This is a genomic window from Mycobacterium lentiflavum, from assembly GCF_022374895.2.
Classification (GTDB): Bacteria; Actinomycetota; Actinomycetes; order Mycobacteriales; family Mycobacteriaceae; genus Mycobacterium; species Mycobacterium lentiflavum.
In genome coordinates, this window is sequence record NZ_CP092423.2 from 56,554 (window position 1) to 514,423 (window position 457,870).

Sequence of the window (457,870 nt, forward strand, 5' to 3'; positions counted from 1 at the left end):
CCGCAAGGGCCGCGGACCGTGGACACCGCCGGTCGGTATGAGCCCGACATCCATGCCCTCGCCGATCGAGTCCAGCCCCGGCCTGGCGCTGGGCCCGCACTGGGTGATCGTCGATGACAACGTCGGCACCCCCGAGCAATGGGAGGGTGTAACCGGGCAAAAGGGCATGGCCGGCATCACGGTGTTGCGGCTGGCCACCCGGGCGGGTCTGGGCGTCGGATTCAGCGACGACAGTGAGCGTTTCGTGCTGCGCGAAGGCAGACTCAGCCACCGCGGCATGTTCTACGCTGTGGCGGACATGCTCGCCGAAAGCACCGCCAACCGGTACGCGCGAGCACTCGCCCGCTGGTCCCCGATGAGCGCCGGAGACCTGTCGGAAACCGACAGCCAAGGCGGCGAATTGCTGCGCGCGCTGGGCATCAGCGACCCCCGTGAACTGGACGTCGACCGACTCTGGGGCGAGAGTCGCGGTCGCGGCGACCACAAATGGGCGATGATGCCGGTGGGCGTCAAGCAAGGCGGTGAACTGCAGCAAATTATTCTGCGCGCCAAAGACTTTGGTGGTTTCGGGTTCCACTCGGTGGTGATCGGCACGTCCGGTTCCGGCAAGTCGGAATACTTCCTGTCACTATGCACCGGGATCGCGTTGACGCACTCCCCCGAGACGTTCATCGTGATCTTCGTCGACATGAAGTTCGAATCCGCGGCCCAGGATCTACAGGGATTTCCCCACGTCGCGGGTTCGCTGTCGAACCTGGGCAAGGACGACCGTCATCTGGCCGAGCGAATGCGCAAGGCCGTCAACGGTGAGATCGCGCGGCGCTACCGTCTTTTCAACCAAGCCGGGGCCCGCGACGCCAACGAGTACGAAGAGATGCGTCTCGCCGGTCGCGACCTGGAGCCGGTACCGATCCTGCTGGTGATCATCGACGAATACCTCGAACTGTTCATTCATCATCCGGAATGGATCGATCTGGTCATCCACATCGGGCAAGAGGGCCGCGGCTGTAACGTCTTCTTCACGCTCGGCGGCCAGCGGCTGGACCTGTCGTCGCTCAGTAAGGTCAAGAGCAACATCGCTTTTCGGGTGGCCCTGCGTGCGGAGACCGCCGAGGACTCCCGCGATGTGATCGGCAGCGACGCGGCGCTGCATCTGCCGTCGAAGGAGAACGGCTACGCTCTGCTCAAGGTGGGTCCCCGCGACCTCGAGCAGTTCCGGTGCTTTTATGTGTCCGCTCCGTTCGTGGTACCCAAGCGGGCGGTCAACGTGAATAAGACTGTGGCGATGAGTTTTTCGCAGCCGCGGGCATTGACCTGGGCCTATCAGCCGCTCAGCGAAGCCGACAGCGAAGCGTTGGCCGTCGCCGACGAGCCCGAGGAGCCTGACGAGTTCTTGTTCCACGCCGACGGGTTCCGGAAGAAGAAGCTGGTCGACGTGATCCGCGAGTCGCTGATGTCGCACAGCGCGCGTCCACCCCACCAGATATGGCTGCCGCCTTTGGAAGTCAGTGAGACGATGGACGTGTTGGTGGCGAGCTGGCGGCGCAAGCCGTGGTACGTCGACTATGGTGACAATCCCGGCCTGGTGTTCCCGGTGGGCGTCGTCGACATCCCCGAGGACCACGCGCAGCGGGTGCACGCCATCGACGCCGAGATGGACAACATCATGGTGGTGGCGACCGCCCAGCGCGGCAAATCGACCACGCTGATGTCGCTGATCACCTCGGCGGCGTTGATGTACCGGCCTGAGCGGGTGACGTTCTTCTGTATCGGGGCTTCGTTGTACCCCGTCGAAGAGCTACCGCACGTGGCATCGGTCGTCAGCCAGACAGACAAAGAGGGCGTCTCGCGGACTGTCGCGTCAATCGAGGGCCTGATCCTCGCGCGCGAAGCAGCGTTCAAGCAGTACCAAATCGACATCTCCGAGTTCCGGGAACGGCGATTCGGGACCGAGCGGGAAGGCGGCACCGATCCCGCCGACAAGTTCGGTGACGTCTTCCTGGTCGTCGACAACTTCAGCGACCTGTACGACAAGGATTCCCCGATGGGAGACCGCGTGGTGTCGATAGCACGCCAGGGCCTGTCGTACGGGGTCCATGTCGCAACCACCGCCACGGCGTGGCTGGTAGGGCAAAAGCAGGCGCTGGTCAACGTGTCGAATGCGCGCATCCAGCTGCGGCTGAGCAATCCGGACGAAACCCAGATGGGTGAGGGCCTCGAGCGTCGAAAAGCCGCCCGCAACACATTGGACCGGCCCGGGTTCGGTGTTACTCGCGAGGGCCACGAGTTGCTGGTCGGCGTCCCGGAGATCACCTCGGCCACCGGCGAACGGGTGCCGACCCGACAACTCGGTGCGGTCATTGCCGAGGTGACCGGCGTCGGCAGGCTGGAGAAGCTGGCGCGGCTGCCCGAACAGATCCAGCTCGCCCAGATCATCGCGGCGTTCGCGGAGACCGATGAGGCGGCCGACCCGTTCAATGTTCCCTTCGCCATCGGCGAAAGCGCTTTGCAGCCAACGTATTTACCGACTCGAACGGTGCCCAGCATGCTGGTGCTGGGTCGGCAACTGTGCGGTAAGACGACGACCCTGGCGGCTTTCGGGCAGGCGGTCATGAGCCGGTTTAGTCCCGAGCAGGCACAGATCACCATCATCGATCCCAAGACGTCGCTGATCGGCAAGATTCGGGGTCCGCACGTACGCGCGTACGCCTACACCGCCGACGACATCGACACCGTGATCGAGGAGCTGGCGGCGCTGATGCGCGACCGGCTTCCTCCCTCCGGTCTAAGTCAGGAGGAGTTGCTGAGCCGCAGCACGTGGGAAGGCCCGCACCATTTCCTTCTGATCGACGACGAGCAGGAACTGCGCCCACATGGCGCGATCGGCAAGGCGGGCGCCAGCGCTCCGTTGTGGGGGCTGATCGAGCGCAGTCGAGAGATAGGCTTGCACGTCATTGCGTCGCGCTTGCCTGGAAACTGGGCCGGGGTCTCGGTGACGAATCCATTCCTGCAGAAGATGACGAGTTCGCGCGCCCCGACCCTATTCATGGACAACGACCCGGCGACGGTAAAGGTGTTCGCCAGGGTCAGCGCCCAGCAACTGCCGCCGGGGCGCGGCTTGCTCGTCACGACCGATGGTGCGATCGAAGGCGTGCTGGTAGGAACTCCGGAATAGGCCGAATTGCCGTGATCGGCCGGGGTCCGAGCAGGTGAATCGACAGCTGTCGGAGACCCCCATAGAATCGGTGCATTCCGTGATGTTTCGACGGATACAACTTGCCTGGTGGGGAGCCAGCCAAAAGGGGGTATACCCCCACGGATGAAACCGGGCATTCGCAATACGGAGGGGCAAAAATGAGCGGTCTGTTTGACATGGTGCCGGGCGCCGTCGACTTGTCGGCGGCGACAGAGGGAGCGATCAGCCAGGAGATGGCGGCTACCACCGCGGCCGGCTCGGCAGCTCTGGTCGGCGTGTTGCCGATGGCACCGGACGCCGATTCCATCGAATTTGCCGCCGCGCTGAACGCAGCCGGTTCGGCCTACTTGGCGACCGCGGCCGAGCACGCCGGGCAACGCGCCGCCTTCTCGGGTGCGCAGGGTCTGGCGTCTGCCACAAACGTCGGCGTCGACGCAGCCAGCGCGGCCGCGAGCGCGTTCTAAGCAGCCGGCATGGCCGACCCCAGGTGGACAGGTCCGCCCGAGATCGTTGCTCAGATCTTCGAGGAGGGCAATCCGGCGTCGGTTGTTGCCAATAACGCGGTATGGGTCACCGAGACCACGAATAACGGAGTCGCCGCAGGTCTTTCCAGCGCCAATGCGGTGGCCACGGCGGCGCACTGGCAGGGCGTCGGCGCGATCGCCTCGATGATTACCAGTACCGGCCTCAACGCTGGACTGCAGACGCTGATGGGCTGGACCGCGGAGAAAATCGGCGTGACGACGGCGGCCGTCGAGGCCTTCATGCTCGCGAGGTCGACCGTCGTCCCGTCCGTGATGTCGCTGACCAACCGGTTCGAGTGGATCGTTTTGGCCCATACCAACTGGTTCGGGCAGAACACCATGCCAATGGGCGAGCGAGACGCCGAGTACTACGGCCATCACTGGCCGACGAACTCGACCATCGGTTGGGCCTACTCCAGCACGCTGGCCACGCTCGTCGCGGCCTTGGCCGTTCCCCCGCCTATGGCACCGATGGGCGCTTCGCCGGCCGGGCCGGCGGCGGCCGCCTCGGCCGTGGCCCAGGCGGCCGGTCAGAGCGGGATGAATGGCGCGATGCAAGCAGGGAGTCAGGCGACGCAGGGTGCGGGCCAGGCAGCGGCGGCACCCGCCGAGGGCGGCAGCCAGCTCAGTTCGATGATGCAGCAGCCGCTGCAGATGATCTCCGGCCTGACCGGCCAGCTGCAACAGGTCGCCAAGGCCCCGATGGATGCCTTCCAGGGGATGGCCAGCATGCCGCAGGGCCTGATGCAGTCCCTGACGGGTGCATTCTCTTCGGCCGGTGCGGGCAATGCAGGCGCGGCTGGCGCCGCCGCCGAGCCCGCCATGCTGGCCGGGGCGACCGGGCCCCTGGGTGGTGCGGCCGGCGGCGGCGTGGGTGGGGGCGGCGGTTTCCCGGGCGCCGGCCTGACCAGCTACACGCGTCCCACCAGCAGTTTCGAGCCGGAGGCCGGCGGTCGGCCCACCGGCTTGCGCGCCGGAGTGCTGAACGCGTCCGAGCTGCGCCCGCCCACCTCCCCGACCAGCACCGGCACGGGAGGGTCGCCGATGCCGATGTCTCCGGCCGGCATGCTGGGGCACGGCAAGGAAGGCCAAGCCGACAAGGACGTCAACCGCGCTCGGGTCGTCGTCGGCGGCGGCGAACCCCCCGACGAAACCTGACGCTCCAACCAGGAAGCGGAAACTGCTGTAAATCTTGCATTAGCTTTGCCGGGAAATGGGTAACTTCCGCCTGTGGGGATTAACAACCGCGATGCAGGTACTTGTTGACCGGCGGTGGCTATGACGGTGACCCAAGCCTGAACGATGCGGTGCGTGGAAAAGGCCTAAGCCTGGAGTTTCAGCCCATCGTCACGTTGGACAGCGGCGCGATAGTCGGATTTGAGGCGTTGGCCCGATGGCCCGACCTGGGCGGCGCGGGCCCCAACCAGGTATTCGCCCATGCCCGAGCCCTCGGGCATGATGGGCGGCTCGACCAGCAATGCGTGACCGAAGCCATCGGCGCCGCTCTGGATGCCCGACTGCCCAGGCAAACGTTGATCACGATCAACTACGAGCCGGGGACGCCGTACCCCGGCTCGCTTGCCCCTGCCTTGCTCGCGCGCGCCCGCGCACTGTCGCTGGCCTTCGAGTTAACCGAACGCAGCATGCTCGCTCACCCGAGAACGTTGTTATCGACGGTGAGCGCCATGCGACGCGACGGGTTTTTGATCGCCCTAGATGATGTAGGTGCGCAGCCAGATTCGCTCGCACTGCTCGACGTGCTGAGGCCCGACATCATCAAACTGGACATGGGATTGGTGCAACAAAAGCCGCGGCAAGCCCAGGCTCGAACCATTTCAGCAGTCCTGGCTTATCACGAACGAACCGGTACTCCGATCCTGGCCGAAGGCATCGAAACCGAAGCCCATCTCGAGCATGCTCGAGCGTTGGGAGCAACCCTGGGGCAGGGTTTCAAATTTGGTCGCTCCGGCCCAATCTCTGCAGTTCCCTCAGTATCCGCCGATTGGGCAGTCTCCCACCCGCCGATCCGAGCTACCGCGCGAACTCCTTACGACCTTGCTGAAACCGGACCCGTCGCGTGTCGCATCGGTCGAAAGCAGGTGCTGATTGCGTTGTCGGCCCATATCGAAGCTCAAGCTGGCTGCACTGCAGATCCCCCCATCGTTCTTGCAACGTTGCAACACCATCGCTACTTCTCCGCGGGCACCCGCCGACGTTATGTCGAGCTCGCCGAATTCTGTCCGCTGGTAACGGTCTTCGGCCAAGACCTTCCCGAGCATCTCGGATCCGCCATCCGCGGTGTAGCACTGCGCCCGGACGACCCGCTGTGCGAAGAATGGACAGTCGTGGCGCTGGGACCTCAACTGGCGGTGGCGCTCATCGCCCGAGAGCGACCTGGCGGCGCCACTTCATCCGAATACGATCGGCAATTCGAATTTGTCCTAACCTACGAACGCCGCGTGGTCACTGAGGCAGCCCACAGCCTCCTGGCGCGCATGCTGTGATCACGGGAATGGAGCACGCCCCGGCGCCCCGGGGGCCGGCGATCAGGGGCTGACTGTTTCCCGCAGTCTCGATGCACCCGGTATCGGGCGGCGGTAAGCGCGGTGGACGAACCGGGGCGGGCAGTCGATGTAGCGACGTCGACGTGGAACGCATTGGTGTACAGCGCTTTGCGGGTTTGACAACCGCTGAGGCGATGACCGCCGATCTGGGTGCAGAAATGAAGCCCCAAGGACGTTCGGGAGCCCACAGCAATGCCCGTAGCAATAGGGTGTCGCTCGCTACGTGAGCGGGCCACTGTTTGGCCATGAGTATGGAACCGTGCATGTCGGGGTATCTGGGGGAGGTCGAGAAATGACGAAGGGGGCACGCCCGTGCAACACGAATCGAGTCCCCTGGAAGGGATACCGACTCTTCTGGGCTTGGTGCTGCGGCGCCTCGGGCTCGACACGGCATGGTTGTCCTTGTTTCGTGATGGCGTGCAAGTCTTCGAGGTGCTCGACGGCGACGTCGAGGCGGTGGGCCTCTCACCCGGTGACCAGTTCAGCCTGTCCGGCTCATACGACGTCCGGGTCATAGACGGGCGGCTGCCTGCAGTCATCCCCGACACGTCGGCCAACAAGACGGCAGCCGTCCTTCCCATGACACGGCAGTTGGGTGTTGGTGCCTACGTCGGGGTTCCAGTAGTCGGCCCGGGGGGCAGCGCGCTAGGCATGGTGTGCGCGGTCAGTCAGGCGCCGAAGCCGCACCTCGCCGACGTCGATCTGCGAATCATCACCAAAGTGGCCGATCTCATCGGTGCCTTGATGGAGTCGCCGGTCGACCGATCCCCGGTCCGCGCAGATCAGGGCGAGATCCCCCGGGTGGTGGCCGAACAGAACTTCGAGGTTGTCTTCCAACCCATCTACAACGTGTCGACCGGCCAGGTCATGGCTGTCGAAGTCCTGTCGCGTTTCCCGTGCGAACCGTTTCTCCCCGATCTGGTGTTCGGCCGGGCAGCCCTGCTGGGCTTGGACATCGACCTGCAGGCCGCGGTCGTCACCCGGGCTGTGTCGTTAGTGCCGCAGCTGCCCGACGAAGTGCTCGTTGCTGTGAACATCTCCGCGTCAGCGGTGCCGGTGATGCGGTGGGATGAGCTGCTGACCGACGTTGACCCGTCCAGACTGGTGCTGGAGATCACCGAGCATAGTGCTGTCGAGAACTACGCTGCCCTCGACGACGCACTGGAAGCTTGTCGGGCTCACGGTATACGGGTGGCGGTCGACGACGTGGGTGCCGGCCTTTCCTCTTTTTCGCACGTGCTGGAGTTGTCACCAGAATTCGTCAAAGTCGACCGGTCCATCACGCGCAACATCGACATCGATGACGCGAGACAGCGGTTGGCACAATCCATTGTCGAACTCGCCGCGCAGATCGGTGCGACCGTCATCGCCGAAGGGGTGGAGAGTCAAGGCGAACTCGATAGCGTGTGCGCCGTGGGCATCCAGTGGGCCCAGGGTTTCTACCTTGGCCGGCCCAGGTCGTATACGGAGGGTTTTGCGGACAGCCGTGTCGTCGCCACGCCAGTCGATCAATCCTCCGCTGTCGTCGATCTGCGCGGAGAGCGTCCGTTCGAGCTGGCCCTCACCCACTCGCCCATCGGCATGGCCGTCGTCGGCCTGGACGGGGTGTTCCAGCGCACGAACCGGGCATTCAGGAACATGCTTGGCTACGGAAGGCGGGAGCTGGCAAACCTCACTGTCCAGGAGATCACTCATCCCGACGACCTGGACACCGACCGGACCCTGCTAGCGGAGTGCCTGTCTGGCCGTCGTCGGACTTACCGCGTGGACAAGCGCTTCATCGCCGCTGACGGGCGTGTCGTTTGGTGTGACCACACTGCCGTGCTCATCCAGGGCCCCGAGAGCCGGCCTCGTTGCTTCGTATCGCAAATCATGGACGTGACTGTCGAACGAATTCGGGAAGCGGACCTGGCCCGCCAAGTCAACACCGACCGGCTCACCGCGATTGCCAATCGCTCCGCGGCAGGCAGGCTGTTAGACCAACTGGACGCGGCCGACGCCGGGTACGGTGTGCTGTTCTGTGACATCGAGCGATTCAAGTCCTTCAACGACCAGTTGGGTCATCGAGTTGGCGACGAACTGCTGGTGAGGGTCGCAGACCGGATGCGTGCTGCCGTCGAAGGCAGTGACTTCGTCGCTCGGTGGGGGGGCGACGAGTTTCTCGTCATCACCGGCACCGTTGACGAGCGAAAGCTTGCACTCCACGCCGAGCGGATCGCACAGCAGGTGCGCAGTCCGCCGATTACCCTCGCTGACGGCTCGGAAGTCGCCGTTGCCATAACGATAGGCTCCGCTGTACGCCAACCCGGGACCGGCCAAACCAACGACGCAGTGCTCGACCGCGCCGATCAGGACATGTACCAACGGCGACGCAGCCGAACCGATGCCACACGCTAGGCCTCGCCCACTTCGTATCTCGAGCGGCGGAATTCCACGCCAACCCGAAGGACGACGGTTTTGCACGAAAGGCCAAGTCGCGCAAGACAACCCGGTCTGATCTGCTCCGAAGTTGTTACTCGGCGGCCTTCTGCCGTGCTTCCGCGGCCTTCTCCGCCGCGCGCGCGGCCTCCGCCTCGGCTTCTTTCTTGGCGGCGTTGCGTTGCGCTTCGGCCTTGTCCTGCTGGGCTTGGCCCTCCTCGCGCAGGGCGTCGTTGTCGGTCACGATGCCGGCGACTTCCTTGGCCTTGCCTTTCACGTCTTCCACGACGCCCTTCACGGCTTCTTCTGGTCCGCTGTCACCCATGGTTCATTCCCTTCGTCACAAAAGCGTTACTAGGTACTACCCTCCGGGCCGGTGGTCAACCTATGCCTCGCGTCACAACCCGAAATCGCCGTACCGACGGTCGTCAACGGAGCGCCGCTTCTAGCGGGCCCGTCAGTAGACCAGCCACGCCGATGAGGGGAACTATCGCTATCGACCCGGCCCGGGTGGGCCCGCGAATGCCTGCGCGATCTCCAGCCACCGTTGGGCTTGGGGGCCGTTTGCGGTGATGTCCAGGTCGCTCAGCGGGCGGCGCTGCGTGACCAAGTAGCAGAAGTCCTCGGCGGCCCCGGTGACGCGTTCGGCCGCATCGGACGGACCCCAAGACCAGACGTCGCCACCGGGCGCACGCAGCTCGACCAGAAACGGCTCGGTCGGCGGTGCCAGCTCGTTGACCGTGAAGGCGTAATCGCGAGTGCGCACTCCCAGATGGGCGATCGAGCGCAGGCGCGCGGTGGGCGCCCGTTTGACCCCGAGCGCGTCGGCGACGTCCAGCCCGTGCGCCCAGGTCTCCATCAACCGTGCGGTGGCCATCGACGCCGGGCTCATCGGCGGCCCGAACCACGGCAGCTTCCGGCTCTCGTCGACGGTGAGCAGCGCGTCGTGCAGCAGGCCCCGGGTGGCCCGCCATTCGCGCAGCAGGTCTGCCGGTGGCGTGACCGCCAGCTCCTCGGCGCCCGCGTCGACGAAGCCGAGGGGGTCCTGCATCGCGTCGGCCAACACCTCGGCGAACCCCGCCTCGTCGGTGACCGAGAGCAGCGCGACCCGATCGGTCCACCACAGGTGCGCGATCTGATGTGCGACGCTCCAACCCGGCGAGGGCGTCGGGTCGGCCCAGCGCCCCTCGGCCAGCGGCGCCACCAGCGCGTCGAGATCGTCGCTTTCGGCACGCAGGTCGGCCACCATCGGCCCGGCATCAGCCATCTTGACCTCCTAGCGACTGGTCGCCGGCTGACCGCGCCGGCCGACGACACTGTGTACGACGAGTCCGGCCAGGTAGATCCCCGAACCGAACAGCACGAACGTCGGCGCGTGCCCGTCGGCGGGGATCAACGCCGCGGCCACCGTGATCGAGACGATGAACGACACCCAGAACAGCGCATCCTGCACCGCGAACACGTGGCCGCGCAGCGCGTCGTCCACATCCATCTGCATCGCCGAGTCGGCGCACAGCTTGATCATTTGGCCGGTGATGCCGAGAAAGAAGCTGCACCCGACCATGACCGGCAGCGTCAGCCCCACTCCAGCCAGCTGGACCAGCGCGGCCGCGGCCAATGCGCCGTTCGCGGCGGCGTAACGCCCCCAGCGACGCACCGTTGGTGGGGTCAGCAGTGTGGCGATGAACGACCCAAGGCCCGACGCGGCGAAGAACACCAGCGCGATCCCCAGCCCGCCGACCGCGGGGTTTTTCGTGTGATGCGCCAGCAGCAGGATCACTAGCGAGTTGATCCCGACCACCATGCGGTGCGATGCCAATCCGGACAACGCGGCCGCGACCGTCGGCGTGGACACCACCGTGCGCGCACCGTGCAACCACCCGGTGATCACCGCGTAGAGCACCGATCCGTGGATCGCTCGCTTGGTGTCGTCCGGTCCGAGCACCCGTGGGCCGAACCGCAGGGACAGCAGCAGCGCGACGCACACTGGAATCAACGCCATGAAGATGATGACGGACGCGCCCCGATCGCTCCCGCCGACGAACCATCGCGGGATCAGCATGAAGTTGGCGCCGAAGAAGGCCGCGATGGCGCCCGACGCAGTGGCGAGCGAGTTCATCGTCACCACCTCCTCGCGCGGCACCACGTGCGGTAGCGACGCCGACAATCCCGACGCCACGAACCGGGAGAAGCCGTTAAACAACAACGCACCGAGCAGCAGCGGCATCTCGCCGGCACGCACCGCGAGAATCGTGCCGATCAGCAGGATCAGCACCATGCGGCACGCATTGGCGCCGACCAGCACCCAGCGTCGGTCCCACCGGTCCATCAGAGCCCCGGCGAACGGTCCCAGCAGTGAATAGGGCAAGAACAGCACCGCGAATGCGAACGCGATCGACAGCGGATCGGCCGCCCGGTCCGGATTGAACAGCAGCGCGCCGGCGACCGTCGCCTGAAAAAGCCCATCACCGAACTGGCTCGCCATGCGCACCTGAATCACCCGCCGGAAATCCGGCAGGGCGCGCACCGACTGCCAGAGTTCGACGGGTGCACGCGAGGGCATCCGGGTTTGGAACACAGAACCGACTTCCACGATTGGGCTGGACAAAGACAACGCACGCGACGCCGCAGTAATAACAGTACAAATATTTACGCCCGGCGTTTGTTTGTGCCGAGCGATGCTACGGGAGTGCGATGATGGACTGATGCCCCAGCCAGAAGATCCCGAAGACTACATCGCACCCGCTGCCCAGCGGGTGCGTGCGGGTACTTTGCTGCTGGCCAATACCGATCTCCTCGAACCGACGTTTCGGCGCAGCGTCATTTACATCGTCGAGCACAACGACGGCGGCACGCTGGGCGTGGTTCTCAACCGCTCCAGCGAGACCGCGGTCTACAACGTGTTGCCGCAGTGGGCCAAACTCGCAGCCAAGCCGAAGACGATGTTCATCGGTGGGCCGGTGAAGCGCGATGCCGCGCTGTGCCTGGCGGCGCTGCGGATCGGCGCCGACCCGCAGGGTGTGCCGGGTTTGCGACATGTTGCGGGACGCATCGTGATGGTCGACCTCGACGCCGAGCCCGATCTGATCGCCCCGCTGATCGAGGGTGTCCGGATCTATGCGGGATATTCGGGCTGGACCATTGGTCAGCTCGAGGGCGAGATCGAGCGAGACGACTGGATTGTGTTGTCCGCGTTGCCATCTGACGTTCTCGTCGCGGCGAAGGAAGACTTGTGGGGCCAGGTTCTGCGCCGGCAGCCGTTGCCCCTGTCGTTGCTGGCCACCCACCCGATCGACGTCAGCCGAAACTAGGGCTCCTCCCCCACCCGCGACGGCGCCGGCGTTTCGTCGGCCGCACGCGCGAGCCTGGCGGCGATCACCGCGCACACCACCAGCTGAATCTGGTGGAAGATCATCAGCGGCAACATTGTCAGGCCCACGATGTTGCCCGGGAAAAACACCAGCGCCATCGGCAGGCCGGACGCCAGACTCTTCTTCGAGCCACAGAACAGCAGCACGATCGCATCGGCGCGGTCCAGTCGCGCGATCCGGCCGGTCACCGTGGTGGCGACCAGGACGATGGCGAGCAGCCCCGTCGCGACCAAGGCAACCAGGATCAACCGCCAGACGTCGACACTGAACCAGATGCCCTCGACCACGCCCATCGAGAAGGCCGTGTACACGACCAGCAGGATGGATCCCCGGTCGACGACCTTGAGCACCGCCGCATAGCGGCGGATCAATCCCGCGATCCAGGGCCGCGCCAGCTGGCCGGCGCCAAACGGCAGTAACAGCTGCATGACGATGTCGCGGATCGAACTACCGTCCACGTGGACCGCGCCGCTGGTGTTCATCAGCAACACCACCAGCAGCGGGGTCAGCACGATGCCGAGAATGTTCGACAGCGACGCGCTGACGATGGCGGCCGAAACATGGCCTCGCGCAATCGAAGTGAACGCGATCGACGACTGTACGGTCGACGGGACCAGGCACAGAAACAGCACGCCGTTGTAGAGGTCCATCGTCAGGACCGAGGGCACCAACGCCCGGGCGGCCAGGCCCAGCAGCGGAAACAGCACGAACGTCGTGGCCAGCACGAGCAGGTGCAACCGCCATTGCCGCACGCCGTGCCAGGCCTGCTGCGGCGACAGTCGGGCGCCGTAGAGGAAGAACAGCAGCGCGATCGCGGACTGCGCGGCGACCGATGCGGCCTCGGCGGCATCGCCGTGGGCAGGGAAAAGGGAGGCGATCGCGACGGTCGCGGCCAGGGCCAGCAGAAACAGATCGAAGATCGTCGACAAGCGCCTCAGCATGCTGGTCTATTGCACGAGGTCGCGTCGGTGGGGATTCGTCAGTGGCAGGACTGCGTGCAGACGCTGCACTCGCCGGCGCAACTGGGTGCGGCGGCTTCCTGGCGAAGCGCGAATCGTGCGCTCTGCCACGAGCCGGCGGCCAGCGTGCCGAGGGCGCCGGCCACGCAGACGATCAGCACCACGAACGCGGTGTGCGCGGATGCGGCCAGTGCCACCACGCCGCCGGCGGTAAGCATCACCGCGGCCGCCAACTGCGTCGGCGCCATTGCGCGCAATGCCAGTTGCGTGCCGTCGACGGCGTGGTGGTGAGACAGCGACCAAGCTCCGAACCCGGCGGAAGCCACCGCCGCACACACGCACACCACCCCAGCGATCAGCATTGCCTCACAATACGAGGCCGGTCACTGATTCGCGCGCCGGGCTCCACACCCCTTGTGTTGGCGCCGAATTAGCGCGAGCCGAGGTTACTGAAGTTCGGCAGCGGCGGAAGCCCCGGTACGAGGGACAACAGATTCGGCGCGGGCTGCGGGGAGGGCAGCAGATTGGGCGCGGCCAGCTGCGCGGGAAGCCGGGCCGGCGCGCCAACGGGAGCCTGCGCGGGAACCGGGGCGGGTGCGACGCCGGGAACCTGGGCGGGAACTTGCGCAGGAACGGCGGCCGGGGCTTGCGCGGGAACCGCGGCGGGAGCCTGCGCCGGAAGCGCGACGGGCGCGGCAGCCGGCGCGGGCGCGGGCGCGGGGGATTGGGCGGGCGCCGCGGCCCCGGGCGCCGCGGCCCCGGGCGCGGTCACCCGGAATCCGTTGACGATCGCGTCGGTGGCGGGCGCGTCACCGACCGCGACGGCCCGGTCGGTGGTCACCGACAGCGACACCAGGTACGTGTCGTGGCCCGAGGTGGCGAGGACGTGACGGCGCGAGGTGTTCAGCGTCATATCGCCCTCGCGGTAGGTGCCTTCGATCACCGACGACGGGAAACCGTCGAAGTCGGCCATCGAGGCGTTCGTCGACTGCCAGGCCAGCAGCTTCTGGCTGTCGACGTAGCCGTGCGAGATGGCTTCCCTGGGATCGAAGCTACCGACCAGCTTATAGACCACGACCTGCGCGTTTGATGTGTAGACGCTGCTGCCCTGCCGGTCGGCGATCACCGCGAACGCGTCGGGCACGTTGGGGTCGGGCACCTGGGTCCAGCGCGGCGGAACCGGCAGCGTGATGTCGAGCGCTTTGAACCCCTGCGGCTTCTGCGGCTCGAGCTTGACGCCCTTCGACTGGAAGTAGTCGCGCAGCGTTCCGGAGGCCGCGGGAGTGATGGCCGGCTGCGCCGGCGCGACAGCGGCGGCGTTAGGCGTCGCGGCCGGAGCCGCAATGCCGCTGGGCGCCGCGGCGAGGCTTGGCGGAGCGAACGGATTCGCCGACGGTGGGGTGGGGACGAATCGGTTGCTGTTGGCCGTGCCCGGAGCCGAGGGGGGGTAGTACTGCTGCGCCGGCACCGGAACGATGGGACCCGGCGGGACGGGCGCCACCGGATCGGCCGAAGCCGTAGCACCCGAGAATAGGGCGAACCCGATCACACCGGCGGCGAAGCCACCGGCGATTACGCGCCCGGGGGCGGCGATCTGAGTCATCACTGTCGGTCCTTCCGAATGGCTGGCCAACCAGCATCCGTGCGTATAGACCGTGACTGTAACCAGGGGTCAAACGTGCTGGACAGGGCCGAAATAGAGCTGGGATGAACCCCTGATCGATGCGCAACGCAACCTTTATCAACCTGTGGCCGGCGGGCCCGGCAAGTCGGCCCTTATACGCTGTTCACGTGACCCAACCGCCGATCACCTCGTCGCCGAGCATCCCTTCGGGTGCCCAGACGGAGTCCGACGCGCCGCCATTCCGTTACACGGCGGAGCTGGCCGGCACTATTGAGGGCACCTGGCAGGACAACTGGGCCCGGTTAGGGACGTTCAATGTGCCCAACCCGGTGGGGTCGTTGGCGCCGACCGACGGTACCCCGGTGCCCGACGACAAGTTGTTCGTGCAGGACATGTTCCCGTATCCGTCCGGGGACGGGCTGCACGTCGGACACCCCTTGGGTTACATCGCCACCGACGTCTACGCCCGCTATTTCCGGATGATCGGCCGTAATGTCCTGCACGCCTTAGGATTTGACGCCTTTGGGCTGCCCGCTGAGCAATACGCGGTGCAAACCGGCACGCATCCGCGCACCAGGACCGAGGCCAACATCGTCAACTTCCGGCGGCAGTTGGGCCGGTTGGGCCTCGGGCACGACAGTCGGCGATCCTTCTCGACCACCGACGTCGAATTCTACAAGTGGACGCAATGGATCTTCCTGCAGATCTACAACGCGTGGTTCGACCCGGCGGCCGCCAAGGCCCGGCCGATCGCCGAGCTGATCGCCGAATTCGATTCCGGTGCCCGTCGTCTCGACGACGGTCGGGACTGGGCGACATTGTCGGCGGGGGAGCGTGCCGACGTGATCGACGGCTACCGGCTGGTGTACCGGGCGGACTCGATGGTGAACTGGTGCCCCGGGCTGGGCACGGTGCTGGCCAACGAAGAGGTCACCTCCGACGGCCGCAGCGACCGCGGCAACTTCCCGGTGTTCCGGAAACGGTTGCGGCAGTGGATGATGCGTATCACGGCGTACTCCGACCGGCTGCTCGACGACCTGGACGTGCTGGACTGGCCCGATCAGATCAAGTCCATGCAACGCAACTGGATCGGCCGTTCTACCGGCGCGGAGGCGCTGTTCTCGGCCACCGTTCTCAACGGCGACCGCAAGGGCTCCGAGGTCGACATCGATGTGTTCACGACGCGACCCGACACCTTGTTCGGCGCAACCTATCTGGTGCTGGCTCCCGAGCACGACCTGGTGGACGAGCTGGTCGCCGCCGGCTGGCCGGAAGAAGTGGACCCCAGCTGGACGTACGGAGCCGCGACGCCCGCGGAAGCCGTTGCGGCCTACCGGCGAGCGATCGCCGCGAAGTCGGATCTCGAGCGCCAGGAGAGCAAGGAGAAGACCGGCGTTTTCCTGGGCAGCTATGCGATCAATCCGGCCAACGGCAAGCCGGTTCCGGTGTTCATCGCCGACTATGTTCTGGTGGGCTACGGCACCGGGGCCATCATGGCGGTGCCGGGCCACGATCAGCGGGACTGGGATTTTGCCAGCGCATTCCACCTGCCGATCGTGGAAGTCATTGCGGGGGGCGATATTTCGGAATCCGCGTACGCGGGCGACGGCGAGCTGGTGAACTCCGGCTACCTCGACGGTATGGATGTCGCGGCGGCCAAGGAAGCCATCACCGCCCGGCTGGAGTCCGAGGGCCGCGGCCGGGCGCGGATCGAATTCAAATTGCGGGACTGGCTTTTCGCGCGACAAAGGTATTGGGGCGAACCGTTCCCCATCGTGTACGACAGCGACGGGCGCCCGCATGCGCTGAACGAGGCCGCGCTTCCGGTGGAGCTGCCCGACATCCCGGATTATTCGCCGGTGCTGTTCGACCCCGACGATGCCGACAGCGAGCCATCGCCGCCGCTGGGCAAGGCAACCGACTGGGTGCACGTCGAGCTGGACTTGGGCGACGGCCTCAAGCCTTACAGCCGCGACAGCAATGTGATGCCGCAGTGGGCCGGCAGCTCTTGGTACGAGCTGCGCTACACCGATCCGCATAACTCGGAACGGTTCTGCGCCAAGGAAAATGAGGCGTACTGGATGGGTCCGCGGCCGGCCGAGCACGGTGCGCAGGACCCCGGCGGCGTCGACCTGTACGTCGGGGGAGCAGAGCACGCGGTGCTACACCTGCTCTATGCCAGGTTCTGGCACAAGGTCCTCTACGACCTGGGTCACGTCAGTTCGCGAGAGCCATACCGCCGGCTGGTCAATCAGGGGTACATCCAGGCGTTTGCCTACACCGATTCGCGCGGGTCGTACGTCGCGGCCGACGAGGTGGTCGAACGGGACGACAAGTTCTTCTACCCGGGGCCCGACGGCGAGATCGAGGTCTTTCAGGAATTCGGCAAAATCGGTAAGAGCCTGAAGAATTCGATCTCACCGGACGCCATCTGTGACGAATACGGTGCGGACACCCTGCGGGTGTACGAGATGTCGATGGGCCCGCTCGAGGCGTCGCGGCCGTGGGCGACCAAGGACGTGATCGGGGCGCACCGTTTCTTGCAGCGGGTCTGGCGGCTGGTGGTCGACGAGAACACCGGCGAATCCAGGGTGGTCGATGAACCGGAGCAGCTGGACACCGAAACCCTGCGCGCACTGCATCGCACCGTCGCCGGTGTCGCGGAAGACTATGCGGCGCTGCGGAATAACACCGCCGCAGCCAAGTTGATCGAGTACACCAATCACCTCACCAAAGAGCATCGCGAGGCGGTGCCCCGCGCTGCTGTCGAACCGCTGGTGCTGATGCTGGCACCGCTGGCCCCACACCTGGCCGAGGAGTTGTGGTCGCGGCTGGGGCACACCACGTCATTGGCGCATGGCCCGTTCCCGGAAGCCGACCCCGCTTACCTCGTCGACGACACCGTCGAGTACCCGGTGCAGGTCAACGGCAAGGTGCGCGGACGTGTGGTGGTGGCCGCCAACGCCGATGACGCCGCTCTGAAAGCCGCCGCGCTGGGGGATGAAAAGGTCCAGGCGTTCTTGGCTGGGGCCACGCCCCGCAAGGTGATCGTAGTCGCCGGCCGGTTGGTCAATCTGGTCGTCTGAACCCGATTGCCCCCGGCCGCAGCACCACCTCGTGGACGTGGCCGTCGCGTGGCGTGGCCACCGCTTGGGCGACCGCCGCGGCGACGGTTTCGGGCTGCAAGAAATTCGCGGGGTCGTACTCACCGCCCTCGAACGCGACCAGTTCGCGTTGCATCTCGGTGTCGGTGCGGCCGGGAAATATCGTGGTGACCCGCAGGTCGGGCTCGTCGATGCGCAGCGAGTCGGCGAACGCGCGCAATGCGAACTTGCTGGCCGAATAGGATGCCATACCCGGCGAAACCGCGCGTCCCGCCCCGGAGTTGATGAACACCACCTGACCACGAGCGCTGCGCAGGGCCGGTAACAGTTCCAGCGTAAGGGCCACCGCCCCAAAGACATTCACGCTGAAGGTGGCACGCCATTCGTCTACATGCGACTCTGCGACCCGGCCCGGGACGGACACGCCCGCGTTGTGCACCAGCACGTCGAGTGCGTCCACGATTTCGCACGCGGCCGCGATCTCGTCGATGTCGGTCAAGTCCAGTGGGAAGGTGGTGGCGCCGAGTCGCTCCGCGACGGCGTCGAGCCGGGTCGAGGGCCGCCCGGCCAGCAGCAGCGTGTGCGTCGGGGCCAGCGCGGTGGCGATGGCGGAGCCGATACCGCCGCCGGCACCAGTGATGAGTGCAGTTGGCATGAAGATCAGTCTACGGACAGCACCAATGCCGTTGGAAACCAGGTACTTTCACGCACGCTTGCGTGCGGGTGACTCTCCGCCGGCGGGACCCGACGTCGGCTCGCCCGAGGCCAGGTGCTCCAGCGGTGCCAGCGCTTTGGTCAGCATGTCCAGGTCCGACTCGTTGAGCTGGCTGAGCATCGCGGCCAGCGCCGCGTGCCGATTAGCCAGTGACTCGGCGTGAACGGCCCGGCCGCGCGGCGTGATGTCGACGAGCACGGCCCGTAGGTCGGACGGGTCGCGCGAGCGCTTCACCAGTCCGATCTTCTCCAGCCGGCGGATCGCCACGGTCGTGGTGGGGGTCCGCACCCGTTCGTGTGCGGCCAGATCCGTCATCCGGATCGGGCCTTGATCGAGCAAGGTGACCAGGATCGACAACTGCGCCAAGGTCAATTCGCCCGCCACCACCCCACTGGGATCGCCGCGGCGCAGTATCGAAAACAGTTTGGACAGCGCGCGGTGCAAGCCTTCCGCAAGCTCGGTCACCTCGGCCGCGGTGGAGTCGCTGTCCGCCATAAGTCGGCAGTCTAACCCGATATGGGTGGCGTACAAGGTAGCTACGACGACTATTTTTAGCCCGTCAAAGCACTTGGGACAGGAATCGCTGCAGTCTTTCGGTCTTAGCCGCTTCGAATATCTGCTCGGGTGGCCCGGATTCCACCACCTTGCCGTGATCCATGAACACGACGATGTCCGACGCCGACCGAGCGAAATCCATTTCGTGCGTAACCACAATCATCGTCATCCCGCCGGCGCCGAGGTCGGCGATGAGTTGCAATGCTCCCTTGACCATCTCCGGATCCAGTGCGGATGTCGCCTCGTCGAAAAACATCACCTGCGGCCCCATGGCCAGCGCCCGGGCGATCGCAACCCGTTGCTGTTGGCCCCCCGACAGCATGCCGGGGCGGGCACCGGCCTTGTGCTTCAGGCCAACTCGCTCCAGCTGAGCCAGCGCGAGTTCCTCGGCCTCGTCCGCGGACAGCCCGCGCAACTTGCGCGGGGCCAGCGCCACGTTCTTGAGGATGCTCAGATGCGGGAACAGGTTGTAATGCTGGAACACCATGCCGATGCGTTGACGGAGTTCGGCGGGATCGTCGTGCAGCACCGAGTGCCCGTCGAGCAGGATGTCGCCCTGGTCGGGTTCGTAGAGTCGGTTCAGTGCCCGCAGCAGCGTCGACTTACCCGACCCCGACGGTCCGACGACGGCCACCGTGGTGCCTGCGGGGGCTTCGAAGGTGACGCCCCGCAGTACCTTGTTCCCGCCGAGGGTTTTGTGAATGTCCCTGGCTTCCAACGAGACTGAGGCGCGACTTGCGGTGGTGTCGGTCATGTCATCCCCGGGCCGAGGGTGGAGCTGACCATGGCGGCAGATTCTTCTGACTCGTCGCTGGAGCCGCCGCGGCGCAGCCGCGCGTCGATGTAGTTCACCAAATGCGTTAACGGAACGGTCAATAACAGATAGAAGAGGCCGGCGGCCACCAACGGCGACAAGTTGCCGGTCTGTGCGTTGAGGTCGCGGCCCACTTGAAACAGCTCTCGCTGCTGGGCCACCAGACCCAGGAAGTACACCAACGCCGAGCCCTTCAGGAGCGCGATGGCCTGATTGACCAGCGCGGGCAACACCCGCCGGACTCCCTGCGGCACCACGACCAGTCGCATCGCGGCCGGATAACTGAATCCGAGTGCGCGCGCGGCCTCCAGCTGGCCGGAATCGACGCTCTGGATTCCCGAGCGCAGAATCTCGCCGATGTAGGCCGCCGCCATCAAGCCCAGCGCGGCGATGCCCAACGGGTACGGGTCGTTGTTCGTCAGCCCACCCACCAGCGGCCCGATCCCCATCCCGATGATCAAGATGATCACCACTTCGGGAAGACCGCGGAAGATGTCGGTATAGATCCGCGCCGGCCAGCGCAGCCACCATGAGTTCGACATGCCCGCCATGGCCAGCACCATGCCGAGAACCAGCCCGATCGCCAGCGCGCTGTTTGTCAGGATCAACGTGTTGGGCAGCCCCGTCATGAGCAAAGCGGGGATCGCCTGCTTGTAGAGATCCCAGTCCAAGAACTGGTCGCGCAGTTGCGCGAGTACGGATTTCGGGGCCGGCGGGTGCGCCGACCTGTGGTGGTTACTGGCCGCTATCGCGGCGAAGTCCGGCAGGTGCGGAGCCGGGGCGGCCCGGGATCCGGGTTTCCAGCCCGGTGGCAACGGGCGCGGGACCCATTCCGAGTAGAGCTTCGACCAAGTGCCGTCGGCGATGACGGCGTCCAGGGCGGAGTTCAGCGCCGAGATCAGCGCCGGGTTGTCGTTGGCAACCGGGTACGCGACGAAGTCGCCGGGGCTGAATTCGTTGGCCACGACCACCGCCGGATCGCCGGGGTGCATCACAGTGGTGGCCAGTGCTGCCGGCGCGACCCAGGCGTCGATTTGGTGGGTCTTGAGGCTGGCGTACACGGTGGAGAAGCCGGGGTACTTCACCGGTTGCAGGTGCAGGGTGTCGACGACGTAGGACTCCTCGACGGTGCCCTGGACGACGCCGATTCGTTGCCCCTCGGCGAGATTACTGAAGCTTTTGATCGGCGACCCGGGTGGCACGATCAGCGCGTAGTAGCCGAAGTCGTAGCCGTTGGTAAACCCGACGGTGCGCCGCCGGGCAGCAGTGGCCTTCACCGATGACGAGCCCACGTCGAAGCGTCGCGACGCCACCTCGGCGAGCAGGGCGGAGAAATCGGTACTGGCGAAACGGACCTGCAGCCCCAGCTTTTTCGCCATCGCGGTCAGCAGCTGATTGTCGAATCCGCTGAAGGTGCCGTTCGCGTCAACACAGACCGAGGGCGGGGCATCCGACAGGGTGCCGACGTTCAGGACGCCCGGTGAGTTCAGGCCCAGCGCGTTGACGTTGATCTCGCTGAGCGGCTCCACGGAGGCGGTCGTGTGGTCGTCGTCGCGTCCGAGGCCGCCGATGGTGGTCAGGTCTTTCGGTAAGGCGGACGCGCTCTCGGGTCCGGCCGGCGCGCATTGGTTTCGGTCGGCGAACGCGGGTCCGGCCAACACCAGGCTGACCACGATCACAATTGTCGTGGTTAGCCCGAACAGCTTGGCGCCGCACTTCGCGCGCGGGCCTTCGCACGAGTTCATCACCGCCACCGTATCGACCGGGCGGCAACTCGTCGCGGCGAGAGTCGATTTAGAGTGCCATCGACGGCTCGGCGCAGACCGTCTCCGTCTTCGCCAGCCCGGGAAGCGGTCCGGCAACAACCTGCCGAACGTCGTCGGGTGCGGTGAAAACCCTGCGCCGGAACAGTTCGGCCAGCATGGCCTGCGCCATCAGGTAGGCGCGGCCGACGCATGCCGCCCGCGCGGCGTCCGGGTCACGGCGGCGGATTGCCGACGTTTCGTCCTCGTAGTAGGGCAGCACGTCGTCGCGATTGTTCTGGTAGCTCATCCAGAAGGCGTGGGGGATGAGGTCTTGCGAGGCACGAATGGTGGCGTGCAGTCGCGGCCCGGCGTATTCGTCATTGACGGTGCGCCGGTACTCCGCGGCGAGTTCGGAAAAGACCCGGGAGTCCTTCGCGGTGCGCATCGAGCGCATCAGCGAATCGAGCTGGCCCAGGATCCGCGGCGTCGGGTTGCTGGCGGCGCGCGCCGAGGCGATGCCGTTGAGCATGCCGTCGAGCTCGTGATGCTCGAGGACGGTGACTTCATCGAATCGTTCGACGAACGCGCCCCGGTGATAGCGGGTCGACACGATGCCGTCGTGCTCGAGCTCGATCAGGGCCTCTTGAATCGGCACCCGACTGACTCCCAAGCCGAGTGCGATCTCGTTGCGGTCGACGCGGTCGCCGCTGCGCAGCTTGCCCGTCAGCACCAGGTTGAGGATGTGGTTGACAACCTGGTCCTTTTCTTTGACCCCGTATTTCTTCGGCATGAGTCTCTTTCAATTCTGTTGCAGCTCCGCACCAGCGATCGGCGGTGGAAAGTTTCTCATGTATTTGCGGATTCGTTAAGGTGTTTGGCGGATGAATTGGAGGCGAACCCCAATTAACGCGCGTCGCGCCAGCGGCACAATGCCTCGGCCGCGCCGAGGTCGTAATCGGGACCATTGACGCCGACCGTCAGCAGTGTCACCCCCAACGCGGTAAGCCCCTCGGCGTTGGCGATCAATCCGTCGACCCCTTCGCCGCGGCGCACACCGCTGTTGTCCTCCACACCGGCCGACCGCTCGATCGTCGACGGGTCGCGCCCGACCGCGGCGCAATGCTCTTCCAGCACGGCCGCGGCGGCCGGGTAGGTACCGACAGTGGTGAAACCGTGCCAGATGTCGCCGTACTCGGCGACCAGTCGCAGGGTCTTCCGCGGACCCTTGCCGCCGATCAGTATCGGGATGTCGCGGGTGGGTGCGGGATTGAGCTTGGTCAGCCGCGACGTGATCCGGGGGAAGGCCGCGGCCAGGTCGTCGAGACGGCTACCCGCGGTACCGAATTCGTAGCCGTACTCGTCGTAGTCCTTTTCTTTCCAACCGGATCCGATACCCAGGATCAACCGGCCGTCGGAAATGTGGTCGACGGTGCGCGCCATGTCGGCCAGCAGCTCCGGATTGCGATACGAGTTGCACGTCACCAGCGCGCCGAACTCGATGCGCGACGTCTGCTCGGCCCAGGCCGCCAGCACCGTCCAGCACTCGAAATGCGGGCCATCGGGATCACCGTAGAGCGGGAAGAAGTGATCCCAGGTGAAGGCGACGTCGACACCCATGTCCTCGCAGCGCCGCACGGCGTCGCGGATGTGGCGGTATTCGGGCGCGTGCTGCGGCTGTAGTTGTACTCCGATGCGAACGGGGTGGGTCATACGACCACCGTAGGAGCCGGGGCCTCTCAGCGTGCGTTGAGGACCCCGGTCAATAGTTCGATCAGGGCGCGGGGCTGATCGCTTTGCACGGAATGTCCGGAGTTCTCGACAACGTGAGCCTGCCGGAAATGCGTTGCGCGCTGGGCGAGTTCGTCTGCGTCCTGGTCCGTGACGAAGGGCGACGAGCCACCGCGCACCAAGGTGACGGGTGCGGTCAACGCGTCGACGTCTTTCCATAAATCATCGAAGTCTGGGACTTTGCGGATGGTGTCGTAGCGCCACGCCCAGTTCCCGTTCTCGAGCCGTCGGGAGTTGTGGAACACGCCGCGGCGCAGTGCCTTGACTTCGCGGTGTGGGGCCGCGGCGACCGTCAGGTCGAGCATGGCCTGAAAGCTGGGGAACTCGCGCTCACCCTGCACCAGCGCGACCGTGCCCTGCTGCTCGGTGGTCAGCTCGGCGTAGCGGTGCAATGCCGATGGGGTGACGTCGACGAGAACGAGTTCGCGCACCAGTTCCGGTGCGATCGCGCCGAGCCGGATCCCGGTCAGCCCGCCCAGCGACATGCCCACGATCAGGTCGGCGTCGGGCGCGAGGTCGCGCAGCACCGGCGCCACGGCATCGGCGTTGTGCTGCGGCGAGTAGTCGCCGTCTGCACGCCAGCCGGAATGGCCATGGCCGGGCAGGTCGACCGCCAGTGCCGGCACCCCGAGCCCGACGATGACGGTGTCCCAGGTGTGGGCGTTCTGTCCGCCACCGTGCAGAAAGACGATCCGTGGCGCAGTGCCGCCCCAGCGCAGCGCGCTGATGGACCCGTTCGGCGTTTCAGCCCCGATCCGTTCGACGTCCGGCAGCCGACCGGTGACACCGGCCTGCTCGGCGTTCTCGGACAGCAGCGAGAATTCGGACATCCCGGCCAGTTCGTCTTGGGAGATATCGGTCACGATCTTTGACATTAGAGGAAGTAACGGCTCCGAATGCCGTGGAATCGCTCCCACATTGCCGCGCAGCGTTGCGCGGGGTTCACGGTCACAGTGTCCGGCGGAAGCGCGCGTGCGATGTCGTCGTGTTTGACGACCTTGGTGTCCAGCACGGCGGGTTCGCCCTCGAGCATGTGGCGATAGGTCAGGTTCCCGCGCTCGAAGCCTTGGGTGTCCAGCCAGTTGTGGACATTCGGATCACGATGCGCCATGACCAGGCGGATGCGCCCGTCGCCGTCGATTTTGGTGCGGCTGGGGGTGTAGCTCACCGGGCGGTAGAGGTAATCCATGCTGTTGAAGAACACGCCCATGTTGGTGAACATCCACAACCCGTCGTGGGCGTCGAATTCGACGATCAGCGCCTCGTCAGGTGCGAGCTCCCAGTACATGTTGGCGGCGGCGCGGCCCCGCTTGCTGTCCGGGTGGCTGGCGTCAACTCCTGGAATGAGGGGAAACGCGTTGGGATGCTCGGCGTCGACGCCGCCATAGGTGAACGGAAATTCGGGCCAGTCCGACATCAGGCCGGTGACGAAATCGCCGGCCCATTCCATCGCCTCGATCATGACCTGCGGACCGGGCAGCGGTTTGGGGTCGGCCATGTCGACCCGCTCGATCCGCAGCTGGGCCGGTAGATCATCCCAGGCGTCGAATCCTTGGCGGATGAACAGCTTTCGCGAATGCACGGTAGTGGGTAACCAGTTGGGACCGCGCTCGGCCCCACCGATGTAGATCTCGAAATCACCGTCGTCGCCGACGCTGAGTTGATGCCCGAACAAGTTGGCCTCGGGCGTGTCACCGAACGGCTCGTGTAGCACGCCGGGCCCGGGGACCCTGGCGCCCTGCACGGTGACGTTGAAAAACGGTGCGGTTCCGCGGTTTCCGTGTAATCGGTAGGTCGACTGCCCGTTGATCCAGACCTGCTGGTAGGTGAAATCGGCACAGTCGCCGCCGAGCTTGCGGGTCGGACCGCAGAACGTGTGCAGCACCGGGTACCCGGTGTCGCGGGTCTCGAGCGACAGATCGAAGGCCTGGCCCAGGTTCTGGGTGAGGAAGCGGAACGCGTCGACGCGCTGCGTCCCCGACGCGGCGTTGGCGTCCTTGAAGACCTGCTCGCCCGCCCGCTGCAGCTGCGCGCAGAACTCGACCCACGCCGAGCGCAGCGCCGCATCGTCCGCACCGTCACCGAAAGCCATTGTCACGCACCTAATCTGTCCAGCATCGCCCCGAGGACAGCGCAGGCGCGGCGAGCGGATTCGAGACGGCCCTCCTGCTCGATTCGCGGCCCGATCAGTTCCAGGTCGAACCCGTGCGAGTAGCCGTTCGCCAGCGCGTGGGCAATGAATCCTTCGATCGGAATTGCCCCGTCACCGGGGACCGCCCGGCCCGGCAGCGCGCGATCGCCCAGCACGTAGTCGCTGAGCTGGATGAGCTCGGTTCGTGGCAGGGCGCGCTGCACCATGGCGTCGAAATCGCCCTCTGCCCAACAGTGAAATACGTCGATGCAGACACCCAGCCCACTCATCTCGGCCAGCGTAACGGTGTCGCGCAAGGTATGAGCCAGATGCAGGTCGGCATACAGGCTGGAGGCGTTCTCGACGGCCAATGCCACACCGGACCGCTGGGCGTGCGCGACGCAGGGGGCGATCATCGTGCGAAACCGGTCGGCGGCCCGGTTCCACGTGAGGGTGTCCCGGCCCCCAGTGAGCAGGTAGATCAGTCGCGCCCCGACGCCGGCCGCCGCGTCGATCACCGGCATCAGCGCATCCTGCGCGGCCTGCGGGTCGGAGGTCAGTCGGCCGCCGGCGAACAGATGATAGGCCGCCTCGACAGTATAGTCGTTGCGCTGCAATAGATTTGAGAATCCCGGGTCGAGCAGCTGGCTGTCCAGAACGCTCAGCCGGGATACGCCGAGTGCCGTCCAGTGGGTTTCCAGCTCGGCCAATTCGGCACCGTAGAACGTGACGTTGTGCACCGACAGACGCGGGTGGGCCGGCATCGCGTCAGCCACGATTCTCGATCTCGATGCCGAATCGATCACGGAATGGCCGGAATTCGGCATGTAGGGCATCGAGGTCTTCGCCGATGTCGGTCAGCAGCGCGGTGGAGTAGCGGAACTTGCCGTAGCGGTCGCCGCGATTGGCGGCCAGGTAGTCGCGCATCGCCGTCTCGGCTTCGGGTGTGACCTGACGGCCGGCGAATGCGTAGTAGCGCTGCACCGTCGCCACCTGATCGGCGATGAAATCGGTGTAGCGGATATGCAGGATGCGCGGATCATCCACCATCGGATTGCTCATCGTGTTGGCGACGCCGGCGCGGGTCAACTCCAGGTGCATCTTCGCCAGCGCGTGCAGGTCGACGGGACCGGACATGCCCTCGGCGATGTCAGCCATCATCATGGTGCGCGACGCCGCGACTTGCACCGGGTCGCGGTGCAGCCAGACCAGGGTGGCGTCGGGATACGCCTCGAACATCTCTTTGAGCCGGAAGCCGTGAAAACCCTTGAGCACCCAGTACTTTCGCGGCCGATTGTACTGCAGCTGTTGCAGCATCGCCTTGTGCAGCCGGTATTGCGCGCCCGCATCGGTGGCCAGGCCGCCGACCAGCGACTGCATCGGCACCCGCCACCACGCCGTCGGCGTCATGACCCGGAAGTCGAAGGCCCAGGTGCGTTCGTCCTCGGGCAGGCCGTCGCCCAGCATGTCGTTGTACGGATGGCTGTGCAGCCACTTGGGCATCTTCGCGTTGATCTCGCGCCAGTCGGCGTCGGCCCGGGCGCGACGCGGATCGTCGTCGGCCGCCAGCCCCGGTGGCGGCGACGGGTACATCACCTCCCAGAAGCGCAGCGCCCGCCCGCGCGGATCGACGGACATCAGCGCGTGCATCAGCGTTGTCCCCGAACGTGGTTCGCCGGTCACGAACATCGGCGCCTCGATCACCTCGTCGCCGATCGGGTAGCGGTTGCGGTCCTCGATGAATTCCAGCCGCGAAGTCAACAACCAGTGGCACACCTGCGCGGCCGCCGCGGTGCCCGCGGCGTCCATGCCGAGACTGTTGAGATGGTCGGCGGCGACGGCGAAGCGCTCCGGCAACGTCGGGTCGCCGTAATCGTGCAGTCCGGTCTCGGCCTGCGCGGCACGCAGCAACTCGGCGGCGTCCAGGTGTGCGCTCACGACAGATCTCCGCACAGCCGCATCAGTTCATCCTCTGCGGCAAGAACATTCGCAGCCGATGCGGCGGCGTATGTCAGGCCGGCCATAGCGCCGTAATCGAGGATCTTGGGCACCCGCAGTCCCGCGTCCACATAGGTCTTGATGATCTTCGCGACCTCTCGCGCAGTGCCGTGCGGCACGACGGCTAGCAGCATCTCGGGCTGCGCGTTGTCCAGGAACGTCAGGATCCGCTCGCGGGTGAGCACCGCGGGATCGATGTCCTGAAAGCCGCGCCAGCTGGGGCCCATCGGGTGTTCGAACCCGAAGCCGCGCAATGTCTCGGCCGACACCTGTAGCAGGAATGCCTTGACCAGCGGCGCCCGCAGGATCTCGGCAAGAGCGTCTTCGCTCGCGCCGATGAGACACACCTGCATGAAGCCCGGCGTGATCGCCATCGGATCGCGGCCGGCGCGTTCGGCGGATTTCCTTACCGCCGAGAGCATTTCGGCGTAGTGCTCCGCGGTCCACGCCCCGGCGGGCCACCAACCGTCGGCGTGGCGGCCGGCGATGTCGAGCATGCGCGGGCCGCTCGCGCCGATCCAGATCCGTGGGAACCGTCCTTGATATGGCTCGGTGTCCAACCGCGCGTGGTGCAGCGTGTAGAACTGCCCCTCGAAGTCGACCGGGCCATCGCTCTCCCAGAGCAGCCGGATGACCGTCAGCGCTTCCTCGAAGCGGCTGACCGGGTGGGAGAAGTCGAAGCCGTACGGCAGCGTGTTCTCACTTTCGCCGCTGCCCAACCCGAGGATGAAGCGTCCCTTCGCGAGGTGGTCGATGGTCAGCGCGGTCTGGGCGAGCAGCGACGGGTGGCGCCGCACGGTGTCGACCACCGCGCTCACCAGCGGGACGTGCTCGGTCAGCACGGCGGCCGCGGCCGCTACCGACAGGCCGTCGAGATGTCGATGCGGTGACGGCGACGCGGTGGCGAGGTCGGTGAACTCGGGCGTCCAGATCGAGTCCGGCCAAAAGCTGACCATGTGATCGGGCAGCCAGATCGAGTGGTAGCGCCCGCTGTCGAGTTCGGCGAGCCGGGACATGTCGAGGGGCAGGGTCGTGCGCAGGAACGCGGCGGGCTGAACTTTCATCCGTAGCTAGGCCTGACTGTGCGAGGGGTGCTCTCCGCGTAATGCTAAGCGGCTGCACAGCATGCCGTTCACGGTATGGCCGGCATGAGTGTGCGCCCCGGCTCGTCAGCGCATACCCATACACAAAAGAGTGTGCGGCGAGGTCGCGATTTCGTCGTGAAACGCGACCTCACCGCACACTCGATGAGTGAACCGAATTGCCCGGTGCATCCGGTTCGTCAGCGCGCCGTCACGCGGCGCGCATCGTCGTTCGAACTAGCCCTCGATGATGAACTCCTCGAGCTGCGTCCGCGCGACATCGTCGGGCAGCTGCTTCGGGGGGCTTTTCATCAGGTAGGCCGAGGCCGGCACGACCGGTCCGCCGATGCCGCGGTCCTTAGCGATCTTCGCCGCGCGCACCGCGTCGATGATGACGCCGGCCGAGTTGGGCGAGTCCCACACCTCGAGCTTGTACTCCAGGTTCAGCGGCACGTCACCGAACGCACGACCTTCCAGCCGCACGTAGGCCCACTTGCGGTCGTCGAGCCAGCCGACGTGGTCGGACGGGCCGATGTGCACGTCCTTGGTCTTGAACTCGCGCTGCAGGTTGGAGGTGACGGCCTGCGTCTTGGAGATCTTCTTGGACTCGAGCCGCTCACGCTCGAGCATGTTGAGGAAGTCCATGTTGCCGCCGACGTTGAGCTGCATCGTGCGATCCAACTGCACACCGCGGTCCTCGAACAGCTTGGCCATCACGCGGTGCGTGATCGTCGCACCGACCTGGCTCTTGATGTCGTCGCCGATGATCGGCACGCCGGCGTCGGTGAACTTCTTGGCCCACACCGGGTCGGAGGCGATGAACACCGGCAACGCGTTGACGAACGCCACGCCGGCGTCGATCGCGCACTGTGCGTAGAACTTGTCGGCCTCCTCGGAGCCCACCGGCAGGTAGGACACCATGACGTCGACCTTGGCCTCCTTGAGCACCTGGACCACGTCGACGGCCTCGGCGTCGGACACCTCGATGGTGTCGGCGTAGTACTTGCCGATGCCGTCGAGCGTCGGGCCGCGCTGCACCGTCACATTGGTCGGCGGCACGTCGGCGATCTTGATCGTGTTGTTCTCCGACGCGAAGATCGCCTCCGACAGATCGAAGCCGACCTTCTTGGCGTCCACGTCGAACGCGGCCACGAACTTCACGTCGCGGACGTGGTAGCGGCCGAACGTCACGTGCATCAGGCCGGGCACGGTGCTGTTCGGGTCGGCGTCGTAGTAGTACTGGACGCCCTGGACCAGCGACGAGGCGCAGTTACCGACGCCGACAATGGCGACGCGAACCTCCGTCTGCGCTCCCGGCGCCCTGACGGGCTGGTGCTCACTCATAGGGCGTTCTCCTTACCTTCAATTACCTATGTCTCGAATGCCGTGGGTGGTTATGCCTGCTCGGTGAGCCCGGGTGCCGCGCGCTCGGCGGCGATGAGCTCGTTGAGCCACTTGACCTCGCGCTCGCTGGACTCGAGCCCGAGTTGGTGGAGCTGACGGGTGTAGCGGTCGAGCGAGTTGCTGGCCCGCGCAATGGCTTCACGCAGACCCTCGCGGCGTTCCTCGACCTGACGACGGCGACCTTCGAGGATCCGCATCCGGGCCTCCGCCGGAGTGCGGTTGAAGAAGGCCAGGTGTACCCCGAAGCCGTCGTCGGTGTAGTTGTGCGGACCGGTGTCGGCCACCAACTCACCGAAACGCTGACGACCCTTCTCGGTCAGCTCGTAGACCCGACGGGCCCGTCGGACCGGAGTACCGGCCGGCGCCGCGTTCTCGGCGATCAGCCCATCCGCCTGCATGCGCCGCAGCGCCGGATAGAGCGAACCGTACGAAAACGCACGGAACGCGCCGAGTAGGCCGGTCAGCCGCTTGCGCAGCTCATAGCCATGCATCGGCGATTCGATCAGGAGTCCAAGGATCGCAAGCTCCAGCATCGAGTCACCTCCTTTGCATAACTGGTTACGTCCCGCCGACGCGTCGCGTAATAGTATCGCCTCGATATATTAGCCACAACACTACCTGGTGTTGGCAGGCAGTTTGCCGCCCGGATTCGCGGGATCGGCCCGGCATCGAGTTGGCCGGGGTCCTCGGCAGCCGACGTGTTTAGGCGGGCTGAACAGCTACAGGCGCCTCAGCCGATCAGCTGGAGGGGTAGCTCACCCGCTTCACGGTGCCGTCGCCGGCGAAATCGATCGAACCGCTGCCGTAGTCGCTGGAGACGTACACCGACAACGTGAGTGTGCCGGGCGCGGTCGGATCCTTGGCTGGTTCGACGATCAAGTACGTCGACTTGACCTCGGAGGCGTTGATCCCCAGCGTCTCGGGGGCACCACGCATGATGCCGACTGCCGTCTTGACGTCGAACTTGGCCAGGTCGGCCGCGACGGCCTTGGCGTCGGTCCTGGGGGAGACGGTCGGGTCGTCCCAGCCGCCGCGGTAGTCGTAGTCCAGCACCCGGCGGTCGTCGGCCGGATCCGGGCGATAGAAGCTGGCATAAGTCGGGTAGACGAGGAGCCGGTAACCGACGGTGTCGCCGAATTTCTTGCGGGCCTGCTCGAGCAGACCGGTGAGCCCGCCGAGCGATTGGAGTTGCTTGGGCGGGGTCAGCACGACGGCCGCGACACCGTCGGGTTTGGCGCCCGGGTCGGAGGTGAAGTCCAGCGGCGAGCTGGTGTTCCCGTACAAACCCCAGCCGAGGCCCATGCCGAACAACACCGACACGACCAACGCGGCGATCGCGATGCCGCGTGAGCGAACGACCGGTGCTGCGTTCGACTTTGCCGCGCGCAGCCGCGGTGGGGTGCTGCCCTGCAGATCCTGCACCAGAAGCTTCAGGTCGCCGAGTGTCACGGCGTTGGTGGCCCTGCTGACGCGCTCGCGATGTTCCTCGCCGGACAGCTCGCCGTCGGCCAGGGCGGTGTCGAGCACCGTACAGGTGTCTTGCCGGTCGGTGTCTTTGGCGCGGGTCGCGGTGGTCACTCCGCCGCCGAGTGGTGCGCCCAGCCATTTCGCCATGGGGATGATCGTAGAAGTCACCTGTTGTTACCGCGGCGCAGCGGCACCGACAGCCTCGGTTGCGTATCGGCGGTGCCGAGGGCGACGTACTCTGGTGAACGTGCGACTGCAGCGACAAGTGGTGGATTACGCGCTTCGGCGCCGCTCGCTGCTGGCCGAGGTGTACTCCGGCCGCACGGGCGTGACCGAGGTCTGCGATGCGAACCCCTATTTGCTGCGCGCCGCGAAGTTTCACGGCAAAACCAGCCAGGTGATGTGCCCGATCTGCCGAAAGGAACAGCTCACGCTGGTGTCCTGGGTGTTCGGCGACCACTTGGGCGCGGTGTCGGGTTCGGCCCGCACCGCAGAAGAGTTGGTCTTGCTGGCGATGAAGTTCACGGAGTTCTCGGTTCACGTGGTCGAGGTGTGCCGAACCTGCAGCTGGAATCACCTAGTCAAGTCGTATGTGCTCGGCGCGGAACGACCTCCCAAGGGAACCCGCGGTCCGCGAACGGCACGCAACGGCGCCAGCGCGGCCATTGAATAACGAAGGGCGCCACGATCAGTCGCCCGACGACCCGAGCAGGTCCGCGACTGAGCGTATGAGCAAGGAACCCCACGACGATCGTCCGGACGAGTCCGATCGTCCGGTGTCCCGCGGCGATGGCGGGACCCGTCGTCGCATTCCCCCCGACGATCGGCAGACGACGATCCTGCCGGCGATCGCCGACGACCGGTCTCCTCGACGGTCCGACCCGATCGACGAGGTCAAGGCTGCGCTGGGTGGTCCTGGGTCCAGGCCCGCGCCCCGCGATGCGATCGAGGAAGTGAAGGCCGCGCTCGACAGCCGGTCGTCGAGCCGGCCGCGGCACGACCGCCCGATGTACGGTCGCCCACCGGAAGGCCCGCCGCCGCCGCCTCCACCGCGACGGCCCGGCGACGCCGGGGGCCCGGATGTGCCGAGCCATCGGGCTGCGGCACCGAATTGGGTGGAGCAGATCAACTGGCGCTGGGTACGGCGCGCGGCCTACCTCAGCGCGGCGGTGCTGATCCTGTTGCCGATCGTGACCTTCACGATGGCGTACTTCATCGTCGACATTCCCAAGCCAGGCGACATCCGCACCAACCAGGTCTCGACGATCCTGGCCAGCGACGGCTCGGAGATCGCGAAAATCGTTCCGCCCGAAGGTAATCGGGTCGACGTCAGCATCAACCAGGTGCCGGTGCACGTGCGCCAGGCCGTAATCGCCGCCGAGGACCGTAACTTCTATTCGAACCCGGGGTTCGACTTCACCGGCTTCGCGCGCGCGGTGGAGAACAACCTGTTCGGCAACGGCGACCTGCAGGGCGGGTCGACGATCACCCAGCAATACGTGAAGAACGCGCTCGTGGGCTCCGCGCAGCACGGGTTCGCGGGCCTGCTGCGTAAGGCCAAGGAACTCGTCATCGCGACCAAGATGTCGGGGGAGTGGTCCAAAGACGAAGTGCTGCAGGCCTATCTGAACATCATCTACTTCGGGCGCGGTGCCTACGGGATCTCGGCGGCGTCCAAGGCCTACTTCGACAAACCCGTCGACCAGCTGACGGTTTCCGAGGGAGCGCTGTTGGCGGCGCTGATTCGACGGCCGTCCTCGCTGGACCCGGCCGTGGATCCCAAGGGCGCCGAGGCCCGCTGGAACTGGGTGCTCGACGGCATGGTGGAAACCAAGGCGTTATCGCCGAGCGATCGTGCGGCACAGCAATTCCCCCAGACCGTGCCGCCCGATCAGGCCCGCGCACAGAACCAAACCACCGGCCCCAACGGCCTGATCGAACGCCAGGTCACCAAAGAGCTGATGGAGCTGTTCAACATCGACGAGCAGACCCTGAACACTCAGGGATTGCAGGTCACCACCACGATCGATCCGAAGGCCCAGCAGGCCGCGGAGAAGGCCGTCTCGAAATACCTTGACGGACAAGACCCCGACATGCGCTCGGCGGTGGTGTCCATCGACCCGCACACCGGCGCGATCCGCGCCTACTATGGTGGCTCGGACGCGAACGGCTTCGACTTCGCGCAGGCCGGGCTGCAGACCGGGTCGTCGTTCAAGGTGTTCGCGTTGGTGGCAGCCCTGCAGCAGGGCATCGGGCTGGGCTACCAGGTCGACAGCTCGCCGCTGACGGTCGACGGCATCAAGATCACCAACGTCGACGGCGAGAACTGCGGCACCTGCAATATCGCCGAGGCGCTGAAGATGTCGCTGAATACGGCCTACTACCGGCTGATGCTCAAGCTCAAGAACGGACCGGCGGCCGTCGCCGACGCCGCACACCAGGCCGGCGTCGCCAAAAGCTTCCCCGGCGTTCCGCATACCTTGTCCGAGGACGGCAAGGGTGGTCCGCCGAACAACGGAATTGTGCTGGGCCAGTACCAAACTCGGCCGGTCGATATGGCCTCGGCATACGCCACGCTGGCCGCGTCCGGCGTCTACCACCCGCCGCACCTGGTGCAAAAGGTCGTCAATGCCGAAGGCCAAGTGCTTTTCGACGCCGGAACCTCCGACAAGGGCGCCGACCAACGGATCGACAAGGCGGTCGCGGACAACACCACCGCGGCGATGCAACCGATCGCCTCCTATTCACGCGGCCATGCCCTGTCGGGCGGCCGGGCGTCGGCGGCGAAGACCGGCACGGTGCAGCTGGGCGACAGCCAAGCCAACAAGGACGCGTGGATGGTCGGGTACACCCCGTCCCTGTCCACGGCGGTGTGGGTCGGGACCGTCCAGGACAATGTGCCGCTGGTAACCGCTTCGGGCGCAGAGGTTTACGGCTCGGGGCTGCCGTCGGATATCTGGAAGTCCACGATGGACGGCGCGCTGAAGGGCACCCCCAACGAGACCTTCCCCAAGCCGACCGAGATCGGCGGCTACGCGGGCGTACCCGCCCCGCCGCCGCCTCCGCCGCCCGCGGTGACCGTCATCCAGCCCACCATCGAGGTGGCCCCGGGTATCACCATCCCGGTGGGCCCCCCGACGACGATCACGGGGGCGCCCCCGCCACCACCGGGACAGGCACCACCGCCCGAACCGCCCGCCCCACCAATCGGGCAACCGCCACCGTGACCGGCGCTCAACAGCAGAGCGCCACCATTTCCCCGCGTACGCTGGCCGATGATCTGCGTAGCGCGGACAATCGCGATTGCCCCAGCCGCACAGACTCTTTGGGCGCTGCCCTGGCCGATGCCATCGGTGGACCGGTGGGCCGGCACGCGCTGATCGGCCGGGCCCGGCTGATGACGCCGGTGCGGGTGATGTTCGTGTTCGCTTTGGTGTTCCTGGCATTGGGCTGGTCGACGAAGGCGGCGTGCCTACAGAGTAGCGGCAGCGGAACCGGGGATCAGCGCGTGGCCAACTGGGACAACCAGCGCGCGTACTACGAGTTGTGCTACTCGGACACCGTGCCGCTGTACGGGGCGGAGTTGTTGAACCAGGGGAAGTTTCCGTACAAGTCGAGCTGGATCGAAACCGATTCCAGTGGTGCGCCGCAGACGCGGTATGACGGCAAGCCCGCGGTGCGCTACATGGAGTATCCGGTACTGACCGGGGTCTATCAGTACGTGTCGATGGCACTGGCCAAGACCTACACCGCGTTGAGCAAGCTCGCCCCGCTTCCCGTGATCGCCGAGGTGGTGGTGTTCTTCGACATCGCCGCACTAGGGCTGGCGCTGGCGTGGCTGGCGACCGTGTGGGCCACCGCGGGCCTGTCCGGTCGCCGCATCTGGGATGCGGCGCTGGTGGCCGCCTCGCCGCTGCTGATCTTTCAGATCTTCACCAATTTCGATGCGCTGGCAACGGGATTCGCGATGAGCGGGCTGCTGGCCTGGGCGCGACGAAAACCCTTGCTGGCCGGTGTGCTGATCGGGTTAGGCGCCGCGGCCAAGCTGTATCCGCTGCTGTTCCTGGGCCCGATGCTGGTGCTGGCCGTGCGCACGGGCCGCGTTCGTGCGTTGGTTCGAACGGCGACGGCCACCATGGCGACCTGGGCATTGGTGAATCTGCCCGTGTTGGTGCTCTTTCCGCGCGGTTGGTCCGAGTTCTTCCGCCTCAACGCCCGCCGCGGTGACGACATGGACTCGGTGTACAACGTCGTCAAGTCCTTCACGGGCTGGCCCGGCTTCGATCCGAAGCTGGGCTTCTGGGAGCCGCCCACGATGCTCAACACCGTGGTCGCGGTGTCGTTCGTGGTATGTTGTGCCGCAATCACATTCGTCGCGCTCACCGCGCCGCAGCGACCACGCTTGGCGCAGCTGTTGTTCCTCGTCGTGGCCGCCTTCCTGTTGACCAACAAGGTGTGGAGCCCGCAATTCTCGCTGTGGCTGGTGCCGCTTGCGGTGCTGGCGTTGCCCCATCGGCGAGTGCTGCTCGCGTGGATGACGATCGACGCGGTGGTGTGGGTGCCGCGGATGTACTACCTGTACGGCAACCCGAATCGTTCGCTGCCGGAGCAGTTCTTCACCACGACGGTACTGCTGCGCGACATCGCCGTTATTACGTTGTGCGCGTTGGTGATCCGTCAGATCTACCGGCCCCACGAGGATTTGGTGCGCTGGGACGGCCGCGTCGACGATCCGTCCGGCGGGCCGTTCGACCGTGCTCCCGATGCACCGCCCGGATGGTTGCCGGACTGGCTGCGTCCGGCCCGGTCGAGGCGGCCGTCCGCACCGGTGCCCACGTTCGACACCGATACCGAACTCGAGACGACAACCGGCCAAAGGCAGGCGTGATGCTGGTCGCGATCCCATTGTTCCCGCGCTTCACCGCGCTCGACGCTGTCGGGCCGTATGAAGTGTTGCAACGCATTCCGTCGATCGACGTGACGTTCGTCGGACACCGACGGGGTGAGGTGCGCACCGAGAACGGGATGCTCGGCGTCGCCTGCGACGCCAGCTTCGACGAAATCCGCGCGCCCGACGTGGTGGTGGTCCCCGGCGGCATCGCGACCCGCAAGCTGATTTACGACGAACCCATCCGCGACTGGCTGCAGACGGTACACCCGACCACGATGTTCACCACCTCGGTGTGTACGGGCGCACTGTTGCTGGCTGCCGCCGGATTGCTGGACGGGCTCAGCGCCACCACCCATTGGCGCGCAGCCGATCTGCTCAACGAGCTGGGTGCACGCTACGTGCCCGACCGGGTCGTCGAGCATCTACCGCAACGCATCATCACGGCCGCGGGGGTGTCCAGCGGCATCGATATGGCGTTGCGGTTGGCCGAGCTGCTCGTTGACCGAGAGGCGGCGCAGGCCGCGCAGCTGATGATCGAATACGACCCACAGCCGCCGTTCGACTCCGGCTCGCTGGCCAAGGCCGACGAGGCCACCAAGGCCCGGGCCGAGGAATATGGGCGAGCCCGGCAATAGCGGGGTAACGGGAAAGACATAAGGCGTAGCGGCGGCCGGGCCGGTGCGACGGCGCCGCTGTTTCCTGCGGTCGCTGCCCGGATTTTTGGGGGCCGGCCGGTCGTCCGGTACCCTGGGGCGGTTGCCGACGCAGGCGACTCTCCTGCCACGGATCGACCGTGGCCGCTAAGACCAGAGGAGGTGGTGAGGTTTCCATGCGTCCATACGAAATCATGGTCATTCTTGACCCCACACTTGACGAGCGCACTGTTGCTCCGTCCCTGGAGACGTTCCTGAACGTCGTCCGTAAAGACGGTGGATCCGTCGACAAGGTGGACATCTGGGGTAAGCGCCGGCTTGCCTACGAGATCGCCAAGCACGCCGAGGGCATCTACGTCGTCGTCGACCTGAAGGCGGAGCCGGCGACGGTGTCCGAGCTCGACCGTCAGCTCAGCCTCAACGAGTCGGTGTTGCGCACCAAGGTGATGCGCACCGACAAGCACTGAGACCGTTAGCGCGCATGCTGCCCGTCGTCGGCGGGTGTGCGTAGGCTCAGCGAGAACACGCTCATGACCGTCAACCGTCCCCAGGCGAGAGCCGGGACGGATCCAGGAGGACCCAGTGGCTGGTGACACGATCATCACCGTTGTCGGAAACCTGACTGCCGACCCTGAACTGCGGTTCACGCCGTCAGGGGCTGCCGTCGCGAACTTCACCGTGGCGTCGACACCGCGGACGTTCGACCGCCAGAGCGGGGAGTGGAAGGACGGCGAGGCGCTGTTCCTGCGATGCAACATCTGGCGCGAAGCTGCCGAGAACGTCGCGGAAAGCCTCACCCGTGGCTCACGGGTGATCGTCACCGGTCGGCTCAAGCAGCGTTCGTTCGAGACCCGCGAAGGTGAGAAGCGCACCGTCGTCGAGGTCGAGGTCGACGAAATCGGGCCCTCGCTGCGGTATGCCACCGCCAAGGTCAACAAGGCCAGCCGCAGTGGCGGCGGAGGCGGCGGTTTCGGTAGCGGCGGTGGATCCCGCCAATCGGCCCCCGCCCAGGCGGGCGGCGGTGCACCGGCGGACGACCCGTGGGGCAGTGCCCCGGCATCGGGTTCCTTCGCCGGCGGCGACGAAGAACCCCCGTTCTGACGTCAAACACCGGCAAACCACACAAGACCAGTAGCAAACGGAAAGTAAAAACACATGCCCAAGTCCACGAAACGGCGCCCGGCTCCCGAAAAGCCGATCAAGACGCGTAAGTGCGTCTTTTGCTCGAAGAAGGGGCAATCGATCGACTACAAGGACACGACACTGCTGCGCACCTACATCAGTGAGCGCGGCAAAATCCGGGCCCGCCGGGTCACCGGTAACTGCGTGCAGCACCAGCGCGACATTGCCATCGCGGTGAAGAACGCCCGCGAGGTGGCTCTGCTGCCCTTCACTTCGTCGGCGCGATAGCCGCCGACGTCCAACCGAAAGTACGAAAACGATGAAGCTGATTCTGACGGCCGACGTCGACCATCTCGGCACCGTTGGCGAGACTGTCGAGGTCAAGGACGGATACGGTCGTAACTTCCTGCTCCCGCGTGGCCTGGCGATCGTCGCCTCGCGCGGGGCGCAGAAGCAGGCCGACGACATCCGCCGGGCCCGTGAGACCAAGGCCGTGCGCGATCTCGGCCACGCCAACGAGATCAAGACGGCGATCGAGGCGCTCGGCCCGGTCTCGCTGCCGGTGAAGACGGCCGCCGATTCGGGCAAGCTGTTCGGCTCGGTGACGGCCGCGGATGTCGCCGCAGCAATCAAGAAGGCCGGCGGCCCGAATCTCGACAAGCGCATTATTCGGTTGCCCAAGTCGCATATCAAGGCGGTCGGCACCCATTCGGTGGCGGTGCATCTGCACCCCGAGATCAATGTCGACGTTGCGCTCAACGTCGTCGCGGATAGCTAACTCGCCACCGCTCGTTCATATCCGGCGGCTGTCGTTAATCGGCGGCCGCCGGATTTTGTCGTGTCAGCGGAACGCCTCCAGGCGCCCCTGTGGATGGTCGTGCTGGCGAACTATTTGGGTGACGTCGCCTAGTGGACCCCTTAACCCCCTCGTAACGCGGCGAAAATACGGCCGAAAGCCAACACGCCCGGCGCAGTAACCTGCGGCGACACGCCGAAGAGATTCTTCTCCACACGAATTAACCGCCTCTGTACGACCCTTATCTGCAGGGATGTCGCTGCGCCGCGATTTGTTCCACAGGTTCTCCACACCCCACTCAACACAGGTGTCGATGGATATGCACACACGATGCACAGCCTTATGAACAACGGCCCTTTCACCGGCGGGCCAGCAACGTTTACGGTCTTCCCGGCGCAAGGCTTTGCGGGCGCATGGAACCGGACTGGGAGTGCCCTGATCGACGTTGTTGAGTGTCGCCTATCGAATGTATGTTCGTATCATGGTTACCTGAGGGAGGTGTGAGTCCGTGGCTGTCGTAGATGACCTGGCGCCCGGGATGGGCTCGCCGCCGCCCAGCGAGGAGTTCAGCCGGCAACCGCCGCAGGATCTGGCCGCCGAGCAGTCGGTGTTGGGCGGGATGCTGCTGAGCAAGGACGCCATCGCCGATGTGCTCGAGCGGGTGCGGCCCGGCGACTTCTATCGTCCCGCACACCAGAACGTCTACGACGCGATCCTGGACTTGTACGGGCGCGGCGAGCCCGCCGACGCCGTGACCGTGGCCGCCGAACTGGACCGCCGCGGAATGCTGCGCAGGATCGGCGGAGCGCCCTATCTGCACACCCTGATATCGACGGTGCCGACCGCCGCCAACGCCGGGTACTACGCCGACATCGTGGCCGAGAAGGCGCTGCTGCGCCGGCTTGTGGAGGCCGGAACGCGGGTCGTGCAGTACGGCTACGCCGGTGCCGAGGGCGCCGATGTCGCCGAGGTGGTGGACCGGGCCCAGGCGGAGATCTATGACGTTGCCGAGCGGCGAACCTCGGAGGATTTCGTTCCGCTCGAGGATCTGCTGCAGCCGACGATGGACGAGATCGACGCCATCGCCTCGAACGGTGGGGTAGCGCGCGGCGTGCCGACCGGTTTCACCGAACTCGACGAGGTGACCAACGGTCTGCACGCCGGGCAGATGATCATCGTGGCGGCTCGTCCTGGGGTGGGTAAAAGCACGCTGGGTCTGGATTTTTTGCGGTCGTGTTCGATCAAGCATCGAATGGCCAGCGTCATCTTCTCGCTGGAAATGAGTAAGTCCGAGATCGTGATGCGGCTGTTGTCGGCGGAAGCGAAAATCAAGCTCGCCGACATGCGTTCGGGGCGGATGAACGACGACGACTGGACGCGGCTGGCGCGGCGGATGAGCGAAATCAGTGAGGCGCCACTGTATATCGACGACTCCCCGAACCTGACCATGATGGAGATCCGGGCCAAGGCGCGCCGGCTCAAGCAGAAGGCCGACCTGCGTCTGGTCGTCGTCGACTATCTGCAGCTGATGTCGTCGGGCAAGAAGGTCGAGTCGCGGCAGCTCGAGGTTTCCGAATTCTCAAGGCATCTCAAGCTGCTGGCTAAGGAGCTCGAGGTTCCCGTCGTCGCGATCAGTCAGCTGAACCGCGGTCCCGAGCAGCGCACCGACAAGAAGCCGATGCTGTCGGACCTTCGTGAGTCGGGATCGCTGGAGCAGGATGCCGACATGGTCATCCTGCTGAACCGGCCGGATGCCTTCGAGCGTGACGATCCGCGCGGGGGAGAGGCCGATTTCATTCTGGCCAAGCACCGCAACGGGCCGACGAAGACGGTCACCGTCGCCCACCAGCTGCACCTGTCGCGCTTCGCCAACATGGCCCGGTAGGAGTCGCTCCGCTGCAGCCGCCCAGCGCCCGCGCGGCCCTGCATCTCCGGTGGATTCAGGCCGTGTGGGGTTGATCCCGTGTGGCGCAGACTTGGGTTGTCATCGGGCGGCGACGAGGCGCCGAGGTGTTTCGGTCCTATTTTGAAGGGGGCCGTGTCCCAGGGGTGGGGGGAGTTTTAGGTGCTCGACGTCCGGGGGCGGCCGCTGCCGGCAATTCCAGCGAACGCCTTAAGTATTGGGTGAGTTCGAGTGCCACATCGTCAGCGGGCCTGTCGAATTCGCTATTGACCCAGTCGGTTAACCAAACTTGCAGTGCTGACACCACGAGGCCCGCTAACAGCGATGGCCGCATGGGGGGAACTCCTTCGGATTCGACTGCGTCGTGCGCCAGCGCGACCATTGTGTCGATGCCGGTACGCCAGGCGTCGCGCTGGTTGCCGCGGCCCCAATTGTGGCCGCCTGTGGCCCAGCTCAATCCTTCGCTGACGTGAATGCGCAAGTAGTTGGGATGTTCGGCGAAGTAGGTGACGAGCGCATGAAGCGATGCGAACAGTCGTTGGACCGGCGAAGTGCAATCAGCTATGGCTTGTTGTCCTGCGGAAATGAATTCTTCGACGCGCTGCTGATTGAGGACGTCCCATATTTCGTCCTTGCCGGCGAAGTGTTTGTACAGCGTCGCCAGGGATACATCGGCGGTGCGCGCGATGTTTGCGACCTTGGTCTTTTCGAACCCGGCCCTGGCGAACTCGTACTCAGCGGCTGAAATGATCTGCATCCGATACATTTGCCGGCGGGTTTCGTGAATGCTGGGGACGTTCACCGGTATCGAGTCACTGTGCCATACCGTCCTTCGGGCCTGGGTACTGACTGCTCGAGCATAATTGACCCGTCAGAGAGTTCCTGTGACCACCGGCGATGGGCCTGACGTGCGTTGCTGAGACTTGCCGTCACGTTCTATTTGTCCCACTTCTGGCCCGCGTGTGTCATCTTGGCACGCCCTTACCAGCCGAACACGATGAGAACGGTGGGCATCAGCGCGGCACCGAATATCGAGATCACGACCGTGCACACGATTGCCAGGACAACGAGACCCCTTGTATGGCGCGGTATCTCGATGAGATACGAGGGTTGAGCGTCGACTTGCGCTTGTGTGAGAGAAGTGTCGGCGGGTCACCTAACCGAGTGGCCAGCCAGTAGGCTGCGGCGATCAGGGCGCTTAGGGTGAGTGGGATCACGACCGCAATAACGAGGGCGTCTCCCCGAAACCCGTTTCCCCCATGACTGGTATCCACTGCTTCTGGGCGGGGACGGCCCGAGTGCCGTCCGTATCCGTGCTGCAACGCCTGAGTGACGTTGATGGTGATGAAGAATGTGAAAAGTGCTGGCCCGGAACGCATAAAGGCGACGATCGCTTCGCGCCTTTTGGGTAGACGCGACTGATCCGGTGTCCGCGCCGTGCCGCGGCTTCGGTGCTGGGCACAGGTATCGGGGTTGGTGTCTGTGGGCGCTGATGCAATACGTCCGGTTGTCACGCGCCCGAACCGGCCGGCGTCACTGATCACGGTCAAACGCTTCTTCGGATGTTCGTTAGGCATGGCGACCACGCGCGTTGTGTTGCGAATTCGCGGGGTGCTTGCTTGGATCGAGTCGGCCTGGTGCTTCTTGGGAGGATTAGCACGCTTGAGCCCCGTCTTGTTGGTGGTTCATCGTTGGTGGGTTCGCAAGGCGATCATGAGGGCGGTTGCTTTGGCCAGTGTTGTTGCGTCGTTGGAGCGGGTCAGCTCGGCGCTGAGGAAGGTCTTGCGTCCTTCGATGACGTCGATTCGGGCGGTGACCTGCAGTGGGGTGTCGGTCAAGACGTAATCGGTGTAGTCGACGTGGAGGTAGGCGGTGCGGCTGATCGGGCGGCCGGCGGCGTCGATGGTGAGGGCGAAGTGCCAGTCGAAAAGTAGCGGTAGCGCGCCACCGAGGACGACGTCATGGGCGCCATGGTAGAAACGGCCGAACTTACCCTGCAGGACAACACCTTTGGCGCTAGTGGTGTGGATGGTGAACGCTGGTATCAGTGGGTTCCCAAAGCCGGGTAGTGCGGCATCGCGACCGGCTGGGGCCTGTGTTTCAGGTGCCCGATTCTGGGTCAGGATTGTCGTGAGTCGGCGCAGTTGAGTTGCCGCCGCTCTCCACACGGCCGCGTCGGGGTTCGCCGACTGCGTGGCGTCTTGTAGTTCCCGCAGGTTCTGGATGTACTCCACGAATTCAGGGCTGGCAGCCTCGGGTCGATACTGTGAGAAGTCAAAGGCGGGTGATGTCATCGTGTCCGTTCGCGGCTATGCGGCGCCAGGGTCCTTTTGATTGGCGGATGTCGCTGACCGTCGGCGCAGCGACACTGAAAGTCCATGTGTCTTGGGCGCTTTCGGCATCGTTGCAACGGCTGTGTGTGGGCCGCCGGGTGTGCCCAGCGCTTGGGTGCATTGGCTGATCTGATCTTCGCCAACGCACCCAAGCCCGGCGTGGCGGTTGCCTAGCCGCGGGTCGAGACGGGAGTGCCAGTGCCGCGGACAGCGCCCGTTCGGGTCGACGCCCGGTCCGCCTCCAGAGCTTTGCGCCCGTAGAGGTAGCCCAGTTGCTTGGCGACGAAGGGAAGGCTGACGATGGGTGCGATCATCCACGGCAGGTTCTCATAGATCAGCACGATCGAGACGTCCCAGAATCCATGGCGTGGGAAGTTGGGAAAGCCGTGGCGCGCCTCGGCGATGAAGTAGATGAAAAACACCGTCAACATGACCGCCATGGTGAAGAAGGTCCACCACAGCGGACGGATGCGTTTGTCGGGGTCGTTGCCGGCTTTCCTCAACTTCGACCACGAGTACAGCAGGATGGCGGCGCCGGTTACGACAGCCAATTCCATCGCCCACAACGCTCCGTCGCTGTTGAGATAGCGCACATCGTTGATGCCGTAGTACCAGATCACCCATCCCCAGCGCTGACCCTGGGTGATGTGCATCTTGCCCATCAGGTCACCGACGAGCCAGATGACCTCCCACCAGAGCTCACTTGCGGCGCCGGCAATGCAAAACCAGAGCATCTGAAACTCATTGGCTTTTTCCAACTTCGTGCGTGCTTCGCCCGGAGTATCGATCCATGACGTGATGAACATGATGAAAACCGGGGTCATAAACAGAAAACAGGCGATCGTGCCGGTCGCGGGCACCATCGGGATCAGCCCCACGCCGACTCCGATGATGCTGCCCACCGCGATAGTTGTCGTAAACGCCGCGCACCATGCGTAAGTCCGGACGCGCCGTTTGGCCCATGGTCGGGCGAAATCGTGTTCAAGGGCGGTTGTCATCACAGCCTCCTGCTGCTGGAGTGAAAAACTTCGTGCGACCCGATAACAGAATCGCCATTCTGGACGCTAGCATCATGATACTGTGGGGCGCAATGGTTGTTCTATTGTGGGGCGGGCGCCGCGCTGAGCAAGGCTGAGTCATGGCGACGAAACCATGAAGGGAGTCCGGCGTTGATGACTTATGGACCGCCGGCGTCAGTCGTGGAGCGGACGCGCAAGTTGTTAGATCCGCAGCGATGTAACGACTTTCGCTTGACCGAGCCGGGCTATATGGATGTTCTTGGTGAGCAGGTACCGCCGGCGCCACGTATCGTGCACCGATTAATGAACAGCGAGTTCTATACCGGCGGCTACGAGCGCGGCCGCGCCGCGCTGCGACGCCTCGTGGGGCTCGTCGCTCCGCAGCGCGCCGACGACCGCACACGAATACTGGCCGGGCTTCAGCTAAGACCGGGCGCCGCGGTGATCGACCTGGGTTGCGGGCCGGGTAATTTCACTGGCCTGTTCGGCAGTGCCGTGGGCGAGAACGGTTTGGCGGTGGGAGTCGACGCGTCACACCACATGTTGCGGCGTGCCACCATCGACAATGCGGGCCCCAACGTGGCGTATCTACGTGCCGACGCCCAGAGACTACCCTTTGCCGACCAAAGCGCCGATGCCATCGCATGCCTTATGGCTCTTTATCTCATCGCGCAACCCTTCAAGGCGCTCGATGAGATTACCCGCGTGCTGCGTCCCAACGGTCGGGTGGTCATCCTCACCAGTCTGGCGCCAGGGGGTACGCGCGGTGATGTGCGCAGCCGGGTGGTGGAAGGTGTTAGCGGCTGTCGGATGTTCGGCCGTGATGAAATCGTTAAAGCTTTGCGTCTGAGAGGTTTCGGCGAAGTTGAGCAACGAACCGGCGGTCTGTCTCAGTTGGTGACCGCTACGCGGCACCTCCTCGGCGGGGGGAAAGACACAAGATGAAGTGACCCCACAGCGCCGCGTTCAGGCCGCGACTCGGTACTGATGCCAGTGACTGCAGTCGCGTTCATTTCTCCCAGCGGTGTGTGCCGCGCGTGGCATGGCGTGGCCGACACCGATGTCCTTGCTGTGCCGCAGGGTCGGCCGGTCGTCGTGATGACGCACGGCGTCGGCGGGACGAGGACACCCCGCTTGGTCCACAGCCAGCACGGCGCCCGATCAGAACTGAGCGCCAAGATCGCGATCTCCTCCACCGCGCCAGTCACGCTGGATGAGAGGTCAGACCCTACGGACCTGAGCTGTGAGTGGCATTCGTCAACACCAATGCTGCTTCGTTGTAAGGGAACAGACGATACAGCCGGGATGGCGGTGTCACGAGGTCAGCGGCCTCGGCCTTACTTACGACCCGCGGGTTGGCCAACGCGATGGCCTTGCCGCGCTTGCGCAGCACTGTCGGCCCGCCGGCCAATACGTTCTTGAGCCAGTCCGTTTCAGGCCCGTAGCCGATGAGAATAGCGAAGCCGTCCCGGGTCTTGAAAACCAAAAGGGGCGTTCTGTAGTGCTTACCGGACTTTCTTCCGACATGCTCGAGGGTCCCTAGGCACGGGAGCCACGGTGTGATTGAGCGAGCCGCCGGATTAGTGACACGACGGTTGAAGTTGGCGACAGCACGAGGGACTCGCATGGAGGTCTTTCCTAACAGCGTGACTCGTGATGGCCCAACTCATGCCGTCGCGGGCACCAAGGCGCTGATGTCCTCGCCTTGAAGGAGTTTCGGCGGACGACATCAGCTGGTGAAGACATGAGTGAATTCCTTTCGGCGAGTGGGTGAATGAACTTGGGGTGTTTCGCCACAGACTCAGTGGTCGTGGATGATCACCCCGCGGATGTTCCGCCCGGCGAGCATGTCGTCGTAGGCCTCATTGATGTCGTCGAGCTTGTATTCGGTGGTGACGGTCTCGTCCAGCAACAGCTTGCCGCTGCGATACAGGCTGATCAGCCGCGGGATGTCGGCCCGCGGGTTGGCCTCGCCGTACAAGCTGCCCAGGAGGCGCTTCTGGAACAGCGTGAACAACGTCAGCGGCAGCGTCGGCGTCACGTCGGACATCGATGCCAAGGCCGTGGCCACCACGGCACCGCCCTTCCGTACCGCATTGAGCGCGTCGTTGATCATCGCGCCTTCGAGCACTCCCGGCGTGAGGATGGCCGAGTCGGCCATGACGCCACGCGTGATCTCGCCGACGAGCTGGGTGGCTTCCTCTAGCGAAGTGGAAAAATGCGTGGCACCGAACTCAAAGGCTTTGTCGCGCTTGCTCGGCTCGATATCGACGACGACGATTTGCTCCGCGCCGGCCAGCCGCGCACCCTGGATGGCGCCGCTGCCGATGCCTCCGCAGCCAACCACAACGACGACATCGCCAGGGCTGACGTTGGCGGTATTGACGGCCGAGCCCCAACCGGTGGTCACGCCGCAGCCGAGAAGGCACGCGCGCGAAAGCGGCACGTCGTCGTCGATCTTGACCACCGAGGCTTCCGACAACACACCCCACTGCGCGAAACTGCCGACGCCGGAAAGGGCTCCGATGCCCCGTCCTCTGGCTCGGCGCCGGAAGGTGCCGTCGGCCTGGACTCCCGCGAGGATCGTCGCGCCGAAATCGCAGAGGTTCTGCCGGCCCGTGGCGCACCAGCGGCAGCGACCGCATGCCGGCAGGAAGGAGGTAACCACGTGGTCTCCCACCGCCATATCGCGGACCCCCGGGCCGACCTCCCGAACGACGCCCGCGCCTTCGTGTCCGCCGATCAACGGAAAACTCACGCCGAACATGTCGCCCGTGCGGATGTGGTGGTCAGAATGGCATAAACCGGTGGCTTCGAACTCGACGAGTAGCTCGCCCTCTTGCGGCGGATCGAGCTCGATCTCTTCGACCGACCACTTCTCGTTCAACCCCCACAGCACGGCTCCCTTGGTCTTCATGGCGACTCCTTCACGACGTGAATGGCCCGTTCGGGGCAATTGGCGATTGCGTTGTGCACCCGGTCTTCCCATTCGGGCGGAATCTTTTCCACGACGACGAACGCGGTCCCTTCGTCGTCGATGTCGAACAGTTCGGGATACGTTGCAAGACAACGGCTGTGGCCCTGACACATGTCCCTGTCGACATGAACTCTCACTGTCCTAGTCCAATCCGGCTGGTTTGGTCCCGATGACTCCGCCTTCTGTCAGCGCCGCTATGGACGCGGCGTCCAGGCCGAGCACGTCGCCGAGGATGACGGCGTTGTGCTGCCCCAGCGTCGGTGCCGTCGACCGGTACCACTTGTCGACGCTGCGGTACTTGAAGGGAATCGCCGGCACGTGATGCGTCCCGGCGATCGGATGGTCGAGGCTTTCGAAGAACCCGCGCGCGGCCAGCTGAGGGTGCATCGATCCGATCCTGGCGTCGGCCAAATCCGCGGCCGGTACCCCGCATCCAACGAGTAGCTCGGCCGCGGTCGAGGAGTCGCGGCTGCCGGCCCATTGCTCGAGGTGTTTGTCGAGCACATCATGTGCCCGGACCCGCCCTTCGTGGGTGTCCAACGATGGGTCGTCAGCCCAATCCGGCTCGCCCAGGGCAGATTTCAGTAGGCGCCACTGTTCATCCGTTGCGACCGAAATCGCCAGCCACCGCTCGGTTCCGGCGCATCGGTAGAGCCCTTGCGGGGCGGCGTCACGGCTGCGATTTCCCAGTCGCGATATCAGGTTGCCGTAGGCGGTGAATTCGACGACCTGCTCGGCGGCCGCGTTGAGCGCCGACTCGACCATGGATACCTCGATGAAGCACCCTCGGCCCGTCTCGTCGCGTTGCCGAAGCCCTGTGAGCATGGCGAACGCGGCGTGCATGCCCGCCAGCGGGTCACACGGACCGCGGGGGATCCGCGGTTGGTCGTACTCGTGGCCGGTCACCCACGCCATTCCCGTCATCTGCTCCATCGTTTGCGCGAAACCCACGTTGTTGCGCCACGGCCCGTCGAGCCCGAACGCTGGCATGCGGACCATGACTATTCGAGGATTCCGCTCGCTGACGGCCTCCCACGTGATCGCGAAGTTATCGAAGACGCGCGGCGAGAAATTCTCGACCAGGATGTCCGACCGCTCGACGAGTTCGAACAGCAGCTCCCGCCCCGCCGATGAGGACAGGTCAAGGGTGAGGCCTTGCTTGTTGGTGTTCGTTGCCAGGTACATGCCCGACCGCTCCCACCACTGCGGTTGATGGGCGAACGCGGCGGCCACCATTCGCGCTCCGTCAGGGCGCTGCGTCGACTCGAGGTGAATGACCTCGGCGCCCAGTGCGGCGAGAACGTGGGTCGAGGAGGGACCCGCCCACCACGCCGTCGCGTCGAGAATTCGTAGGCCCTCCAGCGGCAGGCGCGGTGCCAGGTCGGTGCCGGTGGCAATCCTGTTGTGCGCGAGCACTTTTGTCATTTCGCCGAGCGAGGGAGCAACGTCGGTCGGGGCGGGTCGTCGGCCATCGATCCGGTAGGGCGCCAACGGGTGGGTGAAGCTGCCGTCGGCATACGTGCCCCATACGCCGCGCGCCGCGAACTGAGGGTGGTTCAGCACCGTCTGGCCGTTGTTGACCGGCGAGACGGGGATCCGCAGATCGGAGGCCAACGCTACGATCTCGTCCGTGGAACGTCCCGTCGTCCATTCCCGCACGATCTGATTCCACTCCTCTCGGCGTTCCCAGCGCGTCGTGGCGAGTGCCCACGCTGGGTCGTCGTCGAGCAGGTCCAGCCGGCCGATCATCGCGAGGAACGACTCGAATTGCTGGCGGGTATTCGTGTTGAAGCCGACCCAGCCGTCCGCGGTCGGTTCGATGGAAGGGATTTCGACCTGGCGGGCAGGTACGTTCAACGGGGGGCGCCCGGCCAGCTCGTGGTAGAGGTCGGCGAATCCGCCGGCGCTGAGGTGGCAGGCCTCCAACAACGAGCAGTCAATAATCTCCCCTGGCCCGCCGAGTTGAGCCCGACGCAAAGCGCTAAGCGCCCCGACGGCGGCATAACTGGCCAACACCCATTCGAAGACTCGACCGCCCGCTTGAATGGGCGGTTGGTCCGGGCGACCTCGCAACGCCAGCGTCCCACTCTCCGCCTGGATGGTGAACTCCGTTGCGGGCCGGTCGCGGTACGGTCCCGTCATTCCGTACGCAGACAGCGCCACGATCACCAGGTGTGGCGCACGCCGCAGGAGGGCCTCTCGGTCGAGCGCCCCGGGGCCAAGAGAATCGACGAACACATCGGCGGAAACGATTAGGTCCTCCAGGTCGGGCCGCAAAGTGCCGACGACCGAACGCTTACCGGCGTTCAAAAATCTGAACAATGCCTCGGTGCCGCTTCGACCGCCAAAACCTCTGTGGCGGAACGGATCACCGGCTGCAGCCTCTATTTTGATGACCTCTGCTCCGAGGTCGGTGAACATCTTGGTGCAGTACGGGCCGGCGATTTCGGTCGCCCACTCGACAACACGCACCCCCCGAAGCGGGTTCATTGACTCGCAATTTCTAGCGTCGAGTTTGGTGCAAGTGCGTTAATCGCACCGATGAGCACACACGCCAATGTGAAGTCCTCACGCTCGTGCCGATCGAGCAGGGCGCTCTGCGTCCGCATGGCTGCGGCCTGGCTGGCAACGACGCTAGTGACGAAAAAGCAGACTTGTCAAGTACGACTCGATAACTGTGGCGTCGGGTTGCGCCCGGCGGACACCGCTAGTCAGCCGCGCGCACCCTGGTGGCCCGCTGGGCCCGCCCGGCACGCTTTCCGCGCGACGGCGCGGTCGATGTGCTGACGCCTTTGGCGAAGATCTTCGAACCCAGTTCGATCTGCGCCCGGATATCCGACTCCTCCGTGCCAAACCAGCGCGGTCCCAGGCTCGTTGTGAAGATGATGAAGTTGGCCAGCAGCTCGGCCAACAGGTCGGCGTCGACGTCGGTCTTGATCTGCCCGGCGGCTTGATAGTGGCGAACACCCTCGGCAATAACAGCCGTACGGCGCGCGTGATTGGGTTGCAGTACCCGTACCGAGAAGTCCGGATCCGACAACGCCCGACTGGAAATGTCCCAGCCGGGAACGCCGCTGTTGCGGTCGTCGATCCTCAGCCGCGCAAAGAACAGCTGCTCCACATACTGCTCGAAACGCGCCGGCAGGGCCGCCACGACTTGCTCCTCGGCCTCACCGACGAGGTCCGCTATCTGTCGGGCAACAACCTGCTCGAAGATGCCGCGCTTGTCTGCGAAGTAGTGGAACAGCATCGCCTCGGAGCAGTCGGCGCGACGAGCGATCTCCTTCGTCGCCGCGGCCGCGTATCCCGCCTCGGCAAAGACTTCCGCAGCAGCCTCAAGGAGAGCTCGTTGCTTGCCGTCCTTGTCGCGAACTCGTCGCCGCGCGCCTGTAGTCATCACCCATAGCTTAGGAGCACGCGCCTTCCGAGCGGAAGCGTGCAGGCGTGCCGGTTATCGAGTGCGACTTGACTCCGTGCGGGCGACGACTTACTGTGCTGCCAAAGCAAATTTCGGCGTGTGCGAGATGACCGCCGGCGTTGTCCCGATCTCGGCCGGTTCGGGCGCGGGCGCGGGAAGGACTATCCATGGTGAGCAAATCGCCGGAGGAGCACGCAAGGAACCTCGACCTTCGCCACGAAGATTTCAACGACCAAGAATTCCTCTACGAGGTCTACGCGGTGATGCGGGAGAACGGACCGTTCAGCCACCAGGACGTGCCTTTCCTGGGCCCTACGCCCGGGGGCGCGTGGGTGGCCACCCGCTACGACGACTGTTACGAGATCTTGCGCGACTGGCGCAGCTTCTCCAGTAAACCCGTTGGCCTGGAAGGCAATCCGATGTCGTTTGGCGACATCGTCATCACCCTGGACCCGCCGCGGCAGCAGCAACTGCGCAAAGTTCTCAACCCGTATTTTTCTCCGGGACGGATGAAAGATCTAGAGCCCCAGGTACGCGCGGTCACCGACGGGTTGATCGACAACTTCATCGAGTTGGGACGCGGCGACCTCGCCGATGTCGCTTGGCAACAACCCGGGATTGTGTTCTTCCGGTACCTACTCGGCATGCCCGTGGAGGACGTGCCGCTTTACATCGAGACGGCCGACCTCGCGATCAACGGTGACAGCGAAGAGGTCAGAAACGGCTCGATGACAAATCTCTACCTGCGCGTGCGCGACGAGATCGACAAGCGTCGTGCCGAACCGCCGCGCGACGACCTGATCGACGTCCTGCTCGCCGCCGAGATCGACGGCGAAAAATTGAGTTTCGACGACGTTGTCGCGAACGTGATGCTACTGGTGCAGGCGGGCCTCGAAACAACCTCTAGTGCAATGTCATTCGCATTCTTCTACCTGGGTACCCATGCATCCGAGCGGGACCGACTGGTCCGCAATGCCGAGCTGATGCCGACGGCGATCGAGGAATTCATCCGGTTCGCCGGGTCGGTGCACGGACTGCATCGTTCCGTCGCCGAAGACGTCGAGCTGAGCGGACAGAAGTTCTGTCCTGGTGAGACGGTCGTCGTGAATTATGCGGCCGCCAATCGTGACGCGCGCGAGTTCGACGAGCCGAACAAGTGCATCCTCGAGCGGCAGACCAACAGGCACCTCGGATTCGGCGCCGGCGTCCACCGCTGTCTGGGCTCCAATCTCGCCCGACTCGAGTTCCGGGTAGGCGTCGAGCAGACGCTCCATCGAATACCCGACTACGCCATTCCGCTCGGGGCAAAGGTCGATTTTCACGGGAACTCGGTCACTCGGGGCTACCGCGCGCTGCCCGTCGTGTTCACCCCCGGCACCCGCGTCGGCCAATAACGGTGGCGAAGGACCGCCCATATCGGCTGCGGGACAGCACAATACCGCGATCCGACCAGGCCGCGGCAAGTTATCAAGTGACACTTGACAGCGCACCGGAGGCGCTCTTAGCATCAGGTCATCCGGTAATCGGTGTCCGTCGTGGGTGAAGCCGGCCACTGCTCGCGTCCCGCGCCCGACACGAACCGGTCCTCGAAAGCAAGGAGCAACCCGTGGACAAGCAAGATCTTCAATGGATGATCTCCGTCGACGACCACATCATCGAGCCCCCGAACCTGTGGGTGGACCGCGCATCGGCCGCCGACCGCGACCGAGTGCCACACGTCGAACGTATCGACGGCGTCGATACCTGGATCTACGACCAGGCGCGCGCTTCGGTGTTAGGCATCCTGGTAGCGGCCCACCAAAAGCCGGCCGAGTACTCCCCGCTACCAGTGAATTACGACGAGATGCCCCGCGCCTACTTCGACCCGGTGGCCCGCATCCCCGACATGGACCAGGACCATGTGATCGCGGGATTGAACTTCCCGTTCTTCCCCCGTTTCTGCGGTCAGATGTTCGCCCACCTCGGTGACCGCGACCTCGGTCTCAAGTGCGTGCGGGCGTACAACGACTTCGTCATCGACGAGTGGTGCGCGGCAGCGCCCGGCCGCTACATCCCGACGATCATCATCCCGTTGTGGGATACCCACCTCGCCGTGGAGGAGACGCTGCGGTGTGCCGGCAAGGGCGCCAAAGCCATTGCCTTCTCGGAGAATCTGCATCCGTTGGGGTTTCCGTCCATCCATTCGGGCGCGTGGGACGACTTCTTCGCGGTGGTCAATGAGACGAAGATGCCGCTGTGCACGCATATCGGATCGTCGTCGGTGAGTCCCACCACGGCGCCCGACGCGCCGTTCGGGGTTCAGGCAGTCAACATCAACCTCAATCTGGCGAACTCGACCACGGATTGGCTGTTCTCGGGCAAGCTGCAGAAGTTTCCCGACCTGAAGATTGTGTTGGCCGAGGGCGGGATCGGCTGGATCCCCTACCTCATCGAGCGTGCCGAACACGTCGCCGCCGACTACCAATACCTACGCGCCAACAACTGGGCGGTCGATCCGGCAACGATGCGCTTGAACCCGGTGCCCACCAACCCCGAGATTTTCCCGGAGTCCCCGCGCCAACTCTTCCGCGACCACATGTACGGCTGCTTCATCGAGGACGACTTCGGGGCGGCGAATCTCGACGCCATCGGCATCGACAATGTGATGATCGAGACGGATTATCCGCACACCGACAGCCTCTGGCCCAACTCCCTACAGGCCGCTCATAAGGCGCTCGACGGGCGATCCGACCTCGACAAGTACAAAGTGCTGCAGGGTAATGCGCGCCGTGTCTTCGACTTCGAGCCCGCCCCATACCCGGCGCTGACGTAGCCAACGGCACACCGATTCACGTGATGCGGGAGTACCAGAGCTTCATTGGCGGCCAATGGTTGAGTGACAACGCCCTTGGCACCATCGATGTCATCGATCCGGCCACCGAGGAGCTGATCGGAAGAGTTGTCGATGGTGGACCAAAGCAGGCCGCTATGGCGATCGAGGCCGCCAGGCGAGCTTTCGACGACGGGCCATGGCCCTGGATGTCCGTTCGGGAACGAGCACGAATCATTAAACGGTTCGCTGAAATACTCGACGAGCGCAAAGCGGAACTTCGAGAACTCATCGTCGCCGAGATCGGCTCGACCGGCTTCATCACCGACCTGATTCAGGTCGGCGGTGCTATCGAGGCGGCCCATTACTACGGCGAATTCGTCGAACACGATGTGACGTGGGTGGAGACACCCGGCGGGCCCGTAGTCTCGCCGACCGGTCTGGGCGGCGTCACGGTGGTCCGCGAACCGGTCGGCGTGGTCGGAGTCATCACGCCGTTCAACTTCCCTTTCTCGATCAACATTCAAAAGTGCCTGGCCGCCTTGGCCGTTGGCTGCACCGTAGTACTCAAGCCCCACCCGTGGACGCCCATGAACGCCTTGGAGCTGGCCAAGGTTGGCGAGGAAGCGGGCCTGCCGCCCGGGGTGTTCAACGTGGTCGTGGGAGGTGCGGGCGTCGGCGAGGAGCTGTGTACCCACCCCGGCGTCGACATGATCGGGTTCACCGGTTCGACGGCGACAGGTCGACGCATCCGCGAAGTATCGGCGGCAACAATGAAGCGCGCCCAACTCGAACTAGGAGGCAAGAGCGCGCACATCGTCCTCGACGACGTCACCGAAAGCGACGTTGCGGGAATAGGATTCGGACAGGTGCTGATGCACGCTGGGCAAGCATGCACCGTAACGTCGCGACTTCTATTGCCTGAGCATCTGCTCGACGCGTATGTCGAGGGAGTCAAAAACATGGCTCCGATGATCCCCGTCGGGGACCCGCGCGATCCCGCCACTGTCGTCGGCCCGCTGATCAGGGAGCAACAACGTCAACGAGTCGAGTCCTTCGTCGAGGCCGGGCTGCAGGAAGGCGCGCGGCTGGTGGTCGGCGGCAAACGTCCCGAGCATCTCGCACGCGGCTTCTACTACGAACCGACGGCATTCGTCGACTGCCGCAACGACATGCGGCTGTGCCAGGACGAGGTGTTCGGGCCCGTACTGGCGGTGATCACCTATCGCTCCGAAGACGAAGCCATCCGCATCGCGAACGACTCCGTGTACGGTCTGGCGGGTCTGGTGATGACCCGCAACGCCGCAAAGGGTTTCAACGTCGCGAGGCGGGTCAGAACGGGCACCATCATGGTGCAGACCGTGGCACCCGGTGTCGACCTGGGAACCAACCCCGGTGGCGGGCAGGGACCCGGCTGGTCGCTGCCGGCACGCGGCATGTTCAACGGCGGCGGCCCATTCGGCGGCTTCAAACAAAGCGGACTCGGCCGCGAGCAGGGGCGCTGGGGCTTCGAGGAATACACCGAGCTGAAATCAATCACGATGATGTAGCGCACCCGGTTGCGTGCGGTGTTCCGGCTGGAAAGGTCGCCTAGTGGAACTTCTCAGGGATGTCCGAGTCCTCGAGGTGTCACTGTTCTCCACCGATGCGCTGGGCGGCCATCTGGCCGACCTGGGCGCAGAGGTGATCAAGGTCGAGCCGCCCGGCGGCGGTGGTTTCCGCGGCTCGGCGGTGTCCGGCGGCGAACTGCAGGATTCGCACTGGAATCGCGGCAAGAAGAGCGTGGCAATAAACCTCAAAACGTCGGAGGGCCAAGAGGCTTTTCGCCGCCTGGCAGCATCGTCGTCGGTCGTAATCGACGGTCTCCGTTATGGAACCGCGCATCGCCTCGGTTTCAGCTACGACGACGTCGTCGCAGTCAACTCGAGGGTGGTCTACTGCGTGCTCAATGGTATGGGCAGCTACGGGCCCTACACCCGCCTCGCCACTCACGGGCTGTCCTTTGACTGTTTTGCCGGCTTGAGCCCGCCGATCATCGACGCGGATGGCACGCCACGGCTTTCGGGGTCGGCCACCGGGACGACGGGTGTTCTGGCGGGGCCGCTGTACGCAGCCATGGGCGTCCTCGCCGCGCTGCACGCCGCCGGGCGCGACGGCAAGCCGCAGTACATCGAGGTGGCGCAAGTTGACGCGGCGATCAATTGGAATTTTCAGCACCTTGGGGCTTTGGCGAACGGCCAACCCACCTACGGTGAAGGAATCCGCGCATCACTCCGCTACCAGTACTACCGAACTCGCGATCGTAACTACGTGGTGTTCAACGCCCTGGAGGACAAGTTCTGGCTGAGATTCTGCGAGTCACTCGACAGGATGGATCTCTACGAACCGGGACGCCAGCAGCCCCCAAAAGACCACGAGGCAGAAGCATTGCTGCGCAACGAGTTAACGTTGATTTTCCAGAGTCGCACACGCAAGGAGTGGACGGACTTCTTCATTGCGACCGATATCGCAGGCGCCCCGGCGTTTTTAGGGGCAGACCTGTTCGACGACGACCACGCGAAGGATCGCCGACTCCTCTACGAGCAGGTGCAGGCGGACGGAACGCGACAACGATTGATGGCAACGTGCATCAAGACCAAACCCGACGAACGGTTTACCCCACCGGCAGCGCCGCACGTGGGGCAGCACACGGAGGAATTACTCACCGCCCTAGCGGGCTACGACGCGGCCGGAATCAAGCGACTTCGTTCGACGGGCGCAATCTGACTATGGGCGCACACGGTCCACGTGAACGAGGCCTTTTACCCGCCGGCGGACAAGGGTTACCATCGACAACCGTACACATCAATCGTATTGTTGGAACGATCGGTTAGGAATGTAACACAGTTGGACTGATCGTTCAATCTGCGGGTACAGTGGCGGAATGCCACGCGGAAAGACTTTCGATCCAGAAGAAAAGGTCGACGAGGCCCTCGACCTGTTCTGGCGTCGAGGCTGTGACGCGGTCAGCATTCAAGACCTCGTCGAGGCCCTCGAACTCAACCGCGGCAGCCTCTACGCGACCTACGGCGACAAGGAACAGCTGTGGCGACGTGCGCTGACGCGCTACTGCGATCAGCGCCGCGCCTACCTGTCCGAGCTGCTCGACGACCCGACGACGCCAGTGCTGCCGCGCATTCGGCGCCTCATGCTCGACACGGCCAACCCCACCGCCGAAGGTCCCCACGGCTGCCTCATCGTCAACGCCATCACCGAACGCACCGACGACCCCGCCACGATGGACATCGTGACCGGCCAGATCAGCCGTGTGGAAGACGTGCTGCGCAAGGCGTTCACCCGGGCCCGATCTGGCGGAGAGATCCCCGCCGAATCCTCTCCTCGTCGACTTGCCCGGTTCGCCGTGGTCACGCTGCAGGGGCTGCATGTGTACGACCGTGCGTTGGCCGATCCGCGAAAGGCGCGTGATGCCGTCGACGTCGCCATGTCGGCGATCCGCTCCGGCGCCGTCGTGGACGGGCCGACCTGATCCAGGGACGCTGCGGGAGTCGACGCCGGCCGGGGCCGGCACGCCGGCCCAGTGCACCATCCAGCAGTGACACGTGGAGCGAGAAGCGATGGAATACACCAGATTCGGCAATAGCGGACTCACCGTCTCCCGGCTCTGCCTGGGCACCGCGCCGTTCGGCAAGCAGACCGATGAACACACAGCCCATGACATCCTCGACGAGGCCGCCGCGGCCGGGGTGAACTTCTTGGACACCGCCGATGGCTACCCGATGGGGGCCGATCTGGCATTGGTGGGCCGCACCGAAGAGATTGTCGGGCAATGGCTTCGCGGTAAGCGCGACCAGTTCATCGTCGCGACCAAGGCCGGTATGCCGATGGGCCAGGCCGCGTGGGACCGGGGTGGCTCGCGTAAACATCTCCTGGACGCCATCGACGGCTCACTCGCGCGACTGGGCACCGACTACGTCGACCTGTACCAACTGCACTTCGACGACCCGAACACTCCGCTGGACGAAACCCTCGACGCCTTGGACACGATCGTGCGGGCGGGTAAGGCCCGTTACGTCGGGGTGTCGAACTTCTTGGCCTACCGGCTGGCCCGCACCATCGGTCGGTCGGAAACGCTCGGACTCACCCGCGTGGCGTCCGTACAACCCCGCTACAACCTGCTGTTCCGCCAAATCGAACGTGAACTCTTGCCGCTGGCCGAGGAGGAGGGCATCGCGGTCATTCCGTTCAACCCGCTCGCCGGTGGGCTGCTCACCGGGAAGTACCGCGCCGCCGATCAGCCGGAGAAGGGCAGATTCTCCGCAGAGGTCGGGCAGAGCTTTGCCGACGTGTACCGCGAACGGTACTGGCATGACAGGGCTTTCGATACGGTTGGACGCCTGAACGAGGTCGCCTCCGGCATCGGGGAATCGCTTGCCGCGGTGTCGATCGCCTGGGTGTTGGCCAACCCCGCCATCACCTCGGTCATCCTGGGGGCCAGCCATCCAGACCAGCTGACCGATACCCTCGCCGCGGTCGACCTCGCGTTGCCCGATGACCTCAAGGTCGCACTCGACGACATCAGCCACGGGTACCGATTCGGCGACGCCGCCCGGTGAGGCCATCCCGCCAAGCCGGTGTTGGTGGCCCCGCCTGTCAGAGCACCCGAAGGAATCGAGAGGCGGTAGGCACTGAGCAGCCCTGGACGCGTAACGCTACGACCGCGGATCATCACTACACCGACAGCGCGCACCGGTGACAGCTGCTGCCCTGACGACAAGGAGTCTCAATGACCATCACGTTGACCAATCCAGAACGCCTGCCCAAGGTCGACTTGCACCGCCAAGTATCGATTGCGACCGGTTCGAGGCTGGTGTTCATGGCCGGGCAAGTTGCCTGGGACGCCGACGGAGCGCTGGTCGGGGAGGGCGACCTCGCCGCCCAGGTCGAGCAGTGCTACCTCAACATCGGCGCCGCACTCGCTGAGCTTGGCGGCTCCTTCGACGACATCGCCAAGGTGACCATCTACGTGGTCGACTGGACTATCGACAAGATGCCCCTGGTGCAGGACGGCCGCGCCCGAGCCTGCGCCAAACTCGGTGTCGACACGCTCGCGCCGGGCACCCTGATAGGCGTCGCCGCGTTGTTCGTCCCCGAGCACCTCGTCGAGGTGGAGGCGATCGCAGTTCTCGACTAGCGCAGGGTTCTTCGGCAAATACCGATATTTGTTTGAGCACCCCGGCGTCCCTAATGCCACCTAATTACGCTGTGAGACAGCATCTCTCGGCGGCCTTGATGATACGCCGTTCCGGGGAAGGGGTACGTTCCACGAGCCCGGCAGGACGACCGTCCCGTGACCTAATCTGTTGGACTGATCGTTCAAACTGTGGGTAAAGTGGTGGGATCAAATCCGAACCCTCGAAGGGCGGTCGCATGACCCACACAGGCACCATCGCCGAGCTGGTGCCGGCGCTCGACGAGCGTGGCGTCGCGGTGAGCCCGCGGCGGCCCGACGGGTCGATGAGTTCGGTCGAGGTGATGCCCATGTCGACGGTCGTGGTTCTTGACAACGCGGGGGTGATCCGGTGGATCGACGTGCACCCGAATTACGCGACACGCAGCGAGGTGCCCGACATCCTGGCCGCCGTCGACGCGATGCAGCGAACCGATGTCTGAGGGCGCGTTTCTCATCACCGGCGCCAACGCCGGTCTCGGTAAGGACGCCGCGCGCCAGCTGGCGCTGCGCGACGATGTCAGCACCATTTACTTGGCCTGCCGTGACGAGGCCAAGGCGCGGGCAGCTCAGGCCGACCTGCAGCGGATTACGGGGACGTCGGTCTTCGAGATCGTGATCATGGACACCAGCGACCTGGCGTCGGTGCGGGAGGCGGTCACGGCGATCGACCGGCCGTTGCGGGCGGTTCTGCTCAACGCCGGCGGCATGGGCGGACCCACCCCGTTCGCGCACACTGCTGACGGGGTGACGACGATGTTCGCGGTCAACGTACTCGGGCACGTCGTGCTGCTCGAGTGTCTGTTGGCGGCCGGGTTGCTGACCTCCACGGCAGTGCTAACGGGCAGCGAGGCCGCACGGGGGGTGCCGAAACTGCGGATCAAGCGCCCCACCTTCGACACGCATTCGGTCGACGAGTTCACCTCGGTCATCGACGGGTCGTTCTTCAATGGCCGCAAGCGCGATCCGATGCTCGCCTACGGGCAGGCCAAGTACTTGGGTGCGCTGTGGATGTCAGCGTTGGCGCGCCAGCACCCCGAGCTTCGCTTGCTTACCGTCAGCCCGGGCAACAGCACCGGCACCGAGGCCACGAGGGACCTACCCGCCGTGCTCAGGGTGTTGATGCAACGCGTCATGCCCAGGGTGGGCCCGCTTTTCGGTATCTCTCACCCCGTGGACGTCGGGGCCAAGCGCCTCGTCGACGGCCTGGTCGGCGGTTCGTTGGACAGCGGCCGGTTCTATGCCAGTGCGCAGAACACCATTAGTGGTCCCCTGGTCGACCAGGCCACCATCGTCGCCGACTTCGCCGACGACACGATCCAGGATCACGCCTACGCCGCCATCCATGCGTTCCTGGATCCGCGGCCGTGAACACCGGGGCCCACCGATCGCCGCGGCGCCTACCCCGGACCATCCGCGTGCGTCCCTGTCGGGCCGATGCATACTCATCCGTGCGGTCCGCGCAGGTCGGACCGCCAGTCGATCACTTGGAGAGGACCACGACATGAAGGCATCCATCGACGGCGTCGTCGTCGCCGACGCCCCGGAGTCGGATCTGGTCAACATCGAGGGCAACTACTACTTCCCGCCCTCGTCGCTGGACGCTGCGGCGTTCAGCGACAGCCCGACGTCCTACACCTGCCCATGGAAGGGGTCCGCTCAGTATCACGACGTATCGGCAGGTGGTTCCACCCATCACGATGCAGCATGGAGTTATCCGGACCCGTATCCGTCGTCGTTTGACCGAGTCGGTCGTGACTACTCCCACTACGTCGCCTTCGACCGAGAACAGGTGACGATCGGCTGACGTCACGCGTCTCTGAGCAATGCCGCCGAGCACAGGTGCATCCAGTCTCGGTCCTGGGGTGGAGACCTGAGCCTAGGGGCATCGGCCAATCATGCTGCCCCGCAGAAGGACCGGGACGCCGTGTCGTGCCCTGTCATTGGTTGCCGTAGACCCGGTCGGGGCGGATGAGCACCGCGGCCCGGCGCTGTTCGGCCATCACCCGGTCATACTCGCGTACAGGTGGCTGACTCTCGGCATCACCGGGATGACGGTTTGGGGGGCTGCCATTGATAGAACCGTCATTGTTTGTCAGCCAGATTGGCTCGACCGTCAACGTCGTTGGTTGCCAGAGCGTTCATGCCGAAGGTGGCAGCCGTCGTGCTGGTCGCTACTCGCTGGTGCGCGTGGCGGCGATTGGAATCAGCATCAGCGTGCAGTTCGATCCCGATCGATTGTGCCAACGGTGGAACGTCCCGTTGTGGGTGAGGAAATCCCCGGCCTTGATCGTGATCTCGTACACGTTGCCGTCCTCGCCGGGGTAGGCGACGTTGGTCTCGCCTTCGAGGACCACGACGAAGTCGACGGTGTCGGTGCGGTGCATGCCGCCCCCGTCCTTACCCGGCGTCATCCCCCCACCGGTGCCGAGGTCGAGCCTTCCCACCGTCTCCGAGAGGTCCGGCGGTTCGTCTCCGATGACCGGGGGAATGATCTGAATGTCAACGCGGATTCCGCCACGCGGCCCGAAGAGGCCCAGTTGCTTGTACTCACCGAGCACGTGCTCGGGCCGTAGCGGCAGTTCGGGAACCTCGTCGAATCCCCAGACATCGAAAGCGTAGGTGGCGTCCTTAACGGTCGAGGAGTCAAAGACCTCGTCGGTCTGCGTCACCACGCCCGTGGGGCCCTCGGCCGTGGTCAATCGCCTGATCTTCATTCTGTTTCATCTCCTCATAGGTGGTGGGCCGCCCCACGCAGGGCTGCCCGACAGTCGAAGCCGGTCACCAGCCTCATCAATCGTGTATCTCGGGATACATTTTGATGAGCGAACATTATGTATCTACAAATACATAATGTCGCCTAAGTGCGTTGTTGTCAACCGTGAGGTGGTTCAGGCGCCGACCACTGATGTTCATCCTAATACCGTTACCCAAAAGCAGTTTCGATACGATCGTCGATCGCGTACACGCTCCTCGACGAGGAACTTCCTCGAAACAAACCCTCCAAGCAGTTCCACCGTTTGTGTATCGAAAGGTTCAAAATATGGCAATAGTAGCGCTATGCTGGTTGAAGCGGCGATGACCACCCGGACATCAGGCGAACAGCCGCTGGCGACCCTGCCCACAGGCAGGTGAAGGAGTACAAACGGCGATGAACATCCCGACTACCTACGCGGCGACGGTGACAGTGCCGCTGCCCGATGATGACGTCATCAAGGAGGTCATCGAGGCCTACTTCGGTGGCACCTATCAGCCCGACGCGACGCTGAACGTCGTCAAGATGTTCGCCGGAACGGGAGCGCACTTCCCGGGCGTGATCGATACGGTCCAGGCGATCTTCGGCCCCGAGGGCATCAACCCCAAGCACCGGCAGATGTGCATGATGCGCGTCGCCAAGGCTTTCGACGCACCCTACGAGTGGCAGATCCACTCGGCGATCGGCCGCAACGTGGGACTCAGCGACGACGACATCGCCGCCATCGCCTCCGACGGGCCCGTCACCGGAATCGACGCAGACTACGTTCTACTGGGCCGGGCGATCGACGAGTTCGCCGGCGCGAAGACGCTGACCGACGAGACGCTCAGCGAACTCCTGACCGCCTTTGGTGAGGACTCGACACGCAAGTACATTTTCTCGATCTCCTACTTCGTCTTCATGGGCCTGTGGCTCAACGGCTGCCGCGTCCCGTTGGAGACCACCGACAAGATCGGCGGGAGGGACACCAACCCGGCCGGGACATCTGCGGAGACCGTCTCCACTAGCTCCTAACCAAGCCGCCGGCGGCGGGCTTTCCGGCTAGTACACCCGAACAGGATCAGACGAAATCGGAAGGGGGATCAGGACAGCGGGCCCGCAACTTCGGACTCGCCCAACCTGGCCAAAAGTGATGGCAACGAAAGAATCGGTCACCGGCACCCACCGGCTCACCCCCAAGGGACGGGCTACCCGGGAGCGGATCGTGGCCACGGCAGCGCAACTGATGTACGACCAGGGTGTCGCCGCCACCAGCCCCGCTGACGTTCAGAAGGCCGCTGGCGTTGGCGCTTCGCAGATGTACCACTATTTCGAGGACAAGGAAGCCTTGATCAGGGCCGTCATCGCCCACCGCGTCCAGGCTCTGCTGGCAACGCTGGGCGGGCTGGACAGCATGGAGGGTCTGCGCGCCTGGCGAGACTTCGTCGTCGACACCCAACGCCAGCGGAACTGCGCAGGCGGCTGCCCGCTCGGGTCGCTGGTCGGTGAGCTGGCCGAACCATTCCCGGACTGTCGAGGCGACCTGGTCGGGGGATTCGACCAGTGGGAAGCGGCGATCCGCGGGGGCCTGCAAGCCATGTGGGATCGGGGCGAGTTGCGCCGCACGGCCAACCCCGACCGCCTGGCGACCGTGCTGCTGGCCGCGGTCGAAGGCGGGATGCTGCTCGCGCAGGTTCGCCGCGACTCCGCCCCTCTGGAAACCGCGCTCGATGACGTCCTCGACCGCATCGAGGAGCTCAGGCCCCGACGCGCGCCGGCCCGTCGATAAGCCGGCCGCACCCCCCTGCCCGCTGGCCAGCTGCGCGTGAACCTCTACGTCGACGGAGGGGTGGCCGTGTCCTGAATACCGCCTCCACTGCAGCTCTCCAGCAGGTCGAAATTCGTTTCAGCGCAACAACAGCCCGTTCCTAGGAGGTCGGAAGTGCCTGCAGAGAACGTTCCCATCATGGTCTTCGATGGAGTGGCAAAGCTTCCCCCAGAAGCAAACGGCGCCGTCGTCGTCGGAGGTTCCAATGCCGCCATCCCGGCGGCGTACGTCTCGGCCAAGGCCGGCGTTCGTGCCGCCATTCACCATGACTGCGGCATCGGTCGAGACGAAGCAGGGGTCAGCGGTCTGCTCTGGGCCGAACAACACGGCATGGCCATGGCGGCCGTGGCCACCGACAGTGCCCGCGTCGGCGATGGTGCAGACATGCTCCAACGCGGCATCATCAGCCGCGTCAACGGGCTTGCCGCCCAGTGCGGTGTCGAGCGCGGTCACACCGTCGTACAAGCCGTGGTGCTCTTGAAATCCGCGCCGTGGCCACACGCCGCCGCGGAGGCGCCGATCGAGAGACGCACCGTCATTGACGGCGTCCTCTGCATCGACTCCGTCTCATTCGGTAACGCAGAAGATGCAGGCCTGGTCGTGGCGACCGGTAGCCATGGCGGAGTAACCGCCGCCCCTATGGCGCGTTCATTTAGGCCACGCCTCGTGTTCTTCAACGATGCCGGCTTCGGCGCCGATCACGCGGGTGTGGCCAGCCTTCCCATTCTCGATTCCGACGGTATCGCCGCCGCGACAGTCGCCGCGGACACAGCGTGCATCGGCGACGGCCAATCGACGCTGACACAGGGCATCATCTCGGCCGTCAACGACACGGCACGCCGACTCGGCGTCAGGGTCGGAGACACGGCCAACGAAGTGGCGCGCAACGTGGCGGAGAGCGCTTGACACGGGCCCCTGAGCGGGAAGGCGGTCACGGGGTTTCGTGCCTAATATGTTGGGGCACAACGGGTTTGGGTGCCACCGGCAACCGGCAAAGGTCCGCCCATGACTTCGGGCCCCGCGGGTGTGTCCCCAGCACTGAGGATGATGGTTCGGGGCGACCCCCGGCGCGAGCGATGCGATTTCGAGTTCGCAGAACAGGTCGCTTCTCATCTCGGTCATCTCAATCCAGCGCGTGGCCAAAGCGCAGGGTCGGGACCGCATCGCGGGTCGTGCTCAGGAGACCAGCAGCAGGGCGGTCGTGATGAGCATGGCTGCCGCGGTGCCGCCGTGCACTCCGTAGGCGACGGACTTGGCTGCGCTGTTGCGCAGCACGATGGTGGCGTCAACGATCGGGATTGCGGTGGCGGCCAGCATGATCCAGCCGATGAGGTGGGTAGCGTGCGCGAGCATCAGGATGATCACGAATAGCCCGGTGGCGATGTCGCGGATGCCCTTGACGCCGAGGTAGGCGCGTATTGCCGGTTGGTCAGGATCGGCGGGCACGCCGTAGCCGGCGGCCGCGACGCGTGGCGCGATCAGGAATCGGGCGCCGATGAAGATGATGGCCGCGGCGAGAATGCCGGCCAGGACGTAGCCGATCGTGGCGGTGATGGTCATGTCAAATGCTCCCGACGTGTCAGTGGATGGGGAAAAAGCGGTCGAATCGAGCAGTGTCGTCTGCACGTCGAGGATGTCGGCGATGTCGAAACCGGCCATGTCGCCGGCGAAATCCGGGCTGGCCATCACCCGGCGGGTGAGCTGGTCGGGGTCGGCACCGGGCGGGTAGCTGATCAGTGCGACCAGCCGATTCGTCGTCCGGTTGTGATCGGTCCACACCCCGTGGGTGGTGACTCCGAACGCGGTGAAGGTCGCCAGGTGCCGGGCCCAATGCACCGTCGCGTACTGGTGCAGCGCCTCGGGTGACCGCAGGGTGTAAACCCTGAGCTCAAACATGTGCGGTGTCCTCCTTGTGTCAGGCGGGATTGGATGAGCGGAGATCAGCGGGGTCAGATCATCAGCACGACACACAACGCGGCGACGGCCAGGCCCTGCAGCGCTGCGCGGGCGTTGATGACCGCATCCCATCCCGCTTGCAGGGCACGCCCGTCCGGCAGCGTTTCGCCGCTGTCGGCGGCGGCGGTCAGCTGGCGATTGATGGGCGCGCTGATGCGCAGGTAGACCAGCAGCCAGATCAGCAGCGCCCCCAGCGCGACGGTCGCGGTGATCGCTTGCAGCCAGTGCGCGCAGACTGCTGCGGTCGCCGCGCTGATCGCTGCCGCGACGATGCCGAGCACGCCCGGCACGGGCATGCGCCGGTCGCCGTAGCGGTGCACGTGGCCCATCACGGTGACCAGGGTGTTGTCGTCGAGGTGGTGCAGCGCGGGGCGCATGACCATCGCGCAGAACACGTCGGTGCCGTACACCACGCCGGTACCCAGCACCGCGACCAGTGCGGCAATGCGGCTGAGCAGTTCCATTACCATTTTCGCTCCCTTTCTCCGGAAGGTGCTAGCAACGCTAACCCCTCGGTCGATCGAACGTCAATAGCATCGCTAGTATTTCTAGCTGTGATAGGCTTCACTCATGGCTATCGAGGATCGCCGTGAGCGCGAGCGGTCCGCTCGGCGACGACTGATCGTGTCAACGGCCCGTCAGTTGGCCGAGTCGGAAGGCTGGGACGCGGTGACCACGCGGCGGTTGTCCACCGAGATCGAGTACAGCCAACCCGTGTTGTACAAGCACTTCACCGGCATGGAACAGATCGCCGACGCAGTCGCCCTCGAGGGATTCGGCGAACTCGCCGAGGTGATCCGCGGCGCCTGTGCGGACGACGACGTCCCGGCCAACGTGGTGCTTAACCGAATCGCACAGGCGTATCTGGATTTTGCTCATACCAACCCGGCCGTATATGAGGCGATGTTCACCCGTGCGACGGCGCTGCACTTCAGCGCCGACGACACACCGGCTGAGTTGTTGTCGGCTTTCGCCGCGCTGCATCAGGCACTCGCTCGAGTCGGCCCTGGGCGCGACGTCGACACGCTCACCGAGGTGTTCTGGGCTGCATTGCATGGGCTGGTCACCCTGGGCGCCACCAGACGATTACGGCCCGACCATGTCTCACAACGTGTTCGGCTGTTGGTCGAGCACTTCACCGGCATGCGGGAACCAACCGCCGAAGGCGGATCGGCGTGAGCGGATCGCTCACCCAAGCATCGCCACGAAGTAAGGTGCTCGCCTTCGCCCGGTGAATCCTCGGCCGGGACGTGCTTGCGGCACAACAACCGCCGGAATCGGGCCCAAGACCTCACATGTGAGAGCCGTCACACGCGAGCCCGGAATTGCTTCGACACCGAAGCAAGTTATACCGCCCGTAACTGTACTGCTTCGACATCGAAGCAAACGATTTCAGGAGGACATCATGAAGGCTGTTCGGTACCACGAATACGGCGACAGCAGCGTTCTGCGGTACGAGGAGGCCCCGCGCCCGGTACCCGGACCACAACAGGTGCTGGTCAAAGTGGCGGCGACCACGTTCAACCCGGTGGACGCCGGCATCCGCGGCGGCTATCTGGCCGAGGTGTACGAGGTCAGCTTCCCTCACATTCCGGGCGTCGACGTCGCGGGGATCATCGCCGAAATCGGTGAGGGAGTGCAGGATTGGAAGGTCGGCGACTCGGTCGTTGCGTTCCTGCCGCTTGATGCCGACGGCGCCGCCGCCGAATACACCCTGGTCCCCGCCGAATCGCTGGCCGCTGCGCCGAGATCGGTGCCGCTGGCCGACGCCGCAGCACTGCCCGAACCCGCGCTGACGGCCTGGCAGGCCCTGTTCGAGGTCGCCGGGCTTACGGGCGGGCAGTCGGTGCTGATCAACGGCGCCTCGGGCGCGGTCGGCGGCTACGCCGTTCAGCTGGCCAAGCAGGCCGGCGCCGTGGTCACCGCCACTGCCAAGGACCGCGACGCCGAGCGGCTGCGTGGCCTGGGAGCCGACCGAATCGTCGACTACATCGACTACGGGCGGTCACCGATCGACATCGATGGTGCCCCGTTCGATGTGGTTCTCAACCTGGTCAGCACCACCGATGAGCAGACCGGCGCCCTTATCAGTGTCGTGACCGACGGCGGCTTCCACGTCGGCACCATGGTCTTCGGCCCGCAGGACCCGCCCCGAGGAGTCCGCACCCAGCGGGTCTTCGTCCGCAGCGACGCTGCCCAACTGGCCGAACTGGTCAAGCGCGTCGACGACGGCCGGCTCCGCATCGAGATCGCCGAACGCCGCCCGCTGGCGGATGCCGCGGCCGTGCACGACGACTCCGATGCCGGCCGGCTGCACGGCAAAACCCTGCTCATCCCCACCGAGCGCTAAAACCTAGTGCCTCGAGCTGGGCGGAGATTCAGCTGGCCAACCGCATTGCGATGGCATCGATGACCGCGGCCGGGCCTACGGGCCCGGGGCCAGCCCGACCGACGTGATGGCTACTTCTACTCCCAACGGGACAGTGCGGAGCTGATCAACACCGAGGGCACCCACCCTCGGTGCTCGGCCAGGGGTACCCGGACACCCCGGTGCTGCACTCGACAGAGCGGCGTGGCGGATGTCAGCTAAACGGATGCGATGTGGCGCCGCTATTTAACGGCCCCGGCACGTCCGCGCGGGGCGGCCGATCGGGGCGGGCGGGCACGCATGTGGTCGCGGGCCTTGCTCATCATGTCGCCGAGCCTGCGCACCTCTTGATCGGACAGCGAGTCGAACAACAGCTCGCGCACGACCTCGATGTGCCCGGGCAACACCTGGGCGACGCGGGCGCGGCCCTCGTCGGTGATCTCGACGACCGTGGCGCGCTGGTCCTCAGACGAGACCGCGCGAGTGATCAAACCCTGCTTCTCGAGCAGGCCGGCCTGATGGGTCAGACCCGAGCGGCTGTACACGACGCCGTCGGCGAGATCGGTCATGGTGAGCGGTTGCCCGGCGTCAGCCAGCTTGGCCAGGATCTCGAACTGGACGTAGCTGAGGTCTCCGTCGTCCTGCAACTGTCGGCGCACGGCATATTCAAGCAAGCTCACCGACTCCATCAGGGCGAAGTACGCCCGCAGTTGGACGGGATTCAATGAGGCGTCCATACTCCCGAGTGTAATGCTTCGACATCGAAGTGTGTGCGCTCTCGGCGGCGAGGCGCCCGGCCAGACTGACGCACCGAATCAGCAACGCGCGCGGCACTATTCGGAGCCAGAGACTGGCTAGTCGGCGAGCTCGCGGCGGAGCCCTGACGCTGAATAGGCGTGTCAGGTGTCAGGGCATCAGCAGGGTGTCCGGGGTATCCCAGCGCACGCCATCGAAGCGTCCGAAGTCGTTGTCGTAGCTGACGATTCCGGCTCGGTGTTCGAGCGCCAACGCGGCCAAGTGCGCGTCGTTGACGAGGTTTCCGCCGGTGCCGATGTGCGACAGCAGGCCGCCGAGCTGCTGAGGATGGCGCTCGGTGGGGCCGATCACCACCGCCCCCGGGGCGCCACACCACTGTTCGACCTGACGCATTGCGTCGGCTGGGTGCAGGGGCGCGGGGAAGAGCCCGATCTTGGTGGTCAGCCGAACGAAGGCAAGCAGCGGTACCCACGCCAGGCCGACTGTGTCGGCGCCCGAGAGTGCGTTGTCGAGCCAGCGCCTACTGGCATTGTGGTGCTCGGCGGCCGAATTCACCGCATAGAGCAGCACATTGGCGTCGACGATCTTCATGCGCCGCGCCGCTGCCGGCGCAGCAACTCCTCGTCTTCGAGTTCAGCGGCCAGCTGCAACGCGCGGTCGAGGTTGACCGCGGGCACCCCGAGGTCGGCCACCGTGGTCTCGAACGGCGTCGGGGCCGGTCGGCCGTGGGCGCCGTCGCGAATAGCGTCGTTGAGCGCCTGTTTGAACGAGACGCCGCGCTCGCGCATGCGTCGCCGAACCAGCGCGAGTGTGTCGTCGTCGAGGGTCACGGTCGTGCGCACCGTGACAGCATAGCATCATTACATTTGATGCCTTGCTATCAACTCGGACTGGAACGTTGCGGCGTCTGCCGAGACATCCGAAAAGGCCTGTCCCGCTGCCGCTTCTGTTTTGTCCGGGCATTCCGGCCGGGGCGCGCCTGACTGTCGCAGGTGCGGGCGGACCGTGTGCCCCAGGCTGAATCTGAACCGGATGACAAGATGCCCGGATGAGCTACCGCTGGCCGACGCTGGCCGATGTCATCGACACCCTCCACGTTGTCCGCGTTGACGACCACCACTTCGTCGCTACGCAATTGGACAACCCGGGCCATCACATTGTGGGCGGCCACATCGCCGGCCAGGCGCTGATGGCGGCGAGCCTCACTGCGCCGGGCCGCGCAGCGCACAGTGTGCATGTCTATTACGTGCGAGCCGGCGATGCGCGCAACCCGGTCGACCTGCACGTCGACGTGGCACGCGACGGCGGCACCCTGTCCACCCGCAAGATCACAGCGCGCCAGGACGGACAGATCCTGCTCGAAGCGCTCGCGTCCTTCAACGTGCCGTTCGAGTCGCTCGACTACCAGCAGCCGATGCCCGACGTTGCCGACCCCGAATCGCTGGCCCCGATCCAGCAGCAGTTGGCGGCACATGCGGACGAGCTGGACGGTCACTGGGTCGCACCTCGGCCTTTCGAGCTGCGCTACGTCGACCCCCCGCCGCGCCTCGCTATCGACCTGGCCGAGTCGACACCGAGGCTGCGAATGTGGTGGCGCGCCAACGGATCTGTGCCGGACGATGAGGTGCTGCACAGCTGCCTGCTGACCTACCTTTCCGGCACCACAATGGTCGAGCCCGCGCTCGTCATGCGGCGGGCCACGCCGGTCAGCACTTTCAACGCCCTCATCGACCACGCACTGTGGTTTCATCGGCCGGTCGACCTGGCGGACTGGGTCCTCTCGGATCAGGTGTCGGCCAGCGGTGTCGCGGGCCGGGGGCTGACGACGTCGACGATGTACAACCGCGAGGGGCAAATGGTCTGCGTCGCAACCCAAGAGCTCTACTTTGGCCGAGGCTCCTGAACACCCCGGCCGTTACGGCGTGCCCAGCAGATCGATACGGTGTCTGGGCACGTCACCCTGCAGCGGCACGACCCTGGCCGCCATGTCGGGATACTTTTCGAAGAATGCCACGAGACCCTGCTCGGCAGGCGACCAATCTGGCAGAGGATTGCGGGTTCGGCTCGACCGTTGCCGCTTGATCTCCCAGTCCGCCTGACGGAGCCCATCGATGTCGGCGATCTCGTAGGTCAGGTAGATCTTGTAGTCCTCCTCCGGCCGGACGGCGTTGCGGGCCTGGCGCAGCATGTCCAGAGTTGCCCGCTCGGGGTTTCCGTGCTGTCCGTTCCCGGAGAACACGTAGCGGTCAGCCGTTATGCGCTCGAAATAGTCTGGTGTGTAATTGTTTTCACTACCGTGGTGCTGTCCCTTCAGCACATCGACGTGCAAACTATCGCCCAGTCCGACGAGCTGCATTCCCTCGAGGATCTTGTCGCCGCGGGCATCGCCAGTGAACAGGATCGTCTTCCCGCCGAATTCGGCGAGCACCACAATGCTGGACAGATTGGCCACCGACTTGTCGACATAGGCCGCCAGTGCGGCAGTCGGCGGCTTCGGATGCTTTTTCTGTTCCTCCAACCACTTTCGGTGTGCCTCTTGTAACGCCTCGACTTCTGGCAGCATGGGGCCGATGACGTTCAACGTCAGACCGTCTCCGATGTTGATCGCCTTGCCGCCATCTTTGGCGACGATCAACCCGCCCTCTCCATCGTTTACCTGGATCTGCAGCACCTCGGCGTTGCCGGCCAGGTCGATGCCCTGCTCGATGCCTGCGAGCACCATCAGCGCGTCGTTGAAGGTGTCGGGGTCGACCTTCGCGTCGTCGGGCACCAGGTCGACCGGGATGTCCCCGGTCAGCGATGCCGTTCCGTACCCGTTCGAGGTGGCCTTCTTCAGCTCTGCCGCGTCGTTGCCGATGATCTTGTCAAATGTGTTGTGGAACAACCTTCGTGGCTTGACGAACCTGTTGACCGGCAGCGCCCTGAGCTCCTCCGTCAGCCGCACCAGGCCGTTGGCGTGGTCATCGTCCACGTGGCTGAGCATCACCCAGTCGAGCACCATCGGCTCGCCGGCGGGTACGCCCTTATCGTCCCGCAGCTGCTTGAGCCGCGGTTCGAGGTGGTTGGTGTAGACGCCGCTGGGACCCCCGTCGATCAACGCCAGCTTCTGCTTCTTGTTGGCCTTCGACCCGTATCGAAGCAGTAGGCAGTCGCCTTTCTTGGCGGGCAGGATTTCGAGACTGAAAACGGTGCTGGGCATCTGAATTCACCTCATTGACTCTGTAATGCACGAAGGACATCGAGTAAGCCGTGACCCTGAAAGTTGCGCTCGCGTCCGAGATCGGTCGCTGTCTCGCAGAGAATCCTCTTGATCTTGTCGGGACGTCCGACGAGTTCTGGATAGCGCGCCATCAGTAGCGCCGCGGCGCCGCTGACGTGGGGAGCGGCCATGCTGGTGCCGTCCAGATAGCCCCAATCATTTTCCAGCACTGGGGAATAGATGCGCTCGCCGGGAGCGACGAGGTCGGGCTTCGGTCGTCCGTCACCGGTGGGGCCACGGCTGGAGAAGTAGCTCACGCCGTAGGTGAAAGGTTTGTAGTGGTGGGTGGATCCGACCGTGATGACGCGCTCCGCATTGCCAGGGTCGGTGATGCTGAAGGCGAGGTAGTTATTGAAGGGCTGGTCGTTGACCATGATGTTCTGGTAGCCGAAGTTCCCTGCCGCCGCGACGACGACCACCCCGCTGTCGATGAGTCGTTCGGCCTCCATGCAGACCGGGGTCGCTCCGCATGCGTAATTGCGCACGTCGTGCTCGATCGACAGGCTCATGTTCACACCCTGGATCTGCATGCCGCCCGCCAACTCATTGGTGTGCCGGACAAACTGCAACGCCGCGATGACCGCCAACTCGGTGTCCTCTTTATCCGATCCGATGATGCGCAAGTCGTACAGACCGATACCCGGGCACATGCCGGTGACGAGGTTTCCGCCCGCTTCGTCGACTCCGGCCGCGATGATGCCGGCGACATGAGTGCCGTGTTCGCTGGCCGGTGGTGGCGGGGGCGCGCCGTCGACGCCGAGTTCGAGGAACTCCGCGATGAGGTCATACCGCATCGGCTGACCGTGGTATGCGGCGGTCGCGATCTGTTTCAGCTTGCGGTCTGCGTTCGACGGGAGTGGGTTGTCTTTGCGAGCGGTCTCGATCGCCTTGAGATTGGATTTGCGAACGACGTCGTCGACATTGCTGAGGTTGACGACCTCGCGGTAATAGGTGAAGTCGTACGTCTTGTGGACCGGATGCTTCCCAAACGCGATGTGATGCGTATCGATACCGGAATCGACCACCGCCCAGGTGATCGGGGTGCAGTCGAGTTCGAACAGCCGCCGGGCCGCGTCGGCCTTCACGGTCGGCACCGACTTCATGATCGCGGTGGACGCCGGACGGTTTCGCGAGATCTGCCACACCTTCGCAGCTTTTGCCGGGGACATATCGGTGGAGATCAGATCGACCACGAGCTCGCGCAAGTCGTCGTTGCTGGTGTCGACCAACAGGCCCTGCGTTTTCTTCTGAACTTTGGCCAGCACTGGTGGCGTCAGCGGCTCGCGGTCCGTCTCCTCCGGAGGCAGCTGCACCATCAAGACCAGGGCGCACAACGCGACGAAGCGCTCGAATGCCGTGCGCCGACTGCGGATCCCGACCGTGGGATCCTTGAAAAATTCGTCGAGGTGCTGGGGACCCTTGTTCCAGGCGTCGACCAGGAGCCGCACATCGTCGACCGTCTGAGCGATCTTGTCGGGTCCGTGTTCGCCGGCTGACTTATCCGAACTCATCCACGCGTCGATTTCGTTGCGGGTCTTCGGATCCAGCCACCACTTCGTCATCGGGATCAGCACCCGGATCACTTCGTCGAAGTACAGTCGGGCGGCTACATAATTCTGGACCGGCGCGACCCTCGGATCGTCGTGGTGAGCGACGCCGCGGCGAATTCCTTGCAGCTGTTTGAAGATCTCGGCGGCCAGGGCATTGGCCGAACTGCCCTTGTACGATGTGATGAGCAAGTCGACCGGCTTGCTCAGATCTTGCACGTAGGCGGTCCACACATCCCCCAAGATCGGTGAGCCCTGCAGGTGTCGTCTACTCGAGCCTGCGCCAATCAGGATGTAATCGACCAACTTTCGGGAGATTGAAGTTTCCCCGTTCATGTCAACGCCTCACTCGGATAGGGCAATTCGGTCTTCTCGAGATCGGTGAGTTCACCGGACATGTGGGTCCGCAGGCCGGCATCGCAGATGACGTAGCCCCAGTTGATCAGTCGCTCCTGGTCGGCGTCCGACATCGGAGCGAGCCGGGTCTTCACCTCGGCGAGTTCGCGGGTGCGATCGGGGTTGGCCGGCAGCACTGCGCCGCCGTATTTCGCGACCTGACTGCGGATGCCGATGTACATGCCCTGTCGCAGGCCGGATTTGAACGAGCCGATCACCTGGCGCTTGCGCATCGCCAGGGCTTGATTGTGGATGAGGTCGAGTACCCGAGAAGTCTGCCGCAGCGGATCGGTCGGGGGATCGTCGTCGGCGGCGACTTCGCCGCCGGCGTCACTGACGATGATTGACGTGTATCTCTTCCACGCGGTTTCCAGCCCGAGGTTGTCGTATACGCCGCCGTCGGTCACCTTGATCTCGTCGCGGAAGCCGGGCCCGGTAAGCGTGTTGCCTTGTTCGTCGATCCAGGTCTGGCCCTTGAGGTGCAGCGTGCAGGGCGACAGCACGGGCGGAAAGGCCGACGACGCGGCGACCGCGACCGCCAGCGCTATGTCGGGATTCACGATCCGCCCGACGCGATAGTCGGCGAGATAGGGCTTGCTGAACCGCAGCAGCACCCCGGACTCCAGGTTGGTCGAATTGAAGATGAACCGTGGCGTGTCGGGTAGTTGTTGCAGGCTGGTGTCACCGAAGAGGTGCTTGCGATAGGCTGCCGCGACGCGGCCGGCGGCGGAATCGCCGAAAGGCAACATTCCTTCGAGAACCGCTTTGACGTCGACCGCGGTTTCGCTCATCTTTCGCACGGGTTTGACGATCTGTTCGTCGAAGTTGCTGGCGACTCGCCGGGTGTCCCATGTCAGCTGCGTCCAGTTCTTCGCCAGAACGCCGGCGGTGATCGAACCGCCCGAGACGCTCGAGATGCGGTCGAGCTTCGCCAGTAGGCTAACCTCGTTGAGCCGCCAGAGCACGCCGACGTGGAAGACCATCGCCCGGTAGCCGCCGCCCGATAGGCAAAGCGCCAGACCCTTCTCCGGTTGCCGACCTCCGTCGTCCTGGGCTTGCCGGACCGGAGTGATCAACTCGTCCAACCTGGCACTGGTCATTTTGGCTCCTGCCCGCGTACGACCTGCGACCTAAGGCGGAACACGCATTCCGCAGTGGCCCGAATGCCCGAGGTCAGTGACGCATTTGGTGCTGTTTGTCGGGGCAGTGATGACGCTATTGCCGATGATCGGGCGTGCGCATGCGTAGTCGACTACTCGTCGTAGGCGCGTTGTAGGGACGCGCCGAACCAAGCGACGGATCGAGACGAGCGCATGAGCCTGCTGTTGGTTACCAGACAAGCGTGCTCACGCCACCGACTGGCCCCCGGGACTCGCCCGCAATGTCTTGCACGCTAATTTTCCAGGGTGATCTCTTCAGCTGCTCGTGCGCTCGCACGGTGGATCCCACCCTTCCTGGCCGTCGCTGCCGTCGCCTGGCTAGGTGTTGCGCCGCAGGCCGGTCCAGCGCCGTCGGTGCGCCTGACCAGCGATGGCAACCCGTTGGCCGGGGCGCCGTTCTACGTGAACCCCACGTCGGCGGCGATGCGCGCCGCGCAAAGCGCCGACCCCCCGAGTCCCCAGTTGACTGCCATCGCCAACACGCCGCAGGCCTATTGGATCGTGCCGGGGGGTTCGGCGGGCACGGTCGGCAAGTACGTCGGCGACGCGAATGCCGCCGGCGCCATCCCGGTGCTGTCGCTGTATGGAATCCCGCACCGCGACTGTGGCAGTTTCGCCGCCGGTGGCCTCGGGTCGGGCGCCGACTACCGAGGCTGGATCGACGGCATCGCTTCCGGCATCGGCGCCTCGCGAGTGGCCGTCATCGTCGAACCCGATGCGCTCGCCATGGCCGACTGCCTGTCGGGCGATGCGCGCCAGGAACGCTTCGACTTGATTCGCTACGCCGTCGACACGCTGACCCGGGATCCGAACGCCGCGGTCTACGTCGATGCGGGTCATCTGCGTTGGCACAGCCCGGAGGACATGGCGGGCCGGCTCAACCAGGCCGGCGTCGGCCACGCGAGGGGTTTCAGCGTCAACACCGCCAACTTCTTCACCACCGAGGACGAAATCGGTTATGGGGAAGCGATTTCGGGGCTCACCAATGGTTCGCACTACGTGATCGACACCTCGCGCAACGGTGCCGGGCCGGCGCCGGACGCCGAGCTCAACTGGTGCAACCCCAGCGGCCGGGCACTGGGCACGCCGCCCACCGCGTCGACCGCCGGCGCGCATGCCGACGCCTACTTGTGGATCAAACGACCGGGTGAATCCGACGGGTCATGCGGCAAAGGCGATCCGCCCGCGGGCACCTTCGTGAGCCAGTACGCCATCGATATGGCCAGCAAGGCGGGCCTGTAGCCGGCCCCTGGTTCATAGGGTCACGACGAGTTTGGTGGCCGACACACCGGCCATGAGTCGTTGGAACGCGTCGGGAATGCGCGCGAGCCCCTCGCCCACGATGGCCGCCCGCGGCGCAGCCCGGTAGCTGCCATTGGCCAGTGCTGCGGGAAGGAAGTCGACGTAGATCCCGGGCCCAACTTCGTTGTCCTTCAACGAACCTCCCCAGATGCCGCTGACCGACACGTCACCGTGCTGGGTGGTCGGGCTCGGCATGACGCTGGCGACGCGCTTGCTACCGCTGGTCCGGTTCGCGATCGCGATCCCGGCCTCGACCGATTGGTCCCCGATGGCCAGCGTGCCGGCCAACGGGCGGTCACCGATCCATTCGACGATCTCGTCGACGGCGCCCGGACTGTTGTAGTCGAACGCGGCCGATGCCCCGAGTGCTCGCACGTAGTCGAAGTTGCGCGGCGAGGCGGTGGCGATGACCTCGTAGCCCCCGGCGCGGGCGAGTTGAATTGCGTTGCTGCCCACGCTCGTTGACCCTCCCCACACCAGCACGGTCTCGCGCTTGTCGACAGGAACGACACTCGGCATCGCCAACCCGAGGTGGTCCTGTTGAAAAAGACCGGTCGCCGCGGTCGAGATCCCCATCGGCAGGACGGCGGCCTGCTCGAACGGCAAGGTGTCTGGAATGGGTGAGACCACGTGCGGCCTCAGCACGACGTAGTGCTGAAACGCGCCTTCCGCAGCCCGGTTTTGCGATTGGTCGATACCCATCGCGCCTCCGACGACCCGGTCTCCGGGGGCGAACGAGGAAACCCCTTCCCCGACCTCGACGACTTCGCCCGCGACGTCCGATCCGACGACGGCCGGGTAGGTCAACCAGGGCAGGATCTGTTGCAACCGCGGGCCGGTGATGACGTCGATAGGGTTCACCGCGACGGCGCGCACGCGGACTACGATTTCGCCCGGCGCCGGCGACGTGTAGTCGGCAGGGCCGACCTCGAAGGGACCGTCGGGTGTGCGCAGCCATAATGCCGTGTTCTGTTGATTCACAGTCGAATTCCTTTCCTCGAGGGGCGCAACGACACCGCGCGACCAACCAAAGCCGAAAGTAGTCGTTGACAACTAAGTAGTCAATGACTACTTTTAGCGATGTGGCCGAGCCGAAGCCGTTCCACCACGGCAACCTGCGTGCCGTCTTGCTCGACCAGGCGCAGGCGGTGCTGCGGAAGGGCGGCCTCGACGCCCTATCCCTGCGGGAGTTGGCGCGCGAGGCCGGCGTCAGCCATGCCGCCCCGCGCAAGCACTTCGCCGATCGTGATGCGCTGCTGGACGCACTCGCCGAGCGCGGCTTCGACCAGCTTGCCGAACGAATCGCTGACGCGGCCGCACGAGAGCCCGACGACTTCCGGCGCGCCCTGCACGCCGTGGCGTCGGCGTATCTCGAATTCGCTGTGGCCGAGCCCGCGCTATTGGACCTGATGTTCGCAGCCAAGGTGCACAACCCGTCCGATGCCGTCCGCAACGCGGTCGCGAATCACATGGCGGCACTGTTGCGCATCATTGCGCGCGGTGTCGACGCCGGCGCCTATGTACCCAGCGACGTCGAACGGCTGACGCTGGTGCTGTCGGCGAGTGTCCAGGGTATCGGCGGCCTGGTCACCTCGGGCCGAATCACGGAACCGCAGAGCGAGGCCCTTATCGGCGATGCGATTGCGCTGATTCTCGCGGGCGCGTCGACAGACGGCTGGCGGGCGTTCGCCGACGAGCATCCCTGGCATTTCTGGACGCATCAGGAAACACGATGACAGACAATCTGATTCGAGACGTGCCGACGCGCGGACGCTCTGCGCGAATGCGACTCGTCGATCGCGCGATGAACCGCATGCTCGGTTTGCCCCCGGCCACGACCGACTACTCGGTGCGCAAAGATGTACCCGTGCCGATGCGCGACGGAGTCGTCCTTCGTGCCGACCACTACCTGCCGCGGACCACGACACCAGCCGGCACGCTACTGCTGCGCTGCCCGTATGGCCGCGGCGCTCCGGTGTCGTGGATATATGCCCAGCTGTATGCCCAACGCGGCTATCACGTCGTATTACAAAGTGTGCGAGGCACATTCGGCTCCGGTGGCGAATTCGAACCGGCGACGCACGAAGTCGAAGACGGGGCCGACACTGTGGCCTGGCTGCGGAACCAGCCCTGGTTCACCGGCACCTTCGCCACGCTCGGTCAGTCGTACCTGGGCTTCACCCAGTGGGCGCTGCTCGTCGACCCGCCCCCCGAACTCGTCACCGCGGTCATCATCGTCGGACCCCACGAGTCCAAGTCGCTCATTGCCCGCAACGGCGGACTCGCCTTGAACAACGTGTTGTGGTGGTGTGCTCAGGTCGCGAATCAAGAGATCGGCGGCCCCCCGCGAAGGACGTTGCGGCAGTTCACTTCCGAGCGTGGTGTGCGGGCGGCGGCAAACCGGCTGCCGTTGGGCCGCAGCGGACGGGACCTACTGGGGGCGGGCGCATCGTGGTACGAAGACGCGCTGGAACACAGCGGTGTCAGCGACGAGTACTGGCGGCGCGCCGACGTCGAGGCGGCCCCGGACCGCACGAGAATTCCGGTGCTGCTGATCGGTGGGTGGCAGGACCTCTTCCTTGGCCAGACGCTCGAGCAGTACCGGCGGCTGAAGGCCAACGGGTCAAATCCGGCGCTGCACATCGGTGCGTGGACACACCTCGAGATGTTGGGTAGGTCGGCCGGACTGATCACACGCGAGACATTGCCTTGGCTGGCGCGGCATCTCGCCGGCACGAGTTCGGTGACGCGCAGTCCGGTGCGCATCTTCGTCACCGGCGGCCCGGGCTGGCGCGATCTACCCGACTGGCCACCCGCCAGCCGAACCCGCACGCTCTACCTCAATCCGGGTGCCGCGCTGTCGGAAGCTGCGGCCACCGACGAGTCGGCGTCACGATTCACCTACGATCCCGCCGATCCCACTCCGACGATCGGCGGTCCGCTGCTGTCGGCTTCCAACGTCGGGTATCGGGACGACACAGCATTGAGCCTCCGAGATGACGTGATCACCTTCACCACACCGCAGTTGACCCAAGACTGGGAGGTCATCGGAACGCCGTCGGTGGAACTGCAACATCGCACCGACAACCCTCATGCCGATGTCTTCGTCCGGCTCAGCGAGGTCGACTCGCGCGGTCGCTCGCGCAACGTTTCCGAGGGCTTCATACGCCGCGTCGACCAAGACCCAACCGTCCGGATCACTTTGGACGCCATCGCCCACCGCTTCCGAGCCGGGACACGGATCAGGCTGATGATCGCCGGCGGCTCGCACCCGCACTACGCCCGCAACCTCGGCACCGGGGAACCGCCACTGACCGGCTTCGCGATGAAGCCGTCACGCCACACCGTCGCGCACGCGGCGTCGCGGCTGAACCTGCCTGTCGTGCAGGCTCGGTCGCACGAGTGACGCGCCCCGACGCGAACCGGGCTGGCTGCCGACGAGCGGCCGGAGGCGTTGTGCGGTAGAAAGTGCTAAACGAAAGCCCTGCCAAGCAGCGTGCGGGATTCGGCTCGCTTTGACGAGAGGCTTGATCGTATGCCTGCATGGAAACGTCGCACCGCGACGAACGAAGGCAGCACGTCCGGCGCCAGCCGCAGAGTGGGCGTGGAAATCGAAGTCGAGGTGACCGAACCCGCGGTGCTGGATTTCCAGATCGCAGTCAGTCGTCAACCCGGCATCGACGTGAGTGAGTCACTGACCATCAAGCACAACGGCAAGGCCGTCGAACCGCGCGAGATCATCGGTGCGCACCAGACCCGAATTCATGTCGTGCCGGCCGACAAGGGAACGGTGACCCTGTCATACGACGCGACGGTCCTCGGCCACGCGGATCCCGACCCCGTCACCGATATTGACGCCATCACCTACTTGCGCCCGAGCAGATACGCCGAAGCCGACAAGTTCTTCGGGTTCGCCGCAACCGAATTCCAGCAGTACGGCACCTCGGTGACCCTGCTCGAGAAGGTCTCGTCGTGGGTCGGCACCCGGCTGAATTATGTTCCCGGGTCCAGTGATCCGATTGACGGGGCGGCCGACACCTTGCTCGCGGGCGCCGGCGTGTGCCGCGACTACGCCCATCTGGTGATCGCGCTGCTGCGCGCGGTCCATGTCCCGGCAAGATTGGTCGCGGTGTACGCGCCGGGCTGCCAACCGATGGATTTTCACGCCGTAGCCGAGGCACTGATCGACGGCGTCTGGCAGGTCGTCGACGCCACCTGCCTGGCCCCTCGCCAGTCCATGGTCCGCATCGCCACCGGCCGCGACGCCGCCGACACAGCCTTCTTGGACAACCACGGCGGCGCGATCAACTTGCAGAATATGAGCGTCACCGCGGTTGTCGACGGTGAGCTACCCAAGGACTCGGTCGAGCAACTCGTCAGCCTGGGGTAGGGGCGAGGAGCGGTCGCGGTCTCGCGCCGCCGGGCATTAAGGTTGGTCCATGCCGGACGCCGCCACGCCCGTATTCGTCCGGTCCGACCGAATCCTGTTGCTCCTCTCGGCGGTGTTCGTGCTGGCTGCGGGGTTCGCCCATTTCGGCGACTGGAACTCGGTGCTGACCTTCCTGGTCGCCGCCGCCGCGGTGGGTGTGCTCGCGGCGCTGGTCGGCCACAGCGTGGATCAGCTCGGCGACCGCTTTGGAGCCGGCGCCACCGGGGTGCTCCAGTCGGCGCTCGGCAATCTTCCAGAGCTCTTCATCTGCCTGTTCAGCCTCCAGCACGGCCTGGTCGACGTGGTCCGCGCGGCTTTGGTCGGGTCCGTCTTAGCCAATCTGCTGCTCGTGTTGGGTCTCGCATTCGTGGCCGGCGGACTACGTCACGGCACTCAGCAACTCGGATCGCACCGTGCACGCACCGTGACGGTGTTGATGTTGCTGTCGGTCACGGCGCTGTCGATCCCATCGGTGGCGTACTGGATCCACACCCCGGCCTCCCACCACGAGGACGCACTGTCGATCGTCGTTTCGGCGCTGTTGCTTGGACTGTTCGCCCTATCCCTACCGGCCTCGCTACGCCGGCACGACGACGAGGCCCAGCCCGCCGGAATCCACGAGCACCCGCGCTGGCCGGTCTGGCTGGCGATCGGCATGCTCGCCGGCGCCGGGGTGCTGGCGGCCTTCGTGTCGGAGTGGTTCGTCGACGCGCTGCAACCGGCCATGCACGCACTCAACATCTCCGAGGTGTTCGCAGGGCTGGTCGTCGTCGCGATCGCCGGCAACGCGGTAGAGAACTTCGTCGGCATCCAGCTTGCCGCCAAAGGACAATCCGCGTACGCCTTCTCGGTCGTTCTCAATTCGCCGCTGCAGATCTCCCTGGTGCTGGGGCCGGCGCTGGTGCTCATCTCGCAGGCCAGCGGCATGGCCGGGCTGACCCTGGTCTTCAGCCCGATGTTGGTGGTGGCGTTGCTGCTCGCCGTCATCCTCACCGCGTTCATCTCGTTCGACGGCGAATCGACGTGGCTCGAAGGCGCCACGCTCGTCGTCCTCTACGGGATCATCGCCGCAGCGTTCTGGTGGGGTTGACCCGCGTCGGCTTGGCCGGTCCTCGATAGCGGCGAATCGCTGGCGCACGTAACGTCTTTGACATGAGCGTCTATGCCTTGAACCTCTTCGACATCGCCGACGCCGACGAGTACCGCGCCTACTCGCGACGGTCACCTGCCGAGGTGGCCAAACACGGCGGTCGCGTCGTTGCGCTCGGCCAGTTTCAGGAGGCGGTTCTCGGCGACATCGAACCGCGTCAGGTGCTGATCCTCGTGGAGTGGGAATCCCGGGAAGCCTTCGACAACTACTGCGCCGACCCGGAACTCGCCGATCTGCATCCGCATCGCGAGGACGGATCGGCGAAATACATCTGGCACCTGTTCGACCGTCTCGACGACCTCAGGCCGCTCCTAAGTCGATGATCCGTTTCTGCACAGTCACATCCAGCGCATAGCGCCTCGCGACAGTGTGCGCATTGTCTTCCTGCACGAGTGCCACATGGACGGTGCCTGCACCCACGGCCTTATATCTGCTGGTATGGATGCCGGGCGCGGCGGGCGCTTTGGTATCCCATTGATACCGGGACCCGAGATATTGGAGGATCGCGGCATCGGGCGAGCCCTCTTCGTGCCATTGGCAATGTGACGTCGGGTAGTCGTCGGTTAAGACGATGTCGAAGATATCTCCCTTGTGGATCGTGACATGTCCGCCGTTGTCGGAATCATGTGCCGCTACGTCCGGGCTCGAGCATCCCGTAACCAGCAGCAGGCAGGCCAACGGCATTGCCAGCTTCCGGAGCATGTTGACCACGCTAACGCGACCGGAGACTCAGATCTTGAGATAGCCCTTGTCGGCTGGAATTTGGGCCGCGGTGACGAGCGAGGACGCATCGCTGGCAAGCCAGACCACGATGTCGGAAATCAGGTCGGGGGCAGCCAGCGAATCGGTCGGCAGTGCGCCCGGCGAGAAGCTGTGGATGTAGTGGGGGTGGTCCTGAAAGACCTGGTACATCGACAGGTCGTTGCCCATCGGGGTGTCGGTGCCGTAGGGGTGCACCGAGTTGACGCGGATGCCGAATTCGCCGAGTTCGACCGCCAGCGAGTTGGTGAGGCCGACAACGCCGAATTTGGTTGCGCAGTAATGCCCGCAGCCCGGGACGGCCTTGATTCCCGCGGCGGAGCTGATGTTGATGATCGATCCGCCATTGCCGGCGTCGATCATTGCCGGCACCACGGACTTCATGGTGTTCCACAGCCCGGTGAGATTGGTATCGAGCGTCTCCTGCCACTGCTGGGCCGAAATCTCCCACACCCGGCCCCAATTCAGCACCCCGGCATTGGCCACGACGATGTCGAGCCGTCCGAACTGTTCGAGCGCTTTCGACACGACGCGCTGCTGGCCGGCCAGGTCGCGGACGTCGACCTCCTCGGCAAGGATCTTGCGGCCCGCACCCTCGACCAGATTGACCGTCTCGACGAGGTCTTCGGGCGTCGCCGGGGGATAGCCGTTGTGCTCGGCGACCGGCGCGCACGCGTCGATCGCGACGATGTCGGCTCCGGCCCGGGCCAACCGGAGGCAGTGTGAGCGGCCCTGTCCGCGGGCCGCTCCCGTCACGAAGGCGACCTTCCCGGCCAACGGGGTGGCGGTTTCGCTCATGCCGATAGCTCCTCTACTGGCGGCGCCGGCTGCGGCTGCGCGGCGGGTTGGGCGCAGAACTTGTAGTCCCTCAACCGCGATCGCCGACCGCCCGCTGAGTCCCATTTGTGTTGGCCGACTTCGGCATTGGCGCGCAGGTGCTGGTATCGCGTGCAGCGGGCCGCGGTGTCGCGCAACAACTTCGCCGTGGCGATCCCGCCCGGCCCGGCCCCGATGATCGCCACTTCGTAGTCGGGTTCAGCCACAATCGGCTCCGGTCAGACCGGCGACGATGTGATCGCAGACGTACCGGCGCACGGTACGGGGATTGTCGAGATTGACCGCGATCGGGGGGATTAGCTCGAAACTGAACAGCATTCGCACGATCCATTCGCTAGCGCGTGCCGCGTCGACCGTCGGACCGACTTCTCCGTTACGCTGGGCGGCTTTGACCAAGGGCTTCCACAATTCGATCGCGCGGCGCATCAACTCGTCGCCGCCGTGGTCCAGCAGCAGAACCAGAATGCCGCGATCCAGGCCGCGCGGCATCGATTGCGAGCGTTGACGATGCGCACAGATCAGCACCGCGACCGCCGCAGCCTGCTCGGCCAGGGTGGTCTCCTTGGCGATCTCGACGGCCATGGTGTCGATGAAACCGGCGGCCAGCTGGTTGAGCGCGGTGGCAATCGCGTTGTCACGGGTGCCCAACAAATTGTGGACGGTGCCACGCGAAACGCCTGCCGCTTCGGCCACCGCCGTGAGGCTGAAGCGCCTGGGCCCGAGCTGGCGCAACGTGTCGGAGGCGGCGGTCAACAACGCGTTCGGCACCGGCCTGGTGTCTCGCGCGGCATCGACGGGCACTTGAACACGCTAACGATATGTGTTCAATGCGGTCAACAGGGCGCCGGGACCGAAGCGCTCGAAAATCGATGGTTTGTCCAGGCATCCAGCGGGTATTTTCACGGAGCCACACTTGAGAAGGGGGCCGGAGATGACGACGGTTGAGCACGGTCGTACGCGGTGTCCGCGATGCGCGGCGTTCGCTGAGTACCGGTTCCTCGAAATCGGCCACAACAAACTCAAGTACGAGGTGCGCTGCGGTAGCTGCGGCCATGTGCACTGCGAGGTAACCCCTGTGTCGACTCCTCCCGCCACTGCCGCGTAGGGGCTTCTGGTCGGCTTGCAGGCCGATGTCAATCAGTTGACCGGCACGCCGGCGGCCGGCTGGGTCAACGTCAAGAACTTGGGCGCGGCCATCACGAGAACGTTGCAGGACCCCAACTTTCAGCAGGAGGCGTTCATCAACTACACCGCGGAAGTGTCAGGTCCGCAGGGGCCGATTCCCGTAATCGGCACGTTCAACGAGCTGCTGAACACCTCGACTCGCCAGTCGGCCTTCATCGATTTCCGGCAAAACGACAATGCCACTACACAGGTCGACCACGAGGGCGGATAGACGATCAATTCGATGCTTTGACAACCTATTTCGCGCGCCGTCGAGCGATGATGCGGGCACCGTGGGAAGGGATGTAGACGACGTGACGCGCGCGGGCTGACTCGGGCCGGCTACGACCGGGCGTGAGACGGTAATTGAGCAGAACCTCACGAAGGATCGCGGTGGATTCCATCATCGCGAATCCGCCACCGAGACAACGGCGGACTCCGGCGCCGAACGGCAACCAGTTCCAAGCGGTGGCAGAGCCGTCGAAGAACCGTTCGGGACGGAAGACGTGCGGATCGGCGTGCTGTCCGGGATCGGATTGGACCGGGCCGATACCCGCGAACACGGTATAGCCGGCGGGGACGCGGTAACCGCCCAGTTCGATATCGTGGGTCAGTCGTCGTGCGACGGCGTAGAAGACGGGATGCAACCGCATCGACTCTTTGATCACCGCTTCGAAGTATTTGTCGTCGCCGGTGTCGACGGCCGCAATGGCCTTGTCCTGCAGCGCTTGATCATGCGCGAGGTCGTGCAGGGTCCACGACAGCGTGATGGCGGTGGTTTCGTGGCCGGCCAGCAGCAGGGTCACCATCTGGTCGCGCAGTTCGGCATCGGAGAGCCGGTCTCCGTCTACCTGGGTGGCGATCAATTGGGATAACACGTCGCCGCGGTCGGCGGTGTTGCCAGCGCTGCGGCGCTCGCGGATCTCCGCGTAGAGAGCGTCGTCGATGCGCTCCCGCAGTTGACGGAATCGCTTCCAGGGGCCGAACCGCTGCAACTGCGGGACCACCTCGCCGGCGTACACCGCCATGGATGCGGAGACGAGTCGCGAGAACGGGACACGAAGCGCGTCGAGCTGGGGTCCCTCCTTGAGACCCAAGACCACGTGCAGCATCATCTCCAGCGTCACGGCGTTCATCCGCGGCTGCGCGGCGAACGGGGTGCCGACCGGCCACCGGCCCATTTCCCGGGCTGCCAGCTCGTTCATCATGTCCCGGTAGCCGCGCAGCGCGGCGCCGTTGAACGGTGGCACGAGCAGTTTGCGAAGCCGTTGGTGTGCAGCCTCGTCGGTGGTGACCACGGAGCCCTCACCCATCACGTTCCGAATTCCCTGAATTCGTCCTTCGCCCGCGTGGAAGGTCGTCGGCTCGCCGCTCAGCACCGACCGATTGAGCTCAGGACTGCACACCAGGACAGAAGGACGGCCCAATACGGAGACCGCGATGACGTCGCCGTAGTGCTTGCGCAGCCACGGCGTGATGCGGTCCCGATGGGAGAACAGTGCGGTCTGCACCAGGCCAGGCAATCGCGGGCCGGGGGGTAGCGGCAGCCGCGCGAGCCGATCGGTCGCGGCTGGCGTCGTCTGGCTCATGTCAGCTCGCCCAAACGGTGCGGAACATCGGCGCCTCCTCGGGGCTTTCGACGCCCACTCAGCCTACCGAGCATCCGCCGGTGCGGAATCTCGAGACGACGCCGGGGTCTCAGTGCGGTTCGGCCAGCCTGGCCATCTCGGCGAACATGGATTCGCGCAACTCCTCGCGAGACAGATCGTGGAGTCCGGTCGCCGCTCGCACGAACGGTTCGAACAATTGCCAGCCCAGCAGTAGGGCGATCGCGTGCGAGGCGCCGAGCCGGGCGCTCTCTTCGCTCTCGTGCTCGGGTCGAATGCCTTCGAGCAGCCGGGTGGCGGCGGGAAAGGTGGACTGCAGTTTGCCCGCCGGAAACCCGTCGAGCAGGGCACGTGCGATGACCCGTAAGTGGATGGAGGTGGCCGCCTCCGTCTCCTCCTGGGATGCCTCGCCGCCGGTCAACGTGGCCAGCTTCGCAGCCAGGTGATCGAGCACGGCAGCGACCAGTTTCTCTTTGGTCCCGAAATGACGAAACACCAAGCCGTGGTTGACGTGGGCCCTGGCTGCGATGTCGCGAATCGACGCGGCCCCGGGCCCGCGCTCGGCGAACATCTCCGCCGCGCTGTCCAGGATCGCGGCCCTCACCTCCGCACGGCCGGTCGGAACGGGAGCCGCATCGGGGCTTGCGCCGCGTGTAGTCATATGTCTACACTATCACCGTAGTCACTTGACTACAGCCGAGCGAAACCCCGAGGGGACGATCCGCCATGACACAGCCGCAGACGCTGAGCGTGGAGTACGAGGAGCTGATGGCCCGAGCCGATGAGCTGGAGGCCCCGATCCCAGGCTTGCCGACCGAAAACCCCCAGGCCCCGTGCGTCCTACCGATGGTGATCACGGCCGCCGATCAACTCGCGCTGTCTGCCGACAACATGCGGATTTATCTGGAAGCCGGCGAACGGGAGTGGGAAGCACTGGCCGAGTCCCTGCGCAATGCCGCCAAGGCCTATGAAGAGGTCGACACGGGCGCCGCGGCCGCCCTGGACAGCGGCGACGAGTCCGTGTCGGGCGCGGCGACCGGGACCCAGATGAAAAGCATCGCCCCGCCACCGCTCACCGACACACAGATCGCGGCAGCAGGCGAAGCAGCGCCCTTCCGTGACGTCAAAGAGGCGGCGCAGGACATCAGCGAACCCGATCAGGGCGTGGCGTTCACCGCCTTCGCCGATGCGTGGACCGGGTATCAGCGGGCGTTGTTGGAGGCCGCGTATCGGTTCCGGCCCTTCGAATCCTGGGAGGGCGATGCGCGCTATGCGGTAGAGGCGAACTTCGACCAGCAACGAGCGTGGCTGTATCAAATGGCGGATCTGTGCGGATTGATGGCGACGCAGGCCCGCGGCATCGTGTCGACGCAGGACTGGGCCCTCCCGGAGCATCCCACGGTGCAACAGGTCGAGGACCTCGACTACCTCTGGTACCAGTGGCAGACCACCTATCCCTGGAAGATGCAGTGGTCTGACCTCAAGCCCGTGCTGGAAGAGGAGTACGTGGCACTGCAGGAGAAGTCGGAACAGGTGCTGGCCGAATACGAGCAGCGGGCCGCTTTGCCGCTGCCGCCGATCAGTCCGCCGCTGGCTCCCGCCGCCGGTGCCGTCGTACCGCCGATCGACCCCGGCGCCTACGACTTCGGCCCCGGCGCCGAAACGCCCTATCCCGAATCCCCCTACGGGGATCTCCCGCAGGCAGAGCAGCTTCCGGAGTTGGGTGGCATGCCGTCCGCCGCGACGGCCGCGCCGCCGACCGACGCGACCCTGGGCAGTGCTGCGACCGCGGTGCCGGACTCGACGAAACCGGCCGGCATGAAACCCGCGTCGTCCGGTGGCACCGGAATACCGCCGCTGCGATCGGTCCCCTCGATGCCACTGCAGGCGCCGGCCGAAGGAGGAGGGGGCCTCCGGCCGGCGCCGGCAGCACTCCCGCCCACCGCGATGGGCCGCGGGGTCCCCGGTGCGGCAGGCGCGATGGGCGCAGGCGGCATGGGCGTGCCGCCGGTGGGTGCGCAGGGCGGTCACGGACAACAGCCCGGCAAGGGCAAACGCCGCCAGGCCGACGCATCGATCTACTCCGAGAACCGCGCCTGGACCGAGGCCATCATCGGCCGGCGCCGACCGAAGGATGCTGCAGACCACTGAGGGAAAGAGAGAGCGGGCCTTCCTCAGAGGTTGTTGGTCGCGGGGTGCCAGCAACCTCCGGTGGAGGCCCGCTCTCGTATGCTCACCGCGCTCCCAGCAAGACGACGTAACCTCGCGCAAGAAAACATGGACCCGACGGAAGGTGGGCCAGTTGTCTACCGGAGTTAACCATCGATACGTGATCGTCGGCGCCGGCGCGATCGGCGACACCGTGGGCGGGGTGCTGGCCCGCGCCGGAATCTCCATGGCGGTGGTCGCGCGCGGTCGGCATGCTGGCTCATCGCCTAGCTGAGACCCGTCTTCGTGCACTCCCTGGTGCATCCGGCACCATGATCTGATGCATCCCTTCCGCAAGGCGGTCGAGGACCGCGACGAGGCAGCCATCCAGGCTTTGCTGGCCGACAACGTGGTCTTCACCAGTCCCGTGGCGTTCAAGCCCTATGTCGGCAAGCCGATCACCGCGGCGATTCTGCGCGGCGTGCTGCGGATCTTCGAGGACTTCCGCTACGTCCGTGAGATCGCCGGCGGCGACGGCCGCGACCATGCTCTGATCTTCGAGACCGGCATTTCCGGCGTGCCAGGCGTAAAGATCACCGGATGCGACTTCCTGCATTTCGACGAGGACGGCCTGATCGACGACTTCATGGTGATGGTGCGTCCGCTGTCCGGGGCGACCGCACTTTCCGAGGCGATGGCCGCCCAGTTCGGCCGGATCCAGGAGGAGGCCGTCCAACTGGCCGAGAAGTTTGCCACCGCTTGACAGCGGCGCTATTTCAGGAGCGCACCGAGGATTCCGACGCGCCCGGCGTCGGCTTCGCGGCGCAGCACCGTGGTGGCCAGGTCGAACCGCGAACCGGGAATCGTTTCGTTGACGAACGGATTTCCTGTCCACCAGGTGATGCGGCAGACCCGGTGAGTGATCCGCCAGCCGACCGGAGTGCGTACAAGCGCATCGTCGTACCAGCCACTGCCGTCCCAGAGGGGGTTGCCGTCGACCGCCTTGCGCACCAGCCGCCAGGCGCCGTTGCAGAAGCTGTGCGCGCGGTCTTGATCGACCTGGATGACATGGCTGGACATGGTGTGCTGGGTGGAATCGAAAGGGTCATGGAACGTGGCGAACTCGGACTTGAACCGCTCACGTCCCGTCCAGCGTGACGTCGGACCGTAGTCGACATCGACGTCGTCGGCGAAGATCCGGTCGAACAGTTCCCAGCGCTGGGAATCGACGGCCAGGCCGTAGAGGTTCACCAATTGAGTAATCGCAATAACGTCGCTGGTGGTCATGGTGCTGGATCGTAGGCGCGGAGGGACAAGAATGAAGATTCGCTTCGGGGTCGGACTGGGTGCGGACAGCACGCCTGATCAACTCGCCGGCATTGTCGATCATTTGGAGAGCAGCGGCGTCGACTCGCTGTGGTTCTCCGAACTCGTCTATGCCCCGACGGTGGATCCGATGGTCGGGATGGCCTATGCGCTCGCCCGCACCACTGAGCTGAAGGTGGGCACTTCGGTGGCAGTGCTGCCAGGACGGCATCCGGTGCTGGTGGCCAAACAACTGGCGTCGTTGGCGGCCATCGCACCCAAGCGCGTTCTTCCCGTCTTCGGTTTGCGGTCGGCGATTCCGGCCGAGCGTGAGCTGTTCGCGGTCCCGGATGGACAGCGCGCGGCGGTGTTCGATGAATCGCTGCGGGTGCTGCGCTCCGCGCTGTCCGATGATCCGGCCAGCTATCACGGCCAGTACTTCACCGTCACCGGGGCGGTGATAACGCCGAAACCTGCTCCACCACTGGACATTTGGCTGGGCGGGTCGGCGCCGGCGGCATATCGGCGGATCGGCACCTTGGCGGATGGCTGGTTGGGCAGCTTCCTTACCCCAGCCGAGGCGCGCGCGGGCCGCGAGGCGATCGAGCGGGCCGCCGAGCAGGCCGGCCGCCAGATTGAACCGGATCACTTCGGTATTTCATTGGGTGTCGCCGATGGCGAGTTGTCGCCGGAGTTGGTCGCGGCGGCCCGGCGGCGTCGTCCCGACGTCGATCCTGCCGACCTGATCGCCGCGGGCTGGGATCAGTTGCATCGCCAACTCGACGGCTATCTGGATGCGGGGTTGACGAAATTCGTTATTCGCCCGTCGGGTCAAGTATCGGTGGACGGCTTCGTCGATCGATTCGTCGCCGAGCTGGCGGGTCGGCAGAACTAAGCGCCATCCGACGGGCTGATGGCCGCGATGCCTAGGCTCGAGAAGTGACCATCCCCTACGACGTGGCACTGCGTGACCGGATTCGCGAGCATCTCGCCAACCATGACCGGCGGGCGATGACCGATCCCACCAAGCGGCACGCCGCGGTTGCGGTGGTGCTGGTCGATTCGGAGGTCGGGGAGGACCGGGTCGATCCGGTGTCGGTGCAGGACTGGAATGCCGGTCGCCCGATGCCGGCAGACGACCTGGACGGCCGCATGGTCGACGTGTCGGGCGGAGCGGCATTTCTGCTGTGCCGCAGGGCTTCTCGCCTCACCTCGCACGCGGCGCAGTGGGCCCTTCCCGGTGGCCGGCTGGATGCGGGCGAGACGGCCGTGGACGCGGCATTGCGGGAACTGTGGGAAGAAGTGCGGATCGCCCTGCCCGGCTCGACGGTGTTGGGTCTGCTCGACGACTACCCGACCCGATCGGGTTACGTCATCACGCCGGTGGTGATCTGGGGCGGCGGACGGCTCGATCCCGATCCGGCTCCCGACGAGGTCGTCGCCGTGTATCGGGTGGGGCTGCACCAACTGCAACGCGATGACTCGCCGCGATTCATCACCATCAAAGAGAGCCCGCGACCGGTCGTGCAGATCCCGCTCGGAAACGACCTCATCCACGCACCGACCGGGGCGGTGTTGTTGCAGCTGCGGTGGTTGTGCCTGGAAGGACGCCACGATCCGGTGGACCACCTCGAGCAACCGGTATTCGCGTGGAAATAGTTATCCGACAACTTCATTGGTAGCCGACTGGGCCATCAGCGGTCGGCTGGGAATGCGCTCGCGGAGAACCGGCGCGACGTCGGACTGAAACAGCTCCAGGCTACGACGCTGCTGGCTGGCCGTCACACCGTCGGTGTCGGCGGACAAGTGCATCACTTCGTGGCCGAGCTGCTCGTGGTAGCGACCCACCTTGTCGATAATCTGCGCGGGACTGCCCACCAATGCGGAGCTTCGTTCGACGAAATCCTCGATCGAGTCGAACACCACCGGGGCCCCAGCGCGGCGCGCGAAGGCCAGGCGCGCCTCGAACATCGGCCGGTACGCTGCCACTGCTTCCTGCGACGTTCGGGTGACGTAGAACCCCGCGGTTCCTGCGCCCACCAAGGCATCCTCGGGGTTGTGTCCGTAGAACTGCCACCGCTGCCGGTAGTGGCGCACCAGCTCGGCATAGGGCTCGACGGGATTGACGACATTGGCGGAGAAAATCGGATCACCGTGACGGGCCGCGAGGTCCACGGAGTCCTTGCTGGTGGCGCTGCCGTGCCAGATTCGTATCCGGTGCTGTAGCGGCCGGGGAAGTGCCTTGGCGTTGACGAGGGGCGGCCGGAAGGTGCCCGCCCACGTCACGTTCTCGCTCTCCCAGAGTTGGCGAAACAGCTCGTAGCCTTCGCGGTTGCGGTCCCACTGGTCCTCGGCCGTTACGCTGAACAACTGGGCTTGTGCGGCGCCGTTGCCCTTGCCGATGATCAGCTCAAGACGCCCGCCGGACAAGTTGTCGAGCGTGGAGTAATCCTCGAACGCGCGCACCGGATCGAGCAGGCTCAACGTCGTAACCCCGGTGAACAGACCGATTTTCGAGGTCCGCGCCGCGATGTTACTCAGCACCACCGGCGGTGACGAGGAGATGAACGGATCTTCGTGGCGCTCACCGACCGCAAAGCCGTCGAAACCCAGCTCCTCGGCGAGCACCGCCTTGTCCAGGACATCGCGAAACCGATCGGCGGGGCTGCGCTGTTTGCCCGAGACCGGATCCGCGACGTGCGTGATCAGCGTTATCAGCAGAAACTTCATTGATATATACGAACCGATGGGTTCTCGACTTCATTCCATTCGGGCGGCGGTGTAAGAGCACGCCGATATGTACAGCTCGCGCACGAACGCGCAATCGATCTAGCCAGATGCCGGTCGCCGGGGGCAGACTAACGAACGACATTGCCGCTGATCGATTCAGGAGTGCCCGTGACGACCTATGCGTTCGACCCGGAAATTGCCGCGGTGCTTCCATACCTGCCCGACCTGCCGGGCGAAGATCCGTTGGCGATTCGGTCGGCGTTGTCGGAGATGGTTGCTCAGCTTCCGGTGCCGGACACCACCGGAGTGCGGATCGAAGATCGCGAAATCCCGGGCCGCGACGGCGATCCCGCGATTCCGATCCGCATCTACCTGCCCGAGCAGCGCAGCGCCCCGGCCGGCGTGTACAGCGTGCACGGGGGCGGGTTCGTCGCCGGAGACCTCGAAACCGAACACGGCACGAATGTCATCCTTGCCCGCGAACTCGGCGTCGCCGTGGTGTCCGTCGACTACCGGCTCGCACCCGAAACGCCGTTCCCCGGAGGCCTGGAGGACGTGTACGCCGGGCTGGTCTGGGCGGCCGAGAACGCGCACGAATTGGGCATCGACCCGCAACGCATCGCCATCCACGGGACGAGCGCCGGAGGCGGACTCTGTGCGGCGCTGGCGCTGCTGGCTCGCGACCGCGGCGGGCCGCACATCGCATTTCAGTTCCTTTCGGTGCCCGAACTCGATGACCGACTCGCCACGGCGAGCATGACCGACTTCACCGATACGCCGTTGTGGAACCGCCCCCGAGCGATCCTCAGCTGGGACTGTTATTTGGGCGCCGGTCGCGCCGGAACCGACGACGTGCCGATCTATGCCGCGCCGGCTCGTGCCACCGATTTGACCGGTCTGCCGCCGGCGTACGTCTCGGTTATGCACTTCGACCCACTTCGTGACGAAGGCGTCGCCTACGCGTTGGCCATGCTGGCCGCCGGCATCAGCGTCGAATTACATCTATTCCCAGGAACTTTCCACGGTTCGATGTTGATCCAGGACGCGGCGATCTCGAAGCGCGAAGAGGCGGAGAAGATCGCGGTGTTGCGCCAAGCGCTAGCACTGTAGCGGTCAAACAGGACGAAATTCGCTCTGCCGGTGGTTGTTTCGGCGCAGCCGCAGCGCCCGGGCGGCGGCGGTCGCCGACGCCAGCACCGCCATCACCGTGAGGATGGTCGCAGCGGCTTTTGCGGACCCGATGGTGCTCAGCAGCATCGGCAGGCCGAAGCCGATATAACTGACCGTGTAGAACGTTCCGGTGAGGGCACCGCGCAAGTGCTGCGGCGCAGCGGCTTCCAAGTCGATCAGGCCCTCGCGGAGCAGCAGGCCCGACGCGCAGCCGAGAACCACCAGTAGCGACAACGCCACGGCCAGCGGCATGGTCGACGGCGCTGCCGCGGTCACCGCGTAGCCGAGTGCGGCCAGCGCGGCGCCGACGGTGCCGGCCTGCGGACCCCACTGACGTGCGCGGGCGATCAATTGAGTGGTGCCGCTGACGCCGTTGGCAATCAGCGCTGCGGTGCCCGCGGCCAGCGGGGCGGCGAGCCCGGTGTGCACGTGGGTGGGGATCGTGACGAAGGCAAGAGTCGCCGAGGAGTACACCCATGGCGACAGCGGCAGTGCCCAGCTCAACGCGCGCCCGATTTCGGGACGTGCCGACGCGGCCTGCTGCTGGTCGGACGCGGGTACCGACGCGGTCACGTCCGCGCGCTGGGCTGCCACCACCGCGACGACCGTGGCGAGCACGACCAGTGCCGCGGCGATTGCGAACGACTGCCACAGCCCGGATTGCCCCACCGAGGCGATCACGCCGGATGCGAACGGGCCCACCGCGAAACCGGCTGTCAGAACGGCTCCGGCAACCGCGGCGCCGGCCGGCCCCCTCATGTCCGAAGCCCATGCCGTGCACGAGCTGACCACCAGCCCGACACCGGCCCCGACCACCAGACGGCCCCCGAGCAAGACCGGGGAATGCAGCGACAGCAGCATCGCGACGGTGCCGGCCAGCGCGGTGATCGACCCCGCCCACGCCACCGACTGGCGCCCCAGCACGTCCGATAACCGGCCGCCGATGAGCAGGCCGGGCAGCAGTCCCACCGCGTAGATTCCGAAGATCGCGTCGAGGGTGGTCCTATCGAGGTGCTGGCGATCGCTTAGCGCGGGGATCAACCCGGCGAAGTGGTTGGCCGCCCAGCCTGTTGCCAGCAGGACGACCAGCACCGAGGCGAATAACGGTGCGGATCCTCTAGATTCACCATGCTCGTCGTGTCCATGCGGTTCCACCGGCGCCGGTTGCGCCCGGCGCGGCACTGCGACATTCGACCTGCACACGAATTCCTCCCCAGTCTCTGCACGCGGTTGATCGACGAACTGTGTATCGCGGTGATATCGGCCACAGCGTTCTGCTTTTGAAGCGCGTCGCGAAAATTAGCGCTGCGCCTTGTCCACAGACGGCGCCGCTCGAGCGGTTATTCCGACTCGCGATACAACGACAGTTGTCAACCCGGAGACTGCCCAGCGGGGCGGGGTTTGAATCATGCCAGAAGCAAACCTGGTGGTCTGTCAAGGCGGTTCCTAGGCTGCGCGGGTGATGTCGACCAATCCGGCGCCGGCCCGGGTGTCTGTTCGTGGTGTCGACCGGACGTTCGGAACGCATACCGTGCTGCACGAGGTCGACATCGAAATCGAACCGGGCGAGGTCGTCGTGCTGCTCGGCTCGTCAGGTAGCGGCAAGTCGACACTGTTGCGGCTCATCGCCGGACTCGACAGTCCGACCGGGGGACGGATCGAAATCGACGGCGAAGCGGTCCGCGGAATCGACCCACGTTGCGCGGTGGTGTTTCAGGAGCCCCGGCTGCTGCCCTGGCGATCCCTGGCCGCGAACGTAGAGTATGGTCTGCCGCCCGGCACGCCACGTGCGAAAGGCTCCGGCGCAGTTACCCACTGGCTTGAGGTCGTCGGGTTGCGCGAGTTCGGCAAACATTATCCACGGCAAGTCTCGGGCGGTATGGCGCAGCGCGCCGGCCTCGCGCGGGCCCTGGTGCGACGCCCGCGCGTCCTCTTGCTCGACGAGCCGCTGGCCGCGCTTGACGCGCTGACCCGACTGCGGATGCAGGACCTGCTCGACGCCGTGCAGCAAGAGGCGGGCACGACAACGGTGTTGGTGACCCATGATGTGGACGAGGCCGCGATCCTGGCCGACCGAGTGCTGATTCTGCGCGCGGCTCCATCGGGCGGCGCCCGTATCGCCGCGACACACGAAGTCGCAATCCCCAAGCCACGCGATCGCGGGGATCCGCGAATCACGGCGTTGCGAGAGCAATTGTTGGACGAGCTCGGCGTACCCCGACGGAGCAGTGAGGCAAAAGCATGGTGAAAAGTCGTTACCTGAGCGCGATTTCGGTGATCGCCGGCGTTATCGCGGTATCGGGCTGCGGTTCGAACGGGAGTCCTACGGCGTCGAAAGACATCCATCTGGACTACGCCTACTACAACCCGTTGAGTCTGGTGGTGCGTGACCAGCACCTGCTGGAAAACCGCGGCTACAACGTCACGTGGGTGCTGTCCGCGGGCAGCAACAAGGCCAACGAGGGGCTGCGGTCTAAAGCACTGGACATCGGCTCCACCGCCGGTTCCGCCGCATTGGTCGCTCGGGCCAACGGAACGCCGATCAAGGTCGTCGACCTCTACGTAGGCGGTGAGTGGACGGGCCTGGTCGTCACCAAGGACTCGCCGATCAATTCGGTGGCCGACCTGAAGGGCAAAAAAGTAGCCGTGACCAAGGGCACCGACCCGTACTTCTTCCTGTTGCAATCGCTTGCCACAGGCGGACTTTCACCGAGCGACATCGAGATCGTCAACCTACAGCATGCCGACGGCAAGACCGCGTTGGAACGCGGCAACGTTGATGCGTGGTCCGGGTTGGACCCGTTCATCGCGCAGACCATCCAGCAGCAGGGCTCGCGCTTCATATACCGCAACCCGAGTTTCAACACCTACGGCGTCTTGGACGCCCGCGAGGATTTCATCGCCGATCACCCCGACGCTGTGCAAGCGGTGGTCAACAGCTATGAGGAGGCCCGGAAGTGGGCGAAAGCACATCCCGATCAATTGGCGGCATTGCTGGCCTCGCAGGCGAACATAGCGCTGAGCGTGGCGCAGGAGGAGCTGACCCGGACGCTGGTCGATATCGACTCGGTGCCGGGGGATCCGGTGCGCACCGTACTGGCGCGGGTGGAGCCGCTCGCGGTAGCCGATTCCGATATCAAGTCCGACGACGCGGGTCGCAACGCGCTGAGCACGCTGATCGAGCCGAAATACGCCCAGCAAGCGCACTGACGTCGCGGCCCGGCCGACTGGCGAAGCTGCCGCTGGCGTTAGTGGGGTTGATTGTCCCGGTGCTGCTGCTGGTGACCTGGCAGCTCGCCACCGCGGTCACGGGGTTCTTCTCGCCCAGCCAGCTCCCCGCGCCCGGTGACGTGGTGTCGGCGCTGGGCGCACTCGTCCGGCGCGGCGATCTCTGGACTCACCTGCAGGCCAGCGGTTCTCGGGTGCTGGTCGGCTATCTCGCGGGCGCCGTCACGGGGCTCACACTGGGTTCATCGGTCGGGCTGTCGGTATTCGTGCGCCGATTGCTCGCGCCGACTGTCGCGGCGTTTCGCACAGTGCCTTCGCTGGCATGGGTTCCGTTGCTGCTCTTATGGTTTGGCATCGACGAGACGCCGAAGATCCTGATGGTCGCCATCGGCGCATTCTTTCCCGTCTACACGACGACGGCATCGGCGCTCTCACACGTCGACTCGCAGCTGGTGGAGGTGGGACGGGCCTACGGTCGGCGCGGCGTGTCACTGCTCGCCACGGTGATGTTGCCCGCCGCGGCACCGGAATTGGTGAATGGGCTGCGATTGGGGCTGGCCAACGCGTGGCTGTTCGTGGTCGCTGCCGAACTGATCGCGTCTTCGAAGGGCCTCGGGTTCCTGTTGCTGGACAGTCAAAACACCGGCCGCACCGACGTGATGTTGGTGGCCATCGTCCTGCTGGCCGGGCTGGGCAAATTGACCGACAGTGCGTTGGCCGCGGTGGAGAAGCGGCTGGTGCGGCGGCGCTAGTGGGTTATCCGCGGCGGCGCAACACCGGTGTCACCAGCTCGCCGGTGTTCAGGTAGGTCTCGAGGTTGCGGATCGTCAGCAGCGCCATTGCCCGTCGGGTGCGGGCGGTCGCACTACCGATATGCGGGAACAACACCACGTTGTCCAGATCGTAAAGCACCGCAGGCACATTGGGCTCATCGGCGAACACGTCCAGGCCCGCTCCGCCCAGTGCGCCGGCGGCGACCAACTCCACTAGCGCGTCCTGGTCGACGACGCTTCCACGGGCAATGTTGATCAGATAGCCCTCGGGGCCCAGCGCCTCGAGGACGGAGCGGTCGACGAGATGACGAGTCCGCTCGTCGCCCGTGGTTGCGACGACCAGCACGTCGACCGATTCGGCCAACTCGAGCGGCGACTCAGCGTAACGATATGGCGATCCGTCGATTTTGTGCCGGTTGTGATAGGCGATGGCACAGTCGAATCCGAGCAACCGGGTAGCGATGGCCGATCCGATGCGGCCCAATCCCAAGATGCCGACCTGAAGGCCACTGACGTCTCTGGCGTACGGGAATTGTCCCTCGCTTGCCCATCGCCCCGCTCGCACGTAGCGGTCGGCGGCGCCGAAGCGGCGCAGCGTCATCAGGATCAGCCCGAGTGCGGTATCGGCAACGGTGTCCGACAGCACATCCGGAGTATTGCTTACCCCGATGCCCCGTTTCCCGGCCGCGGCCAGGTCGATCAAATCCACTCCTGCGCCATTGTTGACTATCACTTCCAGATTGGGCAGGGCGGCGATGGTTTCGGCGTCGACACCGTAGCGGCCGGAGGTCACCACCACGCGAATCTGCGCACCATGCTGCGCCAGGAACTCGGCCCGCTGCGGACCGCTTGGGAGTAAGGGAATTTCGTAGCGAGCCCCCAGCTCTCGTTCGAAGGTGGGCTCGAAGCTGTTGCCGATCCGCAGCACGTCGCTCGTCTTCTCGACCGTCACCTTTGCATCATCTCCCAACTCATCCGGGTTGGCATCGCCGAATGGTCAGCACACGAGGTACGAAACGCCGTGCATGATCTTGCCCGGAATTCCGCAGTGCACGGCTGACTTAGCTGCACAATGACGCGATGCGGATCGCAGATAGCGCCCATCGATTCCTGTTGGCCATCGCAGTGCTGGTCGCGTTGGTGGGATGCGGCGCCAACCACGGTGCTGCATCAGGGTCGGGCGGCGGCGGCGACTTTGCCGGTCCGATCGAGATCGGCAATGGCCGCCATCTCTACCTCGAATGCCACGGAAGGGGCAGTCCGACAATCATTTTGGAATCCGGATACCACAACTCGTCGGATCCGTGGAATCAGTCCGAGGCGGTCGCCCCAGCGGTCGGTCCGGGTGTGCTGCCGGCACTCGCCGACGACCACCGCGTTTGCGCCTACGACCGGCCCGGCACCTTGCGCTATCCCGACCCGCCCAGCATCAGCGACCGCAGTTCACCGGTTGCGATGCCACGCACCGCTCAAGACGTTGTCCAGGATTTGCATGCCCTGCTGGCCGCCGCACATCTGCCGGGCCCCTACGTTCTGGTCGGGCATTCGCTCGGTGGGCTGTTCATCCGCCTGTACGCGCAGACCTATCCCGAACAGGTGCGGGCATGCGCGTTCGTCGACGCCTTCACCGTCGAGATTCCGAGCCTGATGGGATCGGACTGGGCCCTTTACCGCCAGCAGTTGGATCATCCGTTGCCACAGTTCGCGAACGTGGATTCGTTCGAGGTGATCGACATCGACAAGAGCGTCGCGCAGGTCGCGGCGGCCCCGGCCTTCCCTCCGGTGCCGACCGTCGTGCTGACGAGAACCGAGCCGTTCGCGGTTCCCGGCAGCGTTTCGGATGAGCAGAGCGCCACGCTGGAGCGGGCCTGGCGAGACGGCGCGTCAGATCTGATCGCGCTGCGTCCGCAAACCCCCCACCTGATCGCGACCGACAGCGACCACTTCATCCAAATCCACCAGCCCGACCTGGTGGTGGCCGGTGTACGTCTGCTGGTGCAGAGGTCTGTCGAAAATCGCTGACGAAACACTCCGGCATACTCGGCCCAATGATGGTAGTGCTGGCTGTGGTCGCGGCGGCCGAACTCGGCGGCCTGATCGCGCTCGGCGTGCTGCTCATCGTGTCCAGACGGCAGCTCAGCGGCGCACGCGCTGCGCTCGAGCGCAGCCGTCGCGGCGGTGGCCAGCGCCGACGCCGCCGCGGAGTCGCGCCCTTGGCGATCAGAACCGCGTTCAAGACGGCCGATTCACTACTGACCAAAGGCGTCGGCGCGACGGTGCGCAACTCGGTCGAAGACCTCGCCGGCTGGGCGCGGGTGGAACGGCCCGACCTTGCCCGGCTCACCGCCGACGGCGATGTGGTGATCGCGTTCTCCGACATCGAGAATTCGACCGCCCACAACGAGGCCCTGGGCGACCGGGAATGGGTCCGGGTGCTGCAACAACACAACAGGCTCATCCAGAAATTCGTCGACGACCACGGCGGTCACGTCGTGAAAAACCAGGGGGACGGCTTCATGATCGCCTTCGCCGATCCCCGCCAGGCCGTGCTGTGCGGCATCGGTGTCCAACGCGCCCTCCTCGAAGACACCGACGGCATTCGCGTCCGGATCGGCATGCACCTCGGACCGTCGGTGCGGCGCGGCGACGACCTTTTCGGGCGCAACGTCGCGATGGCGGCCCGGGTCGCCGGACAGGCCGACGGCGGCGAGATCCTCGTCAGCGAGCCGGTGCGCGACGCGGTCGACGGCGCCCCCGATATCGAGCTCTGCGCACCGTGCGAGGCCGAATTGAAAGGCTTCCAGGGCAGCCACCACCTCTACCCGGTCTCGGTTTCCGAGACTGGTTAGAAGAACGTCCCGGCATGGGGTGCCTCGGAAACGGCGAACAACCGATCGGCCACGGCCAGGGTCGCCGGATCCTCGGCCCGCGCCAGCCCCGCCATGGCCAGACTGCGCCAGGTCGTGCCGCCCAGCAGCGCCGCGCCCAGGCCCTCAATCCCGACGTGCAGATCGGCGGGACGGCTCGTGGCTTCGGCCCCATCGCCACTAATCGTGTAGCTTGCCGAATTCTTCGGCAGCAGTGGGTCGTTGACCGCGACGGTGACCGCGCCGTCGCTGGCGTAGGACCGCGCCGCCAGCGCACGTTCGGCGTCGATGACACGCAGCCATGTTTCGTCATGCACCGCGGTCACCTTGACCGCCCGGCGATCGACCAAGAGCAACGGCAGCGGATCATCGAGCGGCAGCATCCAAAACGTCACTCGGTCAATCAGATCCAGCCCGAACAGGAAGCGCAGCAGCCCAAGGTAGGCGTCGGTGGTGGGGGCGAAGAAATCCTCGACCACAATGGTGCGCTGCTCGCTGACAAACCACCTGTCGGTGTCGATCGGGCGGTAGCGGACGAAACCCGACTCGCTCCCGGCCTCCCCGTGCACGGCGACATACCAAGCCCCAGAAGACAATTCGGTGCGCAGCCGCACACCCTCCCACCACACTGCGGGCCGGTCGATGGTCCCTGCCCGGGATGGGCGATTCGCGTCGTAGATGCCAGGCAGGACTTCCCAGGCCTCGGCGGCGCCGACAAGTCGCACCGGGCCACCCGCCCCGACGCCGGGACGAAACGCCGCCCGCGCGGTCGTAATCTCCACGTTCTGAGCCAAACTCGCCACGCCGTAGCCGTAGCGCCCGTAGATCGTCGCCTCCGAGGCCCGCAATGAGGCGACCACCTCACCCCGCGCGGTGAAGTCGTCCAACTGGTGACGCATCAGGGCGCTGGCGATCCCCCGCCGGGTGAACGACGGCAGCACTCCGACGTCTGTCACGGCGGCGTGGTCGACGACGGCCCCACCGGGCAGGGTCAGCGAGCTCGTGGCGGCGTATGCGGTGCCGACCAATTGTCCAGCGTCGAACGCGCCGACCATACGCCCGGGGTCGAGCATCTTGGTGATCTGGCCGGGCGGCAGGTCCGGAATCGGCGGAAACCCCACCATTGCTACGCGAAACAGGTTTAGCGCAGCGACGAGGTCGCTCTCGCTGTCGAGAACCCGGATCTCGGTAGTCACTCCGACATCATGGCGGGTGCGGTCAGCGCCGGATCAGTCAGCCGCCCCGTCTGCCGTGGGACGGCACCAAGAGACGCAACCTCACCCGATCGATGTGATCCCCGCATTGGAGATCGTGAACCCCTTGCCCGACGACACGGTGCAGGTGACTCCGTCGGGCTTCGATGAACAGCTGAAGGGACCGACGCCGGCGGTCTGGTCGTAGGCGAGGATGGGCGTGCCCTCGCCAGCGTTGCCGAGGCAGGAAACACCCTTGCAGGTGGTGACGACTCCGCCGGTGGACAGGGTCACGGACTGTTGCGGTTCGTTGGTCTGGCAATAGGACTCGTCGGGGATGCCCGGGTCGCGCTTGTAGTTGACCTCGCAGCTGATGTTGCGCGACGGAGACAAGAACGCGCACATCGACGCCGTGCAGGCCGGGTTATCCGCGGCGGCCACCGGCATTCGGACCCAGCAGCTAACGACGAGAAATCCGATAATCGCAACCGCACGCTTCATATCGTCAAACCTAACGGATGGGCAGCCCGGTCAGCGCCCGCGAAATCACCAGGCGCTGGATCTCGCTGGTCCCCTCGAAGATGGTGAAGATCTTCGCGTCGCGGTGCATCCGCTCCACCGGGTAGTCGCGGGTGTACCCGTTGCCGCCGAGGATTTGGATGGCCTCGTCGGTGACGTAGACCGCGGCCTCGCTCGCGACCAGCTTGGCCATCGAGCCCTCGGCGGAGTCGAAGTTCTGGTTGTTCCGGGCCATCCAGCCCGCCCGCCAGACCAACAGGCGGGCGGCGTCGACCCGGCTCTTCATGTCGGCGAGCTTGAACGCCACCGCCTGGAACTCGCCGATCTTACGGCCGAATTGCTCACGCTGGCAGGCGTATTCGAGCGCATATTCGTAGGCGGCCCGGGCCACGCCGACAGCCATCGCGCCGACAGTCGGCCGAGTGCGCTCGAAGGTCTTCATCGCCGCCTGGCCACCCGCCGAGGCGCCGGATTTGACCCGCGCGATCCGGGCCTCGAATTTCTCGCGGCCGCCGAGAATGCAGTCCTCGGGCAACCGGACGTTGTCGAGGACCACCTCGGCGGTGTGCGAGGCACGGATGCCGTGCTTCTTGAATTTCTGCCCTTGCGAGAGCCCCTTGGTATCCGGCGGGATGACGAACGACACCTGGCCGCGGGTGCCCAGCTCCGGATAGACCGACGCCACCACGATGTGCACGTTGGCAATACCGCCGTTGGTTGCCCACGTCTTGGTGCCGTTGAGCACCCACTCGTTCGTCGCCTCGTCGAACCGGGCCCGGGTGCGGATGGCGCCGACGTCAGAACCCGCGTCGGGCTCCGACGAACAGAACGCACCGAGCTTGGGGTCGCCGGGGGTACCGAACATCTCGGGCAGATACTGACCGAGCTGCTCAGGAGTTCCGTTGCCCGCCAACGCCGCCGCGGCCAGGCCGGTCCCCATGATGGACAGCGCGATGCCGGCGTCGCCCCAGAACATCTCCTCGAACGCGGTGAGGAAGCCCAGGCCGGTCGGTTCGGCGGCCTGCTGCGCGAAGAAGTCGGGGGAGTAGAGGCCCACCTTCGCGGCCTCCTGGATCACCGGCCACGGGGTTTCCTCCCGTTCATCCCATTCGGCCGCGGCGGGGCGGATGGTTTCGGCCGCGAACTGGTGCACCCAATCGCGCACCTCGATGACGTCGTCACTCAGTTGCATCGAGAAAGTCATGGTTTTACTCCTGGAAGAGGTTGATATGCCTGGATTTTCAGGGTTTTCTGGGGTTGGTGTGTTGTGCGAGGACGCTGACGGTCTGGGTGACCCAGGCTTCGAAATAGCGATCCTCGTCGACGTTGCCCGGCAAGCGTCCGGACAGCGCCTGCAGCGTCGCCGCGTGCGACAGGGAAGCGATCGCCACGGCCGCCGCGGCCTCGGGATCGGGAATGCTGGTACGGCCGGAGCGATTGGACGCGGCCAGCTCGTGGGCGAACCGTTGGTAGGCGTTGTCGGTGATGACCTGCCAGGTCTTCTCGTCGAGGTCGCCGAGCTCTTCGGGCTCGCGCAGCATGACCTTGAGCAAATCCTCGCTTTGTCGCAGGTTGCTCCAGATCAGTTGACCGGCGGTACGCACTGCCTGCTCGACGCCGTCCGGCTGCCCGGCGTCGAACTGCTCACGCGCGGCGACGATGCTGTCGATGCGTTGGGTCACCGCCGCCTCCAGCAGTTCACGCTTGGAGGCGAAGTGCTTGTACAACGCGCCCGAGCCGGGGGCGAGGCCGGACGCGCGCTGGATGTCGGCGACCGACGTCGCAGCGTAGCCCTTGGCGGCGAACAGCTTCAGCGCCTCCGTCAGCAGTCGGTCGCGTCCCGAATCGGCCACGGTGAGAGAGTACTCACTCACCGTGGCAATGGCAAACCGCTTTCGGTCGCATGCACCACGACGGCTACCCGGTCGAGGTGTTGATCCGGCGGCCCAAAATGTTCAGGCCGGTATCAGCTTGAGCGGAAGGTGTCGATGTCGGCGGATGATGTTGTTCACTGCCCAGACGGGTTGCCCGACGACCTCGATACGATCCACCCGTTCCAGCAGGGCGCGCAGAATGGCAGCGGTCTCCATCCGGGAGAGTCCCTGACCGGCGCAGGCGTGGGTTCCGTGGCCGAAACCGATGTGGCGGCCGGCATCGCGGCGGATGTCGAAGATTTCGGGTCTGTCCCATTCGTTCTCGTCACGGTTGGCTGAGGCGTACATGACCAGAACCCGTGATCCGGCAGGTATTGGCGTGCCGGCGATCTCGGTGTCGTGGCGTACCTGGCGGGCGAACGCGCGCAGCGGCGATTCATAGCGAATCACTTCGTTGACGGCATTGGGGATGAGCCCGGGGTTCTCTTTTGCCAGCCGCCACTGATCGGAGTGTGTACCGAACAGATACAGGGCGTTGGAGATAGCGCTGATTGTCGTGTCCAGTGATGGGGCGATGTAATCGATCATCAGTGCCGAGCAAGCGGCGTAGCTGAGCTGGCCGGCGTCGGCGGCGCAGAGCAGTTCGTGCGCCATGCTTCCGTCCAGGACGTTGCGGTGCCGCACCACACGACGGGCGAACAGCAGCATCTGCAGGCTGCGTCGAGTCGCTTTCACGGTTTGCCAATTGAGTGGGCCCAGGACGTCGAACGTGGCGCCGGCCCATTCGATCAGATGCTGACGTTGATCCCGGGGCCAGCCGACGAGATCGGGGACGATAGCGAGCGGCAGGGCTGTCGCCAGATCGGCGACAGCGTCGACGGTGCCGCGTCGTATCGCCGCGTCGACCACGGTATCCGCCATCTTTTCGATGGTTTCGCTGACGGACCGCAGTGCCCTGGGCAGCAGCCGGTGCGCAAGAAGCTTCCGCCGTTGATCGTGTTCGGTGCCGTCACTGTTGAGTGTGGTGCCGCGCGATAGTCGGTTGCTGAACGGGTTGAGCGCGACGCCGCGTCCGGAGATGAACGCCGAGTCGTTGCGCAGTGTGGCTTTGCACTCGGCGTAGCGCGGCAATGCGTAAACCCGGTGCCGGTGCAGCCGGACCACCGGGCCGGCGTCGCGCAGTCGCCGATAGTGCGGGTAGGGATCGAGAACGGCGGCGCGGCTGTAGATGTCATACCAGTAGGCGGTAGCGACATCCTTGCGCCCCTTGCTCATGGGGAATCTCCTCGCTGCCCGGTAGGGCCGCTCCTCCGCGTGACTCGCTGAATCTGACGAAAGCGTCACATATGCCGATCGCCTCAGTCAATAGATCCTGATCAAATCGCCGCTGTGCGGTGTACCGCCAGGAGTCGAAGTGCCTGTATGCACCGGGGGTGGCGGTGCGCAATGCTGGACCCGTGGTCGCGGGTTCGGCGCACGGGGCCCGGCCCGATCGACCAACGACGGAGGGATCGCAGTGAACGACGAGCAACGCAACGCGATGGCGTCGGGGCGTGGCTTTATCGCCGCGCTGGACCAAAGCGGCGGCAGTACGCCAAAAGCCTTGAAGCTGTATGGGATTGAGCAGGACGCGTACGACAACGACGAGCAGATGTTCAACCTCATCCACGAGATGCGCGAGCGCCTGATGGCCAGCCCCAGCTTTTCCGGCGACAAGATACTGGCAACGATCCTGTTCGAACAGACCATGGACCGGGCCATCAACGGCGAAGACACCGCGGCCTATCTGTGGAAGCAGAAGCACATCGTGCCGTTCGTGAAAGTCGACCAGGGCCTCAGCGATGCCGAAAACGGTGTCCAGCTGATGAAGCCGATGACCAAACTCGATTCACTGCTGGATCGGGCCGTCGACAAGGGCATCTTCGGCACCAAGATGCGCTCGTTCATCCAAGAGCCGAACGAGGCGGGCATCAGCGCCATCGTCGACCAGCAATTCGAATACGCCGCCACGATCGCCGAGCGCGGAATGATGCCGATCGTCGAGCCCGAGGTCAGCATCAACAGCCCGGACAAGCCCAAGGCGGACGGCCTGCTGGTGGCGGCGCTGTACGCAAAACTCGACGAGCTGCCGGGTGACCGGCAGGTGATGCTCAAACTGACGTTGCCCGACGAAGACAACCTCTACGCGCCGCTGATCGACCACCCCCGGGTGCTGCGGGTGGTCGCGCTGTCCGGCGGTTACAGCCTCACCGAGAGCTGCGAGATCCTGGCCCGCAATCACGGCCTGATCGCCAGCTTCTCGCGGGCGTTGACCGAGGGACTGACCGCCCAGCAGAGCGACGCGGAATTCGACGAGAAGCTCGGTTCGAACATCGCGGAGATCTACGCGGCGTCGACCACCTAGCGGGGGCCCGGGTCAGCGGGCCGGCGGCGAGACCTGGATGACGCTGCCGTCGGTGCCGACCGCGATGGACCCGCTGAGCGGCCCGTCGGACGCGTGGATGCGCAGGCTCAGCGAGCCGTCCTTGCGGGACTCGATGGTCAAGGTGGTCCGGTTGGCGTCATAGATGTGCAGCGTCTGCGGTGCCTGCTGCACGACACCGAGGACAGCCTGCACGTCGAACTTGGCGAGGTCACCCACCGCCGAGTTCGGCAAAGCGGCAGGAGTGGGACCAAGGTTCATCCAATTGCCGTCGCGGTACACCCACGTCACGACCTTGCGCGCATTGGCGGTGTCCGGACGCAGCACCACCGCTTGGTCTTGGTAGACGTTCAGCTGATAGCCGAGCGTGTCGCCGAACTGGGTGCGCATCTGCGCCAGCAGTCCGGTCATCCCGGCGAAGCTCAGCAATTGCTGCGGCTGCGGTGTCGCACTCGGGGTGTTGCCCGCGGAGCCGATGGCCGCCGGCGAGGTGGTCAGACTCGGTGCAGACGTACCTGATGGCCGGTTCCACTGCATCACGGCGAAACCGGCGCCCAGCAGTAGGAGCACTAGGGCCGCCGCGCCCGCGATCCGGATGACCGGGCTACCGACTTTCGATGCCGGGGCCGCCGGTGCGACCGGGGTGTGCTGGATTTGCAGATCCGACATCAGCGAGTGCAATTCGCTCAGGGTGGTGGCCTTGGTTGCGGCGCTTACCCGCTGGCGGTGCTCTTCTGTCGACAGTTGGCCATCGCCGAGGGCCGCGTCGAGCGCCTGACAGGTGTTGTTGCGATCGCCGTCGGTAGCCCGGATGTTGTCGCTGACCACAGCAAACATCGTAGGAGGCGCGCTGAAAAATCGCGCCGGTTCCCGCCGGGTAATCGATCGCGCGGCCCACTAGGCTTCGGGATATGGCTCCGAAGCTGCCCTCGCCGAAGATCTTTCTGGAATGGCCCGTCATTCGTCAGCTGCGTTCGGCCGACGCGTTCGGCCGCGGGCCGGCGGTGACCTCCAGGCACACCCGGGCCCTCGCCCCGCGCACCACGACCGCCGACCGGGTGGTGCAAAGCGTATGCCCGTACTGCGCAGTCGGCTGCGGTCAAAAAGTGTTCGTCAAGGACGAGAAGGTCGTCCAGATCGAGGGCGATCCGGACTCGCCGATCTCGCGGGGACGCTTGTGCCCCAAGGGTTCGGCCAGTGAGCAGCTGGTCAATTCGCCGGGCCGCCAGATCAAAATGCTCTATCGCGCCCCGCGAGCGACGGAGTGGCAGTCGCTGGATCTCGACACCGCCATCGACATGGTGGCCGATCGCTTCGTCGAGGCCCGCCGGCATGCCTGGCAGGATATCGACAAGAAGGGGCACCCGCTGCGGCGCACGATGAAGATCGCCGCGCTCGGCGGAGCCACACTGGACAACGAAGAGAACTACGTCATCAAGAAGCTCTTCACCGCCGCGGGCGCGATCCAGATCGAGAACCAAGCTCGTATTTGACACAGCTCCACAGTTCCCGGTCTGGGGACTTCCTTCGGGCGCGGTGGCGCCACCCAATCACTGCAAGACATGGCCAACGCCGACTGCATCATCATCCAGGGCTCCAACATGGCCGAGTGCCATCCCGTCGGCTTCCAATGGGTTGAGGAGGCAAAAGCCCGGGGCGCGAAGTTGATTCACGTCGATCCACGCTTCACCCGCACCTCGGCCGTGGCGGACAAACACATCCCGATCCGGGCGGGCTCGGATGTGGTGCTGCTCGGCGCGCTGATCAATTACGTCATCAGCAACGACAAGTGGTTCAAGGAATACGTGGTGGCCTATACCAACGCGGCCACGCTGATCAACGAAAACTACCGCGACGCAGAGGATTTGGGCGGCCTGTTCTCCGGCTATGATCCCGAGACCGGGCAGTACGACCCGTCGACGTGGGCCTATGCAGGACAGGAACAGGACGAAAGCCGCCGCGAGCACGGCGCCAGCGCCTCGGCCCGGGCCGCCGGCGATGCGCACGGCAGCGGCGGTCCGCCCTTACCGCACGCCCGCGTGCTGCGCGACGAGACCCTGCGGCATCCGCGGACGGTGTTTCAGATCGTCAAGCGGCACTATGCGCGATACACGCCGGAGATGGTGCGCGACGTCTGCGGCATCGGCGTCGGGGACTTCGACTACCTCGCACGCACGCTCGTCGCTAACTCGGGTCGGGAGCGCACCACTTGCTTCGCCTATGCCGTCGGCTGGACGCAGCACACGCTGGGGGCCCAATTCATCCGCACCGCAACGATTCTGCAGCTGCTGCTGGGCAACGTCGGACGCCCGGGCAGCGGCATCATGGCGCTGCGCGGCCACGCCACCATCCAAGGGTCCACCGACATACCGACGTTGTTCAACTTGCTGCCCGGCTACCTGTCGATGCCGAAGGCCGGTGTGCACGACACCTTCGCTGAGTACATCGAAGCGGTCGGACCGAAGAACCAGAAAGGTTTCTGGGCCAACGCCGACACCTACATCGTCAGCCTGCTCAAGGCATGGTGGGGCGACGCCGCCCGCGAGGACAACGACTGGGCCTACGACTACCTGCCGCGGCTGTCCGGTCCGCACGGCACGTATCAAACGGTCATGTCGATGCTTGAAGACGAGGTCGACGGGTACTTCCTGCTGGGACAGAACCCGGCCGTCGGATCGGCGCATGGCCGGATGCAGCGCATGGGTATGTCGCACCTGAAGTGGCTGGTGGTGCGCGACCTCAACCTGATCGAGTCGGCCACCTTCTGGAAGGACGGCCCCGAGATCGCTTCCGGCGAGCTGAAAACCGAGGACATCGAGACCGAGGTGTTCTTCTTCCCGGCGGCGACGCACGTGGAAAAGGCCGGTTCCTTCACCCAGACCCAACGTCTTGTGCAGTGGCGGCATAAGGCCGTCGACCCGCCCGGCGACTGCCAGAGCGAGTTGCAGTTCTTCTTCGAGCTGGGCAAGGGAATTCGGCAGCGGCTGGCCGGATCCACCGACGAACGCGACCGGCCGCTGCTGGATCTGACCTGGGACTATCCCACCGATGAGCATGGCGAGCCCGATTCCACAGCGGTCTTGGCCGAGATCAGCGGCCGTTACCTGAGCGGACCCAAAGCCGGCCGGCCGCTATCGGGATACACCGAACTCGGTGCCGACGGATCGACGGCATGTGGCTGCTGGATCTATTCGGGTGTGTACGCCGACGGCGTCAACCAAGCCGCCCGCCGAGCGCCGCGGGGCGGTCCGAGCCCGAGCCAGTCGGAATGGGGCTGGGCCTGGCCGGCCGATCGCCGCATCCTGTACAACCGGGCGTCGGCCGACCCGGACGGCAAACCGTGGAGCGAGCGCAAGCGCTACATCTGGTGGGACCCCGAGCAGCAGCGCTGGGTCGGTCACGACGTACCCGATTTCGTGGCCGACCGGGCGCCGGGCAGCCGCCCGGACCCAGACGTCGGCGGCCCCGACGCCCTCGCCGGCGACGACCCATTCATCATGCAGGCCGACGGCAAGGGTTGGCTGTTCGCGCCCAAGGGTGTGGTGGACGGACCGCTGCCGACACACTACGAGCCGCAAGAGTCGCCGGTGGCAAACGCGCTCTACCCGCAGCAGCAGAACCCCTCGCGAATCACCTTCCCGCGCAAGGACAATCTGAGCGCTCCGAGCGCCGGCGATCCCGGCGCCGACGTGTACCCGTACGTGTTCACCACCTACCGGCTCACCGAGCACCACACCGCCGGCGGCATGAGCCGCTGGCTGCCCTACCTCTCCGAGTTGCAACCGGAGATGTTCTGCGAGGTCTCGCCCGAGCTGGCCGCCGAACGCGGGCTCGAGCCCTACGGCTGGGCCACAATCATCTCGCCGCGTGCGGCGATCGAGGCGCGGGTGCTCGTCACCGAGCGGATGACCCCGCTGCGGATCGGCGGGCATACGGTGCACCAGATCGGGTTGCCCTATCACTGGGGTGTGGGCAGCGACGCGGTCGTGAGCGGGGACGCGGCCAACGATCTGCTGGGCGTGACACTGGATCCCAACGTGCAGATCCAGGAGTCCAAGGCCGCGTCCTGCGACATCCAGCCGGGCCGGCGGCCGCACGGCGCGAAGCTGCTGCGGTTGATCGAGGAGTATCAGTCCCGCGCGGGCGCCACCGTGGAGACGGGCAATATCCGAGTCAGCGAAGCTGTCTGGGAGAGTATCGAGCGTGAGCAGGACGGGAAGGGAGGCCAGTGAAGTTCAAGGGTCAGCTGACCGGACCGAGTGACCCTGCCGCCGATGCCGGTTGGGGAGATGCCAAGCCCCGCAAGGGCTTTTTCACCGACACCTCGATCTGCATCGGTTGCAAGGCGTGCGAAGTGGCGTGCAAGGAATGGAACCGCAACCCGCGCGACGGCAACCTCGAACTGCTGGGCTCGTCCTACGACAACACCGGCTCACTGGGCGCCAGCACCTGGCGGCACGTGGCGTTCATCGAGCAGGGCCGCGACCGCATCGAGGAGGCCCGCGAATCCGGCCGCGCGTTGGTGAGCTTGGGCATGCCCGCGGTCCCCGGTGCCGCGGAGGCCCCCGCCGATTCGAAACCGCCCGACACCCCGGAGTTTCGCTGGCTGATGTCCTCCGATGTCTGCAAGCACTGCACGCATGCGGGTTGCCTCGACGTCTGCCCCACGGGCGCGTTGTTCCGCACCGAGTTCGGGACCGTGGTGGTGCAACACGACGTGTGCAACGGTTGCGGAACGTGCGTCGCGGGTTGCCCGTTCGGCGTGGTCGAGCGCCGCAGTGACGGCACGTACGCGACGCCGGTGGAACGGCCGGGCCGCCCGCAGGAGGAGTTCGTCACCGGTGTCGCCCAGAAGTGCACGCTGTGCTACGACCGCCTGATCGAGGACCAGGTACCCGCCTGCGCCCAGACCTGTCCGACCACGTCGATCAAGTTCGGCGATCACGACGACCTGGTGGACCGAGCGCGGCAGCGGGTGACTCAGCTGCATGCCGAAGGGCGCACTGAGGCAAGGCTTTACGGCGCCAACGAGCGCGACGGCGTCGGCGGTACCGGGTCGATCTTCTTATTGCTCGATGAACCGGAGGTCTACGGCCTGCCGCCAGATCCGCGGGTGTGCACTGCCGACCTGCCGACGATGTTCAAGCGGGCTACGCTGGCCGCGGCCGGCATGGTCGGCGCGGCCGTGCTGGCGTTCTGGAGTAGTCGGTGAGCACCTCGGAATTCGACAGCTTTCGTCCGCCAGAACCCGAGGGGGGCAAGCGCCGCAGGAAAGGCGTGCGTGGCGCCCATCGGGGCGGCGGCAGTGGTTCCGATGGCTCGCGCGAAATGCCGATGGTCCCCGACGCCGAGTTCACCTCGTATTACGGGCGTCCGGTGGTCAAGCCCGCGCCCTGGGGACACGAAGTGGCGGCCTACCTGTTCCTGGGCGGCGTCGCCGGTGGGTCCGGCCTGCTGGCGGCCGGTGCTCAGCTCACGGGCCGAAAGAAGTTGCGCCGCAACACAAGACTGTCCGCTCTGATCGCGGTGTCACTGGGCGCGGTCGCACTGGTGAAGGACCTCGGCCGGCCCGAGCGTTTCGTCAACATGCTGCGGACGGTCAAGCTGACCTCGCCGATGAGCATCGGTTCGTGGATCCTCAGCCTGTTCAGCGGCGGTATCGGGATAGCCGCGGTTGCCGAGATCGATCGGATGACCGGCGAGCGAATTCCGTTGGGCCCGTTGCGGTCCGTGCTGCGCGCCGTGGAGGCACCGGCCGGCCTGGGAGCAGCGGTGCTGTCGCCCCCGCTGGCCGTCTACACCGCGGTGCTGCTCACCGACACCGCCACCCCGACGTGGAATGCCGCGTACCGAGACCTGCCGTTCGTGTTCGTCAGCTCAGCCAGCCTGGCCGCCTCGGGATTGGCGATGATCACCACACCGGTGTCCGAGGCCGGGCCCGCGCGCAAGCTGGCCGTCATTGGTGCGGTCGGCGATCTGATCTCCGCGAGGTTCACGGAGTTCCGGATGGACCCGGTGACCAGAGAACCGCTGCACCACGGCAGGCCCGGCTGGCTGCTACAGACCAGCGAAATACTCGCCGCTGCAGGCGGTTTGGGCGCGTTGCTCGGCGGGCACCGCCGCGATATCGCCGCGCTGTCCGGCCTGACGCTGCTGACGGCGTCGGCGATGCTGAGGTTCGGCTTCTTCGAGGCGGGCAAGGAATCGGCCCGCGACCCTCGCTACACAATGGAGCCGCAGAAGCGTCGGCTGGCGGCTCGCCGCGCGGCGGGCATCACCTCCGACTCGATCACCACCGTTGATTGAGGCCGACTAGCGGACCTCGATGCCCTCGCCGGCGACGGTGTGACCGATCACCGGGTGGCCGGGTATTTCGCCCACCACGAGCAGGCCGCCCGAGGTTTGCGCGTCGGCGAGCAGCAGGAGATCATCCTCGGTCACGCCGGGGCCAAGACGCAGCTGCGGCCGCACCCAATCGAGGTTGCGCCGAGACCCGCCGGAGACGAACCCGGCACGCAGCGCCGCCCGGCCGGCATCGAGGACCGGCACCGCGGAGCGGTCGAGGACGGCACCCACCTGCGAGGCCCGGCACATCTTGTAGAGATGGCCGAGCAGCCCGAAGCCGGTCACGTCCGTGGCCGCGCGCACCCCGTTGGCCACCGCGGCCTCGGCGGCGTCGCGGTTGAGCCGGGCCATCGTCGCGATCGCTTCCGGGAACACCTCACCGGTCTGCTTGTGCCGATTGTTGAGCAGGCCGACCCCGAGCGGTTTGGTGAGAGTCAGCGGCAGGCCGGGTTCGGCGGCATCGTTGCGCAGCAACCGGTTCGGGTCAGCGACACCCGTCACCGCCATGCCGTACTTCGGTTCCGGATCGTCGATGGAGTGACCACCGATTACCGGGCATCCGGCCTCCGAGGCCACCGCCAGCCCGCCGCGCAGCACCTCGGTCATCAGCTCCAGCGGCAGCACCTCGCGCGGCCAGCCAACCAGGTTGATCGCGATCACCGGGCGCCCGCCCATCGCGTAGATGTCGGAAAGCGCGTTGGCTGCGGCGATCCGACCCCAGTCGTAGGCGTCGTCGACGACCGGGGTGAAGAAGTCCGCGGTGGACAGCACCGCGATGTCGCCGACTAACACTGCGGCGGCGTCGTCGCCGTCGTCCAGGCCGACCAGAACGTTGCCGTTGGTCTGTCCGGCCAGGCCGCGGACCGCCTCTTCCAACTCGCCGGGCGGGATCTTGCAGGCACAGCCACCGCCGTGCGCATAGCCGGTCAGTCGGGTCTGCGTCTGGGTCATGCCACGAGCCTACGAGGAGCGGGCGGGCTCACCGTCTGCCCGCCTTGTAGCGACAACTGTCAACGTCGCCACACTCGTTCGCTCGCGTAGGCGTCTCGGGCGTCGAGTGTGCGCCCACGGCGGCGACACGCCGGGTGAGGCCGCCGCACCCGCACACTGAGCGCCATGACCGCACACCCGGTGCGACATCAGTCGCGCAACAGTCTGTCGCTCAGAGGCGGGCACTTCGACCCCCGCGGCCACCGTGGCAGAGGTGACCTTCGCCGACGGAGTTCTCGGCATCGGCGCTGACCACGCTAGTTTGGGCATGGAGGCGTTTGGGTTCCTGGTGGTCCCCCCGGTCTTCAAAACCGGTGAGATCGAGTATCTCGGTCTGGCGGGTTCGATTCCCGTCCGCCTCCGCCAGCCCTGGACGCGAGCAGACCGAGGAGGCACGTGACACAGGTCGACCCGCGCCGCCTGATTCCGCGCACGGATCAACTGCTTTCGCTTCCGCCGGTACAGGAGGCGCGAAACCGGCTGGGTGAGAACGCGGTCCGGGACCTGGTGCGCGACATCCAGGACCGGGCCCGCCGCGGCGACCTGCCGCCCGAGCAGGTGCAGGACGTGGTGCTGGCGTCGCTGGCCGCGCACCGCAACACGAAGCTGCGCCCGGTGCTCAACGCCACCGGCGTCGTCGTGCACACCAACCTGGGCCGGGCGCCGTTGGCCGCGAGCGCGATCGAGGCACTGGTATCCGCGAGCGGCTACGTCGACGTGGAACTCGACCTCGTGACGGGCACCCGCTCGAAGCGCGCGGTCGCCCTTCGCCAGGCGCTGCTGAATGTCTGCCCCGCCGCCGAGGACGCGCTGGTGGTCAACAACGGCGCCGCCGCGCTGGTGCTGGCGACCACGGCGCTGGCGGCCGGCGGCGAGGTCGTGGTGAGCCGCGGCGAGCTGATCGAGATCGGTGCCGGATTCCGGCTGCCCGACCTGATCGCCTCGACCGGCGCCCGGCTGCGCGAGGTTGGGACCACCAACCGCACCCACCTGAAGGACTACGCGGACGCGATCGGGCCGCAGACCGGATGTGTGCTCAAGGTGCACCAGAGCAATTTCCGGGTGCAGGGATTCACCTCGGCCGTCGCGGTGTCCCAGCTGCGAGAGTTGGCAGACGAGAAGTGCGTGCCCTTGGTCGTCGACCTCGGCAGCGGGCTGCTCGCGCCCGATCCATTGCTGCCCGACGAGCCCGACGCCGCCACCACGCTGGCCGAGGGCGCCGACGTGATCACCGCCAGCGGTGACAAGCTGCTGGGCGGCCCGCAGGCGGGCATCGTGCTCGGCCGCGGCGACGTGGTCGCCCGGATGGCGCGCCATCCGCTGGCGCGCGCCGTGCGAGCCGACAAGCTCACCCTCGCCGCGCTGGAAGCGACGGTCCGGGCCGGCACCTCACCGGTGACCCAGGCCCTGCACGCCAATCCCGAACGGCTGCGGGCGCGCGCCCAGCGTCTGGCCGATGCGGTCGGCGGGTCCGTCGTCGCGCACGACGGCCGAGTCGGTGGCGGTGGAGCCCCGGGCGTGCCGTTGCCCGGGTGGGCCGTCCGCCTGCCCGAGCCCGCGGCGGCCGCCCTGCGTGCGGGCGACCCGGCGGTGCTGCCGCGGGTACACGACGGCGCTTGCCTGCTGGATCCGCGCTGCATTCCCGAGTCCGACGACGATCGTCTGCTGCACGCGGTGCGCGCCGCGCTGGCGCGAATGTCCGAGGTGGACCGCTGAGCACCCACGTCTCGAATGTCGTGGCCACCGCCGGCCACGTCGACCACGGCAAAAGCACCCTGATCCGCGCCCTGACCGGTATGGAGCCCGACCGGTGGGAGGAGGAGCGACGCCGCGGCCTGACCATCGACCTCGGCTTCGCCTGGACCACCCTGTCGTCGGGCCGCGAGGTGGCCTTTGTCGACGTGCCCGGACACCAGCGTTTCCTGGCCAACACGCTGGCCGGTCTCGGGCCCGCGCCGGTGGTCTGCTTCGCCGTGGCGGCGGACGAGGGTTGGCAGGCGCAGTCCGGCGACCACCGCGACGCGCTCGCGGCGCTGGGCATCCGGCACGGCCTGATCGTGGTGACCCGCGCCGACCGCGCGCCGGACCGGGCGACCGAGGTGCTGGCGCAGGCGCGCGGCGAGCTGGCCGGCACCGGGTTGCGGGATGCACCCGGCGTGGTCGTATCCGCGGTCGACGGGACCGGGCTGACCGAATTGCGTGCCACCCTCGACCGCGTGTTGGAGCAGCTGCCCGCGCCCGAAACCACTGCCCGGGTGCGGTTGTGGGTCGATCGCTCCTTCACGATCACCGGCGCGGGCACCGTCGTGACTGGCACGCTCACGGCCGGCACCATGGCGCGCGGCGACCGGTTGGATGTGCTCGGGGCGGACCGGCCGCAGTCGGTGGTGATCCGCGGTTTGCAGAGCCGCGGCGAGGCCTACCCGACGCTAGGGGCGATCGCCCGGGTCGCGCTGAACCTGCGCGGCGTCTCGCGCGACGTCATCCACCGGGGCAGCGCGCTGGTCACTCCCGGAGCGTGGGCGAGCACCGGCACGCTCGACGTCCGCCGCACCACCGGCGGCCCGTTGACCGAGGCAGCCGCCCGGCCCGTCGTGCACGTCGGCACCGCGGCCGTGCCCGCGCGGATGCGGCCGTTCGACGACGACCACGCCCGGCTCACGCTGGACCGGCCACTGCCGCTGGTGCTCGGCGACCGATTGGTGCTGCGCGACCCCGGCGGCCAGCGGGTCCTGGGCGGCGCCCTGGTGATCGACGCCGATCCTCCGGTGTTGCGGCGGCGCGGTGACGGAGCCCGACGGGCCGCGGCGCTGAGCGAGATGGACGCGGCCGGCGACGTCGGCGCCGAGGTAGCCCGCCGCGGCGCGGTGCGGGAGAGTCATCTCCGCCGTCTGGGGTTCCTATCGTCCACGACACCCCAGAGCGTGCGGGTGCTCGACGGCTGGTGGGTGCACGCCGCGACGTACCAGGCCTGGCAGCAGCGTCTGCGGGCCGCGGTCGAGGAACTGCATGCGCGAGACCCGTTGGCAGAAGGGCTGTCTCGCGGTGCGGCGCGTGACCTGCTGGCCTTGCCGGACGAGTCGCTGCTCGACGCGGTCACCCGTGATGCGGGACTTGAGCAGCGGGGCGGCCACCTTCGGGTGCCCGGCGCTCGTGGCGACCTCGGACTCGCCGAAGCCGCCGTGGGCGAACTGGAAGCGCGACTGCGGGCCGAGCCCTTCCACGCGCCGGAGGCCGACGACCTGTCGGCGTTGCAACTATCCGCCCGCGAACTGGCCGCGGCCGAGCGGGCCGGGCGGGTGCTGCGGCTGCGCGACGGCGTCGTATTGTTGCCCACCGCACCGGCTTTGGCGATGCGGGAGTTGGCCCGGCTGGAGCAGCCGTTCACCACCAGCCAAGCGCGCCAAGCCCTCAACACCACCCGGCGGGTGGCGATTCCGTTGTTGGAACACCTCGACGCGCGAGGCTGGACCCGCCGACTCGACGCCGGCCATCGCGAGGTGCTGCGTTGAATCCCATTGTGGGGGAGCTACTTACGTGATCATTGTCGTTGGTGCGGGAATATGCGGTCTCGCCGCCGCCTACGAGTTGTCCAGACGCGGAGAGTCGACGGTCGTATTCGAACGCGGCGAGCCGTTCTCCGAACTGTCCGCGGGTCTGGCACGCATCTTCCGCATCGCTCATCAGCGCCCAGCGCTATGCCGGCTCGCCATGGCTGCCCGCGCCGGCTGGCAGCGATGGGAGAGCGAGCTCGAGGTGGGGCGGCTGCTCGGTTCCGAAGGCTTCGTCGCGGCGGCCCCACCCGAGGCGATCGCAACGGCGATGACCGAGGCCGGCGCCGAATACTCCTGGCTCGACCGCGACCAGATCCAGGCCCGGATACCGTTCGTCACGCCGCCCTGGCCGGCCGGGATCTTCGATCCGCTCGGCGGCAGCCTGCGCATTCGCCGCGCTCTGAGCGCCTTGGCGGCCCGGGTGGAGATCAGGCGCGGCCACGTCGTTTCGCTCGGCGACGACGGCTCGGTCCGTCTCGCGGATGGCACCGTGACGCGGGGCGACCAAGTGCTGGTGTGCGTGGGAGCCCAGACGCCGGACCTGCTGGGACCGCTCGATGTCGAGCTCACTCCGCACACTCGCTACACCTACCAGGGCGCCGACGCCACCGGTGCCGCCTGCCTGGCGGCACCCGAGGGCTACGGGCTGCCACTGGGCAGCACCGGCCAATGGGCGTTCGGTCAGCCGATACCGGAGCCGACCGAGGTGCGCGCGCTCTTCCCGTCGCTGGTGCCGGTGGGTCAGGTGGATTGCTTCACGGTGCACGCTCCGTGGCTCGACGCGGGCGGGGATGGCTGGAAGGCGGTGCGCCGCGGCCGGGTGGTCGGCTTCGTCGGCAACAACCTGATGAAGTTCGGGCCGTTGTTCGGGGAGCTGCTCGCCGAGGCGGCTTGCGGCGAGGGGTTACCCGGCGAATTGAATCCGGTTTGATCGGGAGGCGTTGCGCAACAACATTTTTCAGATACTCGTTGGAACGCGTCTGGTGGTGTCACGCGGTCGAGCGGTCCGGTGAACGATCAATGGGCCATGATGGTCGCCAAGCAGTTGTAGTCCAGTAAGGGAGCCCACAGCGCGTTGAGAAAAATTCGACTGCCGATGCGTGTCTTGTCTTTGCGGACCATCGTCATCGTTGCGCAATTGGGCGTGATCGCTCTCGTCGTCACGCTGGGCGTATGGGTCTGGGTGGGCGTCACCAACGATCAATACAGCCAGCTCGACCGCCGCCTGGACTCGGTGAGCAGCCTCGGCGATATCAACACCTTGCTCAACAGCGGCCACCAGAGCACTCCCGATCGGCCCATGCCGGACGGCAATCTGGTGCGCACTGCCCGCATCGGGGCCCTGACCGTGTCGGTGCCCAGCGACATCGTGTTGCCCAAACTCGCCAACGGCTACGCGAACACCACGATCAACGGCGTGCAGTACCGCGTCCGTACCTTCAACGCGGGTCCAGTATCGATTGCGCTCGCCGCGCCGCTGGCCGAGGCTCAGCATCGGATCAACGAATTGCACCTGCGGGTGTTGTTGATCTGTGCCGGTGTGATCACCGGCACCTTCCTGGTCGGCTGGGTGATCTCGTTGATCATGGTCAATCCCTTCGTGCTGCTGGCCCGGCAGGCCCGCGCCATCAATGCGCAGTCCAGCCCCGACGAGGTTCAGGTGCGCGGCGTGCGGGAGGCCGTCGAGATCGCCGAGGCGGTCGAGCAGATGCTGGACCGCATCGGCAACGAGCAGCAACGCACCAAGGCGGCGCTCGAGTCGGCTCGCGACTTCGCCGCCGTCGCCTCGCACGAGCTGCGCACCCCGCTGACCGCGATGCGCACCAATCTCGAGGTGCTGTCCACCCTGGAACTCGCCGTCGAACAGCGCAATGAAGTCATCGGCGACGTCATCCGTACCCAGAGCCGCATCGAAGCGACGCTGACCGCGCTGGAAAGGCTGGCGCAGGGCGAGCTGACCACCGTCGACGACTTCGTCCCGTTCGACATCACCGAACTTCTCGATCGCGCCGCGCACGACGCGCTGCGCATCTACCCCGACGTGGAGGTGTCGCTGGTACCGTCGCCCACCGTATTGATGGTGGGATTGCCTACGGGCCTGCGGCTGGTGATCGACAATGCCATCGCCAACGCCGTCAAACACGGTGGTGCTTCGAAGATTCAACTCGCGGTGAGCAGTTCCGGTGAAGGCGTCGAAATCGCGGTCGACGACAACGGCACCGGCGTCCCCGAATCCGAACGCACCGCGGTATTCGCGCGCTTCTCCCGCGGGTCGACGGCATCGCGGTCGGGGTCCGGCCTGGGCCTGGCGCTGGTTGCGCAACAGGCAGAATTGCACGGCGGGAACGCATCCCTGCACGCTAGCCCGCTGGGCGGAACCCGGCTTCTGCTCAAGTTGGCAGGCGACGGCCGCGGCCCTGCGTGAATCAACTAACCGAAATATTGAGCACGCCAACAGGTTTAGCGCATCAGCGACCGGCAGCAGCAAGCGCGGGCGAGGCTGCGGGCTAGCGCCGAGCCTTTACTTAGGGTACCCTAACTTGAACGACGAGTTAGGAGGCGTGATGTCGACCTGGATGAATGCTCTGCTCCACAAGCGCCGCAACCAAGGCGCCGCTCCCTATCCCCATCAGGCGGCGTTCTTTCTCAACAATCCGGTCCGCCGGGCGCTGTCCAACCCCGCACGCAAGGTCGACAGCATAGGCCTCACCGGTTCCGAGCATGTGCTGGAAGTCGGGCCCGGCCCAGGTTTCTACAGCGTGCAGATCGCTCGTCGGCTCACCTATGGCCGGCTCGACCTGTTCGATCTTCAGCCCGAGATGCTGGACAAGGCGCGGCGGCAGCTTGAGAGTGCCGGGTTCCACGACGTCGGATTTACGACGGGTGAGGCGAGCGACGGATTTCCTTATCCCGACCACACTTTCGACGTCGCCTTCTTGGCGGCGGTGATCGGCGAGGTGCCCGACAAGCGGGCCTGCATCCGTTCCCTGGGCCGGGTGCTGAAGCCGGGAGGACAACTCGTGTTCGCCGAAGCGTTTCCCGACCCGGACCGGATGAGCGTCCGGGAGCTGCGCGATCTCGTCGAGCCCGAGAACTTCGAATTCGGGCAAGCGACCGGCAATCGATGGCACGACATCGTGCGCTTTCGCAGGGTGGCCTGACATACCGCTGCTACTGTGCGACAACCGCATTGAGTGTGCGATTAGGACGGCTTACGTCGGCGTGTCGTCGCCCTGAATGCACACTCGACGAACGGGACCGAAGCGCTACAGCGGGGCCTGGTCGGTCAGGTTGAGCATCAGGTAGGCGAGGCAGAACAAGAAGTTCAGCACCAGCAGAATCATCCCCGCGAACATCAGCGAGCGGGCGCCCTGCCGCTGGAGTTGCTTGCGTTTCGCATTGCGCTCGTCGCGCTTGATCCGGGTCGCGATGAGAGCGAAATTGACGTCCGTCATTTCTTCTTCGGAGACCGGCATGCCCGCGAGCATCTGCTGCAGACGCACCGGACCGGTATCGACACCCACGTCCGCGAAAGACCGGCACATCCGCCGCGCCCGGCGCTGGCCGACGATCTGATATCGCATATGCAACCGACGTGGTAGCTGCCCCTGTTCGTCACCACACGGATTCGACGCGGTCGTCACAAGCCGGAAGTCTAGACCCGTGGCGGCGCTTTCGGGGGGCGCTCGCCGATTAAAGTGTCGACGCGAATTCGCCGGGTTCTCCTATGCCCCCGGTCATCCGATCGGATTCCGGTAGGTCGAGGTAGCGCTCGAGATTGCGGTGCATGTTGATCACCCGACGCTCCTCGCCGGAGAGCACCAGGTGGGTGAATCCGGGTTGGTGCAAGCCCCGCTGCAACCCGGGTAGCACGCGGATGTCCTGGGTGAGTACCAGGCCAGGTTCGGCTTCCCCGGCGTTCACCCGAACGTCTGTCGGCTTGTTGCGTGCGGCGCCCGGCGGCATCCGCGTCATCAAGAACATAACCAACTCACCTTGATCGGGGGTTGAGCCGGGATCGGGGCCGGGCCGCGAGCACATGATCGTCAGGTGGTCGGCGTTGGCCAGCAACGTCATGTTCGGGAACACGTTGTACTGGTGTAGCCGGGTGATCCGGTCGGTGTCGGCCCAGTCCAGGTTCACTCCCCGGCTGGCCGCGAAACCCCGGGTGCGATCCGCGATCAGCTCCTGCACCGTCTGTCCGGGCCGGCGTTCGTCGGCGGGGAAGGGGGTGCCTTCGGCCGCGCCCATCAGCGCACCTTGGGTGTATACGTATGCGTCCCAAACTTCTTCGTCGCTCAAACTGCCGTCGAAGCGTGGGCTCGGCACGCCATAGGGTTGATCGGATTTACCCGTGTGCCCCCAGATCTGTTGGGGCGCATGGATGTCGTCGATGCAGCGCAGCAGTTCCGGGTGCAGGGTCTGGATGTGGTAGGTCTCGCTGTACCCGTCGGCGATCGTCTTCCAGTTTGCCTCGACGTCGACCGTGAGGGTGGCGTAGCAGCGGAAGTCTTCCAGATGACACCAGGCGATGTCGTCGGGTACCGCCTCTAGATACTCGATCAGCGGCACCGCGTTGACGTCGAGATTGACGAAGACGAGGCCCGCCCAGCTGTCGACCTTGGCCGGAACCAGTGGGAAGTCGGACAGCTGCAGGGCGCCGAACCCCTTGCGGTTCGGCACCCGCTTGAGCGTGCCAGCCAGATCCCATGTCCAACCGTGATAGCCGCATTTGAGCTCGCGAAGCCCCGAACCCGAGCCGGTGCACAGCGAGTTGCCACGATGACGGCAGGCGTTCTGGAATGCCCGCAGCACGCCGTCGTCACCGCGGACGATCAGCACCCCGTAAGGGCCGCAGCGATATTCGAAGTAGTCGCCCGGTTCGGCGACGTGGTCGACCATGCAGGCGACCTGCCATACCTTCGGCCACATGCGCTCGATCTCGAGCTGTGCGAATGCCGGCGAGTAGTAGCGCTGCGCCGGCACCAACGTCGGGCTGTCGGGCGGGCTGCCGATCGCATCCTCGTCCCGGGTGCGTGCCGGATTGCCGGCAGCCGCGGTCACTGACCGTGTCCCTAGCGTGCTCCGCGGACCAGGCGACCGGGCCGGGCGCCGGTGTCGACGTCCTTGCGACGGGTCACGGTTCCGCTGACGATCGTCGCCGCGTATCCGCTGGCTCCCTGCAGGATCCGGTTGCCGCCGGCGGGCAGGTCGAAGGCCATCGCCGCGGGATGCAGCCGCAACGCGTCCATGTCGATGACGTTGATGTCGGCCTTCTTGCCGCGCTCGATGGTGCCGCGGTCGGTCAGCCCGAAGAGGTGAGCGGTATCGCGAGACTGCTTGCGGATCACGTATTCCAGCGCCAGCTTGTCGCCCCGGTGCCGGTCTCGCGCCCAGTGCGTCAGCAGGAAGGTGGGGTAGGAGGCGTCGCAGATCATCCCACAGTGGGCGCCGCCATCGGAAAGCCCGAGCACGCCGGCGGGGTGCAGCAACATCTCGCGGATCGCGTCGTGGTTGCCCTCGGCGTAGTTGAACAGCGGCAGCATCAGCATCGCCGTCGCGTCCCGCTCGAGCATCAAGTCGTACAGCGTCGACAGCGGGTCCTCGCCGCGTGCCTTGGCGACGGCCGCGACCGTGCGGTCGGGGGTGGGCTCGTAGTCGGGCGGATCGCCCAGCGCGTACAGCCGTTTCAGGGAGTGCTGCACGAGCGCGAACATGCCGTCGAACAGCAGGGTCGGGTCGGCGGGCAGGTCGTCTTCGGAAAGGATGGCGGCCTTCACCGCGGGGTCGGCCAGGCGCTGTGCGAGCTCCTCGCGACTGCATTCGGCCTTCAGCCGGCGGTAGGTGGGCCGGTGGCTGAAGCCATGGTGGCCCTGGAATCCGATCATCATGCCGAACGGGCGCGCCGCGACCTGTGGGTAAAGCCGGGCGCCCGCTGCGTGGGCATCGGCGGACAGGTCCAGCATCTCGCGCCACAGGTTAGGATCGGCGTCCACCTGGATCAGCGCGAACGACACCGGGCGGTCGATCTCGGCGCTCAACCGCCGCATCCAGTCGAGCTCCTTCTTGGGCGCGACGATGTCTTCACCCGCGGACCCCTGCGGCGCCAGCTCGAACACCGCCTGTCCGCCCGCCGCCATGGCCCGGCCGAGACCGAACAGCTCGTCCTCGGCCGCGTAGGTGCCGGGGACCGGTTCGCCATCCATCGCGCGGTGCCCCATCGTTCGCGACGTCGAGAAGCCGAGTGCGCCGGCCTCGATCGCCTCCCGCACCAGTCGGCCCATCGCCTCGATGTCCTCCGGTGTCGCCGGCTCGTTGCGTGCCCCGCGCTCGCCCATCGCGTAGGCACGAATGGCGCCGTGCGCGACCTGGCTGCCGACGTCGATCGAGAACTTGTGCTTGCCGATCGCGTCGAGGTACTCGGGGTAGGTCTCCCAGCCCCATTCGATGCCCTCGGTCAAGGCGGTGCCGGGGATGTCCTCGACGCCCTCCATCAACTCGATCAGCCACTGCTCGCTGCCGGGCCGCACCGGCGCGAAGCCGACGCCGCAGTTGCCGGTCACGATCGTGGTGACGCCGTGGCCGCTGGACGGCTCGAGCAAGCCGTCCCAGCTCACCTGGCCGTCGTAGTGGGTGTGGATGTCGACGAATCCGGGAGCGACAACATGCCCTGTCGCGTCGATGGTTTCGGCAGCTGGTGCTGTTTCCAAGCCGCCCATCTCGGGGTCCTCGGCACCGCGCCGCACGACGTCGACGATCTGACCGTCCTTGATACCGATATCGGCGGTGTAGCGCTCGGCGCCAGTACCGTCGACGACCGTTCCACCAGTGATCTTGAGGTCGAACACGAGTGTCCTCCGAGTCTGTTCGGGGTCGCCATGGGGCTGGCTGGCCGGAGATGGTGGACACGAGACCGGGGGACGCCCGGCCTCGGCCGCCCATTACGCTACGCCTCGGAGCGTAAATAGTGAAGGTCTTCGCAACGGTTGAACGAAATCTTCCGCCGAGTCGTCGTCGGATTGTGCGCGTCGGGAGCCCCCCAGAGTTGCGCACCCCAACAGCCCCTGGATTGAATTGCCTTCAGCGACTTAGTTCCACGCTGCGCGGCAGACCGGAAAGGACGGTGGGCCATGGAGCCCGCTGATCGCGATCAGGAGCCGGAGAATCGGCCCGCCGAACCACAACCCAGCCAACGGCGCTCCGCCGCACTCACCCGCCGCGGCGCGTTGTTGGGGATGGGAGCGGTGGCCGGCGTCGCCGCCGTGGACGTCGGCGGATTCGCCTATGCGGGCGGGTGGCTCGGTTTTTCAGCGCCCGACGCGCTGACCCCGCCGCGCTTCGCCGATCGGTTCGAACAAGTCTTCGGCCGCCATGACGGGTTCCGGCGAAACCACGCCAAAGGGCTGAGCGCGACGGGGTCGTTTGCGAGCAACGGGGCGGGCGCGGCCGTCTGCCGGGGGACGGTCTTCCGGGCCGGAAACGTGCCGCTGATCGGTCGATTCTCGCTGGGCGGCGGGCTGCCCGACCAGAGCGACAAGCCAGACACGGTCCGTGGTCTCGGGCTGATGTTCCAGGTGCCCAACGGCCAGCAGTGGCGCACCGCGATGGTGAATTTCCCCGTGTTCACCGACCGCACGCCGGAAGGTTTTTACGAGCGGTTGCTCGCGTCCAAACCCGTTCCCGCGACGGGCAAGCCCGATCCCCAAAAGATGGCCGCGTTCCTCGATCGGCATCCCGAGACCGTTGCGGCGCTGAAGATCATCAAGCAGACGCCCCCCAGCGTGGGGTTCGCGGACAGCGCGTTTCACGGTCTGAACGCGTTTTACTTCACCAACAGTGCCGGAGTGACCGTCCCGGTGCGCTGGTCGGCGGTTGCGCAGCAGGCCGCCCCGCCGGCTTCGTCCGGCAAGGATTACTTGTTCGACGACCTCATCCGCGCGGTCGCGCAGCGGCCGCTGACATGGAATCTCGTTCTCACGATCGGTGAACCGGGCGACCCGACTAGCGACGCCACCAAACCCTGGCCGCAGTCGCGGCGGTCGATCGACACCGGCACCATCACCATCGACGCGGTGCAGACGGAGGAGGCCGGCAACGCCCGCGACATCAATTTCGATCCGACGGTGCTGCCCGACGGCATCGCGGTGTCCGACGATCCGTTGCTGGCTGCCCGGTCGGCCGTTTACGCGCGCTCGTTCACTCGACGTGCCGAGGAACCAAAGTCGCCCAGCGAGGTCAATGTCGGCCAGGTGCGGTCATGACCGAAGAAACGGTCGAAACAGCCAGCACGGCGGCACGTTTCACGATCCCGTCCCGGATCCTGCATTGGGTGATGGCGCCAATGGTCATCGTGCAGTTGCTCATTGGCGTGACGATGATCGCTTCGCTGAGCTACTACCCGCTGCTGCTGGCCATTCACCGGCCATTGGGTGTGGCCATCCTGATCTTCGCGGTGGTGCGGCTGGCGAACCGGCTCACGCACCGCCCGCCAGCGTTTTTGGCGACGATGAGCCGCGCCGAGCGCAGGATCGCGACGTGGTCGGAGTACGCGCTCTACGCGTTGCTTCTAGTACAACCGCTGATCGGATGGGCCACACTCTCGGCGGCGAGACTCCCGGTCACGATGGTAGGGCCGATCCGCCTGCCCGGCATCGCACCGCAGAACCTCGATCTGTACGCGGTGCTACGCGAATGCCATGGGGTATTCGCCTTCCTGCTGTTCGCCGCGTTTACCGCCCACATGTGCGCGGTGCTGTTTCACACCCTGGTGTTGCGGGACGGTCTGCTCGATCGAATGGCACTGTGGCCCAGCAGGTTCCGTGCTGCGGGGGTAGACAGTCGAACCGGTTCCTGAGTCGAGGCGTGTCATGGCCGCACGATTCCTGGTAGCCGGCGGGATAGCTAATGGCCGGCCCGGCTGTTGACCGCGCTGTCGAAGGTGACCCGAACGGTGTCGGCGCGCAACCACCGCTGCGTGATCGAGACCGGCCGTAACGTGCCCTCGTCAACGTTGAGGCTTTCGATGTACCACCCCAGGCTGGACTGTGGCGCGTCGAGTTGGTCGGCGACTTCGCCTTCGAATATCTCAGTGCTGGCGTGTACCCACGCCCGTCGCGGCGACAGGCCCGCGTTGGTAAGGACTTCGTGTAGTGAGTCGTTGGCACGCATCGCCAGTGCGAGGTCGGGAACCAATGTGGCGGGCACCCATTCGATCCCCCACGCCGCGGGCAAGTCGTTGACGTAGGACAACCGCACCAGGCGATGACATGGATCCGAGGGCAGCTGTTGCAGTTTGGCGGCGATCTCCGCGGGGGGCAGCTGCTGGATGCAGCTGCGTACGACGCTTCGCGGAGACGCGCCGGCCGCGCGCACCGTGGCGCTCCACGAAGGCGCGCGTTCCGCATCGATCGGATAGTCGATGCGGTGAGTCGCGAAGCTTCCGGCTCCACGCACCCGGCGGATCACATTGCGGGCGGTCAGATACTGCAGCGCGGCACGCGCGGTCGAGCGGGCGACGGTGAAACGCTGGGCCACCTCGTTTTCGCTCGGGACCCGCTGCCCGTCGTTGAATTCACGGATCTCTGCTTCCAAGATTCGGGCGATCGAGCGGTACTTCGGGTCGGCGACCACAGCGCACCCTAACGCCGCGCCGATTCCCCCGCTTTGCCAGAGACCTGCCATCGTCGAGTTGTTCGGACAACTGCGACGAAATCGGCTGTCAACGTTCACCTTTCGTACACCTTCGCGAAGCCGTCGCGCCAGGGCTCAGCCAGACGGTTTCAGCAACGCTCGGTGCGGCGCTCACATGCCCGGCGCCGACCTACGTGCCCAACGCTGGCGCTCAGAGGAGACGGACATGATCAGATTGGCCTGCCTGGACATGGCGGGCACCACAGTGCTCGACGACGGCGCGGTCGCCGATGCGTTTGACGCGTCTCTGTCGTCGTCAGGATTGTCTACCGGCAGCCCCGACTATCAGGCGGCCGTCCGCTACGTCCACGAGACGATGGGACAGTCGAAGATCGAGGTGTTTCGGGCCATCTTCGATGGCGACATGCAGCGCGCGGAAGCGGCCAACGCCGCGTTCGAAACGGCCTACGTCGAAGCCATCCGGAGCAACCGGGTGGCGCCCGTTGCGCAGGCCGCCGAGACCATCGAAAAGCTCCGCGGATCGGGCTGCGCCGTGGTGCTTACCACGGGCTTTGCCCCGACCACTCGCGACCACATCATCGCGACCCTAGGGTGGGGCGACTTGATCACACATGCGTTGTCACCCGCGGATGCCGGCCGCGGACGACCCTATCCCGACATGATCCTTACGGCTTTGCTGCGCACCGGAACCGAGGCCGTCGACCAGATCGCCGTCGCCGGCGATACCACTAACGACCTGTGGGCCGGTTCGCGAGCCGGAGCGGCGATCGTGGCCGGCGTGCGGACCGGGGCACACGATGACGCCGACTTCGCGTCCGTGCCACACACCCACGTGCTCGACTCGGTCGCCGACCTGGTCGCCTGCATCGACACGCATAACCAGGCGGTGTCGCGATGACGACGCTGGACCACACGGGGGTGCGTGCGCGGCTCGACGATGCGCCGGTCAGCCGGTTTCACCTGAAGGCCGCCGTTACCGCGGGCATGGGATTCTTCACCGATTCTTACGACCTCAACGTCATCGGCACGGTGACCTTATTGGTCAAGCCCGAATTTCATCTGTCGGCCGGCCAGGTCGGGGCGCTGACCAGTTCGACCCTGCTGGCGGTCGCGGTGGGCGCTGTCCTGTTCGGGCGCCTTGGTGATCTGTTGGGCCGCCGGCGGGTGTACGGGCTGGAGGCGGTGCTGATGATCGTCGGTGCACTCGCCTCGGCCTTCGCCCCGAACTTCGTCAGCCTGCTGATCGCCCGCGTCGTCCTCGGGATCGGTATCGGCGGTGACTATCCGGCTTCCGGGGTGATCATGACCGAGTACGCCAACCGGCGAAATCGCGGTCGGCTGGTCGGATTGACCTTTCTGTTCTACGTTTTCGGACAGGTCGCGGCCTACGTGGTCGCACTGGTCGTCGTTGCTCTGGGTACGTCGCCGGGGTTGTCCTGGCGGCTGATCGTGGGCCTCGGGGCGATCCCCTCGTTGCTGGTGCTGTGGAATCGCCGGCACATGCCGGAATCCCCGCGGTGGACCCTGGTCGTGGCCGGCGATGCCGACCGGGCGGCGCGGGACCTGAGCGTGTTCTCCGGAAGCGCGGTAGAGACAGCTGCTGTGGACCGCGCGCCGGGGTCGGTGACATTGTGGAAAGCGCTGCGTTCCCGCTCTTTTCAGCTGACCTTACTCGGCACTGCGGGTAGCTGGTTTTTCTTCAACGTCGCAGTGTACGGAAATTCGGTGAGCCAGCCGCTGCTCATCAAGAGCATTGCGCCGGACACCAGCATCGTCACCAACATGGCGATCAACGCCGCGCTGGTCGTGTGTTTCAGCTTGGTGGCCGCCCTCGTCGGCCTCGCGTTGTTGGACCGAATCGGCCGTAAACCATTGCAGATGATCGGATTCAGCCTCTCGGCGCTGTCGATGTTGTTGATCGCCGCGATACCGGGGCTCACGTCGACGGTGACACCGTTCGCCGTGGTCTTCGGGCTGTCGCTGTTCGGCATCGCGGTGGGACCCAACTACACGACCATGCTGTTGGCCGCCGAATCGTATCCGACCGCGATCCGCAGTACCGCGCATGGGATTTCGGCCGGGACCGCGAAGGTGGGTGCCTTCCTGGGCGCCCTGATCACTCCCGTCGCCCTGGCCCACCTGGGGCTGCGGTCGACGGTGCTGATCGCCGGTGTGTGCTTTGCGCTCGGCATCGCCGCCACGATGCTACTCGCCGAGCCCAAGGACGTCGCGCTGGATACCGTCGAAGCAACGCCACGGAAACGGCTCGCTCGCAAGCTCATTGCGCCGACGACCTCGCAACCGGTGTCGGCATGACGGCGGTCAACAGCGTCGTGGCGGCACGGTATGCGCGCTGGGACGGGGTGGGGCAGCCGATCACCGTGGTGACGACCAGTGCGGCGACCGACCCCGGCCCGGGCCGGGTCCTGGTCGCGGTCGATCTGGCCACCATCTGCGGGAGTGACCTGCACACCGTGACTGGACGAAGGGATGCGCCGCATCCGGGCATCCTCGGCCACGAACAAGTCGGCCATGTGGTGGCCATCGGTTCCGGCGGGCGTCCCCGCTATCCCAACGACGCCGAGGTGGCGATCGGAGACCGGGTCGTGTGGTCCCTCACGGCGTCCTGCGGACGATGCCGCAATTGCGTGTGGGGCCTCGAACAGAAGTGTCTGCATCTCAAGAAGTATGGTCACGAGGCACTCGACAGCGCCTGGCCGCTCAACGGCGGCTTCGCCAGTCACTGTGTTCTGTTGCCGGGCACCACGATTGTCGAGGTACCCGATAGCGTGCCGGACGCGGTGGCCGCACCCGCATCGTGCGCTACCGCGACCGTCGCTGCAGTGTTCGACGCAGCCGAACTCGATCGGCACCGCGACCCCACCCGGATCCTGATCACCGGAGCGGGCATGCTGGGAGTCACCGCCGCAGCGATGGCCGATGCGCTCGGTGCCTGGGTTGCGGTATGCGATCCGGACCCGGTGCGGCAGGAGACGGCGTATAGCTTCGGCGCCGACCTGGTTGTGGGTGAACCCGAGGATGTGCCGCCCGTCGACGTGGCGCTGGAACTGTCGGGAAGCCCATTGGCCGTCGAAGCGTGCATCGCCAGCTTGGATGTCGGCGGCCGGGCCGTTCTTGCGGGATCGGTGGCCGCCAGTCAGCCCATATCGATCGACCCGGAGTATCTGGTGCGAAATCTCATGACAATCACCGGGGTGCACAACTATCGTCCCCTGCATCTTCGAGCTGCCGTCGATTTCCTGGCCGCTCACCACGACCGCTATCCCTTCGCCGAGCTGGTGTCGCCGGCGGCGGATCTGGATCACCTCGACGACGCGTTGCGCAGCGCCGCGGCATCGCCGTCACTACGTCAATCCGTTTGCCCCACATGGTGATCAGTCTGCAAGCCGCCCGGGTGATCACCGGGACCACGGAACAAGTCGACCACGACGAAGCCGTGGCGCCCCGTTGGGTGACGATCGAAGACGGCTGTATCAGTTCCGTCGACACCCAGCCGCCACCGCACGCGTCCCGAGTCGATCTGCGACCGTTGCAGCTTTGGCCCGCGTTCACCGATCTGCACGCGGATTCGTTGCCGCGCTTCGAATCTCCTCGACCGGGGACCGCGATACCGCTCGACGCTGCGTTGGAGGATTTCGCGACAGATGCGGTCGCCCACGGCGTCGTGCGTCCCTACTTGTGCATCTCGGTGGGCGAAGGACCCGACACGGCGGACGGATATCGCCGTGCTCATTGCGTGCTGCAGACCCTGCACCGTGTCGCGGGCGAGCTCCCGGTGCCGGTGCCGGTCCATCTTCGTGTCGACGTCAGTGACCCCGAATCAGTGGACGGCACAGCCGAACTGTTGCGTCGGCACGGCCGCCGGATCGGACTGCTGTCGGTGATGGACCACACCCCCGGTCAGGGGCAATACCAAACCGAACGGGCCTGGCGTCCGGCGATGGGGACCAGGCTGTGCCTGGACGACAACGAACTCAATCGCTGGCTGGCGACGCTGCACCGGCATGCTACCGGAACACCGTTGCGCCGCAGACAGATTGCCCGGTTCGCCGCGGCGCACAACACGGTCTTCGCCATGCACGACCCGGACAGCGAAAGCGCCGTCATCGACGCGGTCGCGATGCGGGCCGGCATTTGTGAGTTCCCCTTGACCTTGGATGCTGCCGCGGCAGCCCGCAACAACGGACTCGCCGTCGTCATGGGCGCACCCAACGCGTGGCGCGGTTCCTCGCACTTGAGCAACCTGTCCGCGCGGGATGCCATCGAGGCCGGCGTGGTGGATGTGCTGACCTCGGACTACCACAGCGGGTCACTGGCCCGGGCCGCCGTGGCCATCAGCGACGCGGGGGTGGCTTCCATCGACTCCGCGGTGGCGATGCTCACCACACATCCGCGCCGCGTCATCGCATCCTCGAGCCGCGACGTCGGGGGGCTGACACCGGGTCAACCCGCCGACTTGGTCGCGGTCCGCACCGAGCCCCTGGCTGCGGTGGTGGCGACCTGGTCGTCGGGCCGGCAGGTGGGCGGTCCCGCCCTTTGGTGAGGTGTCCCAACGGAACACCGCGAGCGGTCAGTACGGCGAGGACTGTTGGGCCAGGTTCAGCAGCGCGTAGGCCGCGCACAGCAGGAAATTCAGTGCGAGCAGCGTCATGCCGGCGATCAGCAATGATCGTGCGCCCTCGCGTCTCATCTGCCGGTACTTCGCGGTGCGGGCCGCACGGTCGAGTTCGGCCGCGATCAACGCGAATCGGACATCGGCCTCTTCACTCGCCGCACACGGTGCGCCGGCCAGCATCGCTCGCAGGCGGGCGGGCGACGTGTCGACGCCAACGCGCGCGAAGCGGTGGCAAAGCCGCCGCGCGTGCCTGCGGCCGAGAACCTCGCCGCGCATGTCGAACTGCTGCGAGAGTTTCGCTCGCTCATGCCCCCACGGACTCGGCCGGTTCGTCATAATCCGAAGCCTAATTCGCTCGCGCCGGATTTAGGATGGCCGCGCGACTACCCCCTTGGGCATCGTGACAATCCAGGATGCAGTTGCTCGGGGTAACAGTGTGCGAGTTCCATACTCGCTGAATAGACCGATCCATTGCTGGGCTCCTGGATTGTCGTCCGTTCGAGGTACTGAATGGATCTTTACATCCGACCGGATCGAGGTCCAATCCGAATTTGTGATACTCGCAATCCATGTAGATGATGCTCTGTGTCAACCACTTTCGCGGCGGGCACGGCGCGACCGCGCAACATTTGAGCGCAACCGAAAATTTCGGCGGCAGGCCGTGATATAGCTCGCAAATCTAACTATTTTCGAGGCCGTAGACCGCGTTTCGGTTTCGATCTCGATCACGCGTGCTCAGCGTTTGTGTTTCAAGGACTCGACGATGATTTGTGTGGTTAATTCGGCCCGGCGCCGTGAGTACTGCCGCGCGTCCGAGAGGATCGGATAAACCACGCCGCCGACAATGGCATCGGCCGCCGACTCCGCGGTGGCCGCCTCGATGCCGTCGGCCAGCAGCCGGGTGCGAACGCTGTCGTGTAGCGGCAAACTGAATCCGGCACGCAACTTGACCGCGGTCTCTTCGTGCTCCATGCAGGCAACGGTCAACGTCCGCAGCATCGCCGAACCGCGTTCCGTCGTCAGTGTCGAGGCCAGCTTGCGCACCCACCCCAACAGGTCGGCAGCCAGATCGTCGGTGTGATCGACCGACGCGAGGATCTTGTCGGCGTCTTCGAGCATGACGTCGGCCACGAGCGCCGGGCGACTGGGCCACCAGCGATAGATGGTCTGCTTGCCTACGCCCGCACGCGCGGCGACCGCCTCGATCGTCAACCCGTCGAATCCCCGTTCGAGAAGGAGCTCACGCGTGGCGGTGACGATGGCCGTCCGCGACTTCTCGCTGCGTCGTCTTGGGGAGCCGGCCGGTGGACTCGCCTGGGTGAGATCGGTTGGCATCTGGTGATCCTCGTCTGTCAGGTCCCTCGCCGTCCTCGCCGCGGGCCGCGGGGCCCGGGGGTCGCTTTACAGATCTCGACCCGCCCCGGTAACCTTCACAAGACGAGACGGTTCGTCTTGTAAGACGGAAGGATATCAGCCGGTGCGGCCGAAGCCCATGTTCGCCACTGCGCGGGCGCGGTCATGACCCTGGGACTGACCCCCGAGCAGCAGGATCTCAGCGAAGCCGTCGGCCAGTTCGCCGGCCGGCACGCACCGATCGCCTCGACCCGAGAGAACTTCGACGCCCTAGCGGCCGGTCAGCTTCCCGAATGGTGGGACGCCTTGGTGGCCAACGGTTTTCACGCCGTGCATCTTCCGGAGGACCTCGGCGGCCAGGGCGGAGGGCTCATCGATGCCGCATGCGTGCTGGAGTCGGCGGCCAAGGCGCTACTGCCCGGACCGTTGCTGCCCACGGTCATCACGGGAGCCGTTGCGCTACTGGCCGATCCGAAGGCGGCGGCCGAATCGTTGCTGCGAGAGCTGGCGTCCGGGGCACCCGCCGCAGTCGTCCTTCCCGACAGCGGAGATTTTCGGGCGCGCCGCGACGGCCAGGGTTGGCTGATCTCCGGGACCTCCGAGGTGACCGCGGGTGCCTGCTCGGCGCGGGTGCTGCTGGTCGGCGCCCGCAGCGACGGTGGCGATGTCGTATGGGCTGTGGTTCGCAAGGAAAATCCCACCGCGACAATTGAATCCGTGTCCGGTACGGACCTGGTCACCGATATCGGAATCATGCGGTTGGCCGACCATCCGGTCGCCGAGTCGGATGTCCTCACCGGTATCGACTCCGATCGCGCCGGGTGCCTCGCGGTAGGACTGGTGGCCAGTACCACCGCCGGCATTGTGCAGTGGTGCGTCGACGTGGTCACCGCGCACCTGCGCACCCGGGAACAGTTCGGCAAGGTGATCGGGACCTTCCAGGCGCTGCAGCACAGTGCGGCAATGTTACTGGTCAATAGCGAGCTGGCCACCGCCTCGGCCTGGGATGCGGTGCGCGCGGCCGACGAGTCACTCGACCAGCATCGCCTAGCGGCGGCCGGCGCCGCGACGATCGCGATCTCGCCGATCCCGGACCTGGTGCTCGACGCCCTGACGATGCTCGGCGCCATCGGCTTTACCTGGGAACACGACGTGCACCTGTACTGGCGCCGGGCCATCAGCCTGGCGGGATCGATCGGGCCGGCGAATCGCTGGGCGAGACGGCTGGGCGAGCTCACGTGCACCCAGACGCGCGACATGTCGGTGAATCTCGGCGACGCGGAAGCCGAATTCCGGTCGTGGGTCGCCGAGACGCTTGATGCCGCGATGCAACTGCGTAACGACAAGCCCGCCCCGCACGGCGACTACGAGGACCAGGCTTCCGGACCGCAGCGTACGTTGCTCGCCGACGCGGGCCTGCTGGCGCCGCACTGGCCGGCACCATGGGGCGTCGATGCGGGTCCCCTCAAACAGCTCATCATCGACGAGGAGTTCGCCAAGCGACCCGGTCTGGTTCGGACATCGCTGAACATTGCCGAATGGATCCTGCCCTCGGTGCTGGCTGCCGGTCCAAAAGACTTGCAAGAGCGTCTGATACCGGCGACCCAACGTGGTGATATCCATTGGTGCCAGCTGTTCAGCGAGCCGGGGGCCGGCTCCGACCTCGCATCGCTGGCCACCAGGGCGACCAAGGTCGACGGCGGCTGGCGGATCAACGGCCATAAGATCTGGACGTCGTTGGCGCAGTACGCCGACCTCGGTGCGCTGCTCGCGCGGACCGACCCCGAAGCCAGTAAGCACCGTGGCATCGGCTATTTCCTCCTCGACATGCGCTCGCCCGGCATCGAAATCCAGCCCATCAAGACGGCCACCGGGCAGGCACACTTCAACGAAGTGTTCCTCAACGACGTCTTCGTCCCAGACGACATGCTGCTGGGCGGTCCGACCGACGGTTGGACCCTCGCGATTGCCACCATGGCCGAAGAGCGTTCGGCCATCAGTGGATACGTCAAATTCGACCGGGCCATAGCGCTGCGCCGCCTCGCATCGCTACCCGGACCCGACCGCGATGACGCGCTGCGGGAGCTCGGCGAGCTCGACGCGTACACCAACGCGATCCGGGCGCTCGGGGTGCGCGAGACCATCCGGCTGCTCGACGGGCAGGCGTCCGGTCCGGCATCCAGCATCGCCAAGGTTGCGATGAACGTGCTGCTGCGGCGGACTTTCCAGGCCACCCTGCAATTGACGGGACAGGTCGCGATGGTGGACGACGCCGACGCCGCGGTCGTGGAACCCTATCTGCATCTCCCGGCCGAGTTGATCGGTGGCGGGACGAGGGAGATCCAGCTGAACATCATCGCGCAGATGATTCTCGGCCTGCCCCGCAAGTGAACTCCGAAAATAAGGACACGCCATGGGATTACGCGGAGAGGCCGCGATCGTCGGCTACGTCGAGCTGCCCCCGGAGCGGCTGAACAAGGCGTCACCCGCCCCCTTCGTCCTTGAGCAATGGGCCGAGCTTTCCGCCGCGGCGCTCGACGACGCGGGACTGCCGGGTGAGGTCGTCAACGGGATCGTCGCCTCCCACCTCGCCGAATCGGAGATCTTCGTCCCGTCCACGATCGCCGAATACCTCGGCGTGGGTGCACGATTCGCCGAGCACGTGGATCTCGGGGGAGCCAGCGCCGCGGCCATGGTGTGGCGGGCGGCCGCGGCCGTCGAGCTCGGCATCTGTGACGCCGTACTGTGCGCACTGCCCGCCCGCTACATCACACCGATGTCGAAGCAGAAACCCCGGCCGATGGTCGACGCCATGTTCTTCGGCTCCTCGAGCAACCAATATGGTTCGCCGCAAGCCGAATTCGAGATTCCTTACGGAAACCTCGGGCAGAACGGGCCTTACGGCCAGGTGGCCCAGCGCTATGCGGCGATCTACGGCTACGACGAGCGGGCGATGGCCAAGATCGTCGTCGATACCCGCACCAACGCCAACCACACCGACGGTGCGATCTGGAAGGACAAGCCGCTCACGATTGAGGACGTATTGGCCAGCCCGGTGATCGCCGACCCGCTGCACATGCTGGAGATCGTCATGCCGTGTGTCGGGGGCGCCGCGGTGGTCGTGGCCAACGCCGACGTCGCCAGGCGTTCGCGCAATCGCCCGGTGTGGATCAAAGGATTTGGCGAGCACGTGCCGTTCAAGACACCGACGTACGCCGAAGATCTGCTGTCGACCCCGATCGCCGCGGCCGCAGACACCGCATTCGCGATGACCGACCTGACCCGTGCGCAGATGGACATGGTGTCGATCTATGACTGCTACACAATTACCGTGCTGCTGTCGCTGGAGGATGCGGGCTTCTGCGAGAAGGGCACGGGGATGGAGTTCGTCGCCAATCACGACTTGACCTTCCGGGGCGACTTTCCGCTCAACACCGCGGGCGGTCAGCTCGGCTTTGGCCAAGCGGGTTTGGCCGGCGGCATGCACCACGTCTGCGACGCCGCCCGCCAGATCATGGGCCGCGCGGGCGCGGCACAGGTCGCCGACTGCAACCGGGCCTTCGTGTCCGGCAACGGCGGAATCCTGTCCGAGCAGACGACGCTCATCCTGCAGGGGGACTGACTGGTGAACTTCGACCGCCCGATGCCCGTCAAAACGCCGACCACCACCCCATTTTGGGACGCGCTCGCCCAGCATCGCATCGTGATCCAATACTCGCCGTCGTCGGACGCGTATGTTTTCTATCCGCGGGTGCGCGCGCCGGGCACGCTGGCCAATGACCTGGAATGGCGCGAGATTTCCGGTATGGGGACGTTGTATTCCTTCACCGTGGCGCACCGGCCCGTCAGCCCGCATTTCGCCGACGCCGTTCCACAGCTGCTCGCCATCGTCGAGTGGGACGAGGGCCCACGGTTTTCCACCGAGATGGTCAATGTCGATCCGGTGGATCTCAACGTCGGCATGCGGGTGCGCCCGGTGTTCTTCGACTATCCCGAGCACGACGTCACGATGCTGCGCTACGAGCCCGCCCCGGAGTAGCCAACTCCTTGTTGCGGTGAAGTTAGTTTCTCCCCCGCAAGCGGGAGGTGCCCCAGCTCGACCGCGGTTACTACTTCAGCACCTCGGTCGGCACGTCGTAGCGCCGCTGGTAATCACGCACCCGCTCGCGTACTTCGGCGGCGTCCAGGCCGGTGTCAGACCAGGTGTATCGCCCGCGTCCGCCGTCACCGGGATGGGCGGCCAGGAAATCACGCATCTTCTGCTCGGCCTCGGGCTTGAGCTCGCGGCCCAGCTTCTGATAGATGTCGCCGATGGTGCGCCACGGGTCCTTCACGAAATCCGTGAACTGAACATCGATCATCCGGCCCTCGGGCACAACGCCCTTGTCGCGCATCGCCATCCCGCGCTCGAGGCCGACGACGATCTCTTCATACGACTGCGCCGCGCACTCGGCGATGTTCGTCTCGTCGCTGCCCATCCGCCGCAGGTGATTGGTCAGCGCGGCGATCGACGAGATCACGTTGAGCGGATCGCGGTGCGTCTGCACTACCAGTGCGTCGGGGTATTCGGCCATCAACTTATCCAGCTGCCACAGGTGTGCCGGCGACTTCAGCAGCCACTGACCGGGGACGCCAGACTGCAGGTGCTGCAAGAAGATTCGATGGAAGCGGTAGGCGCCGGTGTGGTCCGCGTCGTACATCAGCCACTGTGCATAGCTCGGCAGACGGTACTGCACGGGGAAGATCATGCTGGTGAATTCGCTGGCCGTGATGCGCACACACTCCTGGCCGACGAGCGCACCCATCGGGTGGAATGCCAGGAATCCCGGGATGATCTGCTCAGACATTTCGATCGTGGCCTGCGCCTGCGCAATCCGCGGATCGGTGTGATAAGTCTCGGGCTGCGGAACCGGACAGGGCGCGTCGACCTCCCACGTCAACGGTGCCCGCAGCTCGGGATCCTGGGCCAGCAGGTCATAGAGGATGGTGGTCCCACTGCGGGGCTGGCCGACGATGAAGATCGGCGAAGTAATTGGCTCGCTGGCGATTTCGGGGTGCTCTTTGCGCCACGCGGTCACGCCGAGCCGGCTGGTCAAAGCGCGGATGATGTCCAGGTAGGCGACCTCAACTCCGATCGCCGACAGTCGCGCTTCATTGACCAGGCCATCGGCGACACGCTCCAACCCGGCCTGCCAACCGTCGGCGCCGAAGTCGTCGCACCCGGCCTGTTCGCAGGCAGCGGCGATCAGGCTGTCCGGGTCGAATCGCTGCTGCAACGTCATACCTGCTCCCCGGCCTTGTGCACCGACACCTTCACGTCGGGCGGGGTCGGGTTGTCCAGCCAGCGCAGGACCACGAAGCCGCGATGCCGGCCACCGGTGTCGAGCCAATGCCCAAATCCCAAGTCCTGCGCGGAGATCGCGATACGCACCCGCCCGTCGGCATCCGGCTGCACCCCGCGGTTCGTCACCGAACTGTGCCGCCGACGCGGCTCGAAGCACTCATGCCAAACGCTTTCCAGCGTGACGTTCCAATACCGGGTGTCGGGCGGCTCAATGTCGAGCACCAGCGCCTGGCCGGGGTCGAGCCGGTAGGTGCCCATCATGTACAGATTGTCCGGCGTCGTGTCGGCCGCACCCAGGTCGGCGGCCTCGGCGGTCACCAGTGTGTTCGGCTGCTGCAGCAGCTCCGGCTTGATCGTGCGGTGCAGCGTGGTCAACTTCATCAGCGACCACGCCATCGCGGTGAACTGTTCGGCCAGTTCGTCATCGGATAGCACGGTCACCGGATCGGGGTCGAGCGCCTCGATGCGCATCGTGGCGAGCTCTTCGGCGTCGCGATCGGCGATGTACTCGCGGACCACGACCGATGACGCGTCGTCGGGGATCTGTAGCCACTGCGCACCAGCTAGATCCGCCGGCTCGTCGGCGGACAGCACCAGCGCGAACTCACCGGAGTTGAGCTCCAGGTTGGTGTCGCCGAGGTAATTGGACATTCGCCGTGGAGTCAGGCCGGTGCCGGCCAGGATCTGGAAGCCGAGGTAGGTAGTCGTGCCGCGGGTGCCGGTGATCCGATAGCGCCGATCGCCGCGGATCATCGCCAGGAAATAGTTGCCGTCGGGATTGGGCCCGCCGATCATCCGGGTGTCCGAACACATATCGAAGAATCCCGGGCGTGCGGTGTCGGCCTCGACGGCCATCTGCGAACACAGCGACGACACCCGGGCGATCACCCGCAGGCCCTCGAGAAGCTCGCGCTCGGTCTCGGCGTCCTCGGTCACGATCTTGGTGACGTCGGCGATCATCTGCTGGAAGAACTGCCATGCGGCACGCGCTCGCGGCGCGCTATCGGTCGGCGACATTGCCGGGCGTTGAGACATAGTCTCATGTTAGGGCTATGGCCAGTCTGCTGAACAGCCTTTCACGCGAATTGCGCCGCACGGCTCACCGGAAGTGCGACTTGTCGATTTGCGCGTGCACCCGACAGTGCGGTTGACCCCGAGTGTGAGACGGCGTCGACGATGAGCGTTTCTCCCGACTTCGTCTGCAGCACCGGTTTGGCATGCGCGTTGGGGACATAACCCCAGAGCAGCTGGTCGGGCGTGGACTGCAGGTAGTGGTTGCCCCGATAGGAATATCGCGTTGGTCGTTCAACGGATCTTCGCAGCCAGGAACATTTACGGTCCAAGACGAATTCGTGATGAGAGCTATTCGCTCTGATGATGCTGTTGCACAACAGCTTTGGGCGCAATTATAAATGCCATCACAAATTACTACTCGGGTGCGACGATTTGGATCGAGCGGGATGCGGTGTGTGATCGAGGCCCGGCCGGCGGGCCCCGAGCGGCGTCGGCGAAACGCCCGCCGTCGCCGACTCGAGCAACGAAACGATGCACACGGATATGGTGGGCGAATGTCTGCGACGTCTTCGTCGATGTCCCTCGCGGAGCAAAAGCGCACGGCGACACGACAGCGTATTGCCCAGGCCGCCGCGCAACTGGTGATCAGCCGCGGCCTGGCCGGGGCGACGGTAGACGACATCGCCGACACGGCTGAGATCGGGCGGGCAACGTTCTTCCGCTATTTCAACTCCAAGGAAGACGCCGTCGCGGAGGGCATGAACACCCATTGGCTGGATCGGATCACCACCGCGCTGGCGGCGCAACCCGTGGAATTGGGCGCCTTGGAAGCCGTGGCCGGCGCCTTCGGTGACCTCGGGCGGGGATTCGCCGAGATCGAGGACCAGGTACGCGAGCTTGCCACCCTGACCCGCTCGTCGGAAACGCTCGATGCGTGGACGCTACGCATCTATGTGCGCTATGAAGCGGCGATCGCCGACCTGATCGCGTCCCGGCTACCCGAGCCCGGACCCCAAGACCCCAGGCCCCGACTGATCGGTGCGCTGGCGATGGCGGCGGTCCGTATCGCCCTGGACGACTGGCTCAGCGACGGGGGATCACTGCCCGACCGGGTGCGGCACGGCTTGGCCGCCATCGCGATCGCCTGACGGTCACTACGACTTAGCTTGTGGCGCTGGCCATTTGAGAATTCGGCGGGCGGTTCCGCCGAGGACCCAGGCCTTCTCGGCCTGCGACAGTGACGAGGAGTCGCGGATGCTGAACAGATTCTCGGCCCAGCTGGCGCGGTGCCGGGTCATCGTGTAGTCGCTGGCCCACATCACCCGCTGTGGTCCGAAGGCATCGATCGCGCGGCGCAGCTTCGGTTCGAGGTCGCTGAACGGGTAGGGCTCGGTCGACAAGAAGGACGGCGCGTGGGCCCATTTGTACGCCACGTTGGCGTAGCGAGCCATCGCCACCGCATCGTCAATGCCGGCTTGGCCGGGCGGGGCATCGAAAGCGGCGCCGCAATGATCGATGACGAACTGAACATCGGGAAAGCGCTCCACATATTGCGTCAGGTGCGCCACCATGCCGGGACACGTGACGAACACCGGCAGGCTGTGCGCGCCGGCGGCTTTGAGTAACCGATCGTGGCCGCCCCGCTCGAACACCGCCGCTTCCGCCGGGGTGAAGATCGTGGTGCGCAGGGCCTTGAACCCGGGTGCGGCGGTCAAGGTTTCAATCCACGATTCGATGCCCGGGTCGGTCGGATCCACTCGCATCAGGAACGCGAAGCGCTCGGGATACCGTATCGCCGCGGCTTCGGCGTTCGGCCCCACACAGCGAAAGGCGCCGTTCGCCAGACGATAGCCCGGCTGCAATCCCTCGTCGGTAAACGTGTCGAACTCGTCGAACAGCACGCCCGCAATGCCCAGGGCATCCATGATCGCCAGCGTGACCTCGGTGCCCAGCATGTTGGCGTGGACCTGGGCGTCGACGATGTCCATCGGATTGCTCCTCTCCGGCGGTGCGCTCAGACGGGAGTATGCCAGTGCGGTGCTAGGTCGAGGACCGCACGATCAGGCGCGCGATATCGGTGCGCTCGCCCGCTGGCGGGGGCGGGTACCCCAATCGTTCAAGCAGAGCAGCAAGAGCGATATCGGCGACCGCGCGCGAAGCGAATTGCACGGTGGTCAGGGGTGGGCTGCTCACCACGCCCATCGGGGTGGCGTCGACGCCCATGACCGCGAGGTCGCGCGGGCAGCGCAGCCCTGCTTCATGAATCCCGTGCAAGACAAGGCAGGCGATTTCGTCACTTTGCGCACACACGGCCGTCACGCCGTCCCGCACCCATTCCCGCACCACCTCGGCGGCGTTGTCCACCGTCACCTCGGCGACGGCCAAGCGCGGCAAGTCCCGCGACTTCGCCGCGCGCGCGACACCCTCGAACCAGTAGTCGCCCAGCGCGCGCCACCTGGGAATCCCGGTATAGGCGAACCCGATCTGCCGGTGACCACGCGAAACGAGATGGTCAACCCGCATCTCGCCAATGTCGAGGTGCGGATCGCCGAGCGCGGGCAGCGTCCCGATCTCGATGTTGGGTATGCCAGCGGCCCGTAGCGCTTGCGATGCGGCAGCGTTGAGCGGGAACAGGCTGGTGACCGCAATCGGGTCGAGGTTCTCGATCGCGTCGACGATGTACTGATCGTCCTCGGTCTCGAAGATCTGCACCTGGAGTAAGCCCAGGCGCGCCAGCTCGGTGGTCATTCGGCTGCCGGCGATCATGGGCATCTCGCCGACCGCCACATGCGGCACCACGTACAAAACCACTCCGCTCTTGCCCCGTGCGAGGTTGCGCGCGGCCAGGTTGGGCCGATAGCCCAGCAGCTCGGCAGCGCGCTGGACGGCCTCACGTGTTTGCGCCGAGATCCTGCGGCCAGCTGCGTTGTTCAAGACGTAGCTGACCGTCGCGGTCGACACGCTGGCCAAACGCGCCACGTCCGCATTGGTCGGCCGCACCACCTTATTCGCGTTCACCTCGGGCCCAGCCATGACTCATGGTGGCATGCAGTGACGAGCGACGACCATGATCCGGCAATCCCAGAGCAGGTCAGACGCCCGATATAGACGGACTATTAGTCACTCTCCGGTGCGGGCCTGACCAGGCAGGTGCTTATGCACCGATCGGCGGTATATTACTGCTGTTATGGCGCTCTGACTTCCCAGCAGCAGCAATGTCCGGGCGTTGACTCTGTGACTGAGATCATTGTCTACTAGTCGCTGTATTCAAGGAGAGCGGCATGAATAAAGACGACCTGATCCTGATCAGCGTGGATGACCATATCGCCGAACCGGCAGACATGTTCGACGCGCATGTTCCGGCGAAGTACAAAGACCTCGCTCCGCGGGTGGTCCTGGAGCCCGACGGTGTCCAGCAGTGGTACTACGGCGAGGTGCGCGGGCGAAACATGGGCCTGAACGCCGTCGCGGGCAAGCCCCGCGAGATGTACAACATCGACGCCTCGCGCTATGACGAGATGCGGCCGGGCTGCTTCAACGTCGACGAGCGGATCCGTGACATGAACGCCGGCGGGCAGCTGGCGGGGCTGAACTTCCCGAACTTCACCGGGTTCTCCGGCCAGGTCCTCAACCAGGGTCCCGACCGCGACGTCAACCTGGTGATGATCAAGGCCTACAACGACTGGCACGTCGACGAATGGTGTGCGGCATACCCCGGGCGGTTCATCCCGTGCGGAATTCTGCCCTTGTACGACGTCGCCGAGTCGGCCAAGGAAGTCAAGCGCCTGGCGGACAAGGGATGTCATGCGGTGACGTTCTCGGAGAATCCAGAAGCGTTACAAATGCCCAGCATTCACACCAAATACTGGTATCCGTTGTTCGAGGCGGTCTGCGAGAACCAAACGGTGCTGTGCACGCATGTCGGCTCCGCGTCGCGCTCTCCTCAGGTTTCGACGGACGCTCCGCCGAGTGTGCAGATGACGGCATCGTCGATGATGAGCATGTTCACCTTCACCGAGCTGATCTGGGCCGAATTCTGGGCCGACTTCCCGCAACTGAAATTCTCGCTCACCGAGGGTGATGTCGGCTGGATCCCGTACTTCCTGTGGCGCGCCGAGCATGTCTACAACCGTCATTCGGGCTGGACGCTCGCGAAGTTCCCGCCCGGATACGGCGGACCCGTAGACGTGTTCAAGCGGCACTTCTACACCTGCTTCATCAGCGACAAAGTCGGCGTGCACAACATGGACTGGTTCAACGAGGACATGCTGTGCTGGGAATCCGACTTCCCGCACTCCGACAGCAACTGGCCGTTCGCGCCCGAGGACATCATCGAGACAATGGGTCACCTCGACGACGCGCTCATCAACAAGATCACACACGAAAACGCCATGGCTGCTTATTCTTTCGACCCGTTCCAGCACATCCCAAAGGAGCACGCCCGCGCAGGCCAGTTGCGCGCACAGGCCACCGACGTCGACGTGGTCACCCACGTCGGGCGCCAGGCCAGCCAGCGGGACCGGGACGCGTGGACCCGGATGACGCAGTTCGCGCTGCAGGCCCAGGCCTCCGCGCAGGTCCCGGTGACGGCCGAGGTGGCCGGCATCGCCGGCCGCGCGACCACGCTGGGCAACTGAGCGTGGCGGCCCGAGCACCGTTCAGCGATTGGCGGGTGCTGGAGCTGTCCAACGGGATCGCGGTGTCGTACTGCGCCAAAATGTTCGCCGACGCCGGCGCCGAGGTAGTGAAGATCGAATCCCCGCAAGGCGATTCGATGCGCGGCTGGTCTGCCGGGGGGCCGCCGGGGGCATTGTTCGGCTACCTGGCCGCGGGCAAGAAATCGGTGGTGCGCCGTGACGACGCGGAGATCACCGCACTCTTGGCCGGCGCCGACGTCGTGCTCGCCGACCTGACCGACGGCTGGACGCTCGACGACATCACCGCACAGGTCGGCCCGTCGGCGGTGGTCGTCGCGGTGACGCCGTTCGGTACGACGGGGCCCTACGTCGACGACCAAATAGCCGCCAATGAGTTCATCCTGCAAGCGTTGTGCGGCTCAACCTCGGGTAGAGGCTGGCCGGGCGACGAACCAGTGCAGGCGGGCGGACGGCTCGGGGAGTGGTTGGCAGCCTCGTTCGCGGCTCCGGTCGCGGCCGCCGCAGCCCGGCACGCCGCCCGGGGCGGTGGCGGCGAAGTCATCGACGTCTCGACGTACGAGGCGATGGCGATCGCGATGGGCGGGCTGTCCGCGATGTCGGCCAGTGTCTTGGGCGCGGATTCCCTGCTGCACCAACGCAGTCTTGAACTCCCGTCGATCGTCCCCACCGCCGACGGCAACGTCGGGTTCTGCACGATCACCGCGCAGCAGTTTCAGGATTTCTTGATCATGATCGACCGCGCTGATCTGGTTGACGACGCCGAGCTGGCGTCGTTCGTCGGCCGGGTCGAGCGCCGCGATGAGTTCCTCGACATGGTGACCCAGTGGACCCAGACCCGGACCACGCAGGAGATCGTCGACCTCGCGGTGGCGTTCCGTATCCCGGTGGCGCCCATCGGTGCTCCCGCCACGCTGTCGACGGTCGACCACTTCGTCGCGCGCGGCGTGTTCGTGCAATCCGAGCGCGGGGTGCTGCAGCCGCGGGTGCCGTACCGCAGCGACGCGATCGCCACCCGGCCGCCAGGCCGTCCGCCGATGCTGGGGGCCGACAACGGCCGGGTGCACTGGCCGCCGCGACCCGCACGGTCGAAAGCCGGTCATCTCGATACACTTCCGCTGTCCGACATCCGGATTACCGACTTCACCGCATTTTGGGCCGGGCCGGTGGCCACCCAATTCCTCGGATCGCTGGGCGCCGACGTGATCAAGCTCGAGGGCGTTCGCCGCCCCGACGGTATGCGGTTCTCCGCGGGCCGCCCACCCGATTGGGAGCAGTGGTGGGAGTGGGGGCCAGTTTTTTTGTGCAGCAACAACAATAAGCGCGGTATCAGTGTCGAGCTCAGCACCGACGCCGGTCGCGAGCTGGCGCTACAGCTGATCGCCGCGAGCGATCTGGTCATCGAAAATTTCTCCCCGAGGGTGATGGAAAACTTCGGCCTGCAATGGGATACGGTCCGTGCGGCCAATCCGCGCGCCGTGATGGTCCGGATGCCGGCGTTCGGTCTCGATGGTCCGTGGCGCGACCGCGTCGGGTTCGCGCAGACAATGGAACAGGCCACCGGGATGGCGTGGATGACGGGACATGCCGATGGCCCGCCCGTGATTCCGCGCGGGGTGTGCGATCCGATAGCCGGATTGCATGCCGCGTTCGCGGCCGTTGCGGCCCTGGTGATCCGCGACCGGGACGGGATCGGCATGCATGTCGAGTCCACGATGGTGGAGTCGGCGCTCAACGTTGCGGCCGAGATGCTGCTCGAGTACTCGCGCAACGGAATTCAGATGTGCCGGCAGGGAAATCGGGGACCCGGCGCGAGTCCGCAGGGCTTGTACCGCTGTCAGGGCGACGACGAATGGGTAGCGCTCGCCGCGATGACCGACGCCGCGCGTGCCGCGCTGGCCGCGGTGCTCGACCGGCCCGACCTCGAAAGCGATGAGGCGGGTTGGCGGGAGCGGGTCGACGAGATCGACAAGCTGCTATCGGATTGGACGGCGCGCCGCCAGGTGGACGACGCGGTCGCCACGCTGCGGGCCGCCGGGGTGGCCGCGGCACGGGTGACAGAGGCGGCCGCGTTGCTGACCGACCCGCAACTGCTTGCGCGGGGGTTCTGGGAGACGGTCGATCACCCCGTGGCCGGCTCGTTCCGTTGTGTCGGCATGCCTTTCGCGCTCATCGGGAAACCCAGGCGCTGGATCCGTCGCTGTTCACCGTTGTACGGGCAGCACACCACCGAGGTGCTGACCGGCGTGCTGGGGAACAGCGAAGAAGATTTGGCGCGACTGCGCGCGGCGGGCGCGACCAGCGCCCGGCCGGCGGGCTTGTGACATGGCCGTCACGCTGTGCGTGCCGCCGCGGGCCGGGGAGCTCTGCGCGCCGGTGCGCTTCCTGGTGCGTCAGGACTCCGTTGTGATGGAACTGACTGCGCGGCACCGGATCACCAGCGTGGAGTGGGATGCGCGGGAGGGCGCGGTGGCAATGGTCGTCGAGATCACCGACCCGCAAACCGCGCGGCCGGTCGACGTGCGAATCGACGTCGTGGAAATAGCCAGGGGTGCCGGCGCGCCGGGTGTCGATGCGCGCACCCGGACGATCGGCACGGTACTGCGCGACGGACGGCAATACGAGGTCCTGGGAACCTATCTCGGGGTAGTAGCAGATGAGAACTGAAGGGCAGCAACGGATGGAACAAGGGTGAGTGCCCCGAAACGCACCGCCGCGATCGTCGGGGTGCACAACACCCGACAGGGACGACGCCTGGACGGCGAAACGTCACGCGGGCTGGCGATCAAGGCGATTCTGGGTGCACTCGACGACGCCGGCCTGAGCCTCGACGACGTGGACGGCATCAGCGCGAGCCCGCACTCGACGTCGTTGATCTACGACCTGCGCATCGGCCCGGCGTGGCAGGGTCTGGCCTTCGGGGTCGGCATGATCACCGAGGCGGTCACCGCGATCGAGCACGGCATGGCCGACGTCGTGGTGCTGGTCGCCGCCCAGGCCGGCGAATACCGCGACCACGAGGCAACGGCGCCATGGACCCGGCCCGAGAACGAATTCGTCGCGCCGTGGGGCATGTTCACCGCCGCCGAGTTCGCGTTGATCGCCCGGCGGCACATGCACGTCTACGGCACCACCCGCGAGCAGCTGTCGATCGTGGCGTCGACGATCCGTAACAACGGATCGCAAAACCCAGAAGCTGTTTACTACCAACGCGGTCCGTTCACCCCGGACGACATCACCGACTCCCGGCCCATCGCCGACCCGTTTCACCTGCTCGACTGCGCCACCACCTCCGAGGGCGGCTGTGCGCTGGTGGTGGCGAACATCGACAAGGTCTTGGACAAAGGCGAGCCGGCGAGCCGGCCGATCTACGTGCTGGGCAGCGGCGCGGACTTTCACGGGCCGTCGTATCAGCATCCACCGGCCTGGGACCTGGCCGGGCGGCGCGGCGATCACGCCCGGTACGTCAATGGCGTCGTCGGACGACGCGCGGCCGAAGGCGCGTTCCGCCATGCCGGAATTCGGCCCGACGATGTCGACGTGCTGGAACTCTACGATCCGTTCTCGTTCGAAATCATCCGTCAGCTAGAGGCTTTCGGCTTCTGCGGCGAGGGCGAAGGCGGACCGTTCGTCGCCGACGGCCACATCGCCATCGACGGCAGCCATCCGATCACCACCGATGGAGGAACCATGTCCTTCAGCCACGCCGGGGCCAATCCGCAAATGATGCAACGCGCCATCCGCGCCGTGCAGCAGTTGCGCGGTGAGGCCGGCGCGCTCCAGGTGCCCGACGCGCATGTTGCGTTCTGCAGCAACGGGGGAGCGGGCGCCTTGTTCACCACGGTGCTGATCGTCGGAGACGAGCCACGATGACCGAGTTGCGACCGCAGACCGGCCCGCTGCCACACGCGAGCAGCCACCTCAGCGTGCCGTTCTGGCAGGGGTGTCAATCGCGGGAACTGCGCTATCAGCGTTGCGATGCGTGCGGCCTGGCCAACTTCCCCCCGACCGAGCACTGCCGCCAATGCCTCTCGGCCGAATTGCGATGGGCGAACAGCGCCGGGTCCGGCGAAATCTACAGCTGGACAGTGGTTTCCCGCCCCGTGACGCCCGAGTTCGAACCGCCCTACGCGCCGGCGATCGTCACGCTCGACGAGGGCTATCAGCTGCTCACCAACGTCGTCGGGGTGGCACCCGACGAGCTGGCGATCGGGATGCGCGTGCAAGTGGACTTCCATGTCGTTGACCCCGACTTGACGCTGCCCTACTTCACCAGCCGGAAGTAGCCAGTCGTGAGTCCCCGGCGCAGCACCAATGGCCTACCGGTAACGGCCTACCTGGTGCTGGGGGTGCTGGCGGCAAACGACGAACAACTGACCGCCGGTGAGATCAAGATGCGCGCCGAGCTGACCGTGGGCCACTTCTATTGGTCGCCCTCGGTCAGTCACGTGCGACGCGAACTGAGTCGGCTGCTGCAGTGGGGGATGGTCAGCGAAATCGCCGCTCACTCCGGCAAGCGTGCGATCACGTTGTACGAGACCACCGATTCCGGACTCGACGCTCTTCGCCGTTGGGTCCAACACTTTCCGGGCGACGATCAGGTGGTCATCAAGCACCCGGTTATCTTGCGTACCTGGCTCGCGCGAGGCGAGGACCCCGAGCGAGTCGTTGACACGCTGGATCGGCATCTTGAAGCCACCCGGGCCCGCCTCGACGAGGCCCTGTGGTCGCGGCAACGTTCCCGCGAACTCGGCATCACCGACGATCCGGACCAGCGCTTCTCGTTTGCCGTGCTGGACTACGCGATTCGGGGGTTGTACGCGGAGATCTCCAACATCGCGCAGCTGCGTGACGAGATCGCTAGCGGCACAAGCAGAGATCCCGTTAAGCGGGTGCCACGGGCGAAGGGGCAGATCCGCCGTCGGGCACCAAGGAACTAGCCGCGTCCCGGTAGGCCGTGCCGCGTGGTTCGCGTACCCACAGGGTTTCGTCCGCGCCGATCGCCGTTCCCTGCGCGATCAACTGGCGTTTGAGAACTTTGTGCGTGGCGGTGCTGGGCAGGTCGGTGGCGATCCGCACATAGCGCGGTCGCGCCTTGGGGGACAGGTCGGGTTGGCGGCCCAGGAAGGCCTCGAATTCCTCGGGCTCGAGCGTCCGGCCGTCATTGAGCACCACAGCGGCCATCACCTGGTCGCCGACGTGCCCATCCGGCACGGCGTACACCGCGACCCGGTTGATCGCATTGTGGCGCAGCAGGATTCGCTCGATCGGGGCGGCGGCCATGTTCTCGCCGTCGACCCGCATCCAGTCCGCGGTGCGGCCGGCGAGGTAGATCCATCCGTCGGCGTCGCGGTAGGCGAGGTCCCCCGACCAGTACATGCCGTGGCGCATCCGTTCGGCGTTCGCGGCGGGGTCGTTGTAGTAGCCGGTGAAGAAACCCGCTCCCGTGGTGTTGACCAGCTCGCCCACCGCCTCGTCGGCATTGGCGAGCGCGCCGCTGGCGTCGAAGCGCGCGACCGCGCATTCGGTGACGGTGTCGCTGTTGTAGATCGCGACCCCGTCGATGCCCCGGCCGATCGAGCCCTTCGGCGTGCCCTCTTCGCGAATCACGATGACCGCGTTCTCGGTCGAGCCGAAGCCGTCCTCGACCCGAACCCCGAAGCGGCGGCCGAACTCTTCGATGTCCTTGTCGTTGGCCTCGTTGCCGAACGCGACCCGCAGCGGGTTGTCGGCGTCGTCGTCGCGCTCGGGCGTGGCCAGGATATAGGCCAACGGCTTGCCGACGTAGTTCATGTAGGTCGCACCATGGTGGCGGATGTCGTCGAGGAAGTTGGTCGCCGAGAACTTCGCCGGCACGATCGCGGCGCCGGAACAGACCGCGGGCGCCCAGCCGGCCACGACCGCGTTGGAATGAAACAACGGCATGGACACGTAGCAGGTGTCCTGTTCGGTGAGGGCGAACCGTTGGACCAGATTGGTGCCGGCGAACATCGCCATCAGGTGGGATACCTGCACCGCCTTGGGATTTCCGCTCGTGCCCGAGGTGAAGATCATCATCAACGCATCCGTTGCTGCGACTTCCCGATATGGAACCAGTTCGCCGGCGGCACTGATGAATTCGGTCCATTGCGATGTCGAGATGTCGAAGATCCGCGTGCCCGCGAGGTCCAAGCCGTCCAGCAGGGGCCGGTGTTCGGCGTCGGTGACGACGAACTGGCAGTCGGCCCGCCGGACGTCGGCGGCCAGTGCCTCACCGCGCCGGGTGTTGTTCAGTCCGCACAGCACGTAGCCGCCCAGCCCGGCGGCCGCCATCTGGTTGACCATCTCGGGAGTGTTGCCCAGCAGCGCACCGACGTGCAGCGGTCGCTGCGGGTCGGCGGCGCCGATCAGGGCCGCGGCCCGCGAGCTGGCCTGCTCCAGGTGCTCGATCCAACTCCATTGCAGATCACGGTGTTTCACGGCGACGTTCGGATCCGATAGGCGCCGCCGCAGGAACGCCTGCATGGTGTCGTCAGCCATCGAGATTCACCTTCACCCTTACGAGACGAGACGGTCCGTCTTATCTTAGCGGGTCGGTTGGTGCCCCCGGTCGTCGAGATCGACACCAGTGCGAACAAGTGCGCGAGAACGGCACAGTAACGCCGATCTCGGCGATACCGGGTTACCCACCGACCATCATCAGGCCGCCGTCCACGGCCAGCAGCTGCCCGGTGATAAAGCCCGACCCGGGGCCGGCCAGGAACACCAGCATCGGGCCGAGGTCGCGCGCCGGATCTCCCAAGGTCCCACCGAGCGGAATCATCATCTGCATCTGCTGGTCGATCAGCGCGGCGGCGTCCGGCCCGAGGAATGCGCGCAGCCGGTCGGCTCCCGCCGTCTGTACCGCGGGTGCCAGCGAGTTGACGGTGATGTTGTCAGAGGCCCAGGCCTTGGCGGCCGATCGCGTCCAGGCCTGCACGGCCCCCTTGGTCGCGGCGTAGACGGCCGAAATCGGGCTGCCCATAACGGCTTCGGAGGATCCGAAGTTGATGATTTTGCCGCCCTTGGGATTCTGATCCTTCATCACGGCATACGCCGCCTGGTTGGTGAGGATGGTTGCCTTGACGTTCGTGTCCAACAGGAACGAAATGTCGTCGGCGCCGACATACCCGGGTACCCCGGCCTGCCAGAGACCGGCGGCGTTGACGAGGACGTCGAGGCCGCCCAGCCGTTCGGTGGATTGTTGAACCATCGCCGAGACGGCGTCGGCGTCGCGCACATCGCACTGCATCCAGTTGGCCGCGAGGCCCGCGGGCGGTGGCGTCTGATGGTAGGTCGCGGCGACGTCAGCCCCCGCCGCGGCGAGAACTTCGACGGCGGCCGCACCGATTCCGGTCGCCCCGCCGGTCACCAGAATTCGTCGGCCGTTGAGTACCTGTGTCGACTCTGACATGGCCGAAACGCTATACGGCCGGCGCAGTGTCCACTACACCGCATTGCCTCGTCTCAGGGCGTCAACTCTTCTTCAGCTCCTCGGCGAGCATCACGATGATGCCGCTGGGGCCACGGAGGTACGTGAGCTTGTAGGTGTCCGAATAGGTCGCGACGCCACGAAGCGGGCGGCAGCCGTGTCGTGCGGCTATCTCAAGGGCTTGGTCGATGTCGTCGACTGAGAAGGCAACGCGGTGCATACCAATCTCGTTGGGACGCGTGGGCTTCGAGTCGATCGCTGTTGGGTGGATGTACTCGAACAGCTCCAGACGACCGTGACCGTCTGGCGTCTGGAGCATCGCGATGTTGGCGTGGTTGCCATCGAGGCCGACGGCAGTGTCTGCCCACTCACCGCTGACCGTGTCACGGCCGACGACCGTGAGACCGAGATCGGTGAAAAAGGAGATCGTTGCTTCCAGGTCGCGAACGGCGATGCCGACGTTCTCAAGTTTGATGGCCATGCGGTGCAGGCTACGACAATTGGCGAGCCCTGCAGCCGGCACGCTCTAGGCGCGGACCGCGATCGTCGACAACAGATCGGCCAGCCGGTCCGGTTGGTCCACCATCGAGAACGTCCGGGCGCCGTCGATGACCTCAAGCCGGGCGTTCGGGATGGTGGCGGCCAGCTTCTCGCCGTCGGCGAGTTCGAAGAACGTGTCGTCGCCCGACCACGCGATGAGTGTGGGCTTGTCGAATTCGGGTAACCGGGCCGCGACACCCGTGGTCACCTCGGTTCGCAGCGAGAGCGAAAGCTGGCGCAGGTCCTCGACGACGCCGGGATCGGATAGCCCTGGGCGCACCCAGATCTCGGTGAGATCGTCGATGTTGCGATGCGCCAGGCCGTCGAACGCGCGCTTGCGCGCGGCCGGCACCCGCATCGCCTGGGCCACCGCTTTAAACGTCGTCTTCGACTTGGCCGCCAGGATCACCGGCTTGAGGACCGGCGGCGGAAAATGTTCGAACGCATCACAACTCGTCAGCACCAGCGCACCGAGCCGCTCCGGATAGTGCACCGCGACGAGTTGCGTCACAACTCCGCCGGTGTCGTTGCCGACCAGCACCACGTCTTCGAGGTCAAGGGCGTCCAGCACGTCGGCGACGATGCGGGCCACGCCGTAAATGGTCCGGTCGGCCCCGGGGCGCAGTGGTTCCGGATGAGCGCCGAGCGGCCAGGTGGGGGCGATGCAGCGCAGCCCGCGCGCGGCGAGCTTCTCGCTGACCCGGCGCCAGAGTTCTCGGCCCATTAGGTAACCGTGCACAAAGACGACTGGCCTGCCGTTTTCGGGTCCGGTTGCTTCGTAATGGATCGTCCCGGCACTAATGTCGATCGTCGACATGGATGACTCCTAGTCAGAGGTGTGCATTTACAAACAGGCTGTCTGTTCGTAAGTTACCAACAGGTTGTATGGAAAGCAAGAGACGGACTCAGGAGGAGCGCTCCGCGGCGACCCGCGACGCGCTGATCTCGGCTGCCCGACGGCTGTGGGGCGAACGGGGCTACGCCGAAGTGGGCACGCCCGAGATCACGGCGGCCGCCGGCGTCACCCGCGGCGCGATGTATCACCAATTTGCCGACAAGGCAACGCTTTTCGCAGAAGTCGTCGAGGTGGTGGAGCAGGACGTGATGGCCCGGATGGGCACCATCGTGGCCGATTCGGGAGCGACGACGCCGGCGGACGCGATCCGGGCCGCCGTCGATGCCTGGCTGGAGGTCTCCGGCGATCCCGAGGTTCGGCAGCTGATCCTGCTGGACGCGCCCAGCGTGCTGGGCTGGCCGGCCTTCCGCGACGTCGCCCAGCGGTACAGCCTGGGCATGACCGAACAGCTACTCACCGAGGCCGTCCGGGCGGGCCAGCTGGCCAACCAGCCGATGCGACCGCTGGCCCACATCCTGATCGGCGCGCTCGACGAGGCGGCCATGGTCATCGCGACCGCCGACGACCCGAAACGCGCCCGCCTGGAGACCGGGGAGGTCTTGCACCGGCTGATCGACGCGATGCTGGGCGACCCGACGCGGTGATGAGTGCTCAGCGGTGGCTCTGGGCGAAGAATTGCCAGATGGTGCCGGTGGCATCCAGTGCGGTGGACGGGGCCGGGATGCCGCCGACCCGCTCGGCGAGGGGGCTCGGCTCGCCGCCGGGCCACTGATGTCCCGCGCCGGCCACCGAGATCAACTCGACGGTGCGCCCGTCCGCACAGCCGGCCGTTTGAGTCGTCACGTCCCCGGCCGTTGTCGACGTCGGCGAGCCGCAGCCGTCGATGGCACGCCAGGTGGCATTGACCGCCTCCGCCGACGGCCCGTCGACTCGTGGAATGCCGCTGGCGCCGAATGCTTTGCCCGGACCACCGTTGTACGGCACCCGCTCGTCGGCCGTGCCGTGGATCTGCAGAACCGACGTCGGCCGGGCCGCGCCGCAGTCCGTCAGCAGGGTCCCCGCGACCGGAGCGATCGCGGCGAAGGTATCGGTCTGGCAGCCCAGCCGCAGCGCCATCATCGCCCCGTTCGACATGCCGGTGACGTAGACGCGGGCGCGATCGATCGGGATCTCTTGCGCGATGGCACCGACCATCGCGGTGAGGAATCCGACGTCGTCGACGTTATCGCGCTGCGGCTCACCACAGCAGGTGCCGGCATTCCAGGCCCGGTTGAGACCGTCGGGGTAGGCGACCAGGAAATGACCACCGTTGGCCGCGTCGTCCCAGTGGTAGGAGCGCTCGGCCTGCGCACCGTTGCCGAAGCCGCCGTGCAGCATCACCACCAGCGGAACCGCATCGGCCAGGCCTGGCGGCCGATAGAGATGGAAGGTCCTGGTGACCCCGCCGAAGTCGATACTCTGGGTGGATTGCCCGACCGGGATCGGCTGAGAACCCGGTATTCCCAACGCATGTCCGCCGCCCACACAGCCGCCGAGCACCACGATCAATGTCCCGAGAACACACACGCTGAGCGTGCGGATGTAGCCGGATCGCATAACGCCATCGTGGCACCCGCGCCAATATTTGACAAGAAGCTTGTCAATCTAGCCGGAAATGGCACACTCCTTGTCATGCGACGTGCGTTGGAGGGCGAATGGCAACCCACCGTGCCGGCGCTGGTCAACCTGGTTGCCGCATCGGGTGCCCCGCAGTTACGAGCGGCGTTCGCCGCGGCCGGGCTGGACGGGATCCGGCCCGCGCAAGCGGTCGCCTTGGTACCGCTGGCGTTAGGCGGACTGCATGCGTCGGCGTTGGCCGATCGGCTCAGGGTGAGCCGGCAGGCCGTGGCCCAGGCGGCGGCGGCCCTGGAGCGGCACGGATACGTCACCCGAGTACCGAACCCGGCCGACGCGCGCGCCCGAATCATCGAGCTGACACCTCGCGGTCGTCAGGCTTTGCAGGTAATGCGTTCCAACGCAATCGAATTGGAGAAGCGTTGGCACCAGGTGCTGGGTGAGCAGCGACTGGGCGAATTTCGCGAGACGTTGGTGATGCTGCTCTCGGCGGAATCGACCGAATCCGACGCAGACTGACGGCCGCCCTGTCGCCGGCAGGTCACACCACCGGCGTACCTTCGAACCGAGGCGCGTCTACCGAGAGGCGGCGGTTGTGATCACTCGTGATGTCGAGGTAGGTGCCGTAGCCGATCTGGCGCTTGCTCCACCACGCGCGGCGTTGGCCGCCGTCATAGACAACGACATCCGATTGCTTCCGGTGGCGGTGGCTCTAGAAGAACCGGCCGATCCCGCCACGTCGGCGCGCATCGTGCGGGTGACTGCCGACAGCCCAGACCTCGGCGGCTGCCCCGTCGTGGTGGTAGCCGACGACGGCCCGCAGTGGTTTCGGTTGCGCGCGCTGACTGTCCGGGGCACCGCCGATGCCGCGGGCGATCACACTTATCGGGTCGTGCCCGAGCGGGTCACCGCGTGGGACTACGGCGCGCTTCGCGCTGTACCGGAACCGCAGTCAGGCCCGCTGCCCACATCTACTTCGACCGCGCACGACGCGGATGACGGCTCTTATCTGGAGTCGCCGAAACTCCAAGCGGCGGTGAAGAATTCGCGAGTCATGGTGCTGGCGACCCGGTCACGCAAGGGTATGGCATTCGCCGTACCGCTGTGGTTCGTACCGCAGCGCGGCCGGTTGTACGCGACGACGTCGGCGTCGTCGTGGACGGTGCGCAACCTGGCTGCTACGCCTCAGGTGGCCCTGTTACTCGGCGGCGAATGCGGCGATCGTGGGAGTCGGCTCCTGGTGCACGGTAGCGCTCGAGCGGTCGCAGCGATGCCGCCGCCAGAGGTGCTCGCCCGGATCGCTTGGCGTTACTATCTGCAACCCCGATTCGCGGCGGTCGAGCTGCGTCACATCGGCTTGTGGCCGCTGCGCCTGCGGTACTACGGCCAGTCGCAGCCGGCGTACGTCGTGATCGCGCCGCACACAGCGACCGAATGTGGCGTGCCGTAAATGAGATGGAGCCTCGCTGCTTCGGCTCTGGGGCTGGTCGGCTATGACGTGTTGATCCGGCCTGCGCAATTAGATTGGGGCGCAACAGCTACCGAACGGCTAATGCGGCTGCCCGGCGATGACATCGTCGGGGACGTAATGAGTCATCACACCAGGGCGGTGACCATCAACGCAGCGCCGGCAGCGGTCTGGCCCTGGCTTATACAGATGGGGGACCACCGCGCCGGTTTCTACAGCTATGACTGGGTTGAGCGTTATTTGTTCCCCGGCACCGTGCATTACGTCGAAGGGCGCCATTCCGCGACACGCATTCACCCAGAACTGCAGGATCTCCGGGTCGGCGACCGGATCAACACCGGGTCGATAGGTCGGGTGCGGATCGGAAACGCGGTGACGGTTCTCGAGCCGCACCGGGCACTGGTCATCGGAACCTGGGCATTCGTCCTCGTGCCGGTCAATGAAAGTCGCACCCGTCTGCTGGTTCGCGAGCGCGACGCCGGATGGTTGCGGCTGCTGGCCCCGCGACGCAGCGGACTGCTGCGCGCATTGGGTGCGGTCATCGACTACACGGTGGGGGAGCCGCTGCACTTCGCAATGGTCCGCGCGATGATGCTGGGCATCAAGCAACGCGCCGAGTCCGCCGGTGCTGCGGTGCCCAGTGTCCCTAGGGAAGAGGACCAGTGACCCTAGGCCCGGGCCCCGGTTGGATCGAAAATCGCAACCATGTCAACTATCGGCACAGAACGCATGCTTATCGAATCGGCGGTTCCGACATTCGATGCGATGCTCGCCGAGCACGTTGTCGTAGCCGCTGCCCCGCCGACCACCTACCAAGCCGCGAGAACTCTGGACCTGCTCACCGTGCGCACGCCACTGCTGGTGGCGTCCATGTGGATCCGCGGATTGCCGGCACGTTTGCGAGGACAGGCCGCGCCAAACCCACCACGCTTGGTGATCGCCGAGGACGGGCTGCCGGGCTGGGTGGTGTTGGGCGAACGACCCGACTGCGAGTTCGCATTCGGCGCGGTGGGGAAGTTCTGGCAGCCGGTGATCGAGTGGCGCGACGTTGCGGATTTCACCGGCTTCGCCGAACCCGGATGGGGAAAGATCGCGGCTAACTTTTCGGTGGCGCCCTACGGGGAAAGTCACACGCTCCTTAGTTACCAATGCCGTACTGTGACAACCGATCCCGTCGCACGTCAGCACTTCGTGCGTTATTGGTGGCTGATCCGGCCGTTTGTCGCACATATCATGCGCGCGACGCTGAACACGATCAGGGCGAATGCCGAGGCGGCTGCGGGACTAGGGAGCAGATGATGCGCGTCCTGGTGAGTTTCGGATCTAAGCGAGGCGGGACAGCGGGGTTAGCCGCGATGATTGGTGAAGCGTTGACCGCGGCTGGCTGCGAGGTGTTGGTAAGCCCCGCCAAAAACGTTTATGACCTCATCGGTGTCGACGCAGTAATCGTGGCCGGCGCGTTGTACGCCAACCGGTGGCATCGCGACGCGCGACGCTTTGTCCGCCGAAATGCCGCGGCGTTGCGCGAGCTGCCGGTGTGGCTGGTGAGTAGCGGACCACTGGACGCCTCGGCGGAGGACAACGACATCCCACCCACGGCACAGGTCGCGAAGTTGGCCCGGCGTGTCGGCGCACGCGGACACGTCACGTTCGGTGGTCGGCTGGAACCCGATGCAAAAGGGTTTCCCGCCAGTGCGATGGCGAAGAAGAAAGCCGGTGATTGGCGCAGTCCCGCGCATGTTCGGCGCTGGGTCGCCAGCGTGGTCGGCGAGCTGAACCGGCCGAAGGTCAGCCGCCCGACATAGCGGGGCCGCGCCCCGGTGCCCGGCGGAAGGCGGCGTTCATCCGTCGTTTGAATGCGTGGTCGAACCGGCGGTAAGTGGTGCGCAACGCGCGCCCCGGCCACGGCTTTGGCAGCAGAGCCAGGGGTAGCAGCGGGTCGCGCTGAAGATGGCGGACCACGGCGATCGATAAGGCGAAGTCGTAGGTGAGGCTTTCGGTCAAATCCTGGCCCGGACGTGACTTGAGTGCGACGTCCATCGCCTCGATGAGCACCGTGGCATCGTCCGTCCAGCCATCGAGGGCAAACACGGCTCGGACCTTGTCGGGGGGGAAATCGGTCTTCGCATTGTGAAAGTGTGTGCACTGCTGATCCAGTATCGCCCGCGACGCTGGAAGTCGCTGCGGATCAAGGTTTTCCGGACGTATCCAGACACCTTCTCGAAGCTCCGCGAGGTGCAGCTCCGTCGCTGCCTTCCGCAGCTCCAGGCGATCAGCCGCGGAACGACGATCGAGCGAGACGATCGCGAGCTCCCATGTTCCGTCCCAGCCGGAGAGCGTCGTGTCGTCGATCCGGGATGCCTCGTCGACACGTCGGCGGCGCTCCAGCAATCGCCCGGCGAGCGCATAACTGCCGCCGTCGGCGGAGAGTTCGCCGTCCGTGACCATTCGCCACAGGCAGGTGCGGGCGGCGCCCGCGCTGATGCCGAACAGGGAGGCCACCGCAACCAATTCGGCGACCGCCAACCGGGGTTGAACGGCGCCCAGCAAGGCCGTGGCGAGCACCGAACGTGTGCTGAGCGCCCGGTTGCCGATCGGATCGCTCACTCGGGACTGGAAGGGGGTGGCCACTGGCGGCAACGGTATCACCAAATCGTTGACGCGTGACGATCAAAGTGTGATACTTGCGCGCATGAGTTCGCCGACGAAGTCGGTGCTCGCCGACGATGTCGAAATCGTTCGGCGCGTCCTCGCCCATATCGACGCCGGTACCACCGACGAGGGCGAGAGCTGGCGTGAGCCTGTCGAAAATTATCTGAGCCCAGTCCGATTCGCCGAGGAACGCCGGATGCTGCTCGCGATGCCGAGCGCTTTCGTTCCGTCGGCGGTGATCCCGAACCCGGGCGACCATGTCGAAAGAACGGCCTTCGGGGTGCCGTTGTTCGCGGTGCGTGGTCGTGACCAACGGGTGCGAGTGTTCCGAAACGCGTGCCGGCATCGCGGTTTTGCCCTCGTTGAGGGGGCCGGGTGTTCGCACGCGCTGGTGTGCCGCTACCACGGCTGGACGTATCGCTTGGACGGCTCCCTCTCCCTTGTGCCGCATGCCGAGGCATTCCCCGATCTCGACGTGTCGACCCGCGGCCTGGTCGAGGTCGTCAGCCGCGAGGTGGACGGCCTGATCGTCATCGGTCCGCTGGACTCCGGTGATGCGGGCTCGCCAGAGTCCGCCGAGGCGATGGCATGGCTCACTGATGGAAGTCCGTGGCGGGACAAGTTGGTCCCGGCTGAGAAACTCATCGTGGTGGACTCGACGCCGCGAGCGATCAATTGGAAGGTGCTTGCCGAGCAGTTCCTGGAGGGCTACCACATCCGCTCCACGCATAGGGAAACCTTTTTCCCGGTGCAGTACGACGACCTCAACGTGGTTGAGAAATTCGGACCGAACAGTCGAATCACGTTTCCGTATCAGAACATTGAACGGCTTCGCGGTCGTCCGGAAAGCACCTGGACGACAGATGCTCGGGTGACGTATCTGTATCAGTTGTTCCCTAATGTCATGTTGGCTACATTTCCGGACGTGATATCCATGGTCGTGATCGACCCGGTGGATGTCGACCACAGCATAGTTACAACCTATTCGATGGTCAGGCCAGACGTTGCCGCCCGTGCCTCGCTCAGTCCGACCGACAGACTGGTGGGCGCGGGTAGTTTCATTGAGCGCGGTCTGGTGGAAGACAACGAGATGTCCGCGGGTGTGCAACGCGGCTTACGTTCCGGCGCCAACGAATTCGTGGAGTTCGGGCGACACGAGAGCGCGATTGGGCACTTCCACGCAACACTGGACGAGCGTCTGGCTCGATCGGCGACCGCAACGGCGCGCACGCATCACTGACCTCACGAGTCGAATGGTGCCATTCGCACCGCTAAGGGCAGTCCACAGCGGACCAGGAGTCCGAATCGCCCACGCGGCACCGCTGCCGCCTCCGCGCGCATCATGCTCACGAGTTCGCGTTTGAAATCGCCTCGCGGGTAACGCCGTAGCACCTCGGCAACGTTTTCCGGAGCGATGTCCCAATTGCGCAGTCCGGCGCCGTCGACCATCGCTCCCCACTGCAGGTAGCAGCCCATCGCGCCGTCGACGTCGACCGTGATGCCCGGTGTCGTATGCACACAGATGCCGTCGGCCAGCAGGTCCGCGCGCTGGGCATCCACGTCCGCCGCCTGTGCGCAGGCGAACAGCCGTTCGGCGCTGCCGAGTGTGAAATCGCGCTCCGGCGTTGGATTTACGATTCCGTAGTCGTGCAGCAGCGCCCCGCAATAGAACAGCTCGTCGTCGAGCTCACAGCCATCCACCGCCGCGAGAGCATGCCCGAACAGCCAGGTGCGGTAGGAGTGGCCCAACAGCGTCGGCGGCAATTCCGCGCACGCCTGTTCGGCCTCTCGCGCGAACCGGGAATCCGGTACTCGCAATGTGTTCAGATCCACGCGCGCGGCCGCCTCCGGAATCTTGCCCAGCGCCAGCTTGACCCGACCCACCGCGTTCGTCCACTGCCCCACCGCAGTCGCGAGCAGTAGGCGGCGCCGCTCTGTACCAGAGAGCCGGCCACTGGTGCGCCGTGCCCAGCCGAGCCCGCCAAGCCGCTGCGGATCAGGCATAGGCGCGGCCAATCGTGTTGTCGCTAAGGCGTTCTCAAGAACACGTCGTTGAGCGTGACGGTACGCAGGTTCCGCTCGCGGATCGTGTCGATGAGTTGCGGATACACGTGTGTGACGGGCAGGTGATTGAGATGACCGATCACGATGTTCTGGGGTGTGAAGTACTCGTCGATCATCTTGAGGATGTATTCCTCGGTGATCAAAGTCGAGTCAGACAACGACCCCGACCACAGGGTCGGGACGGTGTAGCCGAGCTCGTTCGCCACCGCGTCGACGGCGCCGTTGTGCTTGCCATAGGGCGGTCGGTAGTACGGTTTCGCGCCGACGCCGTAGGTCTTCTTGAGAAACTCGTCATTGCGCTTGAGTTCCTCCTCGACCCTACTTTGCGGCACCGTCGTCAAATCCGGGTGTGACCAGGTGTGGTTGCCCAGCTGGATCTGCCCGGACTCCACCAGCGGTCGCAGCAGGTCCAGATTGTCGGTCCAGGAGTTATAGATCCCGTTGACGAAAAACGTCATTCGCACGCCGGTGTCCTTGGCGAGCTGCGTGTAGGCGCGCACGACGTCGCTGTTCACCCCGTCATCGAGGGTCAGCGCGAGCAGGTCGCCGTCGCCGGGGAGCTTCATCAGTGCGCCACCGCCGGGCAGCGGAATGCGCTCGCTGAGCGGCGGGGGCGGCAACAAGCCTGCCTGTGATGGTGCCGCGGGCCCGGGGGTCGGCATCGAATCCAGGGGCACCTGGGCAAAAGTTCGTGGTTGGGGATCGACGATTAGGCGTGCCGCACCGACCGCGGCGACCGTAGCTGCGGCGAGCGAGCCGAGGAAACGGCGGCGCTTCATCTCCGCATCGTTTGCGGTGCTGTGGCGACGAGGCGAGCGCGCGTACCGGTCGCCTCTCCTGTCAAACTCCGCATCCACAGGAGCGAACCGTACCACTGCAAGCTGGGATATGTCGGTTTCGTTACGGGAGGGTCAGCTGTGAATTCCCGACGGAAAACGGCGTGGAGCTGCGAAGGTCACGACGCGATCACGACGCGCTATCGGATCAGTTCGGCTGTCCGCTGCCCCGCTGCGGTAACGGCACCGGCTCGACATTCGGGGTTCCCAGAGTCGAGGCCAGCCAGGGCAACGATGCATCGAACGCCTCGGCGGCGAACGGCCAGTCGTGTTTGCCTGGTTGGGTCACCACCGCGCAGGTGATGCCGTTGGCTTCGGCGATGGTGCACAGCGCGTGCGCGGCCGCGTCCTGGCCCTCCGGATTGGCCGCGGCGGTGCTCACCAGGGCGGGGTTGGCCGCCTGCGGGACGCTGTGCGCACCGGGCGGGGCGGGGATGTCGAACCATCCCGACAACCCGGTGTAGCGGCCGTGCCGGGTCATCACGGTGAGCGGGTCGTAGTCGGCCCAGGCGGCGGTGTCGCCGCCGAACAACTCGGCGATGGTCTGTTCCTTGCTACCGATGTTGGGCCGGAAGTCGCCGGCGATGTCCACGAAGGCGCTGAATAATTCCGGATGCATGACGGCCAGGGTGACGGCGCAGGTGCCGCCCATCGACCACCCGGCTACCCCCCAATTCGCCCGGTCTGCGCTGACGCCGAAGTTCGAGACCATGAACGGCACCACATCTTTGGTCAGGTGATCGGCGGCGTTGCCGCGGCTTCCGTTGACGCACTCGGTGTCGTTGTCGAACGCGCCGGTGGGGTCGGGAAACACGAAGACCGGGGCGAAACCGTGATGGCGGGCGGCGAAACCGTCGATCGCGGTGAAGGCACCGCCGGGCCCCAGCCAGTCGCGAGGCAGATTGAACGCCGAGCCGAGCATCATGACCGTCGGCAGCCGCGGTGGGGGGTTGGTGTTGAACCACGCCGGGGGCAGATAGACGAGTTCCTGGCGGTGCGGGAAGTGGGATGCGTTGGAGTCGATGTTGACCGGCACGACGACACCCTTGTCCGGCTTGGTCCCGGCGACCTGCATCGCGGTGACCTGCAGCCGGTCGATCTGGTCGGGGAGCGGTTCGGACGTCAGCTGATTCCACGCGGCGAGCACGGTGGGGAAATAGCCAACCCACAGGTTCAAGGACATGCCCGCGCACAACACACACAGCGGGACCGACACGAACGCGAGTCCGCGCCGCCACCAGCGGGCGCCTTTCCAGCCCAGTACCAACACCGCGGCGGTCAATCCGCTCAGGGCGATCCACAGCCACAGGGACTTGGGTGCGGGGTCGCCGGCCACCCCGAGCGACACGATGTACCAGTAGGCCAGCGCGGCCACCGCGGCCGCGACGACCAGGGCCACCGGCAGCGCGCGTCGCAGCCAGCTCGGCCTGTGCCAGTCGATCACGATCAGCGCCACCAGCAGCGCGAGTGCTTGCGTCGCGAGGGGCAGCCAGCCGTGCAGCAACGACAGATTTCCGAGGAATTGGGGCAAAACGTGCAGACCTTAAAGCTATGGAACCCGGTAGGCCAGACCAACTATCCCATATCGCCCGAACGGATCGTGCTCGCGAAAGAGCGCAGTCGCAGGCTGTTACCGACGACAAAGACGCTGGAAAAGGCCATCGCGGCACCCGCGAGCATCGGGTTGAGCAGGCCCAGCGCGGCCAGCGGGATCGCGGCGGCGTTGTAGCCGAAGGCCCAGAACAGGTTCATCTTGATCGTGGCCAGCGTCTTGCGCGAGAGCCGGATCGCGTCGACGGTGGCACGCAGGTCGCCGCGGACCAGCGTCAGGTCGGCGGCCTCGATCGCCACGTCCGTGCCGGTGCCCATCGCGATGCCCAGGTCGGCGGTGGCCAGTGCGGCGGCGTCGTTGACCCCGTCGCCGACCATTGCGACGACCTTGCCATCGGACTGCAGACGCTGCACCACGGCGACCTTGTCGGCGGGCAGAACCTCGGCGATGACGTGCGCGATCCTGAGCTCTCCGGCGATGCGGTCGGCCACGAGCTCGTTGTCCCCGGTCAGCAGGACCGGTGTCAACCCAAGCTGCTTGAACTGCCGGATGGCTTCGGCGCTGGTGGGCTTGACGGTGTCGGCGATCACCAGGATCCCGCGGGCGCTGCCGTCCCAGCCCACGGCGACGGCGGTCTTACCTTCGCTCTCGGCGCGAACCTTGGCCTGTGAAAGATCGGGGGGTAGGTACTGGGCCCAATCGGCCAGCAGGCTTTCGCGACCGACGACGACGGCATGACCGTCGACGGTGCCGTGTACGCCTTTGCCTTCGACGTTCATGAAGCCCTCGGCGGCGGGCAGCGAACCCAGTTCCGTGGTGGCCGCCTTGGCGATCGCTTGGGCCACCGGGTGTTCGGAGGCGTCCTCGAGCGCTCCCGCGTAGCGCAGCAGCGTGGCACGGTCGGTGTCGGGTGCCGCGATGACGTCGACGAGCGTCATCTTGCCGGTGGTCACGGTGCCGGTCTTGTCGAGCACGATGGTGTCGACCTTGCGGGTGGATTCCAGCACCTCGGGTCCCTTGATCAGCACGCCGAGTTGGGCCGCGCGACCCGTGCCGACCAACAACGCGGTCGGAGTGGCCAGGCCCAGGGCGCACGGGCAGGCGATGATCAACACCGCGACCGCGGCCGTGAACGCCGCGGCGACCGGGAATCCGGCGACGAGCCACGCCAGCAACGTGACGACGGCGATCGCGATGACGATCGGCACGAAGACCGCGGACACCCGGTCCGCGAGCCGCTGGACTTTCGCCTTGCCCGATTGCGCGGTTTCCACCAGCCTGGCTATCTGCGCGAGCTGGGTGTCTTCGCCGACTCGGGTGGCGCGCACGACGAGCCGCCCGCCGGCGTTGACGGTGGCGCCGGTGACGACGTCGCCCTCCCCCACCTCGATCGGCACCGACTCGCCGGTCAGCATCGAGGCGTCGACGGCCGACGATCCGGAGAGGACGACCCCGTCCGTCGCGATCTTCTCGCCGGGACGCACGACGAACTCGTCGCCGACCTTGAGCTGCGCGACGGGGATGCGGATCTCGATGCCCGGACCGTCGGGGCGCAGAAAATCGGGGCGCAGCACCGCGACGTCCTTGGCGCCGAGCTCCACCAGGGCGCGCAGCGCCGCGCCGGCCCGCCGCTTGGAGCGGGTCTCGAAGTAGCGGCCGGCCAGTACGAACAGCGTCACCCCCGCGGCCACGTCGAGATAGATGTTGCCGGCGCCGCTGCTGGGCGCGGTGGTTCGTGCCAAGGTCAGCGAGAAGCCGTGATGCAGGTGCGGGTGGCCGGCCGTCCCGAAGAACAGGGCATACAACGACCACAGGAATGCCGACAGGGTCCCGATCGACACCAGCGTGTCCATCGTCGCACCGCCGTGTCTGAGGTTCCGCCACGCGGCGGCATGAAACGGCCATCCCGCCCACAGCACCACCGGCGCGGCCAGCGCCAGCGATACCCATTGCCAGTTGCGGAACTCCCATGCGGGGACCATCGCCATCGCGATCACCGGCGTGGCGAGCACGATCGCGGCGATCAGGCGGCTACGCAGCGAAGCCAGCTCGCGGTCGTTGTCGGCGGGCACCGCCTGCGATTGCGGCAATGCGGCCGTGTAACCGGCCTTTTCCACCTCGGCAACCAGCGACTGCGGGTCGTAGCCCGCCGGGACCGCGACCGCGGCTCGCTCCAGGGCGAAATTCACGGTCGCCGTCACGCCGTCGAGTTTGTTCGGCGCCTTTTCCAGCCGGGCCGCGCAGGAGGCACACGTCATCCCGGCGATGTCCAACTCCAGGTTGCTGACCGCACTCGTGGTCATAACGCTCCTTCCGGATACCCCCCTGGGGTAACCAAGCTCTACCAAACTTATACACCCCTGGGGGGTATATCCGTCAAGGCCGTGTGACCCGCGCCATTCTGCCTCGTCGGCGATTTGGGCCGGGGAGGGTACGTCAGACGGCTACGGCTGCGACAACAACAGCATCACCCGGCCCTCCGACGGCGGCTCGGGAAAGGAGCTCGGATCGAAGCCGTAGTACTTGCGCTGATCGGCGGTGATGGCGTCGATCACTTTGCCGCTGGCCGTGAGCTGGCCGTGGCCGACGCCCCCGCGGACGCCGGCCATCATGCCCTTGAAATCGGGCACCGAAAGCGATTCGGCGAGCAGCAGCGCCTCACCACCGGAGGCCAGGGTGACCAGCACCCCGGCGCCCGCGTAGTTGTTGCCGCCGCGGCCGGTGCCTCGCGGCGCCCAGTAGACAGGCTCGGACGCCACGGTGCCTTGCACCCGCCGGTATTCGCCCGGGTGGTCGGTGTCGGCGACGGTCACGACGGGCAGCGCGGCGATCGTGCGCTGTTCCTTGAACCACATTGCGCCCAAAGGGATGCAGACGATCGCGTACATCAACACCAGCAGGACGAGCACCGGCTTCCATGCGATCTCCCAGCCGAGCCGGCGTTGCGAGATCGGCAGGCCGTCCAGCCGCGCATCAAGCTTGTTGCGCCCGAGGCGAAAGACGTACCAGGCCAAGACGCGCGCCAGCGCCATGCAGCCGAGAATGATCAGGCCGACGATGCCGCAGATGCGCCAATAGAACGTGCTGTCGCCCTGATTGGTCGTAGCCGCCAGCATCACGGCCGGGATCGGCGCCGTAATCAGTAGCAGCAGCGCATAGCTCGGGTGGCTGGTCAGAAAGGGATAGGTCACGGTCCACGCGCGGTTGCCGCCGTAGACGGTCAGCCCGCCGATGTCGGCGTGGACCGTCGGAGTCCACGACCCCTCCACCACCCGGGGTTTCACCAGGGAGCGCACGAAGAAGAAGCCGAAGACCAACGACACCACCAGCGCGCCCCAGAACACCCCGTCGAGCCGCTCGCCGGTCCCCGGCACACCAAATGCCCCGCGAATGTCGATGACTTTGCCGATGAAGAACGTCAGCGGCATCACGAAGAAGAACTCAGTGAGCCAGATCTGGATCAGCTGCGGGATACGCGACCCGATCCGGTCGAACGCCAGCATACGTTGCCAGATGAAGCGCAGGACGCCCATGGTGAGCGACTCTAACTGGGATTTATGCCGGCGTGGGCCAGTTGAGCGTCATTGCCGTAGCGGCGATCAGCCGCCGATGTACCCGCAGTCCGCTGCAGCGGGAGGTCCCTCTGCCGCCCCTGGGTCTCGCCCGTCACCGGACCGGGCATGACCCCACTGCTCCGGATGCTGTGTTTGCCCAGTTGACCGCGACACGACGCGTCAGGTGCTTCAGGTCGGCCTTCGGGGTGATCCGGCGGTCAACCATCAGCTCGGCGTGGACGCGACCGCGGCGCTGGACGTGCCGCGCAAGTTCGGGAAGCCCGATTGACCAAATCGAACTTTTGGCCCGCCGCTTCGTGCCCTCTCCCGGACCAGCATCCCGGAACCGCAAGATTAGGCGGGTCTAGGCTTCCGGCTAGGCGGAAGGAGGCATCATGACTGTCACCGTTGTCGACGCAGGTCCCCGACAAGTGAGCCGATCGGTCGAAGTGGCCGCCCCGGCCTCGGAGCTGTATGCCTTTGCGGCCGATCCCAGGCGCCATTGCGAGCTCGACGGTTCGGGCACGGTTTGCGACAACATCTCCATGCCGGCCGAAATGGTTGTCGGGTCCAAGTTTTCGACCAAGATGAAGATGTTCGGGGTGCCCTACCGCATCACCAGCACGATGACCACGCTGAAGCCGAACGAAGTCGTCGAATGGCGCCACCCGGTGGGCCACAGCTGGCGTTGGGAATTCGAGGCGCTCTCGCCGACCCTGACCCGGGTCACCGAGACCTTCGACTACCGCGACGCCGGTCCGATCAAGAACAGCCTGAAGTACTACGAGCGGATGGGGTTCGCGAAGGGCAACGCGTCGGGTATCGAAGCGACGTTGGCCAAGCTGCGCGATCGCTACGCCGCGAGATCGTGAACGCGATCGCGGCCTGAATCGTGGCTCCTTCGGAAGACCAGCCGGCCACCGAAGGACCTAAACGATGACCCGCAGCGCCGTCCCCAGCGCAGCAACGCGCCCCCTCTCGGAATCACTGATCCGCTTGGGCCACCTGATCAGTCGCTACGGGCTGGCCGTCGTCTTGGCGTGGATCGGGTTCGGCAAGTACGTGAAGATGGAATCCCGGGTGATGATCGAACACAACCCGCTGATGAGCTGGGTCTACGACGTATTCAGCGTCACGACCGTCGCCCGTGGGCTGGGCACGATGGAAATCGTTGCGGCCCTTCTCATTGCGGTGCGTCCATGGTGGCCACGCCTGTCAGCGGTGGGAAGCGCGCTGGCGGTGGTGCTGTTCCTTGGGACGCTGAGCTTTTTGTTCAGCACGCCCGGTGTGGTCTCGACCCATTCCGCCGGCCTGCCAGTCCTGTCGGCACTGCCGGGCCAATTCTTGCTCAAGGACCTGGTGCTGATCGGGGTGGCGCTATGGACGCTCGGCGACGCGTTGCGTGAACAGCGTTCCCCGGATGAGGCGTTTGGCTGAAACGAGCGCGGCTTGGTAGGTCTGCGGCGCCAAGCTGTCCGCTTGCTCCGACAGCCCCCGGGTCAGCGCGCAGATTGCTTCGACCGTCGACCGGGTGTCGGTCTCGCCGGACAGTGTCCCGTGTCGGCAGGCGTCGTCGACGATCTGGAACACGACGTCGTGCAACGCCTTGGATCCGGGCGATCCCGTTGTGCCCGCAGCGCGCAGGGCTCGCAAGAACCCGGTCAGGTAGGGATGGTCGCGGACCAGGCGCGTCGACTCGTCGAGCACCGCGTCGAGCCGTTCGAAGGCGCTTTCGTGGCGCGCGGCGGCCGCGCGCAACCGGGGCGCGACGATCGCCTCGATCTCCTCGCCGGTCGCGGTGAGCAGTTCGGACTTGTTCGGAAAGTAGTGGTACAGGCTGCCGCTGGTCATCTCGGCGGTCCGGGCGATCTCGCGGATGGTCGCCTGCGAATAGCCGACCTCGGCCACGCACCGCATTGCGGCGGTGATGATCCGGCGGCGGGTCTCTTCGCTGTCCGCCCCCACCGGGCGCCCGAGCTGAGTCATTGGTCGTCGGGTCGGCGCGCTCGTCTGCCGATCCGGATGCGCCACGTCCGCTTCCGCCGCACCAGGTAGTAGTCGGTGGGAAAACTCTCTCCGAGTCGCCAGCCCCGCCATCGGGCCAGCAGGCACAAGCCCGAGCCGACGACGATCCCCGCCAATTCGCCCAGCGGTGCCTGACCGTAACGGGACAGCAGCACCACGGTGCCGCTGGCCGCCACAGCGGGTGTCGCGTAGAGCGTATTGCCGCCGAAGATCGCCGGAGTGCGGTTCACCGCCAGGTCTCGCAGTGCACCGCCGCCGACAGCACTGATCGTGCCGAGCAAAATCGCTGGGAGCCAAGACAATCCGGCTGCCAATGTCTTCTCCGCACCCGCCACCGCCCAGGTGCCCAACGCCAGCGCGTCGACGACCGGATAGGTCAGCGACCATAGCCGCGCTCGCAGCGGTATCAAGAATGCGACCGCCGCGCCCGCCAGGGCAACCACCACGTAGAGCGTGTCCGTCAATGCCACCGGTGGCCCGTGCTGCAACAGCGTGTCTCGGATCAAGCCGCCGCCGAGTCCCGACAGGATTGCGAGCGCGACGAATCCCACTGGATCCATGCGGAATTCGCGGGCCACGACGCCGCCCAGCACGGCGTTGACGAACACACCGGCCAGGTCGATTGCGCGCGAGAATTCCCCCAACGCGAGGTTAACGGCCGCTCACCTCCGGAATTGCATGGTCGGTCAAATATATTCGACGTTGTACTGCGCCCGCGGTCGAAGGGTGGGCAACCATGCGAGCGAAGACACAGCTGGGTCGCCCCGTCGGCGCCAGCGGCGAAGAGACCCGCCGCCGCATCATCGCCGCGACGATGAAATGTGTGGCGCGGGTGGGTTACGCCAAGGCGACGATCCGCGAGATCGCCCGCATGGCCGACATGACCAGCGCCAGCCTGTACAACTACTTTCCGAACAAATCCGAACTGATCAAGGCGGCCATCGCGGCCAGAACCGACACGGCCATGCCCCGGCTGCGCCGGGCCGCGGAAGGACCGGGCAATATCGTCGACCGGATCGAAGCGGTGCTCGACGAATCCGGCCAATTGATGCGTGAGTACCCGGACTTGGCCGCGTTCGAGTTCGCGATCCGGGCAGAAACCGTTGCGGCGCCGCCGCGGCCTAAGGCCCGCGGGAAACCGAGAAACCCGGGGTTCGAAGCGTTCCGCGAGATCATCGAGGGCGTCGTCGAGGACGCCCGACAGCGCGGCGAGCTGGGTGATCATCCGGATTCACGAGCGGTGGTCGCGGCGATCTACGCGCTGATCTACGGTCTGACGGAGCTGGCGGCCACGCTCGCGCCGGAGGACTACCACGCGGCTTTGAGCTCGGCGAAGGTGCTGGTCAGGGGTGCTTTGTTTGAGGAGCAACCGAGGAGTCCTTGATACGATCAAGCGATTGATTATAGAGTCGACACACGAAGAGCGGAGTCGGGAGTTGACCGAAACTGTTGGGTGCGCGTTCGACGTCGATGCGCTGCGGCGCAAGTATGCCGAGGAACGCGCGCGCCGGTTACGGCCCGACGGGATCGACCAGTACGTGGAGATCGCCGGTGACTTCGCCTGTTTCGGCGAAGATCCCTGGGTCGACGGGCAATTCACCCGCGAGCCGCGTACCGACGAGGTCGACGTCGCGATCGTGGGAGCCGGCTTCGGTGGGCTACTGACCGGCGTGCGGTTGCGCCAGCTCGGCGTGAAAAGTGTCCGGCTGATCGATCGGGCGGCCGACGTGGGCGGCACCTGGTATTGGAACCGCTATCCGGGAATCGCCTGCGACGTCGAGTCCTATGTGTACATCCCGCTGCTGGAGGAACTCGGCTACATCCCGGTGGAGAAATACGCCAAGGGTGCCGAGATCTTTGCGCACTGCCAGCGCATCGCAGCACAATACGATCTGTACCGCGACGCTTGCCTGCGCACCGACGTGCAGGAGATACGTTGGGAGCCAAGTGAATCCCGCTGGATCATTCGCACCAACCGGGGTGACGAGATGCGGGCCAGGTTCGTCTCGATGGCCAACGGGTATCAAGCCAAACCCAAACTGCCCGGCATTCCCGGTCTCGGATCGTTTCGCGGCCATACCTTCCACACCAGCCGCTGGGATTACCGCTACACCGGCGAGAAGCTGGAGCACCTGGCTGGGCGGCGCGTCGGGATCATCGGCACCGGCGCGACCGCGGTTCAATGCGTGCCGCATCTGGGTGCCGCCGCGGGGCAGCTCTACGTCTTTCAGCGCACCCCTTCGTCGGTCGATGTACGCGCGAACGCACCCACGGATCCACAGTGGGCCAGCACATTACAGCCGGGCTGGCAACGTCGGCGCATCCAGAACTTTCAGATCCTGACCGCGGGTGGGCAGGCGGCCGAGGACCTCGTCGCCGATGCCTGGACGAGCATCACTCGCAAGCTGCCGGTGATGCGCCACGACGGAGACGGCTCGGTGGACCCAGGCCAGCGCGGCCGCGAGATCGAGCTCGCGGACTTCGCCAAGATGGAGGAGATCCGGGCCCGGGTCGACGGGATCGTCGCCGACCGCGCCACCGCCGAGGCCCTCAAACCCTGGTACGGCTACTTCTGCAAGCGCCCCTGCTTCCACGACGACTACCTGCAAACCTTCAACCGGGACAACGTCACACTGGTCGACACGCGCGGTCGCGGGGTGGAACGCATCACCGAGTCCGGCGTTGTCGTCGACGGCGTGTCCTACGAGCTCGACTGCCTGATTTTCGCCACGGGCTTCGAAGTCGGCACCGACTATAGCCGCCGCACCGGCTTCGAGCTGATCGGCCGGGACGGCATGAGCCTGACCGAGCGCTGGAGTGACGGCGTGCGCACCTTCCAGGGCTTGTGCGCCAACGGTTTCCCGAATTGCTTCATCGAAAGCATCTCGCAGGCGGGATTGACGGTGAATTTCCCGTACCTGCTTGACGTGCAGGCCACCCACGCTGCCTGGATCATCGCGTGGGCCCTCGAGCACGGCGCCACCGAGGTCGAGGCGTCGCCCGCCGCCGAGGCCGCGTGGGTCGACACGGTGGTCGCGCGCTCGACCGCTACCGCCGAGCGTGCCAAGACCTGCACGCCCGGTTACTACAACCGCGAGGGCAAGGCGGACGCCAAGACCCGGCAGGGCAGCTTCTTCTTCGGTGCACCAACGGAATACGCCGACATCCTGGAGGCCTGGCGGGCGCAGGGAGATCTGGCCGGGCTTGACATTCGCCGAGCCGGGCCGTGAAGTACCTGCTCGGCCGGGCCCGCGCCGCGACCCGGCGGCGACGTTCACCCCGGGTTGTGATCATCGGCGCGGGATTCGGCGGGCTGGGTGCGGCGGTGGCGCTGCGCCGGGCCGGCATCGACGACCTGGTGATCATCGAGGCCGGCGACGGCGTCGGCGGCACCTGGCGACGCAACACCTATCCCGGTGCCGCGTGCGATATCCAAAGCCACCTGTACTCTTTTTCATTCGCGCCCAACAAATCCTGGAGCCGAACCTACGCTCGGCAGCCGGAGATTCTCGCCTATCTGGAGTCGGTGGCCGACGACTTCGACTTACGCCGGCACCTGCGGCTTCAGACACGGGTGCGCTCGGCGGAATGGAATGCGGATACCTGGAGCTGGGAGTGCCGGCTGGAACACGATGGCCATAGCAGCACGCTGACCGCCGACGCGGTGGTCTGCGCGGTCGGATTGTTCGGTTCGTTGAAGCTTCCGGATATCGCGGGCCTCAACGATTTTCGCGGCTGCGTCATGCACACCGCACAGTGGGATCACGACTTCGCGCTGACGGGCCAGAAGGTGGCGGTGATCGGCACCGGCGCCAGCGGGGTACAGCTTGTTCCCGAACTGGCGAAGGCCGCAGCGCAAGTGGCGGTCTTCCAGCGCACCCCGCCATGGATGGTTCCTAAAGACGACCGTCCTTACAGCGCATCCGAATTGGCGGATTTCCGGCACAACCCATTCGCGGTGCCGCGTACCCGCTGGAAGATTTGGAAGTTCCAGCACGACAACACCGCGACCTTCGCCGACGACCCGGTGGTCGCCGCGCGCACCCAGATAGCCACCTCGTTCCTGGAGCGCACCGTGGCCGACGAACAGCTGCGGCGCGCCCTGACGCCGGACTATCCGTTCCGCTGTAAGCGGGTGCTGCTCGGCGACGACTACTACCGGGCGCTGCAGCAAGACAACGTCACACTCGTCACCGACCCGATCGACCGGATCACCGAGACGTCCGTCCTCACGACGGCGGGCGGAGTCGTCGACGTCGACGCGATCGTGCTGGCCACCGGATTCGAGACGTCTCGGTACCTGTCGGGTATCGACGTGATCGGACACGGCGGGCAGCGCCTGCACGAACGCTGGGGCGAGGACCCCAGCGCGTACCTGGGCGTCGCCGTCGCCGGATTCCCGAACTTCTTCATGTTGTACGGCCCCAACACCAACCAGGGCGGAAACTCGATCGTCTACATCCTCGAGGCCGGCGCCCGGCTGGTGGCCAGCGCGATAACCCGGCTGGCGCGGCGCGGCGGCTATCTCGATGTGCGTCCCGAGGCCGAAAAGCGGTACAACGACCTGCTTTCGGCCGATTTGGAGCGCACCATCTGGACCCAGTGCGACAGCTACTTCCGGTCACCCAGCGGCCGCATCGTCACCCAATGGCCCTACACCGAATGGGAATACGCGCGCCGGACCTGGAGGCTGCGAACCCGCGATTGGCTACACCGCACCGGCGATGCTCCGCGGCGACCATCGCATGTCGAAATCGATTATTCCGCAGATCAATTCACCGGCGGCTAGATCAGACCTCGGCAACCTCGATCTCGCCGGCCGTGGCCGCCGCGCGCAGTTGATGAAAGTCGTCGAGGGACTTATCGGCGTAGGCGTACGACCATTCGGCGACCGCTTCGTGCACCGTATTGCTGGTGCCGACGTAGCCACGCAGGATCGAGGCATTCGCGCTCTGCGCGTGCGCCCGCGCCAACAGCACCGCGCACGCGGTGACGTAGTCCGTGAAGGTGGACGGCGACATGCCTTCGGTCTCGATGGTGCCCTTCATGTCGTGGAACTGACGAACGTAATAGTCACGGCCGTCCTTGCGCGTCGATCCGAGGAACACATCTGACATGGCCTGCAGAATTAGCTGACCATCGGTAACGCGCACCCCGTGGCCATGGGCCTCGATCGCCGCGGTCAGGCTCTGCGGCTGGGGCCAGCCGCCGTACTCGTCGAGCACCGAACGCGTGGCCTCCTTGATCTGAAGTATCAGTGGCGTGTCGTTCGGGCCCACCAGAATGACCAAGTAGCAACGGGTCCCGACGCTGCCCACACCAACCACGCGGAGCGCGACATCGGTGACCCGGAAGTGCGACAACAGCAGCGCGACGTCGGCCGGCACCACGGTTAGATACTCCTGAATCGACTCCACCAGCGGGGCCTCGACATCCTCGTCGACGTGCTGCAACACGGGCGGCGCTTCCCGCAAGCGTGGCGTCCCGTCGGGCCCAATTTCGGTGATTTGCTTGAAGACTCGCGCCGACGTGCGGGTGCGCGCCCGCGATATCGTCTTCTGGATCACCGCCTGCAGGCCCTCGGACATCTTCCCGGAGTAGTGCTCGGGCTCCACCCGTAGGTAGTAGCGCTCCAGGACGTCCATCTCCTCGAGCATCGCCTCCAGACTGCGTTGGTAGCCCACCAGCGCCTGCTCGACGCAACGCCGAATGGCCTTGGTGGTGTAGTCGGCGTGACGGCCCCCGATGACCGCGCTGGTGATCAGGCGCTTGACGTCCCACTCGGCCGGGGCGACCGCGGCTTCGTCGAAGTCGTTCAGGTCGAAGACGATCGAGCGATGTGGGGCGGCATATAGGCCGAAGTTGGAGATGTGCGCGTCGCCGCAGCACATGATTTCGATCCCGGTCGACGGGCTCGCGGCGAGATCGGCTGCCATGACCGCCGCCGAACCGCGGTAAAAGGCGAATGGGTCGGCGAGCATTCGGGCGAACCGCAGTGGAACGAGTTCGCTTATCCGTTCGGCATTTTGGGCGACGAGGATTTCCGTTGCGGATCGCGACGAGGGAGTCAGCTGCGCGAGGGAGCGACGCGGGACGGTCTTGCGCAGCGCCCGGCCGCGGGCCACATCTTCGCCCGGAACTTCAAGTTCGATCAAGCGGTCACGCAACACCCGTTGCGGCATTCGCTCAGCATACGTAGGGGGTCGTGGCCGCGATAGATGTCGGATCGTCAAACCACAGCAAACTTAACCTCAGGCTGATTCTCAACGATGCCGCCAAGTGGCCTGATCGTTAACATCGTAAAAATGTTGGATGCCAGACCAAATCGTCTGGTGATCAGGGTGAGAGGACGCCTGGATGTTGAAAGCGCGTCCGACGCTGAGGCGCTTCCTCCCGCACATTAGCTGGCTCAACATCATTGGCGTGGTGGCAATCGTTTTCGCGGCGACCGCCCTCGTGGTCAAGAACGTCCCACATGCGGGATCCAATCAAATCCTTAACGTCTCCTACGACCCGACGCGTGAGCTGTATGCGGCGATCGACAAGGCGTTCATCCCGCAGTATCGGACGCAGACCGGTGTCACCCTGGACATCAAGGAGTCGCATGGCGGTTCGGGCCGCCAACTCAGGAGTGTCCTCGACGGCACGCAGAAGGCGAGCGTGGTGTCACTGGCGTTGATCAGCGACATCCAGACATTGAGCAAGCACGGACTCATCGCGCCCGACTGGCGGCAGCGCCTGCCGAACGATTCGGTGCCGTACACGTCGACCGTCGTCTTCGTCGTCCGCAAGGGCAATCCCAAGGGCATTCATGATTGGCCCGACTTGGTCAATGCCGGTGTGTCCGTGGTGTCACCGAACCCGCGTAGCTCCGGCAACGGTCAGTTGAGCGTGCTGGCTGCCTGGGGTTCGGTGACCACTCGCGGCGGCACGCCGGCTCAGGCGAAGACTTACGTGAAGTCGCTGCTGCAACACGTGGCGGTATCCGACGCCGGTGCGCGCAGTGCGGGCGACAGCTTCACCCTGGCCAAGATCGGTGACGTGCAGCTGACGTGGGAGAACGAGGCGCTGCGCGAGGTCGCCGCCAATTCCGACGATCTCGAGCTCGTCTATCCACCGGTCAGCATCCTGGCCGAGCCGGCGGTGGCCTGGGTCGACGCGAACATCACCGAGCCCAAGACCGCGACCTACGCCAAGGCCTATCTGGAGTATCTGTTCACCGATGCCGGGCAGGAGCAGGCCGCGCAATTCGGCTATCGGCCGTTCAAGCCGGAGATCCTCGCCAAACACGCCGACCGGCTGCGCCCGCTCGCGCTCTTCGGAATCGGCGAGATCGCCAAGGACTGGAGCGACGCGCGCGAGCAGTTCTTCGGCACTAACGGGGTCCTCGACGCCATTTCGGCGCCGCCCGCCGCGGCGTCGGGAACCTAGCGGGAAGACGTGGGCACGGTGGGCTTCGCGCTGAACTACGACGCGGTCAAAGGCAGGCATGACGTCATTGCCGGCCTCACGGTCGCCGCCATCTCCTTTCCCCAGGCGATGGCCTATGCGCTGATTGCCGGCGTCGATCCCCGCTTCGGTGTGTACTCGGCAATCGTCGTTACGATCGTCGCCTCGATTTTCGGGTCGTCCTCGCATCTGATCAACGGGCCGACCAGCGCCATCTCGCTGCTGGTTTTCACCGCGCTCGCCTTCATCGATTCGGAAAACAGCACCCAACTGTTCGAGGGCCTGTTCCTGCTGGCTGTCCTGGTGGGCGTGTTTCAGATCGTGATCAGCTTGTTCAAGCTCGGCAACCTGACCCGATACATTTCCGAGTCGGTCATCATTGGTTTCATGGCGGCCGCCGCCTTTCTGCTGGCCGTCGGACAGCTCGGCAATGCCCTGGGCGTGCGCGACAAGGGCAACGGGCACATGCAGGTCTTACACCGCGTCTGGCTCACCCTGTCGCACGGCGACCACGTCAACTACCGTGCCGTGGTATTGAGCACGGCGGCAGTGGTTTTGGCGGTTGTGCTGCGCAAACTGGTGCAGCGGTACGGTTGGCCGCAGATCGACATGCTTGCGGTGCTGATCATCACCTCGGTGATCGCCTACTTGGCGGGTTGGTCGATTCCGGGGGCCGGCGGCCATACCGCGGTCTCCGTGGCCGCCAAAATCCCCCGCAGCCTGCCCAGCCCGCATGTCCCGGAAGTCCACACCGAATTCCTGCCGCACCTGTCGACCGGCGCGCTGGCGATTGCGTTCGTCGGCATCATCGAGGCGTTGTCGATCGCCAAAGCCATTGCCTACCAAACCCAGCAGAAGATCGACTACAACCGGCAGATCATGGCAGAAGGCCTCGCCAACCTGGCCGGCGGCTTCTTCCAAAGCCTGCCAGGCTCGGGCTCGCTGTCGCGGTCGGCGATCAACTTTCAGTCCGGAGCCAAAACGCGATTCTCCGGAATCGTCTCGGCCGCAACGGTGGCCGCCGCGCTACTGTTGTTCGCCCCGCTCCTGCGTTACGTGCCACAGCCCGCATTGGCGGGCCTGCTGCTGGTGACCGCGGTGCGGCTGGTCGACTTCAAGCGGCTGATCTACACCGTCAAGGCGTCGCGCTACGACGCGGGACTGGTGATCGTCACCGCTTTCACCGGCGTGGCCATCGATCTGGACAAATCGGTCCTGCTCGGTGTGGTGCTGTCGATCCTGATGTTCGTGCCGCGTGCGGCCAAGCTTAAAGCGCGGGAACTCATCGTCACGCCCGAACGCGTTGTCCGCGAGCGTATTTCGGGCGATCCCGCGGATGAGTTCGTGGTGATCTACGATCTGGAAGGCGAACTGTTTTTCGGTGCCGCACCGGAATTGGATCGCTATCTGTCCGAGATCGGCAAACGGATCGCGGACGACGGCATCAAGTTCGCGGTGTTGCGCCTCAAACGGGTGCGCCACCCGGACGTCGTGTGCATCGAGCGCATCGAGCACTTCCTCCGGGAAGAAACCGCACGCGGTGTCACCGTGCTGCTCGCCGGTGTGCGTGCCGATACGCTCGCGGTGCTGAACAACGTCGGATTCCAAAGTTGGTTCAGCGCAGAGCATGTCTTCCCCGAAGAGGACGAGGATTTCTCCGCGACGCTCAAGGCGGTGCGCTACGCCCACGGCAGGCTGGCTGACTTGAAGCTGAAGGAACCTTCTCCGATCGCGCCGGAGCGCACGAACTTCTACTACCTGGTCTAGCCGGAGGCGGCCACTCGGGCCCGCTCGGTCATCGAGGCGATCACGCCCCCGTCGTTGAGGATGTCGGTGCCGGTGAGGTAGCCCGCTTTGTCACTTGCGCAAAAGGCGAGCAGCTCGGCCATCTCCTCGGGCTTGCCCCACCGCGGGACGGCGGCATTGGTCACCATCGCCCCGGCCCCGGCCTGTTCCTCGAGTCGGCCCATCTCGGTGTCGGTGGATCCCGGAGAGACCGAGACGATGCGCAATCCGCGCGCGTTGAAGCGCTCCGCCTGAGACTGGCTGTACCACTTCACGAAACTCTTGCTCAACGCGTAGGCGATTCCGGACCGCGCGTCTTCTCCGGCGATGTCGCACGCCGTCATCATGGCGTTCCAGAAGGCATCGCCGTCATCGATCGCCGACGGAAACTGGGCCGTCGGAACCAATTCCGCGGGCAGCATGTGGGCCGCCATCGATGCCACGTTGACGATCACCGAGCCTTCGGCTGCTGTGGCGTAGAAAGCCTCATTGACGTTGACGGTGCCGATTGCATTGGTGCGCATGACGTATTCCGCGGAGCCCATGCTCGGGCTCACTCCCGCGGTGTGGATGACGGAGGAGAGGGTGCCGAGGCCCGTTGCGGTGTCGAACAGCTCGGTGACAGCACCCCGATCCGTCACGTCGCAGTTGATGGCGGTAACGGTGACCCCGAGGTCTTTCAGGGTTGCTGCCGCCGTATCGAGCCGGTCCTGCCTGACGTCGCAGAGGACCAGCGTGTGGTCGCCGCCCACAATTTTCGCCGTGGCCAGACCCATGCCGCCCGCGCCACCCGTGATCACCGAGACTCGATTCATACCGCGACGTTATACGCAGCCCTTCGGGCAGCTGGCGCGTACTACGTCGGGAGGGCCGCTTCCTCGGCCGGGTGGTGCGGATAACCGGCATGCCGGACGGCTGTTCCGAGGAAAGGAGCCTTCAGCGTGGCGATCAGGTAGCGGCGGTTGACGATCAGTGCGCCGACGGCGATCACGGCGTAGACACCGCAGAGCGTCAGACGCTCCGGAGTCGAGGTGAGTGGGAACTGGACGATAAACAATCCCAATAGTGTCCAGGCGGCCGCCCGGCCGAAGCGCAGCGCCAGGATCACCGCGACACCCATCAACGTCTGGCTGGCGGTGAGCAGGACTTCCTCGACTTGGCGGGAGTCGAGTTCCAGGGAGAAGCCACCGCCGCCCAGCAGGTGGGCCACCGGCAGCGATCCGATCAGCAGCGTCCACTGGTTGACCTTGGACGAGATCAGCGTGGCGATGGCCGCGGTGCCCTTGCCGCGGGCGGCGAAGATCGTCGCGATGATGAACTCGGGCGCCTCGGAGGCCAACGGCGCGAGCCACTGCACCAGCAAGAATCGGTCGATGCCCAGCTCGGTGCCGGCGGCGACCAGATTGTCGGCAAAGGGCTTTGCGCACAGCAGGATCACGGTGCCGGACAACGTGAACAGGCTGACGACGATGATGCGGCGGGTTCGATCCGAGAGCTCACCAAGAGCGGCGGCGGTACCGACCAGGTCGGGCTCTTCGACATCGCCGTGGCTGACCTTATACAGGTAGAAGCCGAACCAGGCCAGCAGTGCCAGCCCCATCGCGAGATGGATCTCGCCGCCGAACGGGATCGCGAACGCGGCCAGGCCGGCGATCAGCAGGAACCCGAGTTCGACGCGATTGGCGGGCTCCAGCGTCAGGCCCGCCGTCTTCCCGGCACCGACCCGGCGCGCCGCGACGACGCTGGCCAGCACCACGACCGGCCACCCCAGGCCCATCAACAGCCGGTTGGATCCGGTCATATTGGCCGCCGCGTACTGCGTGTATTCCGGGTTATGGCCGGACACAAACGCGTAGTAGAGGTCCACCGCGTATTCGGGTAGCACCGCGACGAGGGCGAGCACCGCGATCGCCAGTCCGCCGGAGACATCGATCTGCGCGGCCTCGGCGGCCCACGCCAGCAGGAAACTCGCGGAGACCACCGCGGCGCCGAAGACCAGCAGGGCGACAACCGGGTCCGGATGTAAGCCGATGCTTCGGACCACGACCGCGGGGGCGATGAACATCGCGGTGATGAACGCCGAGCGGAAGAGCGTTCGCCGTGGCGAGCGTGGCGCCGCCGACGGAATCGAGCCGGCGGGCCTGTCAGTGGCGAGCATCGTCGTCCTTCACTTTATGGCTTTATGGCTCGCGGCCGTGGCTTGACCTGCCCGCCAAAGCTACCTTGGCTACCCTTATCCAGCAACATTGTGAGAATGCCAATCGACGCGGACCGTTCGCCTATATTTGCTGGCCGGAGCCATCAATCTAAATTGTTAGGTTCGACTAACTTCAGATTGTGGCAAAACGATCTAGCGGTCTTGCGGGGACTCCGGGAGCTGGAGGGTAGGTTCGGGGGAGGCTGCGGTGACTCGGCGGAGCAGCCATGGGACATCAACATCCACGACGACGCATTGCTGGAGTCCGGAGTTAGCGATCCGGCCCCATCGCCGCGGCCGCGGCCGCGGTGAACATTTCGACAGCCTGCTTGCGGGGCAATGACGCCACGAATTGCGCGGCGGCCTTCATGACCTCACCCGCCATCAAGGTCGGGCCGTTCGTCAGGTTGTCGAACGCCTCCGCGATGATGTCGTCGACCGAGGCGGCACCCTCGGGCACCTCGTCTGGCGAACCGATGTTGCCGCGGCTGTATTCGAGTTCGCGCAAGGCTGGAGTGTTGGTCTTGCCCAGAATGAGGCCCAGGACGTCGACGCCCTTGTCGTGCAACTCCGCCCAGAGCGCTTCGGCGAACACCATGTCGAACGCCTTCGTCGCACCGTAGGCGACCATGTTGGGTCCGCCGGCCAATCCCGCGCCGGACCCGAAGATGACGATGCCGCCGCTACCCCGCTTGACCATCGCCGGGGCGAAGTGATGGCACAGCTGCATCGGCACCATGCAGTTGCGCTGCACCATCGCTTCGGCAGCACTGATCGGATTATCAAGGAAGGGTTTGTAATTGGGATCCGCACCGGCGCAGTACACCAAAAAGCCGATCTCCAGGTCGGTGGTGGCTTCGGCTACTTTGGCGGCCGCGTCCAGGTCGGCGAGATCGACCGCGAGGGTTCGGGTTTGGGCACCGGTCCGGGATTCGATCTCGGTGGCGACCTGATCGAGCAGCGCTTGGCGGCGAGCCAGCAGTACGACGTTGACGCCGCGTTCGGCCAGTCCCGCGGCGAATGCCGCACCCACGCCGTCGGAGGCACCGGCGACCAGCGCCCACGGGCCGTATTTCGTGGCGAATGACATGAGCGCTCCCTACGGGCCGAATGTCGCGATGCGAACCTGAGTGAACCGGCGTCGTGCAATGCGCCAGCCATCGGCGGTCCGGACGATCTCGTCGTCGTAAAAGCCCCACGCATTGACACCGGATTGGTTGTCGCCGAACATGATTACCGCATCGACATAGGTGCGGGCCGATGCCTTGTCGCCGTCGAGTGTGACGGCCTGATTGGACAAGCGATGCAGGGTGTGGCCCGCCATCGCGTGCGTGGTGTCCATGAACTCGGTGACTTCGTTTACGCCATGCCAGGTGCCGATTTCGCCATAGTCGAGCTCGCAGTCCACGGTGAACACCGTGCGAAACAGCGGCCAGTCGCGGCGATCGATCCCGGTGGCGTAGCGCACCAACAGATCGGAGATGTCCTGACGGTCTTCTCGTTCGGTCACGCCTGCCTCAATTCGGGTCTCCGTTCGGGTGGACGACGATGCGCGGCGGCCCGTCGGATCGGCGGGCGAGATCGAGCGCGTCGGGCACCTCGTCGAGGCCGATGACCTTCCCGACGCTGGGGAGCGGATCCAGCCTGCCCGCCGCGATGGCCTCGAGGGTCCCGTACCAGTCCTGGGGATGCGGTCCGCCGCCGAATTGGATTGTCACGCCTTGGCGGGTCGCGGTGGTGATGTCCAGGGTGTCTCCGGTGTACCAGCCGCCCGCGCAGTAGATGCGAGTCATCATCTCGGCGGATTCAACGATGTTCTGGATCAGGCCGGCGGCACCCACGCATTCGAATACCACGGCCGGCCCGGGCAATCCGCGCGCGGCGCGAACCGCCCGGAAGGCGTCCGCCCACGGCTGACGCGCAGGGTCGACGACCACGTGCGCGCCGAAGCGGTCCCGGGCCAGTTCGCGCCGGTCGGACTTGAAGTCGGCCACGATAATCGGTTCGACGCCGCGGGACGCCAGGGCGGCGACGGCGGACAGCCCGATCGCCCCTGCACCGATGACCACGGCGATCTCGCCCGGTTGGATGTTTGCCGATCGCACATAGAACTCGCCGACCGCGAAGGCATCGACCAACGCGACGGCATCGCTGGCAACGTCGCCGGCGACGGCCTTGGCCGCCGCCTCCGAAATCACCAGCAGCTCAGCGAAACTCCCTTGTGCTTCCGGGTGCTGCCCGATGATCCGCACTCCGCCGGCGCCGCCTTCGACCAGGCGTATCGGTATCGAGGTCACCCGGGTGCCCACGGCCAACTGATCCGAGCAGCCGGGTCCGTGTCCGATGACCGCACCGACGAATTCGTGACCGAGCACGATGTCGCGGTCGGTGTCGTACAACGAACGTCCGGTCGGATCGTCGACGGCGAGTTCGGGGTGGTCCATGAAGTGCACATCCGAGGCGCATATCGCGGTGCTCAGCGTGCGTAGCAGCAGTTCACCGGGCCCGGGCTCGGGGTCGGCCGTCTCGCGGACCGTCAGCCGACCGTCTCTCAAAACCACAGCGCGCAAAGCGTCTGCCTCATTTTCTCGAATAATCGAGTTATTCTGTCGAATGTTCGCTATAACTGTAGGAACCCGGTCTCAAAGGAGTCAAGCCATTCGCGGATCCACCTCGGCGCCGACCGCACGGGTGCTCGACGTTGTCGAGTTGCTGGCGCGGTCCGGAAACACGCGGATGCGCTTCTCCGACATCGTGCGTGAGCTCGGCCTGACGCAGGGGACGGTGCACGCGATCCTCAAGACGCTGTGCGATCGCGGCTGGGCGAGCCGCGACCCTGTCGCAAAAACCTTCTCGCTGGGCCCGGCGCTTGCCGTCGTGGGTGCGCGAATGGACACCGCTCGGCCGCTTGCACACGCCGCGCGTTCGGCGGCGCTGCGACTTTCCCGTGAGGTCGGCTACGCCGGCTCGGTGGTCGAGCGGTTCGGTGACTCGTTGGTAGTCACGGCTTTTGAGGGCGATCCCGCCACCCAGCCCGCGGGGATACCGGGCGACCGGATTCCGTACGCGCCGCCGTTCGGCGTCGCGTTAGCCGCCTGGGACACCGACGAGGAACAGCGTGCGTGGATTCGCCGCGGCGCGGGCAGCAACGCCGATCGCGTCCAGCGCCTGGAACACGTCTTGGCGCACACCCGCGAGCGTGGGTTCGACGTCGACTGGACAACGCCCGCGCTGGCCCAGGCCGTCCACGTGGTCGGCACGCTGGACAGCAACGAGATGCCGACCCCGGTGCGCCACATCCTCGACCAGTTGCTTGTCGAGTTCACCACGATCGGCTTCCTGTCCGACGACAACCCCGGTCGCCGCAAACAGCCCGTCGTGACCATCGCCGCACCGGTTTTCGACCACCGCGGCCACGTCGCCATGATGCTCGCCGTGCACCCGCTGTCTCCGCTGAGCGCGCGACAGATCCAGGTCATCGGCCATAAGCTCACCGCGGAAACCGAGGCGATCAGCGAAGCCCAGCAAAATCCACCGGTGGTGGACCTCGAGGAGCGCAGCGGCGCGCGTCGCCGCCGGGCCTAAGCTCTTAGCCGGAGGGCGGAAACCGATGGCACATCAGTACGTTGTGGACGAACTGGCCGGGTTCGTCGTCGGTGCCACGGCGTCGGACCTGAGCACGCATCCCCGGGAATTGCTCAAACGCAATGTGCTTGACAGCATCGCCTGCGCGATCGGTTCGCTCGACGGCGAACTGATCCCGACGATCCGGGAGCACGCCGGCCAGTTCAGCGGCAGCGCCTCGGCGACGCTCGTCGGTGGCGGCCGCGCATCGGTGGATCAGGCCGCTTTCTTCAACGCCGTGTTGGTGCGCTATCCCGACCTGCTCGACACGTATCTGACCATCGGCGGCCTCTGCCACCCGGCCGACAACTTCGGCGCCGTGCTGGCGATGGCCGAACATGTCAGCGCCACCGGGGCCGACTTCCTGCTCGCCCTCGCCGTCGCCTATGAGGTCCAATGTCGTTTCAGCGCACAGGTTCCCGTGATGGCGCGAGGACTCAACCATGCGCTGCAGCTGGCGATGTCGGTCGCGGCCGGATCGGCGAAGTTGCTGGGGCTGGACGCCGAGCGCACCGCGCACGCGATTGCGGCGGCCACCGCCGACAATGTCTCGCTGGCCGCGGTGCACGCCGAGCCGGTCTCGAACTGGAAAGGTATCTCCCCGGCCATCACCGCCATGCGCGCGGTCTACACGACGATATTGGCCGGCCGTGGGATCACCGGGCCCAAATCGTTGTTTGAAGGCCCGAACGGACTCGTCCAACTCTTCGATCAGCCAATCGATTTCAACACCGCCGATCGCGAACTGACGGCGGTCGAACAAACCTATCTCAAGCAGTACTGCGCACTGATCCACGGACAGGCCATCATCGACGCGCTGTTGGCGATCCGGACGGACCACACGCTGCACGGCGACGACGTCGCGCGGGTGACGATCGAGGTGTTTCAGACCGCGTACGACATCGCCGGCGGGGGAGCCTACGGCGACAAGGATCATCCGCAGACCAAGGAACAGGCCGACTACAACCTCAAGTACCTCAGCGCCGTCGCACTGATCGACGGGGGAGTCGGCCCCGAACAGCTGGAGAACGAACGTGTTCTGCGCCCCGACGTGCAGGAGCTGTTGGCGCGAGTGGACGTCGTCGCGGCGGCGGACCTGACCGCGGACTACCCGCAACGCACCGCGACGCGGGTGCATGTCCGCACTCGCGACGGACGGGAATTCAGCCGCGAGGAAAGCGATTACGAGGGATCACCGACTCGGCCGATGACGTGGTCGCGGGTGGTGGACAAGTTCGGATGGCTCGCCGAACCGTTCTGCGACGACGCGCTGCAGACCGACATCGTCGCCGCCGTCGACCATCTCGACGATATCGCCGTCGCCGAGCTCACCGCACTGCTCGGCGCGGTAAGCCCGGTACCGCAACGTCCGCGCGGCCGGCCGCGGTTCTGACATCTGCGCGCGCCCTCTTGCGACGTTTGCTGCCCGCGTTGAATGATCGGCCATGCGCAAAGATCGCGGCATCAACCGCTGGGAGTTGGTCACCTGCGCGCTCGCAGGCCATGTGACCTACGCACCCGAGGAGCAGGGACTTGCCGACCGGCTCAGTGGCACGACCGGACTCGGCGAAGTGTGGCGGTGCCTGCGCTGCGGGGAGTTCGTCGTCGGCGCACCTCATGGCCGGGGCCACGCCGAGGACGCCCCGATGATTATGCGTGGCAAGGCTTTACGGCAGGCCATCATCATTCGTGCCCTCGCGGTCGAGCGCGTGTTGCGGGCGGTGGTGATCGCGCTCGCGGCCTACGCGGTGTGGAAGTTCCGCGGTGCTCGGGGGTCGATCCAGGCCACCCTCGATCGCGACCTGCCCATCTTTCGGGCCGCCGGATTCAAGGTCGATCAAATGACGCTCGTGCACGAGCTGGAAAAGGCGTTGGCCGCCAAACCTTCCACCTTGGCGCTGCTGACCCTGATGCTGACCGCCTACGCTCTGGTCGAGCTGCTCGAGGCCGTCGGCCTGTGGTTGCTCAAACGTTGGGGCGAATACTTCGCGGTGATCGCCACCTCGGTGTTCTTGCCGTTGGAGATCCATGACCTGGCCAAGGGCATCACGATGACGCGGGTGGTCACCTTCAGCATCAACGTCCTGGCCGTGATCTACCTGGTGGTCTCCAAACGGCTGTTCGGCGTGCGCGGTGGTCGCGAAGCCTACGACGAGGAACGACGCGGTGAGCAGCTCCTCGACGTCGAGCGGGCCGCTATGACGACGTGATACTCACGTCTTCGGGGTGATGAACACGCCCTCGGCTTCCACGGTGACACCGTCCGCGTCGGCGATGTGACCGATGGAGTACGTCTTCACCCCGTCGATGCGGTCGATGTGTGCTTCGGCCCGCAGCGGACGGCCGAGCGCTGTGCGGCGCCGGTAACGCAAGGTCAGGGTGCCGGTATAGGCAGGTCGGCCCAGCTTGTGTGCCGTCGCCCCCAGCACATGGTCGAGGATCAGGGCAGATACCCCGCCGTGCACGTGCGCCGGCGGGCCTTCGTATGCCGCACCGAGATTGAACTCCGACCACACCAGTCCGTCCGCTTCGTGATGAAGTACCAGCGGCGGCGCGACCGCATTGCGCAGACCGACGACGGCATTGCCCCAGGCGACGGTGCCGCCGTCCGGCGTCGTGCGCACCCCAAACGTCCCCGGCCGCGCAGATGCACTCAATTCGTCTGCGGCACTGTCGATTTTGGCTTTTGCGGCCGCGACCGTCGCGGGGTCCGCTTCGGTCCGGATGCTGAGATCGACGAGCCGGCGGACTGATTCGGCCAACGGGCCATAGACCGATTCGAGCCGGCGGTAGTCGATGCAGAGCATTTCGTCAGACATATAGGTAACCTAACAGTCCGCTGGCGGCGTACCGCCGCCGGATGTGGCACACTGGAGCTGCCCAGCGTTGGGTTTAGGGGATTTCCCTTGTGGCAGCGGCATTTTCGCCAGCGTGAAGCTAACCGTTATCGCCGGGGCACCACGCCGCCGTGGGTCCCGCGTTTCTGCGTCGTAGACCGGATTAGTACTGGTCACAGGCGTGGTGACGGGAATAAATGCCGTGGAATGTGCGCTACGACACAAGCTGGATTAGCACTGCGTTTACCCGCTTGCTGCACACTTGTAAAACAGCTGCGGTGAAATTGACGAGTCGGCTGACTAGGCCGGCAAAGGAGGGGTCGAGACTGTGCCTACACTGCAGACCTTGATCAACCAGAGTTCTACCAACCTCGATGTAGTTGCCCCGATCAAAGCCCGCGCCTGCGATGCGCTGAATCTTGTGCTCAGGAACAGGTCACGCGGGCAGGGCGATGACTCACGCGTGATGCGCCGGGGTGCGGAGCGCTGCTGACCCCCTGACGGGTCGACAGAATCGCCGGCGGTGCCAGAGCCCCAATGGCCGGCGATTGGAGTTCGAGTTGCCCCCCAACGGAGCGCGGTGACGATCGGCGTCATCTGTGCAATCCCGCAAGAGTGGGCTTATCTACGCAGTGTGCTGTCCGGGGCGCGGCGCGAACAGATCGCACAGCTCACCTTCGATACCGGCGAACTCGATGCGCGGCGGGTGGTGCTGGCCGCGGCCGGCATGGGCAAGGTCAACACCGGTCTGGTGGCGACGCTTCTGGCCGACCGATTCCGTTGCCACACAATCGTTTTCACCGGTGTCGCGGGCGGACTGGATCCGCGGCTGCACATCGGCGACATCGTTATCGCCGACCGGGTGGTGCAGCACGACTTCGGGGTCATCGCAGACGAACGGCTGGCGCCCTACCAGCCTGGGCACGTCCCGTTCATCAACCCGACCGAGCGTTTCGGCTATCCGGTCGAACCCGAACTCTTCGACCGCGTCAGACGCCGTCTCGAGGGATTCACCCTTCCGGTGTTGCCACCGGCGGCGGGCGGCACCGCCACGCCGCCGCGGATCAGCTACGGCACCGTCTTGACCGGCGACCAGTACCTGCACTGCGAGTCCACCCGCGAGAGGTTGCACAACGATTTCGGGGGCCTGGCGATCGACATGGAGGGCGGTGCGCTGGCCCAGGTCTGCGAGGCGTTCGGCATCCCCTGGCTGGTGATCCGCGCGCTGTCCGACCTGGCCGGCACCGACTCCGGTGCCGATTTCAACCAGTTCGTCGAGGAGGTCGCGATCAGCTCAGCTCGCGTCCTGCTGCACCTGTTGCCGGCGCTGGGCTGAGTCGGTTGTCCTGCGCGGCGCGGTCGCGTTCACGCCGCCGTGCCCGTGAGGCCCGTAGGTTGGCGACGTTGCCGCACGTCTTCGCGTTGCACCAGACGCCGCTGTTGTTCTTCGATCGGTCGTAGAAGGTCGACATGCACGGCTGGTGATGGCAATTCTTGAGGCGCCGCCAGGTGCCGTCGCGCTGGCCCAGCAAGATCTCACCCCACAATGCCGAGGCCAGCCAGCGCCAGCCGTTGCCGGCGGGTTCCAGTCGGACTTCGCCGGTTTCGGACACCGCGAACGACGCCGAAATCGCCGCGGTGCCCGTCCCGGCCGCCGACTCGCCGCGCACCAGCTGCGCGATCGCCGCGCGCAACGCGCGCAGCTTCGGCAGGTCCGCGTCCGTGATGTCGGGCGGGTCGGTGGGCACGCCGCGCAGCTCTGCCCAGGTCCGCACCGCGCTGCTCACCCACTCCCGCGCGAGGGTGGCGTCGTCCAGTAGATCCGAGCCGTCGCGCTTCACGTCGATCGTGTTGAGGAAATCCTGGACCAAGCCCAGGCCACCGGGTGCGGTCGCGAGTTGGTAGCGCTGTGACGCAGACCATGAAGACATAACCAAATGCTACTTGACTATGTCGAACACGACAACTAATTTGACAGATGCAAAGCCATTTAACCTAAGTCAAGGAGTACGGATCATGGTCAACATCAAGGGGTCGACGGTCGTGGTCACCGGCGGACAGCGCGGACTCGGCAAGGCCATCGTGGACGAGTTCCTGCGCCGCGGCGCGGCCAAGGTCTATGCCACGGCGCGCACACCCAAGCCCAGCACTGACCCTCGCCTCGTAAGCGTTGCGCTTGACGTCACCCAGGCGGATTCGGTTGCGGCGCTGGCTATTACCGCCTCCGACGCAGACATCGTCGTCAACAACGCGGGCGTGCTCGGCGCGGCCAAGCTCCTGGACAGCGACATCGAGGAGGTCCAGGCGGTCTTCGAGACCAACTACTTCGGCGCGCTGCGGGTCGCGAAGGCGTTCGCGCCGATCCTCGCCGAAAACGGCGGGGGCGCGCTGGTGAACATCAGCTCGGTGCTGTCCTGGGTGGGCGGCTTCGGCGGCTACGGCGACTCCAAGGCCGCCATCTGGTCGCTGAGCAACTCCTTGCGGGTCGAGCTGGAGAAGCAGGGCACACTGGTCACCTCGGTACACCTGGGCTACACCGACACCGACATGACCACCGGGTTCGACGTCCCGAAGAACGACCCGCGGGACGTGGCCCATCAGATCGTGGCCGGCGTCGAGAACGGTGACGCCGAGGTGTTGGCCGACGACATGACCCGCCACTTTAAGGCGGCGCTGTCCGGACCGGCCGAGGCACTGCGCGCGGGCTAACGCGGCAGTCGCACGCCCTGGGGGTCGGCACGATGCCGGCCCCCAGTGGTGTTTGGATGACTTGTATGGATGAACCCGAAGGCATTGTGAGCGCCACCCGCGTCATCTCGGCCAGCGCCGAGCGCATCTTCGAATTGATCGCCGAGCCGTCTAGCCAGCCGAGCTGGGACGGCAACAACAACCTCGCCTCGGCGGCTCCCGGGCAGCGCGTCCGCGCGGTCGGTGACGTGTTCAAGATGACGTTGACCAACGGTGCAGTGCGGGAGAACCACGTCGTGGAATTCATCGAAGGCACCAAGATCGCTTGGCGCCCGGCCGAACCCGGAAAGCCGCCGCCCGGTCACCTGTGGCGCTGGGAGCTCAGTGGGATCAACTCCACACTGACCAACGTCACGCACACCTACGACTTCACCGCGCTGACCGACCCGAAGCGGCTCGAGAAGGCGCATTCGACGACGTCGGAGATGTTGCGCGATTCGATGGACAAGCTCGCGATGCTCGCCCAGCGCCTCGGGTAGGGCCAGGTATGCCCCTTCCATCGCCGGGAAGCGATCGCGGCGCAATCGTCACCGGCGCATCTTCGGGCATCGGTGAGCAATTCGCCGAGATGCTATCGGGGCGCGGCTATCAGGTCGTGCTGGTGGCCCGCAACGCCGACCGACTCAGCGCGCTCGCCGGGCGCTTGGGCCCCAATGCGCACCCGCTGCCCTCCGACCTGTCCGATCGATCCGCGCGGGCGGCTCTGCCGGACCGCGTCGCCGCCCTCGGCCTGACTCCGGACATCCTGATCAACAACGCCGGGCTGTCCACCCTCGGCCTCGTTGCGAAATCTGTTCCCGAGCAAGAAGTTAACCTCGTCGAAGTCGACGTGGCCGCCGTGGTCGATCTGTGCAGCAGGTTTTTGCCCGGCATGGTCGAGCGCGGACGGGGCGCCGTGCTGAATGTGGCGTCGGTGGCCGGGTTCGGGCCGCTGCCGGGCCAAGCGGCATACGGCGCCGCCAAGGCGTTCGTGTTGTCCTACACGCATAGCCTGCGCGGCGAACTGCGTGGCACCGGCGTGACCGCGACCGCGCTGTGTCCCGGGCCGGTGGACACCGGTTTCGGTGAAGCAGCGGGCTTCAGCAAGGAGGAAGCCGAGGCCGCCCTACCGCGGATCATGTGGATTCCCGCCGACAAGGTCGCACAGGCGGGAATCGACGGGCTGGCCGCGGGCAAAGCCGTCGTGATCCCGGGCCGGATCAACCGAATCGCGGCGGCTTTCTTCCGGATCGCGCCGCCCGAGTCGCTGTTGCCACTACTGGTGCGCAATCACCCGGCTTTCAAACGGGACTGAACGTCAGCCTCTTTTGGCGCGCACCCACTGGAACGTGCCGACGTTTTTGACCCGCACGCTGAGCAAGCCGTTGTCTTCGAGGAGGTCGCCGATTTCGTCTTCGCCGAAGATGTGCGCGCCGATGTTGGGCAGCAGCTGCCACACCCGCGCGGCACGCCCCGCGGTCGGGACCATGATGGCCAGCCGTCCGCCGGGTCGCAGCACCCGCGCCATCTCGGCCAGCGCGGCGGCCGGATCCGGAATCAATTGCAGCACCGCCATCGAGACCACCGCGTCGACGGTGCCGTCGCGCAGCGGAAGTCGTTGTGCGTCAGCCCTTATGAAGCCGACATGCGGGCCTGCCTCGTTGCGCACGGCCCGGGCCAGCATCGCCTCGGAGATGTCGACGCCCAAGGCCAATCCGTCCTTGCCCGCCGCGCGTGCCAGCGACGCGGTGACGGTGCCCGGCCCGGAGCCGACATCCAGCGCGGTGCCCCCCGGCGGGATGTCCAGCCAGTCGGCGGGGTGCTGCAGCGCGGCGATCAGCCGTCGGGAGACAGCCTGCGCGTTGTCGTAAAGCATTGAGCCGATGGGAGATGCCCATGCCGCCTGGATCGGGCCGGTGTTCTTCGGGATGTCGTCGTTGCCGAGCAGATCGAGATACCCCTTGCTGGCATCCGGAATCGCCGGCGGATCGGCTAGCAGATCCAGCGCTCGGCGCAACGCGGGCGGAAGCGAAACGTGCACGTCGGTCATGCGTGCTCCTTCGATCAAATGTCAAGCTGTACGCCGAAATCCGGGGAGCCGCGACGCTGACAGTCTCCCCAACGCAGCCTACGCGCGACGGTGCGTCACCCGCCCTGTCGAATGTGGGCTTGGTTACCGCCTGACGACGGCGTGCTCGCTCACCAGGGCGTACAACCGCCACTGGCCCGGCACGCCTTTGAGTGCGGTCTCGCCGCGGTCGGTGAACCTGTGCCGTGAGCCGGTGACGATGTCGCGCAGCGTCGACGACACCAACACCTCGCTGGGGCCCGCCTGGGCGGCGACCCGGGCGCAAATGTGCACCGCCATGCCGGCGATGTCGTCCTTGAGAGCGCCGCCGCGCAGTTCCACCTCACCTGCGTGGATGCCCGCCCGCACCTCGATGCCCAGCACCCGAACCGCGTCGACGATGGCGTCCGCGCAAGCGATCGCCGCGCTCGGGCTGCTGAACGTGGCGACGAATCCGTCTCCGGCCGTGTTGACTTCGCGACCGGAGAAGCGCTGCAGTTCCCGGCGCACGATGGCGTCGTGGTTGTCCAGCAGATCGCGCCAGCGATCGTCACCGAGCAGGGCGGCCCGCTCGGTCGAGCTGACGATGTCGGTGAACACGATCGTGGTCAGCAGTCGTTCCGCGTCCGAGCCGCCGCGCAGGCCGGTGATGAACTCCTCGATCTCGTCCAGCATCGGAGCCGTATTACCGGTCCAGTACAAGGCATCTTCGCCCGGCAACTCCACGAAACGCGACCCGGCGATGTGCTCGGCCAGGTAGTGCGCGTGGCCAATCGGGCTGAACTCCGGATTGTCGCGATGCAGGATCAACGTTGGCGTCTTGATGCGAGGAAGGATGTCGCGCACGTCGGAGTGCCGGATGGTCTCGATGACCACGCGCGCCATGCTTGGGGATGCGGCCCGGTTCCCGGAGTGGTCCCACCACGCGCGGAATGCCTCGTCACTGGCAACCGACGGCGCGATGATGCCGAGCATGTCGAAGCCCTTCTCGACGGCGTCCGGCTCGACCCCCACCGTCGTGTACGGCTGGGCCTCCACCTCGTCGCTGCCAATCGGGTAGTCAGGACCACGCAGCGTTCTCGCGCCGCCGTTGAAGATCACCAGGTTGCAAACCCGCTCAGGGAATTCGGCGGCGAGCACCAGCCCGGCCAAGGAGGTGAACCCCGGGGCGAACACCGTCGCCCGATCGCACCCGGCCGCGTCCATGACGGCGATCGCGTCCTGCGCCCAGGACCGGGGTCCGATCATGTCCAACGAGGGAACCCGCGACGACATGCCGATTCCACGTTGGTCGAACCGGATCACGCGGCTGAAGGACGCCAGCCGTCGATGAAAGCGGTACATCGACGGCTCACTGTCGACACAGTCAATCGGAATGAGGGGGCCCGGCAGCACCAGCAAGTCGATCGGGCCATCGCCGAAGACCTGATAGGCGATGTCGAGTTCGCCGCAACTGGCGTACCGAGTCCGCGGAACCGGCGCCACGCCACCAGGCTAATGCAGGGCTACGACAAACCCGGGGCTAGCCGCCGATGATGGGCACCAGGTAGCGCCCGGCGTACTCCCGGACGGCGGTGTGATCCGAGGTGTCGAGCCGATCGGTGGGGAAGACGATGATGCCCAGCGCCACGCGCAGCAGCACGTCGGCGATGTTGGCCAGGTCGGCGTCGGGAATGTCCGCCCCGCATCTGCGCAGGGTGTGAGCGATCCCGGCGGCGAATTGGCTGATCGGGAAGGCGTGCGATCGGGAGAACAGCCCGAACAGCTCGGGTTCGCTTTCCACGATGCGCGAGTACAGCGGGGAGTCCTGGACCAGGCGCACACCCAGCGTGAACGCCTCGATCACTGCTTGCTGCGGATTGCAGCCGGCGGTGGCCCGGTCCAAGGTGGCGAAAAAGAGCTCGCCCTCGCGCCGGACCACCCGTTCGACCAGGTCGTCCTTGGTGGGGAAACGCCGATAGAGGGTGCTGCGGCTGACCCCGGCCCGGGCGGCGACGTCCTCCATGTTCGCGCGGCGCACGCCGTAGGTCTCGAAGACCGCGCGCGCGGTGTCCAGGAGGGCATCGTCGGTATCGCCGCCGTCGATGAGGGTGCCGTCGAGGCGGTGTTTCCGCATGGCTCACGACCCCCTCGGCAATGTCGGTGCCCCAATGCTAGGTTTGAAACAAAGATACAACTTTGTGTCACTGATTCGGCGGAGGTTGGGCATGACTGCCGAGAACGACCAGTTGGCCGGCCCGACGGCCGGTGCCCGTTTCGACACCGGTGTTCGGGAAGCGGTCCCGGTATTAGTCGAGGGGCCGGTCGACGACGAGATCGCAAAGGCCGCGCCGCGGCTGGGGCCCGAATCCCTGATCTGGAAGTTCTACGGCGATCACCGCACGCAATTCTTTGGGTTCCAGCGCGTCGCCGGTGTCGAGAACTGCATCGAGCAGCTTGCCCAGGGGGTGCTCGATCACTCGGTGATCTTCAGCGACACGTTGGGCCGCGCCAAGCGAACCGCGCCGCCGTTGATGAAGACCGTCTACTCCGACGACCCACACGAGTGGGGTCGCAAGGTCCGCGACTTTCACAAACCGATCAAGGGCACCATCAGCGACGGCTCGCGGTATCACGCGCTGAACCCCGAGTTGTTCTATTGGGCGCACGCGACTTTCGTCGACCAGGTCATCTACAACACCGATACGTTCATCCGGCGGCTATCGGACGCGGAGAAGGAACAGATCTTCGATGAGGGCAAGGTCTGGTACAGCCTCTACGGCGTCAGCGAGCGCGGCCAGCCGCAGACCTACGCCGACTTCGTCAGCTATTGGGACGACATGCTCGAGCGGTTCGTGCCGCACAAGACCGTCCTGTACGGCACCGGCTACATCCGCAAGGGGATTCCCGGACCGCGTTGGATGCCCAAGGGCGTTTGGCAGGTCTTGTCGGCGCCGCTGAACGCCTACACCCGTCTCGTGTTGGTCGGAACCTTGCCGCCACAGATGCGCCAAGTGTGCCAACTGGAGTGGGATGCCAAGAAGGAGAAGCGGTTTCAGCGCTTTGCGACGGTCGTGCGTGCGCTGAATCCGGTGCTCAACCGGTTGCCGCTCTGGTTGCTCTACACGCCGTGGGCGGTAACGGCGTGGCGCCGGGCGGGCGTCGACCCGCGCCGGCTGCACAACCGCGCCGGCTAAGTGATCCGCAGCAGCCGTTCGGCATTGCCGTGTGCGATCTTCTCGCGGTCGGTGGGGGACAGCGTCGTCCGCTCGAATCCCTGGACGGCTTCGTAAGAGGATTCGTAGGGGTAGTCGATGGAGAACATCAACGCGTCGGCCCCGACCTCCAGCACGGCTCCGAGCAGCACCGCGGGTGAGAACACGCCGCTGTTGGTGAAGACGATGTTGGTGCCGAGGTAATCCGACGGCGCGCGCCGCAACGTGCTGGTTTCCGAGAGCGACGTCGACGCGAAGCGGGTGTCGATGCGGCTGCGCTGAAATGGCAGAAACTCGCCCATGTGCCCCAAGATCATCGTCGCCGCGGGATGCCGGTCGAATACGCCGCTGAACAGGATTCGCAGTGCATGCCCGCTGACTTCGGCGGCCCAGCTCCAGGTTGCGCCGTACAACTCGGGCCGCCCCTCGATGACCTGCCAGTGATCGGCCGGCGGTGCGCCGGGGTGCAAATACAGTGGCACACCAAGGGATTCCGCCGCCGCCCACAGCTCGTCGTATGCGGGCGCGTCCAGGTAGCGGCCGCCGGGTCCTGTGATGCAGTCGTTGACCAGGGCGCCGCAGAATCCGTCTTGGGTGACGGCGCGTTCCAGTTCGATCACCGCCGCGGCGGGATCCTGCAAGGGCAACGCCGCGAATCCACGGAAGCGATCGGGATTTTCGCTGATGGCCTTCGCCAGGTAGTCGTTGGCGAAGCGCGCGTTGTCACGGGCTTGTTCGGCGTCGATGTCGACCTGCAGGCCGGGAGATGTCAGCGAAAGCACCTGGATGTCGATGCCGGCATCGTCCATCTCGGCCAGCCGGTGTTCGCCGAAGTCGGGCAGCCGGAGTTCACAGCGCTGGGCCCATTCCGTCGTCATCCGCTTCTGCAGTTGCTGATGCTCCGTGGTGGGCTGACGCTCGGCCAGCTCCGGGATGAAAAATGCTTCTTCCAAGGCGATGTAGCGCATCGGCGTTCCTCACTGTCGGATTGTGCTGTCTCCCTTCGACTCTGCCTGCCCGCCGCCTATTTGCGAAATGAATATATTGCATAGTGAGTATGTCTGCCGTGCATATTGATCCGACTTGGCCTGAGGTGGTGACTCGGGCGGAAACTCGTGGTTACCTCAAGGCATATTGCGGCATCCCGGTACGTCAGCCCGAGCGTGAGGAGCACAACCGATGCAAATGACGGGTAATACCGTTCTGGTCACAGGCGGCGGCACCGGAATCGGCCGGGGTTTGGCGGAGTCGTTCCATCGGCTCGGTAACCAGGTAGTGATCGCGGGCCGCCGTCGGGAGCTACTGCAGGCCGTCGTCGAGGCCAACCCCGGCATCGGCTACCTGTCGCTGGACCAATCCGACGCGGCCGACGTCAGGCGGTTCGCCGTCGAGCTGACGGACCGCTATCCGGACTTCAACGTCTTGGTCAACAACGCCGGCACTCAGCGCGTCGAGGACCTCACCTCCAGCAACGTCGGCCTGGCGGAGCAGAGCATCGCGATCAACCTGCTCGGCCCGATCCGGCTCACTTCGGCACTGCTTCCGGCGCTGTTCAGAAAGCCGCGTGCCACCATCCTCAACGTGACGTCCGGCCTGGCCTTCATGCCCAGCGCGCTCACGCCGACCTATTGCGCCTCCAAGGCCGCGTTGCACTCCTACACGCAGTCGCTGCGCTTCCAGCTTCGTGACACGGCGATCCAGGTCATCGAAATCATTCCGCCGCACGTGCAGACCGCGCTGCAGGGCGATCGCGGATTCGACCCGAGGGCGATGCCGCTGGAGGAGTATGTCGCGGAGACGATGTCCCTGCTGCGGACGGAGCCCCTGGCCGACGAGATCGTCGTGGAGCGGGTCAAGAATTTCCGCTACGCCGAACGCGACGGCACCTACCGCGACATCTATCCGGCCTTCAACGAGGCGATGACGGCCTGGCTGCGCAGTGCGGGCAGCACCCAGGGCGCCCGCTGAAAACCTTGCGGCCATACGGAATTCGCTGCGCCATAGGCTAACGTTCAGTCTTTGTATGCCCAGTGGGGCCCGAGCCTGCATGGCGGGCGGAACCGGCATACGACAGGATCGAGGGCATGGCCGATATCGACTTTTCGTTGTTGGACGTCCCGAGATCGGCACCGGTTGACGACCCCGAGGCGTACTTGCGTGCGGCGATCGCGTGGCACTTCGGTGCGGACACCGGCTCCGCCTTTTGGCTCCGGACCGCCAAGACACTGGACTTCGATCCGTTGACGGACGTCAAGACCTTCACCGATTTGCGGCTGTTTCCCAATCTGCTGGGTGAGTTGCGCAATGTGCCGGTCGAGGATCTGATCCCGCGCGGATACGGCTCGCCGCCGCCGGTGCCGCAGGTTTTCGAATCCGGCGGCACCACCGGGGCTCCGAAACGTACTGCGCAACTTCCGGATTGGGTCGCCCAGGTCATCGAATGGCAGACTGAGGACTTCGCCACCGGCGGTTTTGAACGCGGCCGTGGTTTTTTGTGTCTGATGCCGAGCGGCCCGCACGGCGTGGGCTTCTTCTCGCGGCTGGTCGCCGAGCGGCTTGGCTCGGCGTTTCACGCGATCGACATCGATCCGCGCTGGGTGAAGAAGATTGCCGCGCGCAATGCCGCCGGAGAGGTCGCGGCCTATGTCGAGCACGTCCTCGAGCAGGCCGCACATGTGCTGCAGACGCAGAACGTCGCGAACCTGCACGCCACTCCACCGCTGCTCGAGGCGATCGCTCGCAACGACGACCTGGTGGACTTGGTGAACGCCAAGATTCGCTATCTGTTGCTCAGCGGTGCGCACGTGGACGCCGACACGCTGGACCTGTTGCGCGACATCTTCCCCGAGACGACGATCACGATGGCCTTCGGCAGCACGATGATTCTGTCGCAGGCGGTCACCCGAATCGAGGACGACGCATTCGTTTTCGACCCGCGGACACCGTACGTGGTGTTCTGGGTGATCGATCCCGACACCGGAGAACAAGTGCCCTACGGGCAGCTGGGCCAGGTGGTGATGAACCACATCAGCAAGGGCATGTTCTTGCCGAACAACCTGGAACGCGACATGGCGATCCGGATGCCCGGGCCCGCTGGGCAACTCAGCGATTCGGTCAGCGCGGTACGGCCGGTCGCCACGTTCGAGGGCGAGGCCGTCATCGAGGGCGTGTACTGAGGTGACCGGCGAAACCCGAAGCGTGGCAACTGATTTAGTGCTGATCGACGCGCTCGGGCCCAGCGGCGAGTACCGGACGCGCAATCGAGAGATCGTCGCTACCACGGCAGGAGTGCCGGTCGCCGAACTGAGTCTGGTGCCTGCGCTCTATGTGTCGCGCGCCATCGGGGCGCAGCGCAAGGTCGCGCCGCTACCGGTCGCCGAGCGGGAAAAGGCATTGGCCGCGGCGGCCGACATCTTCCGTACCGCGGAGATCGGCGGCCTGGGCTTCGACGCCTATGTCGAACTGGCCAGCCGGATTTCGGGCGTACCGATCGTGGTCACCCGCACGGGGGCCCGCAACGTCGCAGACGCTGTTGCGCACGCCTTCGACGCGGTGCGCCCGGCTCAGCCGATCGGCGCGGCCCGCGACTGGCGCGACGAACGCACCCGTGCCGGCAGCGCGGTCTGGACACGGCGGGGCGAGATATTCGCCGTGCACGCCGCGGGAAACGGCCCGGGCGTGCACGGCCTGTGGCCCCAAGCGCTCGCCCTGGGCTACCGGGTCGCGGTGCGCCCGTCGCGTCGCGAGCCGTTCACCGGACACCGACTGGTTAGTGCCCTGCGCCAGGCCGGATTTCGGCCCGAGGACGTCGTCTTCCTGCCCACCGATCACGGCGGAGCCGACGAGATCATCCGCCGCGCCGACCTGGCGATGGTGTACGGCGGCCAGGACGTCGTCGACAAGTACGCCGTTGATCCGACGGTGCTGGTGAACGGACCGGGCCGGGCCAAGATCCTGATCACCGCCGATCGCGATTGGCGTGACTACCTCGACCTGATCGTCGACTCGATCGCGAATCTCGGTGGTATGGCGTGTGTCAACACCACCGCCGTGCTCTACGAGGGCGACCCCGGCCCGCTGGCTGCCGCGATCGCCGCCCGGTTGGCGACAATCGAGCCGCTGCCCACCGAGGACGAGCGGGCGATTCTGCCCACCCAACCCGTCGACAAGGCGCGGGCGCTGGCCGCCTATCTGGCGACCAAGGCCGCCGGCACCACCGCGCTGCTCGGCGCCGATCAGGTCGTCGCCGCGGTGGGTGACGGCTATGCCGCCCTGCGCCCGGCGGTTCATCTGCTGGCCGAGCCGGATGTCGACAAGCTCAACGTCGAACTGGCCTTCCCGTGCGTGTGGGTGTCGCCGTGGTCGCGCGCCGACGGCCTGACGCCGTTGCGAAACTCGTTGGTAATAAACGTGATTACCAACGACGACGACCTGATCGACAGCGTGCTCGGCGACCCGACCATCAGCAACGTCTACCGCGGAAACCACCCGACCTTCTACGGCGCCCCCGAGATTCCGCACGACGGATTCCTCGCGGACGCGCTGATGCGCAACAAGGGTTTCATCCGGGACTAGCGGCCGGCGACGTAAGGCAACAGCGCCATCTCGCGGGCATTTCGGATCGCGGTGGCCACCTGCCGTTGCTGTTGCACCGTCAGGCCGGTGACGCGGCGGGACCGGATTCGGCCCCGTTCGGAGAGGAATATCTTCAGCGTCGTAATATCTTTGTAGTCCACGTGTTTGACGCCGAGACTGCTGAGCAGGTTCTTCTTTTTCTCGACCGGTTGGGTACGGCTCGGACGGCTCTTCTTGGCGGCCATCTACCAACTCGCCTTTCGTATGCCGGGAAGTTGCCCCTGGTGGGCCAGCTCGCGCACCCGCACCCGGGACAGCCCGAATTTGCGCAGGTGCCCGCGGGGACGACCGTCGACCGAGTCACGGTTGCGTACCCGCACCGCGCTGGCATCGCGAGGCTGGCGGGCGAGCGCCGCCTGTGCGGCCAGCCGCTGCTCGGGATCACTTGCCGGAGAACGGATGATCTGTTTGAGCAGGGCGCGGCGCTCCGCATAGCGGGCCACGATCGCGCGACGCTGGTCGTTCTTGACGATCTTGGATCTCTTGGCCATTCAGCGTTCCTCCCGGAACTCGACGTGGCGGCGGACCACCGGGTCGTACTTGCGCAGCGTGAGCCGGTCGGGGTCGTTGCGCCGGTTTTTGCGGGTGATGTAGGTGTAGCCGGTGCCGGCCGTGGAGCGGAGCTTGACGATCGGGCGAATCTCGTTGCGCGCCATCAGATTCGCTGACCTTCTCGGCGCAGTCGCGCGACAACGGCCTCGATGCCGTCACGGTCGACGACCTTGATGCCCTTGGCGCTGACCCGCAACGTGATGCGCCGGCCCTCCGACGGCAGATAGTACGTCTTGACTTGAATATTGGGCGACCACCGCCGCGAGGTTCGGCGATGCGAGTGCGACACCGCGTTACCGAAACTCACTGTGCGGCCGGTGACCTGACAATGCTTGGACATGACGGCTCCTTTCCACGGGGTTGTCGGGCCGAAACGGCACAATCCAACCAACGAGTCGACGTTTGACAGGTTCCACGGTTATTGAAAATCATTTTCGACAAGGCCTGCCCGGCACTGTACCGTGGCGGAGGCGTTATTGAAAATCATTTGCAATAAGGAGTTGGGATGCGGACCCCGGTGGTGCTGGTTGCGGGTCAGGGCGACACCGACGCAGTGGCGGGGGCGTTCCTGCGCCGGCCCGGAACGGTGGTCGTCGAGCATCGGTTCGACGGCCACGTGGTGCGGCGCACGACGGCGATGGTGCACCAGGGCGAGTTGACGACCGCCGAGCAGGCATTGGAGCTGGCGCACGGGTGCGTGTCCTGCACCGTACGCAACGACCTGCTGATACTGCTGCGCAAGCTGGCCCGCCACGCCGGAGTCGAGCGCATCGTCGTGCATCTGTCGCAGTGGCTGGAACCCGAACCCATCTGTGTCGCGATCAACCACGTTCGGGTGCGTGTCGGTCCCGGCTACCCCGACGGTCCGGCCGCCCTGGACGTGGCGATCGCCGGCGTGGTGGCGTGTATCGACACCCACACCTGGCTTTCCCGCGCACTCGGCGACGCCGCGCTGCCCGACGGTCGCACGATGGCCCAGGTCGTCGTTGGCCAGGCGGAGTTCGCCGACCTCTTGGTGCTGACGCGTCCGGAGCCCGTGACGCTGGCCGTGCTGCGCAGGCTTGCTCCGCGGGCGCGGATCACGGTGGGGCTCGAGCGCGTCGACATGGCGCTGGCGAATCTGGACGACGACTCGCGACGCGGCCGCAGCGATCATCCGCACGGTTGGCTGCTGGCCGGCCGGCCACCGCTGAGCGTCGAGGGGATGGTGCGCATCGTCGAATTCAACGCGCGTCGCCCGTTTCACCCCGAACGCTTGCACGCCGCCGTGGATCTGCTGTTGACCGGGGTGGTGCGCACCCGCGGGCGGCTCTGGCTGGCCAACCGGTTCGACCAGGTCATGTGGCTGGAGTCGGCCGGCGGTGGTTTGCGGGTCGCCGGTGCGGGAAAATGGCTGGCTGCGATGACCGCGCAAGAGGCGGCCGCGGTCGACGCCGAACGGCGCCTGTTCGCCGAGTTGCAGTGGGAGTACCGGTTCGGTGACCGGCACACGGCGATGACGATACTGGTCTGCGGCGCAGAACCGCCCGACCTTCTCGATGCTCTGCACGCAGCGCTGCTCACCGACGCGGAGATGGCCCGACCGCGCGAGTGGGGCGGCTACCCGGACCCGTTCGGCGACTGGCATGAGGACCCCTGCGACGAATCCTCCGGCACAGCCGAAGAAGTCGCATCCGACGCCGACCGTCGGGAGTCGTGAATAACACCTGTAACCGGGACCGGGGGTTCGCCCGGTAGGGGTGGTCTGGTAGCTGTAGGTTACGAGTCGCACGGCGTTGGGAAAGCAGCGCTGCACCCGGACTCGGCACGCCATCTCGGTGAATGCGGTGTGAAGGTGAAACTGATAGGCCAGGCCATTAAGACGGCGACGGACCGATTGGCCAACCCGGCGCGGGTAGGCGATCCCGACAAGCTGCGCACCGCGGTTTCAGGCAAGACGGTGCTGGTCACCGGCGCCTCGTACGGAATCGGGGAGGCGACTGCCCGCAGGCTGGCCGCGGCCGGGGCGACGGTGCTGGTCGTCGCCCGCTCGGCGGAGCGGCTCGACGACCTTGCCGCGGCGATCAACGCCGGCGGCGGCCAGGCCTTCGCCTACCCGACGGATCTCAGCGACGAGGACGCCGTCCACGGGCTGACCAAGCAGATCACCGAGAACCACGGCCCGCTCGACATCGTCGTCAGCAATGCCGGCAAATCGCTGCGCCGTTCGCTGCATCACCAATACGACCGCCCCCACGATTTTCAGCGCACCATCGACATCAACTACCTGGGGCCGATTTGGCTGCTGCTGGGACTGCTGCCGGCCATGCGGGAAAACGGTGGCGGCCTCGTCGTGAACGTGTCGAGCGTCGGCGTGCGCGTGGTGCCGGGGCCGCAATGGGGCGCGTACCAGGCGTCCAAGGGCGCCTTCGATCGCTGGCTGCGCAGTGTGGCGCCGGAACTGCACGCCGACGGGGTGGACGTCACGTCGGTCTACTTCGCCCTGGTGCGAACCCGGATGATCGCCCCGACGCCGATCCTGGGCCGGCTTCCCGGTCTGTCGCCCGGCCAGGCCGCCGACGCCATAGCAAAGGCGATCATCGAGCGCCCGCGCACCAACGAGCCGCCCTGGGTGTTTCCGGCGGAGCTGGCCTCGGTGCTGCTGGCAGGTCCCGCCGACTGGGCGGCCCGGTTGTGGCATCGAAGGTTTTTCGCCGATTCGCGCGAGCGAAAGGACCAGGGATGACCGACGGAGTGGTCGCCACGACGGCCCGGGCCCTGGTGTCGTCGCGGCTGCTGAGTGTGCCCACCCCGGTCGCGGTGCTGCGGCTGGTCCGCGAGCTCTATCGCGGGGGCACCAACCTGTCGACGCTGTTGGCCGTCGCGGCGGCGCGCTGGCCGGACCGCACGGCGTTCATCGACGACGACGGGGCGTTGAGCTACCGAGAGCTGCAGTCCAAAACCGAGGCGCTCGCGCACGAACTCGTCCGCGACGGTGCCGGTCCGGGCGAGGCGGTGGGGATCATGTGCCGCAACGGCCGGGACTTCGCCACGTCCGTGTTCGCCGCGTCCCTGGTCGGAGCCGACGTGGTACTGGTGAACACGGAGTTTCGCAGCACGGCTCTCGCGGGTGCGCTGAGTTCGCACCAGGTCAGAAACCTGTTCTGCGACAACGAGTTTACCGATTTAGTCGCCGACGCCGCACCGTCGGTGGGTGTGATCGATCCGGCGACCGTGCAGATCCAGCCGGGCGTGCGGCGTCCACGCGTCGTCGAGTCCGGGCGGCTGATCCTGCTGACCTCGGGTACCACCGGTGTGCCCAAGGGTGTGCCGCGGATGCCGCGGATGAGTTCGGGCGTGGGTGTCGGCATGACGATTCTCGAGCGCACCGGGCTGCGCGTCGGGTCGCGAATCGCGGTGGCGGTACCGATGTTTCATGGTCTTGGCCTGGGCATGCTGATGCTCACGATCAGCCTGGGCGGCACGGTTCTGACGCGTCGGCGCTTTGCTGCCGAGGCGACGCTTGCCCAGGCATCGCTGCAGCGTGCCGATGCGCTCAGCGTGGTCCCCATCATGCTGGCGCGCATCTTGGACCTGCCGAAACGGGTTCGGATGCGAAACCCGTTGTCGTTACGGGTCGTGATATCCAGCGGTGATCGGCTCGACCCGAGCCTCGCGCGACGCTTCATGGACTCCTACGGCGAGATCCTCTACAACGGATACGGTTCCACCGAAGTCGGGATCGGCGCCCTGGCAACACCTTTCGAGCTGCGTCATGCCCCGGACACGGTGGGACGACCGGTCGCGGGATGCCCGGTGCGCATCTTCGACAAGAACGGCCGAGCCGTCGGGCCGCGGGTGACCGGCCGCATCTTCGTGGGCGGCGAGCTGACGACCAAGGGCTACATCGGCGGTGCTGACAAGATCGTCATCGACGAGATGACCAGCACCGGGGACATGGGCTATCTGGACAACTCGGGTCGGCTGTACATCGTCGGCCGCGAGGACGACATGATCGTGTCGGGCGGTGAGAACGTATATCCGCGTGCGCTGGAGAACGCGCTCGCCGCGCATCCCGACGTCGCCGAGAACGCGGTCGTCGGGGTGCCCGACGAACAGTTCGGCCGCCGCCTGGCGGCGTTCGTCGTGGCCCGCGCCCCGCGTCAGATCGACGTGACGAGGTTGCGGGAGTACTTGAAGGACAAGGTTTCTCGCTTCGAACAGCCCCGTGACATCCACGTCGTCGACAGCATTCCGCGCAACCCCGCTGGCAAGGTCATCCGAAAGGAACTGGCGACCTAGGCGTCCGGTTCGTCTTTGTGCTCGCCGTCGGGCTGGATCACACCGATGGCCTTGTTCAGCCAGTTGGGTGCCAGCCACGAGATCGCGGTGGCACCGGCGGTGGCTCCCATCACGCCCGACCAAGCGACCGGTCCCAGCGGCGTGCACCCGAAGAATTGGCTGACCACCGGCGTCTGCACGATGCCGACCAGCACCCCCGCGCTGCCCAGTGCGGTGGCCACGACGAGCGGGCTGTGCTGGCGCGTCAGCAGTGTCTGGGCTAGCTGCGTGGTCACCAGCGCGGTCAAACCCATTGTCGCCGTGCGACGTTCACTTCCCGGAGTCCAGCGACCGATCGTCCAGGCGGCTGTCGCACCCCCAGCCGTGACGACGCCACGGGTGACGATCTGGCGCATCAGTGGGGCGTCGAGCGACGGCGTGGGCCCGGTCAGCACCGCGAGTCGGTGTGCGGCGCGGGCTTTTTCGGCCTGTTCTTCGGTTTCGTACTCGGTCTCGTCGAGTTCGACGTACTGCGACGTCACGGCAACGGCGAGCGCGGGGAACATGTCGGTGAGCAGATTCACCAGCAACAGCTGACGGGTCCCCACCGGTGCGCGGCCCTGGCCGAACGCCGTCCCGATGATGGTGAACAGCACCTCGCCGACGTTGCCGCCGACCAGGATCGTGACCGCGTCGCGAACACCGGCCCACATGCTGCGGCCCTCCACCAGCGCGTCGAGCAGCACGGACAGGTCGCGATCGGTCAGGACGATGTCGGCGGCGCTACGAGCGGCCGACGAACCGCGGCCACTCACGCCGATGCCCACGTCGGCCATCCGGATGGCGGCGGCATCGTTGGCACCGTCGCCGACCATCGCCGTCACCCGCCCGCAGCGCTGCAGCGCGGCGACGATCTGCACCTTCTGCTCGGGGCTGACGCGAGCGAACACCTGGACGTTGGAAACCACCTTCGCGGCGGCGTCCTCGTCGAGACCGGCCAGCTCGGCGCCGGTGACGACCCGCGCATCCGCCGGCAGTCCCAGCTGACGGGCGATCGCCCGCGCGGTGATCGGGTGGTCTCCGGTGATCAGCACGACCTGGCGGCCGGCCGCCTCCAGCGCCTCGATCAACGGGCGCGACGATGCGCGGGCGGTGTCGGCCAGACCGACGTAGCCCAACAATTCGAGGTCCTGCGCGGTGGTATCGACGGCGTCGACGTCGGTGTCGTCGTCGTGAGTGGTCCCGTTCGGCCAGGGCCGTCGCGCTACCGCCAACACCCGCAAACCCCGCTCGGCGAGGCTGCGCACCACCGACTCCGCATGCGCACGGTCGGCTTCCGGGTCGGCGAAGCGGCAGCGGGGCAGCACCACTTCGGGTGCGCCCTTGAGCATCAGTACCGGCTTGTCGGCGTCCGCGCTCAGGGTGCCGATCGCGGCGGCGTAGCCCCGACTGGACTCGAATGGCACCTCGGCAAGAAGCTGCCATCCCGAATTGTTCTTGGTGAGAAGGAAATTCGCCGCGTTGACAATCGCCTCGTCGGTGGCGTGTGCGTGGCCCTGACCGTCTTGGGGCTGGGGGGACGCCCAGGCCGCCGCCCGCAGGACCGCGGCCGAGCGTGGATCCTCGGCCTCGGGGAAGGGATCGCCCGGACGAGCATCGTGCGGCATCGCGCACAGGACACGCAGCCGATTCTCGGTGAGCGTGCCGGTCTTGTCGAAACACACGGTGTCGACCCGGCCCAGCGCCTCGATCGTGCGCGGCGAGCGGACCAGCACTCCATGCGACGTCAGCCGCTGGGCGGCCGCGAGCTGGGACAACGTGGCCACCAGCGGCAGACCCTCCGGTACGGCGGCCACCGCGATCGCGACGCCGTCGGCGACGGCCTGGCGCAGCGACGCGCGGCGCAACAACGCCAGCGCGGTCACCGCGGCACCGCCGGTCAGCGTCAACGGCAGCACCTTGCTGGTGAGCTCGCGCAGCCGGGCCTGGACCCCGGCTGCGGTTTCGACGTCGGCGACCGCCGAAATCGCCCGGTGCGCAGCAGTATTGACGCCGGTGGCCACGACGATCGCGCGAGCGCGGCCCGCGACTATCGTGCTGCCCTCGAACAGCATGCTGGCTCGCTCGGGGTCGTTGACGGCGACCGGTTCCACCTGCTTGTCCACCGGCAGCGACTCCCCGGTGAGCAGCGACTCGTCGACCTCGAGGTCCTCGGCCACCAGCAGGCGCGCGTCGGCCGGCACCACCTCCGGGGCCGCCAGGTCGATGACGTCGCCGGGCCGCAGCGACTTGGCAGACACCGTGACCGTGCGGGTCGCGTTCTGGGCCGCCTCCAGGCGGCGCCGGGTGGTGGCCACGGCGGGGACCGCGACGCGGCGCACCAGCTGGTCCTGCTCGGCGAACAGCTCGGCGGCCGCCGCCTCGGCCCGCAACCGTTGTGCCCCACCGGTTATCGCGTTGGCCGTCATGACGCCGCCGACCAGCAGGGCGTCGATGTTGCTGCCGACGATGGCCGATGCGGCGGCTCCCACCGCCAGAATCGGGGTCAGCGGATCGGAGAGCTCGACCCGGGTCGCCGCGGCCAACCGCGCCAGGTTGTGCAGTGGCGCGCGCAGGCCCGCGAAGGGTGGGCTGTACGACAGGTCGTCGAGGCGGCGACGCCAGGATGGGGTCAGCGTTTCGACGGCCAACGGTCGCGAGCCGCCGGCCAGCCGCGAGTACACGATCTCGGGGTCCAGCGCGTGCCAGGCGGTGAGCGGTTGCGGGGTGGGGTCGGGCAGGCGCAAAACCCGGCTCGCCGAGAAGGTTCCGGCCACCAGCGCGGTGACCGCGGCGGCATTGACCGGGTTGAGCCAGCGGCGGAAGCTCGCCGGGTTTTTGGGCCGTTCCTGTTCGCTGCCGGTGACCAGCAGCAGCCCGGCCAGCGTGGTACCGCCCTGGGCCAGGTGAATCGCCGACTCGCTGGCCCCGCGGGCCACCGGAATCGCGGACAGGATCCGCACCGCGTCGGCGAGGTCGGTGCCGGTGATGATGTCCGCGGTCCACGGTGTGGCGGCGCGTGGATCATCAAGTGCCACACCAACATCGGCGATCGCCAACGCGGCGAGCGTGTCGGTCGACGCGAAGTCGCGGTGTACCGCGGTGATCAGCAGCACCGGGCCGCGATCGGCTCGCAGGTCACGTACCACGGTCAGCAGCGGGGTGCCGGGCGGGTGCGTCGCGGCGACGCTGGCGGTCAGATCCTCGGTGCCGGCCACGTGCCGCAAGACCACTCGGGCTCCGGTTCGATTCGCGGTCTGTAGCAACGGGATCGCGTACGGGTCGACTTCCCAACCGACCTCGACCCTGCCGACGCATTCGCCGTCGACCATCAAGTCGGCGCTTTCCAGGCCCTGCGCCGGGGTGGCCGACGGGCCTTGCACCGGAACCCATCTCAGATGCGCACCCGTGGCAGGCAACTCGTCGGGATCGGGTTCGGGCGCCTCTTCACCGTGAAGCAGCGCGTCGGCGACCTCGTAGACGCGGTCGTCGTCCCAGCCGGGCGCCTCTCCGATCGATTTCAAAACTGCACGGTGGTCTCCGCGCAGCGCCGCACCGTCGATGACGACCACCTTCACCCGGTCCAAGCGGCGCAGTGCGCCCGGGTCGAGGACCAGTTGTCCGCCGTTGGCGAGCCCGCGACCCAGCGTCGAGGCGAACGCCTGGCGGCCCATGTGCGCGGCCCGGGGCACCCCGGCCTCGATCGCGGCGGCCGCGTCTTCGGTGCCGCCGCCGGCCACCAACGCACTGGCCGCGGCGATCAATGAGCCGTTGGCCGCCGACTCGACATAGGCCTCCACCGGCCCGGCCATCGAGCCCTTCTCGGTGTCCATCGCGGCATCGATGGCCCCGCCGACCACGACGTGCGACGCTTCGCCCGCCGCGGCGGCGGCCCAGCTGTGCCGCGGCAGGTGCGACTTGGCTCCGGCCGAGGAGATGACGGGAACCACCGGAGCCTGCGGCCGCTCGGGCGAGGCCAGCTGCGGCTCCCGCTCGCGCCACACGCGACGATGTGCCGCCGCCTCGGTGATCTGCATGGTCCGCTGCGTCATATCGAGCAGCGGGGTGCCGAACGATTGGGTGAGCCCGTGCGCCGCTGCGGTGGTGGCGGCGAGCACGATGTCGGTGCCCACCCGCCCGAGCCGCGACTCCAGCACCGACACCAGGCGCGGTTGATGGTTGATCAGGGCGGCGGCCGCCCGGGTGGTTTGCGGCGCCGCGGGCAGCCGGGTCACCCAGCCGGTCACGGCGGCGGTCATCGCGACCATGTCCATGGCCGCCGAGGTGAGCGGCACCAGAATCGCCAGCGGGTTACCCGGGTCGGCGAACGGCGCGGAAATCGGTACGTCCGACTTCGTGGAAGCCAGGTCCGCGGCAATGGCCGCCACCGTCGACCGCACCTCGTCGAGGACGTCGTCGTAGTCTTCCGCGTCCTCGGAGAGTTCGAACACCAACCGGCCCAGCGAGCCCTCGACATGGGCTTCGGCGACGCCCGGAATCCGGCGAACGGGCTCCTCGACGACCGCCGAGTACTCGTACCACCGCGAGAACGGCAGCAACGGATCGAGGTCCAGGTGCACCCTCCGACCGCTCTGCCAGCGCACCGGAGGAGTGATGGGGGCAGGAGATCCGTTCGACGAGGGGCTGATCCCGAGAGCCCGGCTGGTGGAGCCGGCCATCGACTGCACCACGGGTCCGGCAAGTTCGACTACCGGGCTTGCCAAGAGCTGCACCGCGCCGGCAGCGCCGGCGGCAGTGGACACGCCGGCTTTCACCAGCTGGGCTGCTCCGTCGGTGAGACCAGCGACAACGCTGGTTACACCCGGAATCTTCATTCGGTCATCCTTAAAATGCGTCCGTCGCGCTAATAATCCTGAGGTGCTGGGGGCCTGTCCACATCTGCGCGCCAAGGCAGGCCGTGCGATGACACCACCGGCTCTGGTGGGTGGGGATTCGCTGGGTTAACAGCGGGTGTAATCGCGTCCCGTGAGAAGTTTACCGGCTGGATGCCAAATCAAACGTCGCGAACAACGCCGGGTCGAGGAAAACGGTAATCGCGGCGATTCCACCGGATCCCGGGGTGATGACGTGTATCGAATGGGCCCGCATAACGCCGTCGTCGGCGCGGCGGTACTCGGCCACGGCGGGTTGGGCATTTGCGGCGGTCCGGACCATCACAATGTCGCCGGCCGTCGTAAATGCGCGTGCGGCAAGGAATTCCATCACGGTGTCGCGGCCGGTGAACCACACCGGCATCGGCGGCATTTCGAGTTTGACATCGGCTTGCAGCAGCTCGGTCAGCGCGGCCATGTCGGCGTTTTCGAATGCCGCACAGTAACGGTCGAGCAATTCGCGGTGTTTCGCATCCTCGGGCTCGGCCGCGTCGTCTTCGGTGGGGGAGACCTCGGCGAGGCGGGCCCGCGCCCGCTGCAGCGCGCTGTTGACCGAGGCCGGGGTGGTTTCCAGGAGTTCGGCAACTTCGGCGGCGCTGAACTGCACCACGTCACGCAGTATCAGGACGGCCCGCTGCCGCGCGGGGAGTTCCTGCAGCGCCGTCATCACGGCCAGCCGCACACTGTGCCGTGCCGTCACGGTGTCTTCCGGTGTCGCGAACGCACGGGTGTCCGGGATCGGCTCCAGCCACTGATGGGCGCCGGCGCCGGCGCCGAGATCGGTGTCCGGGTCGACCGAGCTGTCACCCAGGCCGGCCGGCAGTACCCGCCGGGCGCGGTTCTCCAGCGCGCGCAGGCATGCGGTGGTGGCGATCCGGTACAGCCAGGTGCGCAGCGCGGCGCGCTCCTCGAACGCTTGATAACCGCGCCAGCCGCGCAGGTAGGTCTCCTGGACGAGGTCTTCTGCGTCGTGCACCGAGCCAAGCATCCGGTAACAGTGCGCGATCAACTCGCTGCGATACGGGGCCGCCTGCTCGATGAAATCTTGCTGAGCCGGCACGGTCGCTCTCCTTATGTCTAGCCGGGTGGGCAAACGCTACTCCTTCTACAGAGACATCGAGGCGGCGAAATTCATCGGTGTTGCGGCGATCAATTCGGTCGATGCGCCGTATCTGAACTAGTGGATGTCTAGCCAGGCCGGCGTTGCACCGGCAGAGTTCGTTATGGAAGCGAGTACGCACATGAATCGGCCCAACCAAACCGACGCCAGCGCTCTTGCCGGCAGCACCGCCATCGTGACCGGGGCGAGCCGAGGGTTCGGTCGCGCCATCGCTGCCGCGCTGACCGAGGTCGGCGCCGAGGTGGTCGGCGTCGCACGCACGGCCGCGCTGCTCGACGAGGTTCGCGGGCAGCTCGGCGATGCCTTCGTCCCGGTGGTCGCCGACGCCGCCGATCCGGCCACGGCGAGTGTGCTGATCGACAAGTACACCCCGCGCACCCTGGTGTTGTGCGCCGGGTCTGCGCCGCAGATGAGACCGGTGCAGGAGCACAGCTGGGAAACCTTTAGCGCCAACTGGAATGTGGATGTCGCACAAGCGTTTCACTGGACTCGTTACGCGCTGGCGCGCCCACTGGCGCCGGGCAGCTCGGTCATCCTGATGTCCAGCGGCGCCGCGGTCAACGGGTCGCCACTGTCGGGCGGATACGCCGGTGCGAAGTCGACCGTGAAATTCATCGGCAGCTATGCGGCCGGGGAGTCGGACCGGGCCGGGCTGGGGATCACCTTCGTCTCGGTGCTGCCGCGCCTGACCGCGGCCACCGAGCTGGGGGCCAAAGCCGCGGCGGCCTATGCCGAGCGGCAGGGCGTCGATCTCGACACCTTCGTCGCGTCGACCGGACCCGCGCTGACCGCCGAACTGGTCGGCACGTCGGTGTTGGCGATCGCCGGTGCCGAGCCCGGACAGCACGGCGCCTATCTGCTCACGGCGTCGGGCCTGTCGTCTTTGTCCTGACACCAAATCGAAAGGCGGACAACGCAATGGACACACCACCGATCGTGTCGGCCCAGGAGTGGGAGGCCGAGCGTCAGCGACTGCTGGTCAAGGAGAAGGAGGTGCTGCGGGCCCACGATGCGCTGGCGGCCATGCGCCGGCGCATGCCTTGGCTGGCCGTGGACCAGCAGTACGAATTCGAGGGGCCCGACGGCACGGTGAACTTGCTGGGGCTCTTCGCAGGCCGGCGTCAGCTGATCGTCTATCGCGCCTTCTTCGGACCCGACATCCACGGTTGGCCCGACCACGCCTGCCGCGGCTGCTCGATGATCGCCGACCATATCGGGAACCTTGCTCATCTCAACGCGCGCGACACCACCCTGGTGTTCGCGTCGCGCGCGCCGCAGCCCGACATCGAGCGGCTCAAGGCGCGGATGGGCTGGCAGATGCCGTGGTACACGATCACCGACACCTTCGGTGCTCGTTTCGACGTCGACTTCGGCGTGCACGAGTGGCACGGCACGAACGCATTCATTCATGACGGCGACCGGGTCTGGCGAACCTACTTCATCAACAACCGGGGCGACGAGGTCCTGGGCAACACGTGGAGCTTCCTGGACATGACGGCGCTCGGGCGTCAGGAGGACTGGGAGGATTCGCCGCCGGGTTACCCGCAGTCGGCACCGTATGAGTGGTGGGATTGGCACGACGCGTACGGCCAGCACGAGCCGTCGCGATGGTTCGGCGAACCCGACCCGGACGATCCGAACGACCAGCGGCCGCCACGCGTCGACCGAACCGCGTCGCCTAATTGCCCAGAATTAGGTGCGAATAACACGAATGCGCGGTAGCCGTCCAACGGCTACTCGCGCATTATCTCCCGACGCGTGAATTCGTTCTACAAAATTCGGTGGTGCGCCCTGTCGACCTGGTATCCGACCGGAAACGACTTCTCGATGACCTGCAGCTGATGGTCCACCCGGGACTCCAGTTCGAGAACGACACAGCTATCGCCGAGGGATTTTGATTCGAGAACAATGTACCGCTGGCCACAATCGATGATCGGGTCGCCCGAGTGCAATTTCTCGACCGCAACCGACTCCGGAGTTGCATCTGCCTCCATCCATGACACGTTAGGTCAATTCCGCGAATCAGGGAATAGATCACTCCTGGGCGCTGTCGGCGTGGCGCTGCTTGAAAAAAACGCTGACCCGCGAGATCAGGCCGTCGCCGTCTTGCTCGAACAGGATGCACTCGGGCCACGTCGTCGCAACGCCATCGATCTCGAATGCCTCGGACAGCTCGGCATACGACACCCGGGAGTCGACGTGCGAGACCCGCTGCACGTGTAACCGATGGCCCTGGAGATTGGTGCATACCTTGCGCAGGTAGGCGACGTAGTGCGCTTTGCCCTCGATGACATCGCAGAACGGACCCTCCCGGGTTAGTCCTTCGTCGGCGATGGTGTCGGCCAGGCCCTCCCAATCGTGAGCGGCCAGGCATTCCAGGTAGCGCTCGACCACGTGACCTTGCGTGCCCATGTCGCCTCCACTCGCTTCTGGGTCCACGGTAAGCGCCCCGCGGGGGCAGGGCTAGGTTCTTCGGTATGAGTTTGTGGACCGCGCACTCCGAACACGCGCTGTCAGAAGATGTGCCCGCCCCGCCGGATGCGGTGCGCGACTTCTACGTGGATTTGCACAACATCAAACTCGTGCACCCGCTGATCGTGTCGGTGGAGTCACTCGAGCACAGCGAAACGCCGGATGGCTACCGGCAGAGCTACCGGGTGGTCGATCGAATTCCGTTGGGCCCCTTCATCAAGGAGATTACTTACCAGGCGTGCCTGCACGTCCGCCACAGCGGCTACGTGCTCACCGAGGCCGATCAATCCCCGGGGGTGCGCCTGCGCGGAATGGTGAGCTTCGAGCCGATCCAGGAGCCGATAGTCGGCACCCGGCTCACCGAGCGGATCCGCATTTCCGCGCCCCGGTTACTGGCCCCGATCACCCGGAGCGAGGGGGTCAAGGCACACATCAAGATGCTGGCCGGCATCCGGGAGCATTTCGAATCCGCCCGAGCGACGGAGGGTTAGACGCCGGCGAAATCGATCACGCCGCGAATGTTGCGGCCCTCCCGGAGGTCCGCCATCGCCTCGTTGATCTGGTCAAGCTGATAGTGGTGGGTGACCAGTTCGTCGAGCTTCACCGCGCCCGCCTGGTACATCGACAGCAGCATCGGCACACTGGTGCGCGGATTCATTCCGCCGTACAGCGCTCCCTTGAGTTGTTTGGCCGACAGCACCATCTCCTGCAGGACCAGCGGAACCATCGCCTCCGTGTACGGGGTGATGCCGGTGACCACGCAGGTCCCACCCTTGCGAAGCAGCCTCATGGCCTTGGGGATCAAATCCACGTGCAGAACACCGGGGGTCAAGACGACGCGGTCGGCCATCACGCCGGCGGTGATGTCCCCCACCAGGGGCGTGGCCTCCTCGGCGGAGGCGGCGGCATGCGTGGCACCGAAGATCTTCGCCGAATCCCGCTTGTATTCAACCGGATCCACCGCGACGACATATTTCGCGCCGGCGGCGCGCGCTCCCTGCAGGGCGTTCATCCCGACGCCGCCGGTGCCGATGACTACCACCGTGTCACCGGGTTCGGTACCGGCCGTCACCGTCGCGGAGCCCCAACCGGTGCTGACGCCGCACGAGACGAGCGAGGCGGCATGGAACGGGACCGTGTCGCCGATCTTGATGACGGATCTTTCCGTCAGGACCGCGTACTCGGCGAATGTGCCGAGTTGACCGTAGGCCATCAGGTTTTCGTCGCCGAGATGCCGGCGGCACGTTCCGTCGGTCGGCATCTCTCGGGAGAACAGACTTGCGCCGGCATCGCAGATATAGCTCTGCCCGTTCACGCAAAACCGGCAATCGCCGCATGCGGGAATGAAGGACATCGCCACCCGATCACCCGGCCGCACCGTCGTGACGCCCGGCCCGACTTCTTCGACGACGCCAGCGCCCTCATGACCGCCGATCATCGGGAACCAGTCTGGCTCAGGGATACCCGTCGCGGCCCGCACCTCGGCAGTCGGCAACACGTCGCCGGTGTACAGATGGTCATCGGAGTGGCAGATTCCGGCGACGGCCATTTGCACCAGGACCTCACCCGCGTGCGGCGGATCAAGCTCAATCTCGCGGATCTCCCAGTCCTGGCCGACCCCGCGAATCACAGCGGCACGACACTTCATTGCGACCTCCTTGATCTCTGATCTCTCCGGCATCCGCAGCGGGCTCATTGCGCCAAGCTGGCGCGCAGTTCCCGCTTGAGCACCTTGCCGTAGCTGTTTTTCGGTAGCTCGTCGACGAATTCGTAACGCTTGGGCCGCTTAAAGCGGGCAATGCGCCGCAACAGATGCGCGTCCAAGGCCGCGGGGTCGACCGCGCCGACGATGAACGCAACAACCACCTCACCCCACTCGGCATCGGGTGCTCCGACCACGCACGCCTCCGCGACGCCGGGGTGCTCGAGCAGCACCTCCTCCACCTCGCGGGGGTAGATGTTGCTTCCGCCGCTGATGACAACATCTTTCGATCGATCGCGCAGCGTCAGAAAGCCGCGCGCGTCGAACGAACCCATGTCACCGGTGTAGAGCCAGCCGTCTTTGAGTGTGGCGTCGGTCGCCACGGGATTTCGCCAGTAACCGGACATGACCGCGTCGCCGCGGCACACGATTTCGCCGACCTCGCCGACGGACACCGGGTGGCCGTCCGCGTGCAGCACCGCGACCTCCATCCCCGACCGCGCATAACCGACCGAACCCAGAACCGCGTCGTCGTCGGATTCGTGGTCGGCCGCGCGCAACCCGGTGATGGTCATCGGGGACTCGCCCTGCCCATAGATCTGGGCGAAGATCGGGCCGAACGCCGTGATCGCCCTGCGCAGGCTCTCGACGTACATGGGCCCGCCGCCGTAAACGATCATCTTGAGATTGGCCGGACGGCCGCGGCCCGTATCGACCAGCCGTTGCACCATCGTCGGAGCCAGAAATGCCCTGGCGGCCGGGTGATGCTCGCACAGATCGAGGAACTCGTCGGGATCGAACGCCCCGGATTCGGGCACCACCTGGCGGGCGGCGCGCAGCACATACGGCAGGACGTAAAGCCCGGAGCCGTGCGACATCGGCGCCGCGTGCACAAGGCTGCAGTCCCGGTCGACCGCGTCGATGTCGGCGAGGTGGGCGACGGTCATCGCCGTGAGGTTGCGGTGCGACAGCATCGCGCCCTTGGATCGGCCGGTGGTGCCGCTGGTGTAGAACAGCCACGCCAATGCGGCCGGATCGGTGCGCGGCGGCGGCGCCGACGGGGCGGCATCGAGCCGCCGTGAATAGTCCTCGGACGCAATGATTTCCGTACACGTCGTGGTGATCGGGGCGAGATCGGCGCCGATCTTGGTGGAGGCGAACACCTGCGCGGCGCCCGCATCCTCGAGGATCTGCGCTATTTCAAGGGGATGCAGCTTGAAGTTGATCGGGACGACGACGCATTCGGCGGCCCAGATCGCGAACATCAATTCGATGATCTCCGGGCAGTTGTGCGTCGCGATCGCTATACGCGCATCCGCACCGTGCTGCTGCCGGATCGACGCCGCCAGCCGTAACACCCGGTCGCGCAACTCAATCCACGTGCATACTTCGCGGTTCCCGCGATACACGGCGCCGCAATCGGGGAACCGGCTGGCGGCCTGCTCGAGCAGCGCGAACAGGTTCATTGCTCGATCCACCGTGATTCCAGCGCGAAGTCCGACAGATACTTCGTCGAACTCCATCCGCCGTCCACGACGATCGTTTGGCCGTTGATGAAACTTCCGCCCGGCGAGCACAGGAAGGCCACGGTGCTGGCTATGTCGTCGATGCGACCCAACCGCTGATGCGGAGTCATCTCGGTGTTGATTTTGCGGAACCGCTCGTCCTCCAAGCGCCTCTCGACCATCGGCGTCACCGTCACCCCGGGTGCGACGGCGTTGCAGCGGATGCCGGACGCGCCGTACTGGCAGGCGATGTGGGTGGTCAGTGCGGTCAGCCCGCCCTTGGCGGCGGAGTAGGCGCCGCCGCGCAGGCCGCCGACGACGGCGAATGTCGATGTCACGTTGATGATCGCCGACCCCGGGGCCATGTGTGGCAGCACGTCGCGGGCGAGCCGAAACGGCGCCCGCAACATCAAACCCAAGAAGTAGTCCAGGGTTTCATCGTCGGTCTCGTGCAGCGGTTTGGGGCTGCCCACTCCGGCATTGTTGATCAGGAAGTCGATGTGGCCCCAGCGCTGCACCGCGAGATCCACGATGCGTCGCGGCGCGTCATCGTCGGTCAAGTCGACCGCGAGCGTCGCGACGCGATCCGAATCGTCGATCGCACTCTCGAGTTCGGCGAGCCGATCTGGGTCGCGGCCCGTTCCCAGAATCGCCATGCCCATCTCGGCGAGTCTTGTCGCGCAGCCCAAGCCGATACCGCTGCTGGCTCCCGTGACGATCGCGACCTGCATCTCACCCGTCCTTATTTGCGTTGGTCAAAGACGCTCGGATCTGATGCTTGAGAACCTTGCCCGCGTCGTTCTTCGGCAGGGCATCGGTGATCACGACCTGCTCTGGTGCCTTGAATTTGGCGACGCCCTTGCTCACCAGCAGCGCAAGCAGGCTCGCGACGTCCGGGGTGGCCGTCCCTTCGGGAACGATCACCGCACAGGCCCGTTCTCCGGTGCGCTCGTCGGGCAGCCCGACGACGGCGATCTCGGCGATGCCGGGGTGGTCGGCGAGCAGGTCCTCGACCTCCTTGGCCGAGATGTTCTCGCCGCTGCGGATGATGACGTCCTTGGCCCGGCCGGTCACCACGAGGTACCGGTCGTCGGAACCGGCTGAGACCCAGCGCCCAAGGTCCCCGGTGCGGAAAAAGCCTGCGGCATCAAAGGAGTCGGCTTGCGCGTGCCGATAACCCACCAGCATCTGCGGGCCGCGCACGCAGATTTCGCCGTCGCCGGCCGGTGCGGACTCGTGCGCGACGATTTTGATCTCAGCGATCCCGGGTCTGCCGTCGGTGTCCGCCGCGCAGTCGACTTCGTCGTCCCCCGGAGCGCCGACCGTCGTGACGGGCACTTCCGTGCACCCATACACCCGGGTGACCACCGCACGGTCGAAATACGCTGCGGCACGGCGGATCAGCATCGGAGATACGGATGCGCCGCCGCAGATGAAGACCTTCAAGCCGGGTAGCCGGGTGCCGGCTTGCTCGGCGGCCGACAACAGCTGCTGCAGGAATGGCGTGGCCCCGGCCATGTGGGTACATCGCTCGGCGTCCATCAGTGCGACCGCCTTCGACGGTTCCCATCGGTCCATCAGAACCGCGGTCGTTCCCAGCAGTAGCGGGCATTCGAAGGCGTATATAGAGCCACCGATATGGGCGATCGGCGACGGGACCAGGAACGTGTCGCCCGGCTCGATCATCCAGTGGTCGCGGATCTGACAGATCAGGGCGTGTATCGAATTATGGCTGTGTAGGACGCCTTTCGGGCGACTCGTGGTGCCCGAGGTGTAAAGGATCATCCGCACCGAATCGGGATCCAGCTCCGGAAGCGTCACGTCCTGCTGCTCCGCCAGCAGGGCCGCGTACGGTGTGTGTGAACCGGCGCTGCCGCGGACCACCACCACGGCCGGTGCCGGGCTCATCGCGGTCGTCACCCGGTCGAGCATCGCCGCGTAGTCATGCCCGCTGTATTGGCCAGGGACGAAAATCATTGCGGCATCGGAATCGTCGAGGATGAAACGCAGATCGTGGTCGCGCAGCGACGGCAGGATCGGGTTCACGACCATTCCGGCCAGCGTCGCGGCCAGGTAGATGACGGCGGCCTCGTGCCAATTCGGCAGCATGAACGACACCACGCTGCCCGTCGGCATGCGCGACACCAGAGCGGTTGCCAACGCGCTGGCCTGGGTGTAGAGCGCGACACAATCCAGCCGAACGTCCTTGTCCACCAGAAGTACTCGCTGCGGCGACATTTCGGCGGCGGTGCGCAGCGAATCGGCCAGCGTGGTGTGCACCCAGAGCTCGCGGCGGTATGCCTGAAAGGCATGCGGCGTGTCCTGCGGGACCCGGGCGATCACCACGACCTCATCTCGGGGTGGCCTGACCGGTGACGCGACGCATGGTCATCGCGTACCGAAATTTCGACGACAGGTGAGTGTTGATCGTGACCTGAGCCACCTCGCCGTCCGAGGTCGTGTAGGTGCGCCGCATCTGCAGGGCGGCCGTTCCCGCTTCGACACCCAGGCCGTCGGCCAGTTCCGGCGACAGCAACACTGCCGCGATCTCCTGATGCAACGCAGCGACGCTGACGCCGAACAGATCCTCGATCAGCGGAAAAATAGGGCCAGCATGTCGTTGCAGCAGCCTGCCGACCGCGGCGAAACTCCGGCTGATGTAGTACTCGGTGCGGCACAGCGGCACCGACGCGCCGTCGGCCTGTCGGTAGCCCCGTACCGACAGCCACTGGGTGCCGACCTCGAGTCCGGTCGCAGCGGCCAGCTCCTCGTCGATCGTCACCATCGCGTTGGATTCGATGGTGAGTTGCGCGCCGGCCGCGAACGCGAGGAGGTCGTCGATGGACATCGCGTCCTGTGCGTAGGAACTCGATGCCGGCCGGGGCACCACCCGGGTGCCCGCCCGCGGTCGAGACGCGACCAGGTTGTCCTCGCGCAGTCGGCGCAGCGCCTCGCGGACGGTATAGCGGCTCACCGCGAAGCGCTCACACAGTTGGTGTTCGGTCGGCAGTTGTGAGCCCACCGGATAGACGCCGTCGACGATCTCCTTGCGCAGCGTGCGTGCGATCTGCAGGTAGCGGTGGTCACCCGCGATGGCCTGGGGCATCAGCCGCGGTCCTTGCGCAGTGCCAGCACGCTGCCGTCGCCGTCGGCCGAGAGGTAGATCGTTCCGTCGGCCGCGGCGGTGATCCCGGCGAATGGGCCCTGCGGTCCGGAAAACGGCGGCATACCCCGCAGCGGCTTCGGCGTGACGCCCGGCGGCGGGCCGACCGGCAGCCCGGACGCGATCGTGCGCCGAGCGCTGCTGGTCAGGTCGAACGCGACCAACTCCTTGGCGCCGGCATCGACGACGTAGAGCACTCTGCCTTGCACCAGAATTCCTTGCGGTCGTTGCAGATTAGCGACAACGGTATCGATCTTCGACCCGTTCAACCTGACCACCCGGCCCGCCCCGGCCTCGGCGACCAGGCAGGCTCCGTCGGGATCGATCGCGACGCCGACCGGCTCGCGCAGATCGGTGGCCAGCACCTCGGTACCGCCCGACCGCGCCGACAGCACCCGTCCCGTGCCCAGCTCCGCGAACACCACACCGCCGGGGCCCAGCGCGACACCGTAGAGCTGGTCGAAACCGTCTGCCAGCAACTCGGTTTCGTTCGCCTCGGGTCGGTAGCGGCTGACCTGTCCGCCGGACGTCGTGACGACGAACTCGCCGGGCCCGCTGGCGACAAGGCCGCGCAGGAATCCGGGATAGCCGGGGCTGAAGAGCATGCCCGCGGTGTGCAAGGACCCGTCGGGCAGAGCGATGTAAAAGTAGGTGCCGTCGGCGATGTAGAGCTGTCCGTCATGGCCGACCGCGAGGTCCAGCGGCCAGTTGAGTCCACCGGCCAACACGGATTGTGTTGCGCCATAGGGTGATATCTCGGTGATCTCGCCGGTGAAGTTGGAGACGAACAGCTGCTCACCGACGAAGGTGCAGTTGTCCAGGCCCGGATTCAGCTGGGCGAGCAGTTGCCGATCGCCGCTGCGGGGATCGATGCGCAGCACCTGCCCACTTGCCACCTGGGTCGAAACGATTCGGCCTTGCGCGTCGAACTTGACCGAATCGGGTACTCCGAGATCACTTGCGACACATTGTGGTTCACCGCCGTCGGGGTCGATACGCCAGATTTCGTTGGCGCCCATCACCGGAAAATAGAGCAGGCCGTCCGGGCCGACCTCCATCGCGTTCGGTGAGGGCACGTTCTCCAAGAGCACCCGTGGCGGTCCGCCGGCCAGGTCGAACTCCAGCAGCCGTCCGCCCTCACGGCATTCACCGACGAACAACCGGCCCTGATGGAAGGTGATGCCGTTGGCCGACGGCACGTCGTCCCGCAACACCCGCGTCCGGCCGCCGGTATCGCGCACGCTGACCCGGCCGTCCATCACCTCGGTCGCATACAGGTTGCCGTGAGCGTCGAACGCGACGTCGTCGGGGGCCACAATGTCGCCGCCCGTGGGGCTGGCGGTCACGAGTTCCCCGGTGCGGGGATCCAGCGCGCTGATCTGACTGCCGGTGACCTGGGCGATGTAGATGCGACCGTCCGGGCCGGTACGCAACCCGTTGGCGCCGAACAGCCGACTGGGCGCGGTGACTCGTTCGAGCTCCCAACCCGCGGCGACGTCGACGGGGTGCGTCACCGGGTACCGCGAGGGCTGCGTAGAGATCGCCATGGCTCGCCGAGGTCCTTCCGTCAGCCGTCTGGGCTGGACGTTATCAAGTCGCCGTAGTCCAGACAATAGCCGCCAAGTGTGGCGTCACGACCTTGACAGCAAAGTCTGCCGATCGGAATAGTGTTCTCCAAAGGACAGAATGAGATGTTTTGTCCGGACAAAACAGGTGATAGTTTCCGGCTGCGGACGATGACGACAAGCCAAGTCCACGGCAGGCGAAAGCAGGTCATGGACGATCACGTGGATCACGACGCCCTCTTCGGACTCGACGGCCGCGTCGTGGTGGTTTCCGGCGCCGGCGGCGGCGGCATCGGCACGATCGTCACCGCCATGACCGCCCGGGCGGGCGCCACGGTGATCGCGGTCAGCCGGTCGAAGGAAAACCTGGACGAGCACATCGATCCGCTGGCCGCTCAGGGACTGCCCGTGGTCCCCATCGTCGCCGACGCATCCACCGACGAGGGCATCGCCACGGTGATCGACCAGGCGCGCCGCGCCGAGGGCGGCTTGTACGGGCTGGTCAACGTCGCCGGCGGCGCGCAACCGTCGACGTGGATGCCGTCGACCCGGGTGACCCGCAGCGACTGGCGCAAGATCTTCACCGACAATCTCGAAACGGCGTTCTTCATGAGCCAGGCCGTGGCGAGCGAACTGGTCGCCCAGCGACAGCCGGGATCGATCGTGTCGATCTCCTCGATCAGCGGCATGAACACCGCCCCGTTTCACATCGCCTACGGGACGGCCAAGGCCGCGATCGTCGCGATGACCCGCACGATGGCCGTCGAATTGGCGGAGTCGGGAATCCGGGTGAACGCGGTGGCCCCCGGCGTCACCGAGACGGCGGCGTCGCGCACCTACGTCGACGAGGATCCCGAACGGGACCGACAGGCAATCGCGATGGGCCGGCGCGGGCGGCCCGAGGAGCAGGCCGGCGCGATACTGTTCTTGCTCTCCCAGATGTCGAGCTACATCACCGGTCAGACGCTGCTTGTCGACGGCGGCCTGGACCTCAAATGGACCCATCTCGGCGCCGACAACACCTCGCTTTTTCTCAAGGACGAATCCTTCCGTGCCGAGATTAGGAGGATGTGATGGCCGACCGGGCCAAAGGCGTGAATTCCGAAGCAGCCGAGGAACTATCGAGGCCGACGACCATCGGCGTCGAGGCCTACATCTCCGAGGACTATGCCCGCGCAGAGCGCGACAAGCTGTGGCGCCGGGTCTGGCAGCAGGTCGGGCGCGTCGAAGAGTTACCCGAGGTGGGCAGTTATCTCACCTACGACATTCTCGACGACTCGATCATCGTGGTGCGGACCGGCAGCGACGAATCGGGCGGATTTCACGCCCACCACAACGTCTGCATGCACCGTGGCCGGCGGCTGATCGACACACCCGAAGGCGCCAAGAATGCTTGTGCCCGAACGCGAAAGTCGTTCGTCTGCGGCTTCCACGGCTGGACCTATGGTCTCGACGGCGTGTGCACGCACATCCGCGAGCGGCAGGACTGGCAGCAAGCGCTGACGCCGGACAACACCCACCTGCGGCCGGTCCGGGTCGACACCTGGGGCGGGTGGCTGTGGATAAACATGGACCCCGACTGTGAGCCGCTGGCGGATTACCTGTTCCCCGCCGCGAAGATTCTGGACCCGTTCGGGTGTGAGAACATGCGCTACAAATGGCGCAAGTGGGTTGAATTCGACTGCAATTGGAAGGTCGCGCTGGAGGCGTTCAACGAGACCTACCACGTCTACACGACCCATCCGGAGTTCAATAAATTCGGCGAATTCAAGGGCTGGGCGAAGGCGCAAGGCAAACACAGCCACATCGGCTATGACGCTCCCGAGGACATGGAGGCCACCAAGTCCAAGATCCGCCTCGGCATCGGCGCCGATCCGCGCGTGTCGACCGCCCAGATGCAGGTGTACACGATGGAAGAAACCAACGCCACCACCACGCAGACGCTGGTGAATGCCGCCAAGCGGCTGGTCGACGAGTTGCCCGAGGGGACACCGGCCGACAAGGTTCTCGAGCACTGGCTGACGTCGGCCCGTCGCGACGACGAGGCCCGCGGCGTGATGTGGCCGACGATTCCCGCAGACATCCTGGGGCAGGCCGGCACCGCATGGCAGATCTTCCCGAACTTCCAGATCGGGCAGGGTCTGACGAGCGCGCTGTGCTACGGCGCGCGGCCGCACCCCAGCTACAACCCCGACAAATGCATTTTCGAGGTGTCGGTCTTCGAGCTCTACCCGAAAGGCGAAGAACCGCAGACGGAGTGGGAACACACGCCGGTCGGTGACCCGAGGTGGCGGTCGGTGCTTCCGCAAGACTTCTCCAATATGGCCGCCGTGCAGCAGGGCATGAAATCGCTCGGCTTTCCGGGCACCAAGCCCAACCCATACCGGGAACGCAGCACGGTCAACTTGCACTACCAACTATCGAGATACATGGGTACCGGTGAGCCCCAGGAGCTTTCAGGTAAGGAGCGCCCCCCGGCATGACGCCCGGCACGGAAGAACACCAAGATGGTTGCGGGCCTACTCAGACGCCTGACGACTTCGACATCGCCGCGCTGCGCGAGAAATATCGCCAGGAGCGCGAAAAGCGACTGCGCAAGGAGGGCGGCGCGCAGTACCTCGAACTCGACGGTGACCTGGCCGAACTCTACGAGGTAGACCCGTACACACCGGTGGCCGACCGCTCCCCGATCGACGAGGACATCGAGGTGGCCGTCCTCGGCGGCGGGTTCGCCGGGCTGTTGTCGGGCGCCTACCTGAAAAAGGCTGGCGTGCAGGATGTTCGGGTCATCGACATGGCGGGGGACTTCGGCGGAGTGTGGTACTGGAACCGCTTCCCGGGCATCCAATGCGACAACGACGCCTACTGCTACATCCCGATGCTCGAGGAGCTCGCCTTCCTGCCGAGCAAGAAGTTCGCCGACGGCGCCGAGATCTTCGCGCACTGCCAGGCCATGGGTAAGCACTTTGGCCTCTATGACGGCGCGATCTTCTCAACGCAGGTCGAGACCATGCGCTGGGACGAGACGAGTAAGCGCTGGCGACTGATCACCAACCGCGGCGACGACATTCGCGCGCGGTTCGTGGTGATGGCGCAGGGCTCATACAACAAGCCGAAGCTGCCCGGTATCCCCGGTATCAAGGAGTACCTGGACAGCGGCGGCCACGCGTTCCATTCCGCACGCTGGGACTACGATTACACCGGCGGCGACTCTAACGGCGGCCTGCATAGGCTGGCCGACAAGCGGGTCGCACTCGTCGGTACCGGGGCTACCGGCGTCCAGCTGGTGCCGCATCTCGGCCGGGATGCCAAGCAGCTCTTCGTATTCCAGCGCACCCCGTCGTCGGTGGACATGCGCGCCAACACGCCCACCGACCCGGCCTGGGCGGCGGCTCTGCAGCCCGGTTGGCAGGAGGAGCGCAAGCGTAACTTCCACAACTGGTCACCGTTTGTGGGGGTGGTCTTCGGCGAACCAGATCTGGTGTGCGACTTCTGGACCGAATTGGGCCGCAACATGACCGCCCGGATTGCCGCCAGCCCGGATCCCGCCTCGCTGGGGATCGAGGAGATCATGGCGATCCGGGAGGAAGAGGACTACAAGATCATGGAGCGGCTGCGCCGCCGGGTGGCCGCGCTGGTCGACGACCCCGACACCGCCGAGGCGCTCAAGCCGTACTACCGCTTCATGTGCAAGCGGCCGTGTTCGAGCGAGACGTACCTCCCGGCGTTCAACCTGCCCAACGTGACGTTGGTGGACGTGTCGGAGTCCAAGGGAGTGGAACGCCTGACGGAAAAGGGCATAGTCGCCAACGGCGTCGAGTACGAGGTCGATTGCGTCGTATTCGCCAGCGGGTTCGAGATCTCCACGGAGATCAGTCGGCGCTTCGCGGTCGACGTCATCGAGGGCCGAGACGGGCTGTCGCTGTTCGACTATTGGCACGACAGGTACCAGACGCTGCACGGCATTACCACCCGCGGATTCCCTAACCAGTTCTTCACCGGCTTCATCCAGGGGGGCGTCTCGGCCAACACCACCGCGATGTTCGAGCAACAGGCCGAGCATATCGCCTACATCATCGCCGAGGCGCATAAACGCGGCGCGACCACCGTCGAACCCAGTCAAGAGGGCCAGGACGGCTGGGTCAAAACGGTCGCCGAACTCGCGATCGACAACTCGGCCTTCGAGATGTCTTGCACCCCTGGCTATTACAACAATGAGGGTCAGGGTGGCGCCAAAGACAATGGTGCGTTCCTCGGTGATTTCTACTCGCCGGGCTTCTACGCCTTCGGTGACCTGATCGCCGAGTGGCGCGCCAAGGGTGACCTGGAAGGCCTTGAGCTTTCGTGAGCGAGTTGCGGTTCGACGACCGCGTGGCCGTGGTGACCGGGGCCGGTCGCGGGCTGGGTCGCGCCTACGCGCAACTGCTCGCCTCACGCGGGGCGAAGGTGGTGGTTAACGACGTCGGCGGCAGCCTCGACGGCGCCGGGGTCGACGCCGGTCCGGCCGAGCAGGTGGTCGCCGAGATCACCGCGGCCGGGGGAGCCGCCGTCGCGTGTGGCGCGTCGGTCGCGACCCGAGAGGGCGGCGAGGCGATCGTCGCGGCCGCTCTCGAAACCTTCGGCCGCATAGACATTCTGGTGCACAACGCCGGCAACGTCCGTCCCGGTTCGCTCAAGGACATGAGCTACCAGGACTTCGACGCCGTGCTCGACGTGCATTTGCGCGGCGCGTTCCACGTGGTGCGACCGGCGTTTCCGCTCATGTGCGAGGCCGGCTACGGCCGCATCGTGCTGACGTCGTCGATCGGCGGGCTGTACGGAAATCACAACGTGGCGAATTATGCCGCCGCCAAGGCCGGTGTGATCGGGCTGTCCAACGTGGCCGCGCTCGAAGGCGCCGCCGAGGGGGTGCGGTGCAACGTGATCGTGCCGGCCGCGGTGACACGCATGGCCGAAGGCATCGATACCTCGGCCTATCCGCCGATGGGTGCGGAACTTGTTGCACCCGTGGTGGGTTGGCTCGCGCACGAATCGTGCTCGGTGTCTGGTGAACTGTTCGTCGCGCTGGCGGGTCGGGTGGCCCGCGCCGTCATCGCGGAGAGCCCGGGCGTGTGCCGGTCATCGTGGACGATCGAGGACGTCGGCAACCACCTGGATGCGATCCGTTACGTCGAAGCGCCGCTGATCTTTCCGGTCGCCCCGGATGGCCATCACGCGCACCTCCGTTACAGCTTCGAGCTGGCTCAGAGGTCTCACGAACGACCTGGCTCAAACGACCAAGGAGCGCACCATGGCTAGCCCGACAGGCCCGATGACCGGGGTGCGCGTGGTCGACCTCACCGCGATGGTGATGGGACCGTACTGCACGCAGATCTTGGCCGACATGGGTGCCGACGTCATCAAAGTCGAACCGCCCCAGGGGGATAACACCCGCTACATCTCGGTGGGGCCGGCGCCCGGCATGAGCGGGGTATTCGTCAACGTCAACCGCGGCAAGCGCAGCGTCGTGCTGGACCTGCAAACCGACGCCGGAACTTCTGCACTGCGCGCTCTCGTCGAGACCGCCGACGTCTTCATCCACTCGATGCGCGCCAAGGCAATCGCGAAGCTGGGCTTCGGCTATGACGCCGTCGCCGCCATCAATCCCGCGATCGTCTACACCAATTGCTACGGGTATGGGCGACGCGGACCCGATCACGACCGTCCCGCCTACGACGACACGATTCAGGCCGAATGCGGCCTGCCCGCGGTGCAGCAGCAATTGACCGGTGAGGCCGATTACGTCGGCACCATCATGGCCGACAAGATCGCCGGACTGACGGCGCTGTACGCGACGATGATGGCGTTGTTTCACCGCGAGCGCACCGGGCAGGGGCAAGAGGTCGAGGTCGCCATGTTCGAAACCATGGCCTCGTTCATGCTCGTCGAACACGCCAACGGTGCCATGTTCGACCCTCCCCTGGGGCCGGCAGTGTATCCGCGCACCGTGGCACCCAACCGGCGCCCCTATCGCACCAGCGATGGCTACATCGCCGCGTTGATCTACAACGACAAACACTGGAACGCCTTCATGGAAGCCGTGCAGCCGCCGTGGGCCAGCGAGCTGTATTCGACGCTGGAACAGCGCGCGCGCGAAATCGACACCGTCTACGGGTTGGTCGCCGAGACGATGAAAGAGCGTTCCACCGCCCAGTGGCTAACGCTGTTGCGCCAACTCGAGATACCGGTCGCGCCGCTGAACACCCCCGGCGCGCTCTTCGACGATCCGCATCTGGCCGCCGTCGGCATGTTCGAGACGGTGGACACCCCGCACGGGCCGGTGCGATTTCCCGGCGTGCCCACCTGGTTCTCGCAGACGCCGGGCCGCGTGGCGGGGCCGGCGCCAGAGCTCGGGGCTGACACCGCGGCCGTCCTCGACGAACTCGGTCTGGCTGTCGACGTGAACCCGGGATAGCGCTTGCTAAACGAAATCTATTGCTAGTAGAGGAGTTTCCAATAATGACCGTGCCCGTTTACAAACGCATCCTCGACCTGTTCGAGGCTGAGGGCGTGAATACGCTGTTCGGCATCCCGGACCCGAACTTCGTGCACATGTTCGCCGAGGCCGACGCGCGCGGGTGGTCGGTGGTCGCACCGCATCACGAACTGAGCGCGGGATTCATGGCCGAGGCGGCGTCGCGGATGACGGGTAACCCCGGACTGTGCATCGGCACGCTGGGCCCGGGCATGGCCAACATCGCCGGAGCGATCCAGTGCGCGCTCGTGGAGAACTCGCCGGTGATCTTCCTCGGCGGTCAGCGGGCCCGCGTCACCGAGCGTCGGGTGCGCCGCGGCCGCATCCAATTCGTACAACAGGAGCCCCTTTTCGCCGCGTCGGTGAAGTACAGCAGCTCGATCGAATACGCCGACCAGACCGACGAGATCATTCATGAGGCCATCCGCAAGGCGATGTCCGGCACCCCGGGTCCGTGCTACGTCGAGTTCCCGTCGCACGTCATCCTCGAGGAACTCGATGTCGCCGAGGCGCCACCGCCCAGTACCTACCGGCTGGTTAACCAGGGCGCCGGCACCCGCGAGGTGGCCGAGGCCGTCAAGCTGATCCGCGAGGCCAAGAGCCCGGTCCTGCTGGTCGGCCATGGCGTGCACACCACCCGTACCCAACAACAGGTCAAGGAGCTGGCCGAGCTGATGGCCTGCCCAGTGATTCAGACCTCCGGCGGCACCTCGTTCATCCCGGGACTGCAGGAGCGGACGTTCCCCTACTTGTTCTCCCCGGCGGCCAACGACGCGGTCGAGGAATCCGACCTGTGCGTCGCGCTGGGTACCGAACTCGGTGAGCCGATGCACTACGGCCGTACCCAGCATTGGGCGGGCAACAATGCGAACCGCAAATGGGTTCTGGTCGAGCAGGATCCGACCGCCATCGGGGTCAACCGCCCGATCGATGTGGCGCTGGTCGGCGATCTACGCGGTGTCGTGCCACAGCTGGTCTCCGCGCTCAAGGAATCTGCGCGCAAACCCGCGCCCGCGCTGGCGGTCCTGATCGATAAGGATGCGAAAGAACTTGCGGACATGGCGGAATCGGCACCGTCCGGACGCTCACCGATTCACCCGGCGCGCTACGTCGTCGAGGCCACCAAGGCGTTCAACGAACTCGAGGACGGCATCATGGTGCGCGACGGCGGCGCGACCGTGATCTTCGGTTGGACCTATTCGCAGTCCAAGCCGCGTGACGTCATCTGGAACCAGAACTTCGGCCACCTCGGCACCGGATTGCCCTACGCGGTCGGAGCGTCCGTCGCCGAGGGCGGCAAGCGTCCGGTGATGCTGCTGACCAGCGACTCCGCGTTCCTCTTCCACATTGCTGAGTTGGAAACCGCTGCGCGGCAAAATCTTCCGCTGGTGTGCGTGGTAGGCGTCGACCACCAGTGGGGCTTGGAGGTGGGCGTGTACAAGCGCACCTTCTCCCAGCCGTCGCCGCAGCCCGGTGTGCATTGGAGCAAGGACGTCCGGATGGACAAGGTTGCCGAGGGCTTCGGCTGCCACGGCGAGTACGTCGAGAAGGAAGAGGAGATCGGCCCGGCGATCGCTCGCGCCTACGCCAGTGGCAAAGTCGGGGTGGTGCACGTGTGCATCGACCCCAAGGCCAACTCCGAGGAGATGCCCAAGTACGACCGATTCCGGACCTGGTATGCCGAAGGCACTCAGTAGGCAAAAGACGCATTAGGCAAAAGGATTTCGAGAAGGAGGAGCCATGCGCGAATACCTGAACTTCTACATCGACGGCAAGTGGGTTGAGCCATTGCAGCCCAATGCTTTCGACGTGGAAAACCCGGCAACCGAGCAAGTGTCCGGCAAGATCTCGCTGGGCTCGGCGGCCGACGTCGACGTGGCGGTCAAGGCCGCGCGGCACGCCTTCGCCAGCTGGTCACAAAGCAGCCGCGAACAGCGGCTGGACCTGTTGCAGGCGATCCTTGCCGAATACCAGAAGCGCTCGGGCGACCTCGCCGAGGCGGTCACCGAGGAAATCGGCGCGCCGGCGTCGCTGGCCGCGGGGCCGCAGGTCTTTCTCGGCATCGGTCACCTGAACACGGCTATCGAGGCCTTGAAGAACTTCGCGTTCGAGGAACACAAAGGGGCGAGCCTGATCACGAAGGAGCCGATCGGTGTCTGCGGACTGATCACGCCGTGGAACTGGCCGATCAACCAGGTCGCGGTCAAGGTGTACCCGGCGTTGGCGACTGGCTGCACCGTCGTCTTGAAACCGTCTGAGGTAGCACCGTATTCGCCGTACATCTTCGCCGAAATCCTTGACGCCGCGGGTGTGCCGCCCGGAGTGTTCAACCTGATCAACGGCGACGGTGCGGGCGTGGGCGTCGCCCTGGCCAGCCATCCCGACATCGACATGGTGTCGTTCACCGGATCCACCCGCGCCGGTATCGAGGTGGCCAAGCTTGCCGCCTCGACCGTAAAGCGAGTGACCCAAGAGCTCGGTGGCAAGAGCCCCAACATCGTGCTCGACGACAGCGGCTTCGCCGACGCTGTTCGCGCCGGGGTGTCCAACATGATGCCGAACTCCGGGCAGAGCTGTAACGCACCGACGCGCATGCTGGTGCCGAACTCGCGGATGGCCGAGGCGATCTCCATCGCGCGGGAGGCCGCCGAACAGGTCACGGTGGGGCACCCCGACGCAGGGACGACGATCGGGCCGGTGGCGTCGAAGACGCAGTTCGACAAGGTCCAACGGCTGATCCAGCAGGGCGTCGACGAAGGCGCGACCGTTGTGGTGGGAGGCCCGGGCCGGCCCGACGGGCTGGATAAGGGCTACTACGTCAAGCCGACGGTCTTCGCGCACGTCACCAACGACATGACGATCGCGCGCGAGGAGATCTTCGGGCCGGTGCTGTGCATCCTCGGCTACGACGACCTCGACCAGGCCGTCGAGATCGCCAACGACACCGACTACGGCCTGGCCGGGTTCGTCTCCGGAGCCGACCTCGACAAGGCACGTGAGGTCGCTCGCAAGATTCGCGCCGGCTGGGTGACGATCAACCATGCCTTCGACATGAACGCGCCCTTCGGCGGCTACAAGCGCAGCGGCAACGGTCGTGAGTGGAGCGAGTTCGGCTTCCACGAGTATCTGGAAGTCAAGAGCACCCTGGGTTACGCCCCGGACAGGGCCTGACACTCTAGGCCAAGACCGAACACGCCACAGCCGAAAACCGGCGCGTGTCTGCGCCGTATCCGACGCCGTCGCCCCTAAGCTTGCTCAAATCAAGAGGAGGGGCGACGACGTATCGGCAGCAACTACCGCGCCGGGCACCAGAGTGGTCAGGGCGCGCTTAAAGCGGGCACTGAGCCGGACGGGACAGACTCCGCGCCGGCTTTTTCTGCTCGGCAGCATCGTTGGGTAGACCCGGTACGTCGTGTCGGTCGGCTTGCGATTTGGGATAAACCCGAGCAGCGCACCGGGATTCCCGCGCTGGATGGACTTCGTGCGGTAGCGGTCGCCCTGGTGCTCGCCGACCACGGGGGCATCCCGGGCGTGAGCGGCGGGTTTCTGGGCGTCGACGTCTTCTTCGTGCTCAGCGGATTCCTGATCACCTCGCTGTTGCTCGACGAACTCGGGCGGACCGGTCGCGTCGACCTCACCGGGTTCTGGATTCGCCGGGCCCGCCGGCTGCTTCCGGCGCTGGTGTTGATGGTGCTGGCGGTCGGCGCCGCCCGCGAACTGCTTCCCGCGCAAGCTCTTACCGGGTTGCGCGACGACGCGATCGCGGCGTTCTTATGGATGGCGAACTGGCGTTTCGTCGCGCAGCAGACCGACTATTTCACCCAGGGTGCGCCGCCGTCGCCACTGCAGCACACCTGGTCGCTCGGCGTCGAGGAGCAGTACTACTTCGTCTGGCCGGTGCTGCTGATCGTGGTCACCCTGCTGCTGGCCGCGCGGGCCAAGCGCTACTTCATGCGGGCCACGGTCGGCGACGTGCGCTTCGCGATCTTCGTAATCGCCACGTTGGGTGCGTTGGCCTCGGCGGCGGCCGCGATCGTGTTCGTCTCCGGCACCACGCGTGATCGCATCTACTTCGGCACCGACACTCGCGCGCAAGCTTTGCTGGTCGGTTCCGCGGCGGCGGCTCTGCTGGTTCGGGATTGGCCGTCACTCAACCGCGGCTGGTGCATGATTCGCAGCCGTTGGGGACGGCGAGTCGCCCGCTTGCTGCCGATGATCGGGGTAGCGGGGTTGGCGGCGGCGGCGCACTTCGCGTCGGGCAATGTCGCCGATTTCCGTCACGGCCTGCTGATCGGTGTCGCGATCGCGGCGGTCTTCGTGGTCGCACCGGTGGCGATGGAGCAGCGCGGTCTGGTCGCTCGCATTCTCGCCGCGCCACCGCTCGTCTGGCTGGGCACCATCTCCTACGGCATCTATCTGTGGCACTGGCCGATCTTTCTGGCGCTCAACGGCGAACGCACCGGATGGTCGGGACTACCGCTGTTCGCAGCCCGGTGCGGGCTCACGCTGGCGGTGGCCGCCGCGTCGTATTGGCTGATCGAACAACCCGTCCGTCGCTGGCGGCCGGCCCGGGTGGCGCTGCTGCCGCTGGCCGCCGCCACCGTGGCCAGCGCCGCCGCGATCACGCTGCTCCTGATTCCGGTCGGCACCGGAACCGGCCTGCGCGAGACCGGTCTTCCCCCCGGCGTTTCATCGGTCGCCGCGGTGTCGAACGCGCCGCCGGGTGGAAGCCGCCCGGTCGGGCCGCGAAACCCCAACCGGCCGTTCACCGTTTCGGTCTTCGGTGACTCGATCGGCTGGACCTGGATGCACTTCCTGCCGCCGACGCCCGGATTCGCGTTCCTCGACCACACGGTCATCGGGTGCAGCCTGGTTCGCGGCACCCCGTACCGCTACATCGGCCAGACCCTGGATCAGCGAGCCGAATGCGACACCTGGCCGGGCAGATGGGCAACCGAGATCAGTCAGGACCAGCCGGACGTCGCGCTGCTGATCATCGGCCGCTGGGAGACAGTGGACCGGGTCAACGAGGGGCAGTGGACCCATATCGGTGACCCGACGTTCGATGCGTACCTCAACGCCGAGCTGGAGCGAGCACTGAATATCGTGAGCGCCAGCGGGGTTCGGGTAGTGGTTGCCACGGTGCCGTACAGCCGGGGCGGCGAGAAGCCGGATGGCCGGTTATATCCGGAGGATCAGCCGGACCGGGTCAATCAATGGAATGCCATGCTGCGCAAGACCGTTGCTCAGCACCCAAACGTGCAGATCCTGGATCTCAACAAAAAGCTTTGCCCCGACGGCGTTTACACCGCCAAGGTGGACGGCATCAAGGTTCGCAGTGACGGCGTCCACCTCACCCCGGAAGGGGTCAAGTGGCTGACGCCGTGGCTCGAAGAGTCGTTGCGGTAAGCGCTTAGTCGTTGGTGCGGCAGCTGACTTCCATGCTGTCGTTTTCCCGGACCAGGAAATTGAAGCTGGTATAGCCGTTGGCGGGATCGCGTACCCGATCGAGATACGGCGCCATGTCGGGCGCGCTGGCGTTGTCGGCGACCACCAAAGCGCCTGTGGCAAGCCGGGGTTCAAGCAGTTTGAGCACCGGAAGATAGAGATCCTTCCAGCCGTCCAACAAGACGAATTCGACCGGCCCGGTCTGGTCCTCCAGCGTGGTCAGGGCATCACCTTCGAGAATTGTGATGACGTCGTCCAAGCCGGTCTCGGCGAATGTCTTCTTCGCGGCGGCAATCTTGCTCGCACTGAGCTCCGTGGTCACCACGCGCCCCGCGCCGTTGTCGCGGACGGCCGCGGCCAGATGAATGGCCGAGATACCGAACGACATTCCGAATTCGACTACCGTCGTCGGACGGGTCGCCCGGACCAGTGCGTACAGCAGCCGGCCGGCGTCCGGTGTCACCGGGATGTAGAACTCGCTCATCGCCTCGGTGCGTTCCGCGGTGGTCATCGGGCGCTCGAGCTGACCATGGCGCTCACGCAGCAGTGACATCTGGTTCTGCGTCTCGGTGTACATCCGGTCGAGCACGCTCTCGACGCGAGGATCTTGCAAGGTTGTGGCCATGACCTAGAGGGTAAGCCTCAGCGACTTTTACCCGGGCCGTGAGCGCAGACTCGCAGGTGTGACCCAGAACACGCGGGTCGCAATTGTCAAGGAGTTTGACGAGCAATGGGTGTCAGTGCCAGCATGGTTGGGCAAGCACCTCGGTAGGTGAGGCGTCTGCACGGACACAGGCCACTGACCCCGAACGTCGAGAGACGCCCCGGGTCAGGACAGCTCTTCCCGGACACAAGGGTTGAGCCCAAGTGGCTTCTGGACGAGGAGCGATCGCAAGCGCGGCGAAGCCGGGCGCAGCGGGTCGCAACCATCGGCTCATTCCAGATACGCCGTGCAGTGCCGAAGCTCCGACGAGAGGGGTGCGGTCGGCTGGCTCATTGGCCCGGCATCCGTACCTCTCCCGCGTGTGAAACGTGGACACCCGCGCGTGTCATGGCCGTGAGGAGGTGAGGGCGAGATGAGTCCCGGCGATAGTTGCTATCCGACATCCATCTTGAACCGATCCGGTTCCGGCATTTCTTTCTGCTGACGCAGCTCAATTTGGCTGTTCCGCAAGCTGACGGTGGCGACTGCCCCGTTGTATTTGGCGTGCCGACGAACCGCTCGGGCTTCTCTTCCGACAGGGGGAAGACCATGACTTTTGTTGTTGCACAGCGTATTCGCAGCCTTGGAAGGTTGCGCGGACGGTCGATGCTGCGTGCGGGTCGGCTGCTGACAAACAGGTTGTGCACCTTGCACATCCCGACGCCCGAAGAGCGGGCGAACCTGTATGTGTCGCTGACGCCCGTCGCCGTGCTCTCGTCCGCGCCGGGCGGACAATCACCGGGCGGTGGAGGAAACGACCGGTGATTCGTTCCGCCAGCGGTCCCCAGCGGCGGGCGGGGGGTTGGCAGCCCGCCGCTGGGGCGCATTGAACACCCGACTTGGGTAGCCCGACTCCGAGATAGCGAGAATGACATGACGTTGATTTCCCCCGGTCCGCCGGCCGCGCAGGCCGCGTTGGATTCCGCGCACACCGGCGACATCGTCGGAGCCTTCGGCCGTATCAAGCGCGACGGCGCCGGCACGTTGGGCGGGCGGTGGCGCCGGTTACGCACCCTGCTGGTGATCACCGGACCCGGATTGATTGTCATGGTGGGCGACAATGACGCCGGTGGCGTCGCGACGTACGCGCAAGCCGGCCAGGACTACGGGATGAGCCTGTTGTGGACGCTGGCCTTGCTGATTCCGGTGCTCTACGTGAACCAGGAGATGGTGTTGCGGTTGGGTGCGGTCGCCCGAGTCGGTCACGCACGCCTGATCCTCGAGCGCTTCGGAAAGTTCTGGGGCGCATTCAGTGTCGGTGATCTGCTCGTCCTGAACGCCCTGACGATCGTCACCGAATTCATCGGCGTCGCACTGGCGTTGGGATTCTTGGGCTGTCCGAAGATAGTCGCGATCCCAGCCGCCGCGGTCCTGCTGTTCGCCGTGGTCGCCGGCGGCTCGTTTCGGCGCTGGGAGGGGCTGATGTTCCTGCTGATCGCGGTCAACGTCGTGATGCTCCCGATGGTGCTGATGGTGCATCCGAGTCCGAAAGTAGCTGTCGGCGGCCTGGTTCCACAGTTCCCGGGTGGACTGAACTCAGGAGTTCTGCTGTTGATCATCGCGATCGTCGGGACCACGGTGGCGCCATGGCAGCTGTTCTTCCAACAATCCAACGTGGTGGACAAGCGCATCACAGCACGTTGGATTCCTTATGCACGAGCCGATTTGATCATCGGCATCGTCGTGGTCATCGTCGGGGCGACGGCGCTGATGGCAGTCACCGCCTTCGGTCTGGCCAAAACCGGCAGCTTCACCGATGCCGGCGCGGTCGCGAACGCCCTGCGCCACCCCGTTGGCGTGCTGTTCGCGGTGATCCTGCTCGACGGTTCGTTGATCGGGGCCAACGCAATCGGGCTGGCCACCACCTATGCCATCGGTGACGCGATGGGCAAGCGGCATTCCCTGCACTGGAAAATCAGCGAGGCGCCCTGGTTTTACGGCGGTTACGCCCTGTTGCTGGGTGCATCGGCCGCGGTGGCATTCAGCCCTGATCACATCCTCGGGCTGGTGACCCAGGGCGTGCAGGCGCTGGCCGGCATCCTGCTGCCCTCGGCGACCGTATTCCTGGTTCTGCTCTGCAATGACCGTGCGATCCTGGGGCCGTGGGTAAACACGTTGTGGCAGAACGTCGTTGCGTGGGCCATCGTGTGGGCACTGGTGCTACTGTCGCTGGCGCTGACCGCGGCGACGTTCTTCCCCAACCTTTCCACGGCTGCCCTCCAGGGAGGGCTGGCGGCTGGTGCGGCGGTGGGCGTAGCTTGTGGCGCGGTGGCGATTATCGGCGACCAGGGGTACAGCGCTACTCGCGCGGCCAAACTCGCCTTGCCACTCGGCCGGGCCGAAAGCCGAGCCCTGCGTCGGCAGGAACAGCAGACCTGGCAGGCTCCGGACCTGAGGTCTCTTGCCCGCCCGGCTCTTTCGCCGATTCGCCGGACGGGGCTGTTGATCCTACGCGGTTACCTGGTGCTGGCCGTCGTATTCGTGATCGTCAAGATCGTGGAGATCGGCGTCGGCTGACGACTACGGCGAACCATTGGGCAGCAGAACGATTTTGCCGTGCGTGTGGCGGCGCTCGAGTTCCTCGAAGGCGTCAGCCACCCGATCCATCGGGAAGGTCGCGGCGATGTCGAAATCGACGGCACCGCTGGCGATGAGATCGGCGACCTCGGCGAGCACTTCAGGTGTCGAGGCTTCCGCGCTGCCTTCGGTTTTGGCGCCGACTTCGGCTGCCTTCTGGAACGAGATGATGGTGTCTATCCGCTCTGGGGCAACGCCGAGATCGGCGGCCAGCTGGACGTAGTCGGGTCCGAATAGGTCGATGAACGCGTCGATTCCGTTCGGCGCCGCCTCGCGCAGCCGGTCGGCCAACCCTTGAAGATCAGCGCCGTAGCCGATGGGAATGACGCCGTGCGCCCGCAGCCATTCGGCGTTGCCCTCGCCGGCGATGCCGAGCACTCGCGCCTGGCGCAGGACCAGCAGCTGGACGACGAGACTGCCGACACCTCCGGCCGCCGCCGACACGGCGACGGTCTCCCCCGGTTGCGGTGCGACCGCACGCACGGCAGCGTATGCGGTTGCCGCGACGACATAGAGCGAACCCGCTGCCTCCCAACTCAATTGCGGGGGCTTGTGGATCAACTGACCGACCGGGACGGCGGCGTGGGTGGCATGGCTCGATCGCCGGAGGCTGAACCCCAGCACCTCGTCGCCGACCGCGAACCCGGTGACTCCCGGATCGGTCGCCGTCACGACACCGGCGAGGTCGCTGCCTTGCCCGGAGGGAAACGTGGCGGGAAACATTTCGTGCATCGCTCCCGATCGGATCGCGGCCTCGCCGGGATTGATGCCGGCGGCGCGAACCTCGACAACGACCTCGCCCCGGCCGGGTGCCGGCATGTCGATATCTCCCACGTACAGCACGTCACGGCCGCCGTAGCGGTCGAACCGTACCGCGCGCGCCACCTCAGCCGTCATCTCGATCTCCTTACCACTTGAATCGAAACTTGCGCCCCGCCCCTGGCCAGGATAGGCGCGAACCGGCGCCCGTCGACCGGGCGTATGTTCATATGCGCTGGCCCTGTTCTCGACCGAAAGGATGCCCATGCGACGTGCGCGTAGGACCGTCACCGGTTGGGTGGCCGCCGCCACGGTGGTCGGCATCGCGATCACCGGCTGCGCCAACAACGGCAGGACGTCGGCCCCGCCATCCAAGAGCGGCGCTACGTCGGCTCCCAGCACGCCGGCGGGACCTCCGCCGGATTACAGCGGGTTGCTGATCCAGCCCGGCGATCTCGGCGGGGACTTCACGGCGCCGCAACCCCCAGTGCTGAACTCCAACAACACGGCCGGCGTTGCGCAGCTGTTCGTCAATGCGGACAACAGCCGGCGTATCGGCGACACCATTCTGGTCGTCGCCGATCCCTCGATCGCCGCTGCCGCCCTGGAGAACACCAAGACGAACTACACGAAGAAGGTCGCCGGCACGTGGCAGCCCGTCGACGTCGGCACTAACGGTGCGATGATTTCGGGCGCTTCGCCGGATAATTCGCAGGCGATCGCGGTGTTGTTGTTCACCGAGGGCAGGGCGCTGGTCAACTTGGAATTCGACAGCGCACCCAACGACCCGATCGACCCGGCAGTCGCCACCGATGTCGGCCGCAAGCAAGCCGCAGCGGTCAAGAACGGTTTGCACGGTTAGCTTTTCGGGCTAGACCAGCCCGACCAGTCGCAGATCCGCGACGTATTTCTCGATCAGCCGCTCCGACAAGTGCGGAATGTCTTGGTCCACACCAATTTTCGCTGCCTGCACCGCGCCGCGGAAAACGTCCGTAGGCGCCGGCGCTCCCCGCAGGGGTGCCTCGGGCTTACGGTAGACCTCGAGCAACGGAAGCACCGAATGCTGACGCTGTTTGTCCGGTAGCGCCCGCAGCGCCGTTTCGAAACGCCCGAACCATTCGTCGTGGTCGTCGATGCGCCGGATGTCGTTGCCGCCGGCGATCAGCCAGTCGACGAAGACGTCCAGCGAGATGCCGTCGTCATGCGGGTTCATCACGTCGAAGGACCGGAACTCTCCGGCCGTCGCCGTCTGCTCACCCAGCGTGGTCACCGACTCCGCCACGAAGTCGGCGGGCAGACCGTCGTAGTGCGCCACCGCCCGGTTTCCTTGCGAGTCGGTTTGGTAGAACGACCACGGTGCGATACCGGTCACCAGCAAGCTGAAGATCAACCGGGTGAACGCATCCGGGACGTTGAGCTGGCCGGCGTACCGGCTGTGCGCGAGGATCATGTCGGACCGGAACACCGCGGCTGGCAACCCGCATAGGTCGTGCGCCTCCCGCAGCAGCACCTCGCCGCCCCACTTGCTGTTCGCGTACCCGTTTGCGTAGCTGTCGTCGACGGCACGTACCGCGCTGACGGTGCGGATGTCGCCGTCCTCGGCGAACGCGTCGGGATCCACCGACATGGCCACCGCAACGGTTGACATGTACGTGACCGGCTTGATGCGTGTCGTGATCGCCAGGCGGATCAATTCGGCGGTCCCCACGACGTTCGGGCCGAACAGCTGGTCGTACGGCAGTACGTGGTTGACCAGCGCGGCGGGGTGCACGATCATGTCGACGTCTCGGGCGAGGCGCTCCCAAGTCTCTTGGCCCAAGCCAAGATTCGGCTCGGCGATGTCGCCGACGATGACCTCGAGGTGATCGGCCGCCAGGGTGCGGTAGCGCTGCAGCAGTTGTGGATCACCGCTGTCGAAAACACCTTCCAGGCGCTTGGCGGCGGCTTCGGTGTCGGTGCCGCGGATGACGGTGATGAGCTTTCCGCCTCTTTCGGCAAGCCGTTCCAGCAATTCCAGGGTAAGGAAGCGACCCAGATAGCCGTTGGCGCCGGTGAGCAGCACCGTGTGCGGTGTGTCGGTGGCGTGCGGCAGCTTCGGGGCCGCGGCCAGGGTGGGGGCGTCGATGAACTTGTCGAGGGTGAGTTCGGACGCGCGGACTTCGGTGGCGCCGCGGCCGTGCACGGTGGAGAACGTGGGGCGCTTGGCACCCGATTCACGTTCCGATTCCACATATTCCGCGAGTTGACGCAAGTCGGACGCGGGGCTGATGATCTGGCCCACCGGTACTTGCACATCGAAGATGTCCTGCAGCAGGTTAGAGAAGGTCAGCGCGGACAGCGAGTCGCCACCTAGATCCAGGAACTGCGTGTCCGGCTGCGGCGGACCGCCGGGCAGGCCTAGTAACGCCTCGGCGGCGCGCGTCAGGGTGTCGATCACCGGCCGCTCAGCCGCGCCGTCGCGCAGTGCACGCAGTTCGGCGGTGCGGGTGGCGGCGAGCTCGGCATAGAGGTCTTCCAGCCGGGCGCCGTAGTGCTCCTTCAGCTTGGGGCGCAACAGCTTTCCGACCCCGGACAGCAGGCCGTTGTCCTCGCTGAACGGCTCGGAGTCGACCAGGAAGTCGGCGGGCACTTCGTAGGATTGCAGCTCGGCGAGTTTGGCAGTGCGGCGCAGGGATTCACTCAGCGCTGCCTTGAGGCCATCCGGATCACCGGCGAATCGTTCCTCGGCTTCCAGAGTCGGGACCACGACGGCCAACAGGTAAGGCCGTTCGCTGTTGCCGTACACGAAGATCTGCCGCACCAGCGCTGCGCTGCTGAAGACGGCTTCCAGGCGCGCTACCGCGACGAATTCGCCTTGCGCCAACTTCAATACGTTGTTGCGCCGGTCGACATAGACCAGACGATCCGGCCCGACCTCGGCCATCACGTCGCCGGTGCGATAATAACCATCGGGGTCGAACGCATTCGCGGTCACATCGGGGCGTTTGAAATACCCGCCGAATGCGGTCTGGGACTTCACCAGCAGCTCGCCGCGCGGGTGCGGCTTGTCGGAGTGGAAATAACCCAATTCGGGCACGTCGACCAGTTTGTAGTCGAGGATCGGTGGCCGGCTCACCACACCGTCCTTGAACACCATCCCCACCTCGGTCAACCCGTAACCGTCGAGCACATGGGTGTCCAAGCACGACTCGATGAAGGTCTTCATCTCTGCCGCCAGCGGCGCGGTGGTGGAGAAGCTGGTTATCACTCGTCCGCCCAGAAGTTGTTCGCGCAGTTCAGCTTTCGCCGCCGCGTCAGCTTCCTCGGGCTCGGCGCCGTGGTCGATCAGTCGCTCCACCGCACTTTGGTAACGCTGGTAGAGCATCTCGACCACCCGCGGCACCATGCCCATTTCGGTGGGGCGCACCAGATTCCAGTCGTCGAACAACGTGGAGAGGTCACTCTCCGGTACGAAATAGCTGGTGCCACCGGCTTGGAACGACGACGACAGCGGTATCCGTCCGCCCACGTGGTTTAGTGGCATGAAGTTGACGTTGAACACCGGTATATCAGCGAATTCGGGGTAGAGCTCGTTGGTCCACAGCTTCAAGATCATGCGCTCGGTGTACATCGCCCCCTTGGGCAGGCCGGTGCTACCCGAGGTGTACATGATCATGGCCAGCCGCTCGTCGGTTTCGCCGGTGTAGATCGGCTCCTGCGGCAATGCGCGGCCACGCTCGACCAATTCGTCGAAGGTCTCGATGGTGACCGCCATGCCGGCCTCGGCCAATGTCGCCTGCGCGTGCTCGAGGTGCTCCCGCTGATCGTCGATCTCCGGCTGGTAGTCGAAGACCACCAGGCGCCGCAACGATGTGCTGCCCAGCGCGGCCTCGACGGCGAGGTCGAGATATTCCGCCCCGGTGGCGAGCACCTGGGGTTCGATTTCGGCGACGATCGGCTGTAGCCGCGACGCCGTCGCGTTGTGCTGCAGCGGCACCGCCACCAGGCCCAGGTAGCCGGTCACCAGGTCAAGCGTCAAGTACTCGGGGCTCGCGAAGCCGAGAGTCGCGACCACGTCCCCCGGCGTCACTGCAGCGGCCTCGTCGCGGCGCCACGCCGTGGCGACGGCGCGGACGTTGGCCCACAGATCGCGGTAGCTGATCGTGTCGAATCGGGGGAGTAGCCGGGTGGTGGTGCGGCCGGTCGCGGGATCGGTGGTCAACTCGCGAGCGCGCCACCCCAATGCGGGGCGGTCACCGTAGCCTACGACGAACATCTCGAGGATCTGCGGAAGCCGAAGACCGGGCTGGCGAGCCGCGGCTTGCAGCACCAGATCCGGCTTGGCGTTTTGATATTGCGCGTCGGTCGCCTCCAGCCGCCTGATGCGCTCGGCGACTCGTTCTCGTGGGGTGGCCGTCGCACTAGCGCCGGTGCTGGTGTCGCGCCTTGCATCAGTAGTCATGCCAGCCCCCAGGCTCTCGTTCGGACGACTCTCTAGCGCAAACCATTGGCTCGCTATGAGTCTTCCACCCGGTCACTGTGAGCGTCGCCACACCCAATGTCGCCAGCGGCGCGGCATCGCGAATCTTTTGCCCGGACCCTGCGGGCTCGGGACTGCTACGCGACGACCTGAATGGGGTCGCCGACGTTGACGTTGTTGAAATACCACGCGGCGTTGTCCGGGCTCAGGTTGATGCATCCGTGGCTGACGTTGGCGTGGCCCTGTGAGTCGACGGACCAGGGTGCCGAGTGCACGTACACACCGCTCCAGGTGACGCGGACCGCGTACTGAGCGGTGATCTTGTATCCCTCCGGCGAACTCAGCGGGATACCGATCGTCCGCGAGTCCATGACGACGCTGCGTTGCTTCTCGAGGGCGGTGAAGTTACCGATCGGCGTCGGGCGGCTGGGCTTACCCATCGACGCGGGCATCGTGCGCAGAATTTCGCCGTCCCTGCTCACGGTGAAGGTGTGTGCGGAGAGGCTGGCAACACCCAGGAACGCGTCGCCGGTGTCGAAACCCGTTGTCAGTTCCTGCACATCCACCGAAACGTGGCTGTGGGCAGGCCAATACTGGTTCGGAACCCATTGCACGACGTTATTTTCGGGCCACTCGAAGTGTCCGGTGATGTTGCTTGGGGAGGCAACGTGGATGGAGCGTTCGACGGCGGATCGGTTGGTCACCGGCGCGGTGAATTTCACGACGACCGGGTGCGCAATCCCCACCACCGCGCCGTCGGCCGGCAAAATCGAGGCAATGGCGGGGGTGGGCGCGGGTACCGGGACGGAGGCGACCGCCTGGGAACCGGATCCCAGCACGCCAAAACCCGTGATCGCGACCATAACAAATAGATAACGAACCCCACGACGCATGGCGTCAACCCTCCGAGATGGTGCGATCAACACGACGATATTCTACTGGCTGTCTGGCCATTAGCGTTTTAGCAAACAATTACACTGCCGCCCGGTCTCCACGATAACGATCGGATCACCGGTTGAGTTCGATCGTCACCGACTGGTTAACCTCAGCGGAATCGGTGCCGCCAGACCCGAGGAGGTGCGAGTGCTCTTTCGTCAGCTGGAGTACTTCGTCGCGGTCGCCCAGGAGCGCCACTTCGCCCGGGCCGCCGAGAAGTGCTACGTGTCGCAGCCCGCGCTGTCCGCCGCGATCGCCAAGCTGGAACGTGAACTCAACGTCACGCTGATCAACCGCGGGCACAGCTTCGAAGGTCTCACTCCCGAAGGTGAGCGACTGGTCGTGTGGGCCAAGCGGATTCTTGCCGAGCATGACGCATTCAAGGCCGAGGTGGACGCGGTGCGCTCGGGAATCACCGGAACGCTTCGGCTCGGCGCTGTGCCCACCGCATCGACGACGGCGTCGCTGGTGCTGTCGGCCTTCTGCTCGGCGCACCCATTGGTCAAGGTGCACATCAATTCCCGGTTGGCCGCCACCGAAGTGTACCGGCGCTTGCGGGAATTCGAGCTCGACGCCGCGATCGTGCACGCATCGCACGATGACGCGCACGACGTGGACTTGGTGCCGCTTTATGCGGAGCGCTACATACTGCTGTCGCCGTCGGATATGTTGCCGTCCGGCGCAACAACGTTGCGGTGGCCGGATGCCGCGCAATTGCCCCTGGCGTTGCTCACCGCCGACATGCGGGACCGCCAAATCATCGACGAGGCCTTCGCCGGCCACGGCATCACCGTCAGCCCGCAGGTCGAAACCGACTCGGTGGCTTCACTACTCGCACAGGTCGCCTCCGGCAACTGGGCGTGTATCGTCCCGCATACCTGGCTGTGGACCTCGCCGCTGGGTGCAGAGATCCGGGCGGTCGAAATGGTCGATCCGATCGTCAAGGCCGAAATCACGTTGGCCACCAACTCCTCGGGGCCCGGATCGCCGGTTGCCCGGGCGCTCGTCGCCTCCGCGCACGAACTCTCGTTGGACGAGTTCTTCAACGCTGCGCTGGTGGGGGTTACCCGTCGTCGCTGACCTTAGCCGCGCTGGTCGGGTTGAGACTCGCCAGGTGTCCGCTCTCCACCCCGGCCGCCGGGTCGAGTTCACAGTCGATCAGTGACGGCCCGTTCGACGCGAGCGCTTCGGCCAGCGCCGACTGCAGTTCGGCGGGGGTGGTGACGTGATATCCCTTGCCGCCGAACGCCTCTGCAAGTAGCTCGTGCCGGGCTCCGGCGTTGAGCACAGTGGGGGCGGGGCTGTCTCCGGTGGGCTTTTCGTCGCCGCGGTACACGCCTCCGTTGTTGAGGATGACAACGGTCACCGGCAGCCGGTAGCGGCAAATGGTCTCGATTTCCATGCCGCTGAACCCGAACGCGCTGTCGCCCTCGATCGCGACGACGGGCCGGCCCGTCTCGACGGCGGCGGCGATCGCGTAACCCATGCCGATGCCCATCACACCCCAGGTCCCGGTGTCGAGGCGATGCCGCGGCAACTCCATCTCGATCACGTTGCGGGCCAGATCCAGCGCATTGGCACCCTCATTGACGATGTAGACATCCGGATTCGCTTGCAGCACTGAACGAATCGCACCGAGCGCGTTGTAAAACCGCATCGGATGCGGATTTTCGGCGAGTCGCTCGCTCATCTTGGCGTCGTTGCGGGCTCGGCGATCGGCCAGCTCGTCGGTCCATTCCGTCGACACCGTGATCGGCCGGGTGGCCAGACCGTCGCGCAACGCGAACATCACCGAACCGATGTCGCCGGCCAGCGGCGCCACGATCGGCTGGTTGCTGTCGAACTCCGACGCCGCGATGTCGATCTGCACGAACTTTGCGTCGGCCGCCCACTGCGGCGACTCCCCATGGCCGAGCAGCCAATTCAGCCGCGCGCCGACCAACAACACTGTGTCGGCGCGGGCGATGGCCAGTGAGCGTGCGGCCACGGCGGACTGCCGGTGCGAATCCGGCAGTAGGCCCTTGGCCATCGACATGGGCAGGAACGGAATTCCGCTGGACTCGACGAAGTCCCGGATCACGCCATCGGCCTGCGCGTACGCGGCGCCCTTACCGAGCACGATCAGCGGCCGGCGCGCCCGCGCGAGCACGTCCAGCGCGCGATCGACCGCCTCCGGGGCGGGCAGCTGGCGCGGCGCGGGATCGATGACCCGCCAGACGCTTTCGGCCCCCTTGGCGGCGTCGATGGCCTGTCCTAGCACCGTGCCCGGGATGTCGAGGTAGACACCGCCCGGCCGCCCGGAAACGGCAGTGCGGATCGCGCGCGCGATGGCGAGCCCGATGTCCTCGACCCGCTCGACCCGGTAGGCCGCCTTCACGAAAGGCCGCGCGGCGTTGAGCTGATCCAGGTCCTGATAGTCGCCGCGCTGCAAGTCGACCAGCGCTCGATTGCTCGAGCCCGAGATCTGGATCATCGGGAAGCAGTTCGTGGTGGCGTTGGCCAGCGCGGGCAGGCCGTTGAGAAACCCGGGCCCGGAGGTCGTCAAGCACACCCCCGGGCGGCCGGTGAGAAACCCGGCGGCCGCGGCGGCGTTGCCGGCGGAAGTCTCCTGCCGGAAACCGATGTACCGCATACCGCAGGCCTGCGCGACCCGGGCGAGGTCGGTGATCGGGATGCCGACGATGCCGTAGATCGTGTCGATGTCGTTGGCCTGGAGCGCATCGACGACGAGGTGGAAGCCGTCGGTCAGCGCGGCGTCCCGCGGCTCGTCCGGCGCAGTGGTGGATGATGCCGAAAGTGTGGTCATTGCCCGACTCCTCGCGTGTCCGTGCCCGTCATCCACCACTGTGGTCCGCGTCCCCGTCGCTGTCCAAGACCAAGCCGCTATGCAGCGATTCACGGTGGTTATCGACCGCTGCCCAGCCGCTCGATAGCCACGGATTATCGATCGTGAGCTGAACAGTATTGGACGAACAGGGAGGTTTCTCTGCATCGTGCAACCAGGTGCTGTTACACATGCGAGAAAGCGGAAGGACTACGGCGATGTCTGATGTGATCACCCCGGCGGCGGAGCTGACCGACGAATCTCCGAGCATCGCCGATCTAGTCGCGGCTGCGGCAATCCGCGAGCCGGAGACGACGGCGCTCGTCGTAACCGCGGATCGCAGGCCGGTCAGCTACGGCGAACTGGTGCGACTGGTCGACGACCTGGCCGGGCAGCTCAAGGAGGGTGGCTTGCGGCCGGGAGACCGGATCGCGCTGCGGGCTGGCAGCAACGCCGAATTCGTCGTCGGCTTGTTGGCGGCGTCGCGCGCGGGGCTCATCGCGGTACCGCTGGACCCGGCGCTGCCCGTCGGCGACCAGCATGCCCGCAGTAAGGTCGCCGGCGCGGGTGTGCTGCTCGTCGACGGCGACGGTCCCGGCGACAAGGACGAGCCGGGATTGGTGCGGTGGACGTTCGCGGTGACCGTCGGCCATGACGGTGCCCCGTCTTCGGTCGCCCTGGACGCGCCCGCGGCGCCGAATCCGGACGTGGCGACGCCCGAGGGGCTGCGCGACGACGATGCGATGATCATGTTCACCGGCGGCACCACCGGGCTGCCGAAGATGGTCCCGTGGACACACACGAACATCGCCAGCTCGGTGCGAGCCATTATCGCCGCCTACCAGCTGGGCCCGGCGGACGCGACGGTCGCGGTGATGCCGCTCTACCACGGCCACGGCCTGATCGCCGCGCTGCTGTCCACGCTGGCATCCGGCGGCACCGTACTGTTGCCCGCGCGCGGGAAGTTCTCGGCGCACACCTTCTGGGACGACATCTTTGCCGTCGGGGCCACCTGGTACACCGCCGTCCCGACGATCCATCAGATTCTGTTGGAGCGCAACAAGACTGAGCAAGCAAAGAACACCCACGCCACGTTGCGGTTCATCCGCAGCTGCAGCGCTCCGCTCACCACGGAAACGGCTCAGGCTCTGCAAGACACCTTCGGCGCCACCGTGGTCTGCGCGTTCGGGATGACCGAAGGCACCCATCAGGTCGCCACCACTAGCGTTGAAGAAGACGAAAACCCAGCCGAGAGAACAGGTCTCGTCGGAAAGTCGACCAGCCCGGAGATCCGGATCGTCGGGCCCGGGGGCCAACCGCTGCCACCGGAAGCCGTCGGCGAGGTCTGGCTGCGCGGCCCGACCGTGGTGCGCGGCTACCTCGGCGACCCGGCGATCACCGCCGCCAACTTCACCGACGGCTGGCTGCGCACCGGCGACCTCGGGTCACTGTCCCCGGCGGGTGACCTGAGCATTCGCGGGCGTATCAAGGAACTGATCAACCGTGGCGGCGAGAAGATTTCGCCGGAACGTGTCGAGGGCGTGCTGGCCGGCCATCCCGGCGTTCTGGAGGTGGCCGTGCTCGGGCTGCCGGACAAGATGTACGGCGAGACGGTGGCCGCGGTGATCGTCGCGCGGGGGTCGACTCCGCCCAGCCCCGAGGAGCTGACGGAGTTCTGCCGTGACCGGCTGGCGCCCTACGAGGTGCCAGCCACCTTCCTGCACACCAGCGAACTGCCGCACACGGCTAAGGGCTCACTGGATCGGCGGGCCGTGGCCCGACAGTTCGGCGGAACCTGAGAACGGCTGTGCGCCAACCTCACTGGCCCGACGTCACGTTTCCCCACGCGGCGCGCGCACCCGAATCACCGACCCGATAGGTCTGCACGAGCGTGGCCACCGCCGCGATGACCACCAGTACCCCGACCGCGGCGTGCAGGGTGAGCTTCATGTCCACACCGTGCGTCTCGCGGACGTGCAGCACGGCCAGCACCGTGACCGTCGCCGCCAGTGCCGCGACGATGTAGATCAGGGTGGAGCCGAGTTGCTCGTGGTTGGTAAGCACTGGAGTCTGAGCACCGACGCGAGCCGACAGCCAGACGCCAGCGGTGGTCGTCAACGGGGTCAGGACTAGCGTGCCCACCGCCAGTAGCAGAACCAGCCAGATCAGTCGGCGCCGCGCCGCGGGCCACACCACGCACAGGATCGCCAGAATCGCCGCGAGCGGGCCTAGGACGACGACGAAATGATTGAGCAGGATATGGGCAGGCAGCCCATTAAACGTTGACATAGTCGAACCGGGGCTCCCAATCTGGCTGTTTATCAGGTGCTTTCAAACAGTAGCCGTCACCCGGGTCGCGGCGGACTCCGGCATCGGTTCGTAGCGGGCAAACGTTCGGGTGAAGGACGCGGCGCCATGTGCCAGTGAACGCAAATCGATCGCGTATCGGGTCAGCTCGACCTGAGGTACCTCGGCCCGCACCAGCGTGCGGTCCTGGCCCGCGGTGTCGGTCCCCAGCACGCGACCGCGCCGGCCGGACAAGTCGCCCATCACCGCACCGACGAAGTCGTCGGGCACCAGCACCGAGATCTCGTCGATCGGCTCGAGCAGTGCAACTTTCGTCGCGGCGGCGGCCTCCCGCAGCGCCAGGGAACCCGCCATCTGGAACGCGAAGTCCGACGAGTCCACGCTGTGGGCCTTGCCGTCGAGCAGGGTGACCCGGATGTCGACCACCGGATATCCCGCGTGCACGCCCTTTTCCATCTGCGCGCGGACTCCCTTCTCCACGCTCGGGATGAATTGCCGCGGGACCGCGCCGCCGACCACTTTGTCGACGAACTCGAATCCGGAACCTTCCGGCAGCGGCTCCACCTCGATGTCGCACACGGCGTATTGGCCGTGTCCGCCGGACTGTTTGACGTGGCGCCCGTGGCCTTTTGCCTTGCCGCCGAACGTTTCCCGCAGCGGCACGCGCAGTTCCACCGTGTCCACGGTGACGCCGTACCGGCTGGCCAGTGCCTCGAGCACGACACCGGCATGGGCCTCACCCATGCACCACAGCACGATCTGGTGCGTTTCCTGATTCTGCTCGATTCGCAGGGTCGGGTCCTCGGCGGCCAACCGGCCCAACCCGACCGACAGCTTGTCCTCGTCGGTCTTGGCATGGGCCGCAATGGCGATCGGCAGCAGCGGTTCGGGCATGGCCCACGGTTTGAGCACCAGGGGCTCGGCCTTGTCGGAGAGGGTGTCGCCGGTTTCGGCACGGCTCAGCTTTCCGATCGCGCAGATGTCACCGGCCACCACCTCGGGCGCGGGTCGTTGCAGCTTGCCCAGCGGGAAGGACAACAGCCCGATGCGTTCGTCTTCGTCGTGGTCGGGGTGAGTATTGCCCCGGGAGTCGGAGCCGTTGGTCTGCCCGAAGAAGGACGAAAAATGACCCGACACATGCACCGTCGTGTCGGGCCTGATGGTCCCGGAGAACACCCGGACCAGACTCACCCTGCCGACGTACGGGTCAGACGTCGTCTTCACCACCTCTGCCAACAACGGCGCCGCCGCGTCACAGGCCAGCTCCGAATGCGCAGCGCCATGCGGCGTAAACACCTCCGGTAGCGGATGTTCCATCGGAGACGGGAATCCGCGGGTGGCGACCTCGAGCAGTTCCAGCGTGCCCACGCCGGTGCCGCTGCAGACCGGGATCACCGGGAAGAACGACCCACGGGCGACGGCGCGCTCGAGATCGTCGATCAGCACGGCCTCGTCGATCGCCTCACCGCCGAGGTAGCGCTCCATCAGGGACTCGTCCTCGGATTCCTCGATGATGCCCTCGATCAGGGTGCCCCGCGCGTCCTCGATCCGGCCGGCGTCGGCGGGATCCGGCGCCTCGATAGTCCGGGTGCCACCGCAGTATCGGTAGCGCTGCTGCGACAGCAAGCCGATCAGACCTTCGGCTGGCGAGCCGGTCGGCAGGTAGAGCGGTAAAACCTTGTCGCCGAACGCGTTTTGCGCGGCCTCTAGGGCTTCGGTGTAGTTCGCGCGGGCATGGTCGAGCTTGGTGATCACCACGGCGCGAGGCATGCCGACCTGGCTGCATTCCTGCCAGAGCGACTTGGTCGGTTCGTCAATACCGTCGCAGCCCTCGTTCGCCGCGATCACGAACAGTGCGCAATCCGCGGCACGCAATCCGGCGCGCAGCTCGCCGACGAAGTCGGCGTATCCCGGGGTGTCGACCAGGTTGATCTTGATGCCGCCGTGCGACAGCGAGGCCACCGCGACGCCCACCGACCGTTGTTGGCGGATCTCGGCGTCGTCGTAGTCGCAGACGGTGCTGCCGTCGGTCACCGATCCCGCCCTGGTCAGCACGCCGCCCGCGACCAGCAGGGCCTCGACCAGCGTCGTCTTGCCGCCGCCCGAGGGGCCCACCAGGACGATGTTGCGGACATCGCCGGGACAGTTGGCGGTGGGGGCTGCTCCCGTGCCCACTGAAGCGTTCGCCTTGTCCGCCATGACCTTCCTCCAGTTCGCTCGGTCGGGCGCAGTGTGTCCTAGCTCACAGAACGTATAGGCAACCTTTCCCCCAACTGCCGCCCAATACAAGGCCACGGACCGGCCACAATCTCGCGCTGTGACGCGCTAGGTCAGGCGTGCCAGCTCGACCAGCGGCGCACCGTTATCTCGATGACGGGACCATTCAGCGAAACCGATTGATACTGAGGGTATTTGGCGCGTAACAGCCGGTAGCCGGTGTGCAGTGCCGCGCCGTCGCTATGAATGCAAGCCTCCCCGTCGGCTCGGACCCACCACAACTGCGCCCACTCGTCGGCGTAGTGGTCGACGAGCAGGCTGACCTGCGCGTTGCTCGCGATGTTGGCCAGCCGGCGTAGCCGCTGTGTCCTCTTCGGTTTCGCGTCGATCGCGGTGTACACGGTGTCGGTGTCGGTGTCGACCGCGAAAACCACCGGCACCAGGTGCGGTTTTCCGTCGGCCGAGCTGGTCGCCAGCCGCGCCACCGGGGACTGCGTGAACCGGACTTTGGGGTCGAATTCGCCCACCGAACCAGCTTAGGGCCAGCTTGAGGGCGAAACCGCCGATCAGCGTTCCATGCGCCCTGAACTAGCTACCTGCATTACGGTGAGGTACACAAAATGTGCGGTCCAGACGTGGAGGCTGGGCCGCTTCTGGTTAGCACCCCGATGCAGGGAGGTACGGGATGAGCAAAGGGCACCCCCGCTCAGTCTGGTGGTCATGGCTGGTCAGTGTGCTGGCTGTGGTGGGACTGGGCCTGGGCCTGACCACGGTGCCTGCAGCTGCATCGCCGTCAACCCTGGCGCTGGACCGCTTCCGTGACGCGCCGATGTTCCCGCTGGACATCGCCAGCCAGGTCGGACCCGCGGTCGTCAACATCAGCACCCGGTTCGGCTACAACAACGCGATCGGGGCCGGAACCGGCATCGTCATCGATCCCGCTGGTGTGGTGCTCACGAACAACCACGTGATCTCGGCTGCCACTGACATCTCCGCGTTCGACGTCGGCAACGGTCAGACCTACGGTGTCGACGTGATCGGCTACTCCCGCACCGCGGACATCGCGGTGTTGCAGCTGCGGGGTGCGGGCGGCCTGCCCGCCGCCGCAATCGGCGGTGGCGTCGGTGTCGGCGAGCCGGTCACCGCGCTCGGCAATACCCACGGACAGGGCGGAGCGCCCAGCGTGGTGCCTGGCCGCGTCGTCGCGCTCAACCAGACGGTGTCGGCCACCGACACCCTGACCGGAGCCGACGAGACGCTGGGCGGGTTGATCCAGGCCGACACCGCGATCAAGCCCGGCGACTCGGGTGGGCCGCTGGTCAACAATGCGGGGCAGGTGGTCGGCGTGGACACCGCCGCCACCGACAGCTACAAGATGTCCGGCGGGCAGGGCTTCGCGATTCCGATCGGTCACGCGATGGGCGTCGCCAACCAAATCCGCTCCGGCGCCGGGTCCAACACCGTGCACATCGGGCCCACGGCCTTCATCGGCATGGGCGTTGCCGAAAACGGCGGCAACGGAGCCCGGGTCCAACGCCTGGTTGACGGCGGCCCCGCCGCGAGCAGTGGCATCGCACCCGGGGACATCATCACCGCGGTCGACAATGTGCCGATCAACGGTCCCACCGCGATGACGGACGTCCTGGTTCCGCATCACCCGGGGGACGTGATCACGCTGCACTGGAATTCCGGAGGCGGCCCCCGCAGCGCGCCGGTGACTCTGGGCGACGGGCCGCCCGCCTGATCCGGACGCGGAAATGCCTGGCCGGAGGCCAATTCGGTTGCCGGGACAGCAGATTAGCGAGGTGATTCCGATCTGCTCGCCTCGGGTACACGTGGCATCGTGGAATCGATGAACGACGCAAACGACGCCGCCAAAAAGGATTCCGAGCACGATCCTGCGGGAGGCAGCCACGTCGAGGGGGGTGTAGTCGAACACCCCAACGCGGAGGATTTCGAGATCGCGGCCTCGCTGCCAGCCGATCCGACCTGGTTCAAACACGCGGTCTTCTACGAGGTGCTGGTTCGGGCGTTCCTGGACGCCAACGCCGACGGGTCCGGTGATCTACGCGGGCTGTTGCAGCGCCTGGACTATTTGCAGTGGCTGGGGATCGACTGCATTTGGCTGCCGCCCTTCTACGACTCGCCGTTGCGCGACGGCGGATACGACATCCGCGACTTCTACAAGGTGCTGCCCGAGTTCGGCGACGTCGACGACTTCGTGGCCTTGCTCAACGCGGCGCACGAGCGGGGGATCCGGGTCATCACCGATTTGGTGATGAACCACACCTCGGATTCGCACCCCTGGTTTCAGGAGTCACGCCACGACCCCGACGGTCCGTACGGCGACTTCTACGTGTGGAGCGATACCAGCGAGAAATACACCGATGCCCGGATCATCTTCATCGACACCGAGGAGTCGAACTGGACGTTCGACCCGGTCCGCAAGCAGTTCTACTGGCACCGGTTCTTCTCCCATCAGCCGGACCTGAACTACGACAACCCGGCCGTGCAAGAGGCGATGATCGATGTGCTGCGGTTCTGGCTGGATCTCGGCATCGACGGCTTCCGGCTGGATGCGGTGCCGTATCTCTTCGAGCGCGAGGGCACCAATTGCGAGAATCTGCCGGAGACGCACGCATTCCTGCGGCGGGTCCGCAAGGTCATCGACGACGAGTTCCCGGGCCGGGTGCTGCTGGCCGAAGCCAATCAGTGGCCCGCCGACGTCGTGGAGTACTTCGGCGACGCCAGCACCGGCGGCGACGAATGCCACATGGCTTTCCACTTCCCGCTGATGCCGCGCATATTCATGGCGGTGCGGCGCGAGTCGCGGTTCCCGATCTCGGAGATCCTGGCCCACACGCCCGAGATCCCGGAGATGGCGCAGTGGGGGATCTTCCTGCGTAACCACGACGAGCTGACTCTGGAGATGGTCAGCGACGAAGAGCGCGACTACATGTACTCCGAGTACGCCAAGGACCCGCGGATGAAGGCCAACGTGGGAATCCGGCGCCGGCTGGCGCCGCTGCTGGACAACGACCGCAACCAGATCGAGCTGTTCACCGGTCTGCTGCTATCGCTGCCCGGCTCACCGGTGCTGTACTACGGTGACGAGATCGGCATGGGCGACGTCATCTGGCTCGGTGATCGCGACGGTGTGCGCACCCCGATGCAGTGGACCCCGGACCGCAACGCCGGCTTCTCCAAGGCCAATCCCGGCCGGCTGTATTTGCCGCCGAGTCAGGACTCGGTCTACGGCTATCAGGCCGTCAACGTCGAGGCGCAGCGAGACACCTCGACGTCGCTGCTCAACTTCACCCGCATGATGTTGGCGGTGCGGCGCCGGCACGACGCGTTCGCGATCGGATCGTTCGAGGAACTCGGCGGGACGAACCCGTCGGTGCTGGCGTTTCTGCGCCAAGCGCCCGACGACGGAGACATCGTGCTGTGCGTCAACAACCTGTCGCGGTTCCCGCAGCCGATCGAACTCAACCTGCAACATTGGAGCGGCCACACGCCGATCGAACTCACCGGCCAAGTGGAGTTCCCGCGCATCGGACATCTGCCCTATTTGCTGACACTGCCGGGACATGGGTTCTACTGGTTCCAGCTGTGCGCATCGGAGGAGAACGCATGAGTAAGTCAGCCAAGCTGCCCTGGACCGAGTGGCTGCCGCAGCAACGTTGGTACGCCGGGCGCAATCGTCAGTTGTCAAGCGCCGAGGCCGGGCTGGTCGTGCCGCTGCGCGACAATCTCGAGCTGGTGCTGGTCGACGCCACCTACGCCAGTGGCCCGGCGGAGCGCTATCAGGTGCTGGTCGGGTGGGACGCCGAGCCGGTAACGGAGTACAACGCCGTGGCCACCATCGGCTCGGCCGACGACCAGACCGGCTATGACGCACTGTATGGAACCGACGGCCCGCGGTTCTTGCTGTCGTTGATCGACCAGTCCGCGGCGCGCGATTCGGCCGGCACCGAAGTGGTGTTTCGCAAGGAGCCCGACGTCACGCTTCCGCTGGAGGCGTGGCCGCGGGTTGCCGACGCCGAGCAGTCCAACACCAGCGTGATCTTCGATCGGGACGCGATCTTCAAGGTCTTTCGGCGGGTCAGCTGCGGCATCAACCCCGACATCGAGCTGAATCGGGTGCTCGGGCGCGCCGGCAACCCGAACGTGGCCCGACTGCTCGGCACCTATGAGATCGCGGGGACCGACGGCACCGAGGACACCGCGTGGCCGTTGGGCATGGTCACCGAATTCGAGTCCAACGCCGCCGAAGGCTGGGCGATGGCCACGGCCAGCGTTCGCGACCTGTTCGCCGAGGGCGACCTGTACGCCTACGAGGTCGGCGGTGACTTCGCCGGTGAGTCCTACCGGCTCGGGGAGGCCGTCGCGTCCGTGCACGCCACCCTCGCCGAAACCCTGGGCACCGCGCAGGCCCCCTTCCCGGTGGACAACGTGCTGGCCCGGTTGGCGTCGACGGCGGCGCTGGTGCCCGAGCTTCAGGAGTACGCGGCGACGGTCGAAGAGCGCTTCGGCAAGCTGGCCGGCGAGACGATCACCGTCCAGCGCGTGCACGGTGACCTGCACCTGGGGCAGGTGCTGCGCACCCCGGAGAGCTGGGTGCTGATCGACTTCGAGGGTGAGCCCGGCCAGCCGCTCGATGAGCGACGGGCCCCCGATTCGCCGCTGCGCGACGTGGCGGGCGTGCTGCGGTCGTTCGAGTACGCCGCGTACGGGCCGCTGGTGGACCACGAGGGCGACAAGCAGCGGGCGGCACGCGCCCGCGAGTGGGTCGAGCGCAACCGCACCGCCTTCTGCGACGGCTATGCGGCGGCATCGGAAACCGACCCGCGTGATTCGGCGCGGCTGCTGGCCGCATACGAACTCGACAAGGCCGTGTACGAGGCCGGCTATGAGGCGCGCCACCGGCCGGCCTGGTTGCCGATCCCGCTGCGGTCCATCGCCCGGCTGACGGCGGCCGAATGAGCGGGAGGTCGTCGCCCGCCACATAGGAGTTCGCTATGTGCCGCTGTGCGCTACCCGGGTGCGTCTGTAAGCATGGGTCGGGTGGCGGGCGAGACATTCAACAGTGAAGCGCGGTTGTCGTGGGTGTTGGCCGTGCTGGCCGGCGTGGTGGGCGCGATCTCGTTTACCCACTCGGCCGGATACTTCGTGGTTTTCATCACCGGCAACGCGCAACGCGCCGTGCTCGGGTATTTCACCGGCGAAGTGTGGCTGGCCGCAAGCGCCGGGCTGCTCATAGTCGCATTTGTTGCCGGCGTGGTGGTTGCGTCACTATGCCGACGATATTTCTGGGTCGACCATCCGCACGGCCCGACCGTGTTGACAACCTTCAGTTTGTTGGCCGCGTGCGTGGTCGACACCATCGACGAAGGATGGACGGAGAACCTTCTGGACTTCGCGCCGATCATGCTGATGGCCTTCGGCACTGGGGCTCTGAACACGTCATTCGTCAAGGATGGCGAGGTGTCGGTGCCGTTGAGCTACGTGACCGGTACGACTGTCAAGATGGGCCAGGGCATTGAGCGCCACATCGCTGGTGGGGGAAGCGTTTCGGACTGGCTCGGCTACTTCATGCTGCTGGCCAGCTTCATGGTGGGCGCGGCGATCGGCGGCGCGATCAGCGTGATCGTGAACGGTACCTGGATGTTGGTGATGGCGACGGCCCTGTGCGCGCTGACCACCGCCTACACGTACTTCCACCAGGACCGCCGCGCGCTGCTGAAGGAATCGGAGGAAAGTTAGCCTCGGCAGCCGCACCGATCGGTGCGGCTGCCGAGGCCTACATTGCCATCCTCAGCCGGCGGGAGCGGCGGGCGGGGCAGGCGGTGCGGTGGTCGGCGAGTTGAGCACCTGCAGCATGTCGGGCTTCATCGCCATCAGCTGCTGGTTCCAATAGGGCCACGAGTGCGTTCCGTTGGCGGGGAAGTTGAACACACCGTTGCGTCCACCCGCTGCCACGTAGGTGTTCTGGAACTGCTCGTTGGTGCGCAGCGTCAGGCCCTCGAGGAACTTCGCCGGCATGTTGTCGCCGCCGAGGTCGCTCGGGGTGCCGTTACCGCAGTACACCCAGACGCGGGTGTTGTTGGCGACCAGTCGCGGGATCTGCAGCATCGGGTCGTTGCGCTTCCACGCCGGGTCGGTCGACGGACCCCACATGTTGCTGGCGCTGTAGCCACCCGAGTCGCTCATCGCCAAGCCGATCAGCGTCGGCCACCAGCCCTCGGAGGGGTTGAGGAAGCCGGAAAGCGAAGCCGCATAAGGGAATTGCTGCGGGTAGTAGGCGGCCAGGATCATCGCGGAGCCACCGGACATCGACAGCCCCACCGCGGCGTTGCCGAACGGCGACACCTGCTTGTTGGCCTGCAACCACAGCGGCATCTCCTGGGTCAGGAAGGTCTCCCACTTGTAGGTGTAGGTCTGGCCGTTGCTCGCCGACGGCTGGTACCAGTTGCTGTAGAAGCTGGACTGGCCGCCGACGGGCATGATCACCGAAATACCGGACTGGTAGAACTCCTCGAACGCCGGGGTGTTGATGTCCCAGCCGTTGAAGTCATCCTGCGCCCGCAGGCCGTCGAGCAGGTAGACCGCGTGCGGTCCGCCGCCCTGGAACTGGACCTTGATGTTGCGGCCCATCGACGGTGATGGAATCTGCAGGGTCTCCACTGGAAGACCCGGCTTCGAGAACGCCCCCGCAGTCGACGAGCCGCCGACAACAGCGACCAGACCGGACAACAGGGCAGCGCCTACGACCGCGATCGCCAGTCGACGCGGCAGAAAATTCGCAGCGCCACGCAACTTCTCAACGAATGTCATAGCGATTACCCATCCCAACTTTCATCTGCCGCGTTGCGCGGTGGAATCTGTTCTCGGGCAGTGAAACACAGCGGGAGGGTCTAATTCGCTTGTCACGGCCGGACCCGCAGATCGCGGTTGGTTAACGATTCAGCGTCGGCGAGAAATCATCTCGGCGAGGTTACGATCGGCTCTCGGAACCATCCGGTCCTCTTGCAATGCGCTAGCGTATGCGCTACTGCCTATGCGACGAGGCGGCGCAAAAGTGTTGAGGCCGTTGCAATTCCAAGCAGCGCCGCCACGATCAGCACGACGAAGTCCGACGGGTTCAGCGGAGTGCCGATCAACAGCCCGCGCAGCGCGTCGACCTCGTAGCTCAGCGGGTTGACGGTGCTCAGCACACGCAGCCATGACGGCATCGCGTCGACCGGGTACAGCGCGTTCGACGCGAAGAACAACGGCATCGTGATGGCTTGCCCGATACCCATCAGGCGATCGCGATTGCGGACCAGCCCGGCCAGCGTCATCGACAGGCAGGCGAAGAACGCCGCGCCGAGCATCACGGTGGCCATGGCCGCCAGAATGCGCAGCGGGTTGACGGTCAGGCCGATGCGCATCAGGTAAGCCAGCGCCAGCACGCCGACGACTTGGGCGACCGAGCGCACACCCGCCGCGAACGCCTTACCAGTGATCAGCGCCGACGCAGGTGCCGGCGTCACCATCAGTTTGGACAGCACGCCCGCGTCGCGGTCCCAAATGATCTGGATGCCATAGAAAATCGAGATGAACAGCGCCGACTGCGCGATGATGCCCGGGGCCAGGAAGGCCAGATAGGACACCGATCCGGTGTTGATGACATGCAACTTGCTGAATGTCGTCCCGAAGATCAGCAGCCACAGTGCCGGCTGCACCATCCGGGTGACGAGCTCGGTGCGGTCGTGCTGCAGCTTCTGCAGTTCGACGATCGCGAACGCGCCGACGCGGCCGAACGTCGCGCTGACCCGCTGCCATCCGCGCGGCGCGCGCACCAGCGTCGTGGCCGGTATTTCGCAGGTGTGATCAACTGGCACGGCTGGCAACCTTTCTGCTGGACCGGATTTCGCGGAAGTCGGACCTGGCTGCATCGGACGAGTCGCCGTGCAGGTCCGTGGACGCGTAGTGGCGGAAAACATCCTCGAGCGTCGCGCCGGGCGACACCTTCGACTTCAGCTCGGTGGGCGTGCCCACGGCGCGCAGGACGCCGCGATGCATCAGCGCGACGCGGTCGCAGAGGGCGTCGGCTTCCTCCATGTAGTGCGTGGTCAGCAGCACGGTCATGCCGAACTGGGCCTGCATGCTCTGCACCTGATTCCACACGCCGTCGCGCGCGATCGGGTCCAGTCCCACCGTCGGCTCGTCGAGCACGAGCAGCGACGGGCGATTGACCAGCGCCTGCGCCACCTCCAGACGGCGTACCATGCCGCCGGAGTAGGTGCCCGCCAGCCGGTCGGCCACCTCGAGCAGCTCCATCGCGTCCAGCGCCTGCCCGACCCGGTCGGCGCGCTCGGCGCGCGATACGCCGTAGAGCCGGGCGAACCATTCCACGTTCTGCCGGCCCGTCAGGGCGGGCTCGATCGAAAGCTGTTGCGGGACATAGCCAATATTGCTGCGGATGTCGACGGTCTCGCGCCGGGAGTCCATCCCGAAGATGCGCAACTCGCCGTGCTGCACAGGGGTCAGCGTGGTGAGCATCCGCACCAGCGTCGTCTTACCGGCGCCGTTGGGTCCCAGCAGACCCATCGTCTCGCCGGGCCGTACTTTAAGTGTCAGGTCGTCGACAGCGGTGAATTGGCCGTAGTGGAAGGTCAGGTGCCGGCAGTCGATCGCCATCGGTAATTTCGTCATCATCTCTCCTGTAAGCTGCGGGACACCAGGTCGAGAACCTCTAACCCCTTTGTCAGAGAATCGATTTGGTCGTCATTGAGTTCTTGCAGCACCTCGGACAGCAGCGCGCGCCGGGTGGCTCGCGACGCGTCGACGATCTGCTGGGTGGGCTCGGCGAGCCGTAGTTGGCAGGCGCGACGGTCGGTCCCGTCAACGGTCCGGATCAGCGAACCGTTGGCCACCAACTTGGAGACCATCGTCGACGCGGTGTTGGGGACCAGCCCGAGTTCGGCCGCCGCTGCGCGGACCGAGATGCCCGGGCGGCGGCCGACCAGCCAGAGCAGCTCCGACTGTGACTCGGTGAACCGGGCGGAGTCGAGTCCCCGGCCGGCCGAGCGGCGCAGCTGGCGGCGGAATCGGCCGACGACGCCGAACACGTCGGCGACCAGGTCGGTGTGTGATCTCAGTGCTTGCATATATACCTCTGTTTACGAGCTATATATGTGTGCGAGCTGTGTAGGGCCTTTCCCTGAGCTACTTCTCGAGCTGGTGCAGCATGACGTCGGTCACTGCACCGTCATCGATGCTGGTCGTCATGTAGCTGCAGAACGGTTGGCGGCGGCGATCCGTCGGTGAGCCGGGGTTGAGCAGGCGTAGTCCGGTCGGGGCCGTGGTATCCCAGGGGATGTGGCTGTGCCCGAAGACCAGCACGTCGGTATCGGGATAGAGCCGCGACATCCGGGCCTCGCGGCCGGATGCCGCGCCGGTTTCGTGCACGACGGTGAACCGCACGCCCGCCAACGTCACGTCCGCTCGTTCGGGCAGTCGCGCCCGCAACTGCGGCCCGTCGTTGTTACCCCAGCAGCCGACCAGGCGCGCGGCCCTGGATTCCAGCTCGTCGAGCAATTCGACCGCAATCCAGTCGCCGGCATGGATGACGACGTCCGACCGCTCGACTTCCTGCCACACCGGGGCCGGCAGATCGCGGGCGCGTTTCGGCACGTGGGTATCGGCAATCAGCAGCAGCCTCACGAGTTCTATGCTTACCCGCGAGCAGAGGAGAAAGCATGCGTACCTTCGAGTCAGTCGCCGACCTCGCCGCCGCCGCGGGGGAGACCATCGGGCAAAGCGACTGGGTGACCATCACTCAGGAAGACGTCAACCTCTTCGCCGACGCGACCGGCGACCACCAATGGATCCACGTCGACCCCGAACGGGCGGCCGCAGGTCCCTTCGGTAAGACCATCGCTCACGGTTATATGACGCTGTCGCTGCTGCCGCGGATGCAACACGACATGTACACCGTCAAGGGCGTCAAGCTCGCAATCAACTACGGACTGAACAAGGTTCGCTTTCCCGCCCCGGTGCCGGTGGGCTCGAAGGTACGGGCGACCAGTTCGCTGGTCTCGGTCGAGGACGTCGGGGGCGGCGCCGTCCAGGCGATCGTGTCCACCACCGTCGAGATCGACGGGTCGCCGAAGCCGGCCTGTGTGGCCGAAAGCATCGTTCGCTACATCTGCTGACGTCGCGCTCGGCCAGAACGCAGCCGTTAGAACTCGGCGATCGCGTGCTCCAGTCGTTCGGCTAGGCGGGCCTCGGCTTCCGCACGCCGGGTCGGTATGTGAGCCGATGGGAAAGGCGTTGTCACAGGCTGGTATTCACGCAGGGTGCGGCGAGCCACGGTCATCTTGTGTAGCTCGGTGGCGCCGTCGGCGATGCCCAGTGACTCGGCGGCCACCAGCATCTTGACGAACGGCATCTCGTCGGAGACTCCAAGAGCGCCGTGCAGGTGCAGGGCGCGCTGCGCGACATCGTGCAGCACCTGGGGCATCGCCACCTTCACCGCGGCGATGTCGCGGCGCACCTTCTGATAGTCGTGATGCTTGTCGATCAGCCACGCGGTGCGCAGCACCAGCAGCCGGAACTGCTCGATCTGGATCCAGCTGTCGGCGATCTTCTCCTGCGTCATCTGGAAATCGCCGAGATGGCCATGCCTGGTCTTGCGTGACACGGCGCGCTCGCACATCATGTCAAAAGCCTTGCGCGCCAATGCGATCGTGCGCATCGCGTGGTGGACGCGACCGCCGCCGAGGCGGGTCTGTGCGATCATGAACGCCGATCCCTCACCGCCCAGCACGTGATCGGCCGGCACTCGCACGTCGTTATAACGGACGTAGCCATGCGAACCGTGCTTCGACTCGCCGCCGACCCCGACGTTGCGGATGATCTCGATCCCCGGCGTCTCGCCCGGAACGATGAACAGCGACATCTTGTCGTACGTCCGGGCGTCGGGCTTGGTGACGGCCATGACGATGAAGAACGACGCATGCTTGGCGTTGGAGGAGAACCACTTCTCTCCGTTGATGACCCAATCGTCACCGTCGCGGGTGGCCGACGTCACGAACATGCCGGGATCGGAGCCGCCCTGCGGTTCGGTCATCGAATAACACGAGGAGATCTCGCCGTCGAGCAGGGGCTGCAGATAACGCGCTTTCTGTTCGTCGGTGCCGAACAGCGCAAGAATTTCGGCATTGCCGGAATCCGGCGCCTGGCAGCCGAACACGGACGGCGCCCAGCGGGAGCGCCCGAGAATTTCGTTGAGCAGCGCGAGCTTGACCTGGCCGAAGCCCTGGCCGCCGAGTTCGGGGCCCAGATGCGCCGCCCACAGGCCTTGATCCTTCACCTGCTGCTGCAACGGCCGCAGGATGCGCATCATCTCGGCGTTCTTCTTGTCGTACGGATCAAGGGCGACCAGGTCGAGCGGTTCCAGCTCGTCGACCATGAACTTTTCGACCCAGTCCAGCTTCGCCTGGTATTCCGGGTCCGTTTCGAAGTCCCACACCGTGGCCACCCATTCCCCGGTGCACCGTCGCACCGGCATCTTAGAGAAAGCCCAGAAGGGCTACCTCATCGTAGATGCGGTCCGTCGTAGTGGGCGTTGAAGGGGGATCGCGCCGACCAAACTCAGTCGCCGGCGCCGCGGGTTTCTATCACCCGCTCTGCTATGTCGACGAGTTTTGTTTGTTGCTCCTGAGATAACAGCACCAGCATGTCGAACGCGCGCACGTCGTCCACGCCGTAGCGTTCCATGATGATGCCCTTGGCCTGGCCAATGCGGTCCCTGGACGACAGTGCTGATTGCATGTGTTCTCCGTGACGCTCCGCCAGGATCGCCGCGGCAGCATGCGCGGCCAGCACCGATCCAATGGTTTCCGCCTCGGTATCCCACACCCCCGCCTGGAAGCCGAACAAGTTCAGCGCGCCGGCCGTCCGGTCCGCCGTGTACAGCTTGAATGACAGGCCGCTGAGGACACCGAGCCGCACGGCCGCCGGTGCGTATCGCGGCCACCGTGTCTCGCTACGCAGGTCGTCGGCGCGAACAATCGTCTCTTGAAGCGCCGCCTCGGCGCAGGGTCCTTCGCCGAAATCCTGCTGGAGTTTGTCGAGCTGTCCGGCCAAGTCATCGGTGTCGGCAAGGGACTCGAACTCTCCGGCCTTCTTCACCAGCAAGACTCCCGCGACGTCGGCTCCCGGTATCAATTCCACCGCTGTCTCGGTTACGTCCCTGAGAACCTGGTCGAGTCCCCGCGGGGTGGCAATTGCGCGGGCAAGCTCGGCCATGCGGACGGCCAGCTCATGCCTGGCGTTCAGCTGCGAAGGATCCATGAGATCGCATTCTGCACGATCTGACGCGCGGCTTGTACCGGGTGCCCGCCGCACGAAACCCGCGGAAAGCGCAACATGTTGCGCCACAGCGTAACCGACGTATGCAGCGAAAACAGCCTAGTGCAGCTTGGGCAGGACGTAGTCGCGATAGAAGTTGATCGCGGCGATGGGGTCGCCCTGCGGGAAGTGTAGAAACGGGATGGCGCCGCCGTCGAGAACCCACTGTACGGCGGTGACGTGGGTGGCGGGATCGGTGCCGACCGTCCAGTTGGCCAGCACTTTCTCGATCGGGTTCGCCTCGGCGGCGCGCTGAATCTCGACCGGATTGGGTTGATCGGCGGCCCCGGCGGTAAATCGCCACAACGCAGCCGTGCGGGCGGCCTCCTCGGCTTCGCCGACGACGGCGAACAATTCGGCGCGCTTGCCTAACGTCGCGGGATCGCGCCCGGCGGCGTGGGCGCCGTCGTTGAGCGCGGCCAACAGTTTGGGTTTGATCAGATCGCGGGATTGAGTGATCCAGCCGTCACCGTATTGCCCTGCCAGCCTTGCGCTTTTGGGTCCGCTGGCGGCCACGAAGATGGGCGGCGGGTTCGGTGGTATGTCGTAGAGCTTCAGCGAGTTGGTCTGAAAGTAGCGGCCCGCGAACGAGATTCGTTCCCCAGACCACAGTTGGCGGATCAGTTGGATCGCCTCGACCAGCCGGTCGTGACGCTCGGGATATTTGCCCCACATGTTGGTAGTGGCCTGCTCGTTGAGCCGCTCGCCGGTCCCGAGGCCCAAGAACACCCGGCCCGGACTCAGGATCGCCAGCGACGCGAACGCCTGTGCCACCGTTGCCGGGTGGTAGCGGTAGGTCGGACACGTGACGCCGGTGCCGAAGGAGATGCGGCTGGTGCTGTTGCCCACCAGCGCCAGCGTCAGCCACGGGAACATGGAGTGGCCCTCGTTGTCCTGCCACGGCTGGATATGGTCGCTGGCCCAGACGTATTGGAAGCCCGCCTTTTCGGCGGCCTGGGCCTGCAACACCAGCTGGTCAGTCCGAAATTGCTCGTGCGACAGCGTGATTCCCACACCCTTGGTCACCGGCGGCGGATTACTGGTGGGACCACGATGTTCGCTCGAACATCCCGCGGCCAACGCGCCGGCGCCGAGCACACCCACGCCGGTCGCGATCTGCCCGAATGTCCGCCGTGAAAGTCCGGTCATCGCCTCGGGGTACCCGCCGCCTGCACCGTCATATGCAGAGTTTATGGGCTGGCTCGCATCCACGGTCAGCGCCGGCGGCTTTCGATCGCCATCTGCGCCATCTGCGCAATCTGCCGCGATTGCGGGCTGCATCATGGTGTTGCCGGATTGTTCGCTCTGAGCCGGTTTGCCATTAGCCTGACGGGATGGCCCCCCAGGCACGTCCGGCGCACAAAGCCGACCTCCGTGAGTTGTCTGCCACCCTGAGCCGTGCCTTCTTCGACGACCCGGTGATGGCCTGGTTGTTTCCCAACAGCATGACTCGGACCACGCACCTGATGCGCATGTTTACCGCCATGACCCGGCACCATCATCTGCCCCGTGGCGGCGTCGAGGTGGCCGACAACGGATCCGGCATCGGCGCGGCTGCACTGTGGGATCCGCCCGGTCAGTGGCAGGAATCCCGCTGGGCCCAGTTCGCGATGACGCCGGCTTTTTTGAGGGTGTTCGGGTTGCGGACCGGGATGGCACGCGACGTCCAGGAAATGATGAAGCGCGAGCATCCCGAAGAGCCGCACTGGTATCTGGCCGCGATCGGCAGCGACCCGACGGTCCGCGGCCAGGGCTATGGCCAGGCGTTGATGCGGTCGCGGCTGGACCGCTGCGATGCCGAGCACTGCCCGGCCTATCTCGAGTCGAGTAAGCCCGAAAACGTGCCGTACTACCTGCGTTTCGGCTTTGAGGTCACGCAGGAAATGCCACTGCCGGGCGGCGGCCCACCGCTGTGGGCGATGTGGCGCGAACCCCGCTAAGGGTCAAGGGTTGCTGCGCCAGCCGGCGATACCGATGGCGATCATGCGCAACTGCTTGACGGCGATCCGCCGAATGTCTTCGAGCGCCTCGGCGGTCTGGGCGTCTTCGATCGCCTCGGCGATCACGATCATCGAGTTGACGAACAGCGTCGCCAGCACATTGAGATCCTCGGTGCTCCAGGCGTTGAGGCCCGGGAAGCGTGCCAGGTCGGTGGCCAGCTCCGAGGTGATCAGCCGGATCTCGGTGCGGATCGCATAGCGCAGCACGCTCAGCCCGCTGTTGCGTTCGCGGCCTATCAGACGCCAGTGCTCGCGCCGGTCGGCGACGCTGGCGATCAGGATCTCGACGGACGACTCGATCACCCGGTTCGGATCGAGCTTGCCGGCGCGCGCGTCGCGCAGGGTGTCGCGCAGGCTGCGAAACGACTCGTCGATGAGCACCAGCCCGAGCGCTTCCATCGACTCGAAGTGCCGATAGAACGCCGCGGGCACGATGCCGACCTCGCGGGTGACCTCGCGCAGGCTCAGGGCAGAAAAGCTGCGGTCTTGCAGCAGCTTGAGTGCCGCGGCGATGATGGCGCGCCTAGTGGCTTCCTTCCGCTCTTCCCGCGACGGGCTTTCCCGGGAGCGCTCGCGGCTAGAACGGTGCGGCCGTGAGCTAGGAGTACGACCGTTCACTGTGTGAAGCCTACCACAGAGCTGCGGAAACCCTTGACTAGCTGCACCCACAGGCCGCACGGTGTACACATGTTCACTCAAAGAAGTCAGACCTCCCGTCGAAGCTTCGCCCAGACTGTGCGCAACCGCGTCCTCGGTTCCGACCTGGTTGACCTCCTTACCGGCCCGCACGGTGTCGACCGCTATACCGAGCTGGTAGACCGAACCTGGACCCAGGGCGAAGCCCGCGCCAAGGTCGTCGACGTGCGCCGCACGACGCCGCGCAGCGTCACGCTCATCCTCGCTCCCAACGAGCGGTTCACCTCCGCCAACGCCTGCAAGGCCGGTCAGTACGTCAACGTCGCCATCGAAATCGACGGACGCCGGCACATCCGCTGCTATTCACCGGCCAACGCCGAAGGCAGCGCGACCCTCGAGTTGACCGTCGGCCGCCATGACGGCGGGCTGGTGTCCAACTACCTCTACGAGCAGGCCCGCCGCGGGATGGTGGTGGGGCTGACCGGGGTCGGCGGCGACTTCGTCTTGCCGTCGCCCGGCTCGTCCGAAAGCCCGCGGCGGATTCTGTTCGTCTCCGGCGGCAGTGGCATCACGCCCGTCATGGCGATGCTGCGCACCCTGGTCGCCGAGGGTCAATTGCAAAATCAACGGGGTGAAATCGCGTTCGTCCACTACGCGCGCACCCCGGCCGAAGCCTGCTACCGCGACGAGCTCGCCGCGATGCCCGGGGTGCGGGTGCTGCACGGCTACACCCGATCGGGCGCCGGAGACCTGACCGGCCGCTTCGGGCCGCAGCATCTGGCCGCGGCCATGCCCTCGCCAGATGCGGTATTCGTCTGCGGCCCAACAGCTTTGGTCGACGCCGTCCGCGAGCACTGCGACAACGTGTACACCGAGAGCTTCGTGCCGCCGGTAGTCACGGCTCCATCGAACCCGTCTGGCGGTCGAATCACGTTCGCGGACAGCGGCATTGACGTCATCGATGACGGCCGGTCGCTGCTCGAGCAGGCCGAGTCGGCCGGCCTAACGCCGGAGAACGGATGCCGGATGGGCATCTGCCACACGTGCACCCGCCGGAAGGTCTCCGGCACCGTGCGCAGCCTCACCACCGGCGCGGTCTCCACCGCCGCAGACGAAGACATCCAGATCTGCGTATCCGTTCCGGTCGGCGACGTCGATCTATCCCTTTAAGCCAAAAGATGCGCGCGAGTGTGAATCTGGCGACGGCCACACGGCGTGTCGCGTCGTCAAATTCACAGTCGCGGTAGACCTCGGAAGGAGTTCTCATGTCACCCGACAAGATCACCCTTACCCCCGAGCAGGCCGACGCGTTCGGCCGTGAGCTCGACGCCATCCGGGATCGCGTGATGGCCGACCTCGGCGCAGCAGACGCCGATTACATCCGCCGCGTCATCAAGACTCAGCGGGCACTGGAAGTCGGCGGACGCGCTCTGCTGTTCCTGCCGCCGGCTTGGCTGCTGGGCACCGCGATGCTGGGCGTCGCCAAAATCCTGGACAACATGGAGATCGGCCACAACATCATGCACGGCCAGTACGACTGGATGCGCGACCCGAACATCTCCGGGCGCTCGTTCGAGTGGGACACCGCGTGCCCGGCCGACCAGTGGCGGCATTCGCACAACTACATGCACCACACCCACACCAACATCGTCGGGATGGACCGCGACATCGGCTACGGCATCATCCGGATGAGCGAAGACCAGAAATGGACGCCCTACTTCATCGGTAACCCGCTGTATGCGTTCCTGCTGATGGTGCTGTTCCAGTACGGCGTCGCGCTGCACGAGTTGGAGACCGAGAAGATCCGCTCCGGTGAGATCCGGGTCTGGGACAAGAAGGACACCCTGAAGGAGATCTGGAAGAAGACGAAGCGCCAGACCCTCAAGGACTACGTCGCGTTCCCGCTGCTGGCCGGCCCGTTCGCCCCGTTCGTCTTCACCGGCAACATGACGGCCAACCTGATGCGCAACGTGTGGTCGTACATGATCATCTTCTGCGGGCATTTCCCGGACGGGACCCAGGAATTCACCGTCGAGGAGACCCAGGACGAGTCCCGCGGCCAGTGGTACTTCCGCCAGGTGCTGGGCTCGGCCAACCTGACCGGCGGCTCGATCTTCCACCTGCTGTCCGGCAACCTGTCACACCAGATCGAGCATCACTTGTTCCCCGACATGCCGGCCCGCCGGTATGCCGACATCGCGCCCGAGGTGCAAGAGATCTGCGAGCGCTATGGAATCCCCTACAACAAGGGGCCGTTGCTGCAGCAGTTCGGCACCGTGGTGCGCAAGATCGTCAGACTGACCTTCCCGGACCCGGGCAAGCTGACGTCGTTGCTGCCGAAGATCAAGGCCGACAAGCCAGCCGATCGCGAGCCCGTCGCGGCCTGAGACGCCCCCCGGTGGGGGACAATGGGCGGCGTGGAGTGGACCGGAGCGCGTTATGCCGACAAGCCGACCGTCGAAGTTTCGACGTGGATTGACGCCGATCCGGCCCGCGTCTGGAATCTGGTCTCCGATATCAAGCTGATGCCGACCTTCAGCAACGAGCTGCAGTCCGTGGAGTGGGCCGGCGGCGCCGACCGGCCCAAGCTGGGTGCCCGCTTTGTCGGCCACAATCAACACGACGCGTTCGGCGAATGGAGCACCACCTCCTACATCGTCGCTTGCGAGCAGCAGCGCGAATTCGCCTGGGCGGTCGGCGATGCCGAGTATCCGTCGGCGACCTGGCGGTTCCGGCTGGAACCCCGGGACGGCGGCACCAGCCTGAGCTACTGGATGCAGATGGGACCGGGCCGCTCGGGGCTGTCATCGGCGATCGACTCCATGCCGGACAAAGAGGAGAAGATCGTGTTCGTCCGGATGCGCGAATTCGAGACCGCGATCAGCAAGACCCTGGCCGCAATCAAGAGGCTGGCCGAACACGGGGTGCGCTGATGCGCACCGCGACCACGGTCGAGTTGTCCGGCGGCAGCGACGAAGCCGGCCAGGTGGTGACGCTGGCCGTCGAAGCCGAAAAGCTGGGGCTCGACGTGTGCTGGGTCGCCGAGGCGTGGGGTGCCGACGCTCCGTCGGCGCTGGGCTACCTCGCGGCGCGCACGGACACGATGCTGCTTGGCTCCGGCATCCTGCAGGTCGGCACCCGGTCGCCGGTGCTGGTCGCGCAGACCGCGATCACGCTGTCCAACCTGTCGAATGGGCGTTTCCTGCTGGGGCTGGGTGCTTCCGGACCCCAGGTCATCGAGGGCCTGCACGGCGTCTCGTTCCGCCGGCCGCTCGCCCGAATCTCCGAAACCGTCGACATCGTTCGGCAGGTGTTCGCCGGGGGCAAGATCTCGCATTCCGGCAACGAGTTTCAGATCCCCCGCCCCGGCGAAGCGGTCCCGATGCGGGTGTCGAACGCGCCGCAGCACGCCATCCCGATTTACCTGGCCACGCTGTCGCCGGCGATGCTGCGGTTGACCGGACAGATCGCCGACGGCTGGCTGGGCACCAGCTTCGTGCCCGAGGGCGCGGCCGAGGCGTACTTCGCCCACCTCGACGAGGGCCTCGAGGGCGCCGGTCGCACCCGCGCGGACATCGACATCTGCCAGGGCGCCGAAGTCGCGTTCGCCGCCGACGAAGACGACCTGGCCGCCATGATCGCCGGCCGCAAAAAGGAACTCGCGTTCAGCCTCGGTGGCATGGGGTCGTCGAGCACGAACTTCTACAACCAGGCCTACAGCCGTCAGGGCTGGGCCGATGTCGCCGCTGCGGTGCGTGAGCGCTGGCAGGCCGGTGACCGTGACGGCGCCGCGGCACTGGTGACCGACGACATGGTGCTGGGCACCACGCTGATCGGCACCGAGCAGATGGTCCGCGCGCGCCTGGCGGTATGGCGCGATGCCGGCGTCGACACCGTGCGACTCTATCCCGCCGGCGACACGCTGGATGCCAAGCTCACGACGCTGGGCCGCGCGATCGAACTGGTCCGCGAGACCTAGGACACCGCGGTCGGGGCGTCGATGGCCTTGACGAGTTGCACCTCGGGCCGCTGCGGCACCCCGTCGGACAGGAACCACCGGAACGCCAGGTTGCCGAGCGGATAGCCAAGCGTCGTCAGTGAATTAGGATGCGCCAGTATGCCTTTGGATAACACGATCGTCACGGAGCCGTCGCTGTTGAGCGCGGCGCTGTGGTTGTTGAGCGACGAGCGCGCACCCTCGTCACCGTAGGTGGCCATGAACTGATTCCACACCACCAGGTTCCAGAACCGGCACGACGGCGGGCGGTGCGTGATGACCAGCGCCTCGTCCTCGTCGAGCACGAAACTGCCGTAGGCGTAGCAGGCGTCGCGGGCCGACCAGCCGAAGTTGGCATCGGGAACCTGATAAGGGTCGGCGAATTGGTTTGCGGCGTGCGCGGTTTCGTGGCCCAACCCGTGTTGATCGTCGACTCGTGTCCCGACGGCCAGCGGCACGATGGCGAACATGGTGCGCATCCACGCCGCGGCCGCACGCAGACTGGCCGCGGTCTCGGCGTCGCCATGCCGGATCGGCTCCGGCTCGTCGAGCGCCTCGATCTGCCATGTCACCGGGCGACCGGTCGACGGGTCGGCCTGGTAGTCACGGGTCATCAGCACCGCCGCGTCGGCCGTTGCCGGGAAGTCGAAGGCGAAGTTACCGTCGGCGTCGATGTCGAGATCGGTGTCGCGGACGATCGCGACGATCCGATCCGACCACGCGCCCGGCGAGGGTTCGTTGTAGGCGGTCACCGAAAAGTACACGCTGTCGCCCTTATTGCCGCTGATGCGATACCGCCGCTTCTCATCGACCGGGCAGATGAAGTAGTACGCGTCGGTGTTGTCGCCACCCCACCGGCGATCGCGACGGAACGGGGTGTTCACGGCGACGAACTGCGGGCGACCGGGCTCGGGGAACAGGTAGGTGTCAAAGGCGACGCCCAGGGTGGTGGCCAGCATGCGGTAGCCGTCGGCAACGTGGCGGTCGTCGGTCACCGCGCGGTCGCCCTCCAGGAAGGAGCGGTCGAGGTCGCCGAGGGTAGCCAGCAGCTCTTTGAACGCGGCCGTCGATTCGTGCGTCATGCGCTGATTCCTTTCAGGAGCAACGTGGTGGTGCGGTCTACCCAGGCTTGCCCGGTTTCAGGGTTGAGTTCGTCGGGGCGGGTGAGCAGGCCCATCAGGGTGATGCCGGCGATGGCATCTGTTATTTGGACGGTGAGTTCGGAAGCGATTGCGTCGCTGCGTAGTTCGCCGCGAGCCGCGGCGCGGTCGAGCAACGCGCCGAGACCGCCGCCGGTGATGCCGGCGAAGCGCTCCAGCAGCGCCGAGTGCAGGGTCGGGTCGGCCGCCATCTCGCCGACCAGGCCCGGCAAGGCCGCCCGGGCGGCCGGCGTGGTCAGGAAAACCATTGCACGACGGACCATTTCGCGTAGATCCCCGGGCAGCGACCCAGTATCGGGTATCTCGGTCGCGGCGCCGATCGGGAACACCGCCTCGTGCACCAGATGCGCCTTGCTGGGCCAGCGGCGGTAGATCGCGGGCTTGCTGGTGCCGGCGCGTTCTGCGATGGCCGAGACCAACAGCCCCGGATAACCGGTCTCGGCCAGCAACTCGACGGTGGCGCGCAGCACCGCACCGTCGATGCGCGGGTCACGGGGCCGGCCGAAATCCACTACCATTACGAAACTCAGAGTAACATAAGTCGCCGTGAACGTTCGTATCGAAGACCTGGCCTTGCCCCGATTCAGCGCCGAGGGTCAGCAGATCCTCGACATGATGGCCATGCTGGCCCCCGAGTGTCCATTGGATGCCGACGCGCTGCACGCGCAGGCCAGCGCCGACACCGGCCTGCACGACTTCGGGCCCGACGACTATCGAGAGCGGCTCGACGTCTACCTCGCCGCGCTGCGCGAGATCGACGGGCTGCACGACGCCGGTGTGGTCAACTTCTACGGGCAACTGCTGCAGCTGCTCAAGAACCGGCTACTGCTGACCGATCTATTGGTCCGGCATCCCGAAATCAACGACATCGAACTGCGCGCGCCGGTGGTGATCGCCGGGCTGCCCCGCACCGGCACCACGCACCTGCATAACTTGCTGGCCGCGCCGCCCACCTTCCGCACCATGCCGTACTGGGAAAGCAACGAGCCGTTCCCGTTGCCGAATGAGGTTGGCGTCGAGCCGGATCCGCGCCGGGCGCGAATGGACGTCGCGGTCGGGGTGGTCAACATGGTGATGCCCCTATTCCCGCTGATGCACGAGATGACCACCGATCACGTGCACGAAGAGATCCAGCTGCTGGCCAACGACATCTCCACGATGCTGTTCGAGACGCTCGGCGAGGTGCCGCGCTGGCGCGATTACTACCGCGCCCACGACCAGACGCCGCACTACGAATACCTCGCCACCCAACTCAAGGCGATGCAGTTCCTGCGCGGGGGCCGTCGCTGGCTGCTCAAGTCACCTCAGCATCTCGAGCAGGTGCGGGTGCTGGATCGGGTGTTTCCCGACAGCATCGTTGTGTTCACCCACCGGGATCCGGTACCGGTGGCGCTCTCGATGATTGCGATGATCACCTACTCCGCGCGCATGCACCGCTCCCCGGTCCCAGTGGCCCAGATCGCCCATTCCTGGATCGACCGCCTCGATGCGATGCTCACCGCGCTCGTGCGTGATCGCGACATCATCGGTCCGGATCGTTCGATCGACATTCGGTTCGACGACTTCATGGCCGACGAACTCGGTGTCGCCGAGCGGGTCTACGCCCTGGCCGGCGAACCGTTCACCGACCAGGCGCGCCAGCCCATCGTCGACTATCTCGCGGGCCACCAGCGTGGCCGGTTGGGGAACGTGCAGACATCGTTCGAAATGTTTGGTCTGCAAGAGAGCGCGTTGCGCGAACGGTTCGCTCCGTATGTCGAGCGGTTCCTCGCTTAGGCTCAGTGCGCTAGCTTTTCAAGCATGGTCACCATGCCCGCGTTGGACGGAGTCGAACACCGGTACGTAGAACTCGGCGACGGAGTGACAATCCACGTCGCCGACGCCGGCCCGCCCGGCGGGCCGGCCGTGATGCTGGTACACGGCTTCCCGGAGAACTGGTGGGAGTGGCAGGAGCTGATCGGTCCGTTGGCCGCCGATGGCTACCGGGTGCTGTGTCCGGATCTGCGTGGTGCGGGCTGGAGTTCGGCGCCGCGCTCGCGCTACACCAAGGTCGAGATGGCGCAGGATCTCGCCGCCGTGCTGGACCAGTTGGGCATCGAGAAGGTGAAGCTCGTCGCCCATGACTGGGGCGGACCCACCGCGTTCATCATGATGCTGCGCCATCCGGAGAAGGTGACCGGCTTCTTTGGTATCAATACCGTTGCGCCCTTTGTGAAGTTGAGTCCGTCGGGGGTGCTCAACCTGTGGCGGCTGTGGTATCAGATTCCGATATCGCTGCCGGTCATCGGCCCCCGGTTGCTCAAGGATCCCAACTCGCGGTTTATGCGAATGTTGGGCCCTTGGGTCGGTGGCGGGTTCTCGATTCCCGAAGAGAGCGCCAGCCTGTACCTCGAATGCATGAGCGAGCCCGGCCACGCCGAGGCGGGCTCGCGCTGGTACCGCAGTTATCAGACCGGAGAAATGCTGCGCTGGGTGCGCGGCCAGTACGCGGACGCTCGCGTCGACGTGCCCGTCCGCTGGCTGACCGGTACGCAGGATCCGGTGATCACGCCCGCCCTTACCAACGGATACGAAGACCACATAAGCGATTTCGAGGTGGAACTGGTCGACGGTGCCGGCCACTGGATCATTGCGCAACGACCGGACTTGGTGCTGGACCGGGTGCGCGCGTTCTTGAAACTCTAGTTACTCGACGCCGATCGTGACTTCGGTCGACTTGATGAACACCGTCGCGGGCTGACCGACGCGCAGGCCGAGGTCGAGCGCCGCGTCCTTGGTGACCGAGGAGGCGACGATTTGGTCGCCGCCGTCGAGTTTGACCTTCACGACCGCCATCACCGCTCCGAGATCGACCTCGGTGATGGTCCCGTTGAGCTGGTTCGAGTGGATAGCCGCATGCGACGAGACTAACTGCTAGTGGCGAGGGCCCAGCAGCGCGATGCACGCATCGACCGCCGGTTCGACGATGTCGCGGACGGCCTGTCCGTCTTCGACGGCGAGCGCGGTCAATTCGCGCAACCCGCCCAGCAAGATCACCGCCAGCGGGGCGGTCAGGGGCGGCAGTTTTGCGCGTCGGAACCCGGGGCTGGCGCTGAGGTCGATCAACAGATCGGACAACAGCTGTAGCCCGCGACGCTGCACCGGTCGACCGATGGGTCCCAGCGAGGGAAGTTCACGAATCCAGCTCAACGTAATCGCCGGCCGCGCTTCGATGTAGGTGACATAGGCCTCGACGGCCTGACGGATCTGGTCGTGCCAGTCGGTCTCCGGCTGGACGGCGGCGGCGATGCTCTCGCCGAGCTTTTCGATGTCGGCGGCCAGCAGCTCGAGGAAACACTGTTCCTTGCTGGCGAATTGGTCGTAGAACGTGCGCTTGGACGTGCGCGCGTGGCGTACCACGTCGGCGACGGTGCTGGCGCGATAGCCGCGTTCGCCGATCGACGTCGCAAGACCGTCGAGCAGCCGGAGCCGAAAGGGATCGTCGACCACCGCGTCTGTCACCGTCGTCGCGGATGTCATGGTCGGGGGCTCCCTTGTCAGGTTCGGTACCACAGAGTACCGTACACTGAAAGATCTGTGGTACACCGCGGTACCAACCCCGAATCGGGGCAGACGTTGGGAGACGTAGCGCCATGAGCGAACTGGTCACCGCCGCACCGCCGGCCTCCGCAGTCCGATTGCCCCCGGCGGCGCGGGCGCCAAAGATGGTGCAGGGTTTGGGCTTTGCGATGTCGCGACGATTGATGATGCAACGACTGTCACGCCGCTACGGCAACGTCTTCACGCTCAATCTCCCGATGTACGGCCGCGCCGTCGCGGTCAGCGACCCACAGCTGGCCAAGCAGATCTTCACCACCAGCCCCGACGAGCTTGGCAACATCCAGCCCAACCTGGGCAGGCTGTTCGGCACGGGCTCGGTCTTCGCGCTGGAGGGCGATCAACATCGCCAACGGCGACGGCTGTTGGCACCGCCGTTCCACGGCAAGAGCATGAAAAAGTACGAGAGCATCATCGAAGAAGAGGCATTGCGGGAGATCGCCGACTGGCCGGAGGGCCGGCCGTTCGCCACGCTGCCGGCGACGATGCGGATCACGCTCAACGCCATCCTGCGCGCGGTTTTCGGGGCCGACGGCGCCGAGCTCGACGAGCTGCGCCGGCTCATCCCGCCGTGGGTCACCCTGGGGTCGCGCCTGGCGCCGCTACCCAAGCCGAAGCGCAACTATGGCCGGCTCAGCCCCTGGCGCCGGCTGGACGACTGGCGGTGCCAGTACGACAACATCATCGAGAAGCTGATCGCGGCCGAGCGGGTCGACCCGAACTTCGCCGATCGTGCCGACGTGCTCGCACTGCTGCTGCGCAGCACCTATGAAGATGGTTCGGCCATGTCGCACAAGGACATTGGCGACGAGCTGCTTACCCTGCTGGCGGCCGGGCACGAGACCACCGCGTCCACGCTGGCGTGGGCATTCGAGCGGATCAGCCGGCACCCTGCGCTGCTGGCGCAGCTCGTCGAGGAGGCCAACGGCGATGGCAACGAGCTACGGCAGGCCACCATCCTGGAGGTCCAACGGGCCAGGACGGTGATCGACCTCGCCGGTCGCCACGTCTATCCCGAGACCTTCCAGCTTGGCGAGTGGGTCATTCCACGTGGCGATTCGATCATCGTCGGCATCGGGCAGATCCACGGCAACCCCGACGTGTTCCCCGATCCCGATCGTTTCGATCCGCACCGCTACATCGGAACCAAACCCTCAGCGCTGTCCTGGATTCCGTTCGGCGGGGGTACCCGTCGTTGTGTCGGGGCGGCGTTCGCCAACATGGAGATGGACGTCGTGCTTCGAACGGTGTTGCAGCACTTGACCATTGAAACCACGGATGCCCCGGACGAGCGCTGGCATTGCCGCGGCGTCGCGTTCGTCCCGAAGGACGGCGGCCGGGTGGTGGTGCGACGGCGCTAAGCGGTCGCGCGCCGTGGCAACTTCCAGCCGGGGCGGATGTAGTGGCAGGTGTATCCGCTGGGGTAGCGCTCCAGGTAATCCTGGTGTTCGGGCTCTGCCTCCCAGAAGTCGCCGGCGGGACTGACCTCGGTCACGACCTTGCCCGGCCACAGCCCCGAGGCCTCGACGTCGGCGATGGTGTCCAGCGCGATCCGCTTCTGGTCGTCGTCGACGTAGAAGATCGCCGACCGGTAGCTGGTGCCGCGGTCGTTGCCCTGGCGATCTTTCGTTGTCGGATCGTGGATTTGGAAGAAGAACTCCAGCAGCGTGCGGTAGTCGGTGGCAGTCGGGTCGTAGACGATCTCGATGGCCTCGGCGTGCGAGCCGTGGTTGCGGTAGGTCGCGTTGGGCACGTCGCCGCCGGTGTACCCGACGCGGGTCGAGACCACGCCGGGCTGTTTGCGGATCAGGTCCTGCATGCCCCAGAAGCAGCCGCCGGCGAGAATCGCCTTCTGCGTGTCGGTCATGTCATTGCCTCATTTCGCTCGGGCCGAATGGCCGCAATCTCCCTCCGATTATCCTGATGTTCGTCCCCTCGTACACCCGCGAGGCAAAGCTCTCGACAAATCACGGTAGAACGTGTTCTAGTTTTCGCGTGAACAGCCCGCGATTCTCCCGGAGCGAACTCGCCGATGCGTTCGCGCAATTCGAGGCGACCGTCGATGCGGCCGCGCGATCGCATGACTGGGACGCCTGGGTGAAGCACTACACGCCCGATGTCTTGTACATCGAGCACGCGGCGGGCACCTGGCACGGCCGCGACGAGGTGCGTACGTGGATCAGTCGCACCATGGGCAGCTTTCCGGGCAGCCACATGGTTGCCTTTCCGTCGCTGTGGTCGGTGATCGACGAGCCGACCGGGCGCATCATCATGGAGCTCGACAACCCGATGCGCGATCCCGGGGACGGCACCGTCATCGGCGCGACGAACATTTCGATCATCACCTACGCCGGCGACGGGCTGTGGCGTCAGCAGGAAGACATCTACAACCCGCTGCGCTTCGTGCAGGCCACGCTGAAATGGTGCCGCAAGGCGGCCGAACTCGGCACCCTGGACGAGGCGGGCGCGGAGTTCATGGCGCAGTACGGCGGCGGGCAGTGAGCGTTAAGCCCAAACTTGGCCCCACGTTGGTCATAGGCGCCAACGGTTTTCTCGGCTCGCATGTGACCCGCCAGCTCGTCGCCAACGGTGCCCATGCAAACCAGGAAAACCATGAGGTGCGGGTGATGGTGCGCGAAGGCGCGAACACCCGCTCCATCGACGATCTCGACGGCACCCGCTGCCCACGTTTCTATGGCGACGTCTTCGATACCACCACGCTGCGCGAGGCGATGGACGGTGTCGACGACGTGTACTACTGCGTGGTCGACACCCGCGCCTGGCTGCGGGACCCCGCGCCGCTGTTTCGCACCAACGTCGAGGGGCTGCGCAACGTCCTCGACGTCGCCGTCAAGCAGCCCCTGCGCCGGTTCATCTTCACCAGCACCTACGCGACCGTGGGCCGACGGCACGGTCACGTGGCGACCGAAGACGACGTGATCGCCTCGCGCGGGCTGACTCCCTACGTGCAATCCCGGGTCCAGGCCGAAAACCTGGTGATGCGCTACGTCGCCGATGCCGGGTTGCCCGCGGTCGCGATGTGCGTGTCCACGACCTACGGCGACGGCGACTGGGGCGCGACCCCGCATGGTGCCTTCATCGCGGGCGCGGTCTTCGGCAAACTCCCCTTCCTGATGAACGGCATTGAGCTGGAAGTCGTCGGCGTCGACGACGCGGCCCGGGCCATGATCCTGGCCGCCGAGCGCGGCCGGATCGGAGAGCGTTACCTCGTTTCCGAGAAGATGATGGCGCTCAACGATTCGATCCGGATCGCGGCCGACGAGGCCGGCGTCCCACCGCCGCAACGGGCGATCTCCGTCCCGATGCTCTACGCACTCGCCGCCGCGGGCAGCTTGAAGGCCAAACTCACCGGCACCGACGCCCAACTGAGCCTCGCGTCGGTGCGGATGATGCGCGCCGAAGCGCCGGTGGACAGCAGCAAGGCGAAGCGGGAGCTGGGCTGGGAGCCGCGCCCGGTCGAGGAATCGATTCGCGAGGCCGCCCGGTTCTGGGCCGCGATGCGCACCCCTCGAACGGCCGCACAACCCGAATAGGCTCGGGAAGTCTTGACCGCCCGACGGTGTTGCAGTCATACGTCTGAGGAGGAACAGCATGGCCCACAAGGAAATCTTGGAACCCAACGCGGGGCACCCAATCACCATCAGCCCCACCAAGGGACGTGTCCAGGTCCGCGTCAACGGCGAGCTCGTCGCGGACACCACTGCGGCGCTCGAATTGCGGGAAGCGACAATCCCTGGGGTGCAATACATTCCGCTGGCCGACGTGGCCCAGGACCGGTTGACCCGCACCGAGACCGTCAGCTACTGCCCATTCAAGGGCGACGCGAGCTACTACGCCGTCACGACTTCGGCCGGCGACACCGTCGAGGATGTGATCTGGACCTACGAACAGCCGTACCCCGCGGTCGCCGAGATCGCCGGGCACGTCGCGTTTTACCCGACCAAGGCCGACATCAGCGTCACCGCCGAATAGGTCACCCGCCCAACAGCTTGGCGTAGGCCCGGGTGTCGCTGTACTCGCGCATCGAGATGATCAGCCCGTCGCTGGTCTCGAAGATGCATACGAACGGGGTGTCGTACTGCTCGCCGTTGGAATTGGTGCCAGTGGCATACGCCTCTACGACGACGGTTTCGCCTTCATTGATGCAGCGAAGCAAATCGATCGTGAGCTCGACGGACTGCTTGCGCCGGTCGGTCACGCGGCGCAGGGCTTCCTTGTCGTAGGACTCCCGGGTGAACAGGCTCCAGTAGCTGAAGTCGTCGCTGAGCAACGCGAAGCCCTCGTCGAGGTCGCCGCCTTCGCTCAGACTCTGGAGGAACATCCAGGCCAACTCGGCATTGGGAGCGTCGAACGGCGTCATCACATCGCAATAGTGTCTTGGCAGGTAGTGGGCGGTCAATGAGAGTGGAAATCCGGAGTCGTCGGTGACGAGCACGCGAACGGTGACGTTTCCCGGGGCGGTCAGCTTCGGGCACACCCTGGCGCCCCTTCGCCGCGGCCCCCGGGATCCCTGCTTTCGCCTGCCGGGTGATGCCGCCATCTGGCGCACCAGCCTGCTGCCCAGCGGGCCGGTCACCGCGCGCATCAGCCGCGCGGCCGCCGACGCGGCGCGCTGCGAGGCCTGGGGCGGCGGCGCCGAGGAGTTTCTCGAGCGGCTGCCCGCCCTGCTCGGCGCGGACGACGACGCCTCGGGCTTCACACCGACGCACCCGACGGTTGCCGCGGCACATGAACGCGTCCCGCACCTGCGCCTGGGCCGTACCGGGCAGGTGCTCGAGGCGCTGATCCCGGCGATCATCGAGCAGCGGGTGCCCGGCGCCGACGCGTTCTCCTCGTGGCGGAAGCTGGTGTCCAAGTACGGCACGCCGGCACCCGGGCCGGCGCCGGCCGGCCTGCGCGTACTGCCGTCGGCCGAGGTCTGGCGAAACATCCCGTCGTGGGAATTCCATCGCGCCAACGTTGATCCGCGACGGGCCCAGACCGTCGTGACGTGTGCGCGCCGGGCGCCCTCGCTGGAACGGCTGGCGGCACGGTCGGCGGCGCAGGTGCGCGAAGCGCTGACGTCGCTGCCGGGAGTCGGGGAGTGGACGGCCGCCGAGACCGCGCAACGGGCGTTCGGCGATGCCGATGCCGTCTCGGTCGGGGATTACCACATCCCGAAGATGATCGGCTGGACGCTGCTGGGCCACCCGGTCGATGACGAGGGCATGCTCGAACTGCTGGAGCCGATGCGTCCGCACCGCCACCGGGTGGTCTGTGTGCTTTATGCCAGCGGACTGGCCTACGAGCCGCGCCGCGGCGCGCGACTGCCGGTCCAGCAAATCCACGCCCTCTGACCAGCCGGTGTTTTCGAGCTGGGTCATCGGGTACCCGTCGTCATATTGACGGCTACGAAACGCAGGGAGCGATCGATGACGCAGTTCACCATTCCGGGATTGAGCGACAAGCAGGGTGCGCGGCTGGCCGAGTTATTGCAGAAGCAACTGAGTACGTACAACGATCTGCATTTGACGCTGAAGCACATTCACTGGAATGTTGTGGGCCCCAACTTCATTGGGGTGCACGAGATGATCGATCCCCAGGTGGAAACGGTGCGCGGTTTCGCCGATGACGTCGCCGAACGCATTGCGGCCCTGGGTGCTTCGCCGGAAGGAACTCCGGGCGCCATCATTCGGGACCGGTCTTGGGACGACTATTCGGTCGGCCGAGACACTGTCCAGGCCCACCTGGCGGCGCTGGATCTGGTCTACAACGGCGTGATCGAAGACATCCGCGAAGCCATCGACGAGACAGAAGAACTCGACCAGGTCACCCAGGACATGTTGATCGGCCAGGCCGGGCCGCTGGAGAAGTTCCAGTGGTTTGTCCGTGCGCATCTCGAGAGCGCGGGCGGCACGCTGACCCACGGGGGCAAGAAGACGGAAAAGGGTGCGGCGGACACCGCGCGGCGTAAGAAGTCGTAGGGCGGCTAGTCGGTCGCGACTTTGTGCGCGCGCTCGGCTTCGGCGGCTTCTCGGTTGAGTCGCTGCGCCTCGTAGATCGTGACGTTGGTGCGCGACATCAGCAACGACGCGATCCCCACCGCGATGATGGCTCCGGGCACCACCGAGAAGGAGCCGGTCATCTCCGCGACCATGATCATGACGGCCAGCGGGGCGCGGGCGACGCTGCCGAAGCAGCTCATCATGCCGACCACGACGAAGATGCCCGGTCCGTTGGGTATGCCGGGCAGCGCGGCCAGCTCGCCAAGGCGCCAGATGGCGGCGCCGACGAAGGCGCCGATCACGATCCCGGGCCCGAACAGCCCGCCGGAGCCCCCGGTGCCGATCGACAGCGACGTCGCGACGATCTTGGCCAGCGGCAGGACGAGGATGATCCAGAGTGGAATCCCCAGCAGCGCCGTGCGGTCGGCCGCCAGCTGGGCCCAGCCGTAGCCGCTGCTCAGGATTTGGGGAATCAGCAGGCCTAGCAGCCCGACTAGCAGGCCGCCCGCCGCTGGCTTGAGCACCGGTCCGCCCGGCAGCCGGCGGGTGAGCCGGACCGCGGCGTGAAAGGTCCAGGCGTACAGATAGCCGACGGCCGCGGCGATTAGACCGATCACCACGAACCACAGCAGCGGCCCTGGTTTTTCGAAGCGGTACTCGGCGTCGATATAGCCGAACAGCGGGTCGAAGCCCAGGAACGCACCGAGCACCGCGTACGCCGTCCCCGAGGTGATGAATCCGGGCAACAGGCAGCGATAGTCGAAGTCGTCGCGGTAGGTGATCGAGGCGGCCAGCACCGCCCCGCCCAGTGGCGCGGCGAAGATCGCGCCGATACCCGCACCGATGCCCAGCGCCACGGCGATCCGGCCGTCCTCGTCGGACAGGCCGAGGCGCCGGGTCAGCAGCGAGCAGAAGCCGGCCGAGATCTGTGCCGTCGGGCCTTCGCGGCCACCCGACCCGCCCGAGCCGATCGTCAACGCGCTGGCGACCATCTTCACCAGCACCGCCCGGAAGCGGATCGCGCGGGGATCGGTGTGCACCGCTTCGATGGCTTCGTCGGTGCCGTGCCCGGTGGCCTCCGGCGCGAGTTTGGCCACCAGTACCGCCGACACCAGCGCCCCGGCCGTCGTGACCAGCGGAATCGCCCACGGACGCGTGAAGCCGGCCGAGCCGTGGCTGCCGCCCTCGCCCAGTGGCGTCGGGATGCGGTAGTCAGCCAGGTAGCCGAGCAGGAAGTCGCCGGCGTATTTCAGAGCCAGATAGAACACCACCGCGCCCAGGCCCGAGATCACGCCGATCGTGATGCCCAGCGCGAACCACTTGGGCAGGTAGCCCGCATTTCTGATCGATGCCCCGAATCGCCCGCCGGCGGCCGCGGCAGGAGCGACAGCGGGCTGGGGGTCGTCCTGCGTCGGCTCCACTGCGCCATCCTATGACAGAGCGGAATAATCGGACTGCGGTCCGGTTATATGGGTAGTTCTGGATGAAGGAGGTTGATATGCCTGCCATTACCGCGGACACATTGACGTTGCCCCGCGTCAGCGCGGCCACCCCGCAAGACACCGAACGCCCCGTCCGCTCGATCACCACGGGACCGCGCGGATACGAGGGCGAAGGGTTCCCCGTCGTGCGGGCCTTCGCCGGCGTCAGTGCCGCCGCCCTGGACCCGTTTGTGCACATGGACCAGATGGGCGAGGTGGACTACGAGCCTGGAGAGCCGCGGGGTACCGACTGGCACCCGCACCGCGGCTTCGAAACCGTCACCTACCTGATCGACGGCAAGTTCGCGCACCAGGATTCCCACGGCGGCGGTGGGCTGATCACCGACGGCGCGACGCAGTGGATGACGGCAGGGTCCGGAATCCTGCACATCGAGACCCCGCCGGCTGAATTGGTCGAAAGAGGCGGTCTGTTCCACGGCGTCCAGCTCTGGGTGAACTTGCCGAAAAGGGACAAGTTCGCAGCGCCCAGGTATCAGTCCATCGAAGGCATCGACGCCGGGCTGCTCGCCTCCGACGACGGCGGAGCATTGCTGCGCATCATCGCCGGTGAGATCGACGGTCAGGGCGGTCCGGGCGTCACGCACACACCAATCACACTGGCGCACGCCACAATTCAAAACGGGGCTCGGCTCAACATTCCGTGGCGGCGTGATTTCAACGCGCTGGTTTATGTGTTGTCCGGCAGTGGGTCTGTCGGCCCGGTCGGTCATCCGATTCACCAGGGCCAACTAGTGGTGCTCGGGCCCGGCGACCGGATCACCGTAACGGCTGACTCGAGCCAGCAATCGTCGTCGACCTCAGCAATTGATGTGTTACTGCTGGGCGGACAACCGATTCGCGAGCCGGTTTTCCACTACGGGCCATTTGTGATGAACTCGCGCGCGGAATTGATCGAAGCGCTCGAGGACTACCAAGCGGGTAAGTTCGGCAACATTCCGCCAAATGCTTTAATGCCTACCCGAACGGGTGGCACACTCTAACGGTGCCGTCAACGGCGAGGCGCCGGCCGGGCCGTCCACCCGCCGCGAAGGCGGACGAGACGCGCAAGAGAATCTTGCGCGCCGGTCGCTTGGTGTTCAGCGAACGTGGTTACGAGGGAGCCACGTTCCAGGCCATCGCGGTGCGTGCCGATCTCACCCGGCCGGCCATCAACCACTACTTTTCCAGCAAGCGTGTGTTGTATCGAGAGGTGCTGAGCGAAACCAGCGAACTGCTGTTCGGGGCCGGTATCGCCCAGGCGGACCGCGAGACGACCCTGATGGCCCGGCTGACCGGGTTCATCTCGGCGGCCGTGGCAACAAATTCCGAACATCCTGCGGCCTCGGCGTTTCTGATCGGCTCGATTCTGGAATCCCAGCGCCACCCCGAATTGAGCCAAGCAGAAAACGACGCGATAAGGATTTGTCGAGACTTCTTAACGCGGGTGATCAATGACGCAATAGCGCAGGGGGAGTTCGCCATCCCTATCGATGCCAATGCGTTGATCGAGACGCTCTTGGTGGTGCTGTGCGGCGCCGGGTTCTATGCCGGCTATGTCCGGAGCTACCAGGAGATGCAGGCCGTCACCGGAATGCTGGGCCAGTTGCTGGAGGGCGCGCTGTTCAAGGGGCGGGACTGAGCCCGGTCGGGTGTGAGTGAGATCGCGCACAAAGCGTATAGGCTAACTAACTTTTTCGGGTAGCATGGCCCGGAAATGACTGATCTCGACGACTCCTCCTCGTTGCAGCCACCGTTACCGCCCTCGCTCCGAACCGCGGGGGATTCGTGGGCCATCACCGAGCTCGTCGGCGCCACCGCATTGGGTGTCGCGGCCGCGCGCGCCGCGGAGACCGCCGGAGCCAACCCGCTGATTCGTGACGATTTCGCCCGGAAACTGGTCTCGCCGGCCGGACCGGCGTGGGCCCGGCTGACCGACCCCGAGCTGGCCTGGCTGGACGGCGACGAGCAGGGCCAGCGGGGGCATCGCCTCGGCATCGACTACCAGGCCGTCCGCACCCACTTCTTCGACGACTATTTCGCCGACGCCACCCGCGACGGAATCCGGCAGGTGGTGATTTTGGCCGCGGGCCTGGACTCGCGGGCCTACCGGCTCGACTGGCCCGCCGGGACCGCGGTCTACGAGATCGACCAGCCGCAGGTGCTGGAGTACAAGGGCAAGATTCTGGAATCGCACGTGCCCACCGCCAGCCGGCACGCGGTCGCGGTGGATCTGCGCGACGACTGGCCGGCGGCGCTGACGGCGGCCGGATTCGACCGCACCCAACCCACGGCATGGTTGGCCGAGGGGCTGTTGCCCTATCTGCCCAGCGACGCGCAGGACCGGCTTTTCGAGATGTTCACCGAGCTCAGCGTGCCCGGGAGCCAAGTCGCCATCGAGGTGTTCGGCGTAAACGCGAGCAGCAATACCAACCGCTGGCAGCGGATGCGGGACCGGCTCGGCCTGGACGTCAACGTCCAGGCGCTGACCTTCCACGAGCCCGACCGAACTGATGCCGCCGAGTGGCTGACCCACCACGGCTGGCAGGTGAACGTCGTGAACAACCGCGAGGAGATGGCCCGCCTGGGCCGCGCGGTCCCCGAAGACCTGGCCGACGATGCCGTCCGCAGCGCCCTGCTGCGTGCGCGCTTCGCCGGACCATCGCACTGACCCGACCGACAAGACCTGGAGCACGCCGATGAGTTCACTTCGCACACATGACGACACCTGGGACATCAAGACCAGCGTCGGGAGCACCGCGGTCATGGTGGCCGCCGCTCGGGCCATCGAAACCGAGCAGCCCGACGCGCTGATCCACGACCCCTACGCCCGGCTGCTGGTGAACAACGCCGGGGCCGAGATCATCTGGGAGGCCATGCTCGACCCCGAGGTCGTCGCCAAGATCGAAGCCATCGACGAAGAATCCGCCGCCCGCATCCACCACATGCGCGGCTATCAGGCCGTGCGGACGCACTTCTTCGACGCGTACTTCGCCGACGCCGTCGCCGCCGGGATCCGCCAGATCGTGATCCTGGCGTCGGGACTGGATTCGCGGGCCTACCGGCTGGACTGGCCGGCGGGCACCACCGTCTACGAAATCGACCAGCCCCAGGTGCTGGACTACAAGTCCGCCACGCTAGCCGAAAGCGGTGCCACCCCGTCCGCCGATCGTCGTGAGGTGGCCATCGACCTGCGCGAGGACTGGCCGGCCGCGCTGCGCGCCGCCGGCTTCGACCCGTCTCAGCGCACCGCTTGGCTGGCCGAGGGGTTGCTGATGTACCTGCCCGCCGACGCGCAGGACAAGTTGTTCACCCAGATCGGCGAGCTGAGCCCGGCGGGCAGCCGCGTCTCGGCCGAAACCGCGCCCACGCACTCCGATGAGCGGCGGGAACAGATGCGGGAACGATTCAAGAAGGTCGCCGACGAGATCGGCATCGAGCAAAGCGTCGACGTCGGCGAGCTGATGTACCGCGACGAGAATCGGGCGGACGTCGCGGAGTGGCTGAATCACCACGGCTGGCGCGCCACGGCGCAGAACTCACTCGACGAGATGGAGCGAGTGGGCCGCCGGGTTGCCAGTGTCGAGCTGGACGACGACAAGGATTCGTTCTCCGATTTCGTGATAGCGGAGCGGTTGTAACCGGCGGCAAGTTAAGTCCCAGCCATGCCTCGCCGTGCGGACGACACGTGGGACATCGCTACCAGCGTCGGCTCGACGGCGGTGACGATAGCCGCAGCGCGAGCTGTCGAAACCGAACAACCTGATGCGCTGATCCATGACCCGTACGCCAGACTGCTGGTCACCAACGCCGGCGTCGGGGTGCTGTGGGGAGCCATGCTCGACCCGGCCGTCGCGGCCAAGGTGGAAGCGCTCGACGCGGAGTTGGTGGCCGATCTCGCGCACATTCGCGGTTACGTGGCGGTGCGGACGCACTTCTTCGACCGCTATCTCGCGGATGCCGTGGCCGCCGGAATTCGGCAGGTGGTAATCCTGGCGTCCGGACTGGACTCCCGCGCCTACCGCCTGGACTGGCCCGACGGTACCGCGATCTACGAGGTCGACCAGCCCGAGGTGCTGGCCTATAAGGCCACGACGCTGGCCGAAAACGGGGTGGGCCCGTCGACGGATCGCCGTGAGGTGGGCATCGACCTGCGGCAGGATTGGCCGTCGGCGCTGCGCGCCGCAGGCTTCGACCCGTCCGCGGCCACGGCGTGGCTGGCCGAGGGACTGTTGATGTATCTGCCCGCCGAGGCGCAGGACCGGTTGTTCACCCAGATCGGCGAGCTGAGCGCGTCCGGAAGCCGGGTCTCGGTCGAAACCGCACCCGCGCGAGCCCAAGAGCGGCGCACACACGTGCACGACCGGGTGAGCAAGTTGGCCGACCAGATCGGTCTGGTGCCCAACCCCGATGCCGGGGAACTGATGTATTTCGATGAGCATCGGGCAGACGTCGCGGACTGGCTGGACGGGCACGGCTGGTGCGCCGAGCTGCGGCGATCGACGGACGAGAGGCGCAGGCTCGGTCGTTGGAACGACAGTCACCCGCTGGCCGACGATCAGGACATCTTTTCCAACTTCGTGATTGGGGAGCGGTTGTAATGGCACGCACGGCAGACGACTCCTGGGACATCGCCACCAGCGTCGGGGCGACCGCGGTGATGGTCGCGTTGGCCCGTGCCGCCGAGACCGCCAGCGCAGATCCGCTGATCCGCGACGAGTTCGCCGAGCCGCTGGTATCCACGCCGGCACTCGAGGGCGTGCGCGAGCAGGTGACGGCGTGGTGGGCCGGGGCCGAGGACGACGATCCCGACGGCGCGGTTCGCGCCCAGGAGATGATCAACTATCAGGCCGTGCGTACGCATTTCTTTGATGCGTACTTCGCGGCCGCGGCCGCCGCGGGAATTCGGCAGGCGGTGATCGTGGCCGCCGGATTGGATTCGCGCGCGTACCGGCTGGACTGGCCCGCCGCCACGACGGTCTACGAGATCGACCTGCCCAAGGTGCTCGAGTACAAGGCCGAGACGCTCGCGGGCTCGACGCCCGTCGCCGTGCGGCGCCCCGTCCCCGTCGATCTGCGCCACGACTGGCCGAAGGCGTTGCGCGAGGCGGGCTATGACTTGAGCCAGCCGACCGCGTGGCTGGCCGAGGGGCTGCTGCCGTTCCTTCCGGCGGCCGCGCAAGAAGCGCTGTTCGTCTCGATCGACGCGCTGAGCGGATCGGGCAGCCGGGTAGCCGTCGAGAATTTCGGGGTCGACGCCGAGAAGCGCCGCGAAGCCGAACAGCGGTGGGCCGAGCTGAAGGCCAAGCGCGAGGCGCGCGGCCAGGACACCTCGTTCAACCCGTTCGACCTCTGGTTCGAAGACGAGGGCCGGCCCGACTGCGGCGAATGGTTCGCCACCCACGGCTGGACGGTGCAGACGGTCAATGCACGCGAGGAGGCCACCCGGCTGGGTCGCGAACCGCAAAACGAAGCCCGGCCGTTCGCCAACACCTTCGTCACCGCAACCAAGGGCTGACCAGGCGATTAGCCGGATGAGCTCCGGCAAGGATGGGCTGTCGACTCGGTATTCGGCCGCATCTGCTGGAGCTTCCTGTACTTCCCAACCGACCGGATGGTTAGGATCGCGGTTATCGCCCGTATGTGTCCGCGCGCACAGTCGTGGGCCTCTCCGGGAAGGTGCGAGAGAGGAAAGACAGCGATGACCACCGAATCGGTTGCACGCAAGACATCCGAGTCCACCAACGGGGCTTCGGCTCAAGCCGCCGATATCCCCGCCACGGTGGCCCGGCTGCGCCAGACCTTCGCCTCCGGGCGCACCCGTGACGTCCAGTGGCGCAAACGTCAGCTGCTGCAGCTGGCGAAGTTGATGGAAGACAACGACGCCGCGATCAACGCCGCGCTGGCCGAAGACCTCGACCGCCACCCGTTCGAGGCATTCATCGGCGACACCGCCGGCACCATCGGCGAAGCGAAGTACGCGGCCAAGAAGTTGCACAAGTGGACGAAACGCAAGTACGCGTTCCTCGAGGCGGCTCAACTTCCCGGCCGCGGCTGGATCCAATACGAGCCCTACGGCACCGTGCTGATCATCGGCGCCTGGAACTACCCGTTCTACTTGACCTTGGGTCCGGCGGTCGGCGCGATCGCCGCCGGCAATGCCGTGGTGCTCAAGCCCTCGGAAATCGCCGCCGCGTCGTCGCACTTGATGGCCGAGCTGGTGCCCCGGTACCTCGACAACGACGCGATCGCGGTGGTCGAAGGCGACGGCGCGGTGAGCCAGGAGCTGATCGCCCAGGGTCTGGACCGGGTGATGTTCACCGGCGGCACCGAGATCGGCCGCAAGGTCTACGAAGGCGCGGCGCCGCACCTGACGCCGTGCACGCTGGAGCTCGGCGGCAAGAGTCCGGTGATCGTCGCGGCCGATGCCGACATCGACGTCGCCGCCAAACGGATCGCCTGGATCAAACTACTCAACGGCGGGCAGACCTGCGTCGCCCCCGACTACCTGCTGGTCGACGCGACGGTCCGCGACGAGCTGGTCAGCAAGATCGGCGAAGCCATCACGAAATTCCGGTCCCAGGGGCCGGCCGGGATGCGGGTGGCCAATCAGCGCCAATTCGACCGGCTCAGCGGGTACCTCAAGGGCTCGGGCGGCACGGTAAGCCTCGGCGGCGGCTGTGACGAGTCGACCCTGCGCATCGAGCCGACGGTCGTCGTCGATCCCGATCAGGACGGCCCGCTGATGACGAACGAGATCTTCGGACCGCTGCTTCCGGTGGTCACCGTCCAATCCCTGGACGAGGCAATACGTTTCGTCAACTCGCGGCCAAAGCCGCTGTCGGCGTACCTGTTCACCAAGTCGCGTGAGGTGCGGGAAAAGGTGATCCGGGAGGTCCCGGCCGGTGGGCTGGTGGTCAACCACCTCGCCTTCCAGGTGTCGACGGCCAAGCTCCCGTTCGGCGGGGTCGGCGCGTCGGGAATGGGTGCCTACCACGGCAAGTGGGGCTTCGAGGAGTTCAGTCACCGCAAGTCGGTGATGACCAAGCCGACGCGGCCCGACCTGTCCAGCTTCACCTACCCGCCCTACACCGACCGGGCCCTGAAGTTGGCGCGCAAGCTGTTTTGACACACTAGCTCGGGGGTCGTCCACGCGACCGTTGGTTAATTGCAGAGAGGAACCTGATGCCCGGAGTGCAGGATCGCGTCATCGTCGTCACCGGAGCCGGCGGAGGACTGGGGCGCGAATACGCGCTCACCCTCGCCAAGGAGGGCGCCAGCGTCATCGTCAATGACCTCGGTGGAGCCCGCGACGGGACCGGGGCCGGACACAACATGGCCGACGAGGTGGTCAAGGAGATCAAGGACGCCGGAGGCCGGGCGGCTGCCAATTACGACAGCGTCGCCGACCCCGAGGGCGCCGAGAACATCATCAAGACCGCGCTCGACGAGTTCGGTGCGATCCACGGCGTGGTGAGCAACGCCGGCATCCTGCGCGACGGCACCTTCCACAAGATGTCGTTCGAGAACTGGGACGCCGTACTCAAGGTCCACCTGTACGGCGGCTACAACGTCATTCGCGCCGCCTGGCCGCACTTCCGCGAGCAGAGTTACGGCCGGGTCGTCGTCGCCACTTCGACCAGCGGGCTGTTCGGCAACTTCGGCCAGACCAACTACGGCGCGGCCAAGCTCGGGCTCGTCGGTCTGATCAACAGCCTGGCGCTCGAGGGCGCCAAGTACAACGTCCACGCCAACGCCGTCGCCCCGATCGCGGCAACCCGCATGACGCAGGACATCCTGCCGCCCGAGGTGCTTGAGAAGCTCACCCCCGAATACGTCGCACCGGTGGTGTCCTATCTGTGCACCGAGGAAAACCCCAACAGCGCTGCGGTTTTCGTCGTCGGTGGTGGCAAGGTGCAGCGCGTCGCGCTGTTCCAGAACGACGGCGTCACCTTCGACAAGCCGCCGACGGTTGACGATGTCGCCGCGCAGTGGGACCAGATCACCGATCTGTCCGCGGCGAAGCAGGCCGACTTCAAACTCGGCTGAGTGCGGCTTCCCGCTCCACTTCGGCGAAGCGCTCCAAGCGCATTCGCCTTACAGTGGACGACGACCCAACCAACTCCCAAGCCGCATCGCGACTGGACCTAACGGCTGCGGGGTCCGGGGAAAGGCAGCACAGTCATGTCTGAGGAGCTGACGCCTGAGGAGCTGACGCCGCATTTCGAGGACGTGCAGGCGCACTACGACCTCTCCGACGATTTCTTCCGTCTGTTCCTCGACCGCACCCAGATGTATACCTGCGCCTACTGGCTGGGCGGCGACGACATGACGCTGGAACAGGCGCAGATCGCCAAAATCGACCTCTCGCTGGGCAAGCTGGACTTGCAGCCGGGCATGACACTGCTGGACCTGGGCTGCGGCTGGGGCGCCGCGATGGTGCGAGCCATCGAGAAATACGACGTCAACGTCGTCGGCTTGACGCTGTCGAAGAACCAAGCCGTCCACGCACAGAAGGTGCTCGACGAAATGGATAGCCCGCGTTCCAAGCGGGTGTTGCTGGAGGGCTGGGAGCGGTTTCACGAGCCGGTGGACCGAATCGTCGCGATCGGCCCGCTCGAGCATGTCGGTCTCGACCGCTACACGGCGTTCTTCGAGCGCGCGTATGAGCTGTTGCCGGCCGGTGGCACGTTCCTGCTGCACACCATCACCGTGCTGTCGGAGAAGGAAATCATCGCATCCGGTTTGCCGCTGACTCCGGCGATCGTCGAGTTCAGCGACTTCATGAAGACCGAAATCTTCCCGGGCGGCTATCTGCCGACGATCGATATGGTCAAGGAATTCTCGGCGAAGGCCGGCTTCAAGCTGAAGCGTCGCCAATCACTGCAGCGCCATTACGCCAAGACCCTGGACGTATGGGCCGCGGGCCTGCAGGCACACAAAGCCGCGGCCATCGAGATCCAGTCCGAAGAGGTCTACGACATGTACATGAAGTACCTGACCGGGTGCGCGAACCTCTTTCGCAAGGGCTACACCGACCTCAATCAGTTCACCCTGCGAAAGTAGTCAGGCCAGCAGTTCGCTGCGCAGGCGGTCCACATCCGACGGTGTGACACCCGCATCCCGCAGGTAGGCATCCAGCGAGCCGAACTCGCTGTTGATCGTTTGGCGTGCGGCGTCGAGATATTCGGGACGCACGCCGAGAACACCGTCGGCGAGCCGAGCTTTGGTGAAAGTGACGACCTCGGGCGTCAATTCGACGTCGGAGCGCTGCTGGATCATGTCGTAGATGTGGTCGCGCAACTGGGGTACCGCGGCGTTGCTGCGCAGGTAATCGGCGACGATGGTGTCCTCGTCGATGCCGATCGTCTCCAGCACCGTGGCGATCACGAAGCCGGTGCGGTCCTTGCCCGCGAAGCAGTGCGTGAGCACCGGGCGCCCCGCGGCCAGCAATGAAAAGACATGCTGCACAGCGCGTTGCGCGCCATTGCGGGTGGGGAATTGCCGGTACTCGTCGATCATGTGACGGATGGCGGCCTGGTTCACCTCTTCGTCGGTCTGGTCGGTCTCGCCCTCGAACAGGCGCCGAAACGCGGTCTCGTGCGGCGCTGCGTCTTCTGAGTCGTCCGTCGGCTCCTCGTCGCCGAGATCGGGAAACGGCAGCAGATGAATGTCGATGCCGTCGGGGACCAGTCCCGGACCTCGCCGGGCCACCTCACGCGCGGCCCGCAGATCCGCGACATCGGTAATTCCCAACTCGCGCAGCATTTCCCGACCCTGATCGTCGAGGCGGCTCAGTTCGCCGGACCGGAAGAGCCGTCCTGGCCGCAGCGCGGACACGCCGTCGGCGACATCACGAAAGTTCCACGCGCCGGACAGTTCTCGTAATGCCTCAGTCATGCGGGGTCACCGCCGCGGCGAAGGTGGACTGTTCCCGGCCGATTTCGGTTCGGGCGATGGTTCGCATGTGCACCTCGTCGGGTCCGTCGAAAATCCGCATGGCGCGGTGCCAGCCGTAGAGCCGGGCCAGCACGGTGTCGTCGCTGACCCCGGCGGCTCCATGCACCTGAATCGCGCGGTCGATGACGTTGCAGGCCACTTGTGGCGCAACGGCTTTGATCTGTGAGACCAGAAGGTGGGCGGCCTTGTTGCCGTGCTGGTCGATAGTCCACGCGGCCTTCTCGCACAGCAGCCGAGCTTGGTCGATCTCGTTGCGGGACTGGGCAATTGCTTGCTGTACCAGACCCTGGTCGGCCAGCGGGCGGCCGAACGCGATCCGGGTGTTCGCGCGGTGCACCATCAGGGCCAGGGCACGTTCGGCCCCGCCCAGCGCGCGCATGCAGTGGTGGATGCGGCCCGGCCCGAGGCGGGCCTGGGCGATCGCGAAACCGCCGCCCTCTTCGCCGAGCAGGTTGGTGGCCGGAACCCGGACGTTGTCGTAGCTGATTTCGCAGTGCCCGTGCTGGTCCTGCCAGCCGAACACCGGGGTCGAGCGCACCACCGTCACCCCGGGGGTGTCCATCGGCACCAGCACCATCGACTGCTGCTGGTGGCTGGCCGCGTCGGGGTTGGTGCGGCCCATCACGATCAGGATCTTGCACCGCGGGTCCGACGCGCCCGAGGTCCACCACTTGCGGCCGTTGATGACGTAGTCGGCGCCGTCGCGCACGATGGCGGTTTGGATGTTGCGGGCGTCGCTGCTGGCGACCGCGGGCTCGGTCATCGAGAAGGCGCTGCGAATCTCGCCGGCCAGCAACGGCTCCAGCCATTGCTTGCGCTGCTCCTCGGTCGCGAACAGGTGCAGGGTCTCCATGTTCCCGGTGTCCGGCGCCGCGCAGTTGACCGCCTCGGGCGCGAGCTCCAGGCTCCAACCGGTCAGCTCTGCCAGCGGAGCGTACTCGAGATTGGTCAACCCGGACTCGGCCGGCAGGAACAGGTTCCACAGGCCGCGTTCTTTGGCCTTGACTTTGAGTTCCTCGATGACGGGCGGAACGGTGTGGTCATCTGCGCCGGCCTCGTGGCGGTAGCTGTCATAGGCGGCCTCAGCCGGAAAGACAAACTCAGTCATGAAGTCGGACAACCGCTTGTGGTAGTCGGCGGCCTTGGCCGACATCGCGAAGTCCATGACCGTCACGAGCGGACACCGCTCGCGGCGTCCAGTTTCAGGTCGCCGGCGCGACCCTTAAGCGGTGGTGAATACCCGCCGAGTCAGCCCAGCTCGGCTTATCTTTCGCGGTCGCGATCCAGCACGATGGAGCTATGAGCGACGCCGCCGAATCCCGTGCCCCGTTCCCGCCTTACACCCGCGAAACGGCGCTGCAGAAGGTCCAGGCCGCCGAGGACGCGTGGAACACGTGCGACCCCGAGAAGGTCAGCTTGGCTTACACGCCCGATTCGCAATGGCGAAACCGCGACGAACACGTCGTGGGCCGGGCTCAGATCGTCGCGTTCCTCACCCGCAAGTGGCAGCGCGAACTCGACTATTCCCTGCGCAAGGTGCTGTGGGACTTCCACGACAACCGCATCGCCGTGCGGTTTCAGTACGAGTGCCACGACGCGAGCGGCCAGTGGTACCGCAGCTACGGCAACGAACTGTGGGAATTCTCGCCGTCCGGTTTGATGGCGCGCCGCGAGGCCAGCATCAACGACATCCGGATCGACGAATCGCAACGGCGCCACTTCGGGCCCCGGCCAGCGTCGGAACACGGCCAAGACATACCGCTTTGGTAGCGGCCGCTAGGGTGTTCAACTCAACGAGGTTCGCATTAATGCAGCTGAGCTAAGGAAAGTAGATGTACGCGCTATGACAGATGCGCAGCTAGAGCTCGTCAAGGTCGGGGTTGTTGCCGAATCCGGGACCGATGAGCGCCGCGTTGCACTGGTACCGAAGGCGGTGGCATCCCTGGTAAGCGGTGGTGTGGCCGTAGTGGTCGAGTCCGGTGCGGGCGCGCGGGCGCTGCTTCCCGACGAGCTGTACACCGAGGCCGGTGCCACCATCGGGGACGCGTGGTCCGCCGACGTCGTCGTCAAGGTCGCGCCCCCGACCCCCGACGAGGTGGGCAAGCTGCGCAGCGGCCAGACGCTGATCGGCTTCCTGGCGCCGCGCAATGCCGAGAACTCGATCGGCGCGCTCAAGGCGGCCGGTGTGCAGGCGTTCGCGCTGGAGGCGATTCCGCGGATCTCGCGTGCCCAGGCCATGGACGCCTTGTCGTCCCAGGGCAACGTCTCCGGTTACAAGGCTGTGCTGCTCGCGGCGTCGGAGTCGACGCGGTTCTTCCCGATGCTGACCACGGCGGCGGGCACTGTGAAGCCGGCCACGGTGCTGGTGCTCGGGGTGGGCGTGGCCGGCCTGCAGGCGCTGGCGACGGCCAAGCGGCTCGGCGCGCGCACCACCGGTTACGACGTGCGCCCCGAGGTCGCCGACCAGGTGCGGTCGGTGGGCGCGCAGTGGCTGTCGCTCGGCGACAAAGACGTGGCCGCGGCCGGCGAGGGCGGCTACGCCCGTGAGCTCACCGAAGAAGAGCGCGCCCAGCAGCAGCAGGCGCTGGAGAAGGCGATCAGTGGATTCGACGTCGTGATCACCACGGCACTGGTCCCGGGCCGGCCCGCGCCGCGGCTGGTGACGGCCGCCGCGGTGCAGGCGATGAAGCCCGGCAGTGTCGTGGTCGACCTGGCCGGGGAAACCGGCGGCAACTGCGAGCTCACCGAACCTGGCAAGACGGTCGTCAAGCACGACGTCACGATCGCCTCGCCGTTGAACCTGCCGGCGACGATGCCCGAGCACGCCAGTGAGCTCTATAGCAAGAACATCACCGCGCTATTGGACCTGTTGATCACCGACGGCAAGCTGGCCCCGGACTTCGGCGACGAAGTCATCGCGGATTCGTGCGTGACCCGCGCTGGAGAGGACTCCTAGATGTACGACGAGCTATTAGCGAACCTCGCGATTCTGGTGCTGTCCGGATTCGTCGGGTTCGCGGTGATCTCTAAGGTGCCCAACACGCTGCACACGCCGCTGATGTCGGGGACCAACGCCATCCACGGCATCGTGGTGCTGGGCGCGCTGGTGGTGTTCGGGGAGGTGGAGCACCCGTCGCTGGCGGTGCAGATCATCCTGTTCGTCGCGGTGGTGTTCGGAACCCTGAACGTGATCGGCGGCTTCATCGTCACCGACCGGATGCTGGGCATGTTCAAGGGCAAGAAAGCAGCGCCGGTCAAGTCGGATGAGGTCGTCAAGTGAACTACCTCGTCACGGTTCTCTACATCATCTCGTTCGCCCTGTTCATCTACGGCTTGATGGGCCTGACCGGTCCCAAGACCGCGGTGCGGGGCAACTTGATCGCCGCGGTGGGTATGGCCCTGGCTGTCGCGGCGACCCTGGTCAAGATTCGGCACACCGAATCGTGGCTGCTGATCATCGCCGGCCTGGTCGTCGGTGTCGCGCTCGGTGTTCCTCCGGCGCGGATGACCAAGATGACCGCCATGCCGCAGCTGGTGGCATTCTTCAACGGCGTCGGTGGTGGCACGGTCGCACTGATCGCGCTCGCGGAATTCATTGAGACGAGCGGCTTTTCGGCATTCCAGCATGGTGAGTCGCCGACCGTGCACATCGTGGTGGCCTCGTTGTTCGCCGCGATCATCGGTTCGATCTCGTTCTGGGGATCGATCATCGCGTTCGGAAAGCTGCAGGAGATCATCGACGGCAAGCCGATCGGCTTCGGCAGGGCCCAGCAGCCGATCAACCTGCTGTTGCTGATCGCGGCGGTCGCGTCGGCGGTCGTCGTCGGCCTGCACGCCCATCCGGGCAGCGGCGGAGCGTCCCTGTGGTGGATGATCGGCTTGCTGGCCGCGGCCGGCGTGCTGGGTCTGATGGTGGTGCTGCCCATCGGTGGTGCCGACATGCCGGTGGTCATCTCGCTGCTCAACGCGATGACCGGGCTCTCGGCCGCCGCGGCGGGTCTGGCGCTGAACAACACCGCGATGATCGTGGCGGGCATGATCGTCGGCGCCTCGGGTTCGATCCTGACCAACCTGATGGCCAAGGCGATGAACCGCTCCATCCCCGCGATCGTCGCGGGGGGCTTCGGTGGCGGGGGAGTGGCGCCCAGCGGCGACGGTGGGGGCGACAGGACCGTCAAGTCCACCTCGGCCTCCGACGCCGCGATCCAGATGGCCTACGCCAACCAGGTGATCGTGGTTCCTGGCTATGGTCTGGCCGTCGCGCAGGCCCAGCACGCGGTCAAGGACATGGCGACCCTGCTGGAGAACAAGGGTGTGACCGTCAAGTACGCGATCCACCCGGTGGCCGGCCGGATGCCCGGGCACATGAACGTGCTGCTGGCCGAGGCCGAGGTCGACTACGACGCCATGAAGGACATGGACGACATCAACGACGAGTTCGCCCGCACCGACGTCGCGATCGTCATCGGCGCCAACGACGTCACCAACCCGGCGGCCCGCAACGATGCTTCCAGCCCGATCTACGGCATGCCGATCCTCAACGTGGACAAGGCCAAGTCGGTGATCGTGCTCAAACGGTCGATGAACTCCGGGTTCGCCGGCATCGACAACCCGCTGTTCTACGGCGAGGGCACCAGCATGCTGTTCGGCGACGCGAAGAAGTCGGTGACCGCGGTCGCCGAGGAACTCAAAGCGCTCTAGGCGCTGCCGCTCGCTCGCCGAACGTGCTCTGGTGGCGAACATTTGGACAAAAACGCGCCATGAGAGCACGTTCGGCGCAGGGTTTCCGCGTCTAGGCGCGCGGTAGTGCCGCGACGACGGGATGAACGACTGCAAGGTGGCACTTTGCGCAACGCCCGCGGCAGTGACTCCGCCGTGCGACGCCGCGCATGCTCGGTGGCTAGACGCTGCGGCTAAGGGTGCCCACGCGGGCTAGGGCTGAATAATCTTGTGGCGCAAGCGGCGCGTGAATGAGCGGACCCGTGATTTGTTCGGGACGCGGAAATGTCTGTCTAGACGGGCGGGTAGGCGGGCGGCGGGTAGCCGTTGCCGTCCTGGACGCCGCGCAGGCCCCAGGTGAAATACTTCATGAAGAATTCGATTTCGTCGCTGCCGTCGTAATCCGGACTCGGATCCATCGCCCCACCTCTGCACTCGCGACTAGTTCGAAGATCGAGTCTAGTCCCATCCGCGCCGGTGCGACAGGCGCCCGAAACCACCCGTGCCTCTAAACTGTCCAACCAGTTGATTGGTACTTTGCCTAGACCGGACCCGAAGCCAGCCGGATTCGTCCGCGTTGGCAGCGACGATAGTGAGTAGACATGTCATCCGACAGCATCACCCGCAACGGGTTGACGCGCCGCGAGGAGTTGCTGGCGGTCGCCACCAAGCTGTTCGCCGCCCGCGGCTACCACGGCACCCGGATGGATGACGTCGCCGATGTCATCGGCCTGAACAAGGCGACGGTCTACCACTACTACGCCAGCAAATCGCTGATCCTGTTCGACATCTACCGCCAGGCGGCCGAGGGCACGCTGGCCGCCGTGCACGACGATCCCTCCTGGACGGCCCGCGAGGCGCTCTACCAATACACGATTCGGCTGCTCACGGGCATCGCCAGCGATCCCGAGCGGGCCGCGGTGTACTTCCAGGAGCAGCCCTACATCACCGAATGGTTCACCGAGGAACAGGTCGCCGAGGTCCGCGAGAAGGAAGCCCAGGTCTATCACCATGTGCACGGCCTGATCGACCGCGGCATCGCCAGCGGCGAGTTCTACCAGTGCGACTCCCACGTGCTGGCGCTGGGCTACATCGGGATGACGCTGGGCAGCTACCGGTGGCTGCGCCCCAGCGGACGACGCAGCGCCAAGGAAATCGCCGCCGAGTTCAGCACCGCGCTGCTGCGGGGGCTGATCCGTGACGAGACGATCCGCGCGGAGTCTCCGCTCGGGCCGTGAGGGCCCCCAAAGGCTCTGGCCATGATCGGTTTGAGTAGAACTACTCAGGCTTAACACGTAGAACTGCGCGGGTCTTGGGGGTTGCTGCCCGGCAATGCTTTTCGGGTGCAAACACTTCTTAGCCCCGCCGAGCTGGCGGCCAATACGCCGGTCGATCGTGACCGCGCCCTCGACGTCATTCGCATCGTGTCGCTGATCGGCGTGGTGGCCGGTCACACCGTGATGGCCATCAGCGTGATCCGCAACCACGTGCTCATCTGGGACAACCTGCTGACCACCTCGGTGGTGTTTGCGGCCCTCACCTGGATCTTCCAGATCATGCCGCTGTTCTTCTTCGCCGGTGCCGCCGCGAGCCTGTCGTCCTGGCGGCCCGGGATCAACTGGGGCGGCTGGCTGATGAAACGCTGCACCCGGCTGTTCCGACCGGTGTTCTACTACCTCGGATTCTGGGCGGTCGCGCTCACTCTGTTGTATCCCGTTCTGCCCCAACACATTTACGAACCGGTCGCCGGTGTCAGCATCCAGCTGCTGTGGTTCCTCGGCGCCTACGTGCTGGTGCTGGCCGCGATGCCGGCCATGGCCCGGATCACCACCCGCACCCGTTTCGTTGTGGGGGTGGCCGCGGTCTACGGCGCGATCGCCGCCATCGACTTCGTCCGGCTGCACTGCCCGGCAGCATCGGCGCTGGGCTACCTCAACATGGCGGTCTGGCTCATCCCCGCCATGTTCGGCGTCGCGTACCGCCGCGGCCTGCTGCCCGGGCGTGCCGCGCTGCTGACGGCCGCGGTCGCGTTCGCGGTCGACGTCGCCCTGGTGTGCTGGGGGCCCTACGAAGTCAGCCTGGTCGGCACCGGGCATCACGGACTGTCCAACACCAGCCCGCCGTCGCTGCTACAGGCCGGCCACGCCATCGTCCTGAGCGCGCTGGCCATCGCGGCAATGCCCGCGATCACCCGATGGGCGCGACGGCCACGCGTGTGGTGGTGGACCGCGCTCGGCAACTCCGGGGCGATGACGCTGTACCTGTGGCACATGCCCGCCCTGCTCGGCATGCACCTGCTCTTCGATCTGACCGGTCACCCGCGCTACCCCGGCCAGTCCGACTACCTGGCCATCAGCGTGATGCAGCTGCTCCTGATGGTCGCCTTGGTGGCGGCGCTGTTCCTGGTGCTGCGGCCGCTGGAGAACAACCCGCTGGCCGGCTGGGACGGCGCGCCGGCCATCACCTCGGTCGGCCGGGGTGTGGCGGCGGGCCTACTGCTGTGCGTGGCCGCGGTGGCGACCCTCGCCTCGATCAAGTGGGGGCTGAAGGACGATGGACTGATGTGCGTCGCGACGATGGTGACCGCCCTGCTGGGCGCTCGGGCACTCGCCGCGGCCGGTAGGGATCGGACGTGAAATCCTGGCAGCAGTCGACCGCCTCCGTGGCGGTCGCACTGCTCGGTCTGGCCGGCGCCGCGGTCAACGGGCTGGGCTTTGTCGCCTGTGACGTCGAGTTGACGAAAATGGTTCGCGGCCTTGGCTTTTTGGCACCGCTGCTGTTGGTGGGGCCGTTGGGGATCGGCCTGCTCGCGGTGGGGTTACTCGAGGCCGTCGCGGCGACGGGTTTGTTCGTCGGCGCAGTCCTGCTGCTGTGCCGTCGCCGCGCCGCCCTCTGGCTCAGCCTGGCCGCGTCCGTGTCGGGATTACTGGCCGGTCTATTGCTGGTGAGTGCGTTCGTCCCCGCCCCGCTGGTGTTCGGCAAAGAAATGGCCGGGCTGCCCACCGAGCCTATGGCGTGGACCATCTTCGTCTTCGCCCTCGTCACGACGATATCTGCTGTAGCACTTGTTGTTTCGCGTCCGAAGCAGCAGCCGTATCCGGCTTAGGGTTCGCCGTCCAGCCCGTGCTCGATCGCGTAGCGGGTCAACTCCACGCGATTGGCGACTTGCAGCTTTCGGAAGGTCGCTTGGATGTGGTTTTCGACGGTGCGATGGCTCAACGACAGCCGCTCGGCAATCTGCTTGGCCGACAACCCCTTTGCCACATGACGCAACACCTCGGTTTCGCGCTCGGTCAGTCTGGGGCCGGTCGGCCCGGGGTCCTTGCTCTGGGCGATGCGCCGATACTCGCCGAGCACCAGTCCGGCCAGGCTTGGGGTGAACACGGCCCGGCCCGCCGCGGTGGCTTCGACGGCTTCTGCCAGTTCGGCTTTCGAGGCGCTCTTGACGAGATAGCCGGTGGCGCCGGCCTTGACGGCCTCGAGGACATCGTCGCGCTCATCCGAGGCCGAGAGCACCAGCACGCGTGACGAGGGTGAGACCGCCAACACTTCGGCCGTTGCCTGCGCGCCGTCGCCGTCGGACAAGCGCATGTCCATCACCACGACATCCGGCGTGACCACGGCCGCCCGCCGCCGGGCGGCCGCCACACTGTCCGCGGTGGCGACCACGTTGAATCCGCCCTCGGCGAGGTCGCGGGCAACCGCGTCGCGCCAGATCGGATGGTCGTCCACCACCATGACCGTCGCCGCGGTGTCGTCCGTCATCTGATCCCCCCGTCGCGCGGCACGCACAACTCCCACTCCGCGCCCTCTCCCGGGCGGCTGTGCAGGCGGGCACTGCCGCCCAGCGAAGCCAGCCGTCCCACAATCGATTTCGAGACCCCGAGGCGTCCCTGTTGGGCGGCTTCCTGCAGCCGGCCGTCGGCGATGCCGACGCCGTCGTCGCGCACGCTGACCGTCACCGAATCGCCGAGATCTTCCAGCAGCACGAACGCGTGGGCGTCCGCACCCGCATGCGCCACCACGTTGTCCAGGGCATTGCCCACCGCGGCATCGAGCTCGGCGGCCACCCGGCGCGGCAACGCCACTGCCGTCCCCGGCACGCTCAGCGACACGCGATCGGATTCTCGGTGGCGCAGCAGCGTGCGCAGATCGATCGTCGTGCGGTCCCCGTACTCGTCGATCCCGGTGGAGGTGACCCATCGTCGCAGCGCGCGTTCCTGCTCACTGGCCAAGTCGGCTAATTCTGCTGTGGGACCGCCGATTTCGTGTCCGCGCTTGGCGACCAGCGCCAGCACCTGGATGGCGCCGTCATGCACCTCGCGGGACAGCCGCTCGCGCTCTTGAACCGCGGCGGACAGCTGAGCGGCGCGTTGCAGGTCCGCGTGGGCGCGTCGCGCGGTTTGAGCGGCCAAACCGATGGCCATGCCGATCGCCAGCTCGATGATGATCGTGGCGTTGTGGCTCATGTTGAGGTCGAAGTAATTCTTGACGGCGAAATTGGTGGCCATTACCACCAGCCCGGTCAGCATCCCGCGGACGGGACCGAGCTGGATCGCCGCCGAGATCGTGGGATTGCTGGCCCACAACGTCGTCGGCCAGGTCTGGTTCTCCGAGGCCCAGTGATCGAACGTGATCACTCGGTTAGACCACATCAGCGCCACGACAACCACGATCTCGGCGACCACCCACGCCGGCCTTCGGCCGAACCCGCGCAAGTAGGCGAACGCGCAGGCCGCGCTCCAACCGAGCAGCACCGCGAACAACACCCAACCCAGCGCGGGCCGGCGCAGGTCCGGGTTGATGGCGATCTGAAAGCCCAGCGCATAAAGGCAACTCAGCAGCCGAAACACCTGCGCCGCGCGCCACAGCGGCGCCGTCGGATCGGGATTGGGGCGCGTCATCGCGCTCAGCATAAGTCGGCGACGCCCCCGCGCGGGCTCGCCCAACGATCAGGTCGGAAACGGATTGTGTTCGGCGAACAGCTTCTCCATGCGCGCCTCATCCAGACGCACCCGCACGGTCGCCGCCTCTTGCTGATCGCGGATCACCTTTGCCAGGGTGAACGCGCTGGAGACGAGGAACAACACGGTGATGCCGAGGAACAGCCGTTGCCAGGCGTCCAGCGGGAGATAGAAGATCCCGCCGAGCGCGCTGACGAAACTGACTCCGAACGCGATCGCGGCCTGAATGAAAAAGGCGGGGGTGTTCTTCGACATGCCATTGGGAATTTCCATGTATCCCAGGATGCGAAGCACCGGCGGTCCGGAACAGGGTAGGACTACTCAGATCGCTTCAGGTGCTTGTCGAGGAACGCGAGCTGATCGGCGACCACCCGCTCGAAGGCGTCGCCGACGTAGATCGCGAAATGACCCTCGGGGTAGGTGTGTACCTCGCCGCGCGGCGCCTTGGCCGCGTGACGCAGGGTGGCATCCGCGGGCGCCAGCGAGTCGTATTCGCACACGCAGAACAGGATTGGGCAGCCGACCTGCGGGGTGAGCAGGCCGGGGCGGTAGGTGAAGACCTTCATCGTGATGCGCGCCGCGATCTCGTTGCGCAGCTCGACACCGTCGGGGACCAGCCGCAGATAACCCGCATAGGAGTCGGGCGTGTTCATCAACGCGACGTCGCCGGGCTTGCCCGCAGTCGCGATCATCACCGGTGGCCGGCCCAGCCGGGCGCCGATGACGTCGCGAATCGCGCGCGCGGCGATGCGGGCGGTGGCCACCGGATTGGAGATCGTGCGCGCCGACGCCAGGCCGTCGGTGAACGGACATTGTGCGATGACCGCGGCGATACCTCGCAGCCGGGCGGCCGTGGTGATCACATGGCCACCGGCAAAAGACGTGCCCCACAACGCGATTCGATCGTGATCGATGCCCTCGAGGGCGCGGGCGTAGGCCACCGCGGCGGCCCAATCGGCGAGCTGCATGTCGATGTCGAGGACCTGGCGCGGCTGTCCCTCGCTGTCGCCGAAGTTGCGGTAGTCGAATACCAGGCAGGCATAACCGGCCGCGGCGAATCGCTGCGCGTAGGCGTCGAGTCGCATGGTGCGCACCCCGCCCAAGCCGTGGGCCATCACCAGCAGCGGTGCATCGCCCACCCCGGCCGGCCGATAGAGCCACGCGCTGATCCGGTCGTTACCGGAGGTGAATTGGACATCGTCGCGCTCAGTCATCGGTCTTCCGTTCTGGAGGTGGGGCCTTTCCGCTGTCGCGAGCGTAAGCACACGGCGAGATTGCGCCCGATTTTTCGCACAGGGCTTACGCTCGCGACCGATGGCGCTACGCGCAAGACCCCGGTAAGCGGCCCAAAAATAGTGGACTAGTGTCTAGAAAAGTTTTCCAGGCTGCAACGGACGGAGACGGAAGATGGTGATCCGCGTCGCGCACGTCGGTACCGGAAATGTCGGAGGCCTGGCCCTGGCCCAACTGATCGCCAATCCGCAGTTCGAACTGACCGGCGTCAATGTGTCCACGCCCGAGAAGGTGGGCCGCGACGCCGGGGAACTGTGCGGCGTCGGCTTGGATACCCCCGCGGTCACCGGCATCCAGGCCGTCAATGACCTGGACGCCATCATTGCCGCCAAGCCCGATTGCGTCGTCTACTGCGCGATGGGCGACACCCGGCTGCCCGACGCGATGGCCGACGTGATGCGCATCCTGGCCGCCGGCATCAACGTTGTCGGGTCATCGCCCGGGCTGCTGCAGTTCCCATGGGGGGTGATGCCCGACAAATACATCGCACGCGTGGAAGATGCTGCCCAGCAAGGAAATTCGAGCATTTTCATCAGCGGCGTCGACCCGGGCTTCGCCAACGACCTGATCCCGTTCGCGCTCGCCGGGACCTGCCAGCGCATCGAGCAGGTGCGCTGCATGGAGATTCACGACTACGCGTCGTACAACGGGACCGAGGTCATGGACTACATGGGGTTCGCCAAGCCGATGGACGAAATCCCGATGCTGCTGCAACCGGGCATCCTCAGCATCGCCTGGGGTACCGCGATCCGTCAGCTGGCCGCCGGCCTTGGCGTCGAGGTCGACGCAATCACCGAGTCCTACCAGCGCGAGCCGGCGCCGGAGGACTTCGACATCGCGATCGGCCACGTGGCCAAGGGCACCGTGGCCGTCCTGCAGTTCGAGATTCGCGGCATGGTCAAGGGCCACCCCGCGATCGTCATCGAGCACGTCACCCGGCTGCGGCCCGACCTGCGACCCGACCTGCCCCAGCCCGCCTCCGGCGACGGGTCCTACCGCGTGGAGATCACCGGTGAGCCGTCCTACGCCGTCGACATCGTTCCGAGCAGCCGCAAGGGCGACCACAACCACGCCGCGATCGCCGGCGCCGCGGGCCGCGTCGTCAACGCGATCCCGGCCGTGATCGCCGCGCCGCCCGGCATTCGAACCACACTCGATCTACCGCTCGTCACGGGCAAAGGCCTTTACGCACCAAGCACTTTGGTGACCACCTAATGAAAGGAGACCCTCCGTGGGTCGGGTAGACGGAAAAGTCGCACTCATCAGTGGCGCCGCCGGCGGCATGGGCGCCGAAGACGCGCGCCTGCTCGTCGAGGAGGGTGCCAAAGTGGTGATCGGCGACATCCTCGACGACCAGGGCAAGGCGTTGGCGGACGAGATCGGCGACTCCGCTCGCTATGTCCACCTCGACGTCACGCAGCCCGACCAGTGGGAAGCCGCCGTCGCGACCGCGATCGGTGAATTCGGGAAGCTCAACGTGCTGGTCAACAACGCCGGCACCGTCGCGCTCGGCCCGCTCAGGAGCTTCGACCTGGCCAAGTGGCAGAAGGTCATCGACGTCAACCTGACCGGAACCTTCCTGGGCATGCGGGTGGCCGTCGACCCGATGATCGAGGCCGGCGGCGGTTCGATCATCAACGTGTCCTCGATCGAGGGCCTGCGCGGTGCGCCCATGGTGCACCCGTACGTCGCGTCCAAGTGGGGAGTGCGCGGCCTGGCCAAGTCGGCCGCCCTCGAGCTGGCACCCCACAACATCCGGGTCAACTCCGTGCACCCCGGCTTCATCAAGACCCCGATGACCAAGCATCTGCCCGAGGACATGGTCACCATCCCGCTGGGCCGGCCCGGGCAAGTCCGGGAGGTCGCGACGTTCATCCTGTTCCTGGCCAGCGACGAGTCGTCCTACTCGACCGGCAGTGAGTTCATCATGGACGGCGGGCTGATCACCGACGTGAACCACAAGGACATGTTCTAGGGGCAGTTCGGCCGGCGGGGCGACTCTGTTCTTGCCCGCCTCCGCGCGACAACGTCGCGGGCGTGCCGCTCGAATCCGTGGCCGAGATCGGGCTGTCGCTCGGAGGCGGGCAAATTGTTCTGTGCAATTGGGCCGGTAGCTCCGACGACTCCATGGGTGGTTCGAGCAGTCTTGCAAGCCGGTGTGATCGCAGGTTGTCGGCGGGTGCTATAACCGCGAACATGCCAGGCAGCCTCGGGGCCCTCAAAGGGATCGTCGGGTCCAATCACGTCGTCACCGACCCCGAGGTGCTGTCCGGGCGCAGCGTCGACCACACCGGCCGCTATCGCGGCAGGGCCAGCGCGCTGGTGCGTCCGGAGTCCGCCGAGCAGGTCGCCGAGGTACTGCGGTGGTGCCGCGACGCCGGGGCTCATGTCACCGTGCAGGGCGGTCGCACCTCGCTGGTGGCAGGTACCGTCCCGGAGCACGACGACGTACTGCTGTCTACCGAAAGGCTTTGTACACTAGGCGATGTCGACACCGTCGAGCGCCGTATCGCGGTCGGTGCCGGAGCCACGCTGGCCGCGGTGCAACGCGCCGCGACCGCGGTGGGTCTGGTGTTCGGCGTCGACCTCGCCGCCCGGGACACCGCGACGGTCGGCGGCATGGCCTCGACGAATGCCGGAGGGCTGCGCACGGTCCGGTACGGCAACATGGGCGAGCAAATCGTGGGTCTGGACGTGGCGCTGCCCGACGGGTCGCTGATGCGTCGGCACAGTCTGGTGCGCAGCGACAACACCGGATACGATCTGCCCGCGCTGTTCGTCGGTGCCGAGGGCACGCTCGGGGTGATCACCGCGCTGGATCTGCGGCTACATCCGACGCCGTCGCATCGAGTGACCGCGGTGTGCGGCTTCGACGACCTCGACGCGCTGATCGCCACCGGCCGCAGCTTCCGGGACGTGGACGGGATTGCCGCACTCGAGCTGATCGACGGCCGGGCCAGCGCGCTGACCGCCGAGCATCTCGGAATCGCCGCACCGGTCGGCGCGAACTGGCTACTGCTGGTGGAGCTGGCCGCCGACCACGACCAGACCGATCGGCTGGCCGACCTGCTCGCCGATGCAACGATGTGCGCCGAGCCCGCAGTGGGTGTGGATGTTGCTGCCCAGCAACGACTCTGGCGTGTTCGCGAATCGCTGGCCGAGGTGCTCGGCGTGTACGGGCCGCCGCTGAAGTTCGACGTGTCGCTGCCGTTGGGCGCCATCGCCGGATTCGCCGCGGATGCGGTCGCATTGATCAACGATCGGGTCAGCGACGCCGTGCCGCTGCTGTTCGGCCATGTCGGTGAGGGCAACCTGCATCTCAACGTGTTGCGGGTGCCGCTGGATCAGGAGAAGGCGCTCTACGGGCCGATGATGGACCTGATCGCGCAGTGCGGGGGCAACGTCAGCTCCGAACACGGTGTCGGCAGCCGCAAGCGGGCTTACCTCGAAATGTCAAGGCAATCAACAGATATCGCGGCGATGCGGTCGGTCAAGGCCGCGCTGGACCCGACCGGCTACCTCAACGCGGCGGTGCTGTTCGACTGACGTGGTCGTCGCGAAAGACGCTATTGGTCGACGGCGGGTTTGATGCCGACGGCGTGGCGCAGCTGGGCCAGGAACTGCTCGGCGTCGTCGCTGCGCACGATGTAGTGCGAGATCGCGATCCGGATCACGGTCGCGGCCTTGACCGCGGCGTTGGGTCCGGGCAGATGCCGTTGCAGGCCGTCGCGCATCTGCGGGATGACATGGGCGAACTCGGCAATCGTGTGCTCGGGTTCGACGTCGACCATGCGCACGCCCGAATAAGAATGCTGGTACTCGACAATGAATCGCAGCACGGCGTCGAGCTTGTCGTAACCCTTGAGCCCGGCGGTGGCCCGCACCAATCCGCTTTCGAATAGCTGGCGCTCATACTGCGAGAACGCGGTCAGCAGCTCCTCTTTGGACGCGAACCAGCGATACAACGTGGGCCGCGAGACCCCGGCCTGCGTGGCGACCTCGGACAGGCTGAGTTTGGTTTTGCCGTTGCGACCCAGCACCTCGGCAGTCGCCAACAGGATCCGCTGACGCGTCGATGTGTCGGTCTCGGTCTCTGCCGTCGCCCCGGCTGGCTGGGTCATATCTGAAACTGTACGAAGTATTGCCGAACTAGCCACGCCGAATCCCCTCCCACGTCAGGCCTTGGCCGGGCGCCGGCGCACCAGCACGGACTGCTGGATGGCGCCGACCGCGCCCCGCTCGTCGTACAACGTGCCGATCGTCGTCCCGATCCCATCCGGGCCATAGCTGGTCTCCGCGCGAATACCGACCCAGTCCCCGTCGGGAACCCGAAACACGTGCACCGCCAGATCGGTGTTCAAGAACGTCCACTTGGTGATGTCGAGCTTGCTGCCGATGCCGTTGGCACAGTCGGCCACCGCGAACAACCGCTCCAGCTGCGTCATCGTCTCGCCCTGGACCAGGTCTACCTCGGGCTTGATCCACGATTCGCCCGGGCCGGGCGTCAGCGGCTCGGTCAGCCACAGCCACTGAAGGCTGTGCACGTAGTTGCGGTCCCACTCCTTGGCCTTGAGGTTGCGGTTGCGGGCTTCGGCGCGCGGCCGGGGCAGCTCCGCCGCCGCGTGAGCCACGGCCTCGGTGTCCTGCTGTTGCAGCCGCCAACCGCTGGCGCGCGCGACCGGGCGCGGCTCGCCGTCCGGGCCCGGTGCCAGCATCTCCGCGGTGACCAGCTCGATCTGTTTGCCGCCGCGCTGCACCTGGGAGCGCACCCAGATGTCGCCATCGGCCGGCACCCCGCCCAGCAGGTCGATCACCACCCGGGACAGCCGGGTGTCGTCGCGCTGCTCACATCGCTCCAGTGCCCGGACCAGCAGCGACGACACCGGACCCCCGTGCTGGATCGCCGCCGACCAGGTGCCGCGGGACAGGTCCGTTGCCCGGAACTTCTCGCACTCCTCGTATTTTCCGCCGGGGGCGCTGGCGTCATCGATCAGCTCGTAGTAGGAGTCGGTCACGTATCTCCCTCTCGGGTGTCTCAGGGCAGCCCGGCGCCGGGCGTGGCAACCTGCACGGCGTCGAGCCGCGAGAGTTTGGTGCCCACCAGCCGCTGAGGATAGGCGTCGGTGCTCGACAGCAGGAACAGGATGCGACGCTCGGGGCCGCCGAGCGCGCAGGCGATGGCGACCCGTTCGCCCATGTCGATGCGGTCGGTCACTTCGCCACCCTCGACGATTCGCTCGAATTGGTGTGCCAGCGTCATCGACGTCCACACCCCGCCGTCGGCGTCCAGCGCGATACCGTCGGGCGGTCCGTCCAGGCCGTCCGCGAAGACCCGCCGATCGTGCAGCGCACCGGCGTCGTCGATGGTGAACGCGGTGAGCCGCCGGCCGGTCGATTCGGCGACGATCAGCGTCTTGCGGTCCGGCGTGATGACCATGCCGTTGGGGAAGTCGAGGTCTGAGGCGACGACGGTGGCCGTGTGGTCGGGATCGAGGCGCACGATGACACCGCCGGTTCGGGCCTGGGATCCGATGTACGCGCGCCCGGAGTCGTCGATCACCATGTCGCCGAGGTTGGCCGGTACCAGTCCGGTGAGATCGGCGATCTCCACGACGGTTTCCCCGTCGTAGCGCAGCACCCGCCGGTCTTCGGCCGAGGCGATCAGCAGCGACCCGTCCGGACGAAAACCCAGGCCCGACGGCGAGTGCCCGGGCAGCGGCAGCGTGGTGAGTGCGCCGCTCAGGGTCGAGGTGTGCACCGCTTCGCCGAGCATGTCGGAGAACCACAGCAGGCCCTCGAACCAGCGTGGGCCTTCGCCGAAGCAGAACCCGTTGGCCAGCACCTCGGGGATCATCGGCTCAAGCCTTTACAAAACACCGCAGAAGTGTCATGCAATCGCGGCGCTGGTGTCAATCTGCCGCCCGGGCGAGCTCGCGCGCCACGGCCGCGTGATACTCGTCGATCCGCGCCGGATTGGCCTGCTCGAAGAGCTGGTCGGGTAGTGGGGCGTGCTTGGGCGCCTCAATGGTCATGGTGCGCGAAAACAGCGTGATGTCCTGACCGGGCCTGGAGAACCGGTACGACACCGTGATGCGGCCCTGCAGGCCGCCGTTGCCTTCGCGGTCGTGGCCCAGCCGTCCGATCGAGGTGAACACGAACTGGACTGGCCGCACCGCGACGGCCAGCTGCCAGCTGAAGACCCGGTCGCCGTCGGGACCCGCTTCCTCCCAGGTGTCGCCGACCTTGAGCGGCAGCGGCGGCAGTTTGCCGATATGCGCGCTGCCGGGATAGGTCTTGGTCCAGTTCTCCGGGTTGGTGACGAAGTCGTACACGGTCTCTGCGGACTGGGTGAACGCCGTCTCTGATGTGCTCGTTACGATGCCCAATTACGTTGCCTCTCTACACTTTCCAGCGGCCTGTGCGGGCTGCGCCGCAGTGCTCGCCGGAGTCTTGTTAGCCAAGCTTTACAAATCCTACTCAAAGTGTCACGCTGAGCCGGAAGCTGCCAACGCGAGAGGTGGATCGGATTTGACCACGGAATCTGAGCAGACTGAATGGACGGTTGCGGGCCTGCTGGATCTGTTTGACGTGCAGTCCGACGGGGACGACGACCGGTTCACCGGTCAGACCGGCATCGCCGTCGGCGACGAACGCCAGGTGGTGGAAGGCACTCAGGTGCTGGCCCAGGCGATCGTCGCCGTGGCCAAACGATTCCCGGACAAGTCGGTGCGCTCGGCGCACGCGGTGTTCTCGCGTGCCGTGACGGTCGGCCCGCCGATCGAGCTCGTCATCGACGTGGTGTCCGAGGGCCGGTCCACCGCGACCGCCGTGGTCGCCGTGCATCAGAACGGGCGGCGTTGCCTGAGCATCACGGTGCTGGCCGACGTCCCGACCGACGACGTCATCCGCCACCACCTGCCCATGCCCGACGTGGCCGCTCCCGCCGACGCCCACCACTCACCGATGCCGATGATCGGCCGTGAGTTGCGGCTGGTCGACGTCGTCGACGTCAACAGCCCCGACGAGGTCGGCCCGCCGGAGCTGTATGCGTGGCTGCACTACGACCCGATTCCCACCCGAGACGATCTGGCCAAGGCGCTGCTGGCGTACTTCACCGGACATCTGGGGATCTCCACCACGATGCGCGCACATGAGGGCATCGGCACCGCCCAGGCGCACCTGACCGTGTCCACCGCTCCGATGAGCATCTCGGTGGCGTTCCACGAACCGGTGGACTGGACCGGCTGGCTGCTCTACACCCATGAGAGCACCCAGGTCGGCGCGGGCATGTCATACGTACGGGGCACGGTGCACGCGCAAGAGGGCGAGCTGCTGGCCTCGTTCGCGCAGGAGGCACTGATCCGGCCGCTGCGCACCAGTGACACCGCGATCGACTCGCGCGCGCGCTTCTGAGGCCGGGAATCCCGATGCGCTTCACAATCACCCACCCGATGCACAGCCACCCCTACAACCCCGAGCTGGTCAGTGGGGACGGCATCGGGAAGGTGGCCGCGGCCACCGAGGTGGCCGGCATCCACGGATTCGGCTTCACCGATCACCCGGCGCCGTCGCAGCGCTGGCTGGAGGCCGGCGGTCACGACGCGCTAGATCCTTTTGTCGCACTGGGTTTCGCGGCGGCCACCACATCGACACTGCGACTGATCCCCAACATCGTGGTGCTGCCCTATCGAAACCCGTTCGTGGTGGCCAAATCCGGCGCCACTCTCGATCTGCTCTCCGGAGGCCGCTTCACGCTCGCGGTCGGCGTCGGCTACCTCAAGCGTGAGTTCGCGGCGCTCGGCGTCAGCTACGACGAGCGCGCCGAGCTGTTCGAGGAGTCCCTGCAAGTGATCCGGGCTGTCTGGAGCGGCGACGACGTCACTTACGAGGGTAAGCATTTCAGCGCCCGCGGCATCACCGCGCACCCCCGCCCGCCGAGCAGCCCGCCGATCTGGATCGGTGGCAACACCACGGGGTCTCGTCAGCGGGTAGCGCAGTACGGTGACGGCTGGTGTCCGTTCCCCGCGCCGCCGCAGCTGGCGCAGACCGCCGGCACCGCGGTCATCGACTCGCTGGACAAGCTCACCGCCGGCATCGACGATCTGCGGCGCCGCTGCGATGCCGAGGGCAGGGACTGGTCGTCGATCGACATCACCTTCACCAACTTCGACGGCGGCAGCATCACCGACGATGACTTCAACGCCGACGCCTACCTCGAGGGCCTGGACAAGCTGGCGAAGCTCGGGGTCACCTGGGTCAGCGTCCACCTGCCCGGTGACAGCATTGCGCACGCGCTCGAGACCCTCGATCGGTTTCGCACCCTCGTGATCGACGCGGCGTAATGGACTTCTCCTACGTCGACCTCTCGCCCGAGGACCAGGAATTCCTTGACCACACCCGGGCGTTCATCGCCAAGCACGTCACCGACGAGGTGCTGCGGCTTGATCGCGAGACGGGTGAAAACTTCAGTGAGCCAGTGCATTTAGCGCTGGGCGAAGAGGGTTATCTGACGTCGGATTTCAAACAGGAGTCCGAGGGGGGATTCGATCCGGTGCGCCGGCGAATCTTCCACCTCGAGATCGGCCGTGCCCACACGCCGTGGTTCCACTGGGGGACCACCGCGGTCGTCGCACGTTTGGTCAAACAATTCGGGAAGCCCGAACTCGTTGAGGCGGTACTGCCGGGCGTGCTGTCCGGCGAGATCCGGCTGTGCCTCGGTTACACCGAACCCGAGGGCGGCTCGGACGTCGCGACCTGCAAGACCCGAGCCGTGCGGGAAGCGGATGGATCGAGCTGGGTTATCAACGGGTCCAAGATGTTCACCTCGAACGCGCAGAACGCCAAGTACGTCTTCCTGCTCACCAACACCGACCCGCAAGCGCAGAAACACAAGAGCCTGACCATGTTTCTGGTGCCGCTGGATTCCGAGGGCATCGAGATCCAGGGCATCCGCACGCTGGACGGCGACCGCACCAACATCGTGTACTACAGCGACGTGCGGGTCGACGACCTCTACCGGGTCGGCGAGGTCAATGGCGGCTGGACCGTGATGCGGTTCGCCCTGGACGCCGAGCACGGCATTACCGAGACCGAAGACCATGGTCTGCAGAATGTTTCGATGATGTCGGAGCACGGTTATCTGATGGCCGAGGCGGCCGACGGAGTCGCGGCGATCCTATCCCGGCCGGACGCCAACGGGCGGCGCCCGATTGACGACGAGTCGACGAAATACCGGCTCGGGCGCTGTATGGCCCGCATCGAGGCGGCGCTGTCGACGCCCGGGATCTACGGACGCGTCGCGCTCATCCAGACCATGCGCGACGTCTCACCGGAATTGATGGACCTGCTGGGGGCGGCATCGGCATTGCCCACCGACACAACGGGTTCCGCGGACGACGGCGCCGTCGAGTTCATCTTTCGCCACGGCGTGCCCGCCGGGATCTACGGCGGCACCATGGAGGTCTTCCGCAACATGATCGCCCAGCACGAGCTGAAGCTCGGGCGTCCCAGCTACGGCGGCTAGCAGCTCTCCTTCAACCCAGTTGCCGCCGTCGCGCACCCTCGGCGGGGTGCTGTTCATGTTCGCGATCGTGGCGGTGGCGAGCTGAGCGGCAATTCGGCAAGCACGTCCGCACGCGTGCTGTCGAAACTGAGAAAACCCTTGATGGGCAGGCTTTCCGGCGGCGGATCCGGATAGCTCCACGCGACGTCCTCGACGTCACCCACCGACCAGTACGTCGCGAAGCCCTTGTAGTTGCAGTAGCTCGTCGTCTCCGAAGGCCGCAGCAGATTGGTATGCACGTGCGCGGGATGGACGTAAAGCCTTGGCTCGAGGGCGGTCTCGAAGACGATCACGGTGTCGTCGGTATCGACCAGCACGGTGTCCGCGACGCTGACGCGCAGGCGACGTGCGGTGGGCCGGCAGTCGACCCGGTGATACGGATTCGGCGGGTAGTGCACGAGTTCGCGGCCTTCCTCCAGCCAGGTGTCGACGGCATCCCACGGCACGTGCACGAAACCCGGTGCCTCCGAATCGGGTTCGGCCGGCAGGTTGCCGACGTCATCGGCCCGGAACAGATAGCTCAGCGGACGGCCCTGCCGGTGCACCAACAGAACCTGCTCGGTGTCGATCACCGGGTGCCCGTCCTTGAACGCCTGTACCCGGCGCGGGTGTGGCTCGATGTAGATCACGTCACCGGGCAGCGGGGGAGCGAACCGCCCGGCCGGATCGCTGCTGAGCGGACCACGTCCGGCGACCAGACTCATGGTGCCCAGGCTAACGCCGGCGTCCGGCGCTGTGGCCGCGTATCTCGATGTCCGTCGACCGCTTCTTCGGGGTGCCGGTGTCGGCGGTCACGCGGACCGCGAGGGTTTCGCCGGTATCGGCGTCGACGAACGACAGGGGGGCGGGTCCGTCCTGCAGGTAGGCGTCGCCCCACTGCACCAGCGACATGAAGACCGGCAACAGATCCTCCCCGGCCTCGGTCAGCCGGTACTCGTCGCGCGCGCGGCTGCCCGGCTCCCGATAGGGCACGCGGGTGACGATCTGCGCGGCCTCGAGCTGCTTGAGCGCGCGCGACGCCGCCGGCGCCGACGTCGCGGTCCGCGCCACGAAATCCTCGAAGCGTGTCGTGCCGAAGAACAACTCGCGCAGCACCTGGAATGTGGTTTTGGTGCTGAGTAGGTCGAGCACCTTGGACATCGAGCAGCGATCGTTGATCGACCACTGCTGGCGGTCCTGCAGCCGCTTTTCGAACTCCACCTGGATCTCCCGTGAATAACGCTTGCGTTAGTCAGCGTACCGTGCTTTGATCTGAATAACGATATCATTAGTCAGAAGTATTGATCAATGAGGAGGCAAGATGTCGACCGAGAAGCTGTTTCTGATCACCGGGCCAACCGGCAACACCGGGGCGCCCACCGTCGGGATTCTGCGTGCAGCCGGCCACCGGGTCCGCGCGTTCGTGCACCGCATCGACCGTCGCTCCGACGCGCTGACCGCCCTGGGTGCCGAGGTCGTCGAAGGCGATCTGCTCGATTTCCGTGCCGTCAGCTCCGCCATGACCGGTGTGGACGCCGCCTACTTCTGCTACCCGATCGCACCGGGCACGCTGCTGCCGGCCACCGCGATCTTCGCCCAGGCTGCCAGCGAGGCCGGTGTTGACGCCGTGGTCAACATGTCGCAGATCTCCGCCCGCCGGGAAGCGAAAAGTAATGCAGCCCAGCAACATTGGATTGCTGAGCGGCTGCTGGACCGCGCCGCGTTCAAAACCACCCAGCTGCGCCCGACCTTCTTCGCAGAGTGGTTGAAATGGCAATGGCAGCGCGATGACAACGAGGGCGTACTGCGGCTGCCGTTCGGCCACGGCCGCCACGCGCCCATCTCCGGTGTCGACCAGGCCCGGGTGATTGCCGCCATCCTGCAGCACCCCGCGCCGCACGACCGCCAGATCTACCCGCTGGTCGGCGCCCACGAGCTGGATCACTACGGCATCGCCGACGAGATCGCCGACACGCTGGGGTTGCCGGTCCGCTACGAGCCGGTCTCAATCCCCGCCTTCGCGGCCGGTCTGTCCGCCGCCGGCTTCCCGGAGTTCTTCGTGCAGCACATCAGCAGCGTCGCTCAGGACTACCAGGACGGCATCTTCTCCGGCGAGAACAACCTGGTCGAGGTGATCGGCGGGCACCAGCCGATGACCGTGGCCGACTTCGTCAACGCGAACCGTACCGAGTTCGATCGCGACGGACGTTTCGTGCGGCGGGGGCAGCTCAAGGCGAGCTGATGGCCCGCGACCGGGGGCATGTGTGCGGTTCGGTTGAGCCACGGAGTAGGAACTTGGCCATGGCAGGACCGGTGGAAGGCCTCAAAGTCGTCGAGCTCGGAGTATGGGTGGCCGGGCCGGCCGCCAGCGCCATCCTGGCGGACTGGGGCGCCGACGTCATCAAGATCGAGCCGCCGGCCGGCGATCCGGGCCGCATGTTCGGCCGGATGCTGGGCTGCGACCTCGGGGTCAACCCGCCGTTCGAGCTGGACAACCGTTCCAAGCGCAGCATCGTCTTGGACCTGACCACCGACGACGGCCGCGACATCGCCTTCGAATTGCTGGCCGACGCAGACGTTTTCGTCACCAACGTCCGCCCGGGCGCGTTGCAACGCCTCGGCTTCGACTTCGAGTCGCTATCCGCCCGCTACCCGCGGCTGGTCTACGGCCTGATCACCGGCTACGGCCAGACCGGGCCCGACGCCGACCGGGCCGCCTACGACGTGGCCGCGTTCTGGTCGCGCGCCGGGGTGGCGCACCTGCTGACGCGGCCCGGCCAGACACCGCCGTTCCAGCGCGGCGGCATGGGTGACCACTCCGCCGGCATGACCCTGGCCGCGGCGATCTGCGCGGCGCTGTTGGCCCGCGAGCGTACCGGGAGCGGTCAGCTGGTGAGCACCTCGCTGTACCGGCAGGGCGCCTACACCGTGAGCTTCGACCTCAACACCTATCTGTTGACCGGTCAGCCGATCGCGATCGGCCAGCGCGAAACGATGGGCAACCCGTGTATGAACAATTACGCCGCCGGTGACGGGCGGCGCTTCTGGATCGTCGGCCTCGAAGGCGACCGTCACTGGCCGCCGCTGTGCCGCGTCGTCGGGCACCCCGAATGGGTCGACGACCCGCGCTACCGCGACGCCGCCGCCCGCTTCGCCAACGGCCCGGAGCTGATCGCGGAGTTGGACGAAATCTTCGCCACCCGCTCGCTGGACGAATGGGCGCCGGCCTTTGCCGAAGAACCCGACTTCTTCTGGTCGCCGATCAATTCGCTCGAAGACGTGGTGGCCGATGAGCAGTTCCATAGCGCCGGCGGCATCGTCGACGTCCCCGACGGCGAATCCAGCGTCGCGATGGTGGCCACCCCGGCGGATTTCCACGGAACACCGTGGGCGCCGCGCTCCCCGGCCCCGCAACTGGGGCAGCATACCGACGAAATCCTGGCCGAGCTGAAGGCCCGCCGGCACTCCTGATCGCGCGCAAGGAACTTTACAAATTTCGGCAGAAGTGTCACGCTGTGGCATGAGTCGCGTCACCCCTGCGTGAGGCGGCGTCAGCCTTTGGGAAGCCCATGACAAGCGCTGCAGCTGCCTTGGAGCGAACGCACTCCGCGGCGTGGCGGTGAGGAACGGATTTGATGGTCACTCCGATGTTCGACATCAGCCAGAGCAGACGCCTCAGTGCTGAACGGTCTGCCCGCGGCGATGGTGAGTGTCTGCGGTATCGACTGGACGTGGTGGCCGCCAGCGCCGTCGACGTCGTGCACTCGGCCGGCGGGTGGCTCTATGACCGGGTGATGGCCGGCTGGCAGGTGACCGTGCTGCTGCCGGGCGGCTGCGACACCCGCCCGCTGCGCATCCTCGGGGTGGCGGTCGTGGACACCGAACCGGACAACGTCGCGACCGCGATGGGCTCGACGAGTCACACGCTGGCCGTCAGCGCCGAGGCGTTCACCGCGGACGCCCGCGTGCGCGACAAGGTACTGACGTCGCTCGACGACCGGCTGACCGAGGTCGCGCTGTGGGGTGAGGGATGGCCGTTGGGTGTGAACCGCGGCATGACCCGAGCCCAGCACGTGCTGTCCGCCGCGGCGCGCAAGTTCAAGGGTTACGCCCTTGCGGCAGCGGGGATCCCGTCCGCGCTCGTCGAACCGACCGAGGCATTGCTGTGTGAGGCGAGTTATTCGCGCGTCGATTCAGAGCTGGTCCGGCTCGACTGATGAAGAAGTATCACGGCCACACCCTGCTATACCTGCACGAGACGATTTCGCTGGGATCAGGGTTAAGCGACCGCTTCACCGAGGTTTTCACCGATAACTACCAGCCGATGATGGACGCGCTGGGCGCCCGGCTGTTCGCGATGTGGGAAACGACGCCGTACAACGGTCACTGGCCGCAGGCCACCGTCATCTGGGAGATCGACGGGTTCTCCGATTACGCGAAGATCGGAGCCGCCCAGGCCCGCGGCGGCAGCCACGAGGCCGCGGCCGGCAAGTGGTCGGCGTTCCTGTCCGAGATCGGCGCCTCGGGCGAGGGGCGGATCATGTACCCCGGGCCGAGCAATAAAACTCTGGCCCAGCTGCGCGAGGCCAAATTCAGTGCGCCGCTGGTGATTCAGGAGATCATGCAAACCAAGCCGGGGCGCCAAGACGACTACATTCGCGAGTTGGAACGGCTTTACGTCCCGTGGTCGGAGCGCACCGGCAAGCGTTGGCTGGGATCGTTCACCACCACGTTCCGGTTCAACGAGGTCATCCACTATTGGGCGCTGGATGGCGGCTGGGAATGCTTCGCCAATCACTACCCCTCGTGGAAGGACAGCCCGCCCGCCGAGATCGTCACCTGGATGAGCGTGGCACCGGCACTGCGCGACGGTTGGGAAGACTCGATTCTGCAGGCCCTACCGCCCTCCCCGCTGCAGTGACCACCCCCACCTCCGACTTCGCGTACGACCCCTTCGACGCGGATGTCATGGCAAACCCGTTGCCGTACTATCGAACTCTGCGCGATCACTACCCGGTCTACTACATGCCGCAATGGGATACCTACGCGCTGTCCCGCTTCGAGGACATCTGGCAGGTTCTCGAAGTCAACGACGGAACCTTCGTGGCGTCGGAAGGGACCCTGCCCCCGGCGACCGTGCTGGCCCAGCACAACAGTGGGCCGGTCGAGGATCCGCCATTGCATCCCTTGCCATTTCACGCCGTGTTCGACACCGATCTGTACGGCGAGATCCGTCGTTCCCACTCGGCACCGCTGCGGCCGCGGTCGGTCGCCGGGCTGGAGGCCAGGATCCGCGAGCTGGCCAACGAGCGCCTCGACCTGCTGTTGCCGCAGGGGTCCTTCGATCTGACCCAGGACTACGGCGGCATCGTGGCCGCCTCGATGGTGTGCGACTTGCTGGGCATATCAACCGAACTCGCGCCGCAGGTGTTGGCTGCGGTCAATGCCGGAAGCCTCGCGGCACCCGGTGAGGGCGTCGACACCGCGCAGGCTCGCCCCAATTACCTCGAATACCTGATCCCCGTGGTGCAGCGGCGCCGGGCCGATCAATCGGGCGCCCCGCTTCCGGTGGTCGACGGACTACTGGGTTACCGGCTACCCGACGGCAGCGCCTTGTCCGACGTCGAAACGGCCACGCAGATGTTGTGCATCTTCATCGGCGGCACCGAAACCGTGCCCAAGATCGTCGCGCACGGGCTGTGGGAGCTCAGCCGGCGGCCCGACCAGCTTGCTGCCGTGCGTGCCGATCCGGCCAACACCGTGCCGGTGGCCCGTGAGGAGATGCTGCGGTACTGCGCGCCCGCCCAGTGGTTCGCCCGAACGGCGCGGCGGCCCTTCACGATTCACGGTCAGACCATCGAGCCCGGCCAGCGGGTGATCACGCTGCTTGCCTCCGCCAATCGCGACGAGCGCGAGTACCCCGACCCCGACGACTTCATCTGGGATCGGCCCATCGCCCGGTCCCTGGTCTTCGGCCGCGGCCAGCACTTCTGCATCGGCTATCACCTGGCCAGGCTGGAAGTGGCTGTGCTCGTTCAGGAATGGCTGCGCCGGGTGCCCGACTTCGAGATCAAGGGCCAACACGCCACCCGCCTGCCGTCCAGCTTCCAGTGGGGATGGAACCAGATCCCGGTGGAGGTCTGACGTGTGGTCCTACCGGATCATCGCCCCGTATGAGTTCGAGCGCACGTCGATCGCCGAGAAGCAGCCGGACGACCTGGCCGACGGACAGGTGCTGCTGCGGTTCCTGGCCGCCGGAGTGTGCGGCAGCGACCTCCCGGGTTTCCGGGGTGCCCAGGGCAGACTTGCGGGTGACGACGGACCGAGCGCGGCCGAGAAGGACGGCTTCCCGATCCACGAAGTGGCCGGTGAGGTGATTGCCAGCCGGCATCCCGAACACCGGATCGGCGATCGCGTGGTGGGCTGGGCCTCCGGATTCGACGGCTTGATGGAGCGGGTCATCACTGACGGCAACGGCCTTGCGCCGTACGACCCGGGGCTGACCGCGGCGCAGGCCGTCGGGCTGCAGCCGCTGGCGTGCGTCCTGTATGCCTGCGAGCAATTGCCGGACCTGGCGGACAAGCACGTCGCGATCATCGGCCAGGGCTCGATCGGGCTGCTGTTCTCCTACGTCGCCAAGGCTGCCGGGGCCCGTCGCGTCACCGGTGTTGACCCCGTCGACCGGCAAAGCCTCGCAACGACATTCGGCGTGGACGAGGTGGTGCGGGCGACCAGCGACCGCTGGGTCAGCCGGCTGGCGCCGGCCGACCGCGCGGACATCGTCATCGAGGCCGTCGGTCATCAGGTCGCCACCCTGGGCCATGCCATCGAAGCCGCCGCCCCCGGCGGCACCGTCTTCTACTTCGGCGTCGCCGACGACGAGGCCTACCCGATTAGCATGCGTCTCATGCTGCGCAACAACCTGACCCTGAAATCCGGTGTGACGCTTGATCGGCGGCGGGTGCTCGAGCTCGCTGGCAAGTTCGCCACCGAACATCCCGAGCTGCTCGGCTGCTATCTCACGCACACCTTCGGGGTCCAAGACGTGCAGGGTGCATTCGACCTGGCGTGCCGGCCGGTCCCCGAGCGCGTCAAGATCGCGATCGCGCTGTGAGCATCTTCCACGACGCGCCGACCAAGACCGCGCCGATCTGGGGCGGGTGGGTCACCGGCCCGACGCTGATCGGGCCGGAGGAATTCGCCCGAGCCGGATACGACTACGTCGGGTTCGACGCTCAGCACGGCTATCTCGACGACGCCGACATCGCCGGCATACTGCGGCGCCTCGAGCAGGTACCCATCGCGACCGCGGTGCGGTTGCCCAACGCCGATCCCGCCCCGATCGGGCGGGTGGCCGACGCCGGTGCCGACGCCGTGTTGATCGCGATGATCGAGTCGGCCGACCAGGCCGCCGCGGCCGTGGCGGCCACCCGCTACCCACCGACGGGCGTCCGCAGCTTCGGCCCATTGCGCGCCAGTCTGGGGCTCGACCCCGCCGCCCACGAGGCGAAGGTGAGCGTGTTCGCAATGATCGAAACCGCTGCGGCGCTAACGAACCTCGCAGACATATGTGCGGTCGACGGGCTGGCCGGCATCTACATCGGCCCGGCCGATCTGGCCATCTCGATGGGGCACCCCGCGGTCGGATCGACCCGGCAGCCGGAAGTGCTGGACGCGATCGTGCGGATCCACCGGGTCGCGACCGAAGCCGGACTGGTCACCGGGATTCACGCCAGTGAGGGCAAGACCGGTCACGCCATGGCGGGGCTCGGCTTTCGGATGATCACCCTGGCCGCCGAATCGGCGGCGCTGCGACGTGGGGCGGTCGAGCATCTACGCGAAGCGACCGGGCAGTGACCGACGCGCGCACCGCGATTCGCGAACTGATCGCCGCCTACGCACTCGCGCTGGACGCCGGTGACGTCGAAGCGTGTGTGCAGCTGTTCACCGACGATGCGGAATTCCTGGTCTATGGACGGTCTTTCGCCGGACTCGAAGGGATCGCCAAGATGTTCCAGGATGCACCCCGCGGACTGCACCTGACCGGGGTGTCGCGCATCGACGTCGGCCCTGACGAAGCTGATACCGCGACCGCCCGCACCCAGGTCCTGTTCGTCAGGGCCGGTGACCTGCACCTGCGGCCCGCGCTGTACGACGACCAGCTCGTCCGCCGCGGCGGCCAATGGCGTTTCCGGCAGCGCAGATGCCAATTCGTCACCAGCCACGGCCTGTCCGATAGCCCCGAGGTTCCGTCATCATGAGCGTCGCACTCGTCACCGGCGCGGCCGGCGGCCAGGGTTGGGCGATCGCGAAAAGGCTTCGCGATAACGGGTATTCCGTAGCGGCCTGCGACCGGCGCGCCGAGGCCGTCGCGGCCGCGGTCGCGGAATTGGGCGACGACGAGGTGATCGCGATCGAACTCGACGTGACCAGCGAGCAGCAGTGGGAGACGGCCGTCGCAACGACGGTGGACCGGTTCGGGCGGCTGACCACGCTGGTCAACAATGCGGGGGTGCTGCATCGTGCCGCGCTGGACGACGAGACCGCCGCGGATTTCGAAAACGCTTGGCGGATAAACTGTCTGGGCGCGTTCCTGGGCATCCGAGCCACACTCGGCCAGCTGCGGGAGGCCGAACACGCAGCGATTGTGAACATTTGCAGCACCGGAGCCATCCGTCCCTTCCCGGCGCACTGCGCCTACGGTTCGTCGAAGTGGGCGCTTCGCGGACTGACCCAAACGGCGGCGGCCGAACTCGCGCCGTCCGGTATTCGGGTCAATGCCGTGTTCCCCGGGCCGATCGCAACCTCGATGCTCGATGATGTCACGCAGGCCCGGCTGACGGCGACGGCGACGTTCGGGCGGCTGGGGCAGCCCACCGAAATCGCCGCTGCGGTCGCCTTTCTGGTATCGCAGGAGGCGTCGTTCATCACCGGTTCGGAACTGGTCGTCGATGGCGGGCAATGCCTACAGATTCGATGAGGACGACATGAAAACGGATTTGTCGGTCGGCATCATCGGTGCCGGGCCGGGCGGGCTGGCATTAGGAATACTGTTGGCGCGTGCGGGATTCCACGATTTCACCATCTTCGATCGCGAAGACGACGTCGGCGGCACCTGGCGGATCAACACCTATCCGGGCCTGGCCTGTGACGTCAAGTCGCACCTGTATTCGTTCTCCTTCGACCTGAACCCGCATTGGTCGCGGCTATGGTCCGGCCAGCCCGAGATCCTCGCCTATTTCGAACGCTGTGCCGACAAATACCGGCTGCGCCCGCACCTGAAGCTGCGTACCGAAATTCATTCGGCGACTTGGGAAGAAGATGCCCAGCAATGGTGCCTCACTACCAGTAGCGGCGACGAACACCGCTTCGACGTCGTGGTCTCGGCCGTCGGTCTGTTCACCCGGCCCCTTTTTCCCGAGCTCGTCGAGCAGGAGCCGTTCACCGGAACCGTGATGCACTCGTCGCAATGGGACCATTCGGTAGACCTCGAGGGCGCGCGGGTAGCGGTGCTGGGCACCGGGTCGACGGCGTCGCAGCTGTTGCCCGAACTCGCAAAGGTGGCCGGCCAGGTGTATTCGGTGCAGCGCTCGCCGACCTGGATTCTGCCCAAGCCGGATCGGCACTACACCCGACGGGAGCGTTGGGTCTTCGCTCATCTGCCGTTCGCCAAAAAGCTGTACCGGACCCGGCTGTGGCTACGGAGCGAATCCAACATCTCGGTGATCGAGCACGGCAGCGAAAAGACGCAGGACTTCACCGCGATCGCCCTTGACCTGCTTGAAAAGACGGTTGCCGACCAGGAACTGCGGCAGCGACTGACTCCCGATCACCCGATGGGCTGTAAGCGGCTGGTGTTCTCCTCGGACTACCTGCCGACGCTGACCCGGCCCAATGTCGAGGTGGTGTCCAGTCCGGCCCGCTACCTCAAGGCCCGATCCTTCGTCACCGAAGACGGCACCGAACGCGACGTCGATGTCGTGGTGTGCGCCACCGGCTACGCCGCCGCCGACTATCTCGGTCAGCTGGATGTCCGCGGCGAAGGCGGCACCACACTGCGCGAGGTCTGGAGTGATGGGGCGCATGCGTATCTCGGCATGGCCGTCCCCGGATTCCCGAACTTCTTCATGCTCTACGGGCCCAACACGAATGTCGGTTCCAACAGCGTGATCTTCATGCTGGAAGCTCAGGCCCGCTACATCGTGCGGGCGTTGAAGTACATGCGGCGCAGGGGCAAGACGTACGTGGCGGTGCGGCCGTCGGCGCTGGCGCGGTTCATCGCCAAGATCGACCAGTGGATGGTCGGCACCGTGTGGACGACCCAGTGCAGCAACTACTTTCGGGCACCGAACGGGCGAGTGGTGACGCAGTGGCCGCGCAGCGCACGCAGCTTCTGGGAAATGACACGCAGGTTCACACCCGGTGACTTCATGTTCTCCAGCCACCCACGCAGACCCGTGCCCGCCGGACGTGTGGCCCTGCGGGAAGAACGATGACGGAGTTGGATGGCGCGAAACGTCTGCACCCCGTGCTGCGCGCGGTCGCGAACACCCGAACGGTGTTCTTCCCGGAGGCAATTCAGTTGATGCGCGGACCGTTCGACCAGCGCCGCCGCGACGCCGCGGCGATCACCGAGTTGCCGGGTGTGCAGATCACCAGCGACACCGTCGGCAACGTGCCGGTCCGCATCTATCGCGGTGGGCCGTCACCGGCACCGGTCGTCGTCTATTGCCACGCGGGCGGATTCGCGCTGGGCAACCTCGACACCGATCACCGGCAGTGCGCCGAACTCGCCCGTCGCGGCCGCTGCACGGTGGTGTCGGTCGACTACCGGCTGGCCCCGGAGCACCCCTACCCGGCCGCGCTCGACGACGCGATCGCGGTGCTCAAGTGGGTAGTCGGCAACGCGGCGGAACTGGATGTCGACATCGCCCGGCTGGCCATCGCGGGCAGCAGCGCCGGGGCGACCCTGGCCGCATCCATGGTGCATCGTTGCGCCGATGGATCGTTGCCGCCCGTCGTGTTCCAGCTGTTGCACCAGCCGGTGCTCGACGACCGCGCTACCGCGTCGAAAGCGGAGTTTCGCACCAGCCCGGCGTTCGACAGCGAGGCGGCCGAACTGATGTGGCGCTACTACCTGGCCGGCCGGCCCGCATCGCCGGATGCCGTCCCAGCGCGACGATACGAATTACACTCGTTACCACCAACTTTGATCACCTGCGCAGAGATCGACCCGTTTCGCGACGAAGCGATCGACTACGCGCTGCGACTCCTGCGTGCCGGGGTGTCCACCGAATTGCACGTGTTCGCGCGCACCTGCCACGGCTTCGATTCGCTGCTGCCCGACTGGTCGGAGTCCGAGCGGCTGTTCACGCTGCAGGGTCAGGCGCTGCAGCGCGCCTGGTACGAGAGCTGAGCGCCCGGCTTGAGAAGCCGGCACAGGACCTTTGCCCCTACCGGTACGCGTGGCGGGTCGCGAACAATCACCCGTTATGAGGATCACCGGCTTGGAGGTCGTGCCTTTCGAGACCTTTGTCGACCGAATCTCGTTCGGCCAGTTGACTACCGATTACCGTGTGGTGCAGACCCTGACGAAGGTACTCACCGACGAGGGCGTCGAGGGCTACTACTTCGGGGGTCATTTCCATGGCGACCAGGATGGGCTGTTGTCCGGAGACCGGGCGCTGATAACTCAATTTCTGAGTCCCCTGCTCGCCGGTCAGGATCCCTTCGACCGGGCGGAGATCTGGCGGCAACTCTGGGCCGCGAAGCTGCCGGAAAACGTTTGCAGCGTCATCGATCTGGCCCTTTGGGATTTGGCGGGTCGAGCTACCGGGCTGCCCGCGCGCAAGCTGCTGGGCGGCGCTCGCGACCGCGTCAAGGCGTATGCGAGCAGTTTCAACAATCTGGGCAGTCCTGACGAGTACGCGGCGCACGCCACCGATTGCCAGCGTCAGGGGTACCGTGCCTACAAAATCCACCCGTACCACTATTGGAATCCCGCGACCCGCCAACCCGCACTGCCGCGGCCGTCCTATGTGGACTGGGATCTGCAGGTGTGCCGCGAGGTTCGGGCGGCGGTCGGAGACGAGATGGTGCTCATGTTCGACCCGTGGGGCACCTACCAGACATACGAAGACGCCCTGCTGGTCGGCCGCGAACTGGAACGGCTGGGATTCTATTGGTATGAGCACCCGATGCCCGAGTACCGGGTCGAGTCATATGTGAAACTCGCCGACGCACTTGATATCCCGATCTGCTCACCCGAGATCGCCGAGGGCGGTGTCTATACCCGAGCGGACTGGATCTTGCGCGGTGCGTCCGACATCACTCGCATCGACGTCTTGCGCGGAGGCATTACCGGGGTGATGAAATTGGTCGGAATGGCCGAGGCCGTCGGGATGCGCTGTGAGCTACACATGAGCGGCTTCGGGAACCTGCAAGTCCTGGGTGCTACGAGCGACGACGTGTGCGAATACTACGAGCGAGGCCTGCTCGGGCCCGGGGTCCGCTACGACAGCGCGCCGCCCTACCTCGAAGCGGCGTGCGACCCGTTGTGCACGGACGGATTCGTCGACCTACCGTCGGCGCCCGGGCTCGGTTACCAGATCCGTTGGGATTACCTCGAAAATCACCGCCTTGCCGACGTCGCGGCCGAACCCGTCGCACCCCTGCACCCGAGGTAGCCGGCGCAGGTCGCGGAGCGGCCGAACCAATCCGATTCGGCACCGCCTGCCGGGCGTGAAACATGTTGGAATACCAGCATGGCTATCATTCCGCCGGCACCGGAGCGTCTCACCAGCAGCGACTTCCCGGTGCTGTGGCCGGTGGGCACCCGGTGGGCCGACAACGACATGTTCGGTCACCTCAACAATGCGGTCTATTACCAATTGTTCGACACCGCGATCAATGCCTGGATCACGATCGGCACCGGACTTGACCCGACCACGATGCCGGCATTGGGCGTGGTCGCCGAGTCGGGCTGCCGCTACTTCTCCGAACTGCAATTCCCGCAGAGTCTGGACGTGGGTCTCGCCGTCACACGGCTGGGCCGAAGCAGCGTCACCTACCGGCTCGGCGTGTTCGGTGCAAGAGAGGGTGAACAGCCGCGGCCGGTGACCGCGCTCGGGCATTGGGTGCACGTTTACGTCGACCGCACCAGCCGCAAATCCATTCCGATTCCCGACCCCGTCCGGACGCTGCTGTCGACGGCCTGCGTCGAGGCTTAACCCAGATCGCGCCAGGCGCTAGGACTTTCGCGTGCCCGGCTATGCTTCGGCAATGCCTGTTCTGAGCAAAACTGTCGAGGTCGAAACCAACGCCGCCGCCATCATGGGCATCGTCGCGGATTTCGAGCGGTACCCGGAGTGGAGCGACGGGGCCAAGGGCTGCTGGGTGCTGGCGCGCTACGACGACGGCCGGCCCAGCCAGATTCGCCTGGACGCCGCCTACCAAGGCTTCGAGGGCGTGTTCATCCAGGCCGTCTACTACCCCGGGCCGAACCAGATCCAGACCGTGCTGCAGCAGGGCGAACTGTTCAAGAAGCAGGAACAGCTGTTCAGTGTGGTCGAAACCGGCGCCTCGAGCCTGTTGACCGTCGACATCGACGTCGAACCGTCGATGCCGGTGCCCGCGCCGATGGTGAAGATGATGCTCAACAACGTGCTCGATCACCTCGCGGAAAACCTGAAGAAGCGCGCCGAGCAGTTGGCCGCCAACTAGGCCCGTGAGTCAGGCTGACGAAGCCCCGCCGACCTCGAATCAACCGAAGATCCCGGCCCCGTCCAGCATGTGGGTCAGTCGCTGCGCCGCGTCGGTGAATTGCCAGACCGTGTGCTCGATCACCGCGGGTGTATCGCGACGGCGCAGCGCGCCGATCAGCTGCCGGTGATTGTCGACCGCGGCCACACCCCACTGTGGATCGCCGGCGTACACCAGCACCGGCATATACCGCGCGGCGTTGAGCAGGAACCAGGCCAGCTTGATTCGCCCGCTGGCCTGGTTGAAGACCCGGTGGAACGAGAACTCGATGCCCGCGATGGTCTCGGGATCGCTGGAGCCCACGGCCGCGGACAGCGAATTGTTGATCCGCTCCAGCTCGTCGATCTCGGCCTCGGTGATGTGTGAGGTGGCGGCCGCGGCCAGTTCCCTGGCGATGGTGGCCTGCAGCCAGAAGATGTCGTCGATGTCCTGACGGGTCAGCGGCAGCACAACGTGACCGCGGTGCGGCTCGAGCTGCACCATGCCCTCGCCGCGCAACTTCAGCAGAGCCTCGCGCACCGGCGTCACGCTGACCCCGAGTTCGGCCGCCGTCTCGTCCAGGCGTATGAAGGTGCCCGGGCGCAACGTGCCCGACATGATCGCTGCCCTTAGGTGGCCTGCCACCTCGTCCGACAGCTGCGCCCGGCGCAGCTGCCGCCGCCTGCCGTGGGTTCGCGTAGATAGAGGTACGTTCACGTCGGTGGCCAGGCTTTCGGGGGGCGTTTTCAGGGAGTTCTCAGGGCGTATCGGGGCTTGTCATCAGGGCGGTAAGGCCATAGTGTGACCCACACAACACTATGTTTTATCAAATATCAACCTGTCGCAAGCGGTGCGCGAGTGAAGGGAAGGTATTAGTTGACCGCGCAACTTGCTAGCCACCAGGCACAAGCGTCGCAGCCGTCACACCCGACCGCGCAGCCGTATCTGGCCCGCCGGCAGAACTGGGTCAACCAGCTCGAGCGGCACGCACTAATGCAGCCGCAGGCCGTCGCGCTGCGATTCACCGGTCGCACGCTGACATGGGCTGACCTGCAGCGACGGGTCAGCGCGCTGGCCGGAGCACTGCGCCGCCGCGGGGTCGGCGCCGGCGACCGGGTGATGATCCTGATGCTCAACCGGACCGAGTTCATCGAGGCGATGCTGGCCACCAACATGCTCGGCGGCATTGCGGTTCCGCTGAACTTCCGGCTCACCCCGTCCGAGATCGCCTTCCTGGTCGAGGACTGCGAGGCCCGGGTGATGGTCACCGAAGCGGTGTTGGCTCCGGTGGCCACCGGCGTGCGCGACATTGCGCCCCTGCTTGCCACCGTCATCGTGGCCGGCGGGTCGACCGACGACAACGTGCTCGGCTACGAAGACCTGATCGACGAGCCCGGTGACGCGCCCGACCCGGCGGACGTCCCGAACGACTCGCCGGCGCTGATCATGTACACCTCGGGCACCACCGGCCGCCCCAAGGGCGCGGTGCTCACCCACACCAACCTGACCGGGCAGACGATGACCGGGCTCTACACCAACGGCGCGGATATCAATAACGATGTCGGCTTCGTCGGTGTCCCGCTGTTCCACATCGCCGGCGTCGGCAACCTGCTCGGTGGGCTGCTCCTGGGGCTGCCCACGGTCATCTATCCCCTCGGGGCGTTCGACCCCGGACAGCTGCTCGACGTGCTCGCGGCGGAGAAGGTCACCGGCATCTTCCTGGTTCCCGCGCAATGGCAGGCCGTGTGCGCCGAGCAGCAGGCCCGCCCTCGCGACCTCAAGCTGAGGATCATGTCGTGGGGAGCCGCCCCCGCTCCGGACGCGCTGCTGCGGGAGATGTCGGCGACGTTCCCCGGCACCCAGATCCTGGCCGCGTTCGGTCAGACCGAGATGTCTCCGGTCACCTGCATGCTGCTCGGCGAGGACGCGATCCGTAAGCGCGGATCGGTCGGCAAGGTGATCCCGACGGTCGCCGCCCGCGTCGTCGACGAAAACATGAACGATGTGCCGATCGGTGAGGTCGGCGAAATCGTCTATCGGGCACCGACATTGATGAGCGGCTATTGGAACAACCCGGAGGCCACCGCGGAGGCGTTCGCGGGCGGCTGGTTCCACTCCGGTGACCTCGTCCGGATGGACGAGGAGGGCTACGTCTGGGTCGTGGACCGCAAGAAGGACATGATCATCTCGGGCGGCGAGAACATCTACTGCGCCGAAGTGGAGAACGTGCTGGCCGGCCACCCCAGCATCGTCGAGGTCGCGGTCATCGGCCGGGTCCACGAGAAATGGGGCGAGGTACCGGTCGCGGTCGCGGCGATCGCCGTCGATAGCCTCCGGCTCGAGGATCTGGACGAATTCCTGACCGAGCGCCTCGCCCGTTACAAGCACCCCAAGGCACTCGAGATCGTCGACGCGTTGCCCCGGAACCCGGCCGGCAAGGTCCTCAAGACTGAGCTACGGGTTCGCTACGGCACCGCAGGCAGAACGCAAAACGAGGCTACTTCAAGGGATTTCACGCCGAGAGAGGAAAGCTGACGGAAACTGTAACGTTTGCCCGTTGTTGACGAAGGGTTAATTGTGCGGATGCGGTTCACACCTGCTTGGCCATCGGGTACATTCCTGTGGTCTCCGTTACTACTTGCCAGTAGGGAGTCGGTGATCACACATGTGGGTCCGGGGCAAGGTGGGGGCGTGCGAGACGATTCGCCGCGCCGTGGGGCGGGCGGCGCCGGCATGAGGGGGCAGTGGTGACTTCGACGTCTGCGGGCGGGCGGGGCCCCTACCTCGTCGGCTACCTGCGCGACCAGCTGGAGACGCCGCTGACGCTGATCGGCGGGTTCTTCCGGATGTGTGTCCTGACCGGCGGGGCGTTGTTCCGCCGGCCCTTCCAGTGGCGCGAGTTCGTCCTGCAGTGCTGGTTCATCATGCGGGTCGCGTTCCTGCCGACCGTCTTCGTCTCGATCCCGCTGACCGTGCTGCTGATCTTCACGCTCAACGTGCTGCTGGCCCAGTTCGGTGCCGCCGACCTGTCCGGCGCGGGCGCGGCGATCGGTGCGGTCACCCAGCTCGGTCCGCTGACCACGGTGCTGGTGGTCGCCGGCGCCGGATCGACCGCGATCTGCGCCGACCTGGGCGCACGCACCATCCGCGAGGAAATCGACGCGATGGAGGTGCTCGGCATCGACCCGATCCACCGCCTGGTGGTGCCCCGGGTGATCGCCGCGACCCTGGTCGCCACGCTGCTCAACGGCCTGGTCATCACCGTCGGCCTGGTGGGCGGCTACCTGTTCGGGGTGTATCTGCAGAACGTCTCCGGGGGCGCCTACCTGGCCACCCTGACCACGATCACCGGCCTGCCCGAGGTCGTCATCGCGACCCTCAAGGCCGCGATCTTCGGCCTGATCGCCGGCCTGGTCGGCTGCTACCGCGGCCTGACCGTGCGAGGCGGTTCGAAGGGCCTGGGCACCGCCGTCAACGAAACCGTGGTGCTCTGCGTCGTCGCGCTGTACGCGGTGAACGTCATCTTGACAACGATCGGTGTGCGATTCGGGACGGGACACTGACATGACAAACGTCGCCGTACTGCGCGCCCGGTTCCCGCGGGCAGCCGAAAACCTGAACCGCTACGGCGGTGCCGCCGGCCGCGGGCTCGACGACATCGGCCGGATGGCCTGGTTCGCAATGACCTGCATCGCGCACGTGCCGCACGCGCTGCGCAACTACCGCAAGGAAACGCTGCGGTTGATCGCCCAGATCGGCATGGGCACCGGTGCCATGGCCGTCGTCGGTGGCACCGTCGCCATCGTCGGCTTCGTCACGCTGTCCGGTAGCTCGCTGGTCGCGATCCAGGGTTTCGCGTCGCTGGGCAACATCGGCGTCGAGGCGTTCACCGGGTTCTTCGCCGCGCTGATCAACGTGCGCATTGCCGCTCCGGTCGTCACCGGCATCGCGATGGCTGCCACCGTCGGCGCGGGCGCCACCGCGGAGCTCGGGGCGATGCGGATCAGCGAGGAGATCGACGCCCTGGAAGTGATGGGCATCAAGTCGATCTCGTTCCTGGCCACCACGCGGTTCATGGCCGGGCTGGTCGTGATCATCCCGATCTACGCGCTGGCGATGATCATGTGCTTCCTGTCGCCGCAGATCACCACGACGGTGCTCTACGGGCAGTCCAACGGAACCTATGACCACTACTTCCGGACGTTCCTGCGCCCCGACGACGTGTTCTGGTCGTTCCTGGAGGCCATCATCATCACCGCGGTCGTGATGATCACGCACTGCTTCTACGGCTACAACGCCGGCGGCGGGCCCGTCGGCGTCGGCGAGGCCGTTGGTCGATCGATGCGATTCTCTTTGGTCTCGGTGCAGGTTGTGGTGTTGTCGGCCGCGTTGGCGCTGTACGGCGTCAACCCGAACTTCGCCTTAACGGTGTAACTCCATGACCCGACCCGGAAAGACGAACGCAGCGCGGACCCCGCCCTACAAATTGGCGGGCGTCGGCCTGTTGGTCGTCGGCGTGCTCGTCTTCGTGTTGATCTACGGGCAGTTCCGCGGCGACTTCACCCCCAAGACCCAGCTGACCATGCTGGCGTCGCGGGCGGGTCTGGTCATGGACCCGGGTTCCAAGGTCACCTACAACGGCGTCGAGATCGGGCGGGTGGCCACCATCTCCGAGATCGTCCGCGACGGTAAGCCGGCGGCGAAGTTCACCCTCGACGTCTATCCGCGGTACCTGAAGCTGATCCCGGCCAACGTGACTGCCGACATCAAGGCCACCACGGTGTTCGGCGGCAAGTACGTGTCGCTGACGACGCCGCAGAACCCGTCGACGCAACGGCTCAGCGCGTCGTCGGTGATCGACGCGAGGTCGGTGACGACGGAGATCAATACGTTGTTCCAGACCGTCACCTCGATCGCGGAAAAGGTGGATCCGGTCAAGCTGAACCTGACGCTGAGTGCGGCCGCGCAATCGCTGGCCGGCCTCGGCGACAAGTTCGGGCAGTCGATCGTCAACGGCAACGCGGTCCTCGACGACGTCAACCCGCAGATGCCGCAGATCCGCCACGACATCCAGCAGCTGGCCGGCCTCGGCGACACCTACGCCAACGCCTCGCCGGACCTGTTCGACTTCCTCAACAACGCGGTCGTCACCTCACGCACGATCAACCAGCAGCAGAAGGACCTGGACCGGGCGCTGCTATCGGCCGCCGGGTTCGGCAACACCGGCGCCGAGATCTTCGAGAAGGGCGGCCCGTACCTGGCGCGCGGCGCCGCCGACCTGGTGCCGTCGGCGCAGCTGCTGGACACCTACAGCCCGGCGATCTTCTGCACCCTGCGCAACTACCACGACATCGAACCCAAGGCCGCCTCGTTCCTCGCCGGCAACGGTTACTCGCTAAACGCCCACACCGAGGCGCTGTCCGGCCTTGGGCTGCTCGCCAACCCGGTGTCCGCGGTGGCCACGATCGCGAGCCTGGTCGGTGGCATTGCCGGGGTGGTCGGCGGGGCGCCGAACCCCTACATCTATCCCGAGAACCTGCCGCGGGTGAACGCCCGCGGTGGTCCGGGCGGTGCGCCGGGCTGCTGGCAGCACATTACGCATGACCTCTGGCCCGCTCCCGAGTTGGTGATGGACTCCGGCAACAGCATCGCGCCGTACAACCACCTCGACACCGGTTCGCCCTACGCAATCGAATACGTGTGGGGCCGTCAGGTAGGGGATAACACGATCAACCCATGAAAATCACCGGTACGCTCGTCCGACTCGGCATCTTCTCCCTGGTGCTGCTGCTCTTCACTGTGATGATCGTCGTGGTGTTCGGTCAGATGCGGTTTGACCGCACCAACGCCTACACCGCGGAGTTCAGCAACATCAGCGGGCTGCGGCAGGGCCAATTCGTCCGCGCCTCCGGCGTGGAGATCGGCAAGGTCGACTCGGTGCAGCTGGTCGACAGCGGCAAGCGCGTGCGGGTGAAGTTCAACGTGGACCGCTCGGTTCCGCTGTATCAGTCGACGACGGCGCAGATTCGCTACCTGGACCTGATCGGTAATCGGTATCTGGAACTCAAGCGCGGCGAGGGTGAAGGCGCGGACAAGGTGCTGCCGCCGGGTGGCTTCATCCCGCTGTCGCGTACCGCGCCGGCTCTGGACCTCGACGCGCTGATCGGTGGTTTCAAGCCGCTGTTCCGGGCGCTGGATCCGGAGAAGGTCAACACCATCGCGAGCGCGCTCATCACGGTGTTCCAGGGTCAAGGCGGCACGATCAACGACATCCTGGACAACACCGCGCAGCTGACGAACCAGATCGGCGAGCGTGACCAGGCCATCGGCGAGGTGATCAAGAACCTGAACGTGGTGCTGGACACGACGGTCCGGCACCGCCAGCAATTCGACCAGACCATTAACAACCTCGAGGTGCTGATCACCGGGCTCAGGGACCACGGCGATCAGCTGGCCGGCGGGACCGCACACATCAGCAATGCGGCGGGCACCGTGGCCGATCTGCTGGGCGAGGATCGGGCGCTGCTGCACAAGTCCATCAACTACCTGGACGGGATTCAGCAGCCGCTGATCGACCAGCAAGACCAACTGCAGGACTACCTCAAGAAGGTGCCGAGCGCGCTGAACATGATCGGGCGCGCCATCGGGTCGTACGGAGACTTCGTGAACTTCTACGCCTGCGACATCACGTTGAAAATCAACGGTCTGCAAGCTGGTGGTCCGGTCCGCACGGTCCGGCTCTTCCAGCAGCCGACGGGTAGGTGCACGCCGCAATGAGAACGCTGGAACCCCCGAACCGGTTTCGGATCGGCCTGATGGGCATCGTGGTCACGCTGCTCGTGATCGGCGTCGGGCAAAGCTTCACCAGTGTCCCGATCCTGATGGCCAGGCCGGCGTACTACGGGCAGTTCACCGACTCCGGCGGGATCAACGTCGGCGACAAGGTGCGCATCGCCGGCATGGACGTCGGCAAGGTTGAGGCCCTCAAGATCGACGGCGACCACATCACGATGAAGTTCTCGATCGGCACCAACACCATCGGCACCGAGAGCCGGCTGGCGATCCGGACCGACACCATCCTCGGTAAGAAGGTCATGGAGATCGAGGCGCGGGGCAACCAGCAGCTGAAACCCGGCGCCACGCTGCCATTGGGCCAGAGCACCACGCCGTATCAGATTTACGACGCGTTCTTCGACGTCACCAAGGCCGCCTCCGGCTGGAACATCGATACGGTCAAAGAGTCGCTGCACGTGCTGTCGCAGACCATCGACCAGACCTATCCGCACCTGAGCGCCGCGCTCGAGGGCGTCTCGAAGTTCTCCGACACGGTCGGCAAACGTGACGCCGAGGTCAAGCACCTGCTGGCCCAGGCCAACCAGGTGGCCAGCGTGCTGGGCGACCGCAGTGAGCAGGTCGACCGCCTGCTGGTCAACGCCAAGACGCTGCTGGCCGCGTTCAACGAGCGCGGGCAGGCCATCAACGCCCTGCTGGGCAACATCGCCGCGTTCTCCGAACAGGTCAAGGGCCTGATCAACGACAACCCGAACCTCAACCACGTGCTCGAGCAGTTGCGCACGATCAGCAAGATCCTGGTCGAGCGCAAGGACGACGTGGCAGCGGGTCTGACCGAGGTCGGCCACTTCCTGCCGTCCTTGAATGAGGCCATCGCGTCGGGGCCGTTCTTCAAGGTGGTGCTGCACAACCTGGCGCTCTACCAGATCATCCAGCCGTGGGTGGACGCCGCATTCAAGAAGCGCGGCATCGACCCGGAGAACTTCTGGCGCAGTGCCGGTCTGCCGGAATACCGCTGGCCCGACCCCAACGGCGCCCGGTTCCCCAACGGTGCACCGCCGCCGGCACCGCCGGTGCTGGAGGGCACCCCGGAGCATCCCGGACCGGCCATCCCACCCGGATCGCCGTGCTCGTACACGCCGGCCAATCCCGGCGGCAACGTCACCGTCGGCGACGAGGGTCTGCCGCGGCCGTGGAACCCGTTGCCGTGCGCCGGTGCGGCGGTCGGCCCGTTTGGGGGGCCGGGCTTCCCGGCACCCGTCGACGTTGCTGTGTCGCCGCCGAACCCGGACGGTCTGCCGCCCACGCCCGGCATCAATATCGCCGGGCGCCCGGGTGACCCGCCCCCGAACGTGCCGGGCACGCCGGTGCCGTTGCCGACCCAGGCTCCGCCGGGCGCGCGCACCGAGAACCTGGGACCGGCCGGGCCGGTGCCGCCGCCGTCGACCTTCGCTCCGGGTCTGCCGCCGGGTCCCCCGGCGCCGCCCGGACCGGGGAACCAGTTGCCGGCGCCGTTCATCAACCCCGGCGGCTCGGGCGGTAGTGGTGTCACGGGAGGTAGCCAGAATTGAGCACCATCTTTGACGTCCGCAACGTCCGGCTACCGAAGTTCTCCCGGACGACCGTGATCATCGGAGCGCTGGTCATCGTCGTCGCCCTGGTCGTCGGCTATGTCGGCTACCGGCTGTTCGAGAAGCTGACGAACAACACCGTCGTCGCCTACTTCCCGGCGGCGAACGCGCTCTACAAGGGGGACAAGGTCCAGATCATGGGCCTGCGGGTGGGCTCGATCGACAGCATCGAGCCGCTCGGCGACAAGATGAAGGTGACCTTCCACTACGAGAACAAGTACAAGGTCCCGGCCAACGCCTCGGCGGTGATCCTCAACCCCACCCTGGTGGCGTCGCGCGCGATCCAGCTGGAGCCGCCTTACAAGGGCGGACCCGTGCTGGGCGACAACGCCGTGATCCCCGAAGAGCGCACCCAGGTGCCGGTGGAGTGGGACGAACTGCGCAACAGCATCACCAACATCATCTCGAAGCTGGGTCCGACCAAGGAGCAGCCGACGGGTCCGTTCGGTGAGGTCATCTCGTCGTTCGCCGACGGCCTGGAAGGCAAGAGTAAGCAGATCAACACCGCGCTCAACAGCTTGTCGTCGGCGCTGAACGCGTTGAACGAGGGTCGCGGCGACTTCTTCGCCGTGGTGCGCAGCCTGGCGCTGTTCGTCAACGCGCTGCACGCCGATGACGCGCAGTTCGTCGCACTGAACCAGAACCTGGCGGATGTCACCGGCCGGCTGGCGAGCGATGACGGCGCCTTGAACAATGCGCTCCAGCAGTTCGACAGCCTGCTCTCGACGGTCCGGCCGTGGCTGGACAAGAACCGCGAGGTGTTGACCACCGACGTCAACAACCTGGAAACCGCGACGAACACGCTGCTGCAACCCGATTCGCTGAACGGGCTGGAGACCGCGCTGCACGTGCTGCCGACGGCCGCGGCCAACATCAATCAGATCTATCACCCGTCGCACGGGTCGGTGGTCGCCATTCCGGCGATCACGAACTTCGCGAACCCGATGCAGTTCATCTGCAGCTCGATTCAGGCCGGCAGCCGGCTCGGCTATCAGGAATCCGCCGAACTGTGCGCGCAGTACCTGGCGCCGATCCTCGACGCGATCAAGTTCAACTACCTACCGTTCGGGTTGAACCTGTTCAGCACCGCCGAGACGTTGCCCAAGGAGGTCGCGTATTCCGAAGATCGGCTGCATCCGCCGAACGGCTACAAGGACACCACCGTCCCGGGCATCTGGGTGCCGGATACGCCGACCTCGCACCGCAACACCCAGCAGGGCTGGATCGTGGCGCCGGGTATGCAAGGCCAGCAGGTCGGGCCGATCACCGCGGGCCTGATGACGCCGGAATCGCTCGAGGAGCTGATGGGCGGACCCAATATCGCACCCGTTCAGTCGAACCTGCAGACCCCGCCGGGCCCGCCAAACGCTTACGACGAGAACCCGATCCTGCCGCCTATCGGGCTGCGGGCTCCGACGCCGATCCAGCCGCCGGCACCGGGACCGGGAGTGATTCCGGGTCCCGTCGCGCCGACCCCCGCGCCGGTCGGGGCCCCGGCACCCAACGCCGGTGGTCCGGCGTCCCCCGCTGACTTCGGGGGTGGCCAGTGAACAGGTTTTCGCGGTTGATCAGGCACCGGGTCTGGCAGGGCGTGGTGCTGCTGGTCGTCGCCGCGGTGCTGAGCTCGTGTGGCTGGCGAGGCATCTCCAACGTGGCGATCCCGGGCGGTCCCGGCGACGGCCCGGGCTCCTACACCGTCTACGTGCAGGTACCGGACACCCTGGCGATCAACGGCAACAGCAAGGTGATGGTTGCCGACGTCTTCGTCGGGTCGATCAAGAAGATCGAGTTGAAGAACTGGGTGGCCACCCTGACGCTCGGCGTCAAGAGCAGCGTCAAGCTGCCGAAGAACGCCATCGCTCGGATCGGTCAGACGTCGCTGCTCGGTTCTCAGCACGTCGAGCTGGCCGCGCCGCCGAACCCGTCGCACGAACTCTTGAAAAACGGCGACACCATTCCGTTGAAGAATTCGACGTCGTATCCCACTACCGAGCAGACGCTGGCCAGTCTGTCGTTGATCTTGCGCGGCGGCGGCATCCCGAACCTGGAAGTGCTGCAGAACGAGGTCTACGACATCTTTCACGGGCGCGGCGAGCAGATCCGGTCCTTCCTCGGCAAGCTCGACACCTTTACCGCGCAGCTCAACCAGCAGCGCGACGACATCACCCACGCGATCGACTCCACCAACCGGCTGCTGGTCTATGTCGGTGGCCGGTCCGACGTCCTCGACCGAGTGCTGACCGACATCCCGCCGCTGATCAAGCATTTCGCCGACACCAGGAACCTGCTGATCAACGCGATCGACTCGGTGGGCCGACTCAGCGGGGCCGCGGATCAGTACCTGTCGGAGGCGCGCGGGCCGCTGCACACCGACCTGCAGGCGCTGCAATGCCCGCTGAAGGAACTCGGCCGCTCCTCGCCGTACCTGATCGGCGCGCTGAAGCTGATCCTGACCCAGCCGTTCGACATCGACACCGTCCCGAAGATGTTCCGCGGTGACTACGTGAACATCTCGCTGACGCTGGACGTCACCTACAGCTCGGTCGACAACGCGTTCCTCACCGGAACCGGATTGTCGGGCGCGCTACGGGCACTCGAGCAGTCCTTCGGCCGCGACCCCGAGACGATGATCCCCGACGTCCGCTACACGCCGAACCCGAATGACGCGCCCGGCGGACCGCTGGTGGAACGGGGGGACCGGAATTGCTGACTCCCTTCATTAGACGCCAGCTGTGGGCGTTCCTGGTCCTCACGATCGTCTCGCTGCTGGTGCTCGGCGTCTACTACCTGCAGGTGCCAAGCCTGATGGGGATCGGCCGGTACTCGTTGAAGGCCGAGCTGCCGGCATCGGGGGGGTTGTACCCGACGGCCAACGTGACCTATCGCGGCATCACGATTGGCAAGGTCACCGACGTCGAGCCGACCGAGCATGGCGCCGAAGCGACGATGAGCATCGACAGCCGGTACAAAATCCCGGTCGACACGATCGCGAACGTGCACTCGGTGTCGGCGGTCGGTGAGCAGTATCTGGACCTGGTCTCGACGGGTAACCCCGGAAAGTACCTCGCCGACGGGCAAACCATCAGCAAGGGAACCGTGCCCGCCGAGATCGGGCCGGCGCTCGACACGGCTAACCGCGGGCTCGAGGCATTGCCCAAGGACAAGATCGGCAAGCTGCTCGACGAAACGGCGGAGTCGGTCGGCGGCCTGGGTCCCGCGCTGCAGCGCCTGGTCGACTCCACGCAGGCGATCGTCGGCGACTTCCGGACGAACATCACCAACGTGAACGACATCATCCAGAACTCGGGACCGGTGCTGGACAGCCAGGTGAAGTCCAATGACGCGATCGAGCGCTGGGCGCGCAACCTGAACACACTGGCCGCGCAGTCCGCGCAACGCGACGCGAACGTGAAAAGCATTCTGTCCCAAGCGGCGCCGACCGCCGATCAGGTCAACGACGTGTTCAGCGACGTGCGAGAGTCGCTGCCGCAGACGCTGGCGAATCTCGAGGTCGTCTTCGACCTGCTCAAGCGCTACCACACCGGGGTGGAACAGGTGCTGGTGTTCCTGCCGCAGGGTGCCTCGATTGCGCAGACGGTGGCCGCGCCGTTCCCGAACCAGGCCGCACTCGACCTGGCACTGTCGATCAACCAGCCGCCGCCGTGTCTGACCGGCTTCATTCCCGCGCCGGAGTGGCGGGCGCCGGCCGACACCAGCATGGCGCCGCTGCCGTCGGGCACCTACTGCAAGATTCCGATGGATACGCCGGCCAACAGCGTGCGTGGCTCGCGCAACATCCCGTGTACCGACATCCCCGGAAAGCGGGCGGCCACACCCCGAGAGTGCCGGGATCCCAGACCGTACGTGCCCGCCGGGACGAACCCCTGGTTCGGTGACCCGAACCAGATTCTGACCTGCCCGGCGCCGGGAGCGCGATGCGATCAGTCGGTGCGCCCCGGCATGGTGATCCCCGCGCCGTCGATCAACAACGGCATGAACCCGGCTCCTTCGGACCGGGTCGCGGGGACGCCGCCGCCGACCAGTGATCCTTTGACCCGACCCGGGCAAGGTACCGTGCAGTGCAACGGACAGCAGCCCAACCCGTGTGTCTACACGCCCTTTGGACCTCCCTCGGCGGTATACAGTCCCCAGAGCGGTGAACTGGTAGGGCCCGACGGCGTCAAATACTCCGTCGAAAACTCGACCAAAACAGGAGACGACGGATGGAAGGAGATGCTGGCACCAGCCGGCTGAACCCACCACCGATGTCGATGCTTAGTCGTCTACGTCGGAGACGGCCGAAGAAATCGGACGACGTCACCGACGAGACAAACACCGAGGTGACGGCCGAGGATTCGCCAGAATCCGAGGTCGGAGCCGAGCAGACCGACCCCGAGGTGACGGCCGAGGATTCGCCAGAATCCGAGGTCGGAGCCGAGCAGACCGACCCCGAGGTGACGGCCGAGGATTCGCCCGCCGAGGCGCCGGAACCTCCCGAGTCCGCCACCGACGCCGCGCCCGCGGCCGACGATGCCGAACAGCCGGAAGCCGACGGCGAGCAAACCGACACCGACGCCGCGCCCGAGGCGGATGCCGAACGGCGCCCCCCGTCGGCCCTGGGCCGCGGCTGGCTGGCCGGCATCGCTGCGACCCTGATTGTGCTGGCCGGTGCCGTCGGCACCGGTGGTTACCTGGCGATGCGCTACCACCACGAGAGCCAGGCCATCGCGCGCAACAACGCCGCGGCGCTCAAGGCGGCGATCGAGTGCGTGTCCGCCACGCAGGCGCCCGACACCAACGCGATGATCGCCAGCGAGCAGAAGATCATCGAATGCGGTACCGACGCTTTCCGTGAACAGGCCATGGTCTACACCGGCATGCTCGTGCAGGCCTATCAGTCCGCGAACATCCACGTCCAGGTCTCGGATGTGCGTGGAGCCGTCGAGCGCAACAACAAAGACGGTTCGATCGACGTGCTCGTGGCGATGCGCGTCCAGGTGGTCGCCGATCAATCACAGAACGAAACTGGCTATCGGCTTCGGGTGAGAATGGCGCTGGACGAAGGCCAGTACCGGATCGCCAGGCTCGACCAGGTGACGAAGTGACGCTGGTGGTCGAGGAAACTCAGACCACGGTCCCCCAAGTGTCATCAGAGAATGCCTTGGCGCCCTGGCATATTCGCGCGTGCGCGTTCGCCGTCGACGTCCTGCCCGCCACCGCGGTGGCGACCACGATGGCGTTGGTGTCGTTCACCGTGCCGCCGCAAGGGGTGTGGTGGTGGCTGAGCAGCTGCGTCCTCGGTATCGCAATCCTGGCGATGTTGGTCAACCGGCTGCTGCTGCCGACCATCTACGACTGGAGCCTAGGCCGCGCACTGTGTGGAATCGCGGTGGTACACCGTGACGGCACCGTCATCGGCGCCTGGGGCTTGCTGCTGCGGGATCTGGCGCACCTGCTCGACACCGTGTCGGTGGTGGGATGGCTTTGGCCGCTGTGGGATTCGCAACGCCGCACCTTCGCCGATATGCTGCTGCGCACGGACGTGCGAGGCGCGCAGACACCGCGGCCCGACGTCATCCGGCGGTGGACGATCATCGCGGTGCTGACCGCGACCGCACTGTGCGTGGCGGGCGGCGCCGTGAGCTACGGGGTGGTCTACTCCCGCGATCAGCAGACCGATCAAACGCGGGCCGAGATCTCGATACAGGGGCCCAAGATCGTCGCGCAGATGCTGACTTACGATCCGAAGACGCTGTCCGACGATTTCAAGCGGGCCCAGTCGCTGGCGACCGATAACTACCGCGGCCCGCTCAAGGCGCAGCAGGACATCGTCCAAAAGGGAAACCCGGTCATCAACGAGTACTGGGTGACCGACGGCTCGATCGAGTCGGCGTCGCCGGATCGCGCGACGATGCTGTTGTTCATGCAGGGCCGGCGCGGCGCGGCGCCCCAGGAGCGCTACATCACCGCGACTGTGCGGGTGAATTTCGTCAAGGACGCCGGCGGCCATTGGCTGGTCGACAACCTCACCGTGCTGACCAAGCCGAAGCCGCCGGGGAACGGAAAATGAGCCCCCGCAGAAGGTTTGAGCCCGGTGAGGGTGCGCTACTCGTCGCGACGGATCCCCAGATGCGGCGCCGGCGGTGGGGGTTACCCGTCGCGAGTACCGTCGCGGCGGTGTTGACGACAGCGGCGATCACGCTGTCTACCTTGATGCTGATCTCCCACGAATCCCGTGAGCACGAGGCCTCCAAGACCCGCGAGGTGCTCAACTACGTGACGGGGTTCATGACGCAGTTCACTTCGCTTGACCCGTATCACGCCAACGACTACGTCATGCGGATAATGGCCCAGGCGACAGGCGATTTCGCCAAGCAGTATCACGACAAGGCCAACGAGATCCTGCTGCAGGTTGCGCGTGCGGAACCAGCGACCGGCACCATCCTGGGCGCCGCGGTGGAACGGTGGAACGACGACGGCAGCGCCACCGTCATGGTGGCGACCGAGGTCACGTCCAAGTCGCCGGATCAAAAGCAGGTATTCGAGAACACCAATCGTTGGACGGCAACTGCTACGCGGGAAGGGAATCAGTGGAAGATAAGCAGCCTGCTGCAGGTGATCTGACCGCCGAGGCGGCCTCCGACGACGCCGCTGAACACGACGAAAACACCTACACGGCAACGGAATCCGCCAAAGAGTCGGCGAAGCCTGAAGAGCGCGACGCCGACGCCGACGAATCCGCCGCGGCGGCCCAAGAGGGCGGACGCAAGCGTCGCAAACTGCTGGCCGGCAAATGGATGGCCATCGTCGTAGTGGTGGCCGCACTGCTGTTCGTCGGCTCCGCGGCGTTCGCGGGCGCGGCCATGCAGCCGTATCTGGCCGACCGCGCCACGGCGGCAACCAAGCTCAACGTGGCCCGCACCGCGGCCAACGCGATCACAACGCTGTGGACCTACACGCCGGAGAACATGGACAGCCTCGCCGATCGTGCGTCGGCATACCTCAGCGGTGACTTCGAGGCCCAGTACCGCAAATTCGTCGACGCGATCGTGGCCCCGAACAAGCAGGCCAAGATCACCAACCGGACTCAAGTCACCGGTGCGGCGGTCGAATCGCTCGATGGCCCGAACGCGGTCGTCATCGTCTACACCAACACCACCTCGACCAGCCCGCTTACCAAGGACATCCCGGCGCTGAAGTATCTGTCCTATCGGCTGTTCATGAAGCGCGCGAACGGGCGCTGGCTGGTGACCAGGATGACGACCGTCACCTCCCTGGACCTCACGCCGCATCCGTAGTCCGGTCGAACCGAGACCGCCGAAATATACTGCACCCGTGGATTTCAAGGCGTCGCCGGTATCCGAGCGGTCGACCGTCGTGGCCCTGTTGCTGTTGACCTTCGCCACCGGATTGGCCGACGCGATCAGCGTCTTGGTACTCGGCCACGTGTTCGTCGCCAACATGACCGGCAACGTGATCTTCCTTGGCTTCTGGCTCGCTCCGCGCACCAACGTCGACTTGACGGCGGTTGTGGTGGCGCTGCCCACCTTCGTGATCACCACCATCCTCAGTGGCAGGCTGACCCGCTATTTCGGTAGTAGGACGCGCCCGTGGATCACCACCGTGCTGTCGTTGGAGCTCGTGTTGCTGATCGTGTTGTCGATACTGGCCGGCTCCGGTGTACTGCACTATCACGACGACACCAAGCTCATCGTCATCGGCTTCCTCGCGGTGACGTTCGGTCTGCAGCATTCGAGCGCACGCCAGTTCGGCATCCAAGAGCTCTCCACCACCGTGTTGACGGCGACGATCGTCAGTCTCGGTATGGACAGCCGACTGTCCGGGGGCACGGGTGCGCGCGAAAATCTGCGTCTCACTGTCGTTTCGACGATGTGTGCCGGTGCGTTCGCCGGCGCGACGATCTCACGATTCGTCATCGCCCCGGTATTCAGCCTCATCGCGGTGCTGGTCGCGGTCAGCCTGCTGATCTTCCGGTTCGGGCCGCCGGCCACCGAACCCGCGGTGACCGCGACGGCCGAGCCGGCTGACGGTTAGTTGAAGGCCAGCCAGCTGGGCAGGGCGCGCTCGTGGGAGTCGCAGAGCACCTGACGGGTGTCGCACGACCCACGCGGCGAACCCGCGCCGGCCCACATGCCGCCCGTGTCGCGACGCAGCACGATCGCCGAGGAGCCGCCGCCGTCCAGCAGGATCGCGGAATCACTGCCCAGTCCGCGGAACAGGTCTTGCATGTTGTCCGGCGTGTAGCTGCCGCCCTCGAAGATGTACATCTCGTCGCGCTGCTTCACATAGGCCAGGGCGGTACGCGCCGCGCTGGGACCACCGTCGTGCAGCTGTTGGGTCTGGCCCGGCGCCAGCAGCCCGATCCCGGACACCGCGACGAACTTCTCGTTCTTGTTCAGCAGGTCGGCGACCACCGGGGTGGCGGCGTCGTAGTCGTTCTTGCTGCGCGGCCACACCACGTACGGCGCTCCACCGGTCGGCAGGATCATCGTCGTCAGCGAGGACCAGCTTTCGCCACCGCCGGAAAGCCCTTGCTTGCCGGGGTAGGCCGCGGTACCGGTGACAGCCTGGTTGGCGCGGCCTTGCCCGTTCGTGTTGTCCACGAACGCGCCGAGCGGTGAGCTGCAGCCGGTCTGACGCCACGAACCGGCCTTCTGCCCGCGCACATCGAAGAAGTTGGCGTTGATCGCGATGGTCGGCTGCCCCATCCGCTGCCATGCCTGCAGCGGCGCGTACAGCTCCGAGGCCTGCCACAGTCCTTCGCCGGTACGGGCCCCGGGGTTGTTCTCGCAGCGGGCCTGGTCACCCCGGTGGGTGTCGACCAACAGGTGCGGCGCCAGGCGTTCTGCCGCGTTCTTGATGATCATCAGGTGGCCGCCGTTGTTCATCTCGTACCAGCGGCCGCCGGCGTCCATCAGCGGCGTGGGATGGCCGGGACCGAAGTTGTAGACCAGATACGACCCCTTGGTGGCGCCGATCGCGCTGGCGAGCAGCTCGCGGGCATCAGCGGCGTGCGCGACGGGCGGTGCGACGGTGCTCGTTAGCAGGATGCAGGCGAGCATTGTGGTGACGCTTGCCGCCAGTCGGCGCAACCTGGTGCGTCGTGTCAGCACGGCAGCCCTTTCGGCCCTTATGTGGATGCAACATTCACAGCATCAGTCACATTGGCCACACTGTCAACATAAATAACAAACATGTGACACTTAGGCCGCGCCCGAATTACGTTTGCTCGCTTACGCTTTCGGCATCAGGCTGGCTGGTGTCCGCGTCGCTTGGTTCGGCGTCGGCGGCATTGCCGGAACTCTCGTGTCTACCGGACCTGCGCGCCTTGTGTTGCGATTGATGCACCTCGGCGATTGCCACGCCGATCGCACCGGGAATCCGGTGGAAGCCGCTGCGATCGTAGATGCGCGTGATGATGCCGCCCACCAGCAGGCCGATCACCAGCCCGATCGACGTCATCAACAACGCCTGCGTGAGGCCGGCCTCCCCGTCGCCGTTGAGATACAACAGCGACCGCACGCCCAGGAACACCTGGTGCATCGGCTCAAACTCGGCCAGCCAGCGGAAGAACGGCGGGACCGCCTCCAGTGGGACGGTGGCGCCCGCCGACGGCAACCCGAGGATCACGAAAACCAGCATGCTGAACAACAGGCCCATCGAACCCAGCACCGCGATCAGCGAACTGGACGTCACGCCCACCGCGACGATCGCGAAGACCCCGTACGCCCACAACTGCCAGCCAAGCGCAATGGGCATGCCGAGTCCGTGGGCAATGGCCATGTAGATGCCTGACGTCAGCAACGCCAGCACCAGCATGATTCCCCACTTCACCAACAAGGTGCGGAAGCGAGAGATGTTGGCCTGCTCGGCAAATCGATACACCGGGCCCCATTCGGCCGGCACGTACCCGAGCAATGAGTCCACCAAGGTGGACACGACGATGCTGCCGGTAAACCCAGCCAGCAACAACAGCAATGCGTAGTAAAACGCCGACAGCCCGTTGCCGGTGCCGTTGGGTAGCGGGTTGTACACGGCTGACTTGATGTCGATCGGGCTGGCCAGTCCCGCCTGCGCCGCTCCGGTCAGCGTCGCGCCGCCGGTCTGCTGCGCGACTTGCGACGAAAGGTATTGTCCCACTTTGGTATCGGCAACGGCCATGGCCTGGTTGAGGGTCTGTCCGGCGATACCGGCGCCCAGCGTGCCGGCGCGCGGGTTGGTAAAGATCGTGACCGACGGCCGCTCGGCCTTGGTGGGCAGCACAGCGCTCTCGCCGTACTCGCGCAAATTCGACGAGAACGTTGGCGGAATGACCAATTCGGCGTAGGCCTGCGCCCGGTCCAGCAGCCGTTTGGCCTCGTCGTGGGACACCACGCGGATGTCGAATTTGTTCTTATCCAGCGCGGAGACCAGGCCGTCGACGATTTTCGGGCCGGCGGTTCCGGCGTCCTCGTTCACTACGGCGATCGGGAAGTGACGCAGGTTGGTGGTGGGATTCAGAATGCCGCCCAGATACAGCGCACACAACGCCGACATGAGGGCCAGCGTGGCGCCGATCGGCAACGCCCAGAACCGCACTGTTCTCAGCGCTTTTGCGTTCCGCTTCGGATTCGGCACCGCGTGCCGCGGTTGGGCTTTCGACATCCCAGCTCCTGTCTGTCACGCCCACTCTATTGGTCTAGCCGCCCAGTTTTGCGTGCATCTCCCAGATCAGCAGCTCCGTCGGCTCGGTCGCCGTCAGCCGTGAGCCACCGCCGTCTGTGATGCGGGCCGCATCGCCTTCGGCGAGTTCATCGGTCCCGTCCAGGGCCACCCGGCCGCGTGGCACGAAGACGTGCAGGTAGGGGGCGTCGGGAGTAGTGACGGTGTCGCCGGGTTGCAGCCGCGCGCCGTGCAGGGCCGCGTCGCGGTTGTGCAGTGTGATCGCCGCGTCGCGCCCGGGGATGCCCGAGGCGATGGTCACAAGTTCGGATCCGATGTGGCCGATCTCATGCTGTTGATAGCCCGGGGGGATTCCCGATTCGTCGGGGATGACCCACATCTGAACGAAATGCACTGGCTGCGTTAGCGAATCGTTCTTCTCCGAATGCAGGATCCCGCTGCCCGCCGACATGCGCTGCGCCAGACCTGGATAGATCACACCGTGGTGGCCGGCCGAATCCTGGTGTGTCAACTCGCCTTCCAGCACCCATGTCACGATCTCCATATCGCGATGCGGGTGGGTGTCGAATCCGCTCTGCGGCGCTAGCACGTCGTCGTTGTTCACCACCAGCAGCCCGTGGTGGGTGTTATTCGGCTCATAGTGGTCGCCAAACGAAAACGAATGTCTGGATTTCAGCCACGGCGTCGTGGTGACAGCCCGGTCAGCCGCGCGCCGAATGTCGGAGTTGGCAGGCATGACTTCAGCGTAATCACACCTGCGCGCCGAGCAGTCGCTGCGCATGCTGCAGCGCGGCATCGAGTGCGGGCAACGTCAAATCGGCCGATTCGCCCAGATGGATCTCGATTTGGTACTCCGGCTGCCCGTCCTGGCCGAAGATCGGCAGGACGACGAATTCCGTTGACACTAACTCCGTTTCGAGTGTGTCGGTGACGGATTGCAGCGTCACCATGGTCATCAGCGCGGTGAGTTGTCGGGTGACCTGTGCGGTCGGCTCCAGCGACGCGAGCAGCCCGGTCAGGCGATGGTGCAGCGATTGGTGCGTGTCGTCGAACCGCCAGGCGCCGTAGCCGCGGGACCGGATGTCGGCGAGTACCCGCTGATGCTGCGCGACTTCGTCGCGGGACAGCCGCGGCATCACCCGGTGCAGCCAGGCCGCCACGAAATCGTCGTCGCGCCAGGCCATCGCGACGAGGCCGAACGGGGGATCGATCGGGAAGCGCTGGCCGACGGCATGCGCACCGTCGGTGCCATGCCCTACCGCGTCGACCGTAGTCAGGTGCCGGCCGCCGATCTTCGACATCGAGCAGCCCGCGCCGAGGGTGTGGTGCAGGAAGGTCAGCGCATCGCGGCCACGGTCCAGCAGGGGGAACTGCGCCCGCAACCCGTGCACCAGCCCGAACAATCCGCTGCCTAAGCAAAAGCGCCGGTCGCCGCGCCGGGTGACCCAGGACCGGCGTTCCAGCTCGGCCAGCACCAGCGCGCAGGTCGAGGTGCTGATCCCGCAAGTCTTCGCCAACTCGGCCGAGGTTCGCCCGTCCGGTGAATCCGCGAGCGTGACAAGCACGTCCATCACCCGCGCGGTCGGCGGCGACTTCGGCGTTGACGTACCCATGCCCGGCTCCCTAGCATTCGTCCAAAATGCAAGAATAGACGTCCTAATATTAGGAGATAAACGTGCTGAAGGTGGGAGTCTGGGGGCCGGGCTCGATGGGCGTCATCGCCCTGCGGGGCGTGATCGACCACCCTGAGTTACAACTGACCGATCTCGTCGTGCACAGCGACGCCAAAGCGGGCCGCGACGCCGGGGAACTGTGCGGAATCGCGCCGGTCGGCGTGGTGGCCACTCAGGACCCGACACAACTGCTCGCGGGCGACGCCGACGCGGTGGTGTACGCCGCCGGCGCGAACCTGCGCCCGCTGGAGGCCGTCGAGGACATGGTTTCGATTCTGCGAGCCGGCAAGAACGTGGTGTCGTGTTCGGTGGTGCCGCTGGTCTTTCCCGACGCTGTCGACGGCGCCTTCACCGACCCGCTGCGCCAAGCGGCGCTGGACGGCGGCGTGTCGTTCTTCACCAGTGGCATTGATTCCGGGTTCGCCAATGATGTTCTGCCGCTGCTGCTTACCGGAGTGTCGCGGGTCATCGAATCGGTGCGGGTGACGGAGATGTTCAACTACGCCACCTACCCGGACCGGGCGGCGGTGTACGAGATCCTCGGTTTCGGTAAGCCGCCGGACTATCAGGCGTTCGCCGCGCAGCCGGGGATATTCACCTTCGGCTGGGGCCCGGTGCTGCACCAGCTCGCCGCGGGGCTGGGCGTCAAGATCGACAACATCGAGGAGACCAACGAACGCGTCGCCGCCACCGAGTCTTTCGACACCCCGACGGGTCACATCGAGGCCGGAACGATCGCTGCGATGCGCTCGACGCTGACCGGATACGTTGGGGACAAGCCAACTTTCGTCGTCGACCATGTGACGCGGATGCGCGACGACATCGCCGGAGACTGGCCCCAACCGCACATCAGTCTTGTGCCGAAGGACCTCGGCTTCGGACCGGCATCGGGCCGCGGAGCCTATCGCGTCGAGATCGAGGGCTCGCCGACTATGCGGTGCGAATTCGAGATGGCCGAGGACCACGACCACGATCTGGGTGCGCGCATCGCAGGCTCCTCGCGCATCGTCAACGCCATTCCCGCGGTGTGCGCGGCGGCGCCCGGACTGCTGTGTGCACTCGACCTGCCGCTGATCACCGGGGCCGGCCTGGTCCGTTCGGTCGAAGGCCCGTCACCGGATAGCCGCCTGCTGGGTCGTCGGCCGTGATGATCAAGATCCGATAGCAGCCGGCACCGCAGACGAATTTGTTTATGCCGCAGGCTTTTTAGGTTCGGGCCACGAGCGCGGGCGACGGGTCTAGTTGTTCGTTGGTGGTGGTTGGGGTTGGAAGGGTTGGTACCACCACCAGTGGGCGCGTTCGCCGGTAGGCCCTGAGCAGGGTGCCACTGCGGGCGGGGGTTGGGTTGGTGGGCGTGCGAGGGATCCGGCGCTGAGCGTTCGGCCGGAGTTGTCGGTGACGGTGAGATGGTCTGCGGGGCCGGTGAGGGTGATGCCGCCTTGGTGGTGTAGCCGGTGGTGATACGGACGCACCAGCACCAGATTGAACAACTCGGTGGGCCCGCCGTCCTCCCAGTGGCGCAGGTGGTGGGCGTGCAGACCGCGGGTGGCTCCACAGCCGGGCACCGCACACGTTCGGTCGCGGTGCTCCAGAGCGCGCCGCAGCCGCCGGCTGATCAGCCGCGTCGTGCGGCCGGTGCCGATGACCTCACCGTCACGTTCGAACCAGACTTCACACGTGGCATCACACGTCAGGTAACGGCGCTCGGCGTCGGACAGCAGCGGACCCAGATGCAGCGCCGCAGCGTGCTGCTCGACATCCACGTGCACCACCACGGTGGTGTGCTGACCGTGGGGCCGGCGTGCCACCTCGGCGTCCCACCCCGACTCGACCAGACGCATAAACGCCTCGACGGTTCCCGGCACCGGCGGCGCGATATCCGATGCCGCGGCGCTGGTGCCGCGATCGTGTTTCCACTCGGCGATCAGCGCATCACGATGAGACGCCAGTGCCGCGTCGAACTTTGCCGCCTCGGGGCGCGGAAGCGTGATCCGCCAACAGCTGAACTCCTCGCTGGTGGTTTTGGTGATCGAGGGCTGCGGCCGAGGGTCGGGTTCGGGTCGCGGTTCCAGCGCGACCGCGGTGCGCAACTGGTTGACCGTCGCACTACGCGCCAACTGCGCATAATGCTCATCAGAGCCCTCGGGTGCGCGCGCCGCGATGACGCCGACCTGATCCAGCGACAGCCGCCCCTCCCGCATCCCTTGGACGCAGCGCGGAAACTCCTCGAGCCGACCCGCCACCGCGGTCACCTGATGGGCGTTGCCCGACGACAACCCGAGCTTCCACGCCACCAACGCCGCCACCGACCGCGCCCCCGTAACCCCACACAGCCCGTCGCGATCAATCTCGGCGACGATCTCCACGATGCGCCCATCAATCGCGTTGCGCTGACCGGCCAACTCCGCCAACTCATCGAACAACACCCCAAGACGATCAGGCGCAGTCACCGCCGCCGACAAAGACACGGTCGAAGACATAACGCCATCATCGCAACCGAGTACGACAAGTTTCGGCCGTCGATCCGCCGGGGTGTGACCGCGATCATTCGCAAAGCGGCACAGTCTCATTGGCCGACAAGCGTGGTAGCAACGCTAGTCGGCCGCTGAGCAACCCACCATGTTGCGGCCCGCGGGCGCGAGTTCCGGCTCGGGGCTTGGTGTCTGCGCGCGGCGCCTGCCGGCGGCCCGACTGTTCAGCCAGCACGCGAGGCCACCGACGAGCAGGCCGATCGCGACGCCGACGTCCGGGCGCTGACCCAGCATGAGCCAGCTCAGCACGGCAGCGGCCGCGGGGATGATCGCGAACAGCATCGCCACCGCCGCCGCGCCGTGAATGCTGATGGCGCGCAGGTAAATGCTGACCGCGAGCGTAGCATTGAGCAGCACCATGCCTGCGATAGCGGCGGCGGCTCTGCCCGCATCGTGCACGGCGAACGGCGTCAGCATCGCCAGCGCCGCCGCGGGAATGAACGCCACAGAGTTTTGCACCGCGCTCATCGTGCGGAAGTCGACGCCCTTGCAGAACCGCTGCTGATACACCCCGCCGGCCGAAAGGCCAAGCAGCCCAACCACAAGCAGCAACATGACCGGGTCGACGCCGTGCATGCCCATCAGTCGCCGGGCGCACGCGGCGAGCACGGCGGCGACGCCGAGAACCAGGGCGACGATCCGGAGCCGGCCGAGCGGCTCGCGCAGGAACAGGGTAGCCAGGATGGCCGTCATCACCGGATTCATTGCGATCACCACCGCGCACAGCACCGCGGACGCCCCGAGCAGCAAGGCCTCATACAGGCAGCAGAACTGCACGGCCTGGATCAGCAGACCCGCGACGACGACGTGACCGAACTGGGCGCCGCGTGGCCACGACGCCCGGGCCAGCAGGGCCCACGCCGCGAGGATGACGGCGGCGAAGCCGAAGCGCAGCACCAGCACCGCCATCGGGGTCATCTCGGCTACCGCGAGCGCGCCGATGGGATACCCGATCGCATAGGTCAACGTCACCGCCGAAGCGGTACTCAAAGGCATGCGGCGCAGGTGCATGCCCCCATGGTTGCGAACGGCCACCTGATGCGTCCAACGATTTTTGGCGATCAGGACCGATCGCAAACACTTATCGATTGTCGGCGGCGCATCGAGGATATGTCGCCAGCGCCTTGAACGATTGATCATTTCTGCTGATCGAACTAGGGTGGCGGCATGCCCCAGGTGCTCGATATCGCGCCGCTGCGCAGCCTAGTCGCGGTGGCCGACTGTGGCGGATTTCACCGGGCGGCCGCCGCGCTGCACGTGAGTCAGTCCGCGGTCAGTCAGCACTTGCGAAAAGTCGAGGCTGTGGTCGGCGAACCGGTGGTCGAGCGCTTCGGGCGTGGCGTCTTGTTCACCGAGATGGGTCAGCGGGTGCTGCGGCATGCGCGCACGATTCTGGCGGCGCACGACGCGGCGCTCGACGATCTCGGCGCGACCGAACAGAAGGTGCTTACGGTCGGCGCCACCGAGCACGGCGCGGACGTGATGCTGCCCGCCCTGACCACCGTGCTGCGCGAACGTCTTCCCGACCGGCGACCGCGATTCCGGCTGGACCGCAACGTTTCCCTGGCGGACGCGATCGACCGCGGGCTGGTGGATTTGGCGATCATGCTCGACGGATCCGGGCTGGATCGTGCCAACGCATCGGGAATTGTTCAACTGCAATGGGTTTCAGCACGGACCTTCAGCGTCGGGCAAGCAGAGCCGCTGCCGCTGGTGATCTATGCCGAACCGTGCACACTGCGCGAGCCGGCCTTCGCGCTGCTCGAGAAGCACCGCGTCGACTACGACGTCGTGGCCGAATGTGGGGACTTGGCCGGGCTGTACGCGGCGGTGCGCTCGGGTCTGGGATTGGCTTTGCTGCCGAAGATCGGCAAGCTCCCCGACGGTGTGTGCCCGGCCGAGGGCCTGCCCGCGGCTAATGCCGCCTCGATCCTGGTGCGTGGCCGCTCGGGCATCGACCCCGACGTGCTGAGCACCGTCGATGCCGCGGTGCGTGAGGTGCTGGCCGGCGAAAGGTGAACGCGGACGTTACGAATCGCCGCCGGGGTAGGTGGCGCTAGCCAGCTCGAGGATCTCGGCGCGGTCTGCGGGCAGGATGAAGCCGGACTTGATGGCCGAATCCAGCGCTGTCGTGAAACTGTCCAGATACTCCGTCAAGCCACCGGGGTAGAGCCGGTGCACGGTCGCTTCGTCGAAGGGCTCGCCGGAGCCGAAGATCGCCGACATCACGTTCTCCGTGGTGTTGTCCCAGGCGCCGTCTCCCGACGTCCGGGCCAGCGGCACGTCCACCCATGGCGTCCGTAGACCGCCCTGTGCTAGGCCGTTGCGATCCAGAACCGGTTGGGGCAGTTCGGCTTCGACTATCTCGATGGGTGGGGCAGCCGGCGCTGCCTGGCCGGTCCGGACCCAAGTGGTCAGCGCCGCTATCGCCGCCTGCACGACATAGTGATGTTGCGGCGCGAAGTTGATGTAGTGGTCGAGCTGCTGGCCCATCAGCATGTTGGTGGGCGCATAGGCGGCCACGATGTCGCGCAGCGGCGCCGAGCCGGTGTCGATCGGTGCCACCTGGATCGTGTAGTTGTCGGCGTGCGCGGCACCGGCGATCTCCCAGACCCGCAGCCGTTCGTTGTCGGGTTGGCGGGCAAAGTAGTAGCCGTGCCGCACGGCGCCGAACAGGTCGGTTTCGGTGATGAGCGTCAGCAGCGGCACGCGCAGGTCGGCGCGGAAGTTGACGGCTTGCGGCACGTTCACCTGAAATTCGTCGAGGACCGAGCCGCCGTCCAGCGGTGCGGCAGAAGCGAATCGCGAATGCACCAGAAAGCCGTCGTAGACTCCGGTGAGGGGATCGACCGCGTTGACGTAGGTGGTAAGGAACATCGCCGATTGGGATTCGCCCAGGGCGACAACGTGTTCGGCCGACAGCCCGCGCAGAATGTCGGCACTGCGGGCCAGCTCTCCGGTCTGCGAGAAGATGTCGAAGCAGAACGCATCGCCTGGGTGGCTCAGTGCCGCATACCGCGTCGGGTCCTGACTCTTGAGCGACATGTCGAAACCGAGCAGGCTCGCACCGCCGTCCACCCCGACCTTCTGCGCCGAGACCGCGACGTAGGCGTAGCCCGCCCGGATGATTTCGCGGTGCGCCATCATCCACACCGCCGGCGCATCGATGCCGCCACTGACGTTGAGCCACTCGACCAGCACGGTCCCGTTGAACCGCGCCGGATCCGACGGCGTCAGCACGACGATCCGGGTCGTGTAATCGGCTGCGCCGGAGGGGGTTACGTCCCACCGGCCGTCGGGCTCCAATTCCGCGGCGGGCGCGTACGACGAGGCCGTCCCCGAGACGAAGAACTCTTCGGCGACATAGCCCAGATCGCCAATATCGAAGCCGCCCAACAGCAATAGCGGCTTACCGGACACCGGCGTGATGCTGGGGGAATCGGTCATCGGCTACCCTCTTCTCGGATCGGCAGCTGCCCCGTCACAGGGAGCGGGGCAGCCCGAACTTCGTGAACAATGCATCGTCGAGGAACGCGACCACATGGGACACGCCGTCGGTACGGACGTCCAGCACATGCAGCTGGAACGGCACGTGCTGCTCGCCGGCCCGCATGTACATCGCCGCGGCGGGCTGGCCGTTGGCGACCAGCGGGATCATCCGCATGTCGCCCGGACGCTCGGCGGGGCACTGCTGGTGAATCAGGGTGATGATGGCCCGCGGGCCTTGGTACCAACCGGTGTAAGGCGGCATCTCCCAGACCGCCTCGGCGGTGAATAGCTCGACCAGCCGGTCGATGTCGTAGGACTCAAACGCCGTGATGTAGCGGGCGAGAAGGTCCTGCGCTTCGGACGAATCCGGCGCCGCCAGGCGGTCATTCGCGCTGGGGCGGACGGTTTCCAGCTGGGACCGGGCCCGCTGCAGCAGGCTGTTGACCGCGGTCGTGGTGGTACCGATCGCGTCGGCCACCTCGGCGGCCTTCCACTGCAACACGTCGCGCAGCAGCAGCACCGCCCGCTGCCGCGCTGAGAGGTGCTGTAGCGCGGCGACAAATGCCAACCGCACCGATTCGCGTGAGCTCACGATCACCGACGGGTCGGCCGGATCCTCCGTCAGGTCGGGCAGCGGCTCCAGCCAGGGCACCTCGCGGCGTTCCACCAGCTCGGCGGTCGGATCCGAGCTGGGGCCGCCGAGCCCGGTGGGCAGCGGCCGTCGGGCCCGGCCCTCCAGCGCGGTCAGGCAGGTGTTGGTGGCGATGCGGTGCAGCCAGGTGCGAATCGAGGACTTGCCTTCGAACCGGTCGTAGGCCTTCCACGCCCGCAACAGCGTCTCCTGCACCAGGTCTTCCGCGTCGTGCAGGGATCCGGTCATCCGGTAGCAGTGCGCCAGCAATTCGCGGCGATACGGCTCGGCACGCGCCGAGAAGTCGCCGTGGCCCCCGCCCCCGGCGGACGGTTCTGCGTCGTCGGAGTTCTCCGCGAGCACGCTCACCCGCCTGAGCCTACGCAGCGCCTAGGACACCGGAGCCGCAGGAGCCATTACGCTGCCCCTAATGACTAGGACGCCCCATGACCCGCACTGAACGGAACTTCGACGGCCTGGGCGGCGTGCGCATTGTGTACGACGTCTGGACGCCGAATTCACCGCCGCGGGCCGTGGTGGTGCTGTCGCACGGTCTCGGGGAGTACGCCCGCCGCTATGACCACGTAGCTCAGCGCTTCGAAGCGGCCGGGTTGGTCACTTACGCGCTGGACCAGCGCGGGCACGGCCGCTCCGGCGGCAAGCGGATGCTGGTGCGCGATGTGTCGGAGTACACCGCCGACTTCGACACCCTGGTCGGCATCGCCACCCGCGAACACCCCGGCCTCAAGTGCATCGTGCTCGGGCACAGCATGGGCGGCGGCATCGTTTTCGCCTACGGCGTCGAGCGCCCGGACAACTACGACCTGATGGTGCTGTCCGGGCCGGTGGTGGCCGCCCAGGACGCGGTGCCCGCGCTGGTGGCGTTCGCCGCCAAAGTCCTCGGCTCGGTGCTGCCCGGCGTGCCCGTGCAGGACCTCGACGTCGACGCCATCTCCCGCGACCCGGCGGTGGTTGCCGCCTATAAGGCCGACCCGCTCGTCTACCACGGAAAGATCCCGTTCGGCGTGGGCCGGGCGATGCTGGAGGTCAGCGAGACCATGCCGCAGCGCGCACCCGCCCTGACCGCTCCGCTTTTGGTGGTACACGGCGAATGCGACCGGCTGGTGCCCGTCGCCGGAAGTCGTCGGCTGGTCGAATGTGTGGGATCCACCGACGTCACGCTGAAGGTCTACCCGGGGCTCTACCACGAGGTCTTCAACGAGCCGGAGCAAGATCAGGTGCTTGACGATGTCGTCGGCTGGATCACCGACCGTCTCTAAGCCTTGAGCGAATTGTCGGAATGCTCCCGTAGTTTGGCGCTATGAGTGACGACAAGATGTTGGCGCGCATCGCCGCGCTGCTGCGTCAGGCCGAGGGCACCGACAACGCGCACGAGGCCGACGCCTTCATGACCGCCGCGCAGCGGTTGGCGACGGCGGCGTCCATCGACTTGGCGGTCGCCCGGTCCCATTCGTCCAACCGTTCGGCGGCGCAGTCGCCGACCCAGCGGACCATCACGATCGGGACCGCCGGTACCAAGGGGTTGCGGACATACGTGCAGCTTTTCGTGCTGATCGCATCGGCCAACGATGTGCGCTGTGACGTGGCGTCGAATTCGACGTTTGTCTACGCCTACGGGTTCGCCGAGGACATCGACGCCAGCCATGCCCTCTACGCCAGCCTGGTCGTTCAGATGGTGCGCGCCTCGGATGCCTACCTCGCCTCGGGCGCACACCGGCCCACCCCGACGATCACCGCCCGGCTGAACTTCCAGCTGGCCTTCGGGGCACGCGTCGGCCACCGGCTGAGCGAGGCACGCGAAGAGGCTCGGCGTGAGGCTACCAAGGATCGCAGCCGTCGGCCCGGTACAGCTATTGCCTTGCGGGACAAAGATATTGAGCTGCACGATCACTACCGCAGGGCGTCCAAGGCGCGCGGCACCTACCAGGTCAGCCGGGCGACGTCGGGATATTCGTCGGCGGCGCGGCGCGCGGGCGATCGGGCCGGCAAGCGGGCGCGGCTCGGCGACAGTCCCGAGCTGCCCGGAGCGCGGAGCGCGCTGGGAACGTGACCGCGGGGGATGCGCCGAAGCGGGATTCCCAGCGCGCCAAGGTGTATGCGGCCGAGGAGTTCGTCCGCACGTTGTTCGACCGGGCCGCCGAGCACCGATCGTCGGCCGTGGAGTTCTTCGGCACCCAGTTGACGCTGCCGCCGGAAGCGCGATTCGGCTCGGTGGCGTCCGTGCAGCGCTATGTTGACCAGGTGCTTGCGCTACCGGCGGTACGTGACCAGTGGCCCGAGGTGGCGCCGCTGAGAGTGCGCCCGCGGCGGGCGGCCACCGCGGCTCATTACGAAAACTACGAGGACACAGGCATTATCGCGGTTCCCGACCGTGACGCCGCTGACTGGGCGCTGCGCGAGCTGGTGGTGCTGCACGAAGTGGCGCATCACCTGTGCCAGGCGCAGCCGGCGCACGGTCCGGAGTTCGTCGACACGATCTGTACGCTGGCGCAGTTGGTGATGGGGCCGGAGCTTGGGCACGTGCTGCGGGTGGTGTACGCCAAAGAAGGTGTGCGATGGACGACGACGATGCGGGCCGTTGAGGAGCCGGACAATTGAGCCTGGGCGAATTAGCTGACCCGGACGCCCGCGCCCGCGAGGTCGAAAGCCGGATGACCGACGACGAACGCTTCTCGCTGCTGGTCGCGGTGATGGGAGCGTCGCAGCTGTGGCCGCTGCCGGACGACCGCATCCCGCCCGGCACCCCGATGAGTGCCGGCTATGTGCCGGGGATTCCCCGGCTTGGTATCCCGGCGCTGCGGATGAGCGATGCCGGGCTGGGCGTCACCAACCCCGGCTACCGCCCGGGTGATACCGCAACCGCGCTGCCGGCCGGCCTCGCGCTGGCCGCCGGTTTCGATCCGGCGCTCGCGCACGCCGCCGGCGCCGTGATCGGCCGCGAGGCACGCAGCCGTGGGTTCAATGTGCAACTGGCGGGCGCGATGAACCTGGCGCGCGACCCGCGCAACGGCCGTAACTTCGAGTATGTCTCGGAAGACCCGCTTTTGACGGCTACGATCACCGCCGAATCCGTCAACGGAATCCAGCAGCAGGGCGTCATCTCGACCGTCAAGCATTACTCGCTGAACTGCAACGAGGCCAACCGACATTGGCTGAACGCTGTTATCGACCCCGACGCGCATCGCGAGTCCGACTTGCTGGCCTTCGAGATCGCGATCGAGCGTTCTGCGCCCGGCGCGGTGATGACCGCCTACAACAAGGTCAACGGTGACTATGCCTCGGCCAACGGATTATTGCTCGACGACATCCTCAAAGGCGCTTGGGGATACCGGGGTTGGGTCATGTCCGACTGGGGCGCCACACCCAGCTGGGAGTGCGCTCTGCACGGCCTGGACCAGGAATGCGGTGCCCAGATCGACACCGTGTTCTGGGGTGCGGAGGCCTTCAGTGAACCGCTGCGATCCGCCCACGCCGATGGCAAGCTGCCCAAAGACCGCCTGTCCGACATGGTGCGGCGGATTCTGCGTTCGATGTTCGCGGTCGGAATCGACCGGGGCGCAGACGCTCCCGAACCGGATATGGCCGCCCACAACGAGATTGCGCTGCAGATCGCACGCCAGGGCATTGTGCTGTTGCAGAACCGCGGGGTGTTACCGCTGGCACCCGATGCGCGCATCGCGGTGATCGGTGGCCACGCGCAGCTGGGAGTTCCGACGGGCTGCGGTTCGAGTGCCGTCGTTCCCCCGGGCGGCTACGCGCAGGTCGTCCCGATCGGGGGATCCGGTCTGACCGGCGGCACCCGAAATCTGTACCTGTTGCCGTCCAGCCCGGTCGAGGCGCTCAGAAAGCAATTGCCCAACGCGCGCATCGAGTTCGATCCCGGCCTCAGCCCGGCCGAAGCGGTGCTGGCCGCGCGGCGGGCCGACGTCGCGATCGTGTTCGGGATCCGGGTCGAGGGCGAGGGTTTTGACGGCGCCGATTTGTCGCTGCCGTGGGGCCAGGACGCGGTCATCGCTGCGGTCGCGGCCGCCAACCCGAACACGGTGGTGGTGCTGGAGACCGGCAACCCGGCGGTGATGCCGTGGCAAGAGTCGGCGAACGCGATCCTGCAGGCGTGGTATCCGGGCCAGGCCGGCGGCCAGGCGATCGCGGAGATCATTGCCGGACAAGTGAATCCATCGGGGCGGCTGCCGATCACGTTTCCGGCCGGACTCGATCAGACGCCGCGCCCGAAGCTGCCCGATCTCGGCGCCGCGTTCGGCACGCCGACCACGATCGACTACTTCGAAGGAGCCGAGGTCGGCTACCGCTGGTTCGCCTCCAAGGGTCACACGCCGTTATTCGCGTTCGGTCATGGCTTGTCCTACACCAGCTTTGAGTACTACGACTTGGAGGCCACCGGCGGTGACACGGTCACGGCGAGCTTCAGCGTCGCCAACACCGGCGAGCGGAGCGGGGCCGAGGTCGCGCAGTTGTATCTGACTCACGGACAACGCCTGCGGTTGCTGGGATTCGAGCGGGTCCAGTTGGACCCGGGCGCGACGTGCCGGGTGACGATCTCGGCGGATCCGCGCCTGCTCGGCCGCTACCAAGGTGGCAGCTGGCAGATCAAGCCGGGCCACTACCCGGTGGCGGTCGGCGCCTCGGCGGTCGCGTTTCGGCTGACGGCCGAGGTAGAGCTGGCCGGTCGTGCGTTCGGGCGCTGATTGGCACTTCGAACGCAACGACCGGCCGGCGGGATTTACTTGACGGGCACCAGTGCTTCGCCGCAGGAGCAGCGGTAGTCCTCGTTCGCGCCCGAGCAGTGGCATGCGACCTCGATGCGGACGCGACATCCGCATCCCTCGTGACCGCAGGTCAGCTGGGTCCCCTCGTCGTAGTGCGCCATGTGAATCACCCTTGTCTGCTACGGGATTCCGGTTGGTACACCGCAATCCAGTGGTTCCTTCGTGGTTGGCCGCCCAGCGGGCTGCCACGCTCACTGTATACCCCATACGGGTATCTGGTAAAGCCTGGACGTGGTGGCTGTTATCGATCGGATGCATGACCAGGCGTGACGGCGTGGATCGGTGGACGCGGCTAGCGTTGGTCGCATGACCGACAGACCCACCCCGCAAGACGTCGACACCTTCCTGGACAGCACCGTCATCGGTGACGATCCGGCCCTGTCCGCGGCACTGGAGGCCAGCAACGCCGCCGGTCTGCCGCAAATCGCCGTTTCGTGGCAGCAGGGCAAGTTCCTGTCGCTGCTGGCCGGTGCGATCCGGGCGCGGCGCATTCTCGAAATCGGCACCCTCGGTGGTTTCAGCACCATTTGGCTGGCCCGCGCGGTGGGCCCGGACGGACAGGTGGTGACGCTGGAATACGAGTCCAAGCACGCCGACGTCGCATGCGCCAACCTGAAGCGGGCCGGTGTCGTCGATCGGGTACAGGTGGTCGTCGGCCCGGCGCTGGAAACCCTGCGGTCGGTAAACGGTAATCCGTTCGACATGGTGTTCATCGACGCGGACAAAGAGAACTATGTCGCGTACCTGAACTGGGCGGTCAAGCTGGCTCGTCCCGGCGCACTTATTGTGGTGGACAACGTCATTCGGGAAGGCGGAATCCTGTCGCCGGATTCCGATGACGAGAAAGTGGCCGCTACGCGTGAGACGCTGCAGGCGATGGGCGAGCACGCGCAGCTGGACACCGCGGTGATCCAGACGGTCGGAGCCAAGCATTGGGACGGGTTTGCGATCGCGTTGGTGAAAGAGCGCTGAAACGCACGTTTTGCGGCACGGATTGTCGTTGCTGGCGTGGCGTAACCGGGCGTAACCTGGCTAGAGATGGATGGTTTGCAGCGAGCCCAGAGTGCTTGTTGCATAACGGGCTTGCTGCCTGACAGAGAGGCAGCACAATGAGTACGGTCCATTCATCGATTGATCACCACCCGGATTTGTTGGCCCTGCGGGCGCGTTACGAGCGCGTCGCAGAGTCGGTGAGTGCGCATGTCACCTTCGGACTGGCCTTGTTGACGGGCCTGTACGTTGCCGCATCGCCGTGGATCGTCGGATTCAGCGGGACGGCCGCCCTTGCCGCGTCCGACTTCATCGTCGGGATTGCCTTGGCATTCCTGGCGTATGGGTTCGCGACGACGCTGGACCGCGCACACGGGATGACCTGGACGCTGCCGGTGCTCGGCCTGTGGGTCTTCGTCTCGCCGTGGGTCGTGACCGGAGTCGCGCTGACCACCGGCACGATCTGGTCACATGTCGTCGCGGGTGCGCTGCTGACGTTCCTGGGGCTCAACGCCGCCTACTTCGGCATGCGCACGCGCGCCGCAGCTGACCACGCATAGCGCGAAAATCGCTGAGCCGGAAGGTAATTCAGCCTGTCCGGCCGATTAATCCCGGCCCGGGTGGGGCTGGGAGGCTGGCCGCGGGCTAGCCGCAGACCGCGCCGATCGCGGCCGAGCTGACCAGCTTGACGTACTTGGCCAGCACTCCGGTCTTGTAACGCGGCGGAGGAGGCATGAAACCCGCTTGGCGAGAAGCGAATTCGGTCGCGTCGCCGAGCACGTCCAAGGTGCCGCCGGCGACGTCGAGCCGGATCCGGTCGCCGTCGCGCAGGAATGCGATCGGCCCGGCGTCCACGGCCTCCGGTGCGATGTGTCCCACGCACAGGCCGGTCGTTCCGCCGGAGAACCGGCCGTCGGTGAGCAGTAGCACGTCTTTACCGAGCCCAGCACCCTTGATCGCCCCGGTGATGGCCAGCATTTCGCGCATCCCGGGGCCGCCCTTAGGGCCCTCGTAACGGATCACCACCGCGTCGCCCTTGGTGATGGTGCCGTCCTCGAGCGCGTCCAGGGCGGCTCGCTCCCCATCGAAAACCCTTGCGGTGCCTTCGAACACGTCCGAGTCGAAACCGGCCGACTTGACCACCGCCCCCTCCGGCGCCAGGCTCCCGCGCAGGATCGTGATCCCGCCCGTCGGGTGGATCGGATCGCTCAGCGCGCGCAGCACCTTGCCGTCCGGGTCGGGCGGCTCGATGGCGGCCAGGTTCTCGGCCAGGGTGCGCCCGGTCACCGTGAGGCAGTCGCCGTGCAGCAGCCCCGCGTCCAGCAGCGCCTTCATCATCACCGGGACGCCGCCGATGTGGTCGACGTGCGACATCACGTGCCGGCCGAACGGCTTGACGTCAGCCAGGTGCGGCACCTTGGACCCGATCCGGCTGAAGTCCTCGAGCGTCAGCGTGACCTCGGCCTCGTGCGCGATGGCCAGCAGGTGCAGCACCGCGTTCGTCGAGCCGCCGAACGCCATCACCACCGCGATCGCGTTCTCGAAGGCTTCCTTGGTGAGGATGTCACGGGCGGTGATGCCGCGGCGCAGCAGTTCAACGACGGCCTGTCCGCTGCGCCGGGCGAACCCGTCGCGTCGGCGGTCGGTGGCCGGGGGAGCGGCACTGCCGGGCAGCGACATGCCCAGTGCCTCGGCGGCGCTGGCCATCGTGTTGGCGGTGTACATGCCGCCGCACGCCCCCTCGCCGGGGCAGATCGCGCGCTCGATGGCGTCGACGTCTTGGCGCGACATCAACCCGCGCGAGCAGGCGCCGACGGCCTCGAACGCGTCGATGATCGTCACCTCGCGCTCGCTGCCGTCGGAGAGTTTGGCCACTCCCGGCAGGATCGACCCCGCGTAGAGGAACACCGACGCCAGGTCCAGACGTGCGGCGGCCATCAGCATGCCGGGCAACGACTTGTCACAGCCGGCCAGCAGCACCGAGCCGTCGAGTCGTTCGGCCTGCATCACGGTCTCGACGCTGTCGGCGATCACCTCGCGCGACACCAGGGAGAAGTGCATGCCCTCGTGGCCCATCGAGATGCCGTCGGAGACCGAGATCGTCCCGAATTCCAAGGGGTAGCCCCCGGCGGCGAACACCCCCTCCTTGACGGCCTTGGCCAGCCGGTCCAGCGATAGGTTGCACGGCGTGATCTCGTTCCAGGACGAGGCGACGCCGATCTGCGGCTTGGCGAAGTCGTCGTCGTCCATGCCTACCGCACGCAGCATGCCCCGGGCGGCGGTCTTTTCCAGACCGTCGGTGACGTCACGACTACGGGGTTTGATGTCGACTTTTGCCGCGTCGGTATGCAGGGCCATTGATCAAGTATGCGCGGGGTTGACAAGCCAATTTGATGGGTAATACCCCGCTGGGGTATAGGGTATCGTAGAGGTTTGCCAGCCGCAGAGAGGCCGAGATGACGACTGCACACGGATATTCGCAGCAGAAGGACAATTACGCCAAGCGGCTGCGGCGCATCGAGGGCCAGGTGCGCGGCATCGCGAAGATGATTGAGGAAGACAAGTACTGTATCGACATCCTTACCCAGATCAGCGCCGTGAACAGCGCGATGCGGTCGGTGGCGCTGAACTTGCTTGACGAGCACCTCGGACACTGTGTGACCCGTGCCGTCGCCGAGGAGGGGCCAGACGCCTCGGAAAAGGCTCAGGCAAAGTTGGCCGAGGCATCCGCGGCCATCGCGCGTCTCGTTCGTTCCTGATCGGTGACGTAGTTGAGACGGTGTTGCGGTCCTAACTTGGCCGAACCCGTTGTTGAGGTGCGTACGGTGAGTCAGTGTGATCGCATTAGGCACGACAACCCAGGAACTGGGGAGCCCGGCCGATACCGTATCCCACGCCATGACTGCCGAAACCGGAACAGCCACCGCCACCGCGCGAACGTGGACGCCACGGATCGCCGTGCAGCTGGCGGTGCTGGCCGCGGCGGCCTTCATCTATGTCACGGCCGAGATCCTGCCGGTCGGTGCGCTGTCCGCGATCTCCCGCGACCTGCATGTCAGCGTCGTCTACGTCGGCACCCTGCTGACGTGGTATGCACTGGTCGCGGCCCTGACGACGGTTCCGCTGGTGCGCTGGACGGCGCACTGGCCGCGCCGCCGCGCCCTGATGCTCAGTCTGACTTGCCTGACCGTCTCGCAGGCCATCTCGGCGCTGGCGCCCACCTTCGGGGTGCTGGCGGCCGGACGCGTGCTGTGCGCGTTCACGCACGGCCTGCTGTGGGCGGTGATCGCCCCGATCGCCACCCGGCTGGTGCCGGCCAGCCACGCGGGCCGCGCGACGACCTCGATCTATGTCGGGACCAGCCTGGCTCTGGTGGTCGGTAGCCCGCTCACGGCGGCGTTGAGCCTGATGTGGGGCTGGCGGCTGGCGGTGGTGTGTGTGCTGGTCGCCGCGGTCATCGTGACGATCGCCGCCCGGGCGATGCTGCCGCAAATGGTGCTCACGCAGGACCAGCTGGCCTGCGTCGGCCCGCGGTCGCGCCACCACCGCAACCCGCGGTTGATCACCGTCAGCCTGCTCGCGATGGTCGCGGTGACCGGCCATTTCGTCTCCTACACGTACATCTCGGTGGTCATCCGCGACGTCGTCGGCGTCCGCGGACCGAACCAGGCCTGGTTGCTGGCGGCCTACGGCATGGCGGGACTGCTGTCGGTGCCGCTGGTGGCGCGGCCGCTGGACCGGCGGCCCCGGCGCGCCATCATCCTGTGCATGGCGGGCCTGACCGCCGCGTTCGTGGTGCTGACCGTATTGGCGTTCGGCGATCGCACCACCACCGCGGCGAGCGCGCTGGTCGGGACCGCCGCGATCGTGCTGTGGGGAGCGATGGCGACCGCGGTGTCGCCCATGATGCAATCCGCCGCGATGCGCAACGGCGCCGACGATCCCGATGGCGCGTCCGGCCTGTACGTGACGGCGTTCCAGGTCGGCATCATGGCCGGGTCGCTGTCCGGTGGCTTGTTGTACGAGCACAGCGTGGCGACGATGCTCACCGCGTCGGCGGGTTTGATGGGCATCGCGCTGGTCGGCATTGCGGTCAACAAGCGCATGCTCGACGTTGCTCCGGTAAGCTCACGCGATTCATAGTCGGGCAGTTCACGGTGCCAAAATGGGTGCCGTAGCGGTGTCGTGCCCGGCCCGGATTAGGTAGCTGGGGGCGCCGCTATGCCACACTGGGGTCCAGCAACTGACTGGAGGTATGCATATGTCGGGCTGGACGAGGGCAAGCCTCTTCGCGGCTCTGAACGCAGCCGGCGTCGCCGCTGTGCTGGTGCTGGGCGCCGGGCCGGCGCTGGCCGATCCGGACCCGGTTCCCGCCGATCCGAACGTGGTCGCGGCGCCCCCCGCGCCGGCTCCGCCGCCGTTCGAGCTGCCGCCGCTGCCGGGATTGCCGCCCCCGCCGCCGGGTGACGCGCCGCCTCCGTGGGCGCCGCCCGGCGCCGTGCCGGCCGCGGCCGGTGTTGCCGACGGGCAGGACCCGACTCCGTTCACCGGCACCGCGCCGTTCGGGACGCCCACGTTCGTGCCGAAGACCGGCTCGATGGTGGGTGTCGCGCAGCCGATCATCATCAACTTCCCGGGACGGGTCGACGACGCCGGCGCCGCCCAAGCCGCCGTGCACGTCTCGTCGATCCCGCCGGTCCCGGGCAAGTTCTACTGGATGACCCCGACCCAGCTGCGCTGGCGCCCGATCAACTTCTGGCCCGCCAACACCGCGGTCAACATCGACGCCGGCGGCACCAAGTCGAGTTTCCGGACCGGAGACCAGCTGATCGCCACGGCCGACGACTCGACTCACCAGTTGACGGTGACCCGCAACGGCACCCTGGAGAAGACCATCCCGATGTCGATGGGGATGACCTCCGGTAACCACCAGACCCCCAACGGCACGTACTACGTGCAAGAGAAGATGCCGTCGGTGGTGATGGACTCCTCGACCTACGGGGTGCCCGTCAACTCGACCTACGGCTACAAGGTGACCGTCGAGCTGGCCGTTCGGTTCGACAACGTGGGCGACTTCGTGCACAGCGCGCCGTGGTCGGTGGACGACCAGGGCAAGCGCGACGTCAGTCACGGCTGCATCAACATCAGCCCCAGCAACGCCAGGTGGTTTTTCGACAACTTCGGTCCCGGGGATCCGATCATCGTGAAGAACTCCAGTGGCGGGTCGTACAAGAAGAACGACGGCTCCAGCGACTGGATCACCAACTAGCCCGCGGCGGCCGCGTCGAGATTGTTCGTGACGACGACGCGGTCCTCGGTGCCCCGACGTGTCGGCCCCGATTCGGTTGGCTTGGTTGGTGATTCGCGCGCAGAAGCGTCGGGCGCGGCACGTCGACTGACAGGCTGAAGGTGTCCGCACGGTGGTAAGTGCGGACGGTGTCATGCGCCTGCTTGGCGACGACTTGACGGTCGGGTCCGATCACCATCGCGGCGGGAGGTGTTGCCGTCAAAGCCTTTTCGATACGGGTGTCGCCGTCGGCGACCGCCCGGATAGCAATCTCGTCACCGCAATGTGTTCGAGGTGCGGTGGGCCGCTGGTAGTGAAGCCGCCGAAGATCGTTGCGGCGCCACGAGCTGCCGCAACGCCTGATTACCGCCAATTCAGCCCGAGAGCTTCCGCCTTACGGCCGGTTATGTATAGCATCATACATAAGCCGAAAAGGGGTGGCGATGCGCAGTCCACGTGAGCGGATGGTGATCTCCGCTGCGCTGTTGATCCGGGAACGGGGCGCACACGCCACCGCGATCTCCGACGTTCTCGAGCACAGCGGGGCGCCGCGCGGTTCGGCCTATCACTACTTCCCGGGTGGTCGCACCCAGCTGCTCTGCGAGGCGGTCGACTACGCCGGCGAACACGTCGGCGCCATTATCGGCAAGGCCTGCAGCAGCCTCGACCTGCTGGACACGCTGATCGACAAGTACCGCCGCCAGTTGCTCGACAGCGATTACCGGGCCGGTTGCCCGATCGTGGCGGTCTCCGTCGAGTCGGGCTTCGAAACCGACGATGCACAGGACCGCGAGCGGATGGCCCCCGTCATCGAACGGGCGGCCGCGGTGTTCGACCGGTGGAACGGCCAGGTCGCGCAGCGGCTGATCGCCGACGGCATACCTGCGGTGCAGGCAAGCGAACTCGCGGTGCTGACCACCTCGGCGCTCGAGGGCGCCATCGTGTTGGCCCGGGTGCGGCGCGACGTGGCGCCGCTGGATCTCATTCACCGTCAGCTGCGCAATTCGCTGCTGGCTGCCTTGAAGAAGTAGCTCGAAAGGAAGTCCCGCGATGGCCGCTGATTGGCAGTCGACCGCATGCATCCTCTGCGAATGCAACTGCGGCATCGTCGTACAAGTCGAAGATCGCACGCTGTCGCGCATCCGCGGCGACAAGAACCACCCGGCATCGCAGGGTTACACCTGCAACAAGGCGCTGCGGCTGGACCACTACCAGAACAACCGCGCCCGACTGACCTCGCCGATGCGCCGCCGCCCCGACGGCAGCTACGAGGAAATCGATTGGGACACCGCGATTGTCGAGATCGCCGAGGGTTTCAAGCGCATCCGCGACAGCTACGGCGGCGACAAGATCTTCTACTACGGCGGCGGCGGGCAGGGCAACCACCTGGGCGGGGCCTACAGCGGCGCCTTCCTCAAGGCATTGGGGTCGAAGTACCGCTCGAATGCGTTGGCACAGGAGAAGACCGGCGAAGCCTGGGTGGATGCGCAGCTGTACGGCGGCCACACCCGGGGCGAGTTCGAGCACGCCGAAGTGTCGGTGTTCGTCGGAAAGAATCCGTGGATGTCGCAGAGCTTCCCCCGGGCCCGGGTAGTGCTCAACGAGATCGCCAAGGACCCCAACCGATCGCTGATCGTAATCGACCCCGTCGTCACCGACACGGCGAAGATGTCCGACTTCCATCTGCGGGTACGACCGGGCACCGACGCCTGGTGCCTGGCCGCTCTGGCCGCCGTGCTGGTTCAGGAAAACCTATGCAACGAAGCGTTTCTCGCCGAGCATGTGCACGGTGTCGAGGCCGTGCGTGACGCGTTGCGCGATGTACCGGTCGCAGACTACGCGCAGCGCTGCGGTGTGGACGAGGAGTTGTTGCGGACCGCCGCGCGGCGCATCGGCTCCGCGGAGAGCGTCTCGGTATTCGAAGACCTCGGAATTCAACAGGCCCCCAACAGCACCCTGAGCTCCTACCTGAACAAGCTGCTCTGGATCTTGACCGGCAACTTCGCGAAAAAGGGCGGCCAGCACCTACATTCGTCGATGGCGTCGCTGTTCAGTACGGTATCGGGCCGCACCCCGGTCACCGGGGCGCCCATCATTGCCGGCCTGATCCCGTCCAATGTCGTGCCCGAGGAGATCCTCACCGACCACCCGGACCGGTTCCGGGCGATGATCGTCGAGAGCGGTAATCCCGCGCACTCGCTGGCCGATTCGACGGCTTGCCGGGAGGCCTTTGCGTCGCTGGAGCTGATGGTGGTCGTCGACGTCGCGATGACCGAGACCGCCCGGCTGGCGCACTACGTGTTGCCGGCGGCGTCGCAGTACGAGAAGACCGAGGCCACCTTCTTCAATTTCGAGTTCCCGCACAACGGCTTTCACCTGCGTCGACCACTGCTGAAACCGCTCGAGGGAACACTGCCCGAACCGGAGATCTGGGCCCGGCTGGTGCGCGCCCTCGGTGTCCTCGACGACGCGGAGCTACGGCCGCTGCGCGAGGCCGCCGAGCGGGGCCGCGAGGCGTACGCCGAAGCATTTCTGAACGCCGTCGCGGGCAATCCAACGATGGCGCGGCTGGTTCCCTATGTGCTCTACGAAACGCTCGGGCCGACGCTGCCCGAGGGCATGGCCGGGGCCGCCGCGGTGTGGGGGCTGGCGCAGAAGACGGCGATGACTTATCCCGAGGCCGTGCGACGGGCCGGTCACGCCGACGGCAACGCGCTGTTCGAGGCCATCCTGAACAGCCCGTCGGGGGTAGTCTTCACCGCGCACAACTACGCGGACGACTTCGCGTTGATCAGCCACTCCGACCACAAGATCGCCCTCGAAATCCCGGAAATGCTGCGCGATTTGCGGGCCCTGGCTGCCGCGCCGCCACAACTGACCACCGCGGAACTGCCGATCGTGCTCTCGGTGGGGGAGCGGCGGGCCTACACCGCGAACGACATTATCCGCGACCCGTCCTGGCGAAAACGCGACGCCGACGGAGCGCTGCGGGTCAGCGTGGAGGATGCCCACGACCTCGGGCTCGTGGACGGCTGTCGGGCGCGCATCACCACTGCGGCCGGCAGCGCCGAGGCGACTGTCGAGATCACCGAGACGATGCTGCCCGGACATGCGGCCCTGCCCAACGGTTTTGGGCTCGACTACATCGAGGATGACGGCCGAACCGTCGTCCCCGGTGTGGCGCCGAACGCGTTGACGTCGACCGGGTGGCGTGACTCCTACGCCGGAACGCCGTGGCACAAGCACGTGCCGGCGCGCATCGAGGCATTGGCGCTTGTTCGCCAGGCTGCTGGGGCCTAGTTCCAGATCCTGACCCGGCGCTGCGGCGCCAGGAACAGTGCGTCGTCCTCGGTCACGTCGAAGGCCTCGTAGAAGGCGTCGAGGTTGCGGATGACGCCATTGCACCGGAACTCCGGCGGCGAGTGCGGGTCCACGGCCAATCGCCGGATCGCCTCAGCCACACGTGATTTGGTGCGCCACACCTGCGCCCAGCCGTAGAACACCCGCTGCACGCCGGTCAGGCCGTCGATCACCGGGGCCTCCTCGCCGTTCAGCGACAGCTGGTAGGCCAACAGCGCGATCGAGAGGCCGCCCAGATCGCCGATGTTCTCGCCGACGGTGAAGGCGCCTTGGACATGGGGCGGGCCGGGGTGGCCCTTCAATTCGCGGGGGATGTAGGCCTCGTACTGTTCGATCAGTGCCTTGGTGCGGGCCCCGAATTCGCTGCGGTCGTCATCGGTCCACCAGTCGACGAGGTTGCCGTCGCCGTCGTACTTGGCGCCCTGGTCGTCGAAGCCGTGCCCGATTTCGTGTCCGATCACGGCTCCGATACCGCCGTAGTTGGCGGCGTCGTCGGCCTGGGCGTCGAAGAACGGTGGCTGCAAAATAGCTGCGGGAAAGACGATTTCGTTCATCCCGGGGTTGTAATACGCGTTGACGGTCTGCGGCGTCATAAACCATTCGTCGCGATCCACCGGTCCACCCAGCTTAGCCAGCTCGCGGTCGTGGTTGACCGCATACCCGCGCCGGTAGTTACCGTAGAGGTCGTCGCGGTCGATCACCACCGCGGAGTAGTCCCGCCACTTCGCGGGGTAGCCGACCTTGGCGGTGAACTTGCGCAGCTTGGTCAACGCACGCTCCCGGGTCTGCGGCGTCATCCAGTCCAGGTCGCCGATGCTGACCCGGTAGGCCTCCTGCAGGTTGTCCACCAGCGTGTCGATGCGGGCCTTGGCGTCGGGCGGGAAATGCCTTTGCACGTATAGCTTTCCGACGGAGTCGCCCATCAGGCTCTCGACCAGTGAAACCCCACGCTTCCAGCGGTCCCGGATCTGCTCGGCCCCGGTCAGCAGGCGACCGTAGAAGTCGAAGTCGGCCGCGACCAGCGCGTCGGTCAGCCACGGGGCGCGGGCGCGGATCAACCGCCAACGCGCCCAGCGCTTCCAGTCGTCGAGGTCTTCGCTGTCCCATAGCGCACCAAACGCGGTGAGGTAATCAGGCTGGCGCACAACGACTTCCGCGACATCTTGGGGGGTACTGCCCAGCCCGGTGACCCAGCCGGTCCAGTCGAAACCCGCGCCCTCGGTCTGCAGTTGCGCGAAGGTGCGCAGGTTGTAGGTCAGATCGGCGTCGCGGCGCTTGACCACATCCCAGTGCGCGGCAGCGAGTTTAATCTCCAGCGCCACGATGCGGGCCGCGGTGTCGGCGTGGTCCGACGCCTCCCCGCCGTACACCAGGGCGAACATCCGCGCGATGTGTTCCGGGTAGGCCGCGAGTACCTGGGCGTGCTGCTCGTCGCGGTAGTACGACTCGTCGGGCAACCCGATGCCGGATTGGTTGACGTGCACCAGGTAGCGGGTCGAGTTTTTGGCGTCGGTGTCGATGTAGACGCCGACGCCGCCACCCACCCCGGTGCGCTGCAGGGCGCCGACGACGGCGGCCAGCGCCGCCGAATCGGCCGCGCCGTCGATGGTGGCCAGCTCGTCGTGCAGCGGTTGCAGGCCACGACGCTCGACGGCGTCCTCGTCGAGGAAGCTGGCGTACAGGTCACCGATGCGCTGCTGGTCGGTGCCCGGCGCGGCCCCGCTGTCGCTCGCTTCGATGATCAGATCGCGGACCTGCTCCTCGGCCTGGTCGAACAGGGTGCGGAAGGCTCCGTCGGTGGCGCGGTCCGGGGGGATCTCGTAGTCGGCGAGCCAGCGACCGTTCACGTAACCGAACAGGTCGTCTTGGGGACGGGCATTTTCGTCGATGTGGCTCAGGTCGAGGCCCGAGCGGGTGGCCGCATACGTCACCCTGCCATCCTTACCATCTCCTGCGTGCCGGGCGCCTGCTGCGCCGACGGCGACCGGCGGCCGGGTAACCTCGCGCCCATGCCCGACGGCGAGCAAACCGAGCCGGCGACCGAAGCTGATGACCGGGACGCCGAGGCCGGCGCGCCCGAATCCAACGACGACGCCGCCGCCGGCGCGATCTTCTCTCCGTACGGCATCGCCTCGGCGGTGCTCGGCGTGCTGTCGGTCGCCGCGGTGGTGCTCGTCGGGATCATCTGGTCCGACCACCGCGCCGAGTCGGCCGAACGCACCTACCTGAGTCGCGTGATGCAGACCGCCGCCGAATGGACCGGCGTGCTGATCAACATGAACAGCACCAACATCGACGCCAGCCTGCAGCGGCTGCACGACGGGACCGTCGGCGAGCTGAACACCGAGTTCGACGCGACGGTGCAGCCTTATCGGCAGGTGGTGGAGAAGCTGCAGTCGCAGAGCAGCGGGCGCATCGAGTCGGTGGCGATCGAGACGGTGCATCACGACCTGGACAGCCAACCGGAGGGCGCAAGGCCTCCAAGAGAAATAGTCACCACCAAGCTGCCGCCGTTCGCCAGCCGGACGGATTCGGTGATGCTGGTCGCGACGTCGGTCAGCGAGAACGTCGGCGCCAAGCCGCAGACGGTGCACTGGAGCCTGCGCCTCGACGTCTCCAACGTCGACGGCAAGCTGATGATCTCTCACCTGGAGTCGATCCGATGAGAAACCGGTGGCGGCTGCTGGCCTTCGACATCCTGGCGCCGCTGGCCACGATCGCTGCGCTGCTGATGATCGGCGTCATCCTCGACTGGCCGCTGTGGTGGGTGTCGGTGTGCTCGGTGCTGCTGGTGCTGATCACCGAGGGCGTCGGAGTCAACTTCTGGCTGCTGCGCCGGGATGCGGTCAGCGTCGGCACCGACGACGAGGCGCCCGGCCTGCGCCTGGCTGTCGTCTTGCTGTGCACCGCAGCCCTGGTGGCCGCCGTGCTGACCGGTTACACGCATTGGACGCGCACCGACCGCGACTTCAGGAGGGATTCCCGCGACGTGGCCCAGGTCGCCAGCGGGATGGCCGAGGCGATGGCGTCGTTCACCCCGGGCGCCCCGACCAGCTCGATCGACCGCGCCGCGGCGATGATGGTGCCCGAGCGCGCGGACGCGTTCAAGGAGCAGTATCAGAAGTCCAGCGCCGAACTCGCGCGGCGCAATGTCACGGCGCAGGCCTCGACACTGGCGGCCGGGGTCGAGGCGCTTGGACCCACCGCGGCCAGCGTGGCGGTGATCCTGCGGGTCACCCAGAACACGCCCGGCCAGCCACCCAGTCGGGCGGCGCCGGCGTTGCGGGTGGCGCTGGTCAAACGGGGCAGCGACTGGCTGGTGAACGACGTGCTGCCGATCAACGCCCGCTGAGTCAGTTGGCCTCGGGCGGCGGCGTGTTCACCTTCACGAACCGGTCCGAGAGCCGGCGTATCCGGATCATCAGCGCGGCCGACGGACTGACGCTGCCGTCGAGGTAGGAGGCCAGATCCTCGGCCGCCACCCCGATTCGGGCGGCGAATTCCCGCTGGGCCAGTCCGGATCGCTCGATCAGCAGCCCGACGTGGCGGGCCACCTCGGCGCGTTCGTTGGCCTCCAGGTGGGTGCGGGCGCGTTCCAGCACCTCCCACAGCGCTTTGGAGATGCCGTACGGGCGGGTGCCCTCGAGGACTTCTTCGACTTGGCGGGCGGTGCGGCCGAACGGGTCGCGCTTCAGCGCTGCGGCGATCCGCTTCCAAATGTCGATGTCGCCGCCCTGCAGCGCCGAGCGAATGGCGGCGGTCGGCCAGAATTCCACCGGCTGATCGAAATCATGCGGCCGCGGTTCGGTGGCGGGCTGCTGGGGCGGCGGCACGCGTCGACGGTCGGCTGCCAACGTCACCTCGCCTCCTCCAGCATCGCGACGGCCACCGAAAGGCAGCGCTGCCTGACGTCATCCCAGTCTGCCCTGGCGTCCGGTTCCGAGACGGCGTCAGGCAGATCGGAAGGATTCGGATCCGCTAGTCGACGGACTAACTGGGAGGTGATCCATTGCTGCCTGGGCGGTTGACAACAGTAATACCTGTCCATTCCGGCGAGCACCACCGCGGCCGTTTCCGGTTCTAATGTGTCGACCATGTCAGCAAATTCGGCATAGTCGCGGCTGCTGTTACGGGACATGATCAGGTAGCTCTTGAGGCGCAGCGTCTCGGCACCCGTCGGGACCTGCAGCCGATCGCCGGTGGGCAATTGCACGTGGGTGGTTTCCACCGGGCTGCGACGCGCGTATTGCGGCCGGTTTCGGTCGCGGGCACCGGCCTCGAGCGCGTCGATGGCAATCGACAACCGACTCCGCCACAGCGTGACCGGATGCACCGGCCGATCGCCCCACGGGATGGCCCGGGCGATGCCGTTGCGCGACGCCAGGCCGTCGACCAGCTTCTTGGCCCCGGATGCTGCCCTGGTCTGACCGTTGCTGCCGTTCTTCTCGCCGAGCGTGACCGCGACGGCGTCGCCGTCACCGATGTTGACCTGATGCGGAATCTGTCCCGGGCCCTGGCCGCGGACTTCGTCGGCACCCTTGCAGTTGCGCCCGCAGCCGGTGAAGGCCAGCGGATCGGCCACCGTGATGGCGTCGGGCGCCAAGTGCTTGAGCTTGGCCGCCGACTTGAGCACCATGCGCACGTCCGCGCTGGGCGCGGTGAGCGCCGAGATGTCGTCGGGAATGACGACGACGTCGCCGAGGTCGACCTCGGGCAGCGGCCGGTCGAAATCGACCGACGGCAAGACACGGCGCAGCCAACCCGGCAGCCACCAGTTCCACTGGGCGAACATCGCCATCAGCGCCGGGACCAGCACCAGCCGCACCACGGTGGCGTCCACCGCGATCGCGACGGCGCAGGCCACCCCGATCTCGGCGACCAGCGGCATGCCGGCGAACGCGAAGCCGATGAATACCGCGATCATGATCAGGGCGGCGCTGGTGATGGTGCGGGCGCTGGTGCTCACGCCGTAGGCGACCGCGTCACGGGTGTTCCCGGTGTGCAGGAAGCGTTCCCGGATCCGGGTGAGCAGGAAGATCTCGTAGTCCATCGACAACCCGAACGTCATCGCCAGCACCAGCGGGGGAACCGTGCTATCGATCGACGTGATGTGGGCGAACCCGAGATCGCGCAACCAACCCCACTGGAACACCATGACCAGGCTTCCGTAGGCGGCGGCGACCGACAACAGCGTCATCACCACGCCTTTGAAGGCCAGGAACACCGAGTGGATCGACAGCAACAACATCACGAACGCGATGGCCGCGACGAACAGCAGCACCAACGGCTCGGTCGCCGAGACCCGGTCATCGAAATCCTTGATCAGCGCCGTCGGGCCGCCGACGTCGACGCGTGCGGTGCCCTCATTCGGAACCTGCGGGAGCTGGGCACGCATCCAGTCGACGGATTGCCGGGCGCCCATGTCCTCGGGATCGACCGACAACACCGCCGACAGCAAAGCACTGCTGTTGTCGTCGGCGAACTGCGGCGGGGTCACCGAGACGATGTGCGGGGCCTGGGCCATCCGCTGCCGGATGGCGGCCAACGTCTGGCTGTGCTCGGGTGCCGACGCCGAGCCGTCGGGGAAGCTCACCATCACCTGGATTGGACCGAGCGCTCCGGGCCCGAGAGCTTGGGATGCCCCGGCGACGCCGGCGCGGATCTCGTGCGCGGAGTCGAACTGGCGCAGCAAGCTGTTGCCCAGCACCATCGACGTGGCCGGTGCGGCCATAGCGAGCAGTACGGTCGCCGCCGCGATGGACGATATCCACGGCCGGCGCATCACGGCTGAAACCCAGCGGTTCCAGAATCGGGACTGCGTGCTTTCCGGTCGCCGCGACCAATGCAGTAGCACCGAACGCTTGGCGGCCGCCCGGCCGAACGTCGCCAGCGCCGCGGGCGTCAACGTAGTCGAGGTCAGCATCGCGACCGCGACGGCCATGATCGCGCCGGTGGCCATCGATTTCAGCGCGGGGGTGTTGATCAGGTAGATCCCCGTCAGGGACGCGACGACGGTCAACCCGGACAGCACCACCGCCAGCCCGGAGGTGGCCATCGCGGCGTCGACGGCCTCGCGGTGCTGGCGCCCGGACCGCAATTCCTCGCGGAACCGCATCAAGATGAACAGCGAATAGTCCACCGCCAGCGCGATACCGAACATCGACACCGTCGAGGTCACGAACACCGACATCGTGGTGTAGGCCGACAGGAAATAGACCAGTCCCATGGTCACCACGACCGTGCAGACGCCGAGCGCCAGCGGTATGGCCGCGGCGGCCAGCGAGCCGAACACCGCGAGCAAGACGATCAGGATGATCGGCAGGTTCCATTGTTCGGCTTTGGCGATGTCGTGTTTGGTGTTCGCGGCGGCGGCCGCACTGAGCGCGCCCTGCCCGATCACGTAGAGCCGAACCCGGCCGTCCGCCGTCTGCCCGGACTGGTCGCCCTTGACGCCCACCTGCTGCCTTAGCCGTTTGGCGATGTCGCTGGTGCCGGCGTTGCGGGCGTCGAGCCGCAGCGTCAGGACATACGGCCGGTCGGGCTGCGGCGGCCGCTGGGTGGGGTTGGTTTTCTCGGTGACGCCGGGGAATTCGCCGATGATCTGGCGCAGCTGCGCCACGGCGTTGTTCATGTCGTCATAGCTGGCGTCGGGGCGCGGGGCGGCCACCAGGGCCAACGACGACGCGCCGAGGTCGTGATACTGCTCCTCGAGCTGATCGTGGACCTTCAACGACTGCGAACCGGCCACTTCGAAACCACCGCCGGTGAGATTCCCGGACTGCGTCAACGCCAAGTAGATCGCCGGGACCAATGCCAACAACCAGCCTGTGAAGACCAACCAGCGGTACCTGCGCAGGCTGCGGCTGAGGCGCATCATAAACTGCTGGATTTCAGGCTCCCCAAGTATCTCGCTTACGCGTGAGGGCGACGATACCGCAGCAGCCTGTGCAGTAGTTCGGCTTAACGAATTCGTGAGCTGCGCAGACGGCTCTGTAGCCAAGCCGCGACCGAGTCGTTGCCGACCGGTGATCAACAGGAGCTGCGTCACACCAGGTGGCAGCGTCTGGGCCCCGATGGCAGGATGACGCTGGGCCGCGCGGGGGATGGGGAGTTCAGGCATGAAGACAGGGATGCTGACCGGACGGCGCACGCTCGTTGCAGGGTTGTTCGCGGCCGCAGTGCCCGCCGCGGCCGTCGCACTGATGGCCGGGCCGCCGGCGACCGGCGCCAACGACCCGTGCGCGGCCAGCGAGATTGCCCGGACGATCGGTTCGGTCTCCAAGTCGATGGGCGACTACCTGGACTCGCACCCGGAGACCAACCACGCGATGACCACGGTGCTGCAGCAGCAGGCCGGCCCGGACTCGGTCACCGGGCTGAAGTCCTACTTCGAGGGCAACCCCAGGGTGGCCGCCGATGTGGCCGGGATCGCGCAGCCGCTGACCAACCTGTCGATGCAGTGCAAGCTGCCGATCAGCATTCCCCAGGCCATGGGCATGATGCAGCAGGCCCAAGGCGCCGGCGGGGTGCCTGCGTTGCCTGTCTCGCCGGCCGCCGGCCAGGGCACTGCGCCCGCGCCCGGAGCGGGTGGCGCACTGCCCGGCCCCTCGCGGCCGAACAAAGTCGGCTAGCGGTTCTCCGGCGGCGGTAACGGACCCTGCAGCGCGTCGGCGCTGGGATCGTCGTTCCAGTACCGCAACTGTGGCTCGATGAGCGGCAGCGGACCGGTCGGGGGGTCGTCGTCGGAACCGCCCGGGTGCTCGGTGCGGAACACGAAGAAGAACACCACCCAGCCGATCGCCGAGATGAGCAGCCAGCTGATCAGCCGGTAGAGCAGCATCGCCGAGATCGCGTTGGGCAGTGACATGCCGCTGGACACCAGCCCGGGCACCAGCACGGCCTCGACGACCAGCAGCCCGCCCGGCATCAGCGGAATCGTGCCGACGGCGCGGGCGGCGGCGTAGGCCACCGTCAGCCCGGCGATCGACGCGTGGTCGCCGGCGGCGTATGCGGCGAACGCGAGGCAGGCGACGTCGGCAATCCAGTTGAACATCGACCAGCTGAACGCCACCCCGAGGTCGCGCCGGCCCAGGCTGACCGACTCGAGTTGCATCAGGATCTCGCGCCACTTCGCCAGGTGTGTGTCGACCGGCTTGCCGCGCACCGAGTTGAACCGCGACAGGATGCGGGTGCCGATGCCCTCGATCAGCTCCGGCCGCGAGGCCACCGCCTGAGACAGCAGCAGCAACGCGATGAAGCCGCCGAGGGTGAACAACAACGAGAAGGGGTTGTTCTTCGCGCCCAGGAAGAAGGCGCCGCCCAACCCGAGCAGCGCCAACCCGACCGCCTGCAGCACGCCGGACATCACCAATTGCCAGGACGCCACCACGGTCGAGGCTCCCCAAATGCGTTGCTGCCGAAGCAAAAACGTCGCCGACAGCACCGGTCCGCCCGGCAGCGTAGTACTCAGCGAGTTGGCGGCGTAGAACGCGGCCTCCGAGCGCAGCTGCTTGACGTGCACCGCGGCGGACCTCAGCAGAGTGCGCTGGATCTGGGCGAAGCTGTGCATCGAGGCGGCCGCCGCCGCTACCGCCGCAAGCAGCCACCACCAGTTGGCCTGGAACAGGCTCGTCCACGCCTTGGCTAGCTGATCCCAGCCCAGGGCGACCTCGACGCCGAGCACGATCGCGACCAGGCCCAGCACCGCCCAGCGCACCCACCGGTATTTGCCGCGCGATGTCTGCCTCTCCCGCGCCTGAGTCAGCGGCTCACCCTCATGCGCAAACGCGCCGCCGCCCGGCAAGCGGAGGTTGCGGATGGGCGCGTGGTGCGGCACGGGATTTAGGGTAACCGCGCAGGTGGCAAGCCCATCGAGACGCAACTCCGCGCGTGTCGCCGTCGTAACCGGATCGTGCTGGCGTCACTATCCAACTCCGAACCAACTCCGGAGCGCCCGATAGGCTGGCCGAATGCCGGCAAATTCCGACGACGACTCGGTCGAGCCCCTTGTCCGCAACACCGCAGCCTGGGCCTGGCGTTTGCTGGCCATCTTCGCTGCGGCACTCGCGTTCTTCTGGGTGGTGGCCAAGCTGGAGATTATCGTCGTCCCGGTGCTGCTGGCCCTGATGATCAGCGCGCTGCTGGTACCGGTCGTGGACTGGCTGGATCGGCAGGGTCTGCCGCGCGGCGGTGCCGTCGCATTGGTGCTGCTGGGCGGGTTCGCGGTGCTGGGCGGCATCCTCGCGTTCGTCGTCACCCAGTTCATCGTCGGTTTGCCAGACCTGACCGAGCAGGTAACCCGCAGCATCGACACCACCCGGCGGTGGCTGATCGAAGGGCCGGTGCATCTGCGCAGCGAGCAGATCACCAACGCCGGCAACGCCGCGATCCAGGCGCTGCACAACAATCAGTCGAAGTTGACCAGCGGCGCGCTCAACACCGCGGCCACCCTGACCGAACTGCTCACCGCAGCGGTGCTGGTGCTGTTCACCCTGATTTTCTTCCTCTACGGCGGCCGCAACATCTTCGCCTACACGGTCAAGATCTTCCCGATCGGCGTGCGCGACCGGGTCATGGAGGCGGGCCGAGCGGGATACGGCTCGCTGATCGCCTACGTCCGGGCCACCTTCCTGGTGGCCTTCACCGATGCGGCCGGGGTGGGCGCCGGGCTGGCCATCATGGGCGTTCCGCTGGCGCTACCCCTGGCGTCGCTGGTGTTTCTCGGCGCCTTCATCCCGCTGATCGGTGCCCTGATCTCGGGGCTGGTGGCCGTGGTGGTCGCGTTGCTGACCAAGGGCATCGTCTACGCGCTGATCACGCTCGGCTTGCTGGTCGTGATCAACCAGATCGAGTCGCATCTGCTGCAGCCGCTGGTGATGGGCCGCGCGGTCTCGATTCACCCGCTTGGGGTGGTGCTGGCGATCTCCACCGGCGGTGTGCTCGCCGGGATCGTCGGCGCGCTGCTGGCGGTCCCGACGGTGGCGTTCCTCAACAACGCGATCCAGGTGCTGCTGGCCCGGGATCCAGCCGTCGAAGCCGAAAAGCTGGACGAGGAGGCCGAAGGCAGGGTCGTTTTACACGCCCAGGCGGACGAGCCCGAGCAGCGGACCGACTAGGACCGAGCGGGACTAGAGTCGTCCCTCGCGGCGTAGCAGATCCTGCGCGGACAGCCCACCGCCCGCGCGGCGGCGCGGACGCGCATTGTCGCCACCGTCAGCCTGGCCGCCCTGCCCGCGAGCGTTCATCTTCTCGGTGGCGGGGTCGGAATCGTTGCCCTCCGAACGCATCACCGGAAGCGCGGTGGTCGGGTCGGCCGTGCCCTCGTGGTTGCCGGGAACCGGCATGGCCCGGGTCTGGCCGGCCGACGGCGGCGGCGCGGGCGGCGCCGCCGCGGGCCGTGGGTCGGCGTTGCCCTGAGCCGAGAAGCGCGTCGTCTTGGCTTCGGTTGGCTGGCTGGGCCGGGAAGGGGTGCGGCTCGGCCCCGCGGGCAGCTCCGCTGCGGGTCGCGGCTCGGACGGCCGCGACGGCTCCGGGGGCGCGCCGGGGTGCGTGGGGTCGTGCGGCGCCCGCGGTTTGGCGGCGACCAGGCTGGCCGCGACCGGCGGCCGGATCGTGCGCCCGTTGACGGCGCTGCGCTTGCGCTCGTCAGGCAGATCGGTTTCGCCCAGGCCGATCTTGTTCTGCAGCCGCCGGGCCCAGCGCGGGGCCCACCAGCAGTCGTCGCCGAGCAGCTTCATCACCGAGGGCACCAGGAACATCCGGACCACGGTCGCGTCCAGCAATAGCGCCGCCGCCAAGCCGAACGCCAGATACTTCATCATCACCAGATCGGAGAACATGAACGAGCCGGCGACCACGGCGAGCACCAGCGCGGCGGCCGTGATCAAACGCCCGGTCGTCGCGGTACCGATCCGGATGGCCTCGGCGGTCGACATGCCGCGTTCACGGGCCTCGACCATGCGGGACACCAGGAAAACCTCGTAGTCGGTGGCCAGACCGAAGCCCACCGCGACGACCAGCGCGATCAGCACCACCATCAGCGGCGTCGGGGTGAAGTTGAGCCAGGTCGAGAAGTGCCCGTCGACGAAGATCCACGTCAGGATGCCCAGGGTGGAGCCGAGCGTCAGCGCGCTCATCAGCGCGGCCTTGATCGGCAACACCACCGACCCGAATGCCAGGAACATCAACAACAGGCTGGCGCTGAGCAGCAACACCAGCATCAGCGGAGCCTTGTCGAACAGGCTCTGGATGCTGTCCTGCTCCAGCGCCGGTGTGCCGCCGACCAGCAGGGTCAGCCCCTTCGGCGGGTTGATCGCCCGTAGCTCGTTGATTTTCTTCTGGGCATCGTTCTTGTTGACCAGGCCGTTCTGGATCACCCGCACCGAATCGTCCTTGGGCTGGGTGGTCCCGTTCGGCCCCGCGACGCAGGGGTTGCCGGCGATCACCGGGCAGGGGCGCTCCTCCCACGTCTTGTCGGTGAACCCGGTGATCCCCGAGATCCGGTTGCGGATGTCGGCGACCTGCTGGTCGGTGACCTTGCTGTGGTTGTTGCTCTTGATCACCACCGTCAACTGCTCGGTCCGGTACCCGGGAAACAGCTTGTCGAAGTGTTCCTGCGCCATGCGCACGGCGTTGTCGGGTGGCAGGTATTTCTCGCTCATGCCGCCGAGCGACAGGTTGCCCAGCGGGATGACCAGCAGGATCATGCCAACGGCGATCGGGATGGCGAAGGCCAGCGGGCGCTTCATCACGGTCGTGACGAGCTTGCCCCAGAAGCCGGCCTCGACCTCTTCGCGGGTCTTGGTCTTCTGCAGCCGCTCGGCGAGCCATTCCAGGAAGACCCGGGAAACCTTCCAGTTGCGCAAGAACGGGACTCGGAAGGCGGTCCGCACGCCCAAAGCGTCGACGTTGCGCCCGAGGATGCCCAGGGCCGCCGGCAGCAAGGTGATCGACAGCAGTGCGGCAAGCCCGACCGCGGCGAAGATCGCATAGGTCAGCGAGTGCACGAAGCCCTGCGGCAGCACCAGCAGGCTGGCGCTGCAGGCGATGATCAGCGCCGCCGAGAAGACGACCGTACGACCGGCCGTCATCACCGTGCGCCGCACCGCGGCCTCGGTGTCGTAGCCCTCGGCGATCTCCTCCCGGAAGCGGCTGACGATGAAGAGGCCGTAGTCGATGGCGATACCGAATCCGATCAGCGAGACCACCGGCTGAGCGAAGAAGTGCACCGGGCCGAAGATGGCGGCGAAGCGCAGGATGCCCAATGCCCCCGCGATGCTCAGGCCCCCCACGATGACCGGTAGGCCGGCGGCGACGGCGCCGCCGAACACCAGGAACAGCACCACCGTCACCAGCGGGAGGCCCAGATACTCCAGGAGCTTCTGGTCGGTGGCAATGGTGCCGGTCAGCGCGCTGGCGACGGGCTCGAGTCCGGCGAGTTCGACCTTGCCGCCGTTGAGCTTCTGCAGGGCCGGCTCGATGAGCTTGTAGTTGTTGAGAATGGTGTCGTCGTCGTCGCCCTTGAGCGGGATGGTGACGAAGGTGTGCTTCCTGTCCTCCGTCGCCATGCCCTTGATCTGGGCGTTCGGGGGGTCGGTACCGGGGGCCAACGCCAGCCAGCCGGCCCAGCCGAGCACCTGGTTGGGATGGTCCTTGACGAACTTGTTCAGCTCGTCGACGGTTTGCTTTCGCCACACCGGGTCGTCGACGGTCTTGCCGTCGGGGGCGGTGAAGATCGCCACGATCTGACTGGTGCGGTCGCGTCCGTAGGTCTTGTCACCCAGAATCGACGCGGCAACGGACTGGCTGCCGTCGTCGTAGAACCCACTCTGCGTGACATGCTTACCCAGGCTCATCCCGAAGACGCCGCCGCCAAGACACAGAGCCACCATGACCCCGATCACGATGTACCTGTAGCGGTACACGGTTCGACCCCACCAGGCGAACACGTAAGCTCCTTACTGGATCACCGACAGCGACCCGCGCTGTGTCTTTCGTTTTTCACGCCAGTCTCACACACGCGTGGTCAATAGCGCGGACAGCGGCCGGAACGGCTGCAGCCACGCTCCCTGGTCGGGCAGCGAATCTAGGCCGATCCGCGGCAGCGGTTCCCGGAAAACACCCTCGATGTCCTCCAGGTCAACGAAGTCCAAGGTATCCGACGCTAGTGCCCAACTCGCATGTTCGCGAAATCCGATCACTTGAACGGGGGTTGAGCCACCAACCCCGGCGCGCGCGATTTCTTCCAGCGGCTGACGGAACGCTTGTCCATCGGCGGACGCTACGACCAGCGCCGCAAGCCCTTCTTGGCGCCGCAGTTCAATGTGCTGGAGCATGTCCCGGTCGACATCGCTGTCTTCATCTATTTTCGGCTTGGCGAAGACCGCGAACCCCACGTTACGCAACGCATCGACCCAGGGTCGAACGACTTCGGCGCTGCTCGGCGCGATGTTGGTGAACACGGTGGCCTCGGGTTCGACGATGACGCCCGGCCGCCCGGCGCTGATCTCGGCCGTCCGCGCCAGCAGCCAACGCCCCAGCGCGTCGAACCGGGGGCGTTCCAGCGCGGTCGGGCGCCGGCCCAGGATGGAGCCCAGCCCCATGTCGAGGTTGGGGGCGTCCCATACCAGCAACACGCGCTGCGGCGGCGTATCGAGGCTGCCCAGATCGTCGCCGGACGGCGCTGCCGGCGCTGCGGCGCTTGCCGCGGTCGTTTCTTCTGCGAGGCTCATAATCATCGTCTTTTCCAGATGAACTCGGATACGGAGTGGCCCGCTTCTTGGGCTTTCAGCTCGTATTTGGTCGTCGGGCGCTCGGTCGAGATCGGCAGCCCGCTGCCGGGTTCAACGCGACACAGTCGCGGTTCGGCGTCGCCGACTTCGGCCATCTGCTCGGCGTAGCCGGGGTGGTCCGTCGCGGCGTGCAGGACACCCCCCGGGAGTAACCGGTCGGCGATCAAGCCAACCGTGGCCGGTTGCAGGAAGCGGCGTTTGTGGTGGCGCGCCTTCGGCCACGGATCGGGAAAGTAGAGGCGAAACCCGGTCAGCGAGGCCGGTGCGATCAGATGCTGCAGCACGTCGATCCCGTTGCCGCGGATCAACCGGATATTGCTGACCTGCTCGCGGTCGATCGCGCACAGCAGCTGGGCCAGGCCCCGCTTGTAGACCTCCACGGCGATCACATCGATTTCGGGTTCATCGCGGGCCATCGCCAGCGTCGACGTGCCGCTGCCGCAGCCGATCTCGAGCACGAGCGGCGCCTGCCTGCCGAACCACGCCCGGGTGTCGAGCGGTTCGAAGCGGCGCGGAATGTCGGAGAGGCCGATCGCCGGCCACCGCCGGTCCCAGGTCTCCCGCTGGCCGCCGGACAGGGTGGAACGCCTGGAGCGGAAGCTGGTCGCCGGTAGATAGCCCCGTTGAGGGTCGTGCGAACCGTCCGGATCCGACGCCGGCGACACACTTTCTTCGGTGTCCAGGCCGGCTCCCACCTCCGCCGGTGCATCGGGACACGTCCCGACCCCGGGTTGCGCATGCATTTGTCCATGGTGGCCCATGAATCCCCGATGTAGCCGCTCCTGGTCCAGATTGATACCCAACAGTTGCCTTCAACTGGTAACAGATAGACGGTGGCTCGCAACTCGACGACACAAGTGCCACTATGCGGTGGTGCCCGATCGTTTGCCCGGCAAACAGGCCCGGCGCCTGCGACAACCCCGCATGCGATCGCAAGCAACGCCGCCGTGGCGCGCGGACCGATCGGATCGAGCGGGCAAGAAATGAAGGTACAGGGGAGCCAAGTTTTCACCGACGAGCTGACACGGTTTGCTGCTAGGTGTGACGACGCGCGCGTGACGGCGATCGCCGAGAAGGTCGCCGCGCCGCTGCGGGTCGCAGTACACGGGCGCGCCGGAGTCGGTCGCGGCACCGTGGCACGCGCGTTGGGTCACGCCGGGATGGCGTCGGGAATCACCGTGACGCCGGCCGAGGGCGAGGCCGACCTGGTCGTCCAGGTCGTCGCTGAAGTGGTCAAACCCGAGGACGTCGACGCGATCGTGGCCGCCGGCCGCCCGGTGCTGACCGTGCTGAACAAGGCCGACCTGCTCGGCTCGCTGTCCGGTCGCCGCGGGGCAGGTCCGCTAGGGCAGGCACGGACCCAAAGCGAGCGGCTCGCCGAGGTCGTCGACGGCCCGGTCGAACCGATGAGCGCTTTGCTGGCGGTCGCCGCGTCCGACGGACTGGACGCCACCGCGTGGACGGCGCTGCAGACACTGGCCGCCCACCCCGCCGGCCTGGACGGCTCGTTAGAGGATTTCGTCGCGGCAGACAATCCCGTGCCGCCTCGTGCGCGGATGCGGCTGCTGGACAGCTTGGATGTGTTCGGCACCGCACTGGCCGTCGCCGCGATCCGCCGGAACGCCACGCCGGCGCAGTTCCGGGCCCTGCTGCGGCGGGTCAGCGGCGTCGACGCGGTGATCGCCCGGTTGGCGGCCCTGGGCGTCGAGCTGCGCTACCGGCGGGTGCTGGCTGCCACCGCGGAGCTGGAGGCCCTGGCCGTCGGCCGCTTGATCGGTGAGCAGATCAGCGGTTTCCTGTCCGGGGACTACACCGTGCTGGCGCGGATGGCCGCCGCCGTCGACGTGGTTGAGGCGGCAGGGCTCGATGTCGACGGCGATGACGACCCGGCCGGACACCTGCGCCGCGCGGCGTGCTGGCAGCGCTACAGTCGCGGATCGGCGAGTGAACTGCAGCGCAGCTGCGGTGCGGACATCGCACGCGGATCGTTGCGGCTGTGGTCGCAGACCCGGAGGTCATCATGAGCGGCGATCCGTCCGCCGATCCGGCCGCCCAGGTCGACAAACTGGTGGCGGCGATCGGGCCGCGGCTGGAGTCGCCCGTGGTCAGCCGTCGCGACGTCGTCCTGGTGACCGGCCCGTGGATGGCCGGCGTGACGGGGGTGGCCACCGCGCTGGGCGAGCGGCTGCCCGCGCACAAGTTCGTCGAGTCGACGGATCTGCAGCCCGGCGAGGCGCCGACGGCGGTGGTGTTCGTCGTCTCTGCGGCCGCCGAACTCACCGCGTCGGACTGCGCGCTGCTCGACGCCGCCTGCGAGCACACCGACGTCGTCGTCGCCGTGGTGTCGAAGATCGACGTGCACCGCGCCTGGCGCGACGTACTGAGTGCCAACCGCGACAAGCTCGCCGCACATGCGCCGCGCTACGCCCAGGTGCCGTGGATCGGTGCGGCCGCCGCGCCCGAGCTGGGTGAGCCGCAGTTGGACGAACTGGTCGACACCGTCGCGAAGCAGCTCGACGCTGCCGACGTCGGGCGGCGAAACCGGTTGCGGGCCTGGGAATCCCGGCTTCAAACGGTCGCGCAGCGGTTCGACCGCGATGCGGACAGCACCGGGCGGCGGGCCCGGGTCGACGCGCTGCGCCAGGAGCGCAGCACGGCGCTGCGTGAGCGCAGGCAAGCGAAATCCGAGCGCACCATCCGGATGCGCGGCCAGACCCAACAGGCCCGGGTTCAGCTGTCGCACTTCGCGCTGAACCGATGCTCGTCGGTGCGCAGCGAGCTACAAGAGGATGCCGCGCACCTGCCTCGTCGCGACATGGCAGGTTTTGAGGCGCACGCGCGGGGCCGGGCCGCCGAGGTGGTCAGCGAGGTGAACGAGGGCGCCACCACCCAGCTTGACGACGTCGCGCGCGAGCTGGACCTGCCGATGGAGCTACCGCCGATCGAGCAGCTGCCCACCGTCGACGTCGCGCCGCCCCCGCTGAAGTCCCGCCGGCAGGAGACCTGGCTGATGCTGCTGCTGGGCGTCGGGTTCGGGGCGGGCGTCGCGTTGACGCTGTTTCGGCTGGTGTCCGGCCTGGCCCAGCGGCTGAATCCGGCGCTGGAGATCGCCGGCGCGCTGGCGTGTGTGGCCCTCGGCGCGGGGATCACCGTGCTGGTGGTCAGACTGCGCGCCCTGCTCCACGACCGCGCGTTGCTGGACCGCTGGACGGGTGATCTGACGTCCGCGCTGAAATCGGTCGTCGAGGAGCTGGTCGCCACCCGGGTGCTCACCGCCGAGGCGCTGCTCAGTACCGGGCTGGTCGCTCACGACGAGGCTGAGAACACGCAGGTGTCAGAACAGGTCAGCGTGATCGACACCGAGCTGCGCGAGCACGCCATCGCCGCGGCGCGGGCCACCGCCGCCCGGGAACGGGAAATGCCGACGGTTCAAGCGGCGCTGGACGCGGTGCGTGCAGAACTCGGAGAACCGGGTATACCCCGACCCGACGGCCCCGCCGAGGACAGTGGCGGGGCAGAAAACACTAAATCGGCCCCGAGGAGTGCGGATGAGGAAAATTCGTGAGCGTTTAAGCGCTTCTGAATCGTTGTTGTGAGAAGGCTTATACCCGCCCGGGCCTTCCCCAGCAAGGGGATCACGATAACCTGTAGCTAACGCCACCATGTCAATATCTGTGTGGGCGACTGCATACGCAATCACGATATGCCCGCGCGTACGGAGATGAATTCAGGAGAGTTCGATGACCTCAGCGACCATTCCCGGTCTGGACAACGCACCCACGAATCACCGGGGGCTGCTGGCGTGGGTAGAGGAGGTTGCCGAGCTCACCCAGCCCGACCGCGTGGTGTTCGCTGACGGCTCCGACGAGGAGTTCCACCGGCTGGCCACGCAACTGGTCGAGGCGGGCACCCTGAAGAAGCTGAACGAGGAGAAGCGCCCCAACTCCTACCTGGCGTTGTCGGACCCGTCCGACGTGGCGCGGGTGGAGTCGCGGACGTTCATCTGCTCCGAGCGTGAGATCGACGCGGGTCCGACCAACAACTGGATGGACCCGACCGAGATGCGGTCCACGATGAACGACCTGTATCGCGGCTGCATGCGCGGTCGCACCATGTGGGTGGTGCCGTTCTGCATGGGCCCGCTGGGTGCCGACGACCCCAAGCTGGGCGTGGAGATCACCGACTCCGAGTACGTCGTCATCTCGATGAAGGTGATGACCCGGATGGGCAAGGCGGCGCTGGAGAAGATCGGCGACGACGGCTTCTTCGTCAAGGCGATGCACTCGGTGGGCGCCCCGCTGGAGCCCGGCCAAAAAGACGTGCCGTGGCCGTGCAACGACACCAAGTACATCACCCACTTCCCCGAGACCCGCGAGATCATGAGCTACGGCTCGGGCTACGGCGGTAACGCGCTGTTGGGTAAGAAGTGTTACTCGCTGCGTATCGCTTCGGCGATGGCGCACGACGAGGGCTGGCTCGCCGAGCACATGCTGATCCTCAAACTGATCTCCCCGGAGAACAAGGCCTACTACTTCGCCGCGGCCTTCCCGTCGGCGTGTGGCAAGACCAACCTCGCGATGCTGCAGCCGACCATCCCCGGCTGGCGCGCCGAGACCCTCGGTGACGACATCGCCTGGATGCGGTTCGGCAAGGACGGCCGGCTGTACGCCGTCAACCCGGAGTTCGGCTTCTTCGGCGTCGCGCCGGGCACCAACTGGAAGTCCAACCCGAACGCGATGCGCACCATGGCGGCCGGCAACACCGTCTTCACCAACGTCGCGCTGACCGACGACAACGACGTGTGGTGGGAAGGTCTGGAAGGCGAGCCCGACCACCTGATCGACTGGAAGGGCAACGACTGGATCCTGCGCGAGTCGGACACCAAGGCGGCGCACCCGAATTCGCGGTACTGCACCCCGATGTCGCAGTGCCCGATCCTGGCGCCGGAGTGGGACGACCCGCAGGGTGTGCCGATTTCCGGCATCCTGTTCGGCGCGCGCCGCAAGACGACGGTGCCGCTGGTGACCCAAGCCCGCGACTGGCAGCACGGCGTCTTCATGGGCGCCACGATGGGCAGCGAGCAGACCGCCGCCGCCGAGGGCAAGGTCGGCACCGTGCGCCGCGACCCGATGGCCATGCTGCCGTTCCTGGGCTACCACGTCGGTGACTACTTCCAGCACTGGATCGACCTGGGCAAGAACGCCGACGAGTCCAAGCTGCCAAAGGTGTTCTTCGTCAACTGGTTCCGCCGCGACTCCGACGGTGGCTTCCTGTGGCCGGGCTTCGGCGAGAACAGCCGGGTGCTCAAGTGGATCGTCGACCGCATCGAGCACCAGGCCGGCGGCCAGGACACCCCGATCGGCATCGTGCCGACGGCCGACGACCTCGACCTGGACGGGCTCGACATCCAGGGCGGCGACGTGGCCAAGGCGCTGGCGGTCAACACGGCCGAGTGGCGCGAGGAACTGCCCCTGATCGAGGAGTGGTTCGAGTTCGTCGGCGACAAGCTGCCCACCGGCGTCAAGGACGAGTTCGAGGCGCTCAAGCAGCGGCTCGCGGAATCCGAGTAGCTCTTCTTACATCGCGAGCAGACATAGAGTCGCGCCGACTGACGTCGGGACACGCGATTCTGTGTTTGCTCGGCAACTTTTTGCGTGCCTTGTTTGGAACCGCACGCTGCGGTGTATAGATAGCTAACAGTCCGATCTTGGGAGGCCGACGATGAAGTCAACGACAACCCCCGCGCTCGCGATAGCGGTTGCGGCAGCGGGAATCTTGTTCAGTGGATGTTCCGCGTCACAGGTGATCAACACTGGCGGTGACACCAAGTGCAAGGACTTCATTACCCAGGACGAGAAGAAGCAGAACGACGAGGTCAGCAAAATGCTGAAGGACAAGAGCGGCCAGGACCCGGCCAATTTGGAGATTTCCGCGACGCGACTGTCCGCACAGACCTGGTGCCAAACGTTGGGCAAGCCGGACTCCAAGATCTCCGAGGCGCCGCACGGCTGACGCGGTAGTTCCTAACAGCGCGAGTTGCACGGCGGCGGCGCCGTTGAAGATCATCGCATTGCGATCGTTGATCGCCGCCACGCACTCACCGCGGTATCTCGACGTGACGCACATCGCCCAGGCGGCATGGATTGACCGCCAGGCGCCGCAGTGAGAACGACGGGCGCGGCTGGCGTACATGGACATTGCGCCCGAGAAGGAACAGCCCCGGGGCACTTGACACCCGTCAAATTTGGCGGCGGTACAGTCTTTCGCATGCAGATCCGCCCCTACCTCGGTTCCGGCAAACCGGCGATCATCCTGTACCCATCGGGAACGGTCGTCACCTTCGATGAACTCGAGGCGCGGGCCAACCGGCTGGCACACCGGTTCCGTCAGGCGGGCCTGCGCGAGGGCGACAGCGTCGCGATCCTGATGGAGAACAATCAGCACATCCATGCGGTCATGTGGGCGGCTCGGCGCAGCGGCCTGTACTACGTGCCGATCAACACCCACCTGACCGCGGCCGAGGCGGCCTACATCATCGACAACAGCAACGCCAAGGCGATCGTCGGATCGGCGGCGCTGCGCGACACCCTCGCCGGGCTGGCCGAGCATTTGCCGAACGGTCTGCCCGAGCTGCTGCTGATCGCCGACGGTGAGTTGCCGGGCTGGGAGCGCTACCCGGAATGCGTTGCGAATCAACCGGATACCCCGATCGACGACGAGATCGAGGGCGACCTGTTGCAATACTCCTCGGGCACCACCGGCCGGCCCAAGGGGATCAAACGCGAATTGCCGCACGTGCCACCGGAAGACGCGCCGGGCATGATGTCGGCTCTGGTCGACTTCTGGATGGATAGCGACACGGTGTATCTGAGTCCCGCCCCGCTGTATCACACCGCGCCGTCAGTGTGGTCCATGACGGTGCAGGCCGCGGGTCTCACCACGGTGGTGATGGAGCGCTTCGATGCCGAGGGGACGCTGGACGCCATCCAGCGGCACCGGATCACCCACGGCCAGTTCGTGCCGGCCATGTTCGTCCGGATGCTGAAACTGCCTCAGGACGTCCGTGATTCCTACGACCTGTCCAGCCTGAAGCGGGTGATGCATGCCGCGGCGCCGTGCCCGGTACAGATCAAGAAGCAGATGATCGACTGGTGGGGACCGATCGTCGACGAATATTACGCGTCGTCGGAAGCACACGGGTCGACGCTGATCTTCGCCGAGGACTGGCTGGCGCATCCGGGTTCGGTGGGCAAACCCATGGGGGGCGCTGTGCACATTCTCGACGAGAACGGCAACGAGCTGCCGCCCGGCGAGGCCGGCGAGATCTACTTCGAAGGTGGAGCTTCGTTCGAATACCTCAATGACCCAACGAAAACCGCCTCGTCCCGCGACGAGCACGGTTGGACCACCGTCGGCGACATCGGCTACCTCGACGAGGAGGGCTACCTGTACCTGACCGACCGGCGCCACCACATGATCATCTCCGGTGGAGTGAATATTTATCCGCAGGAGGCTGAGAACCTTCTGGTCACCCACCCGAAGGTGTTGGACGCCGCGGTGTTCGGGGTGCCCGACGACGAGATGGGTCAGCGAGTGGTGGCGGCCGTGCAGACCGTCGATGAGGCCGACGCCAGCGATGAGTTCGGTGACGAGCTGATGACCTGGCTGCGAGACCGACTGGCGCACTTCAAATGCCCGCGCTCGATCGCGTTCGAGAAGCAGCTGCCCCGCACCGACACCGGCAAGCTCTACAAGAACGCGCTGATCGAGAAGTATTCGGTGTGACCGATGTTCCGGGTCGTCGACATATCGAGTGCGCCGGAGTCGGGCCTGTCGTCGCCGCCCGGCGTGGTCGTCGGCGTCGGATCGGCCGCTGAGATCGCACAAGGCGAATCATTGCTGGACGCAGCGACTTTCACGCTGACCGAGGACACCTGCGACGACCCGCGGGTGATCACCGTCGATTCTGTCCCCGAGACGCTCGCCGAGCTGCGCAAGCGGTGTGAGCACTGGCCGCAGGCCAGCAGTGTCTGCGACGACGTGTTGCGCGCGATGACGCCCGATGGCCCGACGCTGGCCGGGGTGTTGACCGAATCGCTGGCCTACTCCACCCTGCAGGCCGGTCCGGAGTTCGCGCGCTGGATCGCCGAACGCGGCCCGGCCCGGATGCCCGAGATTCCGGACCCGGTGCAGGCCGAGCGCGACGGCGATACCCTGCTGATCAAGTTCAACCGCCCACTTCGCCACAACGCGTTTTCCACCGACGCCCGCGCGGCACTGCTGGAGGCACTGACCGTCGCGCAACTCGATCCGTCGGTCGCCGGAATCATGTTGAGCGGCAACGGTCCGTCGTTTTGCAGTGGCGGGGATCTCGCCGAATTCGGCACCTTCGCCGATCCTGCGAGCGCGCACCTGGCCCGCACCCGTCACAGCCCGGCGCTGGCGCTCGACGCGCTGACCGCCAAGCTCGGCCGGTGCTGCCGCGCCCAGGTGCACGGTCGGGTGCTGGGCAGCGGCCTGGAGATGGCCGCATTCTGCGGCTGGGTTGAGGCGCAGCAGGATTCGGTCTTCGGGCTACCGGAACTGAGCCTCGGTTTGATCCCGGGCGCCGGCGGAACCGTGAGCATCACGCGCCGCATCGGCCGCTGGCGAACGGCCTATCTGGTGCTGTCCGGCCGGACAGTCGGCGTCGATACGGCGCTGCGCTGGGGGCTAATTGATGCGACTTACGTTGGTGCGCAACCGATTTCTCAGTAGCCCCCGAAGGTGGTGCTGGTCGTCGACGGGATGCTGGACACGGCGACCACGGCGATGACGATGTAGAGGATCGCGATGATCGCATACGTCACGCCACCCGCGATGGCGCCGATGATCGCCCACTTCTTGGCGTTGCTCGACGCTTCCTGTGCCTCGGCAACCCGGCCCTGCGCCCAGAGTCCGGAGACCTTGTTGGAGTAGACAAGCGAGATGATGCCGAACGGCAGGCAGCACAGCACCGTGCACAGAATCGCCCAGACGAGGTAGTTATCCGGTTCCTGCTGGCCCGGCCAGGCGCCGGGCTGCTGGGCCGGCCAACCCGGTTGTTGTGGCTGCTGCCAGCCCGGTTGCTGCGGCTGACCCTGCCAGTCCGGTTGCTGGGGTTGGCCCTGCCACTCGGGGGAGCCTTCGTACGGCCCTGGGGGATAACTCATGGCAACCGACTTTCTTTCGGTCCAATAGGTTTACTCCCGCGCCGGTTTGCTGGTGCGCAAGTCAGGCAAATATAGCGCACAACCGGAGGTCAAGCGCCGATTCAGCCTCCGCTTAGATGCCGCCTCGGGCCACCAGCTGGCCGGCGATCACATTGCGCTGGATCTCGTTTGTGCCCTCTCCGACGATCATCAGTGGCGCGTCGCGAAAGTAGCGCTCGACGTCGTACTCGGTGGAGTAGCCGTAGCCGCCGTGGATGCGTACCGCGTTCAGCGCGATCTCCATCGCGATCTCGGAGGCGAACAGTTTTGCCATCCCGGCTTCCATGTCGCAACGTTCGCCGCTGTCGTAACGCTGCGCGGCGTAGCGGGTGAGCTGGCGGGCGGCGGTGAGCTTGGTGGCCATGTCGGCGAGGTAGTTGCCGACGGCCTGATGCTTCCAGATCGGCTGGCCGAAGCTCTCCCGCTGCTGGGCATAGGCCAACGCATCCTCGAGTGCCGCGGTCGCCACGCCCAGGGCGCGGGACGCCACTTGGATGCGTCCCGTTTCGAGGCCCTTCATCATTTGCGAAAAGCCCTCGCCCACACGGCCTCCCAGGACGGCAGCCGTGGGAGCGGCGAAGTTATCGAAGGACAGCTCGCACGACTCGACGCCCTTGTAGCCGAGCTTGGGTAGATCCCTGGAGATCGTCAGACCCGGCCCCGGCTCCACAAGCACGATCGAGATGCCCTTATGGCGTGGTGTGGCCTGCGGGTCGGTCTTGCACAGCAGCGCGATGAGCCCGGAATGGCGCGCGTTGCTGATCCAGGTTTTGGCGCCGTTGATCAGCAGGCCGCCGGAGCCGTCGGACAGCGCGGTGGTCGACATGTTCTGCAGGTCGGAGCCGCCGCCGGGTTCGGTCAGCGCCATCGTGGCCCGCACCTGGCCGGTGGCCATCCGCGGCAGATAGGTCCGCTTCTGCTGCTCGGTGCCGAACAACACCAGCAGCTTGGCGACCACGGTGTGGCCGCCCATCGCGCCGGCCAGGCTCATCCAGCCGCGGGCCAGCTCCTGGGTGACTCGCACATACCCCGGCATCGAGACCGGCGAGCCGCCGTATTCCTCGGGGATGGCCAGGCCGTAGATGCCGATCCGCTTCATCTGCTCGATCCACGCCTCGGGGTAGGCGTTGGCGTGCTCGACCTCGCGGACCGTCGGTTTGACCTCGCGGTCGATGAACGCCCGCACCGTGGCGACCAGCATGTCTTCTTCGTCGTCCAACTCTGATAACCCTCCTGCATTGACCCCCAATTCGACAGCCTGCCAGCATGAGGCGTTGTGACGGGTAACGGGTATGCGGGAATCCGCGAAGGCGGGCCGTACTTCGACGATCTGTCCAGAGGCCAGGTCTTCGACTGGGCACCGATGGCGACGCTGTCGGCGGGCATGGCCGCCGCGCATCAGGCGATCCTCGGTGACCGGCTGCGGCTGGCCCTGGACGCCGAGCTGTGTGCCGCGGTGATCGGCGACCCGGGGCCGCTGGCGCACCCGGGGCTGGTCTGCGACGTCGCCATCGGGCAGAGCACGCTGGTCACCCAGCGGGTCAAAGCCAACCTGTTCTACCGCGGGCTGACATTTCACCGATTCCCGGTCATCGGCGATTCCCTCTACACCCGTACCGAAGTCGTTGGGCTGCGTGCCAACTCGGCCAAGCCGGGGCGGGCCCCGACGGGCCTTGTTGCGCTGCGGATGACCACGATCGACCAGGCCGATCAATTGGTGCTCGATTTCTACCGCTGCGCCATGTTGCCCGCGAGCCCGGACTTCGACCCCGATAACGCGGCCGCCGACGATCTCTCGACGATCGGCGCGGATGCGGCACCGCCGGCCGTTGCGCCGGCGGCGCACTGGAACGGCGAGGCCTTCCGAAAGCGAGTGCCCGGACCGCATTTCGACACCGCACTGGCGGGCGCGGTGCTGCACAGCACCGGCGATGTCGTCAGCAGTGCGCCCGAGCTGGCCCGGCTTACCCTGAATATCGCTGCAGCACATCATGATGCACGCTCTAGCGGGCGCCGGTTGGTGTACGGCGGGCACACCATCGGGCTGGCGTTCGCACAGGCAAACAGGCTGTTGCCCAATCTGGGCACGGTGCTGGGCTGGGAGTCGTGCGATCACACCGGGCCGGTGTACGAGGGCGACACCCTGTACAGCGAACTGCATGTCGAGTCGGCCGACGGGGGCGAGCTGGGACTGCGATCGCTGGTCTACGCGGTCGGTGACGGGGCCGAACAGCCCGACCGGCCGGTGCTGGACTGGCGACTGCGCGCGCTGCACTTCTAGCCCGGAGCACAATGGTCCAGGTGAGCAACGCGGCGTCCCGGTGGGGGAGCAGCGGGCTGGCCTGGCTGACCGGCCTGCCCGGTGGGGCGCCGGACTTCTCCCGCGCCGAGGTGCTGGCCCGCGCCGAGCAGGTCGCGACGGCGCTCGGCGGCCATCTGGGCATCACCGTCGATGCGGCCATGCTGCTGGCCGGCCGGGCCGGATTGCTCGGATTGAGCCGCGCCGGCCGTATTTCGGCCGGCGGTGGTACCCGGCTGCTCTCGGCCCGCGACGGCTGGTGCGCGCTCACGCTGTCGCGTCCCGACGACATCGCCGCCGTCCCTGCGCTACTGGAAGTTGACGAGGTGCCCGCCGATCCCTGGCCCATGCTGCAGCGTTGGGCCGCAACGTGTCTCGTCTCCGCGATCACCGAGCGGGCGAGTCTGCTCGACGTGCCGGCGGCCGGCCTGGGCGAGGCCGCCGATGCGCCGCGGCGGGTCGAGCGACTGGGCAGCGCGGGTGCCGCCCGGGGCACCGAGGGCCTGCTGGTGGCCGACCTGTCGTCGATGTGGGCCGGCCCGCTGTGCGGGCAGCTGCTGGCCCACGCCGGAGCCACGGTCGTCAAAGTCGAAAGCCCACAACGTCCGGACGGCACCCGGGCGGGAAATCGCGAGTTCTTCGACTGGATGAACGGCGAAAAACTGTCCTATTGCCTCGATTTCGAGGGCCAGGCCGACGAGCTGCGGGAGCTGCTCGGCGTCGCCGACATCGTGATCGAGGGCTCGCGGCCAGCGGCGCTGACGCGGCGCGGTTTGGGCCCGGATCATATTGTGCCGCGAGCGGGCCGAATCTGGTTGCGCATCAGCGGGTATGACCAGAACCCCGGCCGGCCCGCATTCGGCGACGACGCTGCGGTGGCCGGCGGCCTGGTCGGCGTCGCCGCGGATGGCCCAGTGTTCTGCGGGGACGCGATCGCCGATCCGCTCACCGGCCTGCAAGCCGCCGTGGCCGTGGCCGAATCGCTGGCCCGCGGTGGCGGCGAGTTGATCCAGCTGTCGATGGCGGGGATCGCCGCGGGCTATGCGGCCCTGCCCAGCGCGCCATCGGCGTCGGACTGCCCGGCGCCCCCGCCGCAGCCGCCGCCGTCGCACCGCCGCGCCGCCGAACTGGGCGCGGACAACGATGGCGTACGCCGGTTGGTCAGCGAAAGACGGTTACGGTCATGCTGATTCATCGAGCGACACTGCTGGACGGCAGGGTGACCGACCTCCGGATCGGCGCGCAGATCGAGGAGATGGGCGACGACCTCGAATCCAGGAGTGGCGAAACCGTGCTCGACGCGCACGGCGCGACCGTGCTGCCCGGCCTGCACGATCACCATGTACATCTGCGCTCGGCCGCCGCGGCGATGGATTCGCTGATGCTCGGACCGCCCCGCGTGCGCACCAGAGATCAACTGGTACAACAACTGTCGTTGGCTACACCGAACGCAGACGGATGGATCCGGGCGATCGGCTACCACGAATCCGTCGCCGGTGAGCTGGATCGCGCCGCGCTCGATGCCATCGTGTCCGGCAGTCCGGTCCGCGTTCAGCACCGCAGCGGCGCCTTGTGGATCCTCAATTCCGCGGCCCTGCACCTGCTCGGAATGGCCGATCACCCCGACGGGCGGCTGCGCGCCAGCGACCGCTGGTCCGACGCGCTGCAGCGCCACAACAGCGACCTCACCGAACTCGGCCGGCGCCTCACCGCGGTCGGCGTCACCGCAGTCACCGACGCCACACCGGATCTCGACGCGAGCGACATGGTGTCACTGTTGGTAGCACACCGACACGCCGAGTTCGGGCCGCGGCTGTCTTTCTTAGCCCCGGGCAAGAAGATCTTGCACGACGACCGTCTAGACCTGGACTCGCTGACCGAATGGATCGCCGACCACCACGCCGGCGGACAGCCGGTTGCCGTGCACTGCGTGACCGCTGTCCAGTTGGTGGTCGCCATCGCGGCGTTGCGGGCCGCCGGCAGCCATCCGCTGGACCGCATCGAGCACGCCGCGGTCGTCGACAACGACAGCCTTGCCGACCTCGCGGACCTTTCCCGGTCCGAGGGGCTCACCGTAGTGACCCAACCCAACCTCGTCGCCGAACGCGGCGATCAGTACCTCGCCGAGATTCCCGCTGCCGAGCACGCCGCGCTGTGGCGGGTCGCATCGCTGCGAAAAGCCAAGGTGCGCCTGGCACTATCGACCGACATGCCGTTCGGACGCGGTGACCCGTGGGCGGCGATGCGTGCCGCGGTACACCGCACCACGCCCAGCGGTGCGGTGCTCGGCGTCAACGAATGTGTCTCGGCGATCGACGCTTTGACGATGTTCCTGGGCTCAGCCGATCAGCCGAGCCGGCCCAGGGTCGTCGACGTCGGACAGCCGGCCGACCTATGCGTGTTGGCCGCGCCACCCAAGACGGTACTCGCCGAGCTGAACGCCGAGCTGGTGGCCGCGACGATCATCGGTGGCGCCATCGCCTATCCCGCGGACTAGCGCGCCGCGGCCAGCGCCCCGCGCAGAACCTCGCACTGGCTGTCGAAGAAGCGCTGCGACACTTGCACTTTCGGTGCCACCAAGTCGAACCCGTGGAAGGCGCCGGGGATGATCTCCACGTCGCACGGCACTCCGGCGGCCCGCAGGCGCTCGGCGTAGGCGAGGTCTTCGTCGTGGAACAGGTCGTGCGTCCCGACGCCGATCCAGGCCGGCGCCAGCCCGGCGAGGTCGTCGCGGCGGGCCGGCACGGCGACCCGCGGATCGGCGTCGCCCAGATACGCCGACCAGCCGAACTGGTTGCTGCGGGTGTTCCACAGGCGGTAGTCCGGCTTCTCGGCCGTCAGCGAGCTGCGATCGTCGAGCATCGGGTAGGCCAGCAGCTGGAACAGCGGTGCGACCTCACCGCGGTCCCGGGCCAGCAACGCCAGCGCCGCCGCAAGACCGCCACCTGCACTGGCGCCGCCGATCGCCACCTGCGTCCGCTCCACCGCGGGCAGCCCGGCCAGCCAGGTCAGTGCCGCATAGCAATCCTCGAGCGGGGTGGGATACGGATGTTCGGGGGCCAGGCGGTATTTCACCGCCGCGACGGTGATGCCCAGCCTGGTGCTGAACCCGTGGCAGACCCGGTCGTCTTGTTGCGGGCTGCCCATCACGTATCCGCCGCCGTGTATCCACAGCAGTGCCGGTGCGGGTGCGGTGACACCGGGTGGCCGGAACAGCCGGATGCCGACTCCAGAGCCGAGGGTGATCACTTCGGCATGGCGCGACGCGCCGGGATTGCGGCGTTCGCGCAGCTTGGTCAACACCCGGATGGTGGACAGGCTGCGGGGACTGACCATTTGTCGCGGCGCGATGCGCGCGATCCGGCGTAGATCTGGGTGAACGTCGCTGTTCGGCACCGATCCAGTATCACCCATCCAGCCAACGAGCGGCATCGCTCCGCAGCGTGATTTTCCGACCAATCGCGGCGGACTGTGTGTAAAGGGTTGGACGGCAGCCGATCTCCTGAAACACCCGGAACAGCTGACGAGCCCGCTGATACGTGACGGGCGCGGTGACCCGCTGCGCCCCAGCCTGCTGGAATGAGGCCCTGGAACGGGTCGTCTCGTCGGATTCATCTTGCTCTTCGTGATCTCGGGGTGGGCAACGGCTCGGTCTACCAGATGATCCTGTTCATTTCGCCGCGAAATCACTTGCACTGCACTATCTTTCGCCGGTCGACGTAATCGGGTGGGAGTGTTCGATGTCGGGCGCTTGATCGGCATCGCCGGCGCGGTCGGTGCGTTGGGCGGCGTCGGCATCAACGTCGTGCTGCGCACGTCCTACGCGCGGCCGCTAAATCCGCGACCACCGTCTTCTCGGTGTTCTGCGTCGCGGTGACCGGGGCGGCTTACGTCCGGCGCCGCGACGCCACGTCATTGGTGTGAGATCCGGACCCGTCCGAGGTCGCCTCGGCGCCGAATCACTTCGGCGGACCGTTTCGCCCGGACGGTAGACCGACCCTCTTCGGCCTGGTTAGCTGACGAGGGATCGGGGTACCGATCCGGGTGATCCAAACGCTGGCGTAGCCCGTGTACGTGGGGTGCGGGTTCGGTTGCAACACCCTCCAGAGGTCCCGGGTGGCCCTGGTCGGACGCGATGCGAAAGGCGGACATGCTGGGGCACCTCTACGATCGGGCGCTCGGCGGCGAGCGGTGTTGGATTCGCCATGACGACGGCGAGGTTCGGGTGCTGCCGGCACACCGCTGGCTGGGCGCCCGGTGCTCCGGAGGATTGGTCGATGACCTCGACGAGGTCTTCGACGAAGCCGTCACCCAGATGTGCAGCGGGCCGACGATTGAGCTCGGCTGCGGGCCAGGACGGTTGGTGGCGCGGCTGTTCGAGCGGGGCATACCCGCACTGGGCATCGACCGGTCTGCCACCGCGATCCGGCTGGCCGGGCGCGGCGGCGCGCCGGCCCTGTTGGGCGACGTGTTCGAGCCGCTGCCCGGCATGGGCCGGTGGCAGACGGTGCTGCTGGTCGACGGCAATGTCGGCCTGGGTGGGGACCCGCGGCGGATTCTGGCGCGCGCCGCCGAGCTGCTGCGCCGCGGTGGGCGCTGCGTGGCCGAATTCGAGGCCGACGCGATCGGCATCCGCGCGCGCTGGGTGCGCCTGGAGTCGGCCTGCGATGTCGGGCCGTGGTTTCGCTGGGCATCGGTCGGAGTGGACAGCGCCGCCGCGCTGGCGGCCCAAGTCGGACTGACGCTGACCGGCGTTCGGCTGATCGGCGGTCGGGTGATCGCCAGCCTGGCCGCCCCGTGAGCGGCTTGGGTGCCCGGTTGCTCATCCGTTTTCGGAGCCCGCTGCGCGGCCCGTGGCTGACGTCGGCGTTCGGGCTGCGTGCGTCGAGGGATGGTCGACCGTGCCGACCTGCAGCGGCGTCCGGCTGGCCGAGCCAGCTCGCATCGCGGGCGTACCCGCGCCGCGCTCGGCCCGGGTGATTTCCCTGCAGCGCGGATCATCGTGCCCGCGCTGCCGGGTGTGCACAACACCAAATGGGTGCCGCCTTCGAATTCGAAGGCAGTTGAGATGCCAAGACTCTCAACACGTTTCGCCGCGATTTACGGATCGCATCCGCCGCACCTGCTGCCGATGCTGTCCGGCTTCGCGCTGATGGGCTACATTCCTGGTCGTCGTCAAACCCGCGACCCTGTGGAACTCCGGCACCTGGTGGCAGTCGATCGCGGTCTGGCTCGCCGCCGTCGTGGTCGTTCGCGATCTGGTGTTCTTCCCGCTCTACGCGTTGGCCGACCGGGCGCTGTGGGCACGCTGGCAAGCGACCCGTGACTTCCCGAAAGTGCTCGCCCGCAACTACATTCGAGTGCCGGCGTTGGGGGCCGGGCTGACGCTGCTGATCTTTCTGCCCGGCACCATCGAGCAGGGTGGACCCACGTATCTTGCGGCGACCGGACAAACCCAACGGCCCTTCCCGGGCAGGTGGCTGCTGCTCACCGTGGCGGTGTTCGGGCTAAGCGCCGTCTGCTACCCGATCCGGCTCGTTGCGGCGCGCGGCGCACCGCGCCCAGCGAAGGCAAAAACCTAATCTAGGGCAGAAGATCCGGCGAATTGGCAAACTTCTGGCGCAGCGATTTCGGCCAGGCTACCGGACTTCTACGCAAACGTCAGTTTGCTCTGACGGGGTGGGGGTACAGTCCCCTACATGACGGCGAGGGTCCCGAGCATGACACCGTGTCTCAAATGGTTGCTGCGGGCCCGTCCCGCCGACTATGCGCTGGCACTGAGCGTTGCCAGCGCTTCGCTACCGGTCGTGGGTAAGCACCTGGAACCACTGGGTGGTGTCACCGCGATGGGTGTCTGGGGCGCGCGGCACGCACCGGAGGCTTTCGCTGGCCTGAAGAAGGACTGGCTGACGCCGGGAATCAACGACGTGCGCCGCCGGGACCGGGAAAGCACGCACGAGGTGTCCGTTGCGGCCTTGCGGGGCATCGTGTCGGCCGCGGACCTCGAACTCGACTGGCCGGTGGTCGACAAGAAGCCGCCGATCTGGGAAGCGTTGGGGCAGCGCCGTTACCTGTACCGCCGGGCGGTCCATTATGGCGACCACCCCGCCCAGGTGCTGGACGTGTGGCGGCGCAAGGATCTGCCGGCCCAACCGGCCCCGGTGCTGATCTTCGTCCCGGGCGGCGCCTGGGTGCACGGCCGGGCCATGATGCAGGGCACCGCCCTGATGTCGCGACTGGCCGAGCAGGGCTGGGTGTGCCTGGCGATCGACTACCGCGTCGCGCCGTATCACCGCTGGCCGCGGCACATCACCGACGTCAAGACCGCGATCGCATGGGCGCGCGCCAACGTCGACAAGTTCGGCGGCGACCGCGATTTCGTTGCCGTGGCGGGCTGTTCGGCGGGCGGGCACCTGTCCGCGCTGGCCGGTCTCACGCCCGACGACCCGGGCTTCGCGCACCGGCTGCCGGAGGGCGCGGACAGCTCGGTCGACGCCGTGGTCGGCATCTACGGCCGCTACGACTGGGAGGATCGCTCCACCCCCGAGCGTGACCGGTTCGTCGAATTCCTGGAGCGGGTGGTCGTCAAGAAGTCCATCGCCCGGCATCCCGAGCTGTACCGCGACGCGTCGCCGATCGCGCGGGTGCACCGGAATGCTCCGCCGTTCTTGGTGATTCACGGCAGCAAGGACAGCGTCATCCCCGTCGAGCAGGCGCGCAGCTTCGTCGAGCGGCTACGGGCTGCCTCGCATTCGATGGTCGGGTACCTCGAGTTGCCGGGGGCCGGACACGGTTTCGACATGATCGACGGCGAGCGCGCCGGTGTGGCGGCTCATGCCACTTCGCTGTTCCTCAACCAGATCTACCGCACCAAGGTGCAGATCAGGTCAAAAGAGGTCATCTAGCGCACTCGCTCAGTAAGGTCCCTGCTTGAGGGGAAGGGGCAGCGATGAAACGGCTCAGCGGCTGGGACTCGGTACTGCTGTACAGCGAGACCCCGAACGTGCATATGCACACGATCAAGGTCGCCGTCGTCGAGATCGACCCGGAGCGCCGAGATTTCGACGTCAATTCGTTTCGCCAGGTCATTGGGGCCAGGCTGAACAAGCTCGAGCCCTTCACCTATCAGCTCGTCGACATCCCGTGGAAGTTCCACCATCCGATGTGGCGCGAGCATTGCGAGGTCGACCTCGACTACCACATCCGCCCGATGCGGTTGCCCGAGCCGGGCGGTCGCCGCGAGCTGGACGACGCGATCGGTCGCATTGCCAGCACCCCGCTGGACCGCGGCCGTCCGCTGTGGGAGATGTACTTCATCGAAGGCCTGGCCAACGACCGGGTCGCCGTGGTCGGCAAGATCCACCACGCGCTGGCCGACGGAGTCGCGTCGGCCAACCTGATGGCCCGGGGCATGGACCTACTGCCCACACCGGAAAGCGGCCCGCAGATCACCGACCCCGCACCGTCGAAGTCGCAATTGGTGCGTTCGGCGTTCTTCGACCACCTCCGTCAAGCCCGCAAGCTGCCCGCGACCTTCCGCTACACCGCGCAAGGGATCAATCGGGTCCGGCGCAGCTCGCGCAAGCTCTCGCCGGAGCTGACGATGCCCTTCACGCCGCCGCCCACCTTCCTCAACCACCGGATCACCCCGGAACGCCGGTTCGCGACGGCCACCCTGGCGCTCGCCGACATCAAGGCGACCGCCAAGTTGTGCGGCGGGACCATCAACGACGTGGTGCTGGCCATCTCCACCGGGGCGTTGCGCACCTTGCTGCTGCGTTACGACGGCACGGCCGAACCGCTGCTGGCTTCCGTCCCGGCGAGTTTCGACTTCTCACCCGAACGGATATCGGGCAACTACTTCACCGGGCTGATGATCGCGCTGCCGGCCGACCTGGATGACCCGCTGGCGCGGCTGCAGGCCTGCCACGACAACGCGGTTTCCGCCAAGGAGGCCTTCCACCTGGTCGGCCCCGAATTGATCAGCCGGTGGTCGAACTACATGCCGCCCCTGGCCACCGAATCGTTCTTTCGCTGGGCGTCCAGCCGCGACGGCCAGAACAAGGTGCTGAACCTGCCCATCTCGAACGTGCCCGGACCCCGCGAGCATGGCCGGGTCGGCGGCGCAAAGGTCACCGAGATCTACTCAGTCGGACCGTTGACCGCGGGCAGCGGACTCAACATCACCGTGTGGAGCTACGTCGACCAGCTCAACATCTCGGTGCTGTCCGACGGCGCCACCGTCAAGGACCCGCACGAGGTGACCGAGGCGATGGTCGCCGACTTCATCGAATTACGCAGGGCTGCAGGCCTTTCCGAAGAGCTGACGCTGGTCGAGGAGGCGATGGCCCCGGCCTGAGCGGTCCGGCCGTCGCAACAACCCCGAAATTCGGTAACGAGACTCTCTCCTGGTGCCAATGCCATTTCCGCCGGCGGCTACCATCAGTCGGTAACAGCCACCGGTTTGCCACCGATGCCACCGACGTAAAAGGAGATGGGCAGCTACCGTGAGCACCGACGAAGCCAACGAGCCCGAGGTTCTGGTCGAACAGCGCGGCCGAATCCTGATCATCACGATTAACCGGCCCAAGGCCAAGAACGCGGTGAACTCCGCGGTGGCCAATGGCCTGGCGGCGGCCGTCGATCGGCTCGACGAGGAACCCGGCCTATCGGTGGGCATCCTTACCGGGGCCGGCGGCTCGTTCTGCGCGGGCATGGATCTCAAGGCGTTTGCCCGCGGCGAGCTGCCGATCGTCGAGGGCCGCGGCATGGGATTCACCGAGCGCCCGCCGGTCAAGCCGCTGATCGCGGCGGTAGAGGGCTACGCGCTAGCCGGCGGTACCGAGCTGGCACTGGCCACCGACCTGATCGTGGCGTCCAAGGACTCGGCCTTCGGTATCCCGGAGGTCAAGCGCGGCCTGGTCGCCGGTGGTGGCGGGTTACTGCGGCTGCCGCAGCGCATCCCGTCGGCCATCGCGATGGAGCTGGCATTGACCGGCGAGAACCTCTCCGCGGAGCGCGCCGCCGCGCTGGGCATGGTGAACGTGCTGGCCGAGCCGGGGACGGCGCTGGACGCCGCGATCGATCTGGCCGAACGGATCGCCGCCAACGGGCCGCTCGCGGTGGCCGCCACCAAGCGGATCATTGTCGAGTCCCGCGGCTGGAGCCCCGACACCATGTTCACTGAGCAGAACAAGCTGCTGGCTCCGGTCTTTTCGTCCAACGACGCGAAGGAGGGCGCGATTGCATTCGCCGAGAAGCGCGCTCCCCAGTGGACCGGCACCTGAGATTCGATACACTATGTTCGTAGAGTCCGCGTCTGGGCGCAAAAGGGTTGGGATGCAAAGGGATCGAGTATGAGCATTTCGTTGCTTCTCGAGATGGCTGCGTCGAGCAACCCCGACCGCACCGCCGTCGTCTCGGGGGAAACCCGGCTGACGACGCAGGAGCTCAGCGATCTGGCCGACGGCGGCGCCGGAGTCATTGCGGAATCGGGCGCTCAGCATGTGGCCTATGTGGGCGTCGGCGGCGCGATGCTGCCGGTGCTGATCTTCGCCGCGGCCCGCGCCGGCCTGCCGTTCACCCCGCTCAACTACCGGTTGTCCGCCGAGGGCATCCAGACGCTGATCGAGCGGCTACCCGAACCCCTGGTCATCGTCGACAGCCGCTATCAGGACATGCTCGGCGATTCGTCCAAGCGGGTGATGGATTCCGACGACTTCCTGGCGGCCGCCCGCACGGCCGAACCTGCAGGTCTCGCGTTTCCCGACCCGGAGTCGGTCGGGATCGTGCTGTTCACCTCCGGCACCACGTCGCAGCCCAAGGCCGTCGAGCTCTCGCATAACAACCTGACCAGCTATGTCACCGGAACCGTCGAATTCGACTCGGCCGCAGAGCTTGACGCGGCACTGATCTGCGTGCCGCCGTATCACATCGCCGGCGTCGGGGCCGCGCTGTCGAATCTGTACGCCGGTCGCAAGATGGTCTACCTGCCCAACTTCGATGCAGGTGAATGGGTGCGGCTGATCGGCGCCGAGCATGTGACCACCGCGACGCTGGTGCCGACCATGCTGGACCGCGTCGTCACCGTGCTCGAGACGGGCGACTATCAGTTGCCGTCACTGCGCAACCTGGCCTACGGCGGGTCGAAGGTCGGCCTGCCCCTGGTGCGCCGGGCACTCGAACTGTTGCCGGATGTGGGCTTCGTCAACGCCTACGGGCTGACCGAGACGAGCTCGACGATCGCGGTACTCACACCCGACGACCACCGCGCCGCGCAAGCGGCGTCGGACACGGCCGCCATCAAGCGGCTGGGCTCGGTGGGCCGTCCGGTGCCCGGCATCGAAATCGAGATCCGCGACGACGACGGCAACGTGCTGCCGGCCGGTGCGACCGGCGAGCTCTTCGTGCGCGGCGAGCAGGTGTCCGGGCGCTACACCGGAATCGGCTCGGTGCTCGACGAAAACGGTTGGTTCCCAACCAAAGACATCGCGATGCTAGATGACGAGGGCTACCTGTTCATCGGCGGGCGCAGCGACGACACCATCATCCGCGGCGGCGAGAACATCGCGCCCGCCGAGCTGGAGGAGGTGCTCGTCGAGCATCCGCACGTGCGCGACGTCGCCGTCGTCGGCGTCGACGATCCGCAGTGGGGACAGGCTATCGTCGCCGTGGTGGTCCCGCGGCCCGGTGCCGACCCCGATCCCGAGGAATTGCGAGAGCATGTCCGAAAGGCTTTGCGCGGTTCGCGCACCCCCGACCGCGTAGTGTTCCGCGACGAATTGCCGACCACCCCCACGGGCAAGGTCTTGCGGCGGGAAATCATCGAAGATTTAGCAGGATCGCAGGCCGCACCGGCCGAGCAGTAAGTAGAGGACGAAAATCATGATCAAGAACGGAACCCGCCTCACCAGTCAGGTGTGTGACACCCAGGTGATCGTCGTCAGGAGCTCCGACAGCCTCGACGATCTGCGCTGCGGCGGGGTCCCGATGGTGCCGATCGGTGGCGAGCGCTCGGGCGAACTCGACCCGGCTTTCGCCGAGGGCACCGTGATGGGCAAGCGCTATGTCGACGAGGCCGGCGCCGAGGTGCTGGTGACCAAGCCGGGCGCGGGGAGCCTGAGCATCGGTGCGACTCCGCTGGCACTCAAAGAGGTCAAGCCGCTGCCGGCGAGCGACTAGCCGTCCTGCTTGCCGGGCATCCCATTGCGGGTGACGAATTCCCTTGCCTTGATCAGGAATTCGAGCTGCTCGCCGACCTGGCTGAGCGGGAGCACCGAGCGGGTCGAGCGGGCCAGCACGATCGCGCCTTCGAGCGCCGAAATCGAGGTCACCGCCAGCGAGGCGGCGTCGTCGTCGTTGAAGCCATCCTTGGCAAACGCCCGAGTCAATGCCGTGCACCAGCGGCCCAGGATCATGCCGGCTTCACCGGTCAGGTCCTGATCGGCTTCGTCCGAGCTAATCGCGGCCGCGACCACCGGACAGCCGGCGAGGAAGTCGCCGTCGGTCAGCAGACGCTCCCAGAGTTCGATGAACTCGCGCAACAGCGTGCGGGCGCCGTGGTCGGCGGCGGCGTCGATGGTGGCGGTGATGGCATCCCCCGAATACCGCAGGGCCTCGCTGAGGATCTGGTTGCGGCCTTCGGGGAAGTGGTAGTAGACCGAGCCGCGGGGGGCGCCGCTGCGGGCCAGCACGGCGTCGATCGTGACGCCGGCGGCTCCGCGCTCACGCATCACCTCGGCGGCGCTGACGAGCATCTTGGTGCGGGTGCCGCCACGCTTCGTCGACGAAGGTCGGGGTTCGACGTCGCTGGTCGGCACTCGCGTACCTCCTAGAGTTGACGTCATGCAGCGTGCGAATGCCGCGATACCGGCCAGTGCATGTTACGCGGGCTGAACCGGAATGACGGGCGCTTTAGGTCGGGCACCTCGCGGGTGAATTGATAGCCGGCGACGTTGAGTTCGATGATCCACATGGTTTTTCTCCCGGCCTAGGGGTGCTGTCATGCGCCGGGGCCGGCGGCTCATGATTATGCTGAGAATCATATAAGGCACTCGTCTACTAAGCAAGTTGTTAGTGGAACTAAACTCGCAGACCACGGTAAATGTGTGACGAACGTCATTTACTCATGGTGAGCTTAAGCTGAGCAAACCGTAAGGATTATGCTTTATTGCATAATTTCGGGTTCTGGTGGCCCGGGCGCGTTATCGCCCACACGATCGCCGACCGCGCCGCGCCGTTAGCGCCGCGCCGTTAGCGCTGCGCCGTTAGGCGTGCGGGCCACGCTGGCGTCGGCGCATGTGGCACGCACACACGGCGCGGCCGCCGCGGTGGCGCGTCTGCGGCCCGCCGTCACCGAGCTCTTCGCTAGCGAAGACGCCGCCGAGGGCGCGCAGTCGTTCATCGAGCGACGCGACGCCCACTTCCGGGGCCGCTAGCGCTCGCGAGCGTCACGCCAGTGTGGCTCTGGATGCCGAACGTCACGCCAGCGTGACAGTCCCCGACACAGCGCTAGCGCTGTGTCGGGATAGCGGCTTACGCCTCGACGGTGTAGCCCATCGGCATCAGCACGCTCTTCTGCTGCGTGAAGTGCTCGACACCTTCCGGGCCGTTCTCGCGGCCGATGCCGGAGTTCTTGTAGCCGCCGAACGGGCAGCACGGGTCAAAGGCGTACCAGTTGATGGCGTACGTCCCGGTGCGGATCTTCTCCGAGATCTCGATGCCCTTGGGGATATCGCTGGTCCACACGCTGCCGGCCAGGCCGTAGGCCGAGTCGTTGGCGATCTTGACCGCGTCCACTTCGGTGTCGTAGGGAATAATGGCCAGCACCGGCCCGAAGATCTCCTCCTGCGCGATCGTCATTTTGTTGTCGACGTCGGCGAACACCGTGGGCTGGACGAAGAAGCCGTTGTCCAGGCCCTCGGGACGGCCACCGCCACACACCAGCCGGGCGCCCTCTTCGATGCCTTTGGCGATGTAGCCCTCGACGCGTGCGCGTTGCTTCTCCGAGATCAGCGACCCGATCTGGGCGGCCGGGTCCGACGGCGGACCGACCGGCAGCGCCTGCACGAATTGGCTTACCGCTTCCACGATTTCGTCGTAACGCGAGCGGGGCGCCAGGATGCGGGTCTGGCCGACGCAGGCCTGCCCGGTGTTCATGATCCCGGAGAACACCAGCATCGGGATTGCCGAGGCCAGGTCGACGTCCTCGAGGAGGATCGCCGCGGACTTACCGCCGAGCTCCAGCGTGCACGGCTTGAGCATCTCGGCGGCGCGACGGCCGATCTCCTTGCCGACGCCCGAGCTGCCGGTGAAGGTGAACAGGTCGACGTCCGGGTTCGAGGTCAGCGCCTGCCCGGTCTCGATACCGCCGGGCACCACCGACAGCACCCCCTCGGGCAGGCCGGCCTCGGCGAAAATCTCCGCCAAAGCGTTTGTGGTGAGCGGGGTTTCGGCGGCGGGCTTGAGCACCACCGTGCAGCCGGCCAGCAGCGCGGGGCCCAGCTTGTTGACCGCCAGAAACAGCGGCACGTTCCAGGCCACGATCGCGCCCACCACGCCGATCGGCTCGCGGTGCACGATGGTCTGCCCGTAGGAGCCGTTGCGGATCTCGCGCCACTTGACCTGGTCGACTGCCGGGCCGGCGAAGAAATTCATCGCGCCCATCGAGCCCATCCAGTGCATGGTTTCGATGGTGGTCGGCGGCTGCCCGGTCTCACCGGCGAGCAGCGCGCTCAGCAGTTCCTTGCGCTCTTCCATCAGTTTGACGACGTTGGCGATGACGGCCGCGCGTTCCTTCGGTGGCGTGGTGGGCCAGGGGCCGTTGTCGAAAGCGGCGCGGGCCGCGGCGACCGCGGCGTCGACGTCTGCTGCCGCCGCCAGCGGGGTCTTGCCGAAGTATTCGCCGGTGGCCGGACAGTGCACCTCGATCACCTCAGAGGTCGACGGCTCCGTCCACTTGCCGCCGATGAAAAGCTTGTCGTATTCGGTCTTGATGTCGGTCATATTCCGCCGCTCCTCCTCATCGCTCCGCTCTGCACCGTCGCCGGCGGGCATGGCGCCACCCTACATAAGCGAGAGCAAAACGAGAACATGTTTCATTCTCGGGGTGAAAGCACCAGCACGAGATTGCTGACCAGGAACTCGCGCAGTAGCGGCACCGACGTCAGCCACCAGGCCCAACGCGGGTGGTAGCGCGGGAATGCGGTCAGCAGCGCCCCGGTATTTTCGGCCCAGCTCAGCCCCGCAGCGGCGGACACCGCGAACAACGACGACCCGTAGTCGTTCTTCGCGCGACGGCCGTGTTTGCGCGCATAACGGGCTGCTGCGCGCGCACCGCCCAGATAGTGCGTCAGACCCATCTCGTGCCCACCGAAAGGGCCCAGCCAGACGGTGTAGGACAGCACGGCCAGCCCGCCCGGCTTGGTCACCCGCAGCATCTCGGCGCCGAGCTGCCATGGCCGCGGCACGTGTTCGGCGACGTTGGACGACAGGCAGATGTCCACCGAGTCGTCGGCGAACGGCAGCGCCATGCCCGACGCCCGGACGAACGAGTCCGTCGCTTGCCGCACCGCGGGCCCGGCGTTGTGCATCTCGCTCGGATCGGGCTCGACACCCAGGTAGTGCACACCGGCGCCGGTGAACGCTTCGGCGAAGTAGCCCGGCCCGCCGCCGACGTCGAGGAGCACGCGGCCGGCCAGCGGTTCTCCGCGCGCGGCCAGCCACAGGTCGCCGACCATCGCCGCGGTATCGGTGGCCAGGGCGCCGTAGAACCGGGCCGGATCCGGCTGCTCGTAGCGGAATGCGGACAGCAGCCGCACCGAGCGCGACAGCGTGGCCCGTCGCGCAAAGAGGTCAGTCACCGCCACCGGCCAACCCTACGGCCGGGCCGAACCCGCCCGAGCGTCACGCCAGCGTGACGTCGGGCGGCGAGCGTCACCCCAGCGTGACGTTCGCGCCGGGTTAGGCTGGCCGGGATGTCTCACCTGCGATCCGTCCTGCTGCTGTGCTGGCGCGACACCGGCCACCCGCAGGGCGGCGGCAGCGAAGCCTACCTACAGCGCATCGGCGCCCAACTGGCCGCGTCGGGTGTCTCGGTCACCCTGCGCACCGCTCGCTATCCGGGTGCACCGCGCCGCGAGCTCGTCGACGGTGTGCGCATCACCCGGGCGGGTGGGCGCTACTCGGTCTATGTGTGGGCACTGCTGGCGATGGCAGCGGCCCGGGTGGGCCTCGGACCGCTGCGGCGAGTGCGCCCCGACGTGGTCGTCGATTCGCAGAACGGTTTGCCGTTTTGCGCCCGGCTGGTCTATGGGCGCCGCGTGGTGCTGTTGGTCCATCACTGCCACCGGGAGCAGTGGCCGGTGGCCGGGCCGGTGTTCGGCCGGCTGGGCTGGTGGGTCGAGTCGTGGCTGTCGCCGCGACTGCACCGGCGCAATCAGTACCTGACGGTGTCGCTGCCGTCGGCGCGTGACCTGGTCGCCCTGGGCGCGGACCACGAGCGGATCGCGGTGGTGCGCAACGGCCTCGACCAGGCGCCGGCGCGGTCGTTGGACGGCCCGCGTTCGGCCGTGCCGCGGGTCGTGGTGCTCTCGCGGCTGGTGCCGCACAAGCAGATCGAGGACGCCCTAGAGACGGTCGCCGAACTGCGGCGGCGTGTTGCGGGGCTGCCGGCGCTGCATCTGGACATCGTCGGCGACGGTTGGTGGCGCCAGCGCCTCGTCGACCATGTCCGCAGTCTCGGCATCAGCGACGCGGTGACCTTCCACGGCCACGTCGACGACGTAACCAAACACCATGTGCTGCAAGGGGCGTGGGTGCATGTGCTGCCCTCCCGCAAGGAGGGCTGGGGCCTGGCGGTCGTGGAGGCCGCACAGCACCGGGTGCCGACGATCGGCTACCGCTGCGCGGGCGGCCTGTCGGACTCGATCGTCGACGGTGTGACCGGGATCTTGGTGGATGACCGCGCCGAGCTGGTGGATCGTCTGGAAGAGCTGCTGTGCGATCCGGTGCTGCGCGATCAGCTCGGGGTCAAGGCGCAGACGCGCAGCGGTGAGTTCTCCTGGACGCAAAGCGCCGACGCGATGCGCGCCGTGCTTGAAGCCGTCCAGGCCGGGCAGTTCGTCAGCGGCGTGGTCTAAAACCGGGTCTAACCCGGCAGACCGCGCCGACCAGCGCGCCGCCCCCGCCCACGAGCAGCATCCCCAGCCAGGCCAGGTGCGCGATCAGCGTGGCGTTGCGCCGGGTCGACGAAACTCCGGCGGCCTCCCCGCCGATCCGGTACAGCGTCAGCTCCCCGTCGCGGAACACCGGTGTGAGCGCGGCCAGGGTGCGTGCGGCCGAGCCCATGTCTCCGGCGCTGTCGGATTCGACGACCAGCCATCCGACGCCGGCCGGGGCCAAGGCCGACGGCGACGGCCCGGACAACAACAGCTCCTGGATCGCGCGGGCGCGGTTGCCCTCCCCGGGCACCACCCGACCAGAGATCGCCAAGTCGCCGGTGCTCAGCACGTCGGCGCGCAGCCAGCGCGGCAGCGGATCCAGCACCGGCGCCGGACCCGACCAGGCGAAGCGGCGCATCGAGCCCGCGGGCAGCACCGCCACCGGCGCGGGCGCACGGTTGATGGCCGCCGCCACCGCGGCCCACCCCGGCGGATAGTGCACCGGCGCGACCTTGCCGCCGACCCCCCACGCCAAGTCGGGCAGCACCGCGATCAGGGCGAGACACCCCACCAGCGCGGTGGCAATGTCGGCCGGCGGGGGCAGCCACCGCCGCAGCGTCACCACCGCGCCGGCGCCCGCGAGTGCGTAGCCGGGCACCGCCAGCGCGACCCACTTCTGGCCGTCGCGCAGCACGCCCAGGCCGGGTGCCGCGTCGACGACGGCGGAAAGCAGGTGCAGGCCGGGCCCGGTGGCCAGCGCGGCCGGCACCACCACCGACACCGCCGCGAGCACCAGCAGCGGCCGCACCGCCGGGCGGCGTAGCACCGTCGGCAGCCCGGCCGTCACCACACCCAGCAGCACCAGAGCCGAGATCAGCGCGAAAAGTGTTGCCCGCGAACTGGGTACGGCCTCGCCGTTCCAGATACCGCCGAGGCTGGCCAGGCTGGCCAGCGTGCCCAGGCCGGGCTCGGCGCGCGGCGCGAAGGCGAGCACGCCGAGCGCGCTCGCCGCCTTGGGGGTGGACAGCGACGCGCCCGTCGCCGCGGCCACCAGCCACGGCAGCGCCGCCACCAGCGCGGCACCCAACGCCGCCGCGGCGCAGAGCCAGCGGGCCCGGCCCGCACCTGGTGCGGCGACGCAGACCAGCGCCACCGTCGCGGCAAGCATCAGACCGGTCGGCGTCAGCCCGGCCAGCGCGATCCAGAACGCCAACGCGAAAACACCGGGCTCACCTGATCGCAGGCGCAGCACCGTCGTCGCCACCCACGGCAGGCAGCCGTAGCCGACCAGCAGACTCCAGTGACCCTGCAGAAGTCGTTCGGCGACATAGGGATTCCAGATGGCCAGCGTGACCGCGACGACCTGGCCCGGTGTGTCGGCGCAGGGCAGCGCGGTGGCCACCAGCCGTGCCGCACCCCAGCCCGCCAGCCACAACCCACCGACCAGCAGCACCTTCACCACGGCCCCGCCGTCGAACAGGTGCGACGCCAGCGCCACGGCGAAATCCTGCGGAGTCGCCCGCGGCGGCGCGGTCAAGCCAAGGGCGGTATCGGACAGGTAGGAGCGTGGCGTGGAGACCGCGTCGCGCAGCAGCAGGTACCCCGGCCGCAGCAACGGCGCCACCACCAGCAACGCCAGGGCCAATGCATACCCGGGAAGAAACCACTGCAGCGCCCGGCGCCATGGCGCGGTCACCGTCGCAGCAACCGCGGGCTAGTCCCGGGCGGGCGGGCCGGGCGGATTCGGCTCCGCCGCCGTGCCGTGCGGCGGATCGGAGCCGGGCGGATCGTCATCCGCTTCGGAGTGCTGCGCGGGCAGCTTCTCGGTCTCGGCTTCGGCGCCGGGCACCCGTTCCTCGAGCCCACTGCGGCCGAAGAACTCCTCGTCGCCGCGATCCAGGCCCGGGTCGGTCAGCGCGCTCTCGGTCCGCAGGCTGAACGACGCGAACAACCCACCGCCGATCAGCGCGATCAGGCCGACCGCGGTGAACGTGATCGGCAGCACCCGCGACCACAGGGCGAGCCGGTCACGCTCGTCGCGGGCCGCGTTCACCTGAGATTCCACCGTGTCTTCGTTGGAGGTGACCTTGTAATCGGCCAGCGTCAGCTCGGGCTTGAGCGGGTCGCGGGCGAAGAAATGGTTGGCGTGCTCGGTCTGCTTGACGATGGTGCCCGAGACCGGGTCCACCCAGAAGGTCCGCTGCGCCGCGTAGTAACGGGTCATCGTGATCTGTTCGGCCGGGTCGCCGCCTTGGATGCCCCACATCGCCGCGGACGTGGTCACCTTGCCGTCCTCGTCGCCGGCGTACAGCGAGGGGTACTTCACCGGCGCCACCAGCTTTCCGTCGGCGCTGTAACCGATGTTCTGGGTGAACTTGTAGGTGGTCAGCCCGTTGACGTCCTCTTGGGTGTCGTAATTGACGTCGTAGGTCTTCTGCGCGACCGGATCGAAGTAGGGGTAGGTCTTCTTCTCGGTGTGGAACGGGAAGCGGTAGGACAACCCGTCGTGACGTACCGGGATCGAGGTGGGCGGGTTCTCGTCGTTGAAGGTGCGCGGCTTCTGGACGGCGCCGCCGGTGTGGGTGTCGTCGGAGACGGCCATCGCGGTCTTGCGGTTGAGCGTGACGGTGTCGACGATCGCCAGCAGCAGCCCGGTGTCCTTCTGTTTATCGGTGCGCCGAACCGACGTGCCGACCTGCAGCGTGACCACATCGGCGTTGGCCGGCGACTCGACGCTGATCTGCTGCTGGGAAACCAGGGGCACGTTCTGGTTGACGACGACGTGATCACTGGACAGCGACGCCGAGTCGAGCGCGGTTCCGGTGCCGTCGCTGACCAGAGTGGTGTCGATGTTGAGTGGGATCTTGGTGATCCGGCTGGTGGTGTAGGTCGACAGCAGCAGTGCGGCGATCAGCAGGGCAGCCCCGAGTCCGATGATTCCGCATGCGGCGAACCGCAACATAACCGCTCGGTTCACGTTGCTGTGCCCTCCCTCAATGCTCTAGGCAAATCCGTTCGACCCTAACAGCAGTACCCGATTCGGCAGGTAACAGAGCGCAGGCAGACTGTGATCGTGACCGATGGCGACCAGGCGGGCGGAACCCGCAGCTTCCTGCCCGCTGTCGAGGGTATGCGCGCCTGCGCGGCCATGGGTGTGGTCGTCACGCATGTGGCGTTCCAGACCGGCCACTCCAGCGGTGTCGACGGTCGGCTGTTCGGCCGCTTCGACCTCGCGGTGGCGGTGTTCTTCACGTTGTCGGGGTTCCTGCTGTGGCGTGGCCACGCCGCGGCGGCCCGGGATTTGGGACCCGACGGTTTCACGGGTCCGCCCACCGGCCACTACCTGCGATCGCGGGTGGTCCGCATCATGCCGGCCTATCTGGTGGCCGTCGTCGTGATCCTGACCCTGCTCCCTGACGCGGACCACGCCAGCCTGACCGTCTGGCTGGCAAACCTGACCCTCACCCAGATCTATGTGCCGCTCACCCTGACCGGTGGGCTGACCCAGATGTGGAGCCTCTCGGTCGAGGTCACCTTTTATCTGGCGCTGCCGATTCTCGCGCTGTTGGCCCGCCGCCTTCCGGTGCGCGCCCGGGTGCCGGCGATCGCCGCGCTGGGAGCGCTCAGCTGGGGGTGGGGCTGGCTTCCTCTTTTCTCGGGGCACGCGGGGTCCGGCAACCCGCTGAACTGGCCGCCGGCCTTCTTCTCCTGGTTCGCCGCGGGCATGCTGCTGGCCGAGTGGGTGCACAGCCCGATCGGGCTGCCGCATCGACTGGCGCGCCGGCGGGTACTGATGGCCGCCATCGCGCTGGCCGCGTTTCTGGTGGCCGCCTCTCCGCTGGCGGGTCCGGAGGGACTGACGCCGGGGAGCGCGGCGCAGTTCGCGGTGAAGACCTCGATGGGCTCGATCGTCGCGTTCGCGTTGGTCGCACCGCTGGTGCTGGACCGGATCGACACCCGGCACCGGCTGCTGGGCAATGCCGGCATGGTCACCCTGGGCCGCTGGTCCTACGGCCTGTTCATCTGGCACCTGGCCGCGCTGGCCATGGTGTTCCCCGTCGTCGGGACGTTCCCGTTCACCGGCAACATGCCGACGGTGCTGGTGCTGACGCTGATCTTCGGTTTCGCGATCGCGGCGGTGAGCTACGCGCTGGTCGAATCGCCGTGCCGGGAAGCGTTGCGCCGCTGGGAGAAACGTGAGCAGCCGGCCGCCACGGTGATAGATGCCGAGGCCGATGCGATCGCGCCCTAGCCGGTGCGGTCCATCCACTCTTCCAGTGCGTCCGCGGACGGCAGGCTGGCGGCCTGCTCGATCTTCTCGATCAGGTCGATGCCGTACTCGACGGTGGACCTGATGAAGTGGCCCAGCCCCGCCAAGTGGATGCCGTCGGTCAGCAGGTACGCACTCTCACCGACCACACTGAAATGGCTCGGCTGCGCGGTCTCGCGGACAAACGCCTTGGGCCAATGGTTGTCGCGGTTCCAGTCGTTGACCAGTTCCATCAGGCGCGGGCGCTCGCTGGCTTGGTAGTACCCCGCGGGGCTGACCGAGATCTCCAGGATGTCGGGCCGCACGCCGTTGATCCGCAGGTTCACGTGCAGCTTGCCCCGCTGATAGTGGGACAGCACCATCATGAATTCCGTGCCGTCGTCGCTGCGGAAAAATCGCAACTGGTGCGATCGCAGATAGCGTTCGATCAGCTCCGTGCTCAACGGCTCGATTTTCATGGCCCTGATCGTGTAGTCGCGGGCTTGGAGAATTCTTGGTGCTTTCCAGACGGTGGGTCAGCTCGCTTCGGCGGCCGGCAACCGCGCCATGATCTCGGCCCGCACCGCCGAGCGTCGGGCCTTGCCGGCGTCGTCGCGCAGCGGGGTGTCGACGAATTCTATGAAGGCGGGGGTGGGCGGCACCTTGTAACCCGCGATGTTGGCACGCAGGAACTCCTGCACTCCGGCGGCATCCAGCGTCGAGTCATCGGTCGTATGCACCAGCGCGTAGGGCACCTGGCCCAGATCGCCCGCGTTCGGGTCGGGGACGCCAACGACCAAGCAGGACAACACTTCCGGGTGTGCCGACAGCGCGCTCTCGATCTCCGCGGGATAGACGTTGCGGCCGCCCACGGTGAACATGTCGACCCGCCGGTCCGACAGATACAGGAAACCGTCGGCGTCGAAGTAGCCGAGATCGCCCAGCGAGTCCCAGCCGTCGCGGGTTTTCGCCGTCGACCCGATATACCGGTAGGTCGGCGCGCTGCCCGGGGCCGGCCGCATGTAGATCTCCCCCTCGACGCCGGGCGGGCAGGGGTTGCCGTCGTCGTCGAGCACCGTCATCTCGCCGCTGACGACGACGCCGACCGAGCCCGGGTGGGCCAGCCACTGGTCGCCGGAGATGAACGTCAGCGCCTGTAACTCGGTGCCGCCGTACAACTCCCAGACTTTCTCGGGTCCGAGCAGGTCGATCCAGGCTTGCTTGACGGCCGGCGGGCACGGCGCCGCCAGATGCCAGAACCGCCGGATCGACGACAGGTCGTAGGCGCCCGGGTCGGCCTGGTACACCGGCAGCACCCGCTGCATGATCGTCGGCACGGTCACCATGAAGGTGACGCGATGATCGGCGATGACGCGCAGGAATTCGTGCGGGTCGAAGCGGTCCGTCAGCACCAGATGGTGGCCCATGATCAGCGCGAGTGCCGCCACGGTGATTCCGGTGTTGTGGGATAGCGGCACCGGAACATAGGTGGTGTCGCAATCTTGTGCGCCCATCGCATAGGCCGCCAGCGGTGAGAGGCGGCTGTCGACGCCGGCTTCGATCAGCTTGGGCCGCCCGGTGCTGCCGCCGGAGCCCATCGCCTTCCACGTCGGTGACACCGCCTCCGGTAGCGGCGCATCCGATAACGCCGCATCGGGGATGAAACCCCTTGCCACGCTTGGTATTTCAGGGTGCTCGGCGCCCACCAGCAGGGCGCGCGGCCGCAGGTCCAGCAGACCCTGCAACTCCGCGGTCGGCAGTCGTGGCGACAACGGCTGCGGCACGGCGCCCAGCTTCCAGCACGCGGCCGCGGCCTGCACGAACTCGACGGAGTTGGGCAGCAAGATCGTCACGTAATCGCCGACACCGACGCCGCGTTCGGCGTAGGCGCGCGCCAACCGGTTCGTCGAGCGGTCGAGTTCGGCGCGGGTGAGCGTGACGCCGTCGCAGGTGACCGCCGGCTCGTCGGGAGCGAGTTCGGCCAGCGCCGAAATCTGCGAACCGATCGGCGGGGTCGGTTCACTCATATGCACCCTGCCGCTCGAAGATGCGCCGCGGATTGTCGACCAGCATGGTGTGCAGTTGCTCCTCGGTGACGCCGCGCTCTTTCAGGGCGGGGATCACGTCGTTGTGGATGTGCAGGTAGTGCCAGTTCGGTGCCATCTGCGGAATGAGTTCTTCGGGCAGCGCGTCGAAGTAGCAGTTGGCGTCGTGCGACAGCACCATCTTGTCGGCGTGCCCGCGCTCGCACATTTGCGCCACTATGCCGACTCGTTCTTCGAACGGTGAGATCACGTCGAGGCCGAACCGGTCCATCCCGAGATAGGACCCCGCGGCGACGAGCTCTTCGAGGTAACCGACGTCGGTGCTGTCGCCGGAATGGCCGATGATCACCCGGCTCAGGTCGACGCCCTCCTCTTCGAAGATGCGCTGCTGCTCGAGCCCGCGCCGCAGCCCGGCGTGGGTGTGCGTGGAGATCGGCACGCCGGTGCGTTTGTGCGCCTGGGCGACCGCGCGCAACACCCGTTCCACGCCGGCGGTGATGCCCGGTTCGTCGGTGGCGCACTTGAGGATTCCGGCCTTGACGCCGGTGTCCGCGATGCCCTCCTCGATGTCCTTCACGAACATGTCGGTCATGATCTCCGGGCCGCCCAGCATGCCGCCCGGGCCCTCGTAGTGGAACCGGAACGGGATGTCGTTGTAGGTGTAAAGCCCGGTCGCCACAACGATATTCAGCTCGGTCGCCGCGGCCACCCGCGCAATGCGCGGGATGTAGCGGCCCAGCCCGATCACGGTGAGGTCGACGATGGTGTCCACGCCCCGCGACTTCAGCTCGTTGAGCCGGGCGATGGCGTCGGCTACCCGCTTTTCCTCGTCGCCCCAGGCGTCGGGATAGTTCAGCGCGATCTCGGTGGTCATGATGAAGACGTGCTCGTGCATCAGCGTCACGCCGAGATCAGCGGTATCGATGGATCCGCGCGCGGTATTTAGTTCGGACACGTCGCTGATGCTAGGCCGGGCCGCAATCATTCGACAGAGGCAAATAGGCAAATACGATGACAATGCGGATCTTCCGGGCCCGCCGTCGGCTGATACCGCGACCCCGCACATCGGCGTACCGTCTGCCGCATGCTGCTCAACCCCAACCAGTTGAACCGTAAATACCCCGACGCTCGATCCGGGGAGATCATGGCCGCCACCGTCGACTTCTTCGAGTCCCGGGGCAAGGCTCGGCTGAAGGCCGACGACCACGCGCGGGTCTGGTATTCAGACTTCCTCGACCACGTCGGACGCGAGCGCATCTTTGCCTCGCTGCTGACGCCGTCGGAGTACGGCGCCGCCGACTGCCGTTGGGATACTTACCGGATCAGTGAGTTCGCCGAGATCGTCGGCTTCTACGGGCTGAACTACTGGTACCCCTTCCAGGTCACGGCCCTCGGACTCGGGCCGATCTGGATGAGCGACAACGAGGACGCCAAGCGCAAGGCCGCGGCCCAGCTGGAAGCCGGCGAGGTGTTCGGCTTCGGCTTGTCGGAGCAGAGCCACGGCGCCGACGTCTACCAGACCGACATGATCCTGACGCCGGGCGAGAACGGCTGGACGGCCAACGGCGAGAAGTACTACATCGGCAACGCCAACGTGGCGCGGATGGTCTCGACCTTCGGCAAGATCTCCGACACAGACGAGTACGTGTTCTTCGTCGCCGACTCCCAGCACGACCGCTACGAGCTGATCAAGAACGTGGTCAACTCGCAGAACTACGTCGCGAACTATGGGCTGCGCGACTATCCGGTCACCGAGGTCGACATCCTGCACCGCGGCCCCGGCGCCTTCCACGCCGCGCTCAACACCGTCAACGTCTGCAAGTACAACCTCGGGTGGGGTGCGGTCGGCATGTGTACCCACGCCATGTACGAGGCGGTCACGCACGCCTCCAACCGCTACCTGTACGGGACCGTCGTCACCGACTTCAGCCGCGTGCGCCGGCTGCTCACCGACGCCTACACGCGACTGATCGCGATGAAGCTGGTCGCCACCCGCGCCTGCGACTACATGCGCAGCGCCTCGGCCGACGACCGCCGCTACCTGCTGTACAGCCCGCTGACCAAGGCGAAGATCACCAGCGAGGGCGAGCGGGTGATCACCGCACTGTGGGACGTGATCGCGGCCAAGGGCGTGGAGAAGGACACCATCTTCGAGGCGATGACCCGCGAGATCGGGCTGCTGCCCAGGCTGGAAGGCACCGTCCACATCAACATCGGGCTGCTGGCCAAGTTCATGCCCAACTACCTGTTCGCGCCGAACAATGCGCTGCCGTTGATCGGGCGCCGCGACGAAGCCGTCGACGACGCGTTTCTGTTCAACCAGGGCCCGACCGGGGGATTGGGCAAGGTCGGATTCCACGATTGGCGCGCGCCGTTCGACAGCTTCGCGCATCTGCCCAACGTCGCGCTGCTGCGCGAGCAGATCGACGCGCTGGCCGACATGCTGGCCAGTGCGACACCAGATGCGTTGCAGCAGAAGGATATTGACTTCGCATTCGGGGTCGGCCAGTTGTTCGCGACGGTGCCCTACGCACAACTGATTCTGGAAGAGGCCCCGTTGTCAGGGCCCGAAAACCGCTGCGACGACGCGCTGATCGACGAGATCTTCGCCGTGCTGGTCCGCGACTTCAACGCCTACGCCGTCGAATTGGCGGACAAGCGCGCCACCACCGATGCGCAGGCCGGGTTCGCGATGCGGATGATTCGTCGGCCGGTGTTCGACCAGGCGCGCTACGACCAGGTCTGGAAGGAACATGTCCTGCCCATCAACGGCGCCTACCAGATGCGGCCCTAGCTCTCCGCCGAGTGTGCGGCTAGCCGCACACTCGAGTCCCACTGAGCGGCGGGGTGCACACTCGGCGGGCTAGTCGACGTTGAGCTGGGATTGACCCTTGACTGTGGCATGGATCACAGTAATATGACCAGTGGTCATCTAACGAGGAGGTTCGATGCCAACGGTGACATGGGCGCGGGTCGATCCCGCTCGTCGCGCGGCGATCATCGAGGCCGCCGAGGCCGAATTCGGGGCACACGGGTTTTCCGGCGGCAGCCTGAACGTCATCGCGCGCCGGGCCGGCGTCGCCAAGGGCAGTCTCTTCCAGTATTTCGCGGACAAGCGCGACTTGTTCGCGTTCATCGCCGACATCGGCAGCCAACGGGTTCGGGTCTGCATGGAAGACCTGATCCGTGACCTCAACCCCGACCGGCCGTTTTTCGAGTTCCTCACCGAGCTGCTCGACGGCTGGGTCGCCTACTTCGCCGAACATCCACACGAGCGCTCGCTGCATGCCGCGGCGACCCTGGAGGTCGACACTGACGCCCGCGTCAGCGTGCGCAGCGTCATCCACCGGCACTACCTGGAGGTGCTGCGACCGCTGGTGCAGGGCGCCCAGAAGCGTGGTGATTTACGGGCCGATGCCGACACCGACGCGCTGCTGTCGTTGCTGCTGCTGATCTTTCCGCACCTGGCGCTGGCGCCCTACATGCGCGGCCTGGACCCGATCCTCGGCCTCGACGAGCCCAGCCCCGAGCAGCCTGCGCTGGCGGTGCGCAGGCTCGTCGCGGTGCTGGCCGCCGCCTTCGCGGCAGCGCCGCATGCCTCCGTCCACCCAGCCCCAATGCGATCTGAGGAGGTCACATGAATCGAACCCGAGTTGCGTCAATGTCCCAGGGCGGTCTCAACTGGGATAGCTTGCCGCTCAAGCTCTTTGCGGGCGGCAATGCAAAATTCTGGGATCCGGCGGCCATCGACTTCTCCCGCGATCGCGAGGACTGGGAACGCCTGACCGACGACGAACGCAGCTACGCGACCCTGCTGTGCGCCGAGTTCATCGCCGGCGAGGAATCGGTGACCCAGGACATCCAGCCGTTCATGGCCGCGATGCGGGCCGAGGGCCGGCTCGGCGACGAGATGTATCTGACGCAGTTCGCCTTCGAGGAGGCCAAGCACGTTCAGGTGTTCCGGATGTGGCTCGACGCCGTCGGCGTCACCGACGACCTGAACAACCTTCTCGACGACGTCCCGACCTACCGCACGATCTTCTACGACAAACTCCCCGAGTGCTTGAGCACGTTGGCAGGCGATTCGTCACCGGCCGCCCAGGTGCGGGCGTCGGTCACCTACAACCACATGGTCGAGGGCATGCTGGCGCTGACCGGTTACTACCTCTGGCACAAGATCTGCGTGGAACGCGACATTCTTCCGGGCATGCAGGAGCTGATTCACCGGATCGGCGACGACGAGCGACGCCACATGGCCTGGGGCACCTTCACCTGCCGGCGCCACGTCGCCGCCGACGATGCCAACTGGGGCGTGTTCGAGGCGCGAATGAACGAGCTGATGCCGCTCGGACTGCGGCTGATCGAGGAGGGCTTCGCCCTCTACGACCCGATGCCGTTCGGCCTGTCGGCGGACGATTCCATGCAGTACGCCTCCGACAAGGGGATGCGCCGATTCGGCACCATCTCCAGCGCCCGCGGGCGCCCGCTCGGCGAGATCGACCTCGACTACTCGCCGCTGCAGCTCGAGGACACCTTCGCCGAGGAGGACGAGCGCGCCCTGGCCGCGGTCTAGCGTTCGTGTCTGGTCGTTAAGTGCTAGCCGACCCAGACGGTTTTGGCGTTGCAGAACTCGCGGATGCCCAAACCCGCCAGCTCGCGCCCATAGCCGGAGCGCTTGATGCCGCCGAACCCCAGCTCCGGGTAGGACACCGTCATCCCGTTGATGAAGACCTGGCCGGCTTCGATGTCGTCGATGAAGCGCTGCTGTTCGGTCTCGTCGTTGGTCCAGGCGTTGGAGCCCAACCCGAAGGTGGTGGCGTTGGCGATCTCGATGGCTTCGTCGATGTCGGCGGCGCGGTACATCGAGGCGACCGGACCGAACACCTCTTCGGTGTAGAGCGCCATGTCCTTGGTGATGTCGGTGACCACCGTCGGCGGGTAAAACCATCCCGGCCTGTCGGGCGTTTTTCCGCCCAGGCGGATGGTGGCCCCCGCCGCGGCGGCGTCGTCGACCTGCTTGGCGATCTCGTCGCGGCCTGACTCGGTGGCCAGCGGACCCACCTCGGTGTCGGGGTCGGTCGGGTCGCCGACCTTGAGGCTGTCCATGCGCTCGACGAACTTGTCGACGAATGCGTCGTAGATGTCGGTGTGCACGATGAACCGTTTGGCGGCGATGCAGGACTGCCCGTTGTTCTGCGTGCGGGCGGTGACCGCGGTCTTGACGGCCTCCTCGAGGTCCGCCGACGGCATCACGATGAACGGGTCGCTGCCGCCGAGCTCGAGCACGGTGGGCTTGATCTCGTCGCCGCAGATCGCGGCGACCGACTGGCCGGCCGGCTCGCTGCCGGTGAGCGTGGCCGCCGCGACGCGCGGGTCGCGCAGGATGCGCTCGACGACGCTCGATGACACCAGCAATGTCTGGAAGCAGTCGGCCGGGAACCCGCCCCGGGCGATGACGTCGGACAGATACAGCGCCGACTGGGGCACGTTGGAGGCGTGCTTGAGCAGGCCGACATTGCCGGCCATCAGCGCCGGCGCGGCAAACCGCACCGCCTGCCAAAGCGGAAAGTTCCACGGCATGATGGCCAGCACCACACCGAGCGGCTGGTAGCGCGTGTAGGCCTGCTTCGCGCCGACCGCGGTCGCTTCGGCCGGCTCATCTGCGAGCAGCCGCTCGGCGTTCTCGGCATAGTAGCGAAAACCCTTGGCGCACTTGAGCGCTTCGGCCTTGGCCGATTTCAGGGTCTTACCCATCTCCAGGGTCATCATCGCCGCGACTTCGTCGGCTTCGGCCTCGAGCAGGTCGGCGGTGGCGTTGGCCCACTGCGCACGCTGGGCGAAGGTCGTGTTACGGCGGTAGTCAAGGAACCGGGCGTGCGCCCGCTCGATCGCAGCGTCGACTTCGTCGTCGGTAGCAGCGGTGAAGGTCTTGACGGTTTCGCCGGTGGCCGGGTTGATGGTCGCGATTGACACGCTGACATCCTTCCCTTTGCTGTCTTTTTCCGAAGGTAACTGAAACGTCCAACACCTAGCCTGCCACTATCGTTCCCCTAAGGGAGGTGGCGGATGAGTACAGCCGCTCGGCTGATGGTTCAGTGCCTGGAAAACGAGGGTGTGGAGGTGGTCTTCGGGCTGCCCGGGGAGGAGAACATTCGATTCGTCCAGGCCCTGGCGTCGTCGCAGATCCGATACGTGCTCACCCGCCACGAGCAGGCCGCGGCGTTCATGGCCGAGATGTACGGACGCGTGACGGGCCGGGCGGCCGTGGTCTCGGCGACGTTGGGCCCGGGCGCGATCAACATGCAGCTCGGGGTGGCCGACGCCACCACCAACAGCACGCCCATGGTCGCGATTTCCGCGCAGGTCGGGCAGGACCGCCAGTTCAAGGAGTCTCATCAGTACGTCGACCTGGTGTCGATGTTCGTCCCGATTACCCGCTGGGCCGACGGCGTGCCCACCGCACGCGCGATCCCGGAGATGTTCCGAAAGGCTTTCAAAGTCGCCGAGGCCGAACGCCCGGCCGCGGTCTACCTCGCGGTGCCCGAGCACATCGACGCCGACGAGACCGACTACGAGCTGCGCCCGCTGCCGCGCAACGTGGTGCGCGCCGAGGCGCCCGCTCCCGGGCAAATAGAACGCGCGGTCGAGGTGATGCGCAATGCCAAGCGCCCGGTGGTGCTGGCCGGGCACGGCGCCGCGCGGGCCGACGCCACCGCGGCCCTCGTCCGGTTCTCCGAGAACTTCGGCATTCAGGTCGCCAACACCTTCCACGGCAAGGGCGTCATGCCCGACGATCACCCCAACAGCATCGGGACGATCGGGTTCATGCGGCACGACTACGTCAACTTCGGGTTCGACAACGCCGACGTCGTGATCGCGGTCGGCTACGAACTGCAGGAGTTCGACCCGGTCCGGATCAACCCGCAGGCCGACAAGAAGATCATCCATATCCATCGCTTCCCGGCCGAGGTCGACATGCACTATCCGGTCGACGTCGGGATCATCGGTGACATCAGCGCCTCGCTCAACGCGCTGACCGACGCCCTGGCCGGTCACCGCATCGAGCACGCCGACGAGGTGCCGGGTTCGGGTCTGCTGACCAAGGAATTCACTCGGGGACAACAAGATTCGCGGTATCCCTTGGCGCCGCAGCGGGTGGTCGCCGACATCCGGGCCGCGCTGGGCCGCAGTGACGTCGTGCTGGTCGATACCGGTGCGACCAAGATGTGGATGGCGCGGCTCTACCCGACCTATGAGCGCAACACCTGCCTAGTCTCGAATGGGTTGTCCACCATGGCTTTTGCGTTGCCAGGTGCTCTGGGCGTCAAGCTGGCCCGGCCCCAGTCGAAGGTGCTCGCGGTGGTGGGCGACGGCGCTTTCTTGATGAACTCGCAGGAAATCGAGACCGCGGTGCGCGAGCAGATACCGCTGGTGGTGTTGATCTGGGAAGACGGCGGCTACGGCCTGATCGAATGGAAGATGGATCTCGAGCTCGGCAACCACTACTACGTGAAGTTCAACAACCCCGACATCGTGCAGTACGCCGAAAGCTTTGGCGCCAAAGGGTATCGGATCTCTCACGCCGACGAGCTGCTGCCGACGCTGCAGGCCGCGCTCGACGATGACGGGGTTTCGCTGATCGCCTGTCCGGTCGACTACTCGGAGAATCTCCGGCTGACCGATCGCCTCGGTGAGCTAGACGAAACGCTGTAGGCCCGGCAGCGGACGTCGTTGCGGGTCTGCATCGTCGGCAGTCTGGGCTGACCCGGCTCAGCCAGGGGGCGGTGATGTCGGTTTCTGCAGCGTCATCGGCGAAACGTATTGGCCCACCAATGCGCGGTGCCACCACGCCCGATCGCGCCGCAACTCCGCCGGCGTCGTGAAGCGGTACTGGTAGAGCTGCGCTCGCACATAGCGCGGCGGCGAGTCGGGAAAAGGATTGTGCCGCAACAACCGTAGCGTGTGCCGGTCGCCGGTCAGTAGCCGTTGCATGAATGGTTTCAACCATGGCTGGGCATAACCCGGTGAGATGGCGGCGAACCACATCAACCAGTCCAGCCGCAAATGATAGGGCGCCCATTGCCGGGGTAACCGTCTTAGGGCACCGGGCTTGCCCTTGAATTCGTATTCCTGCCAGCCCGTCTGCGCGCTGAGCCGCGGTTCGTCGGTGCCCTCGATCACCACCTCCCGGCGGACACGGCCGATGCTGCCGAAGGCACCGTACGTGTTAACCAAATGAAAGGGGTTGAACGACATGTTCATTCGCTGACGCGGTGAGAGCATGTTGCGCACCGGCCAGTACGTCAGGAACAGCACCGCGCCCGCGAAGCCCGCCACGCAGACCACGAACCACAGTGGCGCCGCCGATACCGCGAAATGTCCGGGTATCGGCACCAGCACCGCTGCCGCCGAATCGTCGATGGCGCTGAACGCCAGCACGATCGTCAGCCAATTGAGCCAGGCGAAGTTGCCCGACATCACCAGCCATAGTTGTGTGACCACGACGATCGCCGCGGCCACGCTGGCTACCGGCTGAGGCGCGAACAACCCGAACGGCACCACCAGCTGCGCGAAGTGGTTGCCCGCCACCTCAATTCGATGCAGCGGCTTTGGCAGGTGATGGAAGAACCAGCTCAGCGGACCCGGCATCGGCTGGGTTTCGTGGTGGTAGTACAGGCAGGTCAGGTCGCGCCAGCAGGCGTCGCCGCGCATCTTGATCAGCCCGGCGCCGAACTCGACCCGAAACAGCAGCAGTCGCGCCATCCACAACGTCAGCATCGGCGGTGCGACGCGATCGTTGCCGAGGAAGATCATCAGGAATCCGCTTTCCAGCAATAGGGATTCCCAGCCGAACGAATACCACGCCTGCCCGACGTTGACGATCGAAAGGTAGAGCCCCCACAGCATCAGCCAGACCGACATCGCGGCCCACAGCGGCAGCAGGTCGGCCGCGCCGACGACGACGGCCGCCGACAGCGCGGCGCCGAGCCAGGACACCGATGCGAACAGCCGATCGGAGTAGTGCAACGCAAAGATGCTGGGCGATCTCCACCATGACTGCCGCGCCAAAAACCGCGGCACCGGCAGGATTCCGTGCTCGCCGATCAGGGCGCGGAACTGCAGCGCGGCGGCGATGAACGCGATCAGGTAGATGGCCGCCACGCCGCGCTCGAGCACGAACCTGCCCAACCAGTAGTCGGGGGCTGAAAACCATTCCATGGCCACAACTCCTCGCACAGCGGCGGTCATACGATTCCGCGTTTCCAGTCAACCAGCCGATGAACGGCTAGCCAACGCCCGAAATGTCGTCGCGTGCCGGGCGCCGGCGATCCGGCAGGGCGATCACCGAGGCGGCGACCGCGGCTAGCGAAATCAACGCCAGCAGTTGGACATTCGCGGAATGGCCAGCGTACCCGTCGACTGACCGCCAGGGATGTCGCGACAGCGCTGCACCGGCCAGAATCAGTCCGCCCGCACTGGCGGCGATGGTGATCCGGTCGCGCAACCGCTCGCGATGACGCAGCGCGTACCGCAGGCCAAGTGCGGCGCCGGTCACGACTACCCCCGCCACGCCGGCGATCACCGCCCCGGCCGCCAGCAGTGCCGCGGCCGCCCAGGGCCCGGGCGTCCATGGTGGCGCCGGTGGGTCGTCGAACCGGCCGCGCCGGCGCCACCACGCGAGGATGGCCAACATCGGCAGCAATGCCAGGCCCGCGGCCAGCCCGACCCGGTACAGCGAGTTGGACGCGAAGCTCAGCGTGATCGTGCCGGGATCACCGGCGGGCACCACCCAGCCCTGCTGCCACCCGTTGACGGCGACGGGCGTCAGGCGGGCGCCGGTGCTGGTGCGTGCCACCCAGCCGGGATTGATGCTTTCGGGAATGACCAGCACCCGGGCGGTGGGCGACGCCGGGGCCCGGACTTCGCGACGGTCGGGTCCCCACGCCCCCGTCGCGGCCGGCACCGTCGAAACCCCAGTGGGGCCGGGCGATTCGGCGGTCGAGAGTTGTGCCCCGTCCACGACGAACTGAGCGCCGGGGCTGATCAACAATTCCTGTTGCCCGGCCGGCAGCGCGATCGGATTGGGATCGCAGGCGCTCACCGGTGTCGGCTCGCCGTCGAGCAGCGCTCCCGCCGTGGTCCGGATCGAGGTGTGCACGAACCGGCCGGCGACCGCGATGACCGGGCCGTGCTCGCAGTCGACGACGATCTCGCGCGACCGGTTGCGCGCCGCATCGGCGGGGGCGATCGGGTTGCCGTCGGCGCCCAGCGCCGCGACCTCGGCCAGTCCCGGCGCCTTGAGCTGGTCGAAGCCCAGCGCGTTGCGGTCGATGACGTCTTGCCAGTCCAGCAGGCTGACGGTGACGGTATCGGTGACGCGGGGCCGCAACGTCAGCGTCTGCGGCCGCGCGGCCCCCTCGTCGCTCGGTGTGAGTTTGCGGACCTGCGGCCCGTCGCCGAGGTTGACGGCCACCACCGTCGGCCGCGCGGGCAACGTCGAGCGGCTGGGCAGCAGCCGCAGCCCCGCGACCTCGGTCGGCCTGGGCAGCACCAGCGTCAGCGTCGGCGCGCTCTTGTGTTGGACCACGCGCTGCGGCGCGGTCCAAGCGGTGGCCGGATCGCCGTCGGTGGCCGCATAGGCCGACCCAAGGATGTCCACCGTGTCCGAATCACCCTGGGCCCGAGTCATATTCGGCTCAGCGATCAGGTCGGCCAAGTTGGGTCCCTGCCGGGGGCGCACCCACACCCGGGGGGTGACCGATACCGGTGCGGGAACGGTCAGGGTGCGGCTGAAATTGACCGGCTCCTCCGGAGCCAGTGCCATCGACGGTGCGCAGCGCACGCCGTCGCCCGCCGCGGCGCAGCCCGGCCGGCCGAGCAGTTCGGTGCCCAGGTCCCAGCCTTTGACCGCCGAGCCCCGCGGCGGACCGGGCACCCGCACGGTGTGCCGCAGGTCGACCGGGTGCGCGAAGCCGGAGGCGTCGTACTGGGTGATCGACAGGTCGGTGATGCCGAACTGCACGCCGCTGGATCCATCGTCGGTGCCGGCGGCGGTGATCCGGACCCACGGGGTTTCGCCGTAGGGCAGCGCCGCGGTGAGCGGCTTGCCGGGCTGATCGAAGCGCAGCGTGGTGCTGCCGGTGGCGGTGTCGATCACGATGCGACGGACCTGGGAACCCACCGCGGTCGCGCTGGGTGTGAGGGTGAGCGCCGCGTTGGTCACCGGGTGGTCGAAGTTCACCTGCATCCACTGCCCGACCGCGGCTTGCAGGGCATTGGTCACCCACGCGGTTGCCGGATCGCCGTCGATCGCGGCGGCGGGGGAGGTCGCCGGGGCGACATCGGGCATCGCGGTCGAATCCGACGACGAACTCGAGACCGTGATCCGGCCGCCGTTCCACCCGCCGAACACCGGTTCGGCGCCCGGGACCGGATAGTCGGGCACCCGGTTGAAGGTGTGCCGGGTGTCGCCGTCGGCGCGGATCGCCGACGAGTGTTCGTCGACGCGGCCGTAGTCGGTCTCCCGCGCCGTCGGGGTGTCCGTCACGGTCACGAGGGGCGCGGGCAGGTTGGCACCGCGGGCGTCGGTGGTCAGCAGCGCCGGCCCCAGTGGTTGCTGGCCCAACAGCCGGCGGCGCTCATCGAGACGCAGCAGCACTTCGGGGCCGCCGTCGATGCGGGGCAACGAATCGATGTCGGCGAAGTAGGGCGCGCCGGGGTTGCCGGGAGCGGCCACCTTGTAGATCTCGACCGCCGGATAGCGCGGCCGCAGCCCACTGTCGGCGACGAACCCGGGCAACGTGCCGGGCCCCACCGGCTCGCCGAACTGCGCCGCCTTCTCCAGCCGCGGCGACCCGTCGATGGTGCGGTGCACCAGGATCGGGCGCGCCGAACGCGACGATTCGGGATCCAGGTCGTTGCGCACCACCACATACGAAATACCTTGGCGGGCAAGGGTATCGGCCAGCCCGGCGGACGGGAGGCCCGCGGCGAACAGGCGCTGTACCGAGTCCAGCGCCCGGATGGTTTGGGGCGGGGTCAACGGGATGGAGTCGCGCACGCCCCACGGGCTGCTGCCGAGCACCTGGAGCGGCTCGTCGTGGGTGGTGCCCCATACCTGCGTGGCGAACGGTGCACCCGGGACCACCAGCACCCGCCCGGGGGCAGCGCTGCCGGTCCCGGAAGAATTGTGCGCGCTGAGCCAGTCGGCGGCGTCGTGCCAATAGCGGGGGATCGCGCTGAACGTACCCGGTGGAGCCAGGCGCGCCGTCCACGCCAGCGAGGTGCTGACCATCAGCGCGGTCAATACCACCATCGTCACGGCGACGCGCTTGTCGCGCTCGGGGTGGGCGAACGCGGCCACCCACTGCGCGCGTGGCGCGCTGCCCGGAAGCGGTACCCGGCCCAGCAGCGCCGCGACGCCCAGCACGATCGGGATCCGGATGACCGACTCCAGCTTGTGCACGTTGCGCAGCGGTGCGCCCGCGGCGTCCAGGAACAGCTGCATCTGATGGGCCACCGGCGAGCCCAGCCCCCCGCTGTAGCCAGCAGCCATCAACACGACGCCGACCAGCAGCATTGTCACCAGCCGTCCGCGGGCCGGCATCCCGGCGCGGGCGAGCCCGGCCAGCCCGGCCGCCGCGACCAGGCAGGTCGCCAGGATGGCCGCCGATCCGGTGACCAGCGGCGCACCCGCGGTCGCCGTCGGGGCCACGAACGGCGTCCAGCTGTCGGTACCGCGCAACATCTCGACCAGCGACGACCATTGCGTCGTCACACCCGAGGACTCGATGAAGTCCAGGAACGGTGGACTGACGTTACGCAGTAGCACCAGCGCGACGACCCACCACAGCATCGCCAGCACGAGACTGAACAGCCACCATCCCGTGTAGCGCCACCACAAGCGATTCGGCCGATGACAGGCCCACCAGATCACCGCCGGCAGGCAACCCGCCAGCGTGGCGATGGCGTTGACCGCGCCCATCAGCGCGACCGCCAGCCCCGCTTGGCCGGCCAGTGCCCGCACCGATCTGCCGCCGCCGCCCCGCAACGCCAGGATCGTCGGCAGCAACACCCACGGCGCCAGCATGATCGGCAGGGTTTCCGACGAGATCGAGCCGAGCGTGGTCAGCACCCGCGGGCTCAACGCGAACGCGGCGGCGCCGACCAGACGCGATGTCGGGCTGCCGATCCCGAGCGTCTCGGCGACCCGCAGCAAGCCCCAGAAGCCGACCGTCAGCAGCAATGCCCACCACAGCCGTTGGGTCATCCAGCCGGGCACGCCGAGCAGGTGGCCGATCGCGAAGAACGCGCCGTGCGGAAACAGGTAGCCGTAAGCCTGATTCTGCGTCTGGCCGAATGGCAGCTCGCTGTTCCACAGGTTCGTCGCGCGGGCCAGGAAGCGCAGCGGGTTGACGGTCAGGTCCAGCTTGGTGTCGGGGGACACTTGCCCGGGGGATTGGGCGAACGTCAGTGCCAGGCAGACCGCGCCAACCAGCAACAGCCAGCGCCGAGACAGCGGGGTAACGGGGACGTCCGCGACCGATGCCGACGGAGTCGTTGCCGCTGCTGAGTCGGACGGGGGCAATCCACTGCGCGCGGCGTCTTCCGGTAGTGGCGAACCGCTGCGCCCGGCGTCTTCCTGTAGTGGCGACCCGCTGCGCCCGGCTACGTCGCGCTTGCGATCGCCACGGCCGCGCTTGCGATCGCCACGGCCGCGCTCGCGATCGCCACCGCCGCGCCTGCGATCGCCGCTAGCTACGGTTGCCGTATTCGACCCGGTTGAGCACTGACGACTGCGGATCGCCCCCGGGAAGTGGCGGCTTCGTGTCCTGTTGCACCATCAGGGTGACCCCGAAGATCGCGGCCGCGCCCAGCAACAAACCAACCACCACACTCGCGGCAGCGGGTGCAATGATTCGGTTCATCGGTCTCCTCGGGTTCGCGGGGGACTACCCAAAAGTCAACCTAGCAGAACGCCCGTCACGGTCCGCTGACGTCAGTCAGGGCAACGGTATGCAATGACCGTGCCAACACCGGTCGCCGTACTGCACGGGGTAGGGCACGGTAAGGCTGCGCACTGCCGGGACGGTCTGCACCGGCGCCGTGCTGTGGTCCTCGACGGCGAGCGTTACGCCAACGGTCGCCGCGGCGCCGATCATCAGTCCTGCGGCGATGCCGGCGACAGCGGCCAGCGTGCACCCGGTCATCGCCTGGCTCCTCCCCTTGCCAGTCAAATTGGGTCTGCAGCCAAGGTAACCGGGAGGGCGGCTCCCACCCGTGAGGTGGCGCCGCGGGTCGCGTCAGGGCTGCAGTTCCGGCGGCAGTGCCGGAATCGGCGGGATCTGGTTCAAGCAGTCGTCCGGGTTGTCGCACGGGAGGCAATACCCGCCGATGCACCGGTCGCCGTACTGCACGAGGTAGTGCGAGGACGGGTTGGACGGGGCACGGGCCGGCACCACGGTGTGGTCTTCGGCCGCGAGCGTGACGCCGACGGTGGCGACGGCACCGATCGCGATACCCGCGGCGATACCTGCCGCGGCTGCCAGCGTGAAGGCAGTCATCGCTGCCTCCTCCCTGCCGGTCCTCGCGGGCGTGTGGCTAACTTATCCCGGCCAAGCGGTCGGCGCCCTTGGAATTCGCCCAGTCGGGCGCGCATCGATGCGCATGACCGTCGTGACACCATGTCCCGATGCCTTTTCCGCGCACTCTGGCCGCGCTGCTCGCCGCCACCGCTGTGGTGGCGGCGTGTGGGCACGACACCGGCCGGCCCCCCGCATCCACGAGCAGCAAGGTGGTCGCCGCACCTCCGGCGCCACCGGTTTGTGGCGACCCCACAGCCAAGCTGTCGACCCGCGACAAGCTGGCCCAGTTGCTGATGGTCGGGGTGAAGAACGCCGACGACGCCCGCGCGGTGGTCAACGGCTACCACGTCGGCGGCATTTTCATCGGCAGCTGGACAGACCTGGACATCTTCAAGGGTCCACTGGCCGAGATCGCGGGCAGCGCGGGGCCGCTGCCGTTGGCGGTCAGCGTCGACGAAGAAGGCGGCCGGGTATCGCGGCTGAAATCGCTGATCGGGACCGCCCCCGCACCCCGGCAGCTGGCCCAGAGTCAAACCGTCGAGCAGGTCCGCGACCAGGCGGCCCAGCGCGGCAAGAAGATGCACGACCTGGGCATCACCGTCGACTTCGCGCCGGTGGTCGATGTCTCCGACGAGCCGGACGACGCCGTGATCGGGAACCGCTCGTTCAGCAACGACCCGGCCGTCGTCACCGCGTACGCCGGGGCCTACGCGCAGGGCCTGCGCGACGCCGGCGTGCTGCCGGTGCTCAAACACTTCCCCGGCCACGGGCACGGGTCCGGGGATTCGCACCAGGGCGGCGTCGTCACACCGCCGCTGAGCGATCTGCAAACCAGCGACCTGGTGCCGTATCGGACGCTGATCACCGCGACACCCGTCGCTGTCATGGTGGGCCACCTGCAGGTTCCCGGGCTGACCGGCGACGACCCGGCCAGTTTGAGCCGGCCTGCGGTGCAATTGCTGCGCGACGGCATCGGCTACGGGGCCCCACCCTTCAACGGGCCGGTGTTCAGCGACGACCTGTCCAGCATGGCCGCAATCTCCGACCGGTTCGGCGTTGCCGAAGCGGCGCTGCGGAGTTTGCAGGCCGGCATCGATGTCGCGCTGTGGGTCACCACCGACGAAGTCCCCGCGGTCCTGGACCGCCTTGAAAAGGCAGTATCCGCAGGCGAATTGGCGTTGCCGGCGGTGGACCAATCGCTGGTTCGGGTGGCCACGATGAAGGGACCCGCCCGCACGTGTGGACACTGACCGGCCGCTCGATCGTTACCCTGGAGTCAGATTGACGGAGCCCGACGGGCTTGAAAGGGCGCAGCGATGGCAGGTGGTACCAAGCGGCTACCGCGTGCTGTCCGGGAACAGCAAATGCTCGACGCGGCCGTGCAGATGTTCTCGGTCAACGGCTACCACGAGACGTCGATGGACACCATCGCCGCCGCGGCCGAGATTTCCAAGCCGATGCTCTACCTGTACTACGGCTCCAAAGAGGACTTGTTCGGCGCCTGCCTGAATCGCGAGATGACCCGGTTCATCGACGCGGTGCGCGCCGACATCGACTTCAGTCAAAGCCCGAGGGACCTGCTGCGCAACACCATCGGGTCGTTCCTGCGTTACATCGACGCCAACCGAGCGTCCTGGATCGTGATGTACACCCAGGCCATCAGCTCGCAGGCGTTTGCCCACACGGTGCGTGAGGGACGTGAGCAGATCATCGAGCTGGTGGCCGGCCTGGTGCGCGAAAACAGTCGCACGCCGCGCACGGATGCCGAGCATCAGATGATGGCCGTCGCGCTGGTGGGCGCCGGCGAGGCGATGGCCAACCGGCTGTCCACCGGCGACATCGACGTCGACGATGCGGCCGAGCTGATGATCGACTTATTCTGGCACGGCCTTCGGGGCGTGCCGGTGGATCACGACGCCAGCGCCTCGACGCGCAATGCGGGCTAGATTCGTGCAGTGCCCCGCGTGCGTGCCTGGACCTCGGGACGCAATGTCGACTTCTTCTGTGCCGTCGTCATTGTGGGCCTGTTGGCGGGGGTCGCCGGACTGTCGACGACGTTCGTGTTGCGCTTTGTTCAGCACCTGACCTACAACTACAGTTTCGGCACCCTGCTGTCCGGGGTCACCGGCAGCAGCCCGGTCCGCCGCGCGCTGGGGCCGATGGTCGGCGCGGCGCTGGCCGGGCTGGGCTGGTGGATGCTGCGGCGCCGAGCCGAGGTGCCGCCGCTGGCCGGAACGATCGCCCGCCACGAGCGGATACCGCGGCTGTCCTGGAGCATCGACGCCATGCTGCAGGTGCTGTTGGTCGGCTCGGGGGCATCCCTGGGCCGGGAGGGTGCGCCACGCCAATTCGCGGCTGCGCTCGGCGATTTCGGGACCGGCTGGCTGAGGCGGCTGTCCAGCCGCGACCGCGAGATCCTGCTGGCGTGCGCGGCCGGTGCCGGGCTGGGCGCGGTGTACGCCGTGCCGCTGGCCGGCGCGTTGTTCTCGGTGCGGATCATGCTCAACACCTGGCATCCCCGGGCGCTGGGCGCGGCATGTCTGACCTCCAGCCTGGCCGTCGCGATCGGCTCGGCCATCACCCGCGATCAGCCCAACCTGCAGTGGCCGATCGGGGAGTCCACCTACCTGCTGACCGCGCACGGGCTGGTCATGGCCCCGGTTGCGCTGGCGACGGGCCTGGCGTTCAACCGGCTGATGGCCGCGGCGCGCCCGGCCCGCCAGATCCGCAGCTGGGTGCTGATTCCCGGGCTCGCCGGCGCCGGGCTGGTGATCGGCATCTGCTCGCATTGGTGGCCCGAATTGCCCGGCAACGGCCGCAGCATCCTGACCGTCAGTCTGGCCAGCGGGCTGACGCTGACCGCGGCGATCGCGATCCTGGTATTGAAGCCGCTGTTGACCGCCCTGTTCCTGCGCGCCGGCGGTGCCGGCGGGATGCTCACGCCGTCGCTGGCCACCGGCGCTGCCGCCGGGACGGTGCTGGTGTTGGCGATCAATTGGATCACCGGGACTCACCTACACGTGCCGGCGGTCTCGCTGGCCGGCGCCGCCGGGGTACTCGCGGTCACCCAGGGCTCGCCGATCTGGGCGGCGATCTTCGTCTGGGAGCTGGCCCGCCCGCCGCTATGGCTGTTCGGAGTTTTCCTGCTGACCGCGACCGGCGCGCACGGCCTGAAAAAGCTGCTCAGCGTGCGCACCCAGATGCACGACGAACGCGCCGGCTGAGCCGTTCGCTACAGCGGCCGGACGCTGCCGGTCAAATGCGGATAGCCCTTGGCGATGTTGCGCAGCGAAAGCTCCCAGCTGCCCCGGTCGTTTTCGTCGATGTAGAGACCCAAGGTCGCGGGCAGGATCACCGGCTTGCCGAACCGCACCGAGTACGTCGCCGCGTCGGGTATCCGGGCCTCGATGTTAGCCAATACCGCTGCGGCGCTGAACATTCCGTGCGCAATAACGGTCGGGAATCCGAATAGCCTGGCGGCGATCGGGTTGGTGTGGATCGGATTGTGATCACCGCCGATGACGGCATAGCGGCGGATCTGGCCAGGCGTGATGCGGAGCACGGCGGGCGGTGGCGGCAGCTTCGGCTGTTTCTGCGGTGGGGGTTTGGGTTCGTCGGACAGGCTGGTGCGCTGCTGATGCAGGAAGGTCGTCACCTGATGCCACGCGGGTTCGTTGCCGACATGTAAGTCGGTCACCAGGTCGACGAGCAGTCCCTTGCGGTGCTCGCGCAAATTCTCGGCGTGCACCCGCACCCCGACGGTGTCGGTGACCGCGATCGGCCGGTACTGCGTGATGTGGTTCTCGGTGTGCACCGAACCCATTGCGGCGAAAGGGAAGTCAAATCCCGTCACCAACGACATCAGCGTCGGGAAGGTCAGCGCGAACGGGTAGGTGAGCGGCACGTTGTTGCCGTAGCGCAGACCCGTGATCGCGGCGTACTCGGCCACGTTCGTCTGGTCGATCGGCAGTTCCTCGACGGTCACCGCGCGGCTGGGCAGCTGATCCGTCCGGGACACCAGGGGCAGCGCCCCGGCGGCCGCTCGCAGCATGTTCCGCAGGCCGCTTGGCTGATTCATTCGTTCTCCTTGAGCTTCGGCTGAATTGTCCGCTCCTCAGCGGGCCGTTCCCGCCCGCATCGTCACCGGACTCAGGCGCCCAGCATGGCCTGGCCGCAGACGCGAATGACGTTGCCGGTCACCGCGTTTGACGCCGGACTGGCGAAGTAGGCGATCGTCTCGGCGACGTCGACCGGCTGCCCGCCCTGCAGCAGCGAGTTCATCCGGCGGCCCACCTCGCGGGTAGCCAGCGGAATCGCTTCGGTCATCTTGGTTTCGATGAATCCCGGCGCCACCGCGTTGATCGTGATGCCCTTCTCGTGCAGCTCCGGCGCCAGCGCCTGGGTGAGGCCGATCATCCCGGCCTTCGTGGTGGCGTAGTTGGTCTGCCCGCGGTTGCCGGCAATGCCGGCCATCGATGACAAGCCGATCACCCGGCCACCCTCGCCGATGCTGCCGTTTCCGATTAGCCCTTCGGTAAGTCGTTGCGGGGCTAGCAGATTGACGGCGAGGACGGAGTCCCAGCGGGCGTCGTCCATGTTGGCGAGCAGCTTGTCGCGCGTGATGCCGGCGTTGTTGACCAGCACATCGGCGTGCCCGGCGTAGTGGTCGCGCAGGTGCTCGGTGATCTTGTCGACGGCGTCGTCGGCGGTGACGTCGAGCCAAAGCGCTGTGCCGCCCACCCGGCTCGCGGTTTCGGCCAGCGCCTCGGCAGCAGACTCCACGTCGATAGCGACGACACGCGCACCGTCGCGGGCGAACACCTCGGCGATCGTCGCGCCGATGCCGCGGGCGGCACCGGTCACGATCGCCACCTTGCCGTCCAGCGGTCGGTCCCAGTCCGCCGGCGGGGTGGAGTCGTCGGCACCCAGGTAGAAGACCTGGCCGTCCACATAGGCCGACTTGGCCGAAAGGATAAACCGCAGAGTCGATTCCAGGCCCGTCGCGGCCGGTTTGGCGTCCGGCGACAGGTAGACCAGCGCCACGGTCGAGCCGTGGCGCAGCTCCTTGCCCAGCGAGCGGGTGAAGCCCTCCAGTGCGCGCTGCGCGATCCGCTCGTCGGTGCTTCCCGCAGCGTCGGGTGTGGTGCCGACCACAACCACGCGCGCGCAGTGGGCAAGATTACGCAGGAGCGGTGTGAAGAAATCGTGCAGCGCCTTGAGCCCGTTGGGCGCCTTAATTCCGGTGGCGTCGAAGACCAGCCCGCCGAACCGGTCGGCCCAGCGGCCACCCAGATTGTTGCTGACCACGTCGTAGTCGTTGTCCAGCGCCGCCCGCAGCGGCTCGACGACCCTGCCTTCGCCGCCGATCAGCAAGGATCCGGGCAGCGGTGGGTCACCGGCGGAGTACCTGCGCAGGTTCTCGGGTTGCGGAACACCAAGTTGCTTTGCAACAAAGGATCCGGGACCGGAGTTGACAACGTGTGAGAACAGATCGGACGAACGATTGGGAGCCACTGAGCTGCCTTCCGTTTCTTGGGTGCCGTACAAGCCAACCGTATCGGGGACGAACTTACTGCAGAGTAAGAACCGTGGGTAGTATGGGTTCCAACGGCCAATCCCCCAAACTGACAATTGGAGATGAACGTGGCCCCTGCAAGTTCGCAGCCAAGTAATCGGGCAGCCCAGACGAGTATGAAGTCCCGGCGACGCGTCGCCGTGCTGGGCGGCAATCGCATTCCGTTCGCACGGTCCGACGGTGCCTACGCCGAGGCGTCCAATCAGGACATGTTCACTGCGGCCCTGGGTGGTCTGGTGGACCGGTTCGGGTTGGGCGGGCAACGACTGGGCCTGGTCGTCGGCGGTGCGGTGCTCAAACACAGCCGCGACTTCAACTTGATGCGTGAGTGTGTGCTGGGGTCCGAATTGTCTTCGTACACACCGGCATTCGACATTCAGCAAGCGTGCGGTACCGGCTTGCAGGCGGCGATCGCGGCCGCGGACGGCATCGCGTCGGGCCGCTACGACGTCGCCGCCGCCGGCGGGGTGGACACCACGTCCGACCCGCCGATCGGCCTGGGCGACAACCTGCGCCGCACCCTGCTGAAGTTGCGCCGGTCCAAGTCCAACCTGCAACGGTTGAAGCTGGTGGGCACGCTGCCCGCCACCCTCGGCGTCGAAATCCCGGCCAACAGCGAACCGCGCACCGGGCTGTCGATGGGCGAGCACGCCGCCATCACCGCCAAGCAGATGGGGATCAAGCGGGTCGACCAGGACGAGTTGGCGGTCGCCAGCCACCACAACATGGCGGCGGCCTACGACCGCGGCTTTTTCGACGACCTCGTCACCCCCTTCCTGGGGTTGTACCGCGACGACAACCTGCGGGCCAACTCCAGCACCGAGAAGCTCGCCACGCTGCGCCCGGTATTCGGCGTCAAGGCCGGCGACGCGACGATGACGGCGGGCAACTCGACCCCATTGACCGACGGCGCCTCGGTCGCCCTGCTGGCCACCGATGAGTGGGCCGCCGAGCATTCGGTGCCCGTGCTGGCCTACCTGGTGGACGCGGAGACCGCCGCGGTCGACTACGTCAACGGGCGTGACGGGCTGCTGATGGCGCCGACGTATTCGGTGCCCCGACTGCTCGCTCGCAACGGCCTGAGCCTGCAGGATTTCGACTTCTACGAGATCCACGAGGCCTTTGCGTCGGTGGTGCTGGCGCATCTGCAGGCGTGGGCGTCCGAGGAGTACTGCAAGGAACGGCTGGGCCTCGACGCCGCGCTCGGATCGATCGACCGGTCCAAACTCAACGTCAACGGTTCGTCGCTGGCCGCCGGCCACCCGTTCGCGGCCACCGGAGGGCGCATCCTGGCCCAGGCCGCCAAACAACTGGCCGAGAAGAAAACCGAGCACCAAGGCGGGGGTCCGGTGCGTGCGCTGATCTCGATCTGTGCGGCCGGCGGGCAGGGTGTAGCGGCCATTTTGGAGGCCTGACCTGCGGTTGTGCGATAACGGCCGATCCGCACCGGTCGCGAATGAGGTTCGTCACAACTGATTAGCGAGACCAGGGGACGGGTAAACGTTGTGCGGATTGTCCCGTGTTGTGGTCTGACCCCCCGACCCCGACGGCAACACGGGGCATCCCCTATTCGATCGCCGGTCTGAGAATTGACGGGCGTACGAAAAGGGCCGCCGCTGGTTTGAGGGGATCCAGCGGCGGTCTTTTTGGTACCGCCCGCCAGAGACTCAAAATCCCCCGCTTCAGCGTGGAAGCGGGGGATTTTGCGTGTTGTGCTGGTCGGGCCTTTAGAAGGCGGCCTCGTCCAGCTCCATGATGTCGTTGTCCAGCGTCTCGATCACCTCGCGGGTGCCGGCCAACAGCGGCAGGAAGTTCTTCGCGAAGAACGACGCGACCGCGATCTTGCCCTCGTAGAAGGACCGCTCGGCACCACTGGCGCCGGCGTCGAGCGCCTGCACGGCCACCGCCGCCTGACGCTGCAGCAACCAGCCGATCACCAGGTCACCGACGCTCATCAGGAAGCGAACCGAACCCAGGCCCACCTTGTACAGGCTGGAGATGTCCTCCTGGGCGGCCATCAAGTAGCCGGTCAGGGTGGCGGCCATGGCCTGGACATCTTCGAGGGCCTTGGCCAGGTGCTCGCGCTCCGTCTTCAGCCGGCCGTTGCCGGCCTCGGCGTCGACGAACTTCTGGATCTGCTCCGACACGTGCGCGAGCGCCACACCCTTGTCGCGGACGATCTTGCGGAAGAAGAAGTCCTGCGCCTGGATGGCCGTGGTGCCCTCGTAGAGGGAGTCGATCTTGGCGTCCCGGATGTACTGCTCGATCGGGTAGTCCTGCAAGAAGCCGGACCCACCGAACGTCTGCAGGCTCTCGGTCAGCTTCGCGTAGGCCTGCTCGGAGCCCACCCCCTTGACCACCGGCAGCATCAGGTCGTTGACCTTGACCGCCAGGTCGGCGTCCACCCCGTAGAGCGCCTCGGCGACAGCCGCGTCCTGGTAGGTCGCGGTGAACAGGTACAGCGCGCGCAGACCCTCGGCGTAGGCCTTCTGGGTCATCAGCGACCGGCGCACGTCCGGGTGGTGCGTGATGCTGACCCGCGGTGCGGTCTTGTCGGTCATCTGGGTCATGTCGGCGCCCTGCACGCGGGACTTCGCGTACTCCAGTGCGTTCAGGTAACCGGTGGACAGGGTGGCAATTGCCTTGGTGCCGACCATCATCCGGGCCATCTCAATGACCTCGAACATCTGCGCGATGCCGTTGTGCACCTCGCCGACCAGCCAGCCCTTCGCGGGCACGTCGTGCTGACCGAACGACAGCTCACACGTCGCGGAGACCTTCAGGCCCATCTTGTGCTCGACGTTGGTGACGAACACCCCGTTGCGCTCGCCGAGCTCGCCCGTTTCGTGGTCGAACAGGAACTTCGGCACGATGAACAGCGACAGTCCCTTGGTGCCGGGGCCGGCACCCTCGGGGCGGGCCAGCACCAGGTGCACGATGTTCTCGAACAGGTCGTCAGAGTCGGCGGACGTGATGAACCGCTTGACTCCGTCGATGTGCCAGGAGCCGTCCTCCTGCTGGACCGCCTTGGTACGGCCGGCGCCGACATCCGAGCCGGCGTCCGGCTCGGTCAGCACCATGGTCGCGCCCCAGCCGCGCTCGGCGCACATCACGGCCCACTTCTTCTGCTCCTCGGTACCGAGGTGGTAGATGATGTTCGCGAAGCCGGCGCCGCCGGCGTACATCCACACCGCCGGGTTGGCGCCGAGGATGTGCTCGTGCAGGGCCCACACCAGCGCCTTGGGCATCGGCATGCCGCCCAGCACCTCGTCGATGCCGGCCTTGTCCCAGCCGGCCTCGGTCACGGCGCGAACGGACTTCTTGAAGGACTCGGGCAGGGTAACCGCGTGAGTCTTCGGGTCGAACACCGGCGGATTGCGGTCGCCGTCGACGAACGACTCGGCGACCGGCCCCTCGGCCAGCCGGCTCATTTCGGTAAGCATTTCTTGGGCGGTGTCGGCATCGAGGTCGCTGAATGCGCCTTGGCCGAGCGCCTGGTCAACGCCCAACACCTCGAACAGGTTGAATACCTGGTCACGGACGTTGCTCTTGTAGTGGCTCACTACTCTCCTCCTCGTTGAGAATGCCACGCTGTGGTTGAGTACTTTGGACTAAGTTACCCACCAGTAACACCGCTAAATATAGCCGTTAGATCAGTGGGCGCAAGTCAATGTGAGCTAGATTTCATTGTCTAATTAACCAACCGGTTGGGATAGCCCAGCTCACGCCTTCGACAGCTCCTCTACCTGCGGCGATAATGGGAGCGTGGACGGTGTGAAGAGCGTCACCGACTTGCCGGTGGTGGACCTGACAGCCGATATCGGCGTCTTGCGCGAGGGCCTTCGCGAGGCCGCCCACGAGGTGGGTTTCTGCTATCTGACCGGCCATGGCGTACCGCAGGAGCTCGTCGCGCGAGTGCTCGAGGCGGCCCGCGCGTTGTTCGCGCTGCCGCAGGCCGACAAGGACGCCGTGGCGATGGTGCGCAGCCCGCATTTCCGCGGTTACACCCGGCTTGGTGGCGAGCTGACTCTGGGCGAGGTGGATTGGCGCGAGCAGATTGATATCGGACCGGAGCGTCCGCCGGTGGCCGGGCCTGGTCAGCCCGACTACCTGTGGCTGCAGGGTCCCAATCAGTGGCCGGCGGCGCTGCCCGAGTTTCCGGCGATCATCGCCGAGTGGGACGCCGCCCTGTCGCGAGTGGCCCGCACCCTGCTGCGGCACTGGGCGGCCTCGCTGGGCAGCCCGCCAGAGGTGTTCGACGCCGCTTTCGCCGAGACGCCGGCCACGCTGATCAAGGTCATCCGCTATCCCGCCCGCGCGGCCAGCGCGCAGGGCGTGGGTGCGCACCGAGACTCCGGGGTGCTGACGCTGCTGCTGGCCGAGCCGGGCAGTCGGGGACTGCAGGTGCGCCGGGGCGGCGATGGCGACGGGGGCTGGATCGATGTCGGTCCGCTGGATGGGGCGTTCATCGTCAACATCGGCGAGCTGCTCGAGGTCGCGACCGGCGGCTACCTGCGTGCCACCGAACACCGGGTGAATCTGGGCGGCGGGAGCGCCGAGCGAATTTCGATCCCGTTCTTCTTCAATCCCCGGCTGGATGCCCAGATACCGGTGCTGTCGCTGCCCACCGAACTCCAGGAAATCGCCGCGCGCACCGACAAGACCTGGACACCGACCGAAAATCCGTCGGACCCGATCCACTCGGTTTACGGTCGCAACGCCTGGAAGAGCAGGCTGCGGTCGCACCCGGATGTGGCTGATGCGCACGGGCATTCGACGGGTAGGGTCAAAAACGCGAATCCGTCGTCGGCTCAAGGGGCGAATGAAGTCCAGTGAATGCATCGAACAAGCTGACACCGTCCACACTTCGTGACGCCTTCGGTCACTTTCCGTCCGGCGTGGTGGCGATCGCCGCCGAGGTTTCGGGAGTCCGGGTGGGACTGGCCGCCAGTACATTTGTGCCCGTCTCGTTGGACCCGCCGCTGGTCTCGTTCTGTGTGCAGAACACCTCGACCACCTGGCCCAAACTCAAGGATCTACCGATGCTGGGCATCAGCGTGCTCGGCGAGGCGCACGACGAGGCGGCTCGCACCCTGGCCGCCAAGACCGGAGACAGGTTCGCCGGTCTGGAGACGGTGTCCTCCGGCTCCGGTGCGGTCTTCATCAAGGGCACCGGCCTGTGGCTGGAGAGCGCGATCGAGCAGGTGATCCCGGCCGGGGACCACGTCATCGTCGTCCTGCGGGTCAACGAGGTGACGGTTGATCCCGAGGTGGCACCGATTGTGTTCCACCGCAGTGTATTTCGCCGACTCGGCGCCTGAGCCCACCGTCGCCTGAAGAAGGCGTCCGTCGCCTGAAGACGCCGAACAGGCATCATTCGCGCCGAACGTGCTCCCACGGCGCAAAATCGGCCAAATTTTCGCCGTCAGTGCACGTTCGGCGAAAAGGAGTAACGCGTCTAGCGGCGGAACAGCTTGTTACCCAGCCAGACGACCGGGTCGTACTTGCGGTCGGCGACCCGCTCTTTCATCGGGATCAGCGCGTTGTCGGTGATCTTGATGTGTTCGGGGCAGACCTCGGTGCAGCACTTGGTGATGTTGCAGTAGCCCAAGCCGAATTCCTCCTGGGCCATGTCGCGCCGGTCCAGTGTGTCCAGCGGGTGCATTTCGAGCTCGGCGGCCCGCATCAAGAAGCGCGGGCCGGCAAAGGCCTTCTTGTTCTCCTCGTGGTCGCGGACCACGTGGCAGACGTTGTTACACAGGAAGCACTCGATGCACTTACGGAACTCCTGCGAGCGCTGCACGTCGGCCTGAGCCATCCGGTACTCGCCGGGCTGCAGGTCCTTGGGCGGTGCGAAAGACGGGATCTGGCGGGCCTTTTCGTAGTTGAACGAGACGTCGGTGACCAGATCGCGAATCACCGGGAAGGTCCGCAGCGGCGTCACCGTCACGACCTCGTCCTCGGCGAACGTCGACATGCGGGTCATGCACATCAGCTTCGGCATCCCGTTGATCTCGGCCGAGCAGGATCCGCACTTGCCCGCCTTGCAGTTCCACCGCACCGCGAGGTCGGGGGTCTGCGTCTGCTGCAGGCGATGGATGATGTCGAGCACCACCTCGCCCTCGTTGACCTCGACCGTGAAGTCCTGCAGTGCGCCGCCGGCGTCATCGCCGCGCCACACCCGCATCGTCGCGTTGTAGCTCATTAGCCTCTCCGTCCTGGGTGGTCGGCCAGCTCTTCATCGGTGAAGTACTTCTCCAGCTCGGAGATCTCGAACAGCTCCAAGAGGTCGGGCCGCATCGGCACCTGCTCTTCGCGCGTGACGGTGACGTCAGGAATCGCGTCGCCGTCACCGCCGGCCGCACGGCACACCAGCAACACCTTGCGCCACGACGAGTCCATGCCCGGGTGGTCGTCGCGGGTGTGTCCACCGCGGCTCTCGGTGCGCAGCAGAGCGGCCTTGGCGACACATTCGCTGACCAACAGCATGTTGCGCAGGTCGATGGCCAGGTTCCAGCCGGGGTTGTACTGGCGGTGGCCCTCGACGTGGATGTTCTTGAACCGCTCACGCAGCGCGGTGAGCCGTTCCAGCGCCTCGGAGATCTCTTCCGATTTGCGGATGATGCCGACCAGGTCGTTCATCGACTGCTGCAATTCCAGCTGCATCGTGTACGGGTTCTCGGCGGCCGAACCGTTGGTCGGTGCCTCGAACGGGGCCAGTGCCCGCTTGGCCGCCGCCTCGATCGCGTCCTCGCTGACGGTCGGGCGACTGGACAGAGCGCGCGCGTAGTCGGCAGCGCCCAGCCCGGCGCGACGGCCGAAGACCAGCAGGTCCGACAGCGAGTTGCCGCCCAACCGGTTGGAGCCGTGCATGCCGCCGGAGCATTCACCGGCGGCGAACAGGCCGGCGACGGTGGCCGCGCCGGTGTCGGGGTCGACCTCGACACCGCCCATCACGTAGTGGCAGGTGGGCCCGACTTCCATCGGCTCCTTGGTGATGTCGACACCGGCCAGCTCCATGAACTGGTGGTGCATCGACGGCAGCCGCCGCTTGATCTCGTCGGGCGTCAACCGCGAAGCGATGTCCAGGTAGACACCACCGTGTGGGGTGCCGCGACCGGCCTTGACCTCCGAGTTGATCGCGCGGGCGACCTCATCGCGGGGCAGCAGGTCCGGGGTGCGGCGAGCCGAATCGTTGTCCTTGAGCCATTGGTCGGCTTCTTGCTCGGTTTCGGCGTACTGGCCCTTGAACACCGGGGGGATGTAATCGAACATGAAGCGCTTGTTGTCGGAGTTCTTCAGCACTCCGCCGTCGCCGCGCACACCCTCGGTGACCAGGATGCCCTTCACACTCGGCGGCCAGACCATGCCCGTCGGGTGGAACTGGATGAACTCCATGTTGATCAACGTCGCGCCCGCCCGCAGCGCCAGCGCGTGGCCGTCGCCGGTGTACTCCCAGGAGTTCGACGTGACCTTGAAGGACTTGCCGATACCGCCGGTGGCCAGCACCACGGCGGGTGCGTCGAAGACGACGAACTTACCGCTTTGGCGCCAGTAGCCGAATGCTCCGGCGATCCGCCCGTCGCTTCCCGAGCCGTCTTTGAGCAGCTCGGTGATCGCGCACTCGGCGAAGACCCTGATCCGCGCCTCGTAGTCGCCGAGTTCGGCGAAGTCTTCCTGCTGCAGCGAGACGATCTTCTGCTGCATGGTGCGGATCAGCTCCAGGCCGGTGCGGTCACCGACGTGCGCCAGCCGCGGGTAGGTGTGCCCACCGAAGTTGCGCTGGCTGATCTTGCCGTCCTTGAGACGGTCGAACAGCGCGCCGTAGGTCTCCAGCTCCCAGACCCGGTCCGGTGCCTCCTTGGCGTGCAGTTCGGCCATCCGCCAGTTGTTCAGGAACTTGCCACCGCGCATCGTGTCGCCGAAGTGGGTCTTCCAGTTGTCCTTGGGGTTGGTGTTGCCCATGGACGCGGCGCAGCCGCCCTCGGCCATCACCGTGTGGGCCTTGCCGAACAGGGATTTGGTCACCACTGCTACCTTGAGGCCGCGTTCGCGCGCTTCGATGACCGCGCGCAAACCCGCGCCGCCGGCACCGATCACGACCACGTCGTAGGAGTGCCGTTCGACCTCAGTCATGGAACCTCACTTAACTTTCCGATCTCCGTGAAAGGGCTTATCAGCCAACAAATCTCAGGTCCGAGATGGTGCCGCTAGCCACCAGTGCGATGTAGAAGTCGGTAAGCATCAGCGTGCCCAGCGTGATCCACGCGAACAGCTTGTGCCGGGTGTTGATGACGCTGACCTGAGTCCAGATCCAGTACCGCACAGGGTGTTTGGAGAAGTGTTTGAGCCGTCCACCGGTCACGTGCCGGCACGAGTGGCAAGACAGCGTGTAGACCCACAGCATGACGACGTTGCCCAGCAGGATCAGATTGCCCAGACCGAAACCGAATCCGCCCGGTCCCTCGTCGGAATGGAACGCGACGATCGCGTCATAGGTGTTGATTACCGAGATGATGCCGGCGATGTAGAAGAAGTATCGGTGCGTGTTCTGGACGATCAGCGGGAACTTGGTTTCACCGGTGTAGTGGACCCGGGGCTCGGCCACCGCGCAGGAGGTGGGCGACTGCCACACCGTGCGGTAGTAGGCACCGCGGTAGTAGTAGCAGGTCAGCCGGAACAGCAACAGGAACGGCAGTGTCAGCGCGGCGTACGGCAACCACCACACGTCGGGAAGCACCTGCGGCCAGAATTCGCTCGACGCACCGCAGGCCTTGCTGACGCACGGCGAGTAGAACGGCGTCAGGTAGTGGTACTTCGGGACGTAGAAGTAGTTCTGTTGGAACGCCCGGAACGTCGCGTAGATGACGAATGCGGCGAAGCCGAGGTCGATGCGCAACGGCGACATCCACCATCGGTCGGTACGTAGTGTTCGCTGCTGAATTTGGGCGCGCGTCGGTGAAAAGATGCCGGACGCAGGACGGTTCGCCGTTGGTGCGCTCATGCAAATGTTCCTCTTCGAACAGGGCTGTTGGTCGAAGGGTACAAGACCAATGCCTCCGATTTAACGGGGGCTTGGAATATCAGCAGCGATTGTGACCCCCGACACCCTCGTCGTCGACATCGCGCCAGAAATCGGTGTCGTACTGGGTGTCGGGAATGATGATCTTTTCGCCGGATTGCGCAACAGTGGCCCGTGTCAAGTCCAATTCCGAAACGTCGGTGTCGAGTAATTCGACATCGCCGATGATCCGGTCGGCGTCGATCACGATGCGGCGCATCGCCGGACTGTCGCCGTAGCGCGACCTCAAGGAGTTCACGCACCGCCGCAAACCGCCGATGAGATCGTGCAGTTCGGCGAGTTCGGTCGTGGTGGACAAGAGATCTCCTAGGGCTGCGGGTGTCAGGGATCACACTATGACTTTCGATACTATCCACCGCGCACGGCTGACGTAGGACAGACGAATCGCCCAGATTGCGGAGCAAACACCCATGACAGGTCAGACCACCGCCGCGCAGCGCGCGGCCACACTGCTCGAATTGCATCAACCGGGCCACCCGGTGGTGCTGCCGACCGTATGGGATGCCTGGTCGGCGCGCCTTGCCACGGGTGCCGGATTTGCCGCCTTGACCGTAGGTAGCCATCCGCTGGCCGACTCGATTGGCAAACCCGATGGCGAGGGCATGTCGTTCGACGATGTGCTGACTCGGGTCGCGCAGATCACCGCGGCGGTCGACGTCCCGGTGTCGGTGGACATCGAGTCCGGCTACGGTCTGCCGGCGCAGCGCCTGATCGACGGCCTACTGAGCGCCGGTGCGGTCGGGCTCAACATCGAGGACACCGTGCATTCGGAGAACAAGCGACTGCGGTCCGCGCGTGAGCACGCCGAATTGGTGGGCACGCTGCGCTCGGCTGCCGATGCGGCCGGGGTGCACGTCGTGATCAACGCCCGTACCGATCTCTTTCTGCGCAACGACGGCGACGATTCGGACCGCGTCGAGCGGGCGGTGGCACGGCTGATTGAGGCGGCCGACGCCGGCGCCGACGTGCTCTACCCGGTGGGCCGCCACGACCCGGAGACGTTGCGGCGCTTGGCAACTGAGCTGCCGCTGCCGATCAACGCGATCGCGCTGCCCGACCAGGGTGACCCGGCGTTGTTCGGTGCGCTGGGTGTCGCCCGGATCAGCTTCGGGCCGTTCCTGCAAGCCGCACTGGCCGACCGTGCCAAGGAACTGCTGGCGCGCTGGAGCTGATCGGCTAAATCGGCTCCAACATCCGGCGCGGCCGGCGCAACGCCTCGCTGACCGCATCGTCGCGACTCGGATCGTGAGGCCGGCGCGGCGGATGCCCGATCAGGTCGGCGACGTCGGGAACCCGATCGCAGCGCTCGCAGCGGCGATCGGACCCGATTGCGCCGCCGCAGTCTGCGTGCCGATAGCTTCGGGTCGGCTTGTCCAACAAGTTCTCGCTTCCCCACGCGATCATCGACCAGAGCAGTGGCCATAGTTGCTTGCCCTTGGTGGTCAGCGCGTATTCGGCAGCGTCCTTGGTCAGCACGCCCTCGGCGACCAAGAAGGTAAGCCGTTCGGACAGCACAGCTTTGGGGATGCCGAGGTGATTGTGAAAGTCACTGAACCGCCGCACGCCATAGAAGGCGTCGCGCAAGATCAGCAACGTCCAGCGTTCGCCGACGATCTCCAAGGACCGGGCGATCGGGCAATTCTCGTCCGGGTATTCACGGGGAAGGGCCACGTTGCCAATGCTACCTCTTGCTGGTTCATTCAATGAACCGTATAGTCGAACCTGCGAAGTTCGTTCACCGAACCATTGACGAATCTTGAGGAATGTCATGACAAGTAGCGTTAAGGCAGCCGAATTCAACGTCGTGGCACACACCATGAATCGCATCGACATCAGCACGGGCATGAATTTCGACGATTTCGTCGCGGCTTTCGAGAACGCCGCACCGCCCGTCGACCGAGCAGCGGTGCATGAGATCGTCGATCGCGGCGGCAACTGGGACGACGTGCTTGCGGCCGCGGCGAGTAACGCGCCGCACGACCTGATGGTCTACGCGAAGATCGACGCGTTGCCCTTCTTCAGCCTTGCCGGTCACACCACCAAAGCGGTGGAGTATCTGCTCGGCAACCACACGATCGCTGAAACGATGTATCGCCATGACCCGAAAGCATTGCTGTACGCGCCATTACGGCTGCTGATCTACGCGGACGTCGACGGCAACGCGGTGTTTTCGATGGACCAGCCTGGTCCCGCATTCGGCAGTCTCGGCATCGCCGAGGTGGCGAAGGTGGGCGAGAGCCTGGATCGCAAAGTGGTAAACCTGTTGCGAGTCATCGGAATTGACGCCGGCCAGGCGTTCACCCGCTAGGACGCGAACGTCGGGTTGTCGGGTGCCTTGAATGGCAATTTCTCCCAACAACCCGACGGTCACTTGGCGATCTCGATGCGCTGCGCCTGGGTTCCGGCGTACGCGCCGTTGACTCGCACGGTTAACACACCGGCGTCGTAGGAAGCCTTGATGGCCTCGCTGGTGACGTGCGCGGGCAGCTGGAACGAGCGACGGAACGATCCATAGCGGATCTCCCGCAGGGTACGGACGTCCGTCTGTTCTGCGTGCTCGTCGCGGTGTTCGCCGTGGATTACCAGGCGCCCCCTGTCGACCTCGACGTTGACGTCTTTTTCGACATCGACACCGGGCAGTTCCAGGCGCACTACCGCGTCGTCGCCGTCCTTGACGATCTCGGCCGCAGGGTTCAAACCGCTGTTCACCGGCTTGTACCAGTCGGCTGTTGCGGCCGGGCCGAAGAAGTCGCGCAACCATCGGTCGGCCGGGTGCGACCACACTGCGAGATTACTCATTTCGTCTCCTCGTTGCTTCCTTGAGTTTCATTGTGAGTTTGCTGTGACCGGCGCCTTGCCGACCGGCTACTTAGACAAACTTGAGTTGATCACGCTTAAGTTCCACCTGCCCGTTCGCCCGGAGCGAACACACATCACACAGGAAGTTGTGAGGTGTGAGACCCGCGTCATACGAGCGATACATTCGGCGGTTTTTCCTTAATTTCTGACCCCTAACCTCATGGCATGACCTCAGCCCCAGACTCGCGCGCGCAGTGTGCTGCCCGTCACTTGGTCGTGGTCGGGCACGGCATGGTTGGCCACCGTCTGGTCGAGGCGCTACGCGCCCGTGATACCGACGGGGCTTGGCGCATCACCGTTTTGGCCGAAGAGGCCGACGCCGCCTACGATCGCGTTGGATTGACCTCGTACACCGAAAGCTGGGACCGCGCCCTGCTGGCGCTGCCCGGTAACGACTACCCCGGTGACGAGCGGGTACGGCTGCTGCTGAACGCGCGGGTCACCGAAATCGACCGTGCGACAAAGGCAGTGGTGACCGCGGATGGCGAACGGTACGAATACGACGCCCTGGTCCTGGCCACCGGTTCCTACGCCTTCGTCCCTCCGGTGCCCGGACACGACCTGCCCGCCTGCCACGTCTACCGAACCCTGGACGACCTCGACGCGATCCGGGCCGAAGCGGAGCGGGCCCGTGATGACGGTCACCATGCCGCCGGTGTGGTGATCGGCGGCGGTCTGCTGGGACTCGAAGCCGCCAATGCGTTGCGTCAGTTCGGCTTGGAAACACACGTCATTGAAATGATGCCGCGACTGATGGCCCAGCAGATCGACGAGGCCGGTGGTGGGCTGCTGGCGCGGATGATCACCGAGCTCGGGATTTCGGTGCACGTCGGCACGGGCACCGAATCGATTGAATCCGTTGAACGTGCCGACGGTTCGGTGGCGACGCGGGTGCGGCTGACCGATGGCGACGTGATCGAGGCGGGCCCGGTTATTTTCGCGGCCGGCGTGCGGCCGCGTGACGAGCTGGCCGCGGCAGCGGGGCTGACGCTGGCCGAGCGCGGCGGCGTACTCACTGACTTATCCTGCCGGACAAGCGATCCCGACATCTACGCGATCGGCGAGGTCGCCGCGATCGACGGGCGATGCTACGGCCTGGTCGGACCGGGCTACACCTCCGCGGAGGTCGTGGTGGACCGGCTGCTGGGTGGCGCTGCGGAGTTCCCGGAAGCCGATCTGTCTACCAAGCTCAAACTGCTGGGTGTCGACGTCGCCAGCTTCGGTGACGCGATGGGCGCAACCGAGAACTGCCTCGAGGTCGTCATCAATGACGCGGTGAACCGGACCTACGCCAAGCTGGTGCTCTCCGATGACGCCAAGACCCTGCTCGGCGGGGTGCTGGTGGGTGACGCGTCCAGCTACGGGGTGCTGCGGCCGATGGTCGGCAGCGAGCTGCCGGGCGACCCGCTCGCGCTGATCGCGCCGGAAGGATCCGGCGGCGGCTCTTCGGCTTTGGGTGTCGGCGCGCTCCCGGATTCAGCGCAGATCTGCTCCTGCAACAACGTCAGCAAGGCCGACCTGAAGTGTGCGATCGCCGACGGTTGCAGCGACGTCGGATCGCTGAAGTCGTGCACGACGGCCGGCACGTCGTGTGGCTCGTGCGTGCTGCTGCTCAAGCAGCTGCTGGAAGCCGAGGGCGTGGTTCAGTCCAAGGCGCTGTGCGAGCACTTCAGCCAGTCGCGCGCAGAGCTTTTCGAAATCATCTCGGCCACCGAGATCCGGACCTTCTCTGGTCTGCTGGAGCGCTTCGGTCGCGGAAAAGGTTGCGACATCTGCAAACCCGTGGTCGCGTCGATCCTGGCCTCGACCGGCTCGGACCACATCCTCGACGGCGAGCAGGCCTCGCTGCAGGATTCCAACGACCACTTCCTGGCCAACATTCAGAAGAACGGCAGCTACTCGGTGGTGCCCCGGGTTCCCGGCGGTGACATCAAGCCCGAGCATCTGATCCTGATCGGCCAGATCGCCCAGGACTTCGGGCTTTACACGAAGATCACCGGCGGTCAGCGGATCGACCTGTTCGGCGCCCGGGTGGACCAGCTGCCGCAGATCTGGAAGCGGCTGGTTGACGGCGGCATGGAATCCGGCCACGCCTACGGCAAGTCGCTGCGCACCGTGAAAAGCTGTGTGGGCACCGACTGGTGCCGTTACGGCCAGCAGGACTCGGTGCAACTGGCCATCGACTTGGAGCTGCGCTACCGAGGCCTGCGGGCGCCGCACAAGATCAAGATGGGTGTCTCGGGCTGTGCGCGGGAATGCGCGGAGGCGCGCGGCAAGGACGTCGGCGTCATCGCCACCGAAAAGGGTTGGAACCTCTACGTCGGCGGCAACGGCGGTATGACTCCAAAACACGCCCAGTTGCTGGCCAGTGACCTCGACACCGACACGCTGGTCCGTTATGTCGACCGGTTCCTCATGTACTACATCCGCACCGCCGACCGGCTGCAGCGCACCGCGCCGTGGGTCGAGTCGCTGGACGGCGGTCTCGACCACCTGCGTGAGGTGGTATGTGAGGACACCCTCGGGCTGGCCGAGGAATTCGAGGCCGCGATGGAGCGGCACGTGGACAACTACAAGTGCGAATGGAAGGGCGTGCTCGAAGATCCGGACAAGCTCTCGCGGTTTGTCTCCTTCGTCAACGCGCCGGACGAAATCGATTCGACTGTCACATTCACCGAGCATGCCGGACGCAAAATCCCTGTGTCCATTGGCATGCCGCGGGTCCGTTCATAGTTCAGGAGGCAAGCGTGACAATTGTCAACGACATTGCGGTGTGGACCACCGCCTGCCACTACGACCGCCTCATCCCGGGTCGTGGCGTCGGCGTGCTGCTCGACGACGGTTCTCAGGCGGCGCTGTTCCGTCTGGACGACGGCTCGGTGCATGCGGTCGGTAACGTCGACCCGTTCTCGGGTGCGGCCGTGATCTCGCGCGGGATCGTCGGTGACCGTGGCGGCCGTGCCACCGTCCAATCACCCATCCTCAAACAGGCTTTCGCGCTCGAAGACGGACTGTGCCTGGATGACCCGCGGGTATCCGTGCCGGTGTACCAGGTGCGCATCACCGGCGAGGGTGAAATCCAGATCGCGCGATTGGCTGCCTAGCCGATATCGCCGACGAGGTAGCGCTGCATCGTTGGGCCGATGGCGTCGACCAGTGCGTCGACCGGCATCGAATGCAGTGGCTCGCTACGCACCCCGTAGCGCATGATGCCGAGGCCAACCAGCTGCGAGGCGCACAGCGACGCCCGCACGGCGGCCTTGTCGGCGCCCAGCATTTTGAGCATCGGGCCGAAAACCGGCCCGATGAACATGCTTTGCACAACCTCGGCCGTCTTGGCCATACCCGTGGAGGCGACCGCGCTGGCCGCAAACGGCCCACCGCCGGCGGCGTCCCAGGTGGTGATCAGCAGGTGGAGCGTTCGGCGGCCGACTTGGTTGACCCCTCCGGTGATGATCCGGTCGACGAATTCCGGTGTGCCGAAGGGCAACCGCAGCATCTTCGCGACCGGGTCGAGGAGCCCACGCGATGGCTCTTCGCGACTGGGCATGGTGCCAGGATCACCCGCGGGTGATCAAAGATCAAGCATCGCGTTCCTCGGCGCGCCCGGCCGGTAACGACGTACCGGATGCCGGGTGGCCACCGGCACCGCCCGGCGGAACCGGTTGGCGATCAAGCGTGCGAGCCGCGGATGAGTGCCCAGCGGCTCGCTGACCAGATCGGCGCCGCAGTGGCGCAGCTTTTCCTGGAACAGCCCGTCGGCGAGCAGATAGGAGGCGATCGCGACGCGGCGCGCACCGTCGGCCCGCGCCCGCTCGACAGCATCGGTGATCTGCGGATCGCCGACGGCGGCAAATCCCAGGGTGACCCGTGAGCCGGTCAGCGCGGACAACAGCGTCGCGGTGGTGTGCAGGTCCGCGCGGGCAATGGGGTCCGATGTTCCCGCTGCCCCCAGGATCACCGAATCACCCAGGCGCCAACCAGATTTCATCAACTGGTCGGCGACGATCCGGGCGATCTCCCCGCCTGGGCCCAGCGCCGGGGTGACGATGGCATTGGGATGTCCGCTGGCCGCAACATGGGCGGGCACGTCGGCGCGGACGTGGTAGCCGCGGGATAAGAACGCGGGCACCACGACTGCCCGGTGGCCGCCGACCGCGCAAAGCACCTCGCTCGGTGTCGGTCCCAACACGTCGACGAAGGCGACCCGAACCGTGCGGCCGAGCTGTCTGCTCACCTGTGCCGCCAGGTCGCCGATCATCGCGACACCGCCCGGTCGGCGCGTGCCGTGCGCGGCAAGTATCAGACTCATGGCGTTCCCACCGGTTCGTCGATCGCCAGCCGGTAGCCACGCTTGACAACGGTTGCGACAATGTTCTTGTCGCCCAGGGCTGTTCGCAGTCGAAGCACGGCCGTGTCGACGGCGTGCGGATCGTTGCTGTTGCCGGGCAGTACCCGTAACAGATCATTGCGGGCCACGACGTCACCGGGACGGTGAGCCAGCGCGCGCAGTACCGCCATCCCGGATCCGGACAGCGCTTGCACCGAACCGTCGACCAGTACGCAGTTTCCGCGGATCTCGATCGCGTGACCCGCGGCCTTCACATTGCACGACCCGAGCTGTGGCAGTTTTTCGGCGATATGGCGGGCCAGCGCTCCCAGCCGCATCCGTTCGGGTGACGTCGTCGGAATGCCCTTGCGGTGCAACGGCTGTGCCGTCACCGGGCCGACGCACATGGCGTGCACATCGGTGCGCAACGCCTCGATCACCTGGTCCTCGATGTTCAAGTCGCGGCTGCGCTCCAGGACCGCGGCCGCGGCGGGTGCCGACGTGAAGCTGACCGCATCGAATTGGCGCCGCGCGATCCCGGTGACCAGTTGGTCGAAGTTGCCGCCCATCGCGGTGGACTTCCACCGGTACACCCGGATCGGCACCACCTCGGCACCTGCCGCGCGCAATCCTCCGACGAATTCCGGGAACGGGTCCCAGGCGTCGGCGGCGCCGTGGAGTTGCACCGCGATCCGCGCGCCGGACACCCCCGATTCAAGCAAGTACTTGAGGAGTTCTTGGGAGGATTCGGATTTCGGCGACCACTCTTCGTGCAGACCGGCCGCGCGCAGCGCGCCCGTCGCCTTCGGCCCGCGCGCCAGCACTCGCGCCTTGGACAGCGACGCGATGAGCTGATAGGACAACCCCCAACCCTCGGCGGCGGCCACCCAGCCGCGAAATCCGATGCCGGTGTGGGCGACCAGAATGTCGGGAGGATTGGCGATCACGGCTTCGGTAATGCTCTGCAGTTCTTCATCTTCGGGTAACGCGATCATGTTGATCGCGGCAGCGCTGGAGACCTCGGCGCCCTGGCGGCCCAGCAACGCGCACAGCTCCTCGGACCGGCGCGCCGACGTGACCGCTATCCGGTAACCGGTGAGCGGCGGGGACTCGGGCTGGTCCATACGACCTGTGTATGCCTGCGACATTTCCGAGGCGTTACCTGACGATTGCTGACGCATTGCCCATGTTGCGGTGATTGTCACACCCGTGCGGGCTGTGTTGTGAGCACCGAATCCGGCGCATCCTGCGCAGATACCGGGCGGCGCAGGTACATCATCCAGGTCAAGACCGCCGCCGCGATGTAAGAAGTCAGAAACACCCAATACGCCGCCGTCTCGGTGCCGCTGCGCAGGTAAGACTCGCGCAGCGCCAAGTTGATTCCGACGCCGCCCAGCGCACCGACCGCCGAGCAGATGCCAATCAGCGATCCGGATTTCGCACGCGACCACTGCCGGCGCTCGACCTCGCTGACATCGAGCGAGCGACTGCGGGCCTCGAAGACCGACGGGATCAGTTTGAAAACCGATCCGTTGCCCATTCCCGACAGCACGAACAGAACGATGAACCCGAAGATATAGCCGACCACCGCGGTGGACGACGTCCCGCCGCTGTGGTCCTCGACCGTGCTGATGCACACCAGCACGCCGGCGCTCGCAATCATGCCCACCAGGACGCCCAGGGTGACACGGCTACCGCTGCGGCGGTCTGCCAGCCGGCCGCCGTAGATTCGCGCCAGCGAGCCCAATAGCGGTCCGACAAAGGCGATCTGAGCCGCGTGCAGCGATGCGTGGGCGGGACTTTCCCCATTGGCCCCGAAGTTGACCTGCAGAACCTGGCCGAAGGCGAAGGAAAACCCGATCCAGGAGCCGAAGGTGCAGATGTAGAGCAGCGAGATCACCCAGGTGTCGCGGTCGAACAGGATCGAGCGCATGTGGTTGACCTCGACGCCGTGGTCGAGGTTGTCCATGAACAACGCCGCGGCAATACCCACCGCGGTGAGCAGCACCAGATAGACCGCGCACACCCAGTACGGCGCCTGGTGCCCGGCGGTGGCCAGCGCCAGCAGGCCGACCAGTTGGATCACCGCGACACCAAGATTGCCGACGCCGGCGTTGATCGCCAGCGCCGTGCCCTTGAGCCGCTGCGGATAGAAGGCGTTGACGTTGGCCAGCGATGCCGCGTAGTTGCCGCCGCCCAGGCCGGTCAGTGCCGCGCACAGCACATACGGCCACAGCGGCAGGCCGGGATTGGCCAGCAAACCAATGGTGCCGGCGGTCGGGATCAGCAACACGAATGCGGAGAACACCGTCCAGTTGCGGCCGCCGAACTTCGCGATGCCCAAGGTGTAGGGGATGCGCGCGCAGCCGCCGACCAGAGTGGCCACCGCACCGAGGAGCAACTTGTCGCCGGCGTGGAAGCCGTAGACCGACATCGGCATGAATAGCACCATCACCGACCAGAGAGTCCAGATCGAGAAGGCCACATGGTCACCCGCCATGGTGCACAGCAGATTTCGGCGCGCGATCCTGTCGTTGCCGCCCTCCCAGGCTTTGGCGTCTTCCGGATTCCAGTCCGTGATGCCGTGGTTGCGGCCCATGCGTTCTGTACCTTTCGTGGACGAGCGGTCGAAATCGTCTGGGCATCAACCAGTTCAACCATAGTGGGAAGAGTCGTGGTGAGTCTGGACTTCAATGCCTTGTGGGAACGCCTTGTGGGAATGCCTTGTGGGCGCCTCTAATTAAGAGGCATGCCCTACCGTAGGTCCGATGCTCACATTCGGAACCGAACTGCGTCAACTCATTCGGTCCAATATCGCCTGTAAGTTGAATCCTAGTTATCTGGTAGATCGCTGAGGGCCATCAACACAGATGGTCGTCACAGCTCACGCGGGATGTGGAATTCGGTGTGAGGTGTAATACATTTCGTGCTGAACGTGTTCTCTACCGAATCGGTATAACGCGTATACCGCGCCTATACGGTAGCCAGCCGAGCCCCCGATGCGGCCTGCGCGGCCTCTGGTGCCACCACCTCGAGCGGACGGCGGACGTACACCGCCCAGGTCAGTATCGAGGCGGCCACGTAGCACAACGTGAACGCCCAGAACGCCGACGTCGCGGTGCCGCTGTGCAGATACGACTGCCGCAGTGCCAGGTTGACGCCGACGCCGCCCAGAGCTCCGATCGCACCGGCGAGGCCGATCAGTGCTCCGGACATGGAACGTGACCACTGCCGGCGCTCGTTCTCGCCCATCTGCATCGAGTGACTACGCGCCTCGAAGATTGAGGGAATCATCTTGTACACCGACCCATTACCGATGCCGGACAGGATGAACAGGGCGACGAAGCCGATCACGAAACCGACCATCGTCGAGGCGGAGGTCCGGCCCGTCCCATGGCTCCCGAAAGTGCTTGCGCTGACCAGTATTCCACCGGCCACGATCATCGAACAGAAGACGGCGAGCGTGACCCTGCCGCCGCCGATGCGGTCGGCCAGCTTGCCGCCGTAGACCCGCGACATCGATCCCAATAGTGGCCCCAGGAAGGCGATTTGGGCGGCATGTAAGGAGGCCTGCGCGGTGTTCTCGCCGCTGGCGACGAAGTTCATCTGCAACACTTGGCCGAACGCGAACGAGAAACCGATGAACGAGCCGAAGGTGCCGATATACAGCAGCGCGATCACCCAGCTGTGCGGTTCGGACAACACCGCCCGCATGGTGGACGTATCGATGCGGTAATGCTGCAGGTTGTCCATGTACAGCGCGGCGCCGATGCCGGCGATCGCCAGCAGCACAAGGTAACTGGCGCACACCCAATACGGTTGCCGGTTTCCGGCGGCCGCGATCACGAGCAGGCCGACCAGCTGAACCACCGGTACCCCGAGGTTGCCGCCACCGGCGTTGACCGCCAACGCCCAACCCTTAAGACGCTGTGGGTAGAACGCGTTGATGTTGGTCATCGACGACGCGAAGTTGCCGCCGCCGAGGCCGGCCAGCGCCGCGCACACCAGATACGGCCACAGCGGCAGGCCGGGGTGAGCCAGCAACACCATCGTGCCGACCGTCGGGATCAACAGCACCAGCGCGGAGAACACCGTCCAGTTGCGTCCGCCGAACTTCGCAGTGGCGAACGTGTAGGGAAAGCGTAGGCACGCACCGACCAGGGTGGCGGTGGCGCCGAGCAGGAATTTGTCCCCGGCGGAAAAGCCGTACACCGACGCCGGCATGAACAGCACCATCACCGACCAGATCGACCAGACCGAGAAGCCGATGTGCTCGGCGGCCACGGACCAGATCAGGTTGCGGCGGGCTATCTTGTCGTTGCCACCCTCCCAGGCCACGGTGTCTTCGGGGTCCCAGTTCGAAAGGACATGCGAACGGCCCAGCGAAAGTTTCATGGCGATAACGCTAGAAATCCATTGTTGCCCGAGCGCTGCCCGCAATGACCCGGGCGTGAATTTCCGCTCACCCTTGGATGTCCGGCCGTGTGAGGGCGGTCAATCAGTGTGGCGTGCACCACAATTACGGCGCCAAACGGGACAAACAACTCACAGTGTAGCTAACCCCCGTGTGATGAATCGCGCTGGGGTGAAGGAGATTTCGCGCACGGTCGGCCCGCGCTACCAAACGTCGCCGCCGCGCCAGTCGCACATCAGTTCCGCCGAGGTGTCCACGGTGACCGTGACCGGGAAGACGAAGACCGATGCGTCGTCGTCGGGCGTGCGCGTCGGACCGCTCGGCGTCAGCACCGACGTCGGTCCGGTCCACGGCAACCAGCCGCGTGCCGCATACAGGCCGCGGGCCCGGACCGATGAACTCAGTGCGCCCAATTGGTAGGCGCCGCGCAGCACCTGTTCGACTCCGTCGAGCAGCGCGTGCACCAGCCCCTGTCCGCGGTGGTCTTCGCGTACCGCGACCCCTTCGACGTAGCCGCAGCGCAGCGCGTCGCCCCGATAGATCAACCGCCGCTGGATCACCGCGGCGTGCGCGATGATCGCGCCGTGCTGCCAGATCAGGGCGTGCATGCCGCCCAGGGTGTGCTCCCAGTCATTGTCGTTGAAGTCGCCCGCGAAGGCGTCGGCGACCATGTGCTGAACGCGCTGCCGCGTGTCGAGGTCGAGGTCGGCAGTGTGAACCAGGCGCGCGGTGTGTACCTGGGTGAGCACACTCCCTGTCTACAACTTTGTCGCCGGGCGCGCATCTGGACAACGCCCGATGTCTACCGCGACGGGGCGCCCGCCGGCAATCGGGGCCGCGCCCAGTGCAGTCGCACGTGCTGGCCCGCCCGCACCTGGGCGACCTTGTCGATGTCCTCGTCGATCACCACGCCGACGACGGGGTAACCGCCGGTGATCGGATGGTCGGGCCCCAGGATCACCGGTAATCCGTTGGGCGGCACCTGGATCGCGCCCCGGGTGGCACCCTCGCTGGGCAGCTGCCGGTCGGGAAAGCGGTACTGCAGAGGACGGCCGACCAGCCGCATCCCTACCCGGTCGCTGCGATCCGACGACACCCAGTCGGTGTGGACAAGCACGTCGGGATCGACGAACCAGTCGTCGCGTGGCCCGGGTACCACCAGCAGCTCCACGGTGTCGGCGCTGATGGCCGCGACGGGGGCCTGGTCGAGTTCGGGGTACTCGTCGGTGTGCGCGCCGACGGGCAGCCGGTCTCCAGGGGACAGTGGCGACGGGCCGATCGCCGACATCACGTCGTAACTGCGCGAGCCCAGCACCGGCTGCACCGAAATACCGCCACGCACCGCCAGATACGTCCGCAGGCCGGCTCGCGGGGTGCCCAGCGAAATCACTTGGCCGTTACGGACGCGGTGAATGCTGTTGGTACCGAACTTGATTCCGTTGACCGACGGGTCGGTGTCGGCGCCGGTCACCGCGATGTCGACGTCGCCGCCGTGCACCCGGGCGGCGAACCCGCCGAAGGTGACTTCGACGGTGGCGCGATCGTCGGGGTTGGCGACGAGCCGATTGGCGAGTTTGTGCGAGCGGCGGTCGGCGGCGCCGGACCGGCCGACGCCGAGGTGGGCCTGCCCGATCCGGCCGAGGTCTTGGAGGACGGCGAGTGGTCCGGTCCGCAGGATTTCCAACTTGATATCGGATTTTGTCACGGCATGCTCCTTGATCACGCGGCCCGGAATTGAACCCACATGCCCTGCGTCAGCAGCGCCGGATCGGACCGCGTCAGGTCCCACAGGACCGCGTCGGTGCGGCCGATGAGTTGCCAGCCGCCGGGGGATTGGCGTGGATAGATCGCGCTGAACTCACCCGCGAGTGCGACGGAGCCGGCCGGTACCGAGGTACGCGGCTCGGCCCGGCGGGGCACCCGCAGCCGCGGATCGCCGTCGACGAGGTACGCGAAACCCGGTGCGAATCCACTGAATCCGACTCGCCACAGCGTGGCTGTGTGAGCGTCGATGACCTGTGCGGCCGTCAGTCCGGTGTGGCTGGCGACCTCGGCGAGGTCCGGACCGTCGTAGACGACGTCGATCACCACATCGGCGGTGCGCTCGGCCGGGGCGGCCGTGTCCGCCGTGATCCGCAGTTTCCGTAGTCGCTGTCGGATGGCGCCCTGATATCGAGTGCCGTCGAGTTTGACCAGCACCGTGCGGGCGGCGGGAACGATGTCGAGCACACCGGGCAGTGCCGCCGCCCGCAACGTGTCCGCCCATGCCAATACCTCTGCGGTGCTGCCGCATTGCACCAACAGCGCCTGGTCGCCGTAGTCCAAGACGACGTTGCCGACCAGCTCGGTCGACACGTCCGCGGGGAGATCCGTCACGCTCATTACTGAACGGTAACTTCGGAATCGGCGCAGGCAAAGAGGCCAGAGCGGGATTTTCGAGCACTGCCAGAGCTGCCTTAGCGAATGCTCAAAGAGCCGGCGTCATCCGAGCACTTTGCCGATCAGTGGGGGCAGCTGATCAGCGACCATCGGGTAACTCAGCGGCGACGCGAAAGCGATCGCACCGGCCTGATCCTTGGTGGTGAAGACATGGCGGTTCTGCATGGTCGCCTGCGATCCCGCGATCTCGGGGTCGGCCAGCAGCGTCTTCTGCTCGTCGGAGCTCTCGGTCGTCCAGATCACCACGTCGGCGGAATCGAGCACCGTCTTGATCTGGTCGCGCGGGATGACGGCGCGATGATCGCTGACGAACGGCTTGATGCTGTCGGCGATGACAAAACCCATCTGGTTGAGGAAGTCGGTTCGCCAGCCCGCCGCGGTGGCGACCACGCTGCCCCGGAACAGGGTGCCCTGCATCAGCAACGCGCGCTTGGTCTTCCACTGCGGGTGACTCTGGGCGACGGCGACGAACTGCTTGTCGACGCCATCGATGAGCGCCTTCATCTGGTCGGCCTGAAACACCGCCTGGCCGACCGCTGTGGCCTGGTCCTTCCACGGCTCGAAGAACGCGTCGCCGTCGGACTGCGCGAGGGTCGGTGCGATCGCGGCCAGCTTCTGGTAGGTGTCGGCGTCCAAGCCGGCGTTGATGGCGACGATCAGATCGGGTTTCAGGCC

Annotated in this window: 429 protein-coding genes, 1 tRNA gene, 6 pseudogenes and 1 riboswitch (2 of these 437 running past the window's edge); of the genes and pseudogenes, 240 read left to right on the forward strand and 196 right to left on the reverse strand. The window is 66.3% G+C overall.

All coding sequences use genetic code 11. The features are described from left to right. The 5 genes from eccCa to MJO58_RS00305 form a co-directional block, all read left to right on the forward strand. A protein-coding gene (eccCa, locus tag MJO58_RS00285) for a type VII secretion protein EccCa (RefSeq protein ID WP_239721624.1) crosses the window boundary here: on the forward strand, positions 1–3,175 show its 3' portion. 905 nt of this gene lie to the left of the window's left edge; 3,175 of the gene's 4,080 nt are visible here — the last part of the coding sequence; its start codon lies off the left edge, out of view; its stop codon occupies positions 3,173–3,175. A gap of 179 nt (positions 3,176–3,354) precedes the next feature. Next, complete coding sequence (locus MJO58_RS00290; protein ID WP_239721625.1) at positions 3,355–3,660, forward strand: PE family protein; 306 nt, start codon at positions 3,355–3,357, stop codon at positions 3,658–3,660. A gap of 9 nt (positions 3,661–3,669) precedes the next feature. Next, the gene (locus tag MJO58_RS28700; RefSeq protein ID WP_276553183.1) at positions 3,670–4,878 is read left to right on the forward strand and encodes a PPE domain-containing protein; all 1,209 of its coding nucleotides are present in this window, start codon (positions 3,670–3,672) and stop codon (positions 4,876–4,878) included. Positions 4,879–4,982: 104 nt separating this feature from the next. After that, positions 4,983–6,224 carry a sensor domain-containing phosphodiesterase gene (locus tag MJO58_RS00300; protein ID WP_239721627.1) on the forward strand — a complete coding sequence of 414 codons (1,242 nt, stop codon included), beginning with the start codon at positions 4,983–4,985 and terminating at the stop codon, positions 6,222–6,224. 372 nt (positions 6,225–6,596) lie between these two features. After that, positions 6,597–8,681, forward strand: a complete 2,085-nt coding sequence (locus MJO58_RS00305; protein ID WP_239721628.1) for a bifunctional diguanylate cyclase/phosphodiesterase — start codon at positions 6,597–6,599, stop codon at positions 8,679–8,681. 115 nt (positions 8,682–8,796) lie between these two features. Here the strand turns inward: MJO58_RS00305 and mbp1 are convergent, their stop codons facing one another. From mbp1 to MJO58_RS00320, 3 genes are all read right to left on the reverse strand, one after another. Further along, positions 8,797–9,027, reverse strand: coding sequence for a microaggregate-binding protein 1 (gene mbp1 / locus MJO58_RS00310; protein ID WP_090598049.1), 231 nt, complete (start codon positions 9,025–9,027; stop codon positions 8,797–8,799). Between the two features lie 168 nt (positions 9,028–9,195). Further along, a complete protein-coding gene (locus MJO58_RS00315; RefSeq protein WP_239721630.1) occupies positions 9,196–9,969 on the reverse strand; it encodes a TIGR03084 family metal-binding protein in 774 nt (257 codons plus the stop codon). A gap of 9 nt (positions 9,970–9,978) precedes the next feature. Further along, positions 9,979–11,265: an MFS transporter gene (locus MJO58_RS00320; RefSeq protein ID WP_090598052.1), complete on the reverse strand. Its 1,287-nt coding sequence runs from the start codon at positions 11,263–11,265 to the stop codon at positions 9,979–9,981. 142 nt (positions 11,266–11,407) lie between these two features. Here MJO58_RS00320 and MJO58_RS00325 point away from each other — a divergent pair, with 142 nt between their 5' ends. After that, positions 11,408–12,013, forward strand: coding sequence for a YqgE/AlgH family protein (locus MJO58_RS00325; RefSeq protein ID WP_420845299.1), 606 nt, complete (start codon positions 11,408–11,410; stop codon positions 12,011–12,013). Here MJO58_RS00325 and MJO58_RS00330 read toward each other — a convergent pair. From MJO58_RS00330 to MJO58_RS00340, 3 genes are all read right to left on the reverse strand, one after another. Beyond that, positions 12,010–13,014 (reverse strand): bile acid:sodium symporter family protein, encoded by a 1,005-nt coding sequence (locus MJO58_RS00330; protein ID WP_434086286.1) that lies wholly within the window; start codon positions 13,012–13,014, stop codon positions 12,010–12,012. The genes MJO58_RS00325 and MJO58_RS00330 overlap by 4 nt on opposite strands. A 38-nt stretch (positions 13,015–13,052) precedes the next feature. Next, positions 13,053–13,394, reverse strand: coding sequence for a hypothetical protein (locus tag MJO58_RS00335; protein ID WP_090598055.1), 342 nt, complete (start codon positions 13,392–13,394; stop codon positions 13,053–13,055). 68 nt (positions 13,395–13,462) lie between these two features. Further along, positions 13,463–14,635: an LpqN/LpqT family lipoprotein gene (locus tag MJO58_RS00340; protein ID WP_239721632.1), complete on the reverse strand. Its 1,173-nt coding sequence runs from the start codon at positions 14,633–14,635 to the stop codon at positions 13,463–13,465. Positions 14,636–14,823: 188 nt separating this feature from the next. Here MJO58_RS00340 and leuS point away from each other — a divergent pair, with 188 nt between their 5' ends. Continuing rightward, the gene (leuS, locus tag MJO58_RS00345) at positions 14,824–17,742 is read left to right on the forward strand and encodes a leucine--tRNA ligase (protein ID WP_239721634.1); all 2,919 of its coding nucleotides are present in this window, start codon (positions 14,824–14,826) and stop codon (positions 17,740–17,742) included. On the opposite strand, the gene MJO58_RS00350 is transcribed toward leuS, so the two are convergent. From MJO58_RS00350 to MJO58_RS00415, 14 genes are all read right to left on the reverse strand, one after another. Next, positions 17,726–18,415, reverse strand: a complete 690-nt coding sequence (locus MJO58_RS00350; protein ID WP_090598060.1) for an SDR family oxidoreductase — start codon at positions 18,413–18,415, stop codon at positions 17,726–17,728. The genes leuS and MJO58_RS00350 overlap by 17 nt on opposite strands. Before the next feature lie 48 nt (positions 18,416–18,463). After that, positions 18,464–18,970 (reverse strand): MarR family winged helix-turn-helix transcriptional regulator, encoded by a 507-nt coding sequence (locus tag MJO58_RS00355; RefSeq protein WP_090598062.1) that lies wholly within the window; start codon positions 18,968–18,970, stop codon positions 18,464–18,466. Positions 18,971–19,034: 64 nt separating this feature from the next. Then, a complete protein-coding gene (locus MJO58_RS00360; RefSeq protein WP_239721635.1) occupies positions 19,035–19,784 on the reverse strand; it encodes an amino acid ABC transporter ATP-binding protein in 750 nt (249 codons plus the stop codon). Continuing rightward, positions 19,781–21,589 (reverse strand): ABC transporter substrate-binding protein/permease, encoded by a 1,809-nt coding sequence (locus MJO58_RS00365; RefSeq protein WP_239721637.1) that lies wholly within the window; start codon positions 21,587–21,589, stop codon positions 19,781–19,783. Before MJO58_RS00365 ends, MJO58_RS00360 begins: the two co-directional genes overlap by 4 nt. A 49-nt stretch (positions 21,590–21,638) precedes the next feature. After that, entirely contained in the window at positions 21,639–22,379 is a 741-nt protein-coding gene (locus MJO58_RS00370) for a GntR family transcriptional regulator (protein WP_090598066.1), read from the reverse strand. Between the two features lie 113 nt (positions 22,380–22,492). Beyond that, positions 22,493–23,299, reverse strand: coding sequence for an LLM class F420-dependent oxidoreductase (locus tag MJO58_RS00375; protein WP_239721639.1), 807 nt, complete (start codon positions 23,297–23,299; stop codon positions 22,493–22,495). Between the two features lie 26 nt (positions 23,300–23,325). Beyond that, the gene (locus tag MJO58_RS00380) at positions 23,326–24,252 is read right to left on the reverse strand and encodes an alpha/beta fold hydrolase (protein ID WP_239721641.1); all 927 of its coding nucleotides are present in this window, start codon (positions 24,250–24,252) and stop codon (positions 23,326–23,328) included. Continuing rightward, positions 24,252–25,469 carry a DUF1214 domain-containing protein gene (locus MJO58_RS00385; protein WP_239721643.1) on the reverse strand — a complete coding sequence of 406 codons (1,218 nt, stop codon included), beginning with the start codon at positions 25,467–25,469 and terminating at the stop codon, positions 24,252–24,254. The genes MJO58_RS00380 and MJO58_RS00385 overlap by 1 nt, the downstream gene beginning before the upstream one ends. 2 nt (positions 25,470–25,471) lie before the next feature. Continuing rightward, positions 25,472–26,272, reverse strand: coding sequence for a sugar phosphate isomerase/epimerase family protein (locus tag MJO58_RS00390; protein ID WP_090608278.1), 801 nt, complete (start codon positions 26,270–26,272; stop codon positions 25,472–25,474). 4 nt (positions 26,273–26,276) lie between these two features. Further along, entirely contained in the window at positions 26,277–27,446 is a 1,170-nt protein-coding gene (locus MJO58_RS00395) for a sulfotransferase family protein (RefSeq protein WP_239721645.1), read from the reverse strand. Beyond that, entirely contained in the window at positions 27,443–28,570 is a 1,128-nt protein-coding gene (locus MJO58_RS00400) for an LLM class flavin-dependent oxidoreductase (RefSeq protein ID WP_090598074.1), read from the reverse strand. The genes MJO58_RS00395 and MJO58_RS00400 overlap by 4 nt, the downstream gene beginning before the upstream one ends. 255 nt (positions 28,571–28,825) lie before the next feature. Continuing rightward, a complete protein-coding gene (locus MJO58_RS00405) occupies positions 28,826–29,932 on the reverse strand; it encodes an inositol-3-phosphate synthase (RefSeq protein WP_090598075.1) in 1,107 nt (368 codons plus the stop codon). A 50-nt stretch (positions 29,933–29,982) separates the two neighbouring features. Beyond that, positions 29,983–30,525 carry a PadR family transcriptional regulator gene (locus MJO58_RS00410; RefSeq protein ID WP_090598077.1) on the reverse strand — a complete coding sequence of 181 codons (543 nt, stop codon included), beginning with the start codon at positions 30,523–30,525 and terminating at the stop codon, positions 29,983–29,985. A gap of 205 nt (positions 30,526–30,730) precedes the next feature. Further along, the gene (locus MJO58_RS00415) at positions 30,731–31,606 is read right to left on the reverse strand and encodes a DUF1707 SHOCT-like domain-containing protein (RefSeq protein ID WP_090598079.1); all 876 of its coding nucleotides are present in this window, start codon (positions 31,604–31,606) and stop codon (positions 30,731–30,733) included. Positions 31,607–31,706: 100 nt separating this feature from the next. Between MJO58_RS00415 and MJO58_RS00420 the strand changes: the two genes are divergently transcribed. From MJO58_RS00420 to dnaB, 9 genes are all read left to right on the forward strand, one after another. Then, entirely contained in the window at positions 31,707–32,132 is a 426-nt protein-coding gene (locus MJO58_RS00420; protein ID WP_090608281.1) for a DUF5318 domain-containing protein, read from the forward strand. Positions 32,133–32,187: 55 nt separating this feature from the next. Next, positions 32,188–34,686, forward strand: coding sequence for a transglycosylase domain-containing protein (locus MJO58_RS00425; protein ID WP_090598080.1), 2,499 nt, complete (start codon positions 32,188–32,190; stop codon positions 34,684–34,686). Further along, positions 34,683–36,347 (forward strand): glycosyltransferase family 87 protein, encoded by a 1,665-nt coding sequence (locus MJO58_RS00430; RefSeq protein ID WP_239721646.1) that lies wholly within the window; start codon positions 34,683–34,685, stop codon positions 36,345–36,347. The genes MJO58_RS00425 and MJO58_RS00430 overlap by 4 nt, the downstream gene beginning before the upstream one ends. Next, the gene (locus MJO58_RS00435) at positions 36,347–36,985 is read left to right on the forward strand and encodes a DJ-1/PfpI family protein (RefSeq protein ID WP_239721647.1); all 639 of its coding nucleotides are present in this window, start codon (positions 36,347–36,349) and stop codon (positions 36,983–36,985) included. Before MJO58_RS00430 ends, MJO58_RS00435 begins: the two co-directional genes overlap by 1 nt. A 194-nt stretch (positions 36,986–37,179) precedes the next feature. After that, positions 37,180–37,470, forward strand: a complete 291-nt coding sequence (rpsF, locus tag MJO58_RS00440; RefSeq protein ID WP_061557737.1) for a 30S ribosomal protein S6 — start codon at positions 37,180–37,182, stop codon at positions 37,468–37,470. Positions 37,471–37,585: 115 nt separating this feature from the next. After that, positions 37,586–38,104, forward strand: a complete 519-nt coding sequence (locus MJO58_RS00445; protein WP_090598085.1) for a single-stranded DNA-binding protein — start codon at positions 37,586–37,588, stop codon at positions 38,102–38,104. A 54-nt stretch (positions 38,105–38,158) separates the two neighbouring features. After that, positions 38,159–38,413, forward strand: coding sequence for a 30S ribosomal protein S18 (rpsR, locus tag MJO58_RS00450; protein ID WP_066819628.1), 255 nt, complete (start codon positions 38,159–38,161; stop codon positions 38,411–38,413). Positions 38,414–38,444: 31 nt separating this feature from the next. Next, positions 38,445–38,903: a 50S ribosomal protein L9 gene (gene rplI, locus MJO58_RS00455; RefSeq protein ID WP_090598086.1), complete on the forward strand. Its 459-nt coding sequence runs from the start codon at positions 38,445–38,447 to the stop codon at positions 38,901–38,903. A gap of 526 nt (positions 38,904–39,429) precedes the next feature. Then, the gene (gene dnaB / locus MJO58_RS00460; protein WP_090598088.1) at positions 39,430–40,806 is read left to right on the forward strand and encodes a replicative DNA helicase; all 1,377 of its coding nucleotides are present in this window, start codon (positions 39,430–39,432) and stop codon (positions 40,804–40,806) included. 136 nt (positions 40,807–40,942) lie between these two features. Here dnaB and MJO58_RS00465 read toward each other — a convergent pair whose 3' ends face one another. From MJO58_RS00465 to MJO58_RS00475, 3 genes are all read right to left on the reverse strand, one after another. Continuing rightward, the gene (locus tag MJO58_RS00465) at positions 40,943–41,626 is read right to left on the reverse strand and encodes a TetR/AcrR family transcriptional regulator (protein ID WP_239721648.1); all 684 of its coding nucleotides are present in this window, start codon (positions 41,624–41,626) and stop codon (positions 40,943–40,945) included. A gap of 883 nt (positions 41,627–42,509) precedes the next feature. Continuing rightward, complete coding sequence (locus MJO58_RS00470; RefSeq protein WP_239721649.1) at positions 42,510–43,118, reverse strand: hotdog family protein; 609 nt, start codon at positions 43,116–43,118, stop codon at positions 42,510–42,512. Between the two features lie 209 nt (positions 43,119–43,327). After that, a complete protein-coding gene (locus MJO58_RS00475; protein WP_239721651.1) occupies positions 43,328–44,059 on the reverse strand; it encodes an Emopamil-binding protein in 732 nt (243 codons plus the stop codon). 348 nt (positions 44,060–44,407) lie between these two features. Here MJO58_RS00475 and MJO58_RS00480 point away from each other — a divergent pair, with 348 nt between their 5' ends. Continuing rightward, positions 44,408–45,121, forward strand: a complete 714-nt coding sequence (locus MJO58_RS00480) for a class I SAM-dependent methyltransferase (protein WP_239721653.1) — start codon at positions 44,408–44,410, stop codon at positions 45,119–45,121. Between the two features lie 283 nt (positions 45,122–45,404). Here MJO58_RS00480 and MJO58_RS00485 read toward each other — a convergent pair whose 3' ends face one another. The 5 genes from MJO58_RS00485 to MJO58_RS00505 form a co-directional block, all read right to left on the reverse strand. Then, positions 45,405–45,803 carry a nitroreductase family deazaflavin-dependent oxidoreductase gene (locus MJO58_RS00485; protein ID WP_239721655.1) on the reverse strand — a complete coding sequence of 133 codons (399 nt, stop codon included), beginning with the start codon at positions 45,801–45,803 and terminating at the stop codon, positions 45,405–45,407. Between the two features lie 174 nt (positions 45,804–45,977). Then, the gene (locus MJO58_RS00490; RefSeq protein ID WP_090598097.1) at positions 45,978–47,093 is read right to left on the reverse strand and encodes an NDMA-dependent alcohol dehydrogenase; all 1,116 of its coding nucleotides are present in this window, start codon (positions 47,091–47,093) and stop codon (positions 45,978–45,980) included. Then, positions 47,090–47,290, reverse strand: a complete 201-nt coding sequence (locus tag MJO58_RS00495; protein ID WP_239721656.1) for a ferredoxin — start codon at positions 47,288–47,290, stop codon at positions 47,090–47,092. Before MJO58_RS00495 ends, MJO58_RS00490 begins: the two co-directional genes overlap by 4 nt. A 4-nt stretch (positions 47,291–47,294) precedes the next feature. Further along, a complete protein-coding gene (locus tag MJO58_RS00500; protein ID WP_239721658.1) occupies positions 47,295–49,643 on the reverse strand; it encodes a CaiB/BaiF CoA transferase family protein in 2,349 nt (782 codons plus the stop codon). A 217-nt stretch (positions 49,644–49,860) separates the two neighbouring features. Then, positions 49,861–50,550, reverse strand: coding sequence for a TetR/AcrR family transcriptional regulator (locus tag MJO58_RS00505; RefSeq protein ID WP_090598102.1), 690 nt, complete (start codon positions 50,548–50,550; stop codon positions 49,861–49,863). Positions 50,551–50,738: 188 nt separating this feature from the next. On the opposite strand from MJO58_RS00505, the gene MJO58_RS00510 reads away from it, so the two are divergent. The 10 genes from MJO58_RS00510 (at position 50,739) to MJO58_RS00555 (ending at position 60,414) form a co-directional block, all read left to right on the forward strand. Then, positions 50,739–51,965, forward strand: a complete 1,227-nt coding sequence (locus MJO58_RS00510) for a cytochrome P450 (protein WP_175364320.1) — start codon at positions 50,739–50,741, stop codon at positions 51,963–51,965. 212 nt (positions 51,966–52,177) lie between these two features. Further along, positions 52,178–53,383 (forward strand): amidohydrolase family protein, encoded by a 1,206-nt coding sequence (locus tag MJO58_RS00515; protein ID WP_090598103.1) that lies wholly within the window; start codon positions 52,178–52,180, stop codon positions 53,381–53,383. 59 nt (positions 53,384–53,442) lie between these two features. Next, positions 53,443–54,930: an aldehyde dehydrogenase family protein gene (locus MJO58_RS00520; protein ID WP_239721660.1), complete on the forward strand. Its 1,488-nt coding sequence runs from the start codon at positions 53,443–53,445 to the stop codon at positions 54,928–54,930. Positions 54,931–54,973: 43 nt separating this feature from the next. After that, positions 54,974–56,146 (forward strand): CaiB/BaiF CoA transferase family protein, encoded by a 1,173-nt coding sequence (locus MJO58_RS00525; RefSeq protein ID WP_090598106.1) that lies wholly within the window; start codon positions 54,974–54,976, stop codon positions 56,144–56,146. A gap of 157 nt (positions 56,147–56,303) precedes the next feature. Then, positions 56,304–56,906 carry a TetR/AcrR family transcriptional regulator gene (locus MJO58_RS00530; RefSeq protein ID WP_090598108.1) on the forward strand — a complete coding sequence of 201 codons (603 nt, stop codon included), beginning with the start codon at positions 56,304–56,306 and terminating at the stop codon, positions 56,904–56,906. A 73-nt stretch (positions 56,907–56,979) separates the two neighbouring features. Continuing rightward, positions 56,980–57,993, forward strand: coding sequence for an aldo/keto reductase (locus MJO58_RS00535; RefSeq protein WP_239721661.1), 1,014 nt, complete (start codon positions 56,980–56,982; stop codon positions 57,991–57,993). A 170-nt stretch (positions 57,994–58,163) separates the two neighbouring features. Beyond that, positions 58,164–58,571, forward strand: coding sequence for a RidA family protein (locus tag MJO58_RS00540; protein ID WP_090598111.1), 408 nt, complete (start codon positions 58,164–58,166; stop codon positions 58,569–58,571). A gap of 236 nt (positions 58,572–58,807) precedes the next feature. Continuing rightward, complete coding sequence (locus MJO58_RS00545) at positions 58,808–59,050, forward strand: hypothetical protein (protein ID WP_239721663.1); 243 nt, start codon at positions 58,808–58,810, stop codon at positions 59,048–59,050. Continuing rightward, the gene (locus MJO58_RS00550; RefSeq protein ID WP_239721664.1) at positions 59,043–59,978 is read left to right on the forward strand and encodes an SDR family NAD(P)-dependent oxidoreductase; all 936 of its coding nucleotides are present in this window, start codon (positions 59,043–59,045) and stop codon (positions 59,976–59,978) included. Before MJO58_RS00545 ends, MJO58_RS00550 begins: the two co-directional genes overlap by 8 nt. A gap of 133 nt (positions 59,979–60,111) precedes the next feature. Beyond that, positions 60,112–60,414, forward strand: a complete 303-nt coding sequence (locus MJO58_RS00555; protein ID WP_239721666.1) for a DUF427 domain-containing protein — start codon at positions 60,112–60,114, stop codon at positions 60,412–60,414. Between the two features lie 367 nt (positions 60,415–60,781). On the opposite strand, the gene MJO58_RS00560 is transcribed toward MJO58_RS00555, so the two are convergent. Then, the gene (locus MJO58_RS00560) at positions 60,782–61,324 is read right to left on the reverse strand and encodes a cupin domain-containing protein (protein ID WP_239721667.1); all 543 of its coding nucleotides are present in this window, start codon (positions 61,322–61,324) and stop codon (positions 60,782–60,784) included. Between the two features lie 434 nt (positions 61,325–61,758). On the opposite strand from MJO58_RS00560, the gene MJO58_RS00565 reads away from it, so the two are divergent. The 3 genes from MJO58_RS00565 (at position 61,759) to MJO58_RS00575 (ending at position 64,075) form a co-directional block, all read left to right on the forward strand. Then, a complete protein-coding gene (locus MJO58_RS00565) occupies positions 61,759–62,376 on the forward strand; it encodes a carboxymuconolactone decarboxylase family protein (RefSeq protein WP_239721668.1) in 618 nt (205 codons plus the stop codon). Positions 62,377–62,494: 118 nt separating this feature from the next. Then, positions 62,495–63,130: a TetR/AcrR family transcriptional regulator gene (locus MJO58_RS00570; protein WP_090598121.1), complete on the forward strand. Its 636-nt coding sequence runs from the start codon at positions 62,495–62,497 to the stop codon at positions 63,128–63,130. A gap of 153 nt (positions 63,131–63,283) precedes the next feature. Continuing rightward, positions 63,284–64,075 (forward strand): hypothetical protein, encoded by a 792-nt coding sequence (locus MJO58_RS00575; RefSeq protein WP_239721670.1) that lies wholly within the window; start codon positions 63,284–63,286, stop codon positions 64,073–64,075. Positions 64,076–64,345: 270 nt separating this feature from the next. On the opposite strand, the gene MJO58_RS00580 is transcribed toward MJO58_RS00575, so the two are convergent. The 3 genes and pseudogenes from MJO58_RS00580 to MJO58_RS00590 form a co-directional block, all read right to left on the reverse strand. Next, positions 64,346–64,729 (reverse strand): DUF4267 domain-containing protein, encoded by a 384-nt coding sequence (locus MJO58_RS00580; protein ID WP_239723475.1) that lies wholly within the window; start codon positions 64,727–64,729, stop codon positions 64,346–64,348. A 39-nt stretch (positions 64,730–64,768) separates the two neighbouring features. Continuing rightward, positions 64,769–65,197, reverse strand: a pseudogene (locus MJO58_RS00585) (NIPSNAP family protein); the annotation flags it as partial. Further along, positions 65,119–65,595: a DUF1772 domain-containing protein gene (locus MJO58_RS00590; RefSeq protein WP_239721671.1), complete on the reverse strand. Its 477-nt coding sequence runs from the start codon at positions 65,593–65,595 to the stop codon at positions 65,119–65,121. The gene MJO58_RS00590 and the pseudogene MJO58_RS00585, both read right to left, overlap by 79 nt. A gap of 100 nt (positions 65,596–65,695) precedes the next feature. Here MJO58_RS00590 and MJO58_RS00595 point away from each other — a divergent pair, with 100 nt between their 5' ends. Further along, positions 65,696–66,304 (forward strand): TetR/AcrR family transcriptional regulator, encoded by a 609-nt coding sequence (locus tag MJO58_RS00595; RefSeq protein ID WP_239721672.1) that lies wholly within the window; start codon positions 65,696–65,698, stop codon positions 66,302–66,304. Between the two features lie 226 nt (positions 66,305–66,530). Beyond that, positions 66,531–67,475 carry an NADP-dependent oxidoreductase gene (locus MJO58_RS00600; RefSeq protein WP_239721674.1) on the forward strand — a complete coding sequence of 315 codons (945 nt, stop codon included), beginning with the start codon at positions 66,531–66,533 and terminating at the stop codon, positions 67,473–67,475. Between the two features lie 260 nt (positions 67,476–67,735). Here the strand turns inward: MJO58_RS00600 and MJO58_RS00605 are convergent, their stop codons facing one another. The 3 genes from MJO58_RS00605 to MJO58_RS00615 form a co-directional block, all read right to left on the reverse strand. Next, positions 67,736–68,230, reverse strand: coding sequence for a MarR family winged helix-turn-helix transcriptional regulator (locus tag MJO58_RS00605; RefSeq protein WP_239721675.1), 495 nt, complete (start codon positions 68,228–68,230; stop codon positions 67,736–67,738). Positions 68,231–68,399: 169 nt separating this feature from the next. After that, the gene (locus tag MJO58_RS00610; RefSeq protein WP_239721677.1) at positions 68,400–68,840 is read right to left on the reverse strand and encodes a type II toxin-antitoxin system VapC family toxin; all 441 of its coding nucleotides are present in this window, start codon (positions 68,838–68,840) and stop codon (positions 68,400–68,402) included. Continuing rightward, on the reverse strand, positions 68,837–69,091 hold the full coding sequence (locus MJO58_RS00615) for an antitoxin (RefSeq protein ID WP_239721679.1): 255 nt from the start codon (positions 69,089–69,091) through the stop codon (positions 68,837–68,839). Before MJO58_RS00615 ends, MJO58_RS00610 begins: the two co-directional genes overlap by 4 nt. 206 nt (positions 69,092–69,297) lie before the next feature. On the opposite strand from MJO58_RS00615, the gene MJO58_RS00620 reads away from it, so the two are divergent. Then, positions 69,298–70,152, forward strand: coding sequence for an acyl-CoA thioesterase (locus MJO58_RS00620; protein ID WP_239721680.1), 855 nt, complete (start codon positions 69,298–69,300; stop codon positions 70,150–70,152). Positions 70,153–70,164: 12 nt separating this feature from the next. On the opposite strand, the gene MJO58_RS00625 is transcribed toward MJO58_RS00620, so the two are convergent. The 3 genes from MJO58_RS00625 to MJO58_RS00635 all read right to left on the reverse strand — a co-directional run bounded on the left by MJO58_RS00625 (position 70,165) and on the right by MJO58_RS00635 (position 74,551). Beyond that, positions 70,165–71,448: a ComEC/Rec2 family competence protein gene (locus MJO58_RS00625; RefSeq protein ID WP_239721682.1), complete on the reverse strand. Its 1,284-nt coding sequence runs from the start codon at positions 71,446–71,448 to the stop codon at positions 70,165–70,167. Between the two features lie 11 nt (positions 71,449–71,459). Next, the gene (locus tag MJO58_RS00630) at positions 71,460–73,289 is read right to left on the reverse strand and encodes a S8 family peptidase (protein ID WP_239721684.1); all 1,830 of its coding nucleotides are present in this window, start codon (positions 73,287–73,289) and stop codon (positions 71,460–71,462) included. A 98-nt stretch (positions 73,290–73,387) separates the two neighbouring features. Then, positions 73,388–74,551 (reverse strand): patatin-like phospholipase family protein, encoded by a 1,164-nt coding sequence (locus MJO58_RS00635; RefSeq protein WP_239721685.1) that lies wholly within the window; start codon positions 74,549–74,551, stop codon positions 73,388–73,390. A gap of 306 nt (positions 74,552–74,857) precedes the next feature. Here MJO58_RS00635 and MJO58_RS00640 point away from each other — a divergent pair, with 306 nt between their 5' ends. Then, positions 74,858–75,853: a glycoside hydrolase family 6 protein gene (locus tag MJO58_RS00640; RefSeq protein WP_239721686.1), complete on the forward strand. Its 996-nt coding sequence runs from the start codon at positions 74,858–74,860 to the stop codon at positions 75,851–75,853. A 12-nt stretch (positions 75,854–75,865) separates the two neighbouring features. Here MJO58_RS00640 and MJO58_RS00645 read toward each other — a convergent pair whose 3' ends face one another. Next, positions 75,866–76,894, reverse strand: coding sequence for a zinc-binding alcohol dehydrogenase family protein (locus tag MJO58_RS00645; RefSeq protein ID WP_239721689.1), 1,029 nt, complete (start codon positions 76,892–76,894; stop codon positions 75,866–75,868). Positions 76,895–76,995: 101 nt separating this feature from the next. On the opposite strand from MJO58_RS00645, the gene MJO58_RS00650 reads away from it, so the two are divergent. From MJO58_RS00650 to MJO58_RS00670, 5 genes are all read left to right on the forward strand, one after another. After that, complete coding sequence (locus tag MJO58_RS00650) at positions 76,996–77,649, forward strand: TetR/AcrR family transcriptional regulator (RefSeq protein WP_239721690.1); 654 nt, start codon at positions 76,996–76,998, stop codon at positions 77,647–77,649. Beyond that, positions 77,646–79,319, forward strand: a complete 1,674-nt coding sequence (locus MJO58_RS00655; protein WP_239721692.1) for a CocE/NonD family hydrolase — start codon at positions 77,646–77,648, stop codon at positions 79,317–79,319. The genes MJO58_RS00650 and MJO58_RS00655 overlap by 4 nt, the downstream gene beginning before the upstream one ends. Positions 79,320–79,448: 129 nt before the next feature. Next, positions 79,449–80,303 carry a transglutaminase-like domain-containing protein gene (locus tag MJO58_RS00660; RefSeq protein ID WP_090598150.1) on the forward strand — a complete coding sequence of 285 codons (855 nt, stop codon included), beginning with the start codon at positions 79,449–79,451 and terminating at the stop codon, positions 80,301–80,303. A gap of 49 nt (positions 80,304–80,352) precedes the next feature. Continuing rightward, positions 80,353–81,432 (forward strand): calcium/proton exchanger, encoded by a 1,080-nt coding sequence (cax, locus tag MJO58_RS00665; protein ID WP_090598151.1) that lies wholly within the window; start codon positions 80,353–80,355, stop codon positions 81,430–81,432. A 62-nt stretch (positions 81,433–81,494) separates the two neighbouring features. Then, positions 81,495–81,815: a DUF1330 domain-containing protein gene (locus MJO58_RS00670; protein ID WP_090598153.1), complete on the forward strand. Its 321-nt coding sequence runs from the start codon at positions 81,495–81,497 to the stop codon at positions 81,813–81,815. On the opposite strand, the gene MJO58_RS00675 is transcribed toward MJO58_RS00670, so the two are convergent. From MJO58_RS00675 to MJO58_RS00690, 4 genes are read right to left on the reverse strand one after another with little or no spacing between them, the layout of a single operon-like run. Further along, positions 81,793–82,194, reverse strand: a complete 402-nt coding sequence (locus tag MJO58_RS00675) for a protease inhibitor I42 family protein (RefSeq protein ID WP_139043211.1) — start codon at positions 82,192–82,194, stop codon at positions 81,793–81,795. The genes MJO58_RS00670 and MJO58_RS00675 overlap by 23 nt on opposite strands. A 27-nt stretch (positions 82,195–82,221) precedes the next feature. Continuing rightward, a complete protein-coding gene (locus MJO58_RS00680; RefSeq protein WP_239721694.1) occupies positions 82,222–83,049 on the reverse strand; it encodes a mycofactocin-coupled SDR family oxidoreductase in 828 nt (275 codons plus the stop codon). Beyond that, a complete protein-coding gene (locus tag MJO58_RS00685; protein ID WP_239721695.1) occupies positions 83,046–83,294 on the reverse strand; it encodes a hypothetical protein in 249 nt (82 codons plus the stop codon). The genes MJO58_RS00680 and MJO58_RS00685 overlap by 4 nt, the downstream gene beginning before the upstream one ends. Beyond that, complete coding sequence (locus MJO58_RS00690; RefSeq protein WP_239721697.1) at positions 83,287–83,889, reverse strand: TetR/AcrR family transcriptional regulator; 603 nt, start codon at positions 83,887–83,889, stop codon at positions 83,287–83,289. The genes MJO58_RS00685 and MJO58_RS00690 overlap by 8 nt, the downstream gene beginning before the upstream one ends. Before the next feature lie 340 nt (positions 83,890–84,229). Between MJO58_RS00690 and MJO58_RS00695 the strand changes: the two genes are divergently transcribed. Continuing rightward, positions 84,230–84,484, forward strand: coding sequence for a hypothetical protein (locus MJO58_RS00695; protein WP_434086288.1), 255 nt, complete (start codon positions 84,230–84,232; stop codon positions 84,482–84,484). A 25-nt stretch (positions 84,485–84,509) separates the two neighbouring features. On the opposite strand, the gene MJO58_RS00700 is transcribed toward MJO58_RS00695, so the two are convergent. Both MJO58_RS00700 and MJO58_RS00705 read right to left on the reverse strand, forming a co-directional pair. Next, positions 84,510–85,841, reverse strand: coding sequence for a cytochrome P450 (locus MJO58_RS00700; RefSeq protein ID WP_239721699.1), 1,332 nt, complete (start codon positions 85,839–85,841; stop codon positions 84,510–84,512). 109 nt (positions 85,842–85,950) lie between these two features. Next, positions 85,951–86,520, reverse strand: a complete 570-nt coding sequence (locus MJO58_RS00705; protein WP_239721701.1) for a TetR/AcrR family transcriptional regulator — start codon at positions 86,518–86,520, stop codon at positions 85,951–85,953. Between the two features lie 65 nt (positions 86,521–86,585). Here MJO58_RS00705 and espB point away from each other — a divergent pair, with 65 nt between their 5' ends. The 3 genes from espB to MJO58_RS00720 all read left to right on the forward strand — a co-directional run bounded on the left by espB (position 86,586) and on the right by MJO58_RS00720 (position 88,770). Then, a complete protein-coding gene (gene espB / locus MJO58_RS00710) occupies positions 86,586–88,010 on the forward strand; it encodes an EspB family ESX-1 secretion system-associated protein (protein WP_239721703.1) in 1,425 nt (474 codons plus the stop codon). Between the two features lie 151 nt (positions 88,011–88,161). Further along, on the forward strand, positions 88,162–88,302 hold the full coding sequence (locus MJO58_RS00715) for a 2-dehydropantoate 2-reductase N-terminal domain-containing protein (RefSeq protein ID WP_239721705.1): 141 nt from the start codon (positions 88,162–88,164) through the stop codon (positions 88,300–88,302). 45 nt (positions 88,303–88,347) lie between these two features. Then, positions 88,348–88,770 (forward strand): nuclear transport factor 2 family protein, encoded by a 423-nt coding sequence (locus MJO58_RS00720; protein WP_239721706.1) that lies wholly within the window; start codon positions 88,348–88,350, stop codon positions 88,768–88,770. Positions 88,771–88,778: 8 nt separating this feature from the next. On the opposite strand, the gene MJO58_RS00725 is transcribed toward MJO58_RS00720, so the two are convergent. Continuing rightward, positions 88,779–89,294 carry a nuclear transport factor 2 family protein gene (locus MJO58_RS00725; protein WP_239721707.1) on the reverse strand — a complete coding sequence of 172 codons (516 nt, stop codon included), beginning with the start codon at positions 89,292–89,294 and terminating at the stop codon, positions 88,779–88,781. A 31-nt stretch (positions 89,295–89,325) separates the two neighbouring features. Between MJO58_RS00725 and MJO58_RS00730 the strand changes: the two genes are divergently transcribed. Continuing rightward, on the forward strand, positions 89,326–90,207 hold the full coding sequence (locus MJO58_RS00730) for a TIGR03854 family LLM class F420-dependent oxidoreductase (RefSeq protein ID WP_239721709.1): 882 nt from the start codon (positions 89,326–89,328) through the stop codon (positions 90,205–90,207). A 44-nt stretch (positions 90,208–90,251) separates the two neighbouring features. Next, positions 90,252–90,971 carry an NUDIX hydrolase gene (locus tag MJO58_RS00735; RefSeq protein WP_090598170.1) on the forward strand — a complete coding sequence of 240 codons (720 nt, stop codon included), beginning with the start codon at positions 90,252–90,254 and terminating at the stop codon, positions 90,969–90,971. On the opposite strand, the gene MJO58_RS00740 is transcribed toward MJO58_RS00735, so the two are convergent. Further along, positions 90,972–92,042 (reverse strand): LLM class flavin-dependent oxidoreductase, encoded by a 1,071-nt coding sequence (locus tag MJO58_RS00740; protein ID WP_090598172.1) that lies wholly within the window; start codon positions 92,040–92,042, stop codon positions 90,972–90,974. A gap of 168 nt (positions 92,043–92,210) precedes the next feature. Here MJO58_RS00740 and MJO58_RS00745 point away from each other — a divergent pair, with 168 nt between their 5' ends. Beyond that, on the forward strand, positions 92,211–93,152 hold the full coding sequence (locus tag MJO58_RS00745; RefSeq protein ID WP_239721711.1) for an alpha/beta hydrolase: 942 nt from the start codon (positions 92,211–92,213) through the stop codon (positions 93,150–93,152). 3 nt (positions 93,153–93,155) lie between these two features. On the opposite strand, the gene MJO58_RS00750 is transcribed toward MJO58_RS00745, so the two are convergent. Next, entirely contained in the window at positions 93,156–94,367 is a 1,212-nt protein-coding gene (locus MJO58_RS00750) for an MFS transporter (RefSeq protein WP_434086289.1), read from the reverse strand. Between the two features lie 334 nt (positions 94,368–94,701). Here MJO58_RS00750 and MJO58_RS00755 point away from each other — a divergent pair, with 334 nt between their 5' ends. The 3 genes from MJO58_RS00755 (at position 94,702) to MJO58_RS00765 (ending at position 97,192) form a co-directional block, all read left to right on the forward strand. Continuing rightward, positions 94,702–95,460: an ABC transporter ATP-binding protein gene (locus MJO58_RS00755; protein WP_239723476.1), complete on the forward strand. Its 759-nt coding sequence runs from the start codon at positions 94,702–94,704 to the stop codon at positions 95,458–95,460. Then, positions 95,454–96,422 (forward strand): aliphatic sulfonate ABC transporter substrate-binding protein, encoded by a 969-nt coding sequence (locus tag MJO58_RS00760; RefSeq protein WP_434086290.1) that lies wholly within the window; start codon positions 95,454–95,456, stop codon positions 96,420–96,422. The genes MJO58_RS00755 and MJO58_RS00760 overlap by 7 nt, the downstream gene beginning before the upstream one ends. 71 nt (positions 96,423–96,493) lie before the next feature. Further along, positions 96,494–97,192: an ABC transporter permease gene (locus MJO58_RS00765; protein ID WP_239723478.1), complete on the forward strand. Its 699-nt coding sequence runs from the start codon at positions 96,494–96,496 to the stop codon at positions 97,190–97,192. A 4-nt stretch (positions 97,193–97,196) separates the two neighbouring features. Here the strand turns inward: MJO58_RS00765 and MJO58_RS00770 are convergent, their stop codons facing one another. Then, a complete protein-coding gene (locus MJO58_RS00770) occupies positions 97,197–98,165 on the reverse strand; it encodes a 2-hydroxyacid dehydrogenase (protein WP_239721714.1) in 969 nt (322 codons plus the stop codon). 128 nt (positions 98,166–98,293) lie between these two features. Between MJO58_RS00770 and MJO58_RS00775 the strand changes: the two genes are divergently transcribed. Continuing rightward, positions 98,294–99,235 (forward strand): alpha/beta fold hydrolase, encoded by a 942-nt coding sequence (locus MJO58_RS00775; RefSeq protein WP_239721715.1) that lies wholly within the window; start codon positions 98,294–98,296, stop codon positions 99,233–99,235. Positions 99,236–99,264: 29 nt separating this feature from the next. Further along, the gene (locus tag MJO58_RS00780; protein WP_239723479.1) at positions 99,265–100,062 is read left to right on the forward strand and encodes an adenylate/guanylate cyclase domain-containing protein; all 798 of its coding nucleotides are present in this window, start codon (positions 99,265–99,267) and stop codon (positions 100,060–100,062) included. Here the strand turns inward: MJO58_RS00780 and MJO58_RS00785 are convergent. The 5 genes from MJO58_RS00785 to MJO58_RS00805 form a co-directional block, all read right to left on the reverse strand. Then, entirely contained in the window at positions 100,059–101,276 is a 1,218-nt protein-coding gene (locus MJO58_RS00785) for a GNAT family N-acetyltransferase (RefSeq protein WP_239721717.1), read from the reverse strand. The genes MJO58_RS00780 and MJO58_RS00785 overlap by 4 nt on opposite strands. An 81-nt stretch (positions 101,277–101,357) precedes the next feature. After that, positions 101,358–101,774 (reverse strand): hypothetical protein, encoded by a 417-nt coding sequence (locus tag MJO58_RS00790; RefSeq protein ID WP_239721719.1) that lies wholly within the window; start codon positions 101,772–101,774, stop codon positions 101,358–101,360. Positions 101,775–101,784: 10 nt separating this feature from the next. Continuing rightward, complete coding sequence (locus tag MJO58_RS00795) at positions 101,785–102,996, reverse strand: acyl-CoA dehydrogenase family protein (protein ID WP_090598188.1); 1,212 nt, start codon at positions 102,994–102,996, stop codon at positions 101,785–101,787. 37 nt (positions 102,997–103,033) lie between these two features. Further along, on the reverse strand, positions 103,034–103,645 hold the full coding sequence (locus tag MJO58_RS00800; protein WP_090598190.1) for a TetR/AcrR family transcriptional regulator: 612 nt from the start codon (positions 103,643–103,645) through the stop codon (positions 103,034–103,036). A gap of 102 nt (positions 103,646–103,747) precedes the next feature. Further along, on the reverse strand, positions 103,748–104,941 hold the full coding sequence (locus tag MJO58_RS00805; RefSeq protein ID WP_239721721.1) for a cytochrome P450: 1,194 nt from the start codon (positions 104,939–104,941) through the stop codon (positions 103,748–103,750). A gap of 241 nt (positions 104,942–105,182) precedes the next feature. On the opposite strand from MJO58_RS00805, the gene MJO58_RS00810 reads away from it, so the two are divergent. Continuing rightward, positions 105,183–106,070 carry a fructose bisphosphate aldolase gene (locus MJO58_RS00810; protein WP_239721723.1) on the forward strand — a complete coding sequence of 296 codons (888 nt, stop codon included), beginning with the start codon at positions 105,183–105,185 and terminating at the stop codon, positions 106,068–106,070. Positions 106,071–106,082: 12 nt separating this feature from the next. Here the strand turns inward: MJO58_RS00810 and MJO58_RS00815 are convergent, their stop codons facing one another. Next, positions 106,083–106,916 (reverse strand): DUF1707 SHOCT-like domain-containing protein, encoded by an 834-nt coding sequence (locus tag MJO58_RS00815; protein WP_239721724.1) that lies wholly within the window; start codon positions 106,914–106,916, stop codon positions 106,083–106,085. A gap of 83 nt (positions 106,917–106,999) precedes the next feature. Here MJO58_RS00815 and fdh point away from each other — a divergent pair, with 83 nt between their 5' ends. The 3 genes from fdh to nrfD are packed head-to-tail and all read left to right on the forward strand — an operon-like array spanning position 107,000 to position 112,394. Beyond that, positions 107,000–110,320, forward strand: coding sequence for a formate dehydrogenase (fdh, locus tag MJO58_RS00820; RefSeq protein ID WP_239721725.1), 3,321 nt, complete (start codon positions 107,000–107,002; stop codon positions 110,318–110,320). Further along, positions 110,317–111,300, forward strand: a complete 984-nt coding sequence (locus MJO58_RS00825) for a 4Fe-4S dicluster domain-containing protein (protein WP_239721726.1) — start codon at positions 110,317–110,319, stop codon at positions 111,298–111,300. Before fdh ends, MJO58_RS00825 begins: the two co-directional genes overlap by 4 nt. Continuing rightward, positions 111,297–112,394, forward strand: a complete 1,098-nt coding sequence (gene nrfD / locus MJO58_RS00830; protein ID WP_090598201.1) for an NrfD/PsrC family molybdoenzyme membrane anchor subunit — start codon at positions 111,297–111,299, stop codon at positions 112,392–112,394. Before MJO58_RS00825 ends, nrfD begins: the two co-directional genes overlap by 4 nt. A 6-nt stretch (positions 112,395–112,400) precedes the next feature. Here the strand turns inward: nrfD and selD are convergent, their stop codons facing one another. Further along, complete coding sequence (gene selD, locus MJO58_RS00835; protein WP_090598203.1) at positions 112,401–113,384, reverse strand: selenide, water dikinase SelD; 984 nt, start codon at positions 113,382–113,384, stop codon at positions 112,401–112,403. A gap of 309 nt (positions 113,385–113,693) precedes the next feature. Here selD and MJO58_RS00840 point away from each other — a divergent pair. The 6 genes from MJO58_RS00840 (at position 113,694) to MJO58_RS00865 (ending at position 120,138) form a co-directional block, all read left to right on the forward strand. Then, positions 113,694–113,789, forward strand: a tRNA-Sec gene (locus MJO58_RS00840). 30 nt (positions 113,790–113,819) lie between these two features. Next, the gene (selA, locus tag MJO58_RS00845; protein WP_239721727.1) at positions 113,820–115,139 is read left to right on the forward strand and encodes an L-seryl-tRNA(Sec) selenium transferase; all 1,320 of its coding nucleotides are present in this window, start codon (positions 113,820–113,822) and stop codon (positions 115,137–115,139) included. A gap of 20 nt (positions 115,140–115,159) precedes the next feature. Next, positions 115,160–116,935, forward strand: coding sequence for a selenocysteine-specific translation elongation factor (gene selB / locus MJO58_RS00850; RefSeq protein ID WP_239721728.1), 1,776 nt, complete (start codon positions 115,160–115,162; stop codon positions 116,933–116,935). A 25-nt stretch (positions 116,936–116,960) separates the two neighbouring features. Then, positions 116,961–117,908: an NAD(P)/FAD-dependent oxidoreductase gene (locus tag MJO58_RS00855; RefSeq protein ID WP_239721729.1), complete on the forward strand. Its 948-nt coding sequence runs from the start codon at positions 116,961–116,963 to the stop codon at positions 117,906–117,908. 165 nt (positions 117,909–118,073) lie between these two features. Further along, positions 118,074–119,402 (forward strand): sensor histidine kinase, encoded by a 1,329-nt coding sequence (locus MJO58_RS00860; protein ID WP_090598208.1) that lies wholly within the window; start codon positions 118,074–118,076, stop codon positions 119,400–119,402. Positions 119,403–119,553: 151 nt separating this feature from the next. After that, a complete protein-coding gene (locus MJO58_RS00865) occupies positions 119,554–120,138 on the forward strand; it encodes a methyltransferase domain-containing protein (RefSeq protein WP_175364580.1) in 585 nt (194 codons plus the stop codon). Positions 120,139–120,243: 105 nt separating this feature from the next. On the opposite strand, the gene MJO58_RS00870 is transcribed toward MJO58_RS00865, so the two are convergent. The 3 genes from MJO58_RS00870 to MJO58_RS00880 are packed head-to-tail and all read right to left on the reverse strand — an operon-like array spanning position 120,244 to position 123,825. Continuing rightward, complete coding sequence (locus tag MJO58_RS00870; protein WP_239721731.1) at positions 120,244–120,621, reverse strand: hypothetical protein; 378 nt, start codon at positions 120,619–120,621, stop codon at positions 120,244–120,246. A 49-nt stretch (positions 120,622–120,670) separates the two neighbouring features. Beyond that, positions 120,671–122,041 (reverse strand): aromatic ring-hydroxylating oxygenase subunit alpha, encoded by a 1,371-nt coding sequence (locus MJO58_RS00875; RefSeq protein WP_239721732.1) that lies wholly within the window; start codon positions 122,039–122,041, stop codon positions 120,671–120,673. An 11-nt stretch (positions 122,042–122,052) separates the two neighbouring features. Further along, a complete protein-coding gene (locus MJO58_RS00880) occupies positions 122,053–123,825 on the reverse strand; it encodes an N-acyl-D-amino-acid deacylase family protein (protein WP_239721733.1) in 1,773 nt (590 codons plus the stop codon). Between the two features lie 282 nt (positions 123,826–124,107). Here MJO58_RS00880 and MJO58_RS00885 point away from each other — a divergent pair, with 282 nt between their 5' ends. Next, on the forward strand, positions 124,108–125,238 hold the full coding sequence (locus MJO58_RS00885; protein ID WP_276553184.1) for a catalase family peroxidase: 1,131 nt from the start codon (positions 124,108–124,110) through the stop codon (positions 125,236–125,238). Beyond that, complete coding sequence (locus tag MJO58_RS00890) at positions 125,235–125,831, forward strand: cytochrome b (RefSeq protein WP_239721734.1); 597 nt, start codon at positions 125,235–125,237, stop codon at positions 125,829–125,831. Before MJO58_RS00885 ends, MJO58_RS00890 begins: the two co-directional genes overlap by 4 nt. 47 nt (positions 125,832–125,878) lie before the next feature. Here the strand turns inward: MJO58_RS00890 and MJO58_RS00895 are convergent, their stop codons facing one another. Beyond that, entirely contained in the window at positions 125,879–126,658 is a 780-nt protein-coding gene (locus MJO58_RS00895; protein ID WP_239721735.1) for a GntR family transcriptional regulator, read from the reverse strand. A 175-nt stretch (positions 126,659–126,833) separates the two neighbouring features. On the opposite strand from MJO58_RS00895, the gene MJO58_RS00900 reads away from it, so the two are divergent. From MJO58_RS00900 to MJO58_RS00915, 4 genes are read left to right on the forward strand one after another with little or no spacing between them, the layout of a single operon-like run. Beyond that, complete coding sequence (locus MJO58_RS00900) at positions 126,834–127,526, forward strand: HAD family hydrolase (RefSeq protein WP_239721736.1); 693 nt, start codon at positions 126,834–126,836, stop codon at positions 127,524–127,526. Further along, entirely contained in the window at positions 127,523–128,944 is a 1,422-nt protein-coding gene (locus MJO58_RS00905; RefSeq protein WP_239721737.1) for an MFS transporter, read from the forward strand. Before MJO58_RS00900 ends, MJO58_RS00905 begins: the two co-directional genes overlap by 4 nt. Further along, positions 128,941–130,023 (forward strand): zinc-binding dehydrogenase, encoded by a 1,083-nt coding sequence (locus MJO58_RS00910; protein WP_090598222.1) that lies wholly within the window; start codon positions 128,941–128,943, stop codon positions 130,021–130,023. Before MJO58_RS00905 ends, MJO58_RS00910 begins: the two co-directional genes overlap by 4 nt. Then, a complete protein-coding gene (locus tag MJO58_RS00915; RefSeq protein WP_090598224.1) occupies positions 130,017–131,192 on the forward strand; it encodes an alpha-D-ribose 1-methylphosphonate 5-triphosphate diphosphatase in 1,176 nt (391 codons plus the stop codon). The genes MJO58_RS00910 and MJO58_RS00915 overlap by 7 nt, the downstream gene beginning before the upstream one ends. A 27-nt stretch (positions 131,193–131,219) precedes the next feature. Here MJO58_RS00915 and MJO58_RS00920 read toward each other — a convergent pair whose 3' ends face one another. Beyond that, positions 131,220–131,600: a hypothetical protein gene (locus MJO58_RS00920; RefSeq protein WP_239721738.1), complete on the reverse strand. Its 381-nt coding sequence runs from the start codon at positions 131,598–131,600 to the stop codon at positions 131,220–131,222. A gap of 399 nt (positions 131,601–131,999) precedes the next feature. After that, positions 132,000–132,599, reverse strand: a complete 600-nt coding sequence (locus tag MJO58_RS00925) for a TetR/AcrR family transcriptional regulator (RefSeq protein ID WP_090598227.1) — start codon at positions 132,597–132,599, stop codon at positions 132,000–132,002. A gap of 183 nt (positions 132,600–132,782) precedes the next feature. Here MJO58_RS00925 and MJO58_RS00930 point away from each other — a divergent pair, with 183 nt between their 5' ends. From MJO58_RS00930 to MJO58_RS00940, 3 genes are read left to right on the forward strand one after another with little or no spacing between them, the layout of a single operon-like run. Beyond that, entirely contained in the window at positions 132,783–135,008 is a 2,226-nt protein-coding gene (locus MJO58_RS00930) for an acyl-CoA dehydrogenase family protein (protein WP_239721739.1), read from the forward strand. A 22-nt stretch (positions 135,009–135,030) separates the two neighbouring features. Then, on the forward strand, positions 135,031–136,239 hold the full coding sequence (locus MJO58_RS00935; RefSeq protein ID WP_090598230.1) for a thiolase family protein: 1,209 nt from the start codon (positions 135,031–135,033) through the stop codon (positions 136,237–136,239). Then, positions 136,240–136,656, forward strand: a complete 417-nt coding sequence (locus MJO58_RS00940; protein WP_239723481.1) for a Zn-ribbon domain-containing OB-fold protein — start codon at positions 136,240–136,242, stop codon at positions 136,654–136,656. A gap of 70 nt (positions 136,657–136,726) precedes the next feature. Here MJO58_RS00940 and MJO58_RS00945 read toward each other — a convergent pair whose 3' ends face one another. Together MJO58_RS00945 and MJO58_RS00950 are read right to left on the reverse strand one after the other, a co-directional pair. Then, the gene (locus MJO58_RS00945; RefSeq protein WP_239721740.1) at positions 136,727–137,899 is read right to left on the reverse strand and encodes a sulfotransferase family protein; all 1,173 of its coding nucleotides are present in this window, start codon (positions 137,897–137,899) and stop codon (positions 136,727–136,729) included. Beyond that, positions 137,896–138,978, reverse strand: a complete 1,083-nt coding sequence (locus MJO58_RS00950) for a DUF1214 domain-containing protein (RefSeq protein ID WP_239723482.1) — start codon at positions 138,976–138,978, stop codon at positions 137,896–137,898. The genes MJO58_RS00945 and MJO58_RS00950 overlap by 4 nt, the downstream gene beginning before the upstream one ends. Positions 138,979–139,529: 551 nt before the next feature. Here MJO58_RS00950 and MJO58_RS00960 point away from each other — a divergent pair. Continuing rightward, positions 139,530–140,123 (forward strand): TetR family transcriptional regulator, encoded by a 594-nt coding sequence (locus MJO58_RS00960; RefSeq protein WP_090598236.1) that lies wholly within the window; start codon positions 139,530–139,532, stop codon positions 140,121–140,123. Positions 140,124–140,129: 6 nt separating this feature from the next. On the opposite strand, the gene MJO58_RS00965 is transcribed toward MJO58_RS00960, so the two are convergent. Together MJO58_RS00965 and MJO58_RS00970 are read right to left on the reverse strand one after the other, a co-directional pair. Further along, positions 140,130–140,963: an amidohydrolase family protein gene (locus MJO58_RS00965; RefSeq protein WP_239721741.1), complete on the reverse strand. Its 834-nt coding sequence runs from the start codon at positions 140,961–140,963 to the stop codon at positions 140,130–140,132. 52 nt (positions 140,964–141,015) lie between these two features. Beyond that, positions 141,016–142,008 carry a LacI family DNA-binding transcriptional regulator gene (locus MJO58_RS00970; protein ID WP_090598240.1) on the reverse strand — a complete coding sequence of 331 codons (993 nt, stop codon included), beginning with the start codon at positions 142,006–142,008 and terminating at the stop codon, positions 141,016–141,018. A gap of 248 nt (positions 142,009–142,256) precedes the next feature. Between MJO58_RS00970 and MJO58_RS00975 the strand changes: the two genes are divergently transcribed. The 6 genes from MJO58_RS00975 to MJO58_RS01000 are packed head-to-tail and all read left to right on the forward strand — an operon-like array spanning position 142,257 to position 148,570. Continuing rightward, a complete protein-coding gene (locus MJO58_RS00975) occupies positions 142,257–143,612 on the forward strand; it encodes an amidohydrolase family protein (protein WP_239721742.1) in 1,356 nt (451 codons plus the stop codon). A gap of 2 nt (positions 143,613–143,614) precedes the next feature. Beyond that, positions 143,615–145,954, forward strand: a complete 2,340-nt coding sequence (locus MJO58_RS00980) for a CaiB/BaiF CoA-transferase family protein (RefSeq protein ID WP_239721743.1) — start codon at positions 143,615–143,617, stop codon at positions 145,952–145,954. A gap of 1 nt (position 145,955) precedes the next feature. After that, a complete protein-coding gene (locus MJO58_RS00985; RefSeq protein ID WP_090598245.1) occupies positions 145,956–146,297 on the forward strand; it encodes a hypothetical protein in 342 nt (113 codons plus the stop codon). 24 nt (positions 146,298–146,321) lie between these two features. Beyond that, on the forward strand, positions 146,322–147,503 hold the full coding sequence (locus MJO58_RS00990) for a thiolase family protein (RefSeq protein ID WP_239721744.1): 1,182 nt from the start codon (positions 146,322–146,324) through the stop codon (positions 147,501–147,503). Next, a complete protein-coding gene (locus tag MJO58_RS00995) occupies positions 147,500–147,916 on the forward strand; it encodes a Zn-ribbon domain-containing OB-fold protein (RefSeq protein WP_090598248.1) in 417 nt (138 codons plus the stop codon). The genes MJO58_RS00990 and MJO58_RS00995 overlap by 4 nt, the downstream gene beginning before the upstream one ends. Before the next feature lie 6 nt (positions 147,917–147,922). Next, positions 147,923–148,570 carry a MarR family transcriptional regulator gene (locus MJO58_RS01000; RefSeq protein ID WP_090598250.1) on the forward strand — a complete coding sequence of 216 codons (648 nt, stop codon included), beginning with the start codon at positions 147,923–147,925 and terminating at the stop codon, positions 148,568–148,570. On the opposite strand, the gene fadD1 is transcribed toward MJO58_RS01000, so the two are convergent. From fadD1 to MJO58_RS01020, 4 genes are all read right to left on the reverse strand, one after another. Continuing rightward, positions 148,515–150,149, reverse strand: a complete 1,635-nt coding sequence (fadD1, locus tag MJO58_RS01005; protein WP_239721745.1) for a fatty-acid--CoA ligase FadD1 — start codon at positions 150,147–150,149, stop codon at positions 148,515–148,517. The two genes, MJO58_RS01000 and fadD1, sit on opposite strands and share 56 nt — an antisense overlap. Positions 150,150–150,291: 142 nt before the next feature. Next, positions 150,292–151,062, reverse strand: a complete 771-nt coding sequence (locus MJO58_RS01010) for an SDR family NAD(P)-dependent oxidoreductase (protein ID WP_239721746.1) — start codon at positions 151,060–151,062, stop codon at positions 150,292–150,294. Positions 151,063–151,123: 61 nt separating this feature from the next. Continuing rightward, positions 151,124–151,561 (reverse strand): VOC family protein, encoded by a 438-nt coding sequence (locus MJO58_RS01015; RefSeq protein WP_239721747.1) that lies wholly within the window; start codon positions 151,559–151,561, stop codon positions 151,124–151,126. A gap of 45 nt (positions 151,562–151,606) precedes the next feature. Then, a complete protein-coding gene (locus MJO58_RS01020) occupies positions 151,607–152,437 on the reverse strand; it encodes an alpha/beta fold hydrolase (RefSeq protein WP_090598257.1) in 831 nt (276 codons plus the stop codon). Between the two features lie 68 nt (positions 152,438–152,505). Between MJO58_RS01020 and MJO58_RS01025 the strand changes: the two genes are divergently transcribed. Further along, entirely contained in the window at positions 152,506–153,120 is a 615-nt protein-coding gene (locus tag MJO58_RS01025) for a TetR/AcrR family transcriptional regulator (protein ID WP_090598258.1), read from the forward strand. 7 nt (positions 153,121–153,127) lie between these two features. Here the strand turns inward: MJO58_RS01025 and MJO58_RS01030 are convergent, their stop codons facing one another. After that, on the reverse strand, positions 153,128–154,072 hold the full coding sequence (locus MJO58_RS01030) for an extracellular catalytic domain type 1 short-chain-length polyhydroxyalkanoate depolymerase (RefSeq protein ID WP_239721748.1): 945 nt from the start codon (positions 154,070–154,072) through the stop codon (positions 153,128–153,130). 75 nt (positions 154,073–154,147) lie between these two features. Between MJO58_RS01030 and MJO58_RS01035 the strand changes: the two genes are divergently transcribed. The 5 genes from MJO58_RS01035 to MJO58_RS01055 all read left to right on the forward strand — a co-directional run bounded on the left by MJO58_RS01035 (position 154,148) and on the right by MJO58_RS01055 (position 157,363). After that, positions 154,148–154,609 carry a MarR family winged helix-turn-helix transcriptional regulator gene (locus MJO58_RS01035; RefSeq protein WP_239721749.1) on the forward strand — a complete coding sequence of 154 codons (462 nt, stop codon included), beginning with the start codon at positions 154,148–154,150 and terminating at the stop codon, positions 154,607–154,609. A 76-nt stretch (positions 154,610–154,685) separates the two neighbouring features. Then, positions 154,686–155,540, forward strand: a complete 855-nt coding sequence (locus tag MJO58_RS01040) for a pyridoxamine 5'-phosphate oxidase family protein (protein ID WP_239721750.1) — start codon at positions 154,686–154,688, stop codon at positions 155,538–155,540. Next, positions 155,541–156,224: a hypothetical protein gene (locus tag MJO58_RS01045; RefSeq protein WP_217493093.1), complete on the forward strand. Its 684-nt coding sequence runs from the start codon at positions 155,541–155,543 to the stop codon at positions 156,222–156,224. A 39-nt stretch (positions 156,225–156,263) separates the two neighbouring features. Beyond that, the gene (locus MJO58_RS01050) at positions 156,264–156,857 is read left to right on the forward strand and encodes a hypothetical protein (protein ID WP_239721751.1); all 594 of its coding nucleotides are present in this window, start codon (positions 156,264–156,266) and stop codon (positions 156,855–156,857) included. Then, complete coding sequence (locus tag MJO58_RS01055) at positions 156,857–157,363, forward strand: flavodoxin domain-containing protein (RefSeq protein ID WP_259608737.1); 507 nt, start codon at positions 156,857–156,859, stop codon at positions 157,361–157,363. The genes MJO58_RS01050 and MJO58_RS01055 overlap by 1 nt, the downstream gene beginning before the upstream one ends. Here the strand turns inward: MJO58_RS01055 and MJO58_RS01060 are convergent. Then, complete coding sequence (locus MJO58_RS01060; protein WP_239721753.1) at positions 157,347–158,189, reverse strand: PaaX family transcriptional regulator C-terminal domain-containing protein; 843 nt, start codon at positions 158,187–158,189, stop codon at positions 157,347–157,349. The genes MJO58_RS01055 and MJO58_RS01060 overlap by 17 nt on opposite strands. A 61-nt stretch (positions 158,190–158,250) precedes the next feature. Here MJO58_RS01060 and MJO58_RS01065 point away from each other — a divergent pair, with 61 nt between their 5' ends. After that, positions 158,251–159,450 (forward strand): aromatic ring-hydroxylating oxygenase subunit alpha, encoded by a 1,200-nt coding sequence (locus MJO58_RS01065; RefSeq protein ID WP_239721754.1) that lies wholly within the window; start codon positions 158,251–158,253, stop codon positions 159,448–159,450. Between the two features lie 2 nt (positions 159,451–159,452). Here the strand turns inward: MJO58_RS01065 and MJO58_RS01070 are convergent, their stop codons facing one another. The 5 genes from MJO58_RS01070 to MJO58_RS01090 form a co-directional block, all read right to left on the reverse strand. Continuing rightward, positions 159,453–160,214, reverse strand: a complete 762-nt coding sequence (locus tag MJO58_RS01070) for an HD domain-containing protein (protein WP_239721755.1) — start codon at positions 160,212–160,214, stop codon at positions 159,453–159,455. 23 nt (positions 160,215–160,237) lie between these two features. Beyond that, on the reverse strand, positions 160,238–161,053 hold the full coding sequence (locus MJO58_RS01075) for a polysaccharide deacetylase family protein (RefSeq protein ID WP_239721756.1): 816 nt from the start codon (positions 161,051–161,053) through the stop codon (positions 160,238–160,240). A gap of 205 nt (positions 161,054–161,258) precedes the next feature. Next, positions 161,259–162,641, reverse strand: a complete 1,383-nt coding sequence (locus MJO58_RS01080; RefSeq protein ID WP_239721757.1) for an alpha/beta hydrolase — start codon at positions 162,639–162,641, stop codon at positions 161,259–161,261. A 44-nt stretch (positions 162,642–162,685) separates the two neighbouring features. Next, positions 162,686–164,965: a heavy metal translocating P-type ATPase gene (locus MJO58_RS01085; RefSeq protein WP_239721758.1), complete on the reverse strand. Its 2,280-nt coding sequence runs from the start codon at positions 164,963–164,965 to the stop codon at positions 162,686–162,688. A gap of 141 nt (positions 164,966–165,106) precedes the next feature. Then, positions 165,107–166,195 (reverse strand): hypothetical protein, encoded by a 1,089-nt coding sequence (locus MJO58_RS01090; RefSeq protein WP_239721759.1) that lies wholly within the window; start codon positions 166,193–166,195, stop codon positions 165,107–165,109. 416 nt (positions 166,196–166,611) lie between these two features. On the opposite strand from MJO58_RS01090, the gene MJO58_RS01095 reads away from it, so the two are divergent. Then, positions 166,612–167,088: an SRPBCC family protein gene (locus MJO58_RS01095; RefSeq protein ID WP_090598276.1), complete on the forward strand. Its 477-nt coding sequence runs from the start codon at positions 166,612–166,614 to the stop codon at positions 167,086–167,088. A 64-nt stretch (positions 167,089–167,152) separates the two neighbouring features. Continuing rightward, entirely contained in the window at positions 167,153–167,653 is a 501-nt protein-coding gene (locus MJO58_RS01100) for a YkgB family protein (protein WP_239721760.1), read from the forward strand. Here MJO58_RS01100 and MJO58_RS01105 read toward each other — a convergent pair. Then, positions 167,594–168,202, reverse strand: coding sequence for a TetR/AcrR family transcriptional regulator (locus MJO58_RS01105; protein WP_239721761.1), 609 nt, complete (start codon positions 168,200–168,202; stop codon positions 167,594–167,596). The genes MJO58_RS01100 and MJO58_RS01105 overlap by 60 nt on opposite strands. Further along, positions 168,199–168,885, reverse strand: a complete 687-nt coding sequence (locus tag MJO58_RS01110; RefSeq protein ID WP_090598281.1) for a trimeric intracellular cation channel family protein — start codon at positions 168,883–168,885, stop codon at positions 168,199–168,201. Before MJO58_RS01110 ends, MJO58_RS01105 begins: the two co-directional genes overlap by 4 nt. A gap of 92 nt (positions 168,886–168,977) precedes the next feature. Between MJO58_RS01110 and MJO58_RS01115 the strand changes: the two genes are divergently transcribed. Genes MJO58_RS01115 through MJO58_RS01125 form a run of 3 tightly spaced genes read left to right on the forward strand, consistent with a single transcriptional unit; the run spans position 168,978 to position 173,030 of the window. Beyond that, complete coding sequence (locus MJO58_RS01115; protein WP_239721762.1) at positions 168,978–169,625, forward strand: TetR/AcrR family transcriptional regulator; 648 nt, start codon at positions 168,978–168,980, stop codon at positions 169,623–169,625. 52 nt (positions 169,626–169,677) lie between these two features. After that, positions 169,678–171,471 (forward strand): flavin-containing monooxygenase, encoded by a 1,794-nt coding sequence (locus MJO58_RS01120; RefSeq protein WP_090598285.1) that lies wholly within the window; start codon positions 169,678–169,680, stop codon positions 171,469–171,471. Further along, positions 171,468–173,030, forward strand: a complete 1,563-nt coding sequence (locus tag MJO58_RS01125) for a flavin-containing monooxygenase (RefSeq protein WP_239721763.1) — start codon at positions 171,468–171,470, stop codon at positions 173,028–173,030. The genes MJO58_RS01120 and MJO58_RS01125 overlap by 4 nt, the downstream gene beginning before the upstream one ends. 1 nt (position 173,031) lies before the next feature. Here MJO58_RS01125 and MJO58_RS01130 read toward each other — a convergent pair whose 3' ends face one another. After that, positions 173,032–174,423 (reverse strand): DUF2252 domain-containing protein, encoded by a 1,392-nt coding sequence (locus MJO58_RS01130; protein ID WP_090598288.1) that lies wholly within the window; start codon positions 174,421–174,423, stop codon positions 173,032–173,034. A 175-nt stretch (positions 174,424–174,598) separates the two neighbouring features. Here MJO58_RS01130 and MJO58_RS01135 point away from each other — a divergent pair, with 175 nt between their 5' ends. After that, positions 174,599–175,672 (forward strand): sulfate ABC transporter substrate-binding protein, encoded by a 1,074-nt coding sequence (locus MJO58_RS01135; protein WP_090598289.1) that lies wholly within the window; start codon positions 174,599–174,601, stop codon positions 175,670–175,672. An 18-nt stretch (positions 175,673–175,690) separates the two neighbouring features. Beyond that, positions 175,691–177,457, forward strand: a complete 1,767-nt coding sequence (locus MJO58_RS01140) for a SulP family inorganic anion transporter (protein ID WP_090608303.1) — start codon at positions 175,691–175,693, stop codon at positions 177,455–177,457. Here MJO58_RS01140 and MJO58_RS01145 read toward each other — a convergent pair. The 5 genes from MJO58_RS01145 to MJO58_RS01165 all read right to left on the reverse strand — a co-directional run bounded on the left by MJO58_RS01145 (position 177,454) and on the right by MJO58_RS01165 (position 182,233). Continuing rightward, positions 177,454–178,290 (reverse strand): SDR family oxidoreductase, encoded by an 837-nt coding sequence (locus MJO58_RS01145; RefSeq protein ID WP_090598291.1) that lies wholly within the window; start codon positions 178,288–178,290, stop codon positions 177,454–177,456. The two genes, MJO58_RS01140 and MJO58_RS01145, sit on opposite strands and share 4 nt — an antisense overlap. Before the next feature lie 41 nt (positions 178,291–178,331). Beyond that, positions 178,332–179,633: a calcium:cation antiporter family protein gene (locus MJO58_RS01150; RefSeq protein ID WP_239721764.1), complete on the reverse strand. Its 1,302-nt coding sequence runs from the start codon at positions 179,631–179,633 to the stop codon at positions 178,332–178,334. Between the two features lie 310 nt (positions 179,634–179,943). Continuing rightward, entirely contained in the window at positions 179,944–180,762 is an 819-nt protein-coding gene (locus MJO58_RS01155) for an SDR family NAD(P)-dependent oxidoreductase (RefSeq protein WP_239721765.1), read from the reverse strand. 9 nt (positions 180,763–180,771) lie between these two features. Next, the gene (locus MJO58_RS01160) at positions 180,772–181,182 is read right to left on the reverse strand and encodes a nuclear transport factor 2 family protein (RefSeq protein ID WP_239721766.1); all 411 of its coding nucleotides are present in this window, start codon (positions 181,180–181,182) and stop codon (positions 180,772–180,774) included. Positions 181,183–181,189: 7 nt separating this feature from the next. Next, positions 181,190–182,233, reverse strand: coding sequence for a zinc-binding dehydrogenase (locus tag MJO58_RS01165; RefSeq protein ID WP_239721767.1), 1,044 nt, complete (start codon positions 182,231–182,233; stop codon positions 181,190–181,192). Positions 182,234–182,363: 130 nt separating this feature from the next. Here MJO58_RS01165 and MJO58_RS01170 point away from each other — a divergent pair, with 130 nt between their 5' ends. The 3 genes from MJO58_RS01170 to MJO58_RS01180 are packed head-to-tail and all read left to right on the forward strand — an operon-like array spanning position 182,364 to position 185,506. Further along, complete coding sequence (locus MJO58_RS01170) at positions 182,364–183,257, forward strand: IclR family transcriptional regulator (RefSeq protein ID WP_090598300.1); 894 nt, start codon at positions 182,364–182,366, stop codon at positions 183,255–183,257. A 43-nt stretch (positions 183,258–183,300) separates the two neighbouring features. Further along, positions 183,301–184,689 (forward strand): MmgE/PrpD family protein, encoded by a 1,389-nt coding sequence (locus MJO58_RS01175; protein WP_090598301.1) that lies wholly within the window; start codon positions 183,301–183,303, stop codon positions 184,687–184,689. Between the two features lie 52 nt (positions 184,690–184,741). Next, positions 184,742–185,506 (forward strand): DUF2127 domain-containing protein, encoded by a 765-nt coding sequence (locus MJO58_RS01180; RefSeq protein WP_239721769.1) that lies wholly within the window; start codon positions 184,742–184,744, stop codon positions 185,504–185,506. A gap of 3 nt (positions 185,507–185,509) precedes the next feature. Here the strand turns inward: MJO58_RS01180 and MJO58_RS01185 are convergent, their stop codons facing one another. Continuing rightward, positions 185,510–186,115: a PaaI family thioesterase gene (locus MJO58_RS01185; protein ID WP_090598305.1), complete on the reverse strand. Its 606-nt coding sequence runs from the start codon at positions 186,113–186,115 to the stop codon at positions 185,510–185,512. A gap of 565 nt (positions 186,116–186,680) precedes the next feature. Here MJO58_RS01185 and MJO58_RS01190 point away from each other — a divergent pair. Further along, positions 186,681–187,469: a 5'-methylthioadenosine/adenosylhomocysteine nucleosidase gene (locus tag MJO58_RS01190; RefSeq protein ID WP_239723483.1), complete on the forward strand. Its 789-nt coding sequence runs from the start codon at positions 186,681–186,683 to the stop codon at positions 187,467–187,469. On the opposite strand, the gene MJO58_RS01195 is transcribed toward MJO58_RS01190, so the two are convergent. After that, positions 187,423–188,064 carry a CGNR zinc finger domain-containing protein gene (locus MJO58_RS01195; RefSeq protein ID WP_239721770.1) on the reverse strand — a complete coding sequence of 214 codons (642 nt, stop codon included), beginning with the start codon at positions 188,062–188,064 and terminating at the stop codon, positions 187,423–187,425. The genes MJO58_RS01190 and MJO58_RS01195 overlap by 47 nt on opposite strands. 85 nt (positions 188,065–188,149) lie before the next feature. On the opposite strand from MJO58_RS01195, the gene MJO58_RS01200 reads away from it, so the two are divergent. The 3 genes from MJO58_RS01200 to MJO58_RS01210 all read left to right on the forward strand — a co-directional run bounded on the left by MJO58_RS01200 (position 188,150) and on the right by MJO58_RS01210 (position 190,175). Then, positions 188,150–188,842 (forward strand): SDR family oxidoreductase, encoded by a 693-nt coding sequence (locus MJO58_RS01200; RefSeq protein WP_239721771.1) that lies wholly within the window; start codon positions 188,150–188,152, stop codon positions 188,840–188,842. 65 nt (positions 188,843–188,907) lie between these two features. Further along, entirely contained in the window at positions 188,908–189,360 is a 453-nt protein-coding gene (locus MJO58_RS01205; protein ID WP_090598309.1) for an SRPBCC family protein, read from the forward strand. Positions 189,361–189,368: 8 nt separating this feature from the next. After that, on the forward strand, positions 189,369–190,175 hold the full coding sequence (locus tag MJO58_RS01210) for an SDR family NAD(P)-dependent oxidoreductase (protein ID WP_239721772.1): 807 nt from the start codon (positions 189,369–189,371) through the stop codon (positions 190,173–190,175). A 3-nt stretch (positions 190,176–190,178) separates the two neighbouring features. On the opposite strand, the gene MJO58_RS01215 is transcribed toward MJO58_RS01210, so the two are convergent. The 3 genes from MJO58_RS01215 to MJO58_RS01225 form a co-directional block, all read right to left on the reverse strand. Then, positions 190,179–190,910, reverse strand: a complete 732-nt coding sequence (locus MJO58_RS01215) for a class I SAM-dependent methyltransferase (protein ID WP_239721773.1) — start codon at positions 190,908–190,910, stop codon at positions 190,179–190,181. 123 nt (positions 190,911–191,033) lie between these two features. Next, positions 191,034–192,413, reverse strand: coding sequence for a bifunctional lipase/adenylate cyclase LipJ (locus MJO58_RS01220; RefSeq protein WP_090598314.1), 1,380 nt, complete (start codon positions 192,411–192,413; stop codon positions 191,034–191,036). Between the two features lie 37 nt (positions 192,414–192,450). Further along, entirely contained in the window at positions 192,451–193,044 is a 594-nt protein-coding gene (locus MJO58_RS01225; protein ID WP_239721774.1) for a TetR/AcrR family transcriptional regulator, read from the reverse strand. Positions 193,045–193,135: 91 nt separating this feature from the next. On the opposite strand from MJO58_RS01225, the gene MJO58_RS01230 reads away from it, so the two are divergent. Next, entirely contained in the window at positions 193,136–194,104 is a 969-nt protein-coding gene (locus MJO58_RS01230; RefSeq protein ID WP_090598317.1) for an oxygenase MpaB family protein, read from the forward strand. On the opposite strand, the gene MJO58_RS01235 is transcribed toward MJO58_RS01230, so the two are convergent. Then, complete coding sequence (locus MJO58_RS01235) at positions 194,101–195,090, reverse strand: amidohydrolase family protein (protein WP_239721775.1); 990 nt, start codon at positions 195,088–195,090, stop codon at positions 194,101–194,103. The genes MJO58_RS01230 and MJO58_RS01235 overlap by 4 nt on opposite strands. A 211-nt stretch (positions 195,091–195,301) precedes the next feature. On the opposite strand from MJO58_RS01235, the gene MJO58_RS01240 reads away from it, so the two are divergent. The 3 genes from MJO58_RS01240 to MJO58_RS01250 all read left to right on the forward strand — a co-directional run bounded on the left by MJO58_RS01240 (position 195,302) and on the right by MJO58_RS01250 (position 198,697). After that, a complete protein-coding gene (locus MJO58_RS01240; RefSeq protein WP_239721776.1) occupies positions 195,302–196,090 on the forward strand; it encodes an SDR family oxidoreductase in 789 nt (262 codons plus the stop codon). Positions 196,091–196,206: 116 nt separating this feature from the next. Then, positions 196,207–197,298 carry an acyl-CoA synthetase family protein gene (locus MJO58_RS01245; RefSeq protein ID WP_090598322.1) on the forward strand — a complete coding sequence of 364 codons (1,092 nt, stop codon included), beginning with the start codon at positions 196,207–196,209 and terminating at the stop codon, positions 197,296–197,298. A 22-nt stretch (positions 197,299–197,320) separates the two neighbouring features. Next, complete coding sequence (locus MJO58_RS01250; RefSeq protein ID WP_239721777.1) at positions 197,321–198,697, forward strand: aldehyde dehydrogenase family protein; 1,377 nt, start codon at positions 197,321–197,323, stop codon at positions 198,695–198,697. Here the strand turns inward: MJO58_RS01250 and rpsR (MJO58_RS01255) are convergent. Genes rpsR (MJO58_RS01255) through rpmB form a run of 4 tightly spaced genes read right to left on the reverse strand, consistent with a single transcriptional unit; the run spans position 198,694 to position 199,649 of the window. Next, entirely contained in the window at positions 198,694–198,942 is a 249-nt protein-coding gene (gene rpsR, locus MJO58_RS01255; RefSeq protein ID WP_090598325.1) for a 30S ribosomal protein S18, read from the reverse strand. The genes MJO58_RS01250 and rpsR (MJO58_RS01255) overlap by 4 nt on opposite strands. Next, positions 198,943–199,248: a 30S ribosomal protein S14 gene (rpsN, locus tag MJO58_RS01260; protein ID WP_239721778.1), complete on the reverse strand. Its 306-nt coding sequence runs from the start codon at positions 199,246–199,248 to the stop codon at positions 198,943–198,945. Beyond that, positions 199,249–199,413: a 50S ribosomal protein L33 gene (gene rpmG, locus MJO58_RS01265; protein WP_036465848.1), complete on the reverse strand. Its 165-nt coding sequence runs from the start codon at positions 199,411–199,413 to the stop codon at positions 199,249–199,251. Next, positions 199,413–199,649 (reverse strand): 50S ribosomal protein L28, encoded by a 237-nt coding sequence (gene rpmB / locus MJO58_RS01270; RefSeq protein ID WP_239721779.1) that lies wholly within the window; start codon positions 199,647–199,649, stop codon positions 199,413–199,415. Before rpmB ends, rpmG begins: the two co-directional genes overlap by 1 nt. Before the next feature lie 165 nt (positions 199,650–199,814). On the opposite strand from rpmB, the gene mrf reads away from it, so the two are divergent. From mrf to MJO58_RS01285, 3 genes are all read left to right on the forward strand, one after another. Beyond that, positions 199,815–201,008, forward strand: coding sequence for a ribosome hibernation factor-recruiting GTPase MRF (mrf, locus tag MJO58_RS01275; RefSeq protein WP_239721780.1), 1,194 nt, complete (start codon positions 199,815–199,817; stop codon positions 201,006–201,008). A gap of 135 nt (positions 201,009–201,143) precedes the next feature. Beyond that, positions 201,144–202,034, forward strand: coding sequence for an SDR family NAD(P)-dependent oxidoreductase (locus MJO58_RS01280; protein WP_239721781.1), 891 nt, complete (start codon positions 201,144–201,146; stop codon positions 202,032–202,034). Continuing rightward, a complete protein-coding gene (locus MJO58_RS01285) occupies positions 202,031–203,590 on the forward strand; it encodes an AMP-binding protein (protein WP_239721782.1) in 1,560 nt (519 codons plus the stop codon). The genes MJO58_RS01280 and MJO58_RS01285 overlap by 4 nt, the downstream gene beginning before the upstream one ends. Here the strand turns inward: MJO58_RS01285 and MJO58_RS01290 are convergent. Together MJO58_RS01290 and MJO58_RS01295 are read right to left on the reverse strand one after the other, a co-directional pair. After that, complete coding sequence (locus MJO58_RS01290; RefSeq protein ID WP_239721783.1) at positions 203,587–208,443, reverse strand: cation-translocating P-type ATPase; 4,857 nt, start codon at positions 208,441–208,443, stop codon at positions 203,587–203,589. The two genes, MJO58_RS01285 and MJO58_RS01290, sit on opposite strands and share 4 nt — an antisense overlap. Positions 208,444–208,603: 160 nt before the next feature. After that, positions 208,604–209,560 (reverse strand): sigma-70 family RNA polymerase sigma factor, encoded by a 957-nt coding sequence (locus MJO58_RS01295; protein ID WP_239721784.1) that lies wholly within the window; start codon positions 209,558–209,560, stop codon positions 208,604–208,606. Between the two features lie 181 nt (positions 209,561–209,741). Here MJO58_RS01295 and MJO58_RS01300 point away from each other — a divergent pair, with 181 nt between their 5' ends. Both MJO58_RS01300 and MJO58_RS01305 read left to right on the forward strand, forming a co-directional pair. Next, positions 209,742–210,512, forward strand: a complete 771-nt coding sequence (locus tag MJO58_RS01300) for an SDR family NAD(P)-dependent oxidoreductase (RefSeq protein WP_239721785.1) — start codon at positions 209,742–209,744, stop codon at positions 210,510–210,512. A gap of 26 nt (positions 210,513–210,538) precedes the next feature. Continuing rightward, entirely contained in the window at positions 210,539–211,342 is an 804-nt protein-coding gene (locus tag MJO58_RS01305; protein ID WP_239721786.1) for a DUF899 domain-containing protein, read from the forward strand. Positions 211,343–211,389: 47 nt separating this feature from the next. Here MJO58_RS01305 and MJO58_RS01310 read toward each other — a convergent pair whose 3' ends face one another. Continuing rightward, positions 211,390–211,614: a hypothetical protein gene (locus tag MJO58_RS01310; RefSeq protein ID WP_090598341.1), complete on the reverse strand. Its 225-nt coding sequence runs from the start codon at positions 211,612–211,614 to the stop codon at positions 211,390–211,392. Positions 211,615–211,654: 40 nt separating this feature from the next. Next, positions 211,655–212,032 carry a nuclear transport factor 2 family protein gene (locus tag MJO58_RS01315; protein WP_090608308.1) on the reverse strand — a complete coding sequence of 126 codons (378 nt, stop codon included), beginning with the start codon at positions 212,030–212,032 and terminating at the stop codon, positions 211,655–211,657. A gap of 65 nt (positions 212,033–212,097) precedes the next feature. Here MJO58_RS01315 and MJO58_RS01320 point away from each other — a divergent pair, with 65 nt between their 5' ends. Then, positions 212,098–212,583 (forward strand): SRPBCC family protein, encoded by a 486-nt coding sequence (locus MJO58_RS01320; RefSeq protein WP_239721787.1) that lies wholly within the window; start codon positions 212,098–212,100, stop codon positions 212,581–212,583. On the opposite strand, the gene MJO58_RS01325 is transcribed toward MJO58_RS01320, so the two are convergent. From MJO58_RS01325 to MJO58_RS01350, 6 genes are read right to left on the reverse strand one after another with little or no spacing between them, the layout of a single operon-like run. Next, positions 212,580–213,740, reverse strand: coding sequence for an NDMA-dependent alcohol dehydrogenase (locus MJO58_RS01325; protein WP_259608738.1), 1,161 nt, complete (start codon positions 213,738–213,740; stop codon positions 212,580–212,582). The genes MJO58_RS01320 and MJO58_RS01325 overlap by 4 nt on opposite strands. Before the next feature lie 44 nt (positions 213,741–213,784). Beyond that, positions 213,785–215,260 carry an AMP-binding protein gene (locus MJO58_RS01330; RefSeq protein ID WP_239721788.1) on the reverse strand — a complete coding sequence of 492 codons (1,476 nt, stop codon included), beginning with the start codon at positions 215,258–215,260 and terminating at the stop codon, positions 213,785–213,787. Beyond that, positions 215,257–216,030, reverse strand: a complete 774-nt coding sequence (locus tag MJO58_RS01335; RefSeq protein WP_239721789.1) for an SDR family NAD(P)-dependent oxidoreductase — start codon at positions 216,028–216,030, stop codon at positions 215,257–215,259. Before MJO58_RS01335 ends, MJO58_RS01330 begins: the two co-directional genes overlap by 4 nt. A 1-nt stretch (position 216,031) precedes the next feature. After that, the gene (locus tag MJO58_RS01340) at positions 216,032–217,642 is read right to left on the reverse strand and encodes an AMP-binding protein (RefSeq protein WP_239723484.1); all 1,611 of its coding nucleotides are present in this window, start codon (positions 217,640–217,642) and stop codon (positions 216,032–216,034) included. 7 nt (positions 217,643–217,649) lie between these two features. Further along, positions 217,650–218,405, reverse strand: a complete 756-nt coding sequence (locus MJO58_RS01345) for a GntR family transcriptional regulator (RefSeq protein WP_090598349.1) — start codon at positions 218,403–218,405, stop codon at positions 217,650–217,652. Continuing rightward, complete coding sequence (locus tag MJO58_RS01350) at positions 218,405–220,009, reverse strand: Vgb family protein (protein WP_090598351.1); 1,605 nt, start codon at positions 220,007–220,009, stop codon at positions 218,405–218,407. Before MJO58_RS01350 ends, MJO58_RS01345 begins: the two co-directional genes overlap by 1 nt. A gap of 228 nt (positions 220,010–220,237) precedes the next feature. Between MJO58_RS01350 and MJO58_RS01355 the strand changes: the two genes are divergently transcribed. Genes MJO58_RS01355 through MJO58_RS01385 form a run of 7 tightly spaced genes read left to right on the forward strand, consistent with a single transcriptional unit; the run spans position 220,238 to position 229,712 of the window. After that, positions 220,238–221,101, forward strand: a complete 864-nt coding sequence (locus MJO58_RS01355) for an SDR family NAD(P)-dependent oxidoreductase (protein ID WP_434086393.1) — start codon at positions 220,238–220,240, stop codon at positions 221,099–221,101. Further along, entirely contained in the window at positions 221,101–222,510 is a 1,410-nt protein-coding gene (locus tag MJO58_RS01360; RefSeq protein ID WP_239721790.1) for an aromatic ring-hydroxylating oxygenase subunit alpha, read from the forward strand. The genes MJO58_RS01355 and MJO58_RS01360 overlap by 1 nt, the downstream gene beginning before the upstream one ends. After that, positions 222,507–224,375 carry a flavin-containing monooxygenase gene (locus MJO58_RS01365; protein ID WP_239721791.1) on the forward strand — a complete coding sequence of 623 codons (1,869 nt, stop codon included), beginning with the start codon at positions 222,507–222,509 and terminating at the stop codon, positions 224,373–224,375. The genes MJO58_RS01360 and MJO58_RS01365 overlap by 4 nt, the downstream gene beginning before the upstream one ends. A gap of 23 nt (positions 224,376–224,398) precedes the next feature. Further along, positions 224,399–225,325: an SDR family NAD(P)-dependent oxidoreductase gene (locus MJO58_RS01370; protein ID WP_239723486.1), complete on the forward strand. Its 927-nt coding sequence runs from the start codon at positions 224,399–224,401 to the stop codon at positions 225,323–225,325. 13 nt (positions 225,326–225,338) lie between these two features. Then, entirely contained in the window at positions 225,339–226,481 is a 1,143-nt protein-coding gene (locus MJO58_RS01375) for a CaiB/BaiF CoA transferase family protein (RefSeq protein ID WP_090598360.1), read from the forward strand. Between the two features lie 44 nt (positions 226,482–226,525). Next, positions 226,526–228,238: a thiamine pyrophosphate-binding protein gene (locus MJO58_RS01380; protein WP_090598361.1), complete on the forward strand. Its 1,713-nt coding sequence runs from the start codon at positions 226,526–226,528 to the stop codon at positions 228,236–228,238. Positions 228,239–228,281: 43 nt separating this feature from the next. Beyond that, entirely contained in the window at positions 228,282–229,712 is a 1,431-nt protein-coding gene (locus MJO58_RS01385) for an aldehyde dehydrogenase family protein (protein WP_239721792.1), read from the forward strand. A gap of 84 nt (positions 229,713–229,796) precedes the next feature. Here MJO58_RS01385 and MJO58_RS01390 read toward each other — a convergent pair whose 3' ends face one another. Further along, positions 229,797–230,057 (reverse strand): hypothetical protein, encoded by a 261-nt coding sequence (locus MJO58_RS01390; RefSeq protein ID WP_239721793.1) that lies wholly within the window; start codon positions 230,055–230,057, stop codon positions 229,797–229,799. On the opposite strand from MJO58_RS01390, the gene MJO58_RS01395 reads away from it, so the two are divergent. Next, positions 229,971–231,950, forward strand: coding sequence for an SGNH/GDSL hydrolase family protein (locus MJO58_RS01395; RefSeq protein WP_239723487.1), 1,980 nt, complete (start codon positions 229,971–229,973; stop codon positions 231,948–231,950). The two genes, MJO58_RS01390 and MJO58_RS01395, sit on opposite strands and share 87 nt — an antisense overlap. Positions 231,951–231,954: 4 nt before the next feature. Here the strand turns inward: MJO58_RS01395 and MJO58_RS01400 are convergent, their stop codons facing one another. Next, positions 231,955–232,614 carry an O-methyltransferase gene (locus tag MJO58_RS01400; RefSeq protein ID WP_239721794.1) on the reverse strand — a complete coding sequence of 220 codons (660 nt, stop codon included), beginning with the start codon at positions 232,612–232,614 and terminating at the stop codon, positions 231,955–231,957. 132 nt (positions 232,615–232,746) lie between these two features. Next, positions 232,747–232,974: riboswitch (M-box (ykoK) riboswitch) on the forward strand. Positions 232,975–233,082: 108 nt separating this feature from the next. Between MJO58_RS01400 and MJO58_RS01405 the strand changes: the two genes are divergently transcribed. Next, positions 233,083–233,457, forward strand: a complete 375-nt coding sequence (locus MJO58_RS01405; protein ID WP_239721795.1) for a hypothetical protein — start codon at positions 233,083–233,085, stop codon at positions 233,455–233,457. A gap of 108 nt (positions 233,458–233,565) precedes the next feature. Then, positions 233,566–235,209 carry an NRAMP family divalent metal transporter gene (locus MJO58_RS01410; RefSeq protein ID WP_239721796.1) on the forward strand — a complete coding sequence of 548 codons (1,644 nt, stop codon included), beginning with the start codon at positions 233,566–233,568 and terminating at the stop codon, positions 235,207–235,209. Positions 235,210–235,212: 3 nt separating this feature from the next. On the opposite strand, the gene MJO58_RS01415 is transcribed toward MJO58_RS01410, so the two are convergent. Next, complete coding sequence (locus tag MJO58_RS01415) at positions 235,213–236,166, reverse strand: NADP-dependent oxidoreductase (protein WP_239721797.1); 954 nt, start codon at positions 236,164–236,166, stop codon at positions 235,213–235,215. 127 nt (positions 236,167–236,293) lie between these two features. Between MJO58_RS01415 and MJO58_RS01420 the strand changes: the two genes are divergently transcribed. Next, on the forward strand, positions 236,294–236,890 hold the full coding sequence (locus MJO58_RS01420; protein WP_239721798.1) for a hypothetical protein: 597 nt from the start codon (positions 236,294–236,296) through the stop codon (positions 236,888–236,890). A 9-nt stretch (positions 236,891–236,899) separates the two neighbouring features. Here the strand turns inward: MJO58_RS01420 and car are convergent, their stop codons facing one another. Both car and MJO58_RS01430 read right to left on the reverse strand, forming a co-directional pair. Beyond that, positions 236,900–240,469 (reverse strand): carboxylic acid reductase, encoded by a 3,570-nt coding sequence (car, locus tag MJO58_RS01425; protein WP_239721799.1) that lies wholly within the window; start codon positions 240,467–240,469, stop codon positions 236,900–236,902. Positions 240,470–240,624: 155 nt separating this feature from the next. After that, positions 240,625–241,380: a L,D-transpeptidase gene (locus MJO58_RS01430; RefSeq protein ID WP_239721800.1), complete on the reverse strand. Its 756-nt coding sequence runs from the start codon at positions 241,378–241,380 to the stop codon at positions 240,625–240,627. 190 nt (positions 241,381–241,570) lie between these two features. Here MJO58_RS01430 and MJO58_RS01435 point away from each other — a divergent pair, with 190 nt between their 5' ends. Next, on the forward strand, positions 241,571–242,503 hold the full coding sequence (locus tag MJO58_RS01435; RefSeq protein WP_239721801.1) for a LysR family transcriptional regulator: 933 nt from the start codon (positions 241,571–241,573) through the stop codon (positions 242,501–242,503). Here MJO58_RS01435 and oxc read toward each other — a convergent pair. Next, positions 242,487–244,229, reverse strand: a complete 1,743-nt coding sequence (gene oxc, locus MJO58_RS01440; RefSeq protein ID WP_239721802.1) for an oxalyl-CoA decarboxylase — start codon at positions 244,227–244,229, stop codon at positions 242,487–242,489. The genes MJO58_RS01435 and oxc overlap by 17 nt on opposite strands. Positions 244,230–244,465: 236 nt before the next feature. Between oxc and MJO58_RS01445 the strand changes: the two genes are divergently transcribed. After that, the gene (locus MJO58_RS01445) at positions 244,466–246,046 is read left to right on the forward strand and encodes a FadD7 family fatty acid--CoA ligase (protein ID WP_239721803.1); all 1,581 of its coding nucleotides are present in this window, start codon (positions 244,466–244,468) and stop codon (positions 246,044–246,046) included. A gap of 19 nt (positions 246,047–246,065) precedes the next feature. Here MJO58_RS01445 and MJO58_RS01450 read toward each other — a convergent pair whose 3' ends face one another. The 3 genes from MJO58_RS01450 to MJO58_RS01460 form a co-directional block, all read right to left on the reverse strand. Continuing rightward, positions 246,066–246,536: a DUF2231 domain-containing protein gene (locus tag MJO58_RS01450; RefSeq protein WP_090598380.1), complete on the reverse strand. Its 471-nt coding sequence runs from the start codon at positions 246,534–246,536 to the stop codon at positions 246,066–246,068. A 42-nt stretch (positions 246,537–246,578) separates the two neighbouring features. Next, positions 246,579–248,753, reverse strand: coding sequence for an elongation factor G-like protein EF-G2 (locus MJO58_RS01455; RefSeq protein ID WP_239721804.1), 2,175 nt, complete (start codon positions 248,751–248,753; stop codon positions 246,579–246,581). A 131-nt stretch (positions 248,754–248,884) separates the two neighbouring features. Further along, positions 248,885–249,298 carry a TIGR03668 family PPOX class F420-dependent oxidoreductase gene (locus MJO58_RS01460; protein WP_239721805.1) on the reverse strand — a complete coding sequence of 138 codons (414 nt, stop codon included), beginning with the start codon at positions 249,296–249,298 and terminating at the stop codon, positions 248,885–248,887. Between the two features lie 158 nt (positions 249,299–249,456). On the opposite strand from MJO58_RS01460, the gene MJO58_RS01465 reads away from it, so the two are divergent. The 4 genes from MJO58_RS01465 (at position 249,457) to MJO58_RS01480 (ending at position 254,537) form a co-directional block, all read left to right on the forward strand. Next, the gene (locus MJO58_RS01465; RefSeq protein WP_239721806.1) at positions 249,457–250,515 is read left to right on the forward strand and encodes a S1C family serine protease; all 1,059 of its coding nucleotides are present in this window, start codon (positions 249,457–249,459) and stop codon (positions 250,513–250,515) included. A gap of 108 nt (positions 250,516–250,623) precedes the next feature. Further along, positions 250,624–252,408 carry a maltose alpha-D-glucosyltransferase gene (gene treS / locus MJO58_RS01470; protein WP_090608312.1) on the forward strand — a complete coding sequence of 595 codons (1,785 nt, stop codon included), beginning with the start codon at positions 250,624–250,626 and terminating at the stop codon, positions 252,406–252,408. Then, on the forward strand, positions 252,405–253,757 hold the full coding sequence (locus MJO58_RS01475; protein WP_090598387.1) for a maltokinase N-terminal cap-like domain-containing protein: 1,353 nt from the start codon (positions 252,405–252,407) through the stop codon (positions 253,755–253,757). The genes treS and MJO58_RS01475 overlap by 4 nt, the downstream gene beginning before the upstream one ends. A 72-nt stretch (positions 253,758–253,829) precedes the next feature. Further along, positions 253,830–254,537: a YoaK family protein gene (locus tag MJO58_RS01480; RefSeq protein ID WP_090598389.1), complete on the forward strand. Its 708-nt coding sequence runs from the start codon at positions 253,830–253,832 to the stop codon at positions 254,535–254,537. A gap of 51 nt (positions 254,538–254,588) precedes the next feature. Here the strand turns inward: MJO58_RS01480 and ag85C are convergent, their stop codons facing one another. The 5 genes from ag85C to MJO58_RS01505 form a co-directional block, all read right to left on the reverse strand. Beyond that, positions 254,589–255,608, reverse strand: a complete 1,020-nt coding sequence (gene ag85C / locus MJO58_RS01485; protein WP_090598390.1) for a diacylglycerol acyltransferase/mycolyltransferase Ag85C — start codon at positions 255,606–255,608, stop codon at positions 254,589–254,591. A gap of 221 nt (positions 255,609–255,829) precedes the next feature. After that, positions 255,830–256,657 carry an ABC transporter permease gene (locus tag MJO58_RS01490; protein WP_239721807.1) on the reverse strand — a complete coding sequence of 276 codons (828 nt, stop codon included), beginning with the start codon at positions 256,655–256,657 and terminating at the stop codon, positions 255,830–255,832. Further along, entirely contained in the window at positions 256,647–257,474 is an 828-nt protein-coding gene (locus MJO58_RS01495; protein ID WP_090598394.1) for an ATP-binding cassette domain-containing protein, read from the reverse strand. Before MJO58_RS01495 ends, MJO58_RS01490 begins: the two co-directional genes overlap by 11 nt. Beyond that, a complete protein-coding gene (locus MJO58_RS01500; RefSeq protein ID WP_239721808.1) occupies positions 257,471–257,926 on the reverse strand; it encodes a MarR family winged helix-turn-helix transcriptional regulator in 456 nt (151 codons plus the stop codon). Before MJO58_RS01500 ends, MJO58_RS01495 begins: the two co-directional genes overlap by 4 nt. A gap of 58 nt (positions 257,927–257,984) precedes the next feature. Then, on the reverse strand, positions 257,985–258,482 hold the full coding sequence (locus MJO58_RS01505) for a metallophosphoesterase family protein (protein WP_090598397.1): 498 nt from the start codon (positions 258,480–258,482) through the stop codon (positions 257,985–257,987). A 35-nt stretch (positions 258,483–258,517) separates the two neighbouring features. Between MJO58_RS01505 and MJO58_RS01510 the strand changes: the two genes are divergently transcribed. Next, the gene (locus tag MJO58_RS01510) at positions 258,518–258,973 is read left to right on the forward strand and encodes a MaoC family dehydratase (protein ID WP_090598399.1); all 456 of its coding nucleotides are present in this window, start codon (positions 258,518–258,520) and stop codon (positions 258,971–258,973) included. 26 nt (positions 258,974–258,999) lie between these two features. Here MJO58_RS01510 and MJO58_RS01515 read toward each other — a convergent pair whose 3' ends face one another. From MJO58_RS01515 to MJO58_RS01525, 3 genes are all read right to left on the reverse strand, one after another. Then, positions 259,000–260,292: an acyl-CoA dehydrogenase family protein gene (locus MJO58_RS01515; RefSeq protein WP_217493164.1), complete on the reverse strand. Its 1,293-nt coding sequence runs from the start codon at positions 260,290–260,292 to the stop codon at positions 259,000–259,002. A gap of 122 nt (positions 260,293–260,414) precedes the next feature. Further along, positions 260,415–261,116, reverse strand: coding sequence for a GAF and ANTAR domain-containing protein (locus MJO58_RS01520; protein WP_239721809.1), 702 nt, complete (start codon positions 261,114–261,116; stop codon positions 260,415–260,417). 117 nt (positions 261,117–261,233) lie between these two features. Next, complete coding sequence (locus MJO58_RS01525) at positions 261,234–262,322, reverse strand: F420-dependent hydroxymycolic acid dehydrogenase (RefSeq protein ID WP_239721810.1); 1,089 nt, start codon at positions 262,320–262,322, stop codon at positions 261,234–261,236. Between the two features lie 185 nt (positions 262,323–262,507). On the opposite strand from MJO58_RS01525, the gene MJO58_RS01530 reads away from it, so the two are divergent. After that, positions 262,508–263,113: a GNAT family N-acetyltransferase gene (locus MJO58_RS01530; protein ID WP_090598404.1), complete on the forward strand. Its 606-nt coding sequence runs from the start codon at positions 262,508–262,510 to the stop codon at positions 263,111–263,113. Between the two features lie 3 nt (positions 263,114–263,116). Here MJO58_RS01530 and MJO58_RS01535 read toward each other — a convergent pair whose 3' ends face one another. Further along, positions 263,117–263,791, reverse strand: coding sequence for a TetR family transcriptional regulator (locus tag MJO58_RS01535; RefSeq protein ID WP_090598406.1), 675 nt, complete (start codon positions 263,789–263,791; stop codon positions 263,117–263,119). A gap of 69 nt (positions 263,792–263,860) precedes the next feature. Between MJO58_RS01535 and MJO58_RS01540 the strand changes: the two genes are divergently transcribed. The 4 genes from MJO58_RS01540 to MJO58_RS01555 all read left to right on the forward strand — a co-directional run bounded on the left by MJO58_RS01540 (position 263,861) and on the right by MJO58_RS01555 (position 267,788). Continuing rightward, positions 263,861–264,979: a flavin reductase family protein gene (locus tag MJO58_RS01540; protein WP_239721811.1), complete on the forward strand. Its 1,119-nt coding sequence runs from the start codon at positions 263,861–263,863 to the stop codon at positions 264,977–264,979. Positions 264,980–265,074: 95 nt separating this feature from the next. Beyond that, positions 265,075–266,196, forward strand: a complete 1,122-nt coding sequence (locus tag MJO58_RS01545; RefSeq protein ID WP_239721812.1) for a fatty acid desaturase family protein — start codon at positions 265,075–265,077, stop codon at positions 266,194–266,196. Between the two features lie 21 nt (positions 266,197–266,217). Next, positions 266,218–266,742, forward strand: a complete 525-nt coding sequence (locus MJO58_RS01550; RefSeq protein ID WP_239721813.1) for an SRPBCC family protein — start codon at positions 266,218–266,220, stop codon at positions 266,740–266,742. Then, positions 266,742–267,788, forward strand: a complete 1,047-nt coding sequence (locus tag MJO58_RS01555) for an LLM class flavin-dependent oxidoreductase (protein ID WP_090598410.1) — start codon at positions 266,742–266,744, stop codon at positions 267,786–267,788. Before MJO58_RS01550 ends, MJO58_RS01555 begins: the two co-directional genes overlap by 1 nt. Here MJO58_RS01555 and MJO58_RS01560 read toward each other — a convergent pair. Further along, entirely contained in the window at positions 267,785–268,888 is a 1,104-nt protein-coding gene (locus MJO58_RS01560) for a DUF1214 domain-containing protein (protein WP_239721814.1), read from the reverse strand. The two genes, MJO58_RS01555 and MJO58_RS01560, sit on opposite strands and share 4 nt — an antisense overlap. Next, positions 268,885–269,484, reverse strand: coding sequence for a TetR/AcrR family transcriptional regulator (locus tag MJO58_RS01565; RefSeq protein WP_090598414.1), 600 nt, complete (start codon positions 269,482–269,484; stop codon positions 268,885–268,887). Before MJO58_RS01565 ends, MJO58_RS01560 begins: the two co-directional genes overlap by 4 nt. Positions 269,485–269,512: 28 nt before the next feature. Between MJO58_RS01565 and MJO58_RS01570 the strand changes: the two genes are divergently transcribed. Then, positions 269,513–270,742, forward strand: coding sequence for a sulfotransferase family protein (locus MJO58_RS01570; RefSeq protein ID WP_239721815.1), 1,230 nt, complete (start codon positions 269,513–269,515; stop codon positions 270,740–270,742). 24 nt (positions 270,743–270,766) lie between these two features. Beyond that, complete coding sequence (locus MJO58_RS01575; protein WP_239721816.1) at positions 270,767–271,651, forward strand: alpha/beta fold hydrolase; 885 nt, start codon at positions 270,767–270,769, stop codon at positions 271,649–271,651. Here MJO58_RS01575 and MJO58_RS01580 read toward each other — a convergent pair. Together MJO58_RS01580 and MJO58_RS01585 are read right to left on the reverse strand one after the other, a co-directional pair. Next, a pseudogene (locus MJO58_RS01580) lies at positions 271,652–271,863 on the reverse strand (TOBE domain-containing protein). It abuts the gene before it with no gap. Between the two features lie 16 nt (positions 271,864–271,879). After that, positions 271,880–272,485 (reverse strand): TetR/AcrR family transcriptional regulator, encoded by a 606-nt coding sequence (locus MJO58_RS01585; protein ID WP_090598420.1) that lies wholly within the window; start codon positions 272,483–272,485, stop codon positions 271,880–271,882. A gap of 113 nt (positions 272,486–272,598) precedes the next feature. Here MJO58_RS01585 and MJO58_RS01590 point away from each other — a divergent pair, with 113 nt between their 5' ends. Beyond that, positions 272,599–273,924, forward strand: a complete 1,326-nt coding sequence (locus MJO58_RS01590; RefSeq protein ID WP_239721817.1) for a cytochrome P450 — start codon at positions 272,599–272,601, stop codon at positions 273,922–273,924. Here the strand turns inward: MJO58_RS01590 and msrA are convergent. Next, entirely contained in the window at positions 273,921–274,430 is a 510-nt protein-coding gene (msrA, locus tag MJO58_RS01595; RefSeq protein ID WP_239721818.1) for a peptide-methionine (S)-S-oxide reductase MsrA, read from the reverse strand. The two genes, MJO58_RS01590 and msrA, sit on opposite strands and share 4 nt — an antisense overlap. A 128-nt stretch (positions 274,431–274,558) precedes the next feature. Here msrA and MJO58_RS01600 point away from each other — a divergent pair, with 128 nt between their 5' ends. From MJO58_RS01600 to MJO58_RS01610, 3 genes are read left to right on the forward strand one after another with little or no spacing between them, the layout of a single operon-like run. Continuing rightward, positions 274,559–275,065 (forward strand): nuclear transport factor 2 family protein, encoded by a 507-nt coding sequence (locus tag MJO58_RS01600; protein WP_090598425.1) that lies wholly within the window; start codon positions 274,559–274,561, stop codon positions 275,063–275,065. Further along, positions 275,062–276,117: an NAD-dependent epimerase/dehydratase family protein gene (locus MJO58_RS01605; protein WP_239721819.1), complete on the forward strand. Its 1,056-nt coding sequence runs from the start codon at positions 275,062–275,064 to the stop codon at positions 276,115–276,117. Before MJO58_RS01600 ends, MJO58_RS01605 begins: the two co-directional genes overlap by 4 nt. Before the next feature lie 58 nt (positions 276,118–276,175). Then, positions 276,176–276,556, forward strand: coding sequence for a DUF427 domain-containing protein (locus tag MJO58_RS01610; protein ID WP_090598429.1), 381 nt, complete (start codon positions 276,176–276,178; stop codon positions 276,554–276,556). A 1-nt stretch (position 276,557) separates the two neighbouring features. On the opposite strand, the gene MJO58_RS01615 is transcribed toward MJO58_RS01610, so the two are convergent. Further along, complete coding sequence (locus tag MJO58_RS01615) at positions 276,558–276,944, reverse strand: nuclear transport factor 2 family protein (protein ID WP_239721820.1); 387 nt, start codon at positions 276,942–276,944, stop codon at positions 276,558–276,560. Positions 276,945–277,008: 64 nt separating this feature from the next. On the opposite strand from MJO58_RS01615, the gene MJO58_RS01620 reads away from it, so the two are divergent. Continuing rightward, a complete protein-coding gene (locus MJO58_RS01620; RefSeq protein ID WP_090598430.1) occupies positions 277,009–277,920 on the forward strand; it encodes a DNA-3-methyladenine glycosylase family protein in 912 nt (303 codons plus the stop codon). Between the two features lie 75 nt (positions 277,921–277,995). After that, positions 277,996–278,547, forward strand: a complete 552-nt coding sequence (locus tag MJO58_RS01625) for a Dps family protein (RefSeq protein ID WP_090598432.1) — start codon at positions 277,996–277,998, stop codon at positions 278,545–278,547. Between the two features lie 5 nt (positions 278,548–278,552). Here MJO58_RS01625 and MJO58_RS01630 read toward each other — a convergent pair whose 3' ends face one another. Beyond that, entirely contained in the window at positions 278,553–279,989 is a 1,437-nt protein-coding gene (locus MJO58_RS01630) for a chloride channel protein (RefSeq protein ID WP_239721821.1), read from the reverse strand. 77 nt (positions 279,990–280,066) lie between these two features. On the opposite strand from MJO58_RS01630, the gene MJO58_RS01635 reads away from it, so the two are divergent. The 9 genes from MJO58_RS01635 (at position 280,067) to MJO58_RS01675 (ending at position 289,112) form a co-directional block, all read left to right on the forward strand. After that, complete coding sequence (locus MJO58_RS01635) at positions 280,067–281,050, forward strand: pirin family protein (RefSeq protein WP_090598435.1); 984 nt, start codon at positions 280,067–280,069, stop codon at positions 281,048–281,050. 2 nt (positions 281,051–281,052) lie between these two features. After that, positions 281,053–281,688: a TetR/AcrR family transcriptional regulator gene (locus MJO58_RS01640; protein ID WP_090598437.1), complete on the forward strand. Its 636-nt coding sequence runs from the start codon at positions 281,053–281,055 to the stop codon at positions 281,686–281,688. A gap of 75 nt (positions 281,689–281,763) precedes the next feature. Next, positions 281,764–282,717 (forward strand): class I SAM-dependent methyltransferase, encoded by a 954-nt coding sequence (locus MJO58_RS01645; RefSeq protein WP_239721822.1) that lies wholly within the window; start codon positions 281,764–281,766, stop codon positions 282,715–282,717. A 28-nt stretch (positions 282,718–282,745) separates the two neighbouring features. Continuing rightward, on the forward strand, positions 282,746–283,687 hold the full coding sequence (locus MJO58_RS01650; protein WP_239721823.1) for a class I SAM-dependent methyltransferase: 942 nt from the start codon (positions 282,746–282,748) through the stop codon (positions 283,685–283,687). A 24-nt stretch (positions 283,688–283,711) separates the two neighbouring features. Beyond that, positions 283,712–284,647 (forward strand): class I SAM-dependent methyltransferase, encoded by a 936-nt coding sequence (locus MJO58_RS01655; protein WP_239721824.1) that lies wholly within the window; start codon positions 283,712–283,714, stop codon positions 284,645–284,647. After that, positions 284,647–285,564: an SAM-dependent methyltransferase gene (locus tag MJO58_RS01660; RefSeq protein ID WP_239721825.1), complete on the forward strand. Its 918-nt coding sequence runs from the start codon at positions 284,647–284,649 to the stop codon at positions 285,562–285,564. Before MJO58_RS01655 ends, MJO58_RS01660 begins: the two co-directional genes overlap by 1 nt. Positions 285,565–285,747: 183 nt before the next feature. Then, on the forward strand, positions 285,748–287,175 hold the full coding sequence (locus MJO58_RS01665; protein ID WP_239721826.1) for an aldehyde dehydrogenase family protein: 1,428 nt from the start codon (positions 285,748–285,750) through the stop codon (positions 287,173–287,175). 56 nt (positions 287,176–287,231) lie between these two features. Then, positions 287,232–288,095, forward strand: coding sequence for an SDR family oxidoreductase (locus MJO58_RS01670; RefSeq protein WP_239721827.1), 864 nt, complete (start codon positions 287,232–287,234; stop codon positions 288,093–288,095). Between the two features lie 135 nt (positions 288,096–288,230). Continuing rightward, positions 288,231–289,112 (forward strand): cyclopropane mycolic acid synthase family methyltransferase, encoded by an 882-nt coding sequence (locus MJO58_RS01675; protein ID WP_239721828.1) that lies wholly within the window; start codon positions 288,231–288,233, stop codon positions 289,110–289,112. Here the strand turns inward: MJO58_RS01675 and MJO58_RS01680 are convergent, their stop codons facing one another. After that, positions 289,113–289,946, reverse strand: coding sequence for a tyrosine-protein phosphatase (locus MJO58_RS01680; protein WP_239721829.1), 834 nt, complete (start codon positions 289,944–289,946; stop codon positions 289,113–289,115). It abuts the gene before it with no gap. Continuing rightward, the gene (locus tag MJO58_RS01685; protein ID WP_090608323.1) at positions 289,939–291,159 is read right to left on the reverse strand and encodes an acyl-CoA dehydrogenase family protein; all 1,221 of its coding nucleotides are present in this window, start codon (positions 291,157–291,159) and stop codon (positions 289,939–289,941) included. Before MJO58_RS01685 ends, MJO58_RS01680 begins: the two co-directional genes overlap by 8 nt. A gap of 146 nt (positions 291,160–291,305) precedes the next feature. On the opposite strand from MJO58_RS01685, the gene MJO58_RS01690 reads away from it, so the two are divergent. The 4 genes from MJO58_RS01690 to MJO58_RS01705 all read left to right on the forward strand — a co-directional run bounded on the left by MJO58_RS01690 (position 291,306) and on the right by MJO58_RS01705 (position 294,707). Beyond that, positions 291,306–291,776, forward strand: coding sequence for a nuclear transport factor 2 family protein (locus tag MJO58_RS01690; protein ID WP_239721830.1), 471 nt, complete (start codon positions 291,306–291,308; stop codon positions 291,774–291,776). Positions 291,777–291,849: 73 nt separating this feature from the next. Next, the gene (locus MJO58_RS01695; RefSeq protein ID WP_239721831.1) at positions 291,850–292,962 is read left to right on the forward strand and encodes a Re/Si-specific NAD(P)(+) transhydrogenase subunit alpha; all 1,113 of its coding nucleotides are present in this window, start codon (positions 291,850–291,852) and stop codon (positions 292,960–292,962) included. After that, positions 292,963–293,286, forward strand: coding sequence for an NAD(P) transhydrogenase subunit alpha part 2 (locus tag MJO58_RS01700; RefSeq protein WP_090598456.1), 324 nt, complete (start codon positions 292,963–292,965; stop codon positions 293,284–293,286). Beyond that, the gene (locus MJO58_RS01705) at positions 293,283–294,707 is read left to right on the forward strand and encodes an NAD(P)(+) transhydrogenase (Re/Si-specific) subunit beta (protein WP_090598458.1); all 1,425 of its coding nucleotides are present in this window, start codon (positions 293,283–293,285) and stop codon (positions 294,705–294,707) included. The genes MJO58_RS01700 and MJO58_RS01705 overlap by 4 nt, the downstream gene beginning before the upstream one ends. A 311-nt stretch (positions 294,708–295,018) precedes the next feature. On the opposite strand, the gene MJO58_RS01710 is transcribed toward MJO58_RS01705, so the two are convergent. Beyond that, complete coding sequence (locus MJO58_RS01710) at positions 295,019–295,144, reverse strand: hypothetical protein (RefSeq protein ID WP_090598460.1); 126 nt, start codon at positions 295,142–295,144, stop codon at positions 295,019–295,021. A 183-nt stretch (positions 295,145–295,327) separates the two neighbouring features. Here MJO58_RS01710 and MJO58_RS01715 point away from each other — a divergent pair, with 183 nt between their 5' ends. From MJO58_RS01715 to MJO58_RS01725, 3 genes are all read left to right on the forward strand, one after another. After that, a complete protein-coding gene (locus tag MJO58_RS01715) occupies positions 295,328–295,963 on the forward strand; it encodes a TetR/AcrR family transcriptional regulator (RefSeq protein WP_090598468.1) in 636 nt (211 codons plus the stop codon). Positions 295,964–296,068: 105 nt separating this feature from the next. After that, positions 296,069–297,361, forward strand: coding sequence for an acyltransferase family protein (locus MJO58_RS01720; RefSeq protein ID WP_239721832.1), 1,293 nt, complete (start codon positions 296,069–296,071; stop codon positions 297,359–297,361). Next, a complete protein-coding gene (locus MJO58_RS01725) occupies positions 297,358–297,831 on the forward strand; it encodes a hypothetical protein (protein WP_239721833.1) in 474 nt (157 codons plus the stop codon). Before MJO58_RS01720 ends, MJO58_RS01725 begins: the two co-directional genes overlap by 4 nt. Here MJO58_RS01725 and MJO58_RS01730 read toward each other — a convergent pair. The 4 genes from MJO58_RS01730 to MJO58_RS01745 are packed head-to-tail and all read right to left on the reverse strand — an operon-like array spanning position 297,828 to position 300,903. Beyond that, positions 297,828–298,490, reverse strand: coding sequence for a response regulator (locus MJO58_RS01730; protein ID WP_239721834.1), 663 nt, complete (start codon positions 298,488–298,490; stop codon positions 297,828–297,830). The two genes, MJO58_RS01725 and MJO58_RS01730, sit on opposite strands and share 4 nt — an antisense overlap. Then, the gene (gene macS, locus MJO58_RS01735) at positions 298,487–299,629 is read right to left on the reverse strand and encodes a MacS family sensor histidine kinase (RefSeq protein WP_239721835.1); all 1,143 of its coding nucleotides are present in this window, start codon (positions 299,627–299,629) and stop codon (positions 298,487–298,489) included. The genes MJO58_RS01730 and macS overlap by 4 nt, the downstream gene beginning before the upstream one ends. Positions 299,630–299,677: 48 nt before the next feature. Next, positions 299,678–299,962: a YiaA/YiaB family inner membrane protein gene (locus MJO58_RS01740; RefSeq protein ID WP_090598477.1), complete on the reverse strand. Its 285-nt coding sequence runs from the start codon at positions 299,960–299,962 to the stop codon at positions 299,678–299,680. Positions 299,963–300,006: 44 nt separating this feature from the next. Next, positions 300,007–300,903 carry an alpha/beta hydrolase gene (locus tag MJO58_RS01745; RefSeq protein ID WP_239721836.1) on the reverse strand — a complete coding sequence of 299 codons (897 nt, stop codon included), beginning with the start codon at positions 300,901–300,903 and terminating at the stop codon, positions 300,007–300,009. Between the two features lie 193 nt (positions 300,904–301,096). Between MJO58_RS01745 and MJO58_RS01750 the strand changes: the two genes are divergently transcribed. The 3 genes from MJO58_RS01750 (at position 301,097) to MJO58_RS01760 (ending at position 304,528) form a co-directional block, all read left to right on the forward strand. After that, positions 301,097–302,197: an NAD(P)H-dependent amine dehydrogenase family protein gene (locus tag MJO58_RS01750; RefSeq protein WP_090598481.1), complete on the forward strand. Its 1,101-nt coding sequence runs from the start codon at positions 301,097–301,099 to the stop codon at positions 302,195–302,197. A 16-nt stretch (positions 302,198–302,213) separates the two neighbouring features. Continuing rightward, entirely contained in the window at positions 302,214–302,957 is a 744-nt protein-coding gene (locus MJO58_RS01755) for a glucose 1-dehydrogenase (protein ID WP_090598483.1), read from the forward strand. A 221-nt stretch (positions 302,958–303,178) separates the two neighbouring features. After that, a complete protein-coding gene (locus tag MJO58_RS01760; protein WP_239721837.1) occupies positions 303,179–304,528 on the forward strand; it encodes an FAD-binding oxidoreductase in 1,350 nt (449 codons plus the stop codon). A 20-nt stretch (positions 304,529–304,548) separates the two neighbouring features. Here MJO58_RS01760 and MJO58_RS01765 read toward each other — a convergent pair whose 3' ends face one another. Genes MJO58_RS01765 through MJO58_RS01780 form a run of 4 tightly spaced genes read right to left on the reverse strand, consistent with a single transcriptional unit; the run spans position 304,549 to position 307,368 of the window. Further along, entirely contained in the window at positions 304,549–305,103 is a 555-nt protein-coding gene (locus tag MJO58_RS01765) for a TetR/AcrR family transcriptional regulator (RefSeq protein WP_090598486.1), read from the reverse strand. Positions 305,104–305,157: 54 nt separating this feature from the next. Then, positions 305,158–305,997: a thioesterase family protein gene (locus tag MJO58_RS01770; RefSeq protein ID WP_090598488.1), complete on the reverse strand. Its 840-nt coding sequence runs from the start codon at positions 305,995–305,997 to the stop codon at positions 305,158–305,160. Positions 305,998–306,017: 20 nt separating this feature from the next. Then, positions 306,018–306,836, reverse strand: a complete 819-nt coding sequence (locus tag MJO58_RS01775; protein ID WP_239721838.1) for an SMP-30/gluconolactonase/LRE family protein — start codon at positions 306,834–306,836, stop codon at positions 306,018–306,020. A 55-nt stretch (positions 306,837–306,891) separates the two neighbouring features. Continuing rightward, entirely contained in the window at positions 306,892–307,368 is a 477-nt protein-coding gene (locus tag MJO58_RS01780) for an SRPBCC family protein (RefSeq protein WP_090598492.1), read from the reverse strand. Between the two features lie 142 nt (positions 307,369–307,510). Between MJO58_RS01780 and MJO58_RS01785 the strand changes: the two genes are divergently transcribed. The 3 genes from MJO58_RS01785 to MJO58_RS01795 are packed head-to-tail and all read left to right on the forward strand — an operon-like array spanning position 307,511 to position 310,505. Beyond that, entirely contained in the window at positions 307,511–308,395 is an 885-nt protein-coding gene (locus MJO58_RS01785) for an acyl-CoA thioesterase (protein ID WP_090598494.1), read from the forward strand. A gap of 14 nt (positions 308,396–308,409) precedes the next feature. Then, the gene (locus tag MJO58_RS01790; RefSeq protein WP_239721839.1) at positions 308,410–309,324 is read left to right on the forward strand and encodes an LLM class F420-dependent oxidoreductase; all 915 of its coding nucleotides are present in this window, start codon (positions 308,410–308,412) and stop codon (positions 309,322–309,324) included. Next, positions 309,324–310,505, forward strand: a complete 1,182-nt coding sequence (locus MJO58_RS01795; RefSeq protein ID WP_090598497.1) for an acyl-CoA dehydrogenase family protein — start codon at positions 309,324–309,326, stop codon at positions 310,503–310,505. The genes MJO58_RS01790 and MJO58_RS01795 overlap by 1 nt, the downstream gene beginning before the upstream one ends. Positions 310,506–310,558: 53 nt before the next feature. Here the strand turns inward: MJO58_RS01795 and MJO58_RS01800 are convergent, their stop codons facing one another. Both MJO58_RS01800 and MJO58_RS01805 read right to left on the reverse strand, forming a co-directional pair. Continuing rightward, on the reverse strand, positions 310,559–311,248 hold the full coding sequence (locus MJO58_RS01800) for a DUF427 domain-containing protein (protein ID WP_239721840.1): 690 nt from the start codon (positions 311,246–311,248) through the stop codon (positions 310,559–310,561). 10 nt (positions 311,249–311,258) lie between these two features. Continuing rightward, positions 311,259–311,684 (reverse strand): winged helix-turn-helix transcriptional regulator, encoded by a 426-nt coding sequence (locus MJO58_RS01805; RefSeq protein ID WP_434086353.1) that lies wholly within the window; start codon positions 311,682–311,684, stop codon positions 311,259–311,261. 160 nt (positions 311,685–311,844) lie between these two features. Here MJO58_RS01805 and MJO58_RS01810 point away from each other — a divergent pair, with 160 nt between their 5' ends. The 14 genes from MJO58_RS01810 (at position 311,845) to MJO58_RS01875 (ending at position 324,245) form a co-directional block, all read left to right on the forward strand. Continuing rightward, on the forward strand, positions 311,845–312,765 hold the full coding sequence (locus tag MJO58_RS01810; RefSeq protein ID WP_239721841.1) for an NmrA family NAD(P)-binding protein: 921 nt from the start codon (positions 311,845–311,847) through the stop codon (positions 312,763–312,765). A 59-nt stretch (positions 312,766–312,824) separates the two neighbouring features. After that, on the forward strand, positions 312,825–313,994 hold the full coding sequence (locus tag MJO58_RS01815; protein WP_239721842.1) for a CaiB/BaiF CoA transferase family protein: 1,170 nt from the start codon (positions 312,825–312,827) through the stop codon (positions 313,992–313,994). Positions 313,995–314,158: 164 nt separating this feature from the next. Then, entirely contained in the window at positions 314,159–314,740 is a 582-nt protein-coding gene (locus MJO58_RS01820; RefSeq protein WP_239721843.1) for a hypothetical protein, read from the forward strand. Beyond that, positions 314,740–315,444, forward strand: coding sequence for an NIPSNAP family protein (locus MJO58_RS01825; RefSeq protein WP_239721844.1), 705 nt, complete (start codon positions 314,740–314,742; stop codon positions 315,442–315,444). The genes MJO58_RS01820 and MJO58_RS01825 overlap by 1 nt, the downstream gene beginning before the upstream one ends. Positions 315,445–315,491: 47 nt before the next feature. Next, a complete protein-coding gene (locus MJO58_RS01830; RefSeq protein ID WP_090608325.1) occupies positions 315,492–316,667 on the forward strand; it encodes a cytochrome P450 in 1,176 nt (391 codons plus the stop codon). A 1-nt stretch (position 316,668) separates the two neighbouring features. Further along, on the forward strand, positions 316,669–317,637 hold the full coding sequence (locus MJO58_RS01835; RefSeq protein WP_239721845.1) for a zinc-binding dehydrogenase: 969 nt from the start codon (positions 316,669–316,671) through the stop codon (positions 317,635–317,637). Continuing rightward, a complete protein-coding gene (locus tag MJO58_RS01840; protein ID WP_239721846.1) occupies positions 317,634–318,380 on the forward strand; it encodes an HpcH/HpaI aldolase family protein in 747 nt (248 codons plus the stop codon). Before MJO58_RS01835 ends, MJO58_RS01840 begins: the two co-directional genes overlap by 4 nt. Continuing rightward, entirely contained in the window at positions 318,377–318,784 is a 408-nt protein-coding gene (locus MJO58_RS01845; protein WP_239721847.1) for a nuclear transport factor 2 family protein, read from the forward strand. Before MJO58_RS01840 ends, MJO58_RS01845 begins: the two co-directional genes overlap by 4 nt. After that, the gene (locus MJO58_RS01850) at positions 318,781–319,503 is read left to right on the forward strand and encodes an SDR family NAD(P)-dependent oxidoreductase (RefSeq protein ID WP_239721848.1); all 723 of its coding nucleotides are present in this window, start codon (positions 318,781–318,783) and stop codon (positions 319,501–319,503) included. Before MJO58_RS01845 ends, MJO58_RS01850 begins: the two co-directional genes overlap by 4 nt. Positions 319,504–319,510: 7 nt before the next feature. Continuing rightward, entirely contained in the window at positions 319,511–321,019 is a 1,509-nt protein-coding gene (locus MJO58_RS01855) for a flavin-containing monooxygenase (RefSeq protein WP_239721849.1), read from the forward strand. Next, positions 321,016–321,939: an alpha/beta hydrolase gene (locus MJO58_RS01860; protein ID WP_239721850.1), complete on the forward strand. Its 924-nt coding sequence runs from the start codon at positions 321,016–321,018 to the stop codon at positions 321,937–321,939. Before MJO58_RS01855 ends, MJO58_RS01860 begins: the two co-directional genes overlap by 4 nt. Positions 321,940–322,015: 76 nt before the next feature. Then, positions 322,016–323,209 carry an enolase C-terminal domain-like protein gene (locus MJO58_RS01865; RefSeq protein WP_239721851.1) on the forward strand — a complete coding sequence of 398 codons (1,194 nt, stop codon included), beginning with the start codon at positions 322,016–322,018 and terminating at the stop codon, positions 323,207–323,209. 78 nt (positions 323,210–323,287) lie between these two features. Beyond that, positions 323,288–323,752, forward strand: coding sequence for an acyl-CoA thioesterase (locus tag MJO58_RS01870; RefSeq protein ID WP_239721852.1), 465 nt, complete (start codon positions 323,288–323,290; stop codon positions 323,750–323,752). A gap of 52 nt (positions 323,753–323,804) precedes the next feature. Then, positions 323,805–324,245, forward strand: a complete 441-nt coding sequence (locus MJO58_RS01875; protein ID WP_090598522.1) for an SRPBCC family protein — start codon at positions 323,805–323,807, stop codon at positions 324,243–324,245. 39 nt (positions 324,246–324,284) lie between these two features. Here MJO58_RS01875 and MJO58_RS01880 read toward each other — a convergent pair whose 3' ends face one another. After that, positions 324,285–324,980 (reverse strand): GntR family transcriptional regulator, encoded by a 696-nt coding sequence (locus tag MJO58_RS01880; RefSeq protein ID WP_239721853.1) that lies wholly within the window; start codon positions 324,978–324,980, stop codon positions 324,285–324,287. A 159-nt stretch (positions 324,981–325,139) separates the two neighbouring features. Between MJO58_RS01880 and fadD5 the strand changes: the two genes are divergently transcribed. The 14 genes from fadD5 to MJO58_RS01950 all read left to right on the forward strand — a co-directional run bounded on the left by fadD5 (position 325,140) and on the right by MJO58_RS01950 (position 340,741). After that, positions 325,140–326,798, forward strand: a complete 1,659-nt coding sequence (fadD5, locus tag MJO58_RS01885) for a fatty-acid--CoA ligase FadD5 (RefSeq protein ID WP_239721854.1) — start codon at positions 325,140–325,142, stop codon at positions 326,796–326,798. Positions 326,799–327,007: 209 nt separating this feature from the next. Beyond that, positions 327,008–327,826 carry an MlaE family ABC transporter permease gene (locus MJO58_RS01890; RefSeq protein WP_434086292.1) on the forward strand — a complete coding sequence of 273 codons (819 nt, stop codon included), beginning with the start codon at positions 327,008–327,010 and terminating at the stop codon, positions 327,824–327,826. A 1-nt stretch (position 327,827) separates the two neighbouring features. Beyond that, a complete protein-coding gene (locus tag MJO58_RS01895; protein WP_090598526.1) occupies positions 327,828–328,697 on the forward strand; it encodes an MlaE family ABC transporter permease in 870 nt (289 codons plus the stop codon). 4 nt (positions 328,698–328,701) lie between these two features. Continuing rightward, positions 328,702–330,003: an MCE family protein gene (locus MJO58_RS01900; RefSeq protein WP_090598527.1), complete on the forward strand. Its 1,302-nt coding sequence runs from the start codon at positions 328,702–328,704 to the stop codon at positions 330,001–330,003. After that, positions 330,000–331,040: a virulence factor Mce family protein gene (locus MJO58_RS01905; protein WP_239721856.1), complete on the forward strand. Its 1,041-nt coding sequence runs from the start codon at positions 330,000–330,002 to the stop codon at positions 331,038–331,040. The genes MJO58_RS01900 and MJO58_RS01905 overlap by 4 nt, the downstream gene beginning before the upstream one ends. After that, a complete protein-coding gene (locus tag MJO58_RS01910; RefSeq protein WP_090598532.1) occupies positions 331,037–332,626 on the forward strand; it encodes a virulence factor Mce family protein in 1,590 nt (529 codons plus the stop codon). Before MJO58_RS01905 ends, MJO58_RS01910 begins: the two co-directional genes overlap by 4 nt. Next, entirely contained in the window at positions 332,623–334,236 is a 1,614-nt protein-coding gene (locus tag MJO58_RS01915) for an MCE family protein (protein ID WP_090598534.1), read from the forward strand. Before MJO58_RS01910 ends, MJO58_RS01915 begins: the two co-directional genes overlap by 4 nt. Then, complete coding sequence (locus MJO58_RS01920; RefSeq protein ID WP_090598536.1) at positions 334,233–335,396, forward strand: virulence factor Mce family protein; 1,164 nt, start codon at positions 334,233–334,235, stop codon at positions 335,394–335,396. Before MJO58_RS01915 ends, MJO58_RS01920 begins: the two co-directional genes overlap by 4 nt. Beyond that, positions 335,390–336,940, forward strand: a complete 1,551-nt coding sequence (locus MJO58_RS01925) for a virulence factor Mce family protein (protein WP_239721857.1) — start codon at positions 335,390–335,392, stop codon at positions 336,938–336,940. The genes MJO58_RS01920 and MJO58_RS01925 overlap by 7 nt, the downstream gene beginning before the upstream one ends. Continuing rightward, complete coding sequence (locus MJO58_RS01930) at positions 336,910–337,791, forward strand: Rv1363c family protein (protein WP_239721858.1); 882 nt, start codon at positions 336,910–336,912, stop codon at positions 337,789–337,791. The genes MJO58_RS01925 and MJO58_RS01930 overlap by 31 nt, the downstream gene beginning before the upstream one ends. Beyond that, positions 337,788–338,756, forward strand: coding sequence for an RDD family protein (locus tag MJO58_RS01935; protein ID WP_239721859.1), 969 nt, complete (start codon positions 337,788–337,790; stop codon positions 338,754–338,756). Before MJO58_RS01930 ends, MJO58_RS01935 begins: the two co-directional genes overlap by 4 nt. After that, positions 338,753–339,310, forward strand: coding sequence for an Rv1363c family protein (locus tag MJO58_RS01940; RefSeq protein ID WP_175364331.1), 558 nt, complete (start codon positions 338,753–338,755; stop codon positions 339,308–339,310). Before MJO58_RS01935 ends, MJO58_RS01940 begins: the two co-directional genes overlap by 4 nt. Further along, positions 339,277–339,984: a mammalian cell entry protein gene (locus MJO58_RS01945; protein ID WP_239721860.1), complete on the forward strand. Its 708-nt coding sequence runs from the start codon at positions 339,277–339,279 to the stop codon at positions 339,982–339,984. The genes MJO58_RS01940 and MJO58_RS01945 overlap by 34 nt, the downstream gene beginning before the upstream one ends. A gap of 37 nt (positions 339,985–340,021) precedes the next feature. Continuing rightward, positions 340,022–340,741 (forward strand): YoaK family protein, encoded by a 720-nt coding sequence (locus tag MJO58_RS01950; RefSeq protein ID WP_090598549.1) that lies wholly within the window; start codon positions 340,022–340,024, stop codon positions 340,739–340,741. Here the strand turns inward: MJO58_RS01950 and MJO58_RS01955 are convergent. From MJO58_RS01955 to MJO58_RS01970, 4 genes are all read right to left on the reverse strand, one after another. Continuing rightward, complete coding sequence (locus MJO58_RS01955; RefSeq protein ID WP_239723133.1) at positions 340,738–341,847, reverse strand: phosphodiester glycosidase family protein; 1,110 nt, start codon at positions 341,845–341,847, stop codon at positions 340,738–340,740. The two genes, MJO58_RS01950 and MJO58_RS01955, sit on opposite strands and share 4 nt — an antisense overlap. Before the next feature lie 79 nt (positions 341,848–341,926). Next, positions 341,927–343,351, reverse strand: coding sequence for a YhgE/Pip domain-containing protein (locus tag MJO58_RS01960; protein ID WP_239721861.1), 1,425 nt, complete (start codon positions 343,349–343,351; stop codon positions 341,927–341,929). Positions 343,352–343,385: 34 nt separating this feature from the next. Then, entirely contained in the window at positions 343,386–344,105 is a 720-nt protein-coding gene (locus MJO58_RS01965) for a pirin family protein (protein WP_239721862.1), read from the reverse strand. A 13-nt stretch (positions 344,106–344,118) separates the two neighbouring features. Further along, positions 344,119–344,982 (reverse strand): MarR family transcriptional regulator, encoded by an 864-nt coding sequence (locus MJO58_RS01970; protein WP_090598561.1) that lies wholly within the window; start codon positions 344,980–344,982, stop codon positions 344,119–344,121. 62 nt (positions 344,983–345,044) lie between these two features. Between MJO58_RS01970 and MJO58_RS01975 the strand changes: the two genes are divergently transcribed. Next, positions 345,045–346,190 carry an NAD(P)H-dependent amine dehydrogenase family protein gene (locus MJO58_RS01975; protein WP_239721863.1) on the forward strand — a complete coding sequence of 382 codons (1,146 nt, stop codon included), beginning with the start codon at positions 345,045–345,047 and terminating at the stop codon, positions 346,188–346,190. 90 nt (positions 346,191–346,280) lie between these two features. Here MJO58_RS01975 and MJO58_RS01980 read toward each other — a convergent pair whose 3' ends face one another. Then, positions 346,281–347,522, reverse strand: coding sequence for an HNH endonuclease signature motif containing protein (locus MJO58_RS01980; protein WP_239721864.1), 1,242 nt, complete (start codon positions 347,520–347,522; stop codon positions 346,281–346,283). 114 nt (positions 347,523–347,636) lie between these two features. Beyond that, complete coding sequence (locus MJO58_RS01985) at positions 347,637–348,569, reverse strand: DMT family transporter (protein ID WP_239723134.1); 933 nt, start codon at positions 348,567–348,569, stop codon at positions 347,637–347,639. A gap of 171 nt (positions 348,570–348,740) precedes the next feature. Between MJO58_RS01985 and MJO58_RS01990 the strand changes: the two genes are divergently transcribed. After that, entirely contained in the window at positions 348,741–349,592 is an 852-nt protein-coding gene (locus tag MJO58_RS01990; protein ID WP_239721865.1) for a LysR family transcriptional regulator, read from the forward strand. A gap of 9 nt (positions 349,593–349,601) precedes the next feature. Here the strand turns inward: MJO58_RS01990 and MJO58_RS01995 are convergent, their stop codons facing one another. Together MJO58_RS01995 and MJO58_RS02000 are read right to left on the reverse strand one after the other, a co-directional pair. Continuing rightward, positions 349,602–351,020, reverse strand: a complete 1,419-nt coding sequence (locus MJO58_RS01995; RefSeq protein WP_239721866.1) for an alpha/beta hydrolase domain-containing protein — start codon at positions 351,018–351,020, stop codon at positions 349,602–349,604. Positions 351,021–351,054: 34 nt separating this feature from the next. After that, positions 351,055–352,186: pseudogene (locus MJO58_RS02000) on the reverse strand (sigma-70 family RNA polymerase sigma factor). A 1-nt stretch (position 352,187) separates the two neighbouring features. Here MJO58_RS02000 and MJO58_RS02005 point away from each other — a divergent pair. From MJO58_RS02005 to MJO58_RS02020, 4 genes are read left to right on the forward strand one after another with little or no spacing between them, the layout of a single operon-like run. Continuing rightward, on the forward strand, positions 352,188–352,973 hold the full coding sequence (locus MJO58_RS02005; RefSeq protein ID WP_239723135.1) for an alpha/beta hydrolase: 786 nt from the start codon (positions 352,188–352,190) through the stop codon (positions 352,971–352,973). A gap of 41 nt (positions 352,974–353,014) precedes the next feature. Beyond that, on the forward strand, positions 353,015–353,764 hold the full coding sequence (locus MJO58_RS02010; RefSeq protein WP_090598585.1) for a DUF2786 domain-containing protein: 750 nt from the start codon (positions 353,015–353,017) through the stop codon (positions 353,762–353,764). Next, positions 353,761–354,312, forward strand: coding sequence for a TIGR04338 family metallohydrolase (locus MJO58_RS02015; protein ID WP_239721867.1), 552 nt, complete (start codon positions 353,761–353,763; stop codon positions 354,310–354,312). Before MJO58_RS02010 ends, MJO58_RS02015 begins: the two co-directional genes overlap by 4 nt. A 53-nt stretch (positions 354,313–354,365) precedes the next feature. Further along, positions 354,366–356,420, forward strand: a complete 2,055-nt coding sequence (locus MJO58_RS02020; RefSeq protein WP_090598593.1) for a beta-glucosidase — start codon at positions 354,366–354,368, stop codon at positions 356,418–356,420. A gap of 35 nt (positions 356,421–356,455) precedes the next feature. Here MJO58_RS02020 and mymT read toward each other — a convergent pair whose 3' ends face one another. Next, positions 356,456–356,611, reverse strand: a complete 156-nt coding sequence (gene mymT, locus MJO58_RS02025) for a copper-binding metallothionein MymT (protein WP_090598597.1) — start codon at positions 356,609–356,611, stop codon at positions 356,456–356,458. 196 nt (positions 356,612–356,807) lie between these two features. On the opposite strand from mymT, the gene MJO58_RS02030 reads away from it, so the two are divergent. Continuing rightward, positions 356,808–357,473 carry an O-methyltransferase gene (locus MJO58_RS02030; protein ID WP_090598601.1) on the forward strand — a complete coding sequence of 222 codons (666 nt, stop codon included), beginning with the start codon at positions 356,808–356,810 and terminating at the stop codon, positions 357,471–357,473. A 137-nt stretch (positions 357,474–357,610) separates the two neighbouring features. Then, positions 357,611–358,051, forward strand: a complete 441-nt coding sequence (locus MJO58_RS02035; protein ID WP_090598605.1) for an SPW repeat protein — start codon at positions 357,611–357,613, stop codon at positions 358,049–358,051. 85 nt (positions 358,052–358,136) lie between these two features. Here MJO58_RS02035 and ilvD read toward each other — a convergent pair whose 3' ends face one another. Next, a complete protein-coding gene (gene ilvD / locus MJO58_RS02040; RefSeq protein ID WP_090598608.1) occupies positions 358,137–359,849 on the reverse strand; it encodes a dihydroxy-acid dehydratase in 1,713 nt (570 codons plus the stop codon). 98 nt (positions 359,850–359,947) lie between these two features. Between ilvD and ricR the strand changes: the two genes are divergently transcribed. The 5 genes from ricR (at position 359,948) to MJO58_RS02065 (ending at position 366,078) form a co-directional block, all read left to right on the forward strand. Further along, on the forward strand, positions 359,948–360,250 hold the full coding sequence (gene ricR / locus MJO58_RS02045; protein WP_090598612.1) for a copper-sensing transcriptional repressor RicR: 303 nt from the start codon (positions 359,948–359,950) through the stop codon (positions 360,248–360,250). Between the two features lie 139 nt (positions 360,251–360,389). Beyond that, positions 360,390–361,634 carry an MFS transporter gene (locus MJO58_RS02050; RefSeq protein ID WP_239721869.1) on the forward strand — a complete coding sequence of 415 codons (1,245 nt, stop codon included), beginning with the start codon at positions 360,390–360,392 and terminating at the stop codon, positions 361,632–361,634. 118 nt (positions 361,635–361,752) lie between these two features. After that, a complete protein-coding gene (locus MJO58_RS02055; RefSeq protein ID WP_239721870.1) occupies positions 361,753–362,760 on the forward strand; it encodes a L,D-transpeptidase in 1,008 nt (335 codons plus the stop codon). A gap of 461 nt (positions 362,761–363,221) precedes the next feature. Further along, positions 363,222–363,809, forward strand: a complete 588-nt coding sequence (locus tag MJO58_RS02060) for a TetR/AcrR family transcriptional regulator (protein WP_239721871.1) — start codon at positions 363,222–363,224, stop codon at positions 363,807–363,809. Positions 363,810–363,828: 19 nt separating this feature from the next. Continuing rightward, positions 363,829–366,078 (forward strand): molybdopterin-dependent oxidoreductase, encoded by a 2,250-nt coding sequence (locus MJO58_RS02065; protein ID WP_239721872.1) that lies wholly within the window; start codon positions 363,829–363,831, stop codon positions 366,076–366,078. On the opposite strand, the gene MJO58_RS02070 is transcribed toward MJO58_RS02065, so the two are convergent. After that, positions 366,075–368,069, reverse strand: a complete 1,995-nt coding sequence (locus MJO58_RS02070) for a M13 family metallopeptidase (protein WP_239721873.1) — start codon at positions 368,067–368,069, stop codon at positions 366,075–366,077. The two genes, MJO58_RS02065 and MJO58_RS02070, sit on opposite strands and share 4 nt — an antisense overlap. 78 nt (positions 368,070–368,147) lie before the next feature. On the opposite strand from MJO58_RS02070, the gene MJO58_RS02075 reads away from it, so the two are divergent. Together MJO58_RS02075 and MJO58_RS02080 are read left to right on the forward strand one after the other, a co-directional pair. Next, complete coding sequence (locus tag MJO58_RS02075) at positions 368,148–368,804, forward strand: hypothetical protein (RefSeq protein WP_090598636.1); 657 nt, start codon at positions 368,148–368,150, stop codon at positions 368,802–368,804. Then, positions 368,801–369,490 (forward strand): hypothetical protein, encoded by a 690-nt coding sequence (locus MJO58_RS02080; RefSeq protein WP_090598641.1) that lies wholly within the window; start codon positions 368,801–368,803, stop codon positions 369,488–369,490. The genes MJO58_RS02075 and MJO58_RS02080 overlap by 4 nt, the downstream gene beginning before the upstream one ends. A gap of 1 nt (position 369,491) precedes the next feature. On the opposite strand, the gene MJO58_RS02085 is transcribed toward MJO58_RS02080, so the two are convergent. Continuing rightward, positions 369,492–369,998, reverse strand: a complete 507-nt coding sequence (locus tag MJO58_RS02085; protein ID WP_090598645.1) for a transcriptional regulator — start codon at positions 369,996–369,998, stop codon at positions 369,492–369,494. Beyond that, on the reverse strand, positions 369,995–373,015 hold the full coding sequence (locus tag MJO58_RS02090; protein WP_090598651.1) for an MMPL family transporter: 3,021 nt from the start codon (positions 373,013–373,015) through the stop codon (positions 369,995–369,997). The genes MJO58_RS02085 and MJO58_RS02090 overlap by 4 nt, the downstream gene beginning before the upstream one ends. A gap of 241 nt (positions 373,016–373,256) precedes the next feature. On the opposite strand from MJO58_RS02090, the gene MJO58_RS02095 reads away from it, so the two are divergent. Beyond that, positions 373,257–373,769 (forward strand): hemophore, encoded by a 513-nt coding sequence (locus MJO58_RS02095; protein WP_239721874.1) that lies wholly within the window; start codon positions 373,257–373,259, stop codon positions 373,767–373,769. Here MJO58_RS02095 and MJO58_RS02100 read toward each other — a convergent pair. Further along, positions 373,766–374,974 carry a lysylphosphatidylglycerol synthase transmembrane domain-containing protein gene (locus MJO58_RS02100; RefSeq protein WP_434086293.1) on the reverse strand — a complete coding sequence of 403 codons (1,209 nt, stop codon included), beginning with the start codon at positions 374,972–374,974 and terminating at the stop codon, positions 373,766–373,768. The genes MJO58_RS02095 and MJO58_RS02100 overlap by 4 nt on opposite strands. 133 nt (positions 374,975–375,107) lie before the next feature. On the opposite strand from MJO58_RS02100, the gene MJO58_RS02105 reads away from it, so the two are divergent. Continuing rightward, on the forward strand, positions 375,108–376,253 hold the full coding sequence (locus MJO58_RS02105) for an AI-2E family transporter (protein ID WP_090598664.1): 1,146 nt from the start codon (positions 375,108–375,110) through the stop codon (positions 376,251–376,253). 12 nt (positions 376,254–376,265) lie between these two features. Here MJO58_RS02105 and mmpL3 read toward each other — a convergent pair whose 3' ends face one another. The 3 genes from mmpL3 to trmB form a co-directional block, all read right to left on the reverse strand. Continuing rightward, on the reverse strand, positions 376,266–379,085 hold the full coding sequence (gene mmpL3 / locus MJO58_RS02110; RefSeq protein WP_239721875.1) for a trehalose monomycolate exporter MmpL3: 2,820 nt from the start codon (positions 379,083–379,085) through the stop codon (positions 376,266–376,268). A gap of 63 nt (positions 379,086–379,148) precedes the next feature. After that, positions 379,149–379,868: a PIN domain-containing protein gene (locus MJO58_RS02115; RefSeq protein WP_090598673.1), complete on the reverse strand. Its 720-nt coding sequence runs from the start codon at positions 379,866–379,868 to the stop codon at positions 379,149–379,151. A 2-nt stretch (positions 379,869–379,870) separates the two neighbouring features. Beyond that, entirely contained in the window at positions 379,871–380,689 is an 819-nt protein-coding gene (gene trmB, locus MJO58_RS02120) for a tRNA (guanosine(46)-N7)-methyltransferase TrmB (RefSeq protein ID WP_239723137.1), read from the reverse strand. Positions 380,690–380,911: 222 nt separating this feature from the next. Between trmB and MJO58_RS02125 the strand changes: the two genes are divergently transcribed. From MJO58_RS02125 to MJO58_RS02150, 6 genes are all read left to right on the forward strand, one after another. Beyond that, positions 380,912–381,952, forward strand: a complete 1,041-nt coding sequence (locus tag MJO58_RS02125; RefSeq protein ID WP_239721876.1) for a hypothetical protein — start codon at positions 380,912–380,914, stop codon at positions 381,950–381,952. Then, the gene (locus tag MJO58_RS02130) at positions 381,949–383,493 is read left to right on the forward strand and encodes a hypothetical protein (RefSeq protein WP_239723138.1); all 1,545 of its coding nucleotides are present in this window, start codon (positions 381,949–381,951) and stop codon (positions 383,491–383,493) included. Before MJO58_RS02125 ends, MJO58_RS02130 begins: the two co-directional genes overlap by 4 nt. A 175-nt stretch (positions 383,494–383,668) precedes the next feature. Further along, positions 383,669–385,498, forward strand: a complete 1,830-nt coding sequence (locus MJO58_RS02135; RefSeq protein WP_090598684.1) for a phosphoenolpyruvate carboxykinase (GTP) — start codon at positions 383,669–383,671, stop codon at positions 385,496–385,498. Between the two features lie 151 nt (positions 385,499–385,649). Continuing rightward, positions 385,650–385,940, forward strand: a complete 291-nt coding sequence (locus tag MJO58_RS02140; RefSeq protein ID WP_239721877.1) for a hypothetical protein — start codon at positions 385,650–385,652, stop codon at positions 385,938–385,940. Positions 385,941–386,195: 255 nt separating this feature from the next. Then, positions 386,196–387,713: a fatty-acid--CoA ligase FadD4 gene (gene fadD4 / locus MJO58_RS02145; RefSeq protein WP_239721878.1), complete on the forward strand. Its 1,518-nt coding sequence runs from the start codon at positions 386,196–386,198 to the stop codon at positions 387,711–387,713. Between the two features lie 3 nt (positions 387,714–387,716). Beyond that, on the forward strand, positions 387,717–388,685 hold the full coding sequence (locus tag MJO58_RS02150; RefSeq protein ID WP_239721879.1) for an enoyl-CoA hydratase/isomerase family protein: 969 nt from the start codon (positions 387,717–387,719) through the stop codon (positions 388,683–388,685). Here MJO58_RS02150 and MJO58_RS02155 read toward each other — a convergent pair. Continuing rightward, a complete protein-coding gene (locus MJO58_RS02155) occupies positions 388,679–389,119 on the reverse strand; it encodes a CD225/dispanin family protein (RefSeq protein ID WP_239721880.1) in 441 nt (146 codons plus the stop codon). The two genes, MJO58_RS02150 and MJO58_RS02155, sit on opposite strands and share 7 nt — an antisense overlap. 112 nt (positions 389,120–389,231) lie before the next feature. Then, positions 389,232–390,377: an acyl-CoA dehydrogenase family protein gene (locus MJO58_RS02160; RefSeq protein ID WP_239721881.1), complete on the reverse strand. Its 1,146-nt coding sequence runs from the start codon at positions 390,375–390,377 to the stop codon at positions 389,232–389,234. A 57-nt stretch (positions 390,378–390,434) separates the two neighbouring features. Here MJO58_RS02160 and MJO58_RS02165 point away from each other — a divergent pair, with 57 nt between their 5' ends. From MJO58_RS02165 to MJO58_RS02175, 3 genes are read left to right on the forward strand one after another with little or no spacing between them, the layout of a single operon-like run. Beyond that, entirely contained in the window at positions 390,435–391,439 is a 1,005-nt protein-coding gene (locus tag MJO58_RS02165; RefSeq protein ID WP_239721882.1) for a MaoC family dehydratase, read from the forward strand. Between the two features lie 11 nt (positions 391,440–391,450). Further along, positions 391,451–392,647: a CoA transferase gene (locus MJO58_RS02170; RefSeq protein ID WP_239721883.1), complete on the forward strand. Its 1,197-nt coding sequence runs from the start codon at positions 391,451–391,453 to the stop codon at positions 392,645–392,647. Further along, complete coding sequence (locus MJO58_RS02175; RefSeq protein ID WP_239721884.1) at positions 392,641–393,954, forward strand: amidohydrolase family protein; 1,314 nt, start codon at positions 392,641–392,643, stop codon at positions 393,952–393,954. The genes MJO58_RS02170 and MJO58_RS02175 overlap by 7 nt, the downstream gene beginning before the upstream one ends. Here the strand turns inward: MJO58_RS02175 and MJO58_RS02180 are convergent. Then, positions 393,951–394,793: an alpha/beta hydrolase gene (locus tag MJO58_RS02180; RefSeq protein WP_434086354.1), complete on the reverse strand. Its 843-nt coding sequence runs from the start codon at positions 394,791–394,793 to the stop codon at positions 393,951–393,953. The genes MJO58_RS02175 and MJO58_RS02180 overlap by 4 nt on opposite strands. Positions 394,794–395,607: 814 nt before the next feature. On the opposite strand from MJO58_RS02180, the gene MJO58_RS02185 reads away from it, so the two are divergent. The 8 genes and pseudogenes from MJO58_RS02185 to MJO58_RS02220 all read left to right on the forward strand — a co-directional run bounded on the left by MJO58_RS02185 (position 395,608) and on the right by MJO58_RS02220 (position 402,638). Beyond that, entirely contained in the window at positions 395,608–396,258 is a 651-nt protein-coding gene (locus MJO58_RS02185; protein WP_090608342.1) for a methyltransferase domain-containing protein, read from the forward strand. Positions 396,259–396,334: 76 nt separating this feature from the next. After that, positions 396,335–396,498 (forward strand): annotated as a pseudogene (locus MJO58_RS02190) (molybdopterin-dependent oxidoreductase); the annotation flags it as partial. Between the two features lie 27 nt (positions 396,499–396,525). Then, positions 396,526–397,039 (forward strand): annotated as a pseudogene (locus MJO58_RS02195) (hypothetical protein). Between the two features lie 117 nt (positions 397,040–397,156). Next, positions 397,157–398,362: an alpha/beta hydrolase gene (locus MJO58_RS02200; RefSeq protein WP_090598712.1), complete on the forward strand. Its 1,206-nt coding sequence runs from the start codon at positions 397,157–397,159 to the stop codon at positions 398,360–398,362. 44 nt (positions 398,363–398,406) lie between these two features. Continuing rightward, positions 398,407–399,816 (forward strand): WS/DGAT/MGAT family O-acyltransferase, encoded by a 1,410-nt coding sequence (locus MJO58_RS02205; protein WP_239721886.1) that lies wholly within the window; start codon positions 398,407–398,409, stop codon positions 399,814–399,816. A 148-nt stretch (positions 399,817–399,964) separates the two neighbouring features. Continuing rightward, complete coding sequence (locus tag MJO58_RS02210; RefSeq protein ID WP_090598719.1) at positions 399,965–400,744, forward strand: crotonase/enoyl-CoA hydratase family protein; 780 nt, start codon at positions 399,965–399,967, stop codon at positions 400,742–400,744. A 69-nt stretch (positions 400,745–400,813) separates the two neighbouring features. Then, positions 400,814–402,325, forward strand: coding sequence for a class I adenylate-forming enzyme family protein (locus MJO58_RS02215; protein WP_239721887.1), 1,512 nt, complete (start codon positions 400,814–400,816; stop codon positions 402,323–402,325). Between the two features lie 16 nt (positions 402,326–402,341). After that, entirely contained in the window at positions 402,342–402,638 is a 297-nt protein-coding gene (locus MJO58_RS02220) for a hypothetical protein (protein WP_090598727.1), read from the forward strand. Here MJO58_RS02220 and MJO58_RS02225 read toward each other — a convergent pair. Beyond that, positions 402,635–403,213 carry a TetR/AcrR family transcriptional regulator gene (locus MJO58_RS02225; RefSeq protein ID WP_090608346.1) on the reverse strand — a complete coding sequence of 193 codons (579 nt, stop codon included), beginning with the start codon at positions 403,211–403,213 and terminating at the stop codon, positions 402,635–402,637. The two genes, MJO58_RS02220 and MJO58_RS02225, sit on opposite strands and share 4 nt — an antisense overlap. Positions 403,214–403,714: 501 nt before the next feature. On the opposite strand from MJO58_RS02225, the pseudogene MJO58_RS02230 reads away from it, so the two are divergent. Then, positions 403,715–403,894 (forward strand): annotated as a pseudogene (locus MJO58_RS02230) (crotonase/enoyl-CoA hydratase family protein); the annotation flags it as partial. A gap of 97 nt (positions 403,895–403,991) precedes the next feature. On the opposite strand, the gene MJO58_RS02235 reads toward MJO58_RS02230, so the two are convergent. Both MJO58_RS02235 and MJO58_RS02240 read right to left on the reverse strand, forming a co-directional pair. Further along, the gene (locus tag MJO58_RS02235; RefSeq protein ID WP_239721888.1) at positions 403,992–405,461 is read right to left on the reverse strand and encodes an aldehyde dehydrogenase; all 1,470 of its coding nucleotides are present in this window, start codon (positions 405,459–405,461) and stop codon (positions 403,992–403,994) included. A 92-nt stretch (positions 405,462–405,553) separates the two neighbouring features. Next, positions 405,554–406,324 carry a class I SAM-dependent methyltransferase gene (locus tag MJO58_RS02240; protein ID WP_239721889.1) on the reverse strand — a complete coding sequence of 257 codons (771 nt, stop codon included), beginning with the start codon at positions 406,322–406,324 and terminating at the stop codon, positions 405,554–405,556. A 108-nt stretch (positions 406,325–406,432) separates the two neighbouring features. On the opposite strand from MJO58_RS02240, the gene MJO58_RS02245 reads away from it, so the two are divergent. Beyond that, a complete protein-coding gene (locus MJO58_RS02245; RefSeq protein WP_090598739.1) occupies positions 406,433–407,596 on the forward strand; it encodes a glycosyltransferase family 4 protein in 1,164 nt (387 codons plus the stop codon). Here the strand turns inward: MJO58_RS02245 and MJO58_RS02250 are convergent. Together MJO58_RS02250 and pgfA are read right to left on the reverse strand one after the other, a co-directional pair. Further along, positions 407,580–409,289, reverse strand: a complete 1,710-nt coding sequence (locus MJO58_RS02250; protein ID WP_239723139.1) for an MmpA family trehalose lipid delivery protein — start codon at positions 409,287–409,289, stop codon at positions 407,580–407,582. The two genes, MJO58_RS02245 and MJO58_RS02250, sit on opposite strands and share 17 nt — an antisense overlap. A gap of 42 nt (positions 409,290–409,331) precedes the next feature. Further along, entirely contained in the window at positions 409,332–410,594 is a 1,263-nt protein-coding gene (gene pgfA, locus MJO58_RS02255; RefSeq protein ID WP_239721890.1) for a cell envelope lipid trafficking protein PgfA, read from the reverse strand. Positions 410,595–410,747: 153 nt separating this feature from the next. Between pgfA and MJO58_RS02260 the strand changes: the two genes are divergently transcribed. Further along, positions 410,748–411,869 (forward strand): acyltransferase family protein, encoded by a 1,122-nt coding sequence (locus tag MJO58_RS02260; protein ID WP_420845399.1) that lies wholly within the window; start codon positions 410,748–410,750, stop codon positions 411,867–411,869. On the opposite strand, the gene MJO58_RS02265 is transcribed toward MJO58_RS02260, so the two are convergent. From MJO58_RS02265 to MJO58_RS02275, 3 genes are read right to left on the reverse strand one after another with little or no spacing between them, the layout of a single operon-like run. Beyond that, entirely contained in the window at positions 411,866–412,345 is a 480-nt protein-coding gene (locus tag MJO58_RS02265; RefSeq protein WP_239721891.1) for a YbjN domain-containing protein, read from the reverse strand. The genes MJO58_RS02260 and MJO58_RS02265 overlap by 4 nt on opposite strands. A 57-nt stretch (positions 412,346–412,402) precedes the next feature. Further along, positions 412,403–413,893, reverse strand: coding sequence for an AMP-binding protein (locus MJO58_RS02270; protein ID WP_239721892.1), 1,491 nt, complete (start codon positions 413,891–413,893; stop codon positions 412,403–412,405). After that, complete coding sequence (locus MJO58_RS02275) at positions 413,886–414,866, reverse strand: phosphotriesterase-related protein (RefSeq protein WP_239721893.1); 981 nt, start codon at positions 414,864–414,866, stop codon at positions 413,886–413,888. Before MJO58_RS02275 ends, MJO58_RS02270 begins: the two co-directional genes overlap by 8 nt. Positions 414,867–414,995: 129 nt before the next feature. Here MJO58_RS02275 and MJO58_RS02280 point away from each other — a divergent pair, with 129 nt between their 5' ends. From MJO58_RS02280 to MJO58_RS02290, 3 genes are all read left to right on the forward strand, one after another. Continuing rightward, positions 414,996–416,705, forward strand: a complete 1,710-nt coding sequence (locus tag MJO58_RS02280) for an acyl-CoA dehydrogenase family protein (RefSeq protein ID WP_239721894.1) — start codon at positions 414,996–414,998, stop codon at positions 416,703–416,705. Between the two features lie 154 nt (positions 416,706–416,859). Beyond that, positions 416,860–417,552, forward strand: coding sequence for a TetR/AcrR family transcriptional regulator (locus MJO58_RS02285; protein WP_090598756.1), 693 nt, complete (start codon positions 416,860–416,862; stop codon positions 417,550–417,552). Then, positions 417,549–418,484 (forward strand): R2-like ligand-binding oxidase, encoded by a 936-nt coding sequence (locus MJO58_RS02290; protein WP_239721895.1) that lies wholly within the window; start codon positions 417,549–417,551, stop codon positions 418,482–418,484. Before MJO58_RS02285 ends, MJO58_RS02290 begins: the two co-directional genes overlap by 4 nt. Before the next feature lie 23 nt (positions 418,485–418,507). Here MJO58_RS02290 and MJO58_RS02295 read toward each other — a convergent pair whose 3' ends face one another. Next, positions 418,508–419,884: an NADP-dependent succinic semialdehyde dehydrogenase gene (locus tag MJO58_RS02295; RefSeq protein WP_239721896.1), complete on the reverse strand. Its 1,377-nt coding sequence runs from the start codon at positions 419,882–419,884 to the stop codon at positions 418,508–418,510. Positions 419,885–419,977: 93 nt separating this feature from the next. Here MJO58_RS02295 and MJO58_RS02300 point away from each other — a divergent pair, with 93 nt between their 5' ends. Then, positions 419,978–421,624 (forward strand): acetolactate synthase large subunit, encoded by a 1,647-nt coding sequence (locus MJO58_RS02300; protein ID WP_239721897.1) that lies wholly within the window; start codon positions 419,978–419,980, stop codon positions 421,622–421,624. Between the two features lie 57 nt (positions 421,625–421,681). Here MJO58_RS02300 and MJO58_RS02305 read toward each other — a convergent pair whose 3' ends face one another. The 5 genes from MJO58_RS02305 to MJO58_RS02325 all read right to left on the reverse strand — a co-directional run bounded on the left by MJO58_RS02305 (position 421,682) and on the right by MJO58_RS02325 (position 428,475). Next, a complete protein-coding gene (locus MJO58_RS02305; protein WP_239721898.1) occupies positions 421,682–423,130 on the reverse strand; it encodes a lipase maturation factor family protein in 1,449 nt (482 codons plus the stop codon). Between the two features lie 67 nt (positions 423,131–423,197). Continuing rightward, positions 423,198–427,430, reverse strand: a complete 4,233-nt coding sequence (locus MJO58_RS02310; RefSeq protein WP_239723140.1) for an alpha-(1->3)-arabinofuranosyltransferase — start codon at positions 427,428–427,430, stop codon at positions 423,198–423,200. Positions 427,431–427,665: 235 nt separating this feature from the next. Next, entirely contained in the window at positions 427,666–427,839 is a 174-nt protein-coding gene (locus MJO58_RS02315) for a DUF2613 domain-containing protein (protein WP_066947240.1), read from the reverse strand. 75 nt (positions 427,840–427,914) lie between these two features. After that, positions 427,915–428,121 carry a DUF2613 family protein gene (locus MJO58_RS02320; protein WP_090598775.1) on the reverse strand — a complete coding sequence of 69 codons (207 nt, stop codon included), beginning with the start codon at positions 428,119–428,121 and terminating at the stop codon, positions 427,915–427,917. Positions 428,122–428,214: 93 nt separating this feature from the next. After that, positions 428,215–428,475, reverse strand: coding sequence for a DUF2613 family protein (locus MJO58_RS02325; protein WP_239721899.1), 261 nt, complete (start codon positions 428,473–428,475; stop codon positions 428,215–428,217). Between the two features lie 128 nt (positions 428,476–428,603). Between MJO58_RS02325 and MJO58_RS02330 the strand changes: the two genes are divergently transcribed. The 3 genes from MJO58_RS02330 to MJO58_RS02340 all read left to right on the forward strand — a co-directional run bounded on the left by MJO58_RS02330 (position 428,604) and on the right by MJO58_RS02340 (position 431,720). After that, positions 428,604–429,746 carry a glycoside hydrolase family 3 N-terminal domain-containing protein gene (locus tag MJO58_RS02330; RefSeq protein ID WP_090598782.1) on the forward strand — a complete coding sequence of 381 codons (1,143 nt, stop codon included), beginning with the start codon at positions 428,604–428,606 and terminating at the stop codon, positions 429,744–429,746. Positions 429,747–429,812: 66 nt separating this feature from the next. Continuing rightward, a complete protein-coding gene (locus MJO58_RS02335; RefSeq protein ID WP_090598786.1) occupies positions 429,813–430,442 on the forward strand; it encodes a TetR/AcrR family transcriptional regulator in 630 nt (209 codons plus the stop codon). Between the two features lie 18 nt (positions 430,443–430,460). Continuing rightward, on the forward strand, positions 430,461–431,720 hold the full coding sequence (locus tag MJO58_RS02340) for a chloride channel protein (RefSeq protein ID WP_090598790.1): 1,260 nt from the start codon (positions 430,461–430,463) through the stop codon (positions 431,718–431,720). 8 nt (positions 431,721–431,728) lie between these two features. On the opposite strand, the gene MJO58_RS02345 is transcribed toward MJO58_RS02340, so the two are convergent. Together MJO58_RS02345 and MJO58_RS02350 are read right to left on the reverse strand one after the other, a co-directional pair. Beyond that, a complete protein-coding gene (locus tag MJO58_RS02345) occupies positions 431,729–432,574 on the reverse strand; it encodes a MaoC/PaaZ C-terminal domain-containing protein (RefSeq protein WP_239721900.1) in 846 nt (281 codons plus the stop codon). A gap of 71 nt (positions 432,575–432,645) precedes the next feature. Beyond that, on the reverse strand, positions 432,646–434,010 hold the full coding sequence (locus MJO58_RS02350) for a 3-oxoacyl-ACP reductase (protein WP_239721901.1): 1,365 nt from the start codon (positions 434,008–434,010) through the stop codon (positions 432,646–432,648). A 177-nt stretch (positions 434,011–434,187) separates the two neighbouring features. Here MJO58_RS02350 and MJO58_RS02355 point away from each other — a divergent pair, with 177 nt between their 5' ends. Continuing rightward, positions 434,188–435,486, forward strand: coding sequence for an acetyl-CoA C-acetyltransferase (locus MJO58_RS02355; protein ID WP_434086295.1), 1,299 nt, complete (start codon positions 434,188–434,190; stop codon positions 435,484–435,486). 312 nt (positions 435,487–435,798) lie between these two features. On the opposite strand, the gene MJO58_RS02360 is transcribed toward MJO58_RS02355, so the two are convergent. Further along, entirely contained in the window at positions 435,799–437,634 is a 1,836-nt protein-coding gene (locus MJO58_RS02360; RefSeq protein ID WP_239721903.1) for an acyl-CoA dehydrogenase, read from the reverse strand. A 202-nt stretch (positions 437,635–437,836) separates the two neighbouring features. Between MJO58_RS02360 and MJO58_RS02365 the strand changes: the two genes are divergently transcribed. Further along, a complete protein-coding gene (locus tag MJO58_RS02365) occupies positions 437,837–438,907 on the forward strand; it encodes an isopenicillin N synthase family dioxygenase (protein ID WP_434086296.1) in 1,071 nt (356 codons plus the stop codon). After that, positions 438,904–439,392 (forward strand): flavin reductase family protein, encoded by a 489-nt coding sequence (locus MJO58_RS02370; protein WP_090598811.1) that lies wholly within the window; start codon positions 438,904–438,906, stop codon positions 439,390–439,392. Before MJO58_RS02365 ends, MJO58_RS02370 begins: the two co-directional genes overlap by 4 nt. Positions 439,393–439,529: 137 nt before the next feature. Here the strand turns inward: MJO58_RS02370 and MJO58_RS02375 are convergent, their stop codons facing one another. From MJO58_RS02375 to MJO58_RS02390, 4 genes are all read right to left on the reverse strand, one after another. Continuing rightward, positions 439,530–440,276 (reverse strand): succinate dehydrogenase/fumarate reductase iron-sulfur subunit, encoded by a 747-nt coding sequence (locus tag MJO58_RS02375; protein ID WP_090598815.1) that lies wholly within the window; start codon positions 440,274–440,276, stop codon positions 439,530–439,532. After that, positions 440,276–442,207, reverse strand: a complete 1,932-nt coding sequence (locus tag MJO58_RS02380) for a fumarate reductase/succinate dehydrogenase flavoprotein subunit (RefSeq protein WP_090598819.1) — start codon at positions 442,205–442,207, stop codon at positions 440,276–440,278. Before MJO58_RS02380 ends, MJO58_RS02375 begins: the two co-directional genes overlap by 1 nt. Positions 442,208–442,247: 40 nt before the next feature. Beyond that, positions 442,248–443,075 carry a succinate dehydrogenase subunit SdhC gene (sdhC, locus tag MJO58_RS02385; protein ID WP_090598823.1) on the reverse strand — a complete coding sequence of 276 codons (828 nt, stop codon included), beginning with the start codon at positions 443,073–443,075 and terminating at the stop codon, positions 442,248–442,250. Positions 443,076–443,154: 79 nt separating this feature from the next. Further along, positions 443,155–443,451 (reverse strand): Rv0250c family protein, encoded by a 297-nt coding sequence (locus MJO58_RS02390; protein ID WP_090598826.1) that lies wholly within the window; start codon positions 443,449–443,451, stop codon positions 443,155–443,157. Positions 443,452–443,563: 112 nt separating this feature from the next. Here MJO58_RS02390 and MJO58_RS02395 point away from each other — a divergent pair, with 112 nt between their 5' ends. Beyond that, on the forward strand, positions 443,564–444,325 hold the full coding sequence (locus MJO58_RS02395) for an isocitrate lyase/PEP mutase family protein (protein WP_239721904.1): 762 nt from the start codon (positions 443,564–443,566) through the stop codon (positions 444,323–444,325). 4 nt (positions 444,326–444,329) lie between these two features. Here MJO58_RS02395 and MJO58_RS02400 read toward each other — a convergent pair whose 3' ends face one another. Further along, on the reverse strand, positions 444,330–444,824 hold the full coding sequence (locus tag MJO58_RS02400; RefSeq protein ID WP_239721905.1) for a winged helix-turn-helix transcriptional regulator: 495 nt from the start codon (positions 444,822–444,824) through the stop codon (positions 444,330–444,332). Between the two features lie 97 nt (positions 444,825–444,921). On the opposite strand from MJO58_RS02400, the gene MJO58_RS02405 reads away from it, so the two are divergent. Continuing rightward, positions 444,922–445,461: a DUF302 domain-containing protein gene (locus MJO58_RS02405; RefSeq protein WP_239721906.1), complete on the forward strand. Its 540-nt coding sequence runs from the start codon at positions 444,922–444,924 to the stop codon at positions 445,459–445,461. A gap of 59 nt (positions 445,462–445,520) precedes the next feature. Here the strand turns inward: MJO58_RS02405 and MJO58_RS02410 are convergent, their stop codons facing one another. Then, positions 445,521–445,952 (reverse strand): Hsp20/alpha crystallin family protein, encoded by a 432-nt coding sequence (locus MJO58_RS02410; protein WP_090598842.1) that lies wholly within the window; start codon positions 445,950–445,952, stop codon positions 445,521–445,523. Between the two features lie 225 nt (positions 445,953–446,177). Here MJO58_RS02410 and nirB point away from each other — a divergent pair, with 225 nt between their 5' ends. Continuing rightward, entirely contained in the window at positions 446,178–448,745 is a 2,568-nt protein-coding gene (nirB, locus tag MJO58_RS02415) for a nitrite reductase large subunit NirB (protein WP_239721907.1), read from the forward strand. Between the two features lie 14 nt (positions 448,746–448,759). Next, positions 448,760–449,116: a nitrite reductase small subunit NirD gene (gene nirD / locus MJO58_RS02420; protein ID WP_239721908.1), complete on the forward strand. Its 357-nt coding sequence runs from the start codon at positions 448,760–448,762 to the stop codon at positions 449,114–449,116. Here nirD and MJO58_RS02425 read toward each other — a convergent pair. The 9 genes from MJO58_RS02425 to MJO58_RS02465 form a co-directional block, all read right to left on the reverse strand. Then, positions 449,113–449,562, reverse strand: a complete 450-nt coding sequence (locus MJO58_RS02425) for a TetR/AcrR family transcriptional regulator (protein ID WP_090598853.1) — start codon at positions 449,560–449,562, stop codon at positions 449,113–449,115. The two genes, nirD and MJO58_RS02425, sit on opposite strands and share 4 nt — an antisense overlap. Before the next feature lie 24 nt (positions 449,563–449,586). After that, positions 449,587–450,324 carry a sirohydrochlorin chelatase gene (locus MJO58_RS02430; RefSeq protein ID WP_090598857.1) on the reverse strand — a complete coding sequence of 246 codons (738 nt, stop codon included), beginning with the start codon at positions 450,322–450,324 and terminating at the stop codon, positions 449,587–449,589. Next, positions 450,321–451,466, reverse strand: a complete 1,146-nt coding sequence (locus MJO58_RS02435; RefSeq protein ID WP_239721909.1) for a uroporphyrinogen-III synthase — start codon at positions 451,464–451,466, stop codon at positions 450,321–450,323. Before MJO58_RS02435 ends, MJO58_RS02430 begins: the two co-directional genes overlap by 4 nt. A gap of 77 nt (positions 451,467–451,543) precedes the next feature. Continuing rightward, positions 451,544–452,941, reverse strand: a complete 1,398-nt coding sequence (locus tag MJO58_RS02440) for a nitrate/nitrite transporter (RefSeq protein WP_090598864.1) — start codon at positions 452,939–452,941, stop codon at positions 451,544–451,546. A gap of 374 nt (positions 452,942–453,315) precedes the next feature. After that, complete coding sequence (locus tag MJO58_RS02445; protein WP_090608357.1) at positions 453,316–454,725, reverse strand: nitrate/nitrite transporter; 1,410 nt, start codon at positions 454,723–454,725, stop codon at positions 453,316–453,318. A gap of 234 nt (positions 454,726–454,959) precedes the next feature. Then, positions 454,960–455,505, reverse strand: coding sequence for a GNAT family N-acetyltransferase (locus MJO58_RS02450; RefSeq protein ID WP_090598867.1), 546 nt, complete (start codon positions 455,503–455,505; stop codon positions 454,960–454,962). Between the two features lie 53 nt (positions 455,506–455,558). Then, positions 455,559–456,446 (reverse strand): 5-oxoprolinase/urea amidolyase family protein, encoded by an 888-nt coding sequence (locus tag MJO58_RS02455; RefSeq protein WP_239723142.1) that lies wholly within the window; start codon positions 456,444–456,446, stop codon positions 455,559–455,561. Between the two features lie 29 nt (positions 456,447–456,475). Then, the gene (locus tag MJO58_RS02460; RefSeq protein WP_239721910.1) at positions 456,476–457,138 is read right to left on the reverse strand and encodes a 5-oxoprolinase subunit B family protein; all 663 of its coding nucleotides are present in this window, start codon (positions 457,136–457,138) and stop codon (positions 456,476–456,478) included. Positions 457,139–457,237: 99 nt separating this feature from the next. Next, positions 457,238–457,870: the 3' portion of an ABC transporter substrate-binding protein gene (locus tag MJO58_RS02465; protein WP_239721911.1), read on the reverse strand. It continues 366 nt past the right edge of the window; 633 of the gene's 999 nt are visible here — the last part of the coding sequence; the start codon falls outside the window, past its right edge — the gene reads right to left on this strand; the stop codon is at positions 457,238–457,240.

Bases quoted from the DNA above. Each gene is read 5' to 3' on its own strand.
- MJO58_RS28700 (WP_276553183.1), top strand. From the start codon at position 3,670: ATGGCCGACCCCAGGTGGACAGGTCCGCCCGAGATCGTTGCTCAGATC.
- MJO58_RS00350 (WP_090598060.1), bottom strand. From the start codon at position 18,415: ATGCCAACTGCACTCATCACTGGTGCCGGCGGCGGTATCGGCTCCGCC.
- MJO58_RS01810 (WP_239721841.1), top strand. From the start codon at position 311,845: ATGTCGACCGAGAAGCTGTTTCTGATCACCGGGCCAACCGGCAACACC.
- MJO58_RS02060 (WP_239721871.1), top strand. From the start codon at position 363,222: ATGCGCAGTCCACGTGAGCGGATGGTGATCTCCGCTGCGCTGTTGATC.
- rpsN (WP_239721778.1), bottom strand. From the start codon at position 199,248: ATGGCCAAGAGATCCAAGATCGTCAAGAACGACCAGCGTCGCGCGATC.
- MJO58_RS01520 (WP_239721809.1), bottom strand. From the start codon at position 261,116: ATGGATCCTTCGCAGCTGAACGCCAGGCATGAGCTGGCCGTCCGCATG.
- macS (WP_239721835.1), bottom strand. From the start codon at position 299,629: ATGACGCGCCCCAATCCCGATCCGACGGCGCCGCTGTGGCGCGCGGCG.
- MJO58_RS02135 (WP_090598684.1), top strand. From the start codon at position 383,669: ATGACCTCAGCGACCATTCCCGGTCTGGACAACGCACCCACGAATCAC.
- MJO58_RS01100 (WP_239721760.1), top strand. From the start codon at position 167,153: ATGACCCGCAGCGCCGTCCCCAGCGCAGCAACGCGCCCCCTCTCGGAA.
- MJO58_RS01815 (WP_239721842.1), top strand. From the start codon at position 312,825: ATGGCAGGACCGGTGGAAGGCCTCAAAGTCGTCGAGCTCGGAGTATGG.
- MJO58_RS01590 (WP_239721817.1), top strand. From the start codon at position 272,599: ATGAGCGAACTGGTCACCGCCGCACCGCCGGCCTCCGCAGTCCGATTG.
- MJO58_RS02375 (WP_090598815.1), bottom strand. From the start codon at position 440,276: ATGAGCTACAACGCGACGATGCGGGTGTGGCGCGGCGATGACGCCGGC.
- MJO58_RS02215 (WP_239721887.1), top strand. From the start codon at position 400,814: ATGAGCATTTCGTTGCTTCTCGAGATGGCTGCGTCGAGCAACCCCGAC.
- MJO58_RS01305 (WP_239721786.1), top strand. From the start codon at position 210,539: ATGGACACACCACCGATCGTGTCGGCCCAGGAGTGGGAGGCCGAGCGT.
- MJO58_RS01820 (WP_239721843.1), top strand. From the start codon at position 314,159: ATGGTCACTCCGATGTTCGACATCAGCCAGAGCAGACGCCTCAGTGCT.
- MJO58_RS00625 (WP_239721682.1), bottom strand. From the start codon at position 71,448: ATGCCCAGCACCGTTTTCAGTCTCGAAATCCTGCCCGCCAAGAAAGGC.
- MJO58_RS00500 (WP_239721658.1), bottom strand. From the start codon at position 49,643: ATGAACCCGCTTCGGGGGGTGCGTGTTGTCGAGTGGGCGACCGAAATC.
- MJO58_RS01055 (WP_259608737.1), top strand. From the start codon at position 156,857: ATGCGCGTCCTGGTGAGTTTCGGATCTAAGCGAGGCGGGACAGCGGGG.
- MJO58_RS01660 (WP_239721825.1), top strand. From the start codon at position 284,647: ATGGCACGCACGGCAGACGACTCCTGGGACATCGCCACCAGCGTCGGG.
- MJO58_RS01290 (WP_239721783.1), bottom strand. From the start codon at position 208,443: ATGAAGATTCCGGGTGTAACCAGCGTTGTCGCTGGTCTCACCGACGGA.
- MJO58_RS01145 (WP_090598291.1), bottom strand. From the start codon at position 178,290: ATGAATCGAGTCTCGGTGATCACGGGTGGCGCGGGCGGCATGGGTCTG.
- MJO58_RS01445 (WP_239721803.1), top strand. From the start codon at position 244,466: ATGTCTGATGTGATCACCCCGGCGGCGGAGCTGACCGACGAATCTCCG.
- MJO58_RS00565 (WP_239721668.1), top strand. From the start codon at position 61,759: ATGAACATCCCGACTACCTACGCGGCGACGGTGACAGTGCCGCTGCCC.
- MJO58_RS00550 (WP_239721664.1), top strand. From the start codon at position 59,043: ATGTCTGAGGGCGCGTTTCTCATCACCGGCGCCAACGCCGGTCTCGGT.
- MJO58_RS01195 (WP_239721770.1), bottom strand. From the start codon at position 188,064: ATGTCTTCATGGTCTGCGTCACAGCGCTACCAACTCGCGACCGCACCC.
- MJO58_RS01745 (WP_239721836.1), bottom strand. From the start codon at position 300,903: ATGACTGAGCGCGACGATGTCCAATTCACCTCCGGTAACGACCGGATC.
- MJO58_RS00890 (WP_239721734.1), top strand. From the start codon at position 125,235: ATGACCGAAGAAACGGTCGAAACAGCCAGCACGGCGGCACGTTTCACG.
- MJO58_RS01415 (WP_239721797.1), bottom strand. From the start codon at position 236,166: ATGACGGCTGAGGTGGCGCGCGCGGTACGGTTCGACCGCTACGGCGGC.
- MJO58_RS01285 (WP_239721782.1), top strand. From the start codon at position 202,031: ATGACCGACGGAGTGGTCGCCACGACGGCCCGGGCCCTGGTGTCGTCG.
- MJO58_RS00760 (WP_434086290.1), top strand. From the start codon at position 95,454: ATGGTGAAAAGTCGTTACCTGAGCGCGATTTCGGTGATCGCCGGCGTT.
- nirB (WP_239721907.1), top strand. From the start codon at position 446,178: ATGACCTCAGCCCCAGACTCGCGCGCGCAGTGTGCTGCCCGTCACTTG.
- MJO58_RS00905 (WP_239721737.1), top strand. From the start codon at position 127,523: ATGACGACGCTGGACCACACGGGGGTGCGTGCGCGGCTCGACGATGCG.
- MJO58_RS00970 (WP_090598240.1), bottom strand. From the start codon at position 142,008: ATGGCTGGGCCCGAGGTGAACGCGAATAAGGTGGTGCGGCCGACCAAT.
- MJO58_RS01150 (WP_239721764.1), bottom strand. From the start codon at position 179,633: ATGCTCGCCACTGACAGGCCCGCCGGCTCGATTCCGTCGGCGGCGCCA.
- MJO58_RS01135 (WP_090598289.1), top strand. From the start codon at position 174,599: ATGTTGAAAGCGCGTCCGACGCTGAGGCGCTTCCTCCCGCACATTAGC.
- MJO58_RS01185 (WP_090598305.1), bottom strand. From the start codon at position 186,115: ATGTCTGACGAAATGCTCTGCATCGACTACCGCCGGCTCGAATCGGTC.
- MJO58_RS00780 (WP_239723479.1), top strand. From the start codon at position 99,265: ATGGTAGTGCTGGCTGTGGTCGCGGCGGCCGAACTCGGCGGCCTGATC.
- MJO58_RS02260 (WP_420845399.1), top strand. From the start codon at position 410,748: ATGCGCGCCTGCGCGGCCATGGGTGTGGTCGTCACGCATGTGGCGTTC.
- MJO58_RS02460 (WP_239721910.1), bottom strand. From the start codon at position 457,138: ATGAGCGTGACGGATCTCCCCGCGGACGTGTCGACCGAGCTGGTCGGC.
- MJO58_RS00885 (WP_276553184.1), top strand. From the start codon at position 124,108: ATGGAGCCCGCTGATCGCGATCAGGAGCCGGAGAATCGGCCCGCCGAA.
- MJO58_RS01525 (WP_239721810.1), bottom strand. From the start codon at position 262,322: ATGACCGGACTTTCACGGCGGACATTCGGGCAGATCGCGACCGGCGTG.
- MJO58_RS00975 (WP_239721742.1), top strand. From the start codon at position 142,257: ATGAATAAAGACGACCTGATCCTGATCAGCGTGGATGACCATATCGCC.
- MJO58_RS01335 (WP_239721789.1), bottom strand. From the start codon at position 216,030: ATGCAGGTCGCGATCGTCACGGGAGCCAGCAGCGGTATCGGCTTGGGC.
- MJO58_RS01670 (WP_239721827.1), top strand. From the start codon at position 287,232: ATGCCCGGAGTGCAGGATCGCGTCATCGTCGTCACCGGAGCCGGCGGA.
- MJO58_RS01025 (WP_090598258.1), top strand. From the start codon at position 152,506: ATGGAAAGCAAGAGACGGACTCAGGAGGAGCGCTCCGCGGCGACCCGC.
- MJO58_RS00340 (WP_239721632.1), bottom strand. From the start codon at position 14,635: ATGACTCAGATCGCCGCCCCCGGGCGCGTAATCGCCGGTGGCTTCGCC.
- MJO58_RS01565 (WP_090598414.1), bottom strand. From the start codon at position 269,484: ATGGTAGTGGATTTCGGCCGGCCCCGTGACCCGCGCATCGACGGTGCG.
- MJO58_RS01385 (WP_239721792.1), top strand. From the start codon at position 228,282: ATGCGCGAATACCTGAACTTCTACATCGACGGCAAGTGGGTTGAGCCA.
- MJO58_RS00935 (WP_090598230.1), top strand. From the start codon at position 135,031: ATGGGATTACGCGGAGAGGCCGCGATCGTCGGCTACGTCGAGCTGCCC.
- MJO58_RS01070 (WP_239721755.1), bottom strand. From the start codon at position 160,214: ATGCCTGATCCGCAGCGGCTTGGCGGGCTCGGCTGGGCACGGCGCACC.
- MJO58_RS01775 (WP_239721838.1), bottom strand. From the start codon at position 306,836: ATGATCCCCGAGGTGCTGGCCAACGGGTTCTGCTTCGGCGAAGGCCCA.
- MJO58_RS02115 (WP_090598673.1), bottom strand. From the start codon at position 379,868: ATGAGCCTCGCAGAAGAAACGACCGCGGCAAGCGCCGCAGCGCCGGCA.
- MJO58_RS01420 (WP_239721798.1), top strand. From the start codon at position 236,294: ATGCGACGTGCGCGTAGGACCGTCACCGGTTGGGTGGCCGCCGCCACG.
- MJO58_RS01325 (WP_259608738.1), bottom strand. From the start codon at position 213,740: ATGAAGTGTCGTGCCGCTGTGATTCGCGGGGTCGGCCAGGACTGGGAG.
- MJO58_RS00915 (WP_090598224.1), top strand. From the start codon at position 130,017: ATGGTGATCAGTCTGCAAGCCGCCCGGGTGATCACCGGGACCACGGAA.
- MJO58_RS01740 (WP_090598477.1), bottom strand. From the start codon at position 299,962: ATGGAAATTCCCAATGGCATGTCGAAGAACACCCCCGCCTTTTTCATT.
- rpsF (WP_061557737.1), top strand. From the start codon at position 37,180: ATGCGTCCATACGAAATCATGGTCATTCTTGACCCCACACTTGACGAG.
- MJO58_RS01855 (WP_239721849.1), top strand. From the start codon at position 319,511: ATGAAAACGGATTTGTCGGTCGGCATCATCGGTGCCGGGCCGGGCGGG.
- MJO58_RS02125 (WP_239721876.1), top strand. From the start codon at position 380,912: ATGAAGGTACAGGGGAGCCAAGTTTTCACCGACGAGCTGACACGGTTT.
- fadD4 (WP_239721878.1), top strand. From the start codon at position 386,196: ATGCAGATCCGCCCCTACCTCGGTTCCGGCAAACCGGCGATCATCCTG.
- MJO58_RS02140 (WP_239721877.1), top strand. From the start codon at position 385,650: ATGAAGTCAACGACAACCCCCGCGCTCGCGATAGCGGTTGCGGCAGCG.
- MJO58_RS00595 (WP_239721672.1), top strand. From the start codon at position 65,696: ATGGCTATCGAGGATCGCCGTGAGCGCGAGCGGTCCGCTCGGCGACGA.
- MJO58_RS02285 (WP_090598756.1), top strand. From the start codon at position 416,860: ATGCCAACGGTGACATGGGCGCGGGTCGATCCCGCTCGTCGCGCGGCG.
- MJO58_RS00320 (WP_090598052.1), bottom strand. From the start codon at position 11,265: ATGCCCTCGCGTGCACCCGTCGAACTCTGGCAGTCGGTGCGCGCCCTG.
- MJO58_RS01860 (WP_239721850.1), top strand. From the start codon at position 321,016: ATGACGGAGTTGGATGGCGCGAAACGTCTGCACCCCGTGCTGCGCGCG.
- MJO58_RS01645 (WP_239721822.1), top strand. From the start codon at position 281,764: ATGACTGATCTCGACGACTCCTCCTCGTTGCAGCCACCGTTACCGCCC.
- MJO58_RS01960 (WP_239721861.1), bottom strand. From the start codon at position 343,351: ATGTCGAAAGCCCAACCGCGGCACGCGGTGCCGAATCCGAAGCGGAAC.
- MJO58_RS02075 (WP_090598636.1), top strand. From the start codon at position 368,148: ATGCCCGACGGCGAGCAAACCGAGCCGGCGACCGAAGCTGATGACCGG.
- MJO58_RS01895 (WP_090598526.1), top strand. From the start codon at position 327,828: ATGACAAACGTCGCCGTACTGCGCGCCCGGTTCCCGCGGGCAGCCGAA.
- MJO58_RS02105 (WP_090598664.1), top strand. From the start codon at position 375,108: ATGCCGGCAAATTCCGACGACGACTCGGTCGAGCCCCTTGTCCGCAAC.
- MJO58_RS01930 (WP_239721858.1), top strand. From the start codon at position 336,910: ATGGAAGGAGATGCTGGCACCAGCCGGCTGAACCCACCACCGATGTCG.
- MJO58_RS00635 (WP_239721685.1), bottom strand. From the start codon at position 74,551: ATGACCAGTGCCAGGTTGGACGAGTTGATCACTCCGGTCCGGCAAGCC.
- MJO58_RS00510 (WP_175364320.1), top strand. From the start codon at position 50,739: ATGGTGAGCAAATCGCCGGAGGAGCACGCAAGGAACCTCGACCTTCGC.
- MJO58_RS01805 (WP_434086353.1), bottom strand. From the start codon at position 311,684: ATGTCCAAGGTGCTCGACCTACTCAGCACCAAAACCACATTCCAGGTG.
- MJO58_RS01090 (WP_239721759.1), bottom strand. From the start codon at position 166,195: ATGGGCGTCCTGCGCTTCATCTGGCAACGTATGCTGGCGTTCGACCGG.
- MJO58_RS00865 (WP_175364580.1), top strand. From the start codon at position 119,554: ATGAATGCTCTGCTCCACAAGCGCCGCAACCAAGGCGCCGCTCCCTAT.
- MJO58_RS00435 (WP_239721647.1), top strand. From the start codon at position 36,347: ATGCTGGTCGCGATCCCATTGTTCCCGCGCTTCACCGCGCTCGACGCT.
- espB (WP_239721703.1), top strand. From the start codon at position 86,586: ATGACACAGCCGCAGACGCTGAGCGTGGAGTACGAGGAGCTGATGGCC.
- MJO58_RS01310 (WP_090598341.1), bottom strand. From the start codon at position 211,614: ATGGAGGCAGATGCAACTCCGGAGTCGGTTGCGGTCGAGAAATTGCAC.
- MJO58_RS01510 (WP_090598399.1), top strand. From the start codon at position 258,518: ATGCGTACCTTCGAGTCAGTCGCCGACCTCGCCGCCGCCGCGGGGGAG.
- MJO58_RS00315 (WP_239721630.1), bottom strand. From the start codon at position 9,969: ATGGCTGATGCCGGGCCGATGGTGGCCGACCTGCGTGCCGAAAGCGAC.
- MJO58_RS00960 (WP_090598236.1), top strand. From the start codon at position 139,530: ATGTCTGCGACGTCTTCGTCGATGTCCCTCGCGGAGCAAAAGCGCACG.
- treS (WP_090608312.1), top strand. From the start codon at position 250,624: ATGAACGACGCAAACGACGCCGCCAAAAAGGATTCCGAGCACGATCCT.
- car (WP_239721799.1), bottom strand. From the start codon at position 240,469: ATGACTACTGATGCAAGGCGCGACACCAGCACCGGCGCTAGTGCGACG.
- MJO58_RS00950 (WP_239723482.1), bottom strand. From the start codon at position 138,978: ATGTCGCCGACCGATAGCGCGCCGCGAGCGCGTGCCGCATGGCAGTTC.
- MJO58_RS01030 (WP_239721748.1), bottom strand. From the start codon at position 154,072: ATGCGATCCGGCTACATCCGCACGCTCAGCGTGTGTGTTCTCGGGACA.
- MJO58_RS01545 (WP_239721812.1), top strand. From the start codon at position 265,075: ATGTCACCCGACAAGATCACCCTTACCCCCGAGCAGGCCGACGCGTTC.
- MJO58_RS02200 (WP_090598712.1), top strand. From the start codon at position 397,157: ATGACGGCGAGGGTCCCGAGCATGACACCGTGTCTCAAATGGTTGCTG.
- MJO58_RS02410 (WP_090598842.1), bottom strand. From the start codon at position 445,952: ATGAGTAATCTCGCAGTGTGGTCGCACCCGGCCGACCGATGGTTGCGC.
- MJO58_RS00325 (WP_420845299.1), top strand. From the start codon at position 11,408: ATGCCCCAGCCAGAAGATCCCGAAGACTACATCGCACCCGCTGCCCAG.
- MJO58_RS01585 (WP_090598420.1), bottom strand. From the start codon at position 272,485: ATGACATCCGCGACGACGGTGACAGACGCGGTGGTCGACGATCCCTTT.
- MJO58_RS01045 (WP_217493093.1), top strand. From the start codon at position 155,541: ATGAGATGGAGCCTCGCTGCTTCGGCTCTGGGGCTGGTCGGCTATGAC.
- rpmG (WP_036465848.1), bottom strand. From the start codon at position 199,413: ATGGCGCGCAACGAGATTCGCCCGATCGTCAAGCTCCGCTCCACGGCC.
- MJO58_RS00530 (WP_090598108.1), top strand. From the start codon at position 56,304: ATGCCACGCGGAAAGACTTTCGATCCAGAAGAAAAGGTCGACGAGGCC.
- MJO58_RS01240 (WP_239721776.1), top strand. From the start codon at position 195,302: ATGCAAATGACGGGTAATACCGTTCTGGTCACAGGCGGCGGCACCGGA.
- MJO58_RS02270 (WP_239721892.1), bottom strand. From the start codon at position 413,893: ATGAGTGAACCGACCCCGCCGATCGGTTCGCAGATTTCGGCGCTGGCC.
- MJO58_RS01355 (WP_434086393.1), top strand. From the start codon at position 220,238: ATGGACGATCACGTGGATCACGACGCCCTCTTCGGACTCGACGGCCGC.
- MJO58_RS01050 (WP_239721751.1), top strand. From the start codon at position 156,264: ATGTCAACTATCGGCACAGAACGCATGCTTATCGAATCGGCGGTTCCG.
- MJO58_RS00725 (WP_239721707.1), bottom strand. From the start codon at position 89,294: ATGACCACCAGCGACGTTATTGCGATTACTCAATTGGTGAACCTCTAC.
- MJO58_RS02030 (WP_090598601.1), top strand. From the start codon at position 356,808: ATGACCGACAGACCCACCCCGCAAGACGTCGACACCTTCCTGGACAGC.
- MJO58_RS01985 (WP_239723134.1), bottom strand. From the start codon at position 348,569: ATGCCTTTGAGTACCGCTTCGGCGGTGACGTTGACCTATGCGATCGGG.
- MJO58_RS02095 (WP_239721874.1), top strand. From the start codon at position 373,257: ATGAAGACAGGGATGCTGACCGGACGGCGCACGCTCGTTGCAGGGTTG.
- MJO58_RS00965 (WP_239721741.1), bottom strand. From the start codon at position 140,963: ATGGACATCGTCGACGCCCAGGTCCACGCCAACATGCTGGGCACCGAG.
- MJO58_RS01345 (WP_090598349.1), bottom strand. From the start codon at position 218,405: ATGCCCCAGGCCATCGCGGGTGACCACCGCTACCTGCAGATCGCACGC.
- MJO58_RS00895 (WP_239721735.1), bottom strand. From the start codon at position 126,658: ATGGCAGGTCTCTGGCAAAGCGGGGGAATCGGCGCGGCGTTAGGGTGC.
- MJO58_RS01200 (WP_239721771.1), top strand. From the start codon at position 188,150: ATGGTCAACATCAAGGGGTCGACGGTCGTGGTCACCGGCGGACAGCGC.
- MJO58_RS01300 (WP_239721785.1), top strand. From the start codon at position 209,742: ATGAATCGGCCCAACCAAACCGACGCCAGCGCTCTTGCCGGCAGCACC.
- MJO58_RS00560 (WP_239721667.1), bottom strand. From the start codon at position 61,324: ATGAAGATCAGGCGATTGACCACGGCCGAGGGCCCCACGGGCGTGGTG.
- MJO58_RS02430 (WP_090598857.1), bottom strand. From the start codon at position 450,324: ATGAGTCTGATACTTGCCGCGCACGGCACGCGCCGACCGGGCGGTGTC.
- MJO58_RS02090 (WP_090598651.1), bottom strand. From the start codon at position 373,015: ATGATGCGCCTCAGCCGCAGCCTGCGCAGGTACCGCTGGTTGGTCTTC.
- MJO58_RS01865 (WP_239721851.1), top strand. From the start codon at position 322,016: ATGAGGATCACCGGCTTGGAGGTCGTGCCTTTCGAGACCTTTGTCGAC.
- MJO58_RS02050 (WP_239721869.1), top strand. From the start codon at position 360,390: ATGACTGCCGAAACCGGAACAGCCACCGCCACCGCGCGAACGTGGACG.
- MJO58_RS00385 (WP_239721643.1), bottom strand. From the start codon at position 25,469: ATGGCTTTCGGTGACGGTGCGGACGATGCGGCGCTGCGCTCGGCGTGG.
- MJO58_RS00920 (WP_239721738.1), bottom strand. From the start codon at position 131,600: ATGACGAACCGGCCGAGTCCGTGGGGGCATGAGCGAGCGAAACTCTCG.
- MJO58_RS00995 (WP_090598248.1), top strand. From the start codon at position 147,500: ATGACCGAGTTGCGACCGCAGACCGGCCCGCTGCCACACGCGAGCAGC.
- MJO58_RS01555 (WP_090598410.1), top strand. From the start codon at position 266,742: ATGCGCACCGCGACCACGGTCGAGTTGTCCGGCGGCAGCGACGAAGCC.
- MJO58_RS01615 (WP_239721820.1), bottom strand. From the start codon at position 276,944: ATGACGCCGTTCGACGCTCCCAATGCCGAGTTGGCCTGGATGTTCCTC.
- MJO58_RS00775 (WP_239721715.1), top strand. From the start codon at position 98,294: ATGCGGATCGCAGATAGCGCCCATCGATTCCTGTTGGCCATCGCAGTG.
- MJO58_RS01575 (WP_239721816.1), top strand. From the start codon at position 270,767: ATGGTCACCATGCCCGCGTTGGACGGAGTCGAACACCGGTACGTAGAA.
- MJO58_RS01495 (WP_090598394.1), bottom strand. From the start codon at position 257,474: ATGATGACGAAATTACCGATGGCGATCGACTGCCGGCACCTGACCTTC.
- MJO58_RS00660 (WP_090598150.1), top strand. From the start codon at position 79,449: ATGCCTGCATGGAAACGTCGCACCGCGACGAACGAAGGCAGCACGTCC.
- MJO58_RS01360 (WP_239721790.1), top strand. From the start codon at position 221,101: ATGGCCGACCGGGCCAAAGGCGTGAATTCCGAAGCAGCCGAGGAACTA.
- MJO58_RS01830 (WP_090608325.1), top strand. From the start codon at position 315,492: ATGGCAAACCCGTTGCCGTACTATCGAACTCTGCGCGATCACTACCCG.
- MJO58_RS02065 (WP_239721872.1), top strand. From the start codon at position 363,829: ATGGCCGCTGATTGGCAGTCGACCGCATGCATCCTCTGCGAATGCAAC.
- MJO58_RS01795 (WP_090598497.1), top strand. From the start codon at position 309,324: ATGGACTTCTCCTACGTCGACCTCTCGCCCGAGGACCAGGAATTCCTT.
- rpmB (WP_239721779.1), bottom strand. From the start codon at position 199,649: ATGTCCAAGCATTGTCAGGTCACCGGCCGCACAGTGAGTTTCGGTAAC.
- MJO58_RS00405 (WP_090598075.1), bottom strand. From the start codon at position 29,932: ATGAGTGAGCACCAGCCCGTCAGGGCGCCGGGAGCGCAGACGGAGGTT.
- MJO58_RS01230 (WP_090598317.1), top strand. From the start codon at position 193,136: ATGACTGCCGAGAACGACCAGTTGGCCGGCCCGACGGCCGGTGCCCGT.
- oxc (WP_239721802.1), bottom strand. From the start codon at position 244,229: ATGACCACACTTTCGGCATCATCCACCACTGCGCCGGACGAGCCGCGG.
- MJO58_RS01430 (WP_239721800.1), bottom strand. From the start codon at position 241,380: ATGCGTCGTGGGGTTCGTTATCTATTTGTTATGGTCGCGATCACGGGT.
- MJO58_RS00490 (WP_090598097.1), bottom strand. From the start codon at position 47,093: ATGAAGACCAAGGGAGCCGTGCTGTGGGGGTTGAACGAGAAGTGGTCG.
- MJO58_RS01980 (WP_239721864.1), bottom strand. From the start codon at position 347,522: ATGTCTTCGACCGTGTCTTTGTCGGCGGCGGTGACTGCGCCTGATCGT.
- MJO58_RS02155 (WP_239721880.1), bottom strand. From the start codon at position 389,119: ATGAGTTATCCCCCAGGGCCGTACGAAGGCTCCCCCGAGTGGCAGGGC.
- MJO58_RS02425 (WP_090598853.1), bottom strand. From the start codon at position 449,562: ATGCCCAGTCGCGAAGAGCCATCGCGTGGGCTCCTCGACCCGGTCGCG.
- MJO58_RS01475 (WP_090598387.1), top strand. From the start codon at position 252,405: ATGAGTAAGTCAGCCAAGCTGCCCTGGACCGAGTGGCTGCCGCAGCAA.
- MJO58_RS01115 (WP_239721762.1), top strand. From the start codon at position 168,978: ATGCGAGCGAAGACACAGCTGGGTCGCCCCGTCGGCGCCAGCGGCGAA.
- MJO58_RS01235 (WP_239721775.1), bottom strand. From the start codon at position 195,090: ATGCGCTACATCGCCTTGGAAGAAGCATTTTTCATCCCGGAGCTGGCC.
- MJO58_RS01965 (WP_239721862.1), bottom strand. From the start codon at position 344,105: ATGCCTGCCAACTCCGACATTCGGCGCGCGGCTGACCGGGCTGTCACC.
- MJO58_RS00655 (WP_239721692.1), top strand. From the start codon at position 77,646: ATGACAGACAATCTGATTCGAGACGTGCCGACGCGCGGACGCTCTGCG.
- MJO58_RS01455 (WP_239721804.1), bottom strand. From the start codon at position 248,753: ATGGCGGACAAGGCGAACGCTTCAGTGGGCACGGGAGCAGCCCCCACC.
- ricR (WP_090598612.1), top strand. From the start codon at position 359,948: ATGACGACTGCACACGGATATTCGCAGCAGAAGGACAATTACGCCAAG.
- fadD1 (WP_239721745.1), bottom strand. From the start codon at position 150,149: ATGGCTGACGACACCATGCAGGCGTTCCTGCGGCGGCGCCTATCGGAT.
- rpsR (WP_090598325.1), bottom strand. From the start codon at position 198,942: ATGGCCGCCAAGAAGAGCCGTCCGAGCCGTACCCAACCGGTCGAGAAA.
- MJO58_RS01210 (WP_239721772.1), top strand. From the start codon at position 189,369: ATGCCCCTTCCATCGCCGGGAAGCGATCGCGGCGCAATCGTCACCGGC.
- MJO58_RS02320 (WP_090598775.1), bottom strand. From the start codon at position 428,121: ATGACCGGGTGCACGCTGGCCGCTGTCGCCGGCATCGCCGCAGGACTG.
- rpsR (WP_066819628.1), top strand. From the start codon at position 38,159: ATGCCCAAGTCCACGAAACGGCGCCCGGCTCCCGAAAAGCCGATCAAG.
- MJO58_RS02170 (WP_239721883.1), top strand. From the start codon at position 391,451: ATGGTCCAGGTGAGCAACGCGGCGTCCCGGTGGGGGAGCAGCGGGCTG.
- MJO58_RS01710 (WP_090598460.1), bottom strand. From the start codon at position 295,144: ATGGATCCGAGTCCGGATTACGACGGCAGCGACGAAATCGAATTCTTC.
- MJO58_RS01825 (WP_239721844.1), top strand. From the start codon at position 314,740: ATGAAGAAGTATCACGGCCACACCCTGCTATACCTGCACGAGACGATT.
- MJO58_RS00375 (WP_239721639.1), bottom strand. From the start codon at position 23,299: ATGACCCACCCCGTTCGCATCGGAGTACAACTACAGCCGCAGCACGCG.
- MJO58_RS00590 (WP_239721671.1), bottom strand. From the start codon at position 65,595: ATGGTAATGGAACTGCTCAGCCGCATTGCCGCACTGGTCGCGGTGCTG.
- MJO58_RS02395 (WP_239721904.1), top strand. From the start codon at position 443,564: ATGACAGGTCAGACCACCGCCGCGCAGCGCGCGGCCACACTGCTCGAA.
- MJO58_RS00910 (WP_090598222.1), top strand. From the start codon at position 128,941: ATGACGGCGGTCAACAGCGTCGTGGCGGCACGGTATGCGCGCTGGGAC.
- MJO58_RS01610 (WP_090598429.1), top strand. From the start codon at position 276,176: ATGGCCCACAAGGAAATCTTGGAACCCAACGCGGGGCACCCAATCACC.
- MJO58_RS02305 (WP_239721898.1), bottom strand. From the start codon at position 423,130: ATGGAATGGTTTTCAGCCCCCGACTACTGGTTGGGCAGGTTCGTGCTC.
- MJO58_RS00605 (WP_239721675.1), bottom strand. From the start codon at position 68,230: ATGGACGCCTCATTGAATCCCGTCCAACTGCGGGCGTACTTCGCCCTG.
- MJO58_RS01690 (WP_239721830.1), top strand. From the start codon at position 291,306: ATGAGCGACGCCGCCGAATCCCGTGCCCCGTTCCCGCCTTACACCCGC.
- MJO58_RS00425 (WP_090598080.1), top strand. From the start codon at position 32,188: ATGAGCAAGGAACCCCACGACGATCGTCCGGACGAGTCCGATCGTCCG.
- MJO58_RS02010 (WP_090598585.1), top strand. From the start codon at position 353,015: ATGAGTGACGACAAGATGTTGGCGCGCATCGCCGCGCTGCTGCGTCAG.
- MJO58_RS00545 (WP_239721663.1), top strand. From the start codon at position 58,808: ATGACCCACACAGGCACCATCGCCGAGCTGGTGCCGGCGCTCGACGAG.
- MJO58_RS02435 (WP_239721909.1), bottom strand. From the start codon at position 451,466: ATGGACCAGCCCGAGTCCCCGCCGCTCACCGGTTACCGGATAGCGGTC.
- mrf (WP_239721780.1), top strand. From the start codon at position 199,815: ATGCGGACCCCGGTGGTGCTGGTTGCGGGTCAGGGCGACACCGACGCA.
- MJO58_RS00380 (WP_239721641.1), bottom strand. From the start codon at position 24,252: ATGTCAAAGATCGTGACCGATATCTCCCAAGACGAACTGGCCGGGATG.
- MJO58_RS01665 (WP_239721826.1), top strand. From the start codon at position 285,748: ATGACCACCGAATCGGTTGCACGCAAGACATCCGAGTCCACCAACGGG.
- MJO58_RS01015 (WP_239721747.1), bottom strand. From the start codon at position 151,561: ATGGCCATCAAACTTGAGAACGTCGGCATCGCCGTTCGCGACCTGGAA.
- MJO58_RS01790 (WP_239721839.1), top strand. From the start codon at position 308,410: ATGCGCTTCACAATCACCCACCCGATGCACAGCCACCCCTACAACCCC.
- MJO58_RS00415 (WP_090598079.1), bottom strand. From the start codon at position 31,606: ATGGCGAAATGGCTGGGCGCACCACTCGGCGGCGGAGTGACCACCGCG.
- MJO58_RS01180 (WP_239721769.1), top strand. From the start codon at position 184,742: ATGCGCAAAGATCGCGGCATCAACCGCTGGGAGTTGGTCACCTGCGCG.
- MJO58_RS01205 (WP_090598309.1), top strand. From the start codon at position 188,908: ATGGATGAACCCGAAGGCATTGTGAGCGCCACCCGCGTCATCTCGGCC.
- MJO58_RS02265 (WP_239721891.1), bottom strand. From the start codon at position 412,345: ATGAAAATCGAGCCGTTGAGCACGGAGCTGATCGAACGCTATCTGCGA.
- MJO58_RS01715 (WP_090598468.1), top strand. From the start codon at position 295,328: ATGTCATCCGACAGCATCACCCGCAACGGGTTGACGCGCCGCGAGGAG.
- MJO58_RS01380 (WP_090598361.1), top strand. From the start codon at position 226,526: ATGACCGTGCCCGTTTACAAACGCATCCTCGACCTGTTCGAGGCTGAG.
- MJO58_RS01130 (WP_090598288.1), bottom strand. From the start codon at position 174,423: ATGCCGCAACGGGTGTTGCGTGACCGCTTGATCGAACTTGAAGTTCCG.
- MJO58_RS02355 (WP_434086295.1), top strand. From the start codon at position 434,188: ATGAAGTCCCGGCGACGCGTCGCCGTGCTGGGCGGCAATCGCATTCCG.
- MJO58_RS01225 (WP_239721774.1), bottom strand. From the start codon at position 193,044: ATGCGGAAACACCGCCTCGACGGCACCCTCATCGACGGCGGCGATACC.
- MJO58_RS01085 (WP_239721758.1), bottom strand. From the start codon at position 164,965: ATGACCACGAGTGCGGTCAGCAACCTGGAGTTGGACATCGCCGGGATG.
- MJO58_RS01750 (WP_090598481.1), top strand. From the start codon at position 301,097: ATGGTGATCCGCGTCGCGCACGTCGGTACCGGAAATGTCGGAGGCCTG.
- MJO58_RS01685 (WP_090608323.1), bottom strand. From the start codon at position 291,159: ATGTCGGCCAAGGCCGCCGACTACCACAAGCGGTTGTCCGACTTCATG.
- MJO58_RS00670 (WP_090598153.1), top strand. From the start codon at position 81,495: ATGAGCGTCTATGCCTTGAACCTCTTCGACATCGCCGACGCCGACGAG.
- selD (WP_090598203.1), bottom strand. From the start codon at position 113,384: ATGACCCAGACGCAGACCCGACTGACCGGCTATGCGCACGGCGGTGGC.
- MJO58_RS02280 (WP_239721894.1), top strand. From the start codon at position 414,996: ATGCTGCTCAACCCCAACCAGTTGAACCGTAAATACCCCGACGCTCGA.
- MJO58_RS00680 (WP_239721694.1), bottom strand. From the start codon at position 83,049: ATGAGCGAAACCGCCACCCCGTTGGCCGGGAAGGTCGCCTTCGTGACG.
- MJO58_RS01875 (WP_090598522.1), top strand. From the start codon at position 323,805: ATGCCTGTTCTGAGCAAAACTGTCGAGGTCGAAACCAACGCCGCCGCC.
- MJO58_RS00930 (WP_239721739.1), top strand. From the start codon at position 132,783: ATGACCCTGGGACTGACCCCCGAGCAGCAGGATCTCAGCGAAGCCGTC.
- MJO58_RS00740 (WP_090598172.1), bottom strand. From the start codon at position 92,042: ATGAAGTTTCTGCTGATAACGCTGATCACGCACGTCGCGGATCCGGTC.
- MJO58_RS00860 (WP_090598208.1), top strand. From the start codon at position 118,074: ATGCGTGTCTTGTCTTTGCGGACCATCGTCATCGTTGCGCAATTGGGC.
- MJO58_RS01765 (WP_090598486.1), bottom strand. From the start codon at position 305,103: ATGACCCAGCCAGCCGGGGCGACGGCAGAGACCGAGACCGACACATCG.
- MJO58_RS00790 (WP_239721719.1), bottom strand. From the start codon at position 101,774: ATGAAGCGTGCGGTTGCGATTATCGGATTTCTCGTCGTTAGCTGCTGG.
- MJO58_RS01095 (WP_090598276.1), top strand. From the start codon at position 166,612: ATGACTGTCACCGTTGTCGACGCAGGTCCCCGACAAGTGAGCCGATCG.
- MJO58_RS02315 (WP_066947240.1), bottom strand. From the start codon at position 427,839: ATGAACCGAATCATTGCACCCGCTGCCGCGAGTGTGGTGGTTGGTTTG.
- MJO58_RS02405 (WP_239721906.1), top strand. From the start codon at position 444,922: ATGACAAGTAGCGTTAAGGCAGCCGAATTCAACGTCGTGGCACACACC.
- MJO58_RS01500 (WP_239721808.1), bottom strand. From the start codon at position 257,926: ATGCAAGCACTGAGATCACACACCGACCTGGTCGCCGACGTGTTCGGC.
- MJO58_RS01540 (WP_239721811.1), top strand. From the start codon at position 263,861: ATGTTCACTCAAAGAAGTCAGACCTCCCGTCGAAGCTTCGCCCAGACT.
- MJO58_RS01995 (WP_239721866.1), bottom strand. From the start codon at position 351,020: ATGACCGATTCCCCCAGCATCACGCCGGTGTCCGGTAAGCCGCTATTG.
- MJO58_RS01530 (WP_090598404.1), top strand. From the start codon at position 262,508: ATGGCCCCCCAGGCACGTCCGGCGCACAAAGCCGACCTCCGTGAGTTG.
- ag85C (WP_090598390.1), bottom strand. From the start codon at position 255,608: ATGACATTCGTTGAGAAGTTGCGTGGCGCTGCGAATTTTCTGCCGCGT.
- MJO58_RS01550 (WP_239721813.1), top strand. From the start codon at position 266,218: ATGGGCGGCGTGGAGTGGACCGGAGCGCGTTATGCCGACAAGCCGACC.
- MJO58_RS01560 (WP_239721814.1), bottom strand. From the start codon at position 268,888: ATGACGCACGAATCGACGGCCGCGTTCAAAGAGCTGCTGGCTACCCTC.
- MJO58_RS02175 (WP_239721884.1), top strand. From the start codon at position 392,641: ATGCTGATTCATCGAGCGACACTGCTGGACGGCAGGGTGACCGACCTC.
- MJO58_RS00330 (WP_434086286.1), bottom strand. From the start codon at position 13,014: ATGCTGAGGCGCTTGTCGACGATCTTCGATCTGTTTCTGCTGGCCCTG.
- MJO58_RS01650 (WP_239721823.1), top strand. From the start codon at position 282,746: ATGAGTTCACTTCGCACACATGACGACACCTGGGACATCAAGACCAGC.
- MJO58_RS02185 (WP_090608342.1), top strand. From the start codon at position 395,608: ATGCTGGGGCACCTCTACGATCGGGCGCTCGGCGGCGAGCGGTGTTGG.
- MJO58_RS00335 (WP_090598055.1), bottom strand. From the start codon at position 13,394: ATGCTGATCGCTGGGGTGGTGTGCGTGTGTGCGGCGGTGGCTTCCGCC.
- MJO58_RS00925 (WP_090598227.1), bottom strand. From the start codon at position 132,599: ATGCCAACCGATCTCACCCAGGCGAGTCCACCGGCCGGCTCCCCAAGA.
- MJO58_RS00570 (WP_090598121.1), top strand. From the start codon at position 62,495: ATGGCAACGAAAGAATCGGTCACCGGCACCCACCGGCTCACCCCCAAG.
- MJO58_RS01215 (WP_239721773.1), bottom strand. From the start codon at position 190,910: ATGACCGACGTGCACGTTTCGCTTCCGCCCGCGTTGCGCCGAGCGCTG.
- MJO58_RS01035 (WP_239721749.1), top strand. From the start codon at position 154,148: ATGCGACGTGCGTTGGAGGGCGAATGGCAACCCACCGTGCCGGCGCTG.
- MJO58_RS02130 (WP_239723138.1), top strand. From the start codon at position 381,949: ATGAGCGGCGATCCGTCCGCCGATCCGGCCGCCCAGGTCGACAAACTG.
- MJO58_RS01730 (WP_239721834.1), bottom strand. From the start codon at position 298,490: ATGACGGACGACACCGCGGCGACGGTCATGGTGGTGGACGACCATCCG.
- MJO58_RS01010 (WP_239721746.1), bottom strand. From the start codon at position 151,062: ATGTCAGAGTCGACACAGGTACTCAACGGCCGACGAATTCTGGTGACC.
- MJO58_RS01905 (WP_239721856.1), top strand. From the start codon at position 330,000: ATGAAAATCACCGGTACGCTCGTCCGACTCGGCATCTTCTCCCTGGTG.
- MJO58_RS01635 (WP_090598435.1), top strand. From the start codon at position 280,067: ATGCCTGCCATTACCGCGGACACATTGACGTTGCCCCGCGTCAGCGCG.
- MJO58_RS00470 (WP_239721649.1), bottom strand. From the start codon at position 43,118: ATGACATCACCCGCCTTTGACTTCTCACAGTATCGACCCGAGGCTGCC.
- MJO58_RS02035 (WP_090598605.1), top strand. From the start codon at position 357,611: ATGAGTACGGTCCATTCATCGATTGATCACCACCCGGATTTGTTGGCC.
- MJO58_RS02220 (WP_090598727.1), top strand. From the start codon at position 402,342: ATGATCAAGAACGGAACCCGCCTCACCAGTCAGGTGTGTGACACCCAG.
- MJO58_RS01800 (WP_239721840.1), bottom strand. From the start codon at position 311,248: ATGAGTCTGGTCGCCGGACGTGGTCCGCTCAGCAGCGATCCGGCCGGG.
- MJO58_RS00675 (WP_139043211.1), bottom strand. From the start codon at position 82,194: ATGCTCCGGAAGCTGGCAATGCCGTTGGCCTGCCTGCTGCTGGTTACG.
- MJO58_RS01465 (WP_239721806.1), top strand. From the start codon at position 249,457: ATGAGCAAAGGGCACCCCCGCTCAGTCTGGTGGTCATGGCTGGTCAGT.
- MJO58_RS00400 (WP_090598074.1), bottom strand. From the start codon at position 28,570: ATGAAAGTTCAGCCCGCCGCGTTCCTGCGCACGACCCTGCCCCTCGAC.
- MJO58_RS01375 (WP_090598360.1), top strand. From the start codon at position 225,339: ATGACCGGGGTGCGCGTGGTCGACCTCACCGCGATGGTGATGGGACCG.
- mbp1 (WP_090598049.1), bottom strand. From the start codon at position 9,027: ATGGGTGACAGCGGACCAGAAGAAGCCGTGAAGGGCGTCGTGGAAGAC.
- MJO58_RS02345 (WP_239721900.1), bottom strand. From the start codon at position 432,574: ATGAATCAGCCAAGCGGCCTGCGGAACATGCTGCGAGCGGCCGCCGGG.
- MJO58_RS01970 (WP_090598561.1), bottom strand. From the start codon at position 344,982: ATGGGTACGTCAACGCCGAAGTCGCCGCCGACCGCGCGGGTGATGGAC.
- MJO58_RS00620 (WP_239721680.1), top strand. From the start codon at position 69,298: ATGAGCTACCGCTGGCCGACGCTGGCCGATGTCATCGACACCCTCCAC.
- MJO58_RS00410 (WP_090598077.1), bottom strand. From the start codon at position 30,525: ATGCTGGAGCTTGCGATCCTTGGACTCCTGATCGAATCGCCGATGCAT.
- MJO58_RS00390 (WP_090608278.1), bottom strand. From the start codon at position 26,272: ATGCCGGCCCACCCGCGTCTGTCGGTGCACAACGTCACGTTCTACGGT.
- MJO58_RS01350 (WP_090598351.1), bottom strand. From the start codon at position 220,009: ATGGCGATCTCTACGCAGCCCTCGCGGTACCCGGTGACGCACCCCGTC.
- MJO58_RS02235 (WP_239721888.1), bottom strand. From the start codon at position 405,461: ATGACCGACATCAAGACCGAATACGACAAGCTTTTCATCGGCGGCAAG.
- MJO58_RS01065 (WP_239721754.1), top strand. From the start codon at position 158,251: ATGAGTTCGCCGACGAAGTCGGTGCTCGCCGACGATGTCGAAATCGTT.
- ilvD (WP_090598608.1), bottom strand. From the start codon at position 359,849: ATGGCCCTGCATACCGACGCGGCAAAAGTCGACATCAAACCCCGTAGT.
- MJO58_RS00580 (WP_239723475.1), bottom strand. From the start codon at position 64,729: ATGACCATCACCGCCACGATCGGCTACGTCCTGGCCGGCATTCTCGCC.
- MJO58_RS00360 (WP_239721635.1), bottom strand. From the start codon at position 19,784: ATGACCGACACCACCGCAAGTCGCGCCTCAGTCTCGTTGGAAGCCAGG.
- MJO58_RS00900 (WP_239721736.1), top strand. From the start codon at position 126,834: ATGATCAGATTGGCCTGCCTGGACATGGCGGGCACCACAGTGCTCGAC.
- MJO58_RS01625 (WP_090598432.1), top strand. From the start codon at position 277,996: ATGACGCAGTTCACCATTCCGGGATTGAGCGACAAGCAGGGTGCGCGG.
- MJO58_RS00505 (WP_090598102.1), bottom strand. From the start codon at position 50,550: ATGACTACAGGCGCGCGGCGACGAGTTCGCGACAAGGACGGCAAGCAA.
- MJO58_RS00290 (WP_239721625.1), top strand. From the start codon at position 3,355: ATGAGCGGTCTGTTTGACATGGTGCCGGGCGCCGTCGACTTGTCGGCG.
- MJO58_RS01655 (WP_239721824.1), top strand. From the start codon at position 283,712: ATGCCTCGCCGTGCGGACGACACGTGGGACATCGCTACCAGCGTCGGC.
- MJO58_RS00805 (WP_239721721.1), bottom strand. From the start codon at position 104,941: ATGAGCAAGGGGCGCAAGGATGTCGCTACCGCCTACTGGTATGACATC.
- MJO58_RS00365 (WP_239721637.1), bottom strand. From the start codon at position 21,589: ATGAACTCGTGCGAAGGCCCGCGCGCGAAGTGCGGCGCCAAGCTGTTC.
- MJO58_RS01940 (WP_175364331.1), top strand. From the start codon at position 338,753: ATGAGCCCCCGCAGAAGGTTTGAGCCCGGTGAGGGTGCGCTACTCGTC.
- MJO58_RS01480 (WP_090598389.1), top strand. From the start codon at position 253,830: ATGGGTCGGGTGGCGGGCGAGACATTCAACAGTGAAGCGCGGTTGTCG.
- MJO58_RS02300 (WP_239721897.1), top strand. From the start codon at position 419,978: ATGAGTACAGCCGCTCGGCTGATGGTTCAGTGCCTGGAAAACGAGGGT.
- MJO58_RS02020 (WP_090598593.1), top strand. From the start codon at position 354,366: ATGACCGACGACGAACGCTTCTCGCTGCTGGTCGCGGTGATGGGAGCG.
- MJO58_RS02225 (WP_090608346.1), bottom strand. From the start codon at position 403,213: ATGCTCGTCAGCGCCGCCGAGGTGATGCGTGAGCGCGGAGCCGCCGGC.
- MJO58_RS01245 (WP_090598322.1), top strand. From the start codon at position 196,207: ATGGCCGATATCGACTTTTCGTTGTTGGACGTCCCGAGATCGGCACCG.
- MJO58_RS00355 (WP_090598062.1), bottom strand. From the start codon at position 18,970: ATGGCGGACAGCGACTCCACCGCGGCCGAGGTGACCGAGCTTGCGGAA.
- MJO58_RS01330 (WP_239721788.1), bottom strand. From the start codon at position 215,260: ATGAACCTGTTCGCGCTGCTCGAGCAGGCCGCCAGCCGGTTCCCCGAT.
- MJO58_RS01910 (WP_090598532.1), top strand. From the start codon at position 331,037: ATGAGAACGCTGGAACCCCCGAACCGGTTTCGGATCGGCCTGATGGGC.
- MJO58_RS00705 (WP_239721701.1), bottom strand. From the start codon at position 86,520: ATGACTACACGCGGCGCAAGCCCCGATGCGGCTCCCGTTCCGACCGGC.
- MJO58_RS02150 (WP_239721879.1), top strand. From the start codon at position 387,717: ATGTTCCGGGTCGTCGACATATCGAGTGCGCCGGAGTCGGGCCTGTCG.
- MJO58_RS00795 (WP_090598188.1), bottom strand. From the start codon at position 102,996: ATGACTTTCTCGATGCAACTGAGTGACGACGTCATCGAGGTGCGCGAT.
- MJO58_RS02325 (WP_239721899.1), bottom strand. From the start codon at position 428,475: ATGACTGCCTTCACGCTGGCAGCCGCGGCAGGTATCGCCGCGGGTATC.
- MJO58_RS01700 (WP_090598456.1), top strand. From the start codon at position 292,963: ATGTACGACGAGCTATTAGCGAACCTCGCGATTCTGGTGCTGTCCGGA.
- MJO58_RS01075 (WP_239721756.1), bottom strand. From the start codon at position 161,053: ATGAAGCGCCGCCGTTTCCTCGGCTCGCTCGCCGCAGCTACGGTCGCC.
- MJO58_RS02180 (WP_434086354.1), bottom strand. From the start codon at position 394,793: ATGGTCAGTCCCCGCAGCCTGTCCACCATCCGGGTGTTGACCAAGCTG.
- MJO58_RS01450 (WP_090598380.1), bottom strand. From the start codon at position 246,536: ATGTCAACGTTTAATGGGCTGCCTGCCCATATCCTGCTCAATCATTTC.
- MJO58_RS00600 (WP_239721674.1), top strand. From the start codon at position 66,531: ATGAAGGCTGTTCGGTACCACGAATACGGCGACAGCAGCGTTCTGCGG.
- MJO58_RS00610 (WP_239721677.1), bottom strand. From the start codon at position 68,840: ATGAAGATCGTCGACGCCAATGTGCTGCTCTATGCGGTGAATTCGGCC.
- MJO58_RS00555 (WP_239721666.1), top strand. From the start codon at position 60,112: ATGAAGGCATCCATCGACGGCGTCGTCGTCGCCGACGCCCCGGAGTCG.
- MJO58_RS01365 (WP_239721791.1), top strand. From the start codon at position 222,507: ATGACGCCCGGCACGGAAGAACACCAAGATGGTTGCGGGCCTACTCAG.
- rplI (WP_090598086.1), top strand. From the start codon at position 38,445: ATGAAGCTGATTCTGACGGCCGACGTCGACCATCTCGGCACCGTTGGC.
- cax (WP_090598151.1), top strand. From the start codon at position 80,353: ATGCCGGACGCCGCCACGCCCGTATTCGTCCGGTCCGACCGAATCCTG.
- MJO58_RS02055 (WP_239721870.1), top strand. From the start codon at position 361,753: ATGTCGGGCTGGACGAGGGCAAGCCTCTTCGCGGCTCTGAACGCAGCC.
- MJO58_RS02245 (WP_090598739.1), top strand. From the start codon at position 406,433: ATGTCTCACCTGCGATCCGTCCTGCTGCTGTGCTGGCGCGACACCGGC.
- MJO58_RS02330 (WP_090598782.1), top strand. From the start codon at position 428,604: ATGCCTTTTCCGCGCACTCTGGCCGCGCTGCTCGCCGCCACCGCTGTG.
- MJO58_RS01400 (WP_239721794.1), bottom strand. From the start codon at position 232,614: ATGGCCACAACCTTGCAAGATCCTCGCGTCGAGAGCGTGCTCGACCGG.
- MJO58_RS01020 (WP_090598257.1), bottom strand. From the start codon at position 152,437: ATGTCGACGATCGACATTAGTGCCGGGACGATCCATTACGAAGCAACC.
- MJO58_RS01105 (WP_239721761.1), bottom strand. From the start codon at position 168,202: ATGACTCAGCTCGGGCGCCCGGTGGGGGCGGACAGCGAAGAGACCCGC.
- MJO58_RS02380 (WP_090598819.1), bottom strand. From the start codon at position 442,207: ATGACTGAGGTCGAACGGCACTCCTACGACGTGGTCGTGATCGGTGCC.
- sdhC (WP_090598823.1), bottom strand. From the start codon at position 443,075: ATGAGCGCACCAACGGCGAACCGTCCTGCGTCCGGCATCTTTTCACCG.
- MJO58_RS01870 (WP_239721852.1), top strand. From the start codon at position 323,288: ATGGCTATCATTCCGCCGGCACCGGAGCGTCTCACCAGCAGCGACTTC.
- MJO58_RS02080 (WP_090598641.1), top strand. From the start codon at position 368,801: ATGAGAAACCGGTGGCGGCTGCTGGCCTTCGACATCCTGGCGCCGCTG.
- trmB (WP_239723137.1), bottom strand. From the start codon at position 380,689: ATGGGCCACCATGGACAAATGCATGCGCAACCCGGGGTCGGGACGTGT.
- MJO58_RS01680 (WP_239721829.1), bottom strand. From the start codon at position 289,946: ATGACTGAGGCATTACGAGAACTGTCCGGCGCGTGGAACTTTCGTGAT.
- MJO58_RS01155 (WP_239721765.1), bottom strand. From the start codon at position 180,762: ATGTCATTCGCCACGAAATACGGCCCGTGGGCGCTGGTCGCCGGTGCC.
- msrA (WP_239721818.1), bottom strand. From the start codon at position 274,430: ATGACCGACACGCAGAAGGCGATTCTCGCCGGCGGCTGCTTCTGGGGC.
- MJO58_RS01990 (WP_239721865.1), top strand. From the start codon at position 348,741: ATGCCCCAGGTGCTCGATATCGCGCCGCTGCGCAGCCTAGTCGCGGTG.
- MJO58_RS01675 (WP_239721828.1), top strand. From the start codon at position 288,231: ATGTCTGAGGAGCTGACGCCTGAGGAGCTGACGCCGCATTTCGAGGAC.
- MJO58_RS00985 (WP_090598245.1), top strand. From the start codon at position 145,956: ATGGCCGTCACGCTGTGCGTGCCGCCGCGGGCCGGGGAGCTCTGCGCG.
- MJO58_RS01760 (WP_239721837.1), top strand. From the start codon at position 303,179: ATGCCAGGCAGCCTCGGGGCCCTCAAAGGGATCGTCGGGTCCAATCAC.
- MJO58_RS00720 (WP_239721706.1), top strand. From the start codon at position 88,348: ATGCATCCCTTCCGCAAGGCGGTCGAGGACCGCGACGAGGCAGCCATC.
- MJO58_RS00700 (WP_239721699.1), bottom strand. From the start codon at position 85,841: ATGAGCCAGACGACGCCAGCCGCGACCGATCGGCTCGCGCGGCTGCCG.
- MJO58_RS02440 (WP_090598864.1), bottom strand. From the start codon at position 452,941: ATGGGCCGCAACCACGGCATCACGGACTGGAATCCGGAAGACGCCAAA.
- MJO58_RS01695 (WP_239721831.1), top strand. From the start codon at position 291,850: ATGACAGATGCGCAGCTAGAGCTCGTCAAGGTCGGGGTTGTTGCCGAA.
- MJO58_RS00485 (WP_239721655.1), bottom strand. From the start codon at position 45,803: ATGCGAGTCCCTCGTGCTGTCGCCAACTTCAACCGTCGTGTCACTAAT.
- MJO58_RS01410 (WP_239721796.1), top strand. From the start codon at position 233,566: ATGACGTTGATTTCCCCCGGTCCGCCGGCCGCGCAGGCCGCGTTGGAT.
- MJO58_RS00945 (WP_239721740.1), bottom strand. From the start codon at position 137,899: ATGACGTTGCAGCAGCGATTCGACCCGGACAGCCTGATCGCCGCTGCC.
- MJO58_RS00730 (WP_239721709.1), top strand. From the start codon at position 89,326: ATGAAGATTCGCTTCGGGGTCGGACTGGGTGCGGACAGCACGCCTGAT.
- MJO58_RS01315 (WP_090608308.1), bottom strand. From the start codon at position 212,032: ATGGGCACGCAAGGTCACGTGGTCGAGCGCTACCTGGAATGCCTGGCC.
- MJO58_RS00540 (WP_090598111.1), top strand. From the start codon at position 58,164: ATGACCATCACGTTGACCAATCCAGAACGCCTGCCCAAGGTCGACTTG.
- MJO58_RS01320 (WP_239721787.1), top strand. From the start codon at position 212,098: ATGAGTTTGTGGACCGCGCACTCCGAACACGCGCTGTCAGAAGATGTG.
- MJO58_RS01850 (WP_239721848.1), top strand. From the start codon at position 318,781: ATGAGCGTCGCACTCGTCACCGGCGCGGCCGGCGGCCAGGGTTGGGCG.
- MJO58_RS02335 (WP_090598786.1), top strand. From the start codon at position 429,813: ATGGCAGGTGGTACCAAGCGGCTACCGCGTGCTGTCCGGGAACAGCAA.
- MJO58_RS00370 (WP_090598066.1), bottom strand. From the start codon at position 22,379: ATGCCGAAGAAATACGGGGTCAAAGAAAAGGACCAGGTTGTCAACCAC.
- MJO58_RS01900 (WP_090598527.1), top strand. From the start codon at position 328,702: ATGACCCGACCCGGAAAGACGAACGCAGCGCGGACCCCGCCCTACAAA.
- MJO58_RS02290 (WP_239721895.1), top strand. From the start codon at position 417,549: ATGAATCGAACCCGAGTTGCGTCAATGTCCCAGGGCGGTCTCAACTGG.
- MJO58_RS02205 (WP_239721886.1), top strand. From the start codon at position 398,407: ATGAAACGGCTCAGCGGCTGGGACTCGGTACTGCTGTACAGCGAGACC.